The organism is Ramlibacter lithotrophicus, assembly GCF_012184415.1.
Taxonomy (GTDB): Bacteria; Pseudomonadota; Gammaproteobacteria; order Burkholderiales; family Burkholderiaceae_C; genus Ramlibacter; species Ramlibacter lithotrophicus.
On record NZ_VTOX01000004.1, the window covers coordinates 57,672 to 428,289 of the forward strand.

Annotated in this window: 362 protein-coding genes, 3 tRNA genes, 6 pseudogenes and 2 riboswitches (1 of these 373 running past the window's edge); of the genes and pseudogenes, 213 read left to right on the forward strand and 158 right to left on the reverse strand. The window is 68.6% G+C overall.

Annotated features, from left to right (window positions below):
• The 3 genes from RAMLITH_RS12680 to RAMLITH_RS12690 form a co-directional block, all read right to left on the reverse strand.
• Positions 1-159, reverse strand: the 5' end (the start) of a protein-coding gene (locus RAMLITH_RS12680; protein ID WP_168107793.1) for a hypothetical protein. It extends 261 nt beyond the left edge of the window; 159 of the gene's 420 nt are visible here — the first part of the coding sequence; it begins with the start codon at positions 157-159; its stop codon lies off the left edge, out of view.
• Between the two features lie 79 nt (positions 160-238).
• Positions 239-1,459: an MFS transporter gene (locus tag RAMLITH_RS12685; protein WP_168107794.1), complete on the reverse strand. Its 1,221-nt coding sequence runs from the start codon at positions 1,457-1,459 to the stop codon at positions 239-241.
• Positions 1,460-1,535: 76 nt separating this feature from the next.
• Positions 1,536-2,309, reverse strand: a complete 774-nt coding sequence (locus RAMLITH_RS12690) for an SDR family NAD(P)-dependent oxidoreductase (RefSeq protein ID WP_181956381.1) — start codon at positions 2,307-2,309, stop codon at positions 1,536-1,538.
• A 108-nt stretch (positions 2,310-2,417) separates the two neighbouring features.
• On the opposite strand from RAMLITH_RS12690, the gene RAMLITH_RS12695 reads away from it, so the two are divergent.
• Positions 2,418-3,857, forward strand: a complete 1,440-nt coding sequence (locus tag RAMLITH_RS12695; protein ID WP_337786148.1) for an amidase — start codon at positions 2,418-2,420, stop codon at positions 3,855-3,857.
• Between the two features lie 146 nt (positions 3,858-4,003).
• Here the strand turns inward: RAMLITH_RS12695 and RAMLITH_RS12700 are convergent, their stop codons facing one another.
• The 4 genes from RAMLITH_RS12700 to RAMLITH_RS12715 all read right to left on the reverse strand — a co-directional run bounded on the left by RAMLITH_RS12700 (position 4,004) and on the right by RAMLITH_RS12715 (position 8,749).
• Positions 4,004-5,377 carry an aldehyde dehydrogenase family protein gene (locus RAMLITH_RS12700; RefSeq protein ID WP_168107796.1) on the reverse strand — a complete coding sequence of 458 codons (1,374 nt, stop codon included), beginning with the start codon at positions 5,375-5,377 and terminating at the stop codon, positions 4,004-4,006.
• Positions 5,374-6,168 (reverse strand): gamma-glutamyl-gamma-aminobutyrate hydrolase family protein, encoded by a 795-nt coding sequence (locus RAMLITH_RS12705; protein WP_168107797.1) that lies wholly within the window; start codon positions 6,166-6,168, stop codon positions 5,374-5,376. Before RAMLITH_RS12705 ends, RAMLITH_RS12700 begins: the two co-directional genes overlap by 4 nt.
• Before the next feature lie 3 nt (positions 6,169-6,171).
• Positions 6,172-7,305: an iron-containing alcohol dehydrogenase gene (locus RAMLITH_RS12710; RefSeq protein WP_168107798.1), complete on the reverse strand. Its 1,134-nt coding sequence runs from the start codon at positions 7,303-7,305 to the stop codon at positions 6,172-6,174.
• 88 nt (positions 7,306-7,393) lie between these two features.
• Complete coding sequence (locus tag RAMLITH_RS12715; protein WP_168107799.1) at positions 7,394-8,749, reverse strand: glutamine synthetase family protein; 1,356 nt, start codon at positions 8,747-8,749, stop codon at positions 7,394-7,396.
• Positions 8,750-8,883: 134 nt separating this feature from the next.
• On the opposite strand from RAMLITH_RS12715, the gene RAMLITH_RS12720 reads away from it, so the two are divergent.
• Positions 8,884-9,729, forward strand: coding sequence for an EamA family transporter (locus RAMLITH_RS12720; RefSeq protein WP_168107800.1), 846 nt, complete (start codon positions 8,884-8,886; stop codon positions 9,727-9,729).
• A gap of 4 nt (positions 9,730-9,733) precedes the next feature.
• On the opposite strand, the gene RAMLITH_RS12725 is transcribed toward RAMLITH_RS12720, so the two are convergent.
• A complete protein-coding gene (locus RAMLITH_RS12725) occupies positions 9,734-9,952 on the reverse strand; it encodes a hypothetical protein (protein ID WP_168107801.1) in 219 nt (72 codons plus the stop codon).
• A gap of 240 nt (positions 9,953-10,192) precedes the next feature.
• On the opposite strand from RAMLITH_RS12725, the gene fusA reads away from it, so the two are divergent.
• Positions 10,193-12,247 carry an elongation factor G gene (gene fusA / locus RAMLITH_RS12730; RefSeq protein WP_168107802.1) on the forward strand — a complete coding sequence of 685 codons (2,055 nt, stop codon included), beginning with the start codon at positions 10,193-10,195 and terminating at the stop codon, positions 12,245-12,247.
• 24 nt (positions 12,248-12,271) lie between these two features.
• Here the strand turns inward: fusA and RAMLITH_RS12735 are convergent, their stop codons facing one another.
• On the reverse strand, positions 12,272-13,573 hold the full coding sequence (locus tag RAMLITH_RS12735) for a tetratricopeptide repeat protein (protein WP_168107803.1): 1,302 nt from the start codon (positions 13,571-13,573) through the stop codon (positions 12,272-12,274).
• Positions 13,574-13,746: 173 nt separating this feature from the next.
• Here RAMLITH_RS12735 and RAMLITH_RS12740 point away from each other — a divergent pair, with 173 nt between their 5' ends.
• Positions 13,747-14,223 (forward strand): FKBP-type peptidyl-prolyl cis-trans isomerase, encoded by a 477-nt coding sequence (locus RAMLITH_RS12740; RefSeq protein WP_168107804.1) that lies wholly within the window; start codon positions 13,747-13,749, stop codon positions 14,221-14,223.
• A 13-nt stretch (positions 14,224-14,236) separates the two neighbouring features.
• Positions 14,237-14,815 (forward strand): restriction endonuclease, encoded by a 579-nt coding sequence (locus RAMLITH_RS12745; RefSeq protein ID WP_168107805.1) that lies wholly within the window; start codon positions 14,237-14,239, stop codon positions 14,813-14,815.
• A gap of 187 nt (positions 14,816-15,002) precedes the next feature.
• Here RAMLITH_RS12745 and gap read toward each other — a convergent pair whose 3' ends face one another.
• Together gap and tkt are read right to left on the reverse strand one after the other, a co-directional pair.
• Positions 15,003-16,016, reverse strand: coding sequence for a type I glyceraldehyde-3-phosphate dehydrogenase (gene gap, locus RAMLITH_RS12750; RefSeq protein WP_168107806.1), 1,014 nt, complete (start codon positions 16,014-16,016; stop codon positions 15,003-15,005).
• Positions 16,017-16,088: 72 nt separating this feature from the next.
• Positions 16,089-18,149 carry a transketolase gene (gene tkt / locus RAMLITH_RS12755; protein WP_168107807.1) on the reverse strand — a complete coding sequence of 687 codons (2,061 nt, stop codon included), beginning with the start codon at positions 18,147-18,149 and terminating at the stop codon, positions 16,089-16,091.
• Between the two features lie 121 nt (positions 18,150-18,270).
• Here tkt and RAMLITH_RS12760 point away from each other — a divergent pair, with 121 nt between their 5' ends.
• From RAMLITH_RS12760 to RAMLITH_RS12770, 3 genes are read left to right on the forward strand one after another with little or no spacing between them, the layout of a single operon-like run.
• On the forward strand, positions 18,271-18,633 hold the full coding sequence (locus RAMLITH_RS12760; RefSeq protein WP_168107808.1) for an S-adenosylmethionine decarboxylase family protein: 363 nt from the start codon (positions 18,271-18,273) through the stop codon (positions 18,631-18,633).
• A gap of 13 nt (positions 18,634-18,646) precedes the next feature.
• Positions 18,647-19,348 carry a nucleotidyltransferase family protein gene (locus RAMLITH_RS12765; protein WP_238344179.1) on the forward strand — a complete coding sequence of 234 codons (702 nt, stop codon included), beginning with the start codon at positions 18,647-18,649 and terminating at the stop codon, positions 19,346-19,348.
• Positions 19,345-20,736, forward strand: a complete 1,392-nt coding sequence (locus RAMLITH_RS12770; protein WP_168107809.1) for an aminopeptidase P N-terminal domain-containing protein — start codon at positions 19,345-19,347, stop codon at positions 20,734-20,736. The genes RAMLITH_RS12765 and RAMLITH_RS12770 overlap by 4 nt, the downstream gene beginning before the upstream one ends.
• A gap of 9 nt (positions 20,737-20,745) precedes the next feature.
• Here the strand turns inward: RAMLITH_RS12770 and RAMLITH_RS12775 are convergent, their stop codons facing one another.
• Entirely contained in the window at positions 20,746-21,600 is an 855-nt protein-coding gene (locus RAMLITH_RS12775) for a Crp/Fnr family transcriptional regulator (RefSeq protein ID WP_168107810.1), read from the reverse strand.
• A 383-nt stretch (positions 21,601-21,983) separates the two neighbouring features.
• On the opposite strand from RAMLITH_RS12775, the gene RAMLITH_RS12780 reads away from it, so the two are divergent.
• The 4 genes from RAMLITH_RS12780 to RAMLITH_RS26070 all read left to right on the forward strand — a co-directional run bounded on the left by RAMLITH_RS12780 (position 21,984) and on the right by RAMLITH_RS26070 (position 25,546).
• Entirely contained in the window at positions 21,984-24,296 is a 2,313-nt protein-coding gene (locus RAMLITH_RS12780; RefSeq protein WP_168107811.1) for an NADP-dependent malic enzyme, read from the forward strand.
• 184 nt (positions 24,297-24,480) lie between these two features.
• On the forward strand, positions 24,481-24,882 hold the full coding sequence (locus RAMLITH_RS12785; RefSeq protein WP_168107812.1) for a guanyl-specific ribonuclease: 402 nt from the start codon (positions 24,481-24,483) through the stop codon (positions 24,880-24,882).
• A gap of 47 nt (positions 24,883-24,929) precedes the next feature.
• Positions 24,930-25,358 carry a barstar family protein gene (locus tag RAMLITH_RS12790; RefSeq protein ID WP_168107813.1) on the forward strand — a complete coding sequence of 143 codons (429 nt, stop codon included), beginning with the start codon at positions 24,930-24,932 and terminating at the stop codon, positions 25,356-25,358.
• Between the two features lie 56 nt (positions 25,359-25,414).
• On the forward strand, positions 25,415-25,546 hold the full coding sequence (locus RAMLITH_RS26070) for a hypothetical protein (protein ID WP_272954184.1): 132 nt from the start codon (positions 25,415-25,417) through the stop codon (positions 25,544-25,546).
• Between the two features lie 106 nt (positions 25,547-25,652).
• Here RAMLITH_RS26070 and RAMLITH_RS12795 read toward each other — a convergent pair whose 3' ends face one another.
• From RAMLITH_RS12795 to RAMLITH_RS12810, 4 genes are all read right to left on the reverse strand, one after another.
• A complete protein-coding gene (locus tag RAMLITH_RS12795; protein WP_168107814.1) occupies positions 25,653-26,234 on the reverse strand; it encodes a hypothetical protein in 582 nt (193 codons plus the stop codon).
• A gap of 126 nt (positions 26,235-26,360) precedes the next feature.
• Positions 26,361-27,137: a 16S rRNA (adenine(1518)-N(6)/adenine(1519)-N(6))-dimethyltransferase RsmA gene (rsmA, locus tag RAMLITH_RS12800; protein WP_168107815.1), complete on the reverse strand. Its 777-nt coding sequence runs from the start codon at positions 27,135-27,137 to the stop codon at positions 26,361-26,363.
• An 82-nt stretch (positions 27,138-27,219) separates the two neighbouring features.
• Positions 27,220-28,587 (reverse strand): peptidylprolyl isomerase, encoded by a 1,368-nt coding sequence (locus RAMLITH_RS12805; RefSeq protein ID WP_168107816.1) that lies wholly within the window; start codon positions 28,585-28,587, stop codon positions 27,220-27,222.
• A 4-nt stretch (positions 28,588-28,591) separates the two neighbouring features.
• Positions 28,592-30,955 (reverse strand): LPS-assembly protein LptD, encoded by a 2,364-nt coding sequence (locus RAMLITH_RS12810; RefSeq protein WP_168107817.1) that lies wholly within the window; start codon positions 30,953-30,955, stop codon positions 28,592-28,594.
• A 72-nt stretch (positions 30,956-31,027) separates the two neighbouring features.
• Here RAMLITH_RS12810 and RAMLITH_RS12815 point away from each other — a divergent pair, with 72 nt between their 5' ends.
• The 3 genes from RAMLITH_RS12815 to RAMLITH_RS12825 all read left to right on the forward strand — a co-directional run bounded on the left by RAMLITH_RS12815 (position 31,028) and on the right by RAMLITH_RS12825 (position 34,118).
• Positions 31,028-32,116, forward strand: a complete 1,089-nt coding sequence (locus RAMLITH_RS12815) for an aminoglycoside phosphotransferase family protein (RefSeq protein ID WP_168107818.1) — start codon at positions 31,028-31,030, stop codon at positions 32,114-32,116.
• Positions 32,097-32,849, forward strand: coding sequence for a 16S rRNA (uracil(1498)-N(3))-methyltransferase (locus RAMLITH_RS12820; RefSeq protein ID WP_168107819.1), 753 nt, complete (start codon positions 32,097-32,099; stop codon positions 32,847-32,849). The genes RAMLITH_RS12815 and RAMLITH_RS12820 overlap by 20 nt, the downstream gene beginning before the upstream one ends.
• A gap of 93 nt (positions 32,850-32,942) precedes the next feature.
• Positions 32,943-34,118 (forward strand): MFS transporter, encoded by a 1,176-nt coding sequence (locus tag RAMLITH_RS12825; RefSeq protein ID WP_168107820.1) that lies wholly within the window; start codon positions 32,943-32,945, stop codon positions 34,116-34,118.
• Here the strand turns inward: RAMLITH_RS12825 and RAMLITH_RS12830 are convergent.
• Together RAMLITH_RS12830 and RAMLITH_RS12835 are read right to left on the reverse strand one after the other, a co-directional pair.
• A complete protein-coding gene (locus RAMLITH_RS12830) occupies positions 34,084-34,935 on the reverse strand; it encodes an alpha/beta hydrolase (RefSeq protein WP_181017775.1) in 852 nt (283 codons plus the stop codon). The genes RAMLITH_RS12825 and RAMLITH_RS12830 overlap by 35 nt on opposite strands.
• A gap of 17 nt (positions 34,936-34,952) precedes the next feature.
• Positions 34,953-36,425 carry a M20 family metallopeptidase gene (locus RAMLITH_RS12835; RefSeq protein WP_168107821.1) on the reverse strand — a complete coding sequence of 491 codons (1,473 nt, stop codon included), beginning with the start codon at positions 36,423-36,425 and terminating at the stop codon, positions 34,953-34,955.
• Between the two features lie 100 nt (positions 36,426-36,525).
• Between RAMLITH_RS12835 and RAMLITH_RS12840 the strand changes: the two genes are divergently transcribed.
• The 3 genes from RAMLITH_RS12840 (at position 36,526) to RAMLITH_RS12850 (ending at position 38,661) form a co-directional block, all read left to right on the forward strand.
• Complete coding sequence (locus RAMLITH_RS12840) at positions 36,526-37,296, forward strand: DUF72 domain-containing protein (RefSeq protein WP_168107822.1); 771 nt, start codon at positions 36,526-36,528, stop codon at positions 37,294-37,296.
• Between the two features lie 183 nt (positions 37,297-37,479).
• A complete protein-coding gene (locus RAMLITH_RS12845) occupies positions 37,480-37,671 on the forward strand; it encodes a DUF3606 domain-containing protein (protein WP_168107823.1) in 192 nt (63 codons plus the stop codon).
• A 60-nt stretch (positions 37,672-37,731) separates the two neighbouring features.
• Complete coding sequence (locus RAMLITH_RS12850) at positions 37,732-38,661, forward strand: cytochrome c oxidase assembly protein (protein ID WP_168107824.1); 930 nt, start codon at positions 37,732-37,734, stop codon at positions 38,659-38,661.
• On the opposite strand, the gene RAMLITH_RS12855 is transcribed toward RAMLITH_RS12850, so the two are convergent.
• The 9 genes from RAMLITH_RS12855 to metX all read right to left on the reverse strand — a co-directional run bounded on the left by RAMLITH_RS12855 (position 38,609) and on the right by metX (position 46,591).
• On the reverse strand, positions 38,609-39,193 hold the full coding sequence (locus RAMLITH_RS12855) for a YigZ family protein (RefSeq protein ID WP_168107825.1): 585 nt from the start codon (positions 39,191-39,193) through the stop codon (positions 38,609-38,611). The genes RAMLITH_RS12850 and RAMLITH_RS12855 overlap by 53 nt on opposite strands.
• 12 nt (positions 39,194-39,205) lie before the next feature.
• Positions 39,206-40,015, reverse strand: a complete 810-nt coding sequence (gene otnI / locus RAMLITH_RS12860; protein ID WP_168107826.1) for a 2-oxo-tetronate isomerase — start codon at positions 40,013-40,015, stop codon at positions 39,206-39,208.
• A gap of 11 nt (positions 40,016-40,026) precedes the next feature.
• Positions 40,027-40,689 (reverse strand): class II aldolase/adducin family protein, encoded by a 663-nt coding sequence (locus RAMLITH_RS12865; RefSeq protein WP_168107827.1) that lies wholly within the window; start codon positions 40,687-40,689, stop codon positions 40,027-40,029.
• Positions 40,686-41,951, reverse strand: coding sequence for a 3-oxo-tetronate kinase (gene otnK / locus RAMLITH_RS12870; RefSeq protein ID WP_168107828.1), 1,266 nt, complete (start codon positions 41,949-41,951; stop codon positions 40,686-40,688). Before otnK ends, RAMLITH_RS12865 begins: the two co-directional genes overlap by 4 nt.
• A complete protein-coding gene (denD, locus tag RAMLITH_RS12875; protein ID WP_168107829.1) occupies positions 41,951-42,961 on the reverse strand; it encodes a D-erythronate dehydrogenase in 1,011 nt (336 codons plus the stop codon). Before denD ends, otnK begins: the two co-directional genes overlap by 1 nt.
• Positions 42,958-43,899, reverse strand: a complete 942-nt coding sequence (gene ltnD / locus RAMLITH_RS12880; protein ID WP_168107830.1) for an L-threonate dehydrogenase — start codon at positions 43,897-43,899, stop codon at positions 42,958-42,960. The genes denD and ltnD overlap by 4 nt, the downstream gene beginning before the upstream one ends.
• A 30-nt stretch (positions 43,900-43,929) precedes the next feature.
• On the reverse strand, positions 43,930-44,709 hold the full coding sequence (locus RAMLITH_RS12885) for a FadR/GntR family transcriptional regulator (protein ID WP_168107831.1): 780 nt from the start codon (positions 44,707-44,709) through the stop codon (positions 43,930-43,932).
• Between the two features lie 71 nt (positions 44,710-44,780).
• Positions 44,781-45,365, reverse strand: a complete 585-nt coding sequence (metW, locus tag RAMLITH_RS12890; protein WP_168107832.1) for a methionine biosynthesis protein MetW — start codon at positions 45,363-45,365, stop codon at positions 44,781-44,783.
• Positions 45,362-46,591 carry a homoserine O-succinyltransferase MetX gene (metX, locus tag RAMLITH_RS12895; protein ID WP_168107833.1) on the reverse strand — a complete coding sequence of 410 codons (1,230 nt, stop codon included), beginning with the start codon at positions 46,589-46,591 and terminating at the stop codon, positions 45,362-45,364. Before metX ends, metW begins: the two co-directional genes overlap by 4 nt.
• Before the next feature lie 181 nt (positions 46,592-46,772).
• Here metX and RAMLITH_RS12900 point away from each other — a divergent pair, with 181 nt between their 5' ends.
• Entirely contained in the window at positions 46,773-47,609 is an 837-nt protein-coding gene (locus tag RAMLITH_RS12900; protein ID WP_168107834.1) for a formate/nitrite transporter family protein, read from the forward strand.
• Between the two features lie 17 nt (positions 47,610-47,626).
• Here the strand turns inward: RAMLITH_RS12900 and RAMLITH_RS12905 are convergent, their stop codons facing one another.
• Positions 47,627-48,193, reverse strand: coding sequence for a TMEM165/GDT1 family protein (locus RAMLITH_RS12905; protein ID WP_168107835.1), 567 nt, complete (start codon positions 48,191-48,193; stop codon positions 47,627-47,629).
• A gap of 8 nt (positions 48,194-48,201) precedes the next feature.
• Positions 48,202-48,371: riboswitch (yybP-ykoY riboswitch) on the reverse strand.
• Between the two features lie 105 nt (positions 48,372-48,476).
• Here RAMLITH_RS12905 and RAMLITH_RS12910 point away from each other — a divergent pair.
• From RAMLITH_RS12910 to RAMLITH_RS12920, 3 genes and pseudogenes are all read left to right on the forward strand, one after another.
• A complete protein-coding gene (locus tag RAMLITH_RS12910) occupies positions 48,477-49,679 on the forward strand; it encodes an ammonium transporter (RefSeq protein ID WP_168107836.1) in 1,203 nt (400 codons plus the stop codon).
• A gap of 186 nt (positions 49,680-49,865) precedes the next feature.
• Positions 49,866-50,267: pseudogene (locus RAMLITH_RS12915) on the forward strand (RNA recognition motif domain-containing protein); the annotation flags it as partial.
• 288 nt (positions 50,268-50,555) lie between these two features.
• The gene (locus RAMLITH_RS12920) at positions 50,556-51,053 is read left to right on the forward strand and encodes an RNA recognition motif domain-containing protein (protein ID WP_168107838.1); all 498 of its coding nucleotides are present in this window, start codon (positions 50,556-50,558) and stop codon (positions 51,051-51,053) included.
• 57 nt (positions 51,054-51,110) lie between these two features.
• Here the strand turns inward: RAMLITH_RS12920 and RAMLITH_RS12925 are convergent, their stop codons facing one another.
• Genes RAMLITH_RS12925 through RAMLITH_RS12940 form a run of 4 tightly spaced genes read right to left on the reverse strand, consistent with a single transcriptional unit; the run spans position 51,111 to position 54,118 of the window.
• Entirely contained in the window at positions 51,111-51,884 is a 774-nt protein-coding gene (locus RAMLITH_RS12925; protein ID WP_168107839.1) for an SDR family oxidoreductase, read from the reverse strand.
• The gene (gene lptC / locus RAMLITH_RS12930; RefSeq protein ID WP_168107840.1) at positions 51,884-52,531 is read right to left on the reverse strand and encodes an LPS export ABC transporter periplasmic protein LptC; all 648 of its coding nucleotides are present in this window, start codon (positions 52,529-52,531) and stop codon (positions 51,884-51,886) included. The genes RAMLITH_RS12925 and lptC overlap by 1 nt, the downstream gene beginning before the upstream one ends.
• Positions 52,532-52,547: 16 nt before the next feature.
• Complete coding sequence (locus tag RAMLITH_RS12935) at positions 52,548-53,093, reverse strand: KdsC family phosphatase (protein WP_168107841.1); 546 nt, start codon at positions 53,091-53,093, stop codon at positions 52,548-52,550.
• The gene (locus tag RAMLITH_RS12940) at positions 53,093-54,118 is read right to left on the reverse strand and encodes a KpsF/GutQ family sugar-phosphate isomerase (protein WP_168107842.1); all 1,026 of its coding nucleotides are present in this window, start codon (positions 54,116-54,118) and stop codon (positions 53,093-53,095) included. The genes RAMLITH_RS12935 and RAMLITH_RS12940 overlap by 1 nt, the downstream gene beginning before the upstream one ends.
• Before the next feature lie 81 nt (positions 54,119-54,199).
• Here RAMLITH_RS12940 and RAMLITH_RS12945 point away from each other — a divergent pair, with 81 nt between their 5' ends.
• On the forward strand, positions 54,200-56,188 hold the full coding sequence (locus RAMLITH_RS12945) for a monovalent cation:proton antiporter family protein (protein WP_168107843.1): 1,989 nt from the start codon (positions 54,200-54,202) through the stop codon (positions 56,186-56,188).
• Between the two features lie 15 nt (positions 56,189-56,203).
• Here RAMLITH_RS12945 and RAMLITH_RS12950 read toward each other — a convergent pair whose 3' ends face one another.
• The 7 genes from RAMLITH_RS12950 to RAMLITH_RS12980 form a co-directional block, all read right to left on the reverse strand.
• Complete coding sequence (locus tag RAMLITH_RS12950) at positions 56,204-56,947, reverse strand: hypothetical protein (RefSeq protein ID WP_168107844.1); 744 nt, start codon at positions 56,945-56,947, stop codon at positions 56,204-56,206.
• A 222-nt stretch (positions 56,948-57,169) separates the two neighbouring features.
• Positions 57,170-57,940 carry an ABC transporter ATP-binding protein gene (locus tag RAMLITH_RS12955; protein WP_168107845.1) on the reverse strand — a complete coding sequence of 257 codons (771 nt, stop codon included), beginning with the start codon at positions 57,938-57,940 and terminating at the stop codon, positions 57,170-57,172.
• Positions 57,937-59,781, reverse strand: a complete 1,845-nt coding sequence (locus RAMLITH_RS12960) for a branched-chain amino acid ABC transporter ATP-binding protein/permease (protein ID WP_168107846.1) — start codon at positions 59,779-59,781, stop codon at positions 57,937-57,939. The genes RAMLITH_RS12955 and RAMLITH_RS12960 overlap by 4 nt, the downstream gene beginning before the upstream one ends.
• Complete coding sequence (locus tag RAMLITH_RS12965) at positions 59,778-60,806, reverse strand: branched-chain amino acid ABC transporter permease (protein ID WP_168107847.1); 1,029 nt, start codon at positions 60,804-60,806, stop codon at positions 59,778-59,780. Before RAMLITH_RS12965 ends, RAMLITH_RS12960 begins: the two co-directional genes overlap by 4 nt.
• Positions 60,807-60,919: 113 nt before the next feature.
• Positions 60,920-62,065 (reverse strand): ABC transporter substrate-binding protein, encoded by a 1,146-nt coding sequence (locus RAMLITH_RS12970; RefSeq protein ID WP_168107848.1) that lies wholly within the window; start codon positions 62,063-62,065, stop codon positions 60,920-60,922.
• Between the two features lie 227 nt (positions 62,066-62,292).
• Positions 62,293-63,711, reverse strand: a complete 1,419-nt coding sequence (gene mnmE / locus RAMLITH_RS12975; protein WP_168107849.1) for a tRNA uridine-5-carboxymethylaminomethyl(34) synthesis GTPase MnmE — start codon at positions 63,709-63,711, stop codon at positions 62,293-62,295.
• 24 nt (positions 63,712-63,735) lie between these two features.
• Positions 63,736-64,242 (reverse strand): hypothetical protein, encoded by a 507-nt coding sequence (locus RAMLITH_RS12980; protein WP_168107850.1) that lies wholly within the window; start codon positions 64,240-64,242, stop codon positions 63,736-63,738.
• 174 nt (positions 64,243-64,416) lie between these two features.
• Between RAMLITH_RS12980 and RAMLITH_RS12985 the strand changes: the two genes are divergently transcribed.
• Positions 64,417-66,024: an AfsR/SARP family transcriptional regulator gene (locus RAMLITH_RS12985; RefSeq protein WP_168107851.1), complete on the forward strand. Its 1,608-nt coding sequence runs from the start codon at positions 64,417-64,419 to the stop codon at positions 66,022-66,024.
• A gap of 59 nt (positions 66,025-66,083) precedes the next feature.
• On the opposite strand, the gene yidC is transcribed toward RAMLITH_RS12985, so the two are convergent.
• From yidC to rpmH, 4 genes are read right to left on the reverse strand one after another with little or no spacing between them, the layout of a single operon-like run.
• Positions 66,084-67,802 (reverse strand): membrane protein insertase YidC, encoded by a 1,719-nt coding sequence (gene yidC, locus RAMLITH_RS12990; protein ID WP_168107852.1) that lies wholly within the window; start codon positions 67,800-67,802, stop codon positions 66,084-66,086.
• Positions 67,799-68,077 (reverse strand): membrane protein insertion efficiency factor YidD, encoded by a 279-nt coding sequence (yidD, locus tag RAMLITH_RS12995; protein WP_168107853.1) that lies wholly within the window; start codon positions 68,075-68,077, stop codon positions 67,799-67,801. Before yidD ends, yidC begins: the two co-directional genes overlap by 4 nt.
• Complete coding sequence (locus tag RAMLITH_RS13000; protein ID WP_168107854.1) at positions 68,074-68,478, reverse strand: ribonuclease P protein component; 405 nt, start codon at positions 68,476-68,478, stop codon at positions 68,074-68,076. The genes yidD and RAMLITH_RS13000 overlap by 4 nt, the downstream gene beginning before the upstream one ends.
• Before the next feature lie 38 nt (positions 68,479-68,516).
• Positions 68,517-68,651: a 50S ribosomal protein L34 gene (rpmH, locus tag RAMLITH_RS13005; RefSeq protein ID WP_027101598.1), complete on the reverse strand. Its 135-nt coding sequence runs from the start codon at positions 68,649-68,651 to the stop codon at positions 68,517-68,519.
• A 226-nt stretch (positions 68,652-68,877) separates the two neighbouring features.
• Between rpmH and dnaA the strand changes: the two genes are divergently transcribed.
• From dnaA to RAMLITH_RS13020, 3 genes are all read left to right on the forward strand, one after another.
• Positions 68,878-70,290 (forward strand): chromosomal replication initiator protein DnaA, encoded by a 1,413-nt coding sequence (gene dnaA / locus RAMLITH_RS13010; RefSeq protein WP_168107855.1) that lies wholly within the window; start codon positions 68,878-68,880, stop codon positions 70,288-70,290.
• A gap of 136 nt (positions 70,291-70,426) precedes the next feature.
• The gene (gene dnaN / locus RAMLITH_RS13015; protein ID WP_168107856.1) at positions 70,427-71,533 is read left to right on the forward strand and encodes a DNA polymerase III subunit beta; all 1,107 of its coding nucleotides are present in this window, start codon (positions 70,427-70,429) and stop codon (positions 71,531-71,533) included.
• A gap of 193 nt (positions 71,534-71,726) precedes the next feature.
• Positions 71,727-74,336, forward strand: coding sequence for a DNA gyrase subunit B (locus RAMLITH_RS13020; RefSeq protein ID WP_420376913.1), 2,610 nt, complete (start codon positions 71,727-71,729; stop codon positions 74,334-74,336).
• Between the two features lie 40 nt (positions 74,337-74,376).
• Here the strand turns inward: RAMLITH_RS13020 and RAMLITH_RS13025 are convergent, their stop codons facing one another.
• Entirely contained in the window at positions 74,377-75,114 is a 738-nt protein-coding gene (locus tag RAMLITH_RS13025; RefSeq protein ID WP_168107858.1) for an AfsR/SARP family transcriptional regulator, read from the reverse strand.
• Positions 75,115-75,238: 124 nt separating this feature from the next.
• On the opposite strand from RAMLITH_RS13025, the gene RAMLITH_RS13030 reads away from it, so the two are divergent.
• On the forward strand, positions 75,239-75,418 hold the full coding sequence (locus tag RAMLITH_RS13030) for a DUF1059 domain-containing protein (protein WP_168107859.1): 180 nt from the start codon (positions 75,239-75,241) through the stop codon (positions 75,416-75,418).
• Positions 75,419-75,439: 21 nt separating this feature from the next.
• Here RAMLITH_RS13030 and RAMLITH_RS13035 read toward each other — a convergent pair whose 3' ends face one another.
• Positions 75,440-78,079 (reverse strand): Ig-like domain-containing domain, encoded by a 2,640-nt coding sequence (locus RAMLITH_RS13035; RefSeq protein ID WP_168107860.1) that lies wholly within the window; start codon positions 78,077-78,079, stop codon positions 75,440-75,442.
• A 172-nt stretch (positions 78,080-78,251) separates the two neighbouring features.
• Here RAMLITH_RS13035 and RAMLITH_RS13040 point away from each other — a divergent pair, with 172 nt between their 5' ends.
• A complete protein-coding gene (locus RAMLITH_RS13040) occupies positions 78,252-80,738 on the forward strand; it encodes a glycoside hydrolase family 5 protein (protein WP_168107861.1) in 2,487 nt (828 codons plus the stop codon).
• Between the two features lie 104 nt (positions 80,739-80,842).
• Here the strand turns inward: RAMLITH_RS13040 and RAMLITH_RS13045 are convergent, their stop codons facing one another.
• Positions 80,843-83,221, reverse strand: coding sequence for an adenylate/guanylate cyclase domain-containing protein (locus tag RAMLITH_RS13045; protein WP_168107862.1), 2,379 nt, complete (start codon positions 83,219-83,221; stop codon positions 80,843-80,845).
• A gap of 286 nt (positions 83,222-83,507) precedes the next feature.
• On the opposite strand from RAMLITH_RS13045, the gene RAMLITH_RS13050 reads away from it, so the two are divergent.
• The 6 genes from RAMLITH_RS13050 to RAMLITH_RS13075 all read left to right on the forward strand — a co-directional run bounded on the left by RAMLITH_RS13050 (position 83,508) and on the right by RAMLITH_RS13075 (position 89,968).
• Positions 83,508-84,638 (forward strand): MBL fold metallo-hydrolase, encoded by a 1,131-nt coding sequence (locus RAMLITH_RS13050; protein WP_168107863.1) that lies wholly within the window; start codon positions 83,508-83,510, stop codon positions 84,636-84,638.
• A 159-nt stretch (positions 84,639-84,797) separates the two neighbouring features.
• The gene (locus RAMLITH_RS13055) at positions 84,798-85,631 is read left to right on the forward strand and encodes a protein NO VEIN domain-containing protein (protein WP_238344180.1); all 834 of its coding nucleotides are present in this window, start codon (positions 84,798-84,800) and stop codon (positions 85,629-85,631) included.
• 62 nt (positions 85,632-85,693) lie between these two features.
• Positions 85,694-86,632, forward strand: a complete 939-nt coding sequence (locus RAMLITH_RS13060) for a LysR family transcriptional regulator (protein ID WP_168107864.1) — start codon at positions 85,694-85,696, stop codon at positions 86,630-86,632.
• A 126-nt stretch (positions 86,633-86,758) separates the two neighbouring features.
• Positions 86,759-87,997 (forward strand): CaiB/BaiF CoA transferase family protein, encoded by a 1,239-nt coding sequence (locus RAMLITH_RS13065; protein WP_168107865.1) that lies wholly within the window; start codon positions 86,759-86,761, stop codon positions 87,995-87,997.
• Complete coding sequence (locus RAMLITH_RS13070; RefSeq protein ID WP_202883266.1) at positions 87,994-88,944, forward strand: hydroxymethylglutaryl-CoA lyase; 951 nt, start codon at positions 87,994-87,996, stop codon at positions 88,942-88,944. The genes RAMLITH_RS13065 and RAMLITH_RS13070 overlap by 4 nt, the downstream gene beginning before the upstream one ends.
• Positions 88,945-88,975: 31 nt before the next feature.
• A complete protein-coding gene (locus tag RAMLITH_RS13075) occupies positions 88,976-89,968 on the forward strand; it encodes a Bug family tripartite tricarboxylate transporter substrate binding protein (RefSeq protein ID WP_168107866.1) in 993 nt (330 codons plus the stop codon).
• Positions 89,969-90,039: 71 nt separating this feature from the next.
• On the opposite strand, the gene RAMLITH_RS13080 is transcribed toward RAMLITH_RS13075, so the two are convergent.
• On the reverse strand, positions 90,040-90,489 hold the full coding sequence (locus tag RAMLITH_RS13080; protein WP_168107867.1) for a PIN domain-containing protein: 450 nt from the start codon (positions 90,487-90,489) through the stop codon (positions 90,040-90,042).
• Entirely contained in the window at positions 90,486-90,776 is a 291-nt protein-coding gene (locus tag RAMLITH_RS13085) for a FitA-like ribbon-helix-helix domain-containing protein (protein WP_168107868.1), read from the reverse strand. Before RAMLITH_RS13085 ends, RAMLITH_RS13080 begins: the two co-directional genes overlap by 4 nt.
• 174 nt (positions 90,777-90,950) lie before the next feature.
• Here RAMLITH_RS13085 and RAMLITH_RS13090 point away from each other — a divergent pair, with 174 nt between their 5' ends.
• Together RAMLITH_RS13090 and RAMLITH_RS13095 are read left to right on the forward strand one after the other, a co-directional pair.
• A complete protein-coding gene (locus RAMLITH_RS13090; protein ID WP_168107869.1) occupies positions 90,951-91,892 on the forward strand; it encodes a Tim44 domain-containing protein in 942 nt (313 codons plus the stop codon).
• Between the two features lie 151 nt (positions 91,893-92,043).
• Complete coding sequence (locus RAMLITH_RS13095) at positions 92,044-92,505, forward strand: hypothetical protein (RefSeq protein WP_168107870.1); 462 nt, start codon at positions 92,044-92,046, stop codon at positions 92,503-92,505.
• 65 nt (positions 92,506-92,570) lie between these two features.
• Here the strand turns inward: RAMLITH_RS13095 and RAMLITH_RS13100 are convergent, their stop codons facing one another.
• On the reverse strand, positions 92,571-92,810 hold the full coding sequence (locus RAMLITH_RS13100; RefSeq protein WP_168107871.1) for a hypothetical protein: 240 nt from the start codon (positions 92,808-92,810) through the stop codon (positions 92,571-92,573).
• A gap of 158 nt (positions 92,811-92,968) precedes the next feature.
• Between RAMLITH_RS13100 and RAMLITH_RS13105 the strand changes: the two genes are divergently transcribed.
• The 4 genes from RAMLITH_RS13105 (at position 92,969) to RAMLITH_RS13120 (ending at position 95,634) form a co-directional block, all read left to right on the forward strand.
• Positions 92,969-93,547 (forward strand): NnrU family protein, encoded by a 579-nt coding sequence (locus tag RAMLITH_RS13105; protein ID WP_168107872.1) that lies wholly within the window; start codon positions 92,969-92,971, stop codon positions 93,545-93,547.
• 79 nt (positions 93,548-93,626) lie between these two features.
• The gene (locus RAMLITH_RS13110; protein WP_168107873.1) at positions 93,627-94,244 is read left to right on the forward strand and encodes a 3'-5' exonuclease; all 618 of its coding nucleotides are present in this window, start codon (positions 93,627-93,629) and stop codon (positions 94,242-94,244) included.
• 109 nt (positions 94,245-94,353) lie between these two features.
• Positions 94,354-94,581 carry a hypothetical protein gene (locus tag RAMLITH_RS13115; protein WP_168107874.1) on the forward strand — a complete coding sequence of 76 codons (228 nt, stop codon included), beginning with the start codon at positions 94,354-94,356 and terminating at the stop codon, positions 94,579-94,581.
• 90 nt (positions 94,582-94,671) lie between these two features.
• Positions 94,672-95,634, forward strand: coding sequence for an alpha/beta fold hydrolase (locus RAMLITH_RS13120; protein ID WP_168107875.1), 963 nt, complete (start codon positions 94,672-94,674; stop codon positions 95,632-95,634).
• Here RAMLITH_RS13120 and RAMLITH_RS13125 read toward each other — a convergent pair.
• The 4 genes from RAMLITH_RS13125 to minC form a co-directional block, all read right to left on the reverse strand.
• Positions 95,612-96,115 carry an SRPBCC family protein gene (locus RAMLITH_RS13125; protein ID WP_168107876.1) on the reverse strand — a complete coding sequence of 168 codons (504 nt, stop codon included), beginning with the start codon at positions 96,113-96,115 and terminating at the stop codon, positions 95,612-95,614. The two genes, RAMLITH_RS13120 and RAMLITH_RS13125, sit on opposite strands and share 23 nt — an antisense overlap.
• A gap of 44 nt (positions 96,116-96,159) precedes the next feature.
• Positions 96,160-96,435, reverse strand: coding sequence for a cell division topological specificity factor MinE (gene minE, locus RAMLITH_RS13130; protein ID WP_168107877.1), 276 nt, complete (start codon positions 96,433-96,435; stop codon positions 96,160-96,162).
• A gap of 3 nt (positions 96,436-96,438) precedes the next feature.
• The gene (gene minD / locus RAMLITH_RS13135; protein WP_168107878.1) at positions 96,439-97,254 is read right to left on the reverse strand and encodes a septum site-determining protein MinD; all 816 of its coding nucleotides are present in this window, start codon (positions 97,252-97,254) and stop codon (positions 96,439-96,441) included.
• Positions 97,255-97,369: 115 nt separating this feature from the next.
• On the reverse strand, positions 97,370-98,113 hold the full coding sequence (gene minC, locus RAMLITH_RS13140) for a septum site-determining protein MinC (RefSeq protein ID WP_168107879.1): 744 nt from the start codon (positions 98,111-98,113) through the stop codon (positions 97,370-97,372).
• 159 nt (positions 98,114-98,272) lie between these two features.
• Between minC and RAMLITH_RS13145 the strand changes: the two genes are divergently transcribed.
• On the forward strand, positions 98,273-98,656 hold the full coding sequence (locus tag RAMLITH_RS13145; protein ID WP_168107880.1) for a hypothetical protein: 384 nt from the start codon (positions 98,273-98,275) through the stop codon (positions 98,654-98,656).
• Positions 98,657-98,928: 272 nt separating this feature from the next.
• Here the strand turns inward: RAMLITH_RS13145 and RAMLITH_RS13150 are convergent, their stop codons facing one another.
• From RAMLITH_RS13150 to RAMLITH_RS13170, 5 genes are read right to left on the reverse strand one after another with little or no spacing between them, the layout of a single operon-like run.
• The gene (locus tag RAMLITH_RS13150; protein WP_168107881.1) at positions 98,929-99,606 is read right to left on the reverse strand and encodes a UdgX family uracil-DNA binding protein; all 678 of its coding nucleotides are present in this window, start codon (positions 99,604-99,606) and stop codon (positions 98,929-98,931) included.
• A complete protein-coding gene (locus tag RAMLITH_RS13155) occupies positions 99,603-100,283 on the reverse strand; it encodes a TIGR03915 family putative DNA repair protein (RefSeq protein WP_168107882.1) in 681 nt (226 codons plus the stop codon). The genes RAMLITH_RS13150 and RAMLITH_RS13155 overlap by 4 nt, the downstream gene beginning before the upstream one ends.
• 1 nt (position 100,284) lies before the next feature.
• Positions 100,285-101,379 carry a lysylphosphatidylglycerol synthase domain-containing protein gene (locus RAMLITH_RS13160; protein WP_337786149.1) on the reverse strand — a complete coding sequence of 365 codons (1,095 nt, stop codon included), beginning with the start codon at positions 101,377-101,379 and terminating at the stop codon, positions 100,285-100,287.
• Positions 101,363-102,598: a cardiolipin synthase ClsB gene (gene clsB, locus RAMLITH_RS13165; protein ID WP_168107883.1), complete on the reverse strand. Its 1,236-nt coding sequence runs from the start codon at positions 102,596-102,598 to the stop codon at positions 101,363-101,365. The genes RAMLITH_RS13160 and clsB overlap by 17 nt, the downstream gene beginning before the upstream one ends.
• Positions 102,599-102,609: 11 nt before the next feature.
• Positions 102,610-103,362, reverse strand: coding sequence for an endonuclease/exonuclease/phosphatase family protein (locus RAMLITH_RS13170; RefSeq protein WP_168107884.1), 753 nt, complete (start codon positions 103,360-103,362; stop codon positions 102,610-102,612).
• 218 nt (positions 103,363-103,580) lie between these two features.
• Here RAMLITH_RS13170 and RAMLITH_RS13175 point away from each other — a divergent pair, with 218 nt between their 5' ends.
• The gene (locus RAMLITH_RS13175; RefSeq protein WP_168107885.1) at positions 103,581-104,132 is read left to right on the forward strand and encodes an acyloxyacyl hydrolase; all 552 of its coding nucleotides are present in this window, start codon (positions 103,581-103,583) and stop codon (positions 104,130-104,132) included.
• 136 nt (positions 104,133-104,268) lie between these two features.
• Positions 104,269-104,709, forward strand: coding sequence for a hypothetical protein (locus RAMLITH_RS13180; RefSeq protein ID WP_168107886.1), 441 nt, complete (start codon positions 104,269-104,271; stop codon positions 104,707-104,709).
• Between the two features lie 71 nt (positions 104,710-104,780).
• Here the strand turns inward: RAMLITH_RS13180 and RAMLITH_RS13185 are convergent, their stop codons facing one another.
• A complete protein-coding gene (locus RAMLITH_RS13185; RefSeq protein WP_181017776.1) occupies positions 104,781-105,278 on the reverse strand; it encodes a Spy/CpxP family protein refolding chaperone in 498 nt (165 codons plus the stop codon).
• A 237-nt stretch (positions 105,279-105,515) separates the two neighbouring features.
• Between RAMLITH_RS13185 and RAMLITH_RS13190 the strand changes: the two genes are divergently transcribed.
• Positions 105,516-105,887 (forward strand): hypothetical protein, encoded by a 372-nt coding sequence (locus tag RAMLITH_RS13190; RefSeq protein ID WP_168107887.1) that lies wholly within the window; start codon positions 105,516-105,518, stop codon positions 105,885-105,887.
• A gap of 6 nt (positions 105,888-105,893) precedes the next feature.
• Here the strand turns inward: RAMLITH_RS13190 and RAMLITH_RS13195 are convergent, their stop codons facing one another.
• The 5 genes from RAMLITH_RS13195 to RAMLITH_RS13215 form a co-directional block, all read right to left on the reverse strand.
• The gene (locus RAMLITH_RS13195; RefSeq protein ID WP_168107888.1) at positions 105,894-106,766 is read right to left on the reverse strand and encodes a pirin family protein; all 873 of its coding nucleotides are present in this window, start codon (positions 106,764-106,766) and stop codon (positions 105,894-105,896) included.
• Positions 106,767-106,867: 101 nt separating this feature from the next.
• Positions 106,868-107,065: a YgaP family membrane protein gene (locus RAMLITH_RS13200; protein WP_168107889.1), complete on the reverse strand. Its 198-nt coding sequence runs from the start codon at positions 107,063-107,065 to the stop codon at positions 106,868-106,870.
• A gap of 30 nt (positions 107,066-107,095) precedes the next feature.
• The gene (locus RAMLITH_RS13205) at positions 107,096-107,761 is read right to left on the reverse strand and encodes a Crp/Fnr family transcriptional regulator (RefSeq protein WP_168107890.1); all 666 of its coding nucleotides are present in this window, start codon (positions 107,759-107,761) and stop codon (positions 107,096-107,098) included.
• Positions 107,754-108,191, reverse strand: coding sequence for a MerR family DNA-binding protein (locus RAMLITH_RS13210; RefSeq protein WP_168107891.1), 438 nt, complete (start codon positions 108,189-108,191; stop codon positions 107,754-107,756). Before RAMLITH_RS13210 ends, RAMLITH_RS13205 begins: the two co-directional genes overlap by 8 nt.
• 25 nt (positions 108,192-108,216) lie before the next feature.
• On the reverse strand, positions 108,217-108,414 hold the full coding sequence (locus RAMLITH_RS13215; protein WP_168107892.1) for a heavy-metal-associated domain-containing protein: 198 nt from the start codon (positions 108,412-108,414) through the stop codon (positions 108,217-108,219).
• A 150-nt stretch (positions 108,415-108,564) separates the two neighbouring features.
• Between RAMLITH_RS13215 and RAMLITH_RS13220 the strand changes: the two genes are divergently transcribed.
• On the forward strand, positions 108,565-110,760 hold the full coding sequence (locus tag RAMLITH_RS13220; protein WP_168107893.1) for a heavy metal translocating P-type ATPase: 2,196 nt from the start codon (positions 108,565-108,567) through the stop codon (positions 110,758-110,760).
• 15 nt (positions 110,761-110,775) lie between these two features.
• Here RAMLITH_RS13220 and RAMLITH_RS13225 read toward each other — a convergent pair whose 3' ends face one another.
• Positions 110,776-111,888 carry an alkene reductase gene (locus tag RAMLITH_RS13225; protein WP_181017777.1) on the reverse strand — a complete coding sequence of 371 codons (1,113 nt, stop codon included), beginning with the start codon at positions 111,886-111,888 and terminating at the stop codon, positions 110,776-110,778.
• A 114-nt stretch (positions 111,889-112,002) separates the two neighbouring features.
• On the opposite strand from RAMLITH_RS13225, the gene RAMLITH_RS13230 reads away from it, so the two are divergent.
• Complete coding sequence (locus RAMLITH_RS13230; protein ID WP_168107895.1) at positions 112,003-113,244, forward strand: YbfB/YjiJ family MFS transporter; 1,242 nt, start codon at positions 112,003-112,005, stop codon at positions 113,242-113,244.
• Here RAMLITH_RS13230 and gstA read toward each other — a convergent pair.
• Positions 113,219-113,827 (reverse strand): glutathione transferase GstA, encoded by a 609-nt coding sequence (gstA, locus tag RAMLITH_RS13235; RefSeq protein WP_168107896.1) that lies wholly within the window; start codon positions 113,825-113,827, stop codon positions 113,219-113,221. The two genes, RAMLITH_RS13230 and gstA, sit on opposite strands and share 26 nt — an antisense overlap.
• Before the next feature lie 81 nt (positions 113,828-113,908).
• Between gstA and RAMLITH_RS13240 the strand changes: the two genes are divergently transcribed.
• The 3 genes from RAMLITH_RS13240 (at position 113,909) to RAMLITH_RS13250 (ending at position 117,714) form a co-directional block, all read left to right on the forward strand.
• The gene (locus RAMLITH_RS13240) at positions 113,909-115,177 is read left to right on the forward strand and encodes an AsmA family protein (RefSeq protein ID WP_168107897.1); all 1,269 of its coding nucleotides are present in this window, start codon (positions 113,909-113,911) and stop codon (positions 115,175-115,177) included.
• A gap of 121 nt (positions 115,178-115,298) precedes the next feature.
• Positions 115,299-116,144, forward strand: coding sequence for a transglutaminase-like domain-containing protein (locus RAMLITH_RS13245; protein ID WP_168107898.1), 846 nt, complete (start codon positions 115,299-115,301; stop codon positions 116,142-116,144).
• A gap of 115 nt (positions 116,145-116,259) precedes the next feature.
• Positions 116,260-117,714: an aldehyde dehydrogenase gene (locus tag RAMLITH_RS13250; RefSeq protein WP_168107899.1), complete on the forward strand. Its 1,455-nt coding sequence runs from the start codon at positions 116,260-116,262 to the stop codon at positions 117,712-117,714.
• Positions 117,715-117,733: 19 nt separating this feature from the next.
• Here RAMLITH_RS13250 and RAMLITH_RS13255 read toward each other — a convergent pair whose 3' ends face one another.
• The 3 genes from RAMLITH_RS13255 to RAMLITH_RS13265 are packed head-to-tail and all read right to left on the reverse strand — an operon-like array spanning position 117,734 to position 119,854.
• Positions 117,734-117,988, reverse strand: coding sequence for a YkgJ family cysteine cluster protein (locus RAMLITH_RS13255; RefSeq protein ID WP_168107900.1), 255 nt, complete (start codon positions 117,986-117,988; stop codon positions 117,734-117,736).
• A complete protein-coding gene (locus tag RAMLITH_RS13260; protein ID WP_168107901.1) occupies positions 117,985-119,205 on the reverse strand; it encodes an AAA family ATPase in 1,221 nt (406 codons plus the stop codon). Before RAMLITH_RS13260 ends, RAMLITH_RS13255 begins: the two co-directional genes overlap by 4 nt.
• A 49-nt stretch (positions 119,206-119,254) precedes the next feature.
• Positions 119,255-119,854 carry an NADPH-dependent FMN reductase gene (locus RAMLITH_RS13265; protein ID WP_168107902.1) on the reverse strand — a complete coding sequence of 200 codons (600 nt, stop codon included), beginning with the start codon at positions 119,852-119,854 and terminating at the stop codon, positions 119,255-119,257.
• 136 nt (positions 119,855-119,990) lie between these two features.
• On the opposite strand from RAMLITH_RS13265, the gene mnmG reads away from it, so the two are divergent.
• Genes mnmG through RAMLITH_RS13295 form a run of 6 tightly spaced genes read left to right on the forward strand, consistent with a single transcriptional unit; the run spans position 119,991 to position 125,549 of the window.
• Positions 119,991-121,943, forward strand: coding sequence for a tRNA uridine-5-carboxymethylaminomethyl(34) synthesis enzyme MnmG (mnmG, locus tag RAMLITH_RS13270; RefSeq protein WP_168107903.1), 1,953 nt, complete (start codon positions 119,991-119,993; stop codon positions 121,941-121,943).
• Between the two features lie 22 nt (positions 121,944-121,965).
• Positions 121,966-122,613, forward strand: a complete 648-nt coding sequence (gene rsmG / locus RAMLITH_RS13275; RefSeq protein ID WP_168107904.1) for a 16S rRNA (guanine(527)-N(7))-methyltransferase RsmG — start codon at positions 121,966-121,968, stop codon at positions 122,611-122,613.
• Positions 122,614-122,642: 29 nt separating this feature from the next.
• Positions 122,643-123,257 (forward strand): LysE family transporter, encoded by a 615-nt coding sequence (locus RAMLITH_RS13280; RefSeq protein WP_168107905.1) that lies wholly within the window; start codon positions 122,643-122,645, stop codon positions 123,255-123,257.
• A gap of 2 nt (positions 123,258-123,259) precedes the next feature.
• Entirely contained in the window at positions 123,260-124,030 is a 771-nt protein-coding gene (locus tag RAMLITH_RS13285; RefSeq protein WP_168107906.1) for a ParA family protein, read from the forward strand.
• A 6-nt stretch (positions 124,031-124,036) separates the two neighbouring features.
• Positions 124,037-124,576 (forward strand): RBBP9/YdeN family alpha/beta hydrolase, encoded by a 540-nt coding sequence (locus RAMLITH_RS13290; RefSeq protein ID WP_168107907.1) that lies wholly within the window; start codon positions 124,037-124,039, stop codon positions 124,574-124,576.
• Positions 124,577-124,631: 55 nt separating this feature from the next.
• Positions 124,632-125,549, forward strand: coding sequence for a ParB/RepB/Spo0J family partition protein (locus RAMLITH_RS13295; RefSeq protein ID WP_168107908.1), 918 nt, complete (start codon positions 124,632-124,634; stop codon positions 125,547-125,549).
• A 51-nt stretch (positions 125,550-125,600) separates the two neighbouring features.
• On the opposite strand, the gene RAMLITH_RS13300 is transcribed toward RAMLITH_RS13295, so the two are convergent.
• Positions 125,601-126,503, reverse strand: coding sequence for a LysR family transcriptional regulator (locus RAMLITH_RS13300; protein ID WP_168107909.1), 903 nt, complete (start codon positions 126,501-126,503; stop codon positions 125,601-125,603).
• Positions 126,504-126,669: 166 nt separating this feature from the next.
• Between RAMLITH_RS13300 and RAMLITH_RS13305 the strand changes: the two genes are divergently transcribed.
• Together RAMLITH_RS13305 and RAMLITH_RS13310 are read left to right on the forward strand one after the other, a co-directional pair.
• Positions 126,670-127,635, forward strand: a complete 966-nt coding sequence (locus RAMLITH_RS13305; RefSeq protein ID WP_168108132.1) for a Bug family tripartite tricarboxylate transporter substrate binding protein — start codon at positions 126,670-126,672, stop codon at positions 127,633-127,635.
• A gap of 94 nt (positions 127,636-127,729) precedes the next feature.
• On the forward strand, positions 127,730-128,680 hold the full coding sequence (locus RAMLITH_RS13310; protein WP_168108133.1) for a 4-hydroxythreonine-4-phosphate dehydrogenase PdxA: 951 nt from the start codon (positions 127,730-127,732) through the stop codon (positions 128,678-128,680).
• Between the two features lie 18 nt (positions 128,681-128,698).
• Here the strand turns inward: RAMLITH_RS13310 and RAMLITH_RS13315 are convergent, their stop codons facing one another.
• From RAMLITH_RS13315 to RAMLITH_RS13330, 4 genes are all read right to left on the reverse strand, one after another.
• Positions 128,699-129,250 (reverse strand): hypothetical protein, encoded by a 552-nt coding sequence (locus tag RAMLITH_RS13315; protein ID WP_168107910.1) that lies wholly within the window; start codon positions 129,248-129,250, stop codon positions 128,699-128,701.
• Between the two features lie 72 nt (positions 129,251-129,322).
• Positions 129,323-130,747, reverse strand: a complete 1,425-nt coding sequence (locus RAMLITH_RS13320) for an FAD-binding oxidoreductase (RefSeq protein ID WP_168107911.1) — start codon at positions 130,745-130,747, stop codon at positions 129,323-129,325.
• A 94-nt stretch (positions 130,748-130,841) separates the two neighbouring features.
• Positions 130,842-131,156 carry an EF-hand domain-containing protein gene (locus RAMLITH_RS13325; protein ID WP_168107912.1) on the reverse strand — a complete coding sequence of 105 codons (315 nt, stop codon included), beginning with the start codon at positions 131,154-131,156 and terminating at the stop codon, positions 130,842-130,844.
• A gap of 87 nt (positions 131,157-131,243) precedes the next feature.
• Positions 131,244-131,501, reverse strand: a complete 258-nt coding sequence (locus tag RAMLITH_RS13330; protein WP_168107913.1) for a hypothetical protein — start codon at positions 131,499-131,501, stop codon at positions 131,244-131,246.
• Between the two features lie 135 nt (positions 131,502-131,636).
• On the opposite strand from RAMLITH_RS13330, the gene RAMLITH_RS13335 reads away from it, so the two are divergent.
• Positions 131,637-132,212 carry a cob(I)yrinic acid a,c-diamide adenosyltransferase gene (locus RAMLITH_RS13335; RefSeq protein ID WP_168107914.1) on the forward strand — a complete coding sequence of 192 codons (576 nt, stop codon included), beginning with the start codon at positions 131,637-131,639 and terminating at the stop codon, positions 132,210-132,212.
• Positions 132,213-132,215: 3 nt separating this feature from the next.
• On the opposite strand, the gene RAMLITH_RS13340 is transcribed toward RAMLITH_RS13335, so the two are convergent.
• The gene (locus tag RAMLITH_RS13340; protein ID WP_420376908.1) at positions 132,216-133,529 is read right to left on the reverse strand and encodes a solute carrier family 23 protein; all 1,314 of its coding nucleotides are present in this window, start codon (positions 133,527-133,529) and stop codon (positions 132,216-132,218) included.
• Positions 133,530-133,636: 107 nt separating this feature from the next.
• Between RAMLITH_RS13340 and RAMLITH_RS13345 the strand changes: the two genes are divergently transcribed.
• The gene (locus RAMLITH_RS13345; protein WP_168107916.1) at positions 133,637-135,655 is read left to right on the forward strand and encodes an acetoacetate--CoA ligase; all 2,019 of its coding nucleotides are present in this window, start codon (positions 133,637-133,639) and stop codon (positions 135,653-135,655) included.
• Here the strand turns inward: RAMLITH_RS13345 and RAMLITH_RS13350 are convergent.
• The 7 genes from RAMLITH_RS13350 to RAMLITH_RS13380 all read right to left on the reverse strand — a co-directional run bounded on the left by RAMLITH_RS13350 (position 135,639) and on the right by RAMLITH_RS13380 (position 140,662).
• Positions 135,639-136,568 (reverse strand): DMT family transporter, encoded by a 930-nt coding sequence (locus RAMLITH_RS13350; protein ID WP_168107917.1) that lies wholly within the window; start codon positions 136,566-136,568, stop codon positions 135,639-135,641. The genes RAMLITH_RS13345 and RAMLITH_RS13350 overlap by 17 nt on opposite strands.
• A gap of 41 nt (positions 136,569-136,609) precedes the next feature.
• Positions 136,610-137,032, reverse strand: coding sequence for a MarR family winged helix-turn-helix transcriptional regulator (locus RAMLITH_RS13355; protein ID WP_337786150.1), 423 nt, complete (start codon positions 137,030-137,032; stop codon positions 136,610-136,612).
• Positions 137,029-137,538, reverse strand: coding sequence for a flavin reductase family protein (locus RAMLITH_RS13360; RefSeq protein ID WP_168107918.1), 510 nt, complete (start codon positions 137,536-137,538; stop codon positions 137,029-137,031). The genes RAMLITH_RS13355 and RAMLITH_RS13360 overlap by 4 nt, the downstream gene beginning before the upstream one ends.
• A 108-nt stretch (positions 137,539-137,646) precedes the next feature.
• Entirely contained in the window at positions 137,647-138,207 is a 561-nt protein-coding gene (locus RAMLITH_RS13365) for a hypothetical protein (RefSeq protein ID WP_168107919.1), read from the reverse strand.
• Between the two features lie 116 nt (positions 138,208-138,323).
• Positions 138,324-138,743 (reverse strand): universal stress protein, encoded by a 420-nt coding sequence (locus tag RAMLITH_RS13370; protein ID WP_168107920.1) that lies wholly within the window; start codon positions 138,741-138,743, stop codon positions 138,324-138,326.
• Between the two features lie 37 nt (positions 138,744-138,780).
• A complete protein-coding gene (locus RAMLITH_RS13375; protein WP_168107921.1) occupies positions 138,781-139,638 on the reverse strand; it encodes a metallophosphoesterase in 858 nt (285 codons plus the stop codon).
• 58 nt (positions 139,639-139,696) lie between these two features.
• Complete coding sequence (locus RAMLITH_RS13380; protein ID WP_168108135.1) at positions 139,697-140,662, reverse strand: LysR family transcriptional regulator; 966 nt, start codon at positions 140,660-140,662, stop codon at positions 139,697-139,699.
• Positions 140,663-140,778: 116 nt separating this feature from the next.
• Here RAMLITH_RS13380 and RAMLITH_RS13385 point away from each other — a divergent pair, with 116 nt between their 5' ends.
• Positions 140,779-141,213 (forward strand): hypothetical protein, encoded by a 435-nt coding sequence (locus tag RAMLITH_RS13385; protein ID WP_168107922.1) that lies wholly within the window; start codon positions 140,779-140,781, stop codon positions 141,211-141,213.
• 19 nt (positions 141,214-141,232) lie between these two features.
• Positions 141,233-141,409, forward strand: coding sequence for a hypothetical protein (locus RAMLITH_RS13390; protein WP_168107923.1), 177 nt, complete (start codon positions 141,233-141,235; stop codon positions 141,407-141,409).
• Positions 141,410-141,470: 61 nt separating this feature from the next.
• On the opposite strand, the gene RAMLITH_RS13395 is transcribed toward RAMLITH_RS13390, so the two are convergent.
• Positions 141,471-143,321, reverse strand: coding sequence for a phosphoenolpyruvate carboxykinase (GTP) (locus RAMLITH_RS13395; protein WP_168107924.1), 1,851 nt, complete (start codon positions 143,319-143,321; stop codon positions 141,471-141,473).
• A 209-nt stretch (positions 143,322-143,530) separates the two neighbouring features.
• On the opposite strand from RAMLITH_RS13395, the gene modA reads away from it, so the two are divergent.
• Genes modA through RAMLITH_RS13410 form a run of 3 tightly spaced genes read left to right on the forward strand, consistent with a single transcriptional unit; the run spans position 143,531 to position 146,130 of the window.
• On the forward strand, positions 143,531-144,331 hold the full coding sequence (modA, locus tag RAMLITH_RS13400) for a molybdate ABC transporter substrate-binding protein (RefSeq protein WP_238344181.1): 801 nt from the start codon (positions 143,531-143,533) through the stop codon (positions 144,329-144,331).
• 21 nt (positions 144,332-144,352) lie between these two features.
• Positions 144,353-145,021 carry a molybdate ABC transporter permease subunit gene (gene modB / locus RAMLITH_RS13405; protein ID WP_168107925.1) on the forward strand — a complete coding sequence of 223 codons (669 nt, stop codon included), beginning with the start codon at positions 144,353-144,355 and terminating at the stop codon, positions 145,019-145,021.
• Entirely contained in the window at positions 145,021-146,130 is a 1,110-nt protein-coding gene (locus RAMLITH_RS13410; protein WP_168107926.1) for an ATP-binding cassette domain-containing protein, read from the forward strand. The genes modB and RAMLITH_RS13410 overlap by 1 nt, the downstream gene beginning before the upstream one ends.
• Here RAMLITH_RS13410 and RAMLITH_RS13415 read toward each other — a convergent pair.
• Together RAMLITH_RS13415 and RAMLITH_RS13420 are read right to left on the reverse strand one after the other, a co-directional pair.
• Positions 146,127-146,279 carry a hypothetical protein gene (locus RAMLITH_RS13415; RefSeq protein WP_168107927.1) on the reverse strand — a complete coding sequence of 51 codons (153 nt, stop codon included), beginning with the start codon at positions 146,277-146,279 and terminating at the stop codon, positions 146,127-146,129. The two genes, RAMLITH_RS13410 and RAMLITH_RS13415, sit on opposite strands and share 4 nt — an antisense overlap.
• Before the next feature lie 50 nt (positions 146,280-146,329).
• Positions 146,330-147,529 (reverse strand): threonine ammonia-lyase, encoded by a 1,200-nt coding sequence (locus RAMLITH_RS13420; protein WP_168107928.1) that lies wholly within the window; start codon positions 147,527-147,529, stop codon positions 146,330-146,332.
• Positions 147,530-147,656: 127 nt separating this feature from the next.
• On the opposite strand from RAMLITH_RS13420, the gene RAMLITH_RS13425 reads away from it, so the two are divergent.
• Positions 147,657-149,957: an ATP-binding protein gene (locus tag RAMLITH_RS13425; RefSeq protein ID WP_168107929.1), complete on the forward strand. Its 2,301-nt coding sequence runs from the start codon at positions 147,657-147,659 to the stop codon at positions 149,955-149,957.
• A gap of 134 nt (positions 149,958-150,091) precedes the next feature.
• Positions 150,092-150,499 carry a bacteriohemerythrin gene (locus RAMLITH_RS13430; protein WP_168107930.1) on the forward strand — a complete coding sequence of 136 codons (408 nt, stop codon included), beginning with the start codon at positions 150,092-150,094 and terminating at the stop codon, positions 150,497-150,499.
• A 6-nt stretch (positions 150,500-150,505) separates the two neighbouring features.
• Here the strand turns inward: RAMLITH_RS13430 and RAMLITH_RS13435 are convergent, their stop codons facing one another.
• Both RAMLITH_RS13435 and RAMLITH_RS13440 read right to left on the reverse strand, forming a co-directional pair.
• The gene (locus RAMLITH_RS13435; RefSeq protein WP_168107931.1) at positions 150,506-151,027 is read right to left on the reverse strand and encodes a septal ring lytic transglycosylase RlpA family protein; all 522 of its coding nucleotides are present in this window, start codon (positions 151,025-151,027) and stop codon (positions 150,506-150,508) included.
• Positions 151,028-151,139: 112 nt separating this feature from the next.
• Positions 151,140-153,083: a RecQ family ATP-dependent DNA helicase gene (locus RAMLITH_RS13440; protein ID WP_238344195.1), complete on the reverse strand. Its 1,944-nt coding sequence runs from the start codon at positions 153,081-153,083 to the stop codon at positions 151,140-151,142.
• Positions 153,084-153,135: 52 nt separating this feature from the next.
• On the opposite strand from RAMLITH_RS13440, the gene RAMLITH_RS13445 reads away from it, so the two are divergent.
• A complete protein-coding gene (locus tag RAMLITH_RS13445; protein ID WP_168107932.1) occupies positions 153,136-154,182 on the forward strand; it encodes a homocysteine S-methyltransferase family protein in 1,047 nt (348 codons plus the stop codon).
• A 19-nt stretch (positions 154,183-154,201) separates the two neighbouring features.
• Here the strand turns inward: RAMLITH_RS13445 and RAMLITH_RS13450 are convergent, their stop codons facing one another.
• Complete coding sequence (locus RAMLITH_RS13450; protein WP_168107933.1) at positions 154,202-155,194, reverse strand: Bug family tripartite tricarboxylate transporter substrate binding protein; 993 nt, start codon at positions 155,192-155,194, stop codon at positions 154,202-154,204.
• 80 nt (positions 155,195-155,274) lie between these two features.
• Positions 155,275-155,344: riboswitch (S-adenosyl-L-homocysteine riboswitch) on the forward strand.
• 67 nt (positions 155,345-155,411) lie between these two features.
• On the opposite strand from RAMLITH_RS13450, the gene metH reads away from it, so the two are divergent.
• Positions 155,412-158,108, forward strand: a complete 2,697-nt coding sequence (metH, locus tag RAMLITH_RS13455; protein WP_168107934.1) for a methionine synthase — start codon at positions 155,412-155,414, stop codon at positions 158,106-158,108.
• Between the two features lie 102 nt (positions 158,109-158,210).
• Positions 158,211-159,137: a YihY/virulence factor BrkB family protein gene (locus RAMLITH_RS13460; RefSeq protein WP_168107935.1), complete on the forward strand. Its 927-nt coding sequence runs from the start codon at positions 158,211-158,213 to the stop codon at positions 159,135-159,137.
• Here RAMLITH_RS13460 and RAMLITH_RS13465 read toward each other — a convergent pair.
• Entirely contained in the window at positions 159,134-160,345 is a 1,212-nt protein-coding gene (locus tag RAMLITH_RS13465) for an MFS transporter (protein ID WP_168107936.1), read from the reverse strand. The genes RAMLITH_RS13460 and RAMLITH_RS13465 overlap by 4 nt on opposite strands.
• Positions 160,346-160,446: 101 nt before the next feature.
• On the opposite strand from RAMLITH_RS13465, the gene RAMLITH_RS13470 reads away from it, so the two are divergent.
• A complete protein-coding gene (locus RAMLITH_RS13470; RefSeq protein WP_168107937.1) occupies positions 160,447-161,601 on the forward strand; it encodes a YeeE/YedE family protein in 1,155 nt (384 codons plus the stop codon).
• A gap of 34 nt (positions 161,602-161,635) precedes the next feature.
• On the opposite strand, the gene RAMLITH_RS13475 is transcribed toward RAMLITH_RS13470, so the two are convergent.
• Both RAMLITH_RS13475 and RAMLITH_RS13480 read right to left on the reverse strand, forming a co-directional pair.
• Entirely contained in the window at positions 161,636-162,277 is a 642-nt protein-coding gene (locus RAMLITH_RS13475) for a hypothetical protein (protein ID WP_168107938.1), read from the reverse strand.
• Positions 162,278-162,494: 217 nt separating this feature from the next.
• Positions 162,495-162,968, reverse strand: a pseudogene (locus tag RAMLITH_RS13480) (magnesium chelatase subunit ChlI family protein); the annotation flags it as partial.
• A 46-nt stretch (positions 162,969-163,014) separates the two neighbouring features.
• Between RAMLITH_RS13480 and RAMLITH_RS13485 the strand changes: the two are divergent.
• From RAMLITH_RS13485 to RAMLITH_RS13500, 4 genes are all read left to right on the forward strand, one after another.
• Positions 163,015-163,470, forward strand: a complete 456-nt coding sequence (locus RAMLITH_RS13485) for a helix-turn-helix domain-containing protein (protein ID WP_168107939.1) — start codon at positions 163,015-163,017, stop codon at positions 163,468-163,470.
• A 179-nt stretch (positions 163,471-163,649) separates the two neighbouring features.
• Positions 163,650-163,907 carry a helix-turn-helix domain-containing protein gene (locus RAMLITH_RS13490; RefSeq protein ID WP_168107940.1) on the forward strand — a complete coding sequence of 86 codons (258 nt, stop codon included), beginning with the start codon at positions 163,650-163,652 and terminating at the stop codon, positions 163,905-163,907.
• Positions 163,908-163,917: 10 nt separating this feature from the next.
• Positions 163,918-164,103 (forward strand): hypothetical protein, encoded by a 186-nt coding sequence (locus RAMLITH_RS13495; protein WP_168107941.1) that lies wholly within the window; start codon positions 163,918-163,920, stop codon positions 164,101-164,103.
• A 158-nt stretch (positions 164,104-164,261) separates the two neighbouring features.
• On the forward strand, positions 164,262-164,750 hold the full coding sequence (locus RAMLITH_RS13500) for a hypothetical protein (protein WP_168107942.1): 489 nt from the start codon (positions 164,262-164,264) through the stop codon (positions 164,748-164,750).
• Between the two features lie 1,087 nt (positions 164,751-165,837).
• Here the strand turns inward: RAMLITH_RS13500 and RAMLITH_RS13505 are convergent.
• Positions 165,838-166,503 (reverse strand): helix-turn-helix domain-containing protein, encoded by a 666-nt coding sequence (locus tag RAMLITH_RS13505; protein ID WP_168107943.1) that lies wholly within the window; start codon positions 166,501-166,503, stop codon positions 165,838-165,840.
• 796 nt (positions 166,504-167,299) lie between these two features.
• Between RAMLITH_RS13505 and RAMLITH_RS13510 the strand changes: the two genes are divergently transcribed.
• The 15 genes from RAMLITH_RS13510 (at position 167,300) to RAMLITH_RS26195 (ending at position 184,281) form a co-directional block, all read left to right on the forward strand.
• Complete coding sequence (locus tag RAMLITH_RS13510) at positions 167,300-168,814, forward strand: sensor histidine kinase (RefSeq protein ID WP_168107944.1); 1,515 nt, start codon at positions 167,300-167,302, stop codon at positions 168,812-168,814.
• 9 nt (positions 168,815-168,823) lie between these two features.
• On the forward strand, positions 168,824-170,224 hold the full coding sequence (locus RAMLITH_RS13515; RefSeq protein WP_168107945.1) for a sigma-54-dependent transcriptional regulator: 1,401 nt from the start codon (positions 168,824-168,826) through the stop codon (positions 170,222-170,224).
• A 14-nt stretch (positions 170,225-170,238) separates the two neighbouring features.
• A complete protein-coding gene (locus tag RAMLITH_RS13520; RefSeq protein WP_168107946.1) occupies positions 170,239-171,225 on the forward strand; it encodes a Vgb family protein in 987 nt (328 codons plus the stop codon).
• A 138-nt stretch (positions 171,226-171,363) separates the two neighbouring features.
• The gene (locus RAMLITH_RS13525) at positions 171,364-171,675 is read left to right on the forward strand and encodes a hypothetical protein (protein WP_168107947.1); all 312 of its coding nucleotides are present in this window, start codon (positions 171,364-171,366) and stop codon (positions 171,673-171,675) included.
• Between the two features lie 183 nt (positions 171,676-171,858).
• On the forward strand, positions 171,859-172,911 hold the full coding sequence (locus RAMLITH_RS13530) for a cytochrome c3 family protein (protein WP_238344196.1): 1,053 nt from the start codon (positions 171,859-171,861) through the stop codon (positions 172,909-172,911).
• 30 nt (positions 172,912-172,941) lie between these two features.
• Positions 172,942-173,772, forward strand: a complete 831-nt coding sequence (locus RAMLITH_RS13535) for a tetratricopeptide repeat protein (protein ID WP_168107949.1) — start codon at positions 172,942-172,944, stop codon at positions 173,770-173,772.
• Positions 173,773-174,030: 258 nt separating this feature from the next.
• On the forward strand, positions 174,031-174,741 hold the full coding sequence (locus RAMLITH_RS13540) for a cytochrome c3 family protein (protein WP_168107950.1): 711 nt from the start codon (positions 174,031-174,033) through the stop codon (positions 174,739-174,741).
• 193 nt (positions 174,742-174,934) lie between these two features.
• Positions 174,935-176,086 (forward strand): NHL repeat-containing protein, encoded by a 1,152-nt coding sequence (locus tag RAMLITH_RS13545; protein ID WP_168107951.1) that lies wholly within the window; start codon positions 174,935-174,937, stop codon positions 176,084-176,086.
• Entirely contained in the window at positions 176,083-178,140 is a 2,058-nt protein-coding gene (locus RAMLITH_RS13550) for a hypothetical protein (protein ID WP_168107952.1), read from the forward strand. The genes RAMLITH_RS13545 and RAMLITH_RS13550 overlap by 4 nt, the downstream gene beginning before the upstream one ends.
• Before the next feature lie 2 nt (positions 178,141-178,142).
• Positions 178,143-179,183 (forward strand): 6-bladed beta-propeller, encoded by a 1,041-nt coding sequence (locus RAMLITH_RS13555; protein WP_168107953.1) that lies wholly within the window; start codon positions 178,143-178,145, stop codon positions 179,181-179,183.
• On the forward strand, positions 179,180-180,988 hold the full coding sequence (locus RAMLITH_RS13560) for a cytochrome c3 family protein (protein ID WP_168107954.1): 1,809 nt from the start codon (positions 179,180-179,182) through the stop codon (positions 180,986-180,988). Before RAMLITH_RS13555 ends, RAMLITH_RS13560 begins: the two co-directional genes overlap by 4 nt.
• Positions 180,989-181,062: 74 nt before the next feature.
• Entirely contained in the window at positions 181,063-181,692 is a 630-nt protein-coding gene (locus tag RAMLITH_RS13565; RefSeq protein ID WP_168107955.1) for a cytochrome c3 family protein, read from the forward strand.
• Positions 181,693-181,769: 77 nt separating this feature from the next.
• Positions 181,770-182,951 carry a CBS domain-containing protein gene (locus tag RAMLITH_RS13570; RefSeq protein WP_168107956.1) on the forward strand — a complete coding sequence of 394 codons (1,182 nt, stop codon included), beginning with the start codon at positions 181,770-181,772 and terminating at the stop codon, positions 182,949-182,951.
• A gap of 6 nt (positions 182,952-182,957) precedes the next feature.
• A complete protein-coding gene (locus tag RAMLITH_RS13575; protein ID WP_168107957.1) occupies positions 182,958-183,575 on the forward strand; it encodes a Crp/Fnr family transcriptional regulator in 618 nt (205 codons plus the stop codon).
• Between the two features lie 457 nt (positions 183,576-184,032).
• Complete coding sequence (locus RAMLITH_RS26195; protein WP_181017778.1) at positions 184,033-184,281, forward strand: ATP-binding cassette domain-containing protein; 249 nt, start codon at positions 184,033-184,035, stop codon at positions 184,279-184,281.
• A gap of 246 nt (positions 184,282-184,527) precedes the next feature.
• Here RAMLITH_RS26195 and RAMLITH_RS13585 read toward each other — a convergent pair whose 3' ends face one another.
• Positions 184,528-186,033, reverse strand: coding sequence for a DDE-type integrase/transposase/recombinase (locus RAMLITH_RS13585; protein ID WP_168107958.1), 1,506 nt, complete (start codon positions 186,031-186,033; stop codon positions 184,528-184,530).
• A 68-nt stretch (positions 186,034-186,101) separates the two neighbouring features.
• On the opposite strand from RAMLITH_RS13585, the pseudogene RAMLITH_RS13590 reads away from it, so the two are divergent.
• The 5 genes and pseudogenes from RAMLITH_RS13590 to tnpC form a co-directional block, all read left to right on the forward strand.
• Positions 186,102-187,094 (forward strand): annotated as a pseudogene (locus RAMLITH_RS13590) (Mu transposase domain-containing protein); the annotation flags it as partial.
• A complete protein-coding gene (locus RAMLITH_RS13595) occupies positions 187,091-187,615 on the forward strand; it encodes an ATP-binding protein (protein WP_272954186.1) in 525 nt (174 codons plus the stop codon). The pseudogene RAMLITH_RS13590 and the gene RAMLITH_RS13595, both read left to right, overlap by 4 nt.
• Before the next feature lie 52 nt (positions 187,616-187,667).
• The gene (locus RAMLITH_RS13600) at positions 187,668-188,072 is read left to right on the forward strand and encodes a transposase (RefSeq protein WP_168107959.1); all 405 of its coding nucleotides are present in this window, start codon (positions 187,668-187,670) and stop codon (positions 188,070-188,072) included.
• Positions 188,073-188,092: 20 nt separating this feature from the next.
• Complete coding sequence (gene tnpB, locus RAMLITH_RS13605; RefSeq protein WP_168107960.1) at positions 188,093-188,401, forward strand: IS66 family insertion sequence element accessory protein TnpB; 309 nt, start codon at positions 188,093-188,095, stop codon at positions 188,399-188,401.
• Between the two features lie 76 nt (positions 188,402-188,477).
• Positions 188,478-189,779: pseudogene (tnpC, locus tag RAMLITH_RS13610) on the forward strand (IS66 family transposase); the annotation flags it as partial.
• A gap of 294 nt (positions 189,780-190,073) precedes the next feature.
• Here the strand turns inward: tnpC and RAMLITH_RS13615 are convergent.
• The gene (locus RAMLITH_RS13615; protein WP_168107962.1) at positions 190,074-191,210 is read right to left on the reverse strand and encodes an IS110 family RNA-guided transposase; all 1,137 of its coding nucleotides are present in this window, start codon (positions 191,208-191,210) and stop codon (positions 190,074-190,076) included.
• 60 nt (positions 191,211-191,270) lie between these two features.
• On the opposite strand from RAMLITH_RS13615, the pseudogene RAMLITH_RS13620 reads away from it, so the two are divergent.
• A pseudogene (locus tag RAMLITH_RS13620) lies at positions 191,271-191,570 on the forward strand (transposase domain-containing protein); the annotation flags it as partial.
• Between the two features lie 64 nt (positions 191,571-191,634).
• On the forward strand, positions 191,635-191,889 hold the full coding sequence (locus tag RAMLITH_RS13625; protein WP_168107963.1) for a hypothetical protein: 255 nt from the start codon (positions 191,635-191,637) through the stop codon (positions 191,887-191,889).
• A 44-nt stretch (positions 191,890-191,933) separates the two neighbouring features.
• On the opposite strand, the gene RAMLITH_RS13630 is transcribed toward RAMLITH_RS13625, so the two are convergent.
• Both RAMLITH_RS13630 and RAMLITH_RS13635 read right to left on the reverse strand, forming a co-directional pair.
• Positions 191,934-194,627 carry a type IV secretory system conjugative DNA transfer family protein gene (locus RAMLITH_RS13630; protein WP_168107964.1) on the reverse strand — a complete coding sequence of 898 codons (2,694 nt, stop codon included), beginning with the start codon at positions 194,625-194,627 and terminating at the stop codon, positions 191,934-191,936.
• Positions 194,624-194,965, reverse strand: a complete 342-nt coding sequence (locus tag RAMLITH_RS13635; RefSeq protein ID WP_168107965.1) for a hypothetical protein — start codon at positions 194,963-194,965, stop codon at positions 194,624-194,626. Before RAMLITH_RS13635 ends, RAMLITH_RS13630 begins: the two co-directional genes overlap by 4 nt.
• Before the next feature lie 63 nt (positions 194,966-195,028).
• Between RAMLITH_RS13635 and RAMLITH_RS13640 the strand changes: the two genes are divergently transcribed.
• Both RAMLITH_RS13640 and radC read left to right on the forward strand, forming a co-directional pair.
• Positions 195,029-196,279, forward strand: a complete 1,251-nt coding sequence (locus RAMLITH_RS13640; RefSeq protein WP_168107966.1) for a type IV secretory system conjugative DNA transfer family protein — start codon at positions 195,029-195,031, stop codon at positions 196,277-196,279.
• Positions 196,276-196,935, forward strand: coding sequence for a RadC family protein (radC, locus tag RAMLITH_RS13645; protein ID WP_168107967.1), 660 nt, complete (start codon positions 196,276-196,278; stop codon positions 196,933-196,935). The genes RAMLITH_RS13640 and radC overlap by 4 nt, the downstream gene beginning before the upstream one ends.
• 50 nt (positions 196,936-196,985) lie before the next feature.
• Here radC and RAMLITH_RS13650 read toward each other — a convergent pair whose 3' ends face one another.
• The 6 genes from RAMLITH_RS13650 to RAMLITH_RS13675 are packed head-to-tail and all read right to left on the reverse strand — an operon-like array spanning position 196,986 to position 202,852.
• Positions 196,986-197,504, reverse strand: a complete 519-nt coding sequence (locus RAMLITH_RS13650; RefSeq protein WP_168107968.1) for a CYTH domain-containing protein — start codon at positions 197,502-197,504, stop codon at positions 196,986-196,988.
• Between the two features lie 33 nt (positions 197,505-197,537).
• Positions 197,538-198,299, reverse strand: coding sequence for an ABC transporter permease subunit (locus RAMLITH_RS13655; protein ID WP_168107969.1), 762 nt, complete (start codon positions 198,297-198,299; stop codon positions 197,538-197,540).
• Positions 198,259-199,098 (reverse strand): ABC transporter permease subunit, encoded by an 840-nt coding sequence (locus RAMLITH_RS13660; RefSeq protein ID WP_168107970.1) that lies wholly within the window; start codon positions 199,096-199,098, stop codon positions 198,259-198,261. Before RAMLITH_RS13660 ends, RAMLITH_RS13655 begins: the two co-directional genes overlap by 41 nt.
• Positions 199,095-200,570, reverse strand: a complete 1,476-nt coding sequence (locus RAMLITH_RS13665) for an ABC transporter substrate-binding protein (protein ID WP_168107971.1) — start codon at positions 200,568-200,570, stop codon at positions 199,095-199,097. The genes RAMLITH_RS13660 and RAMLITH_RS13665 overlap by 4 nt, the downstream gene beginning before the upstream one ends.
• Positions 200,567-201,505: a radical SAM protein gene (locus RAMLITH_RS13670; RefSeq protein WP_168107972.1), complete on the reverse strand. Its 939-nt coding sequence runs from the start codon at positions 201,503-201,505 to the stop codon at positions 200,567-200,569. The genes RAMLITH_RS13665 and RAMLITH_RS13670 overlap by 4 nt, the downstream gene beginning before the upstream one ends.
• An 18-nt stretch (positions 201,506-201,523) precedes the next feature.
• Positions 201,524-202,852, reverse strand: coding sequence for a hypothetical protein (locus tag RAMLITH_RS13675; protein WP_168107973.1), 1,329 nt, complete (start codon positions 202,850-202,852; stop codon positions 201,524-201,526).
• 779 nt (positions 202,853-203,631) lie between these two features.
• Between RAMLITH_RS13675 and RAMLITH_RS13680 the strand changes: the two genes are divergently transcribed.
• The 8 genes from RAMLITH_RS13680 (at position 203,632) to RAMLITH_RS13715 (ending at position 212,835) form a co-directional block, all read left to right on the forward strand.
• Entirely contained in the window at positions 203,632-205,161 is a 1,530-nt protein-coding gene (locus RAMLITH_RS13680) for a DUF4407 domain-containing protein (protein ID WP_168107974.1), read from the forward strand.
• A gap of 54 nt (positions 205,162-205,215) precedes the next feature.
• Positions 205,216-206,688 carry a PIN domain-containing protein gene (locus RAMLITH_RS13685; RefSeq protein ID WP_168107975.1) on the forward strand — a complete coding sequence of 491 codons (1,473 nt, stop codon included), beginning with the start codon at positions 205,216-205,218 and terminating at the stop codon, positions 206,686-206,688.
• A gap of 1 nt (position 206,689) precedes the next feature.
• Positions 206,690-207,067 (forward strand): hypothetical protein, encoded by a 378-nt coding sequence (locus RAMLITH_RS13690; RefSeq protein ID WP_168107976.1) that lies wholly within the window; start codon positions 206,690-206,692, stop codon positions 207,065-207,067.
• 159 nt (positions 207,068-207,226) lie between these two features.
• Positions 207,227-207,667 carry a helix-turn-helix transcriptional regulator gene (locus tag RAMLITH_RS13695; RefSeq protein ID WP_168107977.1) on the forward strand — a complete coding sequence of 147 codons (441 nt, stop codon included), beginning with the start codon at positions 207,227-207,229 and terminating at the stop codon, positions 207,665-207,667.
• On the forward strand, positions 207,668-208,519 hold the full coding sequence (locus RAMLITH_RS13700; RefSeq protein WP_181956384.1) for a hypothetical protein: 852 nt from the start codon (positions 207,668-207,670) through the stop codon (positions 208,517-208,519).
• A 29-nt stretch (positions 208,520-208,548) separates the two neighbouring features.
• Positions 208,549-209,037, forward strand: a complete 489-nt coding sequence (locus RAMLITH_RS13705) for a hypothetical protein (RefSeq protein WP_168107978.1) — start codon at positions 208,549-208,551, stop codon at positions 209,035-209,037.
• Between the two features lie 443 nt (positions 209,038-209,480).
• Positions 209,481-210,134 carry a hypothetical protein gene (locus tag RAMLITH_RS13710; RefSeq protein WP_168107979.1) on the forward strand — a complete coding sequence of 218 codons (654 nt, stop codon included), beginning with the start codon at positions 209,481-209,483 and terminating at the stop codon, positions 210,132-210,134.
• A gap of 184 nt (positions 210,135-210,318) precedes the next feature.
• The gene (locus tag RAMLITH_RS13715) at positions 210,319-212,835 is read left to right on the forward strand and encodes a DEAD/DEAH box helicase (RefSeq protein ID WP_168107980.1); all 2,517 of its coding nucleotides are present in this window, start codon (positions 210,319-210,321) and stop codon (positions 212,833-212,835) included.
• A gap of 75 nt (positions 212,836-212,910) precedes the next feature.
• On the opposite strand, the gene RAMLITH_RS13720 is transcribed toward RAMLITH_RS13715, so the two are convergent.
• Both RAMLITH_RS13720 and RAMLITH_RS13725 read right to left on the reverse strand, forming a co-directional pair.
• The gene (locus RAMLITH_RS13720; protein ID WP_168107981.1) at positions 212,911-214,449 is read right to left on the reverse strand and encodes a recombinase family protein; all 1,539 of its coding nucleotides are present in this window, start codon (positions 214,447-214,449) and stop codon (positions 212,911-212,913) included.
• Positions 214,446-214,661, reverse strand: coding sequence for a hypothetical protein (locus RAMLITH_RS13725; RefSeq protein ID WP_168107982.1), 216 nt, complete (start codon positions 214,659-214,661; stop codon positions 214,446-214,448). Before RAMLITH_RS13725 ends, RAMLITH_RS13720 begins: the two co-directional genes overlap by 4 nt.
• A 111-nt stretch (positions 214,662-214,772) precedes the next feature.
• On the opposite strand from RAMLITH_RS13725, the gene RAMLITH_RS13730 reads away from it, so the two are divergent.
• A complete protein-coding gene (locus RAMLITH_RS13730; RefSeq protein WP_168107983.1) occupies positions 214,773-216,050 on the forward strand; it encodes a winged helix-turn-helix domain-containing protein in 1,278 nt (425 codons plus the stop codon).
• A 108-nt stretch (positions 216,051-216,158) separates the two neighbouring features.
• Here RAMLITH_RS13730 and RAMLITH_RS13735 read toward each other — a convergent pair whose 3' ends face one another.
• The gene (locus RAMLITH_RS13735) at positions 216,159-216,794 is read right to left on the reverse strand and encodes a hypothetical protein (protein ID WP_168107984.1); all 636 of its coding nucleotides are present in this window, start codon (positions 216,792-216,794) and stop codon (positions 216,159-216,161) included.
• 228 nt (positions 216,795-217,022) lie between these two features.
• Between RAMLITH_RS13735 and RAMLITH_RS13740 the strand changes: the two genes are divergently transcribed.
• The 3 genes from RAMLITH_RS13740 to RAMLITH_RS13750 all read left to right on the forward strand — a co-directional run bounded on the left by RAMLITH_RS13740 (position 217,023) and on the right by RAMLITH_RS13750 (position 218,218).
• Positions 217,023-217,376 carry a helix-turn-helix domain-containing protein gene (locus RAMLITH_RS13740; protein WP_168107985.1) on the forward strand — a complete coding sequence of 118 codons (354 nt, stop codon included), beginning with the start codon at positions 217,023-217,025 and terminating at the stop codon, positions 217,374-217,376.
• Positions 217,377-217,446: 70 nt separating this feature from the next.
• A complete protein-coding gene (locus RAMLITH_RS13745; RefSeq protein ID WP_168107986.1) occupies positions 217,447-217,914 on the forward strand; it encodes a hypothetical protein in 468 nt (155 codons plus the stop codon).
• On the forward strand, positions 217,898-218,218 hold the full coding sequence (locus tag RAMLITH_RS13750; RefSeq protein WP_168107987.1) for a hypothetical protein: 321 nt from the start codon (positions 217,898-217,900) through the stop codon (positions 218,216-218,218). The genes RAMLITH_RS13745 and RAMLITH_RS13750 overlap by 17 nt, the downstream gene beginning before the upstream one ends.
• 173 nt (positions 218,219-218,391) lie before the next feature.
• Here RAMLITH_RS13750 and RAMLITH_RS13755 read toward each other — a convergent pair whose 3' ends face one another.
• Positions 218,392-219,369 carry a DUF2971 domain-containing protein gene (locus RAMLITH_RS13755; RefSeq protein WP_238344199.1) on the reverse strand — a complete coding sequence of 326 codons (978 nt, stop codon included), beginning with the start codon at positions 219,367-219,369 and terminating at the stop codon, positions 218,392-218,394.
• Between the two features lie 218 nt (positions 219,370-219,587).
• On the reverse strand, positions 219,588-219,839 hold the full coding sequence (locus RAMLITH_RS13760; protein ID WP_168107989.1) for an XRE family transcriptional regulator: 252 nt from the start codon (positions 219,837-219,839) through the stop codon (positions 219,588-219,590).
• 97 nt (positions 219,840-219,936) lie between these two features.
• Here RAMLITH_RS13760 and RAMLITH_RS13765 point away from each other — a divergent pair, with 97 nt between their 5' ends.
• Positions 219,937-221,421: a recombinase family protein gene (locus RAMLITH_RS13765; RefSeq protein WP_168107990.1), complete on the forward strand. Its 1,485-nt coding sequence runs from the start codon at positions 219,937-219,939 to the stop codon at positions 221,419-221,421.
• A gap of 60 nt (positions 221,422-221,481) precedes the next feature.
• Here RAMLITH_RS13765 and RAMLITH_RS13770 read toward each other — a convergent pair.
• A pseudogene (locus tag RAMLITH_RS13770) lies at positions 221,482-222,549 on the reverse strand (YifB family Mg chelatase-like AAA ATPase); the annotation flags it as partial.
• 224 nt (positions 222,550-222,773) lie between these two features.
• Here RAMLITH_RS13770 and RAMLITH_RS13775 point away from each other — a divergent pair.
• The 7 genes from RAMLITH_RS13775 (at position 222,774) to glcF (ending at position 229,650) form a co-directional block, all read left to right on the forward strand.
• A complete protein-coding gene (locus RAMLITH_RS13775) occupies positions 222,774-223,484 on the forward strand; it encodes a TorF family putative porin (protein ID WP_168107992.1) in 711 nt (236 codons plus the stop codon).
• 23 nt (positions 223,485-223,507) lie between these two features.
• On the forward strand, positions 223,508-223,846 hold the full coding sequence (gene glnK, locus RAMLITH_RS13780; RefSeq protein WP_168107993.1) for a P-II family nitrogen regulator: 339 nt from the start codon (positions 223,508-223,510) through the stop codon (positions 223,844-223,846).
• A gap of 32 nt (positions 223,847-223,878) precedes the next feature.
• Positions 223,879-225,390, forward strand: coding sequence for an ammonium transporter (locus RAMLITH_RS13785; protein WP_168107994.1), 1,512 nt, complete (start codon positions 223,879-223,881; stop codon positions 225,388-225,390).
• Between the two features lie 122 nt (positions 225,391-225,512).
• The gene (locus RAMLITH_RS13790) at positions 225,513-226,367 is read left to right on the forward strand and encodes an aldose 1-epimerase (protein WP_168107995.1); all 855 of its coding nucleotides are present in this window, start codon (positions 225,513-225,515) and stop codon (positions 226,365-226,367) included.
• Entirely contained in the window at positions 226,364-227,278 is a 915-nt protein-coding gene (locus RAMLITH_RS13795) for an SMP-30/gluconolactonase/LRE family protein (RefSeq protein ID WP_168107996.1), read from the forward strand. The genes RAMLITH_RS13790 and RAMLITH_RS13795 overlap by 4 nt, the downstream gene beginning before the upstream one ends.
• Positions 227,279-227,322: 44 nt before the next feature.
• On the forward strand, positions 227,323-228,414 hold the full coding sequence (glcE, locus tag RAMLITH_RS13800; RefSeq protein WP_168107997.1) for a glycolate oxidase subunit GlcE: 1,092 nt from the start codon (positions 227,323-227,325) through the stop codon (positions 228,412-228,414).
• A gap of 6 nt (positions 228,415-228,420) precedes the next feature.
• A complete protein-coding gene (gene glcF, locus RAMLITH_RS13805) occupies positions 228,421-229,650 on the forward strand; it encodes a glycolate oxidase subunit GlcF (protein WP_168107998.1) in 1,230 nt (409 codons plus the stop codon).
• Positions 229,651-229,794: 144 nt separating this feature from the next.
• On the opposite strand, the gene RAMLITH_RS13810 is transcribed toward glcF, so the two are convergent.
• Together RAMLITH_RS13810 and lplT are read right to left on the reverse strand one after the other, a co-directional pair.
• Complete coding sequence (locus RAMLITH_RS13810) at positions 229,795-230,724, reverse strand: DMT family transporter (RefSeq protein ID WP_181017780.1); 930 nt, start codon at positions 230,722-230,724, stop codon at positions 229,795-229,797.
• Entirely contained in the window at positions 230,717-232,000 is a 1,284-nt protein-coding gene (lplT, locus tag RAMLITH_RS13815; protein ID WP_168107999.1) for a lysophospholipid transporter LplT, read from the reverse strand. The genes RAMLITH_RS13810 and lplT overlap by 8 nt, the downstream gene beginning before the upstream one ends.
• A gap of 131 nt (positions 232,001-232,131) precedes the next feature.
• Between lplT and alr the strand changes: the two genes are divergently transcribed.
• Complete coding sequence (gene alr / locus RAMLITH_RS13820; RefSeq protein WP_168108000.1) at positions 232,132-233,226, forward strand: alanine racemase; 1,095 nt, start codon at positions 232,132-232,134, stop codon at positions 233,224-233,226.
• A 69-nt stretch (positions 233,227-233,295) separates the two neighbouring features.
• Here the strand turns inward: alr and RAMLITH_RS13825 are convergent, their stop codons facing one another.
• The 5 genes from RAMLITH_RS13825 to RAMLITH_RS13845 are packed head-to-tail and all read right to left on the reverse strand — an operon-like array spanning position 233,296 to position 237,349.
• Positions 233,296-234,198 carry an EamA family transporter gene (locus RAMLITH_RS13825; RefSeq protein ID WP_168108001.1) on the reverse strand — a complete coding sequence of 301 codons (903 nt, stop codon included), beginning with the start codon at positions 234,196-234,198 and terminating at the stop codon, positions 233,296-233,298.
• Positions 234,198-235,172 carry a 2-dehydropantoate 2-reductase gene (locus tag RAMLITH_RS13830; protein WP_168108002.1) on the reverse strand — a complete coding sequence of 325 codons (975 nt, stop codon included), beginning with the start codon at positions 235,170-235,172 and terminating at the stop codon, positions 234,198-234,200. Before RAMLITH_RS13830 ends, RAMLITH_RS13825 begins: the two co-directional genes overlap by 1 nt.
• Complete coding sequence (locus tag RAMLITH_RS13835; protein WP_168108003.1) at positions 235,172-235,963, reverse strand: aldolase/citrate lyase family protein; 792 nt, start codon at positions 235,961-235,963, stop codon at positions 235,172-235,174. Before RAMLITH_RS13835 ends, RAMLITH_RS13830 begins: the two co-directional genes overlap by 1 nt.
• A gap of 4 nt (positions 235,964-235,967) precedes the next feature.
• Positions 235,968-236,369 (reverse strand): 5-carboxymethyl-2-hydroxymuconate Delta-isomerase, encoded by a 402-nt coding sequence (locus tag RAMLITH_RS13840; RefSeq protein WP_168108004.1) that lies wholly within the window; start codon positions 236,367-236,369, stop codon positions 235,968-235,970.
• 26 nt (positions 236,370-236,395) lie between these two features.
• On the reverse strand, positions 236,396-237,349 hold the full coding sequence (locus tag RAMLITH_RS13845) for a carbon-nitrogen hydrolase family protein (RefSeq protein ID WP_168108005.1): 954 nt from the start codon (positions 237,347-237,349) through the stop codon (positions 236,396-236,398).
• Between the two features lie 99 nt (positions 237,350-237,448).
• On the opposite strand from RAMLITH_RS13845, the gene radA reads away from it, so the two are divergent.
• Positions 237,449-238,825: a DNA repair protein RadA gene (radA, locus tag RAMLITH_RS13850; RefSeq protein WP_168108006.1), complete on the forward strand. Its 1,377-nt coding sequence runs from the start codon at positions 237,449-237,451 to the stop codon at positions 238,823-238,825.
• A 60-nt stretch (positions 238,826-238,885) separates the two neighbouring features.
• Positions 238,886-239,290, forward strand: coding sequence for a glycerate kinase (locus RAMLITH_RS13855; RefSeq protein WP_168108007.1), 405 nt, complete (start codon positions 238,886-238,888; stop codon positions 239,288-239,290).
• On the opposite strand, the gene RAMLITH_RS13860 is transcribed toward RAMLITH_RS13855, so the two are convergent.
• A complete protein-coding gene (locus tag RAMLITH_RS13860; protein ID WP_168108008.1) occupies positions 239,287-239,955 on the reverse strand; it encodes a transglutaminase domain-containing protein in 669 nt (222 codons plus the stop codon). The two genes, RAMLITH_RS13855 and RAMLITH_RS13860, sit on opposite strands and share 4 nt — an antisense overlap.
• A 143-nt stretch (positions 239,956-240,098) precedes the next feature.
• Between RAMLITH_RS13860 and RAMLITH_RS13865 the strand changes: the two genes are divergently transcribed.
• The 4 genes from RAMLITH_RS13865 (at position 240,099) to waaF (ending at position 243,089) form a co-directional block, all read left to right on the forward strand.
• Positions 240,099-240,716, forward strand: coding sequence for a transferase hexapeptide repeat family protein (locus RAMLITH_RS13865; RefSeq protein ID WP_168108009.1), 618 nt, complete (start codon positions 240,099-240,101; stop codon positions 240,714-240,716).
• A gap of 41 nt (positions 240,717-240,757) precedes the next feature.
• Positions 240,758-241,693, forward strand: a complete 936-nt coding sequence (locus RAMLITH_RS13870) for a branched-chain amino acid transaminase (protein WP_238344183.1) — start codon at positions 240,758-240,760, stop codon at positions 241,691-241,693.
• Positions 241,694-241,695: 2 nt separating this feature from the next.
• A complete protein-coding gene (locus RAMLITH_RS13875; protein WP_168108010.1) occupies positions 241,696-241,917 on the forward strand; it encodes a zinc-finger domain-containing protein in 222 nt (73 codons plus the stop codon).
• Positions 241,918-242,096: 179 nt separating this feature from the next.
• Positions 242,097-243,089, forward strand: a complete 993-nt coding sequence (waaF, locus tag RAMLITH_RS13880; protein WP_168108011.1) for a lipopolysaccharide heptosyltransferase II — start codon at positions 242,097-242,099, stop codon at positions 243,087-243,089.
• A 3-nt stretch (positions 243,090-243,092) separates the two neighbouring features.
• On the opposite strand, the gene RAMLITH_RS13885 is transcribed toward waaF, so the two are convergent.
• From RAMLITH_RS13885 to RAMLITH_RS13895, 3 genes are all read right to left on the reverse strand, one after another.
• Entirely contained in the window at positions 243,093-244,280 is a 1,188-nt protein-coding gene (locus RAMLITH_RS13885) for a sensor histidine kinase (RefSeq protein ID WP_168108012.1), read from the reverse strand.
• 9 nt (positions 244,281-244,289) lie between these two features.
• Positions 244,290-245,012, reverse strand: a complete 723-nt coding sequence (locus RAMLITH_RS13890) for a response regulator (RefSeq protein WP_168108013.1) — start codon at positions 245,010-245,012, stop codon at positions 244,290-244,292.
• Positions 245,013-245,127: 115 nt separating this feature from the next.
• Entirely contained in the window at positions 245,128-246,471 is a 1,344-nt protein-coding gene (locus tag RAMLITH_RS13895; protein WP_168108014.1) for an AmpG family muropeptide MFS transporter, read from the reverse strand.
• A 31-nt stretch (positions 246,472-246,502) separates the two neighbouring features.
• Between RAMLITH_RS13895 and RAMLITH_RS13900 the strand changes: the two genes are divergently transcribed.
• The 8 genes from RAMLITH_RS13900 to RAMLITH_RS13935 all read left to right on the forward strand — a co-directional run bounded on the left by RAMLITH_RS13900 (position 246,503) and on the right by RAMLITH_RS13935 (position 256,227).
• Complete coding sequence (locus RAMLITH_RS13900) at positions 246,503-247,357, forward strand: M48 family metallopeptidase (protein WP_168108015.1); 855 nt, start codon at positions 246,503-246,505, stop codon at positions 247,355-247,357.
• A gap of 359 nt (positions 247,358-247,716) precedes the next feature.
• Complete coding sequence (locus RAMLITH_RS13905; RefSeq protein ID WP_168108016.1) at positions 247,717-248,760, forward strand: 2-oxoacid:acceptor oxidoreductase family protein; 1,044 nt, start codon at positions 247,717-247,719, stop codon at positions 248,758-248,760.
• Between the two features lie 10 nt (positions 248,761-248,770).
• Positions 248,771-251,083 carry a thiamine pyrophosphate-dependent enzyme gene (locus RAMLITH_RS13910; protein ID WP_168108017.1) on the forward strand — a complete coding sequence of 771 codons (2,313 nt, stop codon included), beginning with the start codon at positions 248,771-248,773 and terminating at the stop codon, positions 251,081-251,083.
• A gap of 12 nt (positions 251,084-251,095) precedes the next feature.
• Positions 251,096-251,950, forward strand: coding sequence for a sulfide/dihydroorotate dehydrogenase-like FAD/NAD-binding protein (locus RAMLITH_RS13915; RefSeq protein ID WP_168108018.1), 855 nt, complete (start codon positions 251,096-251,098; stop codon positions 251,948-251,950).
• The gene (gene gltA / locus RAMLITH_RS13920) at positions 251,950-253,356 is read left to right on the forward strand and encodes an NADPH-dependent glutamate synthase (RefSeq protein ID WP_168108019.1); all 1,407 of its coding nucleotides are present in this window, start codon (positions 251,950-251,952) and stop codon (positions 253,354-253,356) included. Before RAMLITH_RS13915 ends, gltA begins: the two co-directional genes overlap by 1 nt.
• A 51-nt stretch (positions 253,357-253,407) precedes the next feature.
• Positions 253,408-254,151, forward strand: coding sequence for a (Fe-S)-binding protein (locus tag RAMLITH_RS13925; RefSeq protein ID WP_168108020.1), 744 nt, complete (start codon positions 253,408-253,410; stop codon positions 254,149-254,151).
• Positions 254,148-255,554: a lactate utilization protein B gene (locus RAMLITH_RS13930; protein WP_168108021.1), complete on the forward strand. Its 1,407-nt coding sequence runs from the start codon at positions 254,148-254,150 to the stop codon at positions 255,552-255,554. Before RAMLITH_RS13925 ends, RAMLITH_RS13930 begins: the two co-directional genes overlap by 4 nt.
• Positions 255,555-255,636: 82 nt before the next feature.
• On the forward strand, positions 255,637-256,227 hold the full coding sequence (locus RAMLITH_RS13935) for a LutC/YkgG family protein (protein ID WP_168108022.1): 591 nt from the start codon (positions 255,637-255,639) through the stop codon (positions 256,225-256,227).
• A gap of 2 nt (positions 256,228-256,229) precedes the next feature.
• On the opposite strand, the gene RAMLITH_RS13940 is transcribed toward RAMLITH_RS13935, so the two are convergent.
• A complete protein-coding gene (locus tag RAMLITH_RS13940; protein WP_168108023.1) occupies positions 256,230-257,555 on the reverse strand; it encodes a sialidase family protein in 1,326 nt (441 codons plus the stop codon).
• 7 nt (positions 257,556-257,562) lie between these two features.
• A complete protein-coding gene (locus RAMLITH_RS13945) occupies positions 257,563-258,456 on the reverse strand; it encodes a DMT family transporter (protein WP_168108024.1) in 894 nt (297 codons plus the stop codon).
• A gap of 54 nt (positions 258,457-258,510) precedes the next feature.
• On the opposite strand from RAMLITH_RS13945, the gene pyrF reads away from it, so the two are divergent.
• Positions 258,511-259,335 carry an orotidine-5'-phosphate decarboxylase gene (gene pyrF, locus RAMLITH_RS13950; protein ID WP_168108025.1) on the forward strand — a complete coding sequence of 275 codons (825 nt, stop codon included), beginning with the start codon at positions 258,511-258,513 and terminating at the stop codon, positions 259,333-259,335.
• Between the two features lie 21 nt (positions 259,336-259,356).
• Here the strand turns inward: pyrF and RAMLITH_RS13955 are convergent, their stop codons facing one another.
• The gene (locus RAMLITH_RS13955) at positions 259,357-259,740 is read right to left on the reverse strand and encodes a hypothetical protein (protein WP_168108026.1); all 384 of its coding nucleotides are present in this window, start codon (positions 259,738-259,740) and stop codon (positions 259,357-259,359) included.
• A gap of 248 nt (positions 259,741-259,988) precedes the next feature.
• Between RAMLITH_RS13955 and RAMLITH_RS25780 the strand changes: the two genes are divergently transcribed.
• On the forward strand, positions 259,989-260,294 hold the full coding sequence (locus RAMLITH_RS25780; RefSeq protein ID WP_420376909.1) for a c-type cytochrome: 306 nt from the start codon (positions 259,989-259,991) through the stop codon (positions 260,292-260,294).
• A 75-nt stretch (positions 260,295-260,369) separates the two neighbouring features.
• Here RAMLITH_RS25780 and RAMLITH_RS13965 read toward each other — a convergent pair whose 3' ends face one another.
• Both RAMLITH_RS13965 and RAMLITH_RS13970 read right to left on the reverse strand, forming a co-directional pair.
• Positions 260,370-261,545 (reverse strand): c-type cytochrome, encoded by a 1,176-nt coding sequence (locus tag RAMLITH_RS13965; RefSeq protein ID WP_168108027.1) that lies wholly within the window; start codon positions 261,543-261,545, stop codon positions 260,370-260,372.
• Positions 261,526-262,701: a c-type cytochrome gene (locus RAMLITH_RS13970; RefSeq protein ID WP_168108028.1), complete on the reverse strand. Its 1,176-nt coding sequence runs from the start codon at positions 262,699-262,701 to the stop codon at positions 261,526-261,528. Before RAMLITH_RS13970 ends, RAMLITH_RS13965 begins: the two co-directional genes overlap by 20 nt.
• Before the next feature lie 186 nt (positions 262,702-262,887).
• On the opposite strand from RAMLITH_RS13970, the gene RAMLITH_RS13975 reads away from it, so the two are divergent.
• From RAMLITH_RS13975 to RAMLITH_RS14095, 25 genes are all read left to right on the forward strand, one after another.
• A complete protein-coding gene (locus tag RAMLITH_RS13975; RefSeq protein WP_202883267.1) occupies positions 262,888-264,003 on the forward strand; it encodes a 6-bladed beta-propeller in 1,116 nt (371 codons plus the stop codon).
• Positions 264,004-264,219: 216 nt separating this feature from the next.
• On the forward strand, positions 264,220-265,113 hold the full coding sequence (locus RAMLITH_RS13980) for a cytochrome c3 family protein (protein ID WP_202883268.1): 894 nt from the start codon (positions 264,220-264,222) through the stop codon (positions 265,111-265,113).
• Between the two features lie 91 nt (positions 265,114-265,204).
• Entirely contained in the window at positions 265,205-266,275 is a 1,071-nt protein-coding gene (locus tag RAMLITH_RS13985) for a peptidylprolyl isomerase (RefSeq protein ID WP_168108030.1), read from the forward strand.
• Positions 266,276-266,294: 19 nt separating this feature from the next.
• The gene (locus RAMLITH_RS13990) at positions 266,295-268,205 is read left to right on the forward strand and encodes a hypothetical protein (protein ID WP_168108031.1); all 1,911 of its coding nucleotides are present in this window, start codon (positions 266,295-266,297) and stop codon (positions 268,203-268,205) included.
• Between the two features lie 33 nt (positions 268,206-268,238).
• Complete coding sequence (locus tag RAMLITH_RS13995) at positions 268,239-268,682, forward strand: c(7)-type cytochrome triheme domain-containing protein (protein ID WP_238344200.1); 444 nt, start codon at positions 268,239-268,241, stop codon at positions 268,680-268,682.
• Positions 268,679-269,653 (forward strand): c(7)-type cytochrome triheme domain-containing protein, encoded by a 975-nt coding sequence (locus tag RAMLITH_RS14000; RefSeq protein WP_238344184.1) that lies wholly within the window; start codon positions 268,679-268,681, stop codon positions 269,651-269,653. Before RAMLITH_RS13995 ends, RAMLITH_RS14000 begins: the two co-directional genes overlap by 4 nt.
• A 25-nt stretch (positions 269,654-269,678) precedes the next feature.
• On the forward strand, positions 269,679-270,590 hold the full coding sequence (locus RAMLITH_RS14005; protein WP_168108032.1) for a hypothetical protein: 912 nt from the start codon (positions 269,679-269,681) through the stop codon (positions 270,588-270,590).
• The gene (locus RAMLITH_RS14010; RefSeq protein WP_202883269.1) at positions 270,590-271,471 is read left to right on the forward strand and encodes a hypothetical protein; all 882 of its coding nucleotides are present in this window, start codon (positions 270,590-270,592) and stop codon (positions 271,469-271,471) included. The genes RAMLITH_RS14005 and RAMLITH_RS14010 overlap by 1 nt, the downstream gene beginning before the upstream one ends.
• 43 nt (positions 271,472-271,514) lie before the next feature.
• On the forward strand, positions 271,515-272,081 hold the full coding sequence (locus RAMLITH_RS14015) for a c(7)-type cytochrome triheme domain-containing protein (protein ID WP_238344185.1): 567 nt from the start codon (positions 271,515-271,517) through the stop codon (positions 272,079-272,081).
• Positions 272,078-272,452 carry a c(7)-type cytochrome triheme domain-containing protein gene (locus RAMLITH_RS14020; protein WP_168108034.1) on the forward strand — a complete coding sequence of 125 codons (375 nt, stop codon included), beginning with the start codon at positions 272,078-272,080 and terminating at the stop codon, positions 272,450-272,452. The genes RAMLITH_RS14015 and RAMLITH_RS14020 overlap by 4 nt, the downstream gene beginning before the upstream one ends.
• Positions 272,446-273,450 (forward strand): NHL repeat-containing protein, encoded by a 1,005-nt coding sequence (locus RAMLITH_RS14025; protein WP_168108035.1) that lies wholly within the window; start codon positions 272,446-272,448, stop codon positions 273,448-273,450. Before RAMLITH_RS14020 ends, RAMLITH_RS14025 begins: the two co-directional genes overlap by 7 nt.
• Positions 273,447-274,517, forward strand: coding sequence for an NHL repeat-containing protein (locus tag RAMLITH_RS14030; protein ID WP_337786151.1), 1,071 nt, complete (start codon positions 273,447-273,449; stop codon positions 274,515-274,517). Before RAMLITH_RS14025 ends, RAMLITH_RS14030 begins: the two co-directional genes overlap by 4 nt.
• Positions 274,517-277,045 carry a cytochrome c3 family protein gene (locus tag RAMLITH_RS14035; RefSeq protein WP_168108036.1) on the forward strand — a complete coding sequence of 843 codons (2,529 nt, stop codon included), beginning with the start codon at positions 274,517-274,519 and terminating at the stop codon, positions 277,043-277,045. Before RAMLITH_RS14030 ends, RAMLITH_RS14035 begins: the two co-directional genes overlap by 1 nt.
• The gene (locus RAMLITH_RS14040; protein ID WP_168108037.1) at positions 277,042-278,010 is read left to right on the forward strand and encodes a hypothetical protein; all 969 of its coding nucleotides are present in this window, start codon (positions 277,042-277,044) and stop codon (positions 278,008-278,010) included. Before RAMLITH_RS14035 ends, RAMLITH_RS14040 begins: the two co-directional genes overlap by 4 nt.
• Positions 278,007-278,846: a cytochrome c biogenesis protein CcsA gene (gene ccsA / locus RAMLITH_RS14045; RefSeq protein WP_168108038.1), complete on the forward strand. Its 840-nt coding sequence runs from the start codon at positions 278,007-278,009 to the stop codon at positions 278,844-278,846. Before RAMLITH_RS14040 ends, ccsA begins: the two co-directional genes overlap by 4 nt.
• Positions 278,847-278,979: 133 nt before the next feature.
• The gene (locus RAMLITH_RS14050) at positions 278,980-279,567 is read left to right on the forward strand and encodes a tetratricopeptide repeat protein (protein ID WP_168108039.1); all 588 of its coding nucleotides are present in this window, start codon (positions 278,980-278,982) and stop codon (positions 279,565-279,567) included.
• Between the two features lie 147 nt (positions 279,568-279,714).
• Positions 279,715-280,458 carry a cytochrome c biogenesis protein gene (locus RAMLITH_RS14055; RefSeq protein ID WP_168108040.1) on the forward strand — a complete coding sequence of 248 codons (744 nt, stop codon included), beginning with the start codon at positions 279,715-279,717 and terminating at the stop codon, positions 280,456-280,458.
• 31 nt (positions 280,459-280,489) lie between these two features.
• Entirely contained in the window at positions 280,490-280,993 is a 504-nt protein-coding gene (locus tag RAMLITH_RS14060) for a redoxin domain-containing protein (protein ID WP_168108041.1), read from the forward strand.
• A 3-nt stretch (positions 280,994-280,996) separates the two neighbouring features.
• Positions 280,997-282,331, forward strand: a complete 1,335-nt coding sequence (locus RAMLITH_RS26075) for a sensor histidine kinase (RefSeq protein ID WP_168108042.1) — start codon at positions 280,997-280,999, stop codon at positions 282,329-282,331.
• A gap of 272 nt (positions 282,332-282,603) precedes the next feature.
• The gene (locus tag RAMLITH_RS14070; protein WP_168108043.1) at positions 282,604-284,013 is read left to right on the forward strand and encodes a sigma-54-dependent transcriptional regulator; all 1,410 of its coding nucleotides are present in this window, start codon (positions 282,604-282,606) and stop codon (positions 284,011-284,013) included.
• A 63-nt stretch (positions 284,014-284,076) separates the two neighbouring features.
• On the forward strand, positions 284,077-284,589 hold the full coding sequence (locus RAMLITH_RS14075; protein WP_168108044.1) for a tetratricopeptide repeat protein: 513 nt from the start codon (positions 284,077-284,079) through the stop codon (positions 284,587-284,589).
• Positions 284,586-284,921, forward strand: a complete 336-nt coding sequence (locus RAMLITH_RS14080) for a c-type cytochrome (protein WP_168108045.1) — start codon at positions 284,586-284,588, stop codon at positions 284,919-284,921. The genes RAMLITH_RS14075 and RAMLITH_RS14080 overlap by 4 nt, the downstream gene beginning before the upstream one ends.
• Entirely contained in the window at positions 284,921-286,006 is a 1,086-nt protein-coding gene (locus RAMLITH_RS14085; RefSeq protein ID WP_168108046.1) for a ligand-binding sensor domain-containing protein, read from the forward strand. Before RAMLITH_RS14080 ends, RAMLITH_RS14085 begins: the two co-directional genes overlap by 1 nt.
• A 39-nt stretch (positions 286,007-286,045) precedes the next feature.
• Positions 286,046-287,329 carry a ligand-binding sensor domain-containing protein gene (locus RAMLITH_RS14090; protein WP_337786152.1) on the forward strand — a complete coding sequence of 428 codons (1,284 nt, stop codon included), beginning with the start codon at positions 286,046-286,048 and terminating at the stop codon, positions 287,327-287,329.
• Between the two features lie 142 nt (positions 287,330-287,471).
• Positions 287,472-287,666, forward strand: a complete 195-nt coding sequence (locus tag RAMLITH_RS14095) for a hypothetical protein (protein WP_168108047.1) — start codon at positions 287,472-287,474, stop codon at positions 287,664-287,666.
• On the opposite strand, the gene RAMLITH_RS14100 is transcribed toward RAMLITH_RS14095, so the two are convergent.
• The 4 genes from RAMLITH_RS14100 to uvrA form a co-directional block, all read right to left on the reverse strand.
• Positions 287,667-291,620 carry a CHASE domain-containing hybrid sensor histidine kinase/response regulator gene (locus tag RAMLITH_RS14100; protein WP_168108048.1) on the reverse strand — a complete coding sequence of 1,318 codons (3,954 nt, stop codon included), beginning with the start codon at positions 291,618-291,620 and terminating at the stop codon, positions 287,667-287,669.
• 90 nt (positions 291,621-291,710) lie between these two features.
• Complete coding sequence (locus tag RAMLITH_RS14105; protein ID WP_168108049.1) at positions 291,711-292,337, reverse strand: cyclic nucleotide-binding domain-containing protein; 627 nt, start codon at positions 292,335-292,337, stop codon at positions 291,711-291,713.
• Positions 292,338-292,371: 34 nt separating this feature from the next.
• Positions 292,372-293,556, reverse strand: a complete 1,185-nt coding sequence (locus RAMLITH_RS14110) for a CBS domain-containing protein (protein ID WP_168108050.1) — start codon at positions 293,554-293,556, stop codon at positions 292,372-292,374.
• A gap of 121 nt (positions 293,557-293,677) precedes the next feature.
• On the reverse strand, positions 293,678-296,635 hold the full coding sequence (gene uvrA, locus RAMLITH_RS14115) for an excinuclease ABC subunit UvrA (protein WP_238344203.1): 2,958 nt from the start codon (positions 296,633-296,635) through the stop codon (positions 293,678-293,680).
• 281 nt (positions 296,636-296,916) lie between these two features.
• Between uvrA and RAMLITH_RS14120 the strand changes: the two genes are divergently transcribed.
• Both RAMLITH_RS14120 and ssb read left to right on the forward strand, forming a co-directional pair.
• On the forward strand, positions 296,917-298,122 hold the full coding sequence (locus RAMLITH_RS14120; protein ID WP_168108149.1) for an MFS transporter: 1,206 nt from the start codon (positions 296,917-296,919) through the stop codon (positions 298,120-298,122).
• A 28-nt stretch (positions 298,123-298,150) separates the two neighbouring features.
• Complete coding sequence (gene ssb / locus RAMLITH_RS14125; protein WP_168108051.1) at positions 298,151-298,639, forward strand: single-stranded DNA-binding protein; 489 nt, start codon at positions 298,151-298,153, stop codon at positions 298,637-298,639.
• A gap of 14 nt (positions 298,640-298,653) precedes the next feature.
• On the opposite strand, the gene RAMLITH_RS14130 is transcribed toward ssb, so the two are convergent.
• From RAMLITH_RS14130 to RAMLITH_RS14145, 4 genes are all read right to left on the reverse strand, one after another.
• A complete protein-coding gene (locus RAMLITH_RS14130; RefSeq protein ID WP_168108052.1) occupies positions 298,654-298,857 on the reverse strand; it encodes a hypothetical protein in 204 nt (67 codons plus the stop codon).
• 94 nt (positions 298,858-298,951) lie between these two features.
• Positions 298,952-300,139 carry a tRNA 2-thiouridine(34) synthase MnmA gene (mnmA, locus tag RAMLITH_RS14135; protein ID WP_168108053.1) on the reverse strand — a complete coding sequence of 396 codons (1,188 nt, stop codon included), beginning with the start codon at positions 300,137-300,139 and terminating at the stop codon, positions 298,952-298,954.
• Positions 300,140-300,218: 79 nt separating this feature from the next.
• Positions 300,219-300,698 (reverse strand): NUDIX hydrolase, encoded by a 480-nt coding sequence (locus tag RAMLITH_RS14140; RefSeq protein WP_168108054.1) that lies wholly within the window; start codon positions 300,696-300,698, stop codon positions 300,219-300,221.
• 59 nt (positions 300,699-300,757) lie between these two features.
• Positions 300,758-301,480 carry a hypothetical protein gene (locus RAMLITH_RS14145; protein WP_168108055.1) on the reverse strand — a complete coding sequence of 241 codons (723 nt, stop codon included), beginning with the start codon at positions 301,478-301,480 and terminating at the stop codon, positions 300,758-300,760.
• Between the two features lie 315 nt (positions 301,481-301,795).
• On the opposite strand from RAMLITH_RS14145, the gene RAMLITH_RS14150 reads away from it, so the two are divergent.
• The 3 genes from RAMLITH_RS14150 (at position 301,796) to RAMLITH_RS14160 (ending at position 306,727) form a co-directional block, all read left to right on the forward strand.
• Complete coding sequence (locus RAMLITH_RS14150; protein WP_168108056.1) at positions 301,796-303,454, forward strand: Re/Si-specific NAD(P)(+) transhydrogenase subunit alpha; 1,659 nt, start codon at positions 301,796-301,798, stop codon at positions 303,452-303,454.
• Between the two features lie 15 nt (positions 303,455-303,469).
• The gene (gene pntB / locus RAMLITH_RS14155) at positions 303,470-304,882 is read left to right on the forward strand and encodes a Re/Si-specific NAD(P)(+) transhydrogenase subunit beta (RefSeq protein WP_168108150.1); all 1,413 of its coding nucleotides are present in this window, start codon (positions 303,470-303,472) and stop codon (positions 304,880-304,882) included.
• A 156-nt stretch (positions 304,883-305,038) separates the two neighbouring features.
• Positions 305,039-306,727, forward strand: coding sequence for a long-chain-fatty-acid--CoA ligase (locus tag RAMLITH_RS14160; protein ID WP_168108057.1), 1,689 nt, complete (start codon positions 305,039-305,041; stop codon positions 306,725-306,727).
• A 22-nt stretch (positions 306,728-306,749) separates the two neighbouring features.
• Here the strand turns inward: RAMLITH_RS14160 and mtnA are convergent, their stop codons facing one another.
• From mtnA to RAMLITH_RS14200, 8 genes are all read right to left on the reverse strand, one after another.
• A complete protein-coding gene (mtnA, locus tag RAMLITH_RS14165; RefSeq protein ID WP_168108058.1) occupies positions 306,750-307,808 on the reverse strand; it encodes an S-methyl-5-thioribose-1-phosphate isomerase in 1,059 nt (352 codons plus the stop codon).
• A complete protein-coding gene (locus RAMLITH_RS14170; RefSeq protein WP_168108151.1) occupies positions 307,805-308,437 on the reverse strand; it encodes a class II aldolase/adducin family protein in 633 nt (210 codons plus the stop codon). Before RAMLITH_RS14170 ends, mtnA begins: the two co-directional genes overlap by 4 nt.
• A gap of 45 nt (positions 308,438-308,482) precedes the next feature.
• Positions 308,483-309,373 carry an S-methyl-5'-thioadenosine phosphorylase gene (locus RAMLITH_RS14175; protein ID WP_168108059.1) on the reverse strand — a complete coding sequence of 297 codons (891 nt, stop codon included), beginning with the start codon at positions 309,371-309,373 and terminating at the stop codon, positions 308,483-308,485.
• 209 nt (positions 309,374-309,582) lie between these two features.
• Positions 309,583-310,287, reverse strand: a complete 705-nt coding sequence (locus tag RAMLITH_RS14180; protein ID WP_168108060.1) for a hypothetical protein — start codon at positions 310,285-310,287, stop codon at positions 309,583-309,585.
• 98 nt (positions 310,288-310,385) lie between these two features.
• On the reverse strand, positions 310,386-311,372 hold the full coding sequence (gene corA, locus RAMLITH_RS14185; protein WP_168108061.1) for a magnesium/cobalt transporter CorA: 987 nt from the start codon (positions 311,370-311,372) through the stop codon (positions 310,386-310,388).
• 10 nt (positions 311,373-311,382) lie between these two features.
• Positions 311,383-312,591: a patatin-like phospholipase family protein gene (locus RAMLITH_RS14190; protein ID WP_168108062.1), complete on the reverse strand. Its 1,209-nt coding sequence runs from the start codon at positions 312,589-312,591 to the stop codon at positions 311,383-311,385.
• A 74-nt stretch (positions 312,592-312,665) separates the two neighbouring features.
• On the reverse strand, positions 312,666-313,193 hold the full coding sequence (locus RAMLITH_RS14195; protein WP_337786153.1) for a DUF421 domain-containing protein: 528 nt from the start codon (positions 313,191-313,193) through the stop codon (positions 312,666-312,668).
• A complete protein-coding gene (locus RAMLITH_RS14200) occupies positions 313,186-313,809 on the reverse strand; it encodes a cysteine hydrolase family protein (protein ID WP_168108063.1) in 624 nt (207 codons plus the stop codon). Before RAMLITH_RS14200 ends, RAMLITH_RS14195 begins: the two co-directional genes overlap by 8 nt.
• 179 nt (positions 313,810-313,988) lie before the next feature.
• Here RAMLITH_RS14200 and RAMLITH_RS14205 point away from each other — a divergent pair, with 179 nt between their 5' ends.
• From RAMLITH_RS14205 to hprK, 5 genes are all read left to right on the forward strand, one after another.
• A complete protein-coding gene (locus RAMLITH_RS14205) occupies positions 313,989-314,180 on the forward strand; it encodes a hypothetical protein (protein WP_168108064.1) in 192 nt (63 codons plus the stop codon).
• 18 nt (positions 314,181-314,198) lie between these two features.
• Positions 314,199-314,369 (forward strand): hypothetical protein, encoded by a 171-nt coding sequence (locus RAMLITH_RS14210; RefSeq protein ID WP_168108065.1) that lies wholly within the window; start codon positions 314,199-314,201, stop codon positions 314,367-314,369.
• A 296-nt stretch (positions 314,370-314,665) separates the two neighbouring features.
• On the forward strand, positions 314,666-314,995 hold the full coding sequence (gene hpf / locus RAMLITH_RS14215; protein ID WP_168108066.1) for a ribosome hibernation-promoting factor, HPF/YfiA family: 330 nt from the start codon (positions 314,666-314,668) through the stop codon (positions 314,993-314,995).
• 131 nt (positions 314,996-315,126) lie between these two features.
• Complete coding sequence (locus RAMLITH_RS14220) at positions 315,127-315,597, forward strand: PTS sugar transporter subunit IIA (RefSeq protein ID WP_168108067.1); 471 nt, start codon at positions 315,127-315,129, stop codon at positions 315,595-315,597.
• Positions 315,594-316,544: an HPr(Ser) kinase/phosphatase gene (gene hprK, locus RAMLITH_RS14225; RefSeq protein WP_168108068.1), complete on the forward strand. Its 951-nt coding sequence runs from the start codon at positions 315,594-315,596 to the stop codon at positions 316,542-316,544. The genes RAMLITH_RS14220 and hprK overlap by 4 nt, the downstream gene beginning before the upstream one ends.
• A 36-nt stretch (positions 316,545-316,580) precedes the next feature.
• Here hprK and fur read toward each other — a convergent pair whose 3' ends face one another.
• Positions 316,581-317,060, reverse strand: a complete 480-nt coding sequence (gene fur, locus RAMLITH_RS14230; RefSeq protein ID WP_168108069.1) for a ferric iron uptake transcriptional regulator — start codon at positions 317,058-317,060, stop codon at positions 316,581-316,583.
• A gap of 71 nt (positions 317,061-317,131) precedes the next feature.
• On the opposite strand from fur, the gene RAMLITH_RS14235 reads away from it, so the two are divergent.
• From RAMLITH_RS14235 to gshB, 13 genes are all read left to right on the forward strand, one after another.
• Complete coding sequence (locus RAMLITH_RS14235) at positions 317,132-317,683, forward strand: outer membrane protein assembly factor BamE (protein WP_168108070.1); 552 nt, start codon at positions 317,132-317,134, stop codon at positions 317,681-317,683.
• An 8-nt stretch (positions 317,684-317,691) separates the two neighbouring features.
• Positions 317,692-318,510 carry a 4-hydroxy-tetrahydrodipicolinate reductase gene (gene dapB / locus RAMLITH_RS14240; protein ID WP_168108071.1) on the forward strand — a complete coding sequence of 273 codons (819 nt, stop codon included), beginning with the start codon at positions 317,692-317,694 and terminating at the stop codon, positions 318,508-318,510.
• 35 nt (positions 318,511-318,545) lie between these two features.
• Positions 318,546-319,217, forward strand: coding sequence for a MotA/TolQ/ExbB proton channel family protein (locus RAMLITH_RS14245; RefSeq protein ID WP_168108072.1), 672 nt, complete (start codon positions 318,546-318,548; stop codon positions 319,215-319,217).
• The gene (locus RAMLITH_RS14250) at positions 319,214-319,648 is read left to right on the forward strand and encodes an ExbD/TolR family protein (protein WP_168108073.1); all 435 of its coding nucleotides are present in this window, start codon (positions 319,214-319,216) and stop codon (positions 319,646-319,648) included. Before RAMLITH_RS14245 ends, RAMLITH_RS14250 begins: the two co-directional genes overlap by 4 nt.
• Before the next feature lie 52 nt (positions 319,649-319,700).
• Positions 319,701-322,322 carry a leucine--tRNA ligase gene (gene leuS / locus RAMLITH_RS14255; RefSeq protein WP_168108074.1) on the forward strand — a complete coding sequence of 874 codons (2,622 nt, stop codon included), beginning with the start codon at positions 319,701-319,703 and terminating at the stop codon, positions 322,320-322,322.
• Positions 322,322-322,822, forward strand: a complete 501-nt coding sequence (locus RAMLITH_RS14260; protein ID WP_168108075.1) for an LPS-assembly lipoprotein LptE — start codon at positions 322,322-322,324, stop codon at positions 322,820-322,822. The genes leuS and RAMLITH_RS14260 overlap by 1 nt, the downstream gene beginning before the upstream one ends.
• A gap of 3 nt (positions 322,823-322,825) precedes the next feature.
• On the forward strand, positions 322,826-323,308 hold the full coding sequence (locus tag RAMLITH_RS14265; RefSeq protein WP_168108076.1) for an Lrp/AsnC family transcriptional regulator: 483 nt from the start codon (positions 322,826-322,828) through the stop codon (positions 323,306-323,308).
• Between the two features lie 197 nt (positions 323,309-323,505).
• Positions 323,506-324,804 (forward strand): ornithine--oxo-acid transaminase, encoded by a 1,299-nt coding sequence (rocD, locus tag RAMLITH_RS14270; RefSeq protein WP_168108077.1) that lies wholly within the window; start codon positions 323,506-323,508, stop codon positions 324,802-324,804.
• A 54-nt stretch (positions 324,805-324,858) separates the two neighbouring features.
• Positions 324,859-325,944, forward strand: coding sequence for a DNA polymerase III subunit delta (gene holA / locus RAMLITH_RS14275; RefSeq protein ID WP_168108078.1), 1,086 nt, complete (start codon positions 324,859-324,861; stop codon positions 325,942-325,944).
• A gap of 30 nt (positions 325,945-325,974) precedes the next feature.
• A complete protein-coding gene (locus RAMLITH_RS14280) occupies positions 325,975-327,255 on the forward strand; it encodes a glutamate-5-semialdehyde dehydrogenase (protein WP_168108079.1) in 1,281 nt (426 codons plus the stop codon).
• 147 nt (positions 327,256-327,402) lie between these two features.
• Positions 327,403-328,698 carry a glutamate--cysteine ligase gene (gene gshA, locus RAMLITH_RS14285; RefSeq protein WP_168108080.1) on the forward strand — a complete coding sequence of 432 codons (1,296 nt, stop codon included), beginning with the start codon at positions 327,403-327,405 and terminating at the stop codon, positions 328,696-328,698.
• A gap of 128 nt (positions 328,699-328,826) precedes the next feature.
• Positions 328,827-330,695 carry a KUP/HAK/KT family potassium transporter gene (locus tag RAMLITH_RS14290; RefSeq protein WP_168108081.1) on the forward strand — a complete coding sequence of 623 codons (1,869 nt, stop codon included), beginning with the start codon at positions 328,827-328,829 and terminating at the stop codon, positions 330,693-330,695.
• A 92-nt stretch (positions 330,696-330,787) separates the two neighbouring features.
• Positions 330,788-331,735: a glutathione synthase gene (gshB, locus tag RAMLITH_RS14295; protein WP_168108082.1), complete on the forward strand. Its 948-nt coding sequence runs from the start codon at positions 330,788-330,790 to the stop codon at positions 331,733-331,735.
• Here gshB and RAMLITH_RS14300 read toward each other — a convergent pair.
• On the reverse strand, positions 331,732-332,316 hold the full coding sequence (locus tag RAMLITH_RS14300; protein WP_168108083.1) for an ATP-dependent Clp protease proteolytic subunit: 585 nt from the start codon (positions 332,314-332,316) through the stop codon (positions 331,732-331,734). The two genes, gshB and RAMLITH_RS14300, sit on opposite strands and share 4 nt — an antisense overlap.
• Before the next feature lie 97 nt (positions 332,317-332,413).
• The gene (locus RAMLITH_RS14305; protein WP_168108084.1) at positions 332,414-333,178 is read right to left on the reverse strand and encodes a class II glutamine amidotransferase; all 765 of its coding nucleotides are present in this window, start codon (positions 333,176-333,178) and stop codon (positions 332,414-332,416) included.
• Positions 333,179-333,308: 130 nt separating this feature from the next.
• On the opposite strand from RAMLITH_RS14305, the gene RAMLITH_RS14310 reads away from it, so the two are divergent.
• A complete protein-coding gene (locus RAMLITH_RS14310; protein ID WP_168108085.1) occupies positions 333,309-335,249 on the forward strand; it encodes an acyl CoA:acetate/3-ketoacid CoA transferase in 1,941 nt (646 codons plus the stop codon).
• On the opposite strand, the gene RAMLITH_RS14315 is transcribed toward RAMLITH_RS14310, so the two are convergent.
• The 3 genes from RAMLITH_RS14315 to RAMLITH_RS14325 are packed head-to-tail and all read right to left on the reverse strand — an operon-like array spanning position 335,215 to position 338,382.
• Positions 335,215-335,442, reverse strand: coding sequence for a cysteine-rich CWC family protein (locus RAMLITH_RS14315; RefSeq protein WP_168108086.1), 228 nt, complete (start codon positions 335,440-335,442; stop codon positions 335,215-335,217). The two genes, RAMLITH_RS14310 and RAMLITH_RS14315, sit on opposite strands and share 35 nt — an antisense overlap.
• Before the next feature lie 38 nt (positions 335,443-335,480).
• Positions 335,481-337,676 carry a malate synthase G gene (locus tag RAMLITH_RS14320; RefSeq protein ID WP_168108087.1) on the reverse strand — a complete coding sequence of 732 codons (2,196 nt, stop codon included), beginning with the start codon at positions 337,674-337,676 and terminating at the stop codon, positions 335,481-335,483.
• Positions 337,677-337,701: 25 nt separating this feature from the next.
• The gene (locus RAMLITH_RS14325; protein ID WP_168108088.1) at positions 337,702-338,382 is read right to left on the reverse strand and encodes a haloacid dehalogenase type II; all 681 of its coding nucleotides are present in this window, start codon (positions 338,380-338,382) and stop codon (positions 337,702-337,704) included.
• Positions 338,383-338,531: 149 nt separating this feature from the next.
• On the opposite strand from RAMLITH_RS14325, the gene RAMLITH_RS14330 reads away from it, so the two are divergent.
• The 3 genes from RAMLITH_RS14330 to RAMLITH_RS14340 all read left to right on the forward strand — a co-directional run bounded on the left by RAMLITH_RS14330 (position 338,532) and on the right by RAMLITH_RS14340 (position 341,206).
• The gene (locus RAMLITH_RS14330) at positions 338,532-339,725 is read left to right on the forward strand and encodes a CaiB/BaiF CoA transferase family protein (protein ID WP_168108089.1); all 1,194 of its coding nucleotides are present in this window, start codon (positions 338,532-338,534) and stop codon (positions 339,723-339,725) included.
• Positions 339,726-339,818: 93 nt separating this feature from the next.
• A complete protein-coding gene (locus RAMLITH_RS14335; protein ID WP_168108090.1) occupies positions 339,819-340,751 on the forward strand; it encodes a LysR substrate-binding domain-containing protein in 933 nt (310 codons plus the stop codon).
• Positions 340,748-341,206 (forward strand): DUF2214 family protein, encoded by a 459-nt coding sequence (locus RAMLITH_RS14340; protein ID WP_168108091.1) that lies wholly within the window; start codon positions 340,748-340,750, stop codon positions 341,204-341,206. Before RAMLITH_RS14335 ends, RAMLITH_RS14340 begins: the two co-directional genes overlap by 4 nt.
• A 32-nt stretch (positions 341,207-341,238) precedes the next feature.
• Here RAMLITH_RS14340 and RAMLITH_RS14345 read toward each other — a convergent pair whose 3' ends face one another.
• Positions 341,239-341,550: a PsiF family protein gene (locus tag RAMLITH_RS14345; protein ID WP_168108092.1), complete on the reverse strand. Its 312-nt coding sequence runs from the start codon at positions 341,548-341,550 to the stop codon at positions 341,239-341,241.
• A gap of 105 nt (positions 341,551-341,655) precedes the next feature.
• On the opposite strand from RAMLITH_RS14345, the gene argS reads away from it, so the two are divergent.
• From argS to RAMLITH_RS14385, 8 genes are all read left to right on the forward strand, one after another.
• The gene (gene argS, locus RAMLITH_RS14350) at positions 341,656-343,329 is read left to right on the forward strand and encodes an arginine--tRNA ligase (protein ID WP_168108093.1); all 1,674 of its coding nucleotides are present in this window, start codon (positions 341,656-341,658) and stop codon (positions 343,327-343,329) included.
• Positions 343,330-343,356: 27 nt separating this feature from the next.
• Entirely contained in the window at positions 343,357-343,983 is a 627-nt protein-coding gene (locus RAMLITH_RS14355) for an SPOR domain-containing protein (RefSeq protein WP_337786154.1), read from the forward strand.
• 74 nt (positions 343,984-344,057) lie between these two features.
• Complete coding sequence (locus RAMLITH_RS14360) at positions 344,058-344,711, forward strand: thiol:disulfide interchange protein DsbA/DsbL (protein ID WP_168108094.1); 654 nt, start codon at positions 344,058-344,060, stop codon at positions 344,709-344,711.
• 81 nt (positions 344,712-344,792) lie between these two features.
• A complete protein-coding gene (lptA, locus tag RAMLITH_RS14365) occupies positions 344,793-345,455 on the forward strand; it encodes a lipopolysaccharide transport periplasmic protein LptA (RefSeq protein ID WP_168108095.1) in 663 nt (220 codons plus the stop codon).
• Positions 345,455-346,246 (forward strand): LPS export ABC transporter ATP-binding protein, encoded by a 792-nt coding sequence (gene lptB / locus RAMLITH_RS14370; protein ID WP_168108096.1) that lies wholly within the window; start codon positions 345,455-345,457, stop codon positions 346,244-346,246. The genes lptA and lptB overlap by 1 nt, the downstream gene beginning before the upstream one ends.
• 61 nt (positions 346,247-346,307) lie before the next feature.
• Positions 346,308-347,855 (forward strand): RNA polymerase factor sigma-54, encoded by a 1,548-nt coding sequence (locus RAMLITH_RS14375; protein ID WP_168108097.1) that lies wholly within the window; start codon positions 346,308-346,310, stop codon positions 347,853-347,855.
• Positions 347,856-347,868: 13 nt separating this feature from the next.
• Positions 347,869-349,092 carry a THUMP domain-containing class I SAM-dependent RNA methyltransferase gene (locus tag RAMLITH_RS14380; protein WP_168108098.1) on the forward strand — a complete coding sequence of 408 codons (1,224 nt, stop codon included), beginning with the start codon at positions 347,869-347,871 and terminating at the stop codon, positions 349,090-349,092.
• Positions 349,085-349,492 (forward strand): PIN domain-containing protein, encoded by a 408-nt coding sequence (locus RAMLITH_RS14385; RefSeq protein ID WP_337786155.1) that lies wholly within the window; start codon positions 349,085-349,087, stop codon positions 349,490-349,492. Before RAMLITH_RS14380 ends, RAMLITH_RS14385 begins: the two co-directional genes overlap by 8 nt.
• Here the strand turns inward: RAMLITH_RS14385 and RAMLITH_RS14390 are convergent.
• The 7 genes from RAMLITH_RS14390 to apaG all read right to left on the reverse strand — a co-directional run bounded on the left by RAMLITH_RS14390 (position 349,480) and on the right by apaG (position 355,273).
• The gene (locus RAMLITH_RS14390; RefSeq protein ID WP_168108154.1) at positions 349,480-349,911 is read right to left on the reverse strand and encodes a CinA family protein; all 432 of its coding nucleotides are present in this window, start codon (positions 349,909-349,911) and stop codon (positions 349,480-349,482) included. The two genes, RAMLITH_RS14385 and RAMLITH_RS14390, sit on opposite strands and share 13 nt — an antisense overlap.
• A gap of 44 nt (positions 349,912-349,955) precedes the next feature.
• Positions 349,956-350,489 (reverse strand): phosphatidylglycerophosphatase A family protein, encoded by a 534-nt coding sequence (locus RAMLITH_RS14395; protein ID WP_168108100.1) that lies wholly within the window; start codon positions 350,487-350,489, stop codon positions 349,956-349,958.
• A 400-nt stretch (positions 350,490-350,889) separates the two neighbouring features.
• Complete coding sequence (locus tag RAMLITH_RS14400) at positions 350,890-351,390, reverse strand: thermonuclease family protein (protein ID WP_238344187.1); 501 nt, start codon at positions 351,388-351,390, stop codon at positions 350,890-350,892.
• A gap of 48 nt (positions 351,391-351,438) precedes the next feature.
• Positions 351,439-352,395 carry a thiamine-phosphate kinase gene (gene thiL / locus RAMLITH_RS14405; protein ID WP_168108101.1) on the reverse strand — a complete coding sequence of 319 codons (957 nt, stop codon included), beginning with the start codon at positions 352,393-352,395 and terminating at the stop codon, positions 351,439-351,441.
• A gap of 21 nt (positions 352,396-352,416) precedes the next feature.
• Entirely contained in the window at positions 352,417-353,574 is a 1,158-nt protein-coding gene (locus RAMLITH_RS14410) for a YbdK family carboxylate-amine ligase (protein ID WP_420376910.1), read from the reverse strand.
• A complete protein-coding gene (locus tag RAMLITH_RS14415; RefSeq protein ID WP_168108103.1) occupies positions 353,567-354,826 on the reverse strand; it encodes a cation:proton antiporter in 1,260 nt (419 codons plus the stop codon). Before RAMLITH_RS14415 ends, RAMLITH_RS14410 begins: the two co-directional genes overlap by 8 nt.
• Before the next feature lie 66 nt (positions 354,827-354,892).
• The gene (apaG, locus tag RAMLITH_RS14420; protein ID WP_168108104.1) at positions 354,893-355,273 is read right to left on the reverse strand and encodes a Co2+/Mg2+ efflux protein ApaG; all 381 of its coding nucleotides are present in this window, start codon (positions 355,271-355,273) and stop codon (positions 354,893-354,895) included.
• Positions 355,274-355,315: 42 nt separating this feature from the next.
• On the opposite strand from apaG, the gene rpe reads away from it, so the two are divergent.
• Positions 355,316-355,999, forward strand: coding sequence for a ribulose-phosphate 3-epimerase (gene rpe / locus RAMLITH_RS14425; protein WP_168108105.1), 684 nt, complete (start codon positions 355,316-355,318; stop codon positions 355,997-355,999).
• Here rpe and RAMLITH_RS14430 read toward each other — a convergent pair.
• Positions 355,989-356,300 carry a hypothetical protein gene (locus tag RAMLITH_RS14430; RefSeq protein ID WP_168108106.1) on the reverse strand — a complete coding sequence of 104 codons (312 nt, stop codon included), beginning with the start codon at positions 356,298-356,300 and terminating at the stop codon, positions 355,989-355,991. The genes rpe and RAMLITH_RS14430 overlap by 11 nt on opposite strands.
• A 229-nt stretch (positions 356,301-356,529) precedes the next feature.
• On the opposite strand from RAMLITH_RS14430, the gene RAMLITH_RS26080 reads away from it, so the two are divergent.
• From RAMLITH_RS26080 to RAMLITH_RS14450, 5 genes are all read left to right on the forward strand, one after another.
• Positions 356,530-356,652 (forward strand): hypothetical protein, encoded by a 123-nt coding sequence (locus tag RAMLITH_RS26080; protein ID WP_272954189.1) that lies wholly within the window; start codon positions 356,530-356,532, stop codon positions 356,650-356,652.
• Between the two features lie 76 nt (positions 356,653-356,728).
• Positions 356,729-358,882: a catalase gene (locus tag RAMLITH_RS14435; RefSeq protein ID WP_168108107.1), complete on the forward strand. Its 2,154-nt coding sequence runs from the start codon at positions 356,729-356,731 to the stop codon at positions 358,880-358,882.
• 126 nt (positions 358,883-359,008) lie between these two features.
• Positions 359,009-359,296 (forward strand): hypothetical protein, encoded by a 288-nt coding sequence (locus tag RAMLITH_RS14440; protein WP_168108108.1) that lies wholly within the window; start codon positions 359,009-359,011, stop codon positions 359,294-359,296.
• A 67-nt stretch (positions 359,297-359,363) separates the two neighbouring features.
• Complete coding sequence (gph, locus tag RAMLITH_RS14445) at positions 359,364-360,065, forward strand: phosphoglycolate phosphatase (protein WP_420376911.1); 702 nt, start codon at positions 359,364-359,366, stop codon at positions 360,063-360,065.
• Positions 360,066-360,201: 136 nt separating this feature from the next.
• Entirely contained in the window at positions 360,202-360,414 is a 213-nt protein-coding gene (locus tag RAMLITH_RS14450) for a DUF1059 domain-containing protein (protein WP_168108109.1), read from the forward strand.
• Between the two features lie 36 nt (positions 360,415-360,450).
• On the opposite strand, the gene RAMLITH_RS14455 is transcribed toward RAMLITH_RS14450, so the two are convergent.
• The 3 genes from RAMLITH_RS14455 to RAMLITH_RS14465 all read right to left on the reverse strand — a co-directional run bounded on the left by RAMLITH_RS14455 (position 360,451) and on the right by RAMLITH_RS14465 (position 363,289).
• A complete protein-coding gene (locus RAMLITH_RS14455; RefSeq protein WP_168108110.1) occupies positions 360,451-361,821 on the reverse strand; it encodes an MATE family efflux transporter in 1,371 nt (456 codons plus the stop codon).
• Between the two features lie 151 nt (positions 361,822-361,972).
• On the reverse strand, positions 361,973-362,569 hold the full coding sequence (locus RAMLITH_RS14460; RefSeq protein ID WP_168108111.1) for a TetR/AcrR family transcriptional regulator: 597 nt from the start codon (positions 362,567-362,569) through the stop codon (positions 361,973-361,975).
• Positions 362,570-362,707: 138 nt separating this feature from the next.
• Positions 362,708-363,289 (reverse strand): chalcone isomerase family protein, encoded by a 582-nt coding sequence (locus RAMLITH_RS14465; RefSeq protein ID WP_168108112.1) that lies wholly within the window; start codon positions 363,287-363,289, stop codon positions 362,708-362,710.
• Positions 363,290-363,578: 289 nt separating this feature from the next.
• On the opposite strand from RAMLITH_RS14465, the gene trpE reads away from it, so the two are divergent.
• The 11 genes from trpE to RAMLITH_RS14520 form a co-directional block, all read left to right on the forward strand.
• Positions 363,579-365,078, forward strand: a complete 1,500-nt coding sequence (gene trpE, locus RAMLITH_RS14470; protein ID WP_168108113.1) for an anthranilate synthase component I — start codon at positions 363,579-363,581, stop codon at positions 365,076-365,078.
• Between the two features lie 17 nt (positions 365,079-365,095).
• Positions 365,096-365,668 (forward strand): anthranilate synthase component II, encoded by a 573-nt coding sequence (locus tag RAMLITH_RS14475; protein ID WP_181017783.1) that lies wholly within the window; start codon positions 365,096-365,098, stop codon positions 365,666-365,668.
• A complete protein-coding gene (gene ltaE / locus RAMLITH_RS14480) occupies positions 365,665-366,705 on the forward strand; it encodes a low-specificity L-threonine aldolase (RefSeq protein ID WP_168108115.1) in 1,041 nt (346 codons plus the stop codon). Before RAMLITH_RS14475 ends, ltaE begins: the two co-directional genes overlap by 4 nt.
• Before the next feature lie 7 nt (positions 366,706-366,712).
• Positions 366,713-367,375: a LysE family translocator gene (locus tag RAMLITH_RS14485; protein WP_168108116.1), complete on the forward strand. Its 663-nt coding sequence runs from the start codon at positions 366,713-366,715 to the stop codon at positions 367,373-367,375.
• Position 367,376: 1 nt separating this feature from the next.
• Complete coding sequence (gene trpD, locus RAMLITH_RS14490; RefSeq protein ID WP_168108117.1) at positions 367,377-368,408, forward strand: anthranilate phosphoribosyltransferase; 1,032 nt, start codon at positions 367,377-367,379, stop codon at positions 368,406-368,408.
• A gap of 3 nt (positions 368,409-368,411) precedes the next feature.
• A complete protein-coding gene (gene trpC / locus RAMLITH_RS14495; RefSeq protein WP_168108118.1) occupies positions 368,412-369,203 on the forward strand; it encodes an indole-3-glycerol phosphate synthase TrpC in 792 nt (263 codons plus the stop codon).
• Positions 369,196-370,011: a uracil-DNA glycosylase gene (locus tag RAMLITH_RS14500; protein WP_420376912.1), complete on the forward strand. Its 816-nt coding sequence runs from the start codon at positions 369,196-369,198 to the stop codon at positions 370,009-370,011. Before trpC ends, RAMLITH_RS14500 begins: the two co-directional genes overlap by 8 nt.
• A gap of 48 nt (positions 370,012-370,059) precedes the next feature.
• Positions 370,060-370,145, forward strand: a tRNA-Tyr gene (locus RAMLITH_RS14505).
• Positions 370,146-370,257: 112 nt separating this feature from the next.
• Positions 370,258-370,331: transfer RNA gene (locus RAMLITH_RS14510), tRNA-Gly, on the forward strand.
• A gap of 17 nt (positions 370,332-370,348) precedes the next feature.
• A tRNA-Thr gene (locus RAMLITH_RS14515) sits at positions 370,349-370,423 on the forward strand.
• 70 nt (positions 370,424-370,493) lie between these two features.
• A partial coding sequence (locus tag RAMLITH_RS14520) for a GTP-binding protein (RefSeq protein ID WP_238344209.1) occupies positions 370,494-370,618 on the forward strand: 125 nt, incomplete at its 3' end.

Below are 370,618 nucleotides of genomic sequence, written 5' to 3' on the forward strand. Positions count from 1 at the left end.
GCCGAGCTCCGTTGCGAGCGATGCCGCGAGGCGTTTGCCGAGGCCATCGGTGCCGGTGTGGCTGATGGTCACGTCCACGCGGCCGTCCCCGGCGGCGGTCGCCGGCCACGGTGCCACGAGCAGGACCAGTGTCGCCGCGAGGCATTGCACGAATCGCATGGACTTCTCCCTTGCCGGCACCGGTGGGTGCGCGTCACGCTGCGGCCATTGTGTGGCAAACGGCGTGCGCCGTGGGCGCTCAGCGCGCCGGCACAGCCAGCCGCTGCAACCCGCCCATGCGCGAACCCAGGATCACCCACGCCTGCACCACGAAGCCGGCCAGCGCGAGCCACAGGCAAGCCGGCTCGCCCCAGGCCGCGCCCACCCAGCCGCCAAGCGCCGCTCCGACCGGACGCGCTCCGGCGTTCACCGTGAGGAACACGGAAGAAGCGCGCCCGAGCATGGCGCCCGGCGTCACGCTCTGGCGCAAGGTCGTCGTCGTGATGGTCCACACGATCGGCCCCACGCCGAACAGGAAGAACGAGGCGGCCGCCAGCACGCCGCTGGGCAGCACCAGCGTGGCCGCCATCGTCGCCGCCGCCAATACCGAAACGGCCGGGCCGAGCTGGACGGCGCGGCCGAACGGCAACGCGGCCGTCACCCGCCCGGCCAGCAGCGCGCCCACCACCATTCCCGCGCCGTAGGCGGCCAGCGTGAACCCCACCGACTGGGCGCCCAGGCCCAGCACCCGCACCGCATACGGCACGTAGACCGCCTGCAGCACGAACCACGAAATGTTCCAGGCAATGCCCGTCAGCAGCATGGGCCGCAGCAGTTCCTGGCGCCAGACGAACAAGGCGCCGTCCCTGATCTCCAGCAGCGGATGCCGACGCGGCGCCGGAGCTCGCGCCGGCTCCACCAGCCGCCACAACAGCAGCGCGGCGGCGCCGGACAGCACGGCGGCCAGCACGAACGCTGCAGGCGCGCCGGCCCAAGCGACGAGGGCGCCGGCCAGGGCGGGACCCGCCGCGAACGCGGCGCTGCGCGCCAGTTCGAGCCGGCCGTTGGCCATCCCGAGCAGCCGGCTGGGGACCAGCGACGGCACAAGCGCGGGCGCCGCGACGCTGAAGCCCACCGTGCCGACGGCGCCGGCAAAGCCGAGCACAGCCAGCCAGGCGATGGAGAGCCGGCCCGTGAGCACCATCGCCAGCATGGCCAACAGCGACAACGCGCGGAGCGCTTCCGCCGCCACCATCAGCCGCCGCCGCGACACGCGGTCGGCCAGCAGTCCCAGCGGCATCGCCAGCAGCAGGAAGGGGAGCGTCTGCACGGCCGCCAGCGTGCCGATCTCGCCCGGCCCGGCGCCGAGCGCGAGCACCGCCACCAGCGGCACCGCGGCCAGGCTCAGTTGTTCGGCGGATTGCGCTGCCAGGTTGGACCAGGCGAGTGCGGCGAAGGGACGGGGCAGCGTGGACGGCATGAAGGCCGCATTGTCGGCGGGCGCCCGTCGGTGGCTCGCCGTTTCCGGACCTGCGAAGCTGCCGGCGGCGGCCGCCTCACAAGGTGCTGACGAGATGGCCCCCGTCCACCGGAATCACGGCGCCCGTCATGTAGCTGGACGCGTCGGAGGCGAGCAGCAGCAGCGGTCCGTCCAGTTCCGGGAGCTGGCCAGGGCGCTTCTGCGGCACCCGGCCGATGATCGCCTGTCCCGCCGCCGAGCGCAGCAGGTCGCGGTTGATGTCGGTCTCGAAGTAGCCCGGCGCGATCGCGTTCACCCGGATGCCGTGCTCCGCCCACTCCAGGGCCAGCGCCTTCGTCAGTTGCACGACGGCGGCCTTCGTCGCCGCATATGCCGCGACCTGCGCGCGCACCCGCAGCCCCAGGATCGACGCGATGTTGATGATGCTGCCGTGCTGGCCGGCCCGCACCATCTCGCGCGCCGCCGCCTGCGCCACCCGGAACACGCCCGACAGGTTCACGTCGACGACGTCCCGCCAGTCCTCGTCGCGCAGCTCGATGCTGGGCGCCCGCGCCACCGTGCCGGCGTTGTTGACGACGATGACGGGCACGCCCATGTCGGCGGTAACACGCTCGAAGGCCCGGCCCACGCTGTCGGCGCTGGTGACGTCGCATTCATAGGCACGCACGTCCTGCGGCCGGCCCGCCGCGCCGCCCAGCTCGCCGGCGACGATCCGCCCCAGCTCGATGCGGCGGCCGACGATGGCCACCCGCGCGCCGTGGTGCGCGAGTGCCTGCGCGAAGTGGCGGCCCAGCCCGCTGAAGCCGCCGGTGACGAGCGCCGTGCGCCCGTGCAGGTCGAATGTGATCATCTTGTCTCCGTTGGGTCGCCGGCAAGATTAGCGCAGCCGCTCCGGCGGTGACACCGCGTTCACCCGCATGCCGCCTATCATGGCCGCTCCCCCTCGCACCTGATGACGATGCCAGCTCCCACCCCGTCCTCGATCACCGACCTCGACGCCACCGCCTTGTCGTCCGCCATTCACGCCGGCCAGGTTTCCTGCCGCGAGGTCATGCAGGCGTACCTCGACCGAATCACCGAGGTCAACCCGCGGTTCAACGCCATCGTGAGCCTGCAGGATCCGCAGGCCCTCTTGCGCCAGGCCGACGAGCGCGACGCCCAGCTCGCCCGAGGCGAGTCCATGGGCTGGTTGCACGGGATCCCGCAGGCGATCAAGGACCTGGCGAACGCGGCCGGCCTGCCGACGACGCTCGGCTCGCCGCTGATGCGCGACTTCGTGGCGAAGACCGACGGCCTCATGGTGCAGCGGATGAAGGCCGCCGGCTGCATCGTCGTCGGCAAGACCAACACGCCGGAATTCGGGCTCGGCTCGCACACCTTCAACGAGGTGTTCGGCGTCACGCGCAGTGCCTGGGATCCGTCGCGCTCCGCCGGCGGCAGCAGCGGCGGCGCCGCGGTGGCCCTGGCGCTGCGCATGCTGCCGGTGGCCGACGGCTCCGACTTCATGGGCAGCCTGCGCAATCCGGCCGGATGGAACAACGTGTTCGGCCTGCGGCCGAGCCAGGGCCGCGTGCCGTCCTGGCCGGTGCAGGACGTCTGGGTGAGCCAGCTGGGCACCGAAGGCCCGATGGCGCGCAGCGTGCGCGACCTGGCCCGCCTCCTGGAGATCCAGGCCGGCCACGACCCGCGCGTGCCGCTCTCGCTCGGCGAGCCGGCACACTTCCCGCTGGAAGCCGAGCGGCTCGACCCCAGCACGGTGCGCATCCGCTGGCTCGCGGATCTGGACGGCTACCTGCCGATGGAGCCGGGCATCCTCGACGTGTGCTCGGAGGCGCTGCGCCGTTTCGAACGCCTCGGTTGCGCCGTGACGCCGCTCGCGCTCGGCACGTCGCCGGCCGCGGTGTGGGAGGCCTGGCTGGTGTGGCGTCGCGCGCTGGTAGCCACCCGCATCGCACCGTTCCTGGCGAACCCCGCCAACCGGTCGCAGGTCAAGGCCGAGGCGCTATGGGAGTACGACCAGTCGCGCAGCCTGACCGGGCCCGAGTTCCTCGCCGCCAGCGTGCAGCGCAGCGCCTTCTACCAACACATGCTGTCGCTGCTGGAGCACCACGATGCGCTGGCGCTGCCGGCGGCGCAGTGCTGGCCATTCGACGCGAACGAGCGCTGGCCGAAGGAGATCGCCGGCCGGACGATGGACACCTACCACCGCTGGATGGAAGTGGTGATCTACGCCACCTTCGCCGGGCTGCCATGCATCAGCGTGCCGGCGGGCTTCGACGAACGCGGTTTGCCGATGGGCCTGCAGCTGATCGGCAAGCCGCGCGGCGAACTGGCGCTGCTGCGGCTGGCGGCGGCGTACGAGGAGGCGGCCGCGGACGTTCTCATGCGGCGGCCGTAAGAAGACCCAACAGCCGGACGCAGAAGCCGCAGAAAAGTCAGAAGAATGAATGGAAGAAAAAACCTCCTTCTTCCCTTCTTTTCTTGGATTCTTTTGCGGCTTCTGCGTGTCCTTCGCGCCTTCTGCGTTCGGCTGTCCGCATTCCTTCAAGCGGCCCGCAGGTGCCAGGCCCGCGGCCGCGTGAACGCCTGGATCCCGTACTTCGAAAGCGTCAGTCCCACGCCCGAATCGCCATAGCCGCTCCACGGCAGGCGCGGACTCACCCGGTCGCAGCAGTTCCAGTACAGGCTGCCGGCATGCAGCTGCGCCAGCAGGCCGCGCGCCCGCTCGGCGCTGGGCGTGTAGACGCCGGCCGTGAGACCGTAGCGGCTGTCGTTCATGAGGGTCACGGCCTCCTCGTCGCTCTTCACCTTCTGGATGCCGATGATCGGGCCGAAGCTTTCCTCGCGCATCAGCGCCATCCGGTGATCCACGTTGCCGAACACCGTCGGCTCGTACCAGTTCCCGGGACCGCGCAGCCGGTGGCCGCCGAGATGCAGGACGGCGCCCTTCGCCTTGGCCTCGGCGACCTGGGCGTCCAGGACGTCGAGTTGCGCCGCGCGCGTGATCGCGCCGATGTACGTGTCCTCGCTCATCGGGTCGCCGACCTTGAAGCCTTGCACGGTTTCCACGAACGCTGCGACGAACGCGTCGTGGATGCGCTCGTGGACGTAGATCCGCTCGACCGAGCAGCAGCTCTGGCCGGTGTTGTACATCGCCCCATCGGCCAGCGATTCGGCGGCCATGCGCGGATCGGCGTCGTCGCAGACATAGGTCGGGTCCTTGCCGCCGAGCTCCAGCTGCAGCCGGATGAAGCGCGATCCCACCGCCTGCGCGATCCGCTGGCCGGTGGCGTGGGAGCCGGTGAAGAAGATCCCGTCGACGGCCTGCTCCAGCAGCGCGGCGCCGACGTCGCGGCCACCGACCAGCGGCACGAATACGTCTTTCGGAACGCCTGCCTGGTGCAACAGGCGGGCGATCTCCAGCCCGGTGAGGCTGGCGAGTTCGGACGGCTTGTACAGCACCGCGTTGCCCGTCAGCAGCGCCGGCAGGATCACGTTGCAGCCCACGAACCACGGGTAGTTCCAGGCGGAAATATTGCCGACGACCCCCAGCGGCACATGCTCGATGCGCTCCTTCATGCCGCCTTCGTCGAGCACCGTCTCGGTGGCGACCGCCCGGTCGACCTCCTTGAGGAAGAAGTCGATGCGCGGCAGCAGCCCGTTCAGTTCGTTGCGTGACATGCGGATCGGCTTGCCGGTTTCGCGGGTCATCGTCACGGCCAGCGCCTCCAGGTCGCGCACGACGCCGTCGCGAAAATGCCCGATGCAAGCCTTGCGCTCCTGCAGCGAAAGCGCGGCCCAGCCGGGCTGCGCCGTGCGCGCGGCGCGGGCCCTGGCCGCCACCGAGGCCGCGTCGTCGGCGGGCAGTTCGGCGATGCGCTCGCCGGTGGCGGGGTCGTGGACGGCAAGCTGGGTCATGCTCGTTTCCGCACGGCACGTGCCGCGGCGAGAAAGTCGTCCAGCAGCGCCGCGTCGTCGAGGGTGTCGGAGTCCGGCAGATGGAACTCGGGATGCCACTGGACGGCGGCGGCATACGGCCTGGCCGGGTCGGCGCGGCGGATCGCCTCGACCAGCCCGTCCTCGTTGCTGACGGCTTCGGCGGCGAAGCCGGGCGCGAGCTGCTTGATGGCCTGGTGGTGGATGCTGTTCACCTTGAACGGCCCGGTCGGCGGATAGAGCTGCGCGAGCCGCGTGTCGGGCAGCACGCTGATGGTGTGGAAGTTGCGGTCGTACACGGAGGCATCGCGGTGCACCAGGGCCTGCGGCAACTGGGTCTGGATGTCCTGGTACAGCGTGCCGCCGTAGGCGACGTTGAGCAATTGCAGCCCGCGGCAGACGCCGAACACCGGCTTGCCGCGCCGCTCGAACGCCGCCACCAGTTCGATCTCGTACTCGTCGCGCAGCTTGTCGCCCGACCAGCGCTCCTCGATCGGTTGCTCGCCGTAGCTCAGCGGCGAGACGTCGGCGCCGCCGTGCAGCACCAGCCCGTCCAGCCACTGCGCGTAGTGGTCGAGCGTCACGTCGCCGCGGCGGGTCGCGCCGGTGGGGCTGGGGATCATCACCGCCAGCGCGCCGGTCGACATCACCCAGTGGGTGATGGACTGCTCCACGTACTGCAGCGTCTTGCCGGTGAACAGCGCCCGCGCCGGGTCGGGGTGCATGAAGCACGCCGAGATCCCGATCTTGAGCCGTTCCGCGTCGCTCGCCATGGCCTACATCGCCGCTTCGAAGAACGCGTGGAAGTCGTCGCGCGTGCAGGGACGCGGATTGGTCTGGTGGCAGCCGTCGGCAAACGCGACGTCGACCAGCTTCGGGATGTGTTCGAACGTCACGCCATGCTCGCCGAGCTTGCCCTGGATGCCGATGCGGGCCTTGAGCGCGCGCAGCCATGGGATGAACTGCTCGCCGCCGCCGGACACCCCGCAGACATGCGCCAGCTCCTCGAACTTGGCCGGCACGGCTTCCTGGTTCCACTCCAGCACCGTGTCGATCATGAGCGCGTTCGCCAGCCCGTGGTGCATGTGGCATACCGCGCCCAGCGCGTGGGCGCAGGAATGCACGGCGCCCAGGTCCTTCTGGAAGGCGATGGCGCCCATCATCGACGCCATCATCATGTCGCTGCGCGCGGCGATGTCGCCCGGCTCCCGCACGGCACGCAGCAGCGAGCGTGCGGCGATGCGGGCTCCTTCCAGGGCGATGCCGTCGCAGAGCGGGTGGTACGAGGGCGACAGGTAGCTTTCGATGTTGTGCGTCAGCGCGTCCATGCCGGTCGCGGCAGTGACCTGCGGCGGCAGCGCCAGCGTCAGCTCGGGATCCGCGAACACCGTGCGGGCCAGGATCTTCGGGCTGAAGATGATCCGCTTCAGGTGGGTGTCGTCCTCGCTGATCACGGCCGACCGCCCCACTTCCGAGCCGGTGCCGGCCGTGGTCGGAAGCGCGACGAAATACGGCAGTTCACGCTCGATGGCCCGCACGCCCGGATGGTCCCAGGCGTATTCCAGGATCATCCCTTCATGCGTCGCCGCCAGGCCGACCACCTTCGCGACGTCCAGCGCGGCGCCGCCGCCGAACCCGATCACGCAGTCGGCCCCGTGCGCGCGGAACGCCTGCGCGCCGGCGGTCACCTGCGACGCGGTCGGATTGCCGGCCACCCCGGCGTAGACCGCCGGCTCGAGCCCGTCGAGCAGACTCCTGAACTCGGCCAGCACCGCAAGCTCGGCGAGGCCGCGGTCGGTGACGATCAGCGGCCTCTTCAGGCCCTGCGACTGCAGGTGTCCGGCGACCTCGCGCCGGGCGCCGGGTCCGAACCGGATGGCGGTGGGGAAGGAAAAGCCGCTGATGGTCATGGGGGGTCGCTCCGCTGCGGTGCCATTGTCGGCCGGCCGGGCTCCGGTGTGCCGCCGGGCCTGTGACGAGGCGTTGGGAACCGCACGCTCAGATGATCTCGAAATAGCGCTTCAGCTCCCAGTCGGTGACGCCGTCGAGCCACTGGCGCCACTCCCAGTCCCGGGTCGCCGCGAAGTGGTCGACGAAGCTGTCGCCCAGCCATTCGCGGGCGATATCCGACTCGCGGAAGATCCGGGTCGTCTCGATCAGCGTGCGCGGCGCGCGCGGGACAGCGTCCGCGCCCTGGTTGGTGCCGGTGACCGGCGGCGTGGTCAGCTTCAGGTTCTTCTCGACGCCGTGCAGCCCGGCAGCGATCACCGCGGCCATGGCCAGATAGGGATTCACGTCGGCGCCGGGGCAGCGGGTCTCCAGGCGTGTCGACTTCGGGCTGCCGGCCAGCACGCGGAAGCTGGCCGTGCGGTTGTCGATGCCCCAGGTCGGCTTGACCGGGGCCCAGAAGCCGTCGACCAGCCGCTTGTAGCTGTTGATCGTAGGCCAGAACATCGGCGCGAACTCGAGCAGGCAGGCGACCTGGCCGGCGACGTAGCTCTCGAACAGCGCGCTCATGCCCCGGCTGCTCGTGCCGTCGTGGAACAGGTTGGCCTGGCCGTCCGACAGGCTCTGGTGGATGTGGCCGGAGCAGCCCGGATAGCGGGCGCTCCACTTCGCCATGAAGCTGGGCATGATGCCGAAGCGCATGCCGATCTCCTTGGCGCCGGTCTTGAACAGGATCGCCCGGTCGGCCTGCTCCAGCGCCTCGGAAAACGCGATCGCCGCTTCGTACACGCCGGGCCCGGTCTCCGTGTGCAGGCCTTCGATCGGCACCCGGAACGCCGCCATCTCGTCCATCAGCGCATTGAAGAACTCGCGATGCTGGCTCACCCGCAGCAGCGAGTAGCCGAACATCCCGGGCGTGATCGGCTCCGGCGCGACGCCCTGCTTGGCGGCCCAGCTTTGCGAAGTCTCGCGAAAGTTGAACCACTCGTATTCCATCCCGGCCATGACCTGGAAACCCAGCTTCTCCGCGCGCTTGAGGACCCGCTTGAGCGTCTGGCGGGGGCACACCGGGTACGGCGTGCCGTCGGCGTTGACGAATTCGCCGAGGAAGAAGTCGACGTTGCCGTCCCACGGCACCTGTCGATGGGTGTCCAGGTCCAGCCGCGCCAGCGCATCCGGAAATCCGTGCTGCCAGCCGGTGACCTGCGCGTTGTCGTACGTCACGTCGCCGCAGTCCCAGCCGAACACCACGTCGCAGAAGCCGAAGCCGCTTTGCGCCGCACCCTCGAACTTGTCGCGGTGCAGGTACTTGCCGCGCAGCACGCCGTCGATGTCGCTGCAGGCGACCTTCACCTTCGCGGCGCCGGCCTCGCGGATCGCGGCCAGCGCAGGATGCAGCGGTGGCATGGGGCTCCTTGCGGGAGTGACTGAACAAGCAGTCTGATGGAATTCGGCCCGCGCGGGCGGCCATCGCTACAGGATGAAACTGCTGTCGAGCCTGCTCTAATGCTGCCCATGCACGCCACCTCCCCCCGATCCGCGTGGAACTGACCTGGCCCATCGCGGCGGCCGTGCTGTTCGGAGCGCTGCTGCATGCCGGCTGGAACGCGCTCATCAAGTCCAGCCGCGACAAGGCGCTGGACACGGCGCTGCTGCAGGTGTTGGGTTGCGTCGTCGGCGTGCCGCTGGTCGCGATCGTGGGCTGGCCGCCGGCGCACGCCTGGCCGTACATCGCCGCGTCCGTGGCGATTCACCTTGGTTACTACACGGCACTCAGCCGCGCCTATCACCACGGCGAGCTGGGGCTGGCGTATCCGGTGATGCGCGGCACGGCGCCTTTGCTGGTCGCCCTCTCGACCGCGGCCGCGGTCGGCGAGTCGCCCTCGGCGTTGTCCTGGGTGGGGGTGCTAGGCGTGTGCGCCGGCGTGCTGGCCCTGGGGCTGTCGCGCCAGGCGCTGCAGGCGCCGCGCAGCGTCGGCTTCGCGCTGGCCAACGCCGTGATCATCGCCGCCTACACCATCACCGACGCGCTCGGCGCCCGCGCCAGCGGCGACGCGCTGCAGTACGTGGCGGCGTTGTACGTCGTGCATGGCTGGCCGTTCGCGCTCCTGGTGCTGGCGCGCCGCGGCCGGCGGGTGTTCTGGGAGTACACGCGGGCGCGCTGGCCGCTGGCGGCCGTTGGCGCGCTGGCATCGATGGTGTCGTACGGCATTGCGCTGTGGGCCATGACGCGGGCGCCCGTCGCCACGGTGGCGGCCCTGCGCGAAACGTCGGTGCTGTTCGCGGCGCTGCTGGGAACCTGGCTGCTCAAGGAAGCCTTCACGGCGCAGCGCGCGGCCGGCACCGCGCTGATCCTGGCAGGCGTGGTGGCGTTGCGCCTTGGCTAGCCGCTCAAGCGGCGCGGCCCTTCCGCGGTGACTTGTCGTGCCGGCCGCCGCCCGCGCCATCGCCGCGCGGCGAGCCGTCGGCGGCGGACACGCTATGCCCTTCGCCGAGTTCGTCGAGCCGCCGCTGCAGCAACTGGCGTTGCAGCGGCCGCCCCAACTCCTTCGTGTACCAGGCCACCTCGAATTCCTCGCGGGCGGCCTTCCTGTCCTTGTCCGATGCCATGCGCTGCACGATAGCGAGCGGGTACTTACGTGCTGTAGGAGAGCATTGACGGTTCGGCCCGGACGTCGCTCACTCGACCAATGCGCGGGTGCCTGACGAGCATCAAGGGGCTGCTGGCCGGGCAGCAGCGCGCTGGCTTACCATGTGGGTCATCGTTCGCACAGGAGAGAACATGCTTTCCAGCCTCCGCCCTTCCGCTTCACTCACCGAGGAGGGCCGTGCGGCGGTCCTGGGGGAGGCATGACCATGGGCACACCCGCGGAAATTGCAGCACTGCGCACCCTGGCCCTGGTCGGCCCGGCGACGTCCGGCAAGACCACGCTCGCGGAAGCGCTGCTGTGGAAGGCAGGCGCCATCGGCAGCCCAGGCACGGTGGAGCGCGGCTCCACCGTCAGCGACTGGGACCCGCTCGAGAAGAAGGCGCAGCGCTCGCTCAACAGTTCAGTTCTTCACTTCCGCCACGACGGCGTGCACGTCCACGTGATCGACACGCCCGGTGCGCAGGACTTCCTTGGGCAGTCCCTGCCGGCGCTGGAAGCGGTGGAAACGGCGGCCGTTGTGATCAGCGCCACGGCAGGCATCGAGCCGATGGCCACCCGCATGATGCAGTGGGCGGCGCAGCGCGAGCGTGACCGCCTCATCATCGTCGACAAGATCGATGCCCCCGACATCAACCTCGAGGCGCTGGTGGGCCAGATCCAGGCGGCCTGGGGCCGCGAGTGCCTGCCGCTGAACCTGCCCGCCGCGGGCGGCACCAAGGTGGTGGACTGCTTCTTCACGCGCGAGTCGGACGTGAAGACCGATTTCTCGTCGGTGGAACAGGCTCATCGCGCGCTGGTGGAGCAGGTCGTGGAGGTGGATGCCGGGTTCGTCGAGCGCTACCTCAACGACGGCGACATCGACGCGTCCGAGCTGCACGCGCCGCTGGAACAGGCGTTGCGCGAGGGCCACCTGATCCCGATCTGCTTCGTCTCCGGCCGCACCGGCGTCGGCGTGCCGGAACTGCTGGACGTCATCAGCAAGCTGCTGCCCAACCCGACCGAAGCCAATCCGCCGGCATTCCTCAAGGGCGAGGGCGCGGCGGCCAAGCCGCTGCAGGCGCTCCCGGACCCGAAGATGCACGTGCTGGCGCACGTCTTCAAGATCGCGCAGGACCCGTACGTCGGCAAGATGGGCGTGATGCGCGTGCACCAGGGCACGCTCACGCCGGGCATGCAGCTGTACGTCGGCGACGCCCGCCGCCCGTTCAAGGTCGGCCACCTGCTGACGCTGCAGGGCAAGGAATTCGTCGACGCGACCAGGGCCGTTCCCGGCGACATCTGCGCCATCTCCAAGGTGGAGGAGCTGACCTTCGACGCCGTCCTACACGACGCCGCCGAGGATGACCACATCCACCTGAAGCCGCTCGAGTTCCCGGTGCCGGTGCATGGCCTCGCGATCGAGCCCAAGCGCCGCGGCGACGAGCAGCGGCTGCACGACAACCTGCACAAGCTGGTGAGCGAGGACCCGTGCCTGAAGGTGGAACATGTCGCCGCCACCAACGAGAGCATCGTGTACGGGCTCGGCGAACTGCACCTGCGCACCATCCTCGACCGGCTGACCGAGGTCTACAAGTGCGAGGTGAACACGCGGCCCCCGCGCATCGCCTACCGCGAGACGATCACGGCGCCGGCTGAAGGCCACTACCGCCACAAGAAGCAGACCGGCGGCGCGGGCCAGTTCGGCGAGGTGTTCCTGCGCATCGAGCCGCTGCCGCGCGGCACCGGGTTCGAGTTCGTCGACCAGGTCAAGGGCGGCGCGATTCCCTACAACTTCATGCCGGCCGTGGAAAAAGGCGTGCGCCAGGGCCTCGATGCGGGCGTCGTGGCCGGGTACCCGGTCGTGGACCTGCGCGTCGTGGTGTACGACGGCAAGAGCCATCCGGTGGACAGCAAGGAAATCGCGTTCATCACCGCCGGCAAGAAGGCCTTGCAGGCGGCGGTGCAGGCGGCCCGTCCCAGCGTGCTGGAACCGATCGTCAACATCGAGATCTCGGCGCCGGAGCAGAACATCGGCGACATCACCGGCGACCTCGCCTCGCGGCGCGGGCAGGTGAGCGGCACGACGTCCGCGAGCGGCGCGCTGGCGGTCGTCGCGCAGGCGCCGCTGTCGGAGCTGTCGAGCTACCAGTCGCGCCTGAACGCGCTCACCGGCGGGCAAGGCCGCTACACGATCGAGTTCAGCCACTACGAGGCCGTGCCGCCGAACGTGCAGGCGCAGCTCGCGTCGCAGCACAAGATCAAGGACGAGGACTGACGCGCGCGGAGGCCGTCTTGCGCGTCACGCCGCCATCGAGAGCGGCCTGAGCCTGGAGCTGTGCGGCCGCAGGGCGGCACGCTCGAAGGCGAGCGCGCACGCGAGGGCCTCCTCGCCGCCGCGCGCGGCCGCTTCCATCAACGTGAGGTCGATCACGTCCCTTTGCGCGTGACTGCCGCCGAAGCGGCTGGCCCGGCTGCGCACCGGACGCAGCAGGCCGGCGCAGCGGGCAAAGTCGCCGTGCGCAAAGGCCAGGACGGCCTGCGTCGCAGCCGCCCCGACCTCCCGCGTGAACACCGCGTTGTCGCCGGCGGCCGCAAGCGCCTCGCGCTGCGCGTCGATGACGGCCTGCTGGTCGGCCTCGCGCCCGGCGCCGGCGTACGCCATCATCGCGTGCATGTCGTTGAACGCATAGCGGCCCGGCACGAGCACCGCGTGCCAGCGATCCGCGAGCGGCTGCCAGCGGTCACCGACGTCCACGCCGCGCAACTGCAGGCGCCAGAGCATCGCGCTCGCGTCGAGCATGTCCAGCACGAGGCTCGATCCGGGGCCGCCGATCGCGCGGTCGTACAGCTGCAACGCTTCCTCGGTCTGGTCGAGGGCGAGGTGGAACAGCGCCAGGTGCCACCAGTTGTGGACGGCCAGGAAGCTCTCGTGCGACCAGATCGGGGCATTGGGGCGCAGCCATTCGACACCGGCGGCCGGCTGGTCGGTCATTTCCAGCACATGGGCCACGGCATGCCAGGCCCAGCTGTCGCGTGGCTGCAGCTCGACCGCGGCCCGCCCGTGCTTCTCGGCCGCCGCGTAGTCGCCGCTTTCCTCGAGGCCGAAGGCATACATTCCGAGCACGGCGTGAAAGCCTTCAGTGCCGCGCTGCCAGGCCGGCAGCGCCCGCGCGATGCGGTCGCGCAGCATGCGCGAGTCACCGGTGAAGAAATCGATCTGATGCCCGGCCTGCAGCGCCACCAGGTCCAGCGGCTCGCGAGCGCTCAGATCTTCCAGCAGCAGCCCGGCCTCGTACCACCGGCCGCGCGCGAGGGCCGTCACCGCCGCGAGGTGGCGCTGCTCGCGATCGTTGGCCAGCAGTGCTCCGGCCGCCTGGCAGCATTCCAGCGCCGCCGCGTTGCCGGCAGGTTCGGTTCCGAGCAGGTTCAACCAGGCCTTGAGCAGCCAGGCCATCGTCATTGCGGGGCTGGCGGCGATCGCCCGGTCCGCGGCGGCCAGCGGGTCGCCGACCAAGCAGGCCAGCTCCCGCTGCGCGTCGCGATAGGCCGCTGCGCTCTCCGCGCTGGCGCCTGACAATGCCAAGCCCTGGTTATCGTCCATGAGACGCTCCTTGCGCGACAGCGCTGCCGGCCTCGCCGGCGCAGAGCCGCAGTGTGCCGCCGCGGAAGGCAGGCGCAGGGATGAACCTGCCAACAGGAGTGTCATTGCGCTGCCGGCGCCGGCCTGCGGGCACCGGCAGCGGCCGCGCCCCGGTTTCACGGCAGAATCGGTGCATGAAAATCGAAAAGGACACGGTCCCCACCGTGCAGTTCAGGATCGCCGACGACAAGGGCCGGCTGGTCCAGGACAGCCGCGACCCCATGGTCTACCTCCACGGCGGCTACGACAACACGCTGCCGAAGATCGAGGAAGCGCTCGAAGGCAGGGAGCCCGGCTACCAGACGGTGCTGGCGCTGCAACCGGCGGACGCCTTCGGCGAGCGCGACGAGTCACTGACCCGCACCATTCCCAAGAGCGAGTTCCCGCCCGGAGTGAAGGTCGGAGGGCAGCTCGACGCCTACACCGACGACGGCCAGCCGCACACTTACTTCGTGAGCAAGATCAAGGGGGACAAGGTGCTGCTGGACGGCAATCACCCGCTGGCCGGCAAGGCGCTGCGCTTCCACCTGAAGGTGGTGTCGGTGCGCGCCGCCACGGCCGAGGAAATCGCCCACCGGCACGTGCACGGCGAGCACGGCCACCATCACTGAGGGAGAGCGGCCCATGCGGCTGAAGATGGCGCAGAACTCGCTGTTCGCGGTGCTGCTGCGTTCCTCGTGGTGGATCAGCCTGGCCGTGGCGCTGGTCGTCGTCGGGGCGTCTCGCGCGCTGCTGCCGTCCGACTACTGGGTGTTCGGCGCGATGGGCGCCTTCCCGTTCGTCGTCATCGCCGGCATCGCGCTGGTCAGGCAGTTGCGCCGGCCGAGCGAACGCCAGGTACAGGCGATCCTGGAGCGGGTGCGGGCGATGAACTGGCGCGAATTCTCCCAGGCGCTGGACGAGGCCTTCACGCGCGACGGCTGTCGCGTCGAGCGCCTCGAAGGCGGCGCCGCCGACCTGGCGGTGACCCGCGGCGGCCGCACCGCGCTGGTGGCGGCGCGGCGCTGGAAGGCCGCCCGCCACGGCGAGGAAGGGCTTGCGGCACTTCATGCCCAGATGCGCGAGCGCGACGCGAGCGAGTGCACCTACATCGCGCTGGGCGAACTGAGCGCCAACGCCCAGCGCTTCGCCCGCACCAACAACATCAAGGTGCTGCAGGAGGACGGGCTGGTGCAACTGCTGCGGGCGCTGCCGGCGCGCTGAGTCAAATCAAACCCAACAGCCGAACGCAAAAGCCGCAAAGGAGACGCAGCAGCCGCAGAAAAGCCCATTTCAAGAACAGAAAAGGCGCCCATGGCGCCCTTCCTGTCTTGGATTTTTTGCGGCTTCTGCGCAGCTTCTGCGGCTTCTGCGTTCGGCGGTCCGCTTTCACTCCATCCGGCGATCGCGGTTACCTCGCCACCACCCGCACCATCTCCAGGCACTTGTTCGAGTAACCCCACTCGTTGTCGTACCAGGACACCAGCTTGACGAAGGTGCCGTCCAGCGCGATGCCGGCGTCGGCGTCGAAGATCGACGTACGCGGGTCGCTGCGGAAGTCGGTCGCCACCACCTTGTCCTCGGTGTAACCCAGCACGCCCTTCAGGCCGCCTTCGGACACGGGCCGTTCGCTCATCGCCTTCATCTCGGCGCAGATCTGCTCGTAGCTGGCCTCCTTGACCAGTTCCACCGTGAGGTCGACCACCGACACGTCGCTGGTCGGAACGCGGAAGCTCATGCCGGTCAGCTTCTTGTTCAGCTCGGGGATGACCTTGCCCACGGCCTTCGCGGCGCCGGTGCTGGAGGGAATGATGTTCTCCAGGATGCCGCGGCCACCGCGCCAGTCCTTGTTGCTCGGGCCGTCCACGGTCTTTTGCGTCGCCGTCGCGGCGTGCACGGTGGTCATCAGGCCGCGCTTGATGCCCCACTTGTCGTTCAGCACCTTGGCGACGGGAGCCAGGCAGTTGGTGGTGCAGGAGGCGTTGGAGATGATCGCCTCGCCGTTGTACTTCGCGTGGTTCACGCCGTACACGAACATCGGCGTGTCGTCCTTGCTGGGCGCGGACAGGACGACCTTCTTCGCGCCGGCCGCCAGGTGCTTCTCCGCCGTGGCCTTGTCCAGGAACAGGCCGGTGGATTCGATCACGATGTCGGCGCCGACCTCGTTCCACTTCAGGTTGGCCGGGTCGCGCTCCTGCGTGAGGCGGATCTTCTTGCCGTTCACGAGCAAGGTATTGCCGTCGACCGCGACCTCGCCCTTGAAGCGGCCGTGCACCGAGTCGTACTGGAGCATGTAGGCGAGGTAGTCCGGCTCCAGCAGGTCGTTGATCCCGACGACTTCGATGTCGCTGAAATTCTGCACGGCCGAGCGCAGCACGTTGCGGCCGATGCGGCCGAAGCCGTTGATGCCGATCCTGATGGTCATGGGGTCACTCCTGAAGTTGAAAAAGCAAACCTGACGGCTGGCGCGACGGGCCAGCGCTCGAACGAAGAGAGCCTATCGCGAAACCGGTCCGGACAGCACGGCCCGCACGGTGTCGGCCACATTCTCGGGGGTGAATCCGAAGTGCTTGAACAGCACGTTGGCCGGGGCCGACTCGCCATAGCTGTCAATGCCCACCACGGCAGCGCAACCGTACTTCCACCAGAAGTCGGTGACGCCCATTTCGACCGCGATGCGCGGCACGCCCGCGGGCAGCACCTGCGTCTTGTAGATCGCGCCCTGGCGGTCGAAGGCGGTGGTGCTGGGCATGGACACGACGCGCACGGCGATGCCCTGGGCGGCCAGCTGCTCCTGTGCCTTCAGCGCCAGCTGCACTTCGGAGCCGGTGGCGATGATCACGGCGTGCAGCGGCGCGTCCAGCCCCACCTCGGCGGGTTCGGCCAGCACGTAGGCGCCTTTGCTGATGTCCTCGAGGCCCGCCTTCGGCGCATACGGCAGGTTCTGGCGCGACAGCAGCAGCGCCGTCGGCCGGTTCGCGTTCTGCAGCGCGACGGCCCACGCGACGGCGGTCTCCGCCGTGTCGCAGGGACGCCAGACGTCCAGGTTGGGAATCAGGCGCAGGCTCGCGGCGTGTTCGATCGACTGGTGGGTCGGGCCGTCTTCGCCGAGCCCGATCGAGTCGTGCGTGAAGACGTGGATGATCCGCCTCTTCATCAGCGCGGCCATGCGGATCGCGTTGCGGCTGTAGTCGCTGAACGTCAGGAAGGTGCCGCCGTAGGGAATGTAGCCGCCGTGCAGCGCGACGCCGTTCATGATCGCCGCCATGCCGAACTCGCGCACGCCGTAATTGATGTGGCGGCCGATCCGGCGCGCACTGTCGCCCTGGGCCTCCTCGGCCAGCTTGACGTTGCCGGCCAGGTCGAACCGCAGCGGCGGCGTGCTCTTCGTATTGGTGAGGTTGGAGCCGGTGAGGTCGGCCGAGCCGCCCAGCATTTCCGGCAGCGCCGCGGTGAATGCTTCCAGCGCGATCTGCGACGCCTTGCGCGAGGCGATGGTCTCGGCCTTGGCGTGCGCGGCCACGGCCGCATCGACGGCGACCTGCGCGAAGTTGCGCGGCAGTTCGCCCTTCATGCGGCGCATGAATTCGGCGGCCAGCTCCGGATGCGCGGTGCGGTAGGCGGCGAACCGTTCCTGCCACTCGGCCTGCCCGGCGGCGCCCTTCTCGCGCGCGTTCCAGTCGGCGTACACCTCCCTGGGCACCGTGAAGGGCTCGTGCGGCCAGCCCAGCGCCTCGCGCGTGAGCTTCACTTCCTCCAGGCCCAGCGCCTCGCCGTGCGCCTTGGCGGTGTTCGCCCGGTTGGGGCTGCCCTTGCCGATCTGCGTCCTGGCCACGATCAGCGTGGGCTTCTCGGCGCTGCGCCGCGCCTGGGCCAGGGCCTTGTCCACGGCGTCCACGTCGTGGCCGTCGATGGGACCGACCACGTTCCAGCCGTAGGCCTTGAAGCGGGCCGGCGTGTCGTCGATGAACCAGGGCTTGACCTCGCCGTCGATCGAGATGCCGTTGTCGTCGTACACGGCGATCAGCTTGTTCAGCTTCCAGGCGCCGGCCAGCGCGCAGCTCTCGTGGCTGACACCTTCCATCAGGCAGCCGTCGCCCATGAAGACGTAGGTGAAGTGGTCGACCACCTGGTGGCCGTCGCGGTTGAACTCGGTCGCCAGCAGCTTCTCGGCCAGCGCCATGCCGACGGCGTTGCTGATGCCCTGCCCGAGCGGACCGGTGGTGGTCTCGACGCCGGGCGTGACGCCCACCTCGGGATGGCCCGCGGTCTTGCTGTGGAGCTGGCGGAAGTTCTTCAGCTCCTGCAGCGGCAGGTCGTAGCCGGTGAGGTGCAGCAGCGCGTAGATCAGCATCGATCCATGGCCGTTCGACAGCACGAAGCGGTCGCGGTCCGGCCACGCCGGATCGGCCGGGTTGTGACGCAGATGGCGGCCCCACAACGCGACGGCGATGTCCGCCATGCCCATCGGGGCGCCGGGGTGGCCCGAGTTGGCTTGTTGCACGGCGTCCATGGCGAGCGCGCGGATCGCGTTCGCCATCTGTGTTTCGTTGGCCATTCGGTGGCTGCTCCGGGATTGGGGGAAACCCCAGATTTTAGCGGCCGGGCGTTGCCCGGCCGTAGCGGCGCGGCACCGGCGGCCGCGCCGCCGGCCGCCGGTCTTCGTCTACAGTCTGGTGATGCCGGGTCTCCACCTCACCGCCGACCTCTACCGGTGCCGCTGCGACGCGGCCTGGCTGGCCGACGCCGACCGGCTCGGCGAGTGGTGCGCGGAAACCGTCCGCGCGATGGGCCTGCAGCCGGCGGACCGCCTGTTCCGCGCGGCGCCCGGTGGCGTCACCGGCGCGGTGCTGCTGGCGCACGCGCACGTGGCCGTGCACACCTGGCCCGCAGCGCGCAACGCGGCGCTCGACGTGTACCTGGGCGAGGCGGCCAACGGCCAGCCGGCGCAGGCACGGGCGCTGATGGCGGAGCTGGTGGAGCGCTTCCAGCCCGAATGGACCGAACAACGCTCGCTCGACCGGGGCGAAGACCAGACGTGAAAAAAGCAATTCGATGACCGGTGCTCCAGCGATGATCCTGGCCGCCGGCCGCGGCGAACGCATGCGGCCGCTGACCGACACCTGCCCCAAGCCCTTGCTGGCCGTGCGCGGCAAGCCCCTCCTCCAATACCACCTCGAGGCCCTGGTCCGCGGCGGCTGCGCGGACGTGGTCGTCAACACCGCGTGGCTGGGTGAGCGGATCGAGCAGCGCTTCGGCGCCGGCGGCGGCGAATGGCCGCGCATCCGCTATTCCAGCGAGGGCCGCGATTTCGGCTTCGCGCTGGAGACGGCCGGCGGCATCGCCCGCGCCCTTCCGCTGCTGGACGACGTGTTCTGGCTCGCCGGCGGCGATGTGTTCGTGCCCGAGTTCGAGTTCAAGCGGGAGGCGCTCGAACGGTTCGCCGCGTCCGGCCGGCTCGCGCACCTGTTCCTCGTGCCCAATCCGCCGCACAACCCGAAAGGCGATTTCGGCCTGTTGGCCGACGGCCTGGCCGTGCGCGAGGCGGACCAGCGCTACACGTACTCGACGATCGGGCTGTACCGCCGCGAGTTTTTCGCCAGCCTGCCGGCCGGCAATCCCGAGGGCCTGAAAGTCCCCATGCTGCCGCTGCTGCTGGCAGCGATCCACAATGCGCAGCTCACCGCGGAGCTCTATACCGGTCCCTGGACCGACGTCGGGACCCCGCAGCGGCTGGACCAACTCAACGCATCATGAACAACGACAAGTCGATCCATGCGCAGCGCCGCGCCCGCGTGGCCGCGCAACTGGGCGCCGGCGGCATCGCCATCGTTCCCACCGCGCCGGAGCGCGCGCGCAACCGCGACAGCAGCTTTCCGTTCCGCCACGACAGCTACTTCTATTACCTCACGGGCTTCACGGAGCCGAACGCGTGGCTGGTGATCACCGGCGAGGGCGCCAGCACCTTGTTCTGCGCTCCCAAGGACCTGGAGCGCGAGATCTGGGACGGCTACCGGCTCGGCCCCGAGGCGGCACCGGCGGCGCTCGGCGTCGACGCTGCGCACAGCGTCGACGAGCTGAACGCGCTGCTGCCGAAGCTGCTGGAGAACCGCGCGTCGGTGTGGTATCCGTTCGCGATCCACGACGGGCTCGAGGTGCGGATCGCCGGCTGGCTGAACCAGGTGCGCGCGCGGGTGCGCTACGGGGCGCTGTGCCCCGAGCGGCAGCACGACCTGTGCGCGGTGCTCGACGAGATGCGCCTGGTGAAGGACGCGCAGGAGCAGGACACCATGCGCCGGGCCGCGCGGATCAGCGCCGCGGCGCACGTGCGGGCCATGAAGCTGTCGGCACGCCTGTTGCGCGAAGGCCGGGACGTGCGCGAGTACCACCTGGAGGCCGAACTGCTGCACGAGTTCCGCCAGGGCGGCTCGCAGTTCCCGGCCTACACCTCGATCGTGGCGGCCGGCGCCAACGCCTGCGTGCTGCACTACCGGGCGGACACCGCGCCGGTGCGCAGCGGCGAGCTGGTGCTGATCGATGCCGGCTGCGAACTGGACGGCTATGCCAGCGACATCACGCGGACCTTTCCGGCCGACGGCCGGTTCACCGGACCGCAGCGCGCGCTCTACGACCTGGTGCTCGCGTCGCAGGAGGCCGCCGTGGCTGCGACCAGGCCCGGAGCGCGCTTCACCGATCCGCACGACGCCAGCGTGAAGGTGCTGTCGCAGGGGATGCTCGACCTCGGCCTGCTGGACCGGGACAAGGTCGGCAGCGTCGACGACGTGATCGAGAAGCGCGCCTATTTCCAGTTCTACATGCACCGCACGGGCCACTGGCTCGGGATGGACGTGCACGACTGCGGCAGCTACGTCGAGCCATCCCAGGTCGGCGAGGTGAGCGAGCGCAAGGATCCGCTGTCGGGCGAGATCATCAAGAACCGGCCCAGCCGGATCCTGCGGCCCGGAATGGTGCTGACGATCGAGCCTGGCCTGTACGTGCGGCCGGCCGAAGGCGTGCCGGCGCAGTTCCACGACATCGGCATCCGCATCGAGGACGACGCGATCGTCACCGACGCCGGCTGCGAGCTGATCACGCGCGGCGTGCCGGTGCGCGCCGACGAGATCGAGGCCCTGATGCGGGAGTGAGCCGCGGCGTCAGCCGCCGTGCGGGCGATCGGAGCCGCCGCGCGCGACCATGGCGTCTCGGGCCACGCGGCGACTGGCGTCGGCTGCCGCGCCGCCGGCGCTGCTCGGCGCGGACGGCGGCGGGCCGTCGGCCAGCAGCCGCTGGTATTCGCTGGCCACCCGCCGCTCGCACCCGCATGCCACCGCCCGCAGCGCCGCGCCGTCTTGCGCGGCGAACACGCCGGGCCGGCGCCAGGATGCCGCGCCGCACTGGCACAGCCGGTCCACCGCCGCGCCGAGTTCCTGCGCAGGCACGCCGAGCAGTTGCGCCGCGCTGTCCTGGGGCAGCACCACCTCCTGACCGCCCAGGCGATCCAGGCTCATCAGGAGCAGCGTGCCAAGTTGCTGGTCCAGCGAGTGCAGCCCGCGGCAGGCATTCAGGACCACCTTCTGCGCGGCCAGCGCGCGGTTGTAGCGCATCAGCAGCCGCATGAACGTCCCGCCGCGCGCCCACTCCTCCAGCAGCTGCTCGCGTCCCAGCGCGAGCCCATAGCCGGCGGATTGCACGGCCACGCGGATCACCGAAGGATCGCTCATGAACTTCGGCAGGCCGACCACGCCTTCGCTACCCACCATCGCGGACACCCGCTCGCCGCCGGCGGTCCCCTGGATCAGGGAGACGACGCCGGCCACCGGAAAGTAGGCGCGGGCGAAGTTGCCGCTCGGCTGCCCCAGTTGCTGGCCGGCGGGGAGGTCCACCAGGGCCAGGTGCGGCAGCAGCCGCGCCTGCACGTCCTCCGGCAAGGCCGCCAGCACGCCGTTCTGGGGCAGCAGCTTGGCCAGCGCACGTTCGCGCAGGGCGCCGGGAAGCGGGACGAATGGCATGGTGGCACTCTAATGAGCCTGTCGTATTTCGCACCAACCGCGTAACGGCGCGTTCCAGCCGCCGGGCAGCATGTACCGCGGCGGCGCGGCGCGGTCGTACCGGCCCGCGGCGTGTGCGCTGACAGGGCCCGGTCGCGGTTGCGGTTTTATTCCGGCCTCAGGCACGGCACCCGTAAGCGAAAGCGCATGAGCGCAAACGATCGCAACACACGTAAGACACACAATTCAATGCGGTTGGTGACGCGGGCTTACACCGATGCGTCGGCGGCCGCGAGGGCCGTCGACGCAGGAGCCGGCCGCACCGAGGTCTACAATGGCAGCCCCGCCGATCCGGCGCCCTCCCTGCGGCGCCCCCGAGCGCGGCGTCCAGGAGAAGTCGACCCATGCCTCCCCCCACCGCGGCCCATGCCGACGAGAAGCGCAACGAACTGCGCCAGGCAGCCCTGCGCTACCACGAATTCCCGACCCCCGGCAAGATCGCCATCTCCGCCACCAAGCAGCTGTTGAACCAGCGTGACCTGGCGCTGGCGTATTCGCCCGGGGTCGCCGCGCCCTGCGAAGAGATCGTCAAAGATCCGGCCGCCGCCTTCCGCTACACCAGCCGCGGCAACCTCGTCGCCGTGATCACGAACGGGACGGCCGTCCTGGGCCTGGGCGACATCGGCCCGCTGGCCGCCAAGCCGGTCATGGAGGGCAAGGGCGTCCTGTTCAAGAAATTCGCCGGGATCGACGTCTTCGACATCGAGATCAACGAAAAGACCGACCTCGACCGGCTGGTCGACGTGATCGCGGCCCTGGAGCCCACCTTCGGCGGCGTGAACCTGGAGGACATCAAGGCCCCGGACTGCTTCTACGTCGAGCGCAAGCTGCGCGAGCGGATGAAGATCCCAGTCTTCCACGACGACCAGCACGGAACGGCCATCACCGTCGGCGCCGCGATCCTCAACGGCCTGAAGGTCGCAGGCAAGGACATTGCCAAGGTCAAGCTGGTGACCTCGGGCGCCGGCGCCGCGGCGCTGGCCTGCCTGAACCTGCTGCTCAAGCTGGGACTGCCGCGCGAGAACATCTTCGCGACCGACCTGGCCGGCGTGGTGTACGAAGGCCGCCAGGAACTGATGGACGAGGACAAGATCCAGTTCGCGCAGAAGACCTCGGCCCGCACGCTGACCGAAGTGATCGAGGGCGCCGACATCTTCCTCGGCTTGTCCGCGGCCGGCGTCCTCAAGCCCGACATGGTGCGCCGGATGGCCGCCAGGCCGCTGATCCTGGCGCTGGCCAATCCGAATCCGGAGATCACGCCCGAGGAAGTGCAGGCGGTACGGGCGGACGCGATCATGGCGACCGGCCGCACCGACTATCCGAACCAGGTCAACAACGTCCTGTGCTTTCCCTACATCTTCCGCGGGGCGCTGGACTCGGGCGCGACGACGATCACCGACGAGATGGAGATCGCGGCGGTTTACGCCATCGCCGAGCTGGCGCAGGCGGAGCAGAGCGAAGTGGTGGCGGCCGCGTATGCGGGCCAGCAACTGGCGTTCGGCCCGGATTACCTGATTCCCAAGCCATTCGATCCGCGGCTGATGATCAAGATCGCCCCGGCGGTGGCCCAGGCCGCCGCCGACAGCGGCGTTGCCTCGCGGCCGGTGAAGGACATGGACGCCTACCGGGAGAAGCTGCAGAGCTTCGTCTACGCGTCCGGCACGACCATGAAGCCCATCTTCGCCGCTGCCAAGATGGCGGCGAAGAACCGGGTGGCCTTCTGCGAAGGCGAGGAAGAGCGGGTGCTGCGGGCCGCCCAGATCGTCGCCGACGAAGGCGTGGTGCGGCCCACCCTGATCGGCCGGCCGAAGATCATCGCCCAGCGCATCGAGAAGTTCGGCCTGCGCCTGAAGGAAGAACTGGACTACGACGTCGTGAACGTCGAGCAGGACCACCGCTATCGCGACTTCTGGCAGACCTACCACCGCATGACCGAGCGCAAGGGCGTGACCGTGCAGATCGCCAAGATCGAGATGCGCCGGCGGCTGACGCTGATCGGAGCCATGCTGCTGCACAAGGAGGAGGTCGACGGCATGATCTGCGGCACCTGGGGCACCGCCCCGATGCACCTGCAGTACGTCGACCAGGTCATCGGCAAGCGCCCCGGCGTCAACACGTACGCCTGCATGAATGGCCTGCTGCTGCCCAACCGCCAGGTGTTCCTGGTGGACACCCACGTCAATTACGACCCGACGGCCGAGCAGCTGGCGGAAATCACGGTGATGGCGGCCGAGGAAATGATGCGCTTCGGGCTCAAGCCCAAGGCCGCGCTGCTGTCGCACTCCAACTTCGGCAGCAGCAACCAGCCGAGCGCCGTCAAGATGCGCCAGACCCTCGACCTGCTGCGCCAGCGGGCGCCCTGGCTGGAAGTGGACGGTGAGATGCACGGCGACGCCGCGCTCGACGAGCACACCCGCCAGCAGATCATGCCGCACAGTTCGCTGGCCGGGGACGCGAACCTGCTGGTGCTGCCGAACATCGATGCCGCCAATATCTCGTACAACCTGCTCAAGACGGCGGCCGGCGGCAACATCGCCATCGGCCCGGTCCTGCTGGGGGCGGCCAAGCCGGTGCATATCCTCACCGCCAGCGCGACTGTGCGCCGGATCGTCAACATGGCGGCCCTCACGGTCGCCGACGCCAACGCGATGCGCTGAGCCTGTCGCCGACAGCCGGCGCTCACTTTTTTGGACCGCGCCAAAGCCGAAAGCCCATGGCGCCTGCCCAAAAAATGAGCATTGAGCTTGCGTTTTCGCAACGGATACGTCACACTACCGCCTTGATTTTTCCGGGTTAACCCGGAGTGGCGTCCCGAGAAAGGCGCCCCGAGAAGGCCCCGTCATGGCGCGCATCGCCGCTGTCAAGTTTGCGCTTACTAGCCTCGCGCTGACAGCAGCGATGGCCGCCTCCCTGGTGCAAGCCAGGGGCTGGACGGACCGTCCCGCCGACAGCAGGTCGGCCGCCGTTCAGGTGGCCGAGCTGCCGCCGCAGGCTCGGGAGACCTACGGACTGATCCGCCGCGGCGGACCCTTCCCGTACGAAAAGGACGGCTCGGTGTTCGGCAACAGGGAGCGGCTGCTGCCTGCGGCCAGGCGCGGCTACTACCGCGAATACACCGTCGCCACGCCAGGATCTCGCGACCGGGGCGCCCGGCGCATCGTGTGCGGCGGTCCGGTCCGGGTGCCTCACGCGTGCTACTACACCGCTGACCACTACGCCAGTTTTCGACAGATTGTGGAGTGACCCCGATGAAGCGGGACTTTTTTGTGACTATGGAAAGAGACACGGAGATGGACGCACCACTTCGTAAGGAACTCAGCGAGACGCCGCTGAAGGGCGTGCGCAGCAACATCGTGCAGTCGATCCGTGCCTTCAGGGTGCAGGACCTGCAGGATTCGGCGCGCTCGATGGGGCACCATTTCCTCTACGCGAACCTGGCGGCCGGCCAGAGCAAGCAGGAAGTGCTGGAGCTCATCGCCCAGCAGTTCATGCTGCCGGCGCATTTCGGCAAGAACTTCGACGCGCTCTACGACTGCATGACCGATCCGGTCCACAAGTCCGGCCCGCAGCCGGGCTTCATCGTCGTGCTCGAACAGATTCCGGCCAACGCGAAGTTCGACAAGGAAGCGCGCGAGCAGCTGCTCGACATCTTCCGCGACACCGCCGACTACTGGGCGGACCGCAAGATACCGTTCAGGTGTTTCTATTCTTTTCTGTAGCCCGTTCTGCACAAACCAGCCAAGCAGAACGGGCGAACGAGGCTCAAGGCACCGAAGTGGCTCCCAGCGCTCCGGCCGTCACCGACAACGGCGAGAAGATGCCCACCGACAAGCTGGTGGACGTTTCGCCCCTGGCGCTGCGCATGAGCAGCCCATTCAACGCGGGATACTGGCTCTCGGCGGCGTAAGCCCGGAGCAGCCGGCGGAACCCGCCGGCCGTTCCGTCAAGGAAGCGCCAAAGGCCCCGATTTCGACTGATGAGAGCCCCTCCTGCTTCGGCGGCGAGGGGCTCTGCTATTTGCACCTGTCGGTCACTGCGTCGTACGCGATCCTGAAGATCGACAGAAGCGAGCCGTGCTCATTCGAGGCGAGGCAGCCAGCCTTCGCCGCCCGGGTGACGGACTGCGCCAGCCTGCCCTGTTCGGACAGCCGCGCATCGCCCATGTAAGTGCCGGCTCTGTCTGCCTGTTGACGCAACGAACTCCTTCCTGACCGAGCGTCCACGTCCCGAAGCTGAAGGTTCAGCGTCGCCGGTCCGCGCGGTGCCTCCGGGACGGGCACCGGCGGGTCGCCCGGATGCGGTGCTGGCGGGACCGCCGGGAATGGCTCGGTGGTTCGCGCTGGTGCTGAGTGTCGCAACCCGGCCTTGGCTGGCGGTATTGGCTGTCCCGCCCGGCGCTTTTCGCGGTAGATCGGCGCTGACGCCTTGGGAGAGAGCGCCGGCAGCCAGACCATGACCTTGCCCGGCGGTCCGTCGATGCGGCGAACGTGCGTGCCCTGCAGAGCGGACAGCAACGCCGCGGTCATCGCGACGGCGAGTGCCGCGACCCCGATCTGCGGGCGGCGCGACAAACTCCAGTTGGTGTGTGAGCTCACGTGGCGCGGCGGCCGCCGCCGGAAGCGCACCAGCCGCTGACTGGGGCGGAATTGTCGGCTGAAAGCCCGGCCTCGGCAACTCTTGAACGGAAAGCCGGCGGCGCCGCTTTTCCGTGGAGGCGGAGGCTACGCCCGCTCGGTTCCAGTCAGCGCCTGTGCCAGCGCGACGTACTCCGCCACCGGCACTTCCTCCGCCCGGCGCTGCAGGTCGAAGGCGCCGGCGAACTGCCGCTGCTCCAGCCACTTGCCCAGGCTGTGCCGCAACAGCTTGCGGCGCTGGCTGAAGGCCGCCTGGACCAGTTCCGAAAGCAGCTTCTCGTCGACGGCGGCCGGCTGCGCCAGCGGCACCATCCGCACCACGGCGCTGTCCACCTTGGGCGGCGGATCGAAGGCCTGCGGCGGCACGAACAGCACGTCCTCCATCTCGTAGCGCCACTGCAGCATGACGGTCAGCCGGCCGTAGTCGCTCGTCGCCGGCCGCGCGACCATGCGGGCGATGACTTCCTTCTGCAGCATGAAGTGCTGGTCCTGCACGCTGTCGACGTACTGCAGCAGGTGAAAGAGGATCGGCGTGGAGATGTTGTAGGGCAGGTTGCCGGCCACGCGCAGCTTCGTCGTGCCGAGCGAGGCCGCCAGCGCAGCGAAATCGACCTGGAGCACGTCCGCTTCCGTCACGCTCAGCTGCGGGTGCTTGCGCAGCCGCGCGGCCAGGTCCCGGTCGAGTTCGATGACGGCCAGCCGGCCCAGCCGCTCCACCAGCGGCTGCGTCAGCGCGGCCAGGCCCGGGCCGATCTCCACCATGGCCTGGCCCGGGCGCGGATCGATCGCCCGGACGATCGCGTCGATGATCGCCGGGTCGGTCAGGAAATGCTGGCCGAAGCGCTTGCGTGCTACATGCTGCACGGGGTCGGATCTCGATGGAGGCGGCGATCTGGCCGGAGCACGTTGCGGCGCTCGAATCGGGCTTGGGCGCCGCGGGACATGGTCACGTCGGCGGCTCGCGCAGTTCCACGTAGGCGCGCCCGCGGACATCCTGCGCCCACTTGGCGTAGGCCTCGTCCAGCTTCTTCTCGCGCAGCATGGCGCGCGCCAGTTCGCGCCGCTCGCGCGCGCTGAGCGCCGCCTCGCGCCGCTCCAGCAGCTGGATCAGGTGGACGCCGAAACGCGAGACGACCGGGTCGGCGATCTCGCCGGGCTTGAGGCCGTCGATGGCCTCCTCGAATTCGGGCACGAACAGCCCGGGGCTGGCCCAGCCGAGGTCGCCGCCGTTGGATGCGCTGGCATCCTGGGAATGTTCGCGGGCCAGCTGGGCGAAGTCGGCCTGGCCGGCCTGGATCCGGCGCTTGTAGTCGGCCAGCCGCTGGCGTGCCGCCGCTTCGCCCAGTTGCGGGCCGGTGCGCAACAGGATGTGGCGCGCGTGGCTCTGCACGACCTGCGCCCCCGGCAGGTCGGCACGGCGCTTTTCCAGCACCTTGACGACGTGGAAGCCGGCCCCCGAGCGGATCACGTTGCTGACCCCGCCCTCGGGCAGCGCCTGCACCGCGTCCACGAACAGCGGCGGGTAGCGATCCGCCGTGCGAACGCCCACCACGCCGCCGGTCTGGGCCGCGCCCGGCGCGTCCGACAGCTCGCGGGCGAGCTTGATGAAGTCCTCGCCCGCGCGCGCGCGCTCCTGCACGCGCTGGGCCCGGGCGCGCAGCTGGGCGACCTGCGCCTCGCCGGCGCTCTCGGGCACCGCAACCAGGATGTGCGCCAGGTTCAGCTCCAGCGACGCGGGGTCATTGCTGTTCTCGCGTTCGCGCAGGTACTGGTCGACCTCGAGATCGGTCACCTTGGTCGCGGCGAACTCGCGCTCGCGCAGCCGCGTGAGCAGCAGCTGGTTGCGCAGCTCCTCCCGGAAACTGGCGAGCGGGATGCCGTCGGCCTGCAGCCGCCGTCGCAGTTCCGCCACGTCGATCTGGTTCTGGCGCGCGATGTTCTGCTCGGCCTGGTCGATGGCGGACTCGTCGACCCGGATGCCGTTGTCGGCGGCGAGCTGCAGCTGGGCCTTCTCGCTGATCAGCCGCTCCAGCACCTGGCGCGCGAACTCCGCCCGCGGCGGCACCGCCTGTCCCTGCTGGGCCAGCTGCGCCTCGAAGCGCGCCATGCGCTGGCGCACCTCGTGGTTGGTGATCGGCTCGGAGTTCACCACGGCCACGATGTAGTCCGCCGTGCGGGGCGCCGCGTCGGGCGCGCGGACGGCGGGGCGCCCGCCCGAGGGCGGCACGCGCAGGCCCTGCGCGCTGGCCGGCAGGGTCAGGGCAAGGGCCTGGGCGGCGCAGGCCAGCCACAGGACATGGAGGCGTTGGTTCATCTGGTCAATCGTAATTGCTGAATCGGCTGGGCGCGCTGACCTGCTCGCGCAGGAACTGGTAGCGCGGGATATTCTCCCTGAGGCGCTGGAGCGCGTTCGTGCCGAGCCTGGTGAAGCCCACGAACTCGAGCTGGAACAGGATGCGCTTGTTCGAGGTATTGGTGCTGCTTTGCAGGCGCTCGAACACGATCCGTCCCAGCCAGCAGCCGGCGTCGTATTCCAGGCCCACGATGGTGTCCACCAGCCGACGGTCCTTCAGGCTCAGGTTCAGGCGGCCGACGCTGTACCAGCGGCCCTCGCCCTCGCCGCGGCCCGGGCCGAGGTCGAGCCCCTTGTCGCCCCACAGGTCGTTGAGCGGCCATTGCCAGCCGATGTCAAGCTGCTCGCTGAGGCCGCGCTGCAGCCGGTAGGCGGCGCTCACCACCCGGTAGTTGCCCGGGCTGTAGCGACCGCCGATGGTGGAGCGGATCGAGCGGCCGGTCTTGGGGTTGTACTGCACGGTGGAGTCCACGCTCCAGCGCGGGGTCCAGTTGATCGTGGCGCCGAAAAGGATGTCCGACAGCCGTTCGCTGACCGGCGCGCCGCCCGGCAGCGTCACCCGCTGGTCCTCGAAGCGCAGCCGCTGCGCCACGCCGAAGCGGGCCGCCTCGGCACCGGTGTCCGGATCGAGCAGCCGGGTGCTGGCGCCCAGCGTCAGCAGGTGGGTCTCGGAGATGCGGTCGTGGCCGCCGAACTCGTTCTCGGTGTAGATGCTGGCGAAATTGAAGTCGTTCAGCGCCGAGTCGTAGTTCGGCAGGTGGTTCTGCTCGCGGAACGGCGTGTAGACGTAGAACGCCCGCGGCTCCAGCGTCTGGCGAAAGCTGCGGCCGAAGAAGCTCGCGTCGCGTTCGAATAGCAGGCCGGAATCCAGGCTCGCGGTCGGCACCACCCGGCTCGCCGATTCCTGCCCGGTCGCCAGCGGCGCGTCGAACTGGTAGTTGGTCGCGTGCAACTGCAGCCTCGGCGTGACGAACCAGCCCGGCGCCTGCCATGGCCGGCTGACCTGCGCCAAGGTGTAGCTGCGGTGGGCGTTCGGCTGCCGCGTCAGCCGGCGGTCGGCCTCGAAGCGCGTGTAGTCCGCCTCGACCGAGGCTTCCAGCCCGCCGGCCAGGTTGCCGCGCAGGTAGCGCGCCGCCACCTGCGGCATGCGGTCGTACGGCGGCAGGATGGGGGCATCGACGTCCTGCAGCACCTGCCACTTCAGCGCGCGCGCCAGCACCGAGAGGTCGCCGCGCGACCACGACAGCGCCCCTTCGTTGGTGAGCAGCCGCTGGGTCAGCGAGGCCGTGGTCCGCGAGAAATCGCGCCAGTAGTTGTCGTCGCTGACCCGGTTCAGGTTGAGGTTCAGGCCGATGCCGCCGACCGGCGAGCCGGCGAACAGCGCGCCGTCGTGCTGCGCCGAGAAGCCCCAGCGGTCGCGGTCGCGCAGGCGGTCGCCGGGCATGAGGTTGGCGCGGACCTGGCCGGCGTAGCTGCGCTCCAGGTAGCGGAACTCCCCGCCCAGGTCGACACCGCGCTTGGTCATCAGCGTCGGATACAGCGTCGCATCGCGATTGGGCGCGATGTTCCAGTAGTAAGGCACCGTGAGCTCGAGGCCGTTCAGGCTGTCCAGGCCGATGGTCGGCGGCAGCACCCCCGACTTGCGCTTGTCGGTCAGGGGAAAGCTCAGCGCCGGGATCGGCAGGATCGGCACACCCATGAAGCTGAGCAGCGCGCCGCTGGCCTGGCCGGTCTCCTCCTCGTTGTCGATGCGGATGCTGGCGGCCCGCAGGATCCAGTCCGGCATCCACCCCGGGCCCGGCCGGCGCTGGCAGGTCGTGTACGTCGCGTTGCGGATGATCGCCCGCTTCTCGTCGATGAAGTCGACCCGGTCCGCCTCGCCGTAGGCGTCGTTGCGCAGGAACCGGTAGTTCGGCTGGCTGAAGAAGCCCTCGAACGACTCCACCTTCAGCTCCAGCAGCGGACCCTCGAAGACGTTGCCGGCGCGATTGAGGTGCACGTTGCCGCGCGCCCGCGCCAGGTCGTCGGGCTGCCAGTACTCGAGGCGGTCGGCCCGGATGAGCGTATCGCCGCGACGCAGCTGCGCGCCGCCTTCGATGACGGTCTCCAGGTCCGGCCGGCCCTGGATGTGCTCGCCTTCGACGAACACCGGCAGCTCGCGCGCGACGTCGCCGGGGATGTCGTCGCGCAGCATCGGGCTCGGCCGCAACTGCAGCGGCGACTGTTCCTGCGCCAGCACGGCGTGGCCCTGGAGCAAGGCGCACGCGACCAGCGCGACGGGCGTGAGGGCAAAGCGGGGGCGGAACGCCCGGCGGGTCGAGTCGTGCATCAAGGGCGATGGAGATTCCCGCCGCGGCGCGGCGCCGCGCCGGCAGGACTGCATTTGTAGAATGGATTATCCATGAGCGTTCCCGCCAATTCACCTCCCGAGGCGCCAGTCCAGGTCACGTGGGCCGACCCGCGGCGCGAAGCGGCGTTTGGCCGCTGGCTCGAAGCCCTGGCCGGCGAGCACGGCCTGCGGCCCGAGACGCTGCGGCCGGCGTCCGCCGATGCCAGTTTTCGCCGCTACCTGCGGGTGGATGCCCACGGCGGCACCCGCATCATCATGGACGCGCCACCGGACAAGGAGGACTGCCGCCCGTTCGTGAAAGTGGCGCGGCTCATGGCCGACGCCGGCCTCAACGTGCCGCGCGTGCTGGCCTGGGACGAGCCGCTGGGCTTCATGCTCATGGACGACCTCGGCGCGCACACCATGATCGAGGTGGTCGGCACCGAGCCGACGCAGGAAACGCAGCGGCTGTACCTGCGTGCCGTCGACGCGCTCGTCGCCTGGCAAGCCGCCTCCCGTCCCGGCGTGCTGCCGCCTTATGACGAGGCCCTGCTGGCGCGCGAGCTGGCGCTGTTCCCCGACTGGTACCTGGAGCGGCACCGCGGCGTGGCCGTGCAAGGCGAGCTGCGCTCGAAGCTCGATGGCCTGTTCAAGCTCATCATCGAGCGCAACCTGGCGTCGCCGGCGGTGTACGTGCACCGCGACTTCATGCCGCGCAACCTGATGATGCCGGCCGACCCGGCCGAACCGCGGCTGGGCGTGCTCGACTTCCAGGACGCCGTGGAAGGCCCGATCACCTACGACATCGCCAGCCTGATGCGCGACGCCTTCCTCAGCTGGGACGAGGAATTCGTCCTCGACATCACGGTGCGCTACTGGCAGGCCGCGCAGAAGGCGGGGCTGCCGGTCGACGCCGACTTCGGCGAGTTCTACCGCGGGGTCGAATGGATGGGGCTGCAGCGGCACCTCAAGGTGGCGGGCATCTTCGCGCGGCTGACGCTGCGCGACGGCAAGCCGAAGTACCTCGCCGACGCGCCCCGCTTCATCGGCTACATCCGCGCCACGGCGAGCCGCTACCGCGAGCTCGCGCCGCTGCTGCGGCTGGTGGACGAAGTCGAGGGCACCACGCCCGCCACGGCGTATGCCTTCGGCCGCCTCTGACGCGGCCCGCGCGCCGCGCATCCACTGCCCGCAGGCGCTGGCCCCCGGCACCGCGCTGGACCTGCCGCCCGGCGCGGCCCGACACGTCCAGGTGCTGCGCCTGCAGCCGGGCGCGCCGGTCATCCTGTTCGACGGGCGCGGCGGCGAGTGGCGCGCGGTGGTCCAGCACATGGGCCGCAGCGACGTGCAGGTGCGGCTGGAATCGCACGATCCCATCGAGCGCGAGGCGCGCCGCGCGGTGCACCTGGCGGTCGGCATGCCGGCCAACGAACGCATGGACTGGCTGGTCGAGAAGGCCACCGAGCTCGGTGCGGCCAGCATCCAGCCGCTGCTGGCGCAACGCAGCGTGGTGCGCCTGGCGGGCGAGCGCGCGGCGCGCCGGCAGGCGCATTGGCAGGGCGTGGCGGTCGCGGCGTGCGAGCAGTGCGGCCGCAACCGGGTGCCGGTCGTGCACGAGCCACAGGAGTTCGGGTCGTGGTTGCGGGCACTGGGGGACGCTCCCGCGACGGGCGGCGAACGCTGGGTGCTGTCGCTCGATGCCGGCGCGGGGTGCGCAGCGCCGGGGCAGGATGGCAGCGAACCGCTGACGCTCCTGTCCGGTCCCGAGGGCGGACTGGCCCCGGCCGAGGAAGCCGCCGCGCGCGCCTCGGGGTTCCGCCCGCTCTCGCTTGGCGCACGGGTGCTGCGGGCCGAGACGGCGCCGCTGGTGGCGCTGGCACGGTGGGCGCAGTGACCCTCGGGCAGCTCAGCCGGAAAGGCGCAACAATCAGGGCTCGGCCATCGCCGCCGCGGTGCGCAGCACCGGCCGGCCCTCCCAGGACATGACATGAACCGCAATCTCGGCCTGCTGACGCTCTGCCAGGGCCTCTTCATGACCAACAACGTCACCTTCATCGCCATCAACGGGCTGGTGGGGCTGGCGCTGGCACCGCTGGGCTGGATGGCGACGGTCCCGGTGATGGCCTACGTCGTCGGCGGTGCACTCTCCACCGGCATCGTGACGAAGACGCAGCAGCGGTTCGGGCGCAAGGCCTCGTTCCAGGCCGGGCTCGCGGTCGCCCTGCTCTCGGCGCTGCTGTGCGCCTATGCCGCCTTCAGCCGCAACTTCTGGCTCCTGTGCTTCGCGACGCTGGTGGCGGGTTATTACAACGCCAACGCCAACCTCTATCGCTTCGCGGCCGCCGAACTGGCCGGCCGCTCCGCGCCGGAAAAGGCGGTGTCGTGGGTGATGGCCGGCGGCCTGCTCGGCGCCGTGGTGGGGCCCAACCTGGCGGCGCGCACCCGCACCCTGTTCGAGGTGCCGTTCGCCGGCGCCTACATCGCGCTCGCCGTGGTGGCGCTGCTGTCGATGGCCGCGTTGTCGTTCATCCGGTTCCCCCCGCCGCTCGAGAAGAAGTCCGCCCACGGCGGACGGCCGCTGGCCGAGGTCATGAAGCAGCCGGTCTTCATCGTCGCGGCGCTGGCCGGCGCGCTCAGCTACGGCGTGATGAACCTGCTGATGGCCGCCACGCCGATCGCGATGCAGCAATGCGCGCTGCCGTTCTCGGACGCCGCGCTGGTGTTGCAGTGGCACGTGATCGGCATGTTCGCGCCCGGGTTCTTCACCGGCAACCTGATCAAGCGCTTCGGCGCGCTGCCGGTGATGGGCGTCGGCGTTGCGCTGAATCTCGCGTGCATCGCCATCGCGCTGTCGGGCGTCGACCTGCACCAGTTCCTGATCGCGCTGTTCCTGCTGGGCGTCGGCTGGAACTTCCTGTTCACCGGCGCGACCACCTTGTCGCTGTCGGCCTACCGGCCCGAGGAACGCGATGCGGCGCAAGGCGCGCTGAACTTCTTCGTGTTCGCGACGCTGGCCCTCAGCTCGTTCTCGTCCGGCGTGCTGGTGACGACGCAGGGCTGGCAGCTGCTCAATTACGGCTCGCTGGTGCCGGTGGCGCTGACGGCCGGCGCGCTGGCGTGGCTGGCCCTCAAGCGCCGAAGCGCTGGTCCAGCCACTGCCTGAGGCGCTCGAAGACGGGCTCGCTGCCGAGCTCGTTGAAGATCTCGTGGAACAGCGGCTCGAAGCAGTCGGCGGTGACGACGCCCGGCGGCGCGGCCGCCGCGAAGTCGCGGCTGCCTTGCGGATCGACCAGCCGGTCGGCGCCGGCGTACAGCAGCAGCGTCGGCACTTTCCATTCGCCTGCGTGCCGCACGACGCGCGGCCCTTCCTCGGCGATGAACGCGGCCAGGCGGCCCGAAATCCGGTCGTGGACCAGCGGATCCTCGCGGTAGGCGGTCACGACCTGGGGGTCGTGCGAGAGGAATTCCGGGTCGACCCCGTTGCCCACCGCCAGGTTCGGCGCGACGCGCGGCAGCGTGGCCACCAGCAATTTCTGGAAGCCGCCCAGGCCGGCCGCGAAGGCCGGCGAGGACAGCACCAGGGCGTCCACCCCGGCGCCGTTGCGGGCGACCAGGCTCGCCGCCACCAGGCCGCCGAGGCTGTGGCCCAGCAGGATCAGCGGCGCCCCCGCGCCGAAACGCTGCCGGGTGCTCTCGAGCACGTCCGCCAGGTCCTCGACCAGCCGCGCCACCGACGGCAGGCTGCCGCGGGCGCCGCTCGATTCGCCATGGCCGTACTGGTCGTAGCCGCGTACCGCGTAACCCCATGCGTTGAGCCGGCTGGCCAGGGCCTCGTAGCGGCCGGCATGCTCGCCGAGCCCGTGCACGAGCACGACCACGCCGCACTGGGTGGCGCCGTACGGCAGCGGCCAGTCGCGCAGCGCGATGTTCTCGCCGTCGCTGGCCGTGAAAGGCGACAGGATGGCCTCGGCGGCCCGCATCAAGCCGGCTCCGCGGCTCACGGCGCGCGGGCGATCACCTGCGCCACCGCCGCCGTCAGCTTCTTGGCATACGGCACGTGCAGGAACTCGTTGGGGCCGTGCGCGTTGCTCTTGGGCCCCAGCACCCCGCACACCATCATCTGGGCCTGCGGGAAGCCTTCGCTCAACATGTTCATCAGCGGGATGGTGCCGCCCTGGCCGATGTAGCCGCACGGCGCGCCGAACTGCGCCTGCGACGCGTCGTTCAGCGCCTGCTCGAACCAGGGCGCCGTCGCCGGCGCGTTCCAGCCCGTCGCCGCGCTGCCGGCCTCGAACGTGACCTTGGCCTGGTAGGGCGCGTTGTCCTCCAGCAGGGTCTTGAGCTCCTGCACGGCGCGCGCCGCGTCCACCAGCGGCGGCAGGCGCAGCGACAGCTTGAACGCCGTGTACGGCCGCAGCACGTTGCCGGCGTCCTGCAGCGCCGGGAAGCCCTCGGCGCCGGTCACCGACAGCGCGGGCGTCCAGGTGCGGTTGACGAGGGCCTGCAGCGGATCGGTGGTGGTCGGCAGCGCGAACGCCGTCGAGCCACCGCAGTCCCAGTGCGCCCAGGGGAAGCGCCTGTACACCTCCTCGCCGAGGATCGCGGCGGTGGCCCGGGCCTGCGCCAGCCGATCGGCGGGCACTTCGCAGTGGAAGCTCGCCGGCAGCAGCCGGCCGGTCGCGCTGTCCTCCAGCCGGTCGAGCACCTGCCGCATGATGCGGAAGCTCGAGGGCACCAGCCCGGAGGCGTCGCCGGAGTGCACGCCTTCGGTGAGCACCTCCACTTTCAGCGTGCCGCCGGCGAGGCCGCGCAGCGAGGTGGTGAGCCACAGCTGGTCGTAGTTGCCGGCACCCGAGTCCAGGCAGATCACGAGGCCCACGTCGCCCAGCCGCGGCCGCAAGGCGTCGACGTACGGCAGCAAATCGTACGAGCCCGACTCCTCGCAGGTCTCGATCAGCCCCACGACTCTCGGGTGCGGAACGCCCTGTGCCTTGAGCGCCTGCACCGCGGCGATGCTGGCGTACACCGCATAGCCGTCGTCGGCGCCGCCGCGGCCATAGAGCTTGCCGTCTTCGTACTTCGGCGTCCACGGGCCGAGGTCGGAACGCCAGCCCGTGAACTCGGGCTGCTTGTCCAGGTGTCCGTACATCAGCACGGTCTGCTTCGATTCGCTGCGCGAAGCCGCGATCTCGAAGAACAGGACCGGCGTGCGGCCCGGCAGGCGGACGATCTCCAGCGAAAGCCCCTCGACCTTCTGCGCCTCGACCCAGGCGGCTGCATTGCGCACCACGGTCTCGATGTGGCCGTGCTGCGCCCAGGCGGGGTCGAAACCGGGCGACTTGGCCGGAATGGCGATGTAGTCGGTCAGCTGGCGCACGATGTCGCCGTCCCACCTGGCCGTCGCATGGGCCAGCGCGGCGGCGGGGTCGAGCAGCCCGCTCGGGATTTCACGGTGCAAGGGAGCGTTCATGACGTCTGGCTCGGTGGAAAAAACCGCCACTGTACGCCTGCCGCGGCGAGCCCGGGACCGGGACATTCCATGGCCCGCCCGCCGGCGTTAGAGTGCGCCCATGTCCCCAGTCGCCGCACCCGACACCAGCCGCATCCGCATCGGCATCGGCGGCTGGACCTACCCGCCATGGCGCGGAACCTTCTTCCCGCCGGGGCTGCCGCACAAGCAGGAGCTCGCCCACGCGAGCCGGCAGCTGTCCGCCATCGAGGCCAACGGCACCTATTACCGCACGCTCGGGCCGGCCACCTTCGCCGCCTGGCGCGAGCAGACGCCGGATGGCTTTGTCTTCTCGCTCAAGGCCAGCCGCTTCGCCACCAACCGCAAGGTGCTCGCGACGGCCGCCGAGCCGATCCGCCGTTTCGTCGGCAGCGGCATCGCCGAACTCGGCGGGAAGCTGGGGCCGATCGTGTGGCAGTTCATGCCCGGCAAGCGCTTCGATCCCGCCGATTTCGAGGCTTTTCTCGCGCTGCTGCCGGCCAGCGCCGGCGGGCTGCCGCTGCGCCACGTGCTTGACGTGCGCCACGAGAGCTTCGCCTGCGCCGAGTACCTCGCGCTGGCACGGCGCTACGGCTGCTCGACGGTGCATACCGACGCGCCGCAGTTTCCGGCGATCGCGGACGCTGCCGGCGACCTCGCCTACATCCGGCTGATGCGCAGCGCGGCCGCCTGCCCGACCGGATACCCGCCCGCGCAGATTGCCGCCTGGGCCGAGGGCGCGCGCGCCTGGGTCGGCAGCGGCCCGCGGCGCGAGGTGTTCGTGTATTTCATCAACGGCGCCAAGGAGCGGGCCCCGGCCGCCGCGCTCGAGCTCATGCGCGCCGTCGGCTGAAGACGCCACCGTTCACTGATCCGTGGCCTTCGCACGGCCATCGCCATTCGCGACTGTGCCTCGGCATTTTTCCTATACGTCCGTCAGGAAGTGGATGACAGCGTGTTTCGACACGCCCCCTCAGGCTACATGCCGTGACTGCGGCCCAATGACGGATACGACAAGAACACAGGGAGTTGCGCCATGGCTTACGTCTTCGAAACCGTGCCGGCCGACCGCGGCCTGATCGACCTCGACGACCCGCGCGAGGTCAGCTGGTGGAGCAAGCGGCTGGGCTGCAGCCCGCAGCAGCTGCGGCAAGCGGTAGCCGAAGTCGGCAACTCCGCAGCGCAGGTCGAACAACTGCTGGACGGCAAGGACATCGTGGCTCTCTGAGCCGGGACCAATCCGGCAACGCGCCGCCTGAAAGGCGACCTACTCCGACTTTTCCCTTCAATGGCTGCCGTCCCCCTGCTGGCAGTAGCGGCGCTGCTGGCGGCCGGTGCCGCCGGCGCGCACTCGCTGGACGAGCCCGCGGGCGCTGTCGCAGCGTGGCGTCCCGAAGCATGGCTGCTGTGCCTGCTGGCGCTCGCCGCCGTCCTGTACACGACCGGCCTCGCGCACCTGTGGCGCCGGGCCGGTGCCGGCCGCGGCATCCGGCCATGGCAGGCAGCTTCCTTCGCCGCCGGCTGGATGGCGCTCGCGGCGGCGCTCGTGACGCCGCTGGATGCACTGGGCACCCGGCTCTTCGCGGCGCACATGGTGCAGCACGAGTTGCTGATGGTCGTGGCCGCGCCCCTGCTCGTGCTCGGGCGGCCGCTCGCCGCCTGGACCTGGGCGCTCGCGCCGCCGCAGCGGCGCCGGATCGGCGCGGCCACGCGCTGGCGCTGGCTGGCGGCGGCCTGGGGCGGCGTCACGCGGCCGGTCACGGCCTGGGTGCTGCACGCCTTCGCCCTGTGGGCCTGGCACGTGCCCATGCTGTTCGAGGCCGCGCTGCACCAGGAGGCCGTGCACGTCCTGCAGCACGCGACCTTCCTCGGCACCGCACTGCTGTTCTGGTGGGCGGTGCTCGGGGGCGACCCGCGCTCCCCGCGCGGCGGGTTCGCGCTGGCCTACGTCTTCGCCACGATGATGCACACCGGCGCCCTCGGTGCCCTGCTCACCTTCTCCCAGACCGTGTGGTATCCTACCTACCAGCAGGCCGGTGGCGCCTTCGGACTCGCGCCCGTGGAAGACCAGCAACTGGGCGGCCTGATCATGTGGGTGCCGGGAGGGATCGCGTACGTGATCGCGGGCCTCGCGCTCGTCGGGCGCCTGCTCGCCCGGCCCGACGTCACTCCAGCCAGCGCAACGCCCCCTGCCCTGCCTCGTTCAGGCGCATCCTGAGCGCCGCGGCCGCATCGTCGGCCACGCTGAAGGCGAACTCCACTTGGTCGCCGTGTGACACGCCACCGAGCGTCGCGCCGGCCTGCTGCAGCTCGCGCCGCACCATGCCTTCCAGCGCGTAGGGCACCGAGCAACGCAGGGCCATGAACCTGCGCAGCGGCAGTTTCTGCGCACCGAGCAGCGCCTGCGCCACCGCGTCGGTGTAAGCCCGCACCAGGCCGCCCGCGCCGAGCTTGATGCCGCCGAAATAGCGGACGACCGTCGCCAGTACGCCCTCAAGGTCCTGCCGGCGCAGCACTTCCAGCATGGGGCGGCCAGCGGTGCCGCCCGGCTCGCCGTCGTCGTTGGCCGCCGAGTGGCCGCCGGCCAGCAGGGCCCAGCAGACATGCGCCGCTTGTGGATGTTCCGCGCGCAACCGCGCCACGATCGCCAGCGCCTGTTCGCGGTCCGGCACCGCCTGCACGCAGGCGAGGAACTGGCTCTTCTTGATGACGACTTCGGCGTGCGCGGGCTGCGCGAGGGTGAGGGCCACCCGCCGATTGTCTCAGCGCCAGCGCTGGAACCAGCGCAGGCCCTGCGAGGTGCCGTCCGGGCTCGCGCCCAGCCGCGGCTTGTATTCGCAGCCGACCCAGCCCGACCAGCCGCATTGCTGCGAGACCTGGTCGATCACCTGGAACAGGTACTCGTAGTTGACCTCGCCGACGTCCGGCTCGTGCCGCTCGGGAACGCCCGCGATCTGGAAGTGCCCGACGCGTCCGGTCGGCAGGTACTTGCGGATCTTCATCGCCACATCGCCTTCCACCACCTGGCAGTGGTACAGGTCCATCTGCACCTTGAGGTTCGGCGCGCCGATCTGCTGGACGATCTCGTGCGCCTGGTCCTGGCGATTGAGGAAGAAGCCGGGGATGTCGCGGGTGTTGATCGGCTCCATGAGCACGTCGATGCCGCGGCGCGCCGCCTCCTGCGCCGCCCAGCGCAGGTTGGCGACGTAAGTGCCACCCAGGTCGGCGCGCTCCTGGCCGGCCGGCACCAGTCCCGCCATCACGTGGATGCGCGGGCACTCGAGCGCCTGCGCATAGGTGAGCGCCGTGACGACGCCTTCGCGGAATTCCTTCTCGCGCCCCGGCAGGCAGGCGAGCCCCCGTTCGCCGCCGTCCCAGTCGCCGGGAGGCGCGTTGAACAGCACCTGCTGCAGCCGGTTGGCCTTCAGCAGCGCGGCGAGTTCCTGCGCCGGATAGGCATACGGGAACAGGTATTCCACGGCCTGGAAGCCGTCGCGGGCGGCGGCCTCGAAGCGGGCGAGGAAATCGAGCTCGGGATAGAGCATCGACAGGTTGGCGGCAAAGCGCGGCATGTTTCTCTCTCCTACCAGTGCGCGCCGAACACGCGGCGCAATTCCTCGATCTGCGGCTGCGACAGCGGGTGGCAGCCGCCCTGGTCGAGCAGGGCGAGGCGGGCGGTTTCTTCCAGTTCCTCCAGCGCCGCCATCGCGGCCGCCGGCGTGTCGTGCCAGACGTTGGGCCCGAGGCGTTCCAGCATGACGGCGCGGATCGGCCGTCCCCTGGCGCCGTAGTCGGCGATCAGCCGGGCGACTTCCTCGGCGACTTCCGGCGCCCCCGGGCGGTGGTACGGCACCAGCGGCACGTGGCCGACCTTCATCACGAAGTACGGCGTGATCGGCGCCAGCAGTTCGGGCCCGTGCCCGCGCAGGCTGAGCGCCACGGTGTGCGTGCTGTGGGTGTGGATGACGCAGCGCGTTTCGGGCGCGAACGCCTGTGCCGCGCGGTAGATCGCCGCGTGCAGCACCAGCGTCTTGCTGGCGCGCTCGCCGGACACCTGCCGGCCTTCGGCGTCCACGCGCGCGAGTTGCGCCGGGTCGAGGAAGCCGAGGCAGGCGTCGGTCGGCGTGATCAGGAAGCCGTCGTCCAGCCGCACGCTGACGTTGCCCGCCGTCGCGTGCACGTAGCCGCGATCGAACAGGCTCTTGCCGACGCGGCAGATCTCCTCGCGCGCTGCGGATTCGTTCATGACAGCTGGGCGAATGCCTTGGTGAAGAAGTCGTCGGCGCCGAAATTGCCCGACTTGAGCGTCACGTGCAGCGCGCGGCCGGCGGCGTCGCGGCCCCAGCACCACGGCACGCCGGGATCGATCTGCGGCCCGATCTGCAGCTGCCGCATGCCCAGGGCCTGCACGCAGGCGCCGGAGGTCTCGCCGCCGGCGACCACCAGCTGGCGCACGCCGAGGTCCACCAGCCCGCGCGCGATGGCGGCGATGGTCCGCTCCACCATCGCGCCCGCCTCGTCCACGCCGAGCTCGCCCTGCACCGCCTTGACGGCCGCGGGCTCGGCCGTCGAGTACACCAGCACCGGTCCCTGCGCGAGCAAGGGCCGGGCCCAGGCCAGCACCTGCGCGACGACATCGTCGCCGGCGGCGATGCGCCGCGGCTCGATCGCGTACGCCGGCCGTCCGGCCTCGATGAAGGAACGCACCTGGCGGTTGGTGGCGACCGAGCAGCTGCCCGAGACCACCGCCTGCAGGCCTTCGGCGGCGGGGAGCCGGCTGGCGGCAGCCGATGCGGCGATGCCGAAGTTGCCCGGCAGGCCGATCGCGACGCCGGAACCGGCGGTCACGAGGCGCAGGTCCTTCAGCGCCGGCCCGAGCCGCAGCAGGTCGTCGTTGCCGAGCGCGTCGACCACCGCGATCGCGACGCCCTCGGCCTGCAGCGCCGCGATGCGCTCGCGGATCGCCGCCTCGCCCTTGGCCACGGTGCGGTAGTCGATCAGGCCGACCTTGCGCCGGCACTGCGACTGCAGCACCCGCACCAGGTTGGCGTCGCGCATGGGCGTCAGCGGGTGGTCGCGCATACCCGATTCGCTGAGCAGCACTTCGCCGACGAACAGGTAGCCCTTGAACACGGTGCGCTGGTTGTCGGGGAACGCCGGCGTCGCGATCGTGAACGGCGCATCGAGCGCCTCCATGAGCGCCTCGGTCACGGGGCCGATGTTGCCCTGCGCCGTGCTGTCGAACGTGGAGCAGTACTTGAAGTAGACCTGCTGCGCTCCTTGCGACTGCAGCCAGCGCAACGCCGCGAGCGACTCGCGCGCTGCGTCGGCGGCCGGCGTGGTGCGCGACTTCAGCGCCACCACCACGGCGTCGGCGTCGACCTGCAGCGGGCCGTCGGGCACGCCGATGGTCTGCACGGCCCGCATGCCGCTGCGCACCAGGTTGTTGGCGAGGTCGGTGGCGCCCGTGAAGTCGTCGGCGATGCAGCCGAGGCGGATCGAGGCCATCACTGGACCGGCAGTTTCACGGCCTGCGGGTTCTCGCGGATGTAGTCGCGCACCACCTGCACGTAGTCGGTGTCCGCCTGCAGGCCGAGGCCGCGCGCCCGCTCGAAGGTGACGTTGCCCGGCCAGGTCTTGACCAGCTTGATGATGGCCGGATCCGGCGTCCAGTCCAGCAGCGCGCTGGCGTCCTTGCCGGCCACCCGCTCCAGCGCGGCGGCCATCTCGCCCACCGTGGTGCGCAGCGACGGCAGGTTGATCGCGGTGAGAGGACCCCACTCGGCGTCGCTCGCCTCGGCGGCGCGGATGATGCCTTCGATGGTGCGCGCGGGCGACGAGAGCGCCACCGGCGTGTCGGCTGCCACCGGCACCTGCGCCCGCACGCCGGCGAGCGGCTCGCGGATCATCCCCGACAGGAAGCTCGACGCGGCGCCGTTGGGACGGCCCGGCCGCACGCTCACCGTCATCAGGCGCACGCTGCGGCCACGCACGAACTTCTTGCGCGCGTAGTCGGCCACCAGCTGCTCGCCGATGTATTTCTGGATGCCGTAACTGCCTTGCGGCGTCGGCAGCGTGTAGTCGGAGATCGGCTCCGGCAGCGGCTGGCCCGGCAGGTTGCCGAACACCGCCAGCGAACTGGAGAAGACGAAGGTCGGCTGGTTGCCGAGCGCACGGCAGGCGTCGAGCAAGGCGCGGGTCGCATCCAGGTTGCTGCGCATGCCCAGGTCGAAGTCGGCCTCGCATTCGCCGCTCACGGCCGCGGCCAGGTGGAACACCACGTCGGTGCCGGCGGCCGGAATCGTGCGGCTGGCGACCTGCTCGTTGAGGTCGCCGCCGGCAAACTTCACGCGGGGGTCGCGGGCGAGGTCGTCCGGCGGCGGCGCCCGGTCGGCCAGCGTGATCGATTCGATGGCGCGCGGCGCGGCGCCGCCAACGGACAGGCTGCCCTTGGCGAGCAGCGTGCGGGCCAGGCGCGCGCCGAGGAAGCCGCTGCCGCCGGTGATGAGGATCTTCATTTCGTCTTTCCTTGGTCTGGTGTGTTGCTGCCCGGCAAGGCGATGCCGGGAAAGATCTTGATGACGGCGCTGTCGTCCTCGCGGCCATGGCCGGCGCTGGAGGCCTGCATGAACATCTGGTGAGCGGTGGACGACAGCGGCAGCGGAAACCTGGTGGCGCGAGCGACGTCGAGCACGATGCCGAGGTCCTTCACGAAGATGTCCACCGCCGAGAGCGGCGTGTAGTCGCCGGCCAGCACGTGCGCCATGCGGTTCTCGAACATCCAGCTGTTGCCGGCGCTGTGGGTGATCACCTCGTACAGCGCGGCCGCATCCACGCCTTCGCGCAGCCCCAGCGCCATCGCTTCGGCGGCCGCGGCGATGTGCACCCCGGCCAGCAACTGGTTGATGACCTTCACCTTGCTGCCGGCGCCGGCGCTGTCGCCGAGCCGGTAGACCTTGGCCGCCATCGCGTCCAGCACGCTGCCGCAGCGCTCGTAGGCTTGCGGGCGGCCGGCGGTCATCATCGTGATCTGGCCGGCCTCGGCGCGGGCGGCGCCGCCGGAGATCGGTGCGTCGAGGTACAGGATGCCTTGCTGCGCGAGCCGCTGCTCCAGTGCCGCCGACCAGCCGGGATCCACGGTGGAGCACATGACGAAGACGCTGCCCGGCTTCATCGCGGCGGCGCAGCCGCCTTCGCCGAACAGCACGCTCTCGGTCTGCGCCGCGTTGACCACCACGCTGACGATGACGTCGCAGTGCGGCGCCAGCTGCGCGGGGGAGCCGCAGGAAGCGCCGCCCTCGGCAACGAAAGCGCGTGCCACTTCGGGACGCACGTCGAATACATGGACGGTGTGGCCGGCGCGGCGCAGCGAGCGGGCCATGCCGCCCCCCATCGCCCCCAGCCCGATGACGCCTACGTCCCGGGGACGCGGCGCCGTCATGGCGCTTGAATTCATATGGTCATCATACAAGTTGACGCACGGCGTTCAGGCCCGTCGTGCGACCGGCGACACCAGCGGCACCGCCAGCCGCTCGCCCTGCTGGCGCCAGAAGCCGGGGTCGGCATCCTCGATGCGGCGGATGGCATTGTCCATGTGGCGCGACGCCGCCGCGCGGGCCCGGGTCCGGTCCTGCGCCTCGATCGCCCGCAGCACCGCGGCGTGCTCCTGGCGCACCTGGGCCGCGAAATCCGCGCGGCGCGCCTCGTTGGCACGCGTCACGCCGATGGCGCCGCGCATGAATTGCGCGAGGTAGTCCAGCGTGCCGATCAGGAAGGGGTTGTGCGAAGCCTGCGCGACGGCGCGGTGGAACTGCAGATCCTCTTCCACGCCGTCGCCGCCGGCCAGCACCGTGCGTTCGATGGCCGCCATCGCATCGTGCAGGCGCTGGACGTCCGCGGCGTCGCGGCGGTCGGCCGCGAGCCCGGCCGCCTCGGCTTCGAGGGCCCGCCGCACTTCGGCCATCTGCACCACCGCCGCGCGCGACTCGGCGTGGCGCGCGTCGAAGTTCAGGGGCGCGTACGCCGGGTTGGCGGTGACGTATACGCCGCTGCCCTGGCGCGAATCGACCAGTCCCAGCGACTTCAGGCGCGACATCGCCTCGCGCACGACGGTGCGGCTCACCTCGAACTGCTCGACCAGCCTGGATTCGGGCGGCAGCTTGGCGCCGGCGGCCAGCCGGCCGGCGGCGATTTCCGCGGCAAGCTGGCGGGCCACCTGGTCCGACAGGCGTGCGCCGCTGGTGACGGGCGTGAACTGGCTGGTCATGAAAGAACGGCAAGGATACCCGGTGCTGCCCCGGCGCCGGGGCCACGGGCGGCACCGCGCCCGGCGCCGCTTCAGCCCCGCTCGAACTTGAAGACCGCGGTCCCGGCGCGGGCATTGGGCAGGAAGCGCACTTCCCGGCCTTCCTGCAGCCCGAAGGCGTCGAGGATCGCGAGCCGGTTCTTGGTGGCCAGCACCTCGAAGTCCTTGAACGTGCCGACGCGGATGTTGGGCGTGTCGTACCACTGGTAAGGCAGGCGCTTGGTCACCGGCATGCGGCCGCGCACGATGCTCAGCCGATTCGGCCAGTGCGCGAAGTTCGGGAACGCCACGATGCCGATGCGGCCCACCCGGGCCGTCTCCACCAGCATGGTCTCGGCATTGCGCAGGTGCTGCAGCGTGTCCACCTGCAGCACCACGTCGAAGGAGCCGTCGTCGAAGATGGCGAGGCCCTGGTCGAGGTTCGCCTGGATCACGTTGACGCCGCGCCTGACGCACGCGAGCACGTTGGCGTCCGAGATCTCGATGCCGTAGCCGCTGCAGCCGCGCTCGCGCTGCAGCCAGTCGAGCATGGCGCCGTCGCCGCAGCCGAGGTCCAGCACGCGCGAGCCGGGCGGCACCAGCCGCGCGATCGACTCCATCGTCAGCCGGTCGCTCATGATGGTGCCCCCACGCTCCCCACTGCGTGTGGTTCGCTGCCCCCCGGGGGGGCCTTCGCGCCTTGGGACGGCCCGGCGGCGCTCATCAACTCCTTGCCCACGCGGTCGAAGTACGCACGCACGACGGCCATGTAGCGCGCATCCTCCAGCAGGAAGGCGTCGTGGCCGTGCGGCGCGTCGATCTCGGCGTAGCTGACGTCGCGCCGGTTGTCCAGCAGCGCCTTGACGATCTCCCGGCTACGCTTGGGCGAGAAGCGCCAGTCGGTCGTGAAGCTCACCAGCAGGAATTTCGCCAGCGCGGGCGCGAGCGCCTTCGCGAGGTTGCCGTCGTGCGCCAGCGCCGGATCGAAGTAGTCGAGCGCCCGCGTGATCAGCAGGTAGGTGTTGGCGTCGAAGTACTCGCTGAACTTGTCGCCCTGGTAGCGCAGATAGCTCTCGATCTGGAACTCGACGTCCTGCAGCGTGTAGCTGTAGGCCCCGGCGGTGCGCTGCACCGCGTCCATCCGCTCGCGCAACTGGCGCCCGAACTTCTCGTTCATGACGTCGTCGCTGAGATAGGTGATGTGGCCGATCATGCGCGCGATGCGCAGGCCGCGGCGCGGGATGACGCCGTGCTCGTAGAAATGGCCGCCGTGGAAATCGGGGTCGGTGACGATCGCCCGCCGCGCCACTTCGTTGAAGGCGATGTTCTCGGCGGTGAGATTGGGCGCGCTGGCGATCACCACGGCATGGGCGACGCGCTGCGGGTATTGGAGGGTCCACGACAGCGCTTGCATGCCGCCGAGGCTGCCGCCCATCACGGCGGCCAGCCGCTCGATGCCCAGCGCGTCCAGCAGGCGCGCCTGCGCGTTGACCCAGTCCTCCACCGTCACCACCGGGAAATCCGCGCCGTAGACGCGACCGGTGTCGGGGTTCACGTGCATCGGCCCGGTGGAGCCGAAGCACGATCCGAGGTTGTTCACGCCGACGACGAAGAAGCGGTCGGTGTCGACCGGCTTGCCGGGACCGATCATCGTGTCCCACCAGCCTTGCGATCGCTCCTGGCCGGCATAGGCGCCGGCCACGTGGTGCGACGCATTGAGCGCGTGACAGATGAGCACCGCGTTGCTGCGCTGCGCGTTGAGCGTCCCGTAGGTCTCGTAGGCGAGGGCGTAGTCGCGGATCGCCGCGCCGCTTTGCAGGGCGAGCGGCTCGCGAAACGGCATCGATTGCGGCGTGACGATCATGGCAACAAGGCAGCGGCCCTCCCGGCCCTCTCGACGCTGCGGCTGCAGCAAAAAACCCGGCGCCGCTGCAAGATGCGAGGCCGGGTCGGCAGGGCGATCTTTAGCGGCATTTATTGAGCGCCCGCAAGCTGGAGCAAATCGGCGCCGCACTAGTATACGTGCAGACCTCCGGAGGATCGCCATGAGCGAGCTGTATGGATCCGACGCCTATGCGCCGCTCGAAGTGGCACGGCGCGTCGAGACCGTGGGCGTGGCGAAGGCGCGGATGGCAACGCTGCCGCTGCTGATGCTGGGCGTGCTGGCCGGCGCCTTCATCGGCCTGGGCTCGATGCTGTTCGTGATCGTGCGCTCCGATCCGACGCTCGGCTTCGCGGCCGCGCAGGTCGGCGGCGGGCTGGTCTTCTCGCTGGGCCTGCTGCTGGTGGTGGTGGCGGGCGCCGAGCTGTTCACCGGCAACAACCTGCTGGCCATGGCCTGGGCCGACGGCCGCATCACCACGATCGAAGTGCTGCGCAACTGGACGCTCGTGTGCGCGGCCAACTTCGTCGGCGCCGCCGGGCTGGCGCTGCTGGTGTTCGCGAGCGGGCACACCGGGATGAACGAGGGTGCGATCGGCCGCACAGTGGTCAGGATCGCGCTCGCGAAGCAGGCGCTCCCGGCCTGGGAGGCGTTCCTGCGCGGCGTGCTGTGCAACGTTCTGGTCTGCATGGCGGTCTGGATGGCGATGGCCGGCCGCAGCGTGGTCGACAAGGCGGTGGCCGTCGTGTTCCCGATCGGCGCGTTCGTCGCCGCCGGCTTCGAGCACAGCATCGCCAACATGTACCTGATGCCACTGGCGATGCTGGTGCAGCCGCCCGATGCCGCGGCGCTGGTGACCTGGTCCGGCATGGCCGGCAACCTGGTGTTCGTCATTGCCGGCAACCTGCTCGGCGGCAGCGTGCTGGTGGGCCTGACCTACCACGTGATCTACCAGCGCCGCCGGGCGCCGGAAACGCCGGAGCAGGTGGAGACCAGCTGAGCGCCTGCGGCGGCCGCTCAGGAGCCCCAGCCCGCCAGGGCCGCCGTACCCAGCACGGCGAAGATCACCGCGGACACCACGTGCACGACACGGATCGGCACGCGGCGGGTGACGGCGTCGCCGAACCACACCACCGGCGCGTTCGCCAGCAGCATGCCCAGCGTCGTGCCGGCCACCACCGCCGCCCAGGCGTTGTACTGGGCCGCCAGCATCACCGTGGCGATCTGCGTCTTGTCGCCCATCTCGGCCAGGAAGAAGGCGATCAGCGTCGTGCCGAACACGCCCAGCCGCGGCGCCTGGCCGGCATCGCCCTCGTCGAACTTGTCGGGGATCAGCATCCAGGCGGCCATCGCCAGGAACGAGCCGCCGAGCACCCAGCGCAGCACGTCGGGACCGAGCAGCGACGTGACCCAGGTGCCGGCCGCGCCCGCCAGCGCGTGGTTGGCGAGGGTGGCGACGAGGATGCCGGCAATGATCGGCCACGGCTTGCGAAAGCGCGCGGCCAGCACGAGCGACAGCAGCTGCGTCTTGTCGCCCATTTCGGCGAGGGTGACGATGCCGGTGGAAACGAGGAAGGATTCCATGAGTGGGGGAGTCCGGCCGGCGCGCACGCAATGACTGCCCAGCTTCCCCGGCCATGACGGAGGCTGCGCAGTCAAAGGTCTCGCCAAGTCCGGACCGCTTGCGCCATGGGTCGCCCCAAGTCTGTTGACGCAAGCCCCTTTCGGATTCGAAGGGAGGCTACTCCCCGATGACAGGCGGCATTCTAGTCGCACCGTCGTGGCTCGCTTGTTGCTTCCCGCTGGTGCACCCGCCCCGAAGCGCCGCAGAGCGCACCACGAAGGGGCATCTGCACCGGAGAGATTCATGGAAGCACTCAAACAGGGCTCGGACGCCCTGTTCATCCTGCTCGGCGGCATCATGGTGCTCGCCATGCACGCCGGCTTCGCGTTCCTGGAACTCGGGACCGTGCGCAAGAAGAACCAGGTCAACGCCCTGGTGAAGATCCTCGCGGACTTCTCGGTCTCCACGGTGGCGTACTTCTTCGTCGGCTACGCGGTGGCGTACGGCACCAGTTTCCTCGTGGGCGCCGAGCAGCTGGCGGCGCGCAACGGCTACGAGCTGGTCAAGTTCTTCTTCCTGCTCACGTTCGCCGCTGCGATCCCCGCGATCGTCTCGGGCGGCATCGCCGAGCGCGCCCGGTTCGGGCCCCAGCTCGCCGCCACGGCGGTGATCGTGGGCGTCGTGTATCCGCTGTTCGAAGGAGTCGCCTGGAACCAGGCCTTCGGCGTCCAGGCCTGGCTCAAGGCGGCGACCGGCGCCGAGTTCCACGACTTCGCCGGCTCCGTGGTGGTGCACGCCATGGGTGGCTGGCTCGCGCTGCCCGCCGTGCTGCTGCTGGGGCCGCGCAGCAACCGCTACCGCAAGGACGGCGCGATCTCGGCGCACCCGCCGTCGAACATCCCGTTCCTCGCGCTGGGCGCCTGGATCCTCACCGTGGGCTGGTTCGGCTTCAACGTGATGAGCGCCCAGACCATCGACAGGATGTCGGGCCTGGTCGCCGTCAACTCGCTGATGGCGATGGCCGGCGGCACCTTGGCCGCGCTGGCATTGGGCCGCAACGACCCGGGTTTCGCGCACAACGGGCCGCTCGCCGGGCTGGTCGCCGTCTGCGCCGGCTCGGACGTGATGCACCCGGCGGGCGCGCTCGCGGTGGGGGCGGCCGCCGGCGCGATCTTCGTGTTCCTGTTCACGCTGACCCAGAACCGCTGGAAGATCGACGACGTGCTGGGCGTGTGGCCCTTGCACGGCCTGTGCGGCGCCTGGGGCGGCATTGCCGCCGGCATCTTCGGCCAGCCGGCGCTGGGCGGCCTCGGCGGCGTGGGCATCGCCGCCCAGCTGGCCGGCACCCTGCTGGGCGTGGCGTGGGCGTCGCTCGCGGGGCTGGCCGTGTACGGCACGCTCCGGGCCCTGACGGGGCTGCGCCTGTCGCCCGAGGAGGAGCACCAGGGCGCCGACCTGGCCATCCACAGGATCGGTTCGACCCCGGAGCGCGAGGCGACCTGGTGAGCGCCGGCGGTCCGGCAGAACCTGTTTTTCGAAAGTCAAGCACGAAAGACACGGATGCCCCATAATCGCCCGGTGCCGCCTGAGGCGGTACATAGTGTGCGGTGACTGTCGGTTTCGCGTGGTTTGTAGCTTGCGTTGTTCGGACTCCATCGCTTCGTGCGTTTCTTTTCTCCAGGAGTCCATTCAATGGGCAACAAACTTTACGTGGGCAACCTGCCCTATTCGTACCGCGACAGTGACATGGAACAGGCGTTCAGCCAGTACGGCACCGTCTCCAGCGCCAAGGTCATGATGGAGCGCGACACCGGCCGCTCCAAGGGCTTCGGCTTCGTCGAAATGAGCAGCGAGGCGGAAGCCCGCGCCGCGATCGAAGGCATGAACGGCCAGCAGGTCGGCGGCCGTGGCCTCGTCGTGAACGAAGCCCGTCCGATGGAGCCGCGTGCTCCCCGTTCCGGCGGTTTCGGCGGCGGCGGCGGTGGTGGCGGCTACGGTGGCGGTGGTGGCGGCTACGGTGGCGGTGGCGGCGGCTACGGTGGTGGCGGCGGCCGGCGCGAAGGCGGCGGTGGCGGCTACGGCGGCGGCCGCGGCTACTGAGCTGCAAGCAACGCACGGGGACTGTCGCCCGTCGCAAAAAGAACACAAAGGGCCTACGGGCCCTTTTTTTCTTGCACTGCAATTAAGGGTTTTCGACGAGGTTCGGGGCCTTCCTGGGGTCTGCACTTGCGCCGGATTCCTGTTCATAATGGAAAAGCGTGTCCCCCAAGGGCAGCGCAAGGATTGCGGTGAACAGGTCACTTATCGCTTCGCTCGGGTTCAGTGGAATGCGTTTTCGGGACTCCATCGCGCTAGTCATCGTCTTTTCAGGAGCCCCGATCAATGGGCAATAAACTGTACGTGGGCAATCTGCCTTATTCCGTGCGCGACAGCGATCTCGAGCAGGCATTCAGCCAGTTCGGCGCCGTCACCAGCGCCAAGGTCATGATGGAGCGCGACACCGGCCGCTCCAAGGGCTTCGGCTTCGTCGAGATGGGCAGCGACGCGGAGGCCCAGGCGGCCATCAACGGCATGAACGGGCAGCCGCTCGGCGGCCGCAGCGTCGTCGTGAACGAGGCGCGTCCCATGGAATCGCGTCCGCGCTCCGGCGGCTACGGTGGTGGCGGCGGCGGCGGCTATGGCGGCGGCTACGGTGGTGGCGGCAGCGGCGGCTATGGCGGCGGCGGCGGTGGCTACGGTGGTGGTGGCGGCCGGCGTGAAGGTGGCGGCGGCCGCGAAGGCGGTGGCGGCGGCTACGGCGGCCGCGGCGGCGGCGACGGCGGTTTCCGCAGCCCGTACGGCTCCGGCCCGCGCGGCGGCGGCAATCGCGGCGGCTACTGACCCGTTTCGACGGCAAGAAGGCTCCCACGGGAGCCTTTTTTCATGCCCGGCCGCGCCTTACTCGCCCACGCGCCGCTTGCGTGGCTGGCCGGCGAAGGCGCGGTCCAGCAACGCGTTCGGCAGCACCCGCAGCAGTGTCGCCACGATGCCCATCTGCCACGGGATCACACGGTAGCTGGCACCGGCTTCGACGGCACGCAACGCGCGGTCGGCGAAGGCCTCGGCCGTCATCAGGAACGGCATCGGGAAGCGATTGCGCGCGGTGAGCGGCGTGGCGACGTAGCCCGGGCAGATCGTCACCACCTTCACGCCGGTGCCGCGCAACTCGCCGCGCAGGCTCTCGCAATAGGAAATCGCCGCCGCCTTGCTGGCGCAGTACGCGCCGTGCCCCGGCAGGCCGCGGATGCCGGCCACGCTGGCGATGCCCACCAGCGCGCCGGAGCCGCGCCGCGCCATGGGCGCGACGAACGGGTGGAAGGTCGCGGCCAGGCCGACGGTGTTGGTCGCCAGCACCCGCGCCATCACGTCCAGGTCCTCGCGCACCGCCGTGTCCATGCCGACGCTGATCCCGGCATTGGCGATAACCGCGTCGGGCAGCCCCTGGCGCGCGATGCAGTCGCGGGCGGCCGCGACGATGCTGTCCGTCGCCGCGACGTCCGCTTCGTAGACGGCGCACCGCTCGGGCGGGATGCCCTGCTGCCGCGCCCACTGCGCCGTCTCGGCGGCGCGGCGCGCCGCCAGCGCCAGCCGCCACCCGGCCTGGTGATAGCGCCAGGCCAGGGCCTGGCCGATGCCGCTGGAAGCCCCGGTGATGAACACCAGACGGTCCATCAGCCGCCCTGCCGCGCCGCGATGCTGCCGCGCACCCGGCCCTCGAGCACCAGCACGCGGTTGATGTTGTCGTACTGCAGGCTGTCGCCGGTGAAGCGGTCGTCGCCCCGGCGCAGTTCCACCGGCTTGTTGGACACCAGGCGTTCGGCATCCAGGAAGGCGTGCAGGAATTCGCCGCGGAACTCCAGCGGCGCGCGCGGCGGGCCGCCGGCCGCGGCGGGGGTGCGCGTCACCACCGCGTTGCCGAACAACTGGACTTCGGAGCCGTCGGCGTTGCTGAGGGCCCGCTGCGCGGTCGCGGCGGTGAGGTCGCCCTGTGCGTTCAACGAGCGGATCCGCGGCTGGTCGATCTCCACCGTGTCGGTGTCCGGGAAGTGGCGGGCTTCGCTGCCGTGCACCTCGCTTTTCAGCCGCCCGGCGGGGTCGAAGGTCTTGACGGAAAAGCGCCGCATGATGGTGTCGGGATCGTGCGTCGGCGGCCGCGGCGCCTCGACCACGGCCAGCGACGGCGTATTGCGCGCCAGCCAGTACGTGCCCAGCGCGATCACGCCCATCAGGATGATCGGCAGGTAGACCGAGAGCCGGTCCCAGGCGCGGCCCACCAGCGACCAGGCCCGGCGCGGCTGGCCGGCGACGGTGGCGCTCATCGGCGGCAGCCTGGCCTCACGCGTAGTCCTCCAGCAGCCCGGCATACCGGCCGCTGGCCACCAGCAGGAGGTCGCAGAATTCGCGGGCGGCGCCGGCCCCGCCCGCCGCCTGCGTCACGTGGTGCACGGTCGCCTTCACCTCGGCGTGCGCGTTCGGCGGCGCGCAGGAAAATGCGCAGCGCGCGAGGACCGGCAGGTCCGGCCAGTCGTCGCCGATCGCCGCGGCCTGCGACCAGTCGAGCCCCAGTTCCTGCAGCGTCGCCTCGGCGGCGCCACGCTTGGCCTCGGTTCCGTAGTGCACGTGCTCGACGCCCAGCGCGGCCAGCCGATGGCGCAGCGGCGCCGAATCGCGGCCGGTGATCACGGCCGGCGTGATGCCGCCGCGCTGCAGCAGCTTCAGCCCCAGCCCGTCGAGGATATGGAAGCGCTTGAGGGTCTCGCCGGCTTCGGTGAAGTGCACCCCGCCGTCGGTCAGCACGCCGTCGACGTCGAAGAACGCCACCCGCACGCCCTGCGCGGCGAGCAGCAGCGCCGGCGGAAAGTTCAGGACCGGCGTGCGCATCAGATCACCTTGGCCCGCATCAGGTCGTTGCTGTTGACGGCGCCGCACAGCCGACCCTCGGCGTCGACCACCAGGACGCTGGTGATGCGGTGCTGCTCCATCAGGTCGGCCGCCTCTGCCGCCAGCGCGTCCTGGCGGATCACGCGCGGGTTCGGGTGCATCACCTCGCGGGCGACGAGGCCGCGCAGGTCCAGTCCCTTCTCGACCAGCCGGCGCAGGTCGCCGTCGGTGAAGATGCCCAGCACCCGGCCCGCGCCGTCGACGACGGCGGACGCGCCCAGGCCCTTGCCGCTCATCTCCCGCATCAGGTCGGAAAAACGCGTGTCCGGGCCGACGTGCGGCACCGCGTTGCCGGTGCGCATGACGTCGCTCACGTGCGTCAGCAGCTTGCGGCCCAGCGCGCCGCCGGGGTGCGAGCGCGCGAAGTCCTCGGCCCGGAAGCCGCGGGCATCGAGCAGCGCGACGGCCAGCGCGTCGCCCAGCGCGAGCTGCGCCGTGGTGCTGGCGGTCGGCGCCAGGTTCAGCGGGCAGGCCTCCTTGGCGACGCCGCTGTCGAGGACCACTTCGGCGTGGACGGCCAGGGTCGACTGCAGCCCGCCCGTCATCGCGATGGTGGCGACCCCCAGGCGCTTGAGGACCGGCAGGATCGCGGTGATCTCGTCGCTTTCGCCGCCATTGGAGATCGCCAGCACCAGGTCGTCCGGCGTGATCATGCCGAGGTCGCCGTGGCTGGCCTCGGCCGGATGCACGAAGAGGGCGGGCGTGCCGGTGGAGGCGAGCGTCGCGGCGATCTTGCGGCCCACGTGGCCGCTCTTGCCCATGCCCATCACCACCACCCGGCCGCGGATCGAGAGCATGCGCTCGACCGCCTGCGCGAAAGCCGCGCCGGTGCGCGCCTTCAGGCCCAGCACGGCGGCGGCCTCGATGTCGAAGGTCTCCTGCGCGAGCCGCAGCGCCTGCGCGGCGTCGAACGCGGGTGGGGCGCGGTGCGGCGGCGGCAGGACGTGCTCGGGTGGGGACACCATGACCGGATTCTATCGAGGGGCCTGCCGGCGAGCCGGCCGAGCCGCGACGGATCCGTCACCCGCGCTTGGTAGCATGGGGCCATGTCCGCCCTCGAGCTCACGCTGCTCTATCTGCTGGCCGCGGTGCTCGGCGTGGTCGCCTGCCGGATGCTGAAGCTGCCGCCGATGCTCGGCTACCTGGTCGTCGGCGTGCTGATCGGGCCCAACGCGCTGGCCCTGGCCGAGAACTCGGACATCGTGCGGCACCTGGGCGAGTTCGGCGTCGTCTTCCTGATGTTCGTCATCGGCCTGGAATTCAACCTGCACAAGCTGCGCGCCATGCGGCGCCACGTGTTCGGACTGGGCCAGGCGCAGGTGCTGCTCACCGTCGTGCTGGGAACCGGCGGGTCGCTGCTGCTCGGGATGGCCGCACCCGGCCTGTGGGGCATGGACTGGCGCACGGCCGTGGCGCTCGCCGGCGCGGCGGCGATGAGCAGCACGGCGATCGTGGTGAAGCTGCTGGCCGAGCGGCTGGAGCTCGAAAGCGAGCACGGCAAGCGCGTCGTCGGCGTGCTGCTGTTCCAGGACCTCGCGGTGGTGCCGCTGCTGGTGCTGATCCCGGCCCTGGGCAGTCCACCGGAGACGCTGCTGGTCGCCCTGGGCCTGGCGGCGCTCAAGGCCGTGGTCCTGATCGGGCTGCTGCTGGTGGGCGGCCAGCGGCTGATGCGCTGGTGGCTCACCCTCGTGGCCCGGCGCAAGAGCGAGGAGCTGTTCGTCCTGAACCTGCTGCTCGTCACGCTGGGGCTGGCCTGGCTCACCCAGCTGGCGGGCCTGTCGCTGGCGCTGGGCGCATTCGTCGCCGGGATGCTGATTTCCGAGACGGAATACAAGCACCAGGTCGAATCCGACATCCGGCCGTTCCACGACGTCCTGCTGGGCCTGTTCTTCATCACCATCGGGATGATCCTCGACTGGCGCGTCGTCGCCCGGTACTGGGGGCTGGTGCTGGTCCTGGTCACGCTGCCGGTGCTGTTCAAGCTGCTGCTGGTGACGGCGCTGGCTCGGGTGATGGGCGCGACCGCCGGCGTGTCGCTGCGCACCGGCCTGTACCTGGCGCAGGCCGGCGAGTTCGGCTTCGTGCTGCTGACGCTGGCGCAGCAGAGCGCGCTGGTGCCGCCGGAACTCTTCAACCCGATCCTGGCCAGCATGGTGCTGTCCATGCTGGCGACGCCGTTCATCATCATGCACGCCAACGCGATCGTGCTGAAGCTGGTGGCCAGCGACTGGATGCAGCAGTCGCTGCAGATGACGGCCATCGCGCGGCGCTCGATCAACACCGACAAGCACGTGATCATCTGCGGCTACGGGCGCAGCGGCCAGAACCTGGGGCGGCTGCTGGAGCGCGAAGGCATCCCGCACATCGCGCTCGACCTCGACCCCGACCGGGTGCGCCAGGCCGCGGCCGCCGGCGACTCGGTGGTCTTCGGCGACGCCGCGCGCCTGCAGGCGCTGGTCGCCGCCGGGCTCTCGCGGGCCAGCGCGGTGGTCGTCACCTATCTCGACGTCGCCGGCGCGCTGAAGGTGCTCGCCAACGTGCGCACCCACGCGCCGCAGGTGCCGGTCGTCGTGCGGACCCAGGACGACATGCGGCTGGACGAACTGCAGACGGCGGGGGCCGTCGAGGTCGTGCCGGAGGCGCTGGAAGGTTCGCTGATGCTGGCCAGCCATACGCTGGCGCTGGTGGGTGTGCCGCTGCGCCGCGTGATCCGGATCGTGCAGCAGCAGCGCGATGCGCGCTACGGCCTGCTGCGCGGGCATTTCCTGGGCGTGGACGAGGCGCCCGAGGACGCGGAGCACGAGCGGCTGACGACGGTGACGCTGCCCCTTGGATCGAACGCGCCGGGGCGCACGCTCAGCCAGCTGGAATTGCAGGGGGCGGGCGTGCGGGTCGTCAGCCTGCGCCGGGGCAATGGCCGCCGGCTCGACCCCGAGACGGATCCACGGCTGGAAGACGGCGACACGCTGGTGCTGTCCGGACGGCCCGAGCCGCTGGCTTTGGCGGAGCAGCGCTTGCTGAGCGGCCTGCGCTGAAGCGGGCCGGGCGTTTCAGTTCAGGTCGCCGGCCTGCGTCGAGCTGAGCGTGCGGCCGCGGGTGTCGGTGTCGCGACGCACGACGGTGTCCGGGAAGCCGGACGCGGCGGGCTCGGCGCCCGCCTGCGAGGTGGCGGCCGGTCGCGCCGGCGCACGCGCGGGCGGCGAGGCGCCACCCAAGCCATTCGCCAGGGCGGCCCGCAGTGCCGCCAGCTCGTCTTCCTCGATCGGATCGAAGCTGCCGGCCGTGGCGGGCTGCTGCGGCGCCGGGATCGACGGAGGCGAGTCGGACAGCAACTCGGCCGGCTGCGACGGCTGGGCCGCGGCCGCGCCGCGCGCCGGCTGGCGGCCGGCCGCCGGCCGCGCCGCGGCGCCCACCTGGTCGCTGCGACGCCAGTAGACGCCGCTCACCACCAGGTCGTGGCGGCTCTTGGCGCGCTGGGTGACCACGGCCTCGATGTCGCACAGCAGTTCGGGGCCGGCGCGTTCGCTGCTGGCCAGGTCCACCATGACCAGGAACTGGCGTCCCGCGGCGTCCAGCGACAGCACCTTGAACCTGTAGCTGGCCGAGAGCACGCCGGCGCGCGCCATCGACTCGCGCACGACCGAATACAGCAGCTCGCGCCGCGCCATGCGGTCGGTCTTGCGCGGGGCGCCCGGCGCGGCCGGGGTGCCGCGGGCGGGCTCGGCCGGGACGGCGCCGGTTTCGGCAGGCGCCTTGGTCTGCTTTTCGCGGGAGAGCCAGTTGAACAAGGACATTGCGACGGGCCTTCTTGAAGCGCAGCCCGCCGCCGGATGGCCGCGCTGCCGAGTGAGTGTAAATCGGCTGCGTCGTGCCCGCCACCGGCGAGGGCGCTCCGGCGCCCTCGCACCACAGTCCGATGCGGACTTCGTGGCATGGTTCACGGCTGCCTGCCGGACGGCGCCCACCCCCGCCCGGCGGGTTGAACCCAAAAGCGCTACCTCGGGCCCGCGCCGCGCTCAGGCCACCGCGGTCGGGCCTTTCGCCTTGCGGCCCATGCCGAGGTAGGTGTCGATGATGCGGCGGTCGTGCAGCAGGTCCTGGGCGGTGCCTTGCAGCACGACGGCGCCCATCTCCAGCACGTACGCCCGGTCGGCGACCTGCAGCGCGGCCCGCGCGTTCTGCTCCACCAGCAGCACCGACACCCCCAGGTCGCGCAGCGAGGCCACCATCTGCAGCACCTCGCGCACGATCAGCGGCGCCAGGCCCAGCGAAGGCTCGTCCAGCATCAGCAGCCGCGGCCGCGCCATCAGCGCGCGGCCGATCGCCAGCATCTGCCGCTCCCCACCCGACAGGGTCGAAGCCAGTTGCTGGCGCCGCTCCTCCAGCCGCGGGAACAGCGCGAACACTTCCTGCAGGCGCTGCAGGTGGTCGCGCTCGCCCTTGCGCCAGCGCCAGAAGCCGCCGAGCACCAGGTTGTCCTCGACCACCATGTCGCCGAAGAGTTCGCGCCGCTCGGGCACCAGCGACACGCCGCGCGCCACCATCAGCTCGACGCTGGGGCGCGGAATGATGACGCCGTCCACGGCCAGCGCGCCGCTGGACGGCAGCAGGCCCATGGCCGCGCACAGCAGGCTGGACTTGCCGGCGCCGTTGGGACCGATCACCGTGACGATCTCGCCTTCGTGCACCGCGAGTTCGACGCCGTGCACGGCCTGCACCGCGCCGTACGAAACGCCGAAATCGCGCAGGTGCAGCAGTGCGCCTTCGGGCGGCCGCGCGGCACTCATGCCGCCGCCTCCAGCCGTTCCTCGACCTCGGCGGCCTCGTCGCCGACGCCGAGGTAGGCCTCCAGCACCCGCGGGTCCGCCTGCACCTGCGCGGGCGTGCCGCGCGCGATCACGGTGCCGAACTCCATCACCGTCACGCGGTCGGCCAGGTTCATGACGAACTCCATGTCGTGTTCCACCACCAGGATCCCCAGGCCTTCGGCCCGCAGTTGCGAGAGCAGCTGGGCCAGCGCCAGCTTCTCGAGGTGCCGCAGGCCCGCCGCCGGCTCGTCCAGCAGCAGCAGGGCCGGCTGGCCGGCCAGCGCGCGGGCGATCTCGATCACGCGCTGCTGCCCCAGCGCCAGCGAACCGGCTGCCTCGGCGGCATGCCCCTCGAGCTGGCAGCGTTCGAGCTGGCGCCGGGCATGGGCCAGCAGCGTCGCCTCCTCGGCGCGGTCCAGCCGCAGCATGGCGGCGATCCAGCCGCGCTGGCCGCGCCGGTGCGCGCCCAGCGCCACGTTGTCGAGGACGCTGCGGTGCGCCATCAGCCGCACGTGCTGGAAAGTGCGCCCCAGGCCGAGCGCCGCGAAGTGGCGCGACGGCCGGTTCTTCATGTCCTGCCCCATCACCCGCACGCCGCCGGACGTGAGGTCGATCACGCCGGACACCATGTTGAAGAAGGTGGACTTGCCGGCGCCGTTGGGGCCGATCAGCGCGTGCACCTCGCCCGCCCGGACGTCCAGCGTCACCTCGTTCACGGCCTTGAGGCCGCCGAAGTGCTTGCTGGCCGCCGTCGCCTCGAGCAGCACCTGGCCCCTGGGCGGCAGCGTCCGCGGCGGCAGGGGCTCGGCGGCGGCACGCACCGAAGCCGCCGTCGGGCGCAGGAAGCGGCGGCTGGCCCTGGCGAGCGTCGGCCACATGCCGTCGGCAAAGCGGTGCAGCACCACCAGCATCAGCAGGCCGAACACGATCACCTCGAAATTGCCGCTGCTGCCCAGGAGCTTGGGCAGCACGTCCTGCAATTGCGATTTCAGCAGCGTGATCAGCGCCGCGCCGAGGACGGCGCCCCACAGGTGTCCGGCGCCGCCGACCACCGCCATGAACAGGTACTCGATGCCGATGTTGAGGTTGAACGGCGTCGGGTTCACGAAACGCTGCAGGTGCGCGTAGAACCAGCCGGACAGGCCCGCCATCAGGGCGGCGAGCACGAACACCTTGACGCGGTATGCGGCGGTGTCCACCCCCATCGATTCGGCCATCAGGCGGCCGCCCTTGAGCGCGCGGATGGCGCGGCCCTCGCGCGAGTCGAGCAGGTTGTGCAGCGCCCACAGCATCAGCAGCAGCGTGGCCCAGATCACGACGCCCATGACGCGGGAGTCCGCGAGCGACATGCCGCCAACGGTGATCGGCGGCAGCCCGCCGGTGCCGGTGTGCCCGCCCAGGAACTCCAGGTTGCCGAACAGGAAGTAGATGCCCAGGCCCCACGCGATGGTGGCGAGCGGCAGGTAATGGCCCGACAGCTTCAGCGTCACGGCGCCCAGGATCCAGGCGACCGCGGCGGCCAGCAGCATGCCGAGCACGAGTCCCAGCCACGGCCCCCAGGCCGGGCTGACCGGTCCGCCCAGCGCCGCCGCCAGCGCCGGTGAAGTGGTGACCCAGGCCGTGGCATAGGCGCCGATGCCGACGAACGCCGCCTGGCCGAAGGAGGTCATGCCGCCGACGCCGGTGAGCATCACCAGGCCGGCCGCGACCATCGCGTACAGGCCGATGTAGCAGAGCAGGGTGATGGTGAATTCCGGCAGCCAGCCCCAGGCCAGGGCCAGCGCCGCGACGGCGAGCAGGGTGAGGTGGCGCGGCGTCATTCTTCGTCTTCTTCCACGTGCACGCTTTGCATCGAGCGCCACCACAGCACCGGGATGATCAGCGTGAAGACCAGCACCTCCTTGAAGGCGCTGGCCCAGAAGGAGGAGAAGGATTCCAGCTGCCCCACCAGCAGCGCGCCGGCCAGCGCCATCGGGTAGCTCGCGAGCCCGCCGACGATCGCCGCGACGAAGCCCTTGAGCCCGATCAGGAAGCCGGTGTCGTAATAGACCGTCGTCAGCGGCCCGATCAGCAGTCCCGACACGGCGCCGATGACGCCGGCCAGGGCGAAGCTCAGGTCACCCGAGAGGTCCGTGGGAATCCCCATCAGCCGCGCGCCGACCCGGTTCATCGCCGTCGCGCGCAGCGCCTTGCCGATCATGGTGCCGCCGAAGAAGCGGAACATGGCGAACACCAGCGCCACGGTGACGCCCACCACCACCAGCGACTGGCCGGTGACCTGGATGCCGCCGAGGTCGAACCGCAGGTCCGAGAACGCCGGGGTGCGCGAGCCTTCGGCGCCGAAGAACAGCAGCCCGAGGCCGACCATGACGCCGTGCAGCGCCACCGACACGATCAGCAGCATCAGCACGCTGGCGCTGGCGATCGGCCGGTAGGCCAGGCGATAGAGCAGGGGGCCGAGCGGGGCGACCACGAGCAGCGTCGTCAGCGCCTGCAGCGCGACCGAGGCCGGGCGCAGCACGACCATCGACGCGGCCATCACCGGCAGCAGCACCGTCCACACCAGCGTGGAACGCCAGTCGACCGGCGCGCCGCGCCGCTGCCGCCAGGTTTCGACCAGCAGCGTGACCGCCGCCAGCCCGATCAGCAGCCAGAGCACCGCCGGGGCGCGGCCGGCGTTGAGCGCCGCCATCGACAGGGCCGCGAACGCGACCAGTTCGCCCTGCGGAATGAAGATGATGCGGGTGACCGAAAACACCAGCACCAGGGCCAGAGCCAGCAGCCCGTAAACCGCGCCATTGACAATGCCGTCCTGCCCCAGCAGCAGGGCGATCTGAACATCCATGATCACTACCGGTTGCGGAGCCGCCAGCGGCCCCCGGATGAAAGGCGGGCCTCCCCGCGGAGGCCCGATGCGCGGGGCGGGCGCCGCCGGCGGCCGCCCTCACGCGGCGATGCTCAGGGCGTGTACTTCCAGGTGCCGTTCTCGATGCGGACCATGACGCGGGCGTTGTGGTCCAGGCCGAGGTGGTCGGTCTTGGACATCGAGAAGATGCCGTGCGCGCCGGCCATGCCCTTGACGTTCTCCAGCGCGTCGCGCAGCGCCGAGCGGAACTCGGGCGTGCCGGGCTTGGCCTTCTTGAGCGCCTCCGGAACGGCGGCGGCCATCAGCATGCCGGCGTCCCAGGCGTGCGCGCCGAACGTCGACACGGTGCCTTTGCCGTGGGCGGCCTCGTAGGCGGCGATGTAGGCCAGGGCCGGCTTCTTCACCGGATGGCTGTCGGCCAGCTGGTCGGCGACCAGCACCGGGCCGGCCGGCAGCAGCGTGCCTTCCACGTCCTTGCCGCCGACGCGCAGGAAGTCGGCATTGGCGACGCCGTGCGTCTGGTAGATCTTGCCGGCATAGCCGCGTTCCTTCAGCGTCTTCTGCGGCAGGGCGGCGGGCGTGCCGGAGCCGGCGATCAGCACGGCGTCGGGCTTGGCCGCCATGATCTTGAGCACCTGGCCGGTGACCGAGGTGTCGGTGCGGGCATAGCGCTCGTTCGCAGAGATCTGCAGGCCCTTGGCGGCGGCCGCCTTGCTGAACTCCTGGTACCAGCCTTCGCCGTAGGCATCGGAGAAGCCGACGAAGCCGACGCTCTTGATGCCGCTCTTGGCCATGTGCTCGACGATCGCCTGCGACATCATGATGTCGTTCTGCGGGGTCTTGAAGACCCAGGCCTTCTTCGCGTCGACCGGCTCGACGATCTTGGCCGAGGCCGCCATCGAGATCATCGGCACCTTGGCTTCCGAAACCACGTCGATCATCGCCAGCGAATTGGGAGTGACCGTCGAGCCGAGGATCACGTCGACCTTGTTTTCCGTGATGAGCTTGCGGGTGTTGGTGACCGCCGCCGTGGTGTCCGACGCGTCGTCGAGGACGATGTAGTTGATCTTCTCGCCGGCGATCGTCTTGGGCATCAGCGCGATCGTGTTCTTCTCGGGAATTCCCAGCGACGCCGCGGGCCCGGTGGCCGAGACGGTGACGCCTACGGTGATGTCCGCCAGGGCCAGCGTGCTGGAGAGCAGCGCGGCCGCGAGAGCGACGGGTTTGAGGAATTTCATGGACAGTCTCCTGGTGTAGTTAAAGGCAGGCCTGGAATACCGGCATCAAATTACCTGAATTCAGGCTGGACCCCGACGCGGGTTTACCCGGCGCTCCCAGGCCAAGGTGAGCCAGCCTACAAAGTGGCTTGATCCAGGTCAACCCGGGACGGCCCGCTTGACCGGCACGGCGGAATGAGGACCGCCGCGCGGCGAGCAAGCGCCGCGGGCATGGCCGCCCGCGGCAGCTACTTGCCGATGCAGAAGCTCGAGAAGATGACGCCAAGGAGGTCGTCGGAGGTGAATTCGCCGGTGATCGCGTTGAGCGCGTTCTGCGCGAGGCGCAGTTCCTCGGCCAGCAGCTCGAGGGCGGGGCGGCGCGCCGCCAGGTGCTGCGTCGCGAGATCCAGGTGCTCCGCCACCTCGCGCAGTGCCTGCACGTGGCGCTCGCGCGCGATGTAGACGCCCTCGGGCGCGGACTGCCAGCCCGCCACCTCCAGCAGCTTGCGGCGCAGCACGTCGAGGCCGGCGCCGGTCCTGGCCGACAGGGCCACCCGTTCGTGGTCGGCCACAGGCCCTCCGGCGTCGGGCGCCGCGTCGACCTTGTTCCAGACGTCGATCACCGGCACCGAAGGCGGCAGCTTGTCGGCCAGCCCGCGCGCGATCGCCTCGTCGCCGGCACGGTAGTCGGCCAGCGCCGCGCGCGTCAGGTCGTGCAGGAACAGCACCGCGTCGGCGCGCTCGATCTGGCCCCAGGCGCGCTCGATGCCGATCCGCTCGACATGGTCCTCGCTCTCGCGCAGGCCGGCCGTGTCGATCACGTGCAGCGGCACGCCTTCGATCTGGATCGTCTCGCTCACCACATCGCGCGTGGTGCCGGGCACCGGCGTGACGATCGCGAGTTCGGCGCCGGCCAGCGCGTTGAGCAGCGAGCTCTTGCCGGCGTTGGGCTGGCCCGCGATCACCACCTTGATCCCTTCGCGCAGCAAGGCGCCCTGGCGCGCGCGCTGCTGCACGCGCGCCAGCGTCTCGCGCAGGCGCAGCAGCTGCCCTTGCGCGTCGGCCTGCTGCAGGAAGTCGATCTCCTCGTCGGGAAAGTCGAGGGTCGCCTCGACCAGCATCCTGAGGTGGATCAGCGCGTCGCGCAGCGTGTGGATCTCGCGCGAGAACTCGCCCGAGAGCGAGCGGCCGGCGCTGCGCGCGGCGGCTTCGGTGCTGGCGTCGATCAGGTCGGCGATGGCCTCGGCCTGCGCCAGGTCGATCTTGTCGTTGAGGAAGGCGCGCTCGGTGAACTCGCCGGGTTGCGCCAGCCGCAGCCGCGGCAGGCGCGGCCCGCCGGTCGCCGGGTCGGGTTCGGCCGCCGCTTCGAGGCATCGCGCCAGCAGCAGTTGCAGCACCACCGGGCCGCCATGGGCCTGCAGTTCCAGCACGTCCTCGCCCGTGTAGGAATGCGGCGCCGGGAAATGCAGCGCGAGTCCCTGGTCGATCGGCGTGCCGTCGCCGGCGCGGAACGCGAGATAGGTCGCTTCGCGCGGCTTCAGCGGCCGGCCGCAGATCGCCGCGACCAGCGGCGCGAGGCCCTTGCCCGAGACCCGCACGATGCCCACCGCGCCGCGGCCGGGGGCGGTGGCGATGGCGGCGATGGGGTCGGCGTGTCGGGCGAGCATTCCGCCATCGTAGCGCTCACCGTTTCAAGGCATCGGCCATGCGGCGGGGGTGATGTACCGCGCCGTGATCTGGCGGCAGCCCTGGATGGTGCCCGGCACCGGCTTGGCCGGATCTTCGATCATGCTGACCTTGGCTTCACCGCTGAACCCCGCGAACTTGCCGGTGCCCCCCAGGTAGACGACCTTGTACCCGCCGTCGGCGGTCAAGCTGTCGGAGCCGTGGAACCTGTCTCCACTCGCGTCCTGGAAGACGCAGTAGCCGCGATGCTGCCAGACCCTGGACCGCATCTCGTAGGCCGCCACGCACTCCGTCTTCAGCGCGTCGAACGCCTTGTTGTCCGACTGGGTCGTGCCCGTCACGCTGTAGGTCCCATAGCGTTCGGTGTCGCTGACGACCAGCCGCGTCACCGGGCCGCTGAAGCAGAGTGTCGACTCGAACGTGCCCTCCTTGGGCAGCAGCGCCGCCGAGTGGGCGAGCGCCGGGCCCGTCAGGGCAAGGACTGCCAGGGCGATGTTGAACTGATGTGTCATGGGGTTCTCCTTTCGAAAGCCCGGACGCAGTCTGGGCGGCAGGCGTCGCGCGCAACGTCACGGAACCGTGAGGAAAGCGTCACCAGGACTTGCCAGCCGCTGCCGTCCGGTCCATCCTTTCTGCGCCGGCCGCCAGCAAACGGGGACCGCGCGGACCGGCGCGAGAGGTGACCCATGACCAGTTCGAGCTTGCGACTCCTGGGTGCATTTGCGCTGGAGACCCCGTGCTCGCCCGTTCCGCTGCGGCTTGGCCGCAAGGCCCAGGCCGTGCTCGCCGCGGCCGCGCTGGGAGGCGCCGCCGGCGTGTCACGGGCCCGGCTGATCGCGCTGCTCTGGCCCGATCATGCGGAAGACGAGGCGCGCGGCGCCCTGCGCCAGTGCCTGCACCTGTTGCGCCGTTCGCTGGGGGGCGCCGTCGACCTGCTGAACAGCGACGGTGAGCGTCTGGTCGTTTGCGATCGCGCCTGCGAGGTCGACGTCGTCCGCTTCGAGGCACTGTCCGCCAGCGGGGACCTGGCCGGCATGGCAACCGCCGCGGCGCTGTACCGCGGCGACTTCCTCGAGAGCCTCGAGGCCGGCACCGACTTCGAGCGGTGGGCGGCGACCGAGCGCGAGCGACTGCGCAACATCGCATGCGGCGTGTTGGCGAGGTTGGGCGAATCCGTCCTGGATCAGCCCGATCGCGAGCGGGCCGTGCAACTGGCCCACCGGCTGCTCGCCAACGACCCCGTGCACGAAGGATGCTGGCGTGCGCTGATGCAGCTGTACGTCAAGGCCGGCTTGCGCGCGAAGGCGCTCCAGGCCTGGAACGACTGCCGCGAGGCCTTGCGGGGCGAACTGGGGGTCGAGCCGGCCGCCGAGACCGCCGCCCTGTTCCACCGGCTGTCCGGCTGGCCGGAGTCGCCGCTGGCCGCACCGCCGGCAGCGCAAGAAATATCTCGCACCGGGGTCCCGAGGATCCCGGTCGTCTCGGGACCGCGCGCCGGCGACCACCCCCGGGTGGTGGACCTCAACCTGCGCGGCTGGGAAGCGTTCTGCCGCTGCACGCCGCAGGACAACCTGCTGGCGCGTGCCGCCTTCGAGGAGGCCGTGCGCCTGGCCGGCGACCATGCGGAGATCATCGCGCGGGTGGGCTGGACGCACTGGATGGAGTCGGTCTTCGGCTGGACCGTGGAGCCCGAGCGCAGCATGGACCTGGCGGAGCAATGGGCTTCGCGCGCCATTGCCTGCAACCGCACGGGACGCTCCACGCCGCACACGCTGATGGGCAAGGTGCTGCTGCGGCGCCGCCGGTTCGACGAGGGGCTGGCGCAGTTGCGAGTGGCGGTCGAGCTCGAACCGCAGTACGCGTGGGCCCACTTCCACCTCGCCGAAGGGCTGCTGCTGGCAGGCGAGTTCGACACCGCGCTGGACGCCGTCGACCGCGCGATAGCCCTCGACCTCAATGATCATGGCATGTTCCTCACGATCCGCGGCCTGGCACTGCGGATGACGAATGAGCTCGAGGCGGCGCAGGCCGTCATGGAGAGCGCCGTGACCCGCAACCCGGACTACTTCTGGGCCCACGCAGCTCTGGCGGGCATCCACGCGGAGCGCGGCCAGTTCGAACGGGCGCGCGCTGAGGCCGCCACGGCGCGCCGCCTCAACGCCCGGTTCAGCGTCTCGTCGCACGCGGCCGCCCTGCCCATGCGCCACCCCGAGCACCAGCAGCGGATGGCGCGGGCGCTGCAGGCCGCCGGCGTGCCGGCCGACAGCCCGGCTCCGGAGCTGCGGGGCGCCTGAGGGCGTACGAGAAAGCGAAAGGGCCGCTGCGCGGCCCTTGTTTTCACCTTCGCGGAGCGTTACCTGAACTTCGGCAGGTTGAACTGCGGCGGCACGCCCATGCGCGTGTTGATCAGCCACTGCTGCGCGATCGACAGCACGTTGTTGGTGATCCAGTACAGCACCAGGCCGGCCGGGAAGAAGAAGAACATGATGCTGAACGCCAGCGGCATGAACCACATCAGCTTGGCCTGCATCGGGTCCGGCGGGGCCGGGTTGAGCGCCGTCTGCAACAGGGTCGTGAGCGTCATCACGATCGGCAGGATGAAGTAGGGGTCCGGCGCCGCCAGGTCGCGGATCCAGCCGATCCACGGCGCGTTGCGCATCTCCACGCTGGACAACAGCACCCAGTACAGCGCGATGAACACCGGGATCTGGATCATGATGGGGAAGCAGCCGCCCATCGGGTTGACCTTCTCCTCGCGGTAGATGCGCATCATCTCCTGCTGCATCTGCTGCGGGTTGTCCTTGTAGCGCTCGCGCATCGCCATGACCCTGGGGTTGATGGCCTTCATCTTGGCCATGCTCTCGTACCCCTTGGCCTGCAGCCAGTAGAAGGCGAGCTTGATCACCAGCACCAGCGCCATGATCGACCAGCCCCAGTTGCCCAGCAGGCCGTGCAGCTTGTCGAGCAGCCAGTACAGCGGCTTGGCCAGGATGGTGAAGATGCCGTAGTCCTTCACCAGGTCGAGCCCCGGCGCGACGCTTTCCAGCATCTTCTCCTGCTGCGGACCCGTGAACAGCGTCGCTTCCAGCACCTGCGACTGGCCGGGCGCGACCGCCGGCAGCGGCGCGATCATCCCGACGGAGTACAGGCTGTCGATCTTGCGCACGAAGTTCTCGCGCTTGACGCCGTCCGGCAGGATCCAGGCACTGGCGAAGTAGTGCTGCACCATCGCCACCCAGCCCTTGCTCGACTCCTTCTCGAATTCGGCCTTGTTCTTGTCGACGTCGCCGAACTCGACCTTCTGGTATTTCTGCGCCTCCGTGTAGACCGCGGGCCCGGTGAAGGTGCCGGTGGGGTTGGTGAGGAAGGAGCCGCCGGACGTGGTCGCGCCGCGCACCAGCTGCACGTACAGCTGCGGGGCGACGGGCGCGCTGCCGGCATTGACGACCTCGTGCCGGACCGGCATCGCGTACGAGCCGCGGCGCAGCGTATAGGTCTTCACCAGCTTCACGCCGCCTTTTTCCGGGGACTCGAAGCGCACCACCAGTTCGTTGGCGCCGGGCTTGAGCTCGCGCTCGCCGCTCACGGTCATCACCGACTTGTGGTTCGGGAAGTCGCCGCCGATCAGTCCCGAATGCGCGACATACGTGTCCTGCGGCGTCTCGTTCAGCAGGACGAAGTTTTCGGTGACCTTGTCGGCGGCCGAGTCGGCGCTGACCTTCAGCAGCTCCGTGCGCACGACCGAGCCGCCGGCGGTGTCGAACGTGATGAGCAGCAGGTCGGTGGTGACGGTGATCTTCTGGGAGGCCGGCGCCGGGGCGGTGCCGCCGGCGGGCACCGCGCCGGGCGAGGCGGCGGCGGGCGTGGCCGTTCCGGGCGGCGTCGCGGCCGCGCTCGTGCTGGCGGGCGGCACGCTGGACGCGCTGGCCGCTGGCGCCTGCGCCGTCGCCGGCGGCTTGGCGCTCGGGAAGAACGTCGCCTGCCGGCCGTTGTGGACCTGCCACTGGTCCCACAGCAGCACCATGGAAAAACCGAAGATCACCCACAGGATGGTGCGGCGAATGTCGTTCATGAAGACTTTTTCTTGGAGAGGGGAGAGACCAGCTGCGTGAGAAAGCGGGGCGGGCCGGCGCGGTCCGGCACCGGGTCGTGGCCGCCGGCGCACCACGGATGGCAGCGCACCAGGCGCGCCAGCGTCAGGTAGGTGCCCGCGCCGGCGCCGTGGCGCTCGAGCGCCTCCAGCGAATAGGCGGAACAGGTGGGCGTGAAGCGGCAGCTCGATCCCAGCCAGGGGCTGAGCAGGAGCCGGTAGCCCTTGACCAGGGCGATGAGCGTGGCGCGGATCATGCGGCCGCCCGGGCGAACAGGTCCAGCAGCTCGCCGCGCACGGCGTGCTTCAGCGCGTCGGACGTGGCGCTCGAAAAATGCGCGCGGTCGAACCCGGCCCGCAGCCGCACCACGTGGGCGGCCGCCGGCAGGCGCGTCTCGAACTCGCGGCTCACGGCGTAGATCTGTCGCTTGATGGCGTTGCGCGTCACGGCCCGCTTCGCCCAGCGCTTGGGCACCAGCGCGCCGATCCAGGGCTCCCGGATGGCAAACAGGGCTTGGGTCCGTTCGGTCCCAAGCCCTGCTGGGGCTGCCGTGGGCGCGTCGAGCTCCGTGCGATGCAGCGCGAAATGCCTGGTGCGGGAGACGGTGGTGCCCGCCATGACGGCCTCGAACTGTGCCCGGTTCTTCAGCCGCTGCACTGCGGTGCGCGCATGGGCCGAGCCAGCGGAAAGCCGGCTCAGACCGCCAGGCGCTTGCGCCCCTTGGCGCGGCGGGCGTTGATCACGGCGCGGCCGCCACGGGTCTTCATGCGGACCAGGAAGCCGTGGGTGCGCGCGCGCCGCACTTTGGAGGGTTGGTAGGTGCGTTTCATGGTTGGTTCTCAGGGAAACCCATGATTATCGCGGATTTCCCGCCGGCCGGCAACGAAAGGGCTCCCCGCCCGACCGGCGGATCGCACCCCGGCCGCGCACGAAGCGCTCACTTTCGTCCGGCGCGAGGCCGGGCCTGCGGGTCCGGCGGGCTTTGTGGATAAGGGCTTGATAAATTAGAATCACCGGCTCCCAGAATGAAAACTATCCACAGAGGCGGCAGCCACAATGAGTGAGGGGCAGCACAACAATCTGGCGGCGCAAGCACGCCAGACCGCCGGGGACAGCCTGTGGCAGGCGTGCCTGGAACAGCTGGCACAGGAACTCCCCGAGCAGCAGTACAACACCTGGATCAAGCCCCTCGTGGCCCAGGTGTCCGACGACCTCTCCAAGGTCACGATCTTCGTCGCCAACCGGTTCAAGCTGGACTGGGTGCGGGCCCAGTATTCGGGCCGCATCGGCGCGCTCCTGGAAAAGCTCTACGGTCAGCCGGTCCACCTTGAGTTAGCGCTCGCTCCGCGCGATCCCGTTGCCAGGACTTACGCTACGCCGGCCGCGGTGGACGTCATGCGGGCGCCGGAGCCGCCCGAGCTGAGCGAGGACCCGGGGGCCGCGGCCTTCAAGAACCGCCTGAACACGGCCCTGACCTTCGACACCCTGGTGGAGGGCTCGGCCAACCGGATGGCGCGGGCCGCGGCCATGCACGTGTCGGGCACGCCGGGGCACCTGTACAACCCGCTGTTCATCTATGGCGGGGTCGGGCTGGGCAAGACCCACCTGGTCCACGCGGTGGGCAACAAGCTGCTGGCCGACAAGCCGGGCAGCAAAGTTCTCTACATCCATGCCGAGCAGTTCGTGTCCGATGTGGTCAAGGCCTACCAGCGCAAGACCTTCGACGAGTTCAAGGAGCGCTACCACTCGCTGGACCTGCTGCTGATCGACGACGTCCAGTTCTTCGCCAACAAGGACCGCACCCAGGAGGAGTTCTTCAACGCCTTCGAGGCCCTGCTGGCCAAGAAGAGCCACATCGTGATGACCAGCGACACCTACCCCAAGGGGCTGGCGGACATCCACGAGCGGCTGATCTCGCGCTTCGATTCCGGCCTGACGGTGGCCATCGAGCCGCCCGAGCTGGAAATGCGGGTGGCGATCCTGATCAACAAGGCGCGGGCCGAAAGCGCCGAGATGCCCGAGGAAGTGGCCTTCTTCGTGGCCAAGAACGTCCGCTCGAACGTGCGCGAGCTCGAAGGCGCGCTGCGCAAGATCCTGGCCTATTCGCGCTTCAACCAGAAGGAGATCTCGATCCAGCTGGCGCGCGAGGCATTGCGCGACCTGCTGTCGATCCAGAACCGGCAGATCTCGGTGGAGAACATCCAGAAGACGGTGGCCGACTACTACAAGATCAAGGTCGCCGACATGTACAGCAAGAAGCGCCCGGCCTCGATCGCCCGGCCGCGCCAGATCGCGATGTACCTGGCCAAGGAGCTGACCCAGAAAAGCCTGCCCGAGATCGGCGAGCTGTTCGGCGGCCGCGACCACACGACGGTGCTGCACGCCGTGCGCAAGATCGGCGGCGAGCGCCAGCAGATGACCGAGCTGAACCAGCAGCTGCACGTGCTGGAGCAGACGCTGAAGGGGTGAGGGCAGGCGCCGCCGCGGGCCCGTTCCGCCGCGGCAAGTGCCTGATGAAAAAGGGGAAAATGGCGGTTGTCCACAGTGGGCGCGGCCTGGCCCGGCGAATGCCAGTTTGAACCAAGAAAGAAGCAAAGAGGTTGACATGATCGTCCTGAAGGCAACACAAGAAAAACTGCTCTCGGTGCTGCAGTCGGTGGCCGGCATCGTCGAGCGCCGCCACACGCTGCCGATCCTCGCGAACGTGCTGATCCGCAAGACCGGCGGCTCGGTGCAGCTGACGACCAGCGACCTCGAGATCCAGATCCGGACCACGGCCGAACTCGGCGGCGACGGCGGCAGCTTCACCACGACGGTGGGCGCGCGCAAGCTGATCGACATCCTGCGCACCATGCCGAGCGACCAGACGGTGTCGCTCGAATCGAGCCAGAGCAAGCTGCTGCTCAAGGGCGGCAAGAGCCGCTTCACGCTGCAGACGCTGCCGGCCGAGGACTTCCCGCTGGTGCAGGAAGCCGCGTCGTTCGGGCCGGTGTTCAGCGTGCCGCAGAAGACGCTCAAGCAGCTGCTGGACCAGGTGTCCTTCGCGATGGCGGTGCACGACATCCGCTACTACCTCAACGGCATCCTGTTCGTCGCCGAGGGCAAGCAGCTGAGCCTGGTCGCCACCGACGGCCACCGCCTCGCGTTCGCCACCGCGGCGCTCGACGTCGAAGTGCCGCGCCAGGAAGTGATCCTGCCGCGCAAGACGGTGCTGGAGCTGCAGCGCCTGCTGTCCGACGCCGAAGGCGCGATCGAGATGCAGTTCGCCGGCAACCAGGCCAAGTTCAGCTTCGGCGGCATGGAGTTCGTCACCAAGCTGGTCGAAGGCAAGTTCCCCGACTACAACCGCGTCATCCCCAAGAACCACAAGAACTCGGTGACGCTGGGCCGCGCGCCGCTGCTGGCCAGCCTGCAGCGCACCGCCATCCTGACCAGCGAGAAGTTCAAGGGCGTGCGCCTGAACATCGAGCCCGGCACGCTGCGCGTCGCGTCCAACAACGCGGAACAGGAAGAGGCCGTCGACGAGCTGGACATCGACTACGGCGGCGACTCGATCGAGATCGGCTTCAACGTGAGCTACCTGATCGACGCGCTGGCCAACATGGACAACGAGATGGTGAAGATGGAACTGGCCGATTCCAACAGCTCGGCGCTGATCACCATCCCCGAGAACGACTCCTTCAAGTACGTGGTGATGCCGATGAGGATTTGAGCGGACGAAAACGCGGCGCACCAGCCGCGTCCGTTGCCTGGCCGACCCGCCGTCCTGGCGGGTTCGGTCCATTGAGAGCGTTGAGAGAAGCGCGAGTTTGCAGGGAAGCGAAGTATCTATGTCCGAAGAGAACCAGCAGAACCAGGTGCACGTGGGTGCCGGCGGCGAGGAAAGCTCCAACTTCCAGCCGGCCATCGACGCCCACCAGGCCGGCGCCAGCGAAGGCTACGGCGAGGGCGCGATCCAGATCCTGGAAGGCCTGGAGGCGGTGCGCAAGCGCCCGGGCATGTACATCGGGGACACGTCCGACGGCACCGGCCTGCACCACCTGGTCTTCGAGGTGGTCGACAACTCGATCGACGAGGCGCTGGCCGGCCACTGCGACGACATCGTCGTCACCATCCACACCGACAACTCGATTTCCGTCGTCGACAACGGCCGCGGCATCCCGACCGGCATCAAGATGGACGACAAGCACGAGCCCAAGCGCTCGGCCGCCGAGATCGCGCTGACCGAGCTGCACGCCGGCGGCAAGTTCAACCAGAACAGCTACAAGGTCTCGGGCGGCCTGCACGGCGTGGGCGTGAGCTGCGTCAACGCCCTGTCCAAGATGCTGCGCCTGACGGTGCGGCGCGAAGGCAAGGTGCACGTGCTGGAGTTCTCGCGCGGCTTCGTGCAGAACAGGATCGTGGAGACGGTACAGACTCCCGACGGCCCGGTGGAGGTCTCGCCGATGCAGGTGCTCGGCGACACCGACAAGCGCGGCACCGAGGTGCACTTCCTGCCGGACAACACCGACATCTTCAAGGAAAACAACGATTTCCATTACGAGATCCTGTCCAAGCGGCTGCGCGAGCTCTCGTTCCTGAACAACGGCGTGCGCATCCGCCTGCTGGACGAGCGCACCGGCAAGGAAGACGACTTCTCGGGCGCCGGCGGCGTCAAGGGCTTCGTCGGCTTCATCAACAAGGGCAAGCAGGTGCTGCACCCCAACGTGTTCCACGCCGTGGGCGACCGCCAGAGCGACCAGAACACGAACATCGGCGTCGAAGTGGCCATGCAGTGGAACAGCGGCTACAACGAGCAAGTCCTCTGTTTCACCAACAACATTCCCCAGCGCGACGGCGGCACCCACCTCACGGGCCTGCGCGCGGCGATGACGCGCGTGATCAACAAGTACATCGAAGAAAACGAGATGGCCAAGAAGGCCAAGGTGGAGGTGACCGGCGACGACATGCGCGAGGGCCTCACCTGCGTGCTGAGCGTCAAGGTGCCCGAGCCCAAGTTCTCCAGCCAGACCAAGGACAAGCTGGTATCGAGCGAAGTGCGCGGACCGGTGGAGGACGTGGTGGCGCGCACGCTGGGCGACTACCTGCAGGAGCGCCCGCAGGACGCCAAGATCATCGTCGGCAAGATCATCGAGGCGGCGCGGGCGCGTGAAGCGGCCCGCAAGGCGCGCGAGATGACCCGGCGCAAGGGGGTGCTGGACGGCATGGGCCTGCCCGGCAAGCTGGCCGACTGCCAGGAGAAGGACCCGGCGCTGTGCGAGATCTACATCGTGGAGGGCGACTCCGCCGGCGGCAGCGCCAAGCAGGGCCGCGACCGCAAGTTCCAGGCGATCCTGCCGCTGCGCGGCAAGATCCTGAACGTGGAGAAGGCGCGCTACGAGAAACTGCTCACCAGCAATGAAATCCTGACGCTGATCACGGCGCTGGGCACCGGCATCGGCAATGCCAGCGGCAGTGGCAGCCGAGGCGACGGGAATGGCAACGGCAACGGGAATGGCAACGGCCATGGCGGCAGCAACTCGGGCGCCGACGACTTCAACGTCGCCAAGCTGCGCTACCACCGCATCATCATCATGACCGACGCCGACGTCGACGGCGCGCACATCCGCACGCTGCTGCTGACGTTCTTCTACCGCCAGATGCCCGAGCTGGTGGAGCGCGGCCACATCTACATCGCGCAGCCGCCGCTGTACAAGGTGAAGTCGGGCAAGGAGGAGCTGTACCTGAAGGACGGCTCCGAGCTCGATCGCTTCCTGCTGCGCATCGCCCTGAACGGCGCGAGCGTGCACACCGGCGGGGAGAACGCCACCGTCATCGCCGGCGACACGCTGGCCGAGCTGGCGCGCAAGCACCAGGTGGCCGAGGCCGTGATCAACCGGCTGGCCGGCTACATGGACGCCGAGGCGCTGCGCGCCATCGCCGACGGCGTCAGCCTCAACCTCGACACCGTGGCCGACGCCGAGCGGTCGGCCGTCGCCCTGCAGGCCAAGTTGCAGGAGCTCGATCGCGCCAGCAACCAGGCGCCGGCCGAAGTGGCGGGCGAGTTCGACGCGCGCACCGACAAGCCGGTGCTGCGCATCAGCCGCCGCCACCACGGCAACGTCAAGAGCAGCGTGATCACGCAGGACTTCGTCCACGGCGCCGACTACGCGGCCCTGGCCGAAGCGGCCAGCACGTTCCGCGGCCTGCTGCACGAAGGCGCCCGCGTGGTGCGCGGCGAAGGCGAGAAGGCGAAGGAAGAACGCGTGGGCGACTTCCGCCAGGCGATGCGCTGGCTGATCGGCGAAGCCGAACGCACCACCGCCCGCCAGCGCTACAAGGGCCTGGGCGAGATGAACCCCGAGCAGCTGTGGGAAACGACGATGGATCCCAACGTGCGCCGCCTGCTGCGCGTGCAGATCGACGACGCGATCGAGGCCGACCGCGTGTTCACGATGCTGATGGGCGACGACGTGGAGCCGCGCCGGGACTTCATCGAGACGAATGCGCTGCGGGCGGCGAACATCGACGTGTGACGTTCGCTCGCATTCGCGTACGACGCAGCGCAATCCTCCCCTAGCCGGCAGAAACTGCTGACGGGTCGTTGCCTCGCAGCAGTTGCCGGTGCAACGCCTGGACGAGCGGGCCGGGGGACGCGCCGAGTTCCTCGCGCAGCACCACGCGCAACTGCTCGTACACCGACAGCGCCTCCGCGACGTCGCCCCGCGCCGCGGCGACCTGCATCAGCAGCCGGTATCCGGTCTCGCGCAGCGGCGCGAGTTCGACGAGCCTGGTGGCCGCGCGATCCGCCGTTGCGAGCTCCGATCCACCGAGACCCAGGCTGCTGACCGCGACGCACTCATGGGCGCGCAGCAGGCAGTGCTGCAATTCGCGCCGCACGGGCTCGACCCACGGCGCCTGGCAACCGGGCAGGAAGGAGCGGGCAGCGATGTGCATGGTCACGCGCGCCGGGCCCCAGGCGCGGCCCCAATCGCGCACGCCGATGGCGGATTCCGCGCGATGAAGACTTTCGCGGGCCGCTTCCAGGTCCACCCACGCGTCGGCTGGCAGCACCAGCCGGAGGTCGTGTTTTCCTTCCAGGGCCCCTGCGCCGAGCACGCGACGCAACTTGGCCAGCAGCGCAGCCAGGCCCGATTCGGCTGCGCCAGGCGCCTCGTCGGGCCAGAGCACATCGAGCAACTCGCCGCGGGCAACGAGGCGCTGCCGATGGGCCGCCAGGTACGCGAACAGGACACGGCCCTGGCGACCGGGCAGGTCCTGTTCAAGCCGTGAGCCAAGGATGCGGACCGTCATGCGTCCGCACAGATGGATGCGTGTCTCCCCGCATGCTCGTGGGCTGTCCAAGGTTTCACCAAGGTTCGTCGCGACTACCGGGCGCATCATACGCACCCCTTCATCGCGATCAACAGGAGACACCATGGGCAAGCTGATCAATTGCGAGTGCGGCCAGGTCGTGCGCGGCCGCGATGACGACGAACTCGTCGCCGCAGCCAGCGACCACGTCAATCGCGACCATCCGGAGCTGGTGGGCAAGCTCACGCGCGAGGACATCCTCGCCATGGCGGAAGAAGACCTGACCCCCGCGACGCAAGGCTGAGCCGTCACATGGGCGGCCGCGCTATGCCGCTTGTGCGATGTCGCCCGTGCCCACCAGTTCCACCAGCGTCGCGACCTGGCTGCCCGCCGTGGTGAAGCTGTAGCCGCTCTCGCCGGCGTACGGGTTGTCATCGAGGTCGCGCACCGCGTCGGGACTCGCGACCAGCTGGTACGTCGTTCCCGGCAGCAGGTCGGCCGCGGGGTTGATGATCAGGCTCGAGCCGGAGAACTGGATTCCCGGATCGCTCGCGGTGACGAACGTCTGAACCACCGCGCCGGCGGCCGTCTGCAGCGTGATGCTTCCCGAGCCTGCCTTGACCGCCTCGTTGAAGGTGATGCCGAGGCTCCAGTCCGGCGGCATCGTGCTGCTGCCCGGTACCGGGAAGAAGTCGATCGGCACCGGCGACGACGGGTTCGGCGCAGGCGCGGCGCCCGCCGTCGTGAAGCTGTAGCCGCTCTCGCCGGCGTACGGGTTGCCGTCGAGGTCGCGCACCGCATCGGGGCTCGCGACCAGCCGGTACGTCGTTCCCGGCAGCAGGTCGGCCGCCGGGTTGATCACCAGGCTCGCGCCGGAGAACTGGATGCCGGCGTCGCTGGCCGTGACGAACGTCTGCACCACGGCGCCGGTCGCCGTCTGCAGCGTGATGGTTCCGGAGCCTGCCTTGACCGCCTCGTTGAAGGTGATGCCGAGGCTCCAGTCCGGCGGCATCGTGCTGCTGCCCGGTACCGGGAAGAAGTCGATCGGCACCGGCGACGACGGGTTCGGCGCAGGTGCAGGGCCAGGCGCGGCGCCCGCCGTCGTGAAGCTGTAGCCACTCTCGCCGGCGTACGGGTTGCCGTCGAGGTCCCGCACCGCGTCGGCGCTCGCGACCAGCCGGTACGTCGTTCCCGGCAGCAGGTCGGCCGCGGGGTTGATGATCAGGCTCGCTCCACTGAACTGGATGCCGGCGTCGCTGGCCGTGACGAACGTCTGCACCACGGCGCCGGTCGCCGTCTGCAGCGTGATGGTTCCCGAGCCTGCCTTGACCGCCTCGCTGAAGGTGATGGCGAGGTTCCAGTCGGGCGGCATCGTGCTGCTGCCCGGTACCGGGAAGAAGTCGATCGGCGTCGGCGACGCCGGGTTCGGCGCAGGCGCGGCGCCCGTCGTCGTGAAGTTGTAGCTGGACGTGCCGGCGTACGGGTTGCCGGCGAGATCGATCACACTGCCGGATGCAAGAACGACGGCGTAGCCGGTGGCCGGTTGCAGGCTGGAACCGGGATCGATCGTGAGCGTCGCGCCCGAGATCCTGATGTTGGAACTGGTCGCGGCATCGTACGCGGCGAGCACGCGGCCGGCCGAGTCCTGCAGCACGATGGTGCCGGTGCCACGCTGGATCGCCTCGGAAAAGGTCGCCACGATGTTGGCGTCGACCGCGACGTCACGCGCCTCGTCGGCCGGGGAGAACGCCACTACCGTCGGGAGGACGTGGTCACCGCTGACCGACGGCGTGAACTTGCTGCTGAACACGTCGCCGCCATCGCCGCGCCCGTCATCCCAGGCGAACTCCACGCCGCCGTCCGCCGTCGCATTGACGGTGTAGTGGGTCAGGGTCGCCTGCGACGTGCCAACCAGGATCCGGGCGCCCACGAGCGCACCCGACGCATCGAGCAGTTGCGCGTACACCGTCTGCTGCTGCTTGAGGTCCGGCATGATGGCCGAGTCCATCCACGACAGCACGAAGCCGTCGTCCGCCAGTGCCGTCACCTTCGAGTCAAGCACCGCCGCCGCGGACACCACGGCCTGGGGTCCGGAGAGTGCCTGGCCGTCGGCGTTGAATCGCTGCGCCGTCAGCTCGCTGCGGCCGTCCGGCAGCACGCCCCGCGCGGAGATCACCACGTCGCCGCTGCCGGGCAGCACCGTCGCCTGCACGCCGTCCACGCTCAGGACGGAACCCGGATGGGCGAACGCCTCGACCGGCCCGGCGAGCGCGCCGCCGCCGGCATCGAACCGCTGGAGGTACACGTGGTCGATGGTCCCGGCGCCGACCAGCACCTGGGTGGTGGCCCAGGCCACGACGAAGCCGCCGTCAGCGGTGGGGGCGACCGAGGCGTCGTGGATGTAGGTACCGGCGCCGAACGGCGTGCCGTCGCCTTCGTAGCCGAGCCGGAGGTTGCCGCCCCGGGGTGCGCCGGTGGCGTCGCAGACCTGGATGGACGGCCCCCAGGACGTCGCACCGCCCGGGTCCTGCCACCACTGCACGACGAATCCGCCGCCCGCCAGCGCGGTGACGTCGACGGCCGCCGCGGGATCGAAGTTCGGCAGCGTGTTGGCCTGGACGCGGCCGCCGATCGGCGTCCCGCCGGCGTCGAAGCGTTGCGCGAGGTAACTAGTGGGCGCGAACGGGTCCAGGCGCGAATCCCACACCACCACGAAGCCGCCGTCGGCCACGCCGACCACGTCCGGGATGCCGGCGGCCGGACCCTGGCTGAGCAGCAGCCTGCCGCCGACTTTGTTACCAGCGGCATCCAGGCGCTGGCCGTGCACCTCGCCGTCACCGTTCGCATCGATCCAGACAACGATCGAGCCGCCGCCCGCCAGCGCCGCGGACGCCGGGGCCTGCTGCAGTCCTTCGCCGGTGATGCGCACGTCGCCAGCATCGATCCACGTGTTCGTCGCCGCCATGTTCGCATCGCCTCCATGTAAGCAGGATGACCCTACGTCTACTCTAGAAGTGCGTGCGTCGCGCGCGCAATAGTCCGTTCGGGCGGCTGACGGCTGTGCGGACGGCTTCCATACTGGGTCGGAAGCTGGCGCACGGGCCTGCAGCGCCGTGCGCGAGAGGAAAGGTCGATCCATGCAGCGACGTGATTTCAACCTGGCGGTCGCCACCGGCGCGGCCGCGGCGCTGGGCGGATGCGGAGGTGGCGGGGACGCCGCGGCACCGGCGGCGGGCGCACCGGCCGTCGATGCGAGCGGCAGCGCGCCGCCGCCGGCGGCTCCGACACCAGCCGCCGTGCCGGGCGGGGCGGTCGTGCCGCATTCGGCGCCGCTGGGCAACGGGTTCGTGATCGGGACGAACCTCGTCAGCATGGAAGGCGGCGTGATGGTGCGGCAGGGCGCGGGCACGCTGCCCAACGTGGACTTCACCGTGCCGCGCCGCGCCGACATCGACTGGCTGGCCGCCAACGGCTACCGCAGTTCGCGGCTGCCGATCCGCTGGGAACTGCTGCAGCCGATCCTGTTCGACACCAACGCGAACGCGGCCACCCGCGCGGTACTCGGCAATCCGGGCGACTTCCACCCCGGCTACGCGAACTACATCACGCAGGTGCTCGATTCGCACGCGGCCGCCGGCATCAAGTGCCTCATCGACGTGCACAACTACTGCCGGTACAAGGACTTCGTCTACCAGCCCGACGGCTCGGTCATCGGGCTGGCCAGGCCGTATCCGCTGGTGCATGCGTACACCACGGATCCCTCGCAGGTGCGCACGCGGATCATGTCGCTGGCGCCCGGGGCCACGCTGACGGTGGCGCACTACGTCGACTTCATGTCGCGCCTGGCGGCGCGGTGGAAGGGCCATCCGGGCCTGGGCGGCTACGGGATGATGAACGAGCCGTACTACATGCCCAAGCCGGGCCAGACCGTGGAAGCCTTCGAAGGCTGGGGCCAGGACCTCACGATCTGGCCGACCTACGCCAAGGCGGCGATCCGGGCGATCCGCGCCGTCGATGCCGACACGCCGATCTACCTGGGCGGCAACGACTGGAATTCGGCGTGGACGCTGGGCACCAGCAACCCCGGCTGGCCGGTGGACGCTCCCAGGGTCATCTACGAGGTGCACGGCTACCTCGATTCGTTCAGCAGCGGCAACGGCGTCGACTGGGACCTGGAGGCCGCCAAGGGCTACCAGGCCGGCGTGGGCGCGGCGCCGATCGACGCCCAGACCGGCGTCAAGCGCCTGCAGCAGGGCGTGGCAGTGGCCCAGCCGCGCGCCCTGAAGCTGGCACTGACCGAGACCGGCATGCCGGCCGACGATCCGCGCTGGCAGCAGTCGTGGCTGAACCTGCTGGAGTACGCCCGCGCCAACGGCGTGGAGATCTACAGCTGGGCCGGCGGCAACCACTGGTCGTACCGCAACCGCCCGCTGCACCACGTGGTCGGCTGGCACCAGCACAAGACGCTGGAGCCGCAGCAGTCCGGGCCGATGAAGGCGGTGGCCGGTGTCGCCAAGGCCACCGTCTTCGACGACGGCGGCGGCTGGGCGCCTGCCGGCAGCAGCGTGACGATCACGGTGTACGCACGCGGCGCCCTGGCCGCACCGGCCACGATCAACGTCGCCTCCAGCAACGGCGGCAGCTTCAGCAAGAGCACGCTCACGCTCCCGGCGGGCGCCAACGGCCAGGACAGCTACACGTTCACGCCGCCGCCCAACACCGTCGCCACGCTCACGTACGGCAGTTCGTCGGCGCCCAACGTGCCGCCGCCGCGCAAGGTGTTCTCGTTGGCCGATCCGGTGGCGTATGCGAGCACGAACCTCGCGGATGCCGCGCTCGCGATCGTGGCGAAGTACGCCGCGTGCAAGTGGGGCATGGACGACGCGCACACCGACTTCGTGCAGGGCGTGCCGGCCGCGGAAGGACAGCCGGTGCGCGCGGTGGCCGACTCGGGCTACGGCTCCGGCGCCGGCAACGCCATGGAGATGCTCAACTGGTTCAACACGGACGGCGACATGAACACGTTCGCGCTGCCGGTCATGCGCACGCTGAACGGCCGCAAGTGCCTCGACGTCACGGCCTGGAACAGCTTCGGCCTGTGGTGCCGCAAGAGCTGGCGCGTGCCTGAAATGCAGCCGCGCGCGCGCAACGTCGTGCCGTACCACATCCACGAGCCCCACTTCGTGGTGGCCGCGGTCGCCGTGCCCGGCGCAACGACCGGGCTCATCTTCCAGGCATCGAGCGGCGAGAACGCCTATGCGACGGAGCTCGGCATCTCCGCCGGCCGTCCGATGGCGCGCTGGATCGATTCAGCAGGCGAGTCCGTCGCGCTCACCGGCGCCGGCGCGCTCGCGCCCAACGTGCCCGCGGTGATCTCGTGCCTGTCCAGGCCGGGATCGCAGCAGTTGCGCGTGAACTCCGCGACCCAGGGCAGCGGCAGCCGCACCTTCGTCGCGCACGAGTACGGCAACGACCAGATGCTGCTGGCCTCCGGCTTCCTGCAGTGGTTTCCCCGCGACGGGTTCGGCGGCTACCTGTTCTGCGTCATCACCGGCAAGGGGACGCCCACGGTGGCGGAACTGCAGGTGCTGGAACGGTACGTGGGGAGCATGGCGGGGATGTGAACCGAGGCGGTGCACCAGCAGTTCGCCCAGTCTGAACGTCTGCATCAATGCATGGGAAGCGCTGCGCAGCGCAGGAACCCCGCGGGCGTCGACTCCACGCCAAGCTACTTGGGCAACTGGCCGTCGATATGCATCTCGAGCGGCAGCGGAGCGTTGCTGGCTGGGTCATCCACGATCGCCTGGAACCGTGGATCGGAAAAGAGGGAAGCGAGCGCGAGATTCGTCTTCTGCTCGTGAACCCAGAACCCTGGCAGCCGCACTTGGCGCGCGAAATCCGCGATCGCGGCGTCCTTGTCGCCAAGGAGCGCGTGCAGATCCAACGCGCTGCGCCGCACGTATTCCTTCTCGTCCCTCTCGGGCGTCCGCTCGGCGATGGCCAGGGCTCGCCGATGCGCGGCGAAGGCCGCATCGCGATCGCCCAATACGGCGTACATGAGTGCCTTTTCGAGCCACAACGATGATCTGTCCGGAAGCTCTGCCGAACGCGGCTCGACTTCCGCGAGCAGTTGCTTTGCGAGGCGATGAGCCTTTGCCAGATCGCCGGCTGCTTTCGAGGCGACCGCGAGCATGCTCAGCTTTTCGATCCGGCCTGAGACCGACCTCGATGGATCGAAATCGGCCGAGTCCTGTTCGAGCAGCCGCAGCGCTGTCGCGAAGTCGCCCTCCAACGCCGCGCGTCGGGTCTCCATCCAGCGGACTCCGGTCAGGCGCCGTTCGGCGCCTTCGGGTTGGCGCGCCAGCCACTGCTCGTAAGCGTCCCACCGACCGGTTCGCCAGTACTCGACCAAGGCGTAGCCGCTTTCGAGGACCGGATCACCTGGTCGCAACTCCACCAACCGGCGGCGATACGCCTGGCCTTTTTCATACTGGCGGTACTCGGCGTAGGTCCTGGCGAGAGCCCACAAGACCAGCGCATTGCGGCTGTCGAAAGCGATCGCGCGATCCAGCAGTTTCACCGTCTCGGCGCCATGGCCTCGGTCCCGCTCGACGAACGCCAGCCCGTACAGGGCGTCGGCGTTGTTCGGTGCGATTGCGAGCACGGCCTTGTATGCGCGGGTTGCGCGCTCATGGTCATGAAACACCCGAAAGGCCACATAGCCTTCTTCCAGCTTCACCAGCGGCTCTGTCGGAGCGAGTGCCAGCGCGCGGCCGACCGCGTAGTGCGCGAGTTCACGGCGTGCTTCGCTCCAGTCGATGCCGTTCGAATATGCCCTCGCGTGCTCCGCTCCCAACCGGGCCCAGGCGAGCGCAAACGACGGATCGATCGACACGGCGCGCTGCAGGAGGTCGAGCCGCTCGGGATGCCCCGACACTGGCCGCAGCCCCCAGGCGGCCGCCAGCAGCGCCTGATGGCGCAGATAGAGGTCGTATGCCTCGGCGCTCCGGGTCGGCATCCGTGCGAGGCGCTCCCGTTCCTGCCCGCTCAACGATACCTGCAGGGCTCCCGCTATATCGGCGGCGAGTTCGCTCTGGACGGCAAAGATGTCCTTCAGCTCGCGGTCGTACCGGCGCGCCCACAAGTGGCGGTCGGCGCGTGCATCTATGAGCTGCGCCGTCACGCGGATGATGTTGCCGGCGCGACGGACGCTGCCTTCCACCAGGGCCGCGACGCCGAGTTCGCTTGCGATCTGGCGCATGCTCCTTGTGCGGCCCCGGTACTCCAGCACCGAAGTGCGCGACACCACCTTCAGGTCGCGCAGCATCGCCAGCTGCGTGAGCAGATCTTCGTGCACACCGTCCGCGAAATACGCCGCGTCCTTGTCGTCGCTGAGATTGGTAAACGGGAGCACGGCGAGCGTGCGATCCGGGGAGCTCCGAGCGGAGCGCCACTGCCACCACGCGAGACTCGAAGCGGCGACCATGGCGGCGGCCCCCGCGGCCACCAGCTTGCGTCGCTGCGCGCTGAAGTGCGACTGCAGGCGCCGTGCCAGTTTCGCGCGGCCGACAACGTGCACGTGCCACACGCGCACCGGCGTGGCGATGTTCTTGAAAGTTCGCTCCCCGGCAAAGGTCGCTCCCAACGCCAGCTTGCCCTTGACGATGTCATGCACCGCCTGGCTGATGCAGATGCCGCCCGGCGGCGCGGCAGTTTCCAGCCGCGCCGCGACGTTGACGCCGTCGCCTGCGAGTTGCCCGGACTCGAGACGGAACACGTCGCCCAGGTGCACGCCTATACGATGCTGCAGCGATGGGTGCCCGTTCGCTTGCGGGTCGCGGTGGGCAAACAGGTCTTGCACTTCCAGCGCAAATGCGACCGCGTCGGCGGCGCTGGTGAAGGCGAGCATCATTCCGTCACCCATGGTGTTCAGACAACGCCCGCCGTGCTTTGCACAACAGCGGCGCATCTCCTCGAAGTCCAACTGCACGAGCCGAATGGTGTCGGACTCGTCTTGCTGCATCCTCGCCGAATAGCCCACCACATCGGTGAACACCACCGCCATCAGCGTGGGCGCACCGGTAAGCGAAGAGGTCTCACGGTTCATGGCGGGCTCCACGCGGTTTGGGCGCATGTTTGCGCTTGGATTGGCTGGCGCGCATTGATGCCGGTCAAGAGCGGGCACACGCGCCATGGGCCGCCGCACCCACTTTCGTGCGGTCCCGATCTGGCAACGGTCAGTTCCTGGCCTACCAGGTGGCCGCAGAGCCCCCGGCACGATTCGTGGCGCGGACGCGAAATTGATCCCGCGCATGGAAATCATGCTTTCGCTTTTCTAGAGTTGACCGCTGGCTTGCGAACCTGCTGCCAGCCACTCACCTGGAGGTGACACCATGTCCACGTACCTCGGCACCATGCGGCGGCGCACCTTGCTTGCGAGCGCGGCGGGATTCGGCCTGGCCGGCGGGTTGTTCACCGGCCTGCGCGTTGCCAGCGCCCAACCCGTGTCCGGCACCGTCCCGGTCGTCGACCGGCTTGCCGTGCGCGTGGTCACGGACTCCTACCAGCATGCGCTGCAACCCGCCAGCCGGACGGGCGACGTGACAGTGACGCCGGCGATGTTCGGCCTCGCGCCCGACCAGCCGCCGCGCACCCTCAAAAGCGAGTGGGCGCTGGCGCTGCACCTGGAGTCTGCACGCGGCACAGAGGTGCGGCAGGTGATGATGGACTTCGGCTGGACCGCCGAGACGCTGAACAACAACCTCGAGCTGCTGAAGATCGACCCGGCGCGGCTCGACGCGATGCTGCTCACGCATGGCCATTACGACCACTTCGGCGGCCTCACCGGATTCCTGGCGGCACACCGCGCGAAGCTCAAACCCGACTTGCCGCTGGTGCTCGGTGGCGAAGAATGCTTCTGCACGCGCGAGGTCGGCCCCGAGCCGATGAAGCTGTCCTTCGGCGCCCTCGACCGGCAGGCGATTCTCGACGCCAAACTGCAAGTCCTGTTCGCCGAGCGTGCCTCCCTGCTGGCCGGGCACGGCTTCACCACCGGCGTCATCCCGCTCGTGTCGAAGGAGGCGCCGCTGCCCGCGTCGCGCATGCGGGTCGGGCTGCAGCCGAACGGCATGGGCTGCGCCCCGGAAGGACTGCCGCCCGCGAAGCGCACCGTCACCATGGTCGGCGACGACTTCCAGCACGAGCAGGCCACCTGCTATCACGTCAAGGACAAGGGCCTGGTCGTCATGACCTCGTGCGGGCACCGCGGGATCGTGAACTCCGTGCGCGCCGCCATGAAGGTCTCCGGCGTCGACCGCGTCCACGCCGTGCTGGGCGGGTTCCACCTGATGCCGGCGTCCGACGACGCCGTGCGTTCCACGATCGCCGAGCTGAAGGCGCTCGACGTGGCCTGGCTGATCCCGATGCACTGCACAGGCAGCCGCTTCTACGACCTCGCGCGCCAGGAGATGCCTTCACGGGTGTTGCTCAGTTCGACGGGGACGCGGTTTACGTTCGGGGCGTGAGGGCGGCTCCGCCAGACCGCGCGTTCCTGGCGTTGCTCGCCGGGGCACTCTAAGGCACCGCGCGCTCATCTGCCGTCTTACGTCCCGCTGCGCCCGCTGGATTTTCGAAGGCGGCGGGCCGCTGATGCGCGCTCTGGGAGTAGATACACTCTGCTGCTCATGGACTGGACTCGTGCCGAAGTAGAAGCGATCGTTGCTGACTATCTGCAGATGCTTGCTCTGGAGCTTTCGGGCCAGGCTTACAACAAGGCCGCACATCGGGAACGACTGGGCGCGCTGCTTAAAAATCGGTCCAACGGGTCGATCGAGTTCAAGCACTGCAACATAAGCGCCGCATTGCTCGCCCTCGGCTTCCCGTACGTAGCTGGGTATAAGCCTCGAAGCAATTACCAGAGCCTCCTTCTTGAGGTGCTCGAACAGCAACTGAAGTCAAATCCACTCGTTGATCACGCCGCACTCGCAGCCGTACAACTGCCTGCCGTGGCACCACCGATGATCGACTTCTCACGCGTGCGCGACCAGGCGCCGCAGTTACAGCCGCGCACGGGCGAGCCGTCTGCCCCGATGGTGTTCAAGGCTGTGAAGAGGGACTACCTTGAGCGCGAGGCTCTGAACCAATCACTTGGGCTGGCTGGCGAGAAGTTCGTCGTCGAGTACGAGCACTGGCGGTTGGTCAAGCTCGGGCACCAGAAACTCGCCGACAGCGTACAGCACATCTCTCAATCGCGCGGAGATGGGCTCGGTTTCGACATCCTCTCGTATGAGCAGGACGGACGCGAACGCTTCATCGAAGTGAAGACGACGAGTTTTGGGCGTGAGACGCCGTTCTTCGTGAGTCGAGGGGAACTGGCACTTTCAAAGCAGGCGGAAGATCAGTTTCATCTTTATCGCCTCTTCGAATTTCGCAAGGCGCCAAGGCTCTTCGAGCTAAGCGGCCCACTTGAGCGACATTGCTTGCTCGACCCGATTACTTATAGAGCCACCTTCTCTTAGTCCGAGCAGCTGGCGAGGATCGCGACCGGTGGCCTCCCACTCACACGCCGAGAACCACTCCTTTGCCCCCCGCCCCCTACAACCTCGCCCGCTTCGACTTCGTCTCCGTGCGCCTGGCCGTCGCGTGCGCGCAGACGGGCAGCCTCACGGCCGCGGCGCGCGACTGCAACATCGTGCTGGCGGCGGCCAGCCGGCGCATCCGTGAGCTCGAATCCGCTCTTGGTGACACGCTGTTCGAGCGGCACTCGCGCGGGCTGGTGCCGACGCCGGCGGGTCGCGCCTTCGTGCGGCATGGGCTGGTGCTGCTGCGCGAGATGGACGACCTGGTCGCGGAGCTGGCCGACATCCGGCAGGGCGTCGCGCGGCACGTCCGCCTGTGCGCCAGCACGGCGGCCATCAACCAGTTCCTGCCGCCGCTGCTGGCGCGCTACGCCGAGCTGCATGCCGACGTCCGGGTCGACGTCGAGGAGCAGGTATCCGAGCTGGTGATCGTCGCCTTGCGCGAGGGCCGCGCCGACATCGGCGCCTTCGTGGCCGGGCCCGACACGCAGGACCTGCAGGTGACGGACTTCCGCACCGACGAACTGGTGCTGATCCTGCCCCGGCGCCACGCGCTGGCCGGGCGCACGCCGATCGCCTTCGTGGAGACGCTCGACGAGCAGTGGATCAGCCTCACTTCCGGCGCGGCCTTGCTGCAGCAGCAGCACCAGGCGGCGTTGGCCGCGGGGCGCAAGCTCAAGTTGCGGATGCAGGTGCGCAGCTTCGACGCGGTGGGCCACATGGTGGCGTCGGGGCTCGGCATCGCGGTGCTGCCGAAGCAGGCGTGCCTGCCGATCATTCGCGCGATGCAGCTTGCGTGGCGGCCGCTGTCGGATGCCTGGGCCAGGCGGCAGTTGCAGATCGCCATCCGCCCCGACGCCGACGCGGCGATCGTCGCCCTGCGCGACTTCCTGTGCGCCCCTTCGCAAAAAGCGAAGACTGCCTCGCCCAGGCGCAAATAGACAGGCGCGGCCGGCCTCGGCAGACTGGCCGGCCATGACAAGCCGGTGCGCCGGTGCGCGCGCCCGGCGTCGGCAATGGCCGCCGCCCTGGACGCCGCGGCAGCGCCCGGCACCGACCTTCCAGCAATGCAAGACGACTCCATCAATCCTGGCCAGGCCGTGCCGCCCGGCGCCCTCTCCGGGCTCAAGGTGCTCGAACTGGGGCAGCTCATCGCCGGGCCGTTCGCGGCCAAGACGCTGGCCGACTTCGGCGCCGAGGTGATCAAGATCGAGCCGCCCGGCGCGGGCGATCCGCTGCGCAAGTGGCGGATGCTCAAGGACGGCACCTCCGTCTGGTGGCAGGTGCAGTCGCGCAACAAGCGCTCGCTGGCCGTCGACCTGCGCCAGGCGCAGGGGCAGGACATCGTGCGCCGGCTCGCCACCGAGGCGGACGTGCTGATCGAGAACTTCCGCCCCGGCGCGATGGAGGGCTGGGGCCTGGCCCCGGACGACCTGCTGAAAGCCAATCCGCGGCTCGTCGTGCTGCGCATCAGCGGCTACGGCCAGACCGGCCCGTACCGCAACCGGCCCGGCTTCGGCGTCGTGGCCGAGGCGATGGGCGGCCTGCGCCACCTCACCGCCGAACCCGGCCGAGTGCCGGTGCGCGTGGGCGTGAGCATCGGCGACACGCTGGCGGCGCTGCACGGCGTCATCGGCATCCTGGTGGCGCTGCAGCATCGCAACGCGACCGGGCAGGGTCAGGTGATCGACGTCGCGCTCTACGAGGCGGTGTTCAACTGCATGGAGAGCCTGCTGCCCGAATACAGCGCGTTCGGCGCCGTGCGCGAGCCGGCCGGCAGCGCTTTGCCGGGGATCGCGCCGACCAATGCCTATCGCTGCAGCGACGGCGGCTATGCGCTGGTCGCCGGCAACGGCGACAGCATCTTCCGCCGACTGATGGTCCTGGTCGGCCGTCCCGACCTGGCCGAAGATCCCGCGCTGGGCGACAACGCGGGGCGGGTGGCGCGAGTCGAGGAACTGGACCGCGTGATCGGCGAATGGACCGCCACGCGCACGGTGGACGAGGTGCTGACTGCCCTCGATTCGGCCTCGGTGCCGGCGGGCCGCATTTACACCATCGCCGACATCGCCGCCGATCCGCACTACGCGGCACGCGGCATGTTGCAGGAGGTGCGGATGGCGGACGGCAGCACCGTCGCCGTGCCTGGCATCGTGCCCAAGCTGTCGCTTACGCCGGGCAGCCATCGTCGCAACGCGCCGGCGCTGGGCGGCGACTCGGACGCCGTGTTGCGCGAGATCGGCCTCACGCCGCAGCAGATCCAGGCCCTGAAGGACAAGGGCATCGTCGCCGGAGCCAGCGCATGAACCACACCTTGCCCCGCATCTTCTTCAACGAAGTTGTCACGCGCGACGGCTTCCAGATCGAGCCGCAGTTCGTTCCCACCGATGCCAAGGTGGCACTGATCGACGAGCTGTCGCAGTGCGGCTACGCGAAGATCGAGGTCACCTCCTTTACTTCGGCCAAGGCGATCCCGATGCTGCGCGACGCCGAGGAGGTGATGGGCCGCATCGTCCGCGTGCCGGGCGTCGAATACACGGTGCTGGTGCCCAACGTGCGCGGCGCCGAGCGGGCGCTGGAGTCGCGCGCCGACGAGCTGAACCTCGTCATGTCGACGTCCGAGACGCACAACCTGGCCAACCTGCGCATGCCGCGCGAGAAGAGCTTCGCCGGCCTCGCCGACGTGATCGCACTGGTCGGCAAGCGCGCGGCGGTGAACGTTTCGCTGTCCACCTGCTTCGGCTGCCCGATGGAAGGCGAGGTGCCGCAGGACGAGGTGCTGCGCTGGGCGCACCGCTTCGCGGAGCAGGGCGTGCGCGGCCTGACCATCTGCGACACCACCGGCATGGCGCATCCGGCGCAGGTCGCGCGCATGGCGCAGGCGCTGCGCGAGCGCTTCGGCGGGCTGCAACTGACCTTCCACTTCCACAATACGCGCGGCATGGGGCTGGCGAACCTGCTGGCCGCGGTGCAGGCCGGCATCACGCGCTTCGACGGCTCGCTCGGCGGGCTGGGAGGCTGCCCGTACGCGCCGGGCGCCAGCGGCAACATCTGCAGCGAAGACGCCATCCACATGTTGCAGGCGATGGGCTACGACACCGGCATCGATCTGCCGCGCCTGCTGGCTGCGGCGCGGCGCCTGCCGGAACTGGTCGGCCATGCGGTACCGGGTCAGGTCGCCAAGGCCGGCCGCACGTGCGATCTGCACCCGGCGCCGGCCGGGGTCGACGAGCTGCGCCGGTCTTTCGCGTGAACGCAATCTTTCGACAACGACGAGGAAACACATGATCTCCAATCACTTCATCTCGCGCCGGCTGGTGCTGGCCGGTATCGCCGCGGCAGCGGCCGGCGTCGGTGGCATAGCCCACGCGCAGTCCACGTTCCCCAGCCGGCCGGTCACGATGGTCGTGCCGGCCGCGACCGGCGGCACCACGGATCTCGCGGCCCGCATGCTGTCGCAGCCGCTGGGCGCCGCGCTGGGCCAGTCAGTCGTCGTCGACAACAAGGGCGGGGCCAACGGCGCGCTGGGCGCCGTCGCCGTGAAGCGGGCAGAGGGTGACGGCCACACGCTGCTGATGCAGTATTCCGGCTACCACGTCATCACGCCGCTGGTCAGCAAGGCGCCGCTCGGCTGGGAACTGAAGGACCTGCAGCCGGTGGCCAACGTGCTGTCGGCGCCGCAGGTGATCGTGGTGCGCGCCGGCCTGCCGGTGAAGACGCTGGCGGAGCTGGTGGCCTATGCCAAGGCCAACCCCGGCAAGCTCAATTACGCGTCGTCGGGCAACGGATCGCTGCAGCACGTCACCGGCGCCATGCTGGAACAGCAGGCGGGCGTGAACATGGTGCACGTGCCGTACAAGGGCACCGGCCCCGCGCTGCAGGACCTGCTGGGCGGCCAGGTGGACCTGACGTTCGGCACCCCGCCGCCGTTCGTTCCGCACATTCAGTCGGGCAAGCTGCGCGCCATTGCCGTCACCAGCAAGAAGCGCCTGCCGAGCATGCCCGACGTGCCGACGACGGCCGAGGCCGGCATAGCCAAGCTCGATCCGACCTCGTGGTTCGGCGTCTTCGCGCCGGCCAGCACGCCCAAGCCGGTGATCGACCGGCTGGCAGCCGATATTGCGAAGGTGATGTCGGCGCCGGCGTTCAAGCAGAAGGCGCAGGAACTAGGCGCCGAGGCCGACTACCTCGGGCCGGCGCAGTTCGCCGCCGCCGTGAAGGAAGAACAGGCCCGCTGGGCCGCCGTCGTCAAGGCGGCGAACATCCACGGGGACTGAGCCGGCGCGGGCAGAGGCGCTCTTGCTTCCTCTTCCGCAAGCGGGAGAGGGAGAAACACCGCTGACCGCGATCACGGCCCTGCCAGGTGCTCCCGCGCCGCCTTCGCCAGCTTCGCATCGAAAGTGGCGAGCGGGGCCTGGAGGACGTCGGCGAGCCACAGGTACGCAGCGTCGTAGGTCGAGATGCCGTACCGCAGCGCCAAGGCGTATTGCGCCTCGACGTCGGGTCGATGGAATTCGATTTGCTGCTGGACGTACTGCGCCAGCGCCCGCGTGATCACCGCGGCCGGCACACCGGCGCGATTCTTCTTCGCCGCGACGCTCACGATCTCGCTGTCCAGGAGCAGTGGCGCATGCAGCGTCTTGCCGGACAGGGTCTGCCAGGCCGCTTCGCGCGACTCCTCCTCGAACAGCACCGCGCTCAGCGCGCTGCAATCCACCACCAAGGGCGGCCGGGCCAGGAAGGCGGGAGGCGGTTCGGCCACGTGCAGCACGGGGCGCGACGCTGTCTGCGCCTTCACCGGCTGTCCCGGTCGGCGCGGATGATATCCACTGCGAGCGGTCCCCCGCGCACAGGCTCCGGATACAACAAGCGCGACTCGCGAGCGATGTCCTCGATGGTCCGTGTGCCCCTGCGCCCGTCGAACTTCCTTTCGTCCGCTGCCGGCGGGCTCGCGGGCGGCGGGGAGACGGCCGCGTGCAGGATGGCCATCAACTCGCCCTGCAGAGAGCGGTGATTGCGCGCTGCCCTTTGCCGCAGCGCTTCGGCGACGTCCTCGGGAACATCCTTGATCGAAAGATTGGGCATGGTGCGGCCTCCTTTGCCTTGGTTCCATTATGGATCCGGATCGGCTCCGTCTGGCGGCGGGTGCCGCGTTCTCCATTTTCGTTTTTTCCTGAACTAATCTCATCCTTCATCTGCTTTTTTCGGATCTCTCCTGCCGCTACCCTGGCCCGCTCACCTACCAACGAAGGAGATCTCATGAGAAAGACATTGGCCCTGTTCGCCGTGGTGCTCACGCTGGGCCTGACGGCCGGTTTCGACGCCGAGGCCAAGCGCCTGGGCGGCGGCAAGTCCAGCGGCATGCAGCGCCAGAGCACGACGGCACCCGCCGCGGCGCCCGGCGCGCCCGGCCAGACAGCGCCGGCTGCTGGCGCGACTGCTGCAGCGGCAGCGCCCGCGGCCGCCGCGGCCGCCACCAAGCGCAGCTGGATGGGACCGCTGGCCGGCATCGCCGCCGGCCTGGGCATCGCGGCGCTGGCGTCGCACTTCGGCTTCGGCGAGGCGCTGGCCAACATCCTCACCATCGCGCTGCTGGCGATGGCGGTGCTCTTCGTGATCGGCTTCGTGATGCGCAAGCGCGCGGCGGCGCAAGGCGGCGCGCTGGCCGGCGCCGGGGCCGGGGCTGCGGGCAACGTGCTGCGGCAGCCGCAGCAGGCCATGTACCGCACCGGCAACGAGTCGGCGCCCGCGCAAGGCGGATCGCTGATCGGCTCGCGCCTGGCCGGCGGCGCTGCGGTCGCGGCGAGCGACGGGACGGTCGGCGTCATCCCGGCCGGCTTCGACACCGCTGCCTTCGAGCGCGCGGCACGCGACCAGTTCATGGCGCTGCAGGCGGCCAACGACGCGCGCGACCTCGAGCGCCTGCGCGACTACCTCACTCCCGAGATGTTCGAAGTGGTGCGCGAGGAAGTGGCCGGGCGCGGTGACGCGGCGCAGAAGACCGAGGTGTTCGGCCTGCAGCCGCGGGTGCTGAACGTCGCCGAGGAGAACGGGCAGTACATCGTCAGCGTGCGCTTCAGCGGCAGCGTGCGCACCGAAGCCGGCGCGGCACCGGACGACCTGGACGAGATCTGGCACCTGACCAAGCCGCTGGCAGGCATCGGCGGGTGGGTCGTCGCCGGCATCCAGCAAGCCGTCTGACGGCGGGCGCGGCGCGCGCGCCTGCACCGATTGATGAAAGTCAACGGTGCAGGACCCTCCTCTGCGCAAGATGGCTTCACGACACCGCGCGCCGCGCGGGGCGATCGACGAAGACCACAACTTGCGCCTAGCCGACAGGCCGGAGGAAGAAATGAGGATCAAGGGGCACGAGCCGCACTACACGCACCTGGCGTTCTACGACGGTGGACTGGCGCCGCAGGGCGCGCCCAGCGTGCTGGCCAAGGGCTGCGCCCGCTTCGGCGGCTACAACCCGAAGACGGGCAGGCTGGCGCCGTTCAGGAACATCGTCGGCTGCGAAGCCGCGACCGGGGAATACCTCGACAACCTGACGGCGGCGATCGAAGCCGGGCTGGCCGATTCGCAGACGTTCTTCACCGACTTCTTCGCGGACTACGTCGAGGTTGTCGCCTTCGCCTCGCGCGTGCGGGCGCTCGCCGGGTGGGTGAACGAGCGTCACTACCATGCGTTGCGGCAGGCGCTGTGCGCGCGCGACGAGGACTGCGCCACCTACGCCGGTATCGCCAACCGGCTGCACGAGCGCTACGAGGAGCTGACCCTCAAGGCGGCGCGACGCGGCCGGCAGAAGGCGTGATCAGCAGCCGCTGAAACACGCCGCACGGCGGGAGCCTCGAGGGCGCGGCGGCGGGCAGCGCGGCGTCACTTGTTCGCGTGCTTGCGATCGTGCTCCACGCCTTCGGTCTGCCCGCTCGGCCCGGCGGCCGCCCCCGAGCCGGGCTTCTCCACCTTGCGCCCCAGCGTGCTGGTGCGGCCCGAGGACGGCCGCTGGAAGAAGCCGCGCAGCTTGTCCCTGGCCTTCTGCAGGCTGAGCTTGTCGTCCCCGCCCTGGTCGTTGGCGGCGGACGGGCGGGGCGAACGGATGATGGCGGCGTGTTCCATGGTGGCTCCCTGCGAGTCCCAGCGGGACCATGCGAGCCAGTCTGGGGTCCGCCGGCACGCTCGTCTGTAGGCGCTCTTCCTGTCGCGCCATCGGCGCCGGACTGCGCACCGGCACGGCGGGCCATAATGCCAGCCCGACTCGACAAGAAGGCACTGCGATGGCGATCCTGATTCTCGGCCTGGTGCTGTTCCTCGGCGTGCACTCCACGCGCATCGTGGCGGACGGCTGGCGCAGCGCCACCATCGCCCGCATCGGCGAAATGCCCTGGAAAGGGATCTACTCGCTGCTCTCGATCGCCGGCTTCGCGCTGGTGATCTGGGGCTTCCGCGCCGCCCGGGCCGACACGCTGGTGCTGTACACGCCGCCGGTCTGGGCCCGCCACCTGGCGGCGCTGCTGCTGGTGGCGTCGTTCATCCTGCTGGTGGCCGCCTACGTGCCACGCAACGCGATCAAGGCGAAGCTGCACCACCCGATGGTGCTGGGCGTCAAGGTCTGGGCCCTGGCGCACCTGCTCGCCAACGGCGTCGCCGCCGACGTGGTGCTGTTCGGCGCCTTCCTGGCGTGGGCGGTCCTGAGCTATCGCGCGGCGCGCCAGCGCGACCGCGCCAACAACACGGTCTATCCGGCCGGCACCGCGTCGATGACGGCGCTGACGGTGGTCATCGGCCTCGTCGCGTGGGCGGCGTTCGCGTTCATGCTGCACGGGCCGCTGATCGGCGTGCGGCCGTTCGGCTAGTCGTTCCTGTCGCTGGCACCATGAAAGATCGAAAGTGCCGCTTTCGATTTTCATGGTCTTTCGGACCCTGCCCACAACCATGACCACCGTCGCCGTCATCGACTTCGAGACCACCGGCCTGTCGCCGGCGATGGGCGACCGCGCCACCGAAATCGCGATCGTGCTGCTGGAGGGCGACCGGGTGGTCGACCGCTACCAGAGCCTGATGAACGCCGGCGTGCGGATCTCCGCGTTCATCGAGGCCTATACCGGCATCAGCAACGAGATGATCGCGACGGCGCCTCCAGCCGCGCAGGTGATGGACGAGGCCAACCGCTTCGTCGGCGGGCGGCCGATGGTGGCGCACAACGCGTCGTTCGACCGCCGCTTCTGGACCGCCGAACTCCAGCGGCTGGGACAGGCGGCGGAGCAGCCCTTTGCCTGCACGCTGCTGCTGTCGCGCCGGCTGTGGCCCGAGGTGCGCAGCTACCGGTTGGGGTCGCTGGCTGCGTACCACGGGCTGCCAGATGCCGGGCGCGCGCACCGGGCGATGGCCGACGCCGAAACGGCGGCCGCGCTGTGGTGCCGCATCCGCACCGACCTGCACTCGCGCTACGGTGTGGCGCAGGCGCGGCATGCGCTGCTGATGCACTTGCAGGCCTGCAGCCGCAAGGCCCTGCCGCGCGCCATCGAACGGCACCGCGCGGCCGTGCATTGAACGCGCCGTGCCCGCCGGCGCCGCGGCGGTGATGCGGTGCCGTCCGACAGCAGCGGCCGCGCAACGGCTTCCAGAATGGGTTCATCGCTTCAGATGACAGGAGTACCCCATGAGCAGGAAGCAGAACGCGCGCGACAAGCAGGCCGCGCGCAGCGGCAAGGTGGAGAACGACGCCAACAAGATGGGCGAGACGGCGCCGACGCAGAAGAACGAGGGCCGCCGCACGCCCGAGAGCCGGCACGACCGGGAGAGCCACATCGGCGGCGAGAACCAGTCGATGACGCGCAAGGGCGGGCCCAGCAGCGGCATCGCGCCCAAGAGCGGACACCGGCCGTAGGGTCCGGCGGGGCGAGGGACACCCCCACCGCGGCACTCCCCCGGAGGGGAGGGAGTCCGCAGCCGTGACACGCGCGGTTACAGTCGAGGCATGAACAGCCTGTGGCTGCGATCGCTCTGGCTGGTGCTGGCGGGCGCCGTCTTCTTCGCCTCGGTCGGCCTCGTCGCCGTCTGGGCGCCGGATCTCCCGCCCGACGAGCTCAAGGCGCGCTGGGCGCCGCCGCCTTCCACCTTCATCGAGATCAACGGCCAGCAGGTCCACCTGCGCGACGAAGGGCCGCGCCACGACCCGGTGCCGATCCTGCTGGTGCACGGCACGTCGGCCAGCCTCCACACCTGGCAGGGCTGGGCCGAGGGCCTGCGCGGCGAGCGCCGCGTGGTCCGCTTCGACCTGCCGGGCTTCGGCCTCACCGGCCCCAATCGCCAGGACGACTACTCGATCGAGCGCTACGTGCTGTTCGTGCGGTCGATCGCGGCGCGGCTTGGCATCGACCGCTTCGTGATTGCCGGCAACTCGCTGGGCGGTCAGGTGGCGTGGGCCACCGCGGTGGCGCTGCCGGGACGGGTGCAAGGCCTGGTCCTGGTGGACGCGGCCGGGTACGGCGCCGGCCTGGCGGGCACGGGCAACGACGTCCCCCTGGCATTCAAGGTCGCCCGGATGCCGGTGCTGCGCACCGTGGCGCAACATGCCTTGCCGCGCGGCCTGGTCGAAAGCAGCCTGCGCCGGCTCTATGGCGAGCCGGGCAAGGTGACGCCGCAGCTGGTCGACCTCTACATGGACATGGCCAGGCGCGAAGGCAACCGCGCCGCGCTCGGCCACCGCCTCGCGCAACTGGGTACCGGGCCGGACCCGGCCTTGCTGCGCAAGCTGGAAGTGCCCACGCTGATCCTGTGGGGCGAGCGTGACCGGCTGCTGCCGCCCGCGCTGGGCGAACGGTTCGCCCGGGACATTCCCGGCGCGAAGCTGGTGATCCTCGAGGGAATCGGCCACATGCCCCAGGAGGAAGACCCCGGGCGCACGCTGGCGGAGGTCAGGCGGTTCCTGGGGTCCTGAGGCCGAAGCTCCACAGGCGCGTGCCCACCACTTTCTCGAGCTGGCGCAGCATGGCGCTCCAGCCGCGGCGGGTGCGGTCGACGTAGTGGATCGCATCCTCGGCTTCGCCGAGGTCGTGGGTCAGCATCAGCTCGCAGCCCCCGGGGCCGGCCGGCACGATGTCGATGGTGACGCGGGTGGTGGACGTCGAGAACGGCTCCACGCTGAAGTCGAAGACCAGGCGGCGCGGCCGGTCGATCTCGACGTAGCAGCCGCGATGCTGGGCGACGAAGAAGCTCTCGTCGCCGTCCGGGTTGGGCCGGCGGTCCGTCACCGTGAACGTGCCGCCCACGTGCGGGTCGATCTCGCAGTGCATGACGTTCCCGGTGCGGCTGGCGAACAGGAAGCGGGCGGCCTGCCCCGGGTTGAGCCAGGCGTCGAACACGCGCTCGGCCGGCACGTTGAACGTGTGCGTCTCGTGCACGAAGATGGGTCTGGCCATCCTGCGTTTATCTTCTGGCGGCCCGGCAGTGTCAAGTCCCGCGCTCAAGCGGGCGCTGACTTCTGCTCCGGAAGCTCGATTTTGACCTCCAGCACCTCCAGGTTGTCCCGGCGTTCCAGGTGCACCTTGAGGTCCTGCTGGTCGATCTTGATGTACTTGGAGATCACCGCCACCAGTTCGCGCTGCAGCGCCGGCAGGTAGTCGGGCTGGCCGGCGTTGCGGCCGCTGCGCTCGTGCGCCAGGATGATCTGCAGCCGCTCCTTGGCGACGCTGGCCGTCTTCTTCTTCTCGCCGAGCAGGAAGGACAGGAAGGAGGCCATGGGTCACTTGCTCCCGAACAGGCGCTTGAGGAAACCGGCCTTCTGGGGATCGATGAAGCGCAGCGGCCGGTCCTGGCCCAGGAAGCGATCCACCACGTCCCGGTAGGCCTCCGAGACGTCGGTGCCCTTCAGGTGGACGGCGGGCGTGCCCTGGTTCGAGGCCTGCAGCACGGCGTCGCTTTCGGGGATGACGCCGATCAGCTCGATGCGCAGGATGTCCTTGATGTCTTCCAGCGACAGCATCTGGCCCTGGTCGACGCGGTTCGGGTTGTAACGGGTGATCAGGAGGTGTTCCTTGACCGGCTCCTTGCCCTCGATCGCCCGCTTGGTCTTGCTGGCCAGCATGCCCAGGATGCGGTCGGAGTCGCGCACCGACGAGACCTCCGGGTTGGTCACGACCAGCGCCTCATCGGCGAAGTGCATCGCCAGCAGCGCGCCGGTCTCGATGCCGGCCGGCGAGTCGCAGACGATGTACTCGAAGCCCATGCCGGCCAGGTCGTTCAGCACCCGCTCGACGCCTTCCCTGGAGAGGGCTTCCTTGTCGCGGGTCTGCGAGGCCGCCAGCACGAACAGGTTGTCGCACTGCTTGTCCTTGATCAGCGCCTGGTGCAGGTTGGCCTCGCCGTGGATCACGTTGATCAGGTCGTAGACCACGCGCCGCTCGCAGCCCATGATCAGGTCCAGGTTGCGCAGGCCGACGTCGAAGTCGATCACGGCGGTCTTGTGGCCGGCCAGCGCGAGGCCGGAGGCGAAGCTGGCGCTGGTGGTGGTCTTGCCGACCCCGCCCTTGCCGGAAGTCACGACGATGATTCTTGCCATGGGTTCTCGGTTCCTTGTTGCTCCCTCTCCCCGTGGGAGAGGGCCGGAGTGAGGGGTTTCGCCTCCCTCTCCCCCCGGGAGAGGGTTGGGGTGAGGGCGGCGCGCGCGAGCGCGTTCATGCCAGCGGGTCCATCACCAGCTTGCCTTCGACGCCGCCGACCAGCCGCACCTGGGTCGGCCTGGACAGCACCTCGGGCGGCAGCGGCACTTCGCTGGTGCGGTAGACGCCGGCGATCGAGATCAGCTCCGGCTCGAGGCACAGCGAGATGATCCGCGCCTCGGTGTTGCCGCGGGCGCCGGCGATGGCCTTGCCGCGCAGCGGTGCGTAGACGTGGATGTTGCCGTCGGCGATGACTTCGGCGCCGGGATTGACCATGCTGAAGACGATCAGGTCGCGGCCGCGCGCATAGACCTGCTGGCCCGAACGCAGCGGCTTGTCGACGACGAGCGCACCGGCCGGCGGCGCTTCCGCCACGGGCGCGGGAGCGGGCGCCTGCGCCGCCCGCGGCGGCGGCGGCTGGACGACGAGTTCGGGCGCCGCGGCGAGGCCCGCGGCGAGGGCCGCGCTCATCTGGCCGACGCTGCCGCCGCGTGCCGCCACCGGCAACACGCGATAGCGGTGCAGCAGGTCCAGCAGGGCCGGGAAATCGACGGCGGCTTCGCCCTGCGACTGCAGCGGCGTGAGATCCAGCACCAGCGGGTCGTGGTCGAAGAAATCGGGATGGTCGCCGAAGCGGGCGGACAGTTCGGTGGCGAGGGCGTCGAGGTCGGCCGTCTTCAGGAGGAGCGAGACCAGCGGCAGGGTGGCGCTCTTGATCTCGAACGTGGCAGGCGCGCGTCCTGCAAGGGCAACGGTCATGAAAAAGCGGAGAGGCCGGTTCGCGAAAGCGGCGAATCTTAACAGTGCGGTGCCAGCGCCGTCCTACGCATTCTGTTGCCAAATGCACCTGCTCCCCGCGCGGCCCGTGGGATCAGACTGGCTGCAATGACCATGTCCCATTTGCAGCGAGGAATCGCCATGAAGATCCATCACCGCCCGTCGCACTGGGTCGCCGTGGCCCTGGTGCTCGCCGCGCTCATGCTCGCCCTGAACGAGGCACACGGCCAGGGCGCCGGCGCCGCCGCGGTCTTCGAGGGCCGGCCCGCCATGGCGGGCGCCCAGGCCGGCCTCGGCGCGCAGGCCGGGCCGCCGCAAGGCGGCGTGGGCGTGCAAGGCCCCGAAGCGGCGCAGCGCAACCTGAACCTGCGCCGCCCGAGCCGACTGGGGCAGTTGCCCCCGGTGCCGGGCAAGGCCGACGACGACGTGCTCGCCGCGCGCGCCGAGGCCCGCGCACCGGCCGATCGCAACGAACTCGCACCACCCGCCGACCGGCGCGCGACCGAGCCCGCCGCGACGAAGTGACCGCCGCCTGAACAACCCTGGGGACAGTTCCCTGGTAACCCGGCCGTTATCCACAGGCGCGGGCGCCGCGGCAAGGTTGTCCCTGTTCCCGATACACCACGCGACCGCGGTGGCCCACAGCCGCAGCGGTGCCGCAAGTGCTTGATGCGAAAGGGTAAAAGCGCCTTGTCCACAGCGCGGGCCGCCCTCTACTAGCTACTACTAATTTGAAATAGAGATAACAAGAAGAAGAGGGCGGCGAGCCCCGGAGGGCCGTTGCGGCCCGCGCGGCGTCAGTCGGCGCGGCGGTCGAACAGCTTGCTGGCCCGCGCCAGGTCGCCAGTGAACGCCGCGAACGCCGGCTCGCGATCCTCCGGTGCGCCGCGCAGCAGCGACGACGGATGCACCGTGACCAGCACCTGGCGGCCGTCGGGTCGCGGCAGCCACTGGCCGCGGTTGGCCAGCACCGGCACCGCCCGTCCGAGCAGCGACCGCGCCGCCGTTGCGCCCAGTGCCACCAGTGCTTTCGGCCGCACCAGCGCGATCTCGTCCTCCAGCCAGTGCAGGCACGCGGCGGCCTCGCGCTGGGTCGGCGTCTTGTGGAGGCGGCGCTTGCCGCGCAGTTCGTACTTGAAATGCTTCACCGCGTTGGACACGAATACCTGCTCGCGCGGGATGCCGGCCTGTTCCAGCGCCTTCGCCAGCAGCCGCCCGGCGGGACCGACGAAGGGGTGGCCCTGCAGGTCCTCCTGGTCGCCGGGTTGTTCGCCCACCAGCATCAGCCTGGCCCTGGCCGGGCCTTCGCCGATCACCGACTGGGTGGCGAACTCGCCGATCGGGCATTCGCGGCAGCGCATCGTCGCCGCCCTGAGCTCCTCCAGCGAGGCGATCCCGTCCTGCGCCGGCGCCTGCAGCGGCTGCCCCGGGCGCACGGCGCGCACTGGGGAGGCGCTCCCGGCGGCGGGCTTCATGGCCCTTCCGGCTCCGGTTCCTGCCGGGGCTCGAAGACGCTGCGATGCAGCGCGAGCCACGCTTCGTCGCCGTCTTCAGGGGCCGGCGCGCGCGAGCGCGGCACGCCGAGGGCATAGTGCAGCTTGCGGCCGTCCCATTCGACGGAGCGCTCGGGCGTGAAGATCGCCCAGCGCGGCTGCGGATTGCGCTTGGCGAACCACGGTGCGGCGGTCTCGAGGATGTGGTGGGCCGGGGCGTACCACGCGAGTTGCAGCGGCGGTGCATCGCCCTCGGCCAAAAGCCGGAAGCGCACGAACGCCTTCATCTTGTGGATGTCGCGCCGCACCGACTGCGCCATCTGGTGCGCGTGCAGCATGTCCGGGTCCATCGGGTCGTTGCGCAGGCCGGGCTCGTGCACCAGCCGCCACAGCAGCCGGTACAGCAGCGCGAAGCGGTCCGGGTCGTGGTGCAGCACGACCACCTCGCACAGCCGCAGGAACGAAGCAGGGACGATGGCGGACGCGGCCCTGGCGATCTCGCGCGGCCGGTCGAGGCCGGGGTCGCTGAAGTGATCGCTGTTCTGCGCTTCGGCGGTATGCCAGCGGACGGCTTCGGGCGGCACCTGCTGGCGCAGCAGCAGCCGCGCCTCTTCGCGGAACCCGGCGAGGTCGGTTTCGCTGGCCAGCCGTGCTTCCATGTCAACCGCCGCCTTCCCGCGCGTTGGCGGACTTCATGCTGCCACGCGTGCCGGGGCCCTGCTCCGAGCGCGGGTGCTGCGACTCGCGGCGGCCGCGCAGTTCCATGGCCAGGTACAGCAGGGCGGCCACGGCGAGCGGGCCGATGTAGTAGATGGCGCGGTATCCGAGCAGCGCGCCGATCAGGCGGCTTTCCGGGACCACGTGCGACAGCAGCGCGACGAAGACGAACTCGAACACGCCGAGTCCGGCCGGCACGTGCGTGATCACCCCGGCCACGGCCGCGATCAGCAGCACCGCCAGCACGTCCGAGTACGGGATGCGCTGGCCGAGCAGCACGTAGACCACCCCGGCCATGAGGCTCCAGTTGGTGCAGGCCATCGCGAACTGCAGCAGCGCCATGCGCCATGGCGGCAGGTAGAGTTCGTGGCCGCGCACGGTCCACGACCGGTCGCCGGCCATCGCGCAGGCGGCGAGGTAGCCCAGGGCGACGGCGACCAGGCCGGCGCCCAGCCATTGCAGGCCGTAGTTGCTCATCTTCCAGGTCGGCGGCAGTTCCGGGGTGTGCACCAGGAAGACGAAGCCGCCGAGGAGCATGTAGCCGATCCAGTTCGTGAGCATGCTCATCGAGACGATGCGCGTGATGACGCCGGTCTTGAGACCCAGTTTCGAGTACAGCCGGTAGCGGAACGCGACGCCGCCGACCAGCGATCCCAGGCACAGGTTGAAGGCGTAGCTGATGAAGTTCACGGCCATCACGGTGCGGGTGCGCAAGGCATGCCCGGTGTAGTGCCGTCCCAGCAGGTCGAAGCAGCTATAGAGAAGATGACTGGCGGCGGCGAGCGCGACGGCCAGCCCCAACGCCGGCGCCGGCAGCGCGCGCACCGAATCGAACACGTCCTTCCAGTCGAGCGTGCGCGCGTAGCGCACCAGCAGCACCGCCACGGCGACGAAGAACAGCAGCGTCAGGCCGCGCTTGAACCACGGCCACCACGAGCGGTCGCGCAGGCGCCGGTGCACCGCCTGCGGCGCCTGGGCACGGCCGGCCATCGTGTTGCGTGGCATGGCGCGCGAACCCATGTCAGTGCTTCGGTTCATGCCAGACCGGATGCAGGCGTTCCGACAACGCCGGCAACAGCCGCGGCACGTGGCGCGGCAGCCAGGAGACCCAGGCGGGATACCAGCGCGTGAAGTGGTAGGCCGCGTAGCTGCGAACCAGTTCCCAGCCGCGCAGTTCGCCGATCGCTTCGCGCTCGATCCGGTGGCAGCTGTTGCGCATCAGGAAATCCAGCCGCTCGTGCAGATGCGCGTTGAACGCCCGGTCGCGGATGATCACATTGGCCTCGAGGTTCAGCGCCAGGCTGAGCGGGTCGAGGTTGCTGGAGCCCACGGTGGCCCATTCGTCGTCCATCAGGGCGACCTTGCCGTGCAGCGGCCGGTCCTTGTACTCGTAGATGCGCACGCCGGCGGCCAGCAGGTGGTGGTACAGCATGCTGGCGGCGGTCTTGACGATCGGCATGTCCGGCTCGCCCTGCAGGATCAGGCTCACCTCGACGCCGCGCCGCGCCGCGCGGCGCAGCTCGCGGATGAACCGGTAGCCCGGGAAGAAGTAGGCATTGGCGATCACGACGCGGCGCCGCGCTGCGCGGATCGCGATGCGGTAGTGCCGCTCGATGTCGCTCATGTGCTCGGTGTTGTCGCGCACGACGAACATGGCCGCGGCCGTGCCGGCGCGCGGCTGGTCGTCGGGTGTGGAGCGAACGTGCTTGCGGCTGCGCCACCACAGCCGCTTGCGCTGGTAGCGCTGTCCCTGCACCAGCGCGGCGTGGGTGAAGCGGTGGATTTCGGCCACCAGCGGCCCGCGGATCTCCACCGCGTAGTCCTGCTTGGCTTCCGGTCCGAAGTCCGCGAGGTGGTCGGCCGAATAGTTGATCCCGCCGACGAAGGCGACCGTGCCGTCGACGACGACGATCTTGCGGTGCATGCGGCGCAGCACGTTCAGGCGCTTGCCGAGGAGCCGCTTGCCGGGGTCGAACACGTGCATCCGCACCCCGGCCCCGGCGAGCGAATCGATGAAGCGGCCGGACAGGTCGGGCGAGCCGAAACCGTCGACGGTGACGTCCACCTGCACGCCGCGGCGGGCGGCGGCGATCAACGCCTGGTGCAGTTGCAGCCCGACCTTGTCCTCGAACAGGATGAAGGTCTCCAGCACCACCTCGCGCTGCGCGTTCGCGATGCATGCGAACACGCGCGGAAAGAACTCCTCGCCGTTTTCGAGCAGGCGGATGTCGTTGCCTTCGATCCAGCGTCCGTGCATGGCCGTGTTCCTCAGAGGTGGATCTCGGCGACCAGCGGTGCGTGGTCGGACAGGTGCGACCAGGGCCGGCGCGGCAGCACCACCGGCAGGTGCACCGAGGCGTTGCGAACGTAGATGCGGTCCAGCGACAGCAGCGGAAAGCGCGCCGGGAACGTCTTGGCCGCTTCGCCGTACGCCGTCACGAACACTTCTCGCAAGCCGACCTCGCGCCACAGCATGTCGTGCGCGCGGCGCCTCCAGTCGTTGAAGTCGCCGGCCACGATCAGCGGCGCGCCCTCGGGCACCTCGCAGCGGACGATCTCGCACAGGAGGTCGAGCTGCTGCTGGCGGTGCGATTCGGCCAGCCCGAGGTGGACGCAGATCGCATGCACCTCGAGCTGGTGGGTGGGCACGTTCAGCACGCAGTGCAACAGGCCGCGCTTTTCCGGGCCGGCGATCGACACGTCGTGGTTCTGGTAGCGCACGATCGGAAACTTGGACATCACGGCGTTGCCGTGGTGGGATCTGGGCGAAACGGCGTTGCGGCCATAGGCGAACTGCGGCCAGATCTCCTCGGCCAGGAACTCGTAGTGCGGCGCGCCGTTGACGGTGCGCCCGTCATCCTCGTGTTCGCCCAGCACTTCCTGCAGGAACACGATGTCGGCGCCGACCTTGCGCACGGCGTCGCGCAGCTCGGGCAGGATGAACTTGCGGTTGAAGGTGGTGAAGCCCTTGTGGATGTTGACCGTCATCACGGTCAACGCCGGGGCCACGGTCTCTGTCATGTGGTGCGGGTGTTCTCGGGGAAGGCACTTTTTGTACTGCCGGGCTCATGGCGGGGGTGTAGGACGGCAGGCAGTCTTCTTGTGCTCGCCGTTGCGCACCACGTCGAGGCCTTCCTTGATCGGCCGCGGCCCACGCTCGCGCGAAATCAATGTAGATTCCAAAGGCTCAGCGGCGCACGCCACCTGGGCCCTTCCACGAGATCTCACGGATGCCTGCGATGTTCCTCACGATGCACACACGACGGATCACGATGCTGCTGGCCGCTGCGTTGCTGGCGACGGGCGCCCGCGCCGACCTGCGGCCCCAGGGCATGTTCGTGCAGGCCGGCGCGGGCGAGGACTCTGCGCGTGCGCTGTCCGTCGGCGCCGTGTGGCCCTGGTCGTGGCAGCGCCAGGTGCGGGGCGGCCGGCTCGAGGGCATCACGGAAGCCTATGTCAGCCGCTGGAGCGTGAAGGACGGCGGCCGGCGCGCCGGCTTCACGCACGTCGGCGTCGTGCCCCTGCTGCGCTACCGCTTCGAGAAGGGACGCTCGCCGTGGTTCGTCGAGGCCGGCATCGGGCTGACGTACATGGACCGCACCTACCGCACCAGCGAGAAGCAGTTCAGCACCCACTTCAACTTTGCCGACGTGCTCGGCGCCGGCCGCAACTTCGGCGAAGGGCAGCGGCAGGAAGTGAGCCTGCGGCTGACGCACTTCTCGAACGGCGGGTTGAAGCACCCCAACCCCGGCATGAACCTGGTGCGGCTGCGCTACGGCGTCATGTTCTGAGGCCCCCGGCCCCGCCACCTTCCTACAGCCGGCGTCGTGCCTGTCCGATAACGTCGCGCAGGCGCGGGTCCTAAGGTTCCTGCACACCCTCCAGGCGAGGGCCAGTCTCAGCTGTACCGAAAGCAAAGGAATCCGCATGAACAAGTCCACCGCCCATCTGTCGATCCTGCTGGCCGGCCTGCTGGCCGTCGCCGGCGTGCACGCCCAGAGCGCTCCGGCCAGCGGCAGCTCCGACCTGCCGCCCAAGGCCGGCGAAGCGAGCACGCAGACCCGTGGCGTGCCGAACGCGGCCACCACCAACTCGCCGGTGACCGAAGCGCCGGTCGTCGGCAAGGACCAGGTGCGCCAGGATGCGCACGGCCAGAGCAATGCGAGCGTGACCACGCCGGTGCCGGGCAAGGCCGGTGAAGCCTCGACCATGGTGCAGGGCCGGCCGAACGCCATGCTCGACCAGCACGACGTGGCGCGCAGCCGGGCCGACGTCGTGAACGAGCTGATGCAGCGTCGCGGCATGTACGAAGCGGCCCGCCGCAACGCGCAGGCGATGGGCTACACCGGCGCCGTCAGCCCGCAATAAGCAGCGTCGCCCCCGAAGAAGCGAAAGCCCGTGCCGCAAGGCACGGGCTTTCCTGCGTGGCGCCGCGGCGATCAGCCGCGATGGTGGCCGCGATGGCCGGCGCCGCGTCCGAAGCCGCGCTCGGCCTGCAGCGCATCGAAGGCCTTCTGCTGCGCGGGCGTCAGGGCGGCATAGAACGTCTTGGTCGCCTCGCCGCGCCGGTCGGCCTCGGCGGCGCGCGCGGCCCGCAGGGCCCGCATGCGATCGATCCGCTCCGGCGTCGTGAGCCGGGCCAACTCGGCCCGCTGGCCGCGCTGCAACGGCTTGCCGGCCTGGCGTGAAGCGATCCACGTGCTCCAGGCGCCTTCCTGGGCCGGGGTGATCTGGAGGATCTGCTTGAGCCGCTCCTGCCGCTGGGCCACGCGTTGCTGCCGGCGCTCCAGGTGGTGCTGCATCATCGGGTGCTGGCCCTGCAGCGCCGGGGCCGGGCCGGGCGCCACGACGGCCGGTTGTGGTGCCTGGGCGGCGGCGGTGAGGCCGAGGAGCGCCAGGGCGGTCGCGGCCACAAGGTGCTTGTACGCTGGTTTCATCGAGCTTTCCTTTCTGCTGTCGGTGCGCACGAGGCAGGGCCTTGCGCACGTGATCAGTGTCGGCACCTTCTGTGTCTCTGCGGTGCCCGCGCGGTCGCCGTCCTGTAAAGCTCTGCCCGGCGCGAGGTGCGGCGCTGTGGGAAGCTTCCTACCGCAATTCGCCCGCCTTGGACCACAGCCGGCCCTGCCCGACGGGTGCAGGATGGCTCCTGAAACTTCCCGAGCAAGGAGCACCCCATGAACCACCCGATTCTGCTGCGCGCCGCCCTGGTCGTGGCGACGCTGGGAGCGGGCAGCGTGCTCGCCCAGACCGTTCCCAGCCCCAGCCCGGTCGCGACCAGCGCCAGCCCCGTGGTGAGCGACGTCGGCCCGCGTCCGGCCGAAGACCGCTCCAGCGTCGGGGCCGTGGTGCTGGAAAACTCGATGGTGCGGGCGCAGCGCGAACACGCGTTCGAGCAGGCGGCCAGCCGCACCGGCGTGGCCACGATCGGTCGCGGCGTGCTGCGCGCCACCCGGCAGAAGCAGACCGAGGCCGACCTGGCCGCGCTGCGCCTGAACGAGGCGATCGAATTCCGCGGCCGCGGCGCGGCCAGCCTCGACGATCGCTGAGCGCCGTCAGCGCAGGCGGCCGCCCTGGAAGTCCTGGACCGCCTGCAACAGCTGCTCGCGCGTGTTCATGACGAACGGCCCGTATTGCGCGATCGGTTCGCGCAGCGGTTTCCCGGCGATGAGCAGCGCCCGTGCCGGCTCGCTTCCGGCCGTCCCTTGCAGCAGCACGCCGTCGCCCTCGCGGCCCAGGATCGCCATGCGGCCGCGAGCGACCGGCGTGGCCTGGCCCGCCTCGTCCGGCACCGCCACCTCGCCCCGATAGACGCACAGGAACGCGTTGTGGCCGGCCGGCAGGGCCTGGTGGAACAGCGCCCCGCCGGCCCGGAAATGAAGGTCGAGGTAGATCGGCTGCGTCGCCTCGCGCTGCACGGCGCCGGCCACGCCGTGGCTCTCGCCGGCGATGACGCGCACCGCCACCCCTTCGGGCGTGGTGAAACGCGGGATCTCGTCGCTGGCGATGTCGCGGTACCAGGGCTCGCACAGCTTGTCGCGGGCCGGCAGGTTCAGCCACAGCTGGAAGCCCTCCATGCGGCCGTGCTCCTGCTGCGGCATCTCGCTGTGCACCAGCCCGCGGCCGGCCGTCATCCACTGCACGCCGCCGTTGCCGAGCAGGCCTTCGTTGCCGGCGCTGTCGCGATGCCGCATGCGGCCCTCGATCATGTAGGTCACGGTCTCGAAGCCGCGATGCGGATGATCGGGAAAGCCGGCGCCGTAGTCGTCGGGGTCGTCGCTGGCGAAGTTGTCCAGCATCAGGAAGGGATCGAGCCGCTGCTGCAGGTCCTGCGTCAGCAGGCGGGTGAGCTTCACGCCGGCGCCGTCGCTGGCGGGCTGCCCGGTGGCGAGCCGCTCGACGCGGCGGGGATGCTGGAGATCGGCCATGGCATGGCTCCTGGTTGGAATGGATTCATCATTCCACAGCCGTCCCCCTGCTGCGCGCCGGCCGCGGCAAGACGCCACGGCGTGTCGGGCTTGGGCGGCGCTCAGGCTTTCGGTCGCATCCGGCAGGTACTGAGGCCCAGCATCGCGTACGGCGGGCACCAGCCGGCGAGGCCGGTCGCCAGCGGCACGATGCCCAGCCAGCCCCACCAGCCGACGGTGCCGGTGGCGGCCAGGCCGATCAGCACGAGGCCGATGATGATGCGCAGGATGCGGTCGATGCCGCCGACGTTGGCTTTCATGGAGGAACTCCCCGAAGTGGTGGTGGGGCCCTATTGCACCGGCGGGACCCGGCCGGTGTCGGTGACCTGGGTCACCGAGGCATGCCGGCGCAGGGCGGCGCTGTCGAGGATGCGGATCTGCTCGCGCGACAGTGCGACCCAGCCTTCGCGCTCGAAGCGGCGCAGCACCCGGGTGACGATCTCGCGTACCGTGCCCAGCTCCTGCGCCAGTGCCTGGTGCGTCACGGCCAGCGTCGGGCCGTGGCCGAGCAGGGCGGCGGCGAGCCGCTCGTCCAGCCGCTGGAAGGCAATCGCGTCGACCAGCGCGGCGAGGTCGGCCATGCGCTCGGCGAAGGCGCCGAGCACCATGTCGCGAAAGCTGCGGTGGTCCAGCCATTCGTGGAACGTGCCGGGCGGTATCAGCAGGAGCCTGCCCGGCCGGGTCGCCACGGCTTCGGCCATCAGGGGCGTGCCGTGGAACAGGCAGGCGCTGGAGACGAGGCAGAGGTCGCCCGGCCCCACCCGGTACAGCTCCAGCGTCCGCCCTTCCGGCGAACGCTTGCTCACGCGCACTTCGCCTTCGAGCACCAGCGGGAAGCCGAGGCAGGGCTGCTGCTGCGTGAACAGCACGGTCCCGGCCGCCACCTCGAGCGGCGCGCCGAGCGCGGCGGGCGTGAGCGCCGCCAGCGCCGGATACAGCGCCAGCAGCTCAGGCATGGGCCGGCGTGTCGTGCAGCCCGGCCAGGTCGTCGAGGATCGGACAGTCGGGCCGCTCGTTGCCCTGGCAACAGTAGATCAGTTCGTCGAGCGTTCGCTGCATCGCCTGCATCGCCGCGATGCGCTGCGCCAGGTCGCCGGCGTGCCGCTGCGCGATGCGCTTGACGCTGCCGCTGGCCCGGCGCCGGTTGCGCCACAGGCCCACCAGCTCGTCGATGTCGGCCATCGGAAAGCCGAGCTCGCGGCAGCGCTTGATGAAGCGCAGCGTGTGGACGTCGGCCTCGCTGTACTGGCGGTAGCCGCTGTCGGTGCGGCCCACCGCGTGCAGCAGGCCCAGCGATTCGTAGTGGCGGATCATCTTCGGCGTGACGCCCGACATGCGGGACGCCATGCCGATGTTGACGGGCCAGGCCAGGGCGGCGGCGTTCATGGGGTGGGTCTCCGCGGGGTTGCCGTCAGCCGACGACCTCGTAGCCTTCCTCGGCGATCGCCTTGGCGATGGCGTCGCGCGGCTGCGTCGACTGCACGTCCACCTTGCCGGCGGGGCGGTCGATCCTGACCTGCGCCTGCGGGTCGAGGGACTGCACGGCCTGGGTCACGGCCTTTTCGCAATGGCCGCAGGTCATGCCCTGCACGTTGAAAGTCTGGTTCATGATGAGCTCCTGGTTCGGGTTGGGGACAGCATAGCCTGAACCTTGTCATGGTGGGAAGGTCAACCCTCCGCCGGACACCCGACCGCGGCGCAAGGTTGATTCAGATCAAGACTTGACCTTCCCATCATGACAAGGTGAATGCTACAGGCCATGAACTCCGCCACCAGCTCTCCCTCCCTGGACCTGCCCATCGGCGGGATGACCTGCGCCTCGTGCGTGGCCCGCGTCGAGCGCGCCCTGCGCAAGGTGCCCGGCGTGCAGGAGGCCAGCGTCAACCTGGCCACCGAATCGGCGCGGATCACCTACGCCCCTTCGGAAGAGATCGAGGCCCGGCTGCGCCGCGCCGTGCGCGACGCCGGCTACGAGCCGCGCACCGTGGCGGCGGCCGACGCCGAGGATCTGTCGCCCTGGGCCGGCTTCGCGCCGGTCGCCGCCGGCCTCGCGCTCTCCCTGCCGCTGCTGGCGCCGATGCTGGGCCAGCCGTTCGGCGCCCACTGGATGCTGCCGGCGTGGCTGCAGTTCCTGCTGGCGACGCCGGTGCAGTTCATCCTCGGCGCGCGCTTCTACAAGGCCGGCTGGCACGCGCTCAAGGCGCTCAGCGGGAACATGGACCTGCTGGTGGCGATCGGCACGACGGCCGGCTGGGGCCTGTCGGTGTGGTTGTGGCTGAGCGCCGGCACCGACAACCTGTATTTCGAGGCGTCGGCCGTCGTGGTGACCCTGGTGCTGCTGGGCAAGTGGCTCGAGGCGCGCGCCAAGCGCCAGACGACGGCGGCGATCCGGGCCCTGCATGCCTTGCGGCCGGAAATCGCCCACGTGCTGGGCCGCGGCGGAGCCGAGAGCGACGTCCCGGTGGCCGAGGTGCTGACCGGCGACCGGCTGGTGGTGCGTCCTGGCGAGCGCATCCCGGCCGACGGCGTGGTCGAGCAGGGCGAGACCCAGGTCGACGAGTCCATGCTGACCGGCGAGCCACTGCCGGTCGCGAAGGGCGAGGGCGCGAAACTGACGGGGGGCAGCATCAACGGCGAAGGACGGGTGGTAATGGCGGTGACCGCCGTCGGCCAGGAGACGGTCCTGTCGCAGATCATCCGGCTGGTCGAGGACGCGCAGGCCGCCAAGGCGCCGATCCAGCGGCTGGTGGACCAGGTGTCCGCGGTGTTCGTGCCGGTGGTGCTGGCGATCGGGCTCGCCACCTTGCTCGGCTGGCTGTGGGCCGGCGCCGGCATCGAAGCCGCCCTGATCCACGCGGTGGCGGTGCTGGTGATCGCCTGTCCCTGTGCCCTGGGCCTGGCGACGCCGGCGGCGATCATGGCCGGCACCGGCGTGGCGGCCAGGCACGGCATCCTGATCAAGGACGCGCAGTCGCTGGAGATCGCGCACCGGATCGACACGGTGGCCTTCGACAAGACCGGCACGCTGACGGTGGGGCAGCCGCGGCTGGCCGCGTTCGTGGCAGCGGCCGGCGTCGACGAGGCCGATGCGCTGGCCGCCGCCGCCACCTTGCAGACCGGCAGCGAACACCCGCTCGCGCGGGCAGTGGTCCGGGCGGCGCGCGAGCGCGGCCTGTCGACCGGCCAGCCGGACGCGGTGCGCGCTGTGCCTGGCCGCGGCAGCGAGGGCGAGGTTGGGCCGCGCAGCTTCCTGCTGGGCAGCCTGCGCTGGATGGAGGAACTGGGCGTCGGGCCCGGCTCGCTGGCGGCCGAGGTGCCCCGGTTGCAGGCGGACGGCGCCACCTTGTCGCTGCTGGTCGAGCGCCGCACCGAAGGCCTGGTGCCGCTGGCACTGCTGGCCTTTGCCGACGAGCCCAAGCCGGGCGCGCGCGAGGCCCTGGCCGCGCTGCGCGCGCGCGGGCTGCGGGTGGTGCTGATTTCCGGCGACAACCGCCCGGCGGCGCTGGCCATGGCGCAGCGCCTGGGGCTGGGCGAGGACGAGGTGCTCGCCGAGGTGCTGCCGGGCGAGAAGGCGGCCAAGGTGGCCGCCCTGAAGGCGGGCGGGCACCTCGTCTGCATGGTGGGCGACGGCGTCAACGACGCGCCGGCGCTGGCGGCGGCCGACGTCGGGATGGCGATGGCCACCGGAACCGACGTCGCCATGCACGCGGCCGGCATCACGCTCATGCGCGGCGACGTTTCGCTGGTCGGCGGGGCGCTGGACATTTCGCACCGCACGGTGCGCAAGATCCGGCAGAACCTGTTCTGGGCGTTCGCCTACAACGTGGCCGGGATCCCGCTCGCGGCGCTGGGCTTCCTGAGCCCGGTGGTGGCCGGCGCGGCAATGGCGCTGTCGAGCGTCAGCGTGGTGACCAATGCCCTGCTGCTCAAGCGCTGGCGTGCGCCGGGCGCCTGAGGGCGGGCCGGCCGCTCAGGCCGCTTGCAGCGCCGGGTAGTCGATGTAGCCCTTGGCGCCGCCGCCGTAGAAGGTGGTCTTGTCCCACTCGTTGAGCGCGGCGCCGCGCCGCAAGCGCTCCACCAGGTCCGGATTGGAGATGAACGGCTTGCCGAAGGCCACGAGGTCCGCCGCCCCGGCGGCGAGCGCCTGCTCGGCCATGGCCTTGTCGTAGCCGTTGTTGACCATCCAGGCGCCCTTGCCGCCGGCGGAGCGATAGGCGTCGCGCAAGGCCTTGTAGTCGAACGGGCGATCCGGGATCTCGCGCGGGCCGCCGGTGGCGCCCTCGATGATGTGCAGGTAGGCGAGGCCCAGCGGCGCGAGTTCGCGCACCACGTATTCGAACAGCGGCTGCGGATCGTCGTCCTGGACGTCGTTGGCCGGCGTCACCGGCGACAGGCGCACGCCGGTGCGGCCGCCGCCGACTTCACCGACCACCGCCCGCATCACCTCCAGCAGCAGCCGGGCGCGGTTCTCGATCGTGCCGCCATAGTCGTCACGCCGCCGGTTCGAACTGGTCTTGAGAAACTGGTCCAGCAGGTAGCCGTTGGCGCCGTGCACCTCGACGCCGTCGAAGCCGCAGGTGCTCATCGCGTGCCGCGCGGCATGGCGATAGTCATGCACGATCCGCGGCAACTCGGTCGCCTCGAGGGCGCGGGGCTCCGACGTCGGCACGAACTTGCCGACGCCGTCCTTGATCACGTAGGTCTTGGTGTGGGCCGCGACGGCCGAGGGTGCGACCGGCAACTGGCCGTCGGGCTGCAGGTCCACGTGCGACACCCGGCCCACGTGCCACAGTTGCACCGCGATGCGGCCCTGGCGCTCGTGCACGGCCGCGGTCACGGCTCGCCAGCCGTCGAGCTGTTCGGTTCCATAGAGCCCGGGCACGTCGGCGTAGCCCTGCCCTTCGGCGGTGATCGCCGTCGCCTCGGTGATCAGCAGGCCGGCGCTGGCGCGCTGCGCGTAGTACTCGGCCATCATCGGCGTCGGGATCGCCTCCGGCGCCCGGTTGCGGGTGAGCGGCGCCATCACGATGCGGTTGGGAAGGTGCAGTTTCCCCACCTGGAGGGGATCGAACAGGCTCGTCATTCGCAGCTCCTTGTTGCTCTTCACGCTGATCGAGGGTATTGCGCTTCGTGAGTTCTCGCCCATTGCAGGTGGTTGCAGTTTGCGCCAGCGCAAATTCGTCACGCAGAATGCCTCATGCACACCTTGCCGGCATCGGAACGCTCCCTGCTCGGACTGGCGCTGGCGCTGTCGCTGGCCGCCGCCGTTTCGCTTGGCATCACGCGCTTCGCGTATGGCCTGCTGCTGCCTCCGATGCGCTCCGACCTGCAATGGTCCTACGCCCTGGCCGGCGCGATGAACACCGCGAACGCGCTGGGCTACCTGGCCGGCGCGCTGCTGACGCCGCGGCTGCTGCGCCTGGCCCAGCCGCCGCTGCTGCTGCTGGGCGGTGCCGTGCTGGCCGGCGTGTTCATGGCCGTCACCGGCTTCTTCACCGGTGCCGCGCCGCTCCTGCTGCAACGTGTCCTGGCCGGGGTTGCGAGCGCGTTCCTGTTCATCGCCGGCAGCCTGCTGGCCGCACGGCTGGGTTCGCTGCGGCCGGGGCGCGGCGGCCTGCTGCTCGGGATCTACTACGGCGGCACCGGGCTGGGCATCGTGCTGTCGGCGCTGCTCGTGCCGGCGGTGCTGGAAGCAGCCGCCGGACGCGCGCACGGCTGGGCCTGGGCGTGGTGGCTGCTCGGGCTGGCGTGCATCGCCGCGACGGCGGTGCTGGTGTGGCCGGCGCGGGTGCTCGGCCGCGTGCCGCTGCCGAGCGGTGCCGCGGGCGCGGCCGCGCGCGGCTTCCGCTGGCCGCAGTTCGCCCCGGCGCTGGCCGCCTACTTCATGTTCGGCGTCGGCTACATCGGCTACATGACGTTCGTCATTGCCCTGCTGCGCGAGCACGGCCAGGGTCCGGGCCGGATCACGTTCTTCTACGCGCTGCTGGGGGTGGCGGTGATGGCTTCGGCGCGGATCTGGGCCGGCCTGCTGGATCGCTACCACGGTGGCCAGCCGCTGGCGATCCTGTCGGCACTGCTGGGCGTCGCGACGGTCCTGCCGGCGCTCACGGCCGCCTGGCCTGCGGTGCTGGTTTCGGGGCTGCTGTTCGGCGGCGTGTTCCTGTCGCTGGTGGCGTCGACCACGGCACTGGTGCGCCACAACCTGCCGGCGGTGGACTGGGCCGCCGGGATCAGCGCTTTCACCATCGTGTTCGCCGCCGGCCAGATCGTCGGACCGACGGTGGTGGGGTGGATCGCCGACGGGCCAGGCGGGCTCGCCCGCGGGCTGCTGTTCTCGGCTGCGGCCCTGGGCGTCGGAGCGTTGCTGGCGTGGCGGCAGCGGCCGTTGCAGGCGGCCGCCACGGCGCCAGCCGCTACTTCAACAGGCCTTCGGCCTTGAGCGCTTCCTGCACCGCCGGGCGCGCGTCGACGCGTTGGTGGTGGGCGAGCAGGTTGGGAAAGCCGGTCAGGTCGATGTTCATCGGCTTGGCCCAGCGCGTGACCACATACAGATAGCCGTCGGCCACCGTGAAGTGGTCGCCCATCAGGTATTCCTTGCCCGCCAGCTGGCCGTCGACCCAGCCGAAGCGCGCGGCCAGCTTGTCGCGGAAGATCTGCTTGCCTTCCTCGGGCATGGCGGGATTGAACAGCGGCGAGAAGGTCTTGTGGATCTCGGTGCCGATGAAGGTCAGCCACTCCTGCAGCCGGTAGCGCGGCAGCGTGCCGCTGGCCGGCGCGAGGTTCTTCATGGGCGCCTGGTCGGCGATGTACTGCACGATGGCCGGGCCCTCGCGCAGCCGGGTGCCGTCGTCGAGCTCCAGCAGCGGAACGTAGCCGAGCGGATTGACGCTGTAGTAGTCCGTGCCGTCCTGCAGCTTGTGGCTCTTGGTGCTCGCCAGGACCGGCTCGAATGCCAGGCCCGCTTCGCGCAGGGCGATGTGCGGGGACAGCGAGCAGGCGCCCGGCGAGTAGTACAGCTTCATGTCTTGACCTTTCGTTGCAGTGGGAGGGCAACGATGCTAGCCGCTGGCTGTTTTCCCTGCCCGCGCGGCCACAATGGCGGAATGAGGCGGGTTGCAAAGTGGTTGGTCGCGGCCCTGGTGCTGCTGGTGCTGTTGTTCGCCGGCGTCGCGGTCGCGCTGCAGCAGTGGGTCGGCAGCGCGGATTTCCGCGGCCGCGCGGCGCAGCAGGCGTCGGCGGCGCTGGGCGTGCCGGTGGAGTTCGGCGCCTTGACGGTGGACGTATGGCCGGTGCCGGCGGTGGCCGTGGATCGCCTGCAGGCGCGGACCAGGCCGGCCATCACGCTCGAGCGCGTCGAGGCGCGGCCGCGCTGGCAGGCGCTGCTGCAGGGCCGGCTGGAGATCGCCACCCTCGTGGTGCGCAATGCCGTGGTCCCCGAGCAGACGCTGGCGCTGCTGGCGGCCGGCACCCGGAACAAGGGCGACAAGCCGCCGCCGGCGGACCCGGCGCGCACGCTGGCCATGCTGCCGCGGCGCGCGATCCTCGACGGCGTCACCTGGGTCTGGGCCAAGGGCGGCCGCAGCACCATCGACGCGCAGTTCGGCCTGGGGGCGGACGGCCTGCCCCAGGATGGACGCATCGAAGTGCGCGAGGGACGCTTCCAGGGCTGGAAGGCCGCGCTGGACCGGGCGCCGGAGGGGCACTGGCAGCTCCGCGCCGACCTCGGCGGCGGCAGCGTCAAGGGCCGCCTGGAGTTGCAGCCGCGGCCCAAGGGCTCGCCGCTGCTGGTGGCGCAACTGGCCACCGCCGGCGTCGAGGTGGCCGCGCTGACGGCGCCGAGCCGCACGCTGACCGGCCGCCTCGACGCCAGCACCAGCTTGCGAGCCGACCTGGGCGCGGCCGGCAGCCTGGTCGATGGCGTGCACAGCGAGACCCGTTTCACCGTCCGCAACGCCGTCGTGCACGGCCTCGACCTGGTGCGTGCGGTGCAGACGATCGGACTGAGCCGCGGCGGCGAAACGGCACTCGACACGCTGGCCGGACAGGTGGTCACGCGCGGGCGCTCGGTGCAGCTGAGCAACCTGGTCGCCACTTCGGGCCTGCTGTCCGCCACCGGCACTGTGGCGATCGCCCCCAGTCGCGCCTTGAGCGGCCGGGTGACCGTCGACCTGGCCGCGTCCGCCGCGGGCGGCGCCATCGGGGTGCCGCTGGCGGTCGGCGGCACGCTGGACGCCCCCTCGGCGACACTGACCCGCGGCGCGCTGCTGGGGGCGGCCATCGGCACGGCCGTGGCGCCTGGCGTGGGCACCGGCGCGGGCGCCAAGCTGGGCGATCGCATCGGCGAGGGCCTGCGCGGGCTGTTCGGCAAATAGCAGCCCGGTCCCACGGCAGTCCGCGTCCTACAGCTGGGCGCGCGGGCGGCTGATCCTTGCCGCGCCGTTCCCGGGCGAGCATTGGCAGGCGGGCACGGTGCCTGCAACCCGACCGCCAACCATGCATCTGTCCACCGTCGAAACCGTGCTCGAGTACCAGGTGAAGGTACCGACCCATTTCTGCTTCAACATCGAGGCGGCCCACTGGCCGACGCAGACCGTCGTGAGCGAGCGGCTGGCAGTGTCATCGGGCGTGGACCTGCGCAAGTTCACCGACGAAGGCAGCGGCAACCGCTTCTTCCGCTTCGATGCGGCGCCCGGCCCGCTGCTGGTGAACTACAAGGCCGACGTGGAAGTGCATTCCCAGCACATCGACGAGCACCTGCCGGAGGTGCCGGTGGGCCAGTTGCCCGACGCCATCTTCCACTACCTGATGCCGACGCGCTACTGCGAATCGGACCTGATGGGGCCGGTGGCGCAGCAGCTGTTCGGCAACGCGCCGCCCGGCATCTCGCGGGTGCGGACGGTGGTCAAGTGGATCCACGAAAACATCGCCTATCGTCCGGGCAGCACGAAGTCGACGACCACGGCGCACGAGGTGTTCGAGCAGCGCGCCGGCGTCTGCCGCGACTTCGCGCACCTGGGCATCACCATGTGCCGGGCGCTGAACATCCCGGCCCGGATCGTGGTCGGCTACGTGTGGTTCGACGAGCCGCCGCAGGATTTCCACGCGATCTTCGAGGCCTGGATCGGCGGCCGCTGGGTGCTGTTCGATCCGACCGGCATGGCGCCGGTGGACCGGTTGGTGCGCATAGGCACCGGACGCGACGCGAAGGACGTGGCGTTCAGCACCTTCTTCGGCGCGGTGGAGATGACGCGCATGGAAGTCAGGGTGCTGGAGCACGAGCCGCGCACCACGCCCAACAGCGGCGAGGCGGTGGTGGAGCTGGCGGCGGCGGGCGCCTGAGACGGCGCGGGAACCTGGCCGGGGCGTGGGCGGCGCCCGCGCTTTGGCGCACACTACGCGGCCGCTACCGGGCGCGAACGTCGCCCGGCGCACTCACCTCGACAGGAGCCCCACGATGTCCGATCTCTCGATGCTGATCAACGGCCTGGCAGCCAGCGCCGAACGCGACGCCACCTTCGAGCGCCGCAATCCCCTGGACGGCACCGTCGCGACGCGCGCGCCCGCCGCCTCGCCGGCGGATGCGGTGCGGGCGGTCGAAGCCGCGTCGCAGGCTTTCCGCGCCTGGAGCGAAACCGGTCCCGGCCAGCGCCGCATGCTGCTGCTCAAGGCGGCCGACAAGCTGGAAGCGAAACTGCCGCAGTTTGCGCAGGCCGTCGCGGCGGAGACCGGCGCCACCGGCATGTGGGCCGGCTTCAACGTGATGCTGGCGGCGGGCATGATCCGCGAAGCCGCTTCGCTGACCACCCAGATCAGCGGCGAGGTGATCCCCTCCGACGTGCCGGGTTCGCTGTCGATGGGCGTGCGCCAGCCGGCTGGCGTGGTCGTCGGCATCGCGCCGTGGAACGCCCCGATCATCCTCGGGGTGCGGGCGATCGCGACGCCGCTCGCCTGCGGCAACACGGTGGTGTTGAAGGGGTCGGAGAACTGCCCGCGCACCCACCAGCTGATCGCCGAGGCGTTCCAGGAGGCCGATTTCCCGCCGGGCGTCGTCAACTACATCACCAACGCACCGGCCGATGCGGCCGCGGTGGTGGAAGCGATGGTCGCGCACCCGGCGGTGCGCCGGGTCAACTTCACCGGCTCCACCAGGGTCGGGCGGATCATCGCGCAGACGTGCGCGAAGTACCTGAAGCCGGCGGTGCTGGAACTGGGCGGCAAGGCGCCGCTGGTGGTGCTGGATGACGCCGACGTCGACGACGCGGTCAACGGCGCCGCGTTCGGCTGCTTCGCCAACAGCGGCCAGATCTGCATGTCGACCGAGCGCATCATCGTCGACGCGAAGATCGCCGACGAGTTCGTGCGCAAGTTCGTGGCCAAGGCCGGCGCGCTGCCGCTGGGCGATCCGCGCGAGCCGGCCCCGGTGGTGCTGGGCAGCGTGATCGGCATGAACACCGTGCACCACTGCAACGAACTGATCGACGACGCGATCGGCAAGGGCGCCCAGCTGCTGTGCGGCGGCAAGGCGGACAACACGCTGATGCCGGCGACCGTGCTCGATCGGGTGACGCCGCAGATGCGCATCTACCACGAGGAGACGTTCGGCCCGGTGAAGGCGGTCGTGCGCGTGCAGGACACCGAGGAGGCGATCGCGTGCGCCAACGACAACGAGTACGGGCTGTCGGCGGCGGTCTACGGGCGCGACATCGCGCGGGCGTTCAACGTGGCGCGCCGGATCGACTCGGGCATCTGCCACGTGAACGCGCCGACCGTGCACGACGAGGCGCAGATGCCGTTCGGCGGCGTGAAGGGCAGCGGGATGGGCCGCTTCGGCGGCAAGGCGGGCATCGCGGAATTCACCGACCTGCGGTGGATCACGGTGCAGACGACGCCGCGGCACTATCCGTTCTGATTGCGGGAGCAGTCCGCATTCAAGGTTGCGTCAGCAGCTCCAGGCGCGTGAGATACCGCACGGCCGCGCCGGCGTCGGCGCCGCACATCTCGGACGAGGGCCGCAGCTGCGAGCACACGGCGGGACGCTCGGGCCGGCCGAAGATGCGACAGCGGTTCTGGTCATCGAGCTGCACGCAGCGCACGCCGGCCGGCTTGCCGCCTTCCATTCCGGGGATGGGGCTGGTGATCGAGGGGGCGATGCAGCAGGCGCCGCAGCCTGGCCGGCAGTTCATGTCCGGCCTGTTTCGCTCGGCGCCCCGGCGTCGGCGGCCGGGGCCGCAGGCATGATGCGCTTCATGAATTCGTCGAACATCGGCACGGTGAACGCGGTGTCGCCGAAGTTCGGGCTCCAGATCATGCCCTTGGCAATGAGCGAGCTGCGGGTGGGCGCCAGCGACGAGACCTTCTCGCGCATGCACGCGGCAATGTCGCCCGAGCGGTGCGGGCCCGGTCCAAGCTCGGCCATGGCGCGCAGGTAGGTCCTTTCCCTGGGCGTGCAGCGGTCGAACCGCACGCGGAAGAAGCCTTCGTCCATGGCCGCCACCGCTGCGGCCGACGCCCTGCGCACGTCGTCGAGGGTGAGCGGCGATTCGCGCGCGGCGAGCCAGGTGTGGCTGCCCCAGACCTGCAGGAAATACGCGTAGCCCCTGGCGACCCGCAGGATCTCTTCCAGTGGGTCGGCGGTGATCCCGGCGCCTTCATGCTGCAGCGGCTTGACGATCGCCTGCCGCGCGGCCTCCGGCGGCAGGGGCCCGATCTCGGGGAAATCGAAGAGCCGCTCGGCGTAGGACTTCGCGTTGCCCATCTGGCCGCGCAGCTGGGGCAGGCCGGCGCCGACCAGCACGATGGGAAGCTGACGCTGTTCCGTGCGGTGCAGCGCCGTGATGAGGGCGGCGAGCTGGGGTTCGGGAACGTACTGCAATTCGTCGACGAAGATGGCCAGCGCCGTGCCGGCAGCCCGCGCCGCGACACCGACCTGCTCGACGAGCGCCTGCAGGTCGTGTTCCAGGTCCCCGTTGTCGGCGAGTCCCGGCTCGGGCTCGTAGTCGATCCCGACTTCGATGTCGCCATAGGTGACCTTGAGCTTGCGGGCGAACCCCGCGAGTGCCCGCAGGCCCCGGATGGCCATGGCCTTGGCGGCTTCGGTCTGGCTCAGCCGCAGCAGGGCCTGTCGCAGTTGCGGTGCCAACAGTGCCGGCAGCGAACGTCCTTCGGGCGCCTCGACCCGCACGGTGTGGATTCCCGCCGCTTCGGCGTCCATCCGGACGCGGTCCAGCAGCACGGTCTTGCCGGCACCGCGCAAGCCGACGAGCATCGCGCTCTTGGCCGGACGGCCGATCCTGGAGCGTTGCAGTGCGACGCGAAGACTCTCGCGCAGCTCGTCCCGGCCGGCGAGCTCCAGCGGAGGCGTTCCTGCGCCTGGGGCAAAGGGGTTGCGGATCGGGTCCACGGCGTCATTCTATTGAGTTTAGGAACGTTATTGCAAGACAATAAACTATCTAAACTTCCTTGACGCGGTGTTGGTCCTGCAGCCGGCCGGCTGCCCACAGGACCTGGTCGAGCACGGCCTGCACTGAATTCCGCGCCGCCTCGTTCACGAGCCCGCCTCCGGCGTCGAACCCATCGGGGGCGCGCGCCAGCGCGAAGGTCTTCGGCGCCACCCAGCACTGCAGGTTGAACAGCAGCGGCACCAGATGGCTCTGCGAGCGCAGGCCGCCCAGCGCGCCCGGGGACGCGCTCAGCACGCCGACCACCTTGCCGCGCGTGGACCGGAAGCCGTCGCTCCAGGCCGGGTCGCCCTTCACCGGGCTGGAAATCCAGTCCAGGGTGTTCTTCAGGAGCGCCGGGTAACTGGCGTTGTACTCGGGCGTGCAGATGATCCACGCCGGATGCGCGGCCGTGATCTCCTTGAGCCGCATCACGTCGCCCGGCGTGCCCTGCGCCTCGAGGTCGGCGTTGTACATGGGCACGTCGAAATCGCCCAGCTCCAGGTGGGTGACGTCGGCGCCCGCCGCGCGGGCCATCCCGGCGGTGACGGTCGCGAGCTTGCGGTTCCAGGAGCCCGTGCGGGTGCTGCCGGCAAAGACGAGAAGCTTCATTGCCGGATTGCACCACAGCGCGGATGGACCGGCGCCCGCAGGTGCTTTGAGCGGCCGCGGGCGCAAGGGCAGGGCGGCCGGTAAAATTGGCGCCCCTCTCCAGCGCCGCTGCCCGCGTGTGGCCCGGCCCTTCCCCATGCTGTATCCCCAGGAATTCGACGTCATCGTGGTTGGCGGCGGCCACGCCGGGACCGAGGCCGCCGTGGCCGCGGCCCGGATGGGCTGCCGCACGCTCCTGCTCACCCACAACATCGAAACGCTGGGGCAGATGAGCTGCAATCCGTCGATCGGCGGCATCGGCAAGGGCCACCTCGTCAAGGAGGTGGACGCGCTGGGCGGTGCGATGGCACTGGCCACCGACGAGGCCGGGATCCAGTTCCGCATCCTCAACAGCTCCAAGGGACCGGCGGTGCGGGCGACCCGCGCCCAGGCCGACCGCGTGCTCTACAAGGCGGCGATCCGCCGGCGCCTGGAGAACCAGCCCAACCTGATGCTGTTCCAGCAGGCGGTGGACGACCTGACGGTCGAAGGCGACCGGGTCACCGGCGCCGTCACCCAGGCCGGCATCCGTTTCCGCGGCCGCACGGTCGTGCTGACGGCGGGGACGTTCCTGGACGGCAAGATCCACGTCGGGTTGAACAACTATTCGGGCGGCCGCGCGGGCGACCCGCCGGCGGTGTCGCTGTCGGCTCGCCTGAAGGAGCTGAAGCTGCCTCAAGGAAGGCTCAAGACCGGCACGCCGCCGCGCCTCGATGGCCGCACGATCGACTTCAGCAAGTGCGAGGAGCAGCCCGGCGACCTCGACCCGGTTCCGGTGTTCAGCTTCGTCGGCGATGCCGCGATGCATCCGGGGCAGGTGCCGTGCTGGATCACGCACACCAACGAGCGGACGCACGAGATCATCCGCTCGGGCTTCGATCGCAGCCCCATGTTCACCGGCAAGATCGAAGGGGTGGGGCCGCGCTATTGCCCGAGCGTGGAAGACAAGATCAACCGGTTCGCCGGCAAGGACAGCCACCAGGTGTTCCTGGAGCCGGAGGGGCTGACCACCAACGAGTTCTACCCGAACGGGATTTCCACCAGCCTGCCGTTCGACATCCAGTACCAGCTCGTGCGGTCCATGGCCGGGCTGGAGAACGCGCACATCCTGCGGCCGGGCTATGCGATCGAGTACGACTACTTCGACCCGCGCGGGCTCAGGCGCAGCTTCGAGACGCGGCAGGTCGCCGGGCTCTTCTTTGCCGGCCAGATCAACGGCACGACCGGCTACGAGGAAGCGGCGGCCCAGGGCCTGTTCGCCGGCGTCAACGCCGCGCTCCAGTGCCGGGGCGAGGAAGCCTGGGTGCCGGCCCGCGACGAGGCCTATCTCGGCGTGCTGGTCGACGACCTCATCACCAAGGGGGTGACCGAGCCGTACCGCATGTTCACCAGCCGGGCCGAGTTCCGGCTGCAGCTGCGCGAGGACAACGCCGACATACGCCTGACCGAAACCGGCCGCCGGCTGGGGCTGGTCGACGATGCGCGCTGGGATGTCTTCAACCGCAAGCGCGATGCTGTTTCACGTGAAACACAGCGCCTGCGGTCGGTCTGGGTCAACCCGCGCAACCTGCCCGCGGCCGAAGCGCAGCGCGTGCTCGGCACTTCGATCGAGCGCGAATACAACCTGGCCGACCTGCTGCGCCGTCCCGACGTGACGTATGCCGGGCTGATGTCGCTGAACGGCGGGGCCTACGCCACCGCAGGCGTGACGCCGAGGGCGCTGGGGCCGCTGTGGGCTCCGGTCGTGGAGCAGATCGAGATCGCTGCCAAGTACGCCGGCTACATCGAGCGCCAGAAGGACGAAGTCGAGCGCGCGGCTGCCTACGAGCATCTCAAGCTGCCGCCCGACCTGGACTTCATGCAGGTCGAGGCGCTCTCGATCGAAGTCAGGCAGAAGCTCAACCAGCACCGCCCCGAAACCCTGGGGCTGGCGTCGCGGATCTCCGGGGTGACGCCGGCCGCCATCTCGTTGCTGCTGATCCACCTGAAGAAGAACCGCTTCCAGGGATTCGCCGAGGCGGCGAATCACGGCGGCAAGGCGGCGGCTTGAGGCGCGGGGGACGAGGCGGCCGATGAGCAGGGCGGACCTGGAGCGCGGTCTCGAGGGCGGCCTTGCCGCGCTGGGGCTCGACCTCGCGGCCGGGCGGCGCGCGCAACTGCTCGACTACCTCGAGCTGATCCAGAAATGGAACCGGGTCTACAACCTCACGGCCGTGCGCGACCCGCGGGAGATGCTGACCCAGCATCTGCTCGACAGCCTGGCGGTGGTCGCGCCGCTGCGCCGGCATACGGGCGGCGCGCCGTGCTCGCTGCTGGACGTCGGCGCGGGCGCCGGCTTGCCCGGCGTCGTGATCGCCATCGCGTGTCCCGAGATCCGGGTCGACTGCGTCGACACGGTTGCCAAGAAGGCCGCCTTCCTGCAACAGGTCGCCGTCACCCTGAAGCTGCCCAACCTGCGCGGCCTGCACGACCGGGTCGAACGGCTGGCCGGGCCGTACGACGTGATCGCTTCCCGGGCGTTCGCCTCGCTGGCCGATTTCGTCGGATGGTCAGGCGCGGCGCTGGCCCCGCAGGGCGTGTGGATGGCAATGAAGGGGCGGCATCCCGAGGAAGAACTCGCCGCGCTGCCGCCCGAGGTGGCGATGTTTCACGTGGAACAGTTGCGCGTCCCCAACTTCGAGGGTGAACGCTGCCTCGTGTGGATGAGGCGCCGCAGTTAAACTCGGCCTTCCACTCCGGGGGGTTCTCAGTGTTCGGCGTAGCAGACTACGGCGCCTTCGTGGCCGCGGTCATCATCTTTCTGGCGATCCCGGGACCCGGGAACCTCGCGCTGATCACCTCCACCGGCAAGGGCGGAATTGCCGGCGGACTGGCCGCCACCCTGGGCATCATCGCCGGCGACCAGGTCCTGATGTGGGCCGCCGTGGCCGGCGTGGCCGCGCTGCTGCTGGCGTGGCCGCTTGCCTTCCATGCCGTCCAGTGGCTCGGGGCCGCCTATCTTGCCTGGCTCGGCGTCCGCATGCTGCTGGCCAGGCCGGGCGCCAAGCCGATCCTGCACATCGAGCCGCGCCACTACCTGCGGCAGGCATTCCTGATCACGCTGCTCAACCCGAAGGCGATCGTCTTCTACATGGCGTTCTTCCCGCTGTTCGTCGACCCGGCCCGGCACCAGGGGGTGCTGACGTTCGGCGTGATGGCCGCGACCATCGCCGCCCTGACGTTCGCGTACGGCCTCGCCGCCGTCCTGCTCACGCACTTCCTGGCGTCGCGCCTGCGCGCCAGCCCCTTCATCGGCCGTGCGCTTGAGAAGATCGCCGGCCTGTGCCTGCTGGGCTTCGGCATCAAGCTGGCCATTTCGCGCTGACCATGGCCAAGATCTTTTGTGTCGCCAACCAGAAGGGCGGGGTCGGCAAGACCACCACCACCGTCAACCTCGCCGCCGGCCTGGCCAAGGTCGGGCAGCGCGTGCTGATGGTCGACCTGGATCCGCAGGGCAACGCGACCATGGGGTCCGGCATCGACAAGCGCCAGCTCAAGCTGACCGTGTACGACGTGCTGCTCGAATCCGCCTCGGTCGCCGAGGCGAAGGTGCGCAGCGACAAGGGCGGCTTCGACGTCCTCGGCGCGAACCGCGAGCTGGCGGGCGCCGAAGTCGAGCTGGTGGACGTGGAGCGGCGCGAACAGCGCCTCAAGACCGCGCTGGCGGCCGCCGGCAGCGACTACGACTTCGTGCTGGTCGACTGCCCGCCGTCGCTGTCGATGCTGACGCTCAACGGCCTGTGCGCCGCGCACGGCGTGATCGTCCCCATGCAGTGCGAGTACTTCGCGCTGGAGGGGCTCACCGACCTGGTCAACACCATCAAGCAGGTGCACGCCAACCTGAACCGCGACCTGAAGATCATCGGGCTGCTGCGCGTCATGTTCGATCCGCGCATCACGCTGCAGCAGCAGGTGAGCGAGCAGCTCAAGGCTCATTTCAAGGACAAGGTGTTCAACACCGTGATCCCGCGGAACGTGCGGCTGGCGGAAGCGCCGAGCTACGGACTGCCCGGCGTCGTCTTCGATCCGGCGGCCCGCGGCAGCACGGCCTACGTCGACTTCGCGGCCGAGATGGTCGAGCGCATCAAGACCATGTAAGCGCGCATGAAGCCATGCAATGTCCTGGTGCTGCCCGGCTGGCACGGTAGCGGCCCCACCCACTGGCAGAGCCGCTGGGAGCAGCGGCACGGCTACCGGCGGGTCGAGCAGCACGACTGGGATCGGCCCTTGCGCGGCGACTGGCTGGCCCGCCTCGAGGACCTCGTGCTGGCATGCGACGAGGCGCCGGTGCTGGTGGCGCACGGCCTCGGCTGCATCCAGGCGGCGGCCTGGGCCGCCACCTCGCGCAACGCGGCCCGGGTCAAGGCAGCCCTGCTGGTGGCGCCGCTCGACGTCGAGCGCGACGAGCTGCGGCCGCAACTGCCGACGTGGTCGCCGATCGCGCTGGACGCCTTGCCGTTCACGAGCGTGGTCGTCGCCGGCGCGGACGATCCGCTGTGCGACCCGCAGCGGGCCCGGATGCTCGCCGCCGCCTGGAGCGCGCAACTGGTGAACCAGCCCGCGGGCCAGCACCTCAATGCGGATTCCGGCCTCGGCAGCTGGCCCGAGGGCCACGTCCTGCTGCAGGACCTCATGAAAGACTGACGATGAAATTTCGAGATCGCGCCACCGCCGCGAAGGCGTGGCGCAAGGAGCTGGCATGGTGACGAAGAAACCGAAGGGTCTCGGACGCGGGCTCGAAGCCCTGCTCGGGCCGACGGCGGGCGAGGGCGGCGCCGACTCCTCCGCGACCAACCCCGGCCAGCCGGCCACCCTGCTGCTGGGGGACATGGTGCCCGGCATGTACCAGCCGCGCACCCGGATGGACGAGGGCGCGCTGTACGAACTGGCCGAGAGCATCAAGGCCCAGGGGATCATGCAGCCGATCCTGGTCCGCCGCCTGAACGACGGCGCGAACGCCGGCAAATACGAGATCATCGCGGGCGAGCGGCGCTTCCGGGCCGCGAAGCTGGCGGGCCTCGACAGCGTGCCGGTGCTGGTGCGCGACGTGCCCAACGAGGCTGCGGCGGCCATGTCGCTGATCGAGAACATCCAGCGCGAGGACCTCAACCCGCTGGAGGAGGCCCACGGCCTGCAACGGCTGGTGAAGGAGTTCGGGCTTACTCACGAACAGGCGGCGCAGGCCGTGGGGCGGTCCCGCAGCGCCGCCAGCAACCTGCTGCGCCTGCTGAACCTGGCCGAGCCGGTGCAGACCATGTTGATGGCCGGCGACCTCGACATGGGTCACGCGCGGGCGCTGCTGGCGCTGGAACGGGCGGCGCAGATCACGGCGGCCAACCAGATCACGGCGAAGAAGCTCAACGTGCGGCAGGCCGAAAGCCTGGTCAAGAAGATCGGCGCCGAGTTCAACCTGGTCTCGCCCAAGCCAAAGAAGGAGAAGTCGCGCGACCTGCGCCGGGTCGAGGAGGAGCTCTCCGACCTGCTGACGGCGGAAGTGGAAGTGCGGGTGAAACGGCGCGTCAAGCGCAACGGCCGCATCGAGGACATGGGCGAGCTGGCGATCCAGTTCGGCTCGCTCGAGGAACTCAACGGCCTGATCGACAAGCTGCGCGGCTAGGAGCCTGGGCGGCAGAGGGACGCCGTGCCCGTCTCTCTGCCGCCCAGGCTCCTAGGCCGCTGTTGCGATCTGCCGCCGGAACTCCTCGGCCGCCGGCGACAGGCTCCGGTCGCGCCGGGTGATGAGGTGGATGGCGGGGAACCGCAGCGGCAGTTCGATCGGCAGCACCGCCAGCACCCCCAGCCGTGCATAGTGCTTGGCCAGCGCGGCCGGCATCACCGCCACCGCGTCCGTGATCTCCAGCAGGGCCGTGGTGAGGATGGTCGAAGGCGTTTCGAGAATGTCCAGGCGCGCGTGGACGCCGGCCTCGTGCAACGCGGCTTCGAGGCGATGGCGCTGCGGCGAGCCCGGTGGCTGCAGGACCCAGGGCCATTCCGCGAGTGCGGCCAGCGAGAGCGGCTCGCGCCCGAGCAGCGCATGGCCGGCGCGGACCACCGCCACATGGCGATCATTGAGGAGTTCCAGCGCCAGGTAGTCCTGGTCGTCGCTGCCGGGCGTGAGGCGCCCCAGCATCACGTCCACCTCGCCCGCCGCCAGCAGCGAGAGCATGACGTCGCTGGTTTCCACCACCACGGACACGGCCACCCGGGGATGCAGCCGCCGGTATTGCGCCAGTGCCGGCGCGAGGAGTTCGGGCACGGCTCCCGGAACACTGCCCAGCCGAACGACGCCGCTCAGGCCGGAGGCCAGTGCCTGCATTTCGCGGCGTGCCCGGCTGAAGTCGTTGCGCAGCTGGCGCGCATAGCGGATCAGCACCTCGCCGGTGGCGGTCGGCTCCATGCCGCGCGCCCGCCGTGTGAAAAGCGGTGCACCGAGGGCATCCTCCGCCTGTTGCAGCAATTTGCTCGCGGCCGGCTGGCTGATGTTCATCGCCGCGGCGGCACGTCCGAGATTGCCCTCCGAGCCGAGCTCCGCCAGCAGCATCAGTTGCCGGGTCCGCAACCGCAGGAACATCGGTGCATCGCGCGACGTGAAACTCACAGGGCCTCTGCCATAGCTCTTTCGATATGGATTCTCTCGATAAATCGATTGGCGATGAATGACGAAGACCCTTAGTCTGCGGTGACGCGGCCCGCCGCCCATTACGAGGAGACGCCCAGTGACCACGACTTTCCCGCTCATGCGCCGCGCGCTGGTGCTCGGCACCGCCTCCTGCGCCTTGCTCGCCCCCGCGCTGGCGGTGGCGCAGACCTGGCCCGACAAACCGCTGCGCATCATGGTCGGCGCGTCGCCGGGCGGCGGCACCGACATCCTGGCCCGGATGCTGGCGGACAAGTTCGCGCCCAGCCTGAAGCAGTCCGTCGTCGTCGAGAACCGGCCCGGTGCGTCCAACACGATTGCGGCGGACATGACGGCGCACGCCGTGCCCGACGGCACGACGCTGCTGCTGGCGACCAACACCGGGCAGGCGGTGGCCCCGCACCTGCTCAAGCTCAAGTACGACCCGCTCAAGGACCTCCAGCCGATCGGCCTCGTCGCCGTGATGCCCAACGTCCTGGTGGTGCCGACGACTTCGCCCTACCGCACGCTGAAGGAGCTGACGGCGGCGATGGCGGCGAAGCCGGGCACGTTCAAGTACGCCTCGTCGGGGATCGGCAGCACCCAGCACGTGGGCGGCGAGGCGTTCAACCTGAGCACCGGGCTCAAGAGCATCCACATCCCGTACAAGGGCAGCTCGCAGGCCCACATGGACATCCTGTCGGGCCAGGTCGAGATGATGTTCGACAGCACCTCGTCCGCGATGTCGCAGATCAAGGCCGGCAAGTTCCGGCCGCTGGCGATCGCCTGGGACAAGCGCTCACCCGAGCTGCCCGACGTGGCCACGCTCGCGGAACAAGGCATCAAGGGCGCCGACGTGCAGACCTGGTATGGCCTGTACGTGACGGCCGGCACGCCGCGTCCGGTGGTCGAGCGGCTCGGTGCCGAACTGGCGCGGGTGCTGAAGCTGCCGGACGTGCAGGAGCGGATCAAGGGACTCGGTGGCGAGATCAACCCGCTTTCGCTCGAGCAGTTCGCGGCGATGAACCGCGCCGAGTACGAGCGCTACGGCAAGCTGGTGCGCGACGCCAACATCAAGGCGGAATAGGGAGAACCGATTGAACAGCAACGACGCCCTCCGCGGCGCGCGGCGGCCGCGCATCGCCGTCCTGCCCGGAGACCCGAGCGGCATCGGTCCCGAAATGACCGTGAAGCTGCTGGCGCGGCCGGCCAATGTCGCGGCCGCCGACGTGCTGCTGATCGCCGACAGGGCGGCACTGGCCTCGGGCGAGCAGATCGCGGCGACGCGGCTCGGACTGCGTCGAGTGGACACCCTGGACCAGGTCCGGTTCGAGCCCGGGCGACCGGCCCTGGTGGCGCTGGATACGTTGCGCGGCGATCCGCCGATGCTGGGGGAATGCCGGGAAGCCTCCGGACGCGCCGCGCTGGAAGCGCTGGCCCTGGCCACCGACGCGGTGCAGCGCGGCCTGGCCGACGCCATCGTGTTCGCGCCGCTGAACAAGCACGCGCTGCGCCTGGCCGGCATGCAGCACGAGGACGAACTGCGCTACCTGCAGGAGCGCTTTGGCGTAGCGGGATTCGTCTGCGAGTTCAACATCACGGGCGGCCTGTGGACCTCGCGTGTCACGTCGCACGTGCCGCTGCGCGATGTCGCCGGCCTGATCACCCGCGAGCGGGTGGCGGACGCGGTGTCGATCGTCGACCGGGTGCTGCGGCAGTCGGGCGTCGCCGGCCCGCGCATCGCCGTGTCGGGACTCAATCCACACGCCGGCGACGGCGGCTCGATCGGCAGCGAGGAGATCGACGTCATCGCACCGGCGGTGCAGGCGCTGCGCGGCAGCGGCATCGACGCGCGGGGACCGTTCTCGCCGGACACCATCTTCCTGGCCGCGCGCCGCGGCGACTTCGACGCCGTGGTGTCGATGTACCACGACCAGGGACAGATCGCCATGAAGCTGATGGGGTTCGACGTCGGCGTGACCCTGCACGGCGGACTCCCGGTGCCTGTGGCGACGTGCGCCAGCGGCAGCGCCTTCGACATCGCGGGGCAGGGCGTGGCCAACGTCGAAGGGCTGCAGGCGGCGTTCGACCTCTGCGTCAGGATGGCTGCCAGCCGGCCGGCAGCGGCGTGAGGGCGGCCGCCGTCGGCGTCAGCGCGAGCGGCTGATGCCCGGGCGCGGCGGCTGCGCGTCCAGCTCCAGCCCGCCGAAATAGATTCGCTTGGGCATGGCCGTGCGGTCCGAGGCATAGGCCGCCGCCGGCTCGCCACCGGCCGCTGCCGGCAGCGGCCGCACCCAGACTTCCACGCTGTCCTGGCCGTAGACGATCTCGAGGACCGACTGCGCCATCCGCACGTTCTCCCGGCGAAAGACGGCGTCCAGCGGGATCTCGTAGCGCCGCGGCTCGCCCTTGTGATTGCGGAAGCCGATCGTCAGCAGCCCGGTGGGCAGCGGTTCCGGATACATGCGCACCGCGGTGGAGCCGCACAGCGACTGCGGCGCATGGCCGCCCAGCGCGCCCGCGGCCTGGAACTCCAGCGTCACGGCCTCGACGCAGCCGCGCGCCGCGCGCTCCTCGATGCCCCAGGCGAGGCCGGATTGCGCGGCGGCGCTGCCGCACGCGACCAGCGCCCAGGCGGCGGCCAGCGGCACCAGCCTGCTGGCGGCCCATGCCGAACGGTGCGGGATCGGTTGCTGGCGCATGGCGTGAGGGCCTGGCGGCCGCTGATGGAGCTTCGCCCGACTGTAGGGCCTGCGGTGGATCCGGGCAACACGCTAGAGCGTGAAGATCTTTCCCGGGTTCATGATGTTCTTCGGGTCCAGCGCGCGCTTGATGGTGCGCATCATCTCCACCGCGCCGGCGCCCGCTTCGGTGACCAGGAAGTCCATCTTGTGCAGCCCCACGCCGTGCTCGCCGCTGCACGTGCCGCCCATTTCGAGCGCGCGCGACACCAGCGCATGATTGAGCCGCTCCGCCACCTCGCGCTCCTGCGGCTTGGCCGGATCGAGCAGGTAGCCGAAGTGGAAGTTGCCGTCGCCCACGTGGCCGACGATGAAGTACGGCAGCCCGCTCTCGTCGGCCTCGCGCACCGAATCCAGCAGGCAGTCGGCCAGCCGCGAGATCGGCACGCAGGTGTCCGTGGAGATGGCGCGGCAGCCCGGCTTCGACTGGATCGCGGCGAAGTAGGCGTTGTGCCGCGCCGTCCAGAGGCGGGTGCGCTCCTCGGGGGTGGTTGCCCATTCGAAGGCCTTGCCGCCGTGGTCGGCCGCGATCTCCTGCACCACCTCGGCCTGCTCCTTCACGCCGGCCGGCGAGCCGTGGAATTCCATCAGCAGCATCGGCTCCTCGCGCAGCGCGAGCTTGCTGTGCGCGTTGACCATGCGCACCGCGTTCTGGTCGATCAGTTCGACGCGGGCGATCGGCACCCCCAGCTGGATGACCTGGATGACGGTGTGGACGGCGTCGGCGATGCTGGGGAACGAGCACACCGCGGCGGAGATCGCCTCGGGCAGCGGGTACAGGCGCAGCGTGACCTCGGTGATGACGCCCAGCGTGCCTTCGCTGCCGATGAAGAGGCGCGTCAGGTCATAGCCGGCGCTGGATTTCTTGGCGCGGGTGCCGGTGCGGATCACCTCGCCGCTGGCGGTGACCACCTCCAGGCTCAGGACGTTGTCGCGCATCGTGCCGTAGCGCACGGCGTTGGTGCCGCTGGCGCGCGTCGCGCTCATCCCGCCGATGGTCGCATCCGCGCCGGGATCGATCGGGAAGAACAGGCCCGTGCTCTTGATCTCGTCGTTCACCTGCTTGCGCGTGACGCCCGGCTGCACCGTCACGGTAAGGTCCTCCGGATTGACCGACAGCACCTTGTTCATGCGCCCCAGGTCGATGCTGATGCCGCCTTGCACGGCCAGCAGGTGGCCTTCCAGCGAGGAACCGACGCCGAACGGGATGACGGGTACTTCGTACTGGCTCGCCAGCTTCACCGCGTCGGCGACGTCCTGCGTGCTCTCGGCGAACACCACCGCCGCCGGCGGCGGCGCCTCGAACGAGGACTCGTCGCGCCCATGCTGCTCGCGCACGGCGAGCGCCGTGGAACACTGCGCCCCGAACCGCGCCTTGAGCGCATCAATCAGCGCGGCAGGCACCTCGCGCTGGCGGATCTCGGGAACCAGGTGGTTGTGGGCGGTGGGGGCATTCATGGGGATCTCCGGGTCAGCCGCCCAGTTTAAGCGCTGAGCCACCCGCCGCCGTGGCGCACCCACGCGCCTGGCCCGGCCATCACGCCGAGTGTGACTATTTCGCGATGCTGCCTTCGTACTCGGCGCGTTCCAGCACCCCGTCCTTGTTCTGGTCAAGGTCCTCGAAGCTGCGCGGCATGATCGCGAGCCGCTGCGCCTCAGCCCGGCTGAGCCGGCCGTCGCTGTCGGTGTCTGCGAGTTCGTACGCCTGCCGCAATTGGGCCAGCGTCCAGCGCGCGGCGGGGATCGGCTGTGCCGCCGGCTGGACGGCGGGGGCGGGAGGCACCACCGGCGGCGCGACCGACTGCGCCGCTGCGGAGCCGGCCAGCAAGGCCGCGATGACCAGGAGAGGGCGGACGTCGGTGTTCACGGCAGGGATGGCAAGTTGCAACGCTTCCATCGTGCCGCCGCCGCCGCCCGACGCCAGCCGCCGCGACCGGCACTTCCTGTAGGACGGCTACTTGAGGGCCTCGTCGAAGCCGGGGCTCGAGATCGAGCCGTCCGGCTCGGCGCCGCGGGCCGGCAGCGGGGCGGGGGAGGGGCGGGGATGGGGCAGCACGCGCGGCAACGGGACTGCACCCGGCGCCACGAGTGCGGGCCGCACCGGCGGCGGCTGCTGCGCGCGCCAGGGGAGCGGGCCCATGAACACGAGGGAGGCAAACAGCGCGACGCTGCAGCTTTCGAAGTCGGGAAGCGGGAATTTTTTCGCGGGCATCGATCCGGTATGAGTGATGGAACCCGCATTGCAGCGGCTCCAGCGGACGCTGGCGAGCAATTTTTCACGCCGTTGCCTTTGAATCATCCTGTTGGTCGGCTGACGCACAATCGACGCACTGCAACGGAGACCAGCATGGGCAAACGCCTCACACAGATCGCGACGCGCACCGGCGACGACGGCACCACGGGACTCGGCGACAACACGCGCGTGCCCAAGGACAGCCGGCGCGTGCAGGCGATGGGCGACGTCGACGAGCTCAACTCGCACATCGGGCTGCTGCTGTGCGAGGACGTGCCGGCCGACGTGCGTTCGCTGCTGGTCGAGATCCAGCACCAGTTGTTCAACCTGGGCGGCGAGCTCTCGATCCCCGGGTTCGAGCTGCTGAAGCCGGAAGCGGTCCTGGCGCTCGACCAGGCGCTGGCCGCGCACAACGAGCAGCTGCCGCGGCTGCAGGAGTTCATCCTGCCGGCCGGCAACCGCGCCGCGGCGCAGGCGCATGTCTGCCGCACGGTGGCACGGCGGGCGGAGCGGTCGGTGGTCGCGCTCGGTGCGGCGGAAGCCGTGCGCGAGACCCCGCGCCACTACCTCAACCGCCTGAGCGACCTGATGTTCGTGCTGGCGCGGGTCTGCAACCGGATGAACGGCGGCGACGACGTCTACTGGAAGAGCGAGAAGCTGCAGCGTTCCAGCGACGAGTCGTCCGCCTGAGGGTCAAGCGGCGCGCCGTGCCTGCGCCGTCGGCTCGCCCTGGCCCCGGTTCAACAGCGCATACAGCAGGATCGCGCCGAAGGTGGCGGTGCCGATGCCGCCGAGGGCGAAGCCGCCGAACTTCAGCGTGAAGTCGCCGGTGCCCAGCACCAGCGTGATGGCGGCGACGATCAGGTTGCGGTTCTGCGAGAAGTCGACGCGGTTGTCGACCCAGATCTTGGCGCCGGCGATGGCGATCAGGCCGAACACGACGATCGACACCCCGCCCATCACCGGCAGCGGGATCGCCTGGATCACGGCGCCGAACTTGGGCGAGAAGCCGAGCACCACGGCGATCACGGCGGCCGTGACGAACACCGCCGTGGAATAGATCTTGGTGGCGGCCATGACGCCGATGTTCTCGGCATAGGTGGTCACCCCGGTGCCGCCGGCCGCGCCGCTGACCATGGTGGCGACGCCGTCGCCGATGAAGGCGCGTCCCATGTACTGGTCCAGGTTGCGGCCGGTCATCGCCGTCACGGCCTTGATGTGGCCCAGGTTTTCCGCGACCAGGATCACGGCCACCGGCGCGATCAGCAGCATCGCGCCCGGCTCGAACACCGGCGCGGTGAAGGCGGGCCAGCCGATCCAGGCGGCGTTCGCGATGCCCGACAGGTCCAGCGGCTTGCCCAGGCCGAGCCCGTTGGCCAGCACGGCGTAGACGATGCTGGCCACGATCAGGCCCACCAGGATCAGCAGGCGCTGCACCATGCCGCGCGTGAAGACCGCGACCAGGCCGACGCAGACGAAGGTGACCGCCTGCATCCACGAATCGAAGTTGCTGGCCGCCATGTTCTTGATCGGGATGCCCGCGAGGTTCAGGCCGATCACGGCGACCACGGCGCCGGTCACCACCGGCGGCATCAGCTTTTCGATCCAGCCGGTGCCGGCCGCCTGCACGATGGCGCCGATGATGGTGTAGACGACGCCGCAGGCGATGATGCCGCCGAGCGCGACCGCGATGTTGGCGTTGGGGCCCTTGCCCGCGTACGCGCTGGCCGCGATCACCACGCCGATGAATGCGAAGCTGGAGCCGAGGTAGCTCGGAACCTTGCCGCCCGTGATCACGAAGAAGATCAGCGTGCCGATGCCGCTCATGAGGATGGCGATGTTGGGGTCGAACCCCATGAGGATCGGGGCCAGCACCGTGGCCCCGAACATCGCGATCACGTGCTGCACGCCCATCGCCGCCGTCTGCGGCCAGGGCAGGCGCTCGTCGGGGGCGATCACGCCGCCCTGCTGCAGCACCTGCGCCGGCTTCTCCGTCCAGTGGAACATTCCCATCGCTCTTTCTCCTTGTAGTCGGGTGCGCCCGATGCTAGGGGGAACCCGGAGGCGGCACAAGGGCCGGAGTCGCCCGGGCGTCGGCACGATAAGCTTGCCGGATGGCCGCACGTTCCGTTCCCCAGATCCGCCGCTACCAGGACTGGCTGCGCGAGCAGCGCGGCCTCTCGTTCGCCAGTTACGACGACCTGTGGCATTGGTCGGTGACCGACCTTGCCGGCTACTGGGAGAGCGTCTGGCGCTACTTCGACCTGCAGTCGCCGACGCCGTGGCGCGCCGTGCTGGCCGAGCCGAAGATGCCTGGGGCGAGGTGGTTCGACGGGGCGCAGTTCAATTACGCGCGCCAGGTGCTGCGCCACGTGGAACCGGCGCATGCCGCCGGCCTGCCAGCGGTAGTCGCCCGCAACGAGCGCGGCCAGGCGAGCGAGCTGTCGTGGCCCGAGTTGCGGCGGCAGGTCGCGTCGCTCGCGCTGCACCTGCGCTCGCAGGGCCTGCAGCCGGGCGACCGCGTCGCCGCCTACCTGCCGAACGTGCCGCAGGCGACGGTCGCCTTCCTCGCGGTGGTCAGCGTCGGCGGCATCTGGAGCATCTGCGCGCCGGACATGGGCACCAACGCGGTGCTGGACCGGTTCCGCCAGATCGAGCCGAAGGTGCTGATCGCCTGCGACGGCGTGAGCTACGGCGGGCGCGAGTTCGACCGCACGGCCGTCGTCGCCGAGCTGCGGGCGGCGCTGCCGACCGTGCGGCACGTGATCGTCCATCGCGAGCTGGGACTGCCGGCCGATGCGCTGGCCGCCGTCGGACCGTGGACAGCGTTCACCGAGACCGTCGCGCGTGACGACGCGCAGACCGCCGCCTTCGAGCCGCTGTGGCTGCCGTTCGACCACCCGCTGTGGATCGTGTATTCGAGCGGCACCACCGGCCTGCCCAAGCCGATCGTCCATGGCCATGGCGGCACGGTGCTGGTGGGGCTGGCCCTCAAGCGCCTGCACAACGACATCGGATGCAGCTACGACCCGAACAGCCTCGGCGAGCGCTTCCACTGGTACAGCTCCACCGGCTGGGTGATGTGGAACTGCCAGGTGAGCGGACTCCTCGATGGAACCACCTGCTGCATCTACGACGGCAGCCCGGCCGGCGGCGGTGCCCAGCCTGACTGGAGCACGTTGTGGCGCTTTGCCGCCGAAACGGGCGTCACGTTCTTCGGCGCGGGCGCGGCTTTCTACGCCAACTGCCTGAAGGCCGGCGTCGACCTCTCCGCGTGCGGCGACCTGCGGCACGTGCGGGCGCTGGGCGTCACCGGATCGCCGCTGTCGGAGGACGCGCAGCGCTGGGGCACCCGCGAATTCGAGAAGATCGGCACCAGGGACATCTGGTGGGCGAACATCTCGGGCGGGACCGACTTTGCGGGGGCGTTCATCGGCGGCCATCGCGAGCTGCCGCTGGTCCCCGGCGAGATGCAGTGCCGCCTGCTCGGTTGCGCCGTGGAAGCCTGGAACGAGCAGGGGCAACCGGTGATCGACGAGGTGGGCGAACTGGTCTGCACCCGGCCCATCCCGTCGATGCCGCTGTACTTCTGGGGCGACCGCGACCACCAGCGCTACCTCGCGAGCTATTTCGACATGTACCCCGGTGTCTGGCGCCACGGCGACTGGCTCAAGATCACCCGCTCGGGCAGTTGCATCATCTACGGTCGCAGCGACGCCACCATCAACCGCCACGGCCTGCGCATGGGCACCAGCGAGTTGTACAGCGCCGTGGAAGCGCTGCCCGAGGTGCTGGACTCGCTGGTGGTGGACCTGGAATACCTCGGCCGCGAAAGCTACATGCCGCTGTTCGTGGTGCTGCGGCCGGGCGTCGCGCTGGACGACGCGCTGCGCGCGCGCATCGCCGGCGCGATCAAGACGGCGCTGTCGCCGCGCTTCATCCCCAATGACGTCTTCGCCGTGCCGGAGATCCCGCGCACGCTGTCGGGCAAGAAACAGGAACTGCCGGTGAAGAAGCTGTTGCTGGGCCACGCCGTGGAGAAGATCGTCAACCGCGACGCGATGGCGAACCCGGCGGCGCTGGACTGGTACGTGGCGTTTGCCGCAGGCCGGAAGGTCAAATCCGCGGGCTGACCACGGCGGCCGCCGGCGCGGCGGGCTTCCGGTTGACGAGCACGATGCCGGCCGCCACCCCGGCCAGCGCCAGCACCAGTTGCACCGTGAGCGGCTCGTGCAGCAGCGCCACGCCGAACACCAGCGCGAACACCGGCGTGAGGAAGGTGAAGGACGACATCCTGGTGGCCGGGTAATGTCCCAGCAGCCACATCCACGCGAGGTAGCTGGCGAAGGCGCCGACCACCGTCTGCAGGGCCAGCGACGTCCAGGCGAAGCTGGAATAGCGCAGCGACCAGGTCTCGCCGAGCGCGAGCGACAGCAGCGGCGCGGCGATCGCCGTCACCGCCACCTGGTAGAACAGCGTCTTCTCGGCGCTCGTGCGCGACAGCGAACTGGCCCGGATCACCAGCGTCGTGAGTCCCCACAGCACGCCCGCGGCGAGCGCCAGCGCATCGCCGCGCAACTGGCGGGAGCTGGTCTCGCCGCGGAAGCCCTCGCTGAACGCGAACGCCACCGCGGCGAAGGCGACGGACAGGCCCACCCACTGAACCGGCCGCAGCCGCTCCGACGGCACCAGTCGCGGCAGCAGCAGCGCGACGACGAATGGCGATGTGTAGAGGAACACCGTCAGGCGCGACGCCGTCGTGTCGCGCAGGCCCAGGTAGATGCAGGCGAACTCGCCGGCGAAGAGCGCGCCCGCCAGCAGGCCCGCGGGCAGGCTGCCGTCACGCTCGAAGAGCCGCACCCCGCGCGCGGCGCACCACGCCCACAGCAGCGCCGTGGCGCCGGCAAAGCGCAGCGTCGCCTGCCACAAGGGCGGCACCTCGGCGACCGTGGCCTTGATCAGGACCTGCTGGACGCCCCAGAACAGGCAGGAGGCGAGCAGCAGCGACACGGCCAGCGTGTCCAAGTGGTCCTTGCGGGGGCGCATACGCGCGATGGTAGCGTCCGGCTCGCGCCGGCCCGGACGGGTCAGGCCCCGCGGTCGGCCAGTTTCGCGAGGAGGCGCTTGAGCGCCGCCTTTTCGGTGGCCGCCAGGGTGCGCAACATGTCGGCCTCGTGCGCGCGGGCGCGCTCGACCAGCGGGCCCACCAGGCGGCGGCCGGCGGTGGTGGCCCGCACCAGCGTGCACCGCTGGTCGGCCGCGTCGGCCTGCAGCGCCAGCCACCCGTGTTCGCTCATGCGCTGCACCAGCTTGGTCACCGTCGGCTGCTTCGCGAGCACCTCGTGCGCGAGCTGGCTCACCGTCAGCGCGTCGCCGCCCTGCAGCCGCGAGAGCACGCGCCACTCGATGGAGCTGAGTCCGGCGGCACGCACGTGGGCGTCGAACCCCTGGTAGAGCGCGTGGGTCGCCTGCCCGAGCAGGTACTCCATGCTGCGCTGGCCGGCGCTCACAGCGGGTGCTCCGTGTAGAAGCGGCCCCCGTGGAACAGCAGCGGCGACGCGCCGGGCCGCCAGGTGCAGCGCTCCACCTCGCCGACGAAGATCACGTGGTCGCCTTCCTCGTAGCGGCTGCGGTTGAAGCACTCGAACGTGGCGGCCGACCCGGCCAGCAGCGGCGCGCCGCAGGCGCCTTCGGTGAACTCCACGCCGGCCCAGCGGTCGGCGCCCTTCGCGGCGAAACGTTCGGCGAGCAGCTTCTGGTCGGCCGCGAGCACGTTGATCGCGTAATGCGAGCCGGCGCGAAAGGCCGGCAGCGAGGCCGCCGCCTGCGCGAGGCTCCACAGCACCAGCGGCGGATCCAGCGACACCGAGTTGAACGAGTTGGCGGTCAGCCCGATCACCTGGTCCTGCGCGGTGCGCGCCGTGACGATCGTGACGCCGGTCGCGAACATTCCCAAGGCCGCGCGGAATTCGCGGGTGGAAAAGCTCGGTGGCTGGGCCTGGCGGGAGGAGCTCATCGGGCGGGTTGCATGAAATTTCATGGAGTATGGCCCGAAACGCAGAGACCGGCCCGCCGCCGGCGCCACCCCTCGCCGGCGCTCCCGGTCGCTGCAGCGGCGCCGTGCTTACCGGCCCGCGCCCAGGGTCGGTTGCGGCGGTGACGGCACGAGCAGCGTTTCGCGGATGGCAGTGGCGCGCGCGGAATCGAACTGGCCTTCGGCGCGGGCGAGCACCTGCCCGTTGCGGTCAAGCACCAGCACGGACGCGTGATCGCCGCCGGAGAGGCCCGCCGCGCGGATGAACTGGTCGCGGTCGGTGAACACCGGTACCAGGCGCTGCGCCGGCAGGTCATGCGTGGCGCGGATCCGGCCCTCCATGGCCTGCCGGGCCCCCTCGTCGCCGGGATCGTCGAGGACCGGCATCTTCACCCACGGAATCGAGCGATCCTCGTGCAGCCGCAGCCCGTCGATCCAGCTGTTGATCTCGCCGCGGTGGCTGCGGTCGAAGCCGACCAGCGCCAGCACGCGGTCGGACGGCACGCCCGCCGGCGGCCCGAGGCGCTGCACGGCCCGGCTCGGCAGCCGTCCCATCATGCTGGTTTCGGAAGGCGCCACGCCAGCCAGGATGAGGGCGCCCGTGGCGGCGGCGAGCCAGGCGAGCGTCGGAGTCCAGAGTGTCTGCCACATGTCCCACCTCCGTGTCCTGCGTGCAGTCTTGCACAGGCATACGGCGACGAGACGTCACAAATGTAAAGACCGCGTGCGAGGTGTACGCGCCGGTAAGTGCACGACGCGACGGGCGCTCAAGGGATGAGCAGAACCGGCACCGTCCCGTTCGCGAGCACCTGCGTCGCGACCGAGCCCATGATCAGGCGCCCGAGGGCGCCGTAGCCATGCGTGCCCATCACCACCAGGTCGTAGCCGCCGTCGGCGGCGAAGCGCGCGATCGTCTCGCCGGCCGAGCCGGTGCGCCATTCGGTGGCGGCGTGATAGCCGCCGTCGCGCAGGCGGGCGAGCGCCGGTTCCAGCACCTTGCGCGCTTCGTCTTGGTGGTAGTCGCGCGTGGCGCCGGCGCCGACCGCCGAGGCGGCGTGCGGCGGCAGCGGCGGTTGCGCGTTGAACAGGGTGTAGTCGTGCTGCTGGTCGAACAGCGGCTGGCGGGTGACGTAGTCGAGCATCTTGCCCGTGTAGTCGCTGCCGTCGACGGCAAGCAGGATCTTCATGCGGTTCTCCCTCGGGATTCGGTGGGCCGGCAGGACACTAGCACAACGGCCCGGCAGCGATCGTCGGACGGCGCCGTGTCGGGGCCACGTCGAGCACCAGCCGTTCGCGAAAACCCTCCTGTTCGCCCTTGGCCCCGTAGCCGAGCGTGTTGGCCACGACGCGGCAACCTTGCGCGACGTAATCCTGCTGGTGGTGCAGGTGCCCGTGCAGCCACAGTTGCGCCTGGCCGAGCAGGTCGTCAAGCGAATTGCAGAACCCGGCGGTGCCCGGCACCAGCCCGTAGCGCGGGTCGGCGCTGCGCAGGCTGGGCGCGAAATGCGTGACCACGACGGTGCTGCCGTCGAACGGCGTCGCCAGCGCCTGCCGCAGCCATTCGATGCAGGCCAGGGCCTGTTCGCGCCAGCCCGGCGCCAGCCAGGGCTGCCCGTGCCGCGTCGTTCCGGTCTTCTGCAGATAGAAGTTGGCGGCGCGGAACGCCTTTTCGCGGCGCTTGAGCACCGTCGCCAGGCCGCCGCTGCGGTCGCTGTCGGTCAGCAGCGCGTCGAAGTCGGCCCACAAGGTCGTCCCGATGAAGCGCACCCCTTCCAGCACAACGACCTCGCGCTCGAGCCAGGTGATGCCGAGCCGTTCGCAGGTCGTGCGCAGCCGGTCGTGCGCCGCATCGAAGTCGAGGTTGTCGTACTCGTGGTTGCCCGGCACGTACAGCACCGGGACCGGCCAGCCGGCGCGCGGCGAAAACCGCTCCAGGCCGAAGTCGTCGCCGGCCAGCAGGCTGCCCGCCTGGTAGGACCCGATGTCGCCCGCCAGCACGAGCAGGTCGGCGTCGGGCGCCGGCCGCGGCTGGAAGTGCGGGTGGACTTCGAGGTGGAGGTCCGACAGCAGCTGGACTTTCATCCGGCACCATTGTGCCGGCCGGTTGCGGGGCAGTGCGCGCCACGCCGCGGGCCGCCGCTCATTCCCGGCCCTCGAAGGCCTTGCCGGTCGCGGCCAGCACGGCCGCGCGCAGCCACGCGTGATCCCCCCGCTGGCTCTGCCGCCGGTGCCACAGGGAGTGCACCAGCACCGGGGGCAGGCTGAAGGGCAGTTCGCGCAAGGTGAAGTCGTGCTCCATCCCGGTCACGCTGATGAAGTGGCGCGGCAGCACCGTGATCAGGTCCGAGGTGGCGACCGCGCGCCCCGCGGTGAAGAACTGGTTGACGGTGAGCACCACGTGCCGTTGCCGGCCGAGTGCGGCCAGCGCCTCGTCGACGAAGCCGAACGGCCGCCCCGTGAAGCTCACCCGCAGGTGGTGCGCCTCGCAATAGCGCTCGATCGTCAGCGGCACCTCTGCGAGCGGGTGCCCGTTGCGCATCACGCACACGTACTCGCCCCCGAACAGGCGCTGGTGATCGAACGCCGGCAGCCGCCCCGCCTGCTCCTGGCCGGTCAGTTCCGCCAGCACCGTCGGAAAGAAGCCGACCGCCAGGTCCATTTCGCCCTCGTCGAGCAGCCGGCGCGGATCGCGCGTGGACAGCGGCAGCACCCGCAGCGAGACGCCGGGCGCATCGCGCATGGTGATCTCGACCAGCCCCGGCATCAGCTCGGCCGCCGTGGCATCCGCCATCGCCAGGATGAAGGTGCGGTTGGCCTGCGCCGGCACGAATTCGCCGGGCGAGAGCGAGCTCTCGATCTGGCGCAGCGCATCGGCGATCGCCGGCCACACCGCGAGCGCCTTGGGCGTGGGCTCCACCCCGTAGCCGCTGCGCACGACCAGTTTGTCGCCCACGGATTCGCGCAGGCGATTGAGGGCGTTGCTGACGGCGGGCTGCGTCATCGCCAGGTTCTGCGCGGCGCGCGTGAGGTTGCGCTCCGACATGACCTGGTCGAACACCCGCAGCAGGTTCAGGTCGAGGGTCCGGAAGTTCGGACTGTTTTTCATCATCGTCATGAATGATTGTCATCATGAATCTAAAGTTGGCAAATATCGGGGGAAACCCTAATATCAGGCCACGGCATCAGGCAATACCGCCGACAGACCGAGAGGGATACAACATCATGACCAGCTTCGCCCACGTCCAGCATCCGACCGAACACCCCGGCGTCATCCGTCTGGAGCGCGCGGGCAAGAACATCCGCCACCTGGTGAAGGATGCCACCCGCAGCGGCGCGACCCTGCTGCTGGCCGCGATCGTCGCCGCGCTGCTGGTGGTCGCCAACCAGGTCGTCGAGACCTGGACCGAAGGCCACCTGCTGGCCGCCTGGATCGCCATGTGGGTGATCGCCTTCGCGTCGATCGCGATGCTGGCGACGCCCGCCAGGGACATGACCGCCAACCTGCGCTCCGGCTTCAAGCGCTGGAACGCCGCCCGCCGCCAGGCCGCGGAAGACCGGGCCATGTGGCAGATCGCCCAGTCCGACCCGCGCGTGATGCAGGACCTCACTTGCGCGATGACCCGGGCGGAAGGCGTCAAGGCCTATTTCGGCGACTGAGGCACGGGGAACAAGCACCATGGCTGTCGTCGCCCGCACCACCTGGCTGACCCTTGTTCTGCGGCGCCTGCCGGCGCCGCTGCTCGCGAAGCTCGATGCGTGGTCGTACCGCATCGCGATGCAGCGGGCGCAAAAGCGCCGGGAAGCCGGCCTGCGGCGCGCGCGGCTCGTCGCGCAGCAGCGCAGCGGCGCCTGAGGCGCCGGCTCCAGGAAAAAAATGCCACCCGCGGGTGGCATTTCTGTTTGGACCGCGGAACTCAGGCCGCCAGTCGCTTCTCGATCCTTGCCTTGGTCTCGCGCAGCTCGGCGGGCAGGTGATACTGGAGCTGCTGGAACAGCTCGGCGTGCAGCTGCAGCTCCTTCTGCCACGCCGCCTTGTCGATGCTGGTCACGGTGCGGAACTGCTCCTGGCTGAACGCGAGGCCGGTCCAGTCGAGGTCCTCGTACGACGGGCTGACGCCGAAGACATGTTCATGTCCGCCGGCCTTGCCTTCGATCCGCTCGATCATCCACTTGAGGACCCGCATGTTCTCGCCGTAGCCGGGCCAGACGAACTTGCCGTCCTCGCCCTTGCGGAACCAGTTGGTCGTGAAGATCTTCGGCAGCTTCGTGCCGGCGGCGGCCAGGTCGCGGCCCAGGTCCAGCCAGTGCTGGAAGTAGTCCGACATGTTGTAGCCGATGAAGGGCAGCATCGCGAACGGATCGCGGCGCACGACGCCTTGCTGGCCGGTGGCGGCGGCCGTCGTCTCCGAGCCCATCGTGGCGGCCATGTACACGCCTTCGACCCAGTCGCGGGCCTCGGTGACCAGCGGCACCGTGGTCGAGCGGCGGCCGCCGAAGACGAAGGCGTCGATCGGCACCCCTTCGGTGTCGTCCCACTGCGGGTCGAGCACCGGGTTGTTGGTCGCGGCGACGGTGAAGCGCGCGTTCGGGTGGGCCGCCTTGGCGCCGGTCTCCTTCGCGATCTGCGGCGTCCACTCCTTGCGCTGCCAGTCGAGCGCGTGGGCGGGCGCGGGACCCATGCCTTCCCACCAGACGTCGCCGTCGTCGGTCAGGGCCACGTTGGTGAAGATCACGTCCCGCTCCAGCATGCGCATGCAGCTGGGGTTGGTCTCCATGTTGGTGCCGGGCGCGACGCCGAAGTAGCCGGCCTCGGGGTTGATCGCGTACAGCCGGCCGTCGGCATGCGGCTTGATCCAGGCGATGTCGTCGCCGATCGTCGTCACCTTCCAGCCTTCGAAGCCCCTGGGCGGCACCAGCATCGCGAAATTGGTCTTGCCGCAGGCCGACGGGAACGCCGCCGCCACGTGGTACTTCCTGCCCTGGGGGCTGGTCACGCCCAGGATCAACATGTGTTCAGCGAGCCAGCCCTGGTCGCGACCCATGTTCGAGGCGATGCGCAGCGCGAAGCACTTCTTGCCCAGCAGGGCGTTGCCGCCGTAGCCGGAGCCGTACGACCAGATCTCGCGCGTCTCCGGGTAGTGGACGATGTACTTGGTCTTGTTGCACGGCCACGCGACGTCCTGCTGGCCGGGCTCCAGCGGCGCCCCGACGGTGTGCACGCACGGCACGAACTGGCCCTCGACCCCGAGCACGTCGTACACGGCCTTGCCCATCCGGGTCATGATCTTCATGCTCACCGCGACGTACGGGCTGTCGGACAGCTCCACGCCGATGTGCGCGATCGGCGAACCGAGCGGGCCCATGGAGAACGGCACGACGTACATGGTGCGGCCGCGCATGCAGCCGCGGAACAGGGGCTGCAGCGTGGCGCGCATCTCGGCGGGCGCGACCCAGTTGTTGGTCGGGCCGGCGTCCTCCTTGCGCTGCGAGCAGATGAAGGTGCGGTCCTCGACGCGGGCCACGTCGCTGGGGTCGGACCAGGCGATGTAGGAGTTGGGACGCCTGACCGGATCGAGCTTGCGCATCGTGCCGGCGGCCACCAGCTGCTCGCACAGCCGGTCGTACTCCTCGCGGCTGCCGTCGCACCAGTAGATGGCGTCCGGCTCGCACAACGCCGCCATGTCGGCGACCCAGGCGATCAGGCGGGCATTCTTGACATACGCCGGGGTGTTCAAATTCAACCCCTGCATGGCGGGAGAGTTCATCAAAGCTCCTGGAAGTGAAAAAACGATTTCCAAAAGGAGCTCGGGGCATGAGCGGCCTTTTGGAAATCGGGCTTTGCTCAGCCGTTCGGACGGTCGGGTCGAGGCGCTCGACAACCGGAAGTTCGCGGGGTTCACGCGCCTCCGGTCGGCTGAACGCAAATTCTGTCAGGTGCCACAGCCGGTGCGTGATGCAAAAGATGCATGACTTTATGCGACTGAATATCAACTGCAGTGTCCCGGAGAAGGTCACGCGACGGACCGCCGCGGCCGCCTTGCTGGCTTTCGGCGCGGCCCGGGCCATGGGCCAGCGGCCGGCCGGGCCGGTGCGCGTGGCCGCCGCCAGCGACCTGAAATTCGTGATGGACGAGCTGGCCGCGCGCTACCGCGAGCAAACCGGAGTGCCGGTCCAGGTCACGTTCGGCTCCTCGGGACAGTTCGCGCAGCAGATCCGGCATGGCCTGCCGGTCGACCTCTACCTGTCGGCCGACGAAGGCTACGTGTTCCAGCTGGCGGACGCGGGGCTGACCCAGGGCCGGGGGGTCGTGTACGCGCTCGGACGGGTCGCCCTGATCGTGCCGAAGTCGTCCGCCGTCGCCCTCGAGCCCGGGCTGGCCTCGCTGCGGGCCGCGCTGCCCGCCATGCGCGCCTTCGCCATCGCCAACCCCGGGCACGCGCCGTACGGCCGCGCGGCGCAACAGGCGCTGGAGCGGCTCGGGCTGTGGCCGATCGTGCGCGCGAAGCTGGTGCTGGGCGAGAACGTTGCCCAGGCCACCCAGTACGTCACCAGCGGGGCCGCGCAGGCCGGCATCACGGGCTCGTCGCTCGCGCTGGCACCGGCCGTGGCGGGCGTCACGCGCTCGATGGTCCTGCCGGCGGACCTGCACGCGCCGATGCGGCAGCGCATGGTGCTGCTGCGGGGCGCCGCGCCGGAAGCGGCCGGGTTTCACCAGTTCCTCCAGGGTGACACGGCACGCGCGGCGCTCCAGCGGCATGGGTTCGGTGCCGCCTGACGGCTCGGTCACAATCCGGGCATGGACTGGCAAGCCGCGCGCGTTTCCCTGCTGCTGGCGGGGCTGACAGCGGTGCTGCTGCTGCCGCCGGGCATCGCCCTGGCGCGCTGGCTGGCCCTCACCCGCTGGCGCGGCAAGCCGCTGGCCGAAGCGCTTCTCATGCTGCCGCTGCTGCTGCCGCCCACGGTGATCGGCTTCTACCTGCTGGTGGCGCTCGGGCATGGTTCCTGGCTGGGTGCCTGGGCGGCGCGTCACCTGGACCTGCAACTGGTGTTCAGCTTCGAAGGGCTGCTGCTGGCGAGCGTGCTCGTGAACCTGCCTTTCATGGTGCAGCCGATCCAGCGCGCGTTCGCCGCGATTCCGCAGTCGCTGCGCGAGGCCGCGTGGGTCTGCGGCCTGGGCCGCTGGCGCACCTTCGTCCGCATCGAGCTGCCGCTGGCCTGGCCCGGCCTGGTGTCTGGCATCGCGCTGACGGCGGCCCACACCCTGGGCGAATTCGGCGTCGTCCTGATGGTCGGGGGCAGCATCCCGGGGCAGACGCGGACCCTCAGCATCGCCATCTACGACCGGGTCCAGGCCTTCGACCTGGCGGCGGCCCACGTCATGGCGCTGGCGCTGGTGGCCTCCTCGCTGGTGGCCGTGGCACTGGTGTTCGCCGCCGACCGCCGCCGGCCGCTGCAGGAGCGCTAGTGGCGAAACTCGAGGCCACGCTCGAGAACACCAGTCCGATGCGGCTGAAGGCGAGCTTCGACTGCGCGGCCGGCGAACTGGTGGCGCTGGTCGGCCCGTCCGGCAGCGGGAAGACAAGCCTCCTGCGCGCCGTGGCGGGCCTGCTGAAGAGCCGCACGCTGCGCGGACGCATCGCCGTCGGCGACGACGCGTGGTTCGACAGCGGGCGCGCGATCGACCGGCCGCCCCAGCAGCGGCGCGCCGGGCTGGTGTTCCAGCACTACGCGCTGTTCCCCCACCTGACGGCGCTGGAGAACGTCCGCATCGCCTGCCGCCGCCCGGCGGCCCAGGACTGCGCCGACCTGTTCCGCCGGCTCGGGCTGGACGGGCTGGAGCAGCGCCGGCCGAGCCAGCTCTCGGGCGGCCAGCAGCAGCGCGTCGCCCTGGCCCGCGCCCTGGCCGGCGAGCCCAAGGTCCTGCTGCTCGACGAGCCGTTCTCCGCGGTCGACGCCCCGGCGCGGCAGCGCCTGTATCACGAGCTGGCGGCGTTGCGGCAGACCCTTTCGACGCCGATGGTCCTGGTGACCCACGACCTGGCCGAGGCGCGGCGGCTGGCCGACCGGGTGGTGATCGTCGACGCCGGCGAGACGCTTCAGTCCGGACCGCCGGCCCGGGTGTTCGCCAGCCCCCGCAACGCCAGGGTGGCGGAGCTGGTGGGGATCCAGAACCACTTCAGCGGCCGCTTCCACAAGCAGGAGCCGGGCTGGGGCCACCTCGCCTGGGGCGAACGCGGCGAAGTACGGCTGCGCGTGCTCGACAAGAACCGGATTCCGGACGGGGCTTCGGTGACCTGGGTGTTCGCGGGGGAGGGGGCCGACCTGCTCGCGGACGCAGCGGGCCAGGAGAATGCCGTGCGCTGCGACATCGCGGAGCAGCTGGTGCTGGGCGAAACCAGCCTGTGCAGCCTGCGGCCGCGGGAGCTGCCGGGGGAGCAGGTGACGCTCAATCCGGCGACGGCCCAGTTGCGGTCACTGGGGGCCGGCCCCGGGGGCTCGCTCTGGCTGCGGATCGCCCCGGAGGCGATCCACATCATGCCGGTGCGGCAGGCCCGGGAAGCCGGGGCGGCCTAGCCGACGTAGACGGCGATGAACGCCAGCAGGAACATCAGCAGCCCACCCATCACCGGCAGCACGATCGGGATCGCGTGCACGATGTTCTCGACCGGATCGTGCTCTTCGTGCTCGGCGGCGTGGCTCTCGGGCGCGTGGGTGGTGGACATGCTCTCCTCGGTGGCGGTGCGAAACGCGCGATTCTAGCCCGCGCCGGGTGCTACTGCGCGATGGCGGGAAAGCCCCCCTGCTGCAGCGCCTCCAGCACCGCGCGGATGTGGTCCGGCCCGCGGGTCTGCAGCACCAGCTCGATTTCGACGTTCTGGGCCGCCAGCAGCGTGAAGGCGCGCTGGTGGTGCACCTCGTTGATGTTGGCTCCGGCGTCGCTCACCAGCGCCGTGATCCGCGCCAGCGAGCCCGGCACGTCGCGCGCGTTGACGCGGATGCGCGCGAGACGCCCGCCGCGCACCAGGCCGCGCTCGATGATCGCGGCCAGCAGCATCGGGTCGATGTTGCCGCCGCCGAGCACCAGGCCGACCTGCCGCCCGCGAAAGCGCCCCGGATCCTTGAGCATGGCCGCCAGCGGGGCGGCGCCGGCGCCTTCGACCAGCGTCTTCTCGATCTCCAGCAGCATCACCAGTGCCTGCTCGATGTCGCCTTCGTCGACCAGCACCATGTCGTCGACATGCGTCGCGACGATCTCCTGCGTCACCTTGCCGGGCGTGCCCACGGCGATGCCCTCGGCGATCGTGCTGCCGCCCTGGGGCAGGGCGGCATGCTTGATGGCGTTGAACATGTTGGGAAAGCGCAGCGTCTGCACGCCGATCACCTCGATCTGCGGCTTCAGCGCCTTGGCCGCCACCGCGATCCCCGAGATCAGCCCGCCGCCGCCGACCGCCACGACGAGGGTGTCCAGCGTCGGCACCGCCGCCAGCATCTCCAGCCCGACGGTGCCCTGTCCGGCGACGATCGCCTCGTCGTCATAGGGATGGACGAACACCAGCTGCTGCTCCTGGCCCAGCTTGAGGGCGTGGTTGCGCGCCTCGTCGAGCGTGTCACCGTAGAGCACGATCTCGGCGCCGAAGCTGCGGGTGCGCTCGATCTTCACGCCCGGCGTGAAGCAGGGCATCACGATCACGGCCCGCAGCCCGAGCCGCTGGGCATGGTAGGCGACGCCCTGCGCGTGGTTGCCGGCGCTCATCGCGATCACGCCGCGCCGCCGTTCGTCGGACGACAGCTGCGCGAGCTTGTTGCAGGCGCCGCGCTCCTTGAAGGAGGCGGTGAACTGCAGGTTCTCGAACTTCAGGAAGACCTGGGCGCCCAGCAGCTGCGAGATGGTGCGCGACTCCACGCACGGGGTCTCGAGCACCTGCCCCTGGAGACGGTCCGCGGCGGCGCGGATGTCGGCGATCTGGATCATGGACGGAATTGTCCACTGGAAAGGCCCGACAGTTGGATGATCGCGACAGCGGGCATCTTCCACGGACCCGGAAGTCGCGTTATCGTCTGCACCGCCGGGCGTCGTGCCGGACCCGGAACCCGAACCAATGGTCAAGCGTTCCATCGACGCGCAACTGCTTCCCTCGCCGGGCCTCAAGGAGGCGCCGGTGCTGGACCTCATGTGCTCGCACTTCGTGCTGACGCTGGCGGCCAAGCAGGGCAGCAAGTTCAACGTGCGCCGCGACCTGAACGGCCTGCTGTCGCTGGCGGGGCGGCACCTGGTGTGGCCGGCGCCGGCGCTGGCGCGGCTGCGCGAGTTCCTGGGCCGCCGCTGCAAGGACAACGAGTTCTGGCGCGGCCACGAACAGCTTTCCACGCGCGAGTTCCTCGGGCGGCACGGGCTCTGGCGCGGGCCTTACGAGGAAGGCACGCTCTTCTTCTACCTGGACGAATACGCCAAGGACCAGCCGCGCGACCTGCTCTCGGTGCTCACCGTCACCGGCGACTGGCTGACGCAGGCGCTCAAGAAGCAGTCGACGCTGGTCGAGAAGAACATCGACGCGCTCTCGGGCCTCCTGCAGCTGAACAAGGCCGAGCGCGCCCTGCTGCTGTACGGCACGCTGGCCCGCTACCAGCGCGACCTGCGCAGCCTGCTGGTGGAGTTCAAGGTCAACAACGCGCCCGAAGCGTACGCGGCGATCGCCGACCTGGCCGGCGTGAACGCCGCCGAAGTCGGCGAAGCGCTGCGGGCGGGATCGCGGCTGGAGCGCATCGGCCTGGTCGAGAACCTGATCTCCGAACACAACATCACCGACCTGGCCGACCTGATGAAGGTCAGCGAGAAGCTGCCGCCGGTGCTGATGCGCGAATACCGCGACCGCAGCGAGCTGATGGCGGTCTTCACCCGCCCCTGCGCCAAGAGCGGCCTGGGCCTCGCCGACTTCGCGTTCGTGCAGGAGGATGCCCAGGTGCTGTCGGCGCTGCTGCGCAACGCCGTGATGCGCAAGGAGGCGGGCGTCAACGTGCTGCTGTACGGCCCGCCCGGCACCGGCAAGACCGAGCTGGCCAAGGTGGTGGCGCAGGCCGCCGGCCTGGAGCTGTTCGAGGTCGAATACGCCGACCGCGACGGCAATTCGCTGAGCGGGCGGGATCGCTACCGCTCGCTGCAGATCGCCCAGGTGTTCCTCAAGGGCAGCGCGCAGGCGGCGCTCCTGTTCGACGAGGTGGAGGACGTCTTCCCGCCGATCTCGAGCGAAGCGGCGCAGCTGATGGCGCGTGCGGAGCAGGTGGTGGCGCCGCCGCAGGGCAGCGTGAGCGGCAAGGCGTGGGTCAACCAGATCCTGGAGTCGAACCCGGTGCCGACGATCTGGGTCACCAACCGCATCGAGCAGATCGACCCCGCCTTCCGGCGCCGCTTCGCCTACCACCTGGAGCTGAAGTCGCCGCCGCCCGGCGCGCGCGAGGGGCTGGTGCGCAGGACGCTGGACGGCGTGCCGGTCTCGGAGGGCTTCGTGGCCAGGCTCACCGAGCGCAAGGGCCTGACGCCGGCGCAGATCCGCACCGCGGTGCGGTTCGCCGGGCTGGCCAGCGCCGGCGGCGAATCGGTCGAAGCGCTGATCGAACGCCAGTTGCGCAACTCGGACCAGGCGCTCGGTAACCGGCCCCACGGCAGCGGCGTGCGGCCGGCCGTCACCACCTACGACCTCGAGATGCTCAACGTCGAGAGCCGCTTCGAGATCGGGCGCATCGTGGAGGCGCTCAAGGCACGCGGGCACGGCACGTTGTGCTTCTACGGCGCCCCGGGCACCGGCAAGACCGCGCTGGCCGAGCACATCGCCCGCACCCTCGACCAGCCGCTGCTGGTGAAGCAGGCGAGCGACCTCATGAGCAAGTTCGTCGGCGAGACCGAGCAGAACATGGCCGCGATGTTCCGCGAGGCGGAGAACGAGAAGGCGGTGCTGCTGCTCGACGAGGCGGACAGCTTCCTGCAGGACCGGCGCGGCGCGCAGCGCACTTACGAGGTGACCGAGGTCAACGAGATGCTGCAGGGCATGGAGCGCTTCCGCGGCATCTTCGTGTGCACGACCAACCTGCTAGACCGCATCGACCAGGCCGCCTTGCGCCGCTTCACGTTCAAGATCCGGTTCAACCCGCTCACGGCGGCCCAGCGCGAGAAGATGTTCGTGACCGAAGCGCTCGGCGGCGACGCGTCCGGGCTCACCGCGCAGGCCCGCGGCCGGCTGGCGCGCCTGGACCAGCTGTGCCCGGGCGACTTCGCCGCCGTCAAGCGCCAGGTGGACATCCTGGCGGCGCAGTTCGGCCCCGACGAGTTCCTGGAGCAGCTGGAAGCCGAGCACCGCATCAAGCCCGAGGTGCGGGAGGTCCGCAACATCGGGTTCCTGCCCTAGGAGCCTGGGCTTGCAGGCCCAACGCGGTGCCCGTCTCTCTACCGCCCGGACTCCTCGCCGCGCCAGTTCTTGCGCTGGCACAAATCCCCGGCGGCAACGAACCGGTATGTTCTCCCTCCTCGAGGAGGGATGCCATGAGCCTGTTCACCTGGGACGACAAGTACACGTTGCACATCGCGGAGATCGACCGGCAGCACCAGAAGCTGTTCGCGCTCTTCAACGATCTCTACGACGCGATGCAGGACGGTCACGGGCAGGAGGTCATCGACAAGGTGCTGACCGGCGTCGTCGACTACACCGTCTACCACTTCGACACCGAGGAAAAGCTGCTGCGGCAGTACGGCTACCAGGACGAGGCGGCCCATCGCGCCGAGCACGCAAAACTGGCGGAGCAGGCCAAGGCCCTGGTGCTCAAGCATCGGGCCGGCGAGGCCAAGGTCACGCTGGCCACGCTCAAGTTCCTTTGCGACTGGCTCAACAACCACATCCTCGGTACCGACAAGAAGTTCGCGCCGTTCCTGATCGAGCGCGGCGCGCGCTGATCGCGGCTACTTCTCGCCGTCGGCATCGCCGGGCCGCGCCGCCGGCAGCGGCGTCACCTCCACGTCGGCCAGCCCGTCCTTGCTGGTGAGTCCGATCAGTGCCGCCGTCGCGGGCGACAGGTCGATGATCCGCCCCGGCACGAACGGCCCGCGATCCTGGATCGTGACGACCGCGCTCTTGCCAGTCTCCAGGTTCTTCACCCGGGCCCTTGAGCCGAGCGGGAGCGTCTTGCTGGCGGCGTTGTCGTCCAGCAGCGACATCGGCGAGCCGTCGGCCATGGTCCGGCCGTCGAACTTGCGCGCGTAGATGGAGGCCTTGCCGACCTGCTTGCGGCCCCCGCGGGTCGCGGGGGCCGGCCGGTCCGTGGGGGCCGCCGCCTTCGGTGGCGGCTGCGGCTGAGCCTGCGGCGCAGGGCCGGGCGGCGCCGACGGGGCCGCGCAGCCCACCAGCGCCAGCGCCACGGCGGCGCAGGCGAAGAGAGGCCACCTGGATGGCGCGGGCGTGGCGGGGCGCGGCGACTGAACCATGAGAGCTCCCTGGCCGTGGTCCGCACGGCGAGCGCCGGCGATCATGACCGTGCGGTGGCGGTGCCGCTGTAGAAAAGCGGCGACTCTGGCTGTCGGCGCGCACCCCGGCTGGTCAGGCGTCGGCCACCACCCGCAGCACGTCGGCGCCATAAGCGTGCAGCTTGCGCTCGCCGATGCCGCTGACCGTGCGCAGCTCGTCCAGGGCGGCCGGCGCGAGCGCCGCGATGGCCGCCAGCGTGGCATCGTGGAAGATCACGTAAGCCGGCAGGTTGTGTTCGCGCGCGACCTGCGCTCGCCAGCTCTTGAGCGCGTCGAAGCGGGCCAGCCCGCGCGCCGTGAGCCCGGCGGCCGCCGCTGCCGGCGCCGTGCGGCCGCCGCCGCGACGGCGCCGGGCGGCCGGTTGCGACACCGACTCGCGCAGCAGCACGGCGGTTTCGCCGCGCAGGACGGCGCGCGATGCGTCGGTCAGCTGCAGCGTGTTGTAGGCCTGCGCATCGACGGCCAGCGCGCCCGTGGCGATCAACTGGCGCAACACGCCGCGCAACTGCGCCTCGCTGTATTCCGCGCCGATGCCGAAGGTGCTCAGGCGCTCGTGGCCGAACTGCGCCACCTTCTCGGTCTGCTTGCCGCGCAGGATGTCCATCACGTGCCCGGCGCCGAAGGCGATGCCGCTGGCCTGCTGCACGCGGTAGATGGTCGACAGCAGTTTGCGCGCGGCCTCCGTGCCGTCCCACACCGCCGGCGGCTGCACGCAGTTGTCGCAATTGCCGCATGTGGCCCCCACGGTCGGCCCTGGAGGGCCTCCCTGCCCCCCGAGGGGGCCCCGCCCGCCTTGGGGCGGCCCGGCGGCGGGCGGACCCTCTCCGAGTACCTCCCCGAAGTACGCGAGCAGTCGCACGCGCCGGCAATCGGTGGCCTCGGCCAGCGCCAGCAGCGCGTCGAGCTTGCCGCGCATCACCTGCTTGAAGTCGTCGCCGGCCGGGCTCTCGTCGATCATCCGCCGCTGGTTCACCACGTCCTGCAGGCCGTACGCCATCCAGGCCTGGGCCGGCAGGCCGTCGCGGCCGGCGCGCCCGGTCTCCTGGTAATAGCCTTCGATGTTCTTCGGCAGGTCGAGGTGGGCGACGAAGCGCACGTCCGGCTTGTCGATGCCCATGCCGAACGCGATGGTGGCGACCATGACGATCCCGTCCTCGCGCAGGAAGCGGTCCTGGTTGGCCTGCCGCACCGCCACGTCCAGTCCGGCGTGGTAGGGTAGCGCCTGGACGCCCTGGCCCTGCAGCAGCTGCGCGATCTCCTCGACGCGCTTGCGCGACTGGCAGTAGACGATGCCGGCCTCGCCCGCGTGCTCCGACTCGATGAAGCGCAGCAATTGCGCGGCCGGCTCCTTCTTCTCGACGATCGCATAGGAGATGTTCGGCCGGTCGAAGCTGCTGACGAACTGGCGCGCTTGCTGCAATTGCAGGCGCTCGACGATGTCGGCGCGCGTGATCGCGTCGGCCGTGGCGGTGAGCGCGATCCGCGGCACCGACGCAAAGCGCTCGTGCAGGATCGCCAGCGCCCGGTACTCCGGCCGGAAGTCGTGTCCCCACTGGCTGACGCAATGCGCTTCGTCGATGGCGAAGAGGCCGAGCTGTCCGCGCTCGTGCAGCGCGTCCAGCAGCGCCAGGAAGCGCGGCGTCGTGACGCGTTCGGGCGCCGCGTACAGCAGCGTGATCTCGCCGCGCGCCAGCCGCCGCTCGACGGCATTCGCCTGCTCGCCGCTGAGCGTCGAATTGAGGAACTCGGCTTCGACGCCGGCCTCGTGCAACGCGCCGACCTGGTCGTGCATCAGCGCGATCAGTGGGGACACGACGACGGTCACGCCCTCGCCGGCCCGCTGGCGCGCAATGGCCGGAATCTGGTAGCACAGCGACTTGCCGCCGCCGGTGGGCATCAGCACCAGAGCATCGCCGCCGGCGATGACATGGTCGACGATGGCCGCCTGCGGGCCGCGGAAGCGGTCGTAGCCGAAAACGTCGTGGAGGATGGCGGCGGCGGCCGCGGCGGGAGCCAGCAAGATGGCCGGTATTGTCGAGGGAAAAACGGTGCTCCCTACAATCGTGGGGATGAAACCGCTCGTGTACACCCGTGGCCAGCAGCTCCCCGCCTTGCTGGAGCAGCGCATCGTCATCCTCGACGGCGCCATGGGCACCATGATCCAGCGGCTGCGCCTGACCGAAGCCGATTACCGCGGCGAGCGGTTCCGCGACCATTCGAAGGACGTGAAGAACAACGGCGAACTGCTGAGCCTGACGCGGCCCGACGTGATCCGCGACATCCACGAGGCCTACCTGGCCGCGGGCGCGGACATCATCGAAACCAACACCTTCGGCGCCACCCGGATCGCCCAGGACGATTACGGCCTGGGCGACCTGGCCGCCGAGATGAACCTGGCCTCGGCGCGCATCGCCCGCGAGGCGGCCGACAAGTTCTCGAAGCCGGGCCAGCCCCGGTTCGTCGCCGGCGCGCTCGGCCCGACGCCGAAGACCGCCAGCATCAGCCCCGACGTCAACGATCCCGGCGCGCGCAACGTCGACTTCGAGGCGCTGCGGGCCGCGTATTTCGAGCAGGTGCAGGCGCTGGTGCAAGGTGGCGCCGACCTGTTGCTGATCGAGACCATCTTCGACACCCTCAACGCCAAGGCGGCGCTGTTCGCGATCGACGAATATTTCGAGCAGTCGGGCGAGCGGCTGCCGCTCGTCATCAGCGGCACCGTGACCGACGCCTCGGGCCGGATCCTGAGCGGCCAGACCGTGACCGCGTTCTGGTACAGCGTGCGGCACGCCCGGCCGCTGGCGGTGGGCCTGAATTGCGCCCTGGGCGCGGCCCTCATGCGGCCGTACCTGCAGGAACTGGCGCGTGCGGCGCCGGACACGTTCATCAGCTGCTATCCCAACGCCGGGCTGCCCAATCCGATGAGCGACACCGGCTTCGACGAGACGCCCGACGTGACCTCGCGGCTGTTGCACGAGTTCGCGGCCGAGGGCCTGGTCAACATCGTCGGCGGCTGCTGCGGTACCACGCCGGACCACATCGGCGCGATCACGCAGGCGCTCGCGCCGCTGCCGGCGCGGGCGTTGCAGCGCGGGCCGTTCTACCGCGAAGCCGCGTAGCGCGGCCCGGACCCGAGCCTCACTGCGGCTGGAAGCCGAGGTTCCTGATCAGCTTGGCCCAGGTCTGCGAATAGGCGCGCTCGCGGTCGGCCAGTTGCTGCTGCGGCATGAAGCCCACCGTCAGCCCCAGTTTGGCAAGCTGGTCGCGCACGTCCGGCAGGGCGACGACCTTCTGCAGCGCGCCCGAGAAGCGGTCGATCGCCGCCTGCGGGGTGCCGGCCGGTGCGAAGAAGCCGTAGTACGGCACGTCCTCGAAACCGGCCAGCCCGAGTTCGGCGAAGGTCGGCGCCTCGGGCACGGCGGCCTGGCGGGCATTGCCCATCACGGCCACCACGCGGAGCTTGCCGGCCTTGTGGTTCTCGATGAAGTCCGGAATCGAGCCGACGCCGGCGCCGATCTGGTTGCCCAGCATGTCGCCGATCATCGGCGCGCTGCCGCGATACGGCGCGGCGGCCAGGTCGAGGTTGTATTTCTGCCCGATCAGCTTGACCAGAAACTCGGGCACTGACGCCGGTGCCGGCACGCCGACGTTGCCCTTGCCGCCGCGCTGCGTGCGCACCCAGGTGATGTACTCGGACATCGACCGGGCCGGCGTGCCGCCGGAGACCGCGAAGGCGTTGACGAAGGTGGCGAATCCGGCCACCGGCACGAAGTCCTTCGCCGGATCGAACCCCGGGTTCTTCGTCACCAGCGGCAGGATCGAGATGGTGTGGTCGTGGCTGATGAAGAAGGTGGTGCCGTCCGGCGCGGCCGCCTTCAGCGCCTGAGCGGCGATCTGGCCGCCGGCACCGGCCTTGTTCTCGACGACGACCGGCTGGCCCAGCTGGTCCTTCAGCTTGTCGGCCAGCATGCGCGCGATGGCGTCGGTGCCACCGCCCGGCGGGAAGCCGACGAAGATACGGACCGGGTTGCCGCTGCCTTGCGCCTGCGCCGGCGCGCCGAGCAGCGACGCGCCCAGCGCCAGGGCGAGGCCGATGGCGCCCAGGGCGCGGCGACGGGGAAAGGGGGCCATGTGGAAACTCCTGGGCGGATGGACAGGGCGCCATTGTTGCAAAGTGCGGCCGCCGGTGCTCGCCGGTAGAATGCGCGTTCGCTCAAGGAGCGCTGCAGCGGCCGGCTCAGCCCGCCGCCAGGCTTGAGGACACAACGGCGCTCACCTCCATCCACCGCCGGCAGCTGGCCGGCCACATGCAGGACGAGCCATGTCGCAGGCAGTACCCATTCCCCCCATGAAACTCGCCGGCCTGGAGCCGGTCACGATCGGCGCCGGGAGTTTGTTCGTGAACGTCGGCGAGCGCACCAACGTCACCGGCTCCAAGGCGTTCGCGCGGATGATCCTCGCCGGCCGCTTCGAGGAAGCGCTGGTCGTCGCCCGCCAGCAGGTCGAGAACGGGGCGCAGGTCATCGACATCAACATGGACGAGGCCATGCTGGACAGCAAGGCCGCCATGGTGCGTTTCCTGAACCTGATCGCCAGCGAACCCGACATCGCTCGGGTGCCGATCATGGTCGACTCGTCCAAGTGGGAGGTGATCGAGGCCGGCCTGCGCTGCATCCAGGGCAAGGCGATCGTCAACTCGATCTCCATGAAGGAAGGCGTCGAGGCCTTCAAGCACCAGGCGAAGCTGGTCAAGCGCTATGGCGCGGCCGCCGTGGTGATGGCGTTCGACGAGCAGGGCCAGGCCGACACCTTCCAGCGCAAGATCGAGATCTGCCAGCGCGCGTACCGCATCCTGGTCGACGAGGTGGACTTCCCGCCCGAGGACATCATCTTCGACCCGAACATCTTCGCGATCGCCACCGGCATCGAGGAGCACGACAACTACGCGGTCGATTTCATCAACGCGACGCGCTGGATCAAGCAGCACCTGCCGGGCGCCAAGGTCAGCGGCGGGGTGTCCAACGTCAGCTTCTCGTTTCGCGGCAACGACCCGGTGCGCGAAGCGATCCATACGGTGTTCCTCTACCACGCGATCCAGGCCGGCATGGACATGGGCATCGTCAACGCCGGCATGGTCGGCGTGTACGACGAGCTCGACCCGGTGCTGCGCGAGCGGGTGGAGGACGTCGTGCTCAATCGCCGGCCGGACGCGGGCGAGCGCCTGATCGAGATCGCCGAATCCGCCAAGGGCGCGGCGCGCGACGAGGGCAAGCAGAACGAATGGCGCCAGGGCAGCGTGGAGCAGCGCCTGTCGCACGCGCTGGTCTCGGGGATCACCGACCACATCGTTCCGGACACCGAGGAGGCGTACCGGGCCGTGCTCGCCCGCGGCGGTCGTGCGCTGGAGGTGATCGAAGGCCCGTTGATGGACGGCATGAACATCGTCGGCGACCTGTTCGGCCAGGGCAAGATGTTCCTGCCCCAGGTGGTGAAGTCGGCGCGGGTGATGAAGCAGGCCGTCGCCCACCTGATTCCCTACATCGAGGAAGAAAAGAAGCAGCAGGCCGCGGCGGGCGAGGAAGTGCGCACCAAGGGCAAGATCGTGATCGCGACCGTGAAGGGCGACGTGCACGACATCGGCAAGAACATCGTGACGGTGGTCCTGCAGTGCAACAACTTCGAGGTCGTGAACATGGGCGTGATGGTCCCGTGCCATGAGATCCTGGCGCGGGCCAAGGTCGAAGGCGCGGACATCGTCGGCCTTTCGGGCCTGATCACGCCTTCCCTCGAGGAGATGCAGTACGTGGCCGGCGAGATGCAGAAGGACGAACACTTCCGCCTGCGCAAGATCCCGCTGCTGATCGGCGGCGCGACCACCAGCCGGGTCCACACGGCCGTGAAGATCGCACCGCACTACGAGGGTCCGGTCGTGTACGTGCCGGACGCGTCGCGCAGCGTCAACGCCGCGCAAGGGCTGCTGTCGGAGCAGGCCGCGAAATACATCGCCGACATCGAGGCCGATTACGAGAAGGTGCGCACCCAGCACGCCAACCGCAAGCAGGTGCCGCTGTGGCCGCTGGCGCAGGCGCGCGCGAACCGGACCCCCATCGACTGGTCCGGCTACCAGCCGCCGCGGCCCAAGTTCATCGGCCGCCGCCTGTTCCGCAACTTCGACCTGGCCGAGCTCGCGAAATACATCGACTGGGGCCCGTTCTTCCAGACTTGGGACCTGGCCGGCGCGTTCCCGGCGATCCTGAAGGACGAAGTGGTCGGCGCCGAGGCGGTGCGGGTGTACGCCGACGGCCAGCGCATGCTCAAGCGCCTGATCGAAGGGCGCTGGCTCACGGCCAACGCGGTGCTGGGCTTCTGGCCTGCCAACACCGTGCGCGACGACGACATCGAGCTGTACACGGACGAATCGCGGCGCGAGGTGGCGATGACCTGGTACGGCCTGCGCCAGCAGACCGTCAAGGAGGTCGTCGACGGCCAGCAGCGGCCCAGCCGATGCCTGGCCGACTTCGTCGCGCCCAGGGGCGTGGCCGACGACTACATCGGGATGTTCGCCGTGACGGCGGGGATCGGCGCGGAAAAGAAGGAGCGCTACTTCCTCGAGGACCACGACGACTATTCGGCGATCACGCTCAAGGCGCTGGCCGACCGGCTGGCCGAAGCCTTCGCCGAGGCGCTGCACGAGCGGGTGCGCCGCGACCTGTGGGGCTATGCCGCCGATGAGGCGCTGTCGCTGCAGGACGAGATCGCCGAGAAGTACTGCGGCATCCGGCCGGCCCCGGGCTATCCGGCGTGCCCCGACCACAGCGTCAAGCGCGACCTGTTCGACCTCCTGCAGGCGAACGAAGTCGGCATCGAGCTGACCGAGAGCATGGCCATGGCACCGGCCGCCAGCGTGAGCGGCTTCTATTTCAGCCACCCCGAGAGCACCTACTTCAGCGTCGGCCGGATCGGCGCCGACCAGGTGCAGGACCTGGCGCAGCGCCGCGGCGCCGACCTGGCGCAGGTGCAGCGGCTGCTCGCCCCGAACCTCTGACGCGGCGCGCGGCGCCACGCCCGGGACAGCGTCGGCCCGCTCCTACGCGATCCGGCTCGGCCCGCCGATATCCGGCTGCGGGGTGCCCGCTATGGTGGGGCAATGAGGCTGTCCATCGAGCAGGTGCCGCGCTGGCTGCGCGAAGCGGGACGCCCGGCGTTGCCGTTCCTGCGCGCCGGACGCTTGTGGAGCGCCGTCGACGGCGCGCGCATGAGCGCGGCCATCTCCTTCTACGGCGTCCTGAGCCTGGCGCCGCTGGTCCTGCTGCTGGTGGGGGTGCTGGGGTGGTGGCTGGACCGCGCCCTGGTGGAGAAGGGCCTGGTGACGCAGATCGACGGCCTGGTCGGCGAGCAGGGCAGCGCGCTGATCCGGCACGCGCTGGACAGCGCGAAGGAACCGGCGGAGGGCCTGATCGCCTCGGTGGCCGGCTTCGCCGTGCTGGTCTCGGGAGCCACCGGCGTCTTCGGCGAGCTGCAGTCCGCCTTCGAGCGCCTGTGGCGCGCCGGCAGCGGCGTGCCGGCCGGCAGGAAATGGTGGCATGGCGTGTCGCTGCGGGTGCGCGGCATCGCCTACGTCCTCGCCTTCGGCTTCCTGCTGCTGGTGTCGCTGCTGATCTCCACCGTCCTGAACGTCGCGTCGGGCTGGGCCGGGCAGTGGTTCGCGCTGGAACAGGCGGTGCGGGTGCTCAGCGAAGTGCTGGCCTTCGCCATCTGCGCCGCGCTGTTCTTCGGCTTCATGCGCCTGTCGGCCGGACCGAAGCCGCGCTCGCGCAGCCTGTGGTTCGGCGCCGCCGTCGGCGCCACGCTGTTCACCGCAGGTCGCCAGCTGCTGGCCGCGTACCTGTCCGGCGCGGCCGTGGTGTCCGCCTACGGCGCCGCCGGCTCGCTGGTCGTGCTGCTGATGTGGATCTACTTCTCCGCGGCGGTGCTGCTGTTCGGGGCCGGCTGCGCCAAGGCGGTCGAAGAGGAGCGGCTGGCGCAGGATCGCGCGCATCCGCGCGAGCGGCACGCGCAGGCCGCGGCGACCTAAGCTGCCGGCCGCAGCGGCACCAGCGACCTGCGCTGCGCCAGGTGCAACGCCGCCACCGCCGCGATGCCCAGCGCGAGCAGCAGCCACAGGCCGGAGGTGTAGCCGCCCTCGGGGCTCCACAGCAGGCCCAGCACCAGCGGCGCCAGCGCCCGGGCGATCGCCGTCGGCAGCCCCAGCGCGCCGTTGAGCGAAGCCACGTGCTCGCGGTTCACGTACTGGGCGATCGCCGTGCCCTTGACGATGGTGAGCATGCCGTTGCCCAGGCCATAGAGCAGCACGAACAGCAACGCCACCCATGCGTGCCCGGCACCGGCCAGCAGCGCGGCCAGCCCCAGCGGAATCAGGACCGGGATCAGGCGATTGGCGGCGTGGATGTCGAACCGGTGCTCGAAGAAGAACAGCAGCAGGCGGCCCACCACCTGGAGCGCGCCTATGCTCGCCGGGATGGCGATCACCCAGGCCTCGGCCAGCCCGGCGCCGCGCAGCAGGCTGATCATGTGCGGCGGCAGGGCGGCGGCGACGGCCATGGTGCACACCACGAACACGCCGATCAGCAGGAACGGGGCGCTGCGCAGGTAGGCCGACGGCGAGCGGGCGGTGGCCGGCCCGGCCGCGGCGGCGCTGCGCGGCGGCGCGCCCCGCAGCTGCACCGCGTGCAGCGGTGCGCACACCAGCAGGTTGACCGCGGCGAGCACCCACAGGGCCTGGCGCCAGCCGAGCGACTGGATCAGCCACGCCGACAGCGGGATGAACACCGTGCTGGCGAGCCCCCCGAGGAAGGTGAGCGTGATGATCGCCCGCCGGAAGTCCAGCGGGAAGCGGCGCGTCACCACCGCGAACACCGGGTTGTACAAGGTCGCCGCCAGCGCCGCGCCCAGGGCGGCCCAGACCAGGTAGAAGCCGGCGATGCCGTCGATGAGGCTGTGGCCCGCCAGGCAGGCGGCCACCAGGATCGAGCCGCCGGTCATCACGGCGCGCTCGTGGCCGGCGTCGATCAGGCGTCCCACCGGATAGGCCAGCAGGCCTTCGGCGAGCAGCGCCAGGCTGAAGGCCAGCGAGGACTGCGCGCGCGTGAGCCCCAGGTCGCGCTCTACCGGCTCCAGCAGGAGCGCGAAGGTGTAGAAGACGCTGCCCCACGTGATCAACTGGGACAGCGACAACCAGCCGACGAGGCGACGGTCGTACAGCGGTGCGGAGCTCGTTGGCATGGGGGCGATTGTGGCCGCTGGCGGCCCCGGGAAATCCCGTGGCCGGCGCCGGCTTGCCGTTGCGGCGCACAATCGACGCCTTTTCGCCCTCTGAAGCAGCCATGAACAGCGCCCTCGATCCGGCCGCCGCCGCCCGCACCGTCATCTGGGGCGGCCTCCTGCTCGGACTCGTGCTCGGGGCGGTGGGGCAGGCCACCCGCTTCTGCGTGCGCGGCGCGATCGACGACTGGGTCCGCCTGCGCCAGCCGGGCCGCCTCGTATCGTGGCTGATCGCGATCGCCGTCGCGGCGGTGGCGGTGCAGGCCCTCGTCGGCCTGCAGCTGTTCGACGCGCGCCGCACGGTGGCCTGGGGCAGCAGCTTCATGTGGCTGTCGGCGCTGGCCGGCGGCGTAGTGTTCGGCTTCGGGATGATCCTGGCCGGCGGCTGCCCGCAGCGCAGCCTGGTCAAGGCCGGCAGCGGGGACCTGAAGGCGCTGGTGACGCTGGTCGTGACGTCGATCGCGGCGCTCATGACGCTGCGCGGCGCCTTCGCCGGCTGGCGCGTCGATTACCTGGATCGCTGGAACCTGGCGCTGGCGACGCCGCAGGACATCGGCTCGATCGCCGCCACGGCCTTGCCGTTGCCGGCCGCCGCGTTCCGCTGGATCGCCGTGGTGGCCGTGCTCGCCGTCGCCGCATACGCCGCCTGGCGCCATCGCGCGCAGCTAAAGCGCGGCCACTGGCTCGGCGGCATCGCGGTGGGCCTGCTGGTGCCGCTGGCGTTCCTGCTCACGGGGACCATCGGGTTCATTCCCGAGCATCCGGAGACGCTCGAAGCGGCCTGGATGGGAACGCAGTCGCGCCGTCCCGAAGGCCTCAGTTTCGCCGCGCCGCTGGCGCACTCGCTGGACCTGCTCACGCTGTGGTCCGACAAGTCCACGGTCGCCAGCTTCGGCGTGCTGCTGGCGCTGGGCGTGCTGGCCGGCAGCTTCGCGAGCGCCAGGCTGCGCGGCGATTTCAGGCTGCTGTCGTTCGACTCGCCGCGCGAGCTGTTGTCGCACCTGGCCGGCTCGGTGATGATGGGCTTCGGCGGCATCACGGCGCTGGGCTGCTCCTTCGGCCAGGGCCTGACCGGGCTGGCGCTGCTGTCGCTGGGATCGATCTTCGCCGTGGCCGGCATCGTCGCCGGCGCGGTGCTGGCGATCCGGTGGCGCACGCATGGCGCCGCGATGGCGGGCGGCCGGGCAGCGCTGCGCGAAGCCAGGTCGCTGCGCTGACAGCGGCGCCGGCTCCATGCCGGGCGGGATCGCCCTACTGCGGCCGCGCCACCAGCTCGGACTCCTGGATGCCGGCCCCGAACGGGTTGCCCGGCGCGCGCACCAGCCTGGTCTTGACGAACGTGCCCAGCGCCGGGCTGGTCCAGAACGTCTCGTCGTTGCCGATGCTGCTCGTGCAGTGGACCCTGAAGGCGTCGAACGTGCCGGCCGGCACCGTCACCTTCTCGTACGCGGGGATCGAGCAGGAGAGCTCGTACTCGAGGGTCTTGCCGGTCGCATGCACGGTCAGGCGCTGCCGATCTGACCAGCCCTTGCCGACCGTGAGCGGATAGTTCCAGCCCAGTGGCGGATCGAAGGTGATCGCCGGCTTGCCGTCGCGGCCGAGCATGGCCAGCCACTTGCCGCCGGCGGGTTCGGCGACGATGGATCCGCCGAGCGAGTTGGTCAGCGCGATCGCCGGCGCGCCCTTCCAGGTGGTCTCGCGGCGGGTCACCCGGTACCGGACATCCTTGCCGTAGCTGCCGCTGTTGCGCTGGGCGATCTCCCAGGTCGTGCCGACCGCCGGCGCGACCCAGGCGTCGGCCCGGGGCTCCGGGGCAGCGCAGCCGCCCAGCATGGCCGCACAGAGGGCGGCACACGCTGCGCCGCCGATCGTTGCCCGACTGCAATTCCGCATGTTGGCTCCTTGTCGAGATGCGAGGGCTTGGGCGAGCCGGCGGGTGCGGTGCATGCCCTCGTCGGCTGCCGCCCAGCTGTGTCCGGAATCGCCCTTGTGCGGGATATACCGACGCGCCGCTCGGATGTTTGCCCGCGATCAAGGAACCGTGGGCCCGCGCGCGCGGGCCGTGGAGGATGTCGCACTTCCGGCCCATGGCTGCGACACCGGCGCCCGGTCACGCGGCCGCTTGGTGCGCCACGAGCCCACGCCGGTACTGCACCGCCTCGGCCACGTGCTCCACCTGCGCGTGCGCGCTGCCGGCCAGGTCGGCGACGGTGCGCGCGACCTTCAGCACGCGATGCGTCGAGCGGGCACTCCAGCCCAGGCGCGCGGCCGCCAGGTGCAGGAAGCGCGACGCGGCGTCGTCCAGTCCGGCGTGCAGGTCGATCTCCTTGCCCTGCAGCGCCTGGTTCGGCTTGCCTTGGCGCACCAGCGCGCGCTCGCGCGCCGCCGTCGAACGGGCCCGGATCGCTTCGGTGGATTCCCCCGCCGGCGCGGTGAGCAGTTCATCGGCCGGCAGTGCCGGCACTTCGACGTGCAGGTCGATGCGATCGAGCAAGGGGCCGCTCAGCTTGCCCTGGTAGCGGGCCACCTGGTCGGGCGTGCAGCGGCACGAGCGGTGCGCCGCGCCGAGCCAGCCGCAGGGACAGAGTCGCGTTGCTCATTTGCAAGCAGGCTTTGGCCTGCTCCCGTACGTGCCGTACACCCGCAAAGTCCTGATTTTCAAGGGAACTCGCGTCAAGCGAGCCGGTGTTCCGACAACCGTCGGCGAGCACATCCTCCGGAAGCGGCTCGAAGATCGGCTTGACCGCAAGCAGCTCGCGCCGCGGTTAGGGGTGGACGAATACACCCTCATGAACTGGGAACTGGGTAGGACGAAGGAGATTCCAGCTCGGGCAATGCCGGCCATCGTCGACTACCTCGGCTACAACCCGGAGCCTAAACCTGAGGGCGTTGGCGCGCAGCTCCGGTGGAAACGCCGGGCGCTCGGGTGGACGGCGCGGGAAGCTGCCAGAAGGAACTACGTGGATCCGAGCACGTGGGAGGCATGGGAGAAGATGACCGGTTGGCCGGCGTATCGGAGGTACAGGGTGCTACTTGAGATGTTCCTATCACTCCCAACGGAAGAGTTAGACAATCCGATGCGGTGAATTTTTGAGTGCATGGACACTTCACGGCTCCCGCCTGCGGCTTGTCAGTTGCCGCTAGGCGACGCCCTCCACTGGCGGCTTTCGGCGAGTTCATGCGCATTTCTGCCGAGTTCAGTTGACATCATATTGTTACAGTGTTACTCTTCGGATAGAAGCAAAATTCCGCGCATAGAATCGCAATGACCCAAACACCCGCAGGTGCTGAGAACCGCGCTAAGTTCTTTCTTCCGCGTTGCAAGCAACTGCGAATGAACAAGGGCAAGTCTATGAATGACCTAGCCAAGGAGGCTGAGGTCGATCGCGCAAGTGTAAAGAAGATTGAAAGCAAGCACGCCGTTACCGAGCTCATGGCGAGCAAGGTGTTTAACGCGCTGAATCAGTGGCATTCCCAAACGCTCGAGCGCGCAAAGGAAATTACCGTTATTCGACCAAACTAGGAGCCGCAAAATGACTGAAGCTCAAAAACTCATCAAGGCAGCCGAGAAGTCGCGGAAGCCTGTCTTCAGCAAGGCAGCGCGCGCGATGATGGAAAGGATCCAAAATGATCCAGCCGAAGCGAAGGCATTTCTGGTGTCTGCTGGCATTCACACCAAGAAGGGCAAATTGACTGCCGCATATCGCATCACCAAATAGACTTGACGACTCATATTTTAAAAAGCTCCGCTTGCGGAGCTTTTTTTCTGGGGAAATATATGAGCTCGAGGCACACACACGCATTATCTCCGCTTATTGGATACCACGGCTGCGAGCGGCAGCTAGTGGAAGACATACTTGCCCATCGAACTGAACTCTTGCACAGTGCCAATGATTGGGATTGGCTGGGAAAGGGAGTCTATTTCTGGGTCGATGGGCCCGAACGCGCGGCTAGGTGGGCCCAAGAGCAGAAAGATCGAGGAAAGATTAAAAATCCAGCGGTACTTGGCGCCTATATTAACCCCGGCCTTTGCCTGAACTTGACGGACGTTGGCGTTGCGGAACAGCTCGGAGTTGCATTCGAGTTCCTTCGAGAATCCACAAAGAGTTCCGGCGCAGAGATGCCTGTCAATTCGGGAATTCGAGATGGTATCCATCTCAATCGGAAATTGGACTGTGCAGTCTTCAACACAGTGCATCAGGTTCGCGCGAAGATAAACGAGCCGCCATTTGACTCCGTCTATGGCGTATTTGAAGAGGGCGGTCCGATGTTTGAGGGGTCTGACTTAAAAGAGAAGACGCACATCCAGATTGCAGTGATCAATTTGGAATCAATTATTGGATATTTCAAACCGCGCTCATCTTAGCGCGAACACCTGCTAGTTTGAGGCGCCCGGAGTGCTTGCCTGTCAGTGCCTATGTCGGCGCTTTCTTGATGCTAGCAAGGAGCGGGGGCGGCTTGCTACCATCGGTTAGTGAGGAGAACTGGCTGTCGTATTCGATCACAGAGTCAGACCACAATTCCCAATCGGCTTGGCTGTTACCTTCTTTAACCTCAGGAAGAGGGCCCCGCTCACGGGCACTACGCTTCTTGGGCGAGATGCGTTCCTGCCCGTCTATGTCAGCCGAGCACTTGTTCGATGTGACCACGATCTTGTTCCTTGGAATTGAACTCGCCAAGCACCGACCGTCCGAGCGTCGAACAATAACAGCGATCGCGTGCACTAACGTCGGCAACAAAGGCCGCCTATGGCGCCGCTGAGAACGATCATGCCTCGCGACGCCGACCTACCCGCAGTGGTGTTGCGCAATGGACCGCCTGTGGCTTACATACGACCCGGCCTGGGAACGTTCGCTTCTCGCTGGCACACGCTGAGCAGGTTTGAGGAGCGAGATTACAGCCGTCTCTTAGCGACTTATTGACTTAGATCAAACGCAGATATGCGCCGCCGGTCGCGATGAGACGGTTCGACAAGCGGCAAAGTGCAATCAGCGGAGAATTTGAGCAAGAAGGGGCAACCTTGTTGCGGCGGCCGGCTTCGGCCGTCGGCTTCAGGCGCTGGCCACACTGCTACTCTACAGCGCGGGCGGTCGAAGTCGTTCGTGTCGACGGGCTCGGCGCTGCAGTCACCAAGAGCAGCGCCCCAGTACTAGACCAAGAGCCCGCTGGATAGATCGGCTGCACCAAGTGCGTGCGCAGCCTGCACTGAGTTACCAGTAGCCGTGACTGCGACGGTGAGCAAGGTCAGCCGCTCAGCTCAGTGCATCCTCCTCGATGAATTCGTCTGGAGAGCCTGCAGCACCCGTTGACCACCGCAACCTCAAGGCTCAGGATAGCGCGGCTTGATCAGCGCACAACTCGCCCCAGCAGGACCTGGTTCATGCCGGCCAGGAATCTCGCGCTTGGTGGTTTTCGCGTAGTGCTCGATCCCGCGCACTCCAGATCATCTCCCACTACAGGTCGCACTCACCACGATAAAGTCGCACTTCAAAGCGATGCCGAAAATTCTCCAAGTCAATGATGCGGATGTGACGCCTCTTCACTTCGAGCAGGCGTTGCCGCCGAAAGGTCGCGAACGCGCGGCACACTGTCTCCAACTCTACACCTAAGTAACTTGCCACTTCGGCTCGGCTCATACGTAGGTGAAATTCGCGCATTGAATAGCCGCGCACCGAGTATTGCTTCGACAAGTGACACAAGAACGCGCCAAGGCGCTCTTGGGCGCTCATGGTGCCGAGAATTACCATCAGAAGTTGCCTGCGCAGGATCTCCCTGCCCAAGAGGCGGCTGACGCTGTGCTGCATGCCCCTGTGGCGGACCGCCAGCGCGGCCAAATGCGAAAACGGGATAAGGCACAGTTCGCTGTCTTCAAGTGCCACGGTCGCACTGGCGTGGCGCCCGTCGGCCATGCCATCGAATCCGACCACCTCACCTGCAATATGAAAACCGCTGACCTGCTTCCGGCCACCAGGTAGAGCGAGACTTGACTTGAGGGTACCAGAGCGAATGGCGTGAAGATACTGGAACGGATCGCCTTCCCCGTACACCGTCTCGCCGGTAGCGACCTTGCGTCGCTCGCGATTCATGTTGCCCAGCTGGGCTCGGGCAAAGCCATTCATGCCGCTCGGCAAACACAGATGACACACGGGGCAGGATGAACATTCTGTCTCACCTGCTTTGCCTGCACCGAACTCAGCGGAGCCTAATGGCGCAGCCCGCTGCAGGTTCCCAGGTGATTCGGCTACGACAACTAGCATTTTGATCTCGATGAGTGCTGTGTCTGGGCGCGAATGCAAGCTGCTGGCACGAAATTCCGACAGTGAAGGTGCACCAGTTTGCCTGCCCTTCGTCAGAACCCCTTCGGCGGGGGGCGATTTGGTCCGTGTCATCGAGACAAGCCGAACACGCTCCCTTGACTTAACGCGAGTAGCAAGGGTCGTGCCAACGGACCAAGCGTCCTCTCCGACAGCGTTGCCGCTCCCCGGCATTGAGCAAAATCAATGAAGAGGCGGCGGAAGCTGAGTGGAGTCAATCTCTTGGCTTTCGTTTGGCGTAACCTGCACATATGGCATGAGCTAAGACAGACGATGAAGTTCCCGCCTTGGAACAATCGACGCGCGATCATGTCCCCCAAGCGCCTCGTCCGCAATGGTCATCCGGTGGAGGTGTTGCGCCAACTGGGAGACCGCACACGCAAAACGCCTTCGCCTGAAGCTGCGCGGAAAGACGATCTAGAGCCGGGCGTGAGGAGGCAATGCTCGGCGCCGCCCGCGTCCCCCCAGGAGGACGCGGCCGATCAGTGGACTCGGTGATCATCGGAGGCGCAGCACAAGCATCGATCCGATCTGGCGCCTACGATTGATGGTTGTGGAGTCGGCGTGGAGTGGATCCTACTTAGGATGCGGTACGGCACACATGTATATGCTCAACACGAGTTTGCCGCGGGATGGGCCCAAGCACACCGCCCGACGAATCACACTTCGTGCAAAAGGCATTCTTGCGTTCATGGCGCTGGCAGCTTACGTGGGTTCGGTCGGTTTCATGCTCTCGCGCGAGCGCGACCAGTTCCTACGCTTTGCCATTGAACTGGAGCGGGTGTACTCCCAGGAAAGCAAGCTTGCGAAAGCCAGCTATGCCGTATCGCACTCCATCCTGAAATGGGACGTAGCATTCTTCTCATCCCCCGAGCTCGATCCTGCCTTCGCTGAGCAGGTCGCACTCGATGTGGAACTGGCCCAGGCCGGACTGGTCGGCGTGTCGGAGTTTTATCCGGAACTCGCCGGAGACATTGACCGCATGAACGCCAATGTTGACCGATTGCGTGCGGAGCCCTCACGCGCCAGCTTGGTCTGGATGAGAGACCACGCGCGGGATCTGGCCGAACGGCTAGACCGCGTGACGCGTCAGCTGCGTGGTCGCAAGAACGTGCTGTGGGACAACTACCGCAGGGAGTATGCCGCCAGTTCGCTCAAGGCAGCGCTCATAGGCTCAATTGGCGCCGCCGCTTTTGGCGCCGCGATGACGCTGTTTTTGGCCCGACTAGCTCGCGATGTTCAGGATTTTGCATCCCGCGCTCTTCAAATCGTCTCCGGTCAGCGAGGACTGTCGCCGCTGGCAGTCACGCGTCGGGACGAGATCGGTGACTTGATGGAGGCGGTGAACCGGATGGAATCCGAGATGCGTCGCTGGGAGCAGCAACTCGAACTGGCAAACGAGCAGCGGTTTCACAAGGAGAAGATGGCAGCGATCGGCTCACTGGCGGCGGCAGTGGCGCACGAGATCAACAATCCGATCGCCGCGATTGCGGGAATTGCTCAATCCATGAAGGACTCATGCGAAGCCGCCCGAAGCCCGTGGGGTCGCGAACAACCCGACCTGATCCTCGCGCAGACCCAGCGCATCGCAACCATTTCGCGGCAGATCGCTGAACTCACGGCGCCTCACCCGGCGGAGGCAGAGCTGCTGGATCTCAACACATTGGTGCGCAACATTTGCACTTTCATAGGATACGACAAACGCTTTCACAACATCAGACTGGTGCTCGAACTTGATCCCCAGATACCGGCCATCACTGCCGTCGCCGACCATCTGACGCAGATTCTCATGAACCTCGTGATCAATGCGGCTGACGCTCTTGAAGATATCGAGCGACCAGACCCGACGATCGTCGTCGCCACGCGCGCTTCTGAAGGAGAGCTGTTAGTCACCGTGACCGACAACGGCAAAGGGATGAATGGCGACGTGCTCAGCCGCGCCTTCGAAAAGTCCTTCACCACCAAACCGGCCGACAAGGGGCGCGGCCTTGGTCTATTCCTCTGCAAAGCCCTGATCGAAGGCTGCGGAAACCGCATCGAACTGGAATCGACGCTCGATGTTGGCACCGCGGCGCGCATCTACTTGACCCTGCCGGAACGAGCTGTTGAACAATGAGTACGCACCATGCCACCCCTACACGTCTTAGTAGTAGATGATGAACTAGCGCTGCGCCAGATACTTGCCGACACGGTGAAGACGGCGGGCGATTCGGTCGAACTGGCTTGTGGTGCTGTCGAAGCCGCCGCGAAGTTGGCGGTTGGCGAATTTGATGTCGCCCTATGCGACGTCAAAATGCCGGACGGTAACGGCATCGAGCTTCTGCGCCGCAGCCGGGCTGCCGGAATCGACACGACCTTTATCATGGTGACGGGGTTTGCTTCGCTGGAAACGGCGGTCGCCGCGCTCAGGGCTGGAGCGTCGGACTACATCACCAAGCCGGTGCACCGTGACGAGGTGCTGCATCGCCTGTCGCAAATCAGCGCGATGCGCGGGTTGCGCGACGAAAACAAGGCGCTGCGCAAGGTGATGCGCGACAATGCTGCGAAGTTATATCGCTTCACGTCTGCGCCTATGCTGGAAGTGGAACGGCTGGTGGGGAAAGTGGCGCCTGCGGAATGCACCGTGCTCGTGACGGGAGAGAGCGGCACTGGTAAAGGGGTTGTCGCACGTCTGATACATGAACAGAGCGCGCGTAGCGGCGGTCCGTTTCTGCAGGTCAATTGCAGCGCCATCCCCGAGCAACTGCTGGAGAGCGAGTTCTTTGGTCACACCAAAGGAGCTTTCACTGGGGCCGACGCGGCCCGCAAAGGTCTGTTCCAGCAGGCGGATGGCGGTACCCTCTTCCTCGACGAAATCGCCGAACTGCCGTCGCATATGCAGACCAAACTGCTGCACATGGTCGAGGACAAGGAAGTCAGGCCGGTTGGTAGCGAACAGGTACGGCGGGTGGACACACGCATCATCGCCGCCACCAACGCCGACCTTCCGTGTTCTGTGCGCCAAGGCAGATTCCGGGAGGATCTCTATTTTCGGCTGAGCATGTTCCAGATTCACGTGCCGCCCTTGCGCGAGCGGCAGGCGGACATACGCGGATTGATCCAGTTCCTGTTGGGCAACCTGGGCCGTTCGGGTACTGCATCTTGTACCAAGGAACTCGACCCGCTGGCCGAGGAAGTCCTGCTCGCCCATCGCTGGCCGGGAAATGTGCGCGAGTTGGAAAATGTGATCACCCGCGCCTGCATCCTTGCGGAGGACAACCAAATCACGGTCGGTGACCTCCCTGCGGCGGTTATCCGGTCGGCGTCGCCGCAGACCTCCGTGGGCGTGGTGCTTGGTCCGGATGGGTTGCTGCGCGACCAGCTTCGCAAGCTGGAACGGCAGATCGTCCTGCGCGCCATCGAAGAGGCGGCAGGCGATCGCAGGCTGGCGGCGCAAAGGCTTGGCATTGCGCTGTCAAGCCTGTACCGCAAGCTGGAGGAATCGCTGCCAGACAACACCTCGATGATTCAAGGGGTGCAAGCCTGACGGCATACTGATAAATGGCCCGTCCAGCCACGTTCTTCCTTGCCGTCGTGCTCGCAACCGGCGCGTGCGATCCCGCGACAGCGGCCAGCACAGGTGCCCAGCCGGGCGCCAAGATGTCTTCTGGAACCGTCATCGAATGGGCCGTGCCATCACCCCGATATGCACGCGACCCGGCCATTGGCCGCGACGGGAGGGTTTATTTCGCTGTCAAGCGGGGTGACAAGATCGCCCGCTTCGACCCGAGGTCACAGCGCTTTCATGAGTGGGCCGTTCCAGAAGGCAGTCGACCCCAAGGGGTGGTCGTCATGCCGGACGGAAAGGTGATATTCGGCGGCACCGGCCTTGGTGAGCTCGACCCATCTACCGGTACGGTCAGGCAATTTAGACGCCCGACGAGTGACAGCGGCCAAGTCTATTCGCTGGCACTGGGTGCGGATGAAACCGTCTGGTATACCGTAAAAAGCGTTGGGAAGTTGGGAAAACTTGAGCCATCCAGCGGGAGAGTTACGGAGTTTGTAATCGGCGACGACCCGTACGGCGTTGCAGTGGATGCGCGCGGTCATGTGTGGGTAACCCGCAAGGGTGCCGACCGAATCACCCGTTTCGATCCGGCCACCGGGCAGATCACGGACATGGTCCTCCCCAGGGGTTCCCAACCGCGACGCATCACAGCAACTGCGGACGGCATCCTGTGGGTTACCCTCTACGGAGTCGGGAGGCTCGCGAAGGTCGATCCGATCACGGTGACGGTCGTGAAGGAGTACACGATGCCGGGCGGGCCGAATGGCGGACCCTACGCGGTGAATGCCGACGCAACCGGCCGCGTCTGGGTGTCCGAAGTTCAGACCGACCAAGTGATCATGCTGAATCCGGCCAGCAACACGATACGGATATTCAAGCTGCCCACGCGTGACGGGGGAGTCCGCAATGCGGCAATCGACGCCGAGGGCCGCTATTGGTATATCGGCAGCATCAGCGGAAAACTCGGGGTCATCGACTGACGGCGCCGAGGCTCCGATCATTGAGTACGAACGTCAAGCGTGGCAATGGCGAGTTCCGGATTCCGATAGTAATTTCCGAAAAGTCGGATGAAGCCAGCGTAAGTCCCTGTCTGGCATGGTCCGCAGCCACGTGGGTCAATGGCACGATCCGTGCATTGGAGCGGTGAATTCGCAGCCGCCAGAGACATTTCCCGATTCCTGGGCGGCCGCAATATCAAAGAACAGTTTGCGATCGTCGGCATGCTCTTGATCTCAGCCTCGCTGCATGGCGACACCGCCATAGGCTCTCGGCGCGGCCTGGGCACGCCACAGGTGTGTGAGTTCTGTAGCGTCGCGCACGTCGTGAACGCCGGCGCGACCGTCAACGGCGACGGCCCGAGCACGGACCTGCCGATCTTGCTATCCGACTGGGACGCAGGACCCGCTGTGCAGAGGCTGATCCGGCGCTGACGGGTTGGAGCGAAATATGCCGACTGGAGTAAGGCTCTATGCAGGATGGCCGGGCGCGACGACAACGCTCGTAACCGCCATACCCCTCCCTGCCCAACTCAATTGCGGCGAGCCCATCGTGCTTGACTCATGATCAGTGAGCGCGATGGCATTTTTTGACTATTCCAAGGAGATCGCGTGACGATGCTGTGCCGTGCCCTCGCGCTTTTGCTTGCGTTCGCGGTTTCGAGCCCGCTCACGGCTCAAACCGCGCAGCCAAAGCCTGCTGCCATCAAGCTTCCGCCGGCGCCGATCGGATCGCTCGCTCCGCTGCCGTCGCGACCGGTCCCGGTCACGAGTCACGCTCCCTATGAAGCGGGGGAATGCAACATCTGCCATCAGAACGGCGACCCGAAACAACCCGGCCCCGTCCTCAAAAAGGGGCCGGCCTTGTGCCTGGAGTGCCATGAGGAGTTTGCCGGGGTGATGAAGCGGACGCACACCCACGAGCCGGCACGCACCGCCTGTACCACCTGTCACAACCCGCACAACGCGAATGCCCCTAAGCTGCTGCTGAAGGAAGCAGGCGCCTTGTGCACCAGCTGCCATGACAAGATCGCCAAGACCAGCAGAGAGGCGAAGGTCAAGCACAAGGCGCTTACCACTGGCGCAAAATGCGGCAACTGCCACAACCCGCATGGCAGCGCTGTGGCGAAACTGCTGGCGCAGCAGCCCATGGATCTGTGCCTGAAGTGCCACAACGTAGACACCATGGCCGACGCCAACGGCAAGAAGCTGCAAAACATCAAGGCTTGGCTGGATAAGAATAGGGTGCGCCATGGCCCGGTGCGCTCGAAGGACTGCAGCGGCTGCCACCAGGCCCATGGCAGCGACCAGTTCCGGCTGCTCGAAGAGAGCTACCCCGCGGCCTTTTACGCGCCGTATGACGTACGGACCTATGCGCTGTGCTTCTCCTGCCACAACGACGAAGCGTTCTCTACGCCGGAGACCACCACCTTGACTGAATTCCGTAATGGTGCCACCAACCTGCATTACGTGCATTTGCAGCAGCCCGGACGTGGCCGCACCTGCCGTGCCTGCCATGAAGTGCACGCCTCGAACCAGCAGCGACACGTCCGCGAGGGCGTGCCTTACGGATCGGGTGGCTGGACGCTCAAGCTGAACTACAAGGAAAACGCAAACGGCGGCTCGTGCGAAAAAACATGTCATGCCGAGAAGAGCTACGTGAACAAATAGTCCGGATCGCGCTCCGACAGACTACCTGCCGTGATCATCCATCGTTTCAAGCGCATCCTCGCTCTGATGGCCATCGTCGCTGGTGTGGACATCTTTCACTCAGCATCTGCGGCGCACGCCGCGATCGGCACGCCGGTGGCGAATGCGGAGATGGCCACACTGGACGGAGGAAAGGCCTTCGTGCTGCGCGACGTCCAGGTCAATGTGCTGGTCTTCTTCCGACCGAATCAGAAGCGGTCCGCGGCGGCGCTGCGCGAGCTTGCCCAATGCCAAGCCGCATTCAGCCGGGAATCGGTGAGTTGGATAGCCGTTGTTTCCGGTTCGGCGCCGACCGAGAGCGTCGCGGCGATGCTGCGCGACACCACCTTCGCCGCGCCGGTGCTGGTGGACCGTGGCGACGCGCTCTATGGCAGTCTCGGAATGGCGCTGCATCCGGTGGTGGTCATCGTCGGGCGCGATCAGAAGCTGGCGGCGTTCGAGCCGTTTCGCTCGGTCGGCTTCTGTCCGGTCGTCACTGTGCGGATCCGCTCCGCTCTGCACGAGATCAATGATGATGAACTGCGCAGCGCGCTCGCGCCGCCCAATTCCACGGAGGGAGGCGACGAACAAAGCGCACGGCGCTACCGCGCGTTTGCCCAGGCGCTGTTCAAAGCCGCGAACTACGACAAGGCACTGGAGAATGTGCGCAAGAGCCTGGACAAGAACCCGTTGGATGCGGATACCCACGCATTGCTGGGGCGAATTCTTTCCGCTCAGGAGAACTGCGCCGGAGCAACCGAGGCTTTTCAGCAGGCGCTGGCAATCGATGCCACCAGTGCAGTTGCCAAGGAAGGCCTGGATCGCTGCAAGGCTGGCCGCTGAGCGAAGGGTTTGACCAGGCGCCAATCTCCCCAAAACAGCGCTCATCATTCCGACGCGGCGGAAGACGATATTTCCGAAATTTCGGAAATGCCCAAGCTCCATGGCGATTCATAACCGCTGCTCGGCGGGGATCCGTCGCAAGTGCTTGTGTTGCAAACAGTAATCCTGGCGCGCCTGCGTGTCCTCTGGGCACCGACCACATGGCACGCCCCATGCTTTCCTGTTGGCGTCTCTCTTTCCTAACTGTCAAAGGAACATATGAGCTCCCTGAGAAAACATCTGTCCTGGGCCTGGCGGATCGCAGCCGCGCTGTTCTTTGCTTCCACGGCGCCAGCCGCCATGGCAGCCGTGACGACCGTCACGCCAGGATCCATCGTCGGGACAAAGCACGACTTCGTGGCGAACTCCACTTACACGGGCACGAACAACTCGAAGAATCAGATCTGCATCTACTGCCATGCGCCCCACAACAATTACAACGCGGCTGGCACGCTCCTGTGGAATCGTGCTTACGCTGGAGCTGCTGCTTACACCTTGTATACGAGCGGCACGATGAATGCCACCGCGCCCCAGCCAAACACCGTGTCCAAGGTCTGCCTGTCTTGCCACGACGGCACCACCGCGATCGACGCCTTTGGCGGCGCCGCGGGCAACGCAGCGACCATCTTCGCCGCCGGAGCGAAAGCTAACCTCGCCACCGACCTCAGCAACGACCATCCAATTTCGATTCTTTACACGGCGGGCACGGCGGATCCTGATCTGCACCTCACCAGCAATACGGCGACGATCGGGGCGACCGCGGGCAGGCCTATCTCCGATTTGCTATATGGCAGCGGGGCGACCGCCACGGTGGAGTGCTCGTCCTGCCATGATGTCCACAACAGCACCCGCAATACCGCAGAAACCGACAAGCTGCTGAAGATCACCTCGAGCGGAAGTGCGATCTGCCTCGCGTGCCACAAGAAGTAGTCGCGTGAGGCGCTATGCAGCCAGCGCAACGGCTTGGGTGAGTGGTGCCTCGAGCCGTTGTTCTTGGACCAGACAACCTGCACGTCGCGTGGGAAACGTACGCGACCTTACCTCGGGGCCACTGCAACGACGAAAGGGCGGGTTGCTATTTCACAGTACGACGCACTCGGACTGAATCTTTCTTCGTGTAGTTATGAAGCTTCTTCGATCCCTGTCCCATCGCCTGCGGCTCCAATTGCTCGGCGCCTTGCTCGGCGCGCTCGCGCTGCTCGCTGGCTGCGCCGCGCCGCCGGAGCAGCCGCCAGTGGCCAAGGTGGCCCAGTTCTATCCGCCCGCACCGGACCCGCCGCGCATCCAGCACTTGGCCACCTATGCCGGCCCGGGCGACTTACAGTCGGATACCACGGGCACAGGCCTGAAGGACTTCCTGCTCGGCGACAGAAAGCAGACCGGGGCCTTAGTGCGGCCCTACGGGGTGGCGATGTTCGACGGAAAGATCTACGTGGCCGATACTCGCGCGGGCGGATTGGCGATATTCGATCTGAAGGCAAGCAGCTACGCGCTCATGACCGGCGCTGGTGCCGGGCGCATGCGACGGCCGTTCAACATCGTTATCGACGCCGACGGCACGAAGTACGTTTCGGACATCGGACGCAACCAGGTGCTGATCTACGACCGCGGTGACCGCTTCGTTGCCGCCTACGGGGCCAGAAATGAGCTCAAGCCGGTTGGTCTCGCGATCGCTGCGGAGCGCCTGTACGTGGTGGACATCGAGCACCATGAGGTCCAGGTACTGGACAAGCGCACGGGCAACCTGCAATTCAAGTTCGGCAGGAACAAGCCCGACGAGGACCAGCGGATGTTCCAGCCGACCAATATCGCGGTCGGCAGCGACGGCGATATCTACGTTGTGGAGACCGGCAATTTTCGTGTCGCGCGGTACACGCCTGCCGGCAAGTTCGTGCGCGAATATGGCCAAGTTGGCCAGTCGCCAGGGCAGTTCGCGCGGCCCAAGGGTATCGCGCTGGACCGCGCGGATCGCCTGTACGTCGGAGATGCGGCATTCCAGAACGTGCAGATATTCGACAACGAGGGGCGTCAGTTGATGGCCTTTGGCCAGCCCGGCGGCGAGCTGCCAGGTTTGGCCCTGCCCGCCGGCGTGACCATCGATTACGACGGCGTGGCTTTCTTTCGCGACCGTGCCGATCCGAATTTCGCGGTCGAATACCTGATCCTGGTGGTGAGCCAGTTCGGGCCCAACCAAGTCGACGTATTCGGTTTCGGAAAGATGAGTGGTGTCGCCTATCCGGCGGATGAAAGGCGTCCATCCAAAGCGGCTCGATGATGGGCCGAGCCGGCAAGCCAGGCCTTGCGGCACTGAGCTTGGCGATTGCCTTTGCTTTGGCGCCGCGCGATGGCGGGGCCCAGGACGGCATGCTCCGGGCTCCCATTGCCGATCAGGAAATCGCGCCGTTCCGGCTCACGGGACTCGAGGGATATCTCCAGATGCGCTACTTGGCTGATGAGACGACCTTTCCGCAGCGGACGGCAGGCATGGGTTTGCGGAGTCGGCAGTCGAACCTGGTCGAGGAAGTCTTCATCCTCTCGCACAGCTATATCTACCATCCGCGGCTGCTGTCGCTCGACGTAGGCGGAGGACCTGTGTTCGATAGAAGCCGGCACGAGGTCGACGGAGTCGGCCGGCAGCGTAACAGCCCGCAATACAACCTCACCGCGAGGGCGATCGTCCTGCGGGACAAGCCGTATACCGGGGAACTGTTCTACGACCGCCGCAACCAGACCCAGTCTCTCGGACCGGCCCTGGAACTCACCACCCGTAATACCCGATATGGCACCAGCCTGTCGCTGCGCGACCCGGTGACGCCGGTACCGATGACCCTGGAACTCACCAGTTCCGACAACGATGGCCGCGACGCCACGCAGGTCATCAACGATCGCACCCGCCAAGCGCGCTTCACGACGTCGGCAAACCTCGGCAAGCTGGGTTCGTCGATGTTCCAGTACCTGGGCTCCCGCCAGGATTCCGCCAGCGGCAGCGTCGGTCGGCCGATTCAGACCAGTCGGTTCGACACCACCACCGCTTTGCTGGAAACGCGTCTGAAACTGGGGCCCGCGGACCGCTACGATCTGAGCAACCGTGTCGCGTTCAATACCAGCAGATACAGGGTGACCGAAGGCTTGCCGTCGCGGCTGAGGAACCTGAGTTTCGCGCTCGACCTGCGCGACCGGCACTCGGACGCCTTGCAGACTTATGAGCACTATGACTTCAACAGCAGCAGGCAAGGCGACCAAGCCGCCACGGTGCACGCAGCCAGCGCGGGGCTTAGCTATGCGTTCGGTACTGGCTTGTCCGGCGCTCTTGCGGGGCGTGGCGAGTCCTACCGCGGCAGCCATCTGGGCTACAGTCTGTGGGCGCTCGACGCCTCAATGCAGTACCAGAAGGCGCTGCCGCTGGGCCAAGCGACGCTGAGCTACAACGCCAGCTACAGCCGGCGCGACCAGCTGGCGACGGCGCAGGGCAGCCGATTGCTCGGAGAGCATGTCACGCTGGCGGGCACCTCCCCGGTCACGCTCGGCAAACCGCAAGTGCTGCTCGGCAGCGTGATCGTTAGCAACCTGTCGCGCACCCAGACCTTCCTGGAGGACCGGGATTACGTGCTCACCCGCATCGGCCTCGGGGTACGCATCCAGCGCCTGATCGGTGGCAACATCGTGGACGGACAAGAGGTTCTGATCGACTACGACTTCGATGTCGGGGGCACTTACGCGCTGAGCCAGTTCGACAACTCGGTGGCGCTCACATGGGCCTATGATTTCCTGAGCCTTTCGGCCCGCCGCAGTGAAACGACGCCGCGTCTCGACTCGGGCTCGCCGACCACCCCGCTCAACCCGTCCCGGACCACGGTCTACCGAATCGGCGCCGATTTCCCGCTCTCGCTGCTGTGGCAGCGAGTATTGCTCGGCGGCAGTGCCGAGCGTGAAAACCGGCGCGACCGCATCCTGCCATATCGACGAGGCAACCACGAGGTCTATGCTCAGCTGGAGTTGCCGCTGGTTCAAGCCGGCAATATCCGAATCGGCTCCCGTCGGCTGGAGGTCGACTACGACAGCCGTCTGGCACAGGGCGTGCGACTGCGCGGTCAGGACCTACGCCTGTGGTTGCGCCTGGTGAACGGTGTCGAACTTTCCGCTGATGCCACTCACGAGCGTGATACCGGCACCCCCGCACTGCGGGAGCGGTCGTTACGGTCTCTCAAGGCGCAGTGGCGCGTGCGCAAGCTGTTGTGGACCCTCGACGTCACGCGTACCCACGATCTGCAAGGTCCCGCGGAAACCACCCGGATCTTTGGGCAGATGATGCTGCGCAGGGATTTCTGACCATGATGTGGCGCGTCAGCTTCGTTGCCGCCAGCAGGCTTCTGTGCCTGTGTGTGTTGGGCGTGCTCGGCGCGTGTGCACCAGTGCTCGTGGAGCCTGCAGACCCTGTATCGCTGGTCTGGCCGGACGAAATCGACGTGCCGCCGCGCATCGCATTCGTGAAGGAATTCTCGCGGCCCAACCAGCTCGGGATCACACGAAACTTCTTCCAGCGCATTGGCGACCTCATCCTTGGCGCCAGCGAGGTGCGGCTGATCCGGCCGATGGCCGTGGTGGCAGTCAAGGGTGTCGTGTATGTCGCCGACCCCGGCGCCAAGGGAGTGCATCGCTTCGATCCCACTAAGGGACGCTACGACTTGATCGCGGGCCCAGCCGGCACGGAACTGCCGTCGCCGGTCGGACTCGCGCAGGGCGAAGCGGGGGAGGTCTATGTCACCGATTCGCAGCTGGCCCAGGTGCTGGTGATCCGGCCCGGCGCAAAGACGGCGGCGCCGCTCGCGCTGGCTTCCATGATGCAACCGACGGGCGTTGCGTTCGATCCGGAAGCCGGCCGCTTGTTGGTCGTCGATACCGGCGCGCATCGCGTGAACCTCTTCAACCGAGACGGGACGCTGCACTCGAGTTTCGGCGGGCGCGGCACGGGCAACGGTGCGTTCAACTATCCGACGCTGCTTTGGCGAGATAACCGGGGGCGGCTGTACGTCACCGATTCATTGAACTTCCGCATCCAGGTGTTCGACGCCGCAGGCACGTTTATGAAGAAGTTCGGGCAGCTGGGCGACGGTCCCGGCGACAACAGCCGCCAGAAAGGGATCGCGACCGACAGCTGGGGCCACGTCTATGTCGTCGATGCCTTGTTCAACGCACTGCAAATCTTCGATGGGGGCGGGCAGTTGCTGTTGTCGGTCGGGACCATCGGCAGCGGTCCAGGCGAATTCTGGCTGCCTGCCGGTATCTTCATCGGTGATGACAACCTGATCTACATCGCCGATTCGTATAACCGGCGTGTCCAGATCCTGCGTTACATCGGAGGCCCGACATGAAGCGCCATGGACATGGGCGGGCCGTCGCCGGGAGTCTGCTGCTGGTCGTCGTCCTGAGCCTGTGGGTCGCCGCTTTGGTGCCCAAGGGGGGTCATGCGGCGGTATCAGCCACCAAGCACAATTTGTCGGTCAGCGGCCCGGGTACGCTCAAGGCCACCGCCGAGGCCCAAATCTGCCTGTTCTGTCATGTGCCTCATAACGCATCGCCGAGCGGACAGTTGTGGAACCGCAATCTCAGCACAGCCACCTATACGCCGTATACCAGTTCCACCCGTAAGAGTGTTGCCGGGCAGCCCAATGGTGCTTCGTTGCTGTGCCTGAGTTGCCATGATGGCACGATCGCGCTGGGCCAGATGGTCAACCCCGCGACCGGCGTCGGCATGGCCGGTGGGGCAACCACCATACCCGCTGGAAGTACCAATCTGGGGATCAATCTGTCGGACGATCACCCGGTATCCTTCGTCTTCGACGCGGCACTAAGAGCAGCGCGCGGCGAACTCGCGGACCCTGCAACGCTGGTTAGCCCGAGCAAAGTGCGACTGGATGTGGGCAACAGGTTGCAGTGCACCGCCTGCCACGACCCACACGACAGCAGCAACCCGAAGTTCCTCGTGGTCGCTAACACTGCCTCGGCGCTGTGCCAGACCTGCCACACCAAGAATTACTGGACCGGCAGCGACCACAGGAACTCGACCAAGGGGTGGAACAACGTCGCGCCCGATCCGTGGCCACACACCACGGAAGCCACGGTTGCCGCCAACGCATGCGAGAACTGCCACCAGCCGCATACCGCAGGCGGCGGCCGGCGGCTGCTCAATTACGCCGCCGAGGAGAATAATTGTTTCGCATGCCACAACGGAAACGTAGCAGCCAAGAATATACAGGCCGAATTCAGCAAGATTTCGCGGCACGGCGTCACCAATTACACCGGCACTCATGATCCGACTGAACCCGCGTCGACCGCGACAGCGCATGTGGAGTGCGCGGACTGTCACAATCCCCACGCGGCCTATGCCTCAAGCCCTTCGGCGGGGTCGGTGCCTGGTGGGAGCGCGCCCCCCGCGCTGGCCGGCTCGCAAGTCGGAGTGCGCGGAGTCAACATCAGCGGAAACGCAGTCAATCCGGCCAGCGCCGAATATGAAATCTGCTTTCGCTGCCACGCCGACGGCGCCGCCAACATCCCTGCACCGCGCACCCCGCGCGTGATTACGCAGAACAACAAGCGGCTCGAATTTCAGACGACGAATCCGTCCTTCCATCCGATTGCCGGGGCGGGAAGAAGCACGGCGGTCCCCTCTCTGATTGCCCCGTGGACGACGTCGAGCCGTGTCAGATGTACCGACTGCCACAACAATGACGCGGGGCCCTATAGCAGCGGCACTCCGTCCGCTCCAACCGGAACAGGGCCAAACGGCCCGCATGGCTCCACCATTGCGCTGCTGCTAGAGCGCAGGTACTCAACGGGCTTCGTTGCGAATACCGCTGCCAATCACGCGCTGTGCTACAAGTGCCACAGCCAGACCAGCATCGCCAGCAACGCCAGCTTCCCGTTCCATCGCTACCACCTTCAAGAGGTCAACAACCCCGTCCCATGTGGCGCCTGCCACGACCCGCACGGCATCGGAAGCACCCAGCCTGGCACACAGCGGGCGCTGATCAACTTCGACACTTCAAAAGTATCCGCGGCGGATTCCGGCGGCATCCGCTGGGTGAGCACGACCAGGACCAGCGGCGCGTGCTACCTGGTCTGCCATATGCCGAACGGCGACGACATCCTCCACAACGGCACCAACAAGAATTACTAACGCACCCGCACGCGAGCTTTCGGATCGGCGTGAGTTTCAGACCGAACAAATGCAGGGAAAGGGTTGAGAACGACATGACACCGAACCGACGCCTGCTGGCGGAGCTCGCATTGCTATTCGCCCTAGCCTTGGCTCACGCGCTGCCGGCACAGGCGCAGAGCAAGGGTAACGACGACAAGGCCTGCCTCGACTGCCACGCCCCGCTGGTGCAGAAGAAGGTGGTGCATGCGGCGGCCCATATGAGCTGCGCGAGCTGCCATGCCGAGCTCGACGCGAGCAGCGTGCCGCACAGGTCGAAAGGCAAGCGCCTCCATGGACTTTCGGCCGAGGGACCAATCCTTTGCGCCAACTGCCATGACAAACAGCTGTTCGAGGGCAAGGTCGTCCATGGCCCTGTCGCGGCCGGCATGTGCCTCGGGTGTCATGATCCCCATGCCTCGGAGAACATAGGGCTGCTGACAAAGCGCGGGGCGACGCTCTGCCTCGACTGTCACCCGGAGGTACAAAAAGGCCCCCACCTGATTGCCGGATTCACACGCAGCGGCCATCCATTGGGCAATGACCCGAAGCAAGTATTGGATCCGCTGCGCCCGGGCAAGGCGTTCTACTGCGCCGGCTGCCATGAACCCCACCGATCAAGACGGCCGAAGCTGACGCGATTCGACAGCGGCACCGCTTCCTGCCAGAACTGCCACAAGATGTGATGGCGATGACGCCCTGGCGTGGAACTCCGTCGCCCTGACCTACTGAACCGATCGCACGGTTGACCCGAAAGAACGACATGAATATCAGCCGCAGAGCTATTTCCGCAGTGATGACCCGCAACGTCTGCCATGTCGGCATACAGCAGTCGGCCAAGGACGCGCTGGCGCTAATGCAGAAGCACACCGTAAGCTCAGTTCTTGTCACCGAAGACGAGATGATCCTGGGCATCATCACCGAGCGGGACGTCGTCCGGGCACTGCAATGCAATGACAAGCTCAAGGCGTTGAGTTGCACCGACCTGATGCAGGCCCCGGTCGTTACCACGCCTGCAACCACCAGTTGCCTCGATGCCTACCACCTTATGGCGGGACGGTCTATCCGTCACCTTGCGGTAACAGACAAGGCCGGCCATGTAGTCGGTATTGCCAGTGAAGGCGACGTGATGCGCAACTTCGGCATCGAGTATTACATGAACTTCAAGGACGTCGCCAGCGTGATGAGCACTGAGTTCTGCAAGGTGCATCTGTCGGTGACGGTTGCCGACGCTCTCAGCATGATGCTTGAGAAATGCCAGAGCTGCGCGGTGGTTGTCGATGAGCTGGAGCGCCCCGCGGGGATGCTTACCGAGCGCGATGCGGTGCGCCTGTGGAAGGAAGGGGTCGACCCCGGGGCACTCGCGGTCCAAGAGGCCATGCACACACCGGTCATGACCGTCAAGCCGACCAAGCGCTTGCATGCGGCGGTGAAGTCCATGGAAACCGCGCGCATCCGGCGCCTGGTCGTGGTCGACCAGCATGGCATCGCCTGCGGCCTGCTCACGCATCACGAGATCGCGCGCGGATTGGAAGGTGACTACGCGAGATATCTGAAGGAAATCGTCGAATTTCAGGCCCGTAGCCTGCAGGAGGCGGCACAAGCCATCGACGAAAGGCTGCTGCTGGCCAACATCCTGCGCTCTGTGACCGGCACCGCGTTGCTCGCCTCCGATCTGGATTTCCGTATCGCGTACGTGACTCCCTCGATTGGCCCGGTACTAGGCCTGCGCGTGGAAGACGTCGGCGGGACCGATATCCGCGCGACGCTGGAGACCATCGGATGGCGTGGAGCTGGCGCATTTGTCAACGCGGAGTCGGTCGCACGCGGCGCTCGGCATTACGCGGTCATGACCACACGCGGAATGGCTGACATTCAGGTCTCTGGCCTCATCGATGGCGGCAATCAGCCGCAAGGCTATCTCGTGCTGGCGCAGAAGGCCTGAGCCGTCATGGCGATGCAGCAGTTCGGCTATACCGACGTCGCAAAATTGCTGATCTCGGATGTCGGCTTGCCGGAGTTGAGCCCGGCGCAGGCGCTCAGACTAGCGCAGCTGATGAAGCTGACAACAGCTGAGCCTGAATCGGTGCTGTTTCGCCCCGGCGGGCCGGGCCTCGATTTCATGATCATGCTCTTGGCGGGCGATGCGGTGATTGAGGGCCAACTGACTGGCGCGGACGACTGGATCGTGCTGCGGGGGCTCGTGCCGGGTAGCCTTTTTGGCGAACTGGGCGCCCTGGACAGCATCGCGCGTGCGGTCGTCGTTCGTGCTACCTCCGACGTGTGCATAGCCACCCTGGACGACGCGGCGCTGGGACAGCTCACGCAGAATGATCCCGCATTGGCCTTCGTGCTGTTGCGCGCCTTGCTGGCCTATGTCACTCGCCGGCTGCGCAGCGCCCACCACAGGATCGGCATGTTGCACGAGATCAATCTGGCGCAGCGCCAGGAATTGGCTTCCGAGATCAGATCAGACGAGGAGACGCGAGCCAGGTTGAGAGTCGTATTGAAACTGGAGTCGAAATTCGCAATGCGCACAGGTGGTGACGTATCACGCAAAGAACTATAGACCGCACGCACTCCCAGCTTCAAGTTCAGCCTGATCCGCGCCACCTGTGTGAGTGTTTGGCGCTCCTATATTCGCGCCCCGGTCGGCCGACGCGTGAACGCAGCTTCGTCGCATTGGACCAGCTTGCTTCCTGCGCGACGTGCAGCACGCCTTTGTTGGCTTGTGCGTGCACGCCGGCAGCAGGTCTTGGCAGCGATGATGGAAGCCGACGCGCGACGCTGTGCACGGAGCGCTAACGGCAGCAAAGTGGCGCGGAGTACGTGTTCCAGGAGGCGAGCTTGTTCGAGCACCTGAACGTTCGCCGCAATCTACAGTACGGGCTGCGGCGCGCCGCGCCTACCGCGGGCACCGATGCGCTCGCGAGGGCTATCGCGCTATTGGGCATCGGGCACCAGCGCGTGGCCATCGCCCGTGCCTTGGCGACACGGCCCGCCTTCTTCTGCTCGACGAGCCGCTGGTGGCACTGGATTTCGCGCGGCGGCAGGACATCCTGCCTTGGTTGGAAAAGATGCGCGATGAACTAAGCCTGCCGATACTCTACGTCACGCATTCTGCGGACGAAGTCGCCCGACTGGCCGACCACCTGGTCCTGCTGGACGCCGGGAGAGCGGCGGCGGCGGGGCCAGTGGTGGAGGTGCTCTCGGCCATTGAGACGCCGGTCGCCGTCGGTGAGGATCTCGGCACTGGCGGACGACAATTATCTTGACCGGCATGTTGCCTCACGAAGGAATGTTACCCGGGGGCTCGTTGTCGTTTGATCTTCTTTCGCAATTCTTTAGTTGATGGCTGTGGGCATGTGGGCGAAGGCTGCGGCGGTGGGCAACGCAGCCGCGCAGCGGCGCGTTGTCCACGGTCGCAGCCGGTGCGCCGCAGGCGCATCGTCCACATGTCCATGGCCTGCCGGGCGCGAAGCGCCCGGCTCCCCCGGCTCTGGTGAAGGTGAACTTTGCGTTCAGGCTTCGACTGTCGCTTCATTCGCCGTTCGCAGACCGCCCAGGACCATCTCCGTGACCCGTTCGCTGCGCCAGGCCTTCACCCGGCGCTGCAGCGTTCGAAGTTGTGCCTTGCCGTCGTAGATCTCTGGAACCATCGCGACCAGTCGCTCCATTAAGGCCTTGGCCGCTATTGAGGGTTCCGCGATCAGCCACCCTTCGATGACGGGCCAGGCGTCGGCGAACGGATCCGCGCGGGTTCTCCACCAGTGCTTCGCGTTCGGCTGCTTGCGATGCGTCGGACGCACTTCGCCTTCTGTCCAGGCGGACGCCAAGCTTCGAAGGAATGATGAGAGATCGGCTGCACTTCTCGGCACCACTTCCATCGGTGCTCCGTGAGCCGCGATCTCGCCCAACGTCTGCTGCGCGCTGCGGATTTCCTGCAGCAGCCGCACCGGGTCGAGTCTCTTGAATTGCGCTGCCAGCTTCTCCTTGATCGCAGGCTCAACGCCGCTGTGGGCAATCAGGCGCTCGCACGGGGTCGCCGGCGCGAAGTAGGTCTTGTGCACGCGAGCGCCGTCGCGCATTTTGGATTTCAGCTTGAATGAGGGTTGGAAGAAGTTGATGTACAACCGCGACGACGCGTACAGCTGCGCCAGGGCCTTCGTAGCTTCGCGACCGCTCAGGCGGCCATAGCCGACCAGCCGCCGAACGACAGCGCCGTTCTTCTGCTCCACCCAGGCTTGGTCATTCTTCTTGTATGGCCGCGAGCGCGTCTGATCGAGGCCCCGGCCCTTGCAGTAGTCGAACACAGCCTGGCTCATGAAGGTGCTGTCGTTGTCCGAGTCAATGCCGAGCATTTCGAAGGGCAGGTCGGCCGTCACTTTCTCGAGCGCTTCGATGACCAGCATCTGGTCGCGAATCCTCATTGCCACGCATTCCGTCCATCCGGTGGCGATGTCAGTCAGCGTGAGGGTGTGAACGTAGTCACCATCTGTCTTCGGCCCGCCGCAGTGTTCGACCATGTCGACCTCGAAGAAGCCCGGCGCCGGATCCCGCCAATCGGCGAAGGTGCGTACCGGAATGCTGCGCCTGATTGCCGCGCCCACGCCAGTGCGGCGCCTTCGCTTCCCGTCGATATGGGAACGAGTACCGGCCAGGGCGCGATCGATGGTCGCGGCGCTGACCTGCAGGACCTTGGTCTTGACGACCGGGTCCAAGTCGAGATGACCATGGCGCTCCATCGCATCGACCAACATCGGGATCAAGGCCTTCAGCCGCTTGCCGCAGACCCGATCGGCAGCCTCCCACAGCACCGTCAGCGCTTGCCGAACCGCCTCGTCATACAGCCGGTTGCGCGCGCGCGTTCCCGCCCCGGGCGCGTCATCTCGCAACACGCGGACCGCGTGTTTGCGGTGGTATCCGGTCAGAGCAACGAACTCATCCAGGATCTTCGTCTTCTCCGGCTGACCCGCACTGCGGTAGCGCCCTCGAAGTGCTTCGACCAACTCCTTGCGTGTTTCCATGCTGATTCGCCTCGTCACGTTGTTCTGCTCCCGCCAGCCCCTCCGGCGGGTAGCAGATTACGTGAGGCAACAGGTCAGCTCGGGTAGCACTTCCGACGAGTCAATGCGCCTGCGGCAACGATTTCGCGGTCCTTGTCGCCGGCGAGCCGTTCGCGCACCTGCTGTACCAGTTTGCCTTCGCGTACAGCGGCTGGCGGCACGCGCAGGTCGTCCGCGGTGGCGAGAGCTTCCAGGCATTGGCCGCCGGCTTGCAGGACGCACTCTGGATGGCCGGCGGCGTTCCCGAAGAGCACCGTACCGACAGCCTGTCGGCCGCCTTCAACAACCTGGCCGAACAAGAGGAGCTGACTCGCCGGTACAAAGGCCTGTGTGAGCACTACGGCATGCGGGCGAGCCGGAACAACCCTGGGGAGAGCCACGAGAACGGCTCCATCGAAGCGCGCCAGGGCAGCCTGAAGGTCTCCCTGGAGCAAAGCCCGCCGCCGGCGCGGCGCACCGCCGACTTCGAGGAGCTCGATGCGCGGGTGAGCAAATTCGGCGTCTTCAGCGCCAAGGGCGTGCTCTACAGCGTCCCGTCGCGCCTGGTAGGCCAACGGCTCAAGGTTCGCCTGTACAAGGACCACCTGCAGGCTTGGCTCGGCGGGGTGAAGGTGTTCGAGTGCGAGCGACTGCACTCGAATCGCGGCAGCCGGCACCCCAAGCGGATCGACTGGCGGCATATGCTGCCCACCCTCAAGCGCAAGCCGGGAGCGTTCGCCCGCTGGGTTCTTCGCGATGCGATGTTCCCGCGCACCGAATACGCACAGACCTGGGAGCACCTGCGCACTCGCCTTCCAGAACGCCAGGCGTGCCGGCTCATGGTCGACCTGCTCGATCTCGCCGACCGCGCCAGCGTCGTGGGCGAACTCGCCGTCGCCTTGGCCGTTCTGAACGATCAGGGCGAGTTGCCAGACATCGACATGCTGCGAGCGCGCTTCGCGCCGCGACCTGCGGTCGTGCCGTCGGTCGAGGTGCTCCTGCCGGCCGCCTCGGTATACGACCAGTTGCTGGAGGCGGCATGAACGCGCCCTCCCTGACCGCCAGCGCCGCCGACCTTGCCCGGCTGCCGTTGATGCTGACCGAGTTGCGGCTGCCCACGATGAAGCGGCTGTGGGCCCAGTTCGCCGAGCAATCCAACCGGGAGGGCTGGCCCGCCGAGCGGTTCCTGGGCGTGCTGCTCGAACAGGAGATGGGCGAGCGCGAAGCGCGCCGGCTGGCACGGGCCCGCGCCGACAGCCAGCTGCCGCCCGAGAAGCTGCTGGCCACCTTCGAGTTCAGCCTCACGCCGATGCTCTCGAAGGCGCACGTCACGGCCCTCGCGGAGGCAGACACCTGGCTGACGCAGGGGCACAACCTGCTGGCCTTCGGCCCACCGGGCGCCGGCAAGACGCACCTGATCGCCGCTATCGGCCACGCGCTGATCGACCGCGGCTACCGGGTGCTGTTCCAGCGCACGTTCGAACTCGTGCAGCGGCTGCAAGCCGCGCGCCGTGACCTACGTCTGCCTGCCGAGCTCGGTATGCGTCCGGCCAACCCACATTGAAGTTCAATAGCAGGCGAAGGATGCTTGTGTCCACGGACTTATGCGCGGACACATGGACAGTTCTGGGACGGGATCGGCGGTTGCACAACCGGCCAAACGCAGCTGGCGACGGCACAGCGACGAATTCAAGGCGCGGGTCATCGAGATGGCGCGCCAGCCGAACACGTCGGTGGCCGCGGTGGCGCTGGCCAACGGGCTGAACGCGAACATGCTGCGCCGCTGGGTGCGCGAGTGCGAGGTGGCCGGCAGCATCAGCACCGAGGTTGCATCGCCGCGTGAGGTGGTCGCGCCGGCCTTCGTTCAGTTGCCGATGCACGCGCCGCCTCCCTTGCTGGCGTCGCCAGAGCCGGCCGCGGCGCGCATCGAGGTGGAGATCCAACGCAATGGCACCACTGTGCGCGCGAGCGTGCCCATGGACAGCCGCAGCGCGGCCTGGCTGCGCGAGGTCACGGGTTGATCCGCGTCGACGCAGTGTGGATGGCCGTGCAACCGCTGGACATGCGCCTGGGCACCGAAGCCGCACTGGCACGCGTGGTCGGTGTCTTCGGCGCTGCGCATCCGCACCATGCCTACCTGTTTGCCAACCGGCGAGCCAACCGGATGAAGGTGCTGGTGCACGACGGCATCGGCGTGTGGCTGGCCGCCAGGCGGCTCAATGCGGGCAGGTTCGTCTGGCCCTGCGACGGCGCGAGCACCCTGAGCCTGAGCCGAACGCAGTTCGATGCGCTGGTGCTCGGTCTGCCGTGGCAGCGCCTGGGCGAAGCCGGCATCATCCGCGTGATCTGAGCCTTGTTCATCGACGCTTGGCAATTGCCGAAAGTGCCGATGCGATCGTGACGGTGATCCGCGAAGATCACGCTCCGTGATCACCGCGCAGCAACTCGAAGGCCTCGATCCGCACGTGCGGCAAGCCATGCTGTCGCTGATGTCCGAGGTGGCCGCGCGCGACGAGCAGCTTCGAGCCAAGGACGCACTGATCGAGCAGCGCGAGCGCGATGCGGCGTTCAAGCAGGCGCTCATCGACAAGCTCACTCACGAACTTGCGGTGCTCAAGCGCATGAAGTTCGGCGCGACCAGCGAGAAGTTCGCCGGCAGCGCCGAGCAGAAGAGCCTACTGCAAGACACGCTGGACGAGGATCTGGCCGAACTGGACCGGGAGATCAAGCGGCTTGGCGCGCACGGCGATGCCGACGGTGACAAGGCCGGCAAGAAGACGCCCAAGCGTCAGGCGCTGCCGGCGCACTTGCCGCGGCGCGACGTGCATCACGAGCCCGCGTCCACGGTATGCGGGTGCGGCTGCCAGATGCAGCGCATCGGCGAGGACGTGGCCGAGAAGCTGGACTACCAGCCTGGCATCTTCACCGTGGAGCGCCACGTGCGCGGCAAATGGGCTTGCCGCCGCTGCGAGAAGCTGGTTCAAGCCGCCGTGCCGGCGCACGTGATCGACAAAGGCATCCCCACCGCGGGCCTGCTGGCGCAGGTGCTGGTGGCCAAGTTCCTCGATCACCTTCCGCTGTACCGTCAGGAGGCGGTCTTCGAGCGCGCCGGCCATCTGATCGCCCGCTCGACGCTTGCGCAGTGGGTGGGCGAGTGCGGCGCGCAACTGCAGCCGCTGGTTCAAGCGCTGGCCGACGAACTGCGCCGGCACGCGGTGCTGCACGCCGACGAGACGCCGGTGGCGATGCTCAAGCCGGGCAACGGCAAGACGCACCGGGCCTACATGTGGTCGTACTGCACTCCGAGCAGCAACCCGATGCGGGCGGTCGTGTTCGACTTCAGCGAAACCCGCAACGGCGAGAACGTGCGCGACTTCCTGCAACTCGACACCCCGCGTGCCTGGAAGGGCACGCTCGTCACTGACGGCTTCAGTGGCTATCGCGCCTGCGTCGACAAGGGTGTGACCTCGGCGCAGTGCATGGCGCACGCCAGGCGCAAGTTCCACGAGCTGTGGGTCAATCACGACAGCCAGGTGGGCCGCCAGGCGTTACGGTTCCATCGGGTCCTGTTCCTCATCGAGCGCGAGATCGAGGAGTTGCCCGCAACCGACCGACGACGAATACGGCAGCGCAAGTCGCGGCGGGTGCTCGCCGTCTTCCACCGCTGGCTGATCGCGCAGCGACAGCTGGTGCCGCCGGGCTCGGCGACGATGAAGGCCATCGACTTCTATGAGGACTGGTATGTCAAGCCCCTCACGGAGGTCGATTCTCAGAAGAACCTAATCGCAGGCCGGGAACCGCAAAATGTCCGCTGTCGTACTCGGACAAACTTCTATCCGTGTCGGCTCGTTGACCCGACACCTCATGCTGCATACGCGCCAATAGCGCTGGCCGGTTCCCGCTTCGCAACGCGCCCCATCTAAAGCATCGGTCACGACGCAGAGGTGGTGACCCGTCGATCGCACGGGCGCGTTGACCTTTGATCATCGTTCAATGACTGGGTGCCTTCGCGGGGGCGGAGCTCAGGTTTGGATCGCTTTCAGACGGGCTCCCGACGGGAGCTCACCGTCTCGCAGGAAACGCCAGAGTGCGATGGCCAGGCGTCTGGCCAGGGCCACAATTCCGATGCGCCGCATGCGGGCACCTCCTCGCGCGAAGCGCTGGTTGAACCACTTGGTCATCGCGCTTTCTGGCTGCAGACGCAGCCAGCACCACGCCAGCTCTACGAGTACCGACCGTGCCCTTCGATTTCCCGCCTTGCTGATGCCCTGCTCGATATGGCTGTTGCCGCTTGCATAGGGCGTCGGCGCCACGCCGATGCACCCGGCGAGCTCGCGTCGGTTGGCAAACTGCCGCCAGCCGAAGACCTCGTGCGCGAGTACACAGGCACCCCTGGCGCCGATGCCGACCAGGCGCATCAACTGCGCGACCGTGGGCTGCCGGGCGTCCTGCAGTTCCCGCTGGCGAGCCACTTCGATCTGGCGGACCTGCTCCTTGACCAGTCTCAGCCGCGTAAGTTCGCGCTCGATTTCCTCGCGTAGTCTTCGTCCGAGCTGCTCGCTGTGCTGCGACCACCAAGTGGCCCAGTAGCGCCCGCCAATGGGCACGCTCGGACGAAGGTTGTGCAGCACCAGCAGCGAACGGATGCGACTGGTGTGCGCGGTACGCTCGTGCGTCAGCCGTTCGAATTCGCGATGGTCACGTCGCTCGTCTTCCTGGCTTGCAGTGGGTTCGCGCAAGACCGACCATACGCGCTCGCCATGGTGGTGTCGCAGCAGCATCGTCAGCAGCTTGTCGCCGTCGAGCCGATCGGTCTTGGCGCGCCGCGCTCGCCGATTGACTTCGATGCTGGCCGCGTCGACAACGATGTTGTCCACGCCCAACCCGGTGAGCCACCGATGCAGCCACCAGCCATCGCGACCCGCTTCGTAGCAACTGTGCACCTGTGCGCGCGCCGACGTCTTGAACCGCTTGCCGGCACGCGCGATGCAATCGGCCACGCCGGCTTGGTCGCCGGCGGCCACCGTGTGACGACTGGCAGTACCGCCGCCGTCGCCGAAGGTCAACTTCCAGCTCTTGTCGCCAAGCTCAAAGCTCATATGCAGGTCGCCCGGCTTGGCCGTATCCTTCCGATGTAGGGCTGCTCGCGTCGTAGACATTTCCAAGCTCCTTTCGAACAAACGGAACCCCTCGTTTTACCCCCAGCCCTACATAGCATCTACAGCCTGAAGCGCTGGGGTGAACTCACGCACTTCGTCAGCGACGGGGACGTGTCGATCTCGAACAACTGGGTTGAAAACCAGATCAGGCCGATCGCTCTTGGCCGGTCGAACTGGCTGTTCGCGGGTAGCCTGCGTGCGGGCAAGCGCGCAGCCGCGATCATGAGCTTGCTGCACTCGGCGCGCATCAACGGGCACGAACCCTACGCGTACCTCAAGGACGTGCTGGAACGCTTGCCGACCCACCAGGCCAGCCGCATCGAAGAACTCCTACCGCACCGCTGGTCGCCGGCCGCCTGATTGCCGTCGCTGACTACGCCCTGGCGGTGAAGGTGACTTCGCCGGACGCGTACGGAGGCATGGCGTGGACACAGGCGACATCGACTACCTGATATACGTTGACCACCCGGATTGGACGAGAGAAATGGGCGACTGGCGCAGCTACATATCGCCCGAATTGCGCGAGATGTGGGAGACCTTTCTCTACGAACAGAAGTGGGTGATCGCCCAGAGCGTGGCGAAGATGATGGACGCGCTGTCTGCCTCTCATGCGACGTCAAGACCGCTTACAACGACTGACCGGGGGATCCTTGCTCTGTGTCGCCGCCGGGGCGCGTAGAAAAGGTCATACCTAAAACGATCTCCTCTTCAGGTCGTCGTCGCCTACGCATCTAAAGACCGTGCGACCACCGCCGCGATTGCCCGCCGCCGTGCGATCGCCTCTGTCGGGTCCGCCTGCGTGACTCGGCTGCGCACGGTGTACCCCTTCACCACCTTTTCCCTCGGCGCCTGGGTTTGCGGATAGCCATCCAGGAATGCGGGAAGGTCCTCCGGGAGCAGGAACGAAACGCGCTCGCGCTCGTTCTCCTCGAGAGCCTTCCCGACATGTATGGATAGGCTCTTTAAATGGCGGGCGTGCGATGCGAGCATGACGACATGCGTGAAGGGGTGCGCCAGGCACTTTTCGATATTCCCGAGTTCGTGATCCTTCGTGGTCGTCACCGAGATTTCGAAGGCGAGCGCTATCTCTTCCCGGCGCAGGATGACATCCACCCGTCCGGCGCCATCGTGTATCGGCTCTTCGACGGACGCCCGGAAGCCGCGTTCCTCACCAAGTTCCTTGATGAGATGCTCGATGTACTTGTGCTTGACGCCACCACCGCCTGCGTCCCGCTGTTGTACGGGGAGCGGTCGCGCTGGTGATCGCGTGATAACCACTTCGTCCCCCCGTTCCGGTACTGGCTGCGACGCGGCTTTTTCGGGAACAGGTGTCGGCGCTTCGGTGAGTGCTTGTGATGTACCGGTCGTGCCAGCTTCTGAAAGCCAGTCGCTCGGAGAGTCCGGCGCCCGCTCGGTAACGACCGCGTCCTCTAAGTAGACAACCCCGTATTTCTGCCGCGACGCTTCGAGGAGCGCGTCGAAGTCACCGCTCGCGAGCTGCGGGAGGGATTCCAGATACCCAAGCGGGATCGACAGTGAGACCGCTTGGTCGGTGATGTTCCGGGCAAAGCAGGCAAAGGACGTTTCCTGCTTGCCTTTCGTTTGTGAGAGGAGAAACTCCGGGGTAGCCCGAAACTCGGAAGCGAGTGCGCTTGCATCTTTCGCCGATAGGCCGCCAGCCAGCTTGATCGAGGTGTTGGCCATCACGCCGGCGCGCACGCCCGGTTCCAGCTGGTCGAGATTCTGATGCGCGAAGGTGATCGCCCCTTTGTACTTGCGCACCTGCGCGAGCATCCGCGCAAGCGTGGTATCCACCACGCGTTCAGCTTCGTCGATGTACACGTACGTCGGTGTGCGTTCGTGCTTTGGAATGGCCGCACGGCGCATGAAGGCTTGGCCGAGGAGTGCGACGAACATGCGCGAGAAGATGGCGCACCCTTCTTCGCCGAGGAAGTCCTTGGCGGTGTTGATGAAGACGATGGACCCGTCCTGTAGCGACGAGAACAAGTCGACGCTATTCTTCGGCGCGCTCATCATCCGGTCGAGCGTTTGGTTCGCCAGGACTCCCCATAGCCTATTGAGGACCTGCTTCTTGGTCTCACTGAAGGCCTTGTCGAAGAAGCGCGTCTCGAAAAAGACCCGGGCGCTCCCCGAAAGCGTCTTCATGTGCGGACGGAACTTTTCGCCGTCTTCCATGAGCTCGCGGAGGGTGTGGATGTTCGCACCTGGAATCCGCATCATGAGAACCGCCAGGTAGCGGAAGACCAACCCTTGCTTCTGAGTGAGTTCGGCACCAAGAAGCCCGCCGAAGAAGAAGTCGAAGAGTTCGACCGTGTTATTAAGGATGGTCTCGTGCGCGACCGCATCCGCCCGGCCGCCGGCAGAGAGGTCTACGTCGAAGAGATTGAGGCCGACTGGCCGGACGAGATCCGTCGGGTCGATGTAGATGAAGCGCTCACGAAGTGTCGGGTCGGCGAAATAGTCGCTGTGCATGAGCGCTTGGAGCAGATCGCCCTGGCTGTCCATGACGACCACAGACCGTTTGTCCGTGATCGCTTCCTTCAGGTCGCCGGCAATGAGAAATTGAAGCGTCTGGGTCTTGCCGTGGCCGCTGCCGGCCACGACGTGCGTATGCTCGAAGCGCACCGCCTCCGGAATGTGGAGGGGGATGTCCACGAAGAAGACGTCGAGGAAGGGCGTCCCGGCGAGGTAGAGCCGGAGTATCGTCGCGTCATCACCGCGACAGTCTTCCGGCATGACGAAGTTCTTGTTGGTAGTGTAGCGATCCTCAAGCGGGATGTTCGAGGCATTCGCCAGGTTCATGAGCAGCCGGTCACGGAGTTCGTCGAAGAGCTTGTCGTTTACCAGGTCTTTGGCGAACACCGTCGCAATGATCTTGTGGACGAGAACCGGGATGCCCTTCACATACGTATAGAGCGGCGCCGTCGGTGAAAGCCTCGAGTACTCTTCGAAATCGCCCTGCTCGTCAGGGTCGACGAAGGCCTGCTCTGGGAACTCTGCGTAGAGCGCCCCGAGGATCGCGACCATCGCTTCCTTCCACTTCCCAAGGAAGTAGCGCTCGTCTCCATACATCCGTATGGCCGCGCGGAGCCCATTCCGATACTCGGCGGCATCGGCGAGCGAGAGATTGGCGATGTCATCGGTGAATGCCATGCCGAGCGGCTCGTGCGCGAAGAGGCGCTCAACGAGGGCAAAGACCGGCTGCCCGATGCGCATGCCAAACGTCGCCTCGTGGCGCGCACCGGCCTCTTCCAGGACGGAGATGAGGAATTCGATTCCCGCATCGGCGTCAGGAAGCGAACTTTGCTCCCTGAGAGCCTCTGCCTGGGCCAGGAGGACGCGCGTTTCACTGTCCTCCCTCGGCGGTGTCCGAAGGAAGGAGGACAGGAAGCTCATTCGTCGGTGAAGGTGAGGACCGTCTCGCCCCCGAACGATGCGGCCGCGCGCAGCATCTTGTGGAAGGCCTTGGCAGCATCCGTCAGCTGCTCCTCGGCGTCGAGGATCTCCAGGATGTCCTTGGCCTCAATGGTCTTGCCATCGACCAGGTCGCGCACCTGGATGCGCGGAACCATGAAGCGGTGCCTGGCGAGCGACATGAAGCTTCCGGGGTCCGGGCGCTCGCCTTGCTTTTCGTACAGGATGGTTTCGCCCATCTTGTACTTCTTCACTGCGGCAGATTCCTGCTCTGTCAGCTTGGCTCTGGCAGTGAGCTGGAACTTGATGCCGCCCAACATGCCGCCGGCTTGTTCACGCGTAAGCAGTAGCTCCATGCAGTCCCCTCGAGAGTTGCGGGGAAGATGCTACTCGCCTTCCAGGCACATGTCACCCTCTCTGTGGAGGATGGGCGCGATGCTACGGTGGGCGATATGGACCCAGAGAAGGAAACGGTCAGCTACGTGGGAGAGACGGCCGGCAGGCTCCCGCATAAGGTGTTCGGCATCCGCCAAGCCGACCGGGCTTTTCACATGCACATCATCGGAAAGACCGGCACCGGGAAGACGACGCTTCTGGAGAATCTCCTGCGCCAGGACATCGATGCCGGCCGCGGCCTCACGCTCATCGATCCTCACGGTGACTTGGCCGAGAGGATCTCAGGCTACGCGAAGGCATCCGGCCGCAGCGACCTGATCTACCTCGATGCCGCCGATCCCGAGGCGCCGTACGGCTACAACCCGCTCAAACGCATCGCTGACCACTACATCCCGCTTGCCGTCTCCGGGCTCCTGGAGACATTCAAGAAGCGCTTCGCAGACGCGTGGGGTGTCCGCATGGAGCACGTCTTGAGAAACGCGCTCTATGCGGTTCTGGATACCGGAGGGGGCACGCTCCCGGACATCCTCAAGCTCCTCGCCGACAAGGACCACCGGAAGGATCTCGCCAAACGCATCCGAAACGAGACGGTGCGCGAGTTCTGGCAGAAGGAATTTCCGAACTATTCCGACCGGTACCGCGTCGAGTCCCTGGCTCCCATCCAAAACAAGTTGGGCGCATTCCTGGCCGACCCGCGCGTTCGCCGGCTTCTGACAGAGGCGCCCCAGGAACTGTCATTCAGACGAATCATGGACCAAGGGGGCGTGCTCATCGTGAACCTGGCCCGCGGAAAGCTCGGCGAGGACAGCTCCTCGCTTCTTGGGGCGCTCTTTGTGACGAGCGTCGCGCTCGCTGCCTATTCCCGGGCAAGCATGCCGGAGGCAAAGCGCCTGACCCACTACCTCTACGCCGACGAGTTCCAAAGCTTCACGACTACTGCCGTCGCCGACATGATCTCCGAGCTGCGCAAGTATGGTCTCCGGCTGGTCGTGGCCCACCAGCACTTCGACCAGCTGGAAGACGCGGTGAAGCACGCGATCCTCGGGAACGCCGGCACGCTCATACGCTTTCGCGTCGGCGCCGAGGACGCGAAGCTCATCTCGCGCGAGTTCGCCGGCCTCGTCCCGGCGGAAGACCTAGTCACCTTGCCGAACTACACGGTCTATCTGCGTCTCATGATCGACGGCGAACCTTCAACGGCATTTCGGGCAAGGACGTTGTCCCCACAGCCTTCATGAAAAGTGCCGAGGAGGCACAAAGTTGCTCCTACTGCAGGACCTGCTACCTTGAGAAACTGACAGCGGTTGTTCTTCACACAGGAGCTGTCATGGAAGACATTGAAAGAATGTCTTCGCGTGACCTCCTGGCGGAGCTCATAGGCGAAGACGAAGCAGAGAGGATCTACACCGGGTCGCTTCTGAAGCTGGTGGACTTCGGTCGCCCACGTCGCGAGTTGCGAACGATGTTCGTGGCTCGCGAGCTGTGGGAGCGTATCTACCGCCAGGACCTGACCGAGCGGGAAGTGTTCGCGTCACCGGAGGCTGTGAAAGGCTTTCTGTCGACGATCTACGTGCAGAAACCGCACGAGGTCTTCATGGTTCTTTTTCTCGATGCGCAGAACCGCCTCATCGTTGCGGAGGAAATGTTCCGCGGCACACTGACCCAGACAAGCGTGTACCCGCGAGAGGTCGTGATTCGAGCCCTGGAGCATCGTGCTGCCGCGGTGATCTTGTCGCACAACCATCCGAGTGGCACCACGCAGCCAAGCCGTGCCGACGAAGCGCTGACGCAGACGCTCAAATCGGCGCTGGCGCTCGTTGACGTGCGGGTGCTTGATCACGTGATATGGGCGGCCGGTGAATCGGTCAGCCTTGCTGAACGCGGACTCCTCTAAAGCCACCCCATTGGGGGTGGCTTTTCTCCGAGCCGACGTGATGCCACGTATTAGCGTTCAGAGTTTGGTAGCAGATCAAGATAGGCGCCCTCGAGAAGCTGGGACTGGTGAATACCCAGACGTTCCAGCAGCCGGTACGCTTCCTGTACGCCGGTGGGACTAGGCTCCCCCTTGGCGAGTACGACTTCAAGCTCAACGAAGTGACCGAGACCCTCAACTCGGTCCAGGTGCACGCGCGTTCTTCCCACCAGGAACAGGGTGCGCAGTTTCCTGATCCGACCCGCCTCACCGTACGCCGACGAAAGGGCCTCCCGCAGCGATTCCGGAGAACTCGTGGGGGATAGGACGTAAGCGGACTCTTTTGGCCCCTTGACGTCTGCACGGCGATAAAAAATTAGCTCACCGGTTCCATCTGCAAAGGTGCGGATCTTCAGTCGTCCCGATCTGCACTGGAAGAAAATGTCATCCTGATGAATCTCGCTTGGTCCATCAGTTGCAATGGCGGCAACTTTGGGGAATACCTCGCTAATATCTGGGACGCGCGCTTTGATTTCAACGTTGCGTTGCACGGCCGATTACTCGACGAATTGCGCAAAAATGAATCATGAATTCTGACGATGAGTACGGGAACTCATCGGATGCTTGCCAAGAAGCTGGAAGAGTGTCGCGAACAACACAAGGTACGCGAGTAAGGCTAAACTTATGAGCGTCGGGGAAAATAGGAATTGTTCTTTCCCGCGCACAAGCAACGTGCCGAGGTTCAGATCTGTTCTGTTGCCGACGCCCAACAGGCCTATGGCTCCGTCTACCGCGATGCCGCTCCCGACAATCTGTAACGCTAGCGGTCGCAAGAGCGCCGTGCTATTTGGCAAGATATGCCGAAACACAATGCCCATCTTCGATACGCCGAGGCATCGGGCTGCAACTACGAAATCAAGACGACTGATGCGATTTAGCTCCGTCATGACAAGCCGAGTCACGGACGGTGTAGCGACGATGGCGAAGGCCAATAGCGGAACTAGGTGCCGAGGCTGAATAACCACGACGACTACAACTAGCACCCACAGGAGGGATGGAATGGCGTCGAAAAGGTCGGCGACAAAGCGAACCCCGCGCTCGAAAGATTTCCCCTCAAGGACGAACGCCGCCAAAGAGAGGAGTATTGCGACGCCGACGACAACCACCACGATCGCCACACCTTTGATGCTAGAGAGGGCCAGCGCCTGCAGCGTGGTGACGCCAATACTTCGCCCAAATTCATCGCTACCGGGGACGAGCAGCGCCAGCAAGAACGTCAGCCAAAGACCGGCGGTAACCCGCATGTCACTCAGGGAATTGAGCTCGAACCACTCGAGCTGTGACATGTACGCCGGCTACAACGATCGCATAAAACACGACTAGGCCGAGCGCAAGATCGACATCGACCCGCTTTATCGCGCGTGCGGTCAATGACCCCAGCCCGCCTATTCCGACAAGCACCTCGACAAACAGGAGGGATGCGAATAGAGCTAGCGTCGCATTGTGTAGGGAGGGCAAGAGCTGATACAGCAGATTCTTGAGCAAGCGCTGCCGCACGCGCGTGGTCGAAGCGCCAAGCGCAAAATGCATGCGAACATGCTCGCTCCGAAGGTTTTCCTCCGTGATTCTGTAAGCTTGAGCACTCAGGAGCGCCAGCGGCGGTACCGCTAAAGCAACCGAGGCGACCACGGTTGGGGCTGTCAGTAACGGTGCGACCGATAGAGAAAGAATCACCAGGAGTGAGATCGCGACATACGGGGGCAGGAAATTGACGTAGTTGGCAAGCAGTTCGCCATATCTGTCCGGCACTCCTTTGAAGCCGACCAACCAAACGCCGGCGGCGATCAGTACCGTGGCGACAGCCAGATGAGGAGCACTTATAAGCGCGGCGTCAAGGATCTGCTCGCGCACCGGCAAATTATCTAGCGACCGCCCAAGGTCACCATGAATAAGATTGGCGAACTGAGTCGCATAGGAATTTGCATGGCTCAGGCGCCACTGCGCGAGCGCCTCTTGACTCCCAGCGTAAATTCCCAATCCTGAAAAGGAGGAGTCTGGAAGGACGGCGAGAAGGAAATATACCAGGCCGTGAGCCGAGAAAACCAGCAAAATTGCCAGCAAACTCTCGCGAACCAGGATCTTCACTTGAGGCCTATTTCTTCGTAACTGGTCTGGCCTGCTGGTGAAAGCCGGAGTCCGGTGACGTTCTTCGAATTGAGGACGAGCTTGTTCTCACGAACAACACCGATCCAATTGCCCTCGTCCCGAATCCGAGCAAGGGTCTCACGGAGCTTCTGAGTATCCATCGGACTTGCCGCCTCAGTTCCTGGTAGCGGTTTTCCGAAGGCAACAAAGGGCGATGCAGGGTTGAAGAACGACGTCCAAAAGACCGGTGCTTTAAGAGTCGCCTCGATAACGACGCTTGCAAGGTCGAAGTCGTGCTTCACCAAGCTGCTGATGAGCAGGCCCTTATCGACGCCCTTGTAGTCAATTTCGATCGCCCCAATCTCTTTGGGCAGAGTTGCGGCAATGAGGTCCGAAAACGCGTCGCTCTCGCTGATTATCGTCAGCTTCATCTTGGGAAGCTGACTTACATCGACCGCTGTAGAAGGGTCGATGGTCGTGCCGTCAACAATATATGGCGCTGTGTGGGGGTTTGCAAGCCCCAATGAAATACTCGCCACCTTGCGACGGTCAATTGCACTCGAAAGAGCTCGTTTGAACGTTGCAATTTGCTGCGAATTCAGTCCTTTCTTCGCGAGCTGTTCTTCTCCAACTATGAGTACCCGCAGCTTGTCCGTGGTCGCGCTCTTCAGGTACGCGTCGGCCTCATTCCTGTCGATGTCGAGCGACTTAATGAGATTTGGGCTATTCAGTTCGAGAACGTTCAGTTCGCCGGACTTGAACTTGGTCGCCGCAATGGCATCGTCAGGAACATAGTTGAAGACAATAGTCTCCGCTCTTGCCGGAAGGGGGGCACCGGCGCGGGATTGCAGCACAACGCGGCTGTCGGGGCGCACCTCCGCCAACCGGAACGCGCCGGCGCCAGGCACATTGCCGTATTCCGCTGGAACTGCCCCTTTCTTGACAACCCACCCGGCCGGTCCTGACAGCGCTTCGAGAAGCCAGGGGGCCGGAGCACTCTCTTCCACCTCGATCGACGGTCCGACCGCTCGAATACCGGTACATTTCACCTCTTTGCTACCTGGTGATACTTCATGCTTGATCGACGCTAGAGACCAGGAATACAGGGAAGCGGGTTGCATTGCCTGACAGAGCGAGGCGGTAACGTCTTCGGGGGTGATCGGTGTGCCGTCGTTGAAAGTCTTGTTCTGCTTCAATGAGAAACGATGCACCGAGCCAGATCTTTCCCATCTTTCTGCAACGCCTGGGTGGACTGTGCCGTCTTGATCAACCCTGATAAGTCCGAGGTGAAGTAGGGTCGCGACGCGTCGAGATTCGGTATCTGCCAGCTTAGATGGAGTCAATGAGAGAGCGAACGATTCCAGCCGCAAACTGATCGCCTGCTCGCTTGCCGATTGATTTCTGCTCAGGAGAGAGTATGAGGCCGCGCCCACGAGAACCGCGAGAGCAGCGATGGCAGCATACTTCTTCATGCAAGTGCCCTCTCAAGAAAAGCGTCGCCCGATTCCTCCGCCGGTACCCATCGGGGCATGTCGTGGTCGATTTCCCCGAGGATCTCCGCGCCCACGGATGCTCTCCCGCTCGGTGAGAAGCGAATCGTTCTCTCGAGTCGCTTAAGCCGTCGAATGGCGAGCTTATGAAGAGGGCTGACCTTGTCCGGAAGTTCGTCTTTAATGAGCGAGAACTCGTCGTCGATAACGAGCTTCACTCCGGCTGCGTGGGCCTCGCTCTGAAGCCGGTAAAGCGTAGAGAAGATGTCGGGTATCGTATCTACCGTCCCTTTCGCCCGAGGGCTCAGCATTGGGCCAACAACCCATTTTTTCGCGCCACGGTTGGCAAGCCATTGAGCCATCCCGTCTAAGTAGTGGTGGCGATGCGGCTGCAACATGCTGGCAACGATCATCTTGTTTGCCAGCTCAGGCAGCTTCAACGCTTTATCGAGACCTGAAACGGCCTTCGCATGTGCACCAAGCGCGCCGCGCCCCAAATCGTGATAGTGCCCGCTAGGGCTATCGACGCTTACCGTTACTGCTCCCACCTCGAGCGAAATTAGTTCATGGAGCCGCGTCTCCAGATATGTTCCATTCGTCACGAAGGACGACGAGAGACCATGGGCGCGTGCTTCATCGAGAATGGAAAAGGTGTACTCCCAGGACTCAGGGAGGAGCGGCTCATAGCCTTGAATTGCCACACGGAGATGTTCATATCTGTCGGCTGCGGCGGTGATTATCTTCCGGTAATCGCTTGGTGAAAGCCATGCCTCTGCCTTCGATACTTCATTGCGAGCCTTGATAAAGCAAGCGGGGCAGTTCAAATTACACTTGGAAGCCGGCACAACAAAAGTAATGTTGTACGTAAGCGCAGCCTCGTGTTCGGACAGGACAGGAAGTGCTGCTACAACTGCCATAAATTCCCCTATAGTCGATTAAAGCGACATTAGCTCATCGAGCTTAAGAATGTCCCAATTCAAGTACCTCAATTGCTTCTCAGCCTCGGAAGCAGGTTCAAGACCAGCACTCCGATGCAAGGCATCCGACACCAGTCCCAATGATGAGGTAAGGTGTATCGGCTGTGATTCGATCAAAACGGTTTCCAAGGTCGAGAAAGTGTCGTGTTCACTAGGAAAATAAAAATAACGGAAGCCTTTCCCGTCAGCACCCGCCAAGAGTGTCTGTGGGAAGTGTCTTAGAACCTGACCCCGCGGTCCCGTTAATAGCGGCTTCCACTCATCAGGCATCGCTTCGGGTAGAGGGTCGACCTTCTCAAGTCGGGAACTTGCGGAAAGCGCTTGGACGTACGGACTGTCTCTGAATAACTCCTCCCGCTTAACGGCAAGAGTGGGTGAGTTCTTGACTACGAATCTACATCGATCGTGAGCGTCCTTCACTAGCTCTTTAAAGTCACGCGCATGCGCATGCAAAAATGCGGCAAAGCCGGCTCGAAGATCTGCGAAATTCCAATGCGCCAGCCAGTCGGAGGAGTCTTCGTTGTGTTGGAGTCCGTAGTCGCACACCCATACGCAGATCGTCCTGCGGTGAGGCTCGCGTTGCCTGGTTTTTTGTAGAAGGACAGACAGCGCGCCGCCCTCACCAGCAAATAATGCCAGCGATGTCCGGACACCTATAGCCAATGAGGAAAGCTTGCCCTGCCCGTCTTTGACCATTTCCGTAAGTGCATCGTCACGGCCAACGCCGCGGATCGAACGATAGCGGCTGAGAACATATATAAAATCAAATTCGGCAAGGCTATTTGCAAAGTCATCCCAACCTCCTTCTTGGACCGGTAGTCTGCTGACATGGAAGCCCTTCTCGGCCTTCGCGAACTGAAAGATTAGGTCAATGATTTCTGATGCACAAGCAGAAGGGTCGCTGCAGCCCTTTATGGGCTTGCGCTTTTCCAGGCCGGACGAAGCCTCGTCGTAGTGCCAGTACGTGAACATCGAAGTCGCCAGTGCACGTCCGATTTCAGGCGTAAACAGCACTCGACCATTCATGATGTGGGAAATATTTTTCGCCGCCTGCTTCTCTTCCAGGAACAGATACGTGTTTCGGGAGCGGCCGACCAGCCTCTGCTCAGGTGCGTCGTCCTTCGTCCACTCACCGCCGGCCCCGAGCCAAGCATCAAGCAAGATTCTTGGCGAATGCCGCCAATAACCTTGCCGGCATTGCTCGTGGAGCTGCGCACACAGGTGGCGAAAAGCGGCGCCAGTGGAGAGTTGGGCGGGCGCGTCCACGCCAGTAGTTGCGTGTTTCATTCCTGACCAGTATAGCTCCCCACAGTGATGGGTCGGCAAATCCATCAGAGTGATGACGTGATTGTGGCCGGACAAAAAAGACTTGACATCACTGATGCGTAAGCTAAAGTAAAAGGGCCGACAGCGGTTGCACACTGTCGGCCCCGATCGGCAGAGGACGCCGACCAGCCTTTGCCAAGGCCATACGTACTGTAGCATTTTAGCAACAGATCTGTCAAGCCTTCCAGGTTGTCCTCCGCCGCCCCGGCACAGGCGCTGGCGCCTCACTGCTCGGCCGAGCTTGAGCAAAGGAGTTGCGGATGGAAACCGAGAAATGCACTGATGTCGAGTTGGACCAAGAGCGGAGCAGAACTCGAGCTCAGCCAGTAAATGACGATAGGTACCCGCCTATCGCGTTGTATCGAGATCCGGCGTGGTACCGAGAGCTCGATGACACAACTCTCGGCGAAGCGGACTGAAAGTCTCCAACTCGCGAGGGCCCGCGCCGAAGCCCAAGTCGCGGCGCTAACCCGATGGTAGTCAGCGACACGTACGAGGGGAGCACCAATCAACACGTTCTAAACAAAAAGGGACCACGAACGCCGCAAACGTTCGTGATCCCGATCGGTGGAGGGTCCGCCGACCAGCTCATGAGCTATGTAGAGTCTACCATGTAAGCGCTCACTCTGCAAGCGACTGATCCGGACTTTCCTCCTCTCAGACCACTTTGTGTTAGTGGCCGCTCACAGGAGCGCCAGGGAAGAGCTCGCCCGAAAACGAGCTACTGAAGGAGAGAAGCTATGGAATTCCACCGCAAACCGCCTTCGAAGGTGGCGGAAGTGTCGGCCGCCATCTGGGCGTTCCTGAATAAGACTGCTATCACAGGAAGTGGCAGCGATCCGCAACTCCTCGAGCAGCACGGCTCCGCCCAGTGCAAGAGCAAAGCAGCGTCGGTGGGCTGGGCGAATCTCGCCGCCTCATCTCTCGGGGCGATCGGCGCCTATATCAAGACATACATGATCGTGCCCGGGCCGCTCGCAGCCGTGGCCGCGAGCATCACCGCCGCGATCTATTTCATCCTCATCTTCAATCTGGAGAAGATGCTCGCCGCCGGAATCAGCGCCTTCTGGCCAGCGTCAACCAAACTGAAGGCACTCGCGGGCCGCGCAAGTGTGACCATGCTATGCACCGCGGTGCTCCAGGCAGTGCCGTGGACCCTGATCGCCTTCGGCAACCAGTTGGAGGTGAGGTTGGCGAAGTTCGAGATGGACGCCCGCCAGGAAGCGAAGGGCAAAATCGAGGCGCTGCATGACATCAAGGCTGTCGACGGTAAGACGGCGAAGATGGTCCATGCCGTCAAGGAAGCGGCCGAGCAGGTACGGGTCCTGCCCGAGAGCGTTGTCGACGTTCAGCAAATCGCGGAGAAGTGCGACAAGGACGCCGACGCCCTCTTCGCCAGCAATAAGCGGAAGGCGGCCTCCCTCCAGGCTCGTCTCCCCGCGCTGGCGAACATTGAATTCTCGAACACGGCGGTCCTCGCCCAGAAGCTGGAAGCGAAACGCGCCCGGGAGGAAATCGCTGCACGCCTCACCCGTCTTGCCGACGATGTGGCGGCAAAACGCGCCGAATGCCGTAACAACCACGCGCAGGCCGCCGAAGCCAAGAACCGATACATAACCGAAGCCACGGCCAAGCTGCACAAGGTCGAGGCAGAACTCGATGGCCAAAAGCGCGCCGCTGGCGAAGTCGCGAAGGCAGTCAGTGCGGATGTGGCCAAAGCTGACGAAGCCGCTCGCCGGGGGTACGTCACGAACAGTGCTGCGGAGATCAAGGCCGCCGTAGCCCTTCTCAGCGAGGAGCCCTACGCACGTATCAAGGCATTGTTCATCTACTTCTTCTTCGTCGTCGTGGACATCGCCTGCATATCGCTCAAATTGCTGGCCAAGCCCGGCTTGTACGACTTCGCGCTGCGCAAGCGCGACGAGCTGGCCCGTATCGGCGCCGATCAGACCATTCGGGAGGCCGAGCGCGAGGACATGCTGCAGGCGGTGCAAAGCGCGGCCAAGGTGAAGGGCGTCATCGAGTTCCATGCCCAGGATGCTGGTGCCGCGTTTGCCTGCCTTGAGCGCCTTGCTCACGACGAAAAGGTGCGCGCGGCTGAACAAACGCACGACATCAGAATGGCGAGGGCACAGCTCGCAGAGATTGAAACGTTGGCGGCGCAAGTTGAGGCCGTGCTGCAGCGAGTAAAGGGCAACCACGCGCTCGCCGTGCGCCTGAACGAGGTTCTCGCAATCCTCCGCGGCACCGCAACTCCCAAGGCAGCCTGAAACCCATTCGGCCGGCCGATCTCATTCGGCCAGGCCGCCTTCTGGAGAACCTTCATGAATGATATTCAGATGAACAAGGTTGCCCTGCGTTTCGCCGGTATCGACGCCAAAACGAGGGCAGGCGCCAGCATTGCGATCCAACTGAGCGACGAAGCCCGCGAGATCCTGTGGGGCGATGACGGCGGCGGCGACCTTTACGTTGTCGGCCTCAACCTCCTTGCCGATGTAGGCCCTCTGCGCAACCGGGAAACCTACGATCGCCTGCTGAAGTTCTTCCCCGACTGGTGGAGGCTGGATGGCAACGCGGCCAAGATAATCGCGCACAAGCTGGAGACGGCGACGGACGCGGGCGAACGCCAGGTGCTCGACAAAGAGATCGCCGACGTCGCCACTTGGTTTGCCGAAGACGACCAGCCCTTCGACATCGACCGCGCCCAATTGACCTGGGACACGCTGAAGGAAGGCGCGCTGCAATGGGAAGTGCGAGACACGAACTGGCTCGCCTCCAACCCTGTTGTATGGTCAAGTGAGCTTCCATCAAGCACGTACAGCTACTACTCCGTCAAGACCGTAACCAATACGACGGAGCTCCTTGCTGCGGGAGACGCCGTCGATCGCGCACTGAAAAGCCGGGGTCTCCAGGAGAGTGCGGTGGCTGGGACGGTCAGGATATTCACAGTCGCTGAAGTCCTGAAGGCGCTTGTCGGCCCAATTGCAGCGATAGTGATCGAGAAAACACCCCAAGGTTGGGAACCCGGGGTAGTTCACGTGAAAGGCGAAGGAGGAACCCCTCAGAGCCTCTTGCGCTTGGCGCACCTGCTCGCGTCAGGCTATGCCGCACGGGAACAGGTGAACGAGAACAGGCGGAAGATTGCGGCTGCAACTAGCGGTATCAATGTCGGCCACCTGCTCGGCTCCATCGTAAGCGAGGCGCTCGGAACCGCCACCAGTGCTCCGAACAGCGAACGCCCAGTTTCGGCCCTACCGGTCCAAGACAGGCCGAAGGCGCCTCATTTCACTTACATCGACACGTGCACGCTCCTGGAAGCCCCTGAGAGGGAGGCCACGATCCACCTCATCGAGGACTCGGAAACGACGGTGATCATCGTTGCAGCCGTCCTCGACGAGCTTGAACGCAAGAAGGCGGGTCGTGCGGACTTGGTCCGCGACGCGAATGCCGCCTTGCGTCGTATCGAGCAGTGGCTCCTTGACGGAAAGGCGGAGGTCGAGGGGCTCGACGTGGAGCGTTCGCGCCCCTACGCGGACAAGGAAATACTGGAGTCAATCGCCAGACATCTCAAGCAAGGGGCAACGGCAACGCTGATCACCGCGGACACCGCCCTGCGCCTCCGCGCCCGAGCGTCCAACCCGAAAGGCCAGATCGTGACGATCGATTCCCGTGCGCTCGTGAACGAGACCGATCGACGGCCGGCGCCGGTATCACCGGCAGCATGGACAAGACGCGATAAAGCATCACGGCTGCCGATCCGGCAGACCGCGCCGCCTCTTCAATTGAGTGGAGGCTGACGTGATGATCAGGTCGATTTTCACGCGAAAATATGTCCCCGGGTCAAAGCTACCTCCGCCGGAGTTCGACCACGGCGGGATCTGCCAGGAGTCTTTCCCCTGTGCCCGGGGAAACGCTCCTCCTTCAATAACCATCACGTTCAATGTTCAGGCGGCGAAGCCAAACCCGCTGCTTACCGCATCGGCGCTGGTCATCGCGCTGGCCGTAGCCATTGCGGTCATCTCGACGATTGTCGAGCGTGTGATCATCGTGACCGCCGCTTCGTCGGAGGAGGTCGAGGCAAAGCCTCTCGTGATAGAGAGCAAGCCTGGCTGCGATCCCGACGACGCAACGTGTTCCTTCGGTCGCTCACGAATGAAGCCACAGGAGTTCATATGAGCGACAAAGTCGTCGACGAGCTGCCTGTGCATGTGGGACCGCGATCCAGCCCGATTCCCCGCCTTCAGCGGCCATACTTGGTGTTCGCCTCACGGCTCGGCAACATGGCCAGCTACCTTGGTCTGGTCTACCCCCGGGGCGAGGCACAATACCAGGACTATGCCGAACATCGCTTCCGTACTGAAGGGCGAAATTGCCCGCATCGCCCGAAGAGAAATCAAGGTCGAAACTGAACCGCTTAAGAAGGCCTCGGCGCAGTATCGGGCAACGATCGCCGCCCTCAAGCGGCAGGTTCTCGTGCTCGAAAAGAATGTGGCAAAGCTGACCAAGGCAGGCGGCAAACAGCGTCGCGCAGGTGTAGCGGAGACGAACGCCACTCGACGCGTTCGCTACAGCGCGAAGCGGCTAGCCGCGCACAGGGCGAAGCTGGGCCTCTCAGCCGAGGCATACGGTGCATTGGTCGGCGTGAGCGGGCAGAGCATCTACCACTGGGAAGCCGAAAAGTCTCGCCCGCGAGCCAGTCAGTTGCAGGCAATCGCCGCCGTCCGGCGTCTTGGTAAGCGCGAGGCCGCCGCGCGCCTAGAAGAACTCTCCGCGTGAATGCTGGGACAGGGACGTGCTGCTGTGGAGAGGGTCTACTTCTCGAGCCGTACGGGTCTGAATCCGAACGCCGCAGGCTTTCCACTCCCCGAAGTCATTGAAGCCTTTGTCCGAGTCTTCAATCGGCTGCAGGAAGACGGCTATTTCGATCAGGCGTTCGGCGACTACCACGACATGAACAGCGTCGGTGAAGTCCGCGACATCGGCTTCGAGGTATTTAAGTCACTGCGCAAAAAGCAACTCTGGCCCATCTCGGAGAACTGGACGCGATACAAGGAAGACGATCTTTTCGACATGATCGAGTTTCTCTTCCAGTATGTCTCGAAAGAAGACCGCCGCACGCTGCCGCGGGCGCGATGGGAGGTTGCTGAAGTGACGTTCGACCGGGCTGCCGGACAGCGTCACTATCGCAAGTGCATCAACGAAGTGCTTGACCTGTATGTCGAGCGCTTTGAACTGGACCAGAACGGCTATGTCGTTAAGAAGACGGAGGCCGGCTTTGAGCCGATATTCAGCGCCTCTCTTCCAACAGAGGATGCTGTCCTCAAGGAGCGCGTGAACGCTGCAGTTCTTCAATTCCGCAGGCATCGCGCAACTCGGCACGAACGGCGCCAAGCCGTCATCGAACTGGCTGGAGTGCTGGAATCACTTCGCCCCGCGATGAAGGACCTGGTGGCGAGCAAAGACGAGCGGGATCTCTTTAATATCGCCAACAACTTCGGACTAAGGCATCAGAATGCCTTGCAGCGAGAGGACTATGACCCACTCTGGCTCAACTGGATCTTCTACAACTATCTCGCGACGATTCATCTGGTCTTGAGGAAACAGGAGAATCTCCAGCGGCAGGGTTGAGGCCGGATACACGAAGGGTGGAGGCAAGAATGGAAAACTCCGATCTACTCGACTTGGCGGAAAAAGCAGGCTACGAAAACTTGCGAGGACACTTAGCTCACGCGGAAACCTTGGCCCGAGAAGCAACCTCAACAGCAACGCTGCTTCTGGCCGGGACCGGTGGCGCACTCACATATGCCATCCGCTGGTTCGACACAACACCGGCGAGTCCCGCCGTGTGGGGAGCGGTGGCGACAACAGCTTGGCTGGCAACACTCAGCGCCACGCTCGTAATCCGTTGTCTGCGTACCGTGCGCACGGAGATGCTCTATAACGAGCCGTTGAACTTGTACAAGCCCGACCTGAATATCGGGTTAACAGAGGCAAGGCGGTGGGAACTGGAAAACCTGCAGGACCGCATCACGTTGACCAAGACTCGAAACAAGCCTATCGCGCGTTGGCTCGACCGAGTCCGGATCGCAGCTGCGGCTACGCCGCTCGTGTTCCTGGGCGCGGCCGCCCTGGGGGCGTACCTTTAGGCTCAGGGCCACGTTGAATTGGCTCAGGCTGGGGGAACGGATTTGTTGCCATAGTTTCTTAATGGTGCGCAAGGCACGATACCAGTTCACGTGGTGACATACAAGGGTGCGTCGAGGCAGCGGCTGCGCTGCGATGGATAACGAACACCTGGGGGCAATCAGAAGCTGGTGGCAGCGCCAGGGAAGAATCCAAAGAATGGAGGCAGCACGTGGGACTTGGGTATCACAATTTAGTCGTCGCTGACGCCCGAGTTATGGGCTTGCACGGACAGCCTGCACTTTCTGGCTATAGGTTTCGTATCTCGATTCAATTTCTGCCGACCGCAGGCTCTCCGGCGCATACTGGCATTCAAGTCTTTGGCATCTCCGCGGTCGTTCGCTGCGCAGGGGCACATTCCCCACCGAAGTACCTCGGGCGCGCCTATCCAGAAGCTCCCATCTGGTTGCGGAACCTCGAACACCCACAGCCCACAAGCTACCTCTTTGAACTGGATTTGACTGCGGCACATCTAGCAGCACTGGAACACGAACGCGGTGGCGGCGAGCTGAGTTTTGAGGTCGAACTACACGCCACAGCAACACAACAAGAGCAGCACGTCCTAACAACGGCAATCTTGACGTATACAAGCCACCTGAGCGAGTGGAGCCGTGTGCTCAATGAGTTTGGGTACGCGGACTTGATGGTGATAGGGATCCCGATCCAGCGCGGAGGTGCTCCAGACTTGCTTGGCGATGCCCGAGACCGCCTAAGTCGCGCATACCAAGACATCCTGCATGGTCGCTACGACGATGCTGTTGGCCGTGCGCGTAAGGTGATCGAGGGCATCTGGGCCGTCACCGGCGCAGACAAGGACGCGGCACTGGCCGCTAAAGAATACTTCGCCGGCGATCGCAAGAAGATGACGAAGGACCAACGCGCTCTGTTCGTCCAGGAAGCTGTCCGCCACTACGCACACCCGCCGCACCACGTTGAGGACGACGGGAACGACGCCTGGTACAGCGCGGAGGACGCAGCTTTTACGGTGGCGTTGGCTAGCGCGGTGCTGGCGCAAGCCTCATCTCAGCTCCACGGATCTCGCGCCCGCCGGTCGGAATAGCCCGCTCCGGGCCGCTCGCGGCCAACCTATCGACCAGCGACCGGATGTCTGAGACCCCCGTGTCGCTCAGTCGTGGTGTCGCATACTTCACTCAACCAGCAACTCGCATCAAGGTATATTGATAACCGCAACCCTTGCTAGGTTACCCGACTGCACAAGGCAACAGCACGGCGCTAGGAGCTATATGGTTGACTTCGCGAAACTACGTACGACAGCACCAAAGCCCAAGTCGACAGATCCTGTAGAGATCTTTCGACGACTGCCGAAGCCTGCGGGTATCAACGACCTGTACACAAGCCAGGCGGAGGTGCTTCAGCAGTGGTACCCGAGGCGGGGTGACAAAGACATCGTATTAAAGCTGCACACGGGAGGCGGAAAGACGTTGGTTGGTCTGCTGATGGCTCAGTCGACGATTAATGAAACCTCTGAGCCAGTCCTGTTTTTGGCGCCAACGACGCAGCTGGTTAACCAAACGCTGGAGAAAGCGAAGGGCCTCGGCATTCCCGCTGTGCCATATGAGCGCAAGAAGCCCCTAAACGACGCGTTTGTCAACGGAAGCGCCATTATGGTCGCGACCTATAAGGCACTCTTCAATGGGCAGAGTAAGTTCAAGGTTCGAGGCAACGGACAAGCGCAAAAAGTCGGTGCCATCATTCTCGATGACGCCCACACCGCGTTTTCCGAGGTTCGCGACGCGTTTACGTTAGAAGTTAGCTCACAGGCGGATCGAGAACGCTACCAAACGCTCACGGGCCTCTTCCGGAACGCTTTCAAAGATTCTGACCGTCTCGGCACGTTCGACGACGTCCTCTCTGGCGAGGATTTCGCGATCCTCGAGGTTCCGTATTGGGCTTGGTTCGAACAACTTGGTGCCGTGCAGGAGATCCTCAAAGGTGCGGGGAGAGATACGTACGCCTTCAGCTGGCCGCTGCTACGAGACAATCTTCATCTCTGTCACGCCTTAATCAGTCGAAGCGCGTTTACCGTGACGCCCATACTCCCGCTCGTTGACCTCTTCCCGACGTTTGTGGAAGCGCCTCGACGCATATACATGTCGGCCACGATTGCCGACGACAGTGAGATCATTCGCACTTTCGACGCCAACAGGGAGTCAGTTCGCAACGCCCTTAGCTCGCGCTCTCTCGCCGGCATAAGCGAACGGATGATCTTGATTCCGGATTTGATGCCGTTTGCATTCAAGGTTAGAGATGTGAACGCGAAGCTTCTCAAATGGGCTTCAGGCGACAAAGGTCGCGGGGCGATTCTCTTGGCGCCGTCTGATAAGGCAGCAAGTCAATGGGCTGATGTCGGAAGCGTAGCAATAGGATCAGAGGCGGTTGAAAAATGTGTGCTGGCACTCCAACAGAGAGCGACAAACGGGCCGGTAATCTTCTCAAATCGCTACGACGGCATCGATCTCCCCGGCGATTCGTGCCGGCTGCTAGTCATGAGCGGGCTTCCAGCTGGCACATCAAACTATGAGTTCTTTCGAGCATCCGCACTTTACGGGGGTGCGAGCATCACGCGGATGCTCGCACAAAGAATCGAGCAGGGCATCGGGCGAGGCGCGCGCGGCGCCGGCGACCATTGTGTCGTAATCCTTTCTGGATCCGACTTGGCAGCATGGATCGCGAAAGACGCGAACTTCCGCTTCCTTACGAGCGCGACGCGTGCCCAAATGAAGATGGGCTCAGTCGTCAGCGAAGCGATTGAGAACGTCGATGATATCTTCAGGACGATTGAACGGAGTCTTGACCGGGATTCAGATTGGGTTGAATACCACGCCGAGACACTGGCTGAACTTGTTGAGGACGATAAACCGGATGAGACGGGGTACCACCTCGCGTCTGCGGAGCGGAAAGCGTTCAATAATTGGCGGGATGGGCACCCCGAGCAGGCAATTGCGAAGCTCACGAAAGTTCTGGATGAAGTTGCCGGGGTGGACTTGCAGAGTAAAGGCTGGCTGGTGCAGTTTGCCGCAAGAATTGCGGCGAAGTGGGGCAATTCTGAACGGGCGGAGGAGCTTCAGCAAGATGCGTACGCTAAGAACAGGAACCTCTTGCGGCCGAAGATTCAACCACCATACCGCCAGCTACGCAGTCCTGGCCGACAGGCTACCGCGATCGCAGCTCAGATCGGAAGCTACAGGATCCGCAAGGGGTTCATGCAAACGTTTGAGCAAGTCACCTCAAACCTGCATGGCGGCGCATCGGCGAATCAGTTTGAGCAAGCACTTTCGGAGCTCGGGAAGATGGTCGGATTGTCCGCAGAGCGCCACGACATCGGGGGTGTCGGACCGGACGTGTTGTGGCTCCTTCCTGACATGACCGGGCTAGTGATAGAAGCAAAGAGCCGTAAGGATAAAAAGAATGCCTTTACGAAGGAGCAGCATGGGCAGTTGCTCGTAGCGGCAGAATGGTTTGGGAAGAACTATCCTGGCTATCGTGCCATCAGGGTATCGGTTCACCCTACGAATGTTGCTACAGAGCCTGCGGCAGCAGATTCTTCCTACGTACTCACCTATGATCGGCTGCAAGCGATGGTCGGCGACGCGCGCGCCCTATTGGTGCGACTTTGTGAGTCGCAACTGAAGCCATCTGATTTGGAGACTGAATGTGCACAGCTCCTCGACACTTCCCCCATTCGGGCTGACCGCTTGCCCGCAAGCTACCTTCAGCCTTTCGTTGTTAAGGCCGAGTAAAGCTCACGGTGGCCCTCCCGGTCCTACGTGCGAACGCCGTAAAGGCCTTTCTCAAGTCAGCGTGCTTCCGCTACGCTAATCCTTCGCTTTCATGTCTCGGGGACATGGGGATGTGGGGACGTTGTCAGAGTCCATGAGGAGCTTCACCCAGTACTCGGTAGAAGTTCGAAAGTCGTCCTGACGAAGGGCACATTCAAGAGTTTTCGCTTGATCTAGGACTTCCTGGAACTGGTCAGAGCACCGTAATTCAACGCTTTTCTGTCGCGCATGCAGGTTCGATTTCATGCGCTTGGCCATCTCCATCGCTACAGCCGGTGAACTCCGAAAAGCCTGTTGTTGAAAGGCTTTCGTGAGTTCGAGGTAATGTTCGGCGAGCGGCGGAATCGGAACACCGTTTGTCTCGAGTTGCGCTATCTCGCCGGCAATTCGGGCCTTGGCATCGAGGAGCTCGTTCTTCTTCGACAAGAAGGTCTCCCGATCTAGCAGGCCATCAATGACCGCATCTGCCGCCGCGCTCAACCGCTCCTCGAGCTTTCCGCGCTTGACAAGAAGCATCTGCATCGTCGCGTCCTTCGTTCGTGAGCGTTCTGCGATTGCTTCGCGAAGCACCGGCTCAAGTCCCGGACAGGTCTGCATAAACAGGCTCAAACGGCGCAAGCCCAGTTCCACGGCCTCATGCGCGCGTTCCTCACGAAAAGAGGTGCCGGCGCACGCCTTTGTATGGCACCTGTAGTAGATGTGCCCTTTCTGTCGTTCACCAGCGAGCCATTGGCCGCACGAGTCACAGCGGATCGCACGCCGATAGAGAAAGAAATGCTTGCCTGGCTTTCGTCGGAAGCGCCCCGCCAACGCCGCCTGGACCTCATCGAAGAGCGCCTGATCCACGAGCGGCTCGTGAATGCCGGGGAACGCTTCACCGGAGGACCGAAGTACAAGCTTTCCAACATAGAAGGGATTGCTCAAGATCACACCCAGGGCGTTCTTCCCAGCCGGCGCCTTCAGCCCACGCGCGTGGAGTTCCTTTCGAAGTGCCTTGAGCGTGTAGTCGCCCGTCGCGTACAGCTTGAAGGCGGTCCGAATGAGCGGACCTTTGATCGGATCGATCGTCTTCGCCTGACCTTTGCCGTTATTCACGTACCCGACTGGTGCCCCAAACGGCCACAAGCCCTGCTTGAGCCGGCCGACGATGCCTTTCTTCGTTTCCTCGCGCAGATTCCTGATGTAGTCGGCGGCAACCGCCGCGAGCATGTCCCCCGTAAGTCGTCCGCCGCGAGTGGTGAGATCAAGGGCGTCGTGCACGAAGTAGACCTTGACGCCGAGCTCGATCAGATCGGTGATGTCGCTCCATTCACGGAGATTGCGTGCACCGCGGTCGATCTTGTGGAGGATAAGACCCTCGGCCGCGCCGGCACGCAACTCCTTCATCATCTGCGCAAATTGCCGACGGCCTTGTTTGGCGGCCGTCTCCATCTCGCAGAAGAGCTTCACTATCTCCACACCCTTGAGGCGTGCCAGTCGCTCTGCGTCACTGCGTTGCACTTCAAGAGACACCCCTTCGGTGCCTTGCCTGATGGTCGATGTTCTGATGTACGCGTAGAACCCTCTTTGCCTCATACCTTGCCATTCAAGCTAGCACATTCAACCTCGCCGTCAAGTGTCCGATCCTGCTCGTGACGACGCTCGGCGACCCACTGGTCATGGAGAAATCCGAATAACACAACGAAGCGCTTGTGAATGACGCGCAAGCCGTCGGCATCAAGATGGGGAAAGAGCTTGGCGAGAATTGGAGCAACTTCGTCCTTGGAATCATGTGGTAGGTGGGGCATGGTTTGCTCAGTGTCTTCCAGTCACGGCGGAGCACATAGGCGCGATGAGTTGCCGACCGGGCATGTTCGTTGACCTACCGGCGGCCCATCGTGGGCGGTAGCCTGAGGTCAATGAACAAGCAGAAGAAGCCAGAGAGGGCGGTATTGACGGTGAGCCACACCTCCGCGGATGGCTCAATGGCGGAACTTGTCCTCAAGGACAACGCGACGGCCTTCTGCACTTATGGTGCAGGGGGCTTAGGAATAGCCCCGTACTTGAAGCACGCCAATGGTGAGCTTCGTCCGATCCCACCTACCAACAACCTTCTCAAGCACGCGGCCGTCCTCCTTCCGTCAGAGGCGTCCACATACCGCGATGTTAGTACGCTGCTGGAGGAACTCCGCAGCTACATCAACCGCTACGTGGACATCTCACCAGACTTCGTGGAAGTTGTCTGCGCCTACGTGCTGCTCACGTGGGTCTACGAAGCCTTCAACGAGCTGTGCTATCTGCGCTTCTCCGGCGACTACGGCTCGGGCAAGAGCCGGGCGCTCATCGTCATCGGAGCGGTGTGCAACAAGCCATTCTTTGCCTCCGCCGCATCCACGATCAGTCCGGTGTTCTACACACTCGATACCTTCCGCGGTACTCTCATACTCGACGAAGCTGACTTCCGCTACTCGGATCTTCAGGCGGACATCGTGAAGATCATGAACAACGGTAGTACGAAGGGCTTTCCCGTTCTTCGTCAGACGCAGACGGAGACGCGCGACTTCGACCCGCGCGCGTTCCATGTGTTCGGTCCCAAAGTGGTCGCTATGCGCAAGACGTTCGATGACGTCGCACTTGAGAGCAGATTCCTGACTGAGGATATGAACTCGCGCAGTGTGCGTGCAGATATCCCCTTCAATCTGCCCGACATCCAGCGAGACGAAGCACTCAGGCTGCGCAACAAGCTCCTTATGTACCGATTTCAGAATCTTGCCAGCACGACAATTTGCGAAGACCAAGTGGACCGGGCGCGCTCGGGCCGGTTCAATCAGACGCTCGTGCCACTGCTCTCAATCGCACCGACCGAGGACATGCGCGCAGCGATACGCCGCTACGGAGAGCTTTCGGAGGAGCGCACCCGATCTGTTCGCGCTCTCTCGATCGAAGCAGAGCTCATTGGAGCCATTCGTGAGCTGCTTGCGAGCGAGCTGACTGACGCGGTGTCAGTCGGCGAGATAGCCTCTGCGCTCCGTCAACGAGTTGCCGGTGAATTTGACCGGCCGATCACACCCCGCTATGTCGGCCAACTGCTTCGACGAGATCTTGGTCTCTTTACCTTCAAGAGACATGGCGCATACGTGCTGCCGAGATCCGAGGAGGAGAAGATCGAGCGCCTGGCCAAGCGCTACGGCCTATAGCAACGTCCCCATGTCCCCATGTCGTGCCACAACATCGGGAGTGCTGATGGATCGAGTGAGGACGAGAAATGGTGCTTGTCAGCCGCTACAAGCCGGACAAACACGAATCTACGCGAACATCCCAGCGGCGCCATCTCTCTCACGAAAGTAGATGTTGAAGCCGTAGGTGGCGTGAGCGCCTGGAACGAGTCTAAGGAGCTGGCTTGCCGCCTCATGCGCCATCTCACGGGCGGTCAATTTTCCACGCCTTCGACTCTTGTTCCTCCGGTATTCAGCGGCGAGCTTGTGGAAGAACACCATATCGATCGCACTGCCATCTATCCAATCGACTGTCTCGCGATAGCCGGCAAGCCACTCTAGGCGTGTCCGCTGATCCAGCAGGAAGCGCGCGGTGTTCATGTTGCCTGTGAGACAGGTGCCAAGATAGAGCCCTTTCACCTGCGCATTGGCATTTCCTTCTTCCAGCGCATTGCGGAACTCCGTGCGGCTGATTGTGACACCGTTGCCGGGTCCGATCTCGGTCTCGTTGCCATGCGTCGCCACGTACAGAACTTCAGTGATGTCATCGCCTCCACGGGTGCCAAGCACTCTTCTTAACGAGGAACGATCCGCGAACATGTCGTAGTAGAACGCGCTCGGATTGTCGTGATGAATAGCGCACACCGCTTCAAATAACGCGCGTACGCTGTGATTGCCATCATCCCACCACCGTGACTCGATCACGGCGAACCTGCTCCGCGGCATATATTTCTCCTCTACGGCTGTGTATTGCCCACCCCTCAGTCAGTTGGGGGTTATATCAGGATCACGTCCCAGTGCACAGCGAGGCACAGATTCCGCGCCGAGCGGACAGGCCCCGCCTGTGGATAAGCCGATGTAAGGCTTGCCCGGCGGGCAACAAAGGGGGTCTAAAGCGAATGCTGTGGATAGCACATCATGACAATGTTGCCTCGGTCGGGCAACACTCGATATATGACCCTATCAAAACCACATTCACCAGTTCGTGCGTGGCGGCGCGGTGCCGCGTTCAAACAGAAGGAGATCGCGCGGCTGCTTGGGCTGCGCAGCATCTCTCAGCTCTCGCGAATTGAGCAGGGCAAACGCGTCCCAGGGCTGTCGCTTGCCATCGGTCTCGAGGTCCTCACCGGAATGTCACTCGAGGAGATCATTGAGCCGTACTACGAGGCCGTTGAAGAGGAAACTCTTGCCCGGGTGACGAACATGCTGATGCAGCTTGAGGCGAGCACACATGCCGCGAGCGTTCTGAAGGTGCGGCACTTGAGGAGTTGCCAGGATCGAGTACTTACCAGAATTAGAAATCAATGAGTACATGCATAGAAACAAAGGGCACCGCAGAGTGCTTTCTGTATATCCCGTTGTTCGGGGGTTTGCGTTCGTGCTCTTCGACTCGCCACGAGGGCTTCAGGATTGGGGTCGTCGCGATACAGGCAAGGATGTGACTGGGGCGAAGGCAGCGGACGGCATCAAAGAGCTCATGCTCCGGCATCGTCCAGACGTTGTGGTCATTTGTGATCCGGACGACCGCCGAGGCCCGGGAGCGATGCGCGTCAAGCGGATTCACAAAGCCATTGCCAAGCCAGTGTCGGACGTGGGCGCCAAGTTGGCGATCGTCTCGAGGCGCGATGTGCGGATCGCGTTTGCGCAGTTCGGGGCGATTAACAAGCAGGACATCGCGGACGCCATCGGTAGAAGGATCGAGGCGCTGTCCATTCGCGTGCCGCCGCCTCGGAAGAAGTGGGAAGGCGAAGACAAGCGCATGGGCCTCTTCGATGCTGCGAGCCGCGCGCTGACCTATTACCAAATGGAGGAGCAGGCGCCGGAGGAGCATGACGCGCGGACTTGAACGGGAGCTCGAGCGGCATTGCAGAGGATTCGCTCTTCACAACCAGGTGAGCGCTCCCGATCCGATCTTTTGCGCCAAGATTCATTGGCCGATCGGCCCTGTCGCCTGGTACATCGCCGGGTACGACGCCACATGTTACGTGGCGTACGGGTACAGCACAGGATTGAAAAATGGATGGGGCTTCTTCTCGATCGTCGCGGTAGCCGAAACACTCATTGCCGGCATTCCGCCTACGGTAGACAAGAGCTTCGTGCTTACGCGCGCGAGCATGCTTGGAATCACGAAGGATGCGGCAAGCGGATAGGGAGGACCCGTTTGCCGGTATTCCTGTCCGATCCCGCGAGGGTGTGGACGGCTTGGAACGCCCGAGCCGTCCACACCCTCGCAGGATGTGAGGGAGAAGGCTCGGCATGACGTTGCTGTACAGGCCCGCGCCAGCCCTTTCTAGTGAACTTGCTAGCCGGTAGTACGGCGGCGCTAGCGACCGCGATATGGAATGGAAGAAACGGTCACTGGTACGTCGGTGTACCCATAATTTCTGAGCAGAAGCTCAGTTGCCAGCTTTCGATTGCTGTTCTCGGCGTGCGGTCCGATCAGGACGCGCTTGAGCGGAAGCCGGCCTTGTACAGGACAGGACAGCTTATCGAACAATGCCATGTACGGAACCGCTGCACCGTTTTTAAGTACGTGATGGACCGTCTTCAAGACATGCTCATCGGGGAGAGCCTCCACCAGGCTCGGATGAGGTTGGCTGAGTACGAGTCTTACCTCCCTTTCCTCGCGGAAGCCCCAGTGCTTCGTTGTGCACCCCATCTGATGGATGGGAACAAAGATCGGTGCCAAATCGTTGGACTCTCCCGAGGCTAGGAACTTCGCGATGTTTGAAACGACGGTTTCCCTGTTCTTGCGGGTCTCCGGATACTGGCCATCGTCGAGAGCTGGATCATCGTAGTACTCGACATCGCCCATGAAGAGCACCATGCCTCTGATTTGCGTGCCTTCCTCAAAGAGCAATTTTTCGAATCGCGCAGTATCGAAGACCATCGCGTAGCCGCCGTCAGGGCCATACGCCCGCCACTGACTCAGTAACCCATGCTCAGCTACGAGGCGGGTTTCAGGCACGCAAAAAGATGCGACATACGGTGCGTTGAACTCCCGAGTCCAGTGAGCGAACACTGGCAAGAGTTCGTCGAATTTCTTCTGCTTATAAGCACGCTCACCGCCCGCTCGCCTTACGTCGTGAGTGACAAAGGGATGTGTCCGGACAGCTTCATAGGCACGCTCAACTGAGCTTCGGATCATCCTAGGCAGGATCGCACGGAAGAAGAGGCGATACTCCTCATGATCATTGAGGAACTCTATGTGGGTAGTCCGGAGTGTTCCGCTGCTGACGATCCCGGCAAGACCGGCACCGTTCGTGTAGTGAAAGATTTCGCTATGCTCCCCGCTTACCATCTTCACACCCAGAATGCCCCTTGGAAGTTGTACCCGTAGATCGATGTTTTGGCTGAAAGATTAAGTACCCGGTGTCTGGTGTGAACTCTACTCTCGGAAACGATCCGTTAACCTGGTTGCGGATCGGCACAGTGGCAATGAAGATTGGGGGAGAAGAGTTCAAGAGTTAACCGCACCTTCGTCGGCCCGCGGGATAATTTCGACAGTGCGTCCGGCGATCACACATCTGCGATGGACTTTCCGCGGCGCGCATTCGGCTCAATATCGAGCCCTTCCAGTCGCTCACGGAACCGGATGTTGTGCTCGGCCAGCAAGCGCATGAGGACGGCGATCACGGCGAGGTTTGAAGGCACGTCGCCTCGCCGCTTGTAACCTGAGATCGTATTGAGGTTCAGTCGCAGTAACCTGGCGAACTCGCGGCCGGAAATGTTTGCGGCGCTCAGCTCACCGACAAAATCTTCATAGGTCATGAGGCGAAACTGTAGCATACACGCTAAATAACATGTGCAAATGCTTGCAAACGCGCTAATTAACGTGTACTCTTGAGTCTTCCTCAAGGGTGAACGGATGGAAAAGGCCGAAACTTCGAAGCGAGTTGGAATCTGGATTCGCGTCAGCACCGAGGACCAGGTGCGCGGCGAATCGCCGGAGACCCATGAGCGTCGTGCCCGGGCGTATGCGGAATCGCGAGACTGGACGGTCGTGGAGGTCTACCGCCTCGACGCCGTCTCCGGGAAGACCGTCAAGGACCATCCAGAAGCCAAGCGGATGCTCGAAGACGCTCGCAAGGGGCACATCACCGGTCTCATTTTTTCCAAGCTCGCCCGTCTCGCACGCAATACCAAAGAGCTCCTGGACTTCGCGGACCACTTCCGCACAGCCGGTGCTGACCTTGTCTCTCTTGGTGAGGCGATCGACACATCCACTCCGGCCGGGCGCTTGTTCTACACGATGGTGGCGGCTATGGCCACATGGGAGCGTGAGGAGATCGCAGCCCGCGTGGCCGCATCCGTCCCTGTCCGCGCCCAGATGGGTAAGCCGCTTGGTGGCGCGGCGAGCTTCGGTTACGAGTGGAAAGACGGACAGCTTGTCGTCAACGACAAGGAAGCTCCCGTGCGGAAGCTTGTGTATGAACTGTTTATCGAACACCGCCGCAGGAAGACGGTGGCCCGTATCTTGAACGAACGCGGCTACCGGACGAGAAACGGGAGCGCATGGAGCGATACCACGGTAGAGCGTCTTCTGCGCGACCCGACGGCAAAGGGCACCCGCCGCGCCAACTACACGCAGACCAAAAGCTCAAACGGTGCCTGGGAACTGAAACCCGAGGACGAATGGGTTCTCGTGCCGGTCGAACCCATAGTGAGCGAAGAGACCTGGGCAACGGCGAACTCCATCCTCGACGAGAGGCGCGTGAGGGGTACGCGGCAGACCAAGCCGGTGACGCACCTCTTTGCCGGAGTGGCTGCATGCGAATGCGGGCACAAAATGTACGTCCCGTCGAACTCGCCGAAGTACACCTGTGCCAAATGCCGGAACAAGATTCCAGTGAAGGACTTGGAGGCGATCTTCAAGGAGGAGCTCCGGGCGTTCGTGTTCTCGCCGGAGGAAATCTTCGACCATGTCCAGGCCGGCAATGAGCAGCTCAATTCGTTTGAGTCGCTCATCTCCAGCATGGAGGCCGAGCACAAGAAGCTCACAGGTGAAGCCGACAAGTTGATCGAGCTGTACCAGGCGAATCTTCTGGACAAGGGAGGCTTCGGCCAGCGCTACGAAAAGCTCCGAGCGAGACTCGAGCAGGTTGGCGAAGAACTGCCCAAGCTCCAGGCCAAGCGGGATGTCTTGAAGATCGCCTTGGCATCCCAGGAAGAGGTGCTGTCAGGCAGCAAGGATCTGGTTGAGCGGTGGGATACGCTGGAGCACCCTGACCGTCGGCATGTAGTCGAAGCCATCCTGGACCGGGTGGTCATAGGAAATGGAGAAGTTGAGTTCAACTTCCTCTACAACCCTGGCTTTGCAAGTTCTTCGAACTCGCAAAGCCATCGCGGCTGACGCAGCCCATTCACTTTCCTTCTTTTCTCTAATTGATGGTGGTTAAGCAATGAATCCTCAGGGATTCATGGCGGCGATGAACTGGAACTGCGCCGGGAACTCGGCGCGCCGCGCGGCCCGCGCGATGGTGATGCGGCCGGTTTCCAGGGGCTCGCGCAGCGCCTCGAGCGCGGCACGCGGAAACTCCGCCAGCTCGTCCATGAACAGCACGCCGTGGTGGGCCAGCGAGATCTCGCCCGGCCGCGGCGGCGAGCCGCCGCCCACCAGCGCGACGGCGCTCGCCGTGTGGTGCGGACTGCACGTGGGCCGCATCCCCCAGCGGTCCAGCGCGAGCTGGCCGGCCAGGCTCGCGATGGCCGCGCTCTGCAGCGCCTCCTCGACCGACATCGGCGGCAGCAGGCCGGCGAAGCGCTGCGCCAGCATCGACTTGCCCGAGCCGGGTGGTCCCAGCATCAGCACGCTGTGCGATCCGGCGGCGGCGATTTCCAGCGCACGCTTGGCGGCGGCCTGCCCTTTCACGTCGGCGAGATCGGGGTAGGTTGCGGCCGGAGCGGCCGGTTGCGTGACGAGCGGCGACCAGTCCTGGGCCGCGGCTGCTGCGCCGGCAGGCTCCGGCAGGAACTGCCGCACCACCTCCAGCAGGTGGCCGGCGCGATACACCAGCGCCCCCGGCACCAGCGCCGCTTCTTCCGCGCTGCCCGGCGGCAGCACCAGTTTCGCGCGGGCGCCGGCGGCGTGCAGCGCCAGGCTCATGGCCAGCGCGCCGCGCACCGGCCGCAACTCGCCCGACAGCGACAGCTCGCCCGCGAACTCGTAGCCCGCCAGCCGCCGCGGATCGAGCTGGCCGCTGGCGGCGAGGATGCCCAGCGCGATCGGCAGGTCCAGCCGTCCCGAATCCTTGGGCAGGTCCGCCGGCGCGAGGTTCACCGTGATCCGCTTGTTGTGCGGGAAGTCGAGGCCGCAATTGAGGATGGCCGAGCGCACCCGCTCGCGTGCCTCCTTCACCTCGGTGTCCGCCAGGCCCACCAGCATGAAATTGGGCAGGCCGTTCGCCAGGTGCACCTCGACAGTGACAGCAGCCGCCTGCAGCCCCACGAGGGCGCGGCTCTGCACCAAAGACAAGCTCATCGTTCGTCCCCATCCGGGTGCGCCATGCCCGCCTTGCATGTCACCAAAGCCCGAACGGCACCAGCGCGGTGCGGAGCGGGGCCGGTCCTGCACGCGTTCAACGCGCCTGGGGCCCGGAGGGAGGACGGCGGCGGTGCCGGCGCAGGCTGGCACGGTCCATGCGTTGCCGTGTGGCGACCTCTTCAACTCAGGAGCTATCAGTGCACTTCACGCGTACAACGACCATGGTCCTCGTCCTCCTCGGCCTCGGCGGCGGGGCCTGGGCGCAAGCCAAGGCGGAGCCGGACTACACCCTCTCGTACAACGTCGGCGCGGTGACCGACTACCGCTACCGCGGCATCTCGCAGACGCGCCACAAGCCGGCGCTGCAAGGCGGCGCCGATTTCGCGCACAAGAGCGGGCTGTACCTGGGCACCTGGGCCTCGACGATCAAGTGGATCAAGGATGCCGGCGGCGACGCCCCGGTGGAACTGGACCTGTACGGCGGCTACAAGGGCAGCGCCGGGGCCGTGGGCTACGACGTGGGCGTGCTGCGTTACCAGTACCCGGGCCACAGCCTGGCGACCAGCCCCAACACCACCGAGCTGTACGGCGCCGCGACCTTCGGCGTGGCGACGCTGAAGTACTCGCACTCGGTGAGCAACCTCTTCGGGTTCGCCGACAGCAAGAACAGCTATTACGTCGAAGCGGCCGCCACGTTCGACCTGGGCAACGGCTTCTCGCTGGTGCCGCATGCCGGCTACCAGAAGGTGAAGAACAACGACGATTTCTCGTACAGCGATTTCTCGCTGACGCTGGGCAAGGACTTCGGCAACGGCTTCAGCGCCAGCGTCGCCGCCATCGGCACCGACGCCGGCCACCAGCACTACGTGACGCCGGCCGGCCGCTTCCTCGGCCGCTCGGTGCTGGTGCTGGGCGGCAAGTACACGTTCTGAACCCACGTCCCCAAGGAGCAGCCATGAAACTCGTCACGGCCATCATCAAGCCGTTCAAGCTGGACGAAGTGCGCGAGGCACTCTCCGCCATCGGCGTGCAAGGCATCACCGTCACCGAAGTGAAGGGCTTCGGCCGGCAGAAGGGCCATACCGAGCTGTACCGCGGCGCCGAGTACGTCGTCGACTTCCTCCCCAAGGTCAAGATCGAAGCGGCCGTCGACGACGCGCTGGTGGAGCAGGTGATCGAGGCCATGGAAGGCGCGGCCCGCACCGGAAAGATCGGCGACGGGAAGATCTTCGTCTACGACCTCGAACAGGTGATCCGGATCCGCACCGGCGAAACCGGCAGGGAAGCACTATGAACGACGGCAGGACCTCACGAGGAGAAAGCATCATGAAGCGAGTGATTGCATCGCTGGCCCTGGGGCTGGCGCTGTTCGCCGGGGCAGCGGTGGCGCAGGCGCCGGCGACGCCGGCCGCGCCGGCCGCCGAGAGCACCGCGCCGGCGGCGGCTGCGACCTCCGCGACGCCCGCGGCGCCGGTTGCAGCGGCGCCCGCCGCCGTGCCCGTTGCTGCCGCACCGGCGGCGGCGCCGGTGCCGGACAAGGGCGACACCGCCTGGCTGACGGTGGCGACGCTGCTGGTCGTGCTGATGACGCTGCCGGGGCTGGCGCTGTTCTACGGCGGCCTCGTGCGCAGCAAGAACATGTTGTCGGTGCTGATGCAGGTGTTCGTCGTCTCGTCGCTCGTCTACGTGCTGTGGATCCTCTACGGGTACAGCGCCGCGTTCACCGGCGGCAACCCGTTCATCGGCGGGCTCGACAAGCTGTTCCTCAAGGGTGTGACGCCGGAGTCGGTGGCGGCCACCTTCAGCAAGGGCGTCGTCATCCCGGAACTCTCCTTCGCGGCGTTCCAGGCCACGTTCGCCGCCATCACCTGCGCGCTGATCGTCGGCGCCTTCGCGGAGCGGATCCGCTTCGCCTCGGTGCTGCTGTTCATGGTGCTGTGGTTCACCTTCAGCTACCTGCCGGTCGCGCACATGGTGTGGTACTGGGACGGCCCGGATGCGATCACCGATGCGGCGTCGCTGGAGAAGGTGACCGCCGCCGCCGGCTGGCTGTGGGCCAAGGGGGCGCTGGACTTCGCCGGCGGCACGGTGGTGCACATCAACGCGGGCGTTGCCGGACTGGTCGGCGCGTACGTGATCGGCAAGCGCATCGGCTACGGCCGCGAATCGCTCGCGCCGCACAACCTGACGCTGACCATGGTGGGCGCTTCGCTGCTGTGGGTGGGCTGGTTCGGCTTCAATGCCGGCTCCAACCTGGAAGCCAACGGTGTCGCGGCGCTGGCATTCGTCAACACGCTCGTGGCCACCGCCGCCGCGACGCTGTCGTGGATCGCCGGCGAGGCGCTGACCAAGGGCAAGGCGTCCATGCTGGGCGCTGCGTCGGGCGCGGTGGCCGGCCTGGTGGCGATCACGCCGGCTTGCGGTTTCGTCGGGCCGGCGGGCGCCGTGGTGATCGGGCTGGTCTCCGGCCTGCTGTGCCTGTGGGGCGTCAACGGCCTGAAGCGCCTGCTCGGCGCCGACGACGCGCTGGACGTCTTTGGCGTGCACGGCGTCGGCGGCATTGCCGGCGCGCTGCTCACCGGCGTCTTCGCCTCGCCGGCCCTGGGCGGCACCGGCATCTTCGACTACGTCGCCAACAAGGCGGCCGCGGAGTACTCGATCGCAAGCCAGGTGTGGATCCAGTTCCAGGCCGTGCTGACCACCATCGTCTGGTCGGCGGTGGTCTCCTTCGCCGCGTACAAGCTCGTCGACCTGGTGCTCGGCCTGCGTGTGGCGGAAGAAGAAGAGCGCGAAGGCCTGGACATCTCCTCGCACGGGGAGGCTGCGTACAGCCGCTGAGCATCCATCGATTGCAAGCGTCTCCTTGCAGACCTTCGCCCGCCGCGCGCCCAGCGCCGGCGGGTTTTTTTCGCCCCCACGATAGTCGCTGCCGGCGGCACAATGGCCCGAGGAGGCATCCGATGATCCGACTTCAGGCAGGCGAGCTCGCCTGCGAGATCGAGCCCAGCCTGGGCGGCTGCATCGCCGGGCTCTGGCTGGGCGACCTGCCGGTGCTGCGTTCCACGCCGGCGGCGCAACTCACCTCGTCGCGCCAGGCCGGCAGCTATCCGCTGGTGCCTTTCTCCAACCGGATCGCCGGCGCGCGTCTGGTCTGGCAAGGGACGGCCCATCCGCTGGTGCGCAACAACGGCGCCGAGCCGCACGCGATCCACGGCGTCGGCTGGCAGCGGCCATGGCAGGTGCTGGAAAGCGATGAGCGCTCGGCCCTGCTGTCGTACGAACACAAGCCGGACTCGGCCTGGCCGTTCGCCTTCGACAGCTCGCAGACCATGCAGCTGCGCGACGGCGCGCTGGCCCTGACGCTGTCGCTGACCAACCAGTCGCCGCAGCCGGCGCCGGCCGGGCTCGGCTGGCATCCCTACTTCGTGAAGCGGCCGGGCAGCCGCATTGCGTTCGAGGCGACCGGCCGCTGGGAGATGGGACCGGACAAGCTGCCGACCGAACGCCGGCCGCACGCCGGGCTGGATGCCGACTGTGCCACGCTGGACGTCGACCATTGCTTCGACGGCTGGCAGGGCGTTGCGCGCCTGCGCGACGAGCGGCTGCGCGTGCGCATCACGTCGACGCTCGGCAAGCTGGTGGTGTTCACCAACCCCGCACGCGATTCCATCGCGATCGAGCCGGTGAGCCATGTCAACAACGCCATGAACCTGGTGGCGGCCGGCGCCGATGCCGCCGGACTGGGTCTCGCAGTCCTGCAGCCGGGCGAGTCGTGCAGCGCCCAGCTCACCATCGAAGTGGAGCGCCTGCCATGAATGCCTGGACCATCGCCGTGCCGCAGCCGGACCAGCTCGGCGAGTCGCCGTTCTGGCATCCGCGCGAGGGGCGGCTCTACTGGGTCGACATCCAGGGCCGGGCCGTGAACCGGCTCGATCCGGTCAGCGGCGCGGTGGAGCGCTGGGCGATGCCGGCGGAGCCGGGCTGCGTCGCGCCGGCGGACAGCGGCGGCCTGGTGATCGCGCTGCGCGACGGGGTCTACCGCGCGCCTGACTGGGGCGGGCAACTGCGGCTGCTCGCCCGCGCTCCCTACGACCCGGCGACCAGCCGCTTCAACGACGGCAAGGCCGATCCCGAAGGGCGGTTCTGGGCCGGCAGCCTCTACGACCCGCGCGATGCGCAGGCGGCTGCCTTGTACTGCCTGGATCTGCGCGCCGGCGCCGGGAGCATGGAGCGCAAGGTCGGCGACGCCACGGTCGCCAACGGCCTCGCCTGGTCACCGGACGCGCGGACCATGTACTGGGCCGACACCTCGCAGCACGTGGTGTGGGCCTGGGACTGGGAGGCGGGCAGCAACGCGATGTCGAACCAGCGCGCGTTCCTGCAGTTTCCAGGCAAGCCCGGGGGCTGGAAACCGGGCGACGCCGGGTATGGCGGCCGCCCCGACGGCGCCGCCGTCGACGCGCAGGGCAATTACTGGTGCGCGATGTACGAAGGCGGCCGCGTGCTGCAGTTCGCGCCGTCCGGCCAGTTGTTGCGCGAGATTCCGGTGCCGGTGCGCTGTCCGACCATGCCCTGCTTCGGCGGCGCCGATCTCAGGACGCTGTACCTCACGTCCGCGCGCCATTCGCGGACGCCCGACGAACTGCTCGACCAGCCGCAGGCCGGCTGCGTGTTCGCGATGCAGGTGGATGTCGCAGGCCGGCCGGTCGATTTCGTGCGCGACTGACCGCCGCTCGCGGGCGTGGGCCCGCTCGGGCTACCATGCTGGCCATGGAGAGCATCCTCAATCCGCTCGTCGAGCGCATCCGCGCCGCGGCCGAACGCGGCACGCCGCTGCGCATCCGCGGCGGCGGCAGCAAGGACTTCTACGGCGAGCGGCTCGAAGGCGAGCTGCTGGAGACGGCGGCGCTGGCCGGCATCACCAGCTACGAGCCCACCGAACTGGTGGTCACGGCGCTCGCCGGCACGCCGCTGGCGCAGCTGGAGGCGGCGCTGGCCGGGCGCGGCCAATGCCTGCCCTTCGAACCGCCCCATTTCGGCGGCGGCGCGACCGTCGGCGGCATGGTGGCGGCCGGCCTGAGCGGGCCGGCACGCGCCAGCGCCGGCGCCGTGCGCGACTACGTGCTGGGCCTGACCATGGTCAACGGCCGCGGCGAGGTCGTCATGTTCGGCGGCCAGGTGATGAAGAACGTCGCCGGCTACGACGTGTCGCGGCTGGTGGCCGGCTCGCTGGGAACCCTCGGCCTGATCGTGGAAGTGAGCCTCAAGGTGCTGCCGGTTCCACCGGGCCAGGCGACGCTCAGGTTCGAGCTGTCGCAGGAGGAGGCGCTGCAGCGCCTGAATGCCTGGGGCGGCCAGCCGCTGCCGCTCAATGCCAGTTGCTGGGTGCGCGACGGCGGCGTCGACACGCTGTACCTGCGGCTGCGCGGCGCGGTGGCGGCGGTGGAAGCGGCGTGCCGGTCGCTGGGCGGCGAGCGCCAGGACGAGGCGCAGGTGGCCGGCGACTGGAGCCTGTGCCGCGACCAGCAATTGCCATGGTTCACGGAGCGGGCGGGACGGGACCTGTGGCGCCTGTCGGTGCCGCAGACGGCGCCGGTGCTCGACCTGCCCGAGCCGCCGCTGATCGAGTGGCACGGCGGCCAGCGCTGGGTGCGCGCCGAGCCGGGTGCGGGAGCGCAGCTGCGCGAGGCGGCGGCGCGAGCCGGCGGCCATGCGACTCTTTTCGCCGCGGGGCACCCGCCGTCGGACGGTGCCCGCTTCACGCCGCTGGCGCCGGCGCTGGCCCATATCCACCGCGAGCTGAAGCGCCAGTTCGACCCGGTCGGCATCTTCAACCGCGGCCGCCTGTATCCCGATTTCTGAGCCCGCATGCAAACCCACCTCAGTCCCGAGTTCGCCAACACGCCGGCCGGCCAGGAAGCCGAAGCCATCCTGCGGCGCTGCGTCCACTGCGGGTTCTGCACCGCCACCTGCCCCACCTACCAGTTGCTCGGCGACGAGCTGGACGGCCCGCGCGGCCGCATCTACCTGATCAAGCAGGTGCTGGAAGGCGAGGTGCCCACGCGGCGCACCCAGTTGCACCTGGATAGGTGCTTGACCTGCCGCAACTGCGAGAGCACCTGCCCGAGCGGGGTCGAATACGGCCACCTGGTCGACATCGGACGGCGCATCGTCGAGGAGAAGGTGCCGCGCGGCGCCGGCGCCAGGGCCCTGCGCTGGGCGCTGAAGGAAGGCCTCACCTCGCCGCTGTTCGCGCCCGCGATGAAACTGGGACAGGCCGTGCGGCCGGTGCTGCCGGCCGTGCTGAAGAACAAGGTGCCCGCGCCGCAGGACGCCGGCCGCTGGCCGGCGCGGGAGCATCCGCGCAAGGTGCTGCTGCTGGCCGGCTGCGTGCAGCCGGCCATGGCGCCCAACATCAACGCCGCGACGGCGCGCGTGCTGGATGCCGCCGGCATCCAGACCATCGTGGCGCCGGAGGCCGGCTGCTGCGGTGCGGTGAAATTCCACCTCAACGACCAGGAAGGCGGCTTGGCGCAGATGCGCGCCAACGTCGATGCCTGGTGGCCCTGGGTCGAGAGCAGCCAGGTCGAGGCGATCGTCATGAACGCCTCCGGCTGCGGCGTCACGGTCGCCGAGTATGGCCATCACCTGCAGCACGATGCGCTCTACGCGGACAAGGCGCGCCGCATCAGCGAACTCACGCGCGACCTGAGCCAGATGCTGCCTGGCCTCGTGTCGTCGCTGCGCGGCAAGGTACGGCCCCCCGAAGGCCTGCTGGCGTTCCATCCGCCGTGCAGCCTGCAGCACGGCATGAAGCTGCGCGGCGGCGTGGAGCGGCACCTCGGCGAACTGGGGTTCCAGGTGCGGGTCGCGACGGCGGAATCGCACCTGTGCTGCGGGTCGGCGGGGACCTACTCGGTGCTGCATCCCAAGATGGCGGGCGACCTGCGCGACCGCAAGCTGGGCGTGCTCGGCGAGCTGCAGCCGCGGGCGATCATCTCGGCGAACATGGGGTGCATCACCCACCTGCAAAGCGGCACGTCGCTGCCGGTGCGGCATTGGGTGGAGGTTCTGGACTCGGCGCTGGAATCTGCGTAGCGGGGGGAAACCCAACAGCCCAACGCAGAGGCCGCAAAGGTTACGCAGAAGCCGCAGAGAATTCAATGAGAGAAAGGGGAGAAGAAATCTCCTTCATCTTTCTGTCCTTTCTGCGGCTTCTGCGTTCGGCTGTTGGCTCTTCACCTACGCACGCTCCGGCCGAGGCTGCCGATCCGGCCACGCCGACCACGCCGCGGCGGCCAGGATCAGCAGCCCGCCGACCACCACCTGCTGCGTCAGTTCCGCCGCGCCCAGCGCCACCGACGACAGGCTGGCAAACACCACCTCCGACAGCATGATCAACGCCGTCGTGTGGGCGTTCAGCCGCGACGCGCCGTACTGCAGCGCCACGTTGCTGGCCAGGAACCCCAGGCTCAGCGCGAGGCCCAGCCACCACGAGGAACGGATCGCCTCCGGTGCGGTCACGAAGCCCTGGTGCAGCCCGACTGCCGCAGCCGCCCCGGCCAGCAGCGCGCCGCCGACGAACATCGCCAGCACGCGCGACTCGGCCGGCACGCGCTGCAGCTTGCGCAGCATGATGTTGTTCAGGGCAAAGCTGAACCCTCCCGCCAGCGCCAGCCAGTCGGCCAGCGTTTCCGGGACCGGCCAGGGCGTGCCCGGCGTCTTCAGCACCACCGCCACGCCGGCCATCGCCAGCAGCATGCGGAACAGCGAGATCGGCGTCGGCTTCTCCCCCAGCAGCAGCCACGCCAGCAGCACGGTCCAGGCCGGCATCAGGTAGAACAGCAGCACGACGCGGACCACGTCGCCCACGGTCACCGCCCAGTTGAAGCCGACGTTGGTCATGCCGGCCGCCGCCGCGAGCACCCAGACGACCGGCTGCGCGAACAACGCGCGCCACGCGCCGGGGCGCACGGCCAGCAGCACGATCACCGACAGCACGTAGACCAGCGCCGTGGCCAGCAGCGGGTGCAGCCCGGCGGCCTGCAACTGGCGGAACGGCCACCACGAGATCCCCCAGACGAAGCCATTGAGCACCAGCGCCAGCACGGGCAGCAGCGAGCGGGCGCCCGCCGCCGCGGGCGGCGCAGCTCCTTCTGCCGCCCTAGCCATGCGGGTTGTCGTGGCGCGCGATCTTGAGCAGGTGCTCGACCTCGTCCCGGTAATTGACGCAGTTGCTGCGATGCCAGCGCTGGATGATCCACATCACCCCGGCGACCACGAGGCCGAAGGCCGTGATGGCGCCGAATGCCGACAGGCCCATGCCGGTGGACAGGCTGTAGAACGCGCCGAGGCCCAGGATGCAGGCCTGCTCGTTGAAGTTCTGCACGGCGATGGAACGGCCGGCGCCCATCAGGTTGTGGCCGCGGTGCTGCAGCAGCGCGTTCATCGGCACCACCATGAAGCCGCCGATCGCGCCCAGCAGGATCAGGAACGGGGCGGCCACCCAGACGTTGCCGATGAAATTCATCAGGATCACCAGCACGCCCATGAGGATGCCCAGGGGCATTACGCTGGTCGCCATGTCCAGCCGCATCCGCATCGACGCCACCACCGCCCCGACGGCCGTGCCCAGCGCGACGACGCCCGACAATGCCGACGCCTGGGTGGTGCTGTAGCTCAGTGCCGCCGCGCTCCACGCCAGGATGATGTAGCGCAGGTTGCCGCTGACGCCCCAGATCAGCGTCGTGGTGGCCAGCGAGATCTGGCCCAGCTTGTCGCGCCACAGTCGCGAGTTGCAGGTCCAGAAGTCCGGCACCAGGTGCAGCAGGTTGGCCGGCATCGGCCGCATCTCGACGCCCGTATGCGGGATGCGCAGGTTGAACCAGGCCGCCAGCGCGTAGATGAAGATCAGCACGAAGATGGCGGCTTCGGGCGCCGTGTCCAGGCCGGTATCGACCAGCGGCAGGTCGATCGCCAGCATCTGGCTGGCCAGCGCCTGCCCCACGAGTTGCCCGCCCAGCAGGATGCCCAGGATGATCGACGCGATGGTGAGGCCCTCGATCCAGCCGTTGGCCTTGACCAGCTGCGATGCCGGCAGCAGTTCCGTGAGGATGCCGTACTTGGCCGGCGAATAGGCCGCCGCGCCGAGGCCCACGACCGCGTAGGCGAGCAGGGGATGGAGCCCGAACAGCATCAGCAGGCAGCCCGCCACCTTGATCGCGTTGCTGATGAACATCACGTTGCCCTTGGGCATCGAGTCAGCGAAGGCGCCCACGAAGGGAGCCAGCACCACGTAGAAAAGGGCGAACATCGGCACCAGGGCGGCCCGCTGCCATTCGGCGGCGCCGCTGGTGCGCAGCAGTTCCACGGCGGCCACGAACAACGCGTTGTCGGCCAACGACGAGAAGAACTGGGCCGACATGATCGTGTAGAAACCGCGCTTCATTGGCTGCCGTGGCCGCGCATCAGCCTCCTGATGGCGAGAGTTTGGGGGAGGTGCTCCAGGTTGGTCGAAGGTTATATCACGCTGCCGAGTGCGAAAATCGCGCTCCTCCACCCCCCGCCAGCCCAGACCCCATGCCACGCCCGATCCAGGCCACCATCCACACCGCCGCGCTGCGCCACAACCTCGACCGGATGCGCCGTGCGGCGCCCGGCGCCAAGGTGTGGGCGGTCGTCAAGGCCAACGCCTACGGCCACGGCATCGAGCGCGCGTTCGAGGGGCTGCGCGGCGCCGACGGCTTCGCCCTCCTGGACCTGGACGAGGCCCAGCGCGTGCGGGCGCTGGGCTGGCGCGGGCCCATCCTGCTGCTGGAAGGCGTGTTCGAGGCACGCGACCTCGAACTGTGTTCGCGGCTGGGCCTGTGGCACACGGTGCACTGTGACGAGCAGATCGACATGCTGGCGATGCACAAGACCCACGTGCCGCATCGCGTGTTCCTCAAGCTGAATTCGGGAATGAACCGGCTGGGTTTCGCGCCGCAGCGCCTGCGCGCGGCCTGGACCCGCCTGGCCGCCTTGCCGCAGGTGGACGAAATCTCGTTCGTCACGCACTTCAGCGACGCCGACGCGGCGGGCGGGATCGAGGCGCAGCTGGCGGTGTTCGACGAAGCGACGCGCGACCTGCCGGGCGAGCGTTCGCTGTCCAACAGTGCGGCCTCGCTGCGCCACGGCGGCGATGCGGCGGCGCGGGGGGACTGGATCCGCCCCGGCATTGCCGTGTACGGCAGCGCGCCCGACGCGCCCGAGCACGACATCGCGCACTGGGGCCTGCAGCCGACGATGACGCTGGCGACCCGGATCATCGCCGTGCAGCAGCTGCAACGCGGGGACACCGTGGGTTACGGTTCGAGCTTCACCGCACCCGGGCCGCTGCGCATCGGCGTCGCCGCGTGCGGCTACGCGGACGGCTACCCGCGGCATTGCGGCACCGGCACGCCGGTGCTGGTGGAGGGCGTGCGCACGCGCCTGATCGGCCGGGTGAGCATGGACATGATCGCGGTCGACCTGAGCGCGGTGGCGCAGGCCGGCTTCGGCAGCGAAGTGACGCTGTGGGGCCGCTCCGGCAACGGCGCCGTCCTGGCGATCGACGAACCGGCGCAGGCCGCCGGCACCCTGGGCTACGAGTTGATGTGCGCGCTGGCGCAGCGGGTGCCGGTGGTGGTGGAGTAGTTGGTCAGAAAACCCAACAGCCGAACGCAGAAGCCGGCGGCTTCTGCGTACGGATGTCCGCTCCCGGACTCAGACCCGCTTCCGCATTCCCAGCGCCATCACCGCGCCGACCACGATCAGCGCGCCGGCCACCTGCACCGGCGCGATCGCCTGTCCCAGCAGCAGCCAGCCGAGCACCAGCGCGAACACCGGCTCCACGTTCATGATCGCCGAGTTGCCGACGACGCCCAGCTTCGGCAGCACGGTGAACATGATCGTGAAGCCGCTGCCGTAGAGGAACGTCAGCGCGGCCAGTCCCCACCAGCCGGCGGCGGCGGTGGGCAGGTGGAAGCCGCCTTGCAGCGCCACGCTGACCAGCGCCACCATGCCGGCCACGGTCATGGTGGTGGCGGTGCGCACGCGGCCGTCCAGGTCGGCCGCCTCGTGCTGCGTGATCACCATGGCGAGCCCGAAGGTGGCCGCCGCCGCCAGCGCGAAGCCCACGCCGGCGCCGATGCGAGCCCACTGGCCGGCCGCGCCCAGGCCGGAGGCGGCGCCGAAGACGTCCAGCGCGAGCGCCAGCCCGGCCAGGATCACCGGCATCGCGATCAGCAGCGGCCGCTCGACCGGGTGCCGGTAGATCAGCCAGGCCCACAATGCGATCCAGATCGGGTAGGTGTTGAACGCCAGCAGCGCCAGCGCCACCGGCAGCCGCGCCACCGACGAATACAGGAACAGGCTCTGGAAGCCCACCAGCAGCCCGATCAGCGGCAGGAAGCGCTTGTGCCGCGCTGTGAACCGCAACTGCACCTGCTGCACGCCGATCAGCACCATCAGCACGATGGCCGTGACGCCGCTGCGGAACACCACCGCCGTCGCGACGTCGGCGCCGTGGTTGAACGCGATGCGCGCCGCCACGTGGTTCGCGCCCATCACCAGCGCGATGAGCAGCAGCGTGGCGAACGCCGTCGTCGTGAGGGCCCGGCCCTGCATCAGTACAGGCCGCGCACGCGCGCGTGCAGGCGGGCCATCCCGAGCAGCGCGTCGGTGAACGGCGTCGCGACGCCGGTGAGCACGCCCAGTTCCTTGACCACCGTGACCAGCGCGTCGAGTTCCACCGGCTTGCCGGCTTCGACGTCCTGCAGCATCGAGGTCTTGAAGGCGCCCAGCTTCAGGGTGACCTGGTGCCGGTCCTCTGGCCGCTGGTCGATCGGGATGCCGATGCGCGCGCCGATCTCCCTGGCTTCCAGCATCACGCTGCTGACGAAGCCGCGCACCAGGTCGTCGCCGAGGATCAGGTCGCTGGTCGCGCCGGTCAGCGCGCTCACCGGGTTGATCGTCATGTTGCCCCACAGCTTGAACCAGATGTCGCGCTGGATCTGCTCCGACAGCACCGTCTCCAGGCCGGCGCCCTGCAGGAGCGCGACGAGCCGCTGGACACGCCCGGTCTGCTCGCCCGACGGCTCGCCCACGATCAGCCGGCCGCCGAAATGATGGCGGGCCTCGCCCGGTGCATCGACCGAGCAGCTCGCGTGCACGACGCAGCCGACGACGCTGGACGCGGGGATCGCCCGCGCGATGCTGCCGCCCGGGTCCACCGCCTGCAGCCGCGTGCCGGCGAAGCGCCCGCCGAAGCCGTCGAAGAACCACCATGGCACGCCGTTCATGGCCGTGAGCACGATCGTCGATGGACCGAGCAGCGGCGCCACCGACGCGGCGACCTGCGCCAAGGCCGGCGCCTTGACGGCGACGACGACCAGGTCCTGCACGCCGAGCTCGCGCGCATCGGCGCTGGCGCGCACCGGCATCGTCGCCGTGCCGGCTGCCGAGTGCAGGGTGAGGCCGCGGCCACGCAAGGCGTGAAGCGTCGCGCCGCGCGCCAGCACGGCCAGTTCGCTGCCGGCCTGCGCCAGCTTCACGCCCATCCAGCCGCCGATGGCGCCGGCGCCGACGATGCAGGCCTTCATCAGGCTTGCGGCGCGGGGCTCTTGAAGCGGGCTGCCAGTTGCGTCGTGGCCCGGGCCAGGAGGTTGTTGTCCAGGCCGACGGCGACGAAGGTGGCGCCGAGTTCCAGATAGCGCCGCGCCAGGCCCTCGTCGGGCGTCAGGATGCCGGCGGCCTTGCCGGTCTTCACGATGCGGCGGATCGCGTCCTCGATCGCCTGCTGCACCTGCGGATGTCCCCAGTTGCCGACGTGCCCCAGCGAAGCGGCGAGGTCGGACGGCCCGATGAAGATGCCGTCGATGCCGTCGATCGCCGCCATGGCTTCGATGTTGTCCAGGGCGGTGCGGGTCTCGGCCTGCACCAGCAGGCAGACCTGCGCGTTGGCCTCCTTCGCGTAGTCCGGATACCGGCCCCAGCGCGACGCGCGGGCGCCGCCGACGCCGCGGATGCCTTGCGGCGGATAGCGCATCGCCTGCACCAGCTCCTGCGCCTGCTGCGGCGTGTCGACCATGGGCACCAGCAGCGTCTGGATGCCGAGGTCGAGGAACTGCTTGATGATCGCCGTGCCGCCGACGCCGTGGCCCACCGGCACGCGGGCGATGGCGTGGCTGCCGGGATAGCCGGCGATCACCTGCGCCTGCTGCAGGATGCTGCGCAAGTCGTTGGGCGAGTGCTCGCCATCGATCAGCAGCCAGTCGAAGCCGGCGCCGGCGCAGATCTCGGTCACGTAGTGGTCGGCCAGGCCGAGCCAGAGGCCGATCTGGGCGCGCCGCTGCGCGAGCGCCTGCTTGAAGGGATTCACGGGTGTCTGCATGGGGTCACCGGGGAAAGAGTGGGTTGATGTTGTTCTGCTTGCCGTCGTACACGGCGGGAGCATCGTCGATCTGCAGCGTCATGCCGAGCAGCCGCCGCTCGGACAATGGCGCGAAGTGGGCCCTGGCCGCCGCCAGCAGGCCGTCGCCCACCCGCTGCTTCACGGCGTCGGAACGTCCCGGCGCCATCCTCACGTTCAGGTACACGAAGGCGTAGTCGCGCTGGCTGTCGGCCACCGCGTAGTGCGCCGCCGGATAGGCGTACACCCGGGTGGCCCCGGTCGGAAACAGCTGCTGGCCGGCGTCGTCGCGCACCGCCAGCATGGTGTCGCACAGCGTGCGGCACAAGGCCGTCATGTCGGTTTCGGGTTCGAGATTGGCCGTGTAGAGGATGACGAGGTGCGGCATGGGCGGATCGAAGTGGCGCCGTGAGCTTACCCCTGATCGGCGGCGCGTCCGGTCGCCAGCGTCACGGCCTGCTGGACGGCCGTGTTCACTGTCAGTGAAAAGACGTCGGGTCGCGCGTAATGGCCCACGGCATCGAAGTCCATCTGCGCCATGGGAATCAGCGACAGGTCGAGTTCGGCCGTCAGCAAGGCGTCCTCGTTGTACACCGGCCCGGCGAGCACGCGGCCGAGCGGGTCGATGATCATGCTGCCGCCGCGCATCAGCACCGTGTCCGGGGCTTCGGGCAGCCGGTTGTTCATGCGATCGGCCGGGAACTGCCGGCGCCGCAGGTGCTGGCAGGCCGAGAGCACGAAACAGCGGCCCTCCAGCGCGATGTGCTGCATGGTGGAGCCCCAGCTGTCGCGGTCGTCCGCCGTCGGCGCGCAATAGAGCGCCACCCGCTGCTGGTACATCGCCATGCGCAGCGCCGGCATGTAGTTCTCCCAGCAGATCACGGCCCCGAGCTTGCCGAACGGCGTGTCGACGGCGGCCAGCGTCGAGCCGTCGCCGAAGCCCCACACCAGCCGCTCCAGCGCCGTCGGCATCAGCTTGCGGTGCTTGCCGAGGATGCCTTCCGGCCCCAGGTACACCGCCGTGCAATAGAGCGTGCCGCCGTCGCGCTCGATGATGCCGACCACCGTGTACAGCTTGTGGCGCGCCGCGGCCTTGGCCAGTTGCGCGATCTCGGGGCCGTCCACGGCGACGGCGGCGTCGAAATAGCGCTTGAACTCGGCCCGGCCTTCGGGCGTGCGCGCGCCCAGGTAGATGTGGAAGTCGGCGCCTTTCGGGTAGCCGCCGATGAACGCCTCGGGAAACACCAGCAGCTGCGCGCCGCGCTTCGCGGCTTCGCCCATGAGGCCGATCGCGCGTTCCACGGTGGCGGGGGTGTCGAGCAGGACGGTGGCGGTCTGCGCGACCGCCGCGGTGAGGGTGTTGCTCATGGCAGGTTCCAGGCAGGATGCGACACGACAGGGTAAATCAGGGCAGGCGCGCCGGCACGAGCGGTTTCCCCGAGCCGGGCCCGCTATAGTCCCCCGGCGATGGCCAAGGAAAAAACCAGCTACACCTGCACCGAGTGCGGCGGCTCGAGCCCGCGCTGGCTGGGCAAGTGCCCGCACTGCGAGGCCTGGAACACGCTGATCGAGACCGTGCCTGAAACCGGCGCGGGCGGGCGCAATCGCTTTGCCTCGCTGGCGAAGACCGCCGCCGTCGCGGCCCTCGCCGACATCGAGGCGAGCGAAGTGGAGCGGGCGCCCACCGGCATCGGCGAGCTGGACCGGGTGCTGGGCGGCGGCATCGTCGAAGGCGGCGTCGTGCTGATCGGCGGCGATCCCGGGATCGGCAAGTCGACGCTGCTGCTGCAGGCGCTGGACGCGCTGCAGCGGGCAAACATCCCCACGCTGTACGTCACGGGCGAGGAAAGCGGCGCCCAGGTGGCGCTGCGCTCGCGCCGGCTCGGCCTGGACAACTCGCAGGTGAAGGTGCTGGCCGAGATCCAGCTGGAGAAGATCCTGGCGACCATCGCGGCCACGCAGCCGGCGGTGGCCGTGATCGACTCGATCCAGACCGTGTATTCGGACCAGCTCACGTCGGCGCCGGGCTCGGTGGCGCAGGTGCGCGAGTGCGCGGCGCACCTCACGCGCGCGGCCAAGTCCGGCGGCACCAGCATCGTCCTGGTCGGCCACGTCACCAAGGAAGGCGCGCTGGCCGGTCCGCGCGTGCTGGAGCACATGGTCGACACGGTGCTGTACTTCGAAGGCGACACGCATTCGAGCTTCCGGCTGGTGCGCGCGATCAAGAACCGCTTCGGCGCCGTCAACGAGATCGGCGTCTTCGCGATGACCGAGAAGGGCCTCAAGGGCGTGGCCAATCCGAGCGCCATCTTCCTGTCGCAGCACAGCGAGCCGGTGCCGGGCAGCTGCGTGCTGGTCACGCTGGAAGGCACGCGGCCGATGCTGGTGGAGATCCAGGCGCTGGTGGACAGCGGCGGGCCGAGCCCGCGCCGGCTCTCGGTGGGCCTGGACCGCGACCGGCTGGCCATGCTGCTGGCCGTGCTGCACCGGCACGCGGGCGTCGCCTGCATGGACCAGGACGTGTTCGTCAACGCCGTCGGCGGCGTGCGCATCAGCGAGCCGGCGGCCGACCTGGCGGTGATGCTTGCCATCACCTCCAGCCTGCGCGGCCGGCCCCTGCCCAAGGGCTTCATCGCCTTCGGCGAAGTCGGGCTGGCCGGCGAGGTGCGGCCGGCCCCGCGCGGGCAGGAGCGCTTGCGCGAAGCGGCCAAGCTGGGATTCTCGGTGGCGGTCGTGCCCAAGGCCAACGCCCCGCGCAAAGGCAGCCGCGAGATCGAGGGCCTGACCATCCACGCGGTGGACCGCATCGAAGAGGCGATGGACGTCGTGCGGCAGCTCGGCTGAGCGGCGCGCTTACGCAGTGCCCACACGGCCGGCACCGGCCGCTGCCCTGAAAATCGAGCCATGAACTTCCAGAAGATCCTGATTCCCGTGCTGGGCGTGGTGCTGGTCGCCGGCGCCTGGCGCGCCTACGGCTGGGCCGGCGTGGCGCTCGTCGCCAGCGGCATCGTGATGTGGATGCTGCTGCACTTCACGCGCCTGACCAAGGTTCTGGGGAAGGCCGCCGACCGCCCGATTGGCTATGTGGCCAGCGCCGTGATGCTCAATGCGAAATTGAAGCCGGGCGTGAACCTGCTGCACGTGATCGCGATGACGCAGGCGCTGGGCGAGCGGCTGTCGGCCGAAGGCGAAGACCCCGAAATCTATCGCTGGACCGACGGCGGCGCGTCGAGCGTGACCTGCGAGTTCGCCAAGGGCAAGCTGGTGAAGTGGACCTTGTTCCGGCCGCCGGCGGCTGAAGAGGCCTAGCGCGACTCCCGCGCCGCATCCGCGGCGAAGTCCGCATCCCCCGCCGGCGCCTTCGCCCACCCCGGGTACAGCGCCGCGAAGTCGGCCGCGATCCGAGCCACCGGCACGTCGTCGAAGCTGCCGCGCTGGTTCACGTACTCCATGTGGAGGCGGCCGGCCTTGTCGTAAGGGTGATAGAGCGAATCGGTGCGGCCGTCCCAGTCCATCGGACGGATGCCGAAGCGCTCGCACAGGTCCAGGTTGAACGCCGGCGTCGCCTTCACCCAGCCCCCGTCCAGCCACAGCTCCGTGTAGCCGTGCCAGACGTAGAGATCGGTCTGCAGGATGCTCCGCAGCCGCTCGGTGGAGAGATGGTTGCGCACGTCCGCGTAGCCCACCCGCGCCGGGATGCCGGCGGCGCGCGCGGCGGCGGCGAGCAGTGCCGCCTTCGGCACGCACCAGCCGTAGCCGCACTCCAGGACCCGGCTGGCCCGCAGCCCTTCGACGCCGAGGTCGACGCGGTACGGGTCGTAGCGGAACTCGTCGCGCACCAGGTAATAGAGTTCGACCGCGCGTTCGCGCGCACCGCTGGCGGTGGCGCGCCGCGCGAACGCGACCACGGCCGGATGATCGCTGTCGATCAGCGGCGTCGGCGCCAGGGTGGCCGGGCTGGGGGCTGCGCTCATGGTGGCTGTCTCCTGGGGGAAGCTCTGAGCAAATCGCGTCGCGCACGGCGGGATTTGCTCAGAGCTTCCCCGGGGACTATACGGCCGGGGCCGGGCCCCGCCCCGATAATCCCTGTCACATACCAAGGCAAGGAGACCAGCGCATGCCCTGTTACGCGATCGACGGCGTGGTGCCGGTCGTGGACCCCGGCGCCTACCTGCACCCGACGGCGGTGCTGATCGGCGACGTCATCGTCGGCCCCGGCTGCTACGTCGGCCCTTGCGCCGTGCTGCGCGGCGACTTCGGCCGCATCGTCCTGAAGCGCGGCTCCAACGTGCAGGACACCTGCGTCATCCACGGTACGCCGGCGCACGACACCGTGGTCGAGGAAAACGGCCACATCGGCCATGGCGCGGTGCTGCATTGCTGCATCGTCCGGCGCGACGCGCTGGTGGGCATGAACGCCGTGGTGCTCGACGAGGCCGAGATCGGCGCCCGATCGATCGTCGCGGCCTGCGCTTTCGTTCCGGCCGGCACCAGGGTGCCGCCGCGCAGCCTGGTGGCGGGCATTCCCGCCAAGGTGCGCAGGGAGCTCAGCGACGAGGAGATCGCCGGCAAGCGCGCCGGCACCGAGGTCTACCAGGAACTGACCGGGCGCGCGCTGGCCTCGATGCGCGAGGTCGAGCCGCTGCCGGCGCTCACGCCCGGGCGGCCGCGCCTGCCCGTCACCAAGGTGGACGCGCTGGTCGCCGGCCGCAAGGGCTCCGGCCGGGACGCTTAAAATCAACGGGTTTCACCCCCCGACGGAAAAGGACAAGGCTCATGATCGCACCCCCCTCGATGGCCGACCGCGACGGCAAGATCTGGATGGACGGCGAGATGGTGGACTGGCGCGACGCCAAGATCCATGTGCTGACCCACACCCTGCACTACGGCTGCGGCGTCTTCGAGGGCGTGCGGGCGTACAACACCGTCGACGGTACCGCCGTCTTCCGCCTGCAGGAGCACACCGACCGGCTGTTCAACAGCGCGAAGATCCTGCGCATGACGATGCCCTTCAGCAAGGAGCAGGTGAACGAGGCGCAGCGCGCGGTCGTCCGCGCCAACAAGCTGGAGTCCTGCTACATCCGTCCGCTGGTGTGGATCGGGTCGCAGAAGCTGGGCGTCAGCCCCAAGGGCAACCAGATCCACGTGATGATCGCCGCCTGGGCCTGGGGGGCCTACCTCGGCGAGGAAGGCATGAAGCGCGGCATCCGCGTCAAGACCTCCAGCTATACCCGGCACCACGTCAACATCACGATGACGCAGGCGAAGGCGGTGAGCAACTACACCAATTCGATCCTCGCCAACATGGAAGCGCTGGACGACGGCTACGACGAGGCGCTGCTGCTGGACAGCTCGGGCTTCGTGAGCGAGGGCGCCGGCGAGAACGTGTTCGTCGTGAAGAACGGCGTCATCTACACGCCCGACCTGTCGGCCGGCGCGCTCAATGGGATCACCCGCAACACGGTGTTCGCGATCTGCAAGGACCTCGGCATCGAGATCGTGCAGAAACGCATCACGCGCGACGAGATCTACATCGCCGACGAGTGCTTCTTCACCGGCACCGCCGCCGAAGTGACGCCGATCCGCGAACTGGACCGCCTCGAGATCGGCGCCGGCTCGCGTGGCCCGATCACCGAGAAGATCCAGAGCGCGTTCTTCGACATCGTCAACGGGCGCAACGCGAAGTATGCGAACTGGCTGACCAAGGTGTGACCATGGACCAACCCGTCAAGAAACAAGCCGTGGTGGAGCTGCTCGCTTCCGACCTGAATGCGAACGGCGGCGTCTTCTGTCCCAATCCCAAGGCGGACATGAAGCTGTGGAACAGCCATCCGCGCATCTACCTGGACGTCGCCCACACCGGCGAGGCCATGTGCGCCTACTGCGGGACGGTGTACAAGCTCAAGGCCGGGGAGCACTTCGGCGGCGGGCACTAGCGGATTCGCGCGCATTCCAGCCTGCGGCCGGAATGCCTGTTCATCGGCTCGACGAAACGGGGTCGAAAACCGCTCATTCGGGGTCAGAGCCCGATTCGTTGGAGACCGCGCGCTCCGGCAGCCGAGCGGTCCGAATCGGGATCCGACCCCAAATGAGCCGCCCCCATTTCGCCGACCCAATGAACAGTCTCATCATCGCCCCCCAGTGGATCGGTGACGCCGTCATGACCGAGCCGCTGCTGCGCCGGCTGCACGCGCGGGGCGAGCGGCTCACGGTGGGGGCGCTGCCCTGGGTGGCACCGGTGTACCGGGCCATGCCGCAGGTGCAGGAAGTGATCGAGTTCCCGTTCCGGCACGGCGGGCTGCAGTGGCGAGCCCGCCGGACGCTGGCGAAGCAGCTGAACGGCCGCTTCGACACGGCGTACGTGCTGCCCAACTCCATCAAGAGCGCGCTGCTGCCGTTTCTCTCCGGCATCCCGAAGCGGATCGGCTACCTCGGCGAATCGCGGGTCGGCCTGCTCACCCACCGGTTGAGGAATCCGAAGGACAAGCCGCCCATGGTGGCGTTCTATTCGGCGCTGAGCGGCGAGACGCAAGGGTTGGAGCAGGACCGGCCGCGCCTGCAGCTGGACCAGGTGCAGGTCGACGAGGCGCTGGCCCGCCACGCGCTGCGGCCACGGGGCTACCTCGTCTTCGCGCCCGGCGCCGAATACGGCCCGGCCAAGCGCTGGCCGGCCATCCATTTCGCCGAGCTCGCGCGCCTGCTGGACCGGCCCGCCGTGCTGCTCGGCTCGGGCAAGGAGGCGCCGTTGTGCGAAGAGATCGCGCAGGCGGCCGGCGGCGGCCACTGCGTCAACCTCGCCGGGCGGACCAGCCTGATGGAAGCGTTCGCATTGATCGCGGGGGCCGGCACGGTGGTCAGCAACGACTCCGGCTTGATGCACGTGGCGGCGGCGTTCGGGGTGCCGCAGGTGGCGCTGTTCGGTTCGTCGAGTCCGCTGCACACGCCGCCGCTGAACGATCGCGCCCAGGTGGTCTGGCTGAAGCAGGAGCCCGCCTACCAGCCGCCGCTGGATTGCTCGCCGTGCTTCGAGCGCGAATGTCCGCTGGGCCACACCCGCTGCCTGGTGGACATCACGCCCGAACGGGTGGCGGGAATGCTCAGGGGCTAGCTGCTAGCCCCGAACCCCTGGTACTCGCAGCACGAAGCACGCCCCGCCGCCGTCCTGGTCTTCGCACTGCACGCTGCCATGGTGGCGCTGCGCGATCGAGCGCACCAGCGCCAGCCCGAGTCCGACTCCGCCGTGCTGCTCGCTGGCGCCGGGCAGGCGGTAGAACGGCTCGAAGATGCGTTCGCGCTCCGCCGGCGGCACGCCCGGGCCCTGGTCGCGCACGCGCAGGGCGATCACGTCGCCTTCTCGCGCGAGTTCCACCCGCACCGGCCCGCTGCTGTAGCGGCGGGCGTTCTCCAGCAGGTTGCGCACCGCCCGGCGCAGCAGCTTCACCACGCCTTCGACCAGCACCGGCTGGCCGTCGGCCGGCGGGATCAGTTCGGCATCGGCCCGCGCGCATTCCTCCGCCGCCAGCCCGGTGAGGTCCACCGCCTCGAAGCTGCCGACGTCGGTCTCCCTGGCGTCCAGCCGGCTGGCCAGCAGGATCTCGTCGATCAGCTGGTCCAGCTCGGCGATGTTGCGCCGGATCTCTTCCTGGAACGCCGGCGAGGCTTCCGGTCCCAGGAGCTCGACGCCCATGCGGATGCGCGCCAGCGGCGAGCGCAGTTCGTGCGAGGCGTTGGCGAGCAGTGACTTGTGCGATTTCAATAGCGTTTCGAGCCGCTCGGCGGCGTGGTTGAAGCGCTGCGCGACGAAGGCCAGTTCGTCGGAACCCTCCTCGTCGACCCGCGCCGACAGGTCCCCTTCGCCCCAGCGCTCGACGCCGCGGCGCAGCGCGTCCAGCCGCAAGGTGAGGCGCCGCACGATCGGATAGGCGCCGATGGCCACGGCCAGGGCGGTGATCCCGAGGATCCACAGCAGCGTGTCGGAGCCGCGCACCCACGGCCGCACCGACGGTCCTTCGCCGACGCGGCGCTGGCGCGGCGGCAGCTGCACGAACTGCGTGCTGCCATCGCGCATCGTCACCTGGAACTCCAGCCCCTGCCCCGGCACCCACGCGGCGCGCTGGCTCACGCGGCCGATGACGTCGCCGGCCTCGTTGCGGATGATCACTTCGCGCGCCGGCGCCTGCTGTGCGGTGGCGCGCCACAGGTAGCCGAACGCCAGCGTCAGCAGCACCACCGCCACCACCACCGCCAGCCACAGGCGCAGGTAGAGGGGAAAGCGGAAGCGTCCGCGCCAGGGGGCCATGAGCCGGCGTCAGTCCTGCTGCTTGGCGAACACGTAGCCGACCCCGCGCACCGTGAGGATGCGCTTCGGGTTCTTCGGATCGGCTTCGATCGCCGCCCGGATGCGACCCATGTGGACGTCGATCGAGCGGTCGAAGGCCTCCAGTTCGCGGCCGCGCACGGCTTCCATGATCTGGTCGCGCGTCAGCACCCGGCCGGCGCGCTCGGCCAGCGTGATCAGCAGGTCGAACTGGTAGGAGGTCAGCTCGCACGGCTTGCCGCCGACGGTGACGGTGCGCGCGTCGCGATCGATCTCGAGCGAGCCGAACCGCATCATCTTGGCGGCGGGCTGCGCGCCCGCGCCGCGCCGTCGCAGCACGGCGCGGATGCGCGCCAGCAGTTCGCGCGGCTCGAAGGGCTTGGGCACGTAGTCGTCGGCGCCGATTTCCAGGCCCACGATGCGGTCCATCGGGTCGCCCTTGGCGGTGAGCATCAGCACCGGCAGCTGGCCGCGCTCGCCGGGCAGCGAGCGGATGCGGCGGCACACCTCGAGGCCGTCCATGTCGGGCAGCATCAGGTCCAGGATCACCAGGTCCGGCGCCGGGCCGGCGCCTGGCTCCTGCAGCAGGGCGAGCCCCGCCTTGGCGTCGATGGCGTGGGTGATGCCGAAGCCCGAGCGCTCCAGGTACTCGCCCACCATCTGCGCGAGGCGGGCGTCATCCTCGATGATCAACAGGTGCTGCATGTCGGACATGGTAATGAGTTCCCACTGCCGCTGCTGGAATGCGCGGTCCGGGACGATGGTGATCGTGCCGCCGCGCCCGCGCACGTCGCGGCAGTAAAGTTAGGTAAACCGGCGTTCCCGGTTTCTACGGCGCCGGCTTGACCGGCGTCAGGCGCGAGGCCAGCCACACCAGCACGAGCACCGGCACGCCCAGCGCCGCCGTCGAAGTGAAGAAGTTGACGTAGCCGAAGGCGTCGACATACACGCCGGAGAAGCCGGCGAGGTACTTGGGCAGCAGCAACATCATCGAGCTGAACAGCGCGTACTGGGTCGCCGAGTAGTTGACGTTGGTGAGGCTCGAAAGGTAGGCGATGAAGGCTGCGGAAGCGATGCCCGACGAGAGGTTGTCGGCGGAGATCACGAACACGAGCGCCTGCAGGTCGTGCCCGAGCCCGCCCAGCCAGGCGAACAGCAGGTTGCTGGCGGCGCTCAGCACGGCGCCCAGCATCAGCACCCTCATCACCCCGAAGCGCAGCGCCAGTGCCCCGCCCACGAAGGCGCCGACCAGGGTCATGACGACGCCGAACACCTTGGTGATGGCCGCCACTTCGTCCTTGGTGTACCCCATGTCGACGTAGAACGGATTGGCCATGATGCCCATCACCACGTCGCTGATCCGGTAGACCGCGATCAGCGCCAGGATCAGCGCCGCCTGCCAGCGGTAGCGGCGCAGGAATTCGGCGAAGGGCTCGACCAGCACCTCGCGCAACCACGCGGCGGCATTGCGCGAGGGCGGCAGCACCCGCTGCGCCGGCTCCGGCGACAGCAGCACGGTGACCACGCCCACGGCCATCGACGCCGCCATCACGAGGTAGGCCGTCTGCCATGCCCCGTGCTGGTAGCTGGCCGCGCCGGCCACTTCGGCGCGGGCCGCGACCCACAGCACGCCGGCGCCGGCCCAGATCATGGCCAGCCGGTAGCCGGTCTGGTACGCGGCCGCGAGCGCGGCCTGCCGGCTGGTGTCCGCCGACTCGATGCGGAACGCATCCAGCGCGATGTCCTGCGTCGCCGAGCCGAACGCCACCAGCAGCGCGCACCACACGATCGGCTCCAGCGCGCGCTGCGGATCGTTCAGCGCCATGCCGGCCAGCCCGGCGACCACGAGGCCCTGCGCCACGAGCAGCCAGGCGCGCCGGCGTCCCAGCGCCCGCGACAGCAGCGGAATGGGCAGGCGGTCCACCAGCGGTGCCCAGGCCCACTTGAAGGCATAGGCGAGCCCGACCCAGCTCAGGAAGCCGATGGTGGCGCGGTCCACGCCCGCCTCGCGCAACCGGAAGCTCAGGGTTCCCAGCACCAGCAGCAGCGGAAGGCCGGCGGAGAACCCGAGGAACAACATGCGCAGCGAGGCCGGCTCCAGGTACACCTTCAGGGTCTGGCCCCAGGTTGGACGCTCTGCGGTCTGAGGGGCGGTGGGGGTGTTGTCCGACATGGGCGCGATGGTCCGTCATTATCATGGCCGCATGTGCCAGCAGTGCTACGCCAGGTCCTCGTGGATGCCGCGTCGCGGCTTCCTCGCCGCGATGGGCGTCGCCGCGGCCGCGCCGGCCCTCGCGCAGGTGCAGGTCGGCGAGGCATCGCGCCTGCGCTCGCTGGTCCCTGCCGACCAGCTGGAGACGGCGGCGACACAGGAATACGGCAAGCTGCTGGCGCAGGCCCGGCAGCAAGGGGCGCTGGCGCCCGAGAGCCATCCGCAACTGCAGGCCCTGCGCGCCATCTCGTCGCGGCTGATCACGCAGAGCGCGCGCTGGAACGAGCGCGCGAGCAAGTGGCGCTGGGAAGTCAACCTGATCGGCAGCAAGCAGGTCAACGCGTTCTGCATGCCCGGCGGCAAGATCGCCGTGTTCACCGGCCTGCTGAACGGCCTGCGGCTCACGGAAGACGAAACCGCGATGGTCGTCGGGCACGAGATGGCGCACGCGCTGCGCGAGCATGCACGCGAACGCATCGCCAAGACCCAGGGCACCGGCACGCTGCTGTCGCTGGGGGCGCAGATCCTGGGACTGGGCCAGCTCGGCGAGGTGGCCGCCAACATCGGCACCCAGCTGCTCACGCTGCGCTTCAGCCGCGACGACGAGATCGAGGCCGACCTGGTCGGCCTGGAGCTGGCCGCCCGCGCCGGCTTCGACCCGCAAGCGTCGGTCAGCCTGTGGCAGAAGATGGGACAAGCCACGGGCGGGCAAGGCGGACCGGCGTTCCTCTCCACCCACCCCACCGGCCCCGACCGGACGCGCCGGCTGCAGGAGAACATCCCGCGCGTGCGCGGCCTGTACGAGCAGGCGGTCGCGCGCGCGGGGCAGCCGCGCCGCGGCTGGTAACCGGCTTCTCGCCGGCCCGCTGGGCATGACGCCACAGGCCGGCGGACGCCGGCCGATGCAGCTGGTTTTCACCGCTTGACTCGATTCCCTACGGTCCAGCTCGGAGATTGAGCCGCGTGCGCCGCAGGCCGCCGGTGAGCCGCCCTCCAGAGGGGCCGCGCCGCACCGGTGCGTGCTGGTTGACCCACGTCAATGGCCAGGGATGGCGCAGCGGAAGAATCGCCTGACACAGATTGTGGAAAGCGATTTCACATGTCGCAACCTTGCATCCGCGGACAGGCACCCCGGGCGGCACCCGCCGCCCCCCGCCGCCCGTCGTCCGGCGCCTTCGCGTCACAACCCTCGTTTCGGAGACCGCCATGCTGATCTCGCCCTCGCCCCACGCCCCGGCCGCGAGCCTGCAACCCGCGACCCGGGTGTCCCTGCCGCACGCGGATGAGTATTTCGAGGTCCGCTTTGAGTCCATCGGCGGACTGGGCGCCCATGCCGCCGGCCAGGTGCTGGCCACGGCGGCCGTCGTCCGGATGGGCTTGAACGGCGCCCACTTCTCCTCGTACGGGTCGGAGAAGAAAGGCTCGCTGATCCGCTCGTACGTGCGACTGGCCGACGGCGACCGGCCGATCCGCACCAGCGCGCCGATCGACCGGCCCGACGTCGTGGTCGTGTTCCACGCCGCGCTGCTGCGCAATGCCGCGACCTTCTCCGGACTCAAGGCGAACGGCGTCCTGGTCTACAACGCGCCTCCCGGCGTGATCCCCGCCGAACTGGCCGCGCTGCCGAAGACGGCCCGCGTGATCCGCGTCGATGCCACCGGCATCGCGATGCAGCAGCACTCGCGGCCGAACGCGGTCTTCCTGGGCACCGTGTGCGCGGTCTGTCCCTGGCTGGACCGCCAGAGCGTGCTCGATGCGCTGTCGGAGGAATTCGCCGGCAAGCATCCGGAGGCCGTCGCGTCCAACGAACGCGCCTTCGAGGCGGGGGCCGCGCAGTTCGAACAGCTCGCCGGCGTCGGCACGGCCGAGGGCGACCTGAGCCCGCTGCAGGGCGAGGCGCTGTGGGGATACCAGACGCAGCCCGCCGGCGGCCTGCTGCCCGCGCCGGGCAACACGATCTGGAACGACCTCACGACCTCGCGCACCGGCTGGATGCCGGTGCTCGATGCCACCAAGTGCATCCATTGCGGCGTGTGCGACCTGGTCTGCCCCGACTACTGCCTGGCCTGGGGCGAGTCGGACGACGGCGACAAGTTCGTGCGCAAGCTCAAGGGCGTGGACTACCGCTATTGCAAGGGGTGCCTGCGCTGCGTCGAGTCCTGCCCCACCGGCGCGCTGGCCAAGACCACCGAAACGCCCGGACTGGCGGACAAGCTGCGCGTGCCGCTGTTCCCGGAACTGATTGCCTGAGGGATCCACCATGAACACACAAGCCATCGCCCAGGCACCGGAAGCCGCCTCCGCGGCGTCCGCGCCGGTGCGGCAGAAGATCGAATTCCGCAGCGGCAACGAGGCCGCCGCGCTCGCCGCGCGCGACATCGGCTACCACGTGATGGGGTTCTTCCCGATCACGCCGTCGACCGAGGTCGCCGAGAACCTCTCGAAGATGCAGGCCGAGGGCCAGCACGACATCGCCATGATCGCCGGCGACGGCGAGCACGGCGCGGCCGGCATCTGCTACGGCGCCGCGCTGGGCGGCGGCCGCGTGCTCAACGCCACCAGTTCGCAGGGCCTGCTCTACGCGCTGGAGCAGCTGCCGGTGCAGGCCGGCACGCGGGTGCCGATGGTGCTGAACGTGGCCGCCCGGGCGGTGTCGGGTCCGCTGGACATCCGCGGCGACCACTCCGACTTCTATTACGCGCTCAACACCGGCTGGATCGTGCTGTGCGCGCGCGACCCGCAGGCCGCCTACGACCTGAACTTCGCGGCGATCCGCATCGGCGAGCATCCCGACGTGCGGCTGCCGGTGATGGTGGTGTACGACGGCTTCTTCACCAGCCACCAGAAGCGCCGCATCCAGGTGTTCGACGACCCCGCCGCCGTGCAGCGCTTCCTGGGCGAACGCCCCGTATGGCCGTCGCCGCTGGACACCGAGCATCCGGCCACGTTCGGCGCGTACATGAACGACCCGGACCTGATCAACAACAAGGTGCAGCTGTCGCAGGCGATGGACGCGGCCCGCGGCGTGATCCCGAAGATCTTCGCCGAGCTGGAGCAGTTCACCGGCCGGCCGTATGCGGTGCTCGACTCGTACCGCATGGAAGACGCCGAAGTGGCGCAGATCCTGATCAACTCGGCCGCCGAAACCGCCAAGGAGGTGGCCGACGCGCTGCGCGACGAGGGCCGGAAGGTCGGCGTGCTGTCGCCCAACGTGATGCGGCCGTTCCCGTCCGAGGAGTTCCGCCACGCGCTCAAGGGCGTCAAGGCCGCGACCATTGGCGACCGCGCCGACTCGTACGGCGCCGGTGGCGGCAACCTGTCGCTCGAAGTGCGGGCGTCGCTGCAGCTCGATCGCGACAACGACACGCTGGTGCTCTCGCGCATCTACGGCCTGGGCGGCAAGGACTTCGTCGGCGCCGACGCCAAGGTGTTCTTCGACGAGGCGGCGCAGGCCGCGGCCAGCCAGCAGGCGACCCCGCCCGTCTTTGCCTACCACGGCGCCACCGCCGGCCGCGTGGGCCAGGGCGCGAAGCCGGGCCTGCCGCCGATCCGGGTCGAGGAGGTCTCGCGCGGCAACGCGACGGTCACCACCGACGCGGCCACGGGACGCCTGAAGGTCGAACTGGCCCCGCTGTGGAAGATGACCGAGACGCCGGGGCGCATCGCCCCCGGACACGGCGCCTGCCCCGGCTGCGGCGCGTTCCCGACGCTGCACCAGATCGACCGCGTGCTCGAAGGCGACGTCGTCGTGCTGTTCCAGACCGGCTGCGCGATGGTGGTCACGACCGGGTATCCGACCACCGCGCACCGCATCAACTACATCCACAACCTGTTCCAGAACGGCGCGGCGACGCTCTCGGGCCTGGTCGAGATGTATCACGAGAAGGTGCGCCGCGGCGAACTGCAGCGGCTGGACGATCCGACCTTCGTGATGATCACCGGCGACGGCGGCATGGACATCGGCATGGGCGCGGCGCTGGGCGCCGCCCACCGCAACCACCGCATGATGATCCTGGAGTACGACAACCAGGGCTACATGAACACCGGCGCGCAGCTGTCGTACTCGACGCCGTTCGCGCACCGCACGTCCACCAGCGAGGTCGGCGGCGCGCTGCCCGGCAAGCGCTACCACCACAAGGACACGGCGCAGATCTTCGCCTCCTGCCACCTGCCGTACGTCTTCACCGCGAGCGAAGGCTATCCCGAGGACCTGATGCGCAAGGTCGCCAAGGCGCAGTACTACGCCAAGCGCGAAGGGCTGGTGTACGGCAAGATCCTGTCGTTCTGTCCCCTGAACTGGCGTACCGCGGACGATGCGGCCGAGCCGGTGCTGCAGGCCGCGATCGACTCGTGCTTCTTCCCGCTGTACGAGGTGGAGCACGGCCACACGACGCTCAACTACGACCCGGAAACCGCGGGGCGACGCAAGCCGGTGGGTGACTGGCTGAAGATGATGGGCAAGACGAAGCACATCGTCACGCCGGCCAATGCGCAGGTGCTGGAAGGGATCCAGGGCGAGGTGGATCGCCGCTGGAGCCGCATCAAGGCAATGCACGAGCACCCGCTGCTGTAAAGGAAGACCGCCATGACCCGTATCCTGGAAACCCGGCGGCTGACGCCCGTCACCAAGTACTTCCGGCTGGACGCGCCGCTGATCGCGCGCTCCGCGATGCCGGGCCAGTTCGTGATGCTGCGCGTGCGCGAAGGCGGCGAGCGCATCCCGATCACGATCGCCGACTACGACCGGAAGGCCGGCACGATCTCGCTGGTGATCCAGCAGGTCGGCGCGACCACGACGCTGATCTCCGCGCTGGAGGCCGGCGACGACATCCTCGACGTCGCCGGTCCGCTCGGCAGCCCGATCGAGGTGGCGGCCGGCGCGCATGTCTGCGGCGTCGGCGGCGGCTTCGGTTCGGCCGTGCTGCTGGGCCTGATGCGCGAGCTCAAGGCCAAAGGCCATCGCACCACGGCGATCATCGGCGCCCGCAACAAGGACCTGCTGATCCTGGCCGACGAGCTCAAGCCCAATTGCGACCATCTCGCGATCTGCACCGACGACGGGTCGTCCGGCTTCAAGGGTTTTGTCTCGCAGCAGCTGGAACGCTTCATCGAAGGCGAAGGTCCGGGGCGCCCGGACTGCGTGGTGGCGATCGGACCGATGGCCATGATGCGCGCCGTCGCCGAGACCACGCGCGGCCCGAAGGTGAAGACGCTGGTCTCGATGGATCCGCTGATGGTGGACGGCACCGGCATGTGCGGCGGCTGCCGCGTCATGGTCGGCGGCAAGGCGCAGTTCGCCTGCGTGGAAGGCCCGGCCTTCGACGGCCACGAGGTGGACTTCGACGTCGCGATGCGCCGCAACAAGGCTTATGTGAAAGAGGAAAAGCAGTCGCTCGAGCGAGTGAACTGCGCCCGGTCCGCAGCGAAGGAGGTGCACTGATGCCAGTCAAGCGCTCTGACAAGACCCCGATGCCGGTGCACGACGCCCAGCTGCGCGCGCACGACTTCGTCGAGGTCAACACCGGCTACACGCCGGCCCACGCCGCCTTCGAGGCCGAACGCTGCCTGCGCTGCCAGGACGCCGCCTGCGTCGACGGCTGCCCTGTGAACATCCCGATCCCGGACTTCATCCACGCCGTGGCCGCGGGCGACATGCCCAAGGCGGCGCAGATCCTGCGCGGTGCCAACCCGCTGCCGTCGATCTGCGGCCGGGTCTGCCCGCAGGAGAACCAGTGCGAAGCGCAGTGCCACATGCTCAAGCGCTTCAATCCGGTGGCCATCGGCCATCTGGAGCGCTTCGTGGCCGACTGGGAACGCACCCAGCCCGTGACGGCGAAGCCGAACATCACGCGCAAGGAGAAGATCGCCGTGATCGGCGCCGGACCCTCCGGCCTGGTCTGCGCCGGCGAACTGGCGCGCCTGGGGTATTCGGTCACCGTCTACGAGGCGCTGCATGCGCCGGGCGGCGTGCTGCGCTACGGCATCCCCGAGTTCCGCCTGCCCAAGTCGGTGCTCGACTGGGAGATCGGCGTGCTCAAGGCGATGGGCGTCGAGATCGTCTGCAACGTCGTGATCGGCCGCACCATCAAGATGGACGACCTGTTCGAGAACATGGGCTACGCGGCGGTGTTCATCGGCACCGGCGCCGGGCTGCCGCAGTTCCTGGGCATCCCCGGCGAGAACCTCAACGGCGTGATGTCGGCCAACGAGTTTCTCACCCGCATGAACCTGATGGGCGGCTACAAGTTCCCCGAGAACGACACCCCGATGAAGGTCGGCAAGCGGGTTGCCGTCATCGGCGCCGGCAACACGGCGATGGACGCGGTGCGCTCGTCGCTGCGGCTGGGGGCGGAGGCGGCCTACATCGTGTATCGGCGCAGCGAGAAGGAAATGGGCGCGCGGGTCGAGGAATACCACCACGCGATCGAGGAAGGCGTCGACTTCCGCTGGCTCACCAATCCGCTGGAAGTCGTGGACGATGGCAACGGCTGGGTGAGTGGCCTGAAGTGCCAGAAGATGAAGCTGGGCGAACCGGACGCGTCCGGACGCGCGCGGCCGATCCCGATAGAGGGCAGCGAATTCGTGCTGCCGGTGGACAACGTGGTGCTGGCGATCGGCACGACGCCCAACCCGCTGCTGACGCGAACGACCTCCGGGCTGATGACCAACAAGAAGGGCTGCCTGGTCGCCGACGAGAGCACCGGGCTGACGTCCAAGGCGCTGGTGTTCGCCGGCGGCGACGCCGTGACCGGCGCGGCGACGGTGATCCTGGCGGCCGGGGCCGGCAAGCGCTCGGCCCAGGCGATCCACGAGGCGCTGCAGCAGGCGCCGGTGGCGGCCCACTGAGCTGCCAGGCGGGAACGGCTCTTCAGAACGCTCCCGCCTCGAGGTCCTTCGATGAAGGTCGCACTGTTCGTTCCCTGCTACGTCGACGCGTTCTTCCCGGAGGCGGGCATCGCCACGCTGGAACTGCTGGAGCGCTTCGGTTGCGAAGTCGAGTACCCGCTGGAGCAGACCTGCTGCGGGCAGCCGATGGCCAACGCCGGCTGCCATGACGACGCGCGCGCCGCCGAGGCGCTGTTTGCGAAGAACTTCGCGGGCTACGAGTACATCGTCACACCGTCGGGCAGTTGCTGCCACCATGTCCGCGACCATCTCACCGCCATCGAGCAGACTCCTTCGGTGCAGGCAGTGCGGCGCAACACCGTGGAACTGGTGGAGTTCCTGCACGACGTGCTGCAGGTGCGCGAGTTTCCGTGGGCGCAGTTTCCGCACAAGGTGGGCCTGCACATCGGCTGCTCCACGCTGCGCAGGCTGGGCGAGGCCAGCACGTCCGAGGTGGCCGGACCGGCGTTCAGCAAGCCGCGCGCGCTGCTGTCGGCCGTGAAAGGCATCGAATTCGTGGCACCGCAGCGGGTCGACGAGTGCTGCGGCTTCGGCGGCACCTTTTCGGTGTTCGAGGAGCCGGTCTCGGCCCGCATGGGCCAGGACAAGGTGCGCGACCACGCGGGTGCCGGCGCCGAGTACATCGTGTCCCCGGACCTCTCCTGCCTGATGCACCAGCAGGGCTGTGCCCGGCGCCTCGGCGTCCCGCTGAAGTTCCTGCACATCGCGCAGGTGCTCAACGGAGCGCGCGAATGAGGGCGCCGGCCGGCGCGACCGCCAACCGCGTCGACCACGCCGGTGCCGCGGCGGAGTTCATCGCCGCGCCGCAGCACGTCGAGTTCCACGACCGGCGGCTGTGGGAGATCCGCCGCAAGCGCGACCAGGAATGCCACGCGATTCCGGAGTGGGAGGAGCTGCGCTCGCTCGCCTCTGCCATCAAGGAGCACACGCTCAGCCACCTGTCCGGCTACCTGGAGGAGTTCGAGCGCAATGCCCGGGCCAACGGCGTCGTCGTGCACTGGGCGCGCGACGCGGCGGAGCACAACCAGATCGTCCACCAGGTCCTTGCCTCGCGCGGCGTGACGACGCTGGTCAAGAGCAAGTCGATGCTGACCGACGAATGCGAGCTGCGCCCCTTCCTCGCCCGGCGCGGCATCGAGGTGGTGGAGACCGACCTCGGCGAGCGCATCCAGCAGCTCGACGGCGAGCCGCCCAGCCACATCGTGATGCCGGCCGTGCACAAGCTGCGGGCCGACGTGGCGCAGCTGTTCGGCCGCACCATCGGCACCGATCCGCAGCAGGCCGATGTTCCCTACCTCGCGGAAAGCCAGCGCCAGCACACGCGGCCCTACTACCTGAAGGACAAGGTGGCCGGCCTGACGGGGGCGAACTTCGCGATCGCCGAGACCGGCTCGTTCGTGGTCTGCACCAACGAAGGCAATGCCGACCTCAGCGCGAACGTGCCGCGCCTGCACATCGCGTCGATCGGCATCGAGAAGCTCATTCCGCGCGTCGAGCACCTGGGCGTCTTCGTACGCATGCTCTCGCGCAGCGCGCTGGGGTCGCCGATCACCCAGATCACGTCGCACTTCCGCGCGCCGCGCGAAGGAGCGGAACTGCACGTGGTACTGGTGGACAACGGCCGCTCGGAGCGGCTGGGCATGGACGACTTCTGGACCTCCCTGAAGTGCATCCGCTGCGGCGCGTGCATGAACACCTGCCCCGTGTACCGGCGCAGCGGCGGCCTCAGCTACGGCGCCACCTATTCGGGGCCGATCGGCGTCATCGTCGACCCCACCTTCAACCTGCACAAGTACAGCGCGCTGCCGTACGCGTCGACCATGAACGGCAGCTGCAGCATGGTGTGCCCGGTGAAGATCGACATCCACAGTCAGATCTTCCGCTGGCGCCAGGTGATCGCCGAGCGGCGCCAGCTGCCGCTGGCCAAGAAGGAGGCGATGCGCGTGGCCGGCCGCATCCTGGGCAGTCCGCGCCTCTATCGGGCCGCGGTGCAGGCGGCGGCCGCGGGGCTCGAGTGGCTGCCGCGCTTCATGGTCTACAACCCCTTCAACGCCTGGGGCCGGCAGCGCGAGCTGCCGGCGACGCCGCCGCTCACGTTCCGCGAGTGGTACCTGAAGAACCGGGGCGGCGGCACGTGAGCGCCGCACGGCCGCCCGAAGTCGCGAAGGCCCCCCTGGGGGGCAGCGACCCCCACGCAGTGGGGCTCAGCGTGGGGGCAGCATGAGCTCCCGCCAGTTCGTCCTGGCCAACGTGCGGCGCAACCAGCCGGCCGCCGCGCCGTTGCCGCCGCTGCCGGCGTTCGAGCGCTCGCCCGTCGACCTGCCGGTGGCGTTCGGCGACGCGCTGGAGCGCATGGGCGGGCGGCTCGCGCTGCCGCCGGCCGGCGTGGCGCTCGATGAGTACATCCGGTCGCTGTTTCCGCAAGCCAGCGTGATCTGCTCCGCCACTGGCGAGGTGCATGGCACGTTCTCGGTGGCCGACGTGCGCGACCCGCGCGAACTGCAAGGGGTCGACGTCGGCGTCGTGCGGGCCGCGTTCGGCGTCGCGGAGACGGGCTCGGTGGCGCTCGGCGAACGCGAGCTGGGCGTCAATGCGCTCGGCTTCCTGGCGCAGCACCTGGTCGTGCTGCTCGACCCGGCCGCCATCGTGGCGGACCTGCACGCCGCGTACTGGCAGCCGTGGTTCCGCGAAGCGCGCTATGCGGCCTTGATGACCGGGCCGACCGCCACCGCCGACATCGAAGGCGTGCTGGTGCGCGGCGCGCAGGGCATCCGCAGCCTCACCGTGATCCTCGTCCCCGGTCCCGATTGAGTTCAGCGCCGCAGCACGCCGCGCATGAGCCACACCCGGCTGCGCGCGCCGGCCCGGAAGCTGCTGTTGACCACAGCGACCGCGCCTTGTTCGCCCAGGGCCAGCTTCTTCATCAGCAGCCCCTGGCGGCTGCCGTTGGAGCCGCCTTCCGGATCGGCGCTGTCCCGCACGAGCGCGGGCGGCGTGAAGCTTGCGCCGCCGTCCGTCGACACGGCCACCGCCAGCCCGCGCGGCTGTTGCCGGGTGGCGCGTGCCAGCTCCCAGGTGACGACGACATTGCCGCGGCGGTCCGCCGCGAGCGATGGATAAGAGGCGCTCACGGCGCCGGCCGGCATCGGCACGGAGATGTCACGGGGTGGCTCGAACGTTCGGCCGCCATCGAACGAACGGACATGGCGGACGCGCGAAGGTCCGAAGGGACCGTCGGCCGATTCGGCGTATGCGAGATGCAGCACGCCCGCGCTGTCGATCGCGAGCCTGGGAGCGTCGGAGTAGCCACGGCTGGGCGCCACCACCCTCGGCGCGGCGAACGTCGCTCCGTGGTCCTTGGAAACCGACAGCCGGATGTCGGCGGCGGCGTCTTCGCCCACGGTCCACGCGAGGTACGGCGTCCCGTCCGCCCCCAGGGCCAGCGACGGCGCGCGCGCGGGCAGCCGGCGGTCTGCCGCGACGCGCCGCGGCGGCGAGAAGGTCGTGCCGGCATCGGTCGACCGGCTGTGCCACAGCGCGCCGTCGTATTCGGTCCACGCCGCGTGGATCGCGCCGCCCGGCCCGGCCACCAGGTCGAAGCTGCCGTTGTGCCAGACCTCGCGGTTGATGCGGCCCTTGCCGTCGCCGCCCTTCGACCGCGACAGGTTCAGTGGTTGCGCGAAGGTCGCGCCACCGCCGGCCGACCGCGCGAAGAAGATCTCGCCGCCATGCGAGCCGCCCGGGGTGAACACGATCTCCTGCCAGACGGCGTAGAGCTGCCGCGGCGCATCCGGTGCGAACGCCAGCCGTGGCAGCCACGAAAAGGTCGCCGGCTGGCGCGACACGTCGGTCGGCCGCGCCAGCTGCGGCCTGCCAGCCAGCGAGAAGCGCTGCAGCAGCACCGCCTTGCGCGCCTGGTCGACCCACGCCACGGCGATGCCGCCCGTGCCGTCGATCGCCACGGTGGGATCGTCGACGTAGTCGTAGCGCGATTCGTTCTGGCGCCACTGGCCTTGTTCACCGCGGCCGGCGGCAACCTCGGTCGTGCCCTGCCACACGAGTGGCGGAGGCGCCGCGTCCACCGCCGGCGCGCCGCCGCCGACCAGCGCCGCGAACACCAGCTTGAGCGCCCGCCGCATCGACGTCTCACCTGGCGGGCGCCGCCGCCTTGCCCGGCCACAGCACCGAAGCGATCGCCACCACCATCAGGACCACCGCGGCGGCGTCCTGCCAGTGCAGTACCTCGCCCAGCCAGACGGCGCCGACGAGGACACCGAGGACCGGGATGAACATCACGCTGAGCGTCGACGCGATCGGCGGCAGGCCGCGCGCCAGCGACAGCCAAGCCGCCTGCGAGAAGCCGAAGATCAGCAGCGCGTTGTAGGCGATGGCGCCCCAGGCCGCTTGCGGCGGCATCTGCCATTGCGCGCGTTCGAACACCAGCGCCAGCCCGCCGGCGACCACCGCCGCCAGCGCCGTCATCCAGAACGACAGCGTCAAGGTGTCGGCCTCGATGCGGCTGCGCCGCATCATGTGCGTGCCCAGCGCCCACACCGCGGCGGAGAACAGGGCCAGCGCCACGCCGAGCGGGCGGCCGGCGAGCACGGTGAATTCGTGCCACAGCAGCAAGGTCACGCCCAGCGCCGCCGCGCCGACACCGAGCCAGCCGCGCAGCCCGAGCCGCGCGCGAAACAGCACGGCGCCGATCAGCGCGGAGAAGATCGGCATGGTGTAGGCCAGGATCGCTGCGCGGCCGCTGGTCAGGGTGCGCAGCGCCAGGATCATGCAGATGTTCCAGACCACCATGTTGGTCAGCGCCAGCCAGAACAGCTCGCCCCAGTGCCGGCGCGGCACGCGGAACGGCACTTTCAGTGCGACCAGCACCAGCGCGAGCACCGGCAACCCGAGCAACACCGTGATGGCGCGAAAGCTCAGCGCGGGAAAGTGGCTGACCCCCAGTTTCATCATGGGCCAGTTGATGCCCCAGACCAGGGTGAGGGCGACCAGGGTCGCGAGCTGGTGTCGGCTGAGGCGCTGCATGGTGGCCGATTGTCGGGCAAGCGACGCATGAGCCGCTTACTACAATCGGACGCCATGACCTTCATCCAGATGCTCGAGGAGGCGCAGCGGCGCAACCGCTCCATGCTGTGCGTGGGGCTCGACCCCGAGCCGGCTCGCTTTCCCGGAGCGATGCGCGGGGACCCGGGGAAGATCTACGACTTCTGCGCGCGCATCGTCGATGCGACCGCCGGCCTGGTGATCGCGTTCAAGCCGCAGATCGCGTATTTCGCGGCCCACCGGGCCGAGCTGCAGCTCGAGCAGCTGATGCAGCACATTCGCCGCGTGGCGCCGCAGGTGCCGGTGATCCTGGACGCCAAGCGCGGGGACATCGGTTCCACCGCGGAGCAGTATGCGCGCGAGGCGTTCGAGCGCTACGGCGCCGACGCCGTCACGCTGTCGCCCTTCATGGGATTCGACTCGATCGAGCCCTACCTGAAGCGCGAGGGCAAGGGGGCGTTCCTGCTGTGCCGCACGTCCAACAAGGGCGGCGACGACCTGCAGAACCAGCGGCTCGCCTCCGTCGACGGCCAGCCGCTGCTGTACGAGCACGTCGCGCGCCTGGCGCAGGGCCCCTGGAACCTCAATGGCCAGCTCGGGCTGGTGGTGGGCGCCACTTATCCGGCGGAGATCGAGCGCGTGCGGCAGGTCGCGCCGACGCTGCCGCTGCTGATCCCCGGGGTCGGCGCGCAGGGCGGCGACGCGGCTGCCACCGTGAAGGCCGGCTGGCGGCCGGACGGTCCGATCGTGGTGAATTCGTCGCGTGCGATCCTGTATGCGTCGGCAGGCGAGGATTTCCCGGCGGCCGCCGCGCGCGAGGCCGAGCACACGCGCGCGGCGCTGCAAGCGGCACGCGGCTGATCGCGGGCGGGCCGGCCGCGATCAGCGGCAGTGATAGACGCGGACGACCGGATCCTGCCCGAACACGAGGGCAAACGCGTCCCGGCAGCCGGTAGCCGGGTCGACCTGGTACACCGCCACCATTCCCGGCGGACTGCCCCCGCCCGGAATGTCCATGAGCAGGACGGGCTCGCCCAGCGCCGCGCGCAGCCTGGAAAACGGCTGCTGCTGCCATTGCCGGTTCATCGCCACCTCACGCCGGGTCGCGGCGCTGCCGCTGGCGATGGAGTCCGCCTCGGTGGGGCCTTCGCGCCACTCCTTGCGGGCCGTCTCGCAGCCCGCCGCGAGCAGCAGCAGCGCGACGAGGGGGAGCCGCCAGGCTTGGCACGTCGCGCGCAGTGCGCCGGCCGCGATCGGGGAATTCATGAAGCCGCTCTCGATATCGCCTCGGCAATTCCATTTGCTGGGCAGGGTGATTGAAGCACAAGATGCAGTCGGTTGCACCGCCCGCCTCCCCGCCGCCGGCGGCTCGTTCCCGCTCCCAGGAAGCCGCGCGGCGAATTTCCCTCCATCGGGAGCCTCTGGAGGCGGGCGCGAGGCGCCTGCGCGCACCAGCGCAGGCACGGGGCTTGCATGAGGAGCCGTACTTTCTCAACCGTGATGGAGTGCATCCAATGAAGTGGGCAGCAGCCGGCCTGGTGGCCGTTGTTTCGATGGGTTTTGCGACCGTGGCAAGCGCCGCGGACGGCAAGGCCGTGTACGAGAAGACCTGCGTGGCCTGCCACGCCGCCGGCGTGGCCAATGCGCCCAAGCTCGGTGACAAGGCCGCCTGGGCGCCGCGCACCGGTGGCGGCAAGGCCGCGCTGGTGGCTTCGGTGAAGGCCGGCAAGGGCGCCATGCCGCCCAAGGCGGGCAACGCCGCGCTGACCGACGAGGAAATCGGCGCCGCGGTCGACTACATGCTGGCGACCGTGAAGTAGCCGGGCGGGCCGCCGGCCGGCGGCCTTCCGGAATGAAAACGCCGCGCGGTGCGCGGCGTTTTCATTGGGCGAACGCTACGAGCCGCGCACGCCCGGGATGGGGTGGAAGGCGCGCGAGATGTAGGCGATCAGCGCGTCGATGTCGCCTTCGGCCAGCACCTCCTTCCAGGCCGGCATCGAGGTGCCGGGCAAGCCTTCGGCGATCGACTTGTGCAGGTGCTCGCGGGTCATGCCACGCATTTCCACGCGGCTGGTCAGGTCGCGGGGATGCGGCTCCAGGAAGCTGCCGATCCAGCCCTTGGACGTGCCATCGCCGGCGTGGCAGAAAGCGCAGTTCTTCTGGAACAGGTGCTCGCCCTTCTTCTCGAGCGCCGTGGCATTGGCGATCACCGGCGGCTTGTCGTGCACGAGGTAGGCGGAGCCGACGCGCGGTCCCGCGGCCTGCGGCAGGCGCACCGGGACGCTGCCGTTCGCCTGCGCGAAGGTGTGCGTCGCCGGCCGCGGATGATCCACGCCCTGGGGTTCGGAACGCGGCGTGTCCGTGTGGCAACTCGTGCAGTAGGCGTCGCGTGGAAACGAAACAGGGCGCGACTCCCACGGGGTGCCCGGGTTCTGCACCCGCCCGTGGTCGTGGCACGTGATGCAGGCGGACAGGAACAGGCGCTTGCCGCGCTGCTGGTCTTGCGTGAGTTGCTCCCAAGGCGTGTCGATCGCGATGTCGCCGCGCGCGAACGGGAACGCCACCTGGTTGCGCTCGTGGTCGGGCCAGCCGTTCTCCCTGGTGTGGTAGCGCGTGTTCTCGGCCCGCCTGGCCATGAACTCGTCGCGCACGAAATCGGTCACGGCCTCGATTTCACGAGGCGTCAGGATGCCCTGGAAGCCCTTCATCGCCGTGCCGGCCTTGCCGTGCGTGGTCACCGCCAGCATCAGCTCGCGCGGCAGCGCCTGCGGGGGCGTGCTCGAGAAGTCGCGCGGCCTGGGTTCGAGGTAGGTCGCCGCCAGCGTCCTCGCGTCGCCCGAGTAGCCGTGGCAGAAGTAGCAGCGGTAGTTGTAGATCTTGCGCCCGAGCTCGAGGGCGTCCCCGGCCGGCGGCGCCACGGGCGCCGCTGCGACTGGCGCATGAACCGCCGGCGCCGGGGGCGCACTCGCGGGCGCTTCGCCGCAACCGCTCAACACACCCAGCGCGGCGGCCAGGAACGGGACCAGCAACCGGCCCAGGACGCGGCGGCAGTCACTTGTTCCGGGCGACATTCCTGGTTCCCGGCTGGATGAAGGTCCGGAAGACGTATTCGGACACGTCGGCGATCTCCTGCGGCGTGAGCACCTTGTCCCACGCGGGCATCTCGCTGCCGCGGCGGCCGAGGGCGACGCCGTCGTAGATCACGGGGCGGTTCATGCCGGCGCGGGTCTTCGGATCGGTGAATACGGCCGGTTTCGGGTTGATGAAGTAGGCGCGCGGACCCTGGCCGTCGCCCTTGGCGCCGTGGCACGTGGCGCAGTTGGCGTCGTAGAACTTCTGCCCGGCCACCGGATCGCCGCGCAAGCCGTTGGCGAACGGCTTCTTCATGTCGATCTTGCCGTCCTTGCCCATGGCATGGTCGCCGCCATGCCCGTGGGCCGCGTGGTCGTTCGGGTCCCCGTGCCCGCCGTGGTCGCCGTGCTCATGGCCGGAGGCCTTCTTGGAGTCCTTCGCCCCCCGCACGGGTTGGGCATTCGCGACCGGGGCCGCTTCCGCTTCCTGCACCCGCATGATCGAGACGCGGATGTAGTCGACCACCGCTTCCAGGTCCTCCTGGCTGAAGCGGCGGGCGTAACCCTGCATGGCCGTATTGGGCCGCCCCTGCGACACCGCGGCCAGCATGCGGTCGCGCGTGAGGTCGTCCTTGGCGCCCTGCGACGTGAAGTCGCGCGGCGCCGGACGCAGGTTGGGGCTGGCGAACATCGACCCCTTGCCCTGGTCGCCGTGGCAGACCGAGCAGACGCGGGCGTAGATGCGCCGCCCCCGGCTGGCGTCGGTCACGCTGGGCCGCATGTACGTGGCGCGGACGTGGTCGACGACGGCCGCGATCTGGGCATCGCTCAACTGCTTCTTCAGGCCGGCCATGGCCGTGCCCGGCACGCCGTTCTTCACCGCGGCGATCATCCGCTCGCGCGTCAGCTCCTGGGTCGCCTGCGGCGTGGTGAAGTCGCGCGGGGCCGGATTCATGGTCTTGCGCGCCAGGCTGCGCCCGTCGGCGTCGTCGCCATGGCAGCCGGAGCAATGCGCCTGATAGAGCGCCGCCGGCGTCTGCTGGCCCGCCGGCGGCGGTTTGGCTGCGTGCACCGGCGACGCCAGCCAGGTGGCGCCCAGCAGCAGCAGGGCGCCCAGCCAGAGGCGGCGGCGCAACGGTCCTGAATCTCTCGACATCTCAACTCCCAAGGGCGTCAACCGGCGGGGTGGTGCAACTTCGATGCCACCCCGGTTGACCGATGGCATGACCCTTGCGTTTTCGAAGCCATCTCGCCGGCCACGGAGGCCGGCTCCGCTCCTGGAGGCATGTCACTGATGAAGCCCGGATTCTCGAAAGCGCGACTCGCATGCGCAGTCGTGGGAATGGCGGCGGCACTGTTCGCGGCCGGATGCGCGCAGGCGCCGCAGGTCCAGGCCGCGAAGCCGTTCGTCACGCCGGTGTTTCCGCCGGCGCCGGAGCCGGCCCGCATCGTCTGGGAGCGGTCGCTCCACACCAGTGCCGACGTGGTCCCGGACGACAGCGACGGCGCGTTGCGCCGGCTGGTCACCGGCGAGCTGCGCACCGGCGAAGGCTTCAACAAGCCCTATGGCGTGGCGGCGCGCAACGGCCGCGTGTACGTGGGCGACACCGTGGCGCGCCACGTGGCGCTGTTCGACCTGAACGCCAGGACCTATACCCGCATCGGCGTCGACGAGCCGGGAGCGCTGCGGATGCCGTTCGGGATGGACCTGGACGACCGCGGCAACCTCTACGTCGTGGACGGAACCCTGAAGCTGATCCACGTCTACGACGGCAAGGGCAAGTTCCTGCGCAAACTGGGGCAGGACATCGGCTGGAGCCGTCCGGTCGGGCTCGCCATCGATTCCGCGCGCAAGCGGCTGTACGTCGTCGACGTCGGCGGCGTCGACAGTGCCGAGCACCGGGTGCGCGTGCTGGACCTGGAAAGCGGCAAGCTGCTGTTCGACATCGGCAAGCGCGGCAACGGCCCGGGCGAGCTGAACCTTCCGCGCGACGCCGCGGTGGGCGGCGACGGGCTGCTGTACGTCGTCGACGGCGGGAATTTCCGCATCCAGGTGTACGACCCCGACGGGAAGTTCATCAAGACGTTCGGCGGCATCGGCATCCAGCTGGGCCAGTTTTCGCGTCCCAAGGAGATCGCTTCCGATGCGGCCGGCAACCTGTACGTGGTCGACACGGGCTTCGGCAACTTCCAGATCTTCGACCGCGAGGGAACGCTGCTGCTGGACGTCGGCGCCCGTGGCGACATGGATGCGCCGGCCAAGTTCTCGCTGCCGTCGGGCATCGCCGTCGACGTCGACGGGCGCATCTACATGGTCGACCAGTTCTTTCGCAAGGTGGAGGTGTTCCGGCCGGCGTCGCTTCCCGCCGGGAGCCCCTATGGACAGGCCGCCTCGGCCGGCGCCAGGCCGCCGCTCGCGGCGACGGGGCAGACCCCGGCCGCGGCGCCGGCCCGTTAGGGCGCTTTCTTACTTCGTTCAGGAAAGAGCGCGCCATGCATTCCTGGAAGCGGGAAGCGCCAGGGCCGGTGGCCCGGGAAAGCTTGACGCAGATCAACCGGCAGGGGGTTCCGCGGGGCGAATGGCCCTACCGGACGCTGGCACACAAGATGCATCAAGACGTACGTGGTCTGCGGTTGGCGCGGAGCTGGATTTCAAACTTCTAGGAGATCGGACATGAGTTGGAGCAATTGGATGGGTCGGCAGTCCCTGCGCGAGCGCGGCCTGGCCGTCGTCGTCGCGGGCGTAGTGGTCGCCGTGCTGGGAACGGCCATTAACTGGCCGGCGTCCGCGCAGTCGACAGGGCTGGCGGCCCGGAAGGGAAGCGGCATCTCCACGACCAAGCACAACCTGGGCTCCAGCGGCACCGGCAACAACACGATTGCGGCCGGCACCGGGGCCGCGGCCAGTCCTTCCACTGAAATCTGCGTCTTCTGCCATACGCCCCACGCCGCGGAAGTCGCGCGCGGACCGCTGTGGAACCGGCTCGCCGGAACCGCGACGATCACGCCGTACACCAGCGCCACGCTGACCGGAGGCACGGTCTCGGGCGGCATGGGAACCGCGCTGACCCCCGGTTCCGTGTCGCTCGCCTGCCTGTCGTGCCACGACGGCACCCAGGCCATGAACACGCTGATCAACGCGCCGGGCTCGAACGGGTACAACGCGGGCGGCGCGGCGTTCGGCACGCTCGTGAGCGGCGCCGGCCTGATCACCGGCGTGGCCAAGATCGGCGGCGACCTGACGAACGACCACCCGATCGGGATGAAGTACGCCGGCGGCCGTGCCGACACCGTGCAGGAGGTCGGCGGCTACGTGCAGTTCACGAAGGGCACCATCAACGCCACGGATGCGTGGTGGGTGGATACCGACACCATCGGCCGCACCGGCGCTCCCGCCGCGGACAGCAGCCGGCAGAAGACCGACATGTGGCTCTACGCGCGCACCGGCACCACGGACACGGCGTACGTCGAGTGCGCGAGCTGCCACGACCCGCATACCGACAACGCGCTGTTCCTGCGCATCCCGAACACCTACAGCTCGGTGTGCCTGTCCTGCCACATCAAGTGAGGTGAACGCGGGCCGGCGCCTGCGCCGGCCCCCGAAGGCAGCAGTCCGGGGCACGCGTGCCCCTTTTTTTCGAGTGGCAAGGGAGTACGACATGACGAAAGATCAACACGGCCGGCCGGCAAAGGCGCGTGCGCGCCGGCATCTCGCGTGCTGGCTGCTCGCAGCGGCCTGCGTGTCCGCGCACGCCGCCCCCGACCCTGCCACGGGCGGCGCGGCCGCCCCGGCGGCCGGGGCGCAACAGGTTTTCGCCCGGGTGGGCGAGGTGGTGGTCACCCGCGAGCAGTTCGAGGCGGCCTTCGTCCAGGCCGCCCGCGGCAAGTTCTATCACGGCAAGGCGCCCGACGGCGCCGTCGCCGCGCTGCAGCGCGAAGTCGGCCAGGGCATCGTCGACGACATCCTGATCGCCGCCGAAGCGCAGCGGCGCGGGATCGCACCCGACCACGAGAGCGTCAAGCGCACCCTCGATTCGTACGACGAACGCTATCGAGGCAATGCGCAGTGGGGCGCCAACCGCGAACGGATCCTGCCGGCGCTCAAGGCCAGGCTGGAGCGCGACAGCATCCTCGAGGCCTTCCGCAAGGAGGTCAGGACGGTCGGCGACCCGACCGAGGCCGAACTGGTCGCCTACTGGGAGGCCCACCAGGACAAGTTCACCGCGCCGGAGCAGGTGAAGCTGTCGGTGATCCTGCTGGGCGTCGTGCCGTCCTCGCCGCAGGCAAAGTGGGACGAGGCTCGGGCCGAGGGCGCCGCGATGCTGCAGCGCCTGCGCGAAGGCGCCGACTTCCAGGAGCTGGCGCGCCAGCATTCCAGCGACTCGTCGGCCGCCAATGGCGGCGACATGGGCTACCAGCACAAGGGCATGCTTCCCGAGCCGGCCCAGCTGGCGCTCGACAAGCTGGAACCCGGCGCAGTGAGCGAACCCGTCGTGCTGCTCGAAGGCGTGGCGATATTCCGGCTCGACGAGCGCAGGCCGGCCCGGCTCAATCCGCTGGACGTCGTCAGGACCCGCGCGCGCGACCTCTGGAAACGCGACAAGGGCGAGGAGGCGTGGACGCAGTTGCTCGCGCGGCTGCGCAGCGAGACGCCCGCCACGATCGACGATTCCGGTTTCCTGCCCCTGACGACCAGCGCCACCGCGGACGAGAAGGCCGCACCGCGCTGAGTCAACGCAGAAGTGCCGGATGAAGTACCCGCGGCAGCCACTGCGCGCGCTGCTGGCCGGGCTGATCGCCTTCGGTGGCGCGACGACGCAGGCCGCCCAGCCATCCGGCGGGCGCGCCGAGTCCGAAGGCGCCGCGGCCGCCGAGCCGCCCGCGTCGGGCCTGGCCGCCCTCGGCCTGAACCTCACCCGGGCGCCGATCGTCACGGCCGGCACTGTTTCCTATGACCTGCGGGCGAGCCAGGCCACCGGCGAAAGCCGGACCGTGGCGCACCTGGTTACCGGCACGCTGCTCGCCAACACCTATATCTACCAGCCCTGGTTCGCGACGGCGACCGGCAGCCTGGGTTTCACGGCCGGTCTTGCCACCGAGAGCGCGAATCCCGACGGCTCGGCCGGGCCGTTCGCCGAGGCGCCGCGGGCGGCGACACGCGACCGGTTCGTGACCGGACTGGCGCGCGTGAAGGTCTTTCCGCAAAGCCGCTTTCCCTTCGAATTCCACGTCGAGCGCAGCGACAGCCGGGTCGATACCGCGGCGCCGACCTCGCTGGACTTCCGCACCCAGAACATCGGCTTCTCGCAACGCTACCGCCCCGCCTCCAATGGCTACACGCTGGCGGCGAGCTTCGACCGGCGCGACCAATGGGCCCGCGGCGTGCGGGATACCCAGCATGCGCTGACGGGGGACTTCGGAACGTACTGGAAATACCACGACCTCACCCTCGGCGCAGCCTGGAACGAGACCCGCCGGCGCATGAGCGACGAGCGGTCCGAATTTCGATCGCTGCTGGCGCGCCACAACTACGCGCCGAGCGCCGCCGGCTCGCTGAACACCACCGTGAACTGGTCGCAGTCCCTCGAGAACAGGATCACGGTTCCCTCGGATCTCACCGTGCTGCAATGGTCCACCGTCGGCCTGCTGCGCCGCGACAATTCGCCGCTGCTGCTGACCGGTGCGGTCCGCGGCCTGGCACTGCGCGACGGCGAGGGCGACCGCGACCTGGACAGCCTGGGGCTCACGCTGGGCGCCACGTACGAGCTGTCCCACAACGCGCGCCTGTCCGCCAGCGGCAGCGCCAACAGCACCAGGAGCAACGGTGGCGCCGCCACCGGCCTCGCGGGCGCCTTCGCGGCGAACTGGCAGGGCGACACGATCGAATTCAAGGGCCTGCGCTACGACTGGTTCGCCAGCACGACGGCCGCGGTCTCCATGAACGACGACGGGGCCGCGCGCGAGCCCGCCGACGCGGGCAACGCGGTCCAGAGCACCGCGGGCCTGCAGGTCGGCCACGGCGTGTCGCGCACGTTCCAGCTCACGAGCCAGTCCGGGCTGCTGCTGAACGCGGGCCAGACGTTCTCGATCCAGGCGGGCGACGGCCAGGCCGGGCCGAAGGGCGCCGACCGGAGCGTGCAGCACAACGCCTCGGCCGCCTGGAACGTCGCCGCCGACGGCCGGACCGGCTATGCGCGGCTCTCGTACAACGACTTCACCGACCTCGGCGGCGGCCCCGCCCGTTTTCAGCTCTGGAATTTCCAGCTTTCCGGAAACTTCGCCATCAACCGCTACCAGACCGTCGGCGGAGACTTCACGTGGCAGCGCACCGACCAGCGCATCGGCGTCGACGCGGCGCTGCCGGCGGGCGCGCAACGCGTGCTGTCCAGGGGCGCGAGCGGCGAACTCGCGTACCGGCACCAGCGGCTCTTCGGCTTTCAGCGCCTGCGCTTTTCCTCGCGGATCAAGCTGGCCCAGGATGTGCTGCACCAGCCAGGGATGCTGTCCGCCATTCCCGATCGTGAGACCCGTGCGTGGGAGAACCGCCTCGACTGGTCCATCGGCCGGCTGGAGTCCCAGCTCATCGTCCGCCTCTCGGAAGTGGACGGGCGGCGACGGGATTTCCTGATGTGGCGGATCCAGCGCAGTTTCGGGAATTGAAGCGGCGCGTGTTGCGCAAGGAAGAGGAGCTTGATGATGTTCGAAACGACGGGCGCGCGGCCGTGGCGCCACCGGTGGCGGCTGCTGCTGGCGCTGTTGGCGGCGGTGGCTGCGCTGGCGGGGCTGTCGCCCGACGCCCGGGCCGAATACGGCGACGTGGTGATCAACAACTACTCGGACGCGTCCGGCATGCGCCCGGTCGTGTTCCCGCACTGGTTCCACCGGATCCGCTATCGCTGCAAGGTCTGCCACGCCGACCTCGGATTCAAGTTCAAGGCCGGCGGCAACGAGATCAACATGGTCAAGGTGATCGACGGCCAGTTCTGCGGCGCCTGCCACAACGGCGACGTGGCCTGGAGCATCGAGAACTGCAACATGTGCCACTCCGGCAAGCCGAACACGCCGACCCAGGTGCACGAGAGCACGATCAACTCGCTGGTCATCCCGGGCGGGGCCCAGAAGGAGAAGCGGCCATGAGGCGCGGCACCTGGATGGTGGCCGCCATGCTGGCGGTTTCGACCTGGATCGCGGCGCCCGACGCCGCCGCCCAGGACCCGGCCGGCAAGGCGGTCTACGAATCGGCCTGCGTCGCCTGCCACGGCACCGGCGTGCTTGGCGCGCCGAAGCTGGGGGACGCGGCGGCCTGGAAGGCCAGGGCCGGGGGCAGTCTCTCCGCCCTCGTGGCCAGCGCGAAAGCGGGCAAGGGCGCCATGCCGGCCAAGGGCGGCAACGCGGCGCTGACCGATGCCCAGCTGGCCGCCGCCATTGCCTACATGATGGGCGACGCGGCGGCGAAGGCGCCGGCGGCGGCGCCCGCGGCTGCCAAGGCGGCGGGGCCGGCGGCCGCGCCCGCCACGCCGGCCCAGGCGGCCACTGCCCCGGCACCGGCCGCCACGCCGAGGCCGGTTGCCGTGGCACCCTCGAACGTCAACTCGTTCAACCGGCTGCTGCGGGCCCCCAGCCAGCGCAATCGGCCGCCGGCGGAGGATGGAATCCACGACGCGACGAACGACGGCACGCTGGCCCTGCAGCCGCCGCTCGCGTCGTTCCAGGAACTGCCGCGCAGCAACGCGGGCAACCGGGTGGACTGGGTCAAGTCGATGCGCGAGAACAAGATCGCTCCGCGCGCCGATCGCCTCGACGACAAGGTCCAGCCGATGGTCATGGACCTGAACATCGTGCGCGAAGTGAAGGGCTCGATGCCCGACGTGGTGTATCCGCACAAGCAGCACACCGAGTGGCTCGACTGCTCCAACTGCCACCCGGCGATCTTCAAGCCGCAGAAAGGCGCCAACCAGATCAGCATGGCAAGCATCCTGCTCGGCGAAGCGTGCGGCGTCTGCCACGGCAAGGTGGCGTTCCCGGTCTCCGAGTGCCGCCTGTGCCATTCCAAGGCCAAGCCCGTGGCGGCGACCGCCGGCGCCGCCCCGGCCGAGGCGGCGAAATAGGAACGGCGGCACGGAGCACACGACGATGAGCAATGTGACTGCCTGGTGGACCAAGGCCGCGCTGGTCCTCACGCTCGCGCAGCTGGCGCAGGACGGCCTCGCGCAGCCGGGCGCGCCGGTCCGCCGGAGCGTGTCGCTCCAGACCATCGAGCAGAAGATCTCGATGCTCGAAAAGCTCCTGGGCCAGTCCTCGGTCGCGGCGCGGGTGCTGGCCAGCGGCAGCGAGCAGGCGCAGCGGCACCTGGGCGCCGCGCGCGAGCTGGCCGTGCGTGCCCGCTCCCTGTCCGCGGTGGGCGAACTGCCGCGCGCCGACGCCCTGCTCAACGAGGCCATCTGGGAGATCGGCCGCGCGCAGCAGCTGGTGCCGGATTCGGGCGTGCGCCGGGTGGCCGACCGGGCTCGCTACATGCAGCTGGAGGACAGCGTGGCCGCGCTGCGCCGCACGTCCGAGATCGGCCAGCCCGCGGCCGGGCCGGGCGCCGAACCCCTCGCCGGGGTCGTCGCGCAGGCGGACGTCCACGTGCAGCGGGCCGTCGGCCTGGCGGCGGCGGAGCGTTACTCCGAAGCCAACCAGGAACTCGACCTGGCACTCATGCTCCTGATGAAGGAAGCATCGTCGCGGCTGGCCGGCCAGACCCTCGTCTACGGCACCCGCTTCGCGAACCGCCGCGAGGAATTCGATCATGAGCTCGAGCGCCACCGCAGCTTCGAGCGGCTGGTGCCGCTCGCGCTCGCGGAGCTCAGGCCCGCGCCTGAGGCGGTCGCCGTGGTCCAGCGCCACGTGGCGCGAGCCCGCGAACTGCGCGAGCGCGGCGAGGCCGTGGCCGGCCGCGATCTCGCCGCGGCGATCGGGCATGTCGTCGATGGCACTTACGCGCTGCGCAGCGCGCTCCAGGCGAGCGGCCTGGTGGTGCCGCAAACCATGGGGGGCCAGTGATGGCACGCCTGCTTGACCTGTACCTGCGCGGCGCCTTCGTGGCGCTCGCCCTCTATGCGGCGGTCGCGAGCGCGGCCCAGACCCTGCCGCCGGACCGCAGCCAGCTGGAACGCAAGCTGACCTCGACCCGCACGCTGATCGAAACCTCGTCCGGCGCCAGACAGATCGAGGCCAGCGGCGACGCCGCGGCCGTCGCCGACCGGGCGCGCGCGCGCGAACTGCACGCGCGGGCCGGCGATGCCCTGCGCAGCGAGGAGCTGGAGAGCGCCAGCAAGCTGCTGGACGAGGCGTCCCGCGCCATGTTCGCCGCCGTGCGCAAGGCCGCCGCCGAGCAGGTCTCCGGCCGCAAGGAGCGCGCCGACTTCGAAGCGCGGATGCTTTCGACGCGGGCCCTGCTGGAGGCGCAACGGCGCGTCGCCGCGGAGAAGAATTCGGGCCAGTCGGCGCGCGACGTCTCCAGCCGGGTCGAGAAGCTGCTGGCCGAGGCGGGCGAACAGGCCCGCAGCGGGATGATGGGCGCGGCGCGCCGCACCCTGGACCAGGCCTACATGGCGGTGAAGATCTCGGCCATCGGCCTGCGCGATGGCGACACCGTGGTGCGGTCGCTCAATTTCACCAGCAAGGCCGAGGAATACGAGTACGAGATCGATCGCAACGAGACCCACCGGATGCTGGTCGACATGCTGCTGAAGGAAAAGCGCGGCACGGCCAGTGTCGGCGCGATGGTCGACCAGGCGCTCGCGGCGGCCGCGACCCTGCGTTCCCAGGCGGAGGCCGAGGCCGCGCGCCGCGACCATGACACGGCGGTCAAGACGCTGGAGCAGTCGACGCGCGAACTGGTCAAGGCGATCCGCGGCGCGGGCGTCTACATCCCGGGCTAGCATGGCTGCGCGGCACGGCGGATCCGGCGGGCGGGCGGCCGCGATGGCAGGCAGGCTCCGACTGGGGCTGCTCCTGCTTCTCGCCTTCGTCTCGGCGCTGGCCGTGGCGTCGGGGCCGAAGTGGCGCGCGATCGCCAATGACGGGGTGCATGACCCGGCCAGTCCGGCCATCGGCCTGCTGCAGGAGCCGCGCGAAGCACTGGGCGGGCTGGCGCCCGACACCGCGGGCAACCAGGTGCGCTGGATGCAGGCGCTCGACCAGGGCCAGATCCAGCCGCGCACCAACATCCATCCGGAGACGAAGGTCAACCTGCGCACCACGGACGTCCTGCTGGTGAACACCAGTGTCCAGCCCATCGTGAGGTTTCCGCATCGGCAGCACACCGCCTGGCTCGATTGCGTGAACTGCCACGACCATCTGTTCGAGCAGAAGGCCGGGGCCACGCGCATCGGCATGATGGCCATCCTGATGGGGGAAAAGTGCGGCGTCTGCCACGGGGCGGTCGCCTTTCCGCTCACGGAGTGCAATCGCTGCCACAGCGTCGTGCGTGGCAGCCCCGAGCACCTGCGGTTCGGCACGTCGCTGGTGCGGGAATCGACCGCGCCATGAAGCTGCGGGCCGCCCTGTCGTTCCTGCTGCTGTGGCTCGCCCTGGCCGTGCCGGCACAGGGGGAGTACGCCGACGTGGTGCTGAACCGGCTGTCGGAGCAGTCCGGGATGCGGCCGGTCGTCTTCCCGCACTGGTTTCACCGGATCCGCTTTCGCTGCAAGGTCTGCCACGGCGAGCTTGGTTTCAAGATGCGCGCCGGAGCCAACGTCGTGCAGATGAACGACATCATCAACGGCAAGTTCTGCGGCATGTGCCACAACGGGCGGGTGGCGTGGTCCGCCGACCGGTGCGACCTGTGCCATTCAGGCAGGCGGGGCCTGCCCAGCGGGATCTACGGCGGCAGCGAAACAGGAGGGCCAGGCCGATGGTGAAACCCCAGGTGCGTCGGCGGGCCTTCACGTTCGGGGCGGCGGCCGCCGCGTTCGGGCTGGGCGGCTGCGCCGGAACCCAGGACGACGCGGCGCGGCCGCGCGCCGCAAACGGCGGCGGGGTGCTGACGCCGTGGCTGGCCATCGACGGCGGCTGGCGCGCCGACCCGCGGCAGCCGCTCCAGATCGTGCCGGTGCCGGGCGCCCGGCTCAGGTTCGTGCAACCGGTGGGCGTGGCCGCGCTCGGCGACCTGCTGCTGGTCGCCGACGCGGGGGCGCGCATGGTGTGGCGCATCGACCGCGGCCGGGACGCCATGGCCCCGTTCGCCCCGTTCACCGGCGGCAGCCCGGGACACGCCGCCTCGCTGCACGTCGCCAACGACATGAGCGTCTGGGTCGCGCTGCCGGCCGAGCACCAGGTGGTGCAGTACGACCCGCGCGGCCGGGTGGTCCGCCGCTTCCTCGACGACGCCAACGCACCGAGGCCGGTGGCGGTCGCGGTGCCGGACAGCCGCGCCGAAGTGTTCGTGGGCGATGGCGCTGCCGCGCAGGTGGCGGTGTTCGATCCGCTCGGACGCACCGTCGGCCTCCTCGGCGGAGGTCGCCATCCCGTCTTGCAGAGCATCGCGGCGATGGCGCTGGGACCGGACGGCCTCTATGTGCTGGACCCGCTCGCGCAGCAGGTCGTCGTGCTGGGGCGCGGTGGCGAAGTGGTCGCGGTCATCGGGGAAAACCAGTTGCTGCGCCCGCGCGCGCTGGCGGTCGACCGCAGCGGCCGGGTGTTTGTCAGCGACGACGCCGACCAGCGCATCAAGGTGTTCCGCGGGGCCGACATGGTGGCCGCCGTCGGCGGTGCCGGCGGGGGCCCGGGACGCTTCGGGCGGATCGAGGCGCTGGCCGTGGACGGCAACATGCTCTACGTGGCAGACAGCGTCAATGCGCGGGTGCAGGTGATGCTGGTCGCACCGCCATCCCTGGAGCGCCGGGGAGCGCGGTCGTGAAGCGACCGGGCGGGTGGGTGCTGGCGGCGGCCATCGCCGCCGGGCTCGCGGGCTGTGCCAGCGAACCGCTGGTGATGCGGCTGGAGGGAACCGCGGCCGAGTTGTCCCGGGTCTTCCCGCCACCGGAGACCCAGGAGGTGCCGCGCTACCGGTATCTCGGCCAGCTGGTGGGAGAGTCCAACTTCCGGCCGGTCGACGGCGAGCGGCGCGGCACCGCGCGCAAGCTGCTGGCGTGGGTGGTCGGACTGGACGAAGCGCAGGAGCAGCCGCTGGTGCTGCAGCGCCCGCAAAGCGGCGTCGTGGACGCGGCCGGCCGGGTCCTCGTCACCGACGTGAGCCGCAACGCCGTGTTCGTGTTCGACGAGGCGGGCGGCCGCCTGGATCTGTGGGAACACGCCACCAGGGCGGAACGGTTCGCCGCGCCGATCGGCATCGCGCTGGGCCGCGATGGCGAATTGGTGGTGGCGGATGCGGAGCTGGGACGGGTCTTCCGGCTGGGGCCCGACGGCAAGCCGCACGGCGAGTTCGGCGCCGGCGTCCTGCAGCGGCCCGCCGGCGTGGCGACCGATCCGAAAACCGGCCGCGTGTTCGTTGCCGACACCCACGCCCACGACATCAAGGTCTTCGACGGCGATGGCCGGCTGCTGCAGACGTGGGGCCGACGCGGCGAGCAGCAGGGCGAGCTCAACTTCCCGACCCACCTGACTTTTGTCAACGGAATGCTGATGGTCGTGGATACGATGAACGCGAGGGTGCAGGGCTTCGATACGGAGGGCCGGCCCGCGCTCACGCTCGGCCAGCGCGGCCGGTACGTGGGGAACCTGGTCCGGCCCAAGGGAGTGGCGGCCGACGACGAGGGCAACCTCTACGTGGTGGAATCGATGTACGACACCCTGCTGGTTTTCGACCGCAAGGGACAGCTGCTGATGCACCTGGGCGGCAACGGCTCCGATGCCGGCCGCTTCTACCTGCCCGCGGGCGTCTGGGTCGATTCGCGCAATCGCGTGTTCGTCGCCGACATGTTCAACGGGCGCGTCGCCATCTTCCAGTTCCTCGGGGGCAACTGATGGTCCGTGTCGTGCCCTGGCTGCTCGCGGCGCTGCTGGTGCTGGTCGCCGCGCTCGCGGCCACGGAACCCGCCGGCGCGGCGAAGGTCTCCGACGTGCGCGGCACCAAGCACAACCTGTCGGCCGCCGGGCCCGGAACGGTGAAGGCGCCGACCGGCGGGGAGTCGCAGATCTGCGTCTTCTGCCATACGCCGCACGCCGCCGAGACGATCCCGAACGCCCCGCTGTGGAACCGCAAGCTGTCGGCCGCCACGTACACGACCTACACCTCCAGCTCGATCGAGGCCAGCGCGGCCGAACTGGCGGCGGGCCCGGGCGGGAGTTCCAAGCTGTGCCTGTCGTGCCACGACGGAACGATGGCGATCGGCAGCGTGAACGTCCTCAATGGGCTGGGGGGCGCGTCGGTTCCGCTGACCGGCACGGCCACCGGGGGCCTGATGCCGACGACCGGCGCCACCACCGGGTTCACCCGCAACCTGGGCGTGAACCTGAGCAACGATCACCCGATCTCGTTCACGTACAGCTCGACCCTCGCAACGAACGACGGCGAGTTGCGGCCGCCCGATGGCACCCTTGTGGGCACGCGATCGCCCGGCGTCAAGCCGACGCTGCCCCTGGAAGACGGCAAGGTCCAGTGCACCACCTGCCACGACCCGCACCTGCGCGAGACCGACACGGCCAAGGGGCCGGCGAAGTTCCTGCGCCTGAACCGCTTCCAGGAGCTGGCGCCCGCCGGCGGGGCGTTCTCCGAGGCGAACGACATCATCTGCCTGGCCTGCCACGACAAGGGCGGGCAGCTCTGGGCCCTGTCCGCCCATGCCCACCCGTCGGTGGCCAACGAGCTGTACACGACGGACGCGGCGAACCGCCGGGAATTTCCGACGACCGCGCCCGGCATGCCGGTGTGGAAGGCCGCCTGCCTCAACTGCCACGACACGCACACGGTGCAAGGTGCGCGGCGCCTGTTGCGCGAGGGCACGGACAGCACCAGCTCGCCGAAGGCGGGCGGCGGCTCCGCCATCGAGGAAACGTGCTACCAGTGCCACTCGGGCCTGACCGACACGCTGACCAGCGTGGCGTCGGTTCCCAACATCAGGGACGAGTTCACGCGGACCTACCGCATGCCGATCAGCACGGCCGACCAGACCTTCAACGGGAACACCGCGGAGCGGCACGACATCGGCGCGGGGCCGGGCACCGGCAAGGACTTCGTCGAGTCCACGGCCGTCCTGGCGAACCGCCACGTCGAGTGCACCGACTGCCACAACCCGCACCGGGTGACGAAGAAGCAGCGTTTCAATGCGGACCCCGCGACGGCGGACGCTTCGGGCACGCACAACCACGCTGCCGGCCATACCAATATCGCCTCGGGTGTCCTGCGCGGCATGTCGGGAGTGGAGCCGACCAAATGGGCGGGCGTGCAGTTCGGCAACGTGGCTTCCGAGTTCGCCGTCAAGAGCGGAGACGGCGGCAACAGCGCCGACACGAATCCGGCGGCCAGCAGCGCCTGGCTCACGCGCGAGTACCAGGTGTGCCTGAAGTGCCATTCGAGCTATGCCTATGGCAACACGCCGCCCGACCTGGGAAGCAGCGGAGGCGGCACCACCAGCGGCACCAACGGCGTCACGCGCTACACCGACCAGGCCATGGAGTTCCAGGCGCCGTCCGGGCACCGCGCGCGGCCGGCCACCACCAGCGACAGCGGTGCGGCGGCCGGCTGGTCGGGCAACAACCACCGCAGCTGGCATCCGGTGATCGGTTCCACCGGCCGCACCCACGCGCTGCGCGGCACCAGCACCAGTTCCTGGCGTGCGCCATGGAACGCCGATGCCGACGTCGGCAGCCAGACCATGTACTGCTCGGACTGCCACGGGACCAATACCGCCGCCGATTCGGTGGTGGGCAGTCCGGCCGGTCCCCACGGGTCGGCCAACCCCTTCATCCTGAAGGGGCAGTGGAGCCAAACGACCGGAACCGGGTCGCGCGAAGGCGGGCAGACGGCCAATGCCCTGTGCTTCAAGTGCCACAACCCGGGTACCTACCTGAACGGGGTCGCCGGCGGCGGCAGCACCGGCTTCAACGGTGGCGGCAAGGGCAACCTCCACAAGTACCACAACGACAAGATCGAGAGGCTGCGCTGCACCTGGTGCCACGTCGCCGTCCCGCACGGCTGGAAGAACCGTTCGTTGCTGGTCAACCTCAACGACGTCGGGCCCGAGGTCAAGTGCCGCCAGGAGGATGCCGACGACCTGCCGACCGGCTCCAAGTGCACCGTCGGCCAGCCGATGCCGGTTGGCACCCAGATGCGCAACGGCTCTTCCGGCAGCGGCGCGACCAGTACCACCGACTGGAACAACCGCGGCTACACGAACGGGCCCTATTACCTCAACGCCATGCTGAAGATCCGCAGCTTTCCCAGCGGCAGCTGGTCCGAGGGCAACTGCGGCTCCTCCGGTGCTCCGGGCAACGGCTCGAGCGGGCGCAGCTGGATGCGCGACTCGAACGAGAGCTGCGAGGCCGCGCCATGAACCGGCTGCTGCGCCGGCTGGCCTCGAATCGGCTGATGATCGCGGGCTTCGCGCTGCTCGGCGCCGCCGTTCTGTTCTCGTATGCCCGGCCGGAGATGCCGGCGGCCCTCGTGGTGTTGCCGCTCGCCCTGCTGGCGAGCAACCTGGCGGCGGCGATCACGGTCCGGCCGGCGCTGCGCTGCGGCGGGCTGGGCCTGTTCCACGCCTGCCTGCTCGGGCTGCTGCTGCTCGCCGGGTGGGGTCGTCTCACGCACCTGGACGGGCGGGTGGAAGTGACCGAAGGAACGGCGCTCGACCCGCAACAGGTGGAGGTGACGGCGCAAGGGCCATGGCACGGCGCGGGCTGGCAGCGGCTGGCCTTCAGGCAGGGCGCCTGGGAAGTCGATTACGCGCCGGGCGTGCGCCGCGCGCACACCCGCAGCCAGGTGTGGCTTCCCGGGGCGGCAGCGCCGCACGTCGTCGGCGACGACACGCCGCTGGTGCTGGACGGCTATCGCCTGTACACGACGCACAACAAGGGCTTCGCCCCGCTGCTGCGCTGGCAGCCGGATGGAGGGGAGCCGGTGCTCGGTGCAGTGCACCTGCCGTCCTATCCGCTGTTCGACTACCAGCAGGAGAGCCGCTGGAACGCGCCGGACGGCCGCGCGCTGCGCTTGTGGCTGCGGCTGGAGCGCGCGTTGCCCGAGGAAGTCGCCTGGACCCTGCGCGCGCACGACGTTCCCGCCGTCCTGGTGGTCGAGTCGGCCGGGCAGCGCCACGAGTTGCGTCCCGGGGCCTCGCTCGCGCTGCCGGGCGCGACCCTGCGCTATGAAGGCCTCACCAGCTGGATGGGCTACAAGATCTTCTACGACCCGACGCTGTGGCCGATGCTCGCGGTATCGCTCGCCGGCATGGCGGGGCTCGCATGGCACCTGTGGGGCCGGACCGTGCGGCTGCTGCCGGTGCAGCGGGAGGTGACGCCATGATCCCGGCGCGACCGGTCGACTCGTGGTGGCTCTGTGCCGGCGCGGCGCTGGTGGCGCTGGCGGCGCTGCTCGCCTGGGTGCGAGTGGCGGCGCCGGCCGGGCCGCCGCGCCCGGCGCGCCGGGCCCCCGTGATCGCGCTCCTGGACATCGGAATCGCGGTGCTCGTGATCGGCATCGCGATGCGCTGGGCGCGGATCGGGCATGGCCCGTTCCTCAGCATGTTCGAGGTGCTGGCCAGCAGCCTGGTGAGCCTCGGCCTCGGCTGGCGCATCGCCGCCTCGCGCTGGCCGGTGCTCGCCGACGCGGCGCCGATGGCGCTGTCGCTGCTCGGGGTGATGGCCGGCTGGATGCTGACGGTGAGCACGGCGGATACCCACCTGCCGCCCACGTACCAGATGTCGGTGATGTGGTTCCACATCCTCCTGGGCAAGGTCTTTCTCGCTTGCGCGCTGGTCGCCGCGGGGCTGGCCGGCGTGGTGCTCGCACGCACGCGCGAGCGGGGACGCCGCTGGTTCGCGAGGATGCCGGGGGACGCCGTCCTCGACGCGATCGCCTGGCGCTTCATGCTGGCCGCGCTGGTCTTCGAGAGCCTGATGCTGATCGCCGGCGCCGTCTGGGCGCAGGACGCCTGGGGCCGGTACTGGGCCTGGGATCCGCTGGAAACCTGGGCCTTCATCACCTGGCTGGCGCTGGTGGCGGCGGTGCACGCGCGCGTCACGTGGCGGGTGGCGCCGCGCCAGGGCGCGCTGATGATCGTCGGCGTGTTCGCGGTCGCCTTCCTCACCTTCTTCGGCGTGCCCTTCGTCACCCTGGCGCCACACAAGGGGGCCGTATGAAGCGAGGGCGAGGGGCCCCGTGCACGGGGATCGACCCGCGGAATGCGGCCGCCCTCCGGGGACGGGGGCTGCGCGTGCCAGGGGCGGTGCCCCCGGGGGCGGTGTGAGCAGCGTGGCACGGCGGGAGCGATCCATGGCGGCGGGCGGGGCCCTCGGGCAATTCTGGCGGCACAACCCCGGGGTCGCGTGGGCCAGCTTGATCCTGCTGTTCGCACTCGCGGGCGCATCCGCGTGGGCGGTGCTGGCGCCGCGGCCCGTGTCGCGCCTGGAACACCAGCGTGCCATGACCGACGCCGAGCTGCGCCAGCGTTTCGAACAGGCCGTCGTGATGCTTCACGCGAAGCAGTACGACCATGCGATCACCGCCTTGCACCGGGTGCTGGAACTGGCCCCCGCCATGCCCGAGGCCCACGTGAACATGGGCTACGCGTTGCTGGGGCTGAAGCAGGCGGACGCTGCCCGCAGCTTCTTCCAGTCGGCCATCGAATTGCGGCCGCAGCAGGCGAACGCCTATTACGGCCTGGCGCTGGCCGAGGAACTGCGCCAGGACTGGGAACTGGCGCTGGGCGCCATGCGCAGCTACCTGCACCTGAGCGGCGCCGACGAACCGCACCGGGCGAAGGCGCGCGCGGCGCTGTGGGAATGGGAGCAGAAGCTGGGGCGGCTGCCGCCGGCGCCGTCCGGTGCGCAGCAGCCGGCTCGCCAGCAGCCGGGACGCTAGGGGCGGCGCCTGGCTGCGCTTCCCGAATCCGGGAAGCGCAAGGCGGGTTTTCTGCCGCCGGGAAGCCGGCCGCACATCCAAAAGACCGCGTTTCGGGTCTTGCGGCGGTTCGCTGACGCTGGCACGTTCCGTGCGAAGGTCTCGCCCATGCGCTTTCCCGTACCGCCCCCTGTCCGGATTGCCATCGACCGGCTCGGCTCACCCGGCGCGTTCTACCGGCTGGCCGGGCGTCTGGTGCCGTGGTGCGCCGGGGCCGCACTGGCGCTGACGCTGCTGGCCCTGGCCCTGCTGGTGGCGCCGGAGGGCTCCGCGCGGGGCGAGGCCTCGCGCATCCTCTTCGTCCACGTGCCGGCGGCCTGGACGTCCCTGCTGCTCTATTTCGCCATGGCGGCATGCGCCGGGCTCGCCCTCGCCTCCGGCCAGCGCCTGGCGGCGCTGCTGATGACCGCGCTGGCGCCGACCGGGATCCTCTTCACCTGCCTGGCGCTGTGGACCGGTTGGCTGCTGGGCAAGCCGTCGTGGCACGGGAGCTGGGCCTGGGATGCGCAACTCGCCTGCGAAATGATCCTCTTCGCGCTGTACGCGGCGGTCCTGGCCCTGCGCCTGGCGATCGACGACCCGGCCCGCGCCGACCGGGCCTGCGCGGTGCTGGTGCTGGTGGGGGCGCTCAACGTGCCTTTCGTCTACTACACGCTCAGCTGGTGGCAGGGGCTGCACGACCGCGCCGCCAGCGCCGCACCTGCCATGGCCGCCACCATGCTGGGCGGGATGCTGCTCCTGACCCTCGCCTTCTGCATGTATGCGAAGGCGGTGGCGCTCGCCCGCGTGCGCTTCCTCATGCTCGAGCGAGCGGCGTTGCGCCGCTGGCTCGGCCGCGAAGGCGCGGCATGAACGGCGGCGCGACCGGCCGGGAGCGACCCGCGTGAGGCGGCGCGAAGCGATCGCCCTCCTGGCTGCCGCCGGCGGCCTGGCGGCCTGCGGCGACCAGCGCCCGAGGCCCGGCGCCCGCTGGCCGGCGCTCGCCGTGCGCGACCTCGGCGGCCGTTCCGCCACCCTGCCGGCCGCCAGTGGCGGGGCACGCCTGATCAATCTCTGGGCCTTGTGGTGTCCGCCCTGCCGCCGCGAGTTGCCCGGCCTCGACCGCCTCGCCGCCGCGCTGGCGCCGCGCGGAATCGAGGTGTCCACCATTGCCGTGGCCGACGACGCCTTCGCGATCCGCGAATACCTCACCCAGCAGGGCCTGGGCCTGCGCAGTGTCGTCATTGCGCCGGGCGCGCCCGGCCTGGAGCCGCTGCGGATCGAATCGCTCCCGCAGTCGTTCGTCGTCGCCGCCGACGGTGCCGTGCTGGCGCGCTGGATCGGCGAGCGCGACTGGGACGCGCCGGCGGTGCGGCGTGAATTCGATCGTGTCCTCCAACAGGCGTAACCGATGAGCACAACCGCGCAGCAACTCGACTCCCTGGTGGCGCCGGTGCCCGCCGCCGCCAGGGCCAGGCCCGCACCCCGGCGCCTGCCGCTGCGGGCCACCGGTTTGCTGGCCATCCTTGGCGTGATGGTGCTGGCCATGCTCCTGGTCGCCGCGGCGCTGGTGTTCCGGGGGGCGGTGCGGGGCCACCTCGATGCCGTCGAGCAGGCGGACGCACGCTGGGCCACGGCGCTGCAGTTGCGGGCGCAGGAGACGGCCGCGGCGGGCGACGGCGCGCGCCTGCGCGACGCCGACCAGGAACTGCGGCGCATCGGCGGCGACCGCGCGGCGCACCTGGAGGCGTCGCGGCAGCTGATCGACGGCGGCACGGTCGTGATGGCGTGCATCGCCTGGCTGGGCATCACCTGCATCGGCGCCCTCGCGCTGCTGTTCTTTTCGCGGCTGGCGACCGACATCGGGGCGGTGCGGGCCCGTGCCCTCGCGATCCTGACGGGCGACCGCGGCCGCGGCCGCGCCCTGGAGCGCAACGACGAACTGAGCGACCTCGCCCGGGCGCTCGACGAACTGGCGGAGGCCCTGGACCGCCGGGAGCGCGACCTGGACATCCAGCGCCGCCAGGTCATGCACCAGGAAAAACTCGCCGCCGTCGGTTCCATGGCCGCGGGCGTGCTGCGCGAGATCGGGAACCCGATCGCCGCGATCGACGGCCTCGCGCGCGCGCTGGCCGAGGCGCAGCGCGGCGGTGAAGCCGTGGCGCCGGGCGCCGCCTGGTTCGACCCCGCGCAGATCCTGCACGAGACCTCCCGGCTGGCGGCCATCACGCACGAGATTTCGGAGCTGGCGGCGGCGCCGGCCGCGCAATGGCAGCTCGCCAGCCTGAACGAGGTGGTCGCCAAGTCACTCGCGCTGCTGCGCTACGAACCGCGCCTGGAAGGCGTGGCGGTCGTGCCGGCGCTCGATCCGCAGCTGCCGGCCGTCATGGGCATCGCCGACCGGCTGGTGCAGGTGGTGATGAATCTCGTGGTCAATGCGGCCGACGCCGTGGCGGCGTTGCCGCCGCGCACCGGCCGGATCGAGGTGGCGACGCACCGGGTCGACGGCGGGATGGCGTTGTGCATCAGCGACAACGGCAGCGGGATGAGCGAGGCGGTGCGCGAACGCGCGTTCGAACCGCTGTTCACCACCAAGGCGGCGGGCTGCGGCACGGGGCTGGGGCTGCCCCTGTGCCGCTCCGTGGTGCACGAACACGGCGGCCGGATCGACCTGGACTCCGCCCCCGGCCAGGGCACCCGCGTGCGGGTGTGGCTGCCCGCCGGCGCAGGCCCGGCCGTACAATAACCAGCGTCGCAGCAAGCGGCGCGAAGCGCCCGCTTCCTGTCCTGGCGGTGCGGTTCCCGGCCGGTTTCCACTCCCCTGGTGCCTTGGTCCCCTGCCTGGCGCAGGGCATTGCCGGGAAACGTCCCCAGGTCGTGCTTCGGTCACGCTGCGGCAGCCCGGCCCGGGGGCGTCCCGGGTGTGGATCGAGGAGTCGGCCAGCACCATGGCAGTTGAATGATGCGCTACCGCCGATTCGAATCCCGCCGGGCGCGAGCCCGGAGCCGGCCCGCCCGATGAGCTCAAGCAGCCTGCAGATCCTGGTCGTCGACGACGAGCCCGCCATCCGGCAGATCCTGGCGGCGAGCCTGGCCCGGGCCGGCCACCCGGTCGAGGTGGCGGCCAGCGGCCGCGAGGCGCTGATGCGGCTGGCCAAGGGCGACGTCGAGGTCGCGTTGTGCGACATCAACATGCCCGACCTGACCGGCATCGAGGTGGTGCGCGAGGCGCGCGCCAACGGCGTCGACACGACCTTCATCATGATGACGGCGTTCTCGTCGGTCGACACGGCCATCGAGGCGATGAAGGCCGGCGCGATCGACTACATGATCAAGCCGCTGCGCTCGGAAGAGCTGGTGCAGCGGCTCAAGCAGGTGGCCGACCTGCGGGGCCTGAAGGGCGAGAACGAGGCGCTGCGCAAGCTGGTGGGCGGGAGACGGCAGGACCATTGCCCGGCCGTGTCGCAGGCCATGAAGACGCTCGACCGGCTGGTCGCGAAGGTGGCGCCCACCGACAGCACGGTGCTCATCACCGGCGAAAGCGGCACCGGCAAGGGCGTGACGGCGCGCGCCATCCATCAGGCGAGCCAGCGCGCCAACGAGCCGTTCATTCCCGTCAATTGCGGCGCCATTCCGGAGAACCTGCTGGAGAGCGAGTTCTTCGGCCACACCAAGGGCGCGTTCACCGGCGCCGACCGGGCCCGCAAGGGCCTGTTCCTGGAGGCCGACCGGGGCACGATCTTTCTCGACGAGATCGGCGAGCTTCCGCTGGAGTTGCAGGTCAAGTTGCTGCACGTGCTGGAGGCGCGCGAGATCCGCCCGCTGGGCAGCGAGCAGGTGCGCAAGATCAACGTCCGCATCGTGGCCGCCACCAACCGCGACCTGCGCGAGATGGTCGGCGCCGGGCGGTTCCGCGAGGACCTGTTCTTCCGGCTGAGCGGCTTCCACGTGACGGTGCCGCCGCTGCGCGAGCGCCGCGAGGATATCCCGGCGCTGATCCGCTACCTGCTGGCGCGCGGCTCGGAGCGGTTCGGCGTCGCCGGCACGCTGGCGATCGAGCCGGATGCCGAGGAGATCCTGATCGCGTACGACTGGCCCGGCAACGTGCGCGAGCTGGAAAACGTGCTGCAGCGCGCCACGATCCTGGCCGAGGACGGCCGGATCACGGTGGCGGACCTGCCGCCGCACATCACCCCGGCCACGCCGGCCGGGGCCTCTCCCGAGGCGCCTCGGCCGGGCACGGGCACGCTGCGCGAACAGGTGCGCGACTACGAGCACGGCCTGATCCTGCGTGCCATCGAGGATTGCGGCGGCGACCGGCGCGCCGCGGCGCAGCGCCTGGGCATCGGCCTGTCCAGCCTCTATCGCAAGCTCGAGGAGCAGGAGCAGGCCCGTGCCGCGGCCGGCTCGGGCGCCGCGCCCGCCTGACGAAAATCAAGTGACCGCGGCCGCAGAAGGTGCGGCTGGTCTGCTTCTTGCACCTTGCGGGGCATGAAGCTCACCCACACCCAGATCGTGGCCCGCGGCGTGCTGGCGCTCGCGGCGCTCTGCGCGGCCGGGGCCGGGGCGGGTCCGGTCGAGGACACTGCGCAGGCCGAGACGCTCATCCGCGGTGGCGATTTCGTCAGCGCCATGAACCTGTTGCGCAAGGCGGCGGAACAGAACCACGCGCCCGCCCAGGCGCGGCTGGCGGACCTGCTGGTGGTCGCCGAGTTCAACAGCGAGGCCCTGGCGCTGTACCAGAAGGCGGCGGCGCAGGGCGAACCCGCCGGCGAATTGGGACTGGGCCGCATGTACGCCGACGCCCTCGGCGTGCCGCGTGACCAGGAGAAGGCGCTGGAGCTGTACCGCAAGGCCGAAGCCAGGAACTACGCGCCGGCCGTGGACGCGCTGGCGCGCGCCTACCGCGCCGGGAATCTCGGGCTGCCGAAGGATCTCGACAAGGCCCGCGAACTCGATGCTCGCGCCCGGGCGCTGTTCGAGGCCGGGAAGGCGTCGAAATGATCCTGAATCTGGCGAGGCGCCCTGGCGCTTTCTCACGATCGGGAACGATCCTGGGGGCGGCGCTCGCACTGGTCGCCGGCGCTGCCGCGGCGGCCGACGTCCAGAGGGGCGGCGCGCTCTATTCCACCCATTGCTCCGTGTGCCACGGCAGCAACGGGACGCCGGTCATTCCCGGAGCACCCAACTTTCGCCGCATGGAAGGCCTGATGCGGCCCGACATGCAATTGATGACTGCGATTCGCAGCGGCAAGGGCGCCATGCCCGGTTATTTCGGCGTGTTGCGCGACCGGGAGATCCTCGATGTCGTTGCCTACCTGAGGACCCTGAGTTGATGAATTGCCAGATGTCGCGGCGCAGCATCCTGCTGGCGCTGTCCGCCGCCGCCTTGCCGGCGCACGCCCAGACGGGCGCCGGAGCCCCGAATGCCGGCGCCGGCGCGTGGCGCGCCATGGAGCGGATCGAAGTCGGCGAGGGCGTGTACGTGCGGGCCCTCAAGGTCGAAAAGGAGCGCGATGCGCTGTGGGTCGGCACCTCCGCCGGCGTCCACGAGATCGACCTCAAGACGCTCAAGCCGCGCGCGACCTTCACCCGCAAGGAAGGTCTCGCCAACGAGTACGTCTTCTCGGTGGGCGTCGATCATCAGGGCTACAAGTGGTTCGGCACCAACGCCGGCGGCGTCTCGCGCTACAAGGACGGCAAGTGGAAGACCTTCTTCCCGATGCACGGCCTGGCCGACTACTGGGTGTACTGCTTCGCGTCGCAGAAGGACGGCACGCTGTGGATCGGCACCTGGGCCGGCGCCAACAAGGTCGACCCGAAGACCGGCAAGTTCACGACCTACGTGCGCGAGCTGATCAACGAGTGGGTGTACGGCCTCGGGGTCGACGCGAAGGACCGGGTCTGGTTCGGCACCGAGGGTGGCGTGTCGATGTTCGATGGCAGGACCTGGAAGAGCTGGACCCACAAGGACGGCCTGGGCGCGCCCAACGCCGACCAGCTTCCGTACAGCACCAACACCGGACTGGGCACCCGCTCGCGGCACGACCTGGCGACGATGAACGACGGCCGCGCCACCTACAACCCGAACTACGTCTTCTCGATCCACGTGGACCCGCAGGACAACGTCTGGGCGGGCACCTGGGGCGGCGGCGTGGCGCGTTTCGACGGCAAGCGCTGGACCAACATGAATTCGAAGGACGGCCTGGCCGGCAACATCGTCTATTCGATCGCGCAACACCCGGACGGCGCCTTCTGGTTCGGCACCAACCGCGGGGTGTCGCGCTGGGACGGCAAGCGCTGGCAGAACTTCGGCAAGGCGCAAGGCCTGCTGGAAGAGAACGTCTATGCCCTGGCCGTCACGCCGCAAGGCGAGGTCTGGGCCGGCACGAGGCGCGGCGTGACCCGCTTCGGGCGCTGACCGGCGAACGGCCGGAAACCTGAATCAGGAGAGAACGCAGTGCAACTTGGAAACACATCGATCGCGGTGCTGGTCGTCGCGTTTGCCGCCGCGGTGGGCGGCGCGTACACCGTGGGGCAGAAAGCCAATCCGGACAATGCCGTCGAGCTGCCGCCCACCGTGGCCGCAGCGGGCGGCGAGGCCATGCCGGCCGGCGCCACCACCGCCGCGCCCGGCAACGTGCAGGCGCCCGCCGGCCACCCGCCGGTGGTGGACGGCGGCGCGCCGCCGACCCAGGGCAAGGTGCAGGTCGATCCCCAGGCGAAGTTCGTGCATTTCCGGGTCGGCAACCGCAACGTCAAGGACATCTTCACCGAAGGCGACATCGTCTGGGTCGGCACCTCGGCCGGCGTGATCCGCTACAACACCCGCACCGACGAATACAAGCTGCTGGACACCCGTTCCGGCCTGCTGTCGAACGGCGTGTTCCACGTCAGCCGGCTGGACGGCAAGCTGGCGGTGGGCACCTACGGCGGCGGGCTGTCGCTGCTGGACGAGAAGACCGGCCGGTGGGAGACCTACAACATCCCCGAAGGCCTGGGCGACGCCTTCGTCTACGACGTGATCAAGACCAGGGCGGGCGACGTCTGGATCGCGACCTGGTCGGGCGTGAACCGGATCAAGGGCGGCAAGCTGAGCAACCTGGCGAGCTGGGAACTGCACACCGTCGAGAGCACCAAGGGCGGCCTGCCCAACGACTGGGTGTACGGCCTGGCCGAAGGCAAGGACGGCACCGTCTGGCTGGCGACCGAAGGCGGCCTGGCGCGCTGGGTCGACGGCAAGTGGGACAACTGGAACCACGCGAAGGGGCAGGGCGCGCCGTACGAGCTGGTGAAGGACGACCTGGCGTTCAAGAACGACCCGTCCAAGGTCTCCAGCCACCACGCCCGGCAGAAGCAGGAGATGGGACTGCAGGGCATAGACACTGCCTACAACCCGAACTACATCGTGTCGATCGTCGCGGACCCGGACGGGTCGGTGTGGGTCGGCACCTGGGGCGGCGGGCTGGCGCACTTCGACGGGAACAAGTTCCGCAACTACACGACGAAGGACGGCCTGCCGGGCAACCACGTGTTCATGCTGCACCGCGCCCGCAACGGCGACATGTGGGTGGGCACCAACGCCGGGCTGGCACGCCGGGTCGGGGACAGGTTCGTCGAGACCATCACGACCAGCGACGGGCTGTTCTCCAACACGATCTTCTCGATGGACACCGGCAGCGACGGATCCCTCTGGGTCGGCAGCTTCGGCGGCGTGACCCACCTGGCCCGCAAGGGACGGTAGCCGCGCCGCTGGTAACAGTGTGTGGCGTTTGTCCTACAGACGTACGCTGCCGAGTCGCTAGTCTCTCCTGTCTTGACGGGAGCATGACGAATGACGAATGCCTACCGGGAGTACCGGCTGCAGGGTCCGACGGGGCAGCGCCGTGCCTGACCGGCTCCTGGACGACCCGACGATCCCGCCGCCGGGGCGCCGCAACGGCGTAGGCAGCGCCAGCATCCTCCCCTACCTGGTCAAGACGCTGGCCGCCAAGCCGATGGCGCCCGCCTCCCTGCCTCCTTCGCCACCGGCGCGCAGCGAGGGCGACGAAGCGCCGCGCCAGGGCCGGCACGCGCAGTAGTCAGGCACCCAACCCGTCGAGGATCTTGTGGAACGCGGCGCGGGTGCGGGCAAACCGCATCTCGAGCTCGTCGATCAGCGCCGGCATGCCATCCAGGCTGCCCTCGCCGACCTGCTGCTCCACGCGGCGGCAGACTTCCGCGACCCCGCTGGCGCCGAGGCTGGCGCTGGTGCCGGCCAGTTTGTGGGCCCGCGCCGCCAGCGCCCTGGCGTCGGCATGCTGGAGGTGCTGCTTGAGGGCGCTCACCGTTCCCGGCGTCTCGTTGAGGTAGTCGCTCACCAGTGAGCACAACAGGGACGGCGCCCCGGGCTCGCCGAGCGCGGCCAGCTCGCGGACGATGGCTTCGTCGATCAGCGCCGCTTCGCCGGCCGCCTCGGCGACGGTCGCCCCGCGCGCCGGTGCCCAGCGCTCGATCAGCGCCTGCACGGCCGCCGGCAGGATCGGCTTGGCGATGTAATCATCCATGCCGGCGTCGAGGCAGCGCTGGCGGTCTTCGGGCAGCGCGTTGGCCGTCATGGCGACGATCCGCGGCCGCCGCTGCCGCGGCACCGTGGCGATGATCCGCCGCGTTGCCTCCAGCCCGTCCATCAGCGGCATCTGCAGGTCCATGAACACCAGGTCGTAGCGGTTCATCGCGACCAGCTGCACCGCTTCCGTGCCGTCGCGTGCCACGTCGCTGGCATAGCCGAACTTGCGCAGCATGCCCACGGTGAGCTTCTGGTTGATCGCGCTGTCCTCGACCACCAGGATGCGCATCGGAAGCCGCGCGGCGAGCTTGCCGTCGATGCGCTGCGTGACGGTGGGCGGGGCTGCCGCCCGGCCGGCGTGGATCACCTGGCTGAGGACGGAGAACAGCTGCGAGTGCTTGACCGGCTTGGACAGGCGGGCCGCGAACAGCTCCAGCGAGCCCGGATCGCGATCGCGCGGCGCCGAGGAGGATAGCAGGACCAGCCGCGGGGCCCGCTTGCCGCACTGGACGGCGATCGCGCGGGCGAGCTGCAGCCCGTCCATGCCGGGCATGTGCAGGTCCAGCACGGCGACGTCGAACTGCGGCTCGGCTTCGAGGGTGGCGAGGGCGAAGGCGCCGCGGGCCGCGCAGACCACCTCCATCCCCCAACGCACGCACTGGGTCTTGAGGATGTTCAGGTTGGTCGGGTTGTCGTCGACCAGCAGCACGCGCCGGCCCGCGAGCTCCGGCGCCTCGCCGCTGCGGTAGCGGGCGGTGGGGACGTTCTGCGCCACGCCGGCGTGCATCGTGAACGAGAACACCGAGCCCTTGTGCTCCTCGCTTTCCACCCGGATCTCGCCGCCCATCAGCCGCACCAGCCGGGCGCAGATCGCCAGCCCGAGGCCGGTGCCGCCGTACTTGCGGGTCGTCGACGAGTCCGCCTGGGAAAACGCCTTGAACAGGTGCTCGCGCTGGGCCGGCGCGATGCCGATGCCGGTGTCGCGGACGGCGAACCGCAACTGCACGTGGTCCGGTTCGCGGCGCAGCACGCCTACGGTGAGGCAGACCTCGCCTGCGTCGGTGAACTTCACGGCGTTGGACAGCAGATTGACGAGCACCTGGCGCAGCCGGGTCGAGTCGCCGACCAGCCAGTTGGGGACGCTGTCCATCAGCTCGTAGAGCAGGTCGATCCCTTTTTCGGCCGCGCGCGGCGCCAGCATGTCGAAGGCTTCCTCGACGCAGGTGCCCAGCTCGAACGGGCGCCGCTCCAGCTCCAGCATCCCGGACTCCACCTTGGAAAAGTCGAGGATGTCGTTGATGGTGGCCAGCAGCGCATCGCCGCTGGTGCGGATGGTCTCGACATAGCTGCGCTGCTCGGGGTCCAGGGCGGTGTCGTCCAGCAGCGCCGTCATGCCGATCACGGCGTTCATCGGCGTGCGGATCTCGTGGCTCATGTTGGCGAGGAACGCCGCTTTCGCCTCGGCCGCGTCCAGCGCCTGCTCGCGCGCGGCCACCAGTTCCTCCTCCACCCGCTTGCGCTCGACGATCTCGTCCTGCAAGGCCGCGTTGGTGCGGGTCAGCACCTCGGTGCGCTCGGCCACACGGTCTTCCAGCAGTTCCCGCTCCAGCTGCAGGGCCTGTTCCATCAGGCGGCGCCGGGTCACGTCGCGCATGATGCCCAGCGAGCGGCCGCCGCCGATGTCGACGGCGCGGATGTCGACGATCACCCGCTCGCCGTTCTTGCGCCGTAGCGCGACCTCGCCTTCGCTGCGGCCCTCCGCGCGCACCCGCTGGAAGTGCGCCGCGCCGGCCTGGCGATCGGGCTCGTCGGGCCAGACCACGTCGTACAGCCGCATCTCCAGCAGCTCCTGTTCCTCGTACCCCAGCATCCGGGCGGCCGCCGGGTTCGCTTCCAGGTAGCGGCCCTCCTCGTCGACGACCATCACGCCGTCCAGGGCCAGTTCGATGTAGGAACGCAGCTTGCGCTCGCCGGTGCGCAGCGCCTCCTCGGCGGCCAGCCGGTCCGTGATGTCGCGCACGATGCCGCAGAACATCCGCTGGTCGCCCACCAGCATCTCGCTGACGGCCAGGTCCAGCGGAACGGGCGTGCCGTCCTTGCGCCTGCCGGTGACGAGCCGCCCGACGCCGATGATGCTGGGCGGGCCGCCGGCCATGTACTCGGCCAGGTAGGAGTCGTGCCGCTCCCGGTCGGGCGAAGGCATCAGCACGTTGACGTTGCGGCCGACCATCTCGCGCTCGCTCCAGCCGAAGATGCGTTCGGCCGCCGGGTTGAAGCTCTGGACGATGCCCCCGGTATCGATGGTGATGATCGCGTCCAGCGCGTGGTCGAAGACCGCGCGCAGCCGGGCCTCGCTCTCGGCGTACTGCTCCAGGGCGGAGCGCAGGGCCCTCGTGCGCTGGTCGACCAGCGCCATCGCCTGGGCGCGCAGGCTGGCGAGCACGCCGACCAGGCCGGCCAGCAGCAGGCTGATCACGCTGCCGCCGACAAGGATCACCCAGGAGTGGTCGGGCGCGACGATTTCCTGGAAACCGGGCAGGGACGCGAACTGGATGGCCCACTCGCGCTGCCCGAAGCGCAAGCCGACATCGCGCGCCAGGCGCGGTTCGTAGCCGCTGGAAAGTTCGCGCTCCAGGTCCGGCGAGCTGAACACCGGCAGCCCCCCGTCACGGATGGTCATGCCCAGCAGGGCCGCGTCCTCGCCCACGGCGTGCGCCACGAGTTCGGCGGTGTCGAACGCCTCCAGCACGTAGCCGGCCAGCGCGCGCTGGCGTTCTTCGGCCGTTTCGGGCGTGCGCCCGCCGGCATACACCGGCACGACCAGTACCCGGACCGGGACCGTGTCCCGGCCGGCCAGCGCCAGCGGGACCGTGAGGATGGCCGCGCCCGAGCTGGCGGCCAGGTCGATCGCCTCGCGGGCGGCGGGATCCTCCTGCAGGTCGAGGCCGACCGGGCGCCGGTCGAAAGTCCCGAACGAGCGGAAGTACGCCAGCGGGAAATACTGCGGCCGCCGCTGCGACGCGCGCACCGTGTAGCCCGCCAGTCCGTCGTCGCGCGCCTGCTGCTCGTGCGCCTGGCGTCCGCCATCGGTCACGCGGGGCGCGTAGGCCACCCAGAGCCGTCCGGGCGAACGAGCCGTGTCGGCGTCCAGGGCATTGAAGTAGGTGCGCCAGTCACTGCGGTCCACGCTCTCGCCGAGGGTGAACAGTCCGGCCGCCGACCGCAGCAGGATCTGCTTGGCGGCCATCTCGTGGTCCAGGACGGCGGCGATGCGGCTGGTGCGGTACTCGAACAGCCGGGCCGCGCTTTCCCGCGCCGTCTCCCGCGCCTGCTGCCACAGGAGCGCCGTGACTCCCAGGCCGATCACGAGCGCCACCAGGGACAGCAGTTCCGCCCGCCAGAGGCCGCGCGGGGGACGGCGCCGTTTTCGGGCACCCGCCGTGTCGGCCGAGACCGTCAGCGCGGCAGGGGAGGTCGGGGACTGCATGACTCGTCTTCGGCGGCGGGGGAACTGTAGCGTAGCACTGTGGGGGAAGCGGCCCCGCCGAAATTCGCCGTGCCGGCGGCGCCGCGCCGGTCAGGCCTGCTTGCGCGGCTCCTGGAGCACGCTGCTGTTGCCGGCCCGCGACGTACCGGAGTCGCGTTCGAGCTTGAGCAGCACCTTGAGCCTGGCGCCGGTCACCTGGTCCGACTGGATCTGGGCGGCCCATTCGTCGCGCTGCGCCTGGTTGATGCTGTGCAGCGTCTCGATCTTGTTGTTGGCGGCGCGCAGCCGCCTGGTCACGTGTCCCAGCATCGCCCGCAGCAGGCCGAACGTCAGGTTGGGATCGCGCTCGGTGATCTGCTCCAGCGCCCGGTCGTCCAGCGTCGCCAGGTGGACGTCGGTGGTGGCCCGCACGACCACCGACCGGCCCATGCTGTCCATCGCGCCCAGCTCGCCGAACAGGCTGCCGGGCACCAGGCTGCGGATGGTCATCCAGCGGCCGCCGGTGAGCTGGCCCTCGACCAGCGCATCGCCGTCCACCAGCATGATCAGGAACTGGTCGCCCGGACCGCCCGCGCGGAACAGCACCGCGTCGGCCGGCGCGCGCGTCAGCCTCATGAACGGCACGAGCCGAAGTGCCTGCGCTGGACTCAGCTCCGGCAGCGCCACGTCGCTGATCAGCAACTTGGCCGTGTCGGTGGCGCTGTACTGTTCCTTCATTGGCGGATCGGGCCGGCCCGGCGTCGCTGCCGGGTCAGGCGCGCTGCGCCAGGACCAGGTAGCCCCTGGGGTCGTTCTGCGCGTCCAGCAGCACCGAGACCTGGAAATCGGTCTTGCCGGTGCCGGTCGCCACGACGTAATGCCGCGCGCCGCGGCCGACGTTCTCCTCGCTCAGCGAGTGCTCCGCGGAGCCCCAGCCGACGCGCTTGAGGGTGTCGCGGATGTCGCGGCCGCCCACGTCCTCCATGCGCAGGCCGAGCACTTCGGCGATCGAGGGCGTGGCGTAGGAGATGCGGTACTCGAGGTCCGAGGCCAGCACGGCGGTCCCGGTCACGGAGCGCAGGATGTTGGCGAACAGCAGCTTCTCGTCGATCGCCTGGGCCGCCTGCTGCAGGTGGCGCGCCTGGAGCTCGACGATCTCCTTCAGGTAGGTGACGTAATCGCCCTCGAGGCCGCGGGCGATCTCGTGGTGGGTGAGCAGGCCGCAGGCGACGCCGTGTTCGTCCACGACCACCAGGCGGCGGATGTGCGCGTCTTCCATCATCTTCACGGCCGCATGCAGCCGCCGGCCCGGCTTGACGGACATGACCGGCGCATGCATGGCGTCCGCCAGGAGCATCTCCTGCGGGTGCGGATGCTCGTTGGAGAGGCGGACCACGTCGCGCTCCGTGAGCACCCCGGCGGGCCGCCCCTGGGGGTCGACCACGATGACGCAGCTCTGGTGCTGCTGGACCATCTCGCGCAGCGCCGCGCCCACGCTGGCCGTCGGCGGCAGCCTGCAGAACGTCTTGCTCATGACGTGCGCAACGTCCTTGAAGTTCATGTAGTACTCGATGCCGAAGTTGCGCATCACGTCGCCCTCGCTGGCGATGCCCAGCACGTGGCCCGCCTCGTCGGTGACGGCCAGGTGCCGGATGCCGCGCCCCGCCATCAGGTGGTAGGCATCCAGGCACCGGGTCCTGGCGCCGACGGTCAGCACCGGGGCCTGCATCAGGTCGGCGCAGCTGAAATCCTTGAGCCGGCGGTTGTCGGCGTTCAGGGCCCGGACGATGTCGCGCTCGGTGATGATTCCCAGGATCAGGTCATTCTCAATAACGAGGACGGAACTCACGTGGTGGGACTGCATCAGGTCCAGGGCGTGGCTCGCCGGCTGGTCGACGCGGACCTGGCAGACCTGCTTCGTCATGACGGCGGAAATCAGCTTGCGGTGGATGTTCATCCCTCTGGTCCTTCTGCGGATTGGTGGGGGCGAGTTGCAAGCCATGTGCCACGGCGGCGGCGGCAAGCCAATCCTTTGACCTGTCGCAAAGTGTGACGGGGATGCCGCTTCGCGAAGCGATCTACAGCAGCCGCTGCAGGTACCGGCCGGTGTGGCTGGCCGGATTCGCGGCCAGTTCCTCGGGCGTGCCGACGCCGACGACCTGACCGCCGCCGGCCCCGCCCTCGGGGCCCATGTCGATCACCCAGTCGGCCGTCTTGATCACGTCCAGGTTGTGCTCGATGACCACGATGGTGTTGCCGGCGTCTCGCAACTGGTGCAGGACCTTCAGCAGCAGGGCGATGTCCGCGAAGTGCAGTCCGGTGGTCGGCTCGTCCAGGATGTAGAGGGTGCGCCCGGTGTCGCGCTTCGACAACTCGAGCGCCAGCTTCACCCGCTGCGCCTCGCCGCCGGACAGCGTGGTGGCGGATTGCCCCAGCTTCACGTACGACAGGCCCACGTCGAGCAGCGTCTGCAATTTGCGAGCGATCGCCGGCACGGGCTTGAGGAACAGGTGCGCGTCCTCCACCGTCATGTCGAGGATCTGGGCGATGTTGCGGCCCTTCCACTGCACCTCCAGGGTCTCGCGGTTGTAGCGCTGGCCGCGGCAGACGTCGCAGGCCACGTAGACGTCGGGCAGGAAGTGCATCTCCACCTTCACGACGCCGTCGCCCTGGCAGGCCTCGCAGCGGCCGCCGGCGACGTTGAAGCTGAAGCGCCCGGGGCCATAGCCGCGTTCCTTGGCGGTCGTGGTGTCGGCCATCAGTTCGCGGATCGGCGTGAACAACCCGGTATACGTCGCCGGATTGCTGCGCGGCGTGCGGCCGATCGGCGACTGGTCGACGTTGATCACCTTGTCGAAATACTCCAGGCCCTCGATCGAGTCGTGCGGAGCCGGCTCCTCGTGGGCCCGGTACAGCGTGCGCGCGACGGCGGCATACAAGGTGTCGTTGACCAGCGTCGACTTGCCCGAGCCCGAAACGCCGGTCACGCACGTGAGCAGGCCCACCGGGAACGACACCGTCACCCGCTTCAGGTTGTTGCCGCTCGCGCCGACCACCCGCAATTCCTGCACCGGCGCGCCGCGGCCGCCCGGCGGCGTGGCGGCGGACGGAAAGCGCGGCTTCCCGTCCGCAGCCCCTTGCGCGCCCGCCACCGGCAGCCATGGCGTGCGCCGGCGCGGAACCGCGATCGATTTCGCGCCGGACAGGTACTGCCCGGTCAGCGAGGCGGGGGTCGCCCTGACCTCGTCGTACGTGCCTTGCGCCATCACCCGGCCGCCGTGGATGCCGGCGCCGGGGCCGAGGTCGATCACGTGGTCGGCGGCGCGGATCATGTCCTCGTCGTGCTCCACCACGATCACGCTGTTGCCGATGTCGCGCAGGTGCTTCAGGGTGGCGATCAGCCGGTCGTTGTCGCGCTGGTGCAGCCCGATGCTGGGCTCGTCCAGCACGTACATGACGCCGGTGAGGCCGGAGCCGATCTGCGAGGCGAGGCGGATGCGCTGCGCTTCGCCGCCGGACAGCGTCTCGGCGCTGCGGTCCAGGCTGAGGTAGTTGAGGCCGACGTCGTTGAGGAATTTCAGGCGCAACCCGATCTCGCGCACCACCTTGTCGGCGATCTCGCCCCTGGCGCCGTGCAGCTTCAGCCCGGCGAAGTACTCCAGGCTGTCCCTCAGCGTCGCGTGGCTGATCTCGTAGATGGCCCTGGCCTGGGCGCCTTCGCCCACCTTCACGTGGCGGGCCTCGCTGCGCAGCCGCGTCCCATGGCATTCCGGGCAGGGCTGGAGGCTGCGGTAGCGGGCCAGTTCCTCGCGCACCGCGGCCGAATCGGTCTCGCGGTAGCGCCGTTCCATGTTGGGGATGACGCCCTCGAACGGATGCCGCTTGGTCACCTTGCGCCCGGCCGACGCGCCCGACTCGAGCGTGTAGGTGAAGCGGATGTCGTCGCTGCCCGAGCCCTGCAGGATCGCCTGCCGCACGGCTGGCGGCAGGTCCTCGAACGGGGCGTCGACGTCGAAGCCGTAATGCCTGGCGAGGCTCTCCAGCAATGCGAAGGAATAGCTGTTGCGCCGGTCCCAGCCCTTGATCGCGCCGCTGGCGAGCGACAGCGAAGGAAAGGCGACCACCCGCGCCGGGTCGAAGAATTCGCGGTGCCCGAGGCCGTCGCACGACGGGCAGGCGCCGACCGGCGAGTTGAAGGAAAAGAGGCGCGGTTCGAGTTCGGCGATCGACCAGTTGCAGATCGGGCAGGCGAACTTCGCGTTGAACCAGTGCTCGCCGGCCGGTGAATTGGGCGGTGAGGGCGTGCCGGCCTCCGGCGGCTGCGCCGCATCCATCTCCACGGCGATGGCGCGGCCGTCGGCCAGCCGCAGTGCCGACTCGAAGCTCTCGGCCAGCCGCTGCTGCACGTCGGGTCGCACGCGCAGCCGGTCGATCACGACGTCGATGTCGTGCTTCTCCGTCTTCTTCAGCTTCGGCAGCGCGTCGTGCTCGTACGCCTGGCCGTCGACCCGGAACCGCACGTAGCCGTGCGACTGCATTTCGGCGAACAGCTCGGCGAACTCGCCCTTGCGGTCGCGCACCACCGGCGCCACGATCATCAGCCGCGATTCGGGCGGCAGCGCCAGCACGGCGTCCACCATCTGCGCCACCGTCTGCGACTGCAGCGCGATCCCGTGGTTGGGGCAGTAGGGGGTGCCGGCGCGCGCGAACAGCAGCCGCAGGTAGTCGTGGATCTCGGTGACCGTGCCGACGGTGGAGCGCGGGTTGTGCGAGGTCGCCTTCTGCTCGATCGAGATGGCGGGCGAGAGACCCTCGATCACGTCGACGTCGGGCTTGTCCATCAGCTGCAGGAACTGCCGCGCATACGCGGACAGGCTCTCCACGTAGCGGCGCTGTCCTTCGGCATACAGCGTGTCGAAGGCCAGCGACGACTTGCCCGACCCCGACAGGCCGGTGATCACCACCAGCCGGTTGCGCGGGATGTCGAGGTCGACGTTCTTGAGGTTGTGGGTGCGCGCCCCGCGGATGCTGATCAGATGGGCCGGCGCGGGGGCGCTCGCGCCCGGCTGCCCGGAGGGCTGGCCGTCGGTCGGGGAGGTCAAGGTCGGGTCCCGCAGCAAAACCAGTCATCATAGAACGCTGGTGCGGCGCGGTGCCCGTGCCGCCGCCGCCGCGCGGCCGGGCCTCGTCGGCAGGCCCCGTCCGGGCCCGCCTTTCCCGCATGCGGGACAATCGGCGCTTTGCCCGGGCGGCGTCCGCCCCCTCCCAGTCGCCCGATCCCGTGAAATCTTCCCCCGCCTCCGCCGCGTCCAGCCGCATGACGGCGCTGGAGCGCCGTGCCAGCGGCTCGCTGGCCATGATCTTCGCCGCCCGCATGCTGGGCCTGTTCCTGGTGCTGCCGGTGTTCGCGCTCGAGGCGGCGCGGTATCCCGGCGGCGACGACCCGGCGCGCGTCGGCCTGGCGATGGGCATCTACGGCCTGACCCAGGGCCTCCTGCAATATCCATACGGCATGGCTTCGGACCGCTTCGGGCGCAAGCGCGTGATCGCCCTCGGGCTGCTGGTGTTCGCGCTCGGCAGCTTCGTGGCCGCCGCGGCCCCGACGCTGGGCTGGCTGATCGTCGGCCGCTCGCTGCAAGGCGCCGGCGCGGTGTCGGCGGCCGTGACGGCCCTGCTGGCCGACCAGACCCGCGACGAGGTGCGTACCAAGGCCATGGCCCTGGTGGGCGCCAGCATCGGGTTGATGTTCGCGCTGTCGCTGGTGGCGGCCCCGGCGCTCGGCGGGCTGATCGGGCTGCCGGGCCTGTTCGCCGTGACCGGCGTCCTGGCGCTGGCGTGCATCGCGGTGGTCGCCTGGTGGACGCCGCCGGAGCCCAGGCAGCACAAGGACATGCCGCGCGGGCGGCTGGCCGAAGTGCTCAGCCATCCGGGACTGCTGCGGCTGGACGTGGGCGTCTTCATCCTGCACGCCGTGCAACTGGCCATGTGGGTGGCCGTTCCCGCCATGCTGGTCCAGGCCGGCCTGCCCAAGGAGCAGCACTGGCACGTCTACCTGCCGGCGGTGCTCGGCTCCTTCGTCATGATGGGCGGCCTCTTCGCGCTGGAGCGGCGCGGCTATCTGCGAGCCGTCTTCCTGGCCGCGATCGGACTGATCGCCCTGGTGCAACTGGGCCTGCTGGCGGCGGGTGACCAGCCGCCGCTGCTGGCCCTGGGCGTCCTGCTGTTCCTGTTCTTCTGCGGCTTCAACGTGCTGGAAGCGACGCAACCGAGCCTGGCCTCCCGGCTGGCGCCGGCGCACGCCCGGGGCTCCGCGCTGGGCGTCTACAACACCCTGCAGTCCCTGGGTTTTTTCGCGGGCGGGGCGGTCGGCGGCTGGCTCGCCAAGAACGTTGGGGCGTCAGGGCTGTTCGCCACCTGCGCGGCGCTGCTGGTCGTGTGGCTGGTGGTGGCGTGGCCCATGCGGGCGCCAAGCTCCCGGAAATCGGCCGAAGAGGTGCTGGCCGACGAAGCCCAGGCGACATAATCGACAGCAATCTCTCAAGGAACGCGCAATGGCATCCGTCAACAAAGTCATCCTCGTCGGCAACTGCGGCCGGGATCCCGAGATCCGTTACCTGCCTTCCGGGCAGGCGGTGGCCAACGTCAGCCTCGCGACCACCAGCAAGCGCAAGGACAAGAATTCCGGCGAACTGGTCGAGGAAACGCAATGGCACCGCGTCACCTTCTTCGACCGCCTAGCCGAGATCGCCGGTGAGTACGTGAAGAAGGGGCGACCGATCTACGTCGAGGGGCGCCTCGTGTACCGCAAGTACACCGACAAGGACGGCGTCGAGAAGAGCGCGACCGACATCATCGCCACCGAGATGCAGCTGCTGGGCAGCCGCGAAGGCATGGGCGGTCCGTCCGACGACGAGGGTGGCGGTGGCGGGCAGCGCCGCGCCGCCCCGCCGCAACGCCCCGCCGCGGCGCCCCAGCGCCAGCCGGCGCCGTCGAAGCCGTCCACGGGCTTCGACGACATGGACGACGACATTCCGTTCTGAGGCCGTCCGGGCGCCTACGACTCGCCGTGGCTCGCGGGCACCGCCGCGGCGCGCTCCTGCGCCGCCGACAGGTGCGACAGGATCGCCCGCCACGCGCCGGAGCGATCGGCCGGGGGATGTTCACGCCGGCCGCTTTCGCGCTCGGCCGCCACCTGGGCACACGCTTCGCCGTAGCGGGTCACCAGGGCCAGCAGTTGATCTTGCCAATGGGGATTCATACCTGCGCCTCGCACTGTCTGTGGGGCCATGGTGCGCGCGGCCGGCGCCGCCGGCCATGATCTGGGACAGGAGTGCTGCAGGTTGGGGACCGACTCAGGCGAACGAGGCGATCACGCCGCCGCCCAGGCAGACGTCGCCGTCGTAGAGCACGGCCGACTGTCCGGGGGTGACGGCCCACTGCGGCTCCGCGAAGTCGAGGTGGAAGCCCTCAGCGGACGGGCTGCCGAGCGTGCATGGCGCGTCGGCCTGCCGGTAGCGGGTCTTGGCCGCGCAGGCTCCGGCCGGCGGCGGCTCCCCGGCGATCCAGCTCGGGTCCCCGGCGTCCAGGGCCGTCGACTGCAGCCAGGGGTGATCGTGCCCCTGCACGACCCACAGCGTGTTGTGTTCGATGTCCTTGCGCGCCACGAACCAGGGGGCGTGCTCGCCGCCGCCGCGCTGCGCGCCCCGCTCGCGGATGCCGCCGATCCCCAGCCCCTGGCGCTGGCCCAGCGTGTAGAAGCTCAGGCCCTGGTGCCGGCCGATGGTGCGCCCGCGCGGATCCTTGACCGGCCCCGGCTCCTTCGAGATGTAGCGGTTGAGGAATTCGCGGAACGGCCGCTCGCCGATGAAGCAGATGCCGGTGGAGTCCTTCTTCTTCGCGTTGGGCAGGCCGATTTCCTGCGCGATCCGCCGCACCTCGGTCTTGTGCAGCTCGCCGACCGGGAACAGCGTCTTCGAGAGCTGCGCCTGGTTCAGCCGGTGCAGGAAGTAGCTCTGGTCCTTGGCCGGATCCAGGCCCTTGAGCAACTGGAAGCGGCCGCCGGCTTCGCGGACTCTCGCGCCGTCGGGCGCGGTCGCGTGCGACGTCCCATCCGGCCCGGCGGGCTCGCGCGGGTCCGCTGGCTGCCAGCGGACCCGTGCGTAATGCCCGGTGGCGATCTTGTCGGCGCCCAGCCGCATGGCGTGGTCGAGGAACGCCTTGAACTTGATCTCGGCGTTGCACAGGACATCGGGATTCGGGGTCCGGCCGGCCTGGTACTCGCGCAGGAATTCGGCGAACACGCGGTCCTTGTATTCGGCCGCGAAGTTGACGTGCTCGATCTCGATGCCGAGCACGTCGGCCACGCTCGCGGCGTCGACGAAATCCTGGTTCGAGGAGCAGTACTCGCCGTCGTCGTCGTCTTCCCAGTTCTTCATGAAGATGCCGACGACCTCCCAGCCCTGCTGCTTGAGCAGGTACGCGCTCACCGCGGAGTCGACGCCTCCGCTCAGACCGACGACCACACGCGGCTTGCCACTCATGTCCGGGATTATCCCAACCCTTCAGTGCGGCTTCGCGGCCGCCGGGCCAAGGCCCTGGCCGGCGAGCGGACGACCGCCCTCAGGGGCGCCGCCAGACGCTGTCGTCGGTGTGGAGCACCTCCAGCGGATGGCGCACGCCGGCCAGGTAGTCCTCCACGCAGCGCAGCACCAGGGGGCTGCGATGGCGGGATGCGCTGGCGCGCACTTCCTGCGGCGTCAGCCACACGGTGCCGACGATGCCCTCGTCGAGCCGGCGCAGCGGGTCGCGCTCGCCGAGCTGGCCGCAGAACGCCATCCGCAGGTAGGTGATGTCGTCGCCGGACGGCCGCTCCAGGCGCGCGAGGTACACGCCCACCAGCGCCGTCGGCCGGAAGTCGTGCGCCGTCTCCTCCAGCACTTCGCGCGCGCACGCCTGCTGCGGCGACTCGCGCGGCTCGAGGTGGCCGGCCGGGTTGTTGAGCCGCAGCCCCTCGCTCGTTTCTTCCTCGACGAGCAGGAAACGGCCGTCCCGCTCGATCACCGCCGCCACCGTGACGCTGGGCTTCCATCGTGTCTGCATCGCCCGATTATTGCCACGGCGCGGCGCGCGACGGGGCCTCGATGGCCTGCGCGGTCGCGTCAGGACTCGTATTCGGGCGAGCCCTGGACCCAGATGAAGGACTGCAGGTCGATCATGTCGCGCGGCTGGAAGCCGGGCTTGCGCTCGAGGTCGCGCCGGACGATCGCCGCGAACGTGAGCAGCGAGCGGTACACCGGCCAGCAGGGCTCGCAGGCGTACTCGAGGTCGAAGCCGTAATGGCGCGCGGCCCGGCGGGTGACCATCGGCTTGAGGAAGAGGTGGCGGTCGGGCCTGGCGAGGAAGCCGAAGACCGTGACGATCGGCCAGGTGAGCACGCGCGCCCGCGGCCGCGGCAGGTCGGCGACCGCCTGCACCCAGTCATCGAACTTGCGCTGCTGCGTCCCGCGGCCCCAGAGGAATGCGTACAGCTCGGTCGCGAACAGCCGGGCCCCGGCGGGCGTGCGCAGCGCGTCGCGCAAGGCCATCTTCTCGAACGAGAAGAGCAGGTTGGTGCGGGCCTCGACGCGCACGGCGATGTCGGCGATGCGGCGGAACTCGCCGCGCGCGAGCAGCTTGCGGAACTCGATCGGGCCGAGCTCGGCCTGCCATTCGAGGTGCGCCCGTTCCTTGTGGGCGCGCTCGGCCACAAGATAGGTCTCGTCGGCGAAGCCTTCGGGATAGAACAGTTCGAAATTGCGGCGGCAGCGGTGCGCGCCAAGGTAGTTCACGTTGCTGGCGCGGGCGCCGGTGACGGGGGAGGAGAGGGATGCGAGGCGTGCCATGGCGGTCAGTTTTTGGCCTCGCCCAACCTCAGCAGCGTCGGACGACGGCTCGCCTCAGTGTAGGAGCGCTGCCGGGGCGGACCAAGCCGACCGTGAAACTTTCACACCCTGCGGCGGCTCTTCCGCTCCGCGGCGGATTCCACATTCCGGGAAGCTGATTCACGCGGACATGCGGTGCATCAAATGCCCGTATTTTTGTTCGGGGTACTGTTGCGCTCCAGGACGGCCAGAGGGGCGCGTTCATCGATCGAAACAGGGCTTCATGTAAGCTCGAGTCGACACAACCGTTTGATTTTTCATCGAGGAGAGACCTCCATGCTGATAGGCGATGCCGCCGTGACCACGGCGGGTGCAACGAATGCTGCCGCCACACCCGGGCTGGCCAAGAAGGCTCTGCTGATCGGGGTTCCGCGGGAAACGCTGGCCGGCGAAAAGCGCGTCGCGACGGTCCCCGAGGTGGTGGAAAAGCTGATCAAGCTGGGCTTCTCGGTGGCCGTGGAAAGCGGCGCCGGCGACGCGGCCAACTTCAGCGACGACAGTTATCGCGCGGCCGGTGCGCAAGTCATCGAAGGGGCGGCCAGGCTGTACGAGGCCGCCGACATGGTGTTCAAGATCGGCGTGCCGACGCCCGAGGAAGTCGGCCTGATGCATGCCGGGCAGACCCTGATCAGCTTCATCTGGCCGGCGCAGAACCCGGACCTGATGAAGCAGCTGGCCGACCGGAAGGTCACGGTGCTGGCCATCGACTCGCTGCCGCGCACGCTGTCGCGCGCCCAGAAGATGGATGCCCTCACTTCGCAGGCCGGCGTCGCCGGCTATCGCGCCGTGATCGAGGCCGCCAACGCGTTCGGCCGCTTCTTCGCCGGCCAGATCACCGCCGCGGGGAAGGTGCCGCCGGCCAAGGTGTTCATCGCCGGCGCCGGCGTCGCCGGCCTGGCCGCGATCGGCACGGCCGTCGGGCTGGGCGCCATCGTGCGCGCCAACGATACCCGCGCCGAAGTGGCCGACCAGGTGGTGTCGATGGGCGGCGAGTTCGTCAAGGTCGATTACGAGGAAGAGGGTTCCGGCGGCGGCGGCTACGCCAAGGTCATGAGCGAAGGCTTCCAGCAGGCCCAGCGCGAGATGTACGCCAAGCAGGCGCGCGAGGTGGACATCATCATCACCACAGCGCTGATCCCAGGCAAGCCGGCGCCCCGGCTGATCACGGCGGACATGGTCAAGACCATGAAGCCGGGTAGCGTGATCGTCGACATGGCAGCCGAGCGCGGCGGCAACTGCGAGCTGACCGAGCCCGGCAAGGCGGTGGTCAAGCACGGCGTGACCATCGTCGGCTACACCGACCTCGCTTCGCGGCTGGCCAAGCAGTCGTCGACGCTGTACGCCACCAACCTGTTCCGCCTCACCGAGGAACTGTGCAAGACCAAGGACGGCGTGATCGACGTCAACATGGAGGACGAGGCGATCCGCGGGCTGACCGTCATCAAGGAAGGCAGCATCACCTGGCCGCCGCCGCCGCCCAAGGTGACCGCCGCGCCGCCGGCCGCGAAGCCGGCCGCGGCCAAGCCGGAGGCCAAGAAAGGCCACGGCCATGGCGCCGCCAGCGAGCCGATGAGCGGCACGAAGCTGGCGATCATGTTCGGCGTCGCGGCCGCGCTGTTCTGGTTCGTGGGCGCCAACGCGCCTGCGGCCTTCCTCGCGCACTTCACCGTGTTCGTGCTGGCCTGCTTCGTCGGCTACATGGTGGTCTGGAACGTGACCCCGGCGCTGCACACCCCGCTGATGAGCGTGACCAACGCGATCTCCAGCATCATCGCCATCGGCGCGCTGGTGCAGATCGCTCCCCCGCTGGCGGGCGGCGCCGCTCCGGACAGCTGGATCCGCTGGCTGGCGGTCGGCGGCATCGTGCTCACGGCCGTCAACATGTTCGGCGGTTTCGCCGTCACCCAGCGCATGCTCGCCATGTTCCGCAAGTAGGAGAGAGAAGTCATGATGTCCGGAACCCTCTCGACCGCCTCCTACATCGGGGCGACCATCCTCTTCATCCTGAGCCTCGGCGGGCTGTCCAATCCCGAGACCTCGCGCCGCGGGAATCTCTACGGCATGATCGGCATGACCATCGCCGTGCTGGCCACCGTGTTCGGCCCGCGCGTGACGGCGGCCGGCATTCCCTGGATCGTGGCGGCCATGGTCGTCGGCGGCGCCATCGGCCTGTATGCGGCCAAGGTCGTCAAGATGACCCAGATGCCGGAGCTGGTCGCGCTGATGCACAGCCTGGTCGGCCTGGCAGCCTGCCTGGTCGGCTTTGCCTCGTACATCGACACGTCGACCCCGCTCCAGGGCGCCGAGAAGACCATCCACGAGGTGGAGATCTACATCGGCATCCTGATCGGCGCGGTGACCTTCTCCGGTTCGCTGATCGCGTTCGGCAAGCTCAACGGCAAGATCGGCGGCTCGCCGCTGCTGCTGCCCGCGCGCCACTGGATCAACCTGGTGGGCCTGCTGGTCGTGATCTGGTACGGCCGTGAGTTCATCAACGCACCCACGATCCAGGCCGGCATGACGCCGCTGATCATCATGACGGTGATCTCGCTGCTGTTCGGCATCCACATGGTGATGGCGATCGGCGGGGCCGACATGCCGGTGGTGGTCTCGATGCTCAACAGCTACTCCGGGTGGGCGGCGGCGGCGACCGGCTTCATGCTGTCCAACGACCTGCTGATCGTGGTCGGCGCGCTGGTCGGCTCCTCCGGCGCGATCCTGTCGTACATCATGTGCCGCGCGATGAACCGCAACTTCATCAGCGTCATCGCCGGCGGCTTCGGCACCGGCGGCGGCACGCCGGCAGCAGCGGGCGCCGGCGCGCAACCGGCCGGCGAGGTCGTGCCGGTCAGCGCCCAGGAAACGGCGGAACTGCTGAAGGAAGCCAAGAGCGTGATCATCGTCCCCGGCTACGGCATGGCCGTCGCCCAGGCGCAGCACACGGTCTACGAGATCACGAAGCACCTGCGCGAGAAGGGCGTCAACATCCGCTTCGGCATCCACCCGGTCGCCGGCCGCATGCCGGGCCACATGAACGTGCTGCTGGCCGAAGCCAAGGTGCCGTACGACATCGTGCTGGAGATGGACGAACTGAACGACGATTTCCCGCAGACCGACGTCGCCATCGTGTGCGGCGCCAACGACATCGTGAACCCGGCGGCGCAGGACGACCCGGCCAGCCCGATCGCCGGCATGCCGGTGCTGGAAGTCTGGAAGGCCAAGACCTCGATCGTCATGAAGCGCTCCATGGCCTCCGGCTACGCCGGCGTCGACAATCCGCTGTTCTACAAGGAGAACAACCGGATGCTGTTCGGCGACGCCAAGAAGATGCTCGACGAGGTGCTGACCGCGCTGAGGGCCTGACCTCGAGGGCGGCAAGCCCGCGCGCTCCGTCGAAGCGGCCCCTAGCGGCCGCTTCTGCTTTCCGGGCGGAGCGCGGCCGGTGGACAATACGGCGTCCGGCCCGGTGGCCGGGACAACAACAATGGCCAGGCCGACCTGGCCGAGGAGCAGCAAGCAATGAGTGCAGCAACCACCGACCGGCCCTGGCTCGGCGCCTACCCCGCCGGCGTTCCCGCCGACATCGACACCTCCCAGTACACCTCCCTGGTGCAATTGATGGAGGACAGCTTCCGCCAGTACGCGGACCGCACGGCCTACAGCTTCATGGGCCGGGACGTGAGCTTCGCCGAGACCGACCGCCTCAGCCGGGCATTCGCCGCCTACCTGCAGGGGCTGGGACTCGCGAAAGGCGATCGGGTCGCGATCATGATGCCCAACGTGCCGCAGTATCCGGTCGCGGTCGCCGCCATCCTGCGGGCGGGGCTGGTGATCGTCAACGTCAATCCGCTGTACACGGCGCGCGAGCTGGAACACCAGCTCAAGGACTCCGGCGCCAAGGCCATCGTGATCATCGAGAACTTCGCGCACACGCTGCAGCAGTGCATGGCCAAGACCCAGGTGCAGCACGTGGTGCTGGCGGCGATGGGCGACCAGCTCGGCGGTTTGAAGGGCGCGCTGGTCAACTACGTCGTGCGCAAGGTCAAGAAGATGGTGCCGGCGTTCGACCTGCCGCAGGCCGTGCGTTTCAACCAGGCGATCGCGCAGGGCGCGAAGGCGGCGTTCCGCAAGCCGGAGATCAAGGCCGACGACATCGCGGTGCTGCAGTACACGGGCGGCACCACCGGCGTGTCCAAGGGCGCCGTGCTGCTGCATCGCAACATCATCGCCAACCTGCTGCAGTCGCAGGCGTGGAACCAGCCGGTCATGGACAAGGTGCCGGCCGGCGAGCAGCCCACGGCGATCTGCGCGCTGCCGCTGTACCACATCTTCGCCTTCACGGTGGGGATGATGCTGAACATGCGCACCGGCGGGAAGCTGATCCTGATCCCGAACCCGCGCGATCTCGCCGGCACGCTCAAGGAGCTGGCCAAGCACAAGTTCCACAGCTTTCCGGCCGTCAACACGCTATTCAACGGGCTGGCCCACCATCCCGATTTCGGCAAGGTCGACTGGAAGAACCTCAAGGTGTCCGTCGGCGGCGGCATGGCGGTGCAAGGCGCCGTCGCGAAGCTGTGGCTGGAGAAGACCGGCTGCCCGATCTGCGAAGGCTACGGCCTGTCCGAGACCTCGCCCTCGGCCAGCTGCAATCCGACCACCAGCACCGAGTTCACCGGGACCATCGGCGTGCCGCTGCCCTCCACCTGGATGAAGTGCATCGACGACGCAGGCAACGAGGTGCCGGCCGGCCAGCCGGGCGAGATCGCGATCAAGGGCCCGCAGGTGATGGCCGGCTACTGGCAGCGGCCCGACGACACGGCCAAGGTCATGACGGCGGACGGCTATTTCAAGAGCGGCGACATCGGCACCATGGACGAGCGCGGCTACTTCAAGATCGTCGACCGCAAGAAGGACATGGTGCTGGTGTCCGGCTTCAACGTGTACCCGAACGAGGTGGAGGAGGTGGTCGCCATGCTCGACGGCGTGCTCGAATGCGCCGTGGTCGGCGTGCCCGACGAGAAGACGGGCGAGGCGGTGAAGCTCGTCATCGTCAGGAAGGATCCGGCGCTGACGGAGGACAAGGTGCGCGAGTACTGCAAGGCCAACCTCACCGGCTACAAGCAGCCCAAGGTGGTCGAGTTCCGGACCGACCTGCCGAAGACGCCGGTGGGCAAGATCCTGCGGCGCGAACTGCGGGACGCGAAGTAGCGCGGGGACCCGCCCGGGGCTTTCAGCCCCTGGCCAGCGCCTCGAGCCGTTCGCGGTCCGGCCGGTGGACCACGCCGCGCTCGGTGACGAGCGCCGTCACCAGCTCGGCCGGCGTCACATCGAAGGACGGATTGCGCACCGCCACCCCCGCCGCCGCCCACTGGTCGTCACGAAAACCAGTGACTTCCCGCGCCGGGCGCTCCTCGATCGGAATCGCGGCGCCGTCGGCCACCTGCATGTCGATCGTCGACATCGGGCAGGCGACGTAGAACGGAATCCCGTGGCGCCTGGCCAGCACGGCCACCATGTAGGTACCGATCTTGTTGGCCACGTCGCCGTTGGCGGCGACCCGGTCGGTGCCGACGACCACGGCGTCGACCTCGCCGCGGCTCATCATGAAGCCGGCCATGTTGTCGGTGATCAGCGTGACCGGAATGCCTTCCTGCACCATCTCCCACGCGGTGAGCCGCGCTCCCTGGAGGAAGGGCCGGGTCTCGTCGGCGATCACCGAGATGCGCTTGCCGGCCTCGACGGCCGACCGGATCACGCCCAGCGCCGTGCCGTGGCCGGCGGTGGCCAGCGCGCCGGCGTTGCAGTGCGTGAGCACGCGCGCGCCGTCGGCCAGCAGCGCGGCCCCGTGCTCGCCCAGGGCGCGGTTGGTCCGGATGTCCTCCGCGAAGATCTCATGGGCCTGCGCCAGCAGCGCGTCGGCCTGGGCCGAGGCCGGGTAGGCGGCGAGCGACTCCCACTGCAACCGCATGCGCCTGAGGGCCCAGAACAGGTTGACCGCCGTGGGCCGGCTCGCCGCCAGCACCTCGAAGCCGCGTTGCATAGCCCGCGAGAATTCGGTGCCCGGGGCATGCCGGTGCCGCAGCGCTTCCAGTGCCACGCCATAGGCGGCGGCGCAGCCGATCGCCGGCGCGCCGCGAACCACCATGTCGCGGATGCCGGTCGCCACCGACTCGGCGCTGTCGTAGCTCAGGTAGCGCAACTGCGCCGGCAGCACGCGCTGGTCGATCATCTCCAGTCGGCCGGCGCTCCAGCGCAGGGTTTCGACTCGGGTTGCTGAAGGTGGCGTCATGGCTGGCGCGGCTCCGGTTCGGCCTGGCGGCCATAGGTCTTGAACTTCTCCATCACCTCGGCCATCTGCTCCGGGGAGAGATGGCGCGGCTCGCCGATCTGTCGGGCGCGCCAGTACTGCTCGCACAGGCTCTCCACCTCGACGCACAGCGCCAGTGCCTGCTCCAGGCCCGCGCCGGCGGCGATCATCCCGTGGTTGCCCAGCAGGCAGGCGCGGCGGTCCTGCAGCGCCGCCAGCGCGTGGTCGGACAGCTCCTGGGTGCCGAACAGCGCGTAAGGCGCGCAGCGGATCGTGTCCCCGCCGGCCGCGGCAATCATGTAATGGAACGGCGGCACGTCCAGCCCGAGGCAGGCCAGCGTGGTCGCGAACGGTGAATGGACGTGCACCACCGCGTGCAGTTCGGGCCTGGCCCGCAGGATGTCGCGGTGGAAACGCCATTCGCTGGAGGGGCGGCCGGTGCCGATCACGTCGCCGCTCGCGGCCAGCCGCACGATCGCCTGCGCCGTCAGCTCGCGCGCCGGGACGCCCGAGGGCGTCACCAGCAGGCCGTCGTCGCAGCGCGCGCCCACGTTGCCCGAGGTGCCGCGGTTCAACCCGCGCGCGTCCAGTTCGCGCGCGGCTTCCACCATGGCGCGCCGCAGCGCGGCTTCGTCGCTCACGTCAGCCGCCCGGCGTCATCGCCGCAGCACGCGACCGGCCACGGCATCCAGCCGCGCCAGCACGGCGGGGTCGCGCACCTCGGGCGCCGTGATCAGGGCGTGGTCCAGCGCGTGGCGGCAGCCGCAGGCGGGCGCCGCGCCGTCGGCGCCGATGCGCGCCGCCGCGTCGTGCAGCAGCGAACGGGCCTTGTCGGCGTTCGCCAGCAGCACGTGGATGATCTGCTGCACCGTCACCGCGTCGTGGCCCGGATGCCAGCAGTCGAAGTCCGTCACCATCGCCACCGTGGCGTAGCAGATCTCGGCCTCGCGGGCCAGCTTGGCCTCGGGCATGTTGGTCATGCCGATCACGTCGCAGCCCCAGGACCGGTACAACTCGGATTCGGCCTTGGTCGAGAACTGCGGGCCCTCCATGACCAGGTAGGTGCCGCCGCGCACCGTCCTGATGCCGGCGGCCGAGGCGGACGCTTCGAGATGGTCGCCCAGCCGCCTGCACACCGGATGCGCGAGCGACACGTGCGCCACCATCCCGGTGCCGAAGAAGCTCTTGTGGCGCGCGATGGTGCGGTCGATGAACTGGTCGACCAGCACGAAGGTGCCGGGCGGCAGTTCCTCCTTCAGCGACCCCACGGCGCTGACCGAGACCAGGTCGGTGACGCCGCTGCGCTTGAGCGCGTCGATGTTGGCGCGGAAGTTGATCTCGTGGGGCGCGATCCGGTGCCCGCGCCCATGCCGTGGCAGAAACACCATGCGCTGGCCGTCGAGGTCGCCGAACAGCAGTTCGTCCGAGGGCTCGCCGAACGGCGAGTCGACCTTGACCCAGCGCTTGTTGGCCAGGCCCGCGATGTCGTAGACACCGCTGCCGCCCAGGACCCCGATGACCGGGGTTGCTGCGGGGGCGGCGCTCATGGCCGCGACCCGGCCCGGGCCGGGAACTGCGGCGGCAGCGCGGCGCGCCCGGTCATGGCGAGGAAGTGCGGCAGGCAGCGGCGTGGCGGCGACAGGTGAGTCATGGGCGTGCTGGGCGTCTCTTGCGGATCCAGGACAGCAGGTGCGGCGGCGATGCCGCCCGCATGGTGCGTCGGTGGGGCGATTCTAGGGCCGCGCCGCGCCTGGCCTCATCGCGGGAATTCCCATGTCGCGCCCAGCGTCCAGTCGGACGCGCCGGGGCCGCTCAGGCGCTGCGCCCGGCTCAGGTCGATGCTCCAGCCCTCGCGGAAAGTCCACCGGGCACCGGCCCGCAGGAAATGCGTCTGCTCGGCCCGGAATCGTTCCAGGACCAGCGTCCAGTCCGGCTGCGGCGTCCACTCGACGGACGCGCCATGGCGCGCCTGGTCGCCGGCCCGGTGCAGGAAGTCCCGGCCGAGGTTGAAGTGCAGGGACAGGTCGTCGCGCGGCGCCCAGGTCGCCAGCGCCAGCACGGTGCTGCCCTGGTAGCGCGGCCGCACGCGTGCCTGCCACACTGGCGCCAGCACGACGCCGAGGCTGACGCCGGTCGCCGCCTCGGTGGCCCACTTGGCTGCAAGCCCGTAACCTGTGGCGCTGCTGCCGGCTGCGCGGGCGTAGTCCGCGCCGGCCGAGAGTTCGACCGGGCCGACGCGGCAGCCGGCCCCGGCGTGCAGCAGGCGTTCGCCGCCGCCCCGCGCGATCCAGCTTTCCACCTTGCAGGCGCCTTCGTCCAGGATCGCGGCATCGTCCACCGCGTGGTGGCCACCGGCACCCCAGGCGACTGTGGCGGAGGCCAGCGCCGCCAGGGCGGCGAGCCGCCGCAGCACTTCGGTGCGGCGGGCGCAGGGTGCGGCCGTCGTCGTTTGCAAAGCCATGGTGAGCCCCGTCGTTCTTGTGCGTCCCACTATAGAGACGAGAGAACCCGCCGGCCGCGGCGCGAAGCCGGCCGTTGTCGCAGATCAAGCGATCCGGGTCAGCGCAGCCAGCCGCGCTTGCGGAAATACCACATCGGCACCAGCGCGCTCGCGACCATCAGCACCAGGGCGAACGGATAGCCCCAGGCCTGGTCCAGCTCGGGCATGTGGCGGAAGTTCATCCCGTACAGGCTCGCGACCAGCGTCGGCGGCAGCAGCGCCACGCTGGCCACCGAGAAGATCTTGATGATCTTGTTCTGGTTGATGTTGATGAAGCCGACCGTCGCGTCCATCAGGAAGTTGATCTTGTCGAACAGGAAGGCGGTGTGGTTGTCCAGCGACTCGATGTCGCGCAGGATCTGGCGCGCCTCCTCGAACTGGCCGGCGCTGAGCATGCGGCTGCGCATCATGAAGCTGACGGCCCGCCGCGTGTCCATGACGTTGCGGCGGATCCGGCCGTTCAGGTCTTCCTGGCGCGCGATCTCGCCCAGCACCTCGCCGGCCAGGGTGTCGGTCACCTCGCCCGCGAGCACCTGGCGGCTGACCTTTTCCAGCTCGTCGTAGATGCCCTCGAGCGCGTCGGCGGAATATTCCGCGTCGGCGTCGAACAGCTTCAGCAGCACTTCCCTGGCGTCCTCGATCAGCCCGGGCGCCCGCCGCGCCCGCAGCCGCAGCAGCCGGAACACCGGCACGTCCTCGTCGTGGATCGAGAACAGCACGCCCTTGCTCTTGAGGGCGTCGTTCATCAGGTTGAGGATGAAGGCGACGCGGACGGTGCGCGGCTCTTCGTCGTCGGCGATCAGGAAGTCGCTGCGGATGTGCAGCTCGCCGTTGTCTTCCTCGTAGAAGCGCGCTGACTCCTCGATGTCCTCGTCCATCGCGTCCTCGGGGATGGACAGGCCGAAGTACTGCTTGATCCAGCGCTTTTCCTCGACGCTCGGCGCCTCCAGGTCGACCCAGATCGGCTGGAACCTGGAGAGCTCCTCCAGCGACTCGATCTCCTCCTGGAAGAGCCGGCCGTTGGCGAGCGTGAAGACGTTGAGCATTGGCGCAGGATTATGCCGTGACGACCTCGAAATGAGCGAGGAGTTCGTCCTTGCGCGCGTACGCGTCCTGCGCCCCGAGCTGCATCAGCGACTGCACGAAGCGCGGCTCGAACAGCAGGTAGCTGGCCATCGCGCCGCCGCCGCGCAACGCGCCGAGCGCGCGTAGCGCACGCCGCAGCTGCACGGGCAGCTCGCCGACCGATCCCTGCGCCAGGGCGTCGAGGGATTGCGACGGCTGGATGGCGAGCACCTCCACGCTGCGATACGGCAGCACGCCGGCGACCTCGCGCGGCAGCTGGCGGAGCGTCCGGGTCACCCGCTGGGCCTGTTCGACGTCCGCCTGCAAGGTGTCGTGGAACACGCTGGCCATGGCGTGGCCGGCGATGCCGCCGAACGTCGGCTGGCGCGCCGGCCCGCCGGCATTCGCTTCGCCGAACCCGGAGCGCTGTGGTTGCCCCACCCCGACCACGAGCACGCGGTGGGCGCCCAGGTGCAGCGCCGACGACAGCGGCGAGATCTGGCGCATCGAGCCGTCGCCGAAGTATTCGCGCCGGCCGTCGACCCACAGCGGCGTCGCGGGGAACAGGAACGGAATCGCGCTGGAAGCCATCAGGTGCTCGATGGTGAGGGGCTGGAATTCGGCCCGGCGGCCGGGGCGGTTCCAGATCTCCGCGCTGCGGTCGCGCGCCGCATGGCAGAAGGTCCAGTGCACGCCCGTCGTGTAGCTGGACGCCGTCACGGCCACCGCGTCGATGGCGCCGGACTGCAGCGACTCGTCGATGCCCCCCAGCGCAATGTTCCGGTGCAGGGTGTCGACCAGCGGCATGGTGTCGAGGATGGCGCCATGCCCTTGCGCCCGGCGCCACAGTGCCAGGGCGGCGGCGACGCGGCTCATGCGCACCCAGGCCGGCAGGCGCAGGTCGTACACGTGGGGCGATCGCAGGCCGTGCCAGAACTGCGCCAGGTGGTCGAACGCGTGCAGCCCGGTCGACGCGGCGCTTGCCAGGTAGGCGGCATTGAGTGCTCCCGCCGACGTGCCCACCAGCACCTGGAACGGAAAGCGGCCCGCCGCGCCGTTCTGCAGCCGCAGCATCGAGGCCAGGGCCTGCAGCACGCCGACCTGGTAGGCCGTCCGGGCGCCGCCGCCCATCAGGACGAGCGCGTGCGTTGGCCGGCCGGGCCGGGTCAGGCCCGCGTGAATGATGGTTTCCAGGCTCATGCCCCGCGCCGGCGGCTGCCCGCGCTCTCCTCGGCCGCAATGGTAGGGGAAGAAGATGCCCGGCGGAACCGGCTTCAGCCCGGGGGGTGCTTCCGGGCCGAGGGGACGGGCGGGCTCGCGCCGTCGCGCCGGATCACGCTGATCTGGCCGTCGTTCTCCATGGTCGCGGCCTTGACCTGTTCCAGCGAGTCCAGGCCATGTTCGCGCAACTGGGACATCAACTCCTCGACGGTGATGAACTCGCGTCGCATGTTGCGGCGCAACAGCCGACCGTCGCGCACCAGCGGCAGCGGCTGCGGCTCGAGCACGCGGCGCAGGCTCGCGAACCGCCAGGTCGCGAAGTCCACCAGCCAGTTCCAGCCGGCGATCGTGGCGACCAGAAGACAGCCTTCGGTGATCGACTCGTAGCTGCCCGCCATCGCGTTCTGCGCGGCGTCCGCGATCAGCACCAGCAGCAGCACGTCGGCGATGCCGATGGAGCCGACGTCGCGCCGCAGGACGAAGCGGAACAGCAGGAACAGGAACCAGTACATCACCGTGCCGCGGACGACGAGCTCCAGCGGGTGCACGCCGATCGAGAAGAGCGCGCCGAAATCAGGCACGGGCTTCCCGGGCCGGGCGGTCACGCCGCGCCGTCGTCGATTCGGCCGTGTCGCACTTGAGCACGTCGGCCATGTAGGCGAGGCTGGCCGCCTTCGCTTGCGCAGACTCGGCGGCGGTGCAGTCGGACGGCACCCAGACCTCGTATTCACGCAGGAAGGCGTCGCCGGCTGTCAGCTGCACGCACATGTCGGTGGCCAGCCCGCAGATCACCAGTTCACGCGCCTGCATCTCGCGCAGCAGCAGCTCCAGGGGCGAGGCGTAGAAGGCGGAGTGGCGCGGCTTGAGGATGGTGAGGTCGTCCGCCTGCGGGTACAGCAGCCGCGCGATCTCGCCGGCGGGTCCCTGCATGCCCAGGCAGGTGGCGACGAGGCTGTGAAAGTCGGACTGCCACACCCCGTAGTTGTCGTTGGCGAAGATGGTGAGCACGCCCTGGCCGGCCAGCCGCTGCTTGAGCGCCGCCGTGGCCCGCGCGGCTTCCACGGCGGCCGGCGCCAGGTGCTCGCCGCCGGGGAAATCCAGGGGGTTGACGAAGTCGACCAGGAGCAGGACGCGCTCGCTTCGGGCGAGCCGAGCCGGCTTCAGGCCCGAGGGTGGCACGGGGGTTGGAGGTGGCATGCCGCCCATTTTCGGCAGGCCTCAGCAGCTGGGGGCTTCGCGAACCCTACAGAGTGCGCAGGACAAATCCTACAGCTGAGCGTCGACCTGTCCGACATACCGGTTGAGGCGCAGCCCCTAAATTTGCTCTTGTCCATTCCCGCCCCCGGACAGGGAGTGGGGCACCCAAGGAGTTTTCCATGATCCAGCTGGCGACCGCACCGAACGCAAGCGCTACGAGCTACCGGCCGGCCCCGAACGACGGCAAGGGATCGACTTTCGATGCGCCCCGGGGCCGTACGGCCCGCGCCTGGCCGTTCCCCAGCCGGTACGCAGTGCGCGCCGCGCAACCCCAGAGCCAGAAACCCGCCGCCAACGACAGCGGCAGCTGATCGCACGGAGAGAGCACCATGAACAAGGAACCCAAGTCCCCGAACCGCACCTCGGACACGCCGCGCGACAAGCCCATGAGCGAGCGCACCGAGCATGCCAATCTCGAGCGCCCTGGCGCGCAGGCTCATCCGCGCGCACGCGGCGGCTGGAACCATCCCGATCCGGCTGCGGCCTGGCTCATGCGCTGACCGGGCGCGGCAGACGACGGAAGCGGCCCCGAGGGGCCGCTTTGCTTTTGGAACACCGGTTTCGGCGCCGGCGCCTTGCGCGTCCGCGACCTTGCTCCAACTCCACATCCTACCCGGCGGCGGGCCGACCGACAAAGCGTTTCACGTGGGCCTGCAGGCCTCACGGAATTGGATTGCTTTTCGACCTGGCGGGGCGCATAGTGGGTCGACCCCAGAGACAGAGAGATACCGGTTCCGGCGCGCGGCCCCCAAGGCCGGGCAGTTCAACCAGAGAGAGCGCAACAAGGAGGCTACTCATGAACCTGACGATCAGCGGTCACCATCTCGCAGTCACCCCGGCACTGAGGAATTACGTGACCACCAAGCTTGATCGGATCACTCGTCATTTCGACCAGGTCGTCGGCATCAAGGTGCTGCTGACGGTGGAAAAGCAGAAGGAAAAGGAAAGGCGCCAACGAGCTGAATGCAAGATTCACGTCAAGGGCAACGACATGTTCGCCGAGAGTTCGCATGAAGACCTGTACGCCGCGCTGGACGAACTGGTCGACAAGCTGGACCGCCAGGTGTGGAAGCACAAGAGCCGGATGCAGGACCACCACCACGAGACCCAGAAGCGCCTGAGCTGAGCGCCGCCTCGCCAGAGCCAAGCCGCCGCTGGCGGCTTTTTTTCGCCCGTTCACGGCTGAGCCGGGCGCCGGCCATGGCCGGGGCCGGTGCACCCGGCACCCGCGGTGCATAATGGAAAACCCCCGAAACCATGAATCGCCTCGCGTCCATCCTGCCCGCCGCCCAAGTGCTCGTGAACGTCGACGCGACCAGCAAGAAGCGCGCTTTCGAGGAGGCCGGCCTGCTGTTCGAGAACCTGCACGGCCTGTCGCGGGCGCTGATCACCGACAGCCTGTTCGCGCGCGAGCGCCTCGGCTCGACGGGGCTCGGCCACGGCGTCGCCATCCCGCACGGGCGGATCAAGGGACTCAAGGCGCCGATGGCGGCGCTGTTCCGGCTGGAGCAGCCGATCGGTTTCGACGCGCCCGACGAGAAGCCGGTCAATCTCCTGATCTTCCTGCTGGTGCCGGAGGCGGCGACGCAGAAGCACCTGGAGATCCTCTCGGAGATCGCCGAGCTGCTGAGCGATGCGCCGCTGCGGGAGAAGATCAAGGCCTGCACCGACGCGGCCGAACTCCACCAGCTGATCGCCACCTGGCAGTCCGCCCAACCAGCGCCGTGAAGCCGACCGTCGTCAGCGCGGACGTTCTCTTCGAAGATCATCGCGCCCAGCTCAAGTGGGAGTGGGTGGCGGGCCTGGGCGCTTCCGAGCGCCGCTTCGACGAGGTCGCGGTGCGGGCCGCGCGATCCGGCGCCGACCTGGTCGGCTACCTCAATTACATCCACCCCTACCGGGTGCAGATCCTCGGCCACCGCGAGATCGCCTACCTGACCAACGGGACGGCGGAGGACTGCGGCCGCCGGATCGCGCGCATCGTGACCCTGGAGCCGCCGGTGCTGGTGCTCACCGACAACCAGACGGCGCCGGATGCGCTGCTGTCGATGTGCGAGCGGGCGCAGATTCCCATGTTCTCCACGCACGAGCCGTCGGCCTTCGTGATCGACGTGCTGCGTGCCTACCTGTCCAAGCATTTCGCCGAGCGCACCTCGATGCACGGCGTGTTCATGGACATCCTGGGGCTCGGGGTCATGATCACCGGCGAGTCCGGGCTGGGCAAGAGCGAGCTGGGGCTGGAGCTGATCTCGCGCGGCAATGGGCTCGTCGCCGACGATGCCGTCGATCTCTACCGTATCAACCAGACCACGATCGAGGGCCGCTGCCCCGAGCTGCTGCAGAACCTGCTGGAGGTGCGCGGCATCGGCCTGCTCGACATCCGCGGGATCTTCGGCGAGACTGCCGTGCGCCGCAAGATGCGGCTCAAGCTGATCGTGCACTTGGTGCGGCGCGAGACCATGGAGCGCGAGTACGAGCGGCTGCCGTACGAGCCGCTCACGCAGGACGTGCTGGGCGTGCCGGTGCGCAAGGTGGTGATCCAGGTGGTGGCCGGCCGCAACATCGCCGTGCTGGTGGAGGCGGCCGTGCGCAACACCATCCTGCAGCTGCGCGGCGTGGACACCTACCAGGAGTTCGTCGAGCGGCACCGCCGCGCGATGGAGCAGGACAAGTGACCGGCCGGCGCCGGCGCTGACCCGCCGTCCGCCGTTTCAGCCCTTGCCGTCGGCCGCACCGGGCGCCTCGCCGGGCTCGACCGGGTGGCCGGCGGCGCGGTGCGGGCAGGGATTCTTGGTGCAGTGGGCGTACAGGCTCAAGGCGTGGTCGGCGATCGCGAAGCCCTTGGTGCGGGCGACGTCGTGCTGCCGCTTTTCGATCTCGGCGTCGTAGAACTCCTCGACGCGGCCGCAGTCCAGGCAGACCATGTGGTCATGGTGGGTGCCTTCGTTGAGCTCGTAGACGGCCTTGCCGCTCTCGAAGTGGCTGCGGCTCAGGATGCCGGCCTGCTCGAACTGCGTCAGCACCCGGTAGACGGTGGCCAGGCCGATGTCCGAACGTTCTTCCAGCAGCACCCGGAAGACGTCTTCGGCCGTCATGTGCCGCTGCCCGCCCTTGCGGAAGACGTCGAGGATCTTCAGCCGCGGCAAGGTGGCCTTCAGGCCGGTGCTCTTGAGTTCGTCGATGTTGGACATGGCTGTGGCGCAGGGGGGCCGCGCAGGGCCTGCCGCTACAATCATTCGATCATATCGCTACGGCTTTTCCCATGTCCGCATCCATTTTCCGCGCCTGCCGCATCGGCCTCGCCCTCGTGGCCGCGGCCGCGGCCGGCGGCTGCGGCTCCCTGAACTCGATGAGCCAGCGGGTGGTTGGATCCATCGCGCCTTACAAGGTCGAGGTGGTCCAGGGCAATTTCGTGTCGCGCGAGCAGGTGTCGGCGCTGCGTCCGGGCATGAGTCGCCTGCAGGTGCGCGACGTCCTCGGCACGCCGCTGGTCACCAGCGTGTTCCACGCCGACCGCTGGGACTACGTCTTCACCATCAAGCGCGACGGCGTGCAGTCCCAGGTGCGCAGGCTGGCGGTCTTCTTCAAGGGCGACGTGCTGGACCGCTTCGAGGGCGACGAGATGCCGACCGAAGCGGAGTTCGTCGCCACGCTGGACAACAAGCGCAAGGGCGCCAAGGTGCCGGTGCTGGAGGCGACCGAGGAGCAGCTCAGGAAGTTCCCGGCGGCCCAGCCGCCGGCGAAGGCGGCCAGCGCGCCGGCCGAAGCGCCGGCGTCGGCCAGTTACCCCCCGCTCGAGCCGGTCACCCGCTGAAGGCGCCCATGGCTGATCGCGAGCGCCAGCACCAGGTCGCCGTCGCCGGCGCCACCGGCCGCATGGGCCACATGCTGATCGAGGCGCTGCGCGCCTCCGACGACTGCCGGCTGGCCGGCGCCCTCGACATTCCGTCCAGTCCCGCGCTGGGCAACGACGCCGCCGCCTTCCTCGGCCACGCCAGCGGCGTGGCGGTCGTCGCCGACGTCCGTGCCGCGCTGGCGCGGGCGCAGGTGCTGATCGACTTCACCCGGCCCGAAGGGACGATGGAGCACCTGCGGGCCTGCCGCGAGCTGGGCGTCAAGCTGGTGATCGGCACCACCGGGTTCACCGAGGGGCAGAAGGAGCAGATCGCCGACGCCGCGCGCGACATCGCGATCGTCATGGCGCCCAACATGAGCGTGGGCGTCAACGTCACGCTCAAGCTGCTGGCCATGGCGGCGCAGGCGCTGGCGACCGGCTACGACATCGAGGTGATCGAGGCCCATCACCGCCACAAGGTGGACGCGCCCTCAGGCACGGCGCTGAAGATGGGCGAGGTGATCGCGCAGGCGCTCGGCCGCGACCTGAAGGACTGCGCGGTGTACGAACGCCACGGCGTCACCGGCGAACGAGATCCGTCGTCCATCGGCTTCGCCACCATCCGCGGCGGCGACATCGTCGGCGACCACACCGTGCTGTTCGCCGGCACCGGCGAGCGCATCGAGATCACGCACAAATCGTCGAGCCGCGCGACCTACGCCCAGGGCAGCCTGCGCGCCGTGCGCTTCCTGGCGGGACGCGGCAGCGGCCTGTTCGACATGTTCGACGTCCTCGGGCTGCGCTGACGCGGCGCCGCGCCGGGCCTTCGGATCACCAGACGATGACCCTGCTGCAACTGTTCGGGCAAGGCGACGCGGTCACCCGGTTCGTGGCCGCCTTGCTGCTGGCGATGTCGGTCGCGAGCTGGGTCGTGATCTTCTGGAAGGGTTGGCTGCTGCGGCGCGCCACGCGTGACGTCGGCCGCAGCACGGCCGCCTTCTGGCAGTCGCCTTCGCTGGAGCAGGCGCGGCAGACCGTCGGCGCCTTCGACCGCGAGTCGCTCGTGCTGCCGCTGATCGCCGCGACGGCGGGCGAGCCGGCGGGCTCCCTGGCGGCGGCCGGGGACCGCGCCCAGCAGCTCACGCGCCGGCTGCGCGACGCGCTGCACCGCATCCTCGACAAGCTCCAGTTCGGGCAGGTGCTGCTGGCGACGGTGGGCGCCACGGCTCCGTTCATCGGGCTGCTCGGCACCGTCTGGGGGATCTACCACGCGCTGACGGCCATCGCCGCGGAGGGCCAGATCACCATCGAGAAGGTCGCCGGGCCGGTGGGGGAGGCGCTGATCATGACGGCCGCCGGGCTCGCGGTGGCGATCCCCGCGGTGCTCGGCTACAACGTCTATGGCCGCCTGATCGGCCGCATCGAGGCCGACCTCGAAGGCTTCGCGCGCGACCTGCGCGAACTGCTGACCCATCCGCCCGTCGCGGTGGGGGGCGTCGAGACCCCTCCATGAGCTTCGGCCGACTCGAGCGCCGCCAGGACCCGCAGCCGATGAGCGAGATCAACGTCACGCCGCTGGTGGACGTGATGCTGGTGCTGGTGGTCATCTTCATCATCACCGCCCCGCTGCTGGCCAGCTCGATCCGCCTGGACCTGCCGCGCACCGACGCCGCGACCCCCAACGAGGCGCCGGCGTTCGTCACCGTGGTGCTCGACCAGTCGGGCGGGCTGTTCCTGGACGACCGGCCGCTGCCGCCCGGCGAGCTCGCGGAGCGGCTGGCGCAGGCGGCGCGGCGCAACCCGGATACCGAGGTGCAGCTGCGCGCCGACCGGAGCATTCCCTATGGCCGCGTCGTCGAGGTGATGGGGGCCGCGCAGCAGGCGGGCCTGAATCGCATCGGCTTCGTCGCGGAGCCGTCGGGCATCGCCGCGCCCGCCCGGTGAGCCGCCCGTAGAATCGGACGAGAGGCCGGCCCATCGCGCCGGCACCCTTCCTATGCAAGAAAAATACACCCCTTCGGACGTCGAGCGCGCGGCGCAGGCGGCGTGGAATGCCGCCGACGCGTACCGCGTGACCGAGGACGCCGGCAAGAAGAAGTTCTATGCCTGCTCCATGCTGCCGTATCCCAGCGGCAAGCTGCACATGGGGCACGTGCGCAACTACACCATCAACGACATGCTCACGCGCTACCTGCGCATGAACGGCTACAACGTGCTGATGCCGATGGGGTGGGACGCGTTCGGCCTGCCGGCCGAGAACGCGGCGCTCAAGAACGGCGTGCCGCCGGCGAAGTGGACGTACGACAACATCGCCTACATGAAGAAGCAGATGCAGGCGATGGGACTGGCCATCGACTGGTCGCGCGAGATCGCAACCTGCGATCCGTCCTACTACAAATGGAACCAGTGGCTGTTCCTCAAGATGCTGGAGAAGGGCATCGCCTACCGCAAGACCCAGGTCGTCAACTGGGACCCCGTCGACCAGACGGTGCTGGCCAACGAGCAGGTGATCGACGGCAAGGGCTGGCGCACCGGCGCGGTGGTGGAAAAGCGCGAGATCCCCGGCTACTACCTCAAGATCACCGACTACGCCGAGGAACTGCTGGACCACGTCCGCAACCGCCTGCCGGGCTGGCCGGAGCGGGTCAAGCTGATGCAGGAGAACTGGATCGGCAAGAGCGAGGGCGTGCGCTTCGCGTTCACTCACGGCATCCGCGACTTCGACGGCCGCCTGATCGGCGACGGGCGCATGTACGTGTTCACCACGCGCGCCGACACCATCATGGGCGTGACCTTCGTCGCCGTGGCGCCTGAGCATCCGCTGGCGGCGCACGCCGCGCGCACCAACGCGAAGCTGGCGAACTTCATCGACGAATGCAAGAAGGGCGGCACGACCGAGGCCGAACTGGCGCTGCGCGAGAAGGAAGGCATGCCGACGGGCCTGGTGGTCTTCCATCCGGTCACCGGCGAGCCGGTCGACGTCTGGGTCGGCAATTACGTCCTGATGGGATACGGCGACGGCGCCGTGATGGGCGTCCCCGGCCACGACGAGCGCGACTTCGCGTTCGCGCTGAAGTACAACCTGCCTATCATGCAGGTGGTGCACGTCGACGGCGAGCACTACGACTACAAGCACTGGAACGACTGGTACGCCGACAAGGAGCGCGGCGTCACCATCAACTCCGACATCTTCAGCGGCTTCTCGTACGAGGACGCCGTGGCGGCGGTGGCGCACCACCTGCAGCAGAAGGGCCTCGGCGAACTCAAGACGACCTGGCGCCTGCGCGACTGGGGCATCAGCCGCCAGCGCTACTGGGGCACACCGATCCCGATCATCCACTGCGACGAGCATGGCGCCGTGCCGGTCCCGGAGCGGGACCTGCCGGTGGTGCTGCCGCAGGACTGCGTGCCGGACGGCTCCGGCAATCCGCTGAACAGGCGCGAGGACTTCCTCGCGTGCACCTGTCCGGTGTGCGGCAAGCCGGCCCGGCGCGAGACCGACACCATGGACACCTTCGTCGACTCGTCCTGGTACTACATGCGGTACTGCGATCCGAAGAACGACCAGGCGATGGTGGCCGAAGGCGCGGACTACTGGATGCCGATGGACCAGTACATCGGCGGCATCGAGCATGCGATCCTGCATCTGCTGTACGCGCGCTTCTGGACCAAGGTGATGCGCGACCTCGGCCTGGTCAAGGTCGACGAGCCGTTCACGCGGCTGCTCACGCAAGGCATGGTGCTCAACGAGGCCTTCTCGCGCACCGGGGACAAGGCCGGCAAGCAGTACTACTGGGCGCACGACCTCGACATCGTGCGCGACGAGCACGCCAACGTGCTGTCCGCGACGGCCAGGGCCGACGGCCTGCCGGTGACGTACGAGGGCTGGACCACGATGTCCAAGTCCAAGAACAACGGCGTCGATCCGCAGGACCTGATCGACAAGTACGGCGCCGACACGGCGCGCCTGTACACCATGTTCACGGCGCCGCCCGAAGCAACGCTGGAATGGAACGACGCCGCGCTGGAAGGCTCGTTCCGTTTCCTGCGGCGCCTGTGGAACTTCGGCGTCAAGGTCGCGGCGCAGCCGGCCGGCGCGAATGCAGCGGCGGGCAAGCAGGCCAAGGCGCTGCGCTACGAAGTCCACACCGTGCTGAAGCAGGTGGACTACGACTATCAGCGCATGCAGTACAACACCGTGGTCTCGGGCGCGATGAAGCTGCTGAACGCCCTGGAGGACTTCAAGGGCGGTGGCGAAGCCGGCGCCGACGGCGCGGTGCGCGAGTGCTTCGGCATCCTGCTGCGCGTGCTGTATCCAGTGACGCCGCACATCGCCCAGTCGTTGTGGACCGAGCTGGATTACACGCGCGAGCACGGGGAGCTGCTCGACGCGCCGTGGCCGAAGGTCGACGAGCAGGCACTGGTGCAGGACGAGATCGAGCTGGTGCTGCAAGTGAACGGCAAGACCCGCGGATCGGTGCGGGTGCCTGCCGGCGCCAGCCGCGAGGAGATCGAGCGGATCGCGACGGCCAGCCCCGACTTCGCCAAGTTCGCCGCCGGCGCGACGCCGCGCAAGGTGATCGTGGTGCCGGGGCGCCTGGTGAACGTGGTGGTCTGATGGTCCGCAAGCGCACGCTGCTCGTCGCCGCCGCGTCCGCGGCGCTGGCCGGCTGTGGCTTCCAGCTGCGGCAGGCCCCGCGGTTCGCCTTCAGCTCGATCTACGTGGCGGCGCCGCCGAATTCCGCGCTCGGCAGGGAACTGCGCCGCAGCATCGCGTCGGGCGACAGCGTGCGCGTGGTCGACGACCCCGCGGCCCAGGCGGCCGCCCAGGTGGTGTTCGACCTGCTGGCCGACCAGCGCGAGAAGGTGGTGGTGGGCCTGAGCGCGAGCGGGCAGGTACGCGAGTTCCAGCTGCGCACGCGGGTGCGGTTCCGGCTGCGCACGCCGGCCGGCAAGGAGCTGATCCCCGAGACCGAGTTGCTCCAGCAGCGCGACATCAGCTTCAGCGAGTCGGCGGTGCTGGCCAAGGAAGCCGAGGAGAACCTGCTGTACCGCGACATGCAGACCGACATCGTGCAGCAGCTGATGCGGCGGCTGGCGGCCGTGAAGACCATCTAGCGCATGGAACTGGATCGCGCCGACCTCGTGTTGCTCGATGCACTGCAGCGCGACGGCCGCGCCACCATCCAGTCGCTGTCCGAACTGGTGAACCTCTCGGCGCGGGCCACCCTCAACCGGGTGCGCAAGCTCGAGGCCCAGGGCGTCATCGAGGGCTATCGCGCGGTGATCGACCGGCGCGCGCTCGGGGAGCCGATCTGCGTGTTCGCGGAGGTGGCGCTCAAGGACCAGCGCCAGCCGGTGGTTCAGCGTTTCGAGAAGAAGATGGCGACCGCGCCGGAGGTGGTCGCGTGCCACGTGATCAGCGGCCGCTACGACTACCTGGTGCGCATCGCCTGTCCGCACCTGGAGAACTACCACCGCCTGATCAGCGCGTGGCTCGACGACCCCGCGCTGGGCATCGAGAAGATCGTCACCAACATCGAACTGCAGACGATCCGCGAGTTCGCCGGCTTCCCGGTCCCGCGGCCGCCGCGCCGGCACTGACCCCGAACGGCCGCGCGCGCATCCCTCAGCGGCGCGGCATCCCGGCTTGCAGCGCCTTCGACAGGCGTCCTACAGCACTGCCGTTTCGGAAGTGCGATACCTGCGGTTGTGCCGCCGCCGCTGCGCGCGGGCTCCAGATTCACCACGTTCGCAGCGGGTCGCGGCCTAGACTGTCCTGCAAGCCAACAGGAGTAGACATGGACGCGACGACCGCCACCGCCACGCAGACCTTCATCGGCCAGGAAGCACGCTTCGGCGCGCGCAATTACCAGCCGGTGCCGGTGGTCGTCGCACGGGCCCGCGACTGTCTGATTTGGGACGTCGAGGGCCGCGAATACATCGACATGATGAGCGCGTACTCCGCCGTCAGCCATGGGCACCTGCACCCGCGCCTGGTCGCGGCCGTGCAGCGGCAGCTGCAGCAGGTGGCCGTCACGTCCCGCGCCTACCACGGCACCACGCTCGGTCCGTTCCTCGAAAAGCTGTGCACCGTCGCGGGCTTCGACCGCGCCCTGCCGATGAATACCGGCGCCGAAGCCGTGGAAACGGCGATCAAGTGCGCGCGCCGCTGGGGCCACTTCGTGAAGGGCATCGCCGACGGCGAGCAGCAGATCCTGGTGGCGCGCGGCAATTTCCATGGCCGCACCAGCACGATCATCGGCTTTTCCACCGAGGCCGACTACCGCGCCGGGTTCGGCCCGTTCGCGCCCGGCTTCCGGCATTTCGACTTCGGCGACATGGCCAGCGTGCGGGCTGCGACGACGGCCAGCACTTGCGCCGTTCTGATCGAGCCGATCCAGGGCGAGGCTGGGGTGATCCTGCCGCCGGACGGCTTCTTCCGCGAGCTGCGCGACTGGTGCACGCGCAACGACATCCTGCTGATCGACGACGAGGTGCAGGCCGGCCTGGGCCGCACCGGCCGCTGGTTCGCGTTCGAGCACGAAGGCATCCGACCGGACGCGCTGATCCTCGGCAAGGCGCTGGGCGGCGGCGTGCTGCCGGTGAGCGCGTTCCTGGCCGACCGGGCCGTGATGGACGTATTCAACCCCGGCAGCCATGGATCGACCTTCGGCGGCAACGCCCTCGCGGCGGCCGTGGGCCTGGAGGCGCTGCTGGTGATCGAGGACGAGGACCTGGTGGCGCGCAGCGCGGCGCTGGGCGAGCACATGCTCGAGCGCCTGCGCGGCGTGATGCACGCCGCCGCGCCGCTGGTCCGCGGCGTGCGCGGCCGCGGCCTGTGGGCCGGCGTCGACATCGATCCGGCGCACGCGAGCGCACGGGAACTGGTCGAACGGCTGGCCGAGCGCGGCGTGCTGTCGAAGGAGACGCACGAGACCGTGATCCGCTTCGCGCCGCCGCTCACGATCACCCGCGAGCTGATCGACCGGGCCGTCGATACCTTCCAGGAAGTGGCGATGCAGAAGTGCCGCGAGCTGGCGCTCGACGCGACCTTCGTGAGTGCCAAGACCCGCATCGAGGCGGTCGTTCCCGCGTAGTCGCCGGCGGGCGGCCCCGCAAGAGGGCCGAACAGCTCGTCGTAAACTGCCGGCATGCAGCTTTCCGCGGGCCAGCTCGGCCAGCATCTGGCCAAGGGCCTGAAGTCCCTCTACACGCTCCACGGCGACGAGCCGCTCTTGATCCAGGAGGCGGCGGACGCGATCCGCGCCGCCGCGCGCAGCGCCGGCTACGGGGAACGCAGCGTGCACACCGTGGCCGGCGCCCACTTCGACTGGAGCGAAGTGCTGGCGGCGGGCGGCTCGCTCAGCCTGTTCGCCGAGCGCCAGCTGGTGGAGATCCGCATCCCCTCGGGCAAGCCGGGCAAGGAAGGCAGCCCGGCGCTGCAGCAGATCGCGCAAGGCGCGGCCGGCAGCGACAGCACCTTGACCCTGGTGCTGCTGCCGAAGCTGGACCGGATGACGCGCAGCAGCGCCTGGTTCGCCGCCCTCGAAAGCAACGGTGTCGCGATCCAGCTTGACCCCGTCGAGCGGCATGCGCTGCCGCAATGGATCGCGCAGCGGCTGGCGCGGCAGGGGCAGCGCGTGGCGGGTGGCGACGAAGGCCAGCGCACCCTGCAGTTCTTCGCCGACCGGGTGGAGGGCAACCTCCTGGCGGCGCACCAGGAAATCCAGAAGCTCGCGCTGCTGCATCCGCCCGGCGAGCTCGGCTTCGAGCAGGTCGAGAGCGCCGTGCTCGACGTGGCGCGCTACGACGTGTTCAAGCTGTCCGAAGCGGTGCTCGGCGGCCAGCCGGCCCGGGTGCAGCGCATGCTCGACGGCCTGCGCGCCGAGGGCGTCGCCGAAGTGCTGGTGCACTACACCCTGGCCGAGGACATCCGGGCGCTGCGCCGGGTCAAGGAGGCCACGGCGGCCGGCCGGCCGTTGCCCGTCGCCCTGCGCGAGCAGCGGGTCTGGGGGCTGAAGGAGCGCCTGTTCGAGCGCGTGCTGCCGCGGCTGACGGCCACCGCGCTGGACAACCTGCTGTACTCGGCCCACCTGGTCGACGGCATCGTCAAGGGCCTCAAGGCGCCCGGCTGGCCGGCCGGGGGCTGGGAGGCCTTGCACCGGCTGGCCTTCGCGCTGTGCCAGGAGTGCATCGGCGCGACCGGCGCCGCCGCGGCCCAGCGGGCCCGGGCCTGACGGCCCGCGGGGGCAGCGGATAATCGGGGCATGAACGCCCTCAACGTGGCCGAATACATGCAGACGCTGGGCTTGCAGGCCCGGCAGGCGGCGGCCCGCATGGCCGCCGCCGACGCGGCCAGCCGCAACCGCGCGCTGCGCCTGCTGGCGGGACTGCTGCGCGAGCAGGCGCAGCCGCTGCAGGCCGACAATGCCAGGGACCTGGAGCGCGCCGCCGCCGCCGGGCTGGCCGAGCCGATGATCGACCGCCTGCGGCTCACGCCCAAGACGATCGAAACGGTGGCCCAGGGCTGCGAGCAGCTCGCCGCGATGGCCGACATCGTGGGCGAGGTGAGCGGCCTGCGCCAGCAGCCCAGCGGGATCCGGGTCGGCCAGATGCGCGTGCCGATCGGCGTCTTCGGCATGATCTTCGAGAGCCGGCCCAACGTGACGATCGAGGCCGCCAGCCTGTCGATCAAGAGCGGCAACGCCTGCATCCTGCGCGGGGGTTCGGAGGCCATCGAGTCGAACAAGGCGCTGGCCCGGCTGGTGCAGCAGGCGCTGGTCCAGGCGGGGCTCCCCGCCGAGGCGGTGCAACTGGTGCAGACGACCGACCGCGAGGCGGTGGGACAGCTGATCGCCATGCCGCAGTTCGTCGACGTGATCATTCCGCGCGGTGGCAAGGGCCTGATCGAGCGCATCAGCCGCGACGCGCGGGTGCCGGTGATCAAGCACCTGGACGGCAATTGCCACACCTATGTCGACGATCCGTGCGACATCGACATGGCCGTGCGCGTCGCCGACAACGCGAAGACCCAGAAGTACAGCCCGTGCAACGCGACCGAAGGCCTGCTCGTGGCGCGCGGCGTGGCCGCGGAGTTCCTGCCGCGGATCGGCGCCGTCTACGCTGCCAAGGGCGTCGAGATGCGCTGCGACGCCGAGTCGGCGGCGGTCCTCGCCGGCGTGCCGGCGGCCAAGGTGCAGGCGGCGAGCGAGCAGGACTGGTTCGAGGAGTACCTCGCGCCCGTGATCAGCGTCAAGGTGGTGGCCGACGTCGTCGAAGCGATCGCCCACATCAACCGGTACGGCAGCCACCACACGGACGCGATCCTGACCCGCGACCACGTGCATGCCCAGCAGTTCCTGCGCGAGGTGGACTCGGCCAGCGTGATGGTGAATGCGAGCACCCGCTTCGCCGACGGATTCGAGTACGGGCTCGGCGCCGAGATCGGCATCAGCACCGACAAGTTCCATGCCCGCGGACCGGTCGGCATCGAAGGGCTGACGTCGCTGAAATGGGTGGTGCTGGGCCAGGGCGAAGTGCGCTCATAGCGCGGGAGGCGATCGCCTCGCCGCGCGCTCGTGCTGAACCTCCGCGGCCGGCGCCGGTCTGAAGAATCGTGGGTTGCAAGCCGTCGGGCAGCCCGCATCTCCCTACAATCGTCGGGACTTTCCCGAACAGAAGGCGAAGAAGGCCGCATGGTTCCGCACCTCATCACCGCCCTGACGGGGCCAATCAACGAGCTCGAGCAGCGCATCCTGGATTCCACGCCCGCCATCGAGCGCTGGTTCCGGCTGGAGTGGATGGAGCACACGCCGCCGTTCTACAGCTCGGTCGATATCCGCAATGCCGGGTTCAAGCTGGCCCCGGTCGACACCAACCTGTTCCCCGGCGGCTGGGCCCACCTGACGCCGGACATGCTGCCGCTGGCGGTGCAGTCGGCGATGGCCGCCATCGAGAAGATCTGCCCGGAAGCCAAGAACCTGCTGGTGGTGCCCGAGAACACCCGCGACACCTTCTACCTGGCGAATCTGGCCCAGCTCAAGCGGATCTTCTACATGGCCGGGTTGAACGTGCGCTTCGGGTCGATCGACCCCGAGCTGCACGAGCCGGCCAGCGTCAGCCTGCCGGACGGCGATTCGGTGTTGATCGAACCGGTGGTGCGCACGCGCCGCCGCCTGGGCCTGAAGAACTTCGACCCCTGCACCATCCTGCTCAACAATGACCTGTCCTCCGGCGTGCCGGGGATCCTGGAGGACATCCACGAGCAGTACCTGCTGCCCCCGCTGCACGCCGGCTGGTCGGTGCGCCGCAAGAGCAATCATTTCCAGAGCTACGAAGAGATCGCGAAGCGCTTCGGCAAGCTGCTCGGGATCGATCCCTGGCTGATCACGCCGATGTTCAACAAGTGCGGCGCCGTGAACTTCGCCGAGGGCACCGGCATGGACTGCCTCACGACCAACGTCGACGCGCTGCTCGCCAAGATCCGCAAGAAGTACAAGGAATACGGCATCGGCGAAAAGCCATTCGTGGTCGTCAAGGCGGACAACGGGACGTCGGGCCTGGCGATCAGCACGGTGCGCGACGCCAAGGAGCTCGAGGCGCTGACCGGCAAGGGCAGCGGCCAGATGTCCGCGGTCAAGGGCGGGCAGGCGCCGGTGCGCGACGTGATCGTCCAGGAAGGCGTCCTCACGAACGAGCGGATCGGGGACGCCGTGGCGGAGCCGGTGGTCTACACGATCGACCGCTACGTCGTCGGCGGCTTCTACCGGGTCCACGCCGAGCGCGGCACCGACGAGAACCTCAATGCGCCCGGCGCGGACTACGTGCCCCTCGCGTTCGCCGAGAGCACGCGGCTGCCGCAGCCCGGTGCCAAGCCCGGCGCCAGCGCGCCGAACCGGTTCTACATGTACGGCGTGATCGGCCGGCTGGCGATGCTCGCCGCCAGCTACGAGCTGGAGGCCACCGACCCCGAGGCCGAGGTCTACGACTGAAGCCTTGCGGGCGGCGTTGCTGCGCCGCAACATGCCCGGCCGTTCCGGCAACGGCGGGCGCACAATAGCCAACCCAAAAAAGACGTTCAACCGCCGGCCCCCCGGGGCCCCACAAGGCGGCCCGCCCAGTGGCAACCTCAAAGTCCTCGCTCACCGCCCTGACCCTCGGCGCGATCGGTGTCGTCTACGGCGACATCGGCACCAGCGTGCTGTACGCGATGAAGGAAGTCTTCGGCTCCGGTCACGTGCCGTTCACTCCCGGCAACGTGTACGGCATCCTGTCGATCTTCTTCTGGACGCTCACCGTCATCGTCTCCATCAAGTACGTGCTGCTGGTGCTGCGCGCGGACAACCACGGCGAGGGCGGCCTGATCGCGATGCTGGCGCTGGCGTCGACGTCGGTGAAGGACAGGCCGCAGTTGCGCCGCGTGCTGCTCGTCGTGGGGATCTTCGGCACCTGCCTGTTCTATGGCGACGGCGTCATCACGCCGGCGATCTCGGTGCTCTCCGCCATCGAGGGCCTGGAGGTCCTCTCGCCCCAGTTCGCCAACTACGTGGTGCCGCTCACGCTGGTGGTGCTGTTCTGCCTGTTCGCGCTGCAGAAGCGCGGCACGGCGGGCGTGGGGCAGTTCTTCGGGCCGATCACGCTGGTGTGGTTCGGTGCGATCGCCGTGCTCGGCGCCGCGCACATCGTCGGCAACCCGGTGGTCCTGAAGGCGCTGAACCCGTATTACGCGCTTTCATTCATGTTCCACAACCCGGGGACCACGTTCGTGATCCTCGGTGCGGTGGTCCTGTGCGTGACCGGCGCCGAGGCGCTGTACGCCGACCTGGGCCACTTCGGCAAGAAGCCGATCCGCATCGCGTGGTTCACGGTGGTGATGCCGGCGCTCACCATCAATTATTTCGGCCAGGGCGCCCTGCTGCTGAAGGACCCGCTGGCGGTGAAGAACCCGTTCTACATGATGGCGCCCGAGTGGGTCGTCCTGCCGCTGGTGGGCCTCGCCACCATGGCGACGGTGATCGCCTCGCAGGCGATGATCACCGGCGCGTTCAGCGTGACCAAGCAGGCGATCCAGCTCGGCTACCTGCCGCGCCTGCAGATGCGCCACACCAGCGTGCGCGAAACCGGCCAGATCTACCTGCCGTTCATCAACTGGGGCCTGTTCGTCGCCATTGCGATGGCCGTGGTGATGTTCCGGTCGTCGAGCAACCTGGCCGCGGCGTACGGCATCGCCGTGACCTCGGACATGCTGATCACGACCATCCTCACCTTCTTCGTGATCCGCTACGGCTGGCGCTATCCCCTGTGGCTGTGCATCACGGCCACCGGCATCTTCCTCGTGGTGGACCTCACGTTCTGGGCGTCCAACCTGCTCAAGCTGCCGCAGGGCGGCTGGTTCCCGGTCCTGATCGGCGGCGCCATGTTCACGCTGATGATGACGTGGAAGCAGGGCCGCGCGCTGCTGAATGACAAGCTCAAGGCCGATTCCATCGACCTCAAGAGCTTCCTCGAAGCGGTGTTCGTGAGCCCGCCCACGCGGGTCGAGGGCACGGCGGTGTTCCTGACAGCGGAGCCGGGGACGGTCCCCAACGCGATGCTGCACAACCTCAAGCACAACAAGGTGCTGCACGAGCAGAACCTGTTCGTCACCGTGCGCAGCCACGAGGTGCCATGGATCGGCATCAGCAAGCGGGTGGAGATCGAGGCCCTGGGCCACAGCTGCTGGCAGGTGACGCTGCATTACGGATTCAAGAACGATCCCGACGTTCCGCGCGCCCTGGAGCAGATCCGCGGCCGCGGCTGCGAGCTGGACGCCATGAAGACCAGCTACTTCCTGTCGCGCGACACGGTGGTGCCTAGCATAGGGCGCGGCATGGCGCCGTGGCGCGAGAAGCTGTTCGCGCAGATGCACCACAACGCGAGCGCCGCGGCGGACTTCCTCAACCTGCCGAACAACTCCGTGGTGGAGCTGGGGTCGAAGATCGAAATCTAGAGGCCAGGGCCTGGGACTGGGGACTAGCGCTGAGGCCCGCAGGGGCTCTCCCGATTTGTGCGACAGTGGGGGTGACATTCCCCGTGCCATCCATGAACATCCTCTTCGTCGCCGATCCGCTGGAAGCCTTCCAGACCTACAAGGACACCACCTTCGCGATGATGCGCGAGCTGCAGCGCCGCGGCCACCGGCTCGCCGCCTGTGAGCCGCGCCACCTCTCGTGGCGCACGGGCGGCGTGGTCCATGCCCAGGTGCGCGAGATCGCCCTGACCGGCACCCTGGACGACTGGTTCGCGCAGGAGCGCTGCGCCACGCGGGCCCTGCGCGAGTTCGATGCCGTGCTGATGCGCAAGGACCCGCCGTTCGACAGCGAGTACTTCTACGCCACGCACCTGCTGGAGCAGGCGGAGCGCGAAGGCGCGCGCGTCTTCAACAAGCCGGCGGCGCTGCGCGACCACCCGGAGAAGCTGGCCATCATGGAGTTCGCGCAGTTCACCGGCCCGACGCTGGTCACGCGCGACGCCGACGAGGTCAAACGCTTCCATGCCGAGCACCAGGAGATCATCCTGAAGCCCCTGGACGGCATGGGCGGCATGGGCATCTTCCGGGTCGGCGCCGACGGCCTGAACCTCGGCTCGATCATCGAGACGCTCAACCGCCATGGCACGACGACGATCATGGTGCAGCGCTTCCTGCCGGAGATCGCCCAGGGCGACAAGCGCGTGCTGGTCATAGCCGGCAAGCCGGTGCCGTACTGTCTCGCGCGCATCCCGCAGGGCAGCGAAATCCGCGGCAACCTGGCCGCCGGCGGGAAGGGCGTCGCGCAGCCGCTGTCCGCGCGCGACCTGGAGATCGCCAATGGCATCGGCCCCGTGCTGGCCGCGCGCGGCCTGCTGCTGGTGGGCCTGGACGTGATCGGGGAGCGGCTGACGGAAGTGAACGTGACCAGCCCGACCTGCTTCCAGGAGATCGCGCAGCAGGCCGGCTTCGACGTCGCCGCGGTGTTCGTCGACGCGCTGGAGGCGGCGCTCGCGCGCTAAACGGCGCCGTTGCCGACGATCCCGCCGATCAGCTCCAGTTCGAGCGCCTCCTCGGCCGTGAGGTACCAGTCCTTGTCCAGCACGCGCTGCAGCAACTCGTCGGCGCTCAGCTTGCTGCCCGCCGCCAGTTGCTCGAACCCGCGGCGTTCCAGCACCTGGCCGATCTCCAGTTCCGCCAGCAGGTCGCGGGCCACCGCGATCGCCGAGCGCAGCGCGCCGGTCATCTGCACGGTGCGCTCCATGCGCCGCTCGTGCACCAGCAGGATGGTGTCGGGAGTGAGGAAGCGGTGCGTCGACGGCACGGCCCCCATCACCGTGATCCCGGCCGAATAGACGTAGGTCTTGCCGAGGAAGAACACCTCGCGCGCCTGGCGCAGCAACACGATCTCCTCCGCCAGCCGGCGGGCGCTCTCCGCGTCGCCGCCCATGGTGCTCAGTTCCAGCACCAGCGGCTTGTCGCCCTGCGCGGCGCCGGACTGGTCGAGAAACCGCTGCACCATGGCTTCGTCGATGCTGCCGAGCAGCCGGACGTCGGGGTGCAGCGACGGCAGCTTGCGCTTTCCCTGGTTCTGTTGGGCCACGTTCGCTCGTTCCTCCTGGAGCCGCAGCATGGCGCGCCGGCGCGCGCACGTGTCGGCCGCTTCGCCCCGGCCGGCGGTAGGAAGCCGCTGACGCGCTTCAACCGACGGCAGCCCCGTCCACGAACACCCGCAGCTCGCCCGGCTGCATGGCCGTCCATTGCTCGTTGGTGGTGAGGGGGGCCGTCACGACGACCGCCACCCGGTCCTGCGGCGAGGTCATGGTGGCGAAGTCGATGCTGAGGTCTTCGTCGGCGAGCTGGGCATGGGCGAACGGGTGCTTGCGTTCCACGTGGAAGAGCCGGGTGGAGCAGTGCGTCCACAGCGCCTCGCCGTTGGAGAGCATGAAGTTGAACGGACCGTGGCGGGCGATCCGCGGCACCAGTTCGCGCAAGGTGAGCGTCAGTTCCGCCACGCTCGGCACGCCGGCGTGCGATTTCGCGAACTCCTGCATCAGCCAGCAGAATGCCCGCTCGCTGTCGGTGGCGCCCACCGGCAGGAAGCTCGCGTGCAGCCGCGGCTGGAAGTTCTCCAGGTTGCCGTTGTGCGCGAACACCCAGTAGCGGCCCCACAGCTCGCGCACGAACGGATGGCAGTTCTCCAGCGCCACCTCGCCCTGCGTCGCTTTGCGGATGTGCGCGATGACGTTGCGGCTCTTGATCGGGTAGCGGCGGATCAGCTCCGCGACGGGGGACTCGAAGGCCGGCTGGTGGTCCACGAAATGGCGCAGGCCGCGTCCTTCGAAGAAGGCGATGCCCCAGCCGTCGGCGTGATGGTCGGTGCGGCCGCCGCGCTGCGCGAATCCGGTGAAGCTGAAGGTCACGTCAGTCGGCGTATTGCAGTTCATTCCGAGCAGCTGGCACATGCGGCTATTGTGGCGGCTGCGGCTCGCGCGCGGGGCCCCGGCGCCACTCCAGTCCGGCCCGCGACCACCGCGCCTTGTCGCCGGTGCGGCCGTTGACGATGATGGGAACAGTGGCGCCACGGGGATCCCCATGCATGCACAGATGAACGAGCACACGCCGCCGGGCACCCGGCGCAACAAGATCGCCAGCGCCGCGGAAGCGGTCCGCCTCATCCACGACGGCGACACCGTGGCCACCGGCGGCTTCGTCGGCATCGGCTTCGCCGAGGAAATCGCGGTCGCGCTGGAGGCGCGGTTCCTGGCGAGCCAGGCCGACACCGGCAGCGGCTCGCCGCGCGACCTGACACTGGTCTATGCGGCGGGGCAGGGCGACGGCAAGCACCGGGGCCTGAACCACCTCGGCCATCGCGGCATGGTCAAGCGCGTGATCGGCGGCCACTGGGGGCTGGTGCCGGCGCTGCAGCAACTGGCGATCGCCAACGAGATCGAGGCCTACAACCTGCCGCAAGGGGTGCTGACCCATCTGTTCCGCGACATCGCGGCCGGCAAGCCGGGCACGCTCACGCACGTCGGCCTGGACACCTTCGTCGACCCGCGCCACGGCGGCGGCCGCGTCAATGCGCGCACCACCGAGGAGCTCGTTCGGCTGATGGAGGTCGACGGGCGCGAGTACCTGTTCTACAAGGCGTTCCCGATCTCGGTGGGCATCATCCGCGCCACGACGGCGGATCCGGACGGCAACCTCACGATGGAACGCGAGGCGCTGACGCTGGAGGCGCTGGCCATCGCAATGGCCGCGCGCAATTCCGGCGGCATCGTGATCGCGCAGGTGGAGCGGGTGGCCGAGCGCGGCACGTTGCATCCGCGGCAGGTGAAGATCCCCGGCGTGCTGGTCGACGCGGTGGTGGTGGCGACCGATGCGGCGCACCACATGCAGACCTTCAGCGAGCAGTACAACCCGGCCTATTCGGGCGAGATCCGGTTGCCGCTGGACCGCCTGCCGCCGCTGCCGCTCGACGAGCGCAAGGTGATCGCGCGGCGGGCGGCACTGGAACTGAAGGCCAACAGCGTGGTGAATCTCGGCATCGGGATGCCCGAGGGAGTGGCCGGCGTGGCGGCCGAGGAGCGCGTGTTCGATCTGGTCACGCTCACGGCCGAGCCCGGCGTGATCGGCGGCATCCCGGCCAGCGGGCTGAGCTTCGGCGCCGCCGTCAACCCGCAGGCGATCATCGACCAGCCCAACCAGTTCGACTTCTACGACGGCGGGGGCCTCGACCTGGCGGTGCTGGGGCTGGCGCAGGCCGATGCCGAGGGCAACCTCAACGTCAGCCGCTTCGGCACGCGGCTGGCGGGGGCGGGCGGCTTCATCAACATCAGCCAGAACGCCAAGACGGTGGTGTTCGTCGGCACCTTCACGGCCGGCCACCGCTCGGTGCTGGTCGAAGGCGGCAAACTGGGTATCGTGAGCGAAGGGACCCGGCGCAAGTTCGTGCGGCAGGTGGAGCACCGCACCTTCAGCGGGCGCGAAGCGCGGCGGCGCGGTCAGCGGGTGCTGTACGTCACCGAGCGTTGCGTGTTCCGGCTGGCCGACGGCGGGCTGGAACTGATCGAGATCGCGCCCGGCATCGACTTGGATCGCGACGTGCTCGCCCACATGGAGTTCGTGCCGGCCATCGCGCCGGACCTGCCATTGATGTCCTCGGCCCTGTTCGGCGAGGCGGCCATGGGATTGCGCGAGCGGCTGCTGTCCAAGCCCTTGTCGGCCCGCTACCAGCTGGACCTGGCGCACCGGATGCTGTTCATCGACTTCGAGGGGCTGAGCATCGACAGCCGCGAGGGCATCGCCGCCATCGAAGGCTACGTGACGCGCTTGCTCGAGCCGGTGGTGAAGCAGCCGGAGGATCGGCTGGCGGTGGTCGTCACCTACGACAACTTCAGCATCCTGCCGGGGCTGGTCGAGGAGTATTCGGAGATGGTGACGCGCCTGACCGGGCGCTTCTACAGCCGGGTGACGCGCTACGGCACGGGCGGCTTCCTCAAGGCTCGGCTGGAGGGCCGGGCGGCGGGCTGACCTGCCTGGCCGCACAGGCGGCGCAGATGCACGCCTGGCCCTGCGCGGGGGCCGGTACCTGCGCCAGCAGGGCGGCGCCGAAGTCGACCTGCGTGCACCAGCAGGCGTCCTGCTTCAGGCCGGTCTCGCGCTCCACCTCCATCGCGCAGCGATTGGGCTGGCCGCAGATGGGGCAGCGGGTGGGGTCGGTCATGAACGCGGCCTCTGCGTCCGGCTGTTGGGTTTCGGCGGTTATGCCGCAGCCTTCACCTTCAGCCGCCACGCATGCAGCAGCGGCTCGGTGTAGCCCGACGGCTGCTCCTTGCCCTTGAACACCAGGTCCAGCGCCGCGCGGTAGGCGAACGACGTGTCCCAGTTGCCGGCCATCGGCTTGTAGAACGGATCGCCCGCGTTCTGGGCGTCGACCACGGCCGCCATCCGCTGGAAGGTCTCGATCACCTGCTCCTTCGTCAAGACGCCGTGGTGCAGCCAGTTGGCGATGTGCTGGCTGGAGATGCGCAGCGTCGCGCGGTCTTCCATCAGGCCGATGTTGTGGATGTCCGGCACCTTGGAGCAACCCACGCCCTGGTCGACCCAGCGCACGACATAGCCCAGGATGCCTTGCGCGTTGTTGTCGATCTCCTGCTGGCGCTCGGCGGCGCTCCATTCGGCCTTTGCCACCACCGGCACCGTCAGCAGGCCCGTGAGCAGTTCCTCGCGCTGGCCGTCGGCGTCGATCTTCTCCAGGTCCTGCTGCACCTGGGCGACGCTCACCTGGTGGTAATGCAGCGCGTGCAAGGTGGCGGCCGTGGGCGAGGGCACCCATGCCGTGTTGGCGCCGGCCTTCGGGTGGCCGATCTTCTGCTCCATCATCGCGGCCATCAGGTCGGGCATGGCCCACATGCCCTTGCCGATCTGGGCCCGGCCGCGCAGGCCGCAGCCCAGGCCCACCAGCACGTTGTTCTTCTCGTAGGCCTGGATCCAGGCGCTCGACTTCATGTCGCCCTTGCGGATCATCGGCCCGGCCAGCATCGCGGTGTGCATTTCGTCGCCGGTGCGATCGAGGAACCCGGTGTTGATGAATGCGACGCGCGACGAGGCGGCGGCGATGCAGGCCTTCAGGTTGACGCTGGTGCGGCGCTCCTCGTCCATGATGCCCAGCTTGACGGTATTCTCCGGCAGCCCCAGCACGGCCTCGACGCGCGAGAACAGCTCCGAGGCGAACGCCACTTCCTTGGGCCCGTGCATCTTCGGCTTGACGATGTAGACCGATCCGGTCCGGGAATTGCGGATCCCGTTCGCACCATGTCCCTGGAGGTCGTGCATGGCGATGGCCGTCGTGATCATCGCGTCCATGATCCCTTCCGGGATCTCCTTGCCGCCGCCCCACAGGATCGCCGGATTGGTCATCAGGTGGCCGACGTTGCGCACGAACAGCAGCGACCGGCCGTGCAGCGTCACCTTGCCGGCGCCGTCGGGCGCGGTGTAGACGCGGTCGGGGTTCAGGCCGCGGGTGAAGGTCCTGCCGCCCTTGGTGACCTGCTCGGTCAAGGTGCCGCGCAGGATGCCCAGCCAGTTGGAGTAGGCAAGCGTCTTGTCCTGCGCGTCGACGGCGGCGATCGAGTCCTCGAGGTCCAGGATGGTCGACAGCGCCGCTTCCAGCACCACGTCGGCCACGCCGGCGGCGTCGTCCTTGCCGATGGCCGAGCGGCGGTCGATGCGGATGTCGATGTGGATGCCGTTGTTTCGCAGCAGGACCGACGAAGGATTGGCAGCATCGCCCTGGTAGCCGGCGAACCGGGCCGGGTCCTTCAGGGCTGCCGTCCCGCCGTTCTTCTGCGCGACCACCAGCTTGCCGCTCTCGACGCGGTAGCCCGCGGCGTCGTGATGAGAGCCACCGGCCAGCGGCGCGGACGCGTCGAGGAAGCGGCGGGCGTATTCGATCACTCGTGCGCCGCGGCCCGGGTTGTAGCCTTCGCCCTTTTCGGCGCCGCCGGTCTCCGGAATGACGTCGGTGCCGTACAGCGCGTCGTAGAGCGAACCCCAGCGGGCGTTGGCTGCATTCAGGGCATAGCGTGCGTTCAGGATAGGCACCACCAGTTGCGGGCCGGCCTGCAGCGCGAGTTCGGCGTCGACATTGGAGGTCGTCGACTTCGCGCCGGCCGGCGCCGGCACGAGGTAGCCGATCTTCTCGAGGAAACCGCGGTACGCGGCCATGTCGCGGATCGGGCCGGGGTTGGCGCTGTGCCAGCGATCCATCTCGGCCTGCAGCCGGTCGCGCTCGGCCAGCAAGGCGCCGTTCTTCGGCGCCAGGTCGGCGACGATCGCGTCGAAGCCCTTCCAGAAGGCAGTGCTGGTGACGCCGGTGCCGGGCAGCAGCTGCTCCTCGACGAAGCGGTGCAGTTCGGCCGCCACTTGCAGGCCGTGGACGGTGATGCGGTCGGTCATGGTTCTCTCTCCGGGGAAAATCAGGTCAATCGAAAAAAGCCAGCACGTCGCGCAGGCTGCTGCCGCTGCGGGTCGGCTGGGTGCCGAGTTCCTCGAACGGCAGGCCCGCGCGATTCACCCACAAGGTGCGGTAGCCGTACCAGGTCGCGGCCAGCGCGTCCCAGCTGTTGCTGCTGACGAAGACGATCTGTTTCGCTGCCAGCCCGGTGGCGGCAGGGCCCAGGCCGTACGCCGCGGGATGGGTCTTGTATTTGCGGACGGCGTCGACGCTCAGCACGTGGTCGAGCAGGCCGTCCAGCCCGGCGCTGCGCACCGCCACGCCCAGCATGTCGGGGTCGCCGTTGCTCAGGATGCCGGTGGTCACGCCGGCGGCCTTGAGCGCCTGCAGCACCTCGCGGTCCTCGGGGAAGGCGGAGAGATGCCGGTACTCGTTCATCAGCCGCTCTTGCGCGGTGGGCGACAGCTCGAGCCCGAGCCGCTTGCACGCGTAGCGCAGGCCGGCGCGCGTCAACTCCCAGAACGGCCGGTAGTGCTCTCCGTCGCCGCTGCCGGTGACCAGCCGCGTGTATTCGATCTGCTTGTCGCGCCAGAGGACACTCAAGGCACTGCCCTGCCCGGGGAACAGCTGCTCCGCGGTCAGGGCGACGCTGTACACGTCGAACAGCGTCCCATAGGCGTCGAACAGGACCGCGCGGGGTTTTTCCATTCCGCGACTGTATTTGGAACCTGTGGGTCGATCCAGCTGCCGTGGCGAGAAGGATTTGTGACCTGAGCAGTGGTAATCGCTGAGGCGAGGGGCAAGGGTAGAGTAGCCACCGGCCACCGGCCACAGGAATTCACGGGAAGGAGCCCCGGTTGTCCGAGACGAAACAATTGCCTTACGAAGGCATCCGGGTGGTGGAATTCACCCACATGGTGATGGGCCCGACCTGCGGCATGGTGCTGGCGGACCTGGGCGCGGAAGTGATCAAGGTCGAGCCGATCGACGGCGACAAGACGCGCCGGCTGCTGGGATCCGGCGCCGGGTTCTTCCCGCTCTTCAACCGCAACAAGAAGAGCATCGCGCTGGACCTGCAGCAGGCCGAAGGCCGCGAGGCGGCGCTGCGCCTGATCGCCACCGCCGACGTGGTGAGCGAAAACTTCAAGCCGGCGACCATGAAGAAACTGGGCCTCGACTACGCGTCGCTGGCCAAACTCAATCCGCGGCTGGTCTACGTCAGCCACAAGGGTTTCCTGCCGGGGCCTTACGACCATCGCACGGCGCTCGACGAAGTGGTGCAGATGATGGGCGGGCTGGCGTACATGACCGGGCGGCCCGGCGATCCGCTGCGAGCCGGCACCAGCGTCAACGACATCATGGGCGGCATGTTCGGCGCGATCGGGGCGATGGCCGCGCTCGCCTTGCGCCAGAGGACCGGCCGCGGCCAGGAAGTGCAGAGCGCCCTCTACGAGAACAACGTGCTCCTGGTGGCACAGCACATGATGCAGTACGCCGTCACCGGCCAGCCGGCCGCGCCGATGCCGGGCCGCATCTCGGCCTGGGCGGTCTACGACGTATTCACCGTCAAGGACGGCGAGCAGATCTTCCTGGCCGCCGTGAGCGACACCCAGTGGAAGATCTTCTGCGACGCCTTCGGCTACGCCGACCTGTTTGCCGACCCGCGCCTGAAGACCAACAACGATCGCGTCCGGGCGCGCGAGTGGCTGATCCCGCTGCTGCGCGAGCGGCTCGCCTCGCACAGCGCCGGCGAACTGACCGAAGTGTTCGAGAAGAACGGGCTCCCGTTCGCGCCGATCACCAGACCCGAGGAACTGTTCGACGATCCGCACCTCAACGCCACCGGCGGCCTCGCGCCGCTGACGCTGCCCGACGGGCGGGCCACCAAGGTGCCGCTGTTTCCGTTCACGCTGGGGGGCGAGCGGCCGGGCCTGCGGCTGCAGCCGCCGCGCCTGGGCGAGCACACGCAGGAGTTGCTGCGCGAAGCGGGTTACAGCGCCGGGGAGATCGCGCGGCTGCAGTCGCTGCGAGTGATCGCGGCCGGCGAGTGATCGCGGCGTGCGCCGCCGGGGCGGCCGGTGGCTCGCGATGCAATTCCGCCCGACAGCGGCAGGATTGCGAACGCCGGTGCGCATAATCGGCTCGTGGACAAACTCAAACAGCTGGAGTCCTTCGTCTCGGTCGCGACGCGCGGCAGCCTGACGGCGGCCGCCCGGGCCGAGGGCGTGGCGCCGGCGATCATGGGCCGGCGCCTGGACGCGCTGGAAGAGCGGCTCGGCGTCAAGCTGCTGGTCCGCACTACCCGGCGCATCAGCCTCACTCACGAGGGCAGCGCCTTCCTCGAGGACTGCCAGCGGGTGCTGGCCGACATCGCCAATGCCGAAGCCAGCGTCAGCGCGGGCGGCGTCAAGGCCAGCGGGCACCTGCGTATCACGGCGCCCGCCGGCTTCGGCCGGCGCCACGTGGCGCCGCTGGTGCCGAAGTTCCGCGAGGCGCACCGGGACGTCACGATCTCGCTGAACCTGAGCGACCGGGTGATCGACCTGGCGGCCGAAGGCTACGACTGCGCGGTGCGCGTCGGCGACCTGCGCGACTCGTCGCTGGTCAGCGTGCGGCTGGCCGAGAACCGGCGGCTGTGCGTGGCGACGCCGGGCTACCTGGAGCGGCACGGCGCGCCGCAGCATCCCAGCGAGCTGGTCAAGTTCGACTGCCTCACCTTGTCCAGCGACGCGTCGCAGACGCGCGGCTGGGCCTTCCGCGTCGCCAAGGCCGAAGGCGACGAGGTGATCCACCTGAAGCCGGGTGGCCCGCTCGACTGCTCCGACGGTCAGGTGCTGCACGACTGGTGCCTGGCCGGTTACGGCATCGCGTGGCGCAGCACCTGGGAGGTCGAGCACGACATCGCCGCCGGCCGGCTGACCGAAGTCCTGGCGGCGTTCGCCGCCCCGCCCAACGGCATCTACGCGGTCTTTCCGCAGCGCAAGCACCTGCCCTTGCGGGTGCGCCTGTGGATCGACTTCCTCAAGCACAACTATGGCCAGCCCGCCTTCTGGCAGGCCGGCGCCGACCACCCATGACCCTCGAAGCCATCCTCGCCTCGATCCACCTGCTGGCCATCCTGACCGCGGTGGTGTTCGTCACCAGCGAAACGGCGATCTGCCGCAGCGAATGGATGAACGCCAAGGTGGTGCAGCGCCTGGTCACCGTGGACACCATCTACCTCATCGGGCTGGCCGCCGTGCTGCTGTCGGGCCTGGCACGCATCTGGTGGGGCATGAAGGGCGACGCCTGGTACTGGGCCAACTGGCTGGTGCACCTGAAATTCACGCTGTTCATCGTCGTCGCGCTGCTGGCGATCAAGCCGGCCCGGATGTACCGGGCCTGGGCGCGCGAACTGGCGGCCAGCGGCGCCCTGCCGGGGGAGGCGCAGGTGCGGTCGGCCCGCCGCCAGGTGATGCTCGCCGCCCACCTGATCGCGCTGGTTCCGATCGCGGGCGCGTTCCTGGCGCGCGGTTTTGGCGCGCCAGGCTGAGGGCACTCAGGCCCGAACGCGCGGGCCCTGGCTCAGGACTTCTTGAGGCACTCGCTCATGAACTTCTTGCGCTCGTCGCCCTTCTTGCCTGCGGCTTCCTTGTTGCAGGTCGTCATCTTCGACTGTTGCGTGGTTTCTCCCTTGGCGCTGAGGCATTCCTTCATGAAGGCCTTGCGCGCGTCGCCCTTCTTGTCGGCGGCTTCCTTGTTGCAGGTCGCCATCCTGGTCTGCTGGGCGCTCTTGCCGGCGTCGGCGGCCGGCGCGGCACCGGCATGGCTGGCAGCGTAGGCGCCGCCCGCGGACAGGGCCAGGCCCAAAGACACGAGGGAAATCAGCTTCTTCATGCCATCTCCTTGGAAGGATTGATGAGATCTGCAGGGGCCCCCAGCATACAGTGCCTGCCAGGCGGCCCGGCGCGGGCTGCGTGGCCCGCCCCGTAAAATCCGCCGATGCTCCTTGTCAAACAAGATCTGCTCCGCAGCCTCGCGGCGGAGCTGGAGAAACTCTCACCGGGCGCCGCCGACAGGGCCGTCTTCGAATCGCCCAAGGTCGCTGCGCACGGCGACTTCGCCTGCACCGCGGCCATGCAGCTGGCCAAGCCGCTCAAACGCAATCCGCGGCAGGTGGCCGAGGAGCTGCGCGGCGCGCTGCTGCAGTCCGCGCCTTACGCGCAGTGGGTCGAGGCGATCGAGATCGCCGGCCCCGGCTTCCTGAACATCCGGCTCAAGCCCGCCGCCAAGCAGCAGGTCGTGCGCGAGGTGCTGGCCGCCGGCGCCGGCTTCGGACGGCGCGCCGCCAACGGCCAGCGCATGATGGTCGAATTCGTGTCGGCCAACCCGACCGGCCCCTTGCACGTGGGGCATGGCCGCCAAGCGGCGCTGGGCGACGCGATCTGCAACCTGTACGCCAGCCAGGGCTGGGACGTGCACCGCGAGTTCTATTACAACGACGCCGGCGTGCAGATCGCCACGCTGGCCACCAGCGTGCAGCTGCGGGCACGCGGCTTCAAGCCGGGCGATGCGCAGTGGCCCGAAGCGGCCTACAACGGCGAATACATCGCCGAGATCGCGGCCGACTTCATGGCGCGCCGGACGGTGCGCTCGGACGACCGCGAGTTCACCGCCTCGGGCGACGTGGAGGATCTGGACGGGATGCGCCTGTTCGCGGTGGCCTACCTGCGCCACGAGCAGGACCTGGACCTGCGCGCCTTCGACGTGCGGTTCGACCACTACTACCTGGAGTCGAGCCTGTACACCAGCGGCAAGGTCGATGCCGTGGTGCAGAAACTGCGCGACGCCGGCAGGACCTACGAGCACGACGGCGCCCTGTGGCTCAAGACCACCGAGTACGGCGACGACAAGGACCGCGTCATGCGCAAGGGCGACGGCACCTACACCTATTTCGTGCCCGACGTCGCCTACCACGTCACCAAGTGGGAGCGCGGTTTCACCAAGGTCGTCAACATCCAGGGTACCGACCACCACGGCACCATCGCCCGGGTGCGCGCCGGGCTTCAGGCGCTGGACGCCGGCATTCCACCGGGCTATCCCGACTACGTCCTGCACACCATGGTGCGCGTGATGCGCGGCGGCGAGGAAGTCAAGATCTCCAAGCGCGCCGGCAGTTACGTGACCTTGCGCGACCTGGTCGAGTGGACCAGCAAGGACGCGGTGCGATTCTTCCTGCTCTCGCGCAAGCCGGACACCGAATACGTGTTCGACATCGACCTGGCGCTGGCCCAGAACAACGACAACCCGGTCTACTACGTCCAGTACGCGCACGCCCGGATCTGTTCGGTGCTGGCGGCCTGGGGCGGCGACGCGGGCGAGCTGAAGGATGCCGACCTCGGCGTGCTGGAAAGCCCGCAGGCGCAGGCACTGATGCTGCAGCTGGCGCGCTATCCCGAGATGCTCGCCGGGGCGGCCGCGGACTTCGCGCCGCACGACGTCACGTTCTACCTGCGCGAGCTGGCTGCGACGTACCACAGTTACTATGATGCCGAGCGCATCCTCGTCGACGACGAGCGGCTGCGCCGGGCCAGGCTGGCGCTGGTCGCGGCCTGCGCGCAGGTATTGCACAATGGCCTGGCGGTGCTCGGCGTCGGTGCGCCCAGCAAAATGTAAAGCCCTTGCAGGGCAGGAATTCCAGCAGTGAAGAACAGTCAGCGCGGCTCCATGATCGTGGGCATCATCATCGGCATGGTGATCGGCCTGGGCGTGGCCCTGGCGGTCGCCGTGTACGTCACGAAGGTGCCGGTGCCCTTCCTGAACAAGGCCACCTACCGCTCGGCGGAGCAGGATGCGGCCGAGACGCGCAAGAACCGCGACTGGGACCCGAACGCGCCCTTGTACGGCAAGAACCCGGCCAAGCCGCTGCCTGCGGCGCCCGCCGGCGCGGTTGCGGCCTCGGGCGCGCCCGCACCCGCGGCGCCGGTCGCTACCATCCCCGCTCCCGACCCGGCGGGCGCGGCGAAGGGCCGCGCGGCTGATCCCCTGGGGGATTTCGCCGCGGCCCGCGCTGGCGCCGGCGCCAACGTCGATCCCTTCTTCTACTTCGTGCAGGCCGGCGCGTTCCGCACGCCCGAGGACGCCGAGGCCCAGCGCGCCAAGCTTTCGCTCATGGGCGTCGACGCGAAGGTGACGGAGCGCGAGCAGTCCGGGCGCCAGGTGTTCCGGGTGCGGGTCGGTCCGTTCGACCGCAAGGAAGACGCCGACCGCCAGAAGGAACGGATCGAGGCCGGCGGCTTCGAGACCGCGCTGGTGCGGGTGCAGCGCTGAAGGCGCGGCACGGTCCGCTGCCGGAACCTTCCGGCCGGCCCCGCCTCAGAGATGTTCTGCAAGGAGTGAATGCGATGAATCGACGCGACTTTTCCGCGGCCGTGGGCGGCGTGCTGGCGAGTGCCGCCGCCGGGGTGCCGGTTGCCGCGCTGGCACAGGCGAAGCAGCCGCAGGAAGGCATCGACTACATCACGCTCGACAAGCGCGTGCCGGTGGACGCCTCGCAAGGCAAGGTCGAAGTGCTGGAGTTCTTCTGGTACGGCTGTCCCCACTGCAACGCTTTCGAGCCGCGCTTCGAGCCCTGGGTGAAGCGGCAGGCCGCCGACGTCGTCGTCAAGCGGGTGCCGGTGGCGTTCCGCGACGATTTCGTGCCACACCAGCGGCTGTACTACACGCTCGAAGCGCTCGGAAAGGTCGACCAACTGCATCCGAAGGTCTACCACGCCGTCCACATGGAGCACCAGGCGGTCAATCGCGAGGACCTGATCCTCGCCTGGGCCGGCAAGCAGGGGCTCGACGCCGCGCAGTTCAAGGAGCTGTACAACTCGTTCTCGGTCGCGAGCAAGGTGCGCCGCGCGACCCAATTGCAGAACGCCTACAAGGTGCAGGGCGTGCCGTCGATCGGCGTCGCCGGTCGCTGGTACACCGACGGCACGCTCGCCGGCAGCATGGATCGCCTGCTGCAGGTGACCGACTGGCTGGTCGCCGACGCCCGCAAGACCCGCTGAGGCGCGCTGCCCGCGCCGTCGGATTTTCGCGCCGCGCGGGCACCGGCGGTGCCGTCGCTGGGTACAATGACAGCAAGATTCATGCCTTCGCGTGCCCTGGCGCGCATCGGGAACCTGCCTGTGCCGACACCAACCCATCCGCCGTCCGTTCTCGCCCTGCTGCTGGCGGCGGCCCTGGCGTTCGGCGGCAGCGCCGCCCACGCCGAGCGGGCCGACCGCAACAAGCCGATGAACGTCGAGGCCGACGCGCTGCGCTACGACGACCTGAAGCAGGCCAGCGTGTTCACCGGCCGCGTGGTCATCACCAAGGGCACGATCGTCATCCGCGGCGCCCGGGTCGACGTGCGGCAGGACGCCGAGGGCTACCAGCACGGCCTGGTCACGGCCGAACCGGGCAAGCTCGCGTTCTACCGGCAGAAGCGCGAAGGCGTCGACGAGTTCATCGAAGGCGAGGCCGAGACCATCGAGTACGACGGCAAGGCCGACCGGGTGAAGTTCATCAAGCGCGCGGAACTGCGCCGGTACCGCGGCCCGACCCTCAGCGACGAGATGGTCGGCAGCCTGATCACCTACGACAACGGCAACGACACCTTCTCCGTCGACGGCGGTCCGGCCAGCGCGGCGGCCGGTGGCCGGGTGCGAGCCGTGCTGGCGCCGCGTGCCGGCGCTTCGGCGCCGTCCGCGCCCCCGGCGCCGCCGGCGCGCTTGCGCCCCAGCACCACCCTGGACGGGGGGAAGAAGTGATGCAGGTGCTGCCGGCGGCGGCGCGTCCGGCGGCGCCGGCCACGGCCGCGGCCAGCCGCCTGGAGGTGCGCCACCTGCAGAAGACCTACGGCAGCCGGCGGGTGGTCAAGGACGTGTCGCTCGACGTCGCCAAGGGCGAGGTCGTGGGCCTGCTGGGCCCCAACGGCGCGGGCAAGACGACGTCCTTCTACATGATCGTCGGGCTGGTGCGCGCCGACGCCGGCGAGATCTCGATCGACGGCCGCTCCGTGGAGCACATGCCGATCCACCGCCGCTCGCGGCTGGGCCTGTCCTACCTGCCGCAGGAGGCGTCGATCTTCCGCAAGCTCGACGTCGAGGACAACGTGCGCGCGGTGCTGGAACTGCAGCGCGACGGCGACGGCCGGCCCCTGCCCCGCGCCGAGATCGACAAGCGCCTGACGGCGTTGCTGCAGGACCTGCGGGTGGACCACTTGCGCGACTCGCCGGCGCTGGCGCTTTCGGGCGGCGAACGGCGGCGCGTTGAGATCGCGCGCGCGCTGGCGACGCAGCCGCGCTTCATCCTGCTGGACGAGCCGTTCGCCGGCATCGACCCGATCGCCGTGATCGAGATCCAGCGGATCATCGGCTTCCTCAAGTCGCGCGGCATCGGCGTGCTGATCACCGACCACAACGTGCGCGAGACGCTGGGCATCTGCGACCACGCCTACATCATCAGCGAAGGCGAGGTCCTGGCGCAGGGCACGCCGTCCGAGATCGTCAACAACGCCGACGTGCGCCGGGTCTACCTCGGCGAGCACTTCCGCATGTGACCATGATCGCGCCTGGCATCGCTACCTGCCGGCCCGCGTGCGGTCCGGCTGCGTTCCTGCCATGAAGCAGGGCCTGTCGCTGCGGGTTTCGCAGCACCTGGCGCTCACGCCGCAACTGCAGCAGTCGATCCGGCTGCTGCAGCTTTCCACGCTCGAACTGGCGCAGGAGGTCGAGCAGATGCTCGACGAGAACCCGTTCCTCGAGCTGAACCAGGAAGAGCCGCCGCGCGAAGAGGCCGGGCCGCCGGCGGTGGAGACCGCGCCGCGCGACGCTGACCGTGACGCGGGGCCCGATGACGGCGGCGCGGCCGACGACGGCGGCTCGGCGGAACGCGAGACCATCTCGCCGGCGGAGTCCGACGCCCCCGACTGGGACGGCGACGGCGCCACCGACATGGTGGCCGACGACGGCGAATGGGGTGGCGACGCCACGCCGCGCACGGGCAACGCCGCCGGCGACGAGGACATGGACGCGACCGAGCTGGCGTCGGGCGACGAGACGCTGCAGTCGCACCTGCTGCGGCAGGCCGCGTCGCTGCGGCTGTCGCACGAGGACCGCTGCGCCCTGGAGTTCCTGATCGGCTCCCTCAATGAGGACGGGTACCTCGACGACCCGCTGGAGGCGTTGGCGGAGGAGCTCGCCGGCCCCGACCTGGAGCAGCGCGAGGAACTGGTGCACCGTTTCACCGTCGCGATGCGCCTGCTGCAGAGCCTCGAGCCGGCCGGGGTCGGGGCACGCACGCTTGCCGAATGCCTCACGCTGCAGCTGCAGGCGATGCGCGCGGCCGGCGCCGGCGGGACCGCCTGCTCCACGGCGCTGCGCATCTGTGCCCAGCCGATGGAGCTGCTGGCGCGCCGCGACGTCAAGCGCCTGGTGCAGCTGTGCGGCGCGGCCGAAGCGGACATCAAGGCCGCGATGGCGCTGATCGTGCGCCTCGAGCCCAAGCCGGGGCGGCGGTTCGGCAACACGGACCGCAACATCGTCGTGCCGGACGTGCTGGTGACGCAGGTCGGCCGCGGCGGGCAGCCGCGGTTCCGGGTGCAACTCAATCCGGACGTGCTGCCGCGGCTGCGGGTGCAGGAGGTCTACGCCACAGCGCTGCGCAGCCACCGCGGCGAGGGCCACCAGGCGCTGCAGCAGCGGCTGCAGGAGGCGCGCTGGTTCATCAAGAACATCCAGCAGCGATTCGACACCATCCTGCGGGTGGCGACGGCGATCGTCGAGCGCCAGAAGAACTTCTTCGTGCACGGCGAGCTGGCGATGCGCCCGCTGGTGCTGCGCGAGATCGCCGACGAGCTGGGCCTGCACGAGTCGACCATCAGCCGGGTGACGACGGCGAAGTACATGGCCACGCCGTACGGCACCTTCGAGCTCAAGTACTTCTTCGGCTCGGCCCTGGGCACCGAGACCGGCGGCAATGCGTCGAGCACCGCGGTGCGGGCGCTGATCCGGCAGTTCGTCGCCGCCGAGAACCTCAGGAAACCGCTGTCGGACAGCCAGATTTCCGACATGCTCAAGGAGCAGGGCATCGAATGCGCGCGCCGTACCGTCGCGAAATACCGCGAGGCGCTGCGGATCGCGCCGGCCAGCCTGCGCCGGGCGTTGTAGGCTCGCTGCTTCCATGAACCAACTGCAACTGTTCCTGCCTTGCGCGGCCGGCGTCGAGGGTTTCCTGGCCGACGAGGTCCACCGGCTCACGGGCCTCGCCGGCGACGACCTGCTGGTCGGCCGCGGCGGTGTCGTGCTGCGCGCGTCCTGGCGCGACGCGCTCCTGCTCAACCTGCACAGCCGGCTGGCGCAGCGGGTGCTGGTGCAGCTCTCGCACACGCCGTACCGCGGCGAGAACGATCTCTACGAGGCCGCGAGCGCCGTCGCGTGGGAGATCTGGTTCGGGCCGCGCCAGAGCTTCAAGGTGGAGGTCACGGCGCAGCACAGTCCGCTCAAGAGCCTGAACTTCGCGGCCCTGAAGATCAAGGACGCCGTGGCCGACCGGTTCCGCCACAAGGCCGGTGTCCGCCCCGACGTCGACACGGCCCGTCCCGACGTGCGGCTCTACGCGCACCTGACCAGCGACATGGCCACGCTGTACATCGACACCTCGGGCGAGCCGCTGTTCAAGCGTGGCTGGCGCGAGGACAAGGGCGAGGCGCCGCTGAAGGAAACGCTGGCGGCCGCGATGATCGCGGCCAGCGGCTGGGACGCGACGGTGCCGCTGTACGACCCGTGCTGCGGCAGCGGCACCATCGCCATCGAGGCCGCGCAGGTGGCGTGCCGCATCGCTCCGGGCCAGTTGCGCCGCTTCGGCTTCGAGAAGCTGCTCGCGTTCCAGGCGCATGTCTGGACCGCGCTGCGGGAAGAGGCGCGCAGCCAGCAGCGTGCGCCGGGCGCGCCGGTGTTCGGCAGCGACGTGGCGTTCCGGATGGTCGATTTCGCGCAGCGCAACGCCGCCCGGGCCGGCGTGGAACATGCCGTGCAACTGCGCGGCGGCGACGCGCTGCAGCGCATGCCGCCCACGGCCGAGCCGGGCGTGATGCTCGTCAATCCGCCCTACGGCGAGCGGATCGAGACCGCCGGCGTCGCCGGCCGCAGCCAGGGCGGGCGCGAGCGGGCGCAGGTGGCCGACGAAGGCGCCGATTTTTTCAGCCAGCTCGCCGCCCACTGGAAACGCCACTACCCGGGCTGGACTGCGTGGGTGCTGACGCCCGACTTCAAGCTGCCCACCCGCATGCGGCTGAAGGAGTCGCGCCGGGTCCCGATGTGGAACGGCCCGATCGAGTGCCGGCTGTTCCGCTTCGACATGATCAAGGGTTCGGCCCGCTCCGGCGATGCAGCACCTGGTGCTTGACACCAACGTGGTGCTGGACCTGCTGGTGTTTCGCGACCCGGCGGCCGCGGCGGTGGACGACGGGCTGCTGCGCGGACGGTGGAGGTGGATCGCGACCGCCGCGATGCGCGACGAACTGGAACGCGTGCTCGCTTACGCGGCAGTGGCGCGGCGCCTCGCGGCCGCCGGGCTCGCGGCGCAGCAGGTCCTGGACCATTTCGACGCCCGCTCGCAGCGCGTCGCGGCGCCCGGGCGGGCCGCGGTGACGTGCAGCGATCCGGATGACCAGTGCTTCGTCGACCTGGCGGTGCATCACGCCTGCACCTTGCTGAGCAAGGACGCCGCCGTGCTGGCCCTGGCGCCGCGCCTGGCCGGGCTGGGCGTGCACGCCGGCGCGACCCTGCCGGCTCACGACGCCTGATCGCGCAACCTCGACACCAGGGCCTCGATCGCGTGGCGCACCGTGGCCGCGCGCACCGCGGCGCGGTCGCCGCCGAAGTGCACGCATTCGCTGGCCACGGCGCCGTCCACCGCATAGGCGAACCACACCGTCCCGACCGGCTTGTCCGCGGTGGCGCCGGCGGGGCCGGCGATGCCCGTCACGGCAACCGCCACCCGCGCCTGCGAATGGCGCACGGCGCCAAGCACCATGGCGCGCGCGACCGGCTCGCTGACGGCGCCGTGCTGCTCCAGCAGCGGCTGCGCGACGTCGAGCAGGTCGGTCTTGGAGGGATACGAGTACGTGACGAAGCCGCGGTCGAACCAGGCGCTCGATCCGGCGAGATCGGTGCACGCGGCCGCGATCAGCCCGCCGGTGCAGCTTTCCGCGGTGGCGAGCATCCAGCCGCGCGCCAGCAACAGGGCCGCCAGTTGCTCGACGCCGCTCACAGGAACCTCCAGCCCGCGATCAGCAGCAAGGTGCAGAAGGCGGCGACCAGGTCGTCGAAGAAGATGCCGAATCCGGCGCGCCAGCCGAAGCCGTGGAAGAGGCTGTCGGCCCAGGCGATCGGTCCGGGTTTGACCGAGTCGAGCAGGCGGAACAGCACGAACGCCGCCGCCTGCGCCCAGAACCCCGCCGGCATCACCAGCCACAGGACGATCCAGAACGAGACGATCTCGTCCCAGACGATGCTCCCCGGGTCCATGACGCGCATGTCGTCGGCAGTCCGGGTGCAGGCCCACAGCCCGACGAGCGTGGAGATGACGATCACGATGCCGATCTGGCCGGCGGTGAACCAGTCCTGCAGCAGCAGGTAGCTGGCCCAGCCGAAGGCCGTGCCGACGGTGCCGGGCGCGACCGGCGAGAGGCCGGAGCCGAAGCCGAGGGCAATGAAGTGCGCCGGGTGCGCGAACATGAACCGGGCGGTCGGGCGCAGCACGGGCGGGCGCACCGGCGGGGCGAGCGGCGCCGTCGTCATCGCGCGCGAACGGAAAGGCTTGGCATGGGCTAGGGCCTGTTCACACTATTTTTGGCAGTGCGAACGTGCTGAGAACCGCGCCAATCTAGGCGGACGACAACGCCAAGGCTGGACGCCTTGGCTAGGAGTTCAACAACGAGTGGCGCGGTTATCAGCACGTTCCCTCCGGGTTGCGGCCAAAAAGGCCAATTGCGTTGTTGCCGCGGTCGAAATAATTGGGGTCAGATTCCAAATTCGTAGGCCCGTGAACGGGCCTGGAGGCCGGCGCATCGCGCCGGAACGAAATTGGAATCTGACCCCAATTATTTCGACCGCGGCGCCTAGCACTTGACCTTTTTGACTCGCAACGCATCTGTCAAAAATAGTGTGAACAGGCCCTCATGGTAACGAGCGCGCCGGGTCACCGGTGGCAACTGCCGTGGCGCTTCCGGAAGGTGCGCGGCTCCAGCGCGCCGGCGCTGCGCCACAGGCCCAGCCGCGTGCCGGCGGCCTGCGCCTGCTGGCGCGCGTACGGGCCGCCGCTGCCGCGCCAGCCATCGGACCAGGCATGGCCGTGTTCGACCATCCAGCCGCCGAGGTCCTGGCCGTCGAGGCCCACTCGCGCCAGCACACGGTCGTAGCGGTCGCGCGCGCGCGGGCGCACCGTGACCTGGCGGTGCAGCGCCAGGGCGGCGAGGGCGGCCCGCGCTTCGCGCCCGTGCGGCTGGCAGATCTCCGGCGCATCGATGCCTTGCAGCCGGACCTCGACTGGCTCGCCGCCCGCCAGCGGGCGGATCCAGAGCGAATCGCCGTCGCTCACATGGGTGACCACGCCTGCGAACGGCGCCGCGTGCAGCCACAGCGGCGCGGCGAGGGCGGCCACGGCCAAGGCGCGGCGCAGGCAGTGCGACAGGACGGTCATGGGTTGGCAACGGCCGTCGCGGCACCGGCGCCGACAGTGCGATGAAGTTCAGGCGAAATGGTCGAAGGAGGCGTAGCGATGCGGCACCGGCCGCCCGCCGCCATCGACGATGCGCAGTCCCGGCTCGGCTTCGATGCGGCCGATCCGCGTGACCGCCACGCCGCCCGCCGCGGCCGCCGCCGCCACGGCGCCGGCCTGCGCCGGTGCGGCCGTGAACAGCAGCTCGTAATCGTCGCCGCCGGCCAGCACGCACTCCAGGCGCCGCTCGTGCGGGACGGCGCCGGTCGGGGCCGCCATCAGGCCGGGCAACAGGTCCACCTCCAGCCGCGCGCCCACCCGCGACTGATCGAGGATGTGGCCGAGGTCGCCGGCGAGCCCGTCGCTGACGTCGATCGCCGCGCTGGCGACGCCGCGCAGCGCGAGGCCCAGGGCCACGCGGGGCGTCGGCGTCTCCAGGCGCGCGCGCGTGGCGTCGAACACTTCGCCCGACAGCGACACGGTGCCGCGGAACGCCTCGAGCGCCAGCCGGGCATCGCCCAGCGTGCCGCTCACGTAGATGTCGTCGCCTTCGCGTGCGCCCGAACGCAGCAGCGCCTGCCCGGGCGGCACCTGGCCGAACACGGTCACGCAGATGTTGAGGGGGCCGCGCGTCGTGTCGCCGCCCACCAGTTCGCAGCCGTGCTGGTCGGCCAGCGCCAGCAGCCCGCGCGAGAACGGCTCCAGCCAGGCGTCGTCCGCCTGCGGCAGCGCCAGGGCCAGCACGAACGCCAGCGGCTCGACGCCGCACGCGGCCAGGTCGCTCAGGTTCACGGCGAGGGACTTGTGGCCCAGCTTGCGCGGGTCCACGGTGGCCAGGAAATGGCGGCCTTCCACCAGCATGTCGCAGGACACGGCCAGCTGCATGCCGGGCGCGAGCCCCAGCAGCGCGCAGTCGTCGCCCACGCCCAGCGGATGGCGCCGCGCCGGGCGCTTGAAATAGCGGTCGATCAGTTCGAATTCACCCACGGCGACATTGTCGCTCGCGGCTCACTCGCTGCGGAAGCGGTGGGCGGCCTGGCGCACGACTTCGGCCAGCAGGCGCTCGCGGGCATGCCGGTCGCGCAGCCAGCAGGCGTCGTTGGTGGCGTTCTCGACGTCCTCGGCCAGGTATTGCAGCTGCTTGGTGGCGCCCAGCGGGCGCGCGTGCACGGCCAGCCGATCCAGCGTCGACAGGATGTGCTCGCGCAGCGGCAGGTGCTCGCCGGTGGTCGGCTCGACGTACACCGCCTCCAGCCCGAAGCGGCAGGCCTGGAAGCGGTTGTAGGTATAGACCATGTAGTCGTCCTCCTCCGGCACGAAGGGCTGGTCGTGCAGGAACCAGGCGGCCAGGCACTGCACGAAGGCCGCCAGCGCCACGGCGCGGCGCACCGTCAGCGGCGTGTCGAAGACGCGGATCTCGATCGTTCCGTATTCAGGCTTGGGGCGGATGTCCCAGTAGAAGTCCTTCATGCTCCTGACCACGCCCGTGCGGGTGGTCTTGGCGAAGAAGTGCTCGAACTCCGACCAGCGCAGCGTGAACGGCGCTCGGCCCGACATCGGGAACGCGAACACCGAGTTCAGGCGCGCCGAATCGAACTGCGTGTCCTGGCCCTGCACGAACGGCGAGGACGCGGACAGCGCGATGAAGTGCGGGATGTAGCGCGACATCCGGTGCAGCATCAGCAGCGCGCTGTCGGCGTCGGGACAGCCCACGTGCACGTGCTGGCCGAAGATCGTGAACTGCTTGGACAGGTAGCCGTACAGCGCCGACAGCTCGCGAAAGCGCGGCTTGTCGTAGATGCGCCGCTCGTGCCACTGCTGGTACGGATGCGTGCCGCCGCCCACCACCGCGATGTTGAGCTTGTCGGCGGACTTGACCAGCGCGTCGCGGATCGCGGAGAGCTCCTCCTGCACCTGCGCCGTCGACTGGCACACGCCGGTGGAGATCTCGATCATGCTCGAGGTCATCTCCGGCACCACCGCGCCCGGCAGCTTGTGCCCGGCCATGAGCCGCAGCATCTCGTCCGAGTACGGCGCCAGGTCGTAGTCGTGGGTGTTGACCAACTGCAGCTCGAGCTCGACGCCCAGCGACAGGGCCGCCGAGTGCTGGAACGGCTCCAGTTTCGCGGCTTCGGCCACGCGGCCGGACTCCGCCGGCTTATCCACGCAGTGCTCCCGGTCCGCGGGCCGGCGCGCTGCCGACATGGGTGGGAACCGAGCTCTCGCCGGCGCGGTACAGGGCGAAGGTGGCGATCACGGCTCCCAGCACTTCCATCAGCAGGATCGCCGGCAGCGCGATGCTGGCGATGCGCGGACCCAGCGTCAGCGACGAGGCGAGGAACTGCGTCACGAGCAGCAGCGCCACGGCCGACATCGGCGCCATCGCGCAGCCGGTCCAGAAGGCCTGGCGCCAGTTGGTGCCGCTGCCCCAGTTGGCGAGCTCCACGCCGGCGAGCTTGGCGCCGATGCGCACCAGCACCAGCGCGCCCACCAGTCCGGCCACGGCCGGGTTCCACGGCGCCTGCGCCGCCACCAGCGAGACGAGCACGAACATCAGCGTGATCAACAGCGACGCGGCACTGCCGAGCTGGCGCGGCCAGGCCCAGGGCCGCGGGTTGAGCTGCTTGAGGATGATGCCGCCGATCAGCGCGGCCAGCGGCGCCGAGCCGCCCAGGTGCGCGGCGATCGCGGCGGCGGCGGCGATCAGCGCGATCAGCAGCATGGACGTGTTCTCGCTGGTCGGGATCATCACCCGCAAGGCCATCCGCAGCACCAGCGCCAGCACGGCACCGACGACGAACGAAACGCCCAGCACCACCATCACCGGGTACAGCGTTTCCCAGGCGCCGGTCTGCGGCCGGTGCATCACCCCGGCGCGGGCGCTGACGAGCGTCAGCGCATAGAGCGTGCTCAAGGTCGAGAGCACCAGGGCGCGCTCGGTCACGGGGCCGGAAGCGCCGGTGTCCATCACCACCCGGCTGAGGACGGCTGGCGACGCCGCCATGGCGATCAGGCCCAGCGCTTCGGCCACCGTGGACTGCACGCCCATCCAGCGCAGCGCGTAGGTGACGGCGAAGGCCGTCAGCAGCGCCTCGCACAGGCTCTGCAGCAGCACCATCGGGTTGTGGCGGAACCAGCGCAGCGCGACGCGCCCGCCGGCCTCGAACAGGACGACGGCGACGCCGAGTTCCAGCAGGAACAGCGACAGTCCCTGCAGTGGCCAGCCGGTGCCGGAAAAGCCCGTGAGCCCCGCGAGCGCGCCGATGAAGGAATAGCCCACGACCTTGGGCACCCCGGTGTGGCGTTGCAGCAGGTGGCCGGCCGCCGCGGCCACGGCCAGCAGCAGTGCCCATTGCACGGTCGGCAGGCCGGCGGACGGCCTGAGCCATTCGGCCCAGATGGCCATGAGTTCGGACATTCCCTTGGGTTCTCCTCGCGCCGGACTGTACCCGGCCTCAGCGGTGCGCGGTGCGGCGCCGCTGCATCAGTGCAGCACGCGGCGGCTGCCGTCGTCGAGCACGAACGCCGGGATCTCGACGTCGAAACGCGTGCCGTCCTCGGCGACGCAGAAATAAGTGCCCTGCATGCTTCCGCTGGGGGTACGCAGGCGGCAGCCGCTGGTGTACTGGAACGCTTCGCCCGGCTTGAGCAGCGGCTGGTGCCCGACCACGCCGAGGCCCTTGACCTCTTCGGTGGCGCCGTCGGCGTCGGCGATGATCCAGTGGCGCGAGATCAGCTGCGCCGGCACCTCGCCGTTGTTGGTGATCGTGATCGTGTAAGCGAAGCTGTAGATCCGCTCCCGGGGCACCGACTGCTCGGGCAGGAACTGCGGCTCGACCGCCACGCGGAAGCTGTACTTTGCCATCCCGGCGATGGTACCTGTTCGCCGATTTGCGAGAATTCCGCCATGACAAGCCCCGCCCGCATCGCACCGTCCATCCTGTCCGCCGACTTCGCACGCCTCGGCGAGGAAGTGCGCAACGTGATCGCGGCCGGCGCCGACTGGATCCACTTCGACGTGATGGACAACCATTACGTGCCGAACCTGACGTTCGGGCCGATGGTCTGCGCGGCCCTCAAGCCGCACGCCGTCACGCCGCAGGGCGCCGCGGTGCCGGTGGACGTGCACCTGATGGTGCAGCCGGTGGACGCGATCGCGCAGGCGTTCGCCCAGGCCGGCGCCGACTACATCAGCTTCCACCCCGAGGCATCGGGCCACGTGCATCGCAGCGTGCAGGCGATCAAGGCGGCCGGCTGCAAGGCCGGCCTCGTCTTCAACCCGGCGACGCCGCTCGACGTGCTCGACTGGATGATCGACGAGATCGACCTCGTCCTGATCATGAGCGTCAACCCCGGCTTCGGCGGGCAGGGCTTCATCGACTCCGCGCTGCGCAAGATCGAGCAGGCGCGCCGGCGCATCGAGGCGTGCGGGAAAGACATCCGGCTGGAGGTCGACGGCGGGATCAAGGTCGACAACATCGCCCGCGTGGCGGCGGCCGGCGCGGACACCTTCGTGGCCGGCAGCGCCATCTTCGGCCAGCCGGATTACGCGCGCGTCGTCGCCGCGATGCGGGCCGCACTCAGCCCCTGAACTTCGTGTCCGGGTTGTCCGAGGTCTTGCGGGCCTTCTCGTAGGCCTGGTCGATCACCGGTCCCTTGTCGGTGTCGACCAGTCCGCGCTCGACGTCGTCGTGCGCCATCTGCCCCATTCGTCGGCCCGACGGCTCGGCCGCAGCCTGGCTGTCGACCGACTCGTCGCGCTCGTGGGGCATGCGCGGCCGCGGCTGCTGGACCGGCCCCTGCGCCGCCCGCGTGTCGCCCTGCGCTTCGCGCGCTTCGGGCCGCGTTTGCGGTCCGTATTCATCGCCTCCACCGGCGTTGCGGTTGTGCATGGCTGTCTTTCATGTGCTGATGCCGCGATCGTCGGTCGTGCGAGCGCGGCCGGCGGTAGGACGTGCCGTGCCACCGGTGTAGGAACAGGCCGGTCGCGGCCGCACCGCGCTGTGGGAGCCGTCCTACCCGCAAAAGCGCGGCAGCCTCACAGCGCCCCCCGCCGCGACACTACGGGCAGTCCACATGAGCTTGCCTAAGCTGGCGGCACTCGCAAGGCAGGGAGAAGTGATGGATCTGTTCGCCGTGATGCCGGAATGGCTGGTCTGGTGCGCCGCCGGCGTCGCCGGTGCGATCGCCCTGGCCGCGCTCGCGAGCATGCTCGAGGCCGCGCTCGACCTGGACGCGAGCTGATGCCGCCCCCGAATCCGCGCGCGTGCCGGCAGGCCGCCGCGTAGCAGTCCGAGAAGAACAACCAAGGGAGCAGTGCATGCCACAGTCCAAGCAGGAGACCCAGCGCAAGTCGAAGGCGAGCGAGGCGCTCGCCGCCAAGCAGAAGCAGCTGGAGTCCTTCAGCCAGGGACCGGAGAGCCTTTTGACCACGAACCAGGGCGTGGTCATCCCCGACAACCACAATTCGCTGCGCGCCGGCGCGCGCGGGCCGACGCTGCTCGAGGACTTCATCCTGCGCGAGAAGCTGCTGCATCTCGGGCGCGAACGCATCCCCGAGCGCGTCGTGAACGCGCGCGGCGCCGGTGCGCACGGCTATTTCGAGCTCACGCGCTCGCTGGTCGAATACACGCGGGCCGACTTCCTGCAGGAAGCGGGCAGCCGCACGCCGGTGTTCGTGCGGTTCTCCACCGCCAGCGGCGCGCGCGGGTCGGCCGACACCGTGCGCGACGTCCGCGGCTTCGCGGTGAAGTTCTATACCCGCGAAGGCAATTACGACCTGGTGGGCAGCAACGTGCCGGTGTTCTTCATCCAGGACGCGATGAAGTTTCCCGACCTGCTGCATGCCTGGAAGCCCGAGCCGCACCATGGCATGCCGCAGGCGTCGAGCGCGCACGACACGTTCTGGGACTTCGCGTCGCTGATGCCCGAGAGCTCGCACATGCTGATGTGGCTGATGTCGGACCGCGCCCTGCCGCGCAGCTGGCGGATGATGGAAGGCTTCGGGGTCCACACGTTCCGCTTCGTCAATGCCAAGGGCGCGTCGCACTTCGTCAAGTTCCACTGGCGGCCGAAGCTGGGCAGGCATGCGCTGCTGTGGGACGAGGCGCAGAAGCTCGCCGGGCGCGACCCCGACTTCCACCGGCGCGACCTGTGGGAGGCGATAGCGCAGGGCCACTTCCCGGAATGGGAACTGGGGCTGCAGGTGATCGACGAGGCCAAGGCCGCCGCCCTGGGCTTCGACCTGCTGGACGCGACCAAGCTGGTGCCCGAGGAACTGGTGCCGGTGCTGACCGTGGGCAAGCTGGTCCTCAACCGCAATCCCGACAACCATTTCGCCGAAGCCGAGCAGGTCGCCTTCAATCCGGGGCACGTGGTTCCCGGCATCGATTTCAGCAGCGACCCGCTGTTGCAGGGGCGTCTCGTCGCGTACACCGACGCGCAGCTGGGACGGCTCGGCGGGCCGAACTTCCACGAGCTGCCGATCAACCGCGGCGTGTGCCCCTTCCACAACTTCCAGCGCGACGGCGCGCATCGCATGCTGCTGAACAAGGGGCAGGTCTCGTACGAGCCCAACTCGCTGGCCAGCGGGGCCGAGTCGCGCGTCGACGGCGGGCAGCAGGGGTTCCAGAGCGTGCCCGACGAGTTCGAGTCGCCCAAGGTCCGCCGGCGCAGCCCCAGCTTCGACGACCACTTCAGCCAGGCCAGCATGTTCTGGAACAGCCAGAGCGCGGTCGAGAAGGACCACATCGTCGCGGCCTTCCAGTACGAGCTGTCGAAGGTGGAAGTGGCGGCGATCCGCCAGCGCGTCGTCGACAACCTCGCCCACGTGGACGCCAAGCTGGCGCGCAAGGTCGCCGAGCCGCTGGGCCTCAGCCCGGACGCTCGCGCGGCCGCCGGACGGGCGGGATTTCGCGACGTCGCCGCCCGGCTGCCGGTCGAGGCCTCGCCGGCGCTGAGCATGGAAGGCAATGGCAACGGCATTGCCACCCGTCGCGTCGCCGTGCTGGTCGCGAGCGGCGTCGAGGTCGGGGCCCTGCGCGTGGTGCAGCAGGCGCTGCAGGACGCGGGAGCGACGTGCCGCGTCGTCGCGGCCAACCTGGGCAGCGTCGCCACGGCTTCGGGCCAGCAGCTGGCGGTGGACCACACGTTCTGCACCGTGTCCTCGGTGATGTTCGACGCCGTGCTGGTGCCAGGCGGCGCCAGCGCGCAGGTGCTGGCGGCCAACGGCGACGCCGTGCATTTCGTGCTGGAAGCCTACCGCCACTGCAAGACGATCGGCGTGATCGGCGAAGGCGTTCAGCTGCTGCGCACCCTGGGGATAGGGGCCGGCGAGGGCAGCCCCGCGGTGCCCGGCGTCGTGCTGGGTCGCAACGACCCGCCCTCCCGCGCCCAACTGGCGCAGGAATTCGTTGCCGAGCTGGCCAGGCACCGCCACTGGAGCCGGGGCAACCTGGAGGCCGTGCCGGCCTGATCCCCGACGCGCCTGCTCGGCCCTGGGGTTATCCACGCTCGCGCTTGACGCGCGGCGGCGGGGGGCTCCAAATTGCAGTCCGGCCGCCCGCGGCGGGCTGTCAGCATTCCTTGCAGGAGAAGCGCCATGGTGACCAGTCAGCCACACCGCAGCGGCGCGGCCCAGGCCTGGTGGGCCCACACCGGCTCGACCAACCGCGGCTTCGTCTCGCTGGACCCGGAGCGCCAGCGAGAAGTCGACAGCGACCGGCCGGCCCCAAGGAAGTCCCTCGCCAACGCGTTCACGTTCGACGTCCGCCGCGCCGGCGCCGCCGTGCGGCCGGCGGGGCGGGGCAAGAGCGCGGCAAGGAAGGCGAAGACGGCGGGCGAACCCGGGTGCGAGCCGCCGGCCGACGAAGGCGGCAGCCGGCGCTGAGCCAGCCGTGACCCGCGAGGGCGCCTGGGGCGCCCTTTTTTCTGGCGCGGACGCTTCATGGGCCAGAATGCGCAGCTTTGGCCCGCGCCCCACGATGCAGCACATCCCGCACGACCTGCACGCCGCCATCGTCGACCTCGACGGCACCATGGTCGACACGCTCGGCGATTTCGAGTTCGCCCTGAACCGGATGCTCGAGGAGCTCGAGCTGCCCGCCATGCATGCGGCGGCCATCGCCCGCCTGGTCGGCAAAGGGTCCGAACACCTGATCCGTTCCGTGCTGGCCCAGGCCGGCGCTGGCGAGCGCTCCTTCGGCGCCGCCTGGGAGTCCTACCAGCGGCACTATCTCGCCATCAACGGCCGGCACTCCGTGGTCTATCCCGGCGTGGATGGCGGACTCGCGGCGCTGCGCGGCGCCGGGCTGCGCCTCGTGTGCCTCACCAACAAGCCCACGGCGTTCGCCAGGCCGTTGCTGGAGGCCAAGGGCCTGTCGCACCATTTCGAACTGGTGTTCGGCGGCGACGCCTTCGAGCGCAAGAAGCCCGATCCGCTGCCGCTCGTCAAGGCTTGCGAAGCACTTGGCGTGGCGCCGTCACGCACGCTGGCGATCGGCGATTCCAGCAACGACGCGCAGGCGGCGCGCGCGGCCGGATGCCCGGTGGTGCTGGTGACCTACGGCTACAACCACGGGGAGCCGGTACGCGACGTGCCGGCCGACGGTTTTGTCGACTCCCTGGCGGACCTGCCGCGCTGGCTTGCCGGCGCCTGAGCCGTTCCCCGCTTCGCTCGCCTTCCTGTCCCGAAAACAGGGGATGGCGCCAACCGGCTCGGCCACCATACTGGACGATGGCCAGCGCCCGACGTGGGGTCGGGCCGGTCCTCGCTCCTGGAGCATGGAGGTCCTCATGACGCGCAAGTACATCGACTGCCGCGAAGTGCCGAGCGACTCGCATTGCACCGTGGCCATCGCCGCCGACACCGACGAGGAACTGCTGGAAGCGGCAGTGCAGCACGCGGTCGCGGTGCATCAGCACGAGGACACGCCCGAATTCCGGCAGATGATCCGCGGCGCGTTCCACGAAGGCACGCCGCCGGTCGAGGCGCCTGCCCACGCCTGAGCTGCGCCCGGCCGCGCGAGGCCCGCGCCCGGGCGCTCACGAGCGCTCGCCGCCGTCCCAGTCGGCGGCATGGATGGCTGCGGCCAATGTGAGGCCCAGCGTGCAGAGGCTCAGCGCCACGACCGCGTACAGCGCTTGGGGCGGGCCGCCGGTGGCATGGACTGCCAGCCAGCCGCCCAGCGCCACCACGCCCAGGCGCAGGCTGCTGGCGGCCAGCGGCCAGCGCAGGCGGCCCGCGCCCTGGGAGGCGAAGAACAGCGCCAGCCCCAGGCCGAAGAATCCATAGCAGCCGCCGACGATGCGCAGGTAGCTGACGCCGGCGCTGTGCACGACGCTGTCGCTGGTGAACATGACCATCCATGCCTGTGGCCACAGCGCGGCCACCACGCCGATTGCGCCCGTGACGCCAAGCACCAGGACCGCACCCGCCCACGTGGCGTGCTTGGCGCGCGCTGCCTGGCGCGCGCCTAGATTGGTGGCGACCATGGCCGTGAGCGCGCTCCCCATGCCGAAGGCGATCGGCACCAGGATGTATTCCAGTCGCGCGGCGATCCCGTAGGCGGCAACCACCGCCGTGCCGTAGCTGCCGGCGTAGGCCGTGGTGAGCGCGATCGAAGTGTTGCTCAGCAAGGGATTCGCGGCGGACGGCAGCGCCAGGGCCAGGACCCGGCGGAAGGCGGCCCGCTGCCATTGCCAGGGGCCGCGCAGGAGGCGCAAGGGCCCGCTGCCGCGGCTCAGCCACGCCAACAGCGCGAGCGCCGACACTGCGTTGCACGCAACGGTGCTGGCGGCCGCGCCGGCGACCCCGAGCGGTGCCAGCGGGCCCAGGCCGAAGACCAGCAGAGGGCACAGCATCAGGTGCATGACCGTGGTGCCGATCTGGGTGAGCGAGGCCGCCAGCATGTCGCCGGCGCCGCGCGCCACGCCGCCGAGCACGCTGGCCGTCCAGACCGCCGCGGCGCCGGCGAACAGCACCGTCGCGTAGCGGGAGGCCTGCTCCAGCGCATCGTCGCGCGCCCCCATGAGCGCATAGAGCCAGGGGCCGGTCGCCAGCACGGTGAACGGCAGCGATGCGGCGAGCCCGACCAGCAGCGCGTGGCGTGCGAGCCGCCCTGCCAGGGCGGCGTCATCCGCACCGAGCGCCCGGGCCACGACGGCGGTGGTGCTGCCGCCGAACGCGCCGGCCGACATCTGCAGCATCAGCATCGCCAGCGGCAGCACCACGGCCACCCCGGCCAGCGCCTGCGGCCCCAGCCGGCCGACGATGTAGCCGTCGAAGCCGATCATCACCGTGGCGGCGAACAGCCCGACCACGTTCGGCGTGGCCAGGCGCAGCAGGGTCCCGAGGACCGGGCCGTGCAGCATCCTGTGCGTTGCCGTCGACCGCGCGGCTGCGGCGGCGCTCACGAGTCCCTCCGGATGGCGGGGGCGAGTGCGGAGCCGCGACCGGCGCCGGCCAGCAGCAGGAGGGAGCGGGCAGGGCGCATCGGCGGCTTCTCTTTCCATATGACGTTCGTCATATTTCGGTTCGAGCGACATGGGCGTGGGCTCTGCATGGTCAGCGCACGCCGGAGCGCGGAGCTTCGAACTGCTCGAGCAGCAGACGGCGCGCGGTCGCAAGGTGACGGCGCCCCTGCGCCGTGTCGCCCAGCGCGCGGGCCAGCTGCAGCGAGCCGACCAGCTGGCCCGCGACCGCGGCGGCCGTCCCTGGCGCGCAGCCCTCGGGCAGCGCCGCGTCGACGGCGGCTAGCAGGGATTGGATTCGCGCGGCCGCGACTTGCCGCACCGCCTCCGGCTGGCGCGACATCTCGGAAGCCAGCGCCGCGACCGGACAGCCGGCCTCCAGGGCCTTCAGGTGGCTTTCGGACAAATAGCCCTCCACCAGCGCCCGCAACGGCGTCAAGCCCCGCGCCCGGCCGGCCGCGATGGCGCGCTGCAGCCGCTGCGCGCTCTCCCCCCCGGCGTGCTCCAGGGCTTCGGCCAGCAGCGCCTCGCGCGACGCGAAGTGCGCGTAGAAGCCGCCGTGCGTGAGCCCGGCCTGGTGCATGATGTCGGCGACGCCCACCCCGTCGAAGCCGGTGCGGCGCAAGGTGCGCGCGGCGGTCTCGACGATCCGATCGTGCGTGAGCTGCTTGCGGCTGGGGGTGTGATCCATGCGATCGTGGCGGAGGGTGGTTGCACCATACGCCAATATGATGCCCATCATATTCCCGCGGTCATCAGCGGGCGGCTCCGGGTTCTTGCGGCTCGCGCCGCAAGACCACGCGCGGAGCCTGGGCCGCAGGCCAGGCCGCTACGCCGGCTTGCCCAGGAGCGCTTCCTTGAGGCTGCGATCGGCCGGCGCCGGGCCGAGCCAGATGCGCAGCAGCGCGGTGTAGAACTCGGGCTCGCGGATCGGCTCGCCCTGGGCCGCGCCCTTGACGCGGATCGACGTGCCGGCGCCGGGTACCCAGTCGATGGCGATGCTGTCGCCGGTCGCCAGCTTCTTGTGTTCGGCGAAGATGCGGTTCATGCGCTGGATGCTTCCCGCCAGCCGGGCCAGCGTCGCCGCGTCGTTGTTCTCCTCGATCCCTTTGGCGAAGGCGGCGCCGAATTCGTCGGCGTCGACCTCGCGCAGCATCGTGAGGCTGATGCGCTTGGCGCCGGCCTGTGCCAGGACTTCGTCCGCCGTGGCGGACTTCTTCGGCAGGTACAGGCCCGCGGTGTAGACCTTGAAGATCACCTTGGTGCGGATGCCGGCGCCGTTCAGGGCGAGCCTGGTGCCGGCCAGTTCCGCCGCGTCCTCGTATTTCACGCCGGCCACCGTCACGTCGGCCCAGGCCGCCGGCGCGGCGGCGAGCGCCGCGACCACCAGCCAGCGTTTGACTCCGTTCATCTGCCTTCTCCGTCGAAAAAGAATGATCGTTCGATTCTTGGGCGATGGCGGCCGCGCCGCAAGCGGGTTTTCCGGGGCGGTCGGTCGTGCGGCAAGGTGGTTTGCTACACTTTGCCCATGTCCATCCACCGAAATGCCGACACGGGGCGCTCCAGCCGGGGAGCCTGGCCCTGGCGTCGCTGATGCATTTCTGATCGCACGGTCCCGCCGTGCTTCGCGCCCCGCCCCGGGGCAATCGATTTGAACGTCCAGCGGCCGCACCGGTCGCCGAGCTTGTGGAGGCTCACCCTTGATCACCGAACTCGAATTCAAGAGCCTGGCGCTGCAGGGATACAACCGCATCCCGCTGATCGCCGAGGCTTTCGCCGACCTGGAGACGCCGCTGTCGCTGTACCTGAAGCTGGCGCACGCCAAGGACGGGGGCAAGCACAGTTTCCTGCTGGAGTCCGTCGTAGGCGGCGAGCGCTTCGGGCGCTACAGCTTCATCGGCCTGCCGGCGCGCACGCTGCTGCGCGCCAGCGGTTTCGGTCCGGAGGCGAAGACCGAGGTGGTGCGCGACGGGCAGGTAGTCGAGACGGCGCACGGCAACCCGCTCGATTTCATCGGCGAGTACCAGAAGCGCTTCAAGGTGGCGCTGCGCCCGGGGTTGCCGCGCTTTTGCGGCGGCCTCGCCGGCTACTTCGGCTACGACACCGTCCGCTACATCGAGCGGAAGCTGGAACACAGCTGTCCGCCCGACACTTTGGGCTGCCCGGACATCCTGCTGCTGCAGTGCGAAGAGCTGGCGGTCATCGACAACCTCTCGGGCAAGCTGTACCTGATCGTCTACGCCGACCCCGGCCAGCCGGAGGCGTTCGCCAACGGAAAGAAGCGTCTGCGCGAACTGCGCGAGCTCCTGAAATACTCCGTCAGCGCGCCGGTGGTGCGCCAGACCCAGGGCTTTCCGGCGGAACGCGAGTTCGCCAAGACCGACTACCTGGAGGCAGTGGAGCGCGCCAAGGAGCTGATCGCCGCCGGCGACTTCATGCAGGTGCAGGTGGGGCAGCGGATCAAGAAGCGCTACACCGAGTCGCCGCTGTCGCTGTACCGCGCGCTGCGCTCGCTGAACCCCAGCCCGTACATGTATTACTACCACTTCGGCGACTTCCACGTAGTGGGCGCGTCGCCGGAGATCCTGGTGCGCCAGGAGCAGACCGAGGACGGCAACAAGGTCACCATCCGTCCGCTGGCCGGAACGCGGCCGCGCGGCGCGACCCCGGAGCGCGACAAGGCGATCGAGCAGGAACTGCTGGCCGATCCCAAGGAGCGGGCCGAGCACGTGATGCTGATCGACCTGGCGCGCAACGACATCGGCCGCATCGCGAAGACCGGCAGCGTCAAGGTGACCGAAGCCTTCGCGATCGAGCGCTACAGCCACGTGATGCACATCGTGAGCAATGTCGAAGGCATCCTGAACGAAGGCATGGACAGCATCGATGTGCTGAAGGCCACTTTCCCGGCGGGTACGTTGACGGGCGCGCCGAAGGTGCATGCAATGGAGCTGATCGACCAGCTCGAACCGAACAAGCGCGGCCTGTACGGCGGCGCGTGCGGCTACCTGAGCTATGCCGGCGACATGGACGTGGCGATCGCGATTCGCACCGGCATCGTGAAGGACCAGATGCTGTACGTGCAGGCGGCGGCGGGGGTGGTGGCGGACTCCGTGCCCGAGCTGGAATGGAAGGAAACCGAAGCAAAGGCGCGGGCGCTGCTGCGGGCTTCCGAGCTGGTCGAGGAGGGGCTGGAATGAACAGCCGACCGCCACGCATGAAGCTCCTCATGGTCGACAACTACGACAGCTTCACCTACAACCTGGTGCAGTACTTCGGCGAGCTGGGCGCCCAGGTGGAGGTGTTCCGCAACGACGAGATCACCGTCGAAGGCATCGAGCAGCGCCGCCCCGACCGGCTGGTCATCTCCCCCGGTCCCTGCTCCCCCGCCGAAGCGGGGATCTCGGTGGCCGCCATCCGGCATTTCGCCGGCAAGCTCCCGATCCTCGGCGTCTGCCTCGGTCACCAGTCGATCGGCGCCGCGTTCGGCGCGAAGATCATCCGCGCCCGCGAACTGATGCACGGCAAGACCAGCGTGATCACCACCACCGGCGAAGGCGTGTTCCAGGGGCTGCCGAGGCAGTTCACCGTCAACCGCTACCACTCGCTGTCGATCGAGCGCGCCACCTGCCCGCACGACCTGGCCGTGACGGCCTGGACCGACGACGGCGAAATCATGGGTGTGCGGCATCGCGAGCTGGCGGTCGAGGGCGTGCAGTTCCATCCCGAATCCATCCTCACGCAGCATGGACATGCCATGCTGCGCAACTTCCTGCAGGAGCAGCGATGACGACGCTCGTGGATCTTCGAAGCGACACGGTCACCCGGCCGACGGCCGCGATGCGCGCCGCCATGGCGGCCGCGCCGCTGGGGGACGACGTGTTCGGCGACGACACGAGCGTGAATGCGTTGCAGGAGAAGATCGCCGGGATGCTCGGCTTCGAGGCAGCCCTGTTCGTGCCGACGGGCACCCAGAGCAATCTGTGCGCGGTGCTGGCCCATTGCCAGCGCGGCGACGAGTACATCGTCGGCCAGATGCAGCACTGCTATCGCTGGGAAGGCGGCGGCGCCGCCGTCTTCGGCAGCGTGCAGCCGCAGCCGATCGCCCACCAGCCTGACGGCACGCTGGCGCTCGCCGACATCGAAGCAGCGGTCAAGCCCGACGACCCGCACTACGCCCGCAGCCGCCTGCTGGCCCTGGAAAACACGCTGGGCGGCCAACTGATCCCGATGACGTATATCGAGGACGCGACGGCGCTGGCGCGCCGCCTGGGCCTCGCCACGCACCTCGACGGGGCGCGGCTGTTCAATGCGGCGGTGGCGCAGGCCGCGGGCGGGGATCCGTACGCGCAGGCGCGGCGCATCGCGCAGCGCTTCGACAGCGTGTCGGTCTGTTTCAGCAAGGGGCTGGGCGCGCCGGTCGGGTCGGCGCTGTGCGGTTCGCGCGAGCTGATCGCCCGCGCCCGGCGGATCCGCAAGATGGCCGGCGGCGGCATGCGGCAGGCCGGCATGCTGGCGGCCGCCGCCAGCCACGCGCTGGACCATCACGTGGAGCGGCTCGCCGAGGACCACGCGCTCGCCCGCCGACTGGCCGACGCACTCGTGGGCATCGACGGCCTGCGGGTGGAGCCGCCCCAGACGAACATGCTCTTCGTCGATCTGGTCGGCGCCGCGCGCGACCGTTCGGCGGCGCTCCTGAAGCACCTGGCGGACCAGGGGGTGCTCGCCATCGGCTTGTACCGCCTGCGGCTGGTGACGCACCTCGATGTGGACACGGCAGGCGTCGACCGCGCCGCAGCTGCCATCCGGCAGTTCTTCGCGCGCTGAGGGTGCGATGCCTGACGGGCAACAACTGGTGCTGTTCGTCCTGGCGGGGTGGTTGCTGAACCTCACGCCGGGCCCGGACGTGCTGTACATCGTGACGACTGCGCTGCGTTCCGGCGCGCGGGCCGGCGTGCTGGCGGGCCTGGCGATCGCGGCCGGCTGCCTGGTGCACGTCGTCGCCGCGGCCGTGGGCCTGGGCGCGTTGCTGGCCGCTTCGGCGCCGGCGTTCATGGTGCTCAAGTTCGCCGGCGCGGCCTACCTGGTGTGGCTGGGCGTTCGCATCCTGCTGGCCAAGGCGCCGCCGGCCGCGCCCGTCCTCGAGCCGCGCCAGGCAGCGTTGCCGGCGCGGGCGGGCACGGTGTTCCGCGAGGGCTTCCTCACCAACGTGCTGAACCCCAAGGTGGCGCTGTTCTTCCTGGCATTCATGCCGCAGTTCATCCCGGCGCATGCGCCGGACAAGGTCACGGCCTTCCTCCTGCTGGGGCTGCTGTTCACCTTGAACTCGATCCCCGTCAACAGCGGCTGGGCGCTGGCGGCCGCCTGGCTGGCACGCCGCGACGCAGTGCGCAATGCCATGCGCTGGCTCGACCGCGCCGCCGCGCTCATGTTCATCGGCTTCGGCCTCGCCCTGGCTGTTTCCGACCATTCACCACGTCCATCCACAGGAGGCTGACATGCCGATCACGCCGCAGGAAGCGCTGCAGCGCACCATCGAACACCGCGAGATCTTCCACGACGAGATGCTGAAGGTCGTGCGCATGATCATGAGCGGCGAACTCTCGCCCGTGATGATGGCGGCGCTGATCACGGGGCTGCGCGTCAAGAAGGAAACCATCGGCGAGATCACGGCCGCCGCCCAGGTGATGCGCGAGTTCTCGACCAAGGTGAACGTCGCCGACAAGACCCACCTGGTCGACATCGTCGGGACCGGCGGCGACGGCTCGCACACCTTCAACATCTCCACCTGCTCGATGTTCGTCGCGGCGGCGGCGGGCGCCAAGGTGAGCAAGCATGGCGGGCGTGGCGTCTCCAGCAAGAGCGGCAGCGCCGACGTGCTGGAAAGCCTGGGCCTGAACATCAACCTGCCGCCCGACGCCATCGCGCGCTGCATCGCCGAGGTCGGCATCGGTTTCATGTTCGCGCCGAACCACCACCCGGCGATGAAGAACGTGGCGCCGGTGCGCAAGGAGCTGGGCGTGCGCACCATCTTCAACATCCTGGGCCCGCTCACCAATCCGGCGAGCGCCCCCAACATCCTGATGGGCGTGTTCCACCCCGACCTGGTCGGCATCCAGGTGCGTGCGCTGCAGCGGCTCGGCGCCGAGCACGCGGTAGTGGTCTATGGCCGCGACGGGATGGACGAGGTGAGCCTGGGGGCTGCGACCATGGTCGGCGAACTGGTCAACGGCGAAATCCACGAGTACGAGATCCATCCGGAGGACTTCGGACTGCCGATGGCGAGCAACCGGTCCCTCAAGGTGGAGACGCCCGAGCAGTCGCGCACGATGCTGCTGGGCGTGCTGGACAACCAGCCGGGCGCGCCGCGCGACATCGTTCTGTTCAACACCGCGGTGGCGCTGTATGCGGCCAACGTCGCCGACAGCATCCCGGCCGGGCTGGCCAAGGCGCGCGAAGCATTGGCCTCCGGCGCCGCGAAGGCGAAGCTGGAGCAGCTGATCGCCGTCTCCCAATCCCTGGCGGCCTGAGCCATGGCCGACATCCTCAACCAGATCGTCGAGGTCAAGCGCCAGGAGGTTGCCGCCGCGAAGAAGCGGGTGCCGCTGGAGGCCATGCGCGACGACGCGCTCAGCCGGGTGCTCACGCGCGACTTCGAAGGCGCGCTGCGCCGCAGGATCGCGGCCGGCCGCAGCGCCGTGATCGCCGAGATCAAGAAGGCCAGCCCCAGCAAGGGCCTGCTGCGCGCCGATTTCATCCCGGCCGACATCGCGCAGAGCTATGCGGAGGCCGGCGCCGCCTGCCTGTCGGTGCTGACCGACCGCCAGTTTTTCCAGGGGCAGAACGACTACCTGAAGCAGGCACGCGCCTCCTGCGACCTCCCGGTACTGCGCAAGGACTTCATTGTCGATCCGTACCAGGTGTACGAGTCGCGGGTGGTCGGCGCGGACTGCATCCTGCTGATCGCCGCCTGCCTGCAGGACGAGCAGATGGCCGAGCTGGAGGCGATTGCCCGCAGCCTCGACATGGCGGTGCTGGTCGAAGTGCACGACGGCGCGGAGCTGGAGCGCGCCCTGAAGCTCAAGACGCCGCTGCTGGGCATCAACAACCGCGACCTGCGCACGTTCGAGGTGAAGCTCGAGACCACGCTGTCGCTGATGGAGCGGGTGCCGCCGGCCAAGCTGCTGGTCACCGAGTCCGGCATCCTCGGTCCGGCCGATGTCCAGCGCATGCGCGATGCCGGTGTGCACGCGTTCCTGGTCGGCGAGGCGTTCATGCGCGCGGACGATCCGGGCGCGGCGCTCGAGGCGCTGTTCGGTGCCTGACCGCGCCCTGGACCAGACCCAGCTGGACCTGGGCGAGCGCGCGCCGGACCGGCTGCTGCGCTGGGAGCCGGAGCGCTGGCCGGTCGCGCCGGGTTGGCGGCCGGTCATCGACGAATTCCTGGCGAGCGACGCCGGGCAGCGACTGGGCGAGTTCATGACCGCACGGCTTGCGGCCGGGGCAACCGTCTTTCCGCCGCGGCCGTTCCGCGCGCTCGAGGAGACCCCGCCGGAGCGCGTGCGGGCGGTGGTGCTGGGCCAGGATCCGTACCACGGACGCGGGCAGGCCGAAGGACTGGCCTTTTCGGTGCCCGACGGCGTGGCCCTGCCGCCTTCGCTGCGCAACATCTTCCGTGAACTGGCCTGTGGCGAAGGGCCGCCGCCGAGCGGCGGCTCGCTGCTGCCCTGGGCCCGGCAAGGCGTGCTGCTGCTCAACACCTGCCTCACCGTGGAGGAAGGCCAGCCGGCCAGCCACGCGAAGCGCGGCTGGGAGCGGCTCACCGACGCCTTGCTGGCAGCGGTCGCGAGCCGCGCGTCGCCGTGCGCCTACCTGCTCTGGGGCGGCCACGCGCAGGCCAAGGCCGGGCTCATCCGGGAGGTGGCCGACCGCAATGGCTGCGAGATCCTGCTGCTGCAGGCCAACCACCCTTCACCCCTGTCCGCCCGGCGGCCGCCGGTGCCGTTCCTGGGCTGCGGCCATTTCGCGCAGGCACGCGAGTGGCTGGCCCGGCGGGGGGTGGCGGGACTGTTCGGCGCGCCGGGTCCAGGCGCGGCTGCGGCAACCGGCCGTGACGGAGGGGAAAAGGTGTAGTCCGCGGCTGACGAGCGTTTTGAACCGTGCTATAGTTCGAGGTTCGCCGGAGGGGTGCCCGAGTGGCTAAAGGGGGCAGACTGTAAATCTGTTGGCTTACGCCTACGCTGGTTCGAATCCAGCCTCCTCCACCAGCCTCGCTTGTGTCGAGGTCGGCGAAATGTTTTGAAGTGGTTTGTGCGAGCGAAGAGAAGGACGGATCCGGAAGGGTTCGGTACCTGCCGGGGTCGTTGAAGTTCACCCGATGCGGGAGTAGTTCAATGGTAGAACCTTAGCCTTCCAAGCTAATGACGCGGGTTCGATTCCCGTCTCCCGCTCCACGAACCTGATGAATTCTGCCCTTGTGGCTCAGTGGTAGAGCACTCCCTTGGTAAGGGAGAGGTCGCGGGTCCGATTCCCGCCAAGGGCACCAGTTACAGGCGCGGTCCATGAGGCGGCGCCGTGTAGAGCGAGTGATCGTCTAGTTACTTTCGGAGTCGAAAATGGCAAAAGGAAAATTCGAGCGCACCAAGCCGCACGTCAACGTTGGCACCATCGGCCACGTGGACCACGGCAAGACCACGCTGACGGCGGCGATCACCTCGGTGCTGGCTTCCAAGTTCGGCGG

Bases quoted from the DNA above. Each gene is read 5' to 3' on its own strand.
- RAMLITH_RS13215 (WP_168107892.1), bottom strand. From the start codon at position 108,414: ATGAACCAGACTTTCAACGTGCAGGGCATGACCTGCGGCCATTGCGAA.
- RAMLITH_RS13380 (WP_168108135.1), bottom strand. From the start codon at position 140,662: ATGAAAAACAGTCCGAACTTCCGGACCCTCGACCTGAACCTGCTGCGG.
- RAMLITH_RS14105 (WP_168108049.1), bottom strand. From the start codon at position 292,337: ATGAAGGAACAGTACAGCGCCACCGACACGGCCAAGTTGCTGATCAGC.
- gstA (WP_168107896.1), bottom strand. From the start codon at position 113,827: ATGAAGCTGTACTACTCGCCGGGCGCCTGCTCGCTGTCCCCGCACATC.
- RAMLITH_RS13045 (WP_168107862.1), bottom strand. From the start codon at position 83,221: ATGAACCGTGAGACCTCTTCGCTTACCGGTGCGCCCACGCTGATGGCG.
- RAMLITH_RS13330 (WP_168107913.1), bottom strand. From the start codon at position 131,501: ATGCCCGCGAAAAAATTCCCGCTTCCCGACTTCGAAAGCTGCAGCGTC.
- RAMLITH_RS13220 (WP_168107893.1), top strand. From the start codon at position 108,565: ATGAACTCCGCCACCAGCTCTCCCTCCCTGGACCTGCCCATCGGCGGG.
- RAMLITH_RS12725 (WP_168107801.1), bottom strand. From the start codon at position 9,952: ATGGCATCGGACAAGGACAGGAAGGCCGCCCGCGAGGAATTCGAGGTG.
- metH (WP_168107934.1), top strand. From the start codon at position 155,412: ATGAAACTCGCCGGCCTGGAGCCGGTCACGATCGGCGCCGGGAGTTTG.
- RAMLITH_RS12770 (WP_168107809.1), top strand. From the start codon at position 19,345: ATGAACAACGACAAGTCGATCCATGCGCAGCGCCGCGCCCGCGTGGCC.
- RAMLITH_RS13335 (WP_168107914.1), top strand. From the start codon at position 131,637: ATGGGCAAACGCCTCACACAGATCGCGACGCGCACCGGCGACGACGGC.
- RAMLITH_RS13965 (WP_168108027.1), bottom strand. From the start codon at position 261,545: ATGTCGCCCGGAACAAGTGACTGCCGCCGCGTCCTGGGCCGGTTGCTG.
- metX (WP_168107833.1), bottom strand. From the start codon at position 46,591: ATGATCGTCACGCCGCAATCGATGCCGTTTCGCGAGCCGCTCGCCCTG.
- RAMLITH_RS14145 (WP_168108055.1), bottom strand. From the start codon at position 301,480: ATGGCACGCCTCGCATCCCTCTCCTCCCCCGTCACCGGCGCCCGCGCC.
- RAMLITH_RS13110 (WP_168107873.1), top strand. From the start codon at position 93,627: ATGACCACCGTCGCCGTCATCGACTTCGAGACCACCGGCCTGTCGCCG.
- RAMLITH_RS13520 (WP_168107946.1), top strand. From the start codon at position 170,239: ATGGCCCGTCCAGCCACGTTCTTCCTTGCCGTCGTGCTCGCAACCGGC.
- RAMLITH_RS12685 (WP_168107794.1), bottom strand. From the start codon at position 1,459: ATGCCGTCCACGCTGCCCCGTCCCTTCGCCGCACTCGCCTGGTCCAAC.
- glcF (WP_168107998.1), top strand. From the start codon at position 228,421: ATGCAAACCCACCTCAGTCCCGAGTTCGCCAACACGCCGGCCGGCCAG.
- RAMLITH_RS14400 (WP_238344187.1), bottom strand. From the start codon at position 351,390: ATGACCGTCCTGTCGCACTGCCTGCGCCGCGCCTTGGCCGTGGCCGCC.
- RAMLITH_RS13855 (WP_168108007.1), top strand. From the start codon at position 238,886: ATGAACTTCCAGAAGATCCTGATTCCCGTGCTGGGCGTGGTGCTGGTC.
- RAMLITH_RS14055 (WP_168108040.1), top strand. From the start codon at position 279,715: ATGCGCTTTCCCGTACCGCCCCCTGTCCGGATTGCCATCGACCGGCTC.
- RAMLITH_RS13315 (WP_168107910.1), bottom strand. From the start codon at position 129,250: ATGCGCCAGCAACCGATCCCGCACCGTTCGGCATGGGCCGCCAGCAGG.
- ltaE (WP_168108115.1), top strand. From the start codon at position 365,665: ATGACGACGCTCGTGGATCTTCGAAGCGACACGGTCACCCGGCCGACG.
- RAMLITH_RS13945 (WP_168108024.1), bottom strand. From the start codon at position 258,456: ATGCAGCGCCTCAGCCGACACCAGCTCGCGACCCTGGTCGCCCTCACC.
- RAMLITH_RS13935 (WP_168108022.1), top strand. From the start codon at position 255,637: ATGAGCTCCCGCCAGTTCGTCCTGGCCAACGTGCGGCGCAACCAGCCG.
- RAMLITH_RS14160 (WP_168108057.1), top strand. From the start codon at position 305,039: ATGAGTGCAGCAACCACCGACCGGCCCTGGCTCGGCGCCTACCCCGCC.
- yidC (WP_168107852.1), bottom strand. From the start codon at position 67,802: ATGAACGACATTCGCCGCACCATCCTGTGGGTGATCTTCGGTTTTTCC.
- RAMLITH_RS13565 (WP_168107955.1), top strand. From the start codon at position 181,063: ATGACACCGAACCGACGCCTGCTGGCGGAGCTCGCATTGCTATTCGCC.
- RAMLITH_RS12760 (WP_168107808.1), top strand. From the start codon at position 18,271: ATGCCGGGTCTCCACCTCACCGCCGACCTCTACCGGTGCCGCTGCGAC.
- RAMLITH_RS14210 (WP_168108065.1), top strand. From the start codon at position 314,199: ATGAACAAGGAACCCAAGTCCCCGAACCGCACCTCGGACACGCCGCGC.
- RAMLITH_RS12920 (WP_168107838.1), top strand. From the start codon at position 50,556: ATGGGCAATAAACTGTACGTGGGCAATCTGCCTTATTCCGTGCGCGAC.
- RAMLITH_RS13040 (WP_168107861.1), top strand. From the start codon at position 78,252: ATGCAGCGACGTGATTTCAACCTGGCGGTCGCCACCGGCGCGGCCGCG.
- rsmG (WP_168107904.1), top strand. From the start codon at position 121,966: ATGAGCAGGGCGGACCTGGAGCGCGGTCTCGAGGGCGGCCTTGCCGCG.
- RAMLITH_RS13970 (WP_168108028.1), bottom strand. From the start codon at position 262,701: ATGTCGAGAGATTCAGGACCGTTGCGCCGCCGCCTCTGGCTGGGCGCC.
- RAMLITH_RS12940 (WP_168107842.1), bottom strand. From the start codon at position 54,118: ATGGTGTCCCCACCCGAGCACGTCCTGCCGCCGCCGCACCGCGCCCCA.
- RAMLITH_RS13510 (WP_168107944.1), top strand. From the start codon at position 167,300: ATGTATATGCTCAACACGAGTTTGCCGCGGGATGGGCCCAAGCACACC.
- RAMLITH_RS14220 (WP_168108067.1), top strand. From the start codon at position 315,127: ATGAATCGCCTCGCGTCCATCCTGCCCGCCGCCCAAGTGCTCGTGAAC.
- RAMLITH_RS25780 (WP_420376909.1), top strand. From the start codon at position 259,989: ATGAAGTGGGCAGCAGCCGGCCTGGTGGCCGTTGTTTCGATGGGTTTT.
- RAMLITH_RS13915 (WP_168108018.1), top strand. From the start codon at position 251,096: ATGACCCGTATCCTGGAAACCCGGCGGCTGACGCCCGTCACCAAGTAC.
- RAMLITH_RS12810 (WP_168107817.1), bottom strand. From the start codon at position 30,955: ATGCACGACTCGACCCGCCGGGCGTTCCGCCCCCGCTTTGCCCTCACG.
- lptC (WP_168107840.1), bottom strand. From the start codon at position 52,531: ATGAGCGCCACCGTCGCCGGCCAGCCGCGCCGGGCCTGGTCGCTGGTG.
- RAMLITH_RS13835 (WP_168108003.1), bottom strand. From the start codon at position 235,963: ATGCAGACACCCGTGAATCCCTTCAAGCAGGCGCTCGCGCAGCGGCGC.
- RAMLITH_RS13055 (WP_238344180.1), top strand. From the start codon at position 84,798: ATGGACTGGACTCGTGCCGAAGTAGAAGCGATCGTTGCTGACTATCTG.
- RAMLITH_RS13570 (WP_168107956.1), top strand. From the start codon at position 181,770: ATGAATATCAGCCGCAGAGCTATTTCCGCAGTGATGACCCGCAACGTC.
- trpD (WP_168108117.1), top strand. From the start codon at position 367,377: ATGCCGATCACGCCGCAGGAAGCGCTGCAGCGCACCATCGAACACCGC.
- RAMLITH_RS13185 (WP_181017776.1), bottom strand. From the start codon at position 105,278: ATGAAACCAGCGTACAAGCACCTTGTGGCCGCGACCGCCCTGGCGCTC.
- RAMLITH_RS12700 (WP_168107796.1), bottom strand. From the start codon at position 5,377: ATGACCCAGCTTGCCGTCCACGACCCCGCCACCGGCGAGCGCATCGCC.
- pntB (WP_168108150.1), top strand. From the start codon at position 303,470: ATGTCCGGAACCCTCTCGACCGCCTCCTACATCGGGGCGACCATCCTC.
- RAMLITH_RS14440 (WP_168108108.1), top strand. From the start codon at position 359,009: ATGGTGACCAGTCAGCCACACCGCAGCGGCGCGGCCCAGGCCTGGTGG.
- RAMLITH_RS13430 (WP_168107930.1), top strand. From the start codon at position 150,092: ATGAGCCTGTTCACCTGGGACGACAAGTACACGTTGCACATCGCGGAG.
- RAMLITH_RS12970 (WP_168107848.1), bottom strand. From the start codon at position 62,065: ATGAAATTCCTCAAACCCGTCGCTCTCGCGGCCGCGCTGCTCTCCAGC.
- RAMLITH_RS13540 (WP_168107950.1), top strand. From the start codon at position 174,031: ATGAGCTCCCTGAGAAAACATCTGTCCTGGGCCTGGCGGATCGCAGCC.
- RAMLITH_RS13390 (WP_168107923.1), top strand. From the start codon at position 141,233: ATGGCTGTCGTCGCCCGCACCACCTGGCTGACCCTTGTTCTGCGGCGC.
- RAMLITH_RS13905 (WP_168108016.1), top strand. From the start codon at position 247,717: ATGCTGATCTCGCCCTCGCCCCACGCCCCGGCCGCGAGCCTGCAACCC.
- apaG (WP_168108104.1), bottom strand. From the start codon at position 355,273: ATGGCAAAGTACAGCTTCCGCGTGGCGGTCGAGCCGCAGTTCCTGCCC.
- RAMLITH_RS13065 (WP_168107865.1), top strand. From the start codon at position 86,759: ATGCAAGACGACTCCATCAATCCTGGCCAGGCCGTGCCGCCCGGCGCC.
- RAMLITH_RS13955 (WP_168108026.1), bottom strand. From the start codon at position 259,740: ATGAATTCCCCGATCGCGGCCGGCGCACTGCGCGCGACGTGCCAAGCC.
- alr (WP_168108000.1), top strand. From the start codon at position 232,132: ATGCCACGCCCGATCCAGGCCACCATCCACACCGCCGCGCTGCGCCAC.
- gshB (WP_168108082.1), top strand. From the start codon at position 330,788: ATGAACATCCTCTTCGTCGCCGATCCGCTGGAAGCCTTCCAGACCTAC.
- RAMLITH_RS13750 (WP_168107987.1), top strand. From the start codon at position 217,898: ATGACGCGCGGACTTGAACGGGAGCTCGAGCGGCATTGCAGAGGATTC.
- ccsA (WP_168108038.1), top strand. From the start codon at position 278,007: ATGATCCCGGCGCGACCGGTCGACTCGTGGTGGCTCTGTGCCGGCGCG.
- RAMLITH_RS13210 (WP_168107891.1), bottom strand. From the start codon at position 108,191: ATGAACGCCGCCGCCCTGGCCTGGCCCGTCAACATCGGCATGGCGTCC.
- RAMLITH_RS14110 (WP_168108050.1), bottom strand. From the start codon at position 293,556: ATGAACATCCACCGCAAGCTGATTTCCGCCGTCATGACGAAGCAGGTC.
- RAMLITH_RS13395 (WP_168107924.1), bottom strand. From the start codon at position 143,321: ATGAACTCTCCCGCCATGCAGGGGTTGAATTTGAACACCCCGGCGTAT.
- RAMLITH_RS14075 (WP_168108044.1), top strand. From the start codon at position 284,077: ATGAAGCTCACCCACACCCAGATCGTGGCCCGCGGCGTGCTGGCGCTC.
- RAMLITH_RS13190 (WP_168107887.1), top strand. From the start codon at position 105,516: ATGAACCACCCGATTCTGCTGCGCGCCGCCCTGGTCGTGGCGACGCTG.
- leuS (WP_168108074.1), top strand. From the start codon at position 319,701: ATGCAAGAAAAATACACCCCTTCGGACGTCGAGCGCGCGGCGCAGGCG.
- RAMLITH_RS13075 (WP_168107866.1), top strand. From the start codon at position 88,976: ATGATCTCCAATCACTTCATCTCGCGCCGGCTGGTGCTGGCCGGTATC.
- RAMLITH_RS13555 (WP_168107953.1), top strand. From the start codon at position 178,143: ATGATGTGGCGCGTCAGCTTCGTTGCCGCCAGCAGGCTTCTGTGCCTG.
- RAMLITH_RS14250 (WP_168108073.1), top strand. From the start codon at position 319,214: ATGAGCTTCGGCCGACTCGAGCGCCGCCAGGACCCGCAGCCGATGAGC.
- RAMLITH_RS14100 (WP_168108048.1), bottom strand. From the start codon at position 291,620: ATGCAGTCCCCGACCTCCCCTGCCGCGCTGACGGTCTCGGCCGACACG.
- RAMLITH_RS14435 (WP_168108107.1), top strand. From the start codon at position 356,729: ATGCCACAGTCCAAGCAGGAGACCCAGCGCAAGTCGAAGGCGAGCGAG.
- fur (WP_168108069.1), bottom strand. From the start codon at position 317,060: ATGTCCAACATCGACGAACTCAAGAGCACCGGCCTGAAGGCCACCTTG.
- RAMLITH_RS13375 (WP_168107921.1), bottom strand. From the start codon at position 139,638: ATGAAAGTCCAGCTGCTGTCGGACCTCCACCTCGAAGTCCACCCGCAC.
- ltnD (WP_168107830.1), bottom strand. From the start codon at position 43,899: ATGAATTCAAGCGCCATGACGGCGCCGCGTCCCCGGGACGTAGGCGTC.
- modB (WP_168107925.1), top strand. From the start codon at position 144,353: ATGGACTGGCAAGCCGCGCGCGTTTCCCTGCTGCTGGCGGGGCTGACA.
- RAMLITH_RS12900 (WP_168107834.1), top strand. From the start codon at position 46,773: ATGAGCGAGCTGTATGGATCCGACGCCTATGCGCCGCTCGAAGTGGCA.
- radC (WP_168107967.1), top strand. From the start codon at position 196,276: ATGAAAAGTGCCGAGGAGGCACAAAGTTGCTCCTACTGCAGGACCTGC.
- RAMLITH_RS13035 (WP_168107860.1), bottom strand. From the start codon at position 78,079: ATGGCGGCGACGAACACGTGGATCGATGCTGGCGACGTGCGCATCACC.
- RAMLITH_RS14175 (WP_168108059.1), bottom strand. From the start codon at position 309,373: ATGAGCGCCGCCCCCGCAGCAACCCCGGTCATCGGGGTCCTGGGCGGC.
- RAMLITH_RS13505 (WP_168107943.1), bottom strand. From the start codon at position 166,503: ATGAATGGCTTTGCCCGAGCCCAGCTGGGCAACATGAATCGCGAGCGA.
- RAMLITH_RS13495 (WP_168107941.1), top strand. From the start codon at position 163,918: ATGACTGAAGCTCAAAAACTCATCAAGGCAGCCGAGAAGTCGCGGAAG.
- RAMLITH_RS14395 (WP_168108100.1), bottom strand. From the start codon at position 350,489: ATGACGACGGCGCCGCTCGCCCCGCCGGTGCGCCCGCCCGTGCTGCGC.
- RAMLITH_RS13840 (WP_168108004.1), bottom strand. From the start codon at position 236,369: ATGCCGCACCTCGTCATCCTCTACACGGCCAATCTCGAACCCGAAACC.
- mnmG (WP_168107903.1), top strand. From the start codon at position 119,991: ATGCTGTATCCCCAGGAATTCGACGTCATCGTGGTTGGCGGCGGCCAC.
- RAMLITH_RS12840 (WP_168107822.1), top strand. From the start codon at position 36,526: ATGTCCCCAGTCGCCGCACCCGACACCAGCCGCATCCGCATCGGCATC.
- lplT (WP_168107999.1), bottom strand. From the start codon at position 232,000: ATGAAGCGCGGTTTCTACACGATCATGTCGGCCCAGTTCTTCTCGTCG.
- RAMLITH_RS14360 (WP_168108094.1), top strand. From the start codon at position 344,058: ATGAATCGACGCGACTTTTCCGCGGCCGTGGGCGGCGTGCTGGCGAGT.
- RAMLITH_RS13120 (WP_168107875.1), top strand. From the start codon at position 94,672: ATGAACAGCCTGTGGCTGCGATCGCTCTGGCTGGTGCTGGCGGGCGCC.
- RAMLITH_RS13860 (WP_168108008.1), bottom strand. From the start codon at position 239,955: ATGAGCGCAGCCCCCAGCCCGGCCACCCTGGCGCCGACGCCGCTGATC.
- RAMLITH_RS13940 (WP_168108023.1), bottom strand. From the start codon at position 257,555: ATGCGGCGGGCGCTCAAGCTGGTGTTCGCGGCGCTGGTCGGCGGCGGC.
- RAMLITH_RS12710 (WP_168107798.1), bottom strand. From the start codon at position 7,305: ATGACCATCAGCGGCTTTTCCTTCCCCACCGCCATCCGGTTCGGACCC.
- RAMLITH_RS14140 (WP_168108054.1), bottom strand. From the start codon at position 300,698: ATGCAGACACGATGGAAGCCCAGCGTCACGGTGGCGGCGGTGATCGAG.
- RAMLITH_RS13560 (WP_168107954.1), top strand. From the start codon at position 179,180: ATGAAGCGCCATGGACATGGGCGGGCCGTCGCCGGGAGTCTGCTGCTG.
- RAMLITH_RS13360 (WP_168107918.1), bottom strand. From the start codon at position 137,538: ATGAGCTCCTCCCGCCAGGCCCAGCCACCGAGCTTTTCCACCCGCGAA.
- RAMLITH_RS13545 (WP_168107951.1), top strand. From the start codon at position 174,935: ATGAAGCTTCTTCGATCCCTGTCCCATCGCCTGCGGCTCCAATTGCTC.
- RAMLITH_RS13095 (WP_168107870.1), top strand. From the start codon at position 92,044: ATGAGGATCAAGGGGCACGAGCCGCACTACACGCACCTGGCGTTCTAC.
- RAMLITH_RS13575 (WP_168107957.1), top strand. From the start codon at position 182,958: ATGGCGATGCAGCAGTTCGGCTATACCGACGTCGCAAAATTGCTGATC.
- RAMLITH_RS13425 (WP_168107929.1), top strand. From the start codon at position 147,657: ATGGTCAAGCGTTCCATCGACGCGCAACTGCTTCCCTCGCCGGGCCTC.
- RAMLITH_RS13320 (WP_168107911.1), bottom strand. From the start codon at position 130,747: ATGAATGCCCCCACCGCCCACAACCACCTGGTTCCCGAGATCCGCCAG.
- RAMLITH_RS13700 (WP_181956384.1), top strand. From the start codon at position 207,668: ATGCTGGGACAGGGACGTGCTGCTGTGGAGAGGGTCTACTTCTCGAGC.
- RAMLITH_RS12945 (WP_168107843.1), top strand. From the start codon at position 54,200: ATGTCCGCCCTCGAGCTCACGCTGCTCTATCTGCTGGCCGCGGTGCTC.
- RAMLITH_RS13070 (WP_202883266.1), top strand. From the start codon at position 87,994: ATGAACCACACCTTGCCCCGCATCTTCTTCAACGAAGTTGTCACGCGC.
- RAMLITH_RS13870 (WP_238344183.1), top strand. From the start codon at position 240,758: ATGATCGCACCCCCCTCGATGGCCGACCGCGACGGCAAGATCTGGATG.
- RAMLITH_RS12965 (WP_168107847.1), bottom strand. From the start codon at position 60,806: ATGGATGTTCAGATCGCCCTGCTGCTGGGGCAGGACGGCATTGTCAAT.
- RAMLITH_RS13885 (WP_168108012.1), bottom strand. From the start codon at position 244,280: ATGGCCCCCTGGCGCGGACGCTTCCGCTTTCCCCTCTACCTGCGCCTG.
- RAMLITH_RS13925 (WP_168108020.1), top strand. From the start codon at position 253,408: ATGAAGGTCGCACTGTTCGTTCCCTGCTACGTCGACGCGTTCTTCCCG.
- RAMLITH_RS13030 (WP_168107859.1), top strand. From the start codon at position 75,239: ATGGGCAAGCTGATCAATTGCGAGTGCGGCCAGGTCGTGCGCGGCCGC.
- RAMLITH_RS13765 (WP_168107990.1), top strand. From the start codon at position 219,937: ATGGAAAAGGCCGAAACTTCGAAGCGAGTTGGAATCTGGATTCGCGTC.
- RAMLITH_RS13460 (WP_168107935.1), top strand. From the start codon at position 158,211: ATGAGGCTGTCCATCGAGCAGGTGCCGCGCTGGCTGCGCGAAGCGGGA.
- RAMLITH_RS14475 (WP_181017783.1), top strand. From the start codon at position 365,096: ATGAAGCTCCTCATGGTCGACAACTACGACAGCTTCACCTACAACCTG.
- RAMLITH_RS13025 (WP_168107858.1), bottom strand. From the start codon at position 75,114: ATGACGGTCCGCATCCTTGGCTCACGGCTTGAACAGGACCTGCCCGGT.
- RAMLITH_RS12960 (WP_168107846.1), bottom strand. From the start codon at position 59,781: ATGACGCCGCGCCACCTCACCCTGCTCGCCGTCGCGGCGCTGGCCCTG.
- otnI (WP_168107826.1), bottom strand. From the start codon at position 40,015: ATGCCGCGCTTTGCCGCCAACCTGTCGATGCTCTATCCCGAGCTCGAT.
- argS (WP_168108093.1), top strand. From the start codon at position 341,656: ATGCTCCTTGTCAAACAAGATCTGCTCCGCAGCCTCGCGGCGGAGCTG.
- RAMLITH_RS13475 (WP_168107938.1), bottom strand. From the start codon at position 162,277: ATGCGGAATTGCAGTCGGGCAACGATCGGCGGCGCAGCGTGTGCCGCC.
- RAMLITH_RS12985 (WP_168107851.1), top strand. From the start codon at position 64,417: ATGACCAGTTCGAGCTTGCGACTCCTGGGTGCATTTGCGCTGGAGACC.
- RAMLITH_RS13300 (WP_168107909.1), bottom strand. From the start codon at position 126,503: ATGTTCCTGCGGTTGCGGACCCGGCAACTGATGCTGCTGGCGGAGCTC.
- fusA (WP_168107802.1), top strand. From the start codon at position 10,193: ATGACCATGGGCACACCCGCGGAAATTGCAGCACTGCGCACCCTGGCC.
- RAMLITH_RS12955 (WP_168107845.1), bottom strand. From the start codon at position 57,940: ATGAGTGCCGCGCGGCCGCCCGAAGGCGCACTGCTGCACCTGCGCGAT.
- RAMLITH_RS13205 (WP_168107890.1), bottom strand. From the start codon at position 107,761: ATGCCTGAGCTGCTGGCGCTGTATCCGGCGCTGGCGGCGCTCACGCCC.
- RAMLITH_RS14235 (WP_168108070.1), top strand. From the start codon at position 317,132: ATGTCCGCATCCATTTTCCGCGCCTGCCGCATCGGCCTCGCCCTCGTG.
- RAMLITH_RS14390 (WP_168108154.1), bottom strand. From the start codon at position 349,911: ATGCTCGCCACCGCGGAAAGCTGCACCGGCGGGCTGATCGCGGCCGCG.
- RAMLITH_RS12950 (WP_168107844.1), bottom strand. From the start codon at position 56,947: ATGTCCTTGTTCAACTGGCTCTCCCGCGAAAAGCAGACCAAGGCGCCT.
- rpe (WP_168108105.1), top strand. From the start codon at position 355,316: ATGACAAGCCCCGCCCGCATCGCACCGTCCATCCTGTCCGCCGACTTC.
- RAMLITH_RS13170 (WP_168107884.1), bottom strand. From the start codon at position 103,362: ATGACAGAGACCGTGGCCCCGGCGTTGACCGTGATGACGGTCAACATC.
- RAMLITH_RS14345 (WP_168108092.1), bottom strand. From the start codon at position 341,550: ATGAAGAAGCTGATTTCCCTCGTGTCTTTGGGCCTGGCCCTGTCCGCG.
- RAMLITH_RS12935 (WP_168107841.1), bottom strand. From the start codon at position 53,093: ATGCGCACGCCGGTCCTGAACTTTCCGCCGGCGCTGCTGCTCGCCGCG.
- RAMLITH_RS13775 (WP_168107992.1), top strand. From the start codon at position 222,774: ATGGTCCTCGTCCTCCTCGGCCTCGGCGGCGGGGCCTGGGCGCAAGCC.
- otnK (WP_168107828.1), bottom strand. From the start codon at position 41,951: ATGGCCTCGATCCGCCTCGGCTGCATCGCCGACGACTTCACGGGCGCC.
- RAMLITH_RS12910 (WP_168107836.1), top strand. From the start codon at position 48,477: ATGGAAGCACTCAAACAGGGCTCGGACGCCCTGTTCATCCTGCTCGGC.
- RAMLITH_RS13725 (WP_168107982.1), bottom strand. From the start codon at position 214,661: ATGCCCCACCTACCACATGATTCCAAGGACGAAGTTGCTCCAATTCTC.
- RAMLITH_RS13160 (WP_337786149.1), bottom strand. From the start codon at position 101,379: ATGAACCGAAGCACTGACATGGGTTCGCGCGCCATGCCACGCAACACG.
- RAMLITH_RS14325 (WP_168108088.1), bottom strand. From the start codon at position 338,382: ATGGAAAAACCCCGCGCGGTCCTGTTCGACGCCTATGGGACGCTGTTC.
- radA (WP_168108006.1), top strand. From the start codon at position 237,449: ATGGCCAAGGAAAAAACCAGCTACACCTGCACCGAGTGCGGCGGCTCG.
- RAMLITH_RS13445 (WP_168107932.1), top strand. From the start codon at position 153,136: ATGAAACCGCTCGTGTACACCCGTGGCCAGCAGCTCCCCGCCTTGCTG.
- RAMLITH_RS14315 (WP_168108086.1), bottom strand. From the start codon at position 335,442: ATGACCGACCCCACCCGCTGCCCCATCTGCGGCCAGCCCAATCGCTGC.
- denD (WP_168107829.1), bottom strand. From the start codon at position 42,961: ATGAAGATCCTCATCACCGGCGGCAGCGGCTTCCTCGGCGCGCGCCTG.
- RAMLITH_RS14415 (WP_168108103.1), bottom strand. From the start codon at position 354,826: ATGTCCGAACTCATGGCCATCTGGGCCGAATGGCTCAGGCCGTCCGCC.
- RAMLITH_RS13830 (WP_168108002.1), bottom strand. From the start codon at position 235,172: ATGAAGGCCTGCATCGTCGGCGCCGGCGCCATCGGCGGCTGGATGGGC.
- RAMLITH_RS14465 (WP_168108112.1), bottom strand. From the start codon at position 363,289: ATGAACGGAGTCAAACGCTGGCTGGTGGTCGCGGCGCTCGCCGCCGCG.
- RAMLITH_RS12775 (WP_168107810.1), bottom strand. From the start codon at position 21,600: ATGCCATTCGTCCCGCTTCCCGGCGCCCTGCGCGAACGTGCGCTGGCC.
- RAMLITH_RS14000 (WP_238344184.1), top strand. From the start codon at position 268,679: ATGAGGCGCGGCACCTGGATGGTGGCCGCCATGCTGGCGGTTTCGACC.
- RAMLITH_RS12885 (WP_168107831.1), bottom strand. From the start codon at position 44,709: ATGACCAGCCAGTTCACGCCCGTCACCAGCGGCGCACGCCTGTCGGAC.
- RAMLITH_RS14265 (WP_168108076.1), top strand. From the start codon at position 322,826: ATGGAACTGGATCGCGCCGACCTCGTGTTGCTCGATGCACTGCAGCGC.
- RAMLITH_RS12905 (WP_168107835.1), bottom strand. From the start codon at position 48,193: ATGGAATCCTTCCTCGTTTCCACCGGCATCGTCACCCTCGCCGAAATG.
- waaF (WP_168108011.1), top strand. From the start codon at position 242,097: ATGAACAGTCTCATCATCGCCCCCCAGTGGATCGGTGACGCCGTCATG.
- RAMLITH_RS12835 (WP_168107821.1), bottom strand. From the start codon at position 36,425: ATGAACGCTCCCTTGCACCGTGAAATCCCGAGCGGGCTGCTCGACCCC.
- RAMLITH_RS13385 (WP_168107922.1), top strand. From the start codon at position 140,779: ATGACCAGCTTCGCCCACGTCCAGCATCCGACCGAACACCCCGGCGTC.
- RAMLITH_RS13490 (WP_168107940.1), top strand. From the start codon at position 163,650: ATGACCCAAACACCCGCAGGTGCTGAGAACCGCGCTAAGTTCTTTCTT.
- RAMLITH_RS13755 (WP_238344199.1), bottom strand. From the start codon at position 219,369: ATGGTAAGCGGGGAGCATAGCGAAATCTTTCACTACACGAACGGTGCC.
- RAMLITH_RS12790 (WP_168107813.1), top strand. From the start codon at position 24,930: ATGGACGCACCACTTCGTAAGGAACTCAGCGAGACGCCGCTGAAGGGC.
- RAMLITH_RS13995 (WP_238344200.1), top strand. From the start codon at position 268,239: ATGATGTTCGAAACGACGGGCGCGCGGCCGTGGCGCCACCGGTGGCGG.
- RAMLITH_RS14170 (WP_168108151.1), bottom strand. From the start codon at position 308,437: ATGGTGGAAGCCGCGCGCGAACTGGACGCGCGCGGGTTGAACCGCGGC.
- RAMLITH_RS13125 (WP_168107876.1), bottom strand. From the start codon at position 96,115: ATGGCCAGACCCATCTTCGTGCACGAGACGCACACGTTCAACGTGCCG.
- holA (WP_168108078.1), top strand. From the start codon at position 324,859: ATGCAGCTTTCCGCGGGCCAGCTCGGCCAGCATCTGGCCAAGGGCCTG.
- RAMLITH_RS13695 (WP_168107977.1), top strand. From the start codon at position 207,227: ATGCCGAACATCGCTTCCGTACTGAAGGGCGAAATTGCCCGCATCGCC.
- RAMLITH_RS13245 (WP_168107898.1), top strand. From the start codon at position 115,299: ATGCATCTGTCCACCGTCGAAACCGTGCTCGAGTACCAGGTGAAGGTA.
- RAMLITH_RS13415 (WP_168107927.1), bottom strand. From the start codon at position 146,279: ATGTCCACCACCCACGCGCCCGAGAGCCACGCCGCCGAGCACGAAGAG.
- RAMLITH_RS13265 (WP_168107902.1), bottom strand. From the start codon at position 119,854: ATGAAGCTTCTCGTCTTTGCCGGCAGCACCCGCACGGGCTCCTGGAAC.
- RAMLITH_RS13900 (WP_168108015.1), top strand. From the start codon at position 246,503: ATGTGCCAGCAGTGCTACGCCAGGTCCTCGTGGATGCCGCGTCGCGGC.
- mnmE (WP_168107849.1), bottom strand. From the start codon at position 63,711: ATGCTCGCCCGACACGCCGACCCCATCGCCGCCATCGCCACCGCCCCC.
- RAMLITH_RS12815 (WP_168107818.1), top strand. From the start codon at position 31,028: ATGAGCGTTCCCGCCAATTCACCTCCCGAGGCGCCAGTCCAGGTCACG.
- RAMLITH_RS13255 (WP_168107900.1), bottom strand. From the start codon at position 117,988: ATGAACTGCCGGCCAGGCTGCGGCGCCTGCTGCATCGCCCCCTCGATC.
- RAMLITH_RS13895 (WP_168108014.1), bottom strand. From the start codon at position 246,471: ATGTCGGACAACACCCCCACCGCCCCTCAGACCGCAGAGCGTCCAACC.
- RAMLITH_RS14260 (WP_168108075.1), top strand. From the start codon at position 322,322: ATGGTCCGCAAGCGCACGCTGCTCGTCGCCGCCGCGTCCGCGGCGCTG.
- dapB (WP_168108071.1), top strand. From the start codon at position 317,692: ATGGCTGATCGCGAGCGCCAGCACCAGGTCGCCGTCGCCGGCGCCACC.
- RAMLITH_RS13465 (WP_168107936.1), bottom strand. From the start codon at position 160,345: ATGCCAACGAGCTCCGCACCGCTGTACGACCGTCGCCTCGTCGGCTGG.
- RAMLITH_RS13655 (WP_168107969.1), bottom strand. From the start codon at position 198,299: ATGTCACAGCTCGAGTGGTTCGAGCTCAATTCCCTGAGTGACATGCGG.
- mnmA (WP_168108053.1), bottom strand. From the start codon at position 300,139: ATGAGTGGCAAGCCGCGTGTGGTCGTCGGTCTGAGCGGAGGCGTCGAC.
- RAMLITH_RS13420 (WP_168107928.1), bottom strand. From the start codon at position 147,529: ATGATCCAGATCGCCGACATCCGCGCCGCCGCGGACCGTCTCCAGGGG.
- RAMLITH_RS13890 (WP_168108013.1), bottom strand. From the start codon at position 245,012: ATGTCCGACATGCAGCACCTGTTGATCATCGAGGATGACGCCCGCCTC.
- pyrF (WP_168108025.1), top strand. From the start codon at position 258,511: ATGACCTTCATCCAGATGCTCGAGGAGGCGCAGCGGCGCAACCGCTCC.
- RAMLITH_RS13930 (WP_168108021.1), top strand. From the start codon at position 254,148: ATGAGGGCGCCGGCCGGCGCGACCGCCAACCGCGTCGACCACGCCGGT.
- glnK (WP_168107993.1), top strand. From the start codon at position 223,508: ATGAAACTCGTCACGGCCATCATCAAGCCGTTCAAGCTGGACGAAGTG.
- RAMLITH_RS13240 (WP_168107897.1), top strand. From the start codon at position 113,909: ATGAGGCGGGTTGCAAAGTGGTTGGTCGCGGCCCTGGTGCTGCTGGTG.
- glcE (WP_168107997.1), top strand. From the start codon at position 227,323: ATGGAGAGCATCCTCAATCCGCTCGTCGAGCGCATCCGCGCCGCGGCC.
- RAMLITH_RS13790 (WP_168107995.1), top strand. From the start codon at position 225,513: ATGATCCGACTTCAGGCAGGCGAGCTCGCCTGCGAGATCGAGCCCAGC.
- RAMLITH_RS13150 (WP_168107881.1), bottom strand. From the start codon at position 99,606: ATGAAGCCCGCCGCCGGGAGCGCCTCCCCAGTGCGCGCCGTGCGCCCG.
- RAMLITH_RS13310 (WP_168108133.1), top strand. From the start codon at position 127,730: ATGACCGTGAAGCTGCTGGCGCGGCCGGCCAATGTCGCGGCCGCCGAC.
- rocD (WP_168108077.1), top strand. From the start codon at position 323,506: ATGGACGCGACGACCGCCACCGCCACGCAGACCTTCATCGGCCAGGAA.
- lptA (WP_168108095.1), top strand. From the start codon at position 344,793: ATGCCTTCGCGTGCCCTGGCGCGCATCGGGAACCTGCCTGTGCCGACA.
- RAMLITH_RS13825 (WP_168108001.1), bottom strand. From the start codon at position 234,198: ATGCAGGGCCGGGCCCTCACGACGACGGCGTTCGCCACGCTGCTGCTC.
- minC (WP_168107879.1), bottom strand. From the start codon at position 98,113: ATGACCGTTGCCCTTGCAGGACGCGCGCCTGCCACGTTCGAGATCAAG.
- RAMLITH_RS13340 (WP_420376908.1), bottom strand. From the start codon at position 133,529: ATGTTCCACTGGACGGAGAAGCCGGCGCAGGTGCTGCAGCAGGGCGGC.
- RAMLITH_RS12850 (WP_168107824.1), top strand. From the start codon at position 37,732: ATGGCTGCCGTCCCCCTGCTGGCAGTAGCGGCGCTGCTGGCGGCCGGT.
- RAMLITH_RS13550 (WP_168107952.1), top strand. From the start codon at position 176,083: ATGATGGGCCGAGCCGGCAAGCCAGGCCTTGCGGCACTGAGCTTGGCG.
- RAMLITH_RS13760 (WP_168107989.1), bottom strand. From the start codon at position 219,839: ATGACCTATGAAGATTTTGTCGGTGAGCTGAGCGCCGCAAACATTTCC.
- RAMLITH_RS13365 (WP_168107919.1), bottom strand. From the start codon at position 138,207: ATGTGGCAGACACTCTGGACTCCGACGCTCGCCTGGCTCGCCGCCGCC.
- RAMLITH_RS14070 (WP_168108043.1), top strand. From the start codon at position 282,604: ATGAGCTCAAGCAGCCTGCAGATCCTGGTCGTCGACGACGAGCCCGCC.
- RAMLITH_RS14130 (WP_168108052.1), bottom strand. From the start codon at position 298,857: ATGAATCCCCATTGGCAAGATCAACTGCTGGCCCTGGTGACCCGCTAC.
- RAMLITH_RS13600 (WP_168107959.1), top strand. From the start codon at position 187,668: ATGGACAGTTCTGGGACGGGATCGGCGGTTGCACAACCGGCCAAACGC.
- RAMLITH_RS12695 (WP_337786148.1), top strand. From the start codon at position 2,418: ATGCCAGCTCCCACCCCGTCCTCGATCACCGACCTCGACGCCACCGCC.
- RAMLITH_RS13670 (WP_168107972.1), bottom strand. From the start codon at position 201,505: ATGGCAGTTGTAGCAGCACTTCCTGTCCTGTCCGAACACGAGGCTGCG.
- RAMLITH_RS13675 (WP_168107973.1), bottom strand. From the start codon at position 202,852: ATGAAACACGCAACTACTGGCGTGGACGCGCCCGCCCAACTCTCCACT.
- RAMLITH_RS12780 (WP_168107811.1), top strand. From the start codon at position 21,984: ATGCCTCCCCCCACCGCGGCCCATGCCGACGAGAAGCGCAACGAACTG.
- RAMLITH_RS13450 (WP_168107933.1), bottom strand. From the start codon at position 155,194: ATGGCCCCCTTTCCCCGTCGCCGCGCCCTGGGCGCCATCGGCCTCGCC.
- RAMLITH_RS13910 (WP_168108017.1), top strand. From the start codon at position 248,771: ATGAACACACAAGCCATCGCCCAGGCACCGGAAGCCGCCTCCGCGGCG.
- RAMLITH_RS13865 (WP_168108009.1), top strand. From the start codon at position 240,099: ATGCCCTGTTACGCGATCGACGGCGTGGTGCCGGTCGTGGACCCCGGC.
- RAMLITH_RS13585 (WP_168107958.1), bottom strand. From the start codon at position 186,033: ATGGAAACACGCAAGGAGTTGGTCGAAGCACTTCGAGGGCGCTACCGC.
- RAMLITH_RS14010 (WP_202883269.1), top strand. From the start codon at position 270,590: ATGGCACGCCTGCTTGACCTGTACCTGCGCGGCGCCTTCGTGGCGCTC.
- RAMLITH_RS14430 (WP_168108106.1), bottom strand. From the start codon at position 356,300: ATGCACAACCGCAACGCCGGTGGAGGCGATGAATACGGACCGCAAACG.
- RAMLITH_RS13990 (WP_168108031.1), top strand. From the start codon at position 266,295: ATGAAGTACCCGCGGCAGCCACTGCGCGCGCTGCTGGCCGGGCTGATC.
- RAMLITH_RS13175 (WP_168107885.1), top strand. From the start codon at position 103,581: ATGTTCCTCACGATGCACACACGACGGATCACGATGCTGCTGGCCGCT.
- RAMLITH_RS14450 (WP_168108109.1), top strand. From the start codon at position 360,202: ATGACGCGCAAGTACATCGACTGCCGCGAAGTGCCGAGCGACTCGCAT.
- RAMLITH_RS13730 (WP_168107983.1), top strand. From the start codon at position 214,773: ATGAACAAGCAGAAGAAGCCAGAGAGGGCGGTATTGACGGTGAGCCAC.
- RAMLITH_RS13155 (WP_168107882.1), bottom strand. From the start codon at position 100,283: ATGGAAGCACGGCTGGCCAGCGAAACCGACCTCGCCGGGTTCCGCGAA.
- RAMLITH_RS13875 (WP_168108010.1), top strand. From the start codon at position 241,696: ATGGACCAACCCGTCAAGAAACAAGCCGTGGTGGAGCTGCTCGCTTCC.
- RAMLITH_RS14025 (WP_168108035.1), top strand. From the start codon at position 272,446: ATGGTGAAACCCCAGGTGCGTCGGCGGGCCTTCACGTTCGGGGCGGCG.
- corA (WP_168108061.1), bottom strand. From the start codon at position 311,372: ATGCTCAACGTCTTCACGCTCGCCAACGGCCGGCTCTTCCAGGAGGAG.
- RAMLITH_RS13975 (WP_202883267.1), top strand. From the start codon at position 262,888: ATGGCGGCGGCACTGTTCGCGGCCGGATGCGCGCAGGCGCCGCAGGTC.
- RAMLITH_RS13295 (WP_168107908.1), top strand. From the start codon at position 124,632: ATGGTGACGAAGAAACCGAAGGGTCTCGGACGCGGGCTCGAAGCCCTG.
- RAMLITH_RS14310 (WP_168108085.1), top strand. From the start codon at position 333,309: ATGCATGCACAGATGAACGAGCACACGCCGCCGGGCACCCGGCGCAAC.
- RAMLITH_RS13180 (WP_168107886.1), top strand. From the start codon at position 104,269: ATGAACAAGTCCACCGCCCATCTGTCGATCCTGCTGGCCGGCCTGCTG.
- RAMLITH_RS13230 (WP_168107895.1), top strand. From the start codon at position 112,003: ATGCACACCTTGCCGGCATCGGAACGCTCCCTGCTCGGACTGGCGCTG.
- RAMLITH_RS13250 (WP_168107899.1), top strand. From the start codon at position 116,260: ATGTCCGATCTCTCGATGCTGATCAACGGCCTGGCAGCCAGCGCCGAA.
- RAMLITH_RS13845 (WP_168108005.1), bottom strand. From the start codon at position 237,349: ATGAGCAACACCCTCACCGCGGCGGTCGCGCAGACCGCCACCGTCCTG.
- minE (WP_168107877.1), bottom strand. From the start codon at position 96,435: ATGGCCTCCTTCCTGTCCTTCCTGCTCGGCGAGAAGAAGAAGACGGCC.
- gltA (WP_168108019.1), top strand. From the start codon at position 251,950: ATGCCAGTCAAGCGCTCTGACAAGACCCCGATGCCGGTGCACGACGCC.
- RAMLITH_RS13515 (WP_168107945.1), top strand. From the start codon at position 168,824: ATGCCACCCCTACACGTCTTAGTAGTAGATGATGAACTAGCGCTGCGC.
- RAMLITH_RS26075 (WP_168108042.1), top strand. From the start codon at position 280,997: ATGAGCACAACCGCGCAGCAACTCGACTCCCTGGTGGCGCCGGTGCCC.
- RAMLITH_RS13740 (WP_168107985.1), top strand. From the start codon at position 217,023: ATGACCCTATCAAAACCACATTCACCAGTTCGTGCGTGGCGGCGCGGT.
- dnaA (WP_168107855.1), top strand. From the start codon at position 68,878: ATGAGTGAGGGGCAGCACAACAATCTGGCGGCGCAAGCACGCCAGACC.
- RAMLITH_RS14485 (WP_168108116.1), top strand. From the start codon at position 366,713: ATGCCTGACGGGCAACAACTGGTGCTGTTCGTCCTGGCGGGGTGGTTG.
- RAMLITH_RS13530 (WP_238344196.1), top strand. From the start codon at position 171,859: ATGCTGTGCCGTGCCCTCGCGCTTTTGCTTGCGTTCGCGGTTTCGAGC.
- dnaN (WP_168107856.1), top strand. From the start codon at position 70,427: ATGATCGTCCTGAAGGCAACACAAGAAAAACTGCTCTCGGTGCTGCAG.
- tkt (WP_168107807.1), bottom strand. From the start codon at position 18,149: ATGGCCAACGAAACACAGATGGCGAACGCGATCCGCGCGCTCGCCATG.
- RAMLITH_RS12865 (WP_168107827.1), bottom strand. From the start codon at position 40,689: ATGAACGAATCCGCAGCGCGCGAGGAGATCTGCCGCGTCGGCAAGAGC.
- RAMLITH_RS14245 (WP_168108072.1), top strand. From the start codon at position 318,546: ATGACCCTGCTGCAACTGTTCGGGCAAGGCGACGCGGTCACCCGGTTC.
- RAMLITH_RS12925 (WP_168107839.1), bottom strand. From the start codon at position 51,884: ATGGACCGTCTGGTGTTCATCACCGGGGCTTCCAGCGGCATCGGCCAG.
- RAMLITH_RS12980 (WP_168107850.1), bottom strand. From the start codon at position 64,242: ATGACACATCAGTTCAACATCGCCCTGGCAGTCCTTGCCCTGACGGGC.
- RAMLITH_RS14035 (WP_168108036.1), top strand. From the start codon at position 274,517: ATGGTCCGTGTCGTGCCCTGGCTGCTCGCGGCGCTGCTGGTGCTGGTC.
- RAMLITH_RS13720 (WP_168107981.1), bottom strand. From the start codon at position 214,449: ATGAGGCAAAGAGGGTTCTACGCGTACATCAGAACATCGACCATCAGG.
- RAMLITH_RS13050 (WP_168107863.1), top strand. From the start codon at position 83,508: ATGTCCACGTACCTCGGCACCATGCGGCGGCGCACCTTGCTTGCGAGC.
- RAMLITH_RS13105 (WP_168107872.1), top strand. From the start codon at position 92,969: ATGGCGATCCTGATTCTCGGCCTGGTGCTGTTCCTCGGCGTGCACTCC.
- rpmH (WP_027101598.1), bottom strand. From the start codon at position 68,651: ATGAAACGCACCTACCAACCCTCCAAAGTGCGGCGCGCGCGCACCCAC.
- RAMLITH_RS14080 (WP_168108045.1), top strand. From the start codon at position 284,586: ATGATCCTGAATCTGGCGAGGCGCCCTGGCGCTTTCTCACGATCGGGA.
- RAMLITH_RS13470 (WP_168107937.1), top strand. From the start codon at position 160,447: ATGAACAGCGCCCTCGATCCGGCCGCCGCCGCCCGCACCGTCATCTGG.
- RAMLITH_RS14085 (WP_168108046.1), top strand. From the start codon at position 284,921: ATGAATTGCCAGATGTCGCGGCGCAGCATCCTGCTGGCGCTGTCCGCC.
- RAMLITH_RS12805 (WP_168107816.1), bottom strand. From the start codon at position 28,587: ATGAACCAACGCCTCCATGTCCTGTGGCTGGCCTGCGCCGCCCAGGCC.
- RAMLITH_RS12745 (WP_168107805.1), top strand. From the start codon at position 14,237: ATGCGGCTGAAGATGGCGCAGAACTCGCTGTTCGCGGTGCTGCTGCGT.
- RAMLITH_RS13290 (WP_168107907.1), top strand. From the start codon at position 124,037: ATGAAGCCATGCAATGTCCTGGTGCTGCCCGGCTGGCACGGTAGCGGC.
- RAMLITH_RS13195 (WP_168107888.1), bottom strand. From the start codon at position 106,766: ATGGCCGATCTCCAGCATCCCCGCCGCGTCGAGCGGCTCGCCACCGGG.
- RAMLITH_RS13640 (WP_168107966.1), top strand. From the start codon at position 195,029: ATGCTACTCGCCTTCCAGGCACATGTCACCCTCTCTGTGGAGGATGGG.
- RAMLITH_RS13615 (WP_168107962.1), bottom strand. From the start codon at position 191,210: ATGTCTACGACGCGAGCAGCCCTACATCGGAAGGATACGGCCAAGCCG.
- RAMLITH_RS14280 (WP_168108079.1), top strand. From the start codon at position 325,975: ATGAACGCCCTCAACGTGGCCGAATACATGCAGACGCTGGGCTTGCAG.
- RAMLITH_RS14200 (WP_168108063.1), bottom strand. From the start codon at position 313,809: ATGCCACCTCCAACCCCCGTGCCACCCTCGGGCCTGAAGCCGGCTCGG.
- RAMLITH_RS12820 (WP_168107819.1), top strand. From the start codon at position 32,097: ATGCCTTCGGCCGCCTCTGACGCGGCCCGCGCGCCGCGCATCCACTGC.
- RAMLITH_RS13680 (WP_168107974.1), top strand. From the start codon at position 203,632: ATGGAATTCCACCGCAAACCGCCTTCGAAGGTGGCGGAAGTGTCGGCC.
- RAMLITH_RS13200 (WP_168107889.1), bottom strand. From the start codon at position 107,065: ATGAAAGCCAACGTCGGCGGCATCGACCGCATCCTGCGCATCATCATC.
- RAMLITH_RS13715 (WP_168107980.1), top strand. From the start codon at position 210,319: ATGGTTGACTTCGCGAAACTACGTACGACAGCACCAAAGCCCAAGTCG.
- RAMLITH_RS14320 (WP_168108087.1), bottom strand. From the start codon at position 337,676: ATGACCGACCGCATCACCGTCCACGGCCTGCAAGTGGCGGCCGAACTG.
- RAMLITH_RS12825 (WP_168107820.1), top strand. From the start codon at position 32,943: ATGAACCGCAATCTCGGCCTGCTGACGCTCTGCCAGGGCCTCTTCATG.
- RAMLITH_RS13345 (WP_168107916.1), top strand. From the start codon at position 133,637: ATGGCCGCACGTTCCGTTCCCCAGATCCGCCGCTACCAGGACTGGCTG.
- clsB (WP_168107883.1), bottom strand. From the start codon at position 102,598: ATGCACGGACGCTGGATCGAAGGCAACGACATCCGCCTGCTCGAAAAC.
- RAMLITH_RS14005 (WP_168108032.1), top strand. From the start codon at position 269,679: ATGAGCAATGTGACTGCCTGGTGGACCAAGGCCGCGCTGGTCCTCACG.
- RAMLITH_RS13685 (WP_168107975.1), top strand. From the start codon at position 205,216: ATGAATGATATTCAGATGAACAAGGTTGCCCTGCGTTTCGCCGGTATC.
- RAMLITH_RS14120 (WP_168108149.1), top strand. From the start codon at position 296,917: ATGACGGCGCTGGAGCGCCGTGCCAGCGGCTCGCTGGCCATGATCTTC.
- RAMLITH_RS12705 (WP_168107797.1), bottom strand. From the start codon at position 6,168: ATGGCGAGCGACGCGGAACGGCTCAAGATCGGGATCTCGGCGTGCTTC.
- RAMLITH_RS12830 (WP_181017775.1), bottom strand. From the start codon at position 34,935: ATGCGGGCCGCCGAGGCCATCCTGTCGCCTTTCACGGCCAGCGACGGC.
- RAMLITH_RS14380 (WP_168108098.1), top strand. From the start codon at position 347,869: ATGAACCAACTGCAACTGTTCCTGCCTTGCGCGGCCGGCGTCGAGGGT.
- gshA (WP_168108080.1), top strand. From the start codon at position 327,403: ATGGTTCCGCACCTCATCACCGCCCTGACGGGGCCAATCAACGAGCTC.
- RAMLITH_RS13595 (WP_272954186.1), top strand. From the start codon at position 187,091: ATGAACGCGCCCTCCCTGACCGCCAGCGCCGCCGACCTTGCCCGGCTG.
- metW (WP_168107832.1), bottom strand. From the start codon at position 45,365: ATGAGCGACCGGCTGACGATGGAGTCGATCGCGCGGCTGGTGCCGCCC.
- mtnA (WP_168108058.1), bottom strand. From the start codon at position 307,808: ATGACGCCACCTTCAGCAACCCGAGTCGAAACCCTGCGCTGGAGCGCC.
- RAMLITH_RS12740 (WP_168107804.1), top strand. From the start codon at position 13,747: ATGAAAATCGAAAAGGACACGGTCCCCACCGTGCAGTTCAGGATCGCC.
- RAMLITH_RS14040 (WP_168108037.1), top strand. From the start codon at position 277,042: ATGAACCGGCTGCTGCGCCGGCTGGCCTCGAATCGGCTGATGATCGCG.
- minD (WP_168107878.1), bottom strand. From the start codon at position 97,254: ATGGCAAGAATCATCGTCGTGACTTCCGGCAAGGGCGGGGTCGGCAAG.
- RAMLITH_RS13370 (WP_168107920.1), bottom strand. From the start codon at position 138,743: ATGAAGATCCTGCTTGCCGTCGACGGCAGCGACTACACGGGCAAGATG.
- RAMLITH_RS13285 (WP_168107906.1), top strand. From the start codon at position 123,260: ATGGCCAAGATCTTTTGTGTCGCCAACCAGAAGGGCGGGGTCGGCAAG.
- RAMLITH_RS12715 (WP_168107799.1), bottom strand. From the start codon at position 8,749: ATGCCACCGCTGCATCCTGCGCTGGCCGCGATCCGCGAGGCCGGCGCC.
- RAMLITH_RS14305 (WP_168108084.1), bottom strand. From the start codon at position 333,178: ATGTGCCAGCTGCTCGGAATGAACTGCAATACGCCGACTGACGTGACC.
- RAMLITH_RS13985 (WP_168108030.1), top strand. From the start codon at position 265,205: ATGACGAAAGATCAACACGGCCGGCCGGCAAAGGCGCGTGCGCGCCGG.
- RAMLITH_RS12765 (WP_238344179.1), top strand. From the start codon at position 18,647: ATGACCGGTGCTCCAGCGATGATCCTGGCCGCCGGCCGCGGCGAACGC.
- RAMLITH_RS12690 (WP_181956381.1), bottom strand. From the start codon at position 2,309: ATGATCACATTCGACCTGCACGGGCGCACGGCGCTCGTCACCGGCGGC.
- RAMLITH_RS13980 (WP_202883268.1), top strand. From the start codon at position 264,220: ATGAGTTGGAGCAATTGGATGGGTCGGCAGTCCCTGCGCGAGCGCGGC.
- RAMLITH_RS13705 (WP_168107978.1), top strand. From the start codon at position 208,549: ATGGAAAACTCCGATCTACTCGACTTGGCGGAAAAAGCAGGCTACGAA.
- trpC (WP_168108118.1), top strand. From the start codon at position 368,412: ATGGCCGACATCCTCAACCAGATCGTCGAGGTCAAGCGCCAGGAGGTT.
- RAMLITH_RS13635 (WP_168107965.1), bottom strand. From the start codon at position 194,965: ATGTTGGGCGGCATCAAGTTCCAGCTCACTGCCAGAGCCAAGCTGACA.
- RAMLITH_RS13305 (WP_168108132.1), top strand. From the start codon at position 126,670: ATGCGCCGCGCGCTGGTGCTCGGCACCGCCTCCTGCGCCTTGCTCGCC.
- RAMLITH_RS13100 (WP_168107871.1), bottom strand. From the start codon at position 92,810: ATGGAACACGCCGCCATCATCCGTTCGCCCCGCCCGTCCGCCGCCAAC.
- gph (WP_420376911.1), top strand. From the start codon at position 359,364: ATGCGCAGCTTTGGCCCGCGCCCCACGATGCAGCACATCCCGCACGAC.
- hpf (WP_168108066.1), top strand. From the start codon at position 314,666: ATGAACCTGACGATCAGCGGTCACCATCTCGCAGTCACCCCGGCACTG.
- RAMLITH_RS14015 (WP_238344185.1), top strand. From the start codon at position 271,515: ATGGCAGGCAGGCTCCGACTGGGGCTGCTCCTGCTTCTCGCCTTCGTC.
- RAMLITH_RS14190 (WP_168108062.1), bottom strand. From the start codon at position 312,591: ATGAGCCTGGAAACCATCATTCACGCGGGCCTGACCCGGCCCGGCCGG.
- RAMLITH_RS14180 (WP_168108060.1), bottom strand. From the start codon at position 310,287: ATGGCTTTGCAAACGACGACGGCCGCACCCTGCGCCCGCCGCACCGAA.
- RAMLITH_RS12845 (WP_168107823.1), top strand. From the start codon at position 37,480: ATGGCTTACGTCTTCGAAACCGTGCCGGCCGACCGCGGCCTGATCGAC.
- ssb (WP_168108051.1), top strand. From the start codon at position 298,151: ATGGCATCCGTCAACAAAGTCATCCTCGTCGGCAACTGCGGCCGGGAT.
- RAMLITH_RS14150 (WP_168108056.1), top strand. From the start codon at position 301,796: ATGCTGATAGGCGATGCCGCCGTGACCACGGCGGGTGCAACGAATGCT.
- RAMLITH_RS13090 (WP_168107869.1), top strand. From the start codon at position 90,951: ATGAGAAAGACATTGGCCCTGTTCGCCGTGGTGCTCACGCTGGGCCTG.
- RAMLITH_RS13115 (WP_168107874.1), top strand. From the start codon at position 94,354: ATGAGCAGGAAGCAGAACGCGCGCGACAAGCAGGCCGCGCGCAGCGGC.
- gap (WP_168107806.1), bottom strand. From the start codon at position 16,016: ATGACCATCAGGATCGGCATCAACGGCTTCGGCCGCATCGGCCGCAAC.
- RAMLITH_RS14050 (WP_168108039.1), top strand. From the start codon at position 278,980: ATGGCGGCGGGCGGGGCCCTCGGGCAATTCTGGCGGCACAACCCCGGG.
- yidD (WP_168107853.1), bottom strand. From the start codon at position 68,077: ATGATCCGCGCCACGCTCATCGCCCTGGTCAAGGGCTACCGGCTCCTG.
- RAMLITH_RS14460 (WP_168108111.1), bottom strand. From the start codon at position 362,569: ATGGATCACACCCCCAGCCGCAAGCAGCTCACGCACGATCGGATCGTC.
- modA (WP_238344181.1), top strand. From the start codon at position 143,531: ATGCGACTGAATATCAACTGCAGTGTCCCGGAGAAGGTCACGCGACGG.
- RAMLITH_RS13735 (WP_168107984.1), bottom strand. From the start codon at position 216,794: ATGCCGCGGAGCAGGTTCGCCGTGATCGAGTCACGGTGGTGGGATGAT.
- RAMLITH_RS13435 (WP_168107931.1), bottom strand. From the start codon at position 151,027: ATGGTTCAGTCGCCGCGCCCCGCCACGCCCGCGCCATCCAGGTGGCCT.
- RAMLITH_RS12785 (WP_168107812.1), top strand. From the start codon at position 24,481: ATGGCGCGCATCGCCGCTGTCAAGTTTGCGCTTACTAGCCTCGCGCTG.
- RAMLITH_RS14205 (WP_168108064.1), top strand. From the start codon at position 313,989: ATGATCCAGCTGGCGACCGCACCGAACGCAAGCGCTACGAGCTACCGG.
- RAMLITH_RS13350 (WP_168107917.1), bottom strand. From the start codon at position 136,568: ATGCGCCCCCGCAAGGACCACTTGGACACGCTGGCCGTGTCGCTGCTG.
- RAMLITH_RS26080 (WP_272954189.1), top strand. From the start codon at position 356,530: ATGGATCTGTTCGCCGTGATGCCGGAATGGCTGGTCTGGTGCGCCGCC.
- RAMLITH_RS13085 (WP_168107868.1), bottom strand. From the start codon at position 90,776: ATGCCCAATCTTTCGATCAAGGATGTTCCCGAGGACGTCGCCGAAGCG.
- RAMLITH_RS14020 (WP_168108034.1), top strand. From the start codon at position 272,078: ATGAAGCTGCGGGCCGCCCTGTCGTTCCTGCTGCTGTGGCTCGCCCTG.
- lptB (WP_168108096.1), top strand. From the start codon at position 345,455: ATGCAGGTGCTGCCGGCGGCGGCGCGTCCGGCGGCGCCGGCCACGGCC.
- RAMLITH_RS14340 (WP_168108091.1), top strand. From the start codon at position 340,748: ATGACCCTCGAAGCCATCCTCGCCTCGATCCACCTGCTGGCCATCCTG.
- RAMLITH_RS13785 (WP_168107994.1), top strand. From the start codon at position 223,879: ATGAAGCGAGTGATTGCATCGCTGGCCCTGGGGCTGGCGCTGTTCGCC.
- tnpB (WP_168107960.1), top strand. From the start codon at position 188,093: ATGGCCGTGCAACCGCTGGACATGCGCCTGGGCACCGAAGCCGCACTG.
- RAMLITH_RS12735 (WP_168107803.1), bottom strand. From the start codon at position 13,573: ATGGACGATAACCAGGGCTTGGCATTGTCAGGCGCCAGCGCGGAGAGC.
- RAMLITH_RS13630 (WP_168107964.1), bottom strand. From the start codon at position 194,627: ATGAGCTTCCTGTCCTCCTTCCTTCGGACACCGCCGAGGGAGGACAGT.
- RAMLITH_RS13225 (WP_181017777.1), bottom strand. From the start codon at position 111,888: ATGACGAGCCTGTTCGATCCCCTCCAGGTGGGGAAACTGCACCTTCCC.
- RAMLITH_RS13665 (WP_168107971.1), bottom strand. From the start codon at position 200,570: ATGAAGAAGTATGCTGCCATCGCTGCTCTCGCGGTTCTCGTGGGCGCG.
- RAMLITH_RS14375 (WP_168108097.1), top strand. From the start codon at position 346,308: ATGAAGCAGGGCCTGTCGCTGCGGGTTTCGCAGCACCTGGCGCTCACG.
- RAMLITH_RS13525 (WP_168107947.1), top strand. From the start codon at position 171,364: ATGGCACGATCCGTGCATTGGAGCGGTGAATTCGCAGCCGCCAGAGAC.
- RAMLITH_RS13795 (WP_168107996.1), top strand. From the start codon at position 226,364: ATGAATGCCTGGACCATCGCCGTGCCGCAGCCGGACCAGCTCGGCGAG.
- RAMLITH_RS13810 (WP_181017780.1), bottom strand. From the start codon at position 230,724: ATGGCTAGGGCGGCAGAAGGAGCTGCGCCGCCCGCGGCGGCGGGCGCC.
- RAMLITH_RS13145 (WP_168107880.1), top strand. From the start codon at position 98,273: ATGAAGATCCATCACCGCCCGTCGCACTGGGTCGCCGTGGCCCTGGTG.